Source organism: Bradyrhizobium sp. LA6.8 (assembly GCF_040547935.1).
GTDB classification, from domain to species: Bacteria; Pseudomonadota; Alphaproteobacteria; order Rhizobiales; family Xanthobacteraceae; genus Bradyrhizobium; species Bradyrhizobium barranii.
The window spans coordinates 56,240-509,247 of the sequence record NZ_JBEPQQ010000002.1; the positions used below are offsets into that span (position 1 = coordinate 56,240).

General features: G+C 64.6%; 424 protein-coding genes, 5 tRNA genes and 4 pseudogenes (2 of these 433 running past the window's edge). 225 read left to right on the plus strand and 208 right to left on the minus strand.

Annotation, left to right across the window (positions count from 1 at the left end; translation table 11 throughout):
* Positions 1–532 carry the 3' portion of a DNA topoisomerase IB gene (locus ABIA90_RS07355; protein ID WP_063980320.1) on the plus strand. It extends 638 nt beyond the left edge of the window, so the window shows 532 of its 1,170 coding nt (coding positions 639–1,170); its start codon lies beyond the left edge, outside the window; the stop codon is at positions 530–532.
* Between the two features lie 109 nt (positions 533–641).
* On the opposite strand, the gene ABIA90_RS07360 is transcribed toward ABIA90_RS07355, so the two are convergent.
* Complete coding sequence (locus ABIA90_RS07360) at positions 642–1,097, minus strand: SRPBCC family protein (RefSeq protein WP_354118412.1); 456 nt, start codon at positions 1,095–1,097, stop codon at positions 642–644.
* A gap of 101 nt (positions 1,098–1,198) precedes the next feature.
* On the opposite strand from ABIA90_RS07360, the gene ABIA90_RS07365 reads away from it, so the two are divergent.
* Positions 1,199–2,293, plus strand: a complete 1,095-nt coding sequence (locus tag ABIA90_RS07365; protein ID WP_247344390.1) for an adenylate/guanylate cyclase domain-containing protein — start codon at positions 1,199–1,201, stop codon at positions 2,291–2,293.
* 105 nt (positions 2,294–2,398) lie between these two features.
* On the opposite strand, the gene ABIA90_RS07370 is transcribed toward ABIA90_RS07365, so the two are convergent.
* The 3 genes from ABIA90_RS07370 to tsaD form a co-directional block, all read right to left on the minus strand.
* A complete protein-coding gene (locus ABIA90_RS07370) occupies positions 2,399–2,821 on the minus strand; it encodes an EVE domain-containing protein (RefSeq protein WP_354118861.1) in 423 nt (140 codons plus the stop codon).
* A gap of 116 nt (positions 2,822–2,937) precedes the next feature.
* Positions 2,938–3,918 (minus strand): NAD(P)H-dependent glycerol-3-phosphate dehydrogenase, encoded by a 981-nt coding sequence (locus tag ABIA90_RS07375; RefSeq protein ID WP_354118413.1) that lies wholly within the window; start codon positions 3,916–3,918, stop codon positions 2,938–2,940.
* Between the two features lie 2 nt (positions 3,919–3,920).
* A complete protein-coding gene (gene tsaD / locus ABIA90_RS07380) occupies positions 3,921–4,994 on the minus strand; it encodes a tRNA (adenosine(37)-N6)-threonylcarbamoyltransferase complex transferase subunit TsaD (protein WP_135213926.1) in 1,074 nt (357 codons plus the stop codon).
* 151 nt (positions 4,995–5,145) lie between these two features.
* On the opposite strand from tsaD, the gene ABIA90_RS07385 reads away from it, so the two are divergent.
* The 4 genes from ABIA90_RS07385 (at position 5,146) to ABIA90_RS07400 (ending at position 9,197) form a co-directional block, all read left to right on the plus strand.
* A complete protein-coding gene (locus tag ABIA90_RS07385; protein ID WP_071908721.1) occupies positions 5,146–5,907 on the plus strand; it encodes a uroporphyrinogen-III synthase in 762 nt (253 codons plus the stop codon).
* A gap of 65 nt (positions 5,908–5,972) precedes the next feature.
* Positions 5,973–7,208, plus strand: a complete 1,236-nt coding sequence (locus ABIA90_RS07390; protein ID WP_354118414.1) for a hypothetical protein — start codon at positions 5,973–5,975, stop codon at positions 7,206–7,208.
* Positions 7,209–7,245: 37 nt separating this feature from the next.
* The gene (locus tag ABIA90_RS07395) at positions 7,246–9,021 is read left to right on the plus strand and encodes a heme biosynthesis protein HemY (RefSeq protein ID WP_247306581.1); all 1,776 of its coding nucleotides are present in this window, start codon (positions 7,246–7,248) and stop codon (positions 9,019–9,021) included.
* Positions 9,022–9,121: 100 nt separating this feature from the next.
* Positions 9,122–9,197 (plus strand) — tRNA-Thr (locus tag ABIA90_RS07400).
* A gap of 84 nt (positions 9,198–9,281) precedes the next feature.
* Here ABIA90_RS07400 and ABIA90_RS07405 read toward each other — a convergent pair.
* Entirely contained in the window at positions 9,282–10,016 is a 735-nt protein-coding gene (locus ABIA90_RS07405; RefSeq protein ID WP_247306583.1) for a class I SAM-dependent methyltransferase, read from the minus strand.
* 22 nt (positions 10,017–10,038) lie between these two features.
* The gene (locus ABIA90_RS07410) at positions 10,039–10,695 is read right to left on the minus strand and encodes a class I SAM-dependent methyltransferase (RefSeq protein ID WP_354118415.1); all 657 of its coding nucleotides are present in this window, start codon (positions 10,693–10,695) and stop codon (positions 10,039–10,041) included.
* 220 nt (positions 10,696–10,915) lie between these two features.
* Here ABIA90_RS07410 and ABIA90_RS07415 point away from each other — a divergent pair, with 220 nt between their 5' ends.
* A complete protein-coding gene (locus tag ABIA90_RS07415) occupies positions 10,916–11,281 on the plus strand; it encodes a hypothetical protein (RefSeq protein WP_247306586.1) in 366 nt (121 codons plus the stop codon).
* Between the two features lie 74 nt (positions 11,282–11,355).
* Here the strand turns inward: ABIA90_RS07415 and ABIA90_RS07420 are convergent, their stop codons facing one another.
* Positions 11,356–12,411: a polysaccharide deacetylase family protein gene (locus tag ABIA90_RS07420; RefSeq protein WP_063980332.1), complete on the minus strand. Its 1,056-nt coding sequence runs from the start codon at positions 12,409–12,411 to the stop codon at positions 11,356–11,358.
* Positions 12,412–12,664: 253 nt separating this feature from the next.
* Between ABIA90_RS07420 and ABIA90_RS07425 the strand changes: the two genes are divergently transcribed.
* A complete protein-coding gene (locus tag ABIA90_RS07425) occupies positions 12,665–12,973 on the plus strand; it encodes a hypothetical protein (RefSeq protein ID WP_247306588.1) in 309 nt (102 codons plus the stop codon).
* Positions 12,974–13,134: 161 nt separating this feature from the next.
* On the plus strand, positions 13,135–13,350 hold the full coding sequence (locus ABIA90_RS07430; RefSeq protein WP_063980334.1) for a hypothetical protein: 216 nt from the start codon (positions 13,135–13,137) through the stop codon (positions 13,348–13,350).
* A gap of 103 nt (positions 13,351–13,453) precedes the next feature.
* Here ABIA90_RS07430 and ABIA90_RS07435 read toward each other — a convergent pair whose 3' ends face one another.
* Positions 13,454–15,142, minus strand: coding sequence for an MFS transporter (locus tag ABIA90_RS07435; protein ID WP_063980335.1), 1,689 nt, complete (start codon positions 15,140–15,142; stop codon positions 13,454–13,456).
* Between the two features lie 148 nt (positions 15,143–15,290).
* Here ABIA90_RS07435 and ABIA90_RS07440 point away from each other — a divergent pair, with 148 nt between their 5' ends.
* From ABIA90_RS07440 to ABIA90_RS07470, 7 genes are all read left to right on the plus strand, one after another.
* Positions 15,291–16,661 (plus strand): hydrolase, encoded by a 1,371-nt coding sequence (locus tag ABIA90_RS07440; RefSeq protein ID WP_354118416.1) that lies wholly within the window; start codon positions 15,291–15,293, stop codon positions 16,659–16,661.
* Positions 16,662–16,695: 34 nt separating this feature from the next.
* Positions 16,696–18,063: a cytochrome P450 gene (locus ABIA90_RS07445; RefSeq protein WP_354118417.1), complete on the plus strand. Its 1,368-nt coding sequence runs from the start codon at positions 16,696–16,698 to the stop codon at positions 18,061–18,063.
* Between the two features lie 51 nt (positions 18,064–18,114).
* The gene (locus tag ABIA90_RS07450) at positions 18,115–19,524 is read left to right on the plus strand and encodes an adenylate/guanylate cyclase domain-containing protein (protein WP_354118418.1); all 1,410 of its coding nucleotides are present in this window, start codon (positions 18,115–18,117) and stop codon (positions 19,522–19,524) included.
* 340 nt (positions 19,525–19,864) lie between these two features.
* Positions 19,865–20,353, plus strand: a complete 489-nt coding sequence (locus ABIA90_RS07455) for a tellurite resistance TerB family protein (protein ID WP_354118419.1) — start codon at positions 19,865–19,867, stop codon at positions 20,351–20,353.
* A gap of 232 nt (positions 20,354–20,585) precedes the next feature.
* Positions 20,586–21,365, plus strand: coding sequence for an SDR family NAD(P)-dependent oxidoreductase (locus ABIA90_RS07460; protein ID WP_166105067.1), 780 nt, complete (start codon positions 20,586–20,588; stop codon positions 21,363–21,365).
* Positions 21,366–21,557: 192 nt separating this feature from the next.
* Positions 21,558–22,352, plus strand: a complete 795-nt coding sequence (locus ABIA90_RS07465) for a glutamine amidotransferase (RefSeq protein WP_354118420.1) — start codon at positions 21,558–21,560, stop codon at positions 22,350–22,352.
* Positions 22,353–22,477: 125 nt separating this feature from the next.
* Positions 22,478–23,290, plus strand: a complete 813-nt coding sequence (locus tag ABIA90_RS07470; RefSeq protein ID WP_354118421.1) for an enoyl-CoA hydratase — start codon at positions 22,478–22,480, stop codon at positions 23,288–23,290.
* A gap of 111 nt (positions 23,291–23,401) precedes the next feature.
* Here the strand turns inward: ABIA90_RS07470 and ABIA90_RS07475 are convergent.
* Positions 23,402–23,477, minus strand: a tRNA-Ala gene (locus ABIA90_RS07475).
* A gap of 184 nt (positions 23,478–23,661) precedes the next feature.
* Here ABIA90_RS07475 and ABIA90_RS07480 point away from each other — a divergent pair.
* Genes ABIA90_RS07480 through folD form a run of 3 tightly spaced genes read left to right on the plus strand, consistent with a single transcriptional unit; the run spans position 23,662 to position 25,222 of the window.
* Positions 23,662–23,952 (plus strand): YggT family protein, encoded by a 291-nt coding sequence (locus ABIA90_RS07480; RefSeq protein ID WP_007598721.1) that lies wholly within the window; start codon positions 23,662–23,664, stop codon positions 23,950–23,952.
* Between the two features lie 15 nt (positions 23,953–23,967).
* Positions 23,968–24,336, plus strand: a complete 369-nt coding sequence (locus ABIA90_RS07485) for a DUF167 domain-containing protein (RefSeq protein WP_354118422.1) — start codon at positions 23,968–23,970, stop codon at positions 24,334–24,336.
* A gap of 1 nt (position 24,337) precedes the next feature.
* On the plus strand, positions 24,338–25,222 hold the full coding sequence (folD, locus tag ABIA90_RS07490; RefSeq protein WP_354118423.1) for a bifunctional methylenetetrahydrofolate dehydrogenase/methenyltetrahydrofolate cyclohydrolase FolD: 885 nt from the start codon (positions 24,338–24,340) through the stop codon (positions 25,220–25,222).
* A gap of 136 nt (positions 25,223–25,358) precedes the next feature.
* Here folD and ppa read toward each other — a convergent pair whose 3' ends face one another.
* Together ppa and ABIA90_RS07500 are read right to left on the minus strand one after the other, a co-directional pair.
* The gene (gene ppa, locus ABIA90_RS07495) at positions 25,359–25,895 is read right to left on the minus strand and encodes an inorganic diphosphatase (RefSeq protein ID WP_014490715.1); all 537 of its coding nucleotides are present in this window, start codon (positions 25,893–25,895) and stop codon (positions 25,359–25,361) included.
* 178 nt (positions 25,896–26,073) lie between these two features.
* On the minus strand, positions 26,074–26,583 hold the full coding sequence (locus tag ABIA90_RS07500; RefSeq protein ID WP_014490714.1) for a GNAT family N-acetyltransferase: 510 nt from the start codon (positions 26,581–26,583) through the stop codon (positions 26,074–26,076).
* A 261-nt stretch (positions 26,584–26,844) separates the two neighbouring features.
* On the opposite strand from ABIA90_RS07500, the gene ABIA90_RS07505 reads away from it, so the two are divergent.
* Genes ABIA90_RS07505 through ABIA90_RS07520 form a run of 4 tightly spaced genes read left to right on the plus strand, consistent with a single transcriptional unit; the run spans position 26,845 to position 30,004 of the window.
* Positions 26,845–27,744, plus strand: coding sequence for an alpha/beta hydrolase family protein (locus ABIA90_RS07505; protein ID WP_231143758.1), 900 nt, complete (start codon positions 26,845–26,847; stop codon positions 27,742–27,744).
* Positions 27,741–28,208, plus strand: coding sequence for a DUF2269 family protein (locus ABIA90_RS07510; RefSeq protein ID WP_354118424.1), 468 nt, complete (start codon positions 27,741–27,743; stop codon positions 28,206–28,208). Before ABIA90_RS07505 ends, ABIA90_RS07510 begins: the two co-directional genes overlap by 4 nt.
* Positions 28,209–28,216: 8 nt before the next feature.
* On the plus strand, positions 28,217–29,536 hold the full coding sequence (locus ABIA90_RS07515) for an SDR family oxidoreductase (protein ID WP_354118425.1): 1,320 nt from the start codon (positions 28,217–28,219) through the stop codon (positions 29,534–29,536).
* 60 nt (positions 29,537–29,596) lie between these two features.
* Entirely contained in the window at positions 29,597–30,004 is a 408-nt protein-coding gene (locus ABIA90_RS07520) for a thiol-disulfide oxidoreductase DCC family protein (protein ID WP_354118426.1), read from the plus strand.
* 12 nt (positions 30,005–30,016) lie between these two features.
* Here the strand turns inward: ABIA90_RS07520 and ABIA90_RS07525 are convergent, their stop codons facing one another.
* The 3 genes from ABIA90_RS07525 to ABIA90_RS07535 all read right to left on the minus strand — a co-directional run bounded on the left by ABIA90_RS07525 (position 30,017) and on the right by ABIA90_RS07535 (position 34,373).
* The gene (locus ABIA90_RS07525; protein ID WP_354118427.1) at positions 30,017–31,264 is read right to left on the minus strand and encodes a flavin monoamine oxidase family protein; all 1,248 of its coding nucleotides are present in this window, start codon (positions 31,262–31,264) and stop codon (positions 30,017–30,019) included.
* 216 nt (positions 31,265–31,480) lie between these two features.
* The gene (gene typA / locus ABIA90_RS07530; RefSeq protein WP_063980349.1) at positions 31,481–33,307 is read right to left on the minus strand and encodes a translational GTPase TypA; all 1,827 of its coding nucleotides are present in this window, start codon (positions 33,305–33,307) and stop codon (positions 31,481–31,483) included.
* A 289-nt stretch (positions 33,308–33,596) separates the two neighbouring features.
* Positions 33,597–34,373 carry a Crp/Fnr family transcriptional regulator gene (locus tag ABIA90_RS07535; RefSeq protein ID WP_354118428.1) on the minus strand — a complete coding sequence of 259 codons (777 nt, stop codon included), beginning with the start codon at positions 34,371–34,373 and terminating at the stop codon, positions 33,597–33,599.
* Positions 34,374–34,509: 136 nt separating this feature from the next.
* On the opposite strand from ABIA90_RS07535, the gene ABIA90_RS07540 reads away from it, so the two are divergent.
* Positions 34,510–34,944, plus strand: a complete 435-nt coding sequence (locus tag ABIA90_RS07540) for a response regulator (RefSeq protein WP_354118429.1) — start codon at positions 34,510–34,512, stop codon at positions 34,942–34,944.
* A 24-nt stretch (positions 34,945–34,968) separates the two neighbouring features.
* Here ABIA90_RS07540 and ABIA90_RS07545 read toward each other — a convergent pair whose 3' ends face one another.
* Both ABIA90_RS07545 and ABIA90_RS07550 read right to left on the minus strand, forming a co-directional pair.
* On the minus strand, positions 34,969–36,510 hold the full coding sequence (locus ABIA90_RS07545; protein ID WP_354118430.1) for an alkaline phosphatase D family protein: 1,542 nt from the start codon (positions 36,508–36,510) through the stop codon (positions 34,969–34,971).
* Between the two features lie 165 nt (positions 36,511–36,675).
* Positions 36,676–38,121, minus strand: coding sequence for a TAXI family TRAP transporter solute-binding subunit (locus ABIA90_RS07550; protein WP_085402976.1), 1,446 nt, complete (start codon positions 38,119–38,121; stop codon positions 36,676–36,678).
* A gap of 151 nt (positions 38,122–38,272) precedes the next feature.
* On the opposite strand from ABIA90_RS07550, the gene ABIA90_RS07555 reads away from it, so the two are divergent.
* Both ABIA90_RS07555 and ABIA90_RS07560 read left to right on the plus strand, forming a co-directional pair.
* On the plus strand, positions 38,273–38,575 hold the full coding sequence (locus tag ABIA90_RS07555) for a 4a-hydroxytetrahydrobiopterin dehydratase (RefSeq protein WP_166105107.1): 303 nt from the start codon (positions 38,273–38,275) through the stop codon (positions 38,573–38,575).
* Positions 38,576–38,665: 90 nt separating this feature from the next.
* Positions 38,666–39,049 carry a YkvA family protein gene (locus ABIA90_RS07560; protein ID WP_071908697.1) on the plus strand — a complete coding sequence of 128 codons (384 nt, stop codon included), beginning with the start codon at positions 38,666–38,668 and terminating at the stop codon, positions 39,047–39,049.
* Between the two features lie 253 nt (positions 39,050–39,302).
* Here the strand turns inward: ABIA90_RS07560 and ABIA90_RS07565 are convergent, their stop codons facing one another.
* The 3 genes from ABIA90_RS07565 to ABIA90_RS07575 all read right to left on the minus strand — a co-directional run bounded on the left by ABIA90_RS07565 (position 39,303) and on the right by ABIA90_RS07575 (position 42,706).
* Positions 39,303–40,457 carry a TAXI family TRAP transporter solute-binding subunit gene (locus tag ABIA90_RS07565; protein WP_028152802.1) on the minus strand — a complete coding sequence of 385 codons (1,155 nt, stop codon included), beginning with the start codon at positions 40,455–40,457 and terminating at the stop codon, positions 39,303–39,305.
* Positions 40,458–40,475: 18 nt separating this feature from the next.
* Positions 40,476–41,336 (minus strand): hypothetical protein, encoded by an 861-nt coding sequence (locus ABIA90_RS07570; RefSeq protein WP_354118431.1) that lies wholly within the window; start codon positions 41,334–41,336, stop codon positions 40,476–40,478.
* 395 nt (positions 41,337–41,731) lie between these two features.
* The gene (locus tag ABIA90_RS07575) at positions 41,732–42,706 is read right to left on the minus strand and encodes an NADPH:quinone oxidoreductase family protein (protein ID WP_014490699.1); all 975 of its coding nucleotides are present in this window, start codon (positions 42,704–42,706) and stop codon (positions 41,732–41,734) included.
* Between the two features lie 234 nt (positions 42,707–42,940).
* On the opposite strand from ABIA90_RS07575, the gene ABIA90_RS07580 reads away from it, so the two are divergent.
* The 8 genes from ABIA90_RS07580 (at position 42,941) to ABIA90_RS07615 (ending at position 51,862) form a co-directional block, all read left to right on the plus strand.
* Entirely contained in the window at positions 42,941–43,780 is an 840-nt protein-coding gene (locus ABIA90_RS07580; protein ID WP_354118432.1) for an SDR family oxidoreductase, read from the plus strand.
* Between the two features lie 105 nt (positions 43,781–43,885).
* Entirely contained in the window at positions 43,886–44,533 is a 648-nt protein-coding gene (locus ABIA90_RS07585) for an invasion associated locus B family protein (protein ID WP_085402968.1), read from the plus strand.
* A gap of 218 nt (positions 44,534–44,751) precedes the next feature.
* Complete coding sequence (gene rlmN / locus ABIA90_RS07590; protein ID WP_071908693.1) at positions 44,752–45,954, plus strand: dual-specificity RNA methyltransferase RlmN; 1,203 nt, start codon at positions 44,752–44,754, stop codon at positions 45,952–45,954.
* A 169-nt stretch (positions 45,955–46,123) separates the two neighbouring features.
* Positions 46,124–46,618, plus strand: a complete 495-nt coding sequence (locus ABIA90_RS07595; protein WP_354118862.1) for a hypothetical protein — start codon at positions 46,124–46,126, stop codon at positions 46,616–46,618.
* Positions 46,619–46,672: 54 nt separating this feature from the next.
* Positions 46,673–47,449 (plus strand): phosphatase PAP2 family protein, encoded by a 777-nt coding sequence (locus ABIA90_RS07600; protein ID WP_085402964.1) that lies wholly within the window; start codon positions 46,673–46,675, stop codon positions 47,447–47,449.
* 93 nt (positions 47,450–47,542) lie between these two features.
* Entirely contained in the window at positions 47,543–48,880 is a 1,338-nt protein-coding gene (gene argG / locus ABIA90_RS07605; RefSeq protein ID WP_063980359.1) for an argininosuccinate synthase, read from the plus strand.
* 163 nt (positions 48,881–49,043) lie between these two features.
* The gene (locus ABIA90_RS07610; RefSeq protein ID WP_354118433.1) at positions 49,044–50,801 is read left to right on the plus strand and encodes an alkaline phosphatase; all 1,758 of its coding nucleotides are present in this window, start codon (positions 49,044–49,046) and stop codon (positions 50,799–50,801) included.
* A gap of 104 nt (positions 50,802–50,905) precedes the next feature.
* Entirely contained in the window at positions 50,906–51,862 is a 957-nt protein-coding gene (locus ABIA90_RS07615) for a homocysteine S-methyltransferase family protein (protein ID WP_354118434.1), read from the plus strand.
* 54 nt (positions 51,863–51,916) lie between these two features.
* Here ABIA90_RS07615 and ABIA90_RS07620 read toward each other — a convergent pair whose 3' ends face one another.
* From ABIA90_RS07620 to sdhC, 10 genes are all read right to left on the minus strand, one after another.
* Positions 51,917–54,064 carry an OmpA family protein gene (locus ABIA90_RS07620; protein ID WP_354118435.1) on the minus strand — a complete coding sequence of 716 codons (2,148 nt, stop codon included), beginning with the start codon at positions 54,062–54,064 and terminating at the stop codon, positions 51,917–51,919.
* A gap of 186 nt (positions 54,065–54,250) precedes the next feature.
* Positions 54,251–54,493: a hypothetical protein gene (locus ABIA90_RS07625; RefSeq protein WP_166105139.1), complete on the minus strand. Its 243-nt coding sequence runs from the start codon at positions 54,491–54,493 to the stop codon at positions 54,251–54,253.
* A gap of 69 nt (positions 54,494–54,562) precedes the next feature.
* Entirely contained in the window at positions 54,563–54,949 is a 387-nt protein-coding gene (locus tag ABIA90_RS07630) for a VOC family protein (protein ID WP_208083890.1), read from the minus strand.
* A gap of 22 nt (positions 54,950–54,971) precedes the next feature.
* Positions 54,972–55,796 carry an FkbM family methyltransferase gene (locus tag ABIA90_RS07635; RefSeq protein ID WP_354118436.1) on the minus strand — a complete coding sequence of 275 codons (825 nt, stop codon included), beginning with the start codon at positions 55,794–55,796 and terminating at the stop codon, positions 54,972–54,974.
* 220 nt (positions 55,797–56,016) lie between these two features.
* On the minus strand, positions 56,017–57,975 hold the full coding sequence (locus ABIA90_RS07640) for an ABC transporter ATP-binding protein/permease (protein ID WP_354118437.1): 1,959 nt from the start codon (positions 57,973–57,975) through the stop codon (positions 56,017–56,019).
* A 52-nt stretch (positions 57,976–58,027) separates the two neighbouring features.
* On the minus strand, positions 58,028–60,184 hold the full coding sequence (locus ABIA90_RS07645; RefSeq protein ID WP_354118438.1) for an ATP-binding protein: 2,157 nt from the start codon (positions 60,182–60,184) through the stop codon (positions 58,028–58,030).
* 191 nt (positions 60,185–60,375) lie between these two features.
* Positions 60,376–61,158: a succinate dehydrogenase iron-sulfur subunit gene (locus ABIA90_RS07650; protein WP_028151918.1), complete on the minus strand. Its 783-nt coding sequence runs from the start codon at positions 61,156–61,158 to the stop codon at positions 60,376–60,378.
* A 25-nt stretch (positions 61,159–61,183) separates the two neighbouring features.
* Complete coding sequence (sdhA, locus tag ABIA90_RS07655; RefSeq protein WP_354118439.1) at positions 61,184–63,019, minus strand: succinate dehydrogenase flavoprotein subunit; 1,836 nt, start codon at positions 63,017–63,019, stop codon at positions 61,184–61,186.
* A gap of 3 nt (positions 63,020–63,022) precedes the next feature.
* Entirely contained in the window at positions 63,023–63,427 is a 405-nt protein-coding gene (gene sdhD, locus ABIA90_RS07660) for a succinate dehydrogenase, hydrophobic membrane anchor protein (RefSeq protein WP_028151915.1), read from the minus strand.
* A complete protein-coding gene (sdhC, locus tag ABIA90_RS07665; RefSeq protein ID WP_028151914.1) occupies positions 63,424–63,822 on the minus strand; it encodes a succinate dehydrogenase, cytochrome b556 subunit in 399 nt (132 codons plus the stop codon). Before sdhC ends, sdhD begins: the two co-directional genes overlap by 4 nt.
* 508 nt (positions 63,823–64,330) lie before the next feature.
* On the opposite strand from sdhC, the gene ABIA90_RS07670 reads away from it, so the two are divergent.
* Positions 64,331–65,191: a sulfite exporter TauE/SafE family protein gene (locus ABIA90_RS07670; protein WP_354118440.1), complete on the plus strand. Its 861-nt coding sequence runs from the start codon at positions 64,331–64,333 to the stop codon at positions 65,189–65,191.
* Between the two features lie 171 nt (positions 65,192–65,362).
* Here the strand turns inward: ABIA90_RS07670 and ABIA90_RS07675 are convergent, their stop codons facing one another.
* A complete protein-coding gene (locus ABIA90_RS07675) occupies positions 65,363–66,892 on the minus strand; it encodes a malonate--CoA ligase (protein WP_135213891.1) in 1,530 nt (509 codons plus the stop codon).
* A 95-nt stretch (positions 66,893–66,987) separates the two neighbouring features.
* On the opposite strand from ABIA90_RS07675, the gene ABIA90_RS07680 reads away from it, so the two are divergent.
* The 4 genes from ABIA90_RS07680 to ABIA90_RS07695 all read left to right on the plus strand — a co-directional run bounded on the left by ABIA90_RS07680 (position 66,988) and on the right by ABIA90_RS07695 (position 70,286).
* Complete coding sequence (locus ABIA90_RS07680) at positions 66,988–67,749, plus strand: SDR family oxidoreductase (RefSeq protein WP_354118441.1); 762 nt, start codon at positions 66,988–66,990, stop codon at positions 67,747–67,749.
* 314 nt (positions 67,750–68,063) lie between these two features.
* Complete coding sequence (locus ABIA90_RS07685) at positions 68,064–68,618, plus strand: fasciclin domain-containing protein (protein ID WP_014490676.1); 555 nt, start codon at positions 68,064–68,066, stop codon at positions 68,616–68,618.
* Positions 68,619–68,801: 183 nt separating this feature from the next.
* Entirely contained in the window at positions 68,802–69,431 is a 630-nt protein-coding gene (locus ABIA90_RS07690; RefSeq protein WP_354118442.1) for a cytochrome b/b6 domain-containing protein, read from the plus strand.
* Between the two features lie 72 nt (positions 69,432–69,503).
* Positions 69,504–70,286, plus strand: a complete 783-nt coding sequence (locus tag ABIA90_RS07695; protein WP_354118443.1) for a molybdopterin-binding protein — start codon at positions 69,504–69,506, stop codon at positions 70,284–70,286.
* A gap of 137 nt (positions 70,287–70,423) precedes the next feature.
* On the opposite strand, the gene ABIA90_RS07700 is transcribed toward ABIA90_RS07695, so the two are convergent.
* Positions 70,424–71,644, minus strand: coding sequence for a YbfB/YjiJ family MFS transporter (locus ABIA90_RS07700; RefSeq protein WP_354118444.1), 1,221 nt, complete (start codon positions 71,642–71,644; stop codon positions 70,424–70,426).
* A 131-nt stretch (positions 71,645–71,775) separates the two neighbouring features.
* Between ABIA90_RS07700 and leuB (ABIA90_RS07705) the strand changes: the two genes are divergently transcribed.
* Positions 71,776–72,888: a 3-isopropylmalate dehydrogenase gene (gene leuB, locus ABIA90_RS07705; protein WP_231143761.1), complete on the plus strand. Its 1,113-nt coding sequence runs from the start codon at positions 71,776–71,778 to the stop codon at positions 72,886–72,888.
* Positions 72,889–73,029: 141 nt separating this feature from the next.
* Complete coding sequence (locus ABIA90_RS07710) at positions 73,030–73,668, plus strand: DapH/DapD/GlmU-related protein (protein WP_354118445.1); 639 nt, start codon at positions 73,030–73,032, stop codon at positions 73,666–73,668.
* A gap of 73 nt (positions 73,669–73,741) precedes the next feature.
* Here the strand turns inward: ABIA90_RS07710 and ABIA90_RS07715 are convergent, their stop codons facing one another.
* Together ABIA90_RS07715 and ABIA90_RS07720 are read right to left on the minus strand one after the other, a co-directional pair.
* Complete coding sequence (locus tag ABIA90_RS07715; protein WP_028158592.1) at positions 73,742–74,128, minus strand: hypothetical protein; 387 nt, start codon at positions 74,126–74,128, stop codon at positions 73,742–73,744.
* Between the two features lie 157 nt (positions 74,129–74,285).
* Entirely contained in the window at positions 74,286–75,074 is a 789-nt protein-coding gene (locus tag ABIA90_RS07720; RefSeq protein WP_354118446.1) for a hypothetical protein, read from the minus strand.
* Between the two features lie 116 nt (positions 75,075–75,190).
* Between ABIA90_RS07720 and ABIA90_RS07725 the strand changes: the two genes are divergently transcribed.
* Complete coding sequence (locus ABIA90_RS07725) at positions 75,191–76,225, plus strand: aspartate-semialdehyde dehydrogenase (RefSeq protein WP_063980378.1); 1,035 nt, start codon at positions 75,191–75,193, stop codon at positions 76,223–76,225.
* Between the two features lie 104 nt (positions 76,226–76,329).
* Here the strand turns inward: ABIA90_RS07725 and ABIA90_RS07730 are convergent, their stop codons facing one another.
* On the minus strand, positions 76,330–76,974 hold the full coding sequence (locus ABIA90_RS07730; protein ID WP_071908674.1) for a carbonic anhydrase: 645 nt from the start codon (positions 76,972–76,974) through the stop codon (positions 76,330–76,332).
* A 169-nt stretch (positions 76,975–77,143) separates the two neighbouring features.
* Here ABIA90_RS07730 and ABIA90_RS07735 point away from each other — a divergent pair, with 169 nt between their 5' ends.
* A complete protein-coding gene (locus ABIA90_RS07735; protein WP_354118447.1) occupies positions 77,144–78,025 on the plus strand; it encodes an HpcH/HpaI aldolase/citrate lyase family protein in 882 nt (293 codons plus the stop codon).
* Positions 78,026–78,141: 116 nt separating this feature from the next.
* On the opposite strand, the gene ABIA90_RS07740 is transcribed toward ABIA90_RS07735, so the two are convergent.
* Positions 78,142–78,942, minus strand: coding sequence for a Crp/Fnr family transcriptional regulator (locus ABIA90_RS07740; protein WP_354118863.1), 801 nt, complete (start codon positions 78,940–78,942; stop codon positions 78,142–78,144).
* A gap of 446 nt (positions 78,943–79,388) precedes the next feature.
* Between ABIA90_RS07740 and ABIA90_RS07745 the strand changes: the two genes are divergently transcribed.
* Complete coding sequence (locus tag ABIA90_RS07745) at positions 79,389–81,059, plus strand: caspase family protein (RefSeq protein ID WP_354122449.1); 1,671 nt, start codon at positions 79,389–79,391, stop codon at positions 81,057–81,059.
* Positions 81,060–81,111: 52 nt separating this feature from the next.
* On the opposite strand, the gene ABIA90_RS07750 is transcribed toward ABIA90_RS07745, so the two are convergent.
* From ABIA90_RS07750 to ABIA90_RS07765, 4 genes are all read right to left on the minus strand, one after another.
* Positions 81,112–81,531, minus strand: coding sequence for a hypothetical protein (locus ABIA90_RS07750; protein WP_354118449.1), 420 nt, complete (start codon positions 81,529–81,531; stop codon positions 81,112–81,114).
* Positions 81,532–81,778: 247 nt separating this feature from the next.
* On the minus strand, positions 81,779–82,564 hold the full coding sequence (locus ABIA90_RS07755; RefSeq protein ID WP_354118450.1) for a glycosyltransferase family 32 protein: 786 nt from the start codon (positions 82,562–82,564) through the stop codon (positions 81,779–81,781).
* An 80-nt stretch (positions 82,565–82,644) separates the two neighbouring features.
* Positions 82,645–83,250, minus strand: a complete 606-nt coding sequence (leuD, locus tag ABIA90_RS07760; protein WP_354118451.1) for a 3-isopropylmalate dehydratase small subunit — start codon at positions 83,248–83,250, stop codon at positions 82,645–82,647.
* A 105-nt stretch (positions 83,251–83,355) separates the two neighbouring features.
* Positions 83,356–83,925 (minus strand): pyridoxamine 5'-phosphate oxidase family protein, encoded by a 570-nt coding sequence (locus tag ABIA90_RS07765; protein ID WP_354118452.1) that lies wholly within the window; start codon positions 83,923–83,925, stop codon positions 83,356–83,358.
* A 99-nt stretch (positions 83,926–84,024) separates the two neighbouring features.
* Between ABIA90_RS07765 and ABIA90_RS07770 the strand changes: the two genes are divergently transcribed.
* Positions 84,025–84,828, plus strand: coding sequence for a helix-turn-helix transcriptional regulator (locus ABIA90_RS07770; protein WP_085402930.1), 804 nt, complete (start codon positions 84,025–84,027; stop codon positions 84,826–84,828).
* 4 nt (positions 84,829–84,832) lie between these two features.
* On the opposite strand, the gene ABIA90_RS07775 is transcribed toward ABIA90_RS07770, so the two are convergent.
* Complete coding sequence (locus ABIA90_RS07775) at positions 84,833–85,231, minus strand: metallopeptidase family protein (RefSeq protein ID WP_354118453.1); 399 nt, start codon at positions 85,229–85,231, stop codon at positions 84,833–84,835.
* 166 nt (positions 85,232–85,397) lie between these two features.
* On the opposite strand from ABIA90_RS07775, the gene ABIA90_RS07780 reads away from it, so the two are divergent.
* Together ABIA90_RS07780 and ABIA90_RS07785 are read left to right on the plus strand one after the other, a co-directional pair.
* Positions 85,398–85,679 (plus strand): hypothetical protein, encoded by a 282-nt coding sequence (locus ABIA90_RS07780; protein WP_354118454.1) that lies wholly within the window; start codon positions 85,398–85,400, stop codon positions 85,677–85,679.
* A gap of 49 nt (positions 85,680–85,728) precedes the next feature.
* A complete protein-coding gene (locus tag ABIA90_RS07785) occupies positions 85,729–85,989 on the plus strand; it encodes a hypothetical protein (RefSeq protein WP_084794921.1) in 261 nt (86 codons plus the stop codon).
* A gap of 10 nt (positions 85,990–85,999) precedes the next feature.
* Here ABIA90_RS07785 and ABIA90_RS07790 read toward each other — a convergent pair whose 3' ends face one another.
* Positions 86,000–86,299 carry a DUF1330 domain-containing protein gene (locus tag ABIA90_RS07790; RefSeq protein WP_063985986.1) on the minus strand — a complete coding sequence of 100 codons (300 nt, stop codon included), beginning with the start codon at positions 86,297–86,299 and terminating at the stop codon, positions 86,000–86,002.
* A gap of 166 nt (positions 86,300–86,465) precedes the next feature.
* On the opposite strand from ABIA90_RS07790, the gene ABIA90_RS07795 reads away from it, so the two are divergent.
* A complete protein-coding gene (locus ABIA90_RS07795) occupies positions 86,466–87,026 on the plus strand; it encodes a hypothetical protein (protein ID WP_354118455.1) in 561 nt (186 codons plus the stop codon).
* A 122-nt stretch (positions 87,027–87,148) separates the two neighbouring features.
* Here the strand turns inward: ABIA90_RS07795 and ABIA90_RS07800 are convergent, their stop codons facing one another.
* From ABIA90_RS07800 to ffh, 9 genes are all read right to left on the minus strand, one after another.
* Positions 87,149–87,358, minus strand: a complete 210-nt coding sequence (locus ABIA90_RS07800; RefSeq protein ID WP_063980389.1) for a hypothetical protein — start codon at positions 87,356–87,358, stop codon at positions 87,149–87,151.
* 94 nt (positions 87,359–87,452) lie between these two features.
* Complete coding sequence (leuC, locus tag ABIA90_RS07805) at positions 87,453–88,859, minus strand: 3-isopropylmalate dehydratase large subunit (protein ID WP_063985988.1); 1,407 nt, start codon at positions 88,857–88,859, stop codon at positions 87,453–87,455.
* 322 nt (positions 88,860–89,181) lie between these two features.
* A complete protein-coding gene (gene rplS / locus ABIA90_RS07810; RefSeq protein ID WP_063980390.1) occupies positions 89,182–89,562 on the minus strand; it encodes a 50S ribosomal protein L19 in 381 nt (126 codons plus the stop codon).
* Positions 89,563–89,668: 106 nt separating this feature from the next.
* On the minus strand, positions 89,669–90,424 hold the full coding sequence (gene trmD, locus ABIA90_RS07815; protein ID WP_354118456.1) for a tRNA (guanosine(37)-N1)-methyltransferase TrmD: 756 nt from the start codon (positions 90,422–90,424) through the stop codon (positions 89,669–89,671).
* A gap of 55 nt (positions 90,425–90,479) precedes the next feature.
* On the minus strand, positions 90,480–91,145 hold the full coding sequence (locus ABIA90_RS07820) for a hypothetical protein (RefSeq protein ID WP_354118457.1): 666 nt from the start codon (positions 91,143–91,145) through the stop codon (positions 90,480–90,482).
* Positions 91,146–91,198: 53 nt separating this feature from the next.
* Positions 91,199–91,879, minus strand: a complete 681-nt coding sequence (locus ABIA90_RS07825; protein ID WP_187387863.1) for a TapB family protein — start codon at positions 91,877–91,879, stop codon at positions 91,199–91,201.
* A 119-nt stretch (positions 91,880–91,998) separates the two neighbouring features.
* Positions 91,999–92,544, minus strand: a complete 546-nt coding sequence (gene rimM / locus ABIA90_RS07830; protein ID WP_354118864.1) for a ribosome maturation factor RimM — start codon at positions 92,542–92,544, stop codon at positions 91,999–92,001.
* A 6-nt stretch (positions 92,545–92,550) separates the two neighbouring features.
* A complete protein-coding gene (rpsP, locus tag ABIA90_RS07835) occupies positions 92,551–92,883 on the minus strand; it encodes a 30S ribosomal protein S16 (protein WP_063980395.1) in 333 nt (110 codons plus the stop codon).
* An 85-nt stretch (positions 92,884–92,968) separates the two neighbouring features.
* Complete coding sequence (gene ffh, locus ABIA90_RS07840) at positions 92,969–94,513, minus strand: signal recognition particle protein (RefSeq protein ID WP_166346789.1); 1,545 nt, start codon at positions 94,511–94,513, stop codon at positions 92,969–92,971.
* A gap of 448 nt (positions 94,514–94,961) precedes the next feature.
* Here ffh and ABIA90_RS07845 point away from each other — a divergent pair, with 448 nt between their 5' ends.
* Positions 94,962–96,026 (plus strand): MBL fold metallo-hydrolase, encoded by a 1,065-nt coding sequence (locus ABIA90_RS07845; protein ID WP_354118458.1) that lies wholly within the window; start codon positions 94,962–94,964, stop codon positions 96,024–96,026.
* 159 nt (positions 96,027–96,185) lie between these two features.
* On the opposite strand, the gene ABIA90_RS07850 is transcribed toward ABIA90_RS07845, so the two are convergent.
* Positions 96,186–96,905, minus strand: coding sequence for an SIMPL domain-containing protein (locus ABIA90_RS07850; RefSeq protein WP_354118459.1), 720 nt, complete (start codon positions 96,903–96,905; stop codon positions 96,186–96,188).
* Between the two features lie 5 nt (positions 96,906–96,910).
* The gene (locus ABIA90_RS07855) at positions 96,911–97,642 is read right to left on the minus strand and encodes a GyrI-like domain-containing protein (RefSeq protein ID WP_354118460.1); all 732 of its coding nucleotides are present in this window, start codon (positions 97,640–97,642) and stop codon (positions 96,911–96,913) included.
* Between the two features lie 221 nt (positions 97,643–97,863).
* Between ABIA90_RS07855 and dapF the strand changes: the two genes are divergently transcribed.
* A complete protein-coding gene (gene dapF, locus ABIA90_RS07860; RefSeq protein ID WP_354118461.1) occupies positions 97,864–98,739 on the plus strand; it encodes a diaminopimelate epimerase in 876 nt (291 codons plus the stop codon).
* Positions 98,739–99,992 carry a tRNA (N(6)-L-threonylcarbamoyladenosine(37)-C(2))-methylthiotransferase MtaB gene (gene mtaB, locus ABIA90_RS07865; protein ID WP_354118462.1) on the plus strand — a complete coding sequence of 418 codons (1,254 nt, stop codon included), beginning with the start codon at positions 98,739–98,741 and terminating at the stop codon, positions 99,990–99,992. The genes dapF and mtaB overlap by 1 nt, the downstream gene beginning before the upstream one ends.
* Before the next feature lie 157 nt (positions 99,993–100,149).
* Here the strand turns inward: mtaB and ABIA90_RS07870 are convergent, their stop codons facing one another.
* Together ABIA90_RS07870 and ABIA90_RS07875 are read right to left on the minus strand one after the other, a co-directional pair.
* A complete protein-coding gene (locus ABIA90_RS07870) occupies positions 100,150–101,259 on the minus strand; it encodes a DUF2336 domain-containing protein (RefSeq protein ID WP_354118463.1) in 1,110 nt (369 codons plus the stop codon).
* A 248-nt stretch (positions 101,260–101,507) separates the two neighbouring features.
* Positions 101,508–102,209, minus strand: a complete 702-nt coding sequence (locus ABIA90_RS07875; RefSeq protein WP_354118464.1) for an RluA family pseudouridine synthase — start codon at positions 102,207–102,209, stop codon at positions 101,508–101,510.
* A 60-nt stretch (positions 102,210–102,269) separates the two neighbouring features.
* Here ABIA90_RS07875 and ftsY point away from each other — a divergent pair, with 60 nt between their 5' ends.
* Together ftsY and ABIA90_RS07885 are read left to right on the plus strand one after the other, a co-directional pair.
* Positions 102,270–103,214 (plus strand): signal recognition particle-docking protein FtsY, encoded by a 945-nt coding sequence (gene ftsY, locus ABIA90_RS07880; RefSeq protein WP_354118465.1) that lies wholly within the window; start codon positions 102,270–102,272, stop codon positions 103,212–103,214.
* A 122-nt stretch (positions 103,215–103,336) separates the two neighbouring features.
* A complete protein-coding gene (locus tag ABIA90_RS07885; protein WP_135215834.1) occupies positions 103,337–103,939 on the plus strand; it encodes a septation protein A in 603 nt (200 codons plus the stop codon).
* A 196-nt stretch (positions 103,940–104,135) separates the two neighbouring features.
* On the opposite strand, the gene ABIA90_RS07890 is transcribed toward ABIA90_RS07885, so the two are convergent.
* The 5 genes from ABIA90_RS07890 to ccmA all read right to left on the minus strand — a co-directional run bounded on the left by ABIA90_RS07890 (position 104,136) and on the right by ccmA (position 107,284).
* On the minus strand, positions 104,136–104,729 hold the full coding sequence (locus ABIA90_RS07890; RefSeq protein ID WP_135215833.1) for a DsbE family thiol:disulfide interchange protein: 594 nt from the start codon (positions 104,727–104,729) through the stop codon (positions 104,136–104,138).
* A gap of 10 nt (positions 104,730–104,739) precedes the next feature.
* Positions 104,740–104,925 (minus strand): heme exporter protein CcmD, encoded by a 186-nt coding sequence (gene ccmD / locus ABIA90_RS07895; RefSeq protein WP_014490637.1) that lies wholly within the window; start codon positions 104,923–104,925, stop codon positions 104,740–104,742.
* The gene (locus tag ABIA90_RS07900; RefSeq protein ID WP_038932544.1) at positions 104,922–105,653 is read right to left on the minus strand and encodes a heme ABC transporter permease; all 732 of its coding nucleotides are present in this window, start codon (positions 105,651–105,653) and stop codon (positions 104,922–104,924) included. Before ABIA90_RS07900 ends, ccmD begins: the two co-directional genes overlap by 4 nt.
* Positions 105,654–105,744: 91 nt before the next feature.
* Positions 105,745–106,413 carry a heme exporter protein CcmB gene (ccmB, locus tag ABIA90_RS07905; protein WP_028150494.1) on the minus strand — a complete coding sequence of 223 codons (669 nt, stop codon included), beginning with the start codon at positions 106,411–106,413 and terminating at the stop codon, positions 105,745–105,747.
* Positions 106,414–106,681: 268 nt separating this feature from the next.
* Positions 106,682–107,284 carry a heme ABC exporter ATP-binding protein CcmA gene (gene ccmA, locus ABIA90_RS07910; RefSeq protein WP_354118865.1) on the minus strand — a complete coding sequence of 201 codons (603 nt, stop codon included), beginning with the start codon at positions 107,282–107,284 and terminating at the stop codon, positions 106,682–106,684.
* Between the two features lie 243 nt (positions 107,285–107,527).
* On the opposite strand from ccmA, the gene acnA reads away from it, so the two are divergent.
* From acnA to ABIA90_RS07925, 3 genes are all read left to right on the plus strand, one after another.
* Positions 107,528–110,248, plus strand: a complete 2,721-nt coding sequence (gene acnA / locus ABIA90_RS07915) for an aconitate hydratase AcnA (RefSeq protein ID WP_063980406.1) — start codon at positions 107,528–107,530, stop codon at positions 110,246–110,248.
* Positions 110,249–110,465: 217 nt separating this feature from the next.
* Entirely contained in the window at positions 110,466–111,242 is a 777-nt protein-coding gene (locus tag ABIA90_RS07920; RefSeq protein WP_063985992.1) for a DUF1223 domain-containing protein, read from the plus strand.
* A gap of 575 nt (positions 111,243–111,817) precedes the next feature.
* Positions 111,818–112,189: a DUF2794 domain-containing protein gene (locus ABIA90_RS07925; protein WP_063980407.1), complete on the plus strand. Its 372-nt coding sequence runs from the start codon at positions 111,818–111,820 to the stop codon at positions 112,187–112,189.
* A gap of 147 nt (positions 112,190–112,336) precedes the next feature.
* Here ABIA90_RS07925 and ABIA90_RS07930 read toward each other — a convergent pair whose 3' ends face one another.
* The 4 genes from ABIA90_RS07930 to ABIA90_RS07945 all read right to left on the minus strand — a co-directional run bounded on the left by ABIA90_RS07930 (position 112,337) and on the right by ABIA90_RS07945 (position 117,518).
* Positions 112,337–112,864: a GNAT family N-acetyltransferase gene (locus ABIA90_RS07930; RefSeq protein ID WP_354118466.1), complete on the minus strand. Its 528-nt coding sequence runs from the start codon at positions 112,862–112,864 to the stop codon at positions 112,337–112,339.
* A gap of 302 nt (positions 112,865–113,166) precedes the next feature.
* Entirely contained in the window at positions 113,167–113,958 is a 792-nt protein-coding gene (locus ABIA90_RS07935; protein ID WP_014490629.1) for a Bax inhibitor-1/YccA family protein, read from the minus strand.
* A gap of 270 nt (positions 113,959–114,228) precedes the next feature.
* Positions 114,229–116,799 (minus strand): ABC transporter permease, encoded by a 2,571-nt coding sequence (locus ABIA90_RS07940; protein WP_354118467.1) that lies wholly within the window; start codon positions 116,797–116,799, stop codon positions 114,229–114,231.
* Positions 116,796–117,518, minus strand: coding sequence for an ABC transporter ATP-binding protein (locus tag ABIA90_RS07945; RefSeq protein ID WP_071908649.1), 723 nt, complete (start codon positions 117,516–117,518; stop codon positions 116,796–116,798). Before ABIA90_RS07945 ends, ABIA90_RS07940 begins: the two co-directional genes overlap by 4 nt.
* Before the next feature lie 55 nt (positions 117,519–117,573).
* On the opposite strand from ABIA90_RS07945, the gene ABIA90_RS07950 reads away from it, so the two are divergent.
* The 13 genes from ABIA90_RS07950 to ABIA90_RS08010 all read left to right on the plus strand — a co-directional run bounded on the left by ABIA90_RS07950 (position 117,574) and on the right by ABIA90_RS08010 (position 131,935).
* Positions 117,574–118,209, plus strand: a complete 636-nt coding sequence (locus ABIA90_RS07950; RefSeq protein ID WP_354118468.1) for an arylesterase — start codon at positions 117,574–117,576, stop codon at positions 118,207–118,209.
* Between the two features lie 174 nt (positions 118,210–118,383).
* Positions 118,384–118,920 carry an RNA 2',3'-cyclic phosphodiesterase gene (gene thpR, locus ABIA90_RS07955; protein ID WP_063985994.1) on the plus strand — a complete coding sequence of 179 codons (537 nt, stop codon included), beginning with the start codon at positions 118,384–118,386 and terminating at the stop codon, positions 118,918–118,920.
* 240 nt (positions 118,921–119,160) lie between these two features.
* Complete coding sequence (gene zapE / locus ABIA90_RS07960; protein ID WP_354118469.1) at positions 119,161–120,345, plus strand: cell division protein ZapE; 1,185 nt, start codon at positions 119,161–119,163, stop codon at positions 120,343–120,345.
* 264 nt (positions 120,346–120,609) lie between these two features.
* On the plus strand, positions 120,610–121,578 hold the full coding sequence (gene mdh, locus ABIA90_RS07965) for a malate dehydrogenase (RefSeq protein WP_063980412.1): 969 nt from the start codon (positions 120,610–120,612) through the stop codon (positions 121,576–121,578).
* Between the two features lie 205 nt (positions 121,579–121,783).
* Positions 121,784–122,980 (plus strand): ADP-forming succinate--CoA ligase subunit beta, encoded by a 1,197-nt coding sequence (sucC, locus tag ABIA90_RS07970; protein WP_135215827.1) that lies wholly within the window; start codon positions 121,784–121,786, stop codon positions 122,978–122,980.
* Positions 122,981–122,984: 4 nt separating this feature from the next.
* Positions 122,985–123,464, plus strand: a complete 480-nt coding sequence (locus ABIA90_RS07975; RefSeq protein WP_071908646.1) for a DUF1579 family protein — start codon at positions 122,985–122,987, stop codon at positions 123,462–123,464.
* A gap of 33 nt (positions 123,465–123,497) precedes the next feature.
* Entirely contained in the window at positions 123,498–124,382 is an 885-nt protein-coding gene (gene sucD, locus ABIA90_RS07980) for a succinate--CoA ligase subunit alpha (protein ID WP_025575976.1), read from the plus strand.
* A 137-nt stretch (positions 124,383–124,519) separates the two neighbouring features.
* Positions 124,520–127,489 carry a 2-oxoglutarate dehydrogenase E1 component gene (locus tag ABIA90_RS07985; RefSeq protein ID WP_354118470.1) on the plus strand — a complete coding sequence of 990 codons (2,970 nt, stop codon included), beginning with the start codon at positions 124,520–124,522 and terminating at the stop codon, positions 127,487–127,489.
* A 176-nt stretch (positions 127,490–127,665) separates the two neighbouring features.
* Positions 127,666–128,910, plus strand: a complete 1,245-nt coding sequence (gene odhB, locus ABIA90_RS07990; RefSeq protein ID WP_354118471.1) for a 2-oxoglutarate dehydrogenase complex dihydrolipoyllysine-residue succinyltransferase — start codon at positions 127,666–127,668, stop codon at positions 128,908–128,910.
* An 11-nt stretch (positions 128,911–128,921) separates the two neighbouring features.
* Positions 128,922–129,155: a hypothetical protein gene (locus ABIA90_RS07995; protein ID WP_018318867.1), complete on the plus strand. Its 234-nt coding sequence runs from the start codon at positions 128,922–128,924 to the stop codon at positions 129,153–129,155.
* 25 nt (positions 129,156–129,180) lie between these two features.
* On the plus strand, positions 129,181–129,930 hold the full coding sequence (locus tag ABIA90_RS08000) for an SDR family oxidoreductase (protein WP_354118472.1): 750 nt from the start codon (positions 129,181–129,183) through the stop codon (positions 129,928–129,930).
* 38 nt (positions 129,931–129,968) lie between these two features.
* Positions 129,969–131,369: a dihydrolipoyl dehydrogenase gene (lpdA, locus tag ABIA90_RS08005; RefSeq protein ID WP_354118473.1), complete on the plus strand. Its 1,401-nt coding sequence runs from the start codon at positions 129,969–129,971 to the stop codon at positions 131,367–131,369.
* Between the two features lie 35 nt (positions 131,370–131,404).
* Positions 131,405–131,935: a hypothetical protein gene (locus tag ABIA90_RS08010; RefSeq protein WP_354118474.1), complete on the plus strand. Its 531-nt coding sequence runs from the start codon at positions 131,405–131,407 to the stop codon at positions 131,933–131,935.
* 184 nt (positions 131,936–132,119) lie between these two features.
* Here ABIA90_RS08010 and ABIA90_RS08015 read toward each other — a convergent pair whose 3' ends face one another.
* Entirely contained in the window at positions 132,120–132,707 is a 588-nt protein-coding gene (locus ABIA90_RS08015) for a DUF4337 domain-containing protein (protein ID WP_063980418.1), read from the minus strand.
* 88 nt (positions 132,708–132,795) lie between these two features.
* Positions 132,796–133,761: a tyrosine recombinase XerC gene (locus ABIA90_RS08020; RefSeq protein WP_063980419.1), complete on the minus strand. Its 966-nt coding sequence runs from the start codon at positions 133,759–133,761 to the stop codon at positions 132,796–132,798.
* Positions 133,762–133,884: 123 nt separating this feature from the next.
* On the opposite strand from ABIA90_RS08020, the gene ABIA90_RS08025 reads away from it, so the two are divergent.
* Positions 133,885–136,095, plus strand: coding sequence for a primosomal protein N' (locus tag ABIA90_RS08025; RefSeq protein WP_354118475.1), 2,211 nt, complete (start codon positions 133,885–133,887; stop codon positions 136,093–136,095).
* 390 nt (positions 136,096–136,485) lie between these two features.
* Here the strand turns inward: ABIA90_RS08025 and ABIA90_RS08030 are convergent, their stop codons facing one another.
* Complete coding sequence (locus ABIA90_RS08030) at positions 136,486–136,995, minus strand: septal ring lytic transglycosylase RlpA family protein (RefSeq protein ID WP_028150468.1); 510 nt, start codon at positions 136,993–136,995, stop codon at positions 136,486–136,488.
* 635 nt (positions 136,996–137,630) lie between these two features.
* Here ABIA90_RS08030 and ABIA90_RS08035 point away from each other — a divergent pair.
* The 6 genes from ABIA90_RS08035 to ABIA90_RS08060 all read left to right on the plus strand — a co-directional run bounded on the left by ABIA90_RS08035 (position 137,631) and on the right by ABIA90_RS08060 (position 144,579).
* The gene (locus tag ABIA90_RS08035) at positions 137,631–138,191 is read left to right on the plus strand and encodes a F0F1 ATP synthase subunit delta (protein WP_354118476.1); all 561 of its coding nucleotides are present in this window, start codon (positions 137,631–137,633) and stop codon (positions 138,189–138,191) included.
* Positions 138,191–139,720, plus strand: coding sequence for a F0F1 ATP synthase subunit alpha (gene atpA / locus ABIA90_RS08040; RefSeq protein ID WP_166346738.1), 1,530 nt, complete (start codon positions 138,191–138,193; stop codon positions 139,718–139,720). Before ABIA90_RS08035 ends, atpA begins: the two co-directional genes overlap by 1 nt.
* Positions 139,721–139,861: 141 nt before the next feature.
* Positions 139,862–140,737: a F0F1 ATP synthase subunit gamma gene (locus ABIA90_RS08045; RefSeq protein ID WP_063980423.1), complete on the plus strand. Its 876-nt coding sequence runs from the start codon at positions 139,862–139,864 to the stop codon at positions 140,735–140,737.
* A gap of 54 nt (positions 140,738–140,791) precedes the next feature.
* On the plus strand, positions 140,792–142,234 hold the full coding sequence (gene atpD / locus ABIA90_RS08050; RefSeq protein ID WP_063980424.1) for a F0F1 ATP synthase subunit beta: 1,443 nt from the start codon (positions 140,792–140,794) through the stop codon (positions 142,232–142,234).
* Between the two features lie 96 nt (positions 142,235–142,330).
* On the plus strand, positions 142,331–142,738 hold the full coding sequence (locus tag ABIA90_RS08055; RefSeq protein ID WP_071908637.1) for a F0F1 ATP synthase subunit epsilon: 408 nt from the start codon (positions 142,331–142,333) through the stop codon (positions 142,736–142,738).
* Positions 142,739–142,887: 149 nt separating this feature from the next.
* Positions 142,888–144,579 carry an adenylate/guanylate cyclase domain-containing protein gene (locus tag ABIA90_RS08060; RefSeq protein ID WP_354118477.1) on the plus strand — a complete coding sequence of 564 codons (1,692 nt, stop codon included), beginning with the start codon at positions 142,888–142,890 and terminating at the stop codon, positions 144,577–144,579.
* 136 nt (positions 144,580–144,715) lie between these two features.
* Here the strand turns inward: ABIA90_RS08060 and ABIA90_RS08065 are convergent, their stop codons facing one another.
* From ABIA90_RS08065 to proB, 10 genes are all read right to left on the minus strand, one after another.
* Positions 144,716–145,216 (minus strand): RNA pyrophosphohydrolase, encoded by a 501-nt coding sequence (locus ABIA90_RS08065; protein ID WP_063985996.1) that lies wholly within the window; start codon positions 145,214–145,216, stop codon positions 144,716–144,718.
* 63 nt (positions 145,217–145,279) lie between these two features.
* Positions 145,280–145,783, minus strand: a complete 504-nt coding sequence (locus tag ABIA90_RS08070; protein WP_354118478.1) for an RNA pyrophosphohydrolase — start codon at positions 145,781–145,783, stop codon at positions 145,280–145,282.
* A 72-nt stretch (positions 145,784–145,855) separates the two neighbouring features.
* Positions 145,856–147,079: a divergent polysaccharide deacetylase family protein gene (locus ABIA90_RS08075; protein WP_354118479.1), complete on the minus strand. Its 1,224-nt coding sequence runs from the start codon at positions 147,077–147,079 to the stop codon at positions 145,856–145,858.
* 145 nt (positions 147,080–147,224) lie between these two features.
* Entirely contained in the window at positions 147,225–148,580 is a 1,356-nt protein-coding gene (locus ABIA90_RS08080) for a S41 family peptidase (RefSeq protein ID WP_166346727.1), read from the minus strand.
* Positions 148,577–149,914, minus strand: coding sequence for a murein hydrolase activator EnvC family protein (locus ABIA90_RS08085; protein WP_354118480.1), 1,338 nt, complete (start codon positions 149,912–149,914; stop codon positions 148,577–148,579). Before ABIA90_RS08085 ends, ABIA90_RS08080 begins: the two co-directional genes overlap by 4 nt.
* 32 nt (positions 149,915–149,946) lie before the next feature.
* Entirely contained in the window at positions 149,947–150,429 is a 483-nt protein-coding gene (rlmH, locus tag ABIA90_RS08090) for a 23S rRNA (pseudouridine(1915)-N(3))-methyltransferase RlmH (RefSeq protein WP_354118481.1), read from the minus strand.
* A gap of 93 nt (positions 150,430–150,522) precedes the next feature.
* Positions 150,523–150,879: a ribosome silencing factor gene (gene rsfS / locus ABIA90_RS08095; protein WP_014490594.1), complete on the minus strand. Its 357-nt coding sequence runs from the start codon at positions 150,877–150,879 to the stop codon at positions 150,523–150,525.
* Positions 150,880–151,087: 208 nt separating this feature from the next.
* Positions 151,088–151,732: a nicotinate-nucleotide adenylyltransferase gene (locus ABIA90_RS08100; protein ID WP_247306825.1), complete on the minus strand. Its 645-nt coding sequence runs from the start codon at positions 151,730–151,732 to the stop codon at positions 151,088–151,090.
* Positions 151,733–151,755: 23 nt separating this feature from the next.
* Complete coding sequence (locus ABIA90_RS08105) at positions 151,756–153,051, minus strand: glutamate-5-semialdehyde dehydrogenase (RefSeq protein WP_354118482.1); 1,296 nt, start codon at positions 153,049–153,051, stop codon at positions 151,756–151,758.
* A gap of 146 nt (positions 153,052–153,197) precedes the next feature.
* Positions 153,198–154,319 carry a glutamate 5-kinase gene (gene proB / locus ABIA90_RS08110; protein WP_354118483.1) on the minus strand — a complete coding sequence of 374 codons (1,122 nt, stop codon included), beginning with the start codon at positions 154,317–154,319 and terminating at the stop codon, positions 153,198–153,200.
* Positions 154,320–154,514: 195 nt separating this feature from the next.
* On the opposite strand from proB, the gene ABIA90_RS08115 reads away from it, so the two are divergent.
* Positions 154,515–155,480, plus strand: a complete 966-nt coding sequence (locus ABIA90_RS08115) for a Bug family tripartite tricarboxylate transporter substrate binding protein (protein ID WP_354118484.1) — start codon at positions 154,515–154,517, stop codon at positions 155,478–155,480.
* A gap of 133 nt (positions 155,481–155,613) precedes the next feature.
* Here the strand turns inward: ABIA90_RS08115 and ABIA90_RS08120 are convergent, their stop codons facing one another.
* The 3 genes from ABIA90_RS08120 to ABIA90_RS08130 form a co-directional block, all read right to left on the minus strand.
* The gene (locus tag ABIA90_RS08120) at positions 155,614–157,248 is read right to left on the minus strand and encodes an alkaline phosphatase family protein (RefSeq protein WP_354118485.1); all 1,635 of its coding nucleotides are present in this window, start codon (positions 157,246–157,248) and stop codon (positions 155,614–155,616) included.
* Between the two features lie 257 nt (positions 157,249–157,505).
* Complete coding sequence (gene obgE, locus ABIA90_RS08125; RefSeq protein ID WP_354118486.1) at positions 157,506–158,546, minus strand: GTPase ObgE; 1,041 nt, start codon at positions 158,544–158,546, stop codon at positions 157,506–157,508.
* Positions 158,547–158,631: 85 nt separating this feature from the next.
* Positions 158,632–159,114: a MaoC family dehydratase gene (locus ABIA90_RS08130; RefSeq protein WP_354118487.1), complete on the minus strand. Its 483-nt coding sequence runs from the start codon at positions 159,112–159,114 to the stop codon at positions 158,632–158,634.
* 118 nt (positions 159,115–159,232) lie between these two features.
* On the opposite strand from ABIA90_RS08130, the gene ABIA90_RS08135 reads away from it, so the two are divergent.
* Positions 159,233–160,147: a DMT family transporter gene (locus tag ABIA90_RS08135; RefSeq protein ID WP_354118488.1), complete on the plus strand. Its 915-nt coding sequence runs from the start codon at positions 159,233–159,235 to the stop codon at positions 160,145–160,147.
* Positions 160,148–160,328: 181 nt separating this feature from the next.
* Here ABIA90_RS08135 and ABIA90_RS08140 read toward each other — a convergent pair whose 3' ends face one another.
* The 3 genes from ABIA90_RS08140 to rplU all read right to left on the minus strand — a co-directional run bounded on the left by ABIA90_RS08140 (position 160,329) and on the right by rplU (position 161,822).
* Entirely contained in the window at positions 160,329–160,922 is a 594-nt protein-coding gene (locus ABIA90_RS08140) for a GNAT family N-acetyltransferase (protein WP_071908626.1), read from the minus strand.
* A 143-nt stretch (positions 160,923–161,065) separates the two neighbouring features.
* The gene (gene rpmA / locus ABIA90_RS08145; RefSeq protein WP_011083253.1) at positions 161,066–161,335 is read right to left on the minus strand and encodes a 50S ribosomal protein L27; all 270 of its coding nucleotides are present in this window, start codon (positions 161,333–161,335) and stop codon (positions 161,066–161,068) included.
* A gap of 97 nt (positions 161,336–161,432) precedes the next feature.
* Positions 161,433–161,822, minus strand: a complete 390-nt coding sequence (gene rplU, locus ABIA90_RS08150; protein ID WP_063980440.1) for a 50S ribosomal protein L21 — start codon at positions 161,820–161,822, stop codon at positions 161,433–161,435.
* A 331-nt stretch (positions 161,823–162,153) separates the two neighbouring features.
* On the opposite strand from rplU, the gene ABIA90_RS08155 reads away from it, so the two are divergent.
* The gene (locus ABIA90_RS08155; protein WP_354118489.1) at positions 162,154–163,281 is read left to right on the plus strand and encodes an ROK family protein; all 1,128 of its coding nucleotides are present in this window, start codon (positions 162,154–162,156) and stop codon (positions 163,279–163,281) included.
* A gap of 278 nt (positions 163,282–163,559) precedes the next feature.
* Here ABIA90_RS08155 and ABIA90_RS08160 read toward each other — a convergent pair whose 3' ends face one another.
* The gene (locus ABIA90_RS08160) at positions 163,560–164,423 is read right to left on the minus strand and encodes an alpha/beta fold hydrolase (RefSeq protein ID WP_354118490.1); all 864 of its coding nucleotides are present in this window, start codon (positions 164,421–164,423) and stop codon (positions 163,560–163,562) included.
* Positions 164,424–164,660: 237 nt separating this feature from the next.
* On the opposite strand from ABIA90_RS08160, the gene ABIA90_RS08165 reads away from it, so the two are divergent.
* The 8 genes from ABIA90_RS08165 to ABIA90_RS08200 all read left to right on the plus strand — a co-directional run bounded on the left by ABIA90_RS08165 (position 164,661) and on the right by ABIA90_RS08200 (position 171,979).
* Positions 164,661–164,750, plus strand: a tRNA-Ser gene (locus ABIA90_RS08165).
* A gap of 164 nt (positions 164,751–164,914) precedes the next feature.
* The gene (locus ABIA90_RS08170) at positions 164,915–165,868 is read left to right on the plus strand and encodes a LysR family transcriptional regulator (RefSeq protein WP_354118491.1); all 954 of its coding nucleotides are present in this window, start codon (positions 164,915–164,917) and stop codon (positions 165,866–165,868) included.
* A gap of 142 nt (positions 165,869–166,010) precedes the next feature.
* On the plus strand, positions 166,011–167,444 hold the full coding sequence (gene leuC, locus ABIA90_RS08175) for a 3-isopropylmalate dehydratase large subunit (protein ID WP_502916634.1): 1,434 nt from the start codon (positions 166,011–166,013) through the stop codon (positions 167,442–167,444).
* Positions 167,445–168,092 (plus strand): 3-isopropylmalate dehydratase small subunit, encoded by a 648-nt coding sequence (gene leuD, locus ABIA90_RS08180; protein WP_014490573.1) that lies wholly within the window; start codon positions 167,445–167,447, stop codon positions 168,090–168,092. It begins immediately after the preceding gene.
* Positions 168,089–169,228 (plus strand): 3-isopropylmalate dehydrogenase, encoded by a 1,140-nt coding sequence (leuB, locus tag ABIA90_RS08185; protein ID WP_354118492.1) that lies wholly within the window; start codon positions 168,089–168,091, stop codon positions 169,226–169,228. Before leuD (ABIA90_RS08180) ends, leuB (ABIA90_RS08185) begins: the two co-directional genes overlap by 4 nt.
* Positions 169,228–170,277, plus strand: a complete 1,050-nt coding sequence (locus ABIA90_RS08190; RefSeq protein ID WP_354118493.1) for an ABC transporter substrate-binding protein — start codon at positions 169,228–169,230, stop codon at positions 170,275–170,277. Before leuB (ABIA90_RS08185) ends, ABIA90_RS08190 begins: the two co-directional genes overlap by 1 nt.
* Before the next feature lie 2 nt (positions 170,278–170,279).
* On the plus strand, positions 170,280–171,107 hold the full coding sequence (locus ABIA90_RS08195; protein WP_502916635.1) for an ABC transporter ATP-binding protein: 828 nt from the start codon (positions 170,280–170,282) through the stop codon (positions 171,105–171,107).
* Positions 171,104–171,979 carry an ABC transporter permease gene (locus ABIA90_RS08200; RefSeq protein WP_028158517.1) on the plus strand — a complete coding sequence of 292 codons (876 nt, stop codon included), beginning with the start codon at positions 171,104–171,106 and terminating at the stop codon, positions 171,977–171,979. The genes ABIA90_RS08195 and ABIA90_RS08200 overlap by 4 nt, the downstream gene beginning before the upstream one ends.
* Positions 171,980–172,004: 25 nt before the next feature.
* On the opposite strand, the gene ABIA90_RS08205 is transcribed toward ABIA90_RS08200, so the two are convergent.
* Positions 172,005–172,898 (minus strand): LysR family transcriptional regulator, encoded by an 894-nt coding sequence (locus ABIA90_RS08205; protein ID WP_166346602.1) that lies wholly within the window; start codon positions 172,896–172,898, stop codon positions 172,005–172,007.
* Positions 172,899–173,014: 116 nt separating this feature from the next.
* Between ABIA90_RS08205 and ABIA90_RS08210 the strand changes: the two genes are divergently transcribed.
* The 3 genes from ABIA90_RS08210 (at position 173,015) to pip (ending at position 176,794) form a co-directional block, all read left to right on the plus strand.
* Positions 173,015–174,655, plus strand: coding sequence for an FAD-dependent oxidoreductase (locus ABIA90_RS08210; RefSeq protein ID WP_354118495.1), 1,641 nt, complete (start codon positions 173,015–173,017; stop codon positions 174,653–174,655).
* Between the two features lie 79 nt (positions 174,656–174,734).
* On the plus strand, positions 174,735–175,715 hold the full coding sequence (locus ABIA90_RS08215) for a Bug family tripartite tricarboxylate transporter substrate binding protein (protein ID WP_354118496.1): 981 nt from the start codon (positions 174,735–174,737) through the stop codon (positions 175,713–175,715).
* Positions 175,716–175,837: 122 nt separating this feature from the next.
* Positions 175,838–176,794, plus strand: coding sequence for a prolyl aminopeptidase (pip, locus tag ABIA90_RS08220; RefSeq protein ID WP_354118497.1), 957 nt, complete (start codon positions 175,838–175,840; stop codon positions 176,792–176,794).
* A 315-nt stretch (positions 176,795–177,109) separates the two neighbouring features.
* Here pip and ABIA90_RS08225 read toward each other — a convergent pair whose 3' ends face one another.
* A complete protein-coding gene (locus tag ABIA90_RS08225; RefSeq protein WP_354118498.1) occupies positions 177,110–177,505 on the minus strand; it encodes a VOC family protein in 396 nt (131 codons plus the stop codon).
* A 275-nt stretch (positions 177,506–177,780) separates the two neighbouring features.
* Between ABIA90_RS08225 and ABIA90_RS08230 the strand changes: the two genes are divergently transcribed.
* The 3 genes from ABIA90_RS08230 (at position 177,781) to ABIA90_RS08240 (ending at position 180,062) form a co-directional block, all read left to right on the plus strand.
* Positions 177,781–178,014, plus strand: coding sequence for a hypothetical protein (locus tag ABIA90_RS08230; RefSeq protein WP_354118499.1), 234 nt, complete (start codon positions 177,781–177,783; stop codon positions 178,012–178,014).
* Positions 178,015–178,179: 165 nt separating this feature from the next.
* Positions 178,180–179,451: a DUF2157 domain-containing protein gene (locus ABIA90_RS08235; RefSeq protein WP_354118500.1), complete on the plus strand. Its 1,272-nt coding sequence runs from the start codon at positions 178,180–178,182 to the stop codon at positions 179,449–179,451.
* Entirely contained in the window at positions 179,448–180,062 is a 615-nt protein-coding gene (locus ABIA90_RS08240) for a GDYXXLXY domain-containing protein (protein ID WP_354118501.1), read from the plus strand. The genes ABIA90_RS08235 and ABIA90_RS08240 overlap by 4 nt, the downstream gene beginning before the upstream one ends.
* Before the next feature lie 7 nt (positions 180,063–180,069).
* Here the strand turns inward: ABIA90_RS08240 and ABIA90_RS08245 are convergent, their stop codons facing one another.
* The gene (locus ABIA90_RS08245) at positions 180,070–181,428 is read right to left on the minus strand and encodes an aminotransferase-like domain-containing protein (RefSeq protein WP_354118867.1); all 1,359 of its coding nucleotides are present in this window, start codon (positions 181,426–181,428) and stop codon (positions 180,070–180,072) included.
* Between the two features lie 161 nt (positions 181,429–181,589).
* Here ABIA90_RS08245 and ABIA90_RS08250 point away from each other — a divergent pair, with 161 nt between their 5' ends.
* Positions 181,590–182,450 (plus strand): DMT family transporter, encoded by an 861-nt coding sequence (locus ABIA90_RS08250; RefSeq protein ID WP_354118502.1) that lies wholly within the window; start codon positions 181,590–181,592, stop codon positions 182,448–182,450.
* A gap of 686 nt (positions 182,451–183,136) precedes the next feature.
* Here ABIA90_RS08250 and ABIA90_RS08255 read toward each other — a convergent pair.
* Positions 183,137–184,351, minus strand: coding sequence for an EAL domain-containing response regulator (locus tag ABIA90_RS08255; protein WP_354118503.1), 1,215 nt, complete (start codon positions 184,349–184,351; stop codon positions 183,137–183,139).
* An 821-nt stretch (positions 184,352–185,172) separates the two neighbouring features.
* Positions 185,173–186,336 carry a hypothetical protein gene (locus tag ABIA90_RS08260; protein ID WP_354118504.1) on the minus strand — a complete coding sequence of 388 codons (1,164 nt, stop codon included), beginning with the start codon at positions 186,334–186,336 and terminating at the stop codon, positions 185,173–185,175.
* Positions 186,337–186,676: 340 nt separating this feature from the next.
* Between ABIA90_RS08260 and ABIA90_RS08265 the strand changes: the two genes are divergently transcribed.
* Positions 186,677–187,300: a helix-turn-helix domain-containing protein gene (locus tag ABIA90_RS08265; RefSeq protein WP_063980458.1), complete on the plus strand. Its 624-nt coding sequence runs from the start codon at positions 186,677–186,679 to the stop codon at positions 187,298–187,300.
* Positions 187,301–187,363: 63 nt separating this feature from the next.
* Here the strand turns inward: ABIA90_RS08265 and ABIA90_RS08270 are convergent, their stop codons facing one another.
* The 4 genes from ABIA90_RS08270 to ABIA90_RS08285 form a co-directional block, all read right to left on the minus strand.
* On the minus strand, positions 187,364–187,612 hold the full coding sequence (locus ABIA90_RS08270; protein WP_063980459.1) for a hypothetical protein: 249 nt from the start codon (positions 187,610–187,612) through the stop codon (positions 187,364–187,366).
* 171 nt (positions 187,613–187,783) lie between these two features.
* Positions 187,784–188,161 (minus strand): Hpt domain-containing protein, encoded by a 378-nt coding sequence (locus ABIA90_RS08275; protein WP_354118505.1) that lies wholly within the window; start codon positions 188,159–188,161, stop codon positions 187,784–187,786.
* Between the two features lie 151 nt (positions 188,162–188,312).
* Positions 188,313–189,011 carry a Crp/Fnr family transcriptional regulator gene (locus tag ABIA90_RS08280; protein WP_175618179.1) on the minus strand — a complete coding sequence of 233 codons (699 nt, stop codon included), beginning with the start codon at positions 189,009–189,011 and terminating at the stop codon, positions 188,313–188,315.
* Between the two features lie 190 nt (positions 189,012–189,201).
* Positions 189,202–189,912, minus strand: a complete 711-nt coding sequence (locus ABIA90_RS08285; RefSeq protein ID WP_085399711.1) for a Crp/Fnr family transcriptional regulator — start codon at positions 189,910–189,912, stop codon at positions 189,202–189,204.
* A 452-nt stretch (positions 189,913–190,364) separates the two neighbouring features.
* Between ABIA90_RS08285 and ABIA90_RS08290 the strand changes: the two are divergent.
* The 7 genes and pseudogenes from ABIA90_RS08290 to ABIA90_RS08320 all read left to right on the plus strand — a co-directional run bounded on the left by ABIA90_RS08290 (position 190,365) and on the right by ABIA90_RS08320 (position 196,857).
* Positions 190,365–190,816, plus strand: a pseudogene (locus ABIA90_RS08290) (response regulator).
* Positions 190,817–191,224: 408 nt separating this feature from the next.
* On the plus strand, positions 191,225–194,023 hold the full coding sequence (locus ABIA90_RS08295; RefSeq protein ID WP_354118506.1) for a hybrid sensor histidine kinase/response regulator: 2,799 nt from the start codon (positions 191,225–191,227) through the stop codon (positions 194,021–194,023).
* A 21-nt stretch (positions 194,024–194,044) separates the two neighbouring features.
* Positions 194,045–194,518 carry a chemotaxis protein CheW gene (locus tag ABIA90_RS08300; protein ID WP_354118507.1) on the plus strand — a complete coding sequence of 158 codons (474 nt, stop codon included), beginning with the start codon at positions 194,045–194,047 and terminating at the stop codon, positions 194,516–194,518.
* Between the two features lie 32 nt (positions 194,519–194,550).
* The gene (locus tag ABIA90_RS08305) at positions 194,551–194,937 is read left to right on the plus strand and encodes a response regulator (RefSeq protein WP_018321619.1); all 387 of its coding nucleotides are present in this window, start codon (positions 194,551–194,553) and stop codon (positions 194,935–194,937) included.
* Positions 194,938–194,996: 59 nt separating this feature from the next.
* Positions 194,997–195,878 (plus strand): CheR family methyltransferase, encoded by an 882-nt coding sequence (locus ABIA90_RS08310; protein ID WP_071908599.1) that lies wholly within the window; start codon positions 194,997–194,999, stop codon positions 195,876–195,878.
* A gap of 2 nt (positions 195,879–195,880) precedes the next feature.
* Complete coding sequence (locus tag ABIA90_RS08315; protein ID WP_014490546.1) at positions 195,881–196,198, plus strand: hypothetical protein; 318 nt, start codon at positions 195,881–195,883, stop codon at positions 196,196–196,198.
* A 155-nt stretch (positions 196,199–196,353) separates the two neighbouring features.
* Complete coding sequence (locus tag ABIA90_RS08320; RefSeq protein WP_063980464.1) at positions 196,354–196,857, plus strand: response regulator; 504 nt, start codon at positions 196,354–196,356, stop codon at positions 196,855–196,857.
* Between the two features lie 54 nt (positions 196,858–196,911).
* Here ABIA90_RS08320 and ABIA90_RS08325 read toward each other — a convergent pair whose 3' ends face one another.
* Positions 196,912–197,202: a hypothetical protein gene (locus ABIA90_RS08325; RefSeq protein WP_085398200.1), complete on the minus strand. Its 291-nt coding sequence runs from the start codon at positions 197,200–197,202 to the stop codon at positions 196,912–196,914.
* A gap of 149 nt (positions 197,203–197,351) precedes the next feature.
* Here ABIA90_RS08325 and ABIA90_RS08330 point away from each other — a divergent pair, with 149 nt between their 5' ends.
* Positions 197,352–197,987, plus strand: coding sequence for a response regulator transcription factor (locus ABIA90_RS08330; protein WP_071916993.1), 636 nt, complete (start codon positions 197,352–197,354; stop codon positions 197,985–197,987).
* A gap of 165 nt (positions 197,988–198,152) precedes the next feature.
* Here the strand turns inward: ABIA90_RS08330 and ABIA90_RS08335 are convergent, their stop codons facing one another.
* From ABIA90_RS08335 to ABIA90_RS08345, 3 genes are all read right to left on the minus strand, one after another.
* The gene (locus tag ABIA90_RS08335) at positions 198,153–201,653 is read right to left on the minus strand and encodes a PAS domain S-box protein (RefSeq protein ID WP_354118508.1); all 3,501 of its coding nucleotides are present in this window, start codon (positions 201,651–201,653) and stop codon (positions 198,153–198,155) included.
* Between the two features lie 67 nt (positions 201,654–201,720).
* The gene (locus tag ABIA90_RS08340) at positions 201,721–202,134 is read right to left on the minus strand and encodes a response regulator (protein ID WP_354118509.1); all 414 of its coding nucleotides are present in this window, start codon (positions 202,132–202,134) and stop codon (positions 201,721–201,723) included.
* Positions 202,135–202,339: 205 nt separating this feature from the next.
* Positions 202,340–203,062 carry a GntR family transcriptional regulator gene (locus ABIA90_RS08345; protein ID WP_247313243.1) on the minus strand — a complete coding sequence of 241 codons (723 nt, stop codon included), beginning with the start codon at positions 203,060–203,062 and terminating at the stop codon, positions 202,340–202,342.
* Between the two features lie 94 nt (positions 203,063–203,156).
* On the opposite strand from ABIA90_RS08345, the gene ABIA90_RS08350 reads away from it, so the two are divergent.
* From ABIA90_RS08350 to ABIA90_RS08375, 6 genes are all read left to right on the plus strand, one after another.
* Entirely contained in the window at positions 203,157–204,176 is a 1,020-nt protein-coding gene (locus tag ABIA90_RS08350; RefSeq protein ID WP_354118510.1) for an ABC transporter substrate-binding protein, read from the plus strand.
* On the plus strand, positions 204,176–204,937 hold the full coding sequence (locus tag ABIA90_RS08355) for an ABC transporter ATP-binding protein (protein WP_354118511.1): 762 nt from the start codon (positions 204,176–204,178) through the stop codon (positions 204,935–204,937). Before ABIA90_RS08350 ends, ABIA90_RS08355 begins: the two co-directional genes overlap by 1 nt.
* Before the next feature lie 11 nt (positions 204,938–204,948).
* A complete protein-coding gene (locus ABIA90_RS08360) occupies positions 204,949–205,812 on the plus strand; it encodes an ABC transporter permease (RefSeq protein ID WP_354118512.1) in 864 nt (287 codons plus the stop codon).
* Entirely contained in the window at positions 205,809–207,548 is a 1,740-nt protein-coding gene (gene araD / locus ABIA90_RS08365) for an L-arabinonate dehydratase (protein WP_354118513.1), read from the plus strand. The genes ABIA90_RS08360 and araD overlap by 4 nt, the downstream gene beginning before the upstream one ends.
* A gap of 124 nt (positions 207,549–207,672) precedes the next feature.
* Positions 207,673–208,392: a ribonuclease activity regulator RraA gene (locus tag ABIA90_RS08370; RefSeq protein ID WP_354118514.1), complete on the plus strand. Its 720-nt coding sequence runs from the start codon at positions 207,673–207,675 to the stop codon at positions 208,390–208,392.
* A 74-nt stretch (positions 208,393–208,466) separates the two neighbouring features.
* Positions 208,467–209,558, plus strand: coding sequence for an SMP-30/gluconolactonase/LRE family protein (locus ABIA90_RS08375; RefSeq protein WP_354118515.1), 1,092 nt, complete (start codon positions 208,467–208,469; stop codon positions 209,556–209,558).
* Positions 209,559–209,810: 252 nt separating this feature from the next.
* Here ABIA90_RS08375 and ABIA90_RS08380 read toward each other — a convergent pair whose 3' ends face one another.
* Positions 209,811–211,910: a S9 family peptidase gene (locus ABIA90_RS08380; protein ID WP_354118516.1), complete on the minus strand. Its 2,100-nt coding sequence runs from the start codon at positions 211,908–211,910 to the stop codon at positions 209,811–209,813.
* Between the two features lie 217 nt (positions 211,911–212,127).
* Here ABIA90_RS08380 and ABIA90_RS08385 point away from each other — a divergent pair, with 217 nt between their 5' ends.
* Entirely contained in the window at positions 212,128–213,564 is a 1,437-nt protein-coding gene (locus ABIA90_RS08385) for an MBOAT family O-acyltransferase (protein ID WP_354118517.1), read from the plus strand.
* Positions 213,564–214,667 (plus strand): hypothetical protein, encoded by a 1,104-nt coding sequence (locus tag ABIA90_RS08390; RefSeq protein ID WP_354118518.1) that lies wholly within the window; start codon positions 213,564–213,566, stop codon positions 214,665–214,667. The genes ABIA90_RS08385 and ABIA90_RS08390 overlap by 1 nt, the downstream gene beginning before the upstream one ends.
* Before the next feature lie 218 nt (positions 214,668–214,885).
* Here ABIA90_RS08390 and ABIA90_RS08395 read toward each other — a convergent pair whose 3' ends face one another.
* The 3 genes from ABIA90_RS08395 to ABIA90_RS08405 all read right to left on the minus strand — a co-directional run bounded on the left by ABIA90_RS08395 (position 214,886) and on the right by ABIA90_RS08405 (position 218,912).
* Complete coding sequence (locus tag ABIA90_RS08395) at positions 214,886–216,073, minus strand: pyridoxal-phosphate-dependent aminotransferase family protein (RefSeq protein ID WP_354118519.1); 1,188 nt, start codon at positions 216,071–216,073, stop codon at positions 214,886–214,888.
* Between the two features lie 164 nt (positions 216,074–216,237).
* Positions 216,238–216,963, minus strand: a complete 726-nt coding sequence (locus tag ABIA90_RS08400) for a thermonuclease family protein (RefSeq protein WP_071908582.1) — start codon at positions 216,961–216,963, stop codon at positions 216,238–216,240.
* A 218-nt stretch (positions 216,964–217,181) separates the two neighbouring features.
* Entirely contained in the window at positions 217,182–218,912 is a 1,731-nt protein-coding gene (locus ABIA90_RS08405; protein WP_354118520.1) for a hypothetical protein, read from the minus strand.
* Between the two features lie 421 nt (positions 218,913–219,333).
* On the opposite strand from ABIA90_RS08405, the gene ABIA90_RS08410 reads away from it, so the two are divergent.
* Positions 219,334–220,185, plus strand: coding sequence for a caspase family protein (locus ABIA90_RS08410; RefSeq protein ID WP_354118521.1), 852 nt, complete (start codon positions 219,334–219,336; stop codon positions 220,183–220,185).
* Between the two features lie 260 nt (positions 220,186–220,445).
* Here the strand turns inward: ABIA90_RS08410 and ABIA90_RS08415 are convergent, their stop codons facing one another.
* The 3 genes from ABIA90_RS08415 to ABIA90_RS08425 all read right to left on the minus strand — a co-directional run bounded on the left by ABIA90_RS08415 (position 220,446) and on the right by ABIA90_RS08425 (position 223,027).
* Entirely contained in the window at positions 220,446–221,333 is an 888-nt protein-coding gene (locus ABIA90_RS08415; RefSeq protein WP_354118522.1) for an efflux RND transporter periplasmic adaptor subunit, read from the minus strand.
* Positions 221,334–221,649: 316 nt separating this feature from the next.
* Positions 221,650–222,765, minus strand: coding sequence for a lactonase family protein (locus tag ABIA90_RS08420; protein WP_354118523.1), 1,116 nt, complete (start codon positions 222,763–222,765; stop codon positions 221,650–221,652).
* Between the two features lie 124 nt (positions 222,766–222,889).
* Positions 222,890–223,027: a hypothetical protein gene (locus ABIA90_RS08425; protein WP_175627410.1), complete on the minus strand. Its 138-nt coding sequence runs from the start codon at positions 223,025–223,027 to the stop codon at positions 222,890–222,892.
* Between the two features lie 143 nt (positions 223,028–223,170).
* Between ABIA90_RS08425 and ABIA90_RS08430 the strand changes: the two genes are divergently transcribed.
* Together ABIA90_RS08430 and ABIA90_RS08435 are read left to right on the plus strand one after the other, a co-directional pair.
* On the plus strand, positions 223,171–223,347 hold the full coding sequence (locus ABIA90_RS08430) for a hypothetical protein (protein ID WP_354118524.1): 177 nt from the start codon (positions 223,171–223,173) through the stop codon (positions 223,345–223,347).
* A gap of 86 nt (positions 223,348–223,433) precedes the next feature.
* A complete protein-coding gene (locus tag ABIA90_RS08435; protein ID WP_256376446.1) occupies positions 223,434–223,556 on the plus strand; it encodes a hypothetical protein in 123 nt (40 codons plus the stop codon).
* 30 nt (positions 223,557–223,586) lie between these two features.
* On the opposite strand, the gene ABIA90_RS08440 is transcribed toward ABIA90_RS08435, so the two are convergent.
* Positions 223,587–223,883, minus strand: coding sequence for a transcriptional regulator (locus ABIA90_RS08440; protein WP_354118525.1), 297 nt, complete (start codon positions 223,881–223,883; stop codon positions 223,587–223,589).
* A gap of 94 nt (positions 223,884–223,977) precedes the next feature.
* On the opposite strand from ABIA90_RS08440, the gene ABIA90_RS08445 reads away from it, so the two are divergent.
* Positions 223,978–224,169, plus strand: a complete 192-nt coding sequence (locus ABIA90_RS08445) for a hypothetical protein (protein WP_354113729.1) — start codon at positions 223,978–223,980, stop codon at positions 224,167–224,169.
* 186 nt (positions 224,170–224,355) lie between these two features.
* Positions 224,356–224,637 (plus strand): 30S ribosomal protein S21, encoded by a 282-nt coding sequence (rpsU, locus tag ABIA90_RS08450; protein ID WP_063980487.1) that lies wholly within the window; start codon positions 224,356–224,358, stop codon positions 224,635–224,637.
* Here rpsU and ABIA90_RS08455 read toward each other — a convergent pair.
* The 3 genes from ABIA90_RS08455 to ABIA90_RS08465 all read right to left on the minus strand — a co-directional run bounded on the left by ABIA90_RS08455 (position 224,627) and on the right by ABIA90_RS08465 (position 225,576).
* Positions 224,627–224,905 carry a DUF1488 family protein gene (locus ABIA90_RS08455; protein WP_028149308.1) on the minus strand — a complete coding sequence of 93 codons (279 nt, stop codon included), beginning with the start codon at positions 224,903–224,905 and terminating at the stop codon, positions 224,627–224,629. The two genes, rpsU and ABIA90_RS08455, sit on opposite strands and share 11 nt — an antisense overlap.
* Before the next feature lie 115 nt (positions 224,906–225,020).
* The gene (locus ABIA90_RS08460) at positions 225,021–225,317 is read right to left on the minus strand and encodes a hypothetical protein (RefSeq protein WP_028149307.1); all 297 of its coding nucleotides are present in this window, start codon (positions 225,315–225,317) and stop codon (positions 225,021–225,023) included.
* Positions 225,310–225,576, minus strand: coding sequence for a hypothetical protein (locus tag ABIA90_RS08465; protein ID WP_166346517.1), 267 nt, complete (start codon positions 225,574–225,576; stop codon positions 225,310–225,312). Before ABIA90_RS08465 ends, ABIA90_RS08460 begins: the two co-directional genes overlap by 8 nt.
* 344 nt (positions 225,577–225,920) lie before the next feature.
* Between ABIA90_RS08465 and ABIA90_RS08470 the strand changes: the two genes are divergently transcribed.
* Complete coding sequence (locus ABIA90_RS08470; protein WP_354118526.1) at positions 225,921–226,262, plus strand: hypothetical protein; 342 nt, start codon at positions 225,921–225,923, stop codon at positions 226,260–226,262.
* Between the two features lie 35 nt (positions 226,263–226,297).
* On the opposite strand, the pseudogene ABIA90_RS08475 reads toward ABIA90_RS08470, so the two are convergent.
* Together ABIA90_RS08475 and ABIA90_RS08480 are read right to left on the minus strand one after the other, a co-directional pair.
* Positions 226,298–228,959, minus strand: a pseudogene (locus tag ABIA90_RS08475) (bifunctional diguanylate cyclase/phosphodiesterase).
* Between the two features lie 158 nt (positions 228,960–229,117).
* Positions 229,118–229,813 (minus strand): hypothetical protein, encoded by a 696-nt coding sequence (locus ABIA90_RS08480; RefSeq protein ID WP_354118527.1) that lies wholly within the window; start codon positions 229,811–229,813, stop codon positions 229,118–229,120.
* A 187-nt stretch (positions 229,814–230,000) separates the two neighbouring features.
* Here ABIA90_RS08480 and ABIA90_RS08485 point away from each other — a divergent pair, with 187 nt between their 5' ends.
* The gene (locus tag ABIA90_RS08485) at positions 230,001–231,008 is read left to right on the plus strand and encodes a LysM peptidoglycan-binding domain-containing protein (RefSeq protein WP_354118528.1); all 1,008 of its coding nucleotides are present in this window, start codon (positions 230,001–230,003) and stop codon (positions 231,006–231,008) included.
* A gap of 142 nt (positions 231,009–231,150) precedes the next feature.
* On the plus strand, positions 231,151–232,431 hold the full coding sequence (locus tag ABIA90_RS08490) for a Spy/CpxP family protein refolding chaperone (protein WP_354118868.1): 1,281 nt from the start codon (positions 231,151–231,153) through the stop codon (positions 232,429–232,431).
* Here the strand turns inward: ABIA90_RS08490 and ABIA90_RS08495 are convergent, their stop codons facing one another.
* From ABIA90_RS08495 to ABIA90_RS08505, 3 genes are all read right to left on the minus strand, one after another.
* Positions 232,432–233,298 carry a hypothetical protein gene (locus tag ABIA90_RS08495; protein WP_354118529.1) on the minus strand — a complete coding sequence of 289 codons (867 nt, stop codon included), beginning with the start codon at positions 233,296–233,298 and terminating at the stop codon, positions 232,432–232,434.
* 211 nt (positions 233,299–233,509) lie between these two features.
* Positions 233,510–235,957 (minus strand): adenylate/guanylate cyclase domain-containing protein, encoded by a 2,448-nt coding sequence (locus tag ABIA90_RS08500; RefSeq protein WP_354118530.1) that lies wholly within the window; start codon positions 235,955–235,957, stop codon positions 233,510–233,512.
* A gap of 247 nt (positions 235,958–236,204) precedes the next feature.
* A complete protein-coding gene (locus tag ABIA90_RS08505) occupies positions 236,205–238,235 on the minus strand; it encodes an AsmA family protein (RefSeq protein WP_354118531.1) in 2,031 nt (676 codons plus the stop codon).
* A 247-nt stretch (positions 238,236–238,482) separates the two neighbouring features.
* Here ABIA90_RS08505 and ABIA90_RS08510 point away from each other — a divergent pair, with 247 nt between their 5' ends.
* On the plus strand, positions 238,483–239,157 hold the full coding sequence (locus ABIA90_RS08510) for a Crp/Fnr family transcriptional regulator (protein WP_028149299.1): 675 nt from the start codon (positions 238,483–238,485) through the stop codon (positions 239,155–239,157).
* Positions 239,158–239,298: 141 nt separating this feature from the next.
* Here ABIA90_RS08510 and ABIA90_RS08515 read toward each other — a convergent pair whose 3' ends face one another.
* The 4 genes from ABIA90_RS08515 to ABIA90_RS08530 form a co-directional block, all read right to left on the minus strand.
* Positions 239,299–242,433, minus strand: coding sequence for an efflux RND transporter permease subunit (locus tag ABIA90_RS08515; protein ID WP_208084007.1), 3,135 nt, complete (start codon positions 242,431–242,433; stop codon positions 239,299–239,301).
* Positions 242,433–243,362, minus strand: coding sequence for an efflux RND transporter periplasmic adaptor subunit (locus tag ABIA90_RS08520; RefSeq protein ID WP_071908567.1), 930 nt, complete (start codon positions 243,360–243,362; stop codon positions 242,433–242,435). Before ABIA90_RS08520 ends, ABIA90_RS08515 begins: the two co-directional genes overlap by 1 nt.
* Before the next feature lie 177 nt (positions 243,363–243,539).
* Complete coding sequence (locus tag ABIA90_RS08525; RefSeq protein ID WP_354118532.1) at positions 243,540–244,211, minus strand: OmpA family protein; 672 nt, start codon at positions 244,209–244,211, stop codon at positions 243,540–243,542.
* A gap of 145 nt (positions 244,212–244,356) precedes the next feature.
* Complete coding sequence (locus ABIA90_RS08530) at positions 244,357–245,880, minus strand: caspase family protein (RefSeq protein WP_354113739.1); 1,524 nt, start codon at positions 245,878–245,880, stop codon at positions 244,357–244,359.
* Positions 245,881–246,247: 367 nt separating this feature from the next.
* On the opposite strand from ABIA90_RS08530, the gene ABIA90_RS08535 reads away from it, so the two are divergent.
* Positions 246,248–247,054 (plus strand): N-acyl homoserine lactonase family protein, encoded by an 807-nt coding sequence (locus ABIA90_RS08535; RefSeq protein ID WP_354118533.1) that lies wholly within the window; start codon positions 246,248–246,250, stop codon positions 247,052–247,054.
* 19 nt (positions 247,055–247,073) lie between these two features.
* On the opposite strand, the gene ABIA90_RS08540 is transcribed toward ABIA90_RS08535, so the two are convergent.
* Positions 247,074–247,838, minus strand: coding sequence for a class I SAM-dependent methyltransferase (locus ABIA90_RS08540; protein ID WP_354118534.1), 765 nt, complete (start codon positions 247,836–247,838; stop codon positions 247,074–247,076).
* A gap of 45 nt (positions 247,839–247,883) precedes the next feature.
* Positions 247,884–248,426: a MarR family winged helix-turn-helix transcriptional regulator gene (locus ABIA90_RS08545; RefSeq protein WP_354118535.1), complete on the minus strand. Its 543-nt coding sequence runs from the start codon at positions 248,424–248,426 to the stop codon at positions 247,884–247,886.
* Between the two features lie 110 nt (positions 248,427–248,536).
* Between ABIA90_RS08545 and ABIA90_RS08550 the strand changes: the two genes are divergently transcribed.
* The 5 genes from ABIA90_RS08550 (at position 248,537) to fahA (ending at position 254,219) form a co-directional block, all read left to right on the plus strand.
* On the plus strand, positions 248,537–250,153 hold the full coding sequence (locus tag ABIA90_RS08550) for an FAD-dependent oxidoreductase (protein ID WP_354118536.1): 1,617 nt from the start codon (positions 248,537–248,539) through the stop codon (positions 250,151–250,153).
* A gap of 8 nt (positions 250,154–250,161) precedes the next feature.
* Positions 250,162–250,386 (plus strand): DUF2783 domain-containing protein, encoded by a 225-nt coding sequence (locus tag ABIA90_RS08555; protein ID WP_014490505.1) that lies wholly within the window; start codon positions 250,162–250,164, stop codon positions 250,384–250,386.
* Positions 250,387–250,409: 23 nt separating this feature from the next.
* Positions 250,410–251,366 (plus strand): MBL fold metallo-hydrolase, encoded by a 957-nt coding sequence (locus ABIA90_RS08560; protein WP_085403648.1) that lies wholly within the window; start codon positions 250,410–250,412, stop codon positions 251,364–251,366.
* A 2-nt stretch (positions 251,367–251,368) separates the two neighbouring features.
* Positions 251,369–252,715 (plus strand): homogentisate 1,2-dioxygenase, encoded by a 1,347-nt coding sequence (gene hmgA / locus ABIA90_RS08565; RefSeq protein WP_354118537.1) that lies wholly within the window; start codon positions 251,369–251,371, stop codon positions 252,713–252,715.
* 229 nt (positions 252,716–252,944) lie between these two features.
* Positions 252,945–254,219, plus strand: coding sequence for a fumarylacetoacetase (gene fahA / locus ABIA90_RS08570; RefSeq protein ID WP_354118538.1), 1,275 nt, complete (start codon positions 252,945–252,947; stop codon positions 254,217–254,219).
* A 114-nt stretch (positions 254,220–254,333) separates the two neighbouring features.
* Here the strand turns inward: fahA and ABIA90_RS08575 are convergent, their stop codons facing one another.
* Positions 254,334–254,645, minus strand: a complete 312-nt coding sequence (locus tag ABIA90_RS08575; RefSeq protein WP_208084016.1) for a DUF1272 domain-containing protein — start codon at positions 254,643–254,645, stop codon at positions 254,334–254,336.
* 73 nt (positions 254,646–254,718) lie between these two features.
* Positions 254,719–255,198: an Lrp/AsnC family transcriptional regulator gene (locus tag ABIA90_RS08580; RefSeq protein ID WP_038959069.1), complete on the minus strand. Its 480-nt coding sequence runs from the start codon at positions 255,196–255,198 to the stop codon at positions 254,719–254,721.
* 119 nt (positions 255,199–255,317) lie between these two features.
* On the opposite strand from ABIA90_RS08580, the gene hppD reads away from it, so the two are divergent.
* Entirely contained in the window at positions 255,318–256,436 is a 1,119-nt protein-coding gene (hppD, locus tag ABIA90_RS08585; RefSeq protein WP_354118539.1) for a 4-hydroxyphenylpyruvate dioxygenase, read from the plus strand.
* Positions 256,437–256,574: 138 nt separating this feature from the next.
* Here hppD and ABIA90_RS08590 read toward each other — a convergent pair whose 3' ends face one another.
* From ABIA90_RS08590 to ABIA90_RS08605, 4 genes are all read right to left on the minus strand, one after another.
* Positions 256,575–257,681 (minus strand): CaiB/BaiF CoA transferase family protein, encoded by a 1,107-nt coding sequence (locus tag ABIA90_RS08590; RefSeq protein ID WP_354118540.1) that lies wholly within the window; start codon positions 257,679–257,681, stop codon positions 256,575–256,577.
* Positions 257,682–257,878: 197 nt separating this feature from the next.
* A complete protein-coding gene (locus ABIA90_RS08595; protein ID WP_354118541.1) occupies positions 257,879–258,679 on the minus strand; it encodes an FAD binding domain-containing protein in 801 nt (266 codons plus the stop codon).
* A gap of 13 nt (positions 258,680–258,692) precedes the next feature.
* Positions 258,693–261,035 (minus strand): xanthine dehydrogenase family protein molybdopterin-binding subunit, encoded by a 2,343-nt coding sequence (locus tag ABIA90_RS08600; protein ID WP_354118542.1) that lies wholly within the window; start codon positions 261,033–261,035, stop codon positions 258,693–258,695.
* 84 nt (positions 261,036–261,119) lie between these two features.
* Positions 261,120–261,605, minus strand: coding sequence for a (2Fe-2S)-binding protein (locus ABIA90_RS08605; RefSeq protein WP_085403642.1), 486 nt, complete (start codon positions 261,603–261,605; stop codon positions 261,120–261,122).
* A gap of 341 nt (positions 261,606–261,946) precedes the next feature.
* Here ABIA90_RS08605 and ABIA90_RS08610 point away from each other — a divergent pair, with 341 nt between their 5' ends.
* The 5 genes from ABIA90_RS08610 to ABIA90_RS08630 all read left to right on the plus strand — a co-directional run bounded on the left by ABIA90_RS08610 (position 261,947) and on the right by ABIA90_RS08630 (position 270,769).
* A complete protein-coding gene (locus ABIA90_RS08610) occupies positions 261,947–263,986 on the plus strand; it encodes a methyl-accepting chemotaxis protein (RefSeq protein ID WP_354118543.1) in 2,040 nt (679 codons plus the stop codon).
* A 234-nt stretch (positions 263,987–264,220) separates the two neighbouring features.
* The gene (locus tag ABIA90_RS08615; protein ID WP_259259862.1) at positions 264,221–266,254 is read left to right on the plus strand and encodes a methyl-accepting chemotaxis protein; all 2,034 of its coding nucleotides are present in this window, start codon (positions 264,221–264,223) and stop codon (positions 266,252–266,254) included.
* Positions 266,255–266,757: 503 nt separating this feature from the next.
* Positions 266,758–268,245, plus strand: coding sequence for an MFS transporter (locus ABIA90_RS08620; protein WP_354118869.1), 1,488 nt, complete (start codon positions 266,758–266,760; stop codon positions 268,243–268,245).
* Between the two features lie 3 nt (positions 268,246–268,248).
* Positions 268,249–269,070 carry a trehalose-phosphatase gene (gene otsB, locus ABIA90_RS08625; protein ID WP_354118544.1) on the plus strand — a complete coding sequence of 274 codons (822 nt, stop codon included), beginning with the start codon at positions 268,249–268,251 and terminating at the stop codon, positions 269,068–269,070.
* A 235-nt stretch (positions 269,071–269,305) separates the two neighbouring features.
* On the plus strand, positions 269,306–270,769 hold the full coding sequence (locus ABIA90_RS08630) for a trehalose-6-phosphate synthase (RefSeq protein WP_354118545.1): 1,464 nt from the start codon (positions 269,306–269,308) through the stop codon (positions 270,767–270,769).
* A 38-nt stretch (positions 270,770–270,807) separates the two neighbouring features.
* Here the strand turns inward: ABIA90_RS08630 and ABIA90_RS08635 are convergent, their stop codons facing one another.
* A complete protein-coding gene (locus ABIA90_RS08635) occupies positions 270,808–271,149 on the minus strand; it encodes a hypothetical protein (RefSeq protein ID WP_063980509.1) in 342 nt (113 codons plus the stop codon).
* 196 nt (positions 271,150–271,345) lie between these two features.
* Between ABIA90_RS08635 and ABIA90_RS08640 the strand changes: the two genes are divergently transcribed.
* Positions 271,346–271,435, plus strand: a tRNA-Ser gene (locus ABIA90_RS08640).
* A gap of 147 nt (positions 271,436–271,582) precedes the next feature.
* On the opposite strand, the gene ABIA90_RS08645 is transcribed toward ABIA90_RS08640, so the two are convergent.
* Positions 271,583–272,545 (minus strand): helix-turn-helix domain-containing protein, encoded by a 963-nt coding sequence (locus ABIA90_RS08645; RefSeq protein WP_354118546.1) that lies wholly within the window; start codon positions 272,543–272,545, stop codon positions 271,583–271,585.
* A gap of 284 nt (positions 272,546–272,829) precedes the next feature.
* Between ABIA90_RS08645 and ABIA90_RS08650 the strand changes: the two genes are divergently transcribed.
* The 6 genes from ABIA90_RS08650 to ABIA90_RS08675 all read left to right on the plus strand — a co-directional run bounded on the left by ABIA90_RS08650 (position 272,830) and on the right by ABIA90_RS08675 (position 278,075).
* Entirely contained in the window at positions 272,830–273,363 is a 534-nt protein-coding gene (locus ABIA90_RS08650; protein WP_354118547.1) for a PaaI family thioesterase, read from the plus strand.
* 157 nt (positions 273,364–273,520) lie between these two features.
* Positions 273,521–274,381 (plus strand): SDR family oxidoreductase, encoded by an 861-nt coding sequence (locus tag ABIA90_RS08655; protein ID WP_247314738.1) that lies wholly within the window; start codon positions 273,521–273,523, stop codon positions 274,379–274,381.
* 141 nt (positions 274,382–274,522) lie between these two features.
* A complete protein-coding gene (locus tag ABIA90_RS08660) occupies positions 274,523–274,945 on the plus strand; it encodes a tautomerase family protein (protein ID WP_354118548.1) in 423 nt (140 codons plus the stop codon).
* A 185-nt stretch (positions 274,946–275,130) separates the two neighbouring features.
* The gene (locus ABIA90_RS08665) at positions 275,131–275,451 is read left to right on the plus strand and encodes a hypothetical protein (protein ID WP_085403633.1); all 321 of its coding nucleotides are present in this window, start codon (positions 275,131–275,133) and stop codon (positions 275,449–275,451) included.
* Between the two features lie 634 nt (positions 275,452–276,085).
* Positions 276,086–277,819: a long-chain-fatty-acid--CoA ligase gene (locus ABIA90_RS08670; RefSeq protein WP_354118549.1), complete on the plus strand. Its 1,734-nt coding sequence runs from the start codon at positions 276,086–276,088 to the stop codon at positions 277,817–277,819.
* Positions 277,752–278,075: a hypothetical protein gene (locus ABIA90_RS08675; RefSeq protein ID WP_354118550.1), complete on the plus strand. Its 324-nt coding sequence runs from the start codon at positions 277,752–277,754 to the stop codon at positions 278,073–278,075. The genes ABIA90_RS08670 and ABIA90_RS08675 overlap by 68 nt, the downstream gene beginning before the upstream one ends.
* Before the next feature lie 95 nt (positions 278,076–278,170).
* Here the strand turns inward: ABIA90_RS08675 and ABIA90_RS08680 are convergent, their stop codons facing one another.
* Entirely contained in the window at positions 278,171–278,731 is a 561-nt protein-coding gene (locus ABIA90_RS08680) for a TetR/AcrR family transcriptional regulator (RefSeq protein ID WP_354118551.1), read from the minus strand.
* A 100-nt stretch (positions 278,732–278,831) separates the two neighbouring features.
* Between ABIA90_RS08680 and ABIA90_RS08685 the strand changes: the two genes are divergently transcribed.
* The 3 genes from ABIA90_RS08685 to ABIA90_RS08695 all read left to right on the plus strand — a co-directional run bounded on the left by ABIA90_RS08685 (position 278,832) and on the right by ABIA90_RS08695 (position 282,056).
* Positions 278,832–280,241 carry an amidase gene (locus ABIA90_RS08685; protein ID WP_354118552.1) on the plus strand — a complete coding sequence of 470 codons (1,410 nt, stop codon included), beginning with the start codon at positions 278,832–278,834 and terminating at the stop codon, positions 280,239–280,241.
* Between the two features lie 228 nt (positions 280,242–280,469).
* Complete coding sequence (locus ABIA90_RS08690; protein ID WP_354118553.1) at positions 280,470–281,435, plus strand: LysR family transcriptional regulator; 966 nt, start codon at positions 280,470–280,472, stop codon at positions 281,433–281,435.
* Between the two features lie 186 nt (positions 281,436–281,621).
* On the plus strand, positions 281,622–282,056 hold the full coding sequence (locus ABIA90_RS08695; protein WP_014490468.1) for a cupin domain-containing protein: 435 nt from the start codon (positions 281,622–281,624) through the stop codon (positions 282,054–282,056).
* Positions 282,057–282,103: 47 nt separating this feature from the next.
* On the opposite strand, the gene ABIA90_RS08700 is transcribed toward ABIA90_RS08695, so the two are convergent.
* On the minus strand, positions 282,104–283,054 hold the full coding sequence (locus ABIA90_RS08700) for a LysR family transcriptional regulator (protein ID WP_354118554.1): 951 nt from the start codon (positions 283,052–283,054) through the stop codon (positions 282,104–282,106).
* Positions 283,055–283,152: 98 nt separating this feature from the next.
* Here ABIA90_RS08700 and ABIA90_RS08705 point away from each other — a divergent pair, with 98 nt between their 5' ends.
* The gene (locus ABIA90_RS08705; RefSeq protein ID WP_354118555.1) at positions 283,153–284,334 is read left to right on the plus strand and encodes an MFS transporter; all 1,182 of its coding nucleotides are present in this window, start codon (positions 283,153–283,155) and stop codon (positions 284,332–284,334) included.
* Between the two features lie 10 nt (positions 284,335–284,344).
* Positions 284,345–285,379, plus strand: a complete 1,035-nt coding sequence (locus ABIA90_RS08710) for an aldo/keto reductase (protein WP_354118556.1) — start codon at positions 284,345–284,347, stop codon at positions 285,377–285,379.
* Positions 285,380–285,386: 7 nt separating this feature from the next.
* Here ABIA90_RS08710 and ABIA90_RS08715 read toward each other — a convergent pair whose 3' ends face one another.
* Positions 285,387–286,997, minus strand: coding sequence for an amidohydrolase family protein (locus tag ABIA90_RS08715; protein WP_354118557.1), 1,611 nt, complete (start codon positions 286,995–286,997; stop codon positions 285,387–285,389).
* Positions 286,994–287,812 carry a uracil-DNA glycosylase family protein gene (locus ABIA90_RS08720; protein WP_354118558.1) on the minus strand — a complete coding sequence of 273 codons (819 nt, stop codon included), beginning with the start codon at positions 287,810–287,812 and terminating at the stop codon, positions 286,994–286,996. Before ABIA90_RS08720 ends, ABIA90_RS08715 begins: the two co-directional genes overlap by 4 nt.
* 264 nt (positions 287,813–288,076) lie before the next feature.
* On the opposite strand from ABIA90_RS08720, the gene ABIA90_RS08725 reads away from it, so the two are divergent.
* The 5 genes from ABIA90_RS08725 to recQ all read left to right on the plus strand — a co-directional run bounded on the left by ABIA90_RS08725 (position 288,077) and on the right by recQ (position 295,280).
* A complete protein-coding gene (locus tag ABIA90_RS08725) occupies positions 288,077–289,651 on the plus strand; it encodes an amidase family protein (protein WP_354118559.1) in 1,575 nt (524 codons plus the stop codon).
* Positions 289,652–289,946: 295 nt separating this feature from the next.
* Entirely contained in the window at positions 289,947–291,248 is a 1,302-nt protein-coding gene (locus ABIA90_RS08730; protein WP_085403623.1) for an O-acetylhomoserine aminocarboxypropyltransferase/cysteine synthase family protein, read from the plus strand.
* 12 nt (positions 291,249–291,260) lie between these two features.
* Positions 291,261–292,262, plus strand: coding sequence for a homoserine O-succinyltransferase MetA (gene metA, locus ABIA90_RS08735; protein ID WP_354118560.1), 1,002 nt, complete (start codon positions 291,261–291,263; stop codon positions 292,260–292,262).
* A 106-nt stretch (positions 292,263–292,368) separates the two neighbouring features.
* Complete coding sequence (locus ABIA90_RS08740) at positions 292,369–293,112, plus strand: polysaccharide deacetylase family protein (protein ID WP_354118561.1); 744 nt, start codon at positions 292,369–292,371, stop codon at positions 293,110–293,112.
* Between the two features lie 302 nt (positions 293,113–293,414).
* The gene (recQ, locus tag ABIA90_RS08745; RefSeq protein WP_354118562.1) at positions 293,415–295,280 is read left to right on the plus strand and encodes a DNA helicase RecQ; all 1,866 of its coding nucleotides are present in this window, start codon (positions 293,415–293,417) and stop codon (positions 295,278–295,280) included.
* Between the two features lie 183 nt (positions 295,281–295,463).
* Here recQ and ABIA90_RS08750 read toward each other — a convergent pair whose 3' ends face one another.
* On the minus strand, positions 295,464–296,477 hold the full coding sequence (locus ABIA90_RS08750; protein WP_028153143.1) for a 1-aminocyclopropane-1-carboxylate deaminase: 1,014 nt from the start codon (positions 296,475–296,477) through the stop codon (positions 295,464–295,466).
* Positions 296,478–296,640: 163 nt separating this feature from the next.
* Here ABIA90_RS08750 and ABIA90_RS08755 point away from each other — a divergent pair, with 163 nt between their 5' ends.
* The 3 genes from ABIA90_RS08755 (at position 296,641) to ABIA90_RS08765 (ending at position 298,985) form a co-directional block, all read left to right on the plus strand.
* Positions 296,641–297,105, plus strand: a complete 465-nt coding sequence (locus tag ABIA90_RS08755) for an Lrp/AsnC family transcriptional regulator (protein WP_038943290.1) — start codon at positions 296,641–296,643, stop codon at positions 297,103–297,105.
* Positions 297,106–297,150: 45 nt separating this feature from the next.
* Positions 297,151–298,314, plus strand: coding sequence for a PLP-dependent cysteine synthase family protein (locus tag ABIA90_RS08760; protein ID WP_354118563.1), 1,164 nt, complete (start codon positions 297,151–297,153; stop codon positions 298,312–298,314).
* Between the two features lie 110 nt (positions 298,315–298,424).
* The gene (locus tag ABIA90_RS08765) at positions 298,425–298,985 is read left to right on the plus strand and encodes a carboxymuconolactone decarboxylase family protein (RefSeq protein WP_166060847.1); all 561 of its coding nucleotides are present in this window, start codon (positions 298,425–298,427) and stop codon (positions 298,983–298,985) included.
* Positions 298,986–299,001: 16 nt separating this feature from the next.
* Here ABIA90_RS08765 and ABIA90_RS08770 read toward each other — a convergent pair whose 3' ends face one another.
* Both ABIA90_RS08770 and ABIA90_RS08775 read right to left on the minus strand, forming a co-directional pair.
* A complete protein-coding gene (locus tag ABIA90_RS08770) occupies positions 299,002–299,202 on the minus strand; it encodes a diguanylate cyclase domain-containing protein (RefSeq protein ID WP_354118564.1) in 201 nt (66 codons plus the stop codon).
* Positions 299,202–299,498 carry a hypothetical protein gene (locus ABIA90_RS08775; RefSeq protein WP_354118565.1) on the minus strand — a complete coding sequence of 99 codons (297 nt, stop codon included), beginning with the start codon at positions 299,496–299,498 and terminating at the stop codon, positions 299,202–299,204. Before ABIA90_RS08775 ends, ABIA90_RS08770 begins: the two co-directional genes overlap by 1 nt.
* Before the next feature lie 181 nt (positions 299,499–299,679).
* Between ABIA90_RS08775 and ABIA90_RS08780 the strand changes: the two genes are divergently transcribed.
* Positions 299,680–299,928 (plus strand): hypothetical protein, encoded by a 249-nt coding sequence (locus ABIA90_RS08780; protein ID WP_071916977.1) that lies wholly within the window; start codon positions 299,680–299,682, stop codon positions 299,926–299,928.
* Between the two features lie 223 nt (positions 299,929–300,151).
* On the opposite strand, the gene ABIA90_RS08785 is transcribed toward ABIA90_RS08780, so the two are convergent.
* The gene (locus tag ABIA90_RS08785; RefSeq protein WP_354118566.1) at positions 300,152–301,087 is read right to left on the minus strand and encodes an alpha/beta hydrolase; all 936 of its coding nucleotides are present in this window, start codon (positions 301,085–301,087) and stop codon (positions 300,152–300,154) included.
* Between the two features lie 103 nt (positions 301,088–301,190).
* Between ABIA90_RS08785 and ABIA90_RS08790 the strand changes: the two genes are divergently transcribed.
* Positions 301,191–302,078: a branched-chain amino acid aminotransferase gene (locus ABIA90_RS08790; protein ID WP_028159599.1), complete on the plus strand. Its 888-nt coding sequence runs from the start codon at positions 301,191–301,193 to the stop codon at positions 302,076–302,078.
* A gap of 21 nt (positions 302,079–302,099) precedes the next feature.
* Here the strand turns inward: ABIA90_RS08790 and ABIA90_RS08795 are convergent, their stop codons facing one another.
* Together ABIA90_RS08795 and phaR are read right to left on the minus strand one after the other, a co-directional pair.
* Entirely contained in the window at positions 302,100–302,717 is a 618-nt protein-coding gene (locus ABIA90_RS08795; RefSeq protein WP_354118567.1) for a class I SAM-dependent methyltransferase, read from the minus strand.
* 103 nt (positions 302,718–302,820) lie between these two features.
* Complete coding sequence (gene phaR / locus ABIA90_RS08800; RefSeq protein ID WP_071908507.1) at positions 302,821–303,420, minus strand: polyhydroxyalkanoate synthesis repressor PhaR; 600 nt, start codon at positions 303,418–303,420, stop codon at positions 302,821–302,823.
* A gap of 304 nt (positions 303,421–303,724) precedes the next feature.
* On the opposite strand from phaR, the gene ABIA90_RS08805 reads away from it, so the two are divergent.
* From ABIA90_RS08805 to yddG, 3 genes are all read left to right on the plus strand, one after another.
* Entirely contained in the window at positions 303,725–304,903 is a 1,179-nt protein-coding gene (locus ABIA90_RS08805) for an acetyl-CoA C-acetyltransferase (protein ID WP_063986017.1), read from the plus strand.
* A gap of 246 nt (positions 304,904–305,149) precedes the next feature.
* Entirely contained in the window at positions 305,150–305,875 is a 726-nt protein-coding gene (gene phbB, locus ABIA90_RS08810; protein WP_028149509.1) for an acetoacetyl-CoA reductase, read from the plus strand.
* 100 nt (positions 305,876–305,975) lie between these two features.
* Positions 305,976–306,845 carry an aromatic amino acid exporter YddG gene (gene yddG, locus ABIA90_RS08815; protein ID WP_354118870.1) on the plus strand — a complete coding sequence of 290 codons (870 nt, stop codon included), beginning with the start codon at positions 305,976–305,978 and terminating at the stop codon, positions 306,843–306,845.
* A 51-nt stretch (positions 306,846–306,896) separates the two neighbouring features.
* Here the strand turns inward: yddG and ABIA90_RS08820 are convergent, their stop codons facing one another.
* On the minus strand, positions 306,897–307,319 hold the full coding sequence (locus ABIA90_RS08820; protein ID WP_028149507.1) for a cupin domain-containing protein: 423 nt from the start codon (positions 307,317–307,319) through the stop codon (positions 306,897–306,899).
* A gap of 23 nt (positions 307,320–307,342) precedes the next feature.
* Positions 307,343–308,110, minus strand: a complete 768-nt coding sequence (gene gloB, locus ABIA90_RS08825; protein WP_166346290.1) for a hydroxyacylglutathione hydrolase — start codon at positions 308,108–308,110, stop codon at positions 307,343–307,345.
* A 107-nt stretch (positions 308,111–308,217) separates the two neighbouring features.
* On the opposite strand from gloB, the gene ABIA90_RS08830 reads away from it, so the two are divergent.
* The gene (locus ABIA90_RS08830; RefSeq protein WP_014490441.1) at positions 308,218–308,958 is read left to right on the plus strand and encodes a class I SAM-dependent methyltransferase; all 741 of its coding nucleotides are present in this window, start codon (positions 308,218–308,220) and stop codon (positions 308,956–308,958) included.
* Positions 308,959–309,016: 58 nt separating this feature from the next.
* On the opposite strand, the gene ABIA90_RS08835 is transcribed toward ABIA90_RS08830, so the two are convergent.
* Positions 309,017–309,811 (minus strand): DUF4167 domain-containing protein, encoded by a 795-nt coding sequence (locus ABIA90_RS08835; protein ID WP_354118568.1) that lies wholly within the window; start codon positions 309,809–309,811, stop codon positions 309,017–309,019.
* 464 nt (positions 309,812–310,275) lie between these two features.
* Positions 310,276–311,172 (minus strand): peptide chain release factor N(5)-glutamine methyltransferase, encoded by an 897-nt coding sequence (gene prmC / locus ABIA90_RS08840; protein WP_175617952.1) that lies wholly within the window; start codon positions 311,170–311,172, stop codon positions 310,276–310,278.
* A 90-nt stretch (positions 311,173–311,262) separates the two neighbouring features.
* Here prmC and ABIA90_RS08845 point away from each other — a divergent pair, with 90 nt between their 5' ends.
* Positions 311,263–311,688 carry an HIT family protein gene (locus tag ABIA90_RS08845; RefSeq protein ID WP_354118569.1) on the plus strand — a complete coding sequence of 142 codons (426 nt, stop codon included), beginning with the start codon at positions 311,263–311,265 and terminating at the stop codon, positions 311,686–311,688.
* Between the two features lie 135 nt (positions 311,689–311,823).
* Here the strand turns inward: ABIA90_RS08845 and ABIA90_RS08850 are convergent, their stop codons facing one another.
* From ABIA90_RS08850 to ABIA90_RS08870, 5 genes are all read right to left on the minus strand, one after another.
* Positions 311,824–312,765 (minus strand): DUF5996 family protein, encoded by a 942-nt coding sequence (locus ABIA90_RS08850; RefSeq protein WP_354118570.1) that lies wholly within the window; start codon positions 312,763–312,765, stop codon positions 311,824–311,826.
* 155 nt (positions 312,766–312,920) lie between these two features.
* Positions 312,921–313,619, minus strand: a complete 699-nt coding sequence (locus ABIA90_RS08855; protein ID WP_028149500.1) for an ABC transporter ATP-binding protein — start codon at positions 313,617–313,619, stop codon at positions 312,921–312,923.
* Positions 313,616–315,460 carry a branched-chain amino acid ABC transporter ATP-binding protein/permease gene (locus ABIA90_RS08860; RefSeq protein WP_354118571.1) on the minus strand — a complete coding sequence of 615 codons (1,845 nt, stop codon included), beginning with the start codon at positions 315,458–315,460 and terminating at the stop codon, positions 313,616–313,618. The genes ABIA90_RS08855 and ABIA90_RS08860 overlap by 4 nt, the downstream gene beginning before the upstream one ends.
* A gap of 11 nt (positions 315,461–315,471) precedes the next feature.
* Entirely contained in the window at positions 315,472–316,347 is an 876-nt protein-coding gene (locus ABIA90_RS08865; protein ID WP_354118572.1) for a branched-chain amino acid ABC transporter permease, read from the minus strand.
* Positions 316,348–316,445: 98 nt separating this feature from the next.
* Complete coding sequence (locus ABIA90_RS08870; RefSeq protein WP_354118573.1) at positions 316,446–317,780, minus strand: substrate-binding protein; 1,335 nt, start codon at positions 317,778–317,780, stop codon at positions 316,446–316,448.
* A gap of 267 nt (positions 317,781–318,047) precedes the next feature.
* Between ABIA90_RS08870 and ABIA90_RS08875 the strand changes: the two genes are divergently transcribed.
* The gene (locus tag ABIA90_RS08875; protein ID WP_354118574.1) at positions 318,048–318,647 is read left to right on the plus strand and encodes a hypothetical protein; all 600 of its coding nucleotides are present in this window, start codon (positions 318,048–318,050) and stop codon (positions 318,645–318,647) included.
* 112 nt (positions 318,648–318,759) lie between these two features.
* Positions 318,760–319,230: a MarR family winged helix-turn-helix transcriptional regulator gene (locus ABIA90_RS08880; protein ID WP_354118575.1), complete on the plus strand. Its 471-nt coding sequence runs from the start codon at positions 318,760–318,762 to the stop codon at positions 319,228–319,230.
* An 8-nt stretch (positions 319,231–319,238) separates the two neighbouring features.
* Here ABIA90_RS08880 and prfA read toward each other — a convergent pair whose 3' ends face one another.
* The 3 genes from prfA to ABIA90_RS08895 all read right to left on the minus strand — a co-directional run bounded on the left by prfA (position 319,239) and on the right by ABIA90_RS08895 (position 324,193).
* The gene (gene prfA / locus ABIA90_RS08885) at positions 319,239–320,324 is read right to left on the minus strand and encodes a peptide chain release factor 1 (protein ID WP_166060453.1); all 1,086 of its coding nucleotides are present in this window, start codon (positions 320,322–320,324) and stop codon (positions 319,239–319,241) included.
* Between the two features lie 56 nt (positions 320,325–320,380).
* Positions 320,381–322,648 (minus strand): phosphoenolpyruvate--protein phosphotransferase, encoded by a 2,268-nt coding sequence (ptsP, locus tag ABIA90_RS08890; protein ID WP_063980570.1) that lies wholly within the window; start codon positions 322,646–322,648, stop codon positions 320,381–320,383.
* Positions 322,649–322,936: 288 nt separating this feature from the next.
* Positions 322,937–324,193 (minus strand): aspartate kinase, encoded by a 1,257-nt coding sequence (locus ABIA90_RS08895; RefSeq protein WP_354118576.1) that lies wholly within the window; start codon positions 324,191–324,193, stop codon positions 322,937–322,939.
* 162 nt (positions 324,194–324,355) lie between these two features.
* Here ABIA90_RS08895 and ABIA90_RS08900 point away from each other — a divergent pair, with 162 nt between their 5' ends.
* The 3 genes from ABIA90_RS08900 (at position 324,356) to ABIA90_RS08910 (ending at position 326,785) form a co-directional block, all read left to right on the plus strand.
* Positions 324,356–324,823 (plus strand): PH domain-containing protein, encoded by a 468-nt coding sequence (locus ABIA90_RS08900; RefSeq protein WP_071908493.1) that lies wholly within the window; start codon positions 324,356–324,358, stop codon positions 324,821–324,823.
* Between the two features lie 14 nt (positions 324,824–324,837).
* The gene (gene ubiG / locus ABIA90_RS08905) at positions 324,838–325,611 is read left to right on the plus strand and encodes a bifunctional 2-polyprenyl-6-hydroxyphenol methylase/3-demethylubiquinol 3-O-methyltransferase UbiG (protein ID WP_354118577.1); all 774 of its coding nucleotides are present in this window, start codon (positions 324,838–324,840) and stop codon (positions 325,609–325,611) included.
* Positions 325,612–325,885: 274 nt separating this feature from the next.
* Positions 325,886–326,785, plus strand: a complete 900-nt coding sequence (locus tag ABIA90_RS08910; RefSeq protein WP_085403602.1) for an EamA family transporter — start codon at positions 325,886–325,888, stop codon at positions 326,783–326,785.
* On the opposite strand, the gene ABIA90_RS08915 is transcribed toward ABIA90_RS08910, so the two are convergent.
* The 4 genes from ABIA90_RS08915 to ABIA90_RS08930 are packed head-to-tail and all read right to left on the minus strand — an operon-like array spanning position 326,782 to position 329,256.
* Complete coding sequence (locus ABIA90_RS08915) at positions 326,782–327,264, minus strand: DUF1178 family protein (protein WP_354118578.1); 483 nt, start codon at positions 327,262–327,264, stop codon at positions 326,782–326,784. The genes ABIA90_RS08910 and ABIA90_RS08915 overlap by 4 nt on opposite strands.
* On the minus strand, positions 327,261–328,139 hold the full coding sequence (locus tag ABIA90_RS08920; protein ID WP_354118579.1) for a carbon-nitrogen hydrolase family protein: 879 nt from the start codon (positions 328,137–328,139) through the stop codon (positions 327,261–327,263). Before ABIA90_RS08920 ends, ABIA90_RS08915 begins: the two co-directional genes overlap by 4 nt.
* Complete coding sequence (gene grxC, locus ABIA90_RS08925) at positions 328,136–328,411, minus strand: glutaredoxin 3 (RefSeq protein WP_063980577.1); 276 nt, start codon at positions 328,409–328,411, stop codon at positions 328,136–328,138. Before grxC ends, ABIA90_RS08920 begins: the two co-directional genes overlap by 4 nt.
* Before the next feature lie 35 nt (positions 328,412–328,446).
* Positions 328,447–329,256 carry a ComF family protein gene (locus ABIA90_RS08930; protein WP_354118580.1) on the minus strand — a complete coding sequence of 270 codons (810 nt, stop codon included), beginning with the start codon at positions 329,254–329,256 and terminating at the stop codon, positions 328,447–328,449.
* A gap of 137 nt (positions 329,257–329,393) precedes the next feature.
* On the opposite strand from ABIA90_RS08930, the gene ABIA90_RS08935 reads away from it, so the two are divergent.
* Positions 329,394–330,260, plus strand: a complete 867-nt coding sequence (locus ABIA90_RS08935) for a methyltransferase domain-containing protein (RefSeq protein WP_354118581.1) — start codon at positions 329,394–329,396, stop codon at positions 330,258–330,260.
* Positions 330,261–330,399: 139 nt separating this feature from the next.
* Here the strand turns inward: ABIA90_RS08935 and ABIA90_RS08940 are convergent, their stop codons facing one another.
* The 3 genes from ABIA90_RS08940 to ABIA90_RS08950 form a co-directional block, all read right to left on the minus strand.
* Complete coding sequence (locus ABIA90_RS08940) at positions 330,400–330,810, minus strand: (deoxy)nucleoside triphosphate pyrophosphohydrolase (RefSeq protein ID WP_354118582.1); 411 nt, start codon at positions 330,808–330,810, stop codon at positions 330,400–330,402.
* Positions 330,811–330,821: 11 nt separating this feature from the next.
* Positions 330,822–332,063 carry a bifunctional glutamate N-acetyltransferase/amino-acid acetyltransferase ArgJ gene (gene argJ / locus ABIA90_RS08945; protein WP_354118583.1) on the minus strand — a complete coding sequence of 414 codons (1,242 nt, stop codon included), beginning with the start codon at positions 332,061–332,063 and terminating at the stop codon, positions 330,822–330,824.
* Positions 332,064–332,163: 100 nt separating this feature from the next.
* Complete coding sequence (locus ABIA90_RS08950) at positions 332,164–333,084, minus strand: peptidylprolyl isomerase (RefSeq protein WP_063980581.1); 921 nt, start codon at positions 333,082–333,084, stop codon at positions 332,164–332,166.
* A gap of 354 nt (positions 333,085–333,438) precedes the next feature.
* Here ABIA90_RS08950 and secA point away from each other — a divergent pair, with 354 nt between their 5' ends.
* Entirely contained in the window at positions 333,439–336,279 is a 2,841-nt protein-coding gene (gene secA / locus ABIA90_RS08955) for a preprotein translocase subunit SecA (protein ID WP_354118584.1), read from the plus strand.
* A 233-nt stretch (positions 336,280–336,512) separates the two neighbouring features.
* Here secA and ABIA90_RS08960 read toward each other — a convergent pair whose 3' ends face one another.
* A complete protein-coding gene (locus tag ABIA90_RS08960) occupies positions 336,513–336,947 on the minus strand; it encodes a MarR family winged helix-turn-helix transcriptional regulator (protein WP_014490415.1) in 435 nt (144 codons plus the stop codon).
* Between the two features lie 179 nt (positions 336,948–337,126).
* Between ABIA90_RS08960 and ABIA90_RS08965 the strand changes: the two genes are divergently transcribed.
* From ABIA90_RS08965 to ABIA90_RS08995, 7 genes are all read left to right on the plus strand, one after another.
* Positions 337,127–338,311, plus strand: a complete 1,185-nt coding sequence (locus ABIA90_RS08965; protein WP_014490414.1) for a substrate-binding domain-containing protein — start codon at positions 337,127–337,129, stop codon at positions 338,309–338,311.
* A 151-nt stretch (positions 338,312–338,462) separates the two neighbouring features.
* Positions 338,463–339,977, plus strand: coding sequence for an amidase (locus tag ABIA90_RS08970; protein ID WP_063980617.1), 1,515 nt, complete (start codon positions 338,463–338,465; stop codon positions 339,975–339,977).
* A gap of 100 nt (positions 339,978–340,077) precedes the next feature.
* On the plus strand, positions 340,078–340,935 hold the full coding sequence (locus tag ABIA90_RS08975) for a branched-chain amino acid ABC transporter permease (protein WP_063980618.1): 858 nt from the start codon (positions 340,078–340,080) through the stop codon (positions 340,933–340,935).
* A 2-nt stretch (positions 340,936–340,937) separates the two neighbouring features.
* Positions 340,938–342,155 (plus strand): substrate-binding protein, encoded by a 1,218-nt coding sequence (locus tag ABIA90_RS08980; RefSeq protein WP_085403593.1) that lies wholly within the window; start codon positions 340,938–340,940, stop codon positions 342,153–342,155.
* Positions 342,156–342,161: 6 nt separating this feature from the next.
* On the plus strand, positions 342,162–343,283 hold the full coding sequence (locus tag ABIA90_RS08985; RefSeq protein ID WP_354118585.1) for a branched-chain amino acid ABC transporter permease: 1,122 nt from the start codon (positions 342,162–342,164) through the stop codon (positions 343,281–343,283).
* A complete protein-coding gene (locus ABIA90_RS08990) occupies positions 343,270–344,004 on the plus strand; it encodes an ABC transporter ATP-binding protein (protein ID WP_071908479.1) in 735 nt (244 codons plus the stop codon). Before ABIA90_RS08985 ends, ABIA90_RS08990 begins: the two co-directional genes overlap by 14 nt.
* Positions 343,997–344,692 carry a branched-chain amino acid ABC transporter ATP-binding protein gene (locus ABIA90_RS08995; protein ID WP_014490408.1) on the plus strand — a complete coding sequence of 232 codons (696 nt, stop codon included), beginning with the start codon at positions 343,997–343,999 and terminating at the stop codon, positions 344,690–344,692. The genes ABIA90_RS08990 and ABIA90_RS08995 overlap by 8 nt, the downstream gene beginning before the upstream one ends.
* A gap of 109 nt (positions 344,693–344,801) precedes the next feature.
* Here ABIA90_RS08995 and ABIA90_RS09000 read toward each other — a convergent pair whose 3' ends face one another.
* The 4 genes from ABIA90_RS09000 to ABIA90_RS09015 all read right to left on the minus strand — a co-directional run bounded on the left by ABIA90_RS09000 (position 344,802) and on the right by ABIA90_RS09015 (position 349,146).
* Complete coding sequence (locus ABIA90_RS09000; protein ID WP_225005620.1) at positions 344,802–346,361, minus strand: L,D-transpeptidase family protein; 1,560 nt, start codon at positions 346,359–346,361, stop codon at positions 344,802–344,804.
* A gap of 428 nt (positions 346,362–346,789) precedes the next feature.
* On the minus strand, positions 346,790–347,752 hold the full coding sequence (locus tag ABIA90_RS09005; RefSeq protein WP_085403699.1) for an acetyl-CoA carboxylase carboxyltransferase subunit alpha: 963 nt from the start codon (positions 347,750–347,752) through the stop codon (positions 346,790–346,792).
* Positions 347,753–348,025: 273 nt separating this feature from the next.
* Positions 348,026–348,982 (minus strand): site-specific tyrosine recombinase XerD, encoded by a 957-nt coding sequence (gene xerD, locus ABIA90_RS09010; RefSeq protein ID WP_354118586.1) that lies wholly within the window; start codon positions 348,980–348,982, stop codon positions 348,026–348,028.
* A gap of 17 nt (positions 348,983–348,999) precedes the next feature.
* Positions 349,000–349,146 (minus strand): hypothetical protein, encoded by a 147-nt coding sequence (locus tag ABIA90_RS09015; protein ID WP_035730492.1) that lies wholly within the window; start codon positions 349,144–349,146, stop codon positions 349,000–349,002.
* Between the two features lie 158 nt (positions 349,147–349,304).
* Here ABIA90_RS09015 and ABIA90_RS09020 point away from each other — a divergent pair, with 158 nt between their 5' ends.
* The 3 genes from ABIA90_RS09020 to ABIA90_RS09030 are packed head-to-tail and all read left to right on the plus strand — an operon-like array spanning position 349,305 to position 352,410.
* Positions 349,305–349,931, plus strand: coding sequence for a shikimate kinase (locus ABIA90_RS09020; protein ID WP_028149469.1), 627 nt, complete (start codon positions 349,305–349,307; stop codon positions 349,929–349,931).
* A complete protein-coding gene (gene aroB, locus ABIA90_RS09025; protein ID WP_354118587.1) occupies positions 349,928–351,076 on the plus strand; it encodes a 3-dehydroquinate synthase in 1,149 nt (382 codons plus the stop codon). Before ABIA90_RS09020 ends, aroB begins: the two co-directional genes overlap by 4 nt.
* A 29-nt stretch (positions 351,077–351,105) precedes the next feature.
* Entirely contained in the window at positions 351,106–352,410 is a 1,305-nt protein-coding gene (locus ABIA90_RS09030) for an HlyC/CorC family transporter (RefSeq protein WP_354118588.1), read from the plus strand.
* A 141-nt stretch (positions 352,411–352,551) separates the two neighbouring features.
* On the opposite strand, the gene ABIA90_RS09035 is transcribed toward ABIA90_RS09030, so the two are convergent.
* On the minus strand, positions 352,552–352,827 hold the full coding sequence (locus ABIA90_RS09035) for a BolA family protein (protein ID WP_028149466.1): 276 nt from the start codon (positions 352,825–352,827) through the stop codon (positions 352,552–352,554).
* 158 nt (positions 352,828–352,985) lie between these two features.
* Here ABIA90_RS09035 and ABIA90_RS09040 point away from each other — a divergent pair, with 158 nt between their 5' ends.
* Complete coding sequence (locus ABIA90_RS09040; protein WP_014490400.1) at positions 352,986–353,618, plus strand: J domain-containing protein; 633 nt, start codon at positions 352,986–352,988, stop codon at positions 353,616–353,618.
* Here ABIA90_RS09040 and ABIA90_RS09045 read toward each other — a convergent pair.
* Together ABIA90_RS09045 and ABIA90_RS09050 are read right to left on the minus strand one after the other, a co-directional pair.
* Positions 353,615–354,661, minus strand: a complete 1,047-nt coding sequence (locus ABIA90_RS09045; protein ID WP_135216430.1) for a sensor histidine kinase — start codon at positions 354,659–354,661, stop codon at positions 353,615–353,617. The genes ABIA90_RS09040 and ABIA90_RS09045 overlap by 4 nt on opposite strands.
* Positions 354,662–354,846: 185 nt before the next feature.
* Positions 354,847–355,950, minus strand: a complete 1,104-nt coding sequence (locus ABIA90_RS09050; protein WP_354118589.1) for a citrate synthase/methylcitrate synthase — start codon at positions 355,948–355,950, stop codon at positions 354,847–354,849.
* A 79-nt stretch (positions 355,951–356,029) separates the two neighbouring features.
* On the opposite strand from ABIA90_RS09050, the gene ABIA90_RS09055 reads away from it, so the two are divergent.
* Positions 356,030–357,241 carry a citrate/2-methylcitrate synthase gene (locus ABIA90_RS09055; RefSeq protein WP_354118590.1) on the plus strand — a complete coding sequence of 404 codons (1,212 nt, stop codon included), beginning with the start codon at positions 356,030–356,032 and terminating at the stop codon, positions 357,239–357,241.
* A gap of 85 nt (positions 357,242–357,326) precedes the next feature.
* On the opposite strand, the gene ABIA90_RS09060 is transcribed toward ABIA90_RS09055, so the two are convergent.
* A complete protein-coding gene (locus ABIA90_RS09060) occupies positions 357,327–357,986 on the minus strand; it encodes a DedA family protein (protein WP_071908469.1) in 660 nt (219 codons plus the stop codon).
* A 297-nt stretch (positions 357,987–358,283) separates the two neighbouring features.
* Between ABIA90_RS09060 and cobS the strand changes: the two genes are divergently transcribed.
* From cobS to ABIA90_RS09095, 7 genes are all read left to right on the plus strand, one after another.
* Positions 358,284–359,282 carry a cobaltochelatase subunit CobS gene (cobS, locus tag ABIA90_RS09065; protein WP_063980631.1) on the plus strand — a complete coding sequence of 333 codons (999 nt, stop codon included), beginning with the start codon at positions 358,284–358,286 and terminating at the stop codon, positions 359,280–359,282.
* 3 nt (positions 359,283–359,285) lie between these two features.
* Complete coding sequence (locus tag ABIA90_RS09070; protein ID WP_028149462.1) at positions 359,286–359,696, plus strand: GNAT family N-acetyltransferase; 411 nt, start codon at positions 359,286–359,288, stop codon at positions 359,694–359,696.
* A complete protein-coding gene (gene cobT, locus ABIA90_RS09075; protein WP_014490393.1) occupies positions 359,693–361,600 on the plus strand; it encodes a cobaltochelatase subunit CobT in 1,908 nt (635 codons plus the stop codon). The genes ABIA90_RS09070 and cobT overlap by 4 nt, the downstream gene beginning before the upstream one ends.
* On the plus strand, positions 361,597–362,667 hold the full coding sequence (locus tag ABIA90_RS09080; RefSeq protein WP_135216435.1) for an esterase-like activity of phytase family protein: 1,071 nt from the start codon (positions 361,597–361,599) through the stop codon (positions 362,665–362,667). Before cobT ends, ABIA90_RS09080 begins: the two co-directional genes overlap by 4 nt.
* A 31-nt stretch (positions 362,668–362,698) precedes the next feature.
* The gene (locus ABIA90_RS09085; protein WP_354118591.1) at positions 362,699–363,397 is read left to right on the plus strand and encodes a hypothetical protein; all 699 of its coding nucleotides are present in this window, start codon (positions 362,699–362,701) and stop codon (positions 363,395–363,397) included.
* A 225-nt stretch (positions 363,398–363,622) separates the two neighbouring features.
* Positions 363,623–364,735, plus strand: a complete 1,113-nt coding sequence (locus ABIA90_RS09090; RefSeq protein ID WP_354118592.1) for an NADH:flavin oxidoreductase/NADH oxidase — start codon at positions 363,623–363,625, stop codon at positions 364,733–364,735.
* A 326-nt stretch (positions 364,736–365,061) separates the two neighbouring features.
* Positions 365,062–365,469, plus strand: a complete 408-nt coding sequence (locus ABIA90_RS09095; RefSeq protein ID WP_063980635.1) for a hypothetical protein — start codon at positions 365,062–365,064, stop codon at positions 365,467–365,469.
* A gap of 39 nt (positions 365,470–365,508) precedes the next feature.
* Here ABIA90_RS09095 and ABIA90_RS09100 read toward each other — a convergent pair whose 3' ends face one another.
* Entirely contained in the window at positions 365,509–365,754 is a 246-nt protein-coding gene (locus ABIA90_RS09100; RefSeq protein WP_028149457.1) for a PilZ domain-containing protein, read from the minus strand.
* A gap of 361 nt (positions 365,755–366,115) precedes the next feature.
* On the minus strand, positions 366,116–367,453 hold the full coding sequence (locus ABIA90_RS09105; protein WP_354118593.1) for a T6SS phospholipase effector Tle1-like catalytic domain-containing protein: 1,338 nt from the start codon (positions 367,451–367,453) through the stop codon (positions 366,116–366,118).
* Positions 367,454–367,618: 165 nt separating this feature from the next.
* Here ABIA90_RS09105 and ABIA90_RS09110 point away from each other — a divergent pair, with 165 nt between their 5' ends.
* On the plus strand, positions 367,619–368,278 hold the full coding sequence (locus ABIA90_RS09110; protein ID WP_135216439.1) for a nucleotide exchange factor GrpE: 660 nt from the start codon (positions 367,619–367,621) through the stop codon (positions 368,276–368,278).
* A gap of 334 nt (positions 368,279–368,612) precedes the next feature.
* On the opposite strand, the gene ftsZ is transcribed toward ABIA90_RS09110, so the two are convergent.
* The 5 genes from ftsZ to rpmB all read right to left on the minus strand — a co-directional run bounded on the left by ftsZ (position 368,613) and on the right by rpmB (position 376,283).
* Complete coding sequence (ftsZ, locus tag ABIA90_RS09115; protein ID WP_346016144.1) at positions 368,613–369,875, minus strand: cell division protein FtsZ; 1,263 nt, start codon at positions 369,873–369,875, stop codon at positions 368,613–368,615.
* 50 nt (positions 369,876–369,925) lie between these two features.
* Positions 369,926–370,540: a hypothetical protein gene (locus tag ABIA90_RS09120; RefSeq protein ID WP_354118594.1), complete on the minus strand. Its 615-nt coding sequence runs from the start codon at positions 370,538–370,540 to the stop codon at positions 369,926–369,928.
* A 301-nt stretch (positions 370,541–370,841) separates the two neighbouring features.
* Positions 370,842–371,822 carry a DUF4917 family protein gene (locus ABIA90_RS09125; RefSeq protein ID WP_354118595.1) on the minus strand — a complete coding sequence of 327 codons (981 nt, stop codon included), beginning with the start codon at positions 371,820–371,822 and terminating at the stop codon, positions 370,842–370,844.
* Positions 371,823–371,860: 38 nt separating this feature from the next.
* Positions 371,861–375,718, minus strand: coding sequence for an AAA family ATPase (locus tag ABIA90_RS09130; protein ID WP_354118596.1), 3,858 nt, complete (start codon positions 375,716–375,718; stop codon positions 371,861–371,863).
* Between the two features lie 253 nt (positions 375,719–375,971).
* Positions 375,972–376,283 (minus strand): 50S ribosomal protein L28, encoded by a 312-nt coding sequence (gene rpmB, locus ABIA90_RS09135; protein ID WP_063980641.1) that lies wholly within the window; start codon positions 376,281–376,283, stop codon positions 375,972–375,974.
* 509 nt (positions 376,284–376,792) lie between these two features.
* On the opposite strand from rpmB, the gene ABIA90_RS09140 reads away from it, so the two are divergent.
* The 5 genes and pseudogenes from ABIA90_RS09140 (at position 376,793) to ABIA90_RS09160 (ending at position 383,694) form a co-directional block, all read left to right on the plus strand.
* Positions 376,793–377,650, plus strand: a complete 858-nt coding sequence (locus ABIA90_RS09140; protein ID WP_354118597.1) for a DUF3108 domain-containing protein — start codon at positions 376,793–376,795, stop codon at positions 377,648–377,650.
* A gap of 764 nt (positions 377,651–378,414) precedes the next feature.
* Positions 378,415–381,804, plus strand: coding sequence for a helicase-related protein (locus ABIA90_RS09145; protein WP_354118598.1), 3,390 nt, complete (start codon positions 378,415–378,417; stop codon positions 381,802–381,804).
* 10 nt (positions 381,805–381,814) lie between these two features.
* Positions 381,815–382,084, plus strand: a pseudogene (locus ABIA90_RS09150) (RNA-binding S4 domain-containing protein); the annotation flags it as partial.
* A gap of 132 nt (positions 382,085–382,216) precedes the next feature.
* Positions 382,217–382,555: a ferredoxin FdxA gene (fdxA, locus tag ABIA90_RS09155; RefSeq protein ID WP_063980643.1), complete on the plus strand. Its 339-nt coding sequence runs from the start codon at positions 382,217–382,219 to the stop codon at positions 382,553–382,555.
* 344 nt (positions 382,556–382,899) lie between these two features.
* A complete protein-coding gene (locus ABIA90_RS09160; protein WP_084794942.1) occupies positions 382,900–383,694 on the plus strand; it encodes a CarD family transcriptional regulator in 795 nt (264 codons plus the stop codon).
* A 195-nt stretch (positions 383,695–383,889) separates the two neighbouring features.
* Here ABIA90_RS09160 and ABIA90_RS09165 read toward each other — a convergent pair whose 3' ends face one another.
* The 7 genes from ABIA90_RS09165 to cyoA are packed head-to-tail and all read right to left on the minus strand — an operon-like array spanning position 383,890 to position 390,850.
* Positions 383,890–384,423, minus strand: a complete 534-nt coding sequence (locus ABIA90_RS09165; RefSeq protein WP_014490373.1) for a response regulator transcription factor — start codon at positions 384,421–384,423, stop codon at positions 383,890–383,892.
* Positions 384,413–385,792: an ATP-binding protein gene (locus tag ABIA90_RS09170; protein ID WP_354118599.1), complete on the minus strand. Its 1,380-nt coding sequence runs from the start codon at positions 385,790–385,792 to the stop codon at positions 384,413–384,415. The genes ABIA90_RS09165 and ABIA90_RS09170 overlap by 11 nt, the downstream gene beginning before the upstream one ends.
* Positions 385,764–386,612, minus strand: a complete 849-nt coding sequence (locus ABIA90_RS09175; protein WP_354118600.1) for an SURF1 family protein — start codon at positions 386,610–386,612, stop codon at positions 385,764–385,766. The genes ABIA90_RS09170 and ABIA90_RS09175 overlap by 29 nt, the downstream gene beginning before the upstream one ends.
* A 47-nt stretch (positions 386,613–386,659) precedes the next feature.
* On the minus strand, positions 386,660–387,040 hold the full coding sequence (gene cyoD, locus ABIA90_RS09180; RefSeq protein WP_085399178.1) for a cytochrome o ubiquinol oxidase subunit IV: 381 nt from the start codon (positions 387,038–387,040) through the stop codon (positions 386,660–386,662).
* Positions 387,037–387,666, minus strand: a complete 630-nt coding sequence (gene cyoC / locus ABIA90_RS09185) for a cytochrome o ubiquinol oxidase subunit III (RefSeq protein ID WP_354118601.1) — start codon at positions 387,664–387,666, stop codon at positions 387,037–387,039. The genes cyoD and cyoC overlap by 4 nt, the downstream gene beginning before the upstream one ends.
* Complete coding sequence (gene cyoB / locus ABIA90_RS09190) at positions 387,667–389,664, minus strand: cytochrome o ubiquinol oxidase subunit I (RefSeq protein WP_071908451.1); 1,998 nt, start codon at positions 389,662–389,664, stop codon at positions 387,667–387,669.
* A gap of 25 nt (positions 389,665–389,689) precedes the next feature.
* The gene (gene cyoA, locus ABIA90_RS09195) at positions 389,690–390,850 is read right to left on the minus strand and encodes a ubiquinol oxidase subunit II (protein WP_354118602.1); all 1,161 of its coding nucleotides are present in this window, start codon (positions 390,848–390,850) and stop codon (positions 389,690–389,692) included.
* Between the two features lie 182 nt (positions 390,851–391,032).
* Between cyoA and ABIA90_RS09200 the strand changes: the two genes are divergently transcribed.
* A complete protein-coding gene (locus ABIA90_RS09200; protein WP_071908449.1) occupies positions 391,033–392,361 on the plus strand; it encodes an MFS transporter in 1,329 nt (442 codons plus the stop codon).
* A gap of 72 nt (positions 392,362–392,433) precedes the next feature.
* Positions 392,434–392,847, plus strand: coding sequence for a c-type cytochrome (locus ABIA90_RS09205; protein ID WP_354118603.1), 414 nt, complete (start codon positions 392,434–392,436; stop codon positions 392,845–392,847).
* Positions 392,848–393,027: 180 nt separating this feature from the next.
* Here ABIA90_RS09205 and ABIA90_RS09210 read toward each other — a convergent pair whose 3' ends face one another.
* Positions 393,028–394,518 carry a M48 family metalloprotease gene (locus tag ABIA90_RS09210; protein ID WP_208089206.1) on the minus strand — a complete coding sequence of 497 codons (1,491 nt, stop codon included), beginning with the start codon at positions 394,516–394,518 and terminating at the stop codon, positions 393,028–393,030.
* A gap of 34 nt (positions 394,519–394,552) precedes the next feature.
* On the minus strand, positions 394,553–395,323 hold the full coding sequence (locus ABIA90_RS09215; RefSeq protein ID WP_354118604.1) for a thermonuclease family protein: 771 nt from the start codon (positions 395,321–395,323) through the stop codon (positions 394,553–394,555).
* Positions 395,324–395,737: 414 nt separating this feature from the next.
* Between ABIA90_RS09215 and ABIA90_RS09220 the strand changes: the two genes are divergently transcribed.
* From ABIA90_RS09220 to ABIA90_RS09230, 3 genes are all read left to right on the plus strand, one after another.
* The gene (locus ABIA90_RS09220; protein WP_247316421.1) at positions 395,738–396,946 is read left to right on the plus strand and encodes an ABC transporter substrate-binding protein; all 1,209 of its coding nucleotides are present in this window, start codon (positions 395,738–395,740) and stop codon (positions 396,944–396,946) included.
* Between the two features lie 136 nt (positions 396,947–397,082).
* Positions 397,083–397,871 (plus strand): enoyl-CoA hydratase, encoded by a 789-nt coding sequence (locus tag ABIA90_RS09225; RefSeq protein ID WP_038943861.1) that lies wholly within the window; start codon positions 397,083–397,085, stop codon positions 397,869–397,871.
* A 2-nt stretch (positions 397,872–397,873) separates the two neighbouring features.
* Entirely contained in the window at positions 397,874–398,626 is a 753-nt protein-coding gene (locus tag ABIA90_RS09230) for a hypothetical protein (RefSeq protein WP_354118871.1), read from the plus strand.
* A 202-nt stretch (positions 398,627–398,828) separates the two neighbouring features.
* Here the strand turns inward: ABIA90_RS09230 and ABIA90_RS09235 are convergent, their stop codons facing one another.
* The 3 genes from ABIA90_RS09235 to ABIA90_RS09245 are packed head-to-tail and all read right to left on the minus strand — an operon-like array spanning position 398,829 to position 401,923.
* Positions 398,829–399,641: an enoyl-CoA hydratase/isomerase family protein gene (locus tag ABIA90_RS09235; protein ID WP_354118605.1), complete on the minus strand. Its 813-nt coding sequence runs from the start codon at positions 399,639–399,641 to the stop codon at positions 398,829–398,831.
* A gap of 41 nt (positions 399,642–399,682) precedes the next feature.
* Complete coding sequence (locus ABIA90_RS09240) at positions 399,683–400,843, minus strand: acyl-CoA dehydrogenase family protein (protein ID WP_008133127.1); 1,161 nt, start codon at positions 400,841–400,843, stop codon at positions 399,683–399,685.
* An 18-nt stretch (positions 400,844–400,861) separates the two neighbouring features.
* A complete protein-coding gene (locus tag ABIA90_RS09245; protein ID WP_085399171.1) occupies positions 400,862–401,923 on the minus strand; it encodes an acyl-CoA dehydrogenase family protein in 1,062 nt (353 codons plus the stop codon).
* A gap of 260 nt (positions 401,924–402,183) precedes the next feature.
* Here ABIA90_RS09245 and ABIA90_RS09250 point away from each other — a divergent pair, with 260 nt between their 5' ends.
* Positions 402,184–402,969 (plus strand): SDR family NAD(P)-dependent oxidoreductase, encoded by a 786-nt coding sequence (locus tag ABIA90_RS09250; RefSeq protein ID WP_354118606.1) that lies wholly within the window; start codon positions 402,184–402,186, stop codon positions 402,967–402,969.
* A gap of 127 nt (positions 402,970–403,096) precedes the next feature.
* Here ABIA90_RS09250 and ABIA90_RS09255 read toward each other — a convergent pair whose 3' ends face one another.
* The gene (locus tag ABIA90_RS09255; protein WP_080586664.1) at positions 403,097–403,369 is read right to left on the minus strand and encodes a GlsB/YeaQ/YmgE family stress response membrane protein; all 273 of its coding nucleotides are present in this window, start codon (positions 403,367–403,369) and stop codon (positions 403,097–403,099) included.
* A 42-nt stretch (positions 403,370–403,411) separates the two neighbouring features.
* Positions 403,412–404,014 carry a YidB family protein gene (locus tag ABIA90_RS09260; protein WP_063980657.1) on the minus strand — a complete coding sequence of 201 codons (603 nt, stop codon included), beginning with the start codon at positions 404,012–404,014 and terminating at the stop codon, positions 403,412–403,414.
* A gap of 167 nt (positions 404,015–404,181) precedes the next feature.
* Here ABIA90_RS09260 and ABIA90_RS09265 point away from each other — a divergent pair, with 167 nt between their 5' ends.
* Entirely contained in the window at positions 404,182–405,189 is a 1,008-nt protein-coding gene (locus tag ABIA90_RS09265) for a 2-dehydropantoate 2-reductase (protein ID WP_354118607.1), read from the plus strand.
* A gap of 29 nt (positions 405,190–405,218) precedes the next feature.
* A complete protein-coding gene (locus ABIA90_RS09270; protein WP_354118608.1) occupies positions 405,219–405,434 on the plus strand; it encodes a hypothetical protein in 216 nt (71 codons plus the stop codon).
* A gap of 72 nt (positions 405,435–405,506) precedes the next feature.
* Here the strand turns inward: ABIA90_RS09270 and ABIA90_RS09275 are convergent, their stop codons facing one another.
* Positions 405,507–406,130: a hypothetical protein gene (locus tag ABIA90_RS09275; RefSeq protein ID WP_354118609.1), complete on the minus strand. Its 624-nt coding sequence runs from the start codon at positions 406,128–406,130 to the stop codon at positions 405,507–405,509.
* A 208-nt stretch (positions 406,131–406,338) separates the two neighbouring features.
* Here ABIA90_RS09275 and ABIA90_RS09280 point away from each other — a divergent pair, with 208 nt between their 5' ends.
* The 5 genes from ABIA90_RS09280 (at position 406,339) to ABIA90_RS09300 (ending at position 411,036) form a co-directional block, all read left to right on the plus strand.
* Positions 406,339–407,367, plus strand: a complete 1,029-nt coding sequence (locus tag ABIA90_RS09280) for an alpha/beta hydrolase (protein ID WP_354118610.1) — start codon at positions 406,339–406,341, stop codon at positions 407,365–407,367.
* A gap of 95 nt (positions 407,368–407,462) precedes the next feature.
* Positions 407,463–408,971 (plus strand): AMP-binding protein, encoded by a 1,509-nt coding sequence (locus ABIA90_RS09285; RefSeq protein ID WP_354118611.1) that lies wholly within the window; start codon positions 407,463–407,465, stop codon positions 408,969–408,971.
* 23 nt (positions 408,972–408,994) lie between these two features.
* A complete protein-coding gene (locus ABIA90_RS09290) occupies positions 408,995–409,633 on the plus strand; it encodes an RraA family protein (protein WP_085399166.1) in 639 nt (212 codons plus the stop codon).
* Between the two features lie 27 nt (positions 409,634–409,660).
* On the plus strand, positions 409,661–410,032 hold the full coding sequence (locus ABIA90_RS09295; protein WP_028159929.1) for a dimethylsulfonioproprionate lyase family protein: 372 nt from the start codon (positions 409,661–409,663) through the stop codon (positions 410,030–410,032).
* Between the two features lie 47 nt (positions 410,033–410,079).
* Entirely contained in the window at positions 410,080–411,036 is a 957-nt protein-coding gene (locus tag ABIA90_RS09300; protein WP_354118612.1) for a tripartite tricarboxylate transporter substrate-binding protein, read from the plus strand.
* 57 nt (positions 411,037–411,093) lie between these two features.
* Here ABIA90_RS09300 and ABIA90_RS09305 read toward each other — a convergent pair whose 3' ends face one another.
* Both ABIA90_RS09305 and ABIA90_RS09310 read right to left on the minus strand, forming a co-directional pair.
* The gene (locus tag ABIA90_RS09305; protein WP_063980665.1) at positions 411,094–411,387 is read right to left on the minus strand and encodes a GYD domain-containing protein; all 294 of its coding nucleotides are present in this window, start codon (positions 411,385–411,387) and stop codon (positions 411,094–411,096) included.
* A gap of 123 nt (positions 411,388–411,510) precedes the next feature.
* On the minus strand, positions 411,511–411,864 hold the full coding sequence (locus ABIA90_RS09310; RefSeq protein WP_354118613.1) for a VOC family protein: 354 nt from the start codon (positions 411,862–411,864) through the stop codon (positions 411,511–411,513).
* A gap of 142 nt (positions 411,865–412,006) precedes the next feature.
* Between ABIA90_RS09310 and ABIA90_RS09315 the strand changes: the two genes are divergently transcribed.
* Together ABIA90_RS09315 and ABIA90_RS09320 are read left to right on the plus strand one after the other, a co-directional pair.
* Positions 412,007–412,083 (plus strand) — tRNA-Arg (locus ABIA90_RS09315).
* 114 nt (positions 412,084–412,197) lie between these two features.
* Positions 412,198–412,920: a DUF2569 family protein gene (locus ABIA90_RS09320; RefSeq protein WP_354118614.1), complete on the plus strand. Its 723-nt coding sequence runs from the start codon at positions 412,198–412,200 to the stop codon at positions 412,918–412,920.
* A 178-nt stretch (positions 412,921–413,098) separates the two neighbouring features.
* Here ABIA90_RS09320 and ABIA90_RS09325 read toward each other — a convergent pair whose 3' ends face one another.
* Positions 413,099–413,614, minus strand: coding sequence for a BA14K family protein (locus ABIA90_RS09325; RefSeq protein WP_354118615.1), 516 nt, complete (start codon positions 413,612–413,614; stop codon positions 413,099–413,101).
* A gap of 368 nt (positions 413,615–413,982) precedes the next feature.
* Between ABIA90_RS09325 and ABIA90_RS09330 the strand changes: the two genes are divergently transcribed.
* Positions 413,983–415,122, plus strand: a complete 1,140-nt coding sequence (locus tag ABIA90_RS09330) for an amidohydrolase/deacetylase family metallohydrolase (RefSeq protein ID WP_354118616.1) — start codon at positions 413,983–413,985, stop codon at positions 415,120–415,122.
* Between the two features lie 36 nt (positions 415,123–415,158).
* On the opposite strand, the gene ABIA90_RS09335 is transcribed toward ABIA90_RS09330, so the two are convergent.
* The 4 genes from ABIA90_RS09335 to ABIA90_RS09350 form a co-directional block, all read right to left on the minus strand.
* A complete protein-coding gene (locus tag ABIA90_RS09335) occupies positions 415,159–416,769 on the minus strand; it encodes an ABC transporter substrate-binding protein (RefSeq protein WP_354118617.1) in 1,611 nt (536 codons plus the stop codon).
* 165 nt (positions 416,770–416,934) lie between these two features.
* Complete coding sequence (locus tag ABIA90_RS09340; RefSeq protein ID WP_354118618.1) at positions 416,935–417,540, minus strand: TlpA disulfide reductase family protein; 606 nt, start codon at positions 417,538–417,540, stop codon at positions 416,935–416,937.
* A complete protein-coding gene (locus tag ABIA90_RS09345; RefSeq protein ID WP_354118619.1) occupies positions 417,533–417,994 on the minus strand; it encodes a DsrE family protein in 462 nt (153 codons plus the stop codon). Before ABIA90_RS09345 ends, ABIA90_RS09340 begins: the two co-directional genes overlap by 8 nt.
* A 19-nt stretch (positions 417,995–418,013) precedes the next feature.
* Positions 418,014–418,442, minus strand: a complete 429-nt coding sequence (locus ABIA90_RS09350) for a DoxX family protein (protein ID WP_354118620.1) — start codon at positions 418,440–418,442, stop codon at positions 418,014–418,016.
* A 103-nt stretch (positions 418,443–418,545) separates the two neighbouring features.
* On the opposite strand from ABIA90_RS09350, the gene ABIA90_RS09355 reads away from it, so the two are divergent.
* Positions 418,546–419,430, plus strand: coding sequence for a LysR family transcriptional regulator (locus ABIA90_RS09355; protein WP_354118621.1), 885 nt, complete (start codon positions 418,546–418,548; stop codon positions 419,428–419,430).
* 29 nt (positions 419,431–419,459) lie between these two features.
* On the opposite strand, the gene ABIA90_RS09360 is transcribed toward ABIA90_RS09355, so the two are convergent.
* A complete protein-coding gene (locus ABIA90_RS09360; protein WP_135215897.1) occupies positions 419,460–420,185 on the minus strand; it encodes an alpha/beta fold hydrolase in 726 nt (241 codons plus the stop codon).
* 158 nt (positions 420,186–420,343) lie between these two features.
* On the opposite strand from ABIA90_RS09360, the gene ABIA90_RS09365 reads away from it, so the two are divergent.
* The gene (locus tag ABIA90_RS09365; RefSeq protein WP_354118622.1) at positions 420,344–421,324 is read left to right on the plus strand and encodes a helix-turn-helix domain-containing protein; all 981 of its coding nucleotides are present in this window, start codon (positions 420,344–420,346) and stop codon (positions 421,322–421,324) included.
* 6 nt (positions 421,325–421,330) lie between these two features.
* Here ABIA90_RS09365 and ABIA90_RS09370 read toward each other — a convergent pair whose 3' ends face one another.
* Positions 421,331–422,476 carry an acyl-CoA dehydrogenase family protein gene (locus ABIA90_RS09370; RefSeq protein WP_354118872.1) on the minus strand — a complete coding sequence of 382 codons (1,146 nt, stop codon included), beginning with the start codon at positions 422,474–422,476 and terminating at the stop codon, positions 421,331–421,333.
* Between the two features lie 128 nt (positions 422,477–422,604).
* On the opposite strand from ABIA90_RS09370, the gene ABIA90_RS09375 reads away from it, so the two are divergent.
* Positions 422,605–423,282: an alpha/beta hydrolase family protein gene (locus ABIA90_RS09375; RefSeq protein ID WP_354118623.1), complete on the plus strand. Its 678-nt coding sequence runs from the start codon at positions 422,605–422,607 to the stop codon at positions 423,280–423,282.
* A gap of 3 nt (positions 423,283–423,285) precedes the next feature.
* On the opposite strand, the gene ABIA90_RS09380 is transcribed toward ABIA90_RS09375, so the two are convergent.
* Positions 423,286–424,260, minus strand: a complete 975-nt coding sequence (locus ABIA90_RS09380) for a ketopantoate reductase family protein (RefSeq protein WP_166353464.1) — start codon at positions 424,258–424,260, stop codon at positions 423,286–423,288.
* A 159-nt stretch (positions 424,261–424,419) separates the two neighbouring features.
* On the opposite strand from ABIA90_RS09380, the gene ABIA90_RS09385 reads away from it, so the two are divergent.
* On the plus strand, positions 424,420–425,217 hold the full coding sequence (locus ABIA90_RS09385; RefSeq protein ID WP_354118624.1) for an enoyl-CoA hydratase-related protein: 798 nt from the start codon (positions 424,420–424,422) through the stop codon (positions 425,215–425,217).
* A 16-nt stretch (positions 425,218–425,233) separates the two neighbouring features.
* On the opposite strand, the gene ybiA is transcribed toward ABIA90_RS09385, so the two are convergent.
* Together ybiA and ABIA90_RS09395 are read right to left on the minus strand one after the other, a co-directional pair.
* Positions 425,234–425,788, minus strand: coding sequence for a riboflavin biosynthesis intermediates N-glycosidase (gene ybiA / locus ABIA90_RS09390; protein WP_354118625.1), 555 nt, complete (start codon positions 425,786–425,788; stop codon positions 425,234–425,236).
* A 40-nt stretch (positions 425,789–425,828) separates the two neighbouring features.
* Positions 425,829–426,077: a hypothetical protein gene (locus ABIA90_RS09395; protein ID WP_354118626.1), complete on the minus strand. Its 249-nt coding sequence runs from the start codon at positions 426,075–426,077 to the stop codon at positions 425,829–425,831.
* 199 nt (positions 426,078–426,276) lie between these two features.
* Here ABIA90_RS09395 and ABIA90_RS09400 point away from each other — a divergent pair.
* Together ABIA90_RS09400 and ABIA90_RS09405 are read left to right on the plus strand one after the other, a co-directional pair.
* A pseudogene (locus ABIA90_RS09400) lies at positions 426,277–427,265 on the plus strand (TRAP transporter substrate-binding protein).
* A 17-nt stretch (positions 427,266–427,282) separates the two neighbouring features.
* Complete coding sequence (locus ABIA90_RS09405) at positions 427,283–429,319, plus strand: methyl-accepting chemotaxis protein (RefSeq protein WP_354118627.1); 2,037 nt, start codon at positions 427,283–427,285, stop codon at positions 429,317–429,319.
* Between the two features lie 43 nt (positions 429,320–429,362).
* Here the strand turns inward: ABIA90_RS09405 and ABIA90_RS09410 are convergent, their stop codons facing one another.
* The gene (locus ABIA90_RS09410; RefSeq protein ID WP_354118628.1) at positions 429,363–430,247 is read right to left on the minus strand and encodes a LysR family transcriptional regulator; all 885 of its coding nucleotides are present in this window, start codon (positions 430,245–430,247) and stop codon (positions 429,363–429,365) included.
* A gap of 110 nt (positions 430,248–430,357) precedes the next feature.
* Here ABIA90_RS09410 and ABIA90_RS09415 point away from each other — a divergent pair, with 110 nt between their 5' ends.
* Genes ABIA90_RS09415 through ABIA90_RS09430 form a run of 4 tightly spaced genes read left to right on the plus strand, consistent with a single transcriptional unit; the run spans position 430,358 to position 434,376 of the window.
* A complete protein-coding gene (locus ABIA90_RS09415) occupies positions 430,358–431,725 on the plus strand; it encodes an FAD-dependent oxidoreductase (RefSeq protein WP_354118629.1) in 1,368 nt (455 codons plus the stop codon).
* Between the two features lie 45 nt (positions 431,726–431,770).
* Complete coding sequence (locus ABIA90_RS09420; protein ID WP_166345909.1) at positions 431,771–432,775, plus strand: ABC transporter substrate-binding protein; 1,005 nt, start codon at positions 431,771–431,773, stop codon at positions 432,773–432,775.
* Positions 432,776–432,791: 16 nt separating this feature from the next.
* Positions 432,792–433,565: an ABC transporter ATP-binding protein gene (locus tag ABIA90_RS09425; RefSeq protein ID WP_354118630.1), complete on the plus strand. Its 774-nt coding sequence runs from the start codon at positions 432,792–432,794 to the stop codon at positions 433,563–433,565.
* Positions 433,558–434,376, plus strand: a complete 819-nt coding sequence (locus ABIA90_RS09430) for an ABC transporter permease (RefSeq protein ID WP_354118631.1) — start codon at positions 433,558–433,560, stop codon at positions 434,374–434,376. Before ABIA90_RS09425 ends, ABIA90_RS09430 begins: the two co-directional genes overlap by 8 nt.
* Before the next feature lie 115 nt (positions 434,377–434,491).
* Here the strand turns inward: ABIA90_RS09430 and gtdA are convergent, their stop codons facing one another.
* A complete protein-coding gene (gene gtdA / locus ABIA90_RS09435; protein WP_354118632.1) occupies positions 434,492–435,532 on the minus strand; it encodes a gentisate 1,2-dioxygenase in 1,041 nt (346 codons plus the stop codon).
* 209 nt (positions 435,533–435,741) lie between these two features.
* On the opposite strand from gtdA, the gene maiA reads away from it, so the two are divergent.
* Together maiA and ABIA90_RS09445 are read left to right on the plus strand one after the other, a co-directional pair.
* Positions 435,742–436,374 carry a maleylacetoacetate isomerase gene (maiA, locus tag ABIA90_RS09440; protein ID WP_354118633.1) on the plus strand — a complete coding sequence of 211 codons (633 nt, stop codon included), beginning with the start codon at positions 435,742–435,744 and terminating at the stop codon, positions 436,372–436,374.
* Positions 436,364–436,876, plus strand: coding sequence for a MarR family winged helix-turn-helix transcriptional regulator (locus ABIA90_RS09445; RefSeq protein WP_354118634.1), 513 nt, complete (start codon positions 436,364–436,366; stop codon positions 436,874–436,876). The genes maiA and ABIA90_RS09445 overlap by 11 nt, the downstream gene beginning before the upstream one ends.
* Positions 436,877–437,039: 163 nt before the next feature.
* Here the strand turns inward: ABIA90_RS09445 and ABIA90_RS09450 are convergent, their stop codons facing one another.
* From ABIA90_RS09450 to ABIA90_RS09470, 5 genes are all read right to left on the minus strand, one after another.
* A complete protein-coding gene (locus ABIA90_RS09450) occupies positions 437,040–438,653 on the minus strand; it encodes a benzoate-CoA ligase family protein (protein ID WP_354118635.1) in 1,614 nt (537 codons plus the stop codon).
* Positions 438,650–439,789, minus strand: a complete 1,140-nt coding sequence (locus ABIA90_RS09455; RefSeq protein ID WP_063980686.1) for an FAD-dependent monooxygenase — start codon at positions 439,787–439,789, stop codon at positions 438,650–438,652. The genes ABIA90_RS09450 and ABIA90_RS09455 overlap by 4 nt, the downstream gene beginning before the upstream one ends.
* 188 nt (positions 439,790–439,977) lie before the next feature.
* Positions 439,978–440,193, minus strand: coding sequence for a hypothetical protein (locus ABIA90_RS09460; protein WP_028148322.1), 216 nt, complete (start codon positions 440,191–440,193; stop codon positions 439,978–439,980).
* A 126-nt stretch (positions 440,194–440,319) separates the two neighbouring features.
* Positions 440,320–441,111 (minus strand): cysteine rich repeat-containing protein, encoded by a 792-nt coding sequence (locus ABIA90_RS09465; protein WP_354118636.1) that lies wholly within the window; start codon positions 441,109–441,111, stop codon positions 440,320–440,322.
* A 236-nt stretch (positions 441,112–441,347) separates the two neighbouring features.
* The gene (locus tag ABIA90_RS09470; RefSeq protein ID WP_354118637.1) at positions 441,348–442,349 is read right to left on the minus strand and encodes an NADP-dependent oxidoreductase; all 1,002 of its coding nucleotides are present in this window, start codon (positions 442,347–442,349) and stop codon (positions 441,348–441,350) included.
* 210 nt (positions 442,350–442,559) lie between these two features.
* Between ABIA90_RS09470 and ABIA90_RS09475 the strand changes: the two genes are divergently transcribed.
* Positions 442,560–443,855 (plus strand): dicarboxylate/amino acid:cation symporter, encoded by a 1,296-nt coding sequence (locus ABIA90_RS09475; protein WP_166074360.1) that lies wholly within the window; start codon positions 442,560–442,562, stop codon positions 443,853–443,855.
* A 12-nt stretch (positions 443,856–443,867) separates the two neighbouring features.
* Positions 443,868–444,788 carry an amino acid ABC transporter substrate-binding protein gene (locus ABIA90_RS09480; RefSeq protein WP_354118638.1) on the plus strand — a complete coding sequence of 307 codons (921 nt, stop codon included), beginning with the start codon at positions 443,868–443,870 and terminating at the stop codon, positions 444,786–444,788.
* Between the two features lie 184 nt (positions 444,789–444,972).
* On the opposite strand, the gene ABIA90_RS09485 is transcribed toward ABIA90_RS09480, so the two are convergent.
* Complete coding sequence (locus ABIA90_RS09485; RefSeq protein WP_354118639.1) at positions 444,973–445,776, minus strand: ATP-grasp domain-containing protein; 804 nt, start codon at positions 445,774–445,776, stop codon at positions 444,973–444,975.
* A 374-nt stretch (positions 445,777–446,150) separates the two neighbouring features.
* Here ABIA90_RS09485 and ABIA90_RS09490 point away from each other — a divergent pair, with 374 nt between their 5' ends.
* The 4 genes from ABIA90_RS09490 to ABIA90_RS09505 all read left to right on the plus strand — a co-directional run bounded on the left by ABIA90_RS09490 (position 446,151) and on the right by ABIA90_RS09505 (position 450,348).
* Positions 446,151–446,924, plus strand: coding sequence for a ferredoxin--NADP reductase (locus ABIA90_RS09490; RefSeq protein ID WP_014490313.1), 774 nt, complete (start codon positions 446,151–446,153; stop codon positions 446,922–446,924).
* 343 nt (positions 446,925–447,267) lie between these two features.
* On the plus strand, positions 447,268–448,179 hold the full coding sequence (locus ABIA90_RS09495) for a patatin-like phospholipase family protein (RefSeq protein WP_502916631.1): 912 nt from the start codon (positions 447,268–447,270) through the stop codon (positions 448,177–448,179).
* Positions 448,180–448,381: 202 nt separating this feature from the next.
* Positions 448,382–450,007 carry an FMN-binding glutamate synthase family protein gene (locus ABIA90_RS09500; RefSeq protein WP_354118873.1) on the plus strand — a complete coding sequence of 542 codons (1,626 nt, stop codon included), beginning with the start codon at positions 448,382–448,384 and terminating at the stop codon, positions 450,005–450,007.
* Positions 450,008–450,108: 101 nt separating this feature from the next.
* A complete protein-coding gene (locus tag ABIA90_RS09505) occupies positions 450,109–450,348 on the plus strand; it encodes a PilZ domain-containing protein (RefSeq protein ID WP_028159962.1) in 240 nt (79 codons plus the stop codon).
* 117 nt (positions 450,349–450,465) lie between these two features.
* Here the strand turns inward: ABIA90_RS09505 and ABIA90_RS09510 are convergent, their stop codons facing one another.
* Complete coding sequence (locus tag ABIA90_RS09510) at positions 450,466–451,761, minus strand: hemolysin family protein (protein WP_166353460.1); 1,296 nt, start codon at positions 451,759–451,761, stop codon at positions 450,466–450,468.
* A gap of 109 nt (positions 451,762–451,870) precedes the next feature.
* Positions 451,871–453,008, minus strand: partial view of an ABC transporter ATP-binding protein gene (locus ABIA90_RS09515; protein WP_354118640.1) — the 3' portion only. Its footprint extends 176 nt past the window's final position; only the last 1,138 of its 1,314 coding nucleotides appear in the window; its start codon lies off the right edge, out of view; the stop codon is at positions 451,871–451,873.

The following is a 453,008-nucleotide window of genomic DNA, read 5'->3' on the forward strand; positions in this document are numbered from 1 at the left end:
GAAGTCGAACGTTACGCTCGAGGACGATTCCTTCGTGCTGACCTTCAAGGCCAAGGGCGGCAAGGCGGTGCGCAAGGAGTGCGACGCGGCCAAGCTGGTACGTGCCATCGGGATCCTGAACGGCGTTCCCGGCAAGCGCATGTTCCAGTATCGCGACGCCTACGGCATCGTGCGCGCGGTCAGCACCACGCAGGTGAACGCGTTTCTGCGCGAGATCGCCGGCATCAAGATTTCGCTGAAGGATTTTCGCACCCTGATGGCGTCCGCAGTGGTGGTGGAATCGCTGTCGCGGATCACGCCGGCGACCAGCCAGCGCGGCCGCAAGAAGCAGGTGCTGGACGCGATCCGCGCCGCAGCCGACAAGCTCTCCAACACGCCGGCGATCTGCCGCAAGAGCTACGTCCACGACACCATCGTCACCGCCTTCGAGGACGGTATCCTCGAACGCTTCGCCGCCACCATGAAGGGCCAGCGTTCGCAGGCCAGGCGCGAGCAACTTTTGCAGCAGGTGGTGGCGACCGCGGCAGTTTAAGCGGCGGTGCCGTAGGGAGGGTAAAGGCGCGAAGCGCCGTGCCCACCATTCTTCACGACATTGTTGATAGGCCGCGTGGGCACGCTTCGCTTTGCCCACCCTACGAGAGCTACATCTTGTCTGAGATACCCTTGTCCGGACCGGGATCGCCGCCCGCGGCTGCGCTCGTGAGCCGGCCCAGATAATGCGCCCATCCTTTCGCGTGCGCGGCGGCCTGTTCCTCAGTCGGGAGCCCGCTATGGGTCATGCGCAGCAGCGTGCCGCCGTCGCGCTCGATCAGGTCGATCTCGATCAGGCTCGAGCCGGGCGGCACTTCCTGACCGCCCTCCCAGCCGAACGTGTAGGCCAGACGATGCACCGGCACGACCTCGCGGAAGGTGCCGCGGCCGACGCCGCCACGCGGGCCGATGCCCTTGAGAAGATAGAGCCCGCCGGGATGCGGCTCCGTGGTCGCGTCGGAGCCCATCCAGCTCAGGATTTTCTCGGGGTCGGTCAAATAGGCGAAGACGGTGGCGCGGGGGGCTGCGATCTGGGTTTCGCGTCGCACTACGAACGGCTCGGTCATCGGCGATCATCCCTGGGCTGACACTGGCCACATGGCGGCGGTGGAGCTGTGCGTCAAGGATTGCCGTGACAAAGATGGCCGACCTTCGCCATCATCGGGCCATGCAACTCTCCCGGACCCTCGCCTGGCTCGTCGATGCCGCCTCGGATTGCCCCGGGGCCGACCGTCTGCTCGCGGAACTCGGCGCTCATCTGGTCGCCGACGGTGTGCCGCTTGCGGCAGGCAGCCTGACGTTGGAGGTGCCGCATCCGCTGATCGCGAAGCGGACCTGGCTGTGGCGCGCGGAGAACGGCCGGGTCATCGAGGCCCTCGGCTTCGCACCAAGTGGGCTGGCGCCTGACCCGCCCAATGATGCCGGTCGCCGCTGGTTGCGCGACATCGCGCGCGGCGAGGTGCACGAAGAGGTGGTCGGACGACAAGATGGGCCGCAGCTCGGCTGGATCGGGCCGCGTCCGTTCACCGCAGACGAGATCGAGCAATTGCGCCAGGCTGCGCGTTTCGCCGCGACGCCGCTGGCCGTGCTCGCTGCGCGCGCCACGTTGCGCGCGACGCTCGATGCCTATCTCGGCAAGCGCAGCGCGGAGCGGGTGCTGGCGGCGCCGTTGCGGCGCGATCTCGGCGAGACCATTCAAGCCGCGCTGCTCTATGCGGATCTGCGCAACTTCACGACCTTGTCGGAGACCACACCGCCGGCCGACGTCATCGCAGCGCTCGACGCCTGGTTCGATCGCATCGCCGGTGCTGTTCATGCCTTCGGCGGCGAGGTGCTGAAATTCATCGGCGACGGCGTGCTCGCGATCTTCCCGGTGGTCGAGGCCTCACCGCGCCGCGCCTGCGACGCCGCGCTGCGTGCCGCAGGCGCAGCCGAAGCCGGCATGGCGTATCTCAACGGGGAGCGCGGCGCTCAAGGACTGCCGCCGCTTGCGTTCGGCGCGGCCCTTCATCTCGGCGAAATACTCTGGGGCAATATCGGCGCCGCCAACAGGCTCGATTTCACGGCGATCGGTCCCGCAGTCAATCTCACCAGCCGGCTCGAGGGATTGTGCAAGCCCCTGGAACGGACCGTGCTGGTATCGGGGGCGCTGGCCGCGGAGACGGACACGCCTCTCGTCGCGCTCGGATCGCATCCGCTGCGCGGGATCGCTTCGCCATGCGAGGTGTTTACGCTGCCGGAGACGCAAGCCCGGATATCGTAACCGGATGGAGTGAAGCGCAGTGCGCTCTTGTGCGCCGTGCCCACCATTTAACGGCAAGCTCCGGTCTCGATTGGTGGGCACGCTACGCTTTGCCCACCCTACCGTTCACGTCGATGACATCCCGCCCATCTTGCAGACGAGCTTCCATTCCTCTGCGGTCACCGGCTGCACCGACAGGCGCGAATATTTCACCAGCGCCATGTCAGCGAGCTTCTTGTCCGCCTTGATCGCGGCCATCGTCACCGGCGTCTTCAAGGGCTTGTCGGCCTTGATGTCGACGCAGACGAATTTTTCGGTCTTGTCGGTCGGATCGGGATAGGCCTCCTTGATGACCTCCGCGATGCCGACGATCTCCTTGCCCTCGTTGGAATGATAGAAGAACGCCTTGTCGCCCTTCTTCATGTTCACGAGGTTCTGGCGCGCGGTGTAGTTGCGCACGCCGGTCCAGGCCTCGCCCTTGGCGCCCTTCGCCACCTGCTGGTCCCAGGACCACACCGACGGTTCGGATTTCACCAGCCAGTAGTTCATCGCGCGTCCTATCCGTTCGTCATGGCCGGGCTTGTCCCGGCCATCCACGTCTCTGCCACCAATTCAATATCAAGACGTGGATGCCCGCGACAAGCGCGGGCATGACGAGAAAGACGTCATTCCTCTGCCTTGAAGGGGCGCGTCAACAGCCCCGAGATCGCGGCGTCAATCGTGCTCCGGCCGCTCAGGATCGAAGCGACCGCTTCTGATACCGGCATCTCGATGTTGTGCGAAGCTGCGAGTTCGATCAACACAGGCGCGGTGAATTCGCCTTCGGCAAGCTTGCCCGCGGGCGGCTGCTCGCCGCGGCCCAGCGCAAGGCCGTGCGCGAGATTGCGCGATTGCGGGCTCGAGCAGGTCAGGATCAGATCGCCGAGGCCGGACAGGCCCGTGAGCGTCTCGCCGCGCGCGCCGAGTGCACGGCCGAGGCGCGTGAGTTCGGCAAAGCCGCGGGTCGTCAGCGCAGCCTGGGCGGAGGCGCCGAGCCTGCGCCCGACCGCGATGCCAACCGCGATCGCCAACACGTTCTTGGCCGCACCGCCGATCTCGACGCCGCGGACATCTGTCGTGTGATAGGGCCGGAAGGTCGCCGAGCCCAGCGCCTGCACCAGCGCGCTCGCCAGCGCTTCGTCCTTCGCCGCCAGCGTCACCGCGGTCGGCAAGCCGCGCGCGACGTCGTCGGCAAAGCTCGGGCCTGACAGGATCGCCGGCTGCGCGTGAGGTGCGGCTTCCGCGATGACGTCGGTCATGAATTTATGGGTGCCGTGCTCGATGCCTTTGGCGCAGGCGACGATCGGCACCGGCCTTGCCAGATGCGAGGACAGCATGTTGACCGCGCCGCGCAAATGCTGTGCGGGCGTCGCGATCAGCACCATGTCCGCGCGCGCGGCCTCCGCAAGCTCGTGCGTCACGACGATCTCCGGCGCCAGCCGCACGCCGGGCAGCCGCGGATTGTCGCGGGTCGAGGCGATTCGCGCGGCATGTTCGCTGTTGCGCGCCCAGAGCGTCACGTTCCGTCCGGCGCGCGCCGCGACCGTCGCCAGTGCCGTGCCCCATGCGCCCGCACCAATCACCGCGACGGACCGGAACGCCGTCATCGCTAGAATCCCGCCCGCGTGTTGCCGTAACCGGCCGGCGCCGTGGCGTTGGCATCGAGCAGCCAGCGTGCGCGGGGTTGGGCTTCCATCGTGTCGATCATGCCGAGCGCCAAGCGCTCGGCGCCGGCCCAGGCGATCATCGCGCCGTTATCGGTGCAGAGCGCGGGCGGCGGCATGATCAGTTGCGTCCCGGCCTGCCGCGCGACGTCATGCAGGGCGCCGCGGATCGCCTGATTGGCCGCGACGCCGCCGGCAGCGACGAGGGCATGCGGAGCGCCGAACTGCTCGCGGAAAAGCCTCAGGCCGACGCTCAACCGGTCGGCCGTCGAGTCGAGCACTGCGGCTTGAAAACTCGCGCAGAGATCGCTGATATCCTGCGGCGCGATCTCGGTTAACCGGCTCGCCTCGTTGCGCACCGCCGTCTTCAATCCCGACAGCGAGAAATTGGCATCGGGCCGTCCCTGCATCGGGCGCGGGAAGGCGAAGCGCGTGGCATCGCCGGTTGCCGCGGCGCGTTCGACCTGCGGCCCGCCCGGATAGGGCAGGCCCAGCATCTTCGCGACCTTGTCGAAGGCTTCGCCCATCGCGTCGTCGACGGTGGTGCCGAGCCGCACATATTGGCCGACGCCGGTGACGGCGACGATCTGGGTATGCCCGCCCGAGGCGAGGAATAGGCAGTAGGGAAATTCAATTCCGTCGGTGAGGCGCGGCGTCAGTGCATGCGCCTCGAGGTGGTTGACCGCGACCAGCGGCGTGTCGTGCACCATCGCGATCGCCTTGGCGGTGGTGAGGCCGACGATGACGCCGCCGATGAGCCCCGGCCCCGCCGCGGCGGCGACACCGTTGAGCTGCGCATAGTCGATGCCGGCCTCGTGCATGGCCCGGTCGATGATGCCGTCGAGGACGTCGACATGCGCGCGCGCGGCGATCTCCGGCACCACGCCGCCGAAGCGGGCATGCTCCTCGATCTGGGACCGCACGATGTTGGACAGGATCTTGCCGCTGCCGTCGGGCGCGCGCTCGATCACGGCCGCGGCGGTCTCGTCGCAGGTGGTTTCGATGCCCAGTACCAGCATTGGCGAATTGTTGTCCAATTTGCGCCCTTGCGCTCATCCGTAAAGCAGAGTTCTGGTACGTCCGGTAGCATTCCGGGGTCCACTTGCGCAATCGTCACGCGCAGCCGCCTTCGTGAATGCGTCACCGCCACGTGGTTCGGGAACACAAGCGATGTCCATTCTTGTCACACGGCCGCATCCCGACAATGAGGCGACGGCGGAAAATTTGCGGGCGCGGGGTCATGTGGTGCTGCTCGCCCCGATGCTCAAGTTCGAGCCGGTCGCCTTCCATGACGAGAGTGAGGCCGACTACGGCGCCATCATCGTCACGTCGGCCAATGCGATCCGCGCCGTCGCGCCGCAATTGCAGGATCTTGGCTTAAAGAATCTTGGCCTCCTGGAGCTGCCGCTGTTTGCGGTCGGCGAGCACACGGCTGCCGCGGCGCGCGACGCCGGCTTCGCCGAGGTGATCGTCGCCGGCGGCGATGCCGCGGCCTTGCGCGACAAGGTGATGCAGAGCGCGCGCGACAAGCTGCTGAAGAAGAAAAGCACGCTGCTCTATCTCGCGGGCGCGGATCTGTCGCGCGATCTCGGCGGCGAGCTTGGCGCGGAGGGCTTCAGCGTGGTGACGCAGACCACCTATCGCATGACTCCGGTCAAGATCCTGCCGCGCGATGTCTGCGATGGCTTTGCCGCACATGGGATCGAGGCGGTGCTGCACTACTCCCGTCGCAGCGCACGGGCCTTCCTGGATGCGGCACGGGACGAAGGCGTCGAAATCTCGGCGCTGGCGATCCCGCAATGCTGCCTGTCCGAGACGGTCGCCAGCGTGCTGCGCGATGCCGGCGCGTCGCAGGTTCTGGGGGCCGCGACGCCGGACGAAAATGCCCTATTTGATACCTTGGAGCGTGCTTTGCGGACCCGTTTGGCGTAAGAGGTCGGGCCGAATCCGACGCGATCGGGTCCGTTCAGGGCATTTGAGTGTGAGGAACCGTCACGATGGCCGACGACAAGCCTGAAGACGCAGGATTGGCTCCCGAGTCAGGCCGTGCCAAGCGCACCCCGCCCACGATCGACCTTGAGGCAACCGAAGTTTCGACCCAGCCGCAGCCAACGGCGGCCGCCGAGCCGGAGGTTCAGCCGGCGCCGGAGCAGGCCACGCCAGAGCAGGCCACGGTCGAAGAGTCCAAATCCGAAGAGGCCAGGCCTGACCCGGAGCCCGCGCACGCGGAGGCCGCGGTTGCTTCCGCTCCCGCGTCGGCGCCGGTTTCGCCCTGGGTCATTGCGCCGTTCTCCGGCGCGGTCGCAGCCGCAATCGTGATTGCCGTCGGCTGGATGCTGGGCTGGCCCGCCGTGGAGGCGCCGCCGGCCGCGCCGCAAGTCACGAGCGCGACGGTCGACGCGCTCAGCGGACGTGTCGCCGCGGTCGAAGCCAAGGCGGGCAAGCCCGCCGCCGATCCGGCCGTGGTGGCGCGGATCGATGCACTGGAGAAATCCGCAAGTGCCTTGCGCAGTGACATCGCCAATCTGCGCGCACAGTCCGACAAGACGGCCAACGACGTGAAATCGGCACCGCGCGCTGCAGCGCCTGATCTTGCCGCTCTCAGCGACCGTATTGCGCAGCTGGAGCGCGCCAGCAAGACGGAGCGCGCCGAGCTCGCACAGCAGGGCGAGAAGATTGCCGACAACAAGGCGACGAATGACAAGCCGCTGCGCCATGTCGTGGCGGCGGCTCTGCTCGACGTCGCGGTTCGGCATGGCGATCCTTACGAATCGCAATTGGCCGCGGCGCGGTCGCTCGCAGCCAAGCCCGATATGCTGAAGCCGCTCGACACCTTTGCATCATCAGGCATTCCGACGCCGGTTGCGCTGAGCCGCGAGCTGCTCAACATCGTGCCAAAGCTCTCTCCGCCGGCGGAAACCCCGGCCGCCGGTGCCGGCATCGTCGAGCGTCTCCAGGCGGGGGCCTCGAAACTCGTTCGCATCGAGCGCACCGACGGCATCGGCAATGATCGCGGCGCCATCGTCGCACGGGTGACGGCGGCGGCGCTCCGCAACGATTTCGCGGAAGCACGGCGCGAGCTGAAGACGCTGTCTGAGGCCGATCGTGCACCGGCACAGGCCTGGCTCGACAAGGCCGATGCGCGCGACGCCGCGCTCGGTGCCTCCCGCAAATTCGCCGACGATGCCATGGCGGATCTCGCCAAGCCCGATCTGGTCAAGCCTGCTCAGTAAAGGTTCGCGCAATAATCAGCGCGTAATAGGGATCGCCATGCTTCGCATCGTCCTCTTCCTCGTCCTGATCGCGCTGGCGGCGGCCGGCGCGGCCTGGGTTGCCGATCAGCCCGGCGATCTCGTCCTGACCGCGGGCAGTTTCCGCGCGTCAACGACGCTTCCGAGGTTCGTGTTTCTGCTCGGCGTCTTTGCAGCAGCGGTCGTGCTGGTCTGGAGCATCGTGACGATGATCTGGCGCGCGCCGGGACGCCTGCGCCGCCGCCGCCATGAGAAACGCCATGCGCGCGGCCGCCATGCCATCACCCACGGCCTGCTCGCGATCGGTCACGGCGATACCGCCCTCGCCCGCCGTCACGCCGATACTGCGCGGCGGCTGGCCGCGAACGATCCGCTCGCACTGCTGCTGCACGCGCAGTCGGCCCAGCTCGAAGGCAATCGCGACGAGGCGCAGCGCGTCTTCCGCGTCATGGCCGAGCGCGAGGATACGCGGCTGCTCGGCCTGCGCGGCCTGTTCATCGAGGCGCAGCGCGCCGACGATGCGGTCGGCGCCGTGATGATCGCGGAGGAAGCGATCAAGCTGTCGCCGTCCTCGACCTGGGCCTCGCACGCGGTGCTCGGCTTCCGCTGCGCGCGCGGCGACTGGAGCGGCGCGCTAGCGATCCTGGATTCGAATCTGTCCGCGGGTCTGATCGACAAGGCGGCCTATCGCCGCCAGCGCGGCGTGCTGCTCACGGCCCGCGCGCTGGAATTGGAAACCATGGACCGCGACGTGGCGCGCGAGAGCGTGATGGAGGCGATCAAGCTCGCGCCGACGCTGGTGCCGGCCGCGGTGCTCGCCGCCAAGTTCGAGAGCGAAGCGCATCAGGTGCGCCGCTCCATGAAGCTGGTCGAGGCCGCGTGGCTCGCCAATCCGCATCCGGATCTCGCCGACGCCTATGCGCATGTGAAGCTCGGCGATTCCGCGCGGCAGCGCTTGCAGCGGGTCGAGACGCTGGCGGCCAAGACGCCGGCCGACAAGGCGGGCCATGTCGAGGGCCAGCTCGCGATTGCGCGCGGCGCGATCGACGCCTCCGAGTTCGCGCGTGCGCGTGCGGTGCTGGCCCCTTACGTCAATGATCCGACCCAGCGCGTCGCGCTGCTGATGGCCGAGCTCGAGCGCACCGAGCACGGCGACGGCGGCCGTGCCCGCGCCTGGACCCTGCGCGCGGTGCGCGCCCGCCACGATCCGGCCTGGACCGCGGACGGCTATGTCAGCGACCGCTGGCGTCCGGTCTCGCCGGTCACCGGCCGTCTCGATGCCTTCCAGTGGCAAACGCCGGTCGCGAGCCTGCCCTCCGACAAGGGCGCCACGATCGAATCCTCGGCCTTCGAGGAAGCCATGCTGGCCGCCCCGCCGCCGAAGCGGGTGACGGCAGCCCCGAGCGAAGCCCCGGTGGAACCGCCCGTGGCTGCACCGGATCCGGTCCCCGCCGCACAGGACAATTCGCCCCCGGAGGCCAAGGAAACGACCGGGGAAGCCGCCAAGGAAGAGCCTGCGGTTACGCCGGCCGCCGAGCCGGTCAATCCCGCCCCTGAGGCGGCCGAATCATCGCCGGAGGCGGCAACGCCGGTGTTCCGGACCCGCGCCGACCTCGGCAAGCCTGCGCCGGCCCCGGTCCAGGCCGTCATCCCCATCGTCCGCGCCCCCGATGATCCCGGGATCGATGACGAGGGTCCGAGCGATGAATTTGCGGAACAAATCGGCACGCCCAGAACCCATGCAAAGGCCCAGGCCGGCGGCTGGCGCGGATTCTGGTCCCGCTGGGGCGCGTGAGGCACATTTCGAAGCCCGCTCCACCTTGCCAATTCGGGCCATGCCCGATATCAGGAGCGCGCGTATCGGGACCTGCACTGCGCGGGTCCCGGCAGGGTTCGCCGCAATAGCTCAGTTGGTAGAGCACGTCATTCGTAATGACGGGGTCGGGGGTTCGAATCCCTCTTGCGGCACCATTTATCGCTCTGATTTTTCGTTGTTTTCCGCGCCGTTGCTTCATCCTCCGATGCAGCCTCGCCGCGAGACGGCATGCCATCGCCTCAGACTTTGCGCAGGCTTTCGATTTCCCACAGCGCCAGTTGCCGCCGGTCGAACGGTGGGACGTAATCGTCCAGCACCTTGATCGGCGGCGGGAAGTTGTAGGGCGGAGCGCTCAGATCGATGGAGAAGAAGTCACCCGTGCGGATCGCACGATTTCGGCCCGCCGGGTAAGTGGTCGTCAGGAGATACTTGATGTTGGATCGACGAATGTTGTCGATTGCTTGAAAAATCATCTCTTCGGAAAGATGAATGAAGCAATCGCGGCAGAGCAGCAGGTCAGCTTCCGGGAGCGGATCGTTGCAGAGATCGATCCGGAGGAACGTGCGATCTGGGCGACTGTATTGGTCACCCGTTCGCGCAATCAGTTCCGGAACGATGTCTCCTCCAATGTAGCGAGAAATTGGAAGTTCGATCTTCGACAACCAATGAAAATCACCACAAGGCAAATCGAGCAGGGTACGGATCCCGAGGTCGCCAACCAGACCAGGAAGGCTTTCTCGCACCCTTTGGGTATTGTGCAGCGTGGATCCGCCGCCGGAAGCGGTTTCCTTGTAACCCCAGACGTTGCGACGATAGATCTCGCCGAACACCTCGCCAGGCGTTCCACGGAGATTGCGAACCATCTGTGTGCGCAACCAAATCAGCGCGGGCTCTGGTAACGTCTGGCGCGCGATGTCGATAGCGGTCGAGAAAAAGGCCGTCTGACGTAACCAGTCTGCAAACTTGTCGAACACATCGCCCCCATATTGTCGCAAGCTAGACCCGCGCGAACCTGAATTGTTGCGTGCCGCGCTCGGTGGGATCCGGGCTCTGCTCAGTGATGCGAAATCCCTCATGAGCCTGGATGAATGCTTGCTCGGAGATCCAGTTGCGCTCGTATCTGACGAGCTTCTCCCTGGAGGCGAGCAACGATCCTGGACCGTTGTCGCTCAGGTACGAGGTCTGAACCTCTCGCCGGATCTCTTCGCTGATCGGAACGCGGTACCATGCCAACGTTGCCGGCCGAACCGAGCACAGCGTTCTGACGGTCTCCAATGCATCCGGGACGTACTGTATGGCCCCATTCGAGTGGAGAAGATCGACAGTGCCGAGCCAGTCGGCGGCCTGGTCGATGCGCTCGAAAAACATCAGCCTATCGGTGCCAAGCTCCTTGGCGCGCTGCACCATTGCTGGCGTCTCAACCACCGCCCATCGAATGTCCGGGCATTGCCGGCGCGCCACCTTGTAATGCAGGCCAGCACCTCCGCCGAAATCGAGAACCGTGTTCATGCCCGCGACCAGCGGCCAGTCGCTGTCCGGGCTGTAGTTGATTGTCTTCAGGAAAATCGTTTCGACCAGTTCCGGATTCTCGTACCCCTGAACAACCTCTCGCGGCGGCAGCAGCTTACGCTTCACTCGCTGGATGAAGGTCATAACGGGCGGACTCGGCACGCCTTGTGATACGTGTCGAGCGTCTACCACAATCAGAAACATTTGGAAACAATCGCGAAACGCGACATGACGTTGCGGGTCGATCGCCGCGAATGCTGATCGCGGGTTCAAGACCGAGCGCGCAGTCTACGTGATGACAGTCACATAACGCAGACCAGATCTCCCCTAATTTCCCGGTCACGCAAACACGGGGAGATTTCACATGCGCAAGATCATTCTGGTCGCCGCCATGGTCCTGGCTTCCGCGTCTGCCCATGCTGCCGACCGCAGCCTGTCGCTGGCCACGGCGACGGCCGCTCCGCAGGCCACCACGACCATCGCCCCGATGACACAAATCAGCGAAGTCGCGCCGGCCACGGAAGCTCCGAAATACGTCGATCGTCCGCCGGCAGTCTCGGCCCCTGCTCCCGCCGCGGCGACGGCTCCTGCCGTGACCGCGACAACGACGACCTCAGCGCCGGCGGCGACTGCCACGAAGACCGCAAAGGCGGGCAAGCCGAAGCACAAGCGCAGCTGGACCGAAGGCCGCATCATCAGCGAGCTGCATCGCCACGGCATCTACTGGTAAGGCCGCGACTCGCTGCAAAAGCAAATGGCCGGGCAAGAGCCCGGCCATGCGCGTATTGAGGAAGCGTTGCGGGCTTACTGCGACACCGTCTGCACCACGCTCGTTATCGGACGCGCGCTCGACGTCGGCACCTTCAGGTCCTTCAGCAGCGCCTCGTCATATTCCGGCAGCGTCTGGAGCGTTGCCTTGGCCTTCATCTGCACGACCTTGTAGCCGCCAGCCTTCAGCCGCGCGAGCAGCGCCGGCATCGCTTCGCCGGTGTGCTTCTGGAAGTCGTGCATCAGGATGATGCCCTTGCCGAGCTTGTCGAGCTTGGTCATCACGTTGTCGACGATCTTCTCCGGCGTGGCACCTTTCCTGAAGTCGAAGGAGTCGATGTCGGTCGAGAACATCGCGACATTGCGGGTGCCGAAATAGCTCACCATCGCCGGATTGTGCTGAAGCTGCGGGAAGCGGAAGAACGGTGCCGGGTTGGTGCCGAGCGCGAACCTCACCGCGCTGAAGCCCTTCTCGACCTCGTCCTTGACCTGTTGCTCCGTCATCTTCTTGCTGTTCAGGTTGACGTGCGACCAGGTGTGCGTGCCGACCGTGTGGCCCTGGGCCAGCACCTGGCGCAGGATTTCCGGATGATAGGTCGCGTGCTTGCCGACCGAGAAGAACAAGCCCTTGGTGCATTCATCCCCGAGCGCCTTCAGCACCGCGGGCGTGTTGACCGGCCACGGACCGTCGTCGAAGGTCAGCACGACCTCCTTGTCGGTGAGGAAGTCGAACTGCTTGAAATGCTCGAAGCCGAAGCCGGGTCCGCCGGTGGTGTCGATCTCGACCACGCGGGCAACGCCGAGCGCGTTCGGATTGGCGCAGGTCGACCGCTGCTGCACCGGCATGGCCGGAGCGGGCGCAGGCGCCGCTGCCTGAGCAACCGCCGTCGGCCTGGCCGCGATCGCCGCGGTGGTCTCGACGTCATCCTTGGCGGCGAGCTTCGCCTGTGCCGGCAATTGATCGGCGGCACGGGCGGCCGTTGTTTTGGGGGCGCCCTGATCGGCGCGCGCGGAATAATAAAACCAACCGCCGACGGCGATCACGACCGCCGCAACTACACTGGCCAGCATCAGGCCCAACGCATTACGCATCGCTATTCTTTCCAATTACGCAACCAACCCTGCGGAATCTCCCGCGCGACGAGCCATTAATGCGAAGGAACAGTTAACGTGACACCAACACGACGGCGTTTGCGCCGGATTTTCAGCGAGGTGCGCCATGTGACGGAGGTCACAGATGGGCGGCCACCCGTGACCGTCATCACAGTGGAAACTGTTTTGCCGGAGCATCGTAGTTCCCACCAACAACGGGCCCCGCTTCCAGCGGCGCCCACGGGAGCTTCAAATGACCAAGTCTTTTTCTGCCAAATCGCTGACGAGTAGGATCCGCGACACCAGCCTGGCCCTGGGCTTTGCCGCCATCGTCTCGATCGTCTCGACGACCGCGAGCTTCGCCTTCTCGGCCGAAGCGCAGCAGCAGTGCACCGGCGATGCCTTCCGTCTGTGCTCCTCGGAAATCCCCAACGTCCCGAAGATCACGGCGTGCATGATGAAGCATCGCTCTGATCTGAGCGCCGGCTGCCGCGCGGTGATGGACAAGGACCTCGCAAAGGGCGCCTCACGCAAGGTCGCTGACGCCCAGGACAGGCAGTAGGACAACGCGCAACGGCAATCGTTGTTGGCTCCCCTCGCGATGTGCTCCCGGCGTCAAGCCGGGGCCACGCGCGCCAGTCCCGCTCGGCAATAAAGCCGTTGCGGCTCCGGGATCGTCGCACTAGCTTCGCCCGCACATCCTTGGGGTAGAGGCATTACGCGATGACCAGATTTCTTTTCATTGTTTCTTTGATTCTGTGCGCATCGAGCGCCTCAGCGCAACAGCAGCCCGGCCACGATGCCTGCGCGCGCGATGTGACGCGCTTCTGCCGTGCCGTGATGAACAATGGCGATGGCGCAGTGCTCGCTTGCCTCAAGCAGAACCGCACCCGCCTCAGCAAAGCCTGCGACAAGGTGCTGACGGATCACGGGCAGTAAGACGTGCCGTCGCAGCCCGGATGAGCGAAATCCGGGGTCTGCCCGCGCGGTGAGATCGTCCCGGATTGCGCTTCGCGCCATCCGGGCTACCTTCCGAGAGAATCTACGTGCTGCTTCCCGCCGCGCTCGCGACCACCGGCAGCACCTCGGCGCCGGCACGATCCGGCGTCTCTTCCTTCCAGCGCACCGAGCCGAATGGACGCTCCAGCATGCGGCGGATCCGCACCGGATCGGGGCCGATGTGGAAATCGATCGCCTGCTGATGCAACGCGCGTTCGGACTGTGTCGAGCGGTTGCGCTGGCGCAAGTAATCGAGCCAGGTCGGGCAGTGGTAGCGCTCGGTCCACAATTCGGGGTCGGCGATGTCGCGCGCGATCGACCAGCCATAGGCGCCGTTGCGCTGCCGGGAGAGCTGCACGTCCTGCATCACGTTGTGGAAGGCGCGCGCGTTCTCCTGGGACACCCTGTATTCGATCTCGACCACCAGCGGCCCGCTGCGCGCCGTGAGCGACAGTTTGACTTCCGGATCGGCGAGCACGTCCGCGTCCTCGTTGCGGGCGCCGACGCGCGGCATCGCCAGCCAAATGCCCAGCACCGGCGAGATCAGCATCAGGCTGGCGGCCGTCAGCAGCGCGACCTCGACGCCGGCATAATCGGTGAGATGGCCCCAGCCCCAGGCGCCGATCGCGATGCCGCCGGATATCGAGGCCTGGAACGCCGCGAGCGAACGGCCCGCGACCCAGCGCGGCGCCGAGAGCTGCACGCCGATGTTGAACAGCGCGACGGCCGCCATCCAGACCGCACCGGCGAGCACAAGCGCCGCCGCCGTCAAGACCGGCTCCGTGCTCACGGCAAGCGCGGCCATCGCGAATGCCATCGAGATGGTGCAGGCGCGGATCGCGGCCTCGCCGCTCATGCGCTTGCGCAGTTCATGGATGTTGAGCGCGCCGACGACGGCGCCCATGCCGAAGGCACCCAGCATGATGCCGTAGGTCTGCGCGCCGCCATGCAGCAGGTCGCGCGCAATCAGCGGCATCAGGGCCATGATGGCGCCGCCGATCAGGCCCATCACCAGCGTGCGCAACAGCACGATCTTGATCGGCGGCGAATTGGTGATGTAGCGGAAGCCCGAGACCATCGCGCGGTTGAGCTTCTCCCGCGGCAGGCGCGAGGGCTCGGTGTTGCGCCGCCAGAGCAGCAGCACCACCAGCAGCGGCAGATAGAGGATCGCGTTGCAGGCAAAGGCGGCCACCGCGCCGAGCGAGGCGACGATGACGCCGCCGACCGCGGGACCGAAGCTGCGTGCAATATTGTAGCTGATGCCGTTCAGTGCGACGGCTGACGGCAGTGATTCGGGCGGGACCTGCTCGCTGACCGAGGATTGCCACGCCGGCCCGAACAGCGCATTGCCGCTGCCCACCACGAAGCAGAACACGAGCAGCGTTTCCGGGGTGATCAGCTTGAGCCAGGCCAGCACCGTCAGCGCAGTCGCGCCGATCAGCGCGATCGCGAGCGAAATCAAAGTCACGATGCGGCGGTCATACATGTCGGCGATGGCGCCGGCCGGCATCGAGATCAGCATGATCGGCAGCATCAGCGCGGTCTGCACCAGCGCCACCTTGTCGGCCGAGGCCGCCATCTGCGTCATCGCCCAGGCCGCGCCCACGCCCTGGATCAAGAGGCCAAGATTGGAGAGCAGGCTGGCGAGCCAGATGCGCCGGAACACGGTGTACCGCAGGGGTGCGGCGATGCCGTCGCCGGCGAATTTCTGACGGTTCGGCTGCTCGGTCATATCCCCTTCCATATGGGCTGGCAGAAGTGGTCTTGGAATGGTCTTTGGGTGATTCCGGCAAGTCCAGTGATGCCTGCGAAAGTCCTTCGCTGTCCAGTGGTTAGGCCGCTATAAGCGGCACAAAGACATGGTTTTTCCGGAGAAACATATGAAGCTGTCGCGACGGTCGATCCTGCTGGGGGCAGGCAGCTTGCCTTTCGCGGTTGCGAGCTTGCGGACAGGCGCGCTGGCGCAGACCGCGCCCACGGCTCAGAATGCCGAGGTGCCGCCGATCCTGTTCGTCCACGGCAATGGTGAATACGACGCGGTCTGGATGACGACGCTTTGGCGGATGGAATCCAACGGCGTCGCGCGCGATCGCATGATGGCGATCAATTTCACGGATCCGCTGGCGCGCAGCGACGACAAGGTCGAGCAGGCGGGCCGCTCCTCGACCGGGGACCAGCGCCGCGAGCTCGCGGCGGCCATCGCGGAATTGAAGCGCCGCACCGGCGCGGCCCGCGTGGCGCTGGTCGGCAGTTCGCGCGGTGGCTACGCCATTCGCAACGTCATCAGGAACGGCGGTGCCGGCGATGTCAGCCATGCCGTGCTGTGCGGCACGCCCAATCACGGCGTGTTCGCGACCGACGACCAGCCGAACAACGAATTCAATGGCCGCGGTACATTTCTGCGCGGCCTGAATGAGGGCGAGAGCGAGGTGACGCCGGGCACGGCCTTCCTCACCCTGCGCAGCGATGGCATGGACAAGTACGCGCAAGCCGACGGCCGCTTCATCGGCAAGCCCGGCACGCCGACCGGCGTTACCGTCGAAGGGCCGGAGTTGACGGGCGCCACCAATCTCGTGCTCGTCGCGCTCGACCATCGCGAAGTGGCGTTTCACCCGCGTGCCTTCCGCGAGATCTACAAATTCATTGCCGGCCGCGAGCCCGCGCGCATCGCGATTGTGCCGGAGCAGAGCGTCAGGTTGAGCGGCCTTGTGACCGGTACGCCAGGCGGCGTGTCGACCAATCGCCCGGTGGCGGGTGCAACCGTCGATGTCTTCCGCGTCGATCCTGATACCGGGGAGCGCAAAGGCGGCGCGGTGCACAGCGCGAAGACCGGCGCCGACGGCCGCTGGGGTCCGGCGCAGGTCGAGCCTTCCTGGTTCCTCGAATTCGCCCTGACGTCGCCGGACGCGCCGACGACGCATATCTACCGCACGCCGTTCGCGCGCTCGTCCGATATCGTGCATCTGCGTGCCGCGCGCCCGCTCGGGCCGGCGGACAAGGATGCCGGCGCCGTCGTGATCATGTCACGCCCGCGCGGCTATTTCGGCCTGCCGCGGGACGTGGTGCTGCTCGACGGCAAGGAGCCAGCCGACGTCAAGCCGGGTGTGCCCACGGATTCGGCAGCAACCTTGCGGCTCCCGGCCGCGGAGGCCGGGCGTAACGTTGTGGCCCAGTTCGGCGAAGAACGAATTGTGGCGCGTACCTGGCCCGCCTCCGAGAACAGGATTGCGATTGCCGAGCTGACTTACTAGCTATTGGCCTGGGTCACATCTGCGGGAGAGAGCCATGAACATCGCCAGTGTGCGTCGGCCCATCATCCCTCCGACCCCGCCGCGTGCGCCCGACGACATGTCGTTTCTCGGCCGGGTCGCGGTCCTCAAGCAGAACATGATCGCGACCTGGGGGCAGCGTGCCTACGAAGAAGAGGTCATCAAGGGCCGCTTTTTCCTCCACAACAGCTTCATTCTGAATCAGCCGAATGCAATTCGGCATGTCCTGCTCAGCAATTATGAAAACTACACGCGCACGCCGGCGGGGATCCGCATGCTGCGTCCGGTGCTCGGCGAAGGAGTTCTGATCGCGGAAGGCCACGCCTGGGCGCATCAGCGCCGTACGCTCGCGCCGGCCTTCACGCCGCGTGCGACCGCAAATCTCGTCCCGCACATGACCGCGGTGCTCGACGAGACCATCATAAAGCTCGATGCGCGAACAAGCGAGCCGGTCGATCTGCGCGAGACGATGCAGCGCATGACGCTGGAGATCGCAGGGCGCACGATGTTCTCGTTCGGCATGGACCGTCACGGCCCGACCTTGCGCAACTTCGTCATGGAATACGGCGCGCGGCTGGGGCGGCCCTATTTCCTCGACATGCTGCTGCCGGTGTCCTGGCCGACCCCGATGGATTTTGCCCGCGCGCGCTTCCGCAAGCGCTGGACCGAATTCGTCGCGATGCTGATCGCCGAGCGCCGCACGATGGGCAAGAAGGACGGCGCGCCGCCGCGCGACCTGTTCGATCTCATGGACGCGGCGCGCGATCCCGAGACCGGCAAGGGCTTTTCGGACGCGCAACTCGTCGACGAGGTCGCGACCATGATCCTGGCGGGTCACGAGACCACGGCGACGGCGCTGTTCTGGGCGCTCTATCTGCTCGCGCTCGATCCGGAGACGCAGCAGGAAGTTGCCTCCGAGACCCACGGCGAGCATCTCGACAGCATGGCCGACATCGATCGCCAGAAGTTCACCCGCGCGGTGATCGAGGAGACCATGCGGCTCTATCCGCCGGCCTTCCTGGTCGCGCGTGCCGCGCGCGAGAAGGATAATGCGGCCGGCGTCGAGATCGGCAAGGGCGACATCATCATGATCGCGCCCTGGCTGCTGCATCGGCATGAGAAGCTGTGGGATCAGCCGAACGCCTTCATTCCAAAGCGCTTCATGTCGAAGGAGGCGCCCGACCGTTTCGCTTACCTGCCGTTCGGCGCGGGTCCGCGCGTCTGCATCGGCGCGCCGTTCGCGCAAGCCGAATCCGTGCTGGCGCTGGCCCGGTTGATCGGCGCGTTCCGTATCGAGCTTGCCGACAGGGTCCCGGTGATCCCGCTCGGCGTCGTGACGACCCAGCCGGACCACTCACCTTTGTTCCGCATCACGCGTCGGTGACAGACATTCGTCTGCCCGATGGCGCGATCCACCCCAGATAGAGCCTCCGCCATGAGCGACATCCAGGCCCAGTTTTCCGTTCTGAAGCAGACCGCCGATGCCAAGGTGGTCGACGCGATTGCGCGCCTCATCGAGGACGGCGAGGATCACGAGCTCAACCGCGTCAATGTCCTCGATTTCTCCAGGCATCATGGCCTCGACGAAGAGCACACGATCTCCACCTTCCTGCATGCGGCGCGACTTGGACTGTTCGATCTCGGCTGGAACGTGCTCTGTCCGGGCTGCGGCGGCGTGCTGGGCGCCCATTCGACGCTGAAGGCGCTCAAGCCGGACGATTATCACTGCGCGCTCTGCGCCTGCGGCTACAAGGCGTCGGTCGACGATCAGGTCGAGGTCTCCTTCACCGTGAATCCGCGCGTGCGGCGCATCGCGGCGCACGATCCCGATACGCTTCCGGTGTGGGAATATTTCAAGCAGGTGTTCTGGAGTTCCGGCGTCGACTTCAACAAGGAGTCCTTCGCGACGCTCGCCAACGAGGTGACGCTCGATACGCTCGAGCTCCCTGCAGGCGAGAAAGCGACCATGTCGCTACAACTGCCGGGCGACTTCATCATCATCTTCGAGCCGGTGACGCACGCCGCCCATTTCATCGATGTCCAGGGCGAGCCGACCAAGGAGCGTCAGCAGTTCGCGATCATGTACAACAAGGTGCAGGCTCCGACGGGGACGACGACCATGCGGCCGGGTCCGCTGCGGCTGTCGCTGGAGAACCAGGCCGGCGTGCGCGTGTTGCCGTCGGTGTTCATCGCGGCCGAGGCGCTCCATCATCTCATAGGCAAGCGCAAGCCGTTCCTCACCGCCAAGCGCATGCTGTCGAACCAGACGTTTCGTGATGTCTTCAAGGCGGACAATCTCAGCCTCGACCAGCGGCTCCAGATCACGTCGCTGACATTCCTGTTCACCGATTTGAAGGGCTCGACCGCGCTCTACGAACGCGTCGGCGATCTCGCCGCCTTTGATCTCGTGCGCGCGCATTTCCATGCGCTGCTCGAGATCATCTCGTCCGAGAAGGGCGCGGTGGTGAAGACGATTGGCGACGCCGTGATGGCGACCTTCGTCCGCCCGGAGCACGCCATCGTCGCGGGCCTGCGGATGCGGGCCGCGATGGACGAGCTTAACAGGCAGCGCGGCACCGACGATCTCATCGTCAAGATCGGCATCCATGAAGGCCCGTGTCTTGCGGTGATGCTCAACGAACGCCAGGATTATTTCGGCCAGACCGTCAACATCGCCGCCCGCGTCCAGAGCCTGTCGACAGCGCGGGAGATCCACATCACGGGCCCCGTGCTCGATGCGCCCGCAGTCGCCGAGGTGCTCGAGCAGCGCGCGATCAAGCCGATCCAGAAGCAGGCGGCCCTGCGCGGCATCGCCGACAAGATGGTGGTGTACGAGATACCGTGAGGACGGCACTCCCGATCATTGCGAGCTTAGCGAGCATCCGGAGTCTTTCCAGTGAGGCAGTCTGGATTGCTTCGCTGCGCTCGCAATGACGATGTGGAGACAGGTGCGTGCCACACTCTCTGTCGTCATGCCCGGGCTAGTCCCGGGCATCCACGTCTTGCTTCGCTGTGGCGCGTGGATGGCCGGGACTAGCCCGGTCATGACGGTAACCAGCTCGTCCAGATTGCTGAAAGGTAATGCCCGCGCGGAGCTGACGCACGTTGCGGCGGTCGAGTTTCCCGCTCATATAATGCTGGTGGCGGCCGCATTCCCGCGGCTTCATCGATTTCGGTAGGATCCTATGCTCGACGGCCTGCGCCAATTCATCGCCGATATTGTCGCCCCTCATGCCGGGGATCGCGCATTCGGCGATAGCGATTACCGGCTTGCGGCGACCGCGCTGCTGGTTCACGTGGTCTCGCTGGACGGCCAGCCGACGGCAAACGAGCAGCGCAAGCTGCACAGCCTGATCGAAAGCCATTTCGGGCTGGATCGCGGTACCGCCGACCGCCTGATCGCGGACGCCACCCAGGTCGAGGGCGAGGCCGTCGACCTCTATCACTTCACCAGTGTCATCATGCGCTCGCTCGACGAAGAGGGCCGCAAGCGCATCGTCCAGATGATGTGGGAGCTGGTCTATGCCGATGGCCAGGTCTCCGAGTTCGAGGATAACGTCGTCTGGCGCGCCTCCGACCTGCTAGGGATCGCCCAGCGCGACCGGATCGACCTCAAGCATGCGGTCGCAAATCGCGCCGGTGGTCAGGTCAAGGACGGTGCCGTCGGGGGTTGAGCCGTCTCGACGCGGTATTATCGGCGGTTGTGCTGACCACATGACGAAACTTTAATATACCCCCGTCGACCACCCTAATCCCGGATTTCCCCGTAAAATCCGTGGTTTTCGTGCTTCCCTGTTGCCCGCTCAAGCAGCCATGCTGCCGGTGACGCTTGCCTGTCGCGCTCGGCCTATGCTCTCGTTCCGCCATTGCGGGGGCCAAAAAACTTCAATTCAAGAGACTTCGATCGTGACTGAGCGGGTAACGTTGATCACCGGTGCGTCGGCGGGCATCGGCACGGAGCTGGCGCGTGTGTTCGCCGCCAACGGGCATCGCCTCGCGCTGACGGCGCGACGCGCGGACCGGCTGGAGGCGCTTGCGAACGAGCTCGCCGCCAAGGGCGGCAAGAAGCCGATCGTGATCGCCTGCGACCTGCAGGAGGCGGATGCGGGTGACAAGATCGCCGCCGCGCTTGCCGCCGAAGACGTCGAGCTCGACCATCTCGTCAACAATGCCGGCTTCGGCGTGTTCGGCGATGCGATCGAGCGCGACCGCGTCGAGCAGGTCGGCATCGTCGATGTCAACGTCCGGGCTCTGACGGATCTGTCGCTGCGCTTTGCCGATCAGCTGATCAGGAACAAGGGCGGTCTTCTCAATGTCGGATCGGTCGCGGGCTTTCTGCCCGGCCCCGGCATGGCCGTGTACTACGCGTCCAAGGCCTATGTGATTTCCCTCACCGAGGCCCTGCGGGCGGAGCTCGCGCCGCGCGGCGTTCGCGTCACCGTACTTTGCCCGGGTCCGGTGCCCACCGAATTCCAGGCGCGCGCCGGCGTCGGGGCTGGGCATGATACGGCTCTTCTCAACGTGTCTGCCGCCGAAGTTGCGCAACAAGCTTATCGCGGCCTGATGGCCAACAAACGGGCAGTGCTGCCTGGTCTCGGCATCAAGATCGTGCCGTTCGCGCTGCGTTTCTTCCCGCGCGGCTTCATCCTGTCCGCCACCAGCCGGTTCCAGAGGCAGAGGCACTAGATTTCTTGTCTTGACGCGTTTTCTTCACGCGAACCGGTATCCACTTCGCTCGAAAACGCTTTGAAGAAAGCTCAAAGCTCCGTAATGGCCCGGAGCTTGCTTCAATATCGGGACGCGTGTGCGCGAACTCACACGATGTTAACTACCGCTTAGCTATGCTGGCGGCCTGAACCGATAGCACTCGCAGAGGCCATGTCGTTCCGGACGGACAGGTTTGGTGGCGCAGAATTGGTGCCCTTCCCCAGAAGGACGCCGAGCGCCGTCGCCTCCGAAGCCCGGTTGCCGGTTCTGATCATCCTGCATCAGGAATCCTCGACACCCGGCCGCGTCGGCAATGCGCTGCGCGCGCTCGGCCATCGTCTCGACATTCGCCGTCCCCGCTTCGGCGATCCCCTGCCCGACACGCTCGATCAGCATGCCGGTGCTGTTTTCTTCGGCGGTCCGATGAGCGCCAACGATCCCGACGACTACATCCGCCGCGAGATCGACTGGATCGAAATTCCGCTCCGCGAACAGCGGTCGTTCCTTGGTATCTGCCTCGGCGCGCAGATGCTGGCGATGCAGCTGGGGGCCCGCGTCGCACCGCATGCGCAGGCACTGACCCAGATCGGCTACTATCCGATCCGCCCGACCGCCGCGGGCCAGGCGCTCTGCCCGAATTGGCCGGCACAGGTCTATCACTGGCATCGCGAAGGATTTGAACTGCCCGTCGGCACTGAGCTGCTTGCGGAAGGCGATGATTTTCCGATCCAGGCGTTCCGCACCGGCAACGCTTTCGGGGTGCAGTTTCATCCTGACGTGACCTGCGCGATGATGCATTGCTGGACCACGCGCGGCTATGACGGCCTCAGCGCGCCTGGCGCGCGCGAGCGGCATCATCATTTCGCGGACCGTGCCGTCTACGACGTTGCGGAACGGGCCTGGCTCGATCATTTCATCGATGGCTGGCTGGCGCGCCGGCAGGTGCTGGCGCAAGCCGCCGAGTGATCGCGCCTGTGCGCAAGGCCTTCGCGCAAGGCCTTGGCGCAAGCTCTTGCCTCACCGTTGGATATGCTAGGCTCGTTCCTAACGAGCGCGCGCGAACGCGTGCCGGCAGACACAGGGAGAGCGTCATGGCCTACGAACACATTCTCTATGAGGTGAGCGACAAGGTCGCGACCATCACGCTCAATCGCCCTGATCGCATGAATGCGTGGACGCCGACGATGGAGCGCGACGTGCGTCATGCGATGGAAGCATCGAGCGCCGATGACGATGTCCGCGTCATCGTGCTCACCGGCGCGGGCCGCGCCTTCTGCGCCGGCGCCGACATGGATGCGCTGAAGGGGCTCGACCCCAACGACGTCAGGCGTGCCTCGAACCTGCCGGCCTTCGACATGAATCGCCGGCCGGACTGGCAGACGCGTTACGGCTTCTATCCGTCGATCGGAAAGCCCGTCATCGCCATGCTCAACGGTGCGACCGCCGGCATCGGCCTCGTCCACGCGCTTTATTGCGACCTGCGCTTTGCCGCCGACAATACCGTGTTCACGACAGCGTTCGCGCGGCGCGGACTGATCGCCGAGCATGGCATGTCCTGGATGCTGCCGCGCATCGTCGGCCACGCCAATGCGATGGATCTGCTGCTCTCGGCCCGGCGCGTGTCGAGCGACGAGGCGCTGCGGATCGGCCTGGTGAACCGGCTCTGCTCGCCCGAGAAGCTGCGCGAGGAGACCTACGCCTATGCGCGCGACCTCGCCGACATGGTTTCCCCGAGCGCGATGGCCGTGATCAAGCGCCAGCTCTACGAGGTGCCGTTCCAGACGCTGGCGGAGGCCACGATCGAGGCCAACCGCGAGATGATGGTCGCGCTGAACGGCAGCGATTTCCGGGAGGGGGTGGCGAGCTTCATGGAGAAGCGGCCGCCGAGGTTTACGGGGAAGTAGGGGGGATTTTTCAGGGGCGGTCCGTCTTCGCCCTGCGGGCTTCGCCGGACACCACGCTTCACCCTTCGGGCTCCTCGTGGCTGCGCCACGCGTAGCCCGAAGGGCGAAGCGTGGTGGAGCCAGGCGGGATCGAACCGCCGACCTCGTCATTGCGAACGACGCGCTCTCCCAGCTGAGCTATGGCCCCGTTTGGCGGCCGCTCTGGTGAATGCGGCCGACAACCGGGCGCCATTTAAGTCCCCGCCAAGGTCAAGTCAAGGACGGGTGTGACCCGGTTTTAACCATCCCCGGCACCGACTTCCCTTGTTTGGGCCGGGGGGAACCGATATCTAGCAAAAAGCGTCAATCCCGACCGAAAGCCAGAGTCTTCAATGCGTGCCGTTCTCGACATCGTCATCATCGTGCTCGACCTCTACGTCTGGCTGCTGATCGCCTCCGCGATCCTGTCCTGGCTGATCGCTTTCAACGTCGTGAACACCCGCAACCAGTTCGTTTCGGCGGTGGCGGAGTTCCTGTACCGGATCACCGAGCCGGTGCTGGCGCCGATTCGCAATTTCCTGCCCAGCCTCGGCGGCCTCGATATCTCGCCGATCATCCTGATCCTGCTCATCATGTTCATCGAGCGGGTGATCCTGTATTACATCTACCCGAACGTGATCTAAGCAGGCGGGAGCGCCTTGATTGCGAAACAGGCCTTCAAGGAACCCTGGCGCTATTCGGCCGCGGGAATCAGCATCGCGCTGCGGGTGACGCCGCGCGGCGGCCGCGACGACATCGACGGGATCGAGCAATTGGCTGATGGCCGCAGCGTGCTCAAGGTGCGGGTGCGCGCGATCGCCGATGGCGGCGAGGCCAACAAGGCCGTTCTGGTGCTATTGGCGAAATCGCTCGGCGTCCCCAAGGCCAGTGTAAAGCTGCTATCCGGTGCCACCTCGCGGCTGAAGCAGATCGCGGTCGACGGCGATCCGGCGCGGCTCGGCGAAGCCCTGCGCAAGCTTGCCCAAGCCAGATCGGCAGACGCCAAACCGACAGACCAAGGGAACTGACATGACGGCCAAGATCATCGATGGAAAAGTCATCGCTGCGGAACTCCGCGCGCGCGTCGCTGACGAGGTTGCCCGCGTCAAGCGCGAGCACAATCTGGTGCCGGGCCTCGCGGTGATTCTGGTCGGCAACGACCCCGCCAGCGAGGTCTATGTCCGCTCCAAGCACACCCAGACCCAGGCGGCCGGAATGGCCTCGTTCGAGCACAAGCTGCCGGCCGACGTGTCGCAGGCCGATCTGCTGGCCGTCGTCGCAAAACTCAACCGCGATCCGGCCGTGCACGGCATTCTGGTGCAACTGCCGCTGCCGAAGGGCCTGAACACCGAGGCCGTGATCAACGCCATCGATCCCGCCAAGGATGTCGACGGCCTGCATCCGAACAATGCCGGCCGGCTCGCCGGCGGCTTTGAAGCGCTGTCGCCCTGCACGCCGCTCGGTTCGATCATCCTGACCAAGAGCGTCCACGGCTCGCTCGAAGGCATGAATGCCATCGTCATCGGCCGCTCCAATCTGGTCGGCCGTCCGCTGGTGCAATTGCTGCTCAACGAGAACGCCACGGTGACCATCGCGCATTCGCGCTCGCGCGATCTGCCCGGGCTCGTGAAGCGAGCCGACCTCGTCTATGCCGCGGTCGGCAAGCCCGAGATGGTACGTGGTGACTGGCTGAAGCCGGGCGCGACCGTGATCGACATCGGCATCAACCGCATCCCGAAGGACGATGGCAAGACGCGCCTCGTCGGCGATGTCGCCTATCAGGAAGCGCTCGCCGTTGCCGGCGCGATCACGCCGGTGCCGGGTGGCGTTGGCCAGATGACGGTCGCCTGCCTGTTGGTAAATACGCTGCGCGCGGCTTGCGCGATCGCCGGGCTGCCGAAGCCGGCGGTTTAACTCCAGGTCTCGCGCCCCGGACGCAGCGCAGCGTGCAACGATGCGCTGCAGAGCCGGGGCCCATTGCAAGTGGCACCATCGGTCCCGGCTCTGCGGCGCGTCACTTCGTGATGCACCGCGTCCGGGACACGCAATCTTACGCCTTTTTCTTCTTCTCGCGCTCGATGCCTTCGAGGATCAGCTTCTGCGCGTCTTCCGGGCCGCCCCAGCGCAGAATCTTCACCCACTTGCCCTTCTCGAGATCCTTGTAGTGCTCGAAGAAGTGCTGGATCTGCTGCAGCGTGATGTCGGGCAGGTCGGAGTACGACTTCACCTTGTCGTAGCGCTGCGTCAGCTTCGACGACGGCACAGCGAGAATCTTCTCGTCGCCGCCGGCTTCGTCTTCCATGAACAGCACGCCGACCGGGCGCACGCTCATGACGGCGCCGGGGATGATGGCGCGGGTATTGATGATCAGCACGTCGCAGGGATCACCGTCATCGGACAGCGTGTGCGGGATGAAGCCGTAGTTACCGGGGTAACGCATCGGCGTGTAGAGGAAGCGGTCGACAACGAGCGTGCCGGCTTCCTTGTCCATCTCGTATTTGATCGGTTCGCCGCCCACGGGGACTTCGATGATGACGTTGACGTCGTGGGGTACGTTTTTTCCGATCGAGACCGCATCGATACGCATTCAAGGCTCCGTTGTTGCCGAGGTTAAATCGCGCCCGGCAGCGATTTTGGCGCTGTCATACGCGGGCTTGGCGCGCCAATCCATCGTGTTTTTGTGAAATAATGAATCCAGCGACTACCGGCTCAAAAGGCAACGGTATCGACGGATGGAAAGCGCTGCCGGCTAGACTTTCAGCAGCTCAATTGGTCCAAGCGAAGGCAACCTTGTCGAGCGACTTCGGCCCGAAACGCTCGGAGGAGCGCGCCACCATGCGGCCGCCCAAGGCGCGGTAGAACTCGGTCGCCGGATCGTTGTCCGAGAGCGCCCACACCACCATGCTCTTCAGGCCGCTCTGCATCAGGTCGCGGCGGGCTGCGGTGAACAGGCGGCGGCCGAAGCCGAGACCCTGGAATTCCGGACGCAGATAGAGCTCGTAGATCTCGCCGTCGAAGTGCAGGCTGCGGGCGCGGTTGCGGCCGTAATTGGCGTAGCCGGCGATCTTGTCGCCGAACACGAGCACGCTGACGCGGCTGCCTTTGCGAATCGCACTGTCCCACCACTGCGGACCGCGGCGGTTGATCAGCTTTTCCAGTTCGCCGCCGGGAATGATGCCCTGATAGGCGGAGCGCCAGGCTTCGTCATGGGTGGACGCCACCGCAGTTGCATCTGCAGCTTTGGCCGGCCGGACCTCGATCAGGGTTGTGCTCATGGATACGATCAAACCAAGTCGCCGCGCCGGCGGCAAGACCTATCGTTAATTATCGGTTAACGTGTGGATTTTGTGCATCAGTATTTTAACCATGTTGTACCGAAAGAAGACAAGACGCCATTTCGAACGGCACCGGCCTGCCATTGCCGGTGCAAAACTGCCCTGCGGCAACCAATGAACCGCGATGGCAACGCAAAAAGTCCGCCGAAAATGATTCGTTCCTGCAGATCCGTCGCTGTCCGTGTTCGCCTGCGGCGATTCATGCGCCTCTTCAACATCTTCGCCCTCCTGCCTGTGCTGGCCTTGTTGATGGCGTCCCCTCTGTGCGCGCAGGTCACGTTTGGGTCATCGGGTGAGGAGGGCGAGCCGCTTCGCCGGCAACAATGGCGCGTGCCATCGCCGGATACCGACGTTGCCGCGCATGCGCTGCTGTTTCGTCCCGTTGGCGCCGGTCCGTTCCGGCTTGCGGTGATCGCGCATGCCTCGACGCAGAATGTGCTGCGTCGGGCGCAAATGCCGCAGCCTGAATACCGCGCGCTGGTCGCGTTTCTCGTCGCGCACGGCTTCGCCGTGCTGGTGCCGGAGCGGCTCGGCCATGGTGCGACCGGCGGCCGCTATGTCGAGGACCAGGGCGGCTGCGACGAGGCGGATTACGCGCGCTCGGGTCGCGCGACGGCCACCGAAATTTCGCTCGCGCTGGATTTTTTGCGAAAGCAGGATTTCGTTCGTCAAGACTCGGCCGTCGTGCTCGGCCATTCCGCCGGCGGTTGGGGGGCGTTGGCGCTCGCGAACGCCGATCCGAACGCGATCTCCGCGATCATCGCGCTTGCGCCGGGGCGCGGTGGCCACGCCAACGACGAACCGAACCGGATCTGCGCGCCGCAGACGCTTCTCGCCGCGGTGGCCGAGTTCGGCAAGGCGGCGCGCATTCCGGTCACATGGCTCGTGGCGACCAATGACAGCTATTTTGCGCCGGCGTTCTCGCGCCAATTGGCCGATGCGTTTCGCGGTGGAGGCGGCAAGGTGGACTTCCGCACATTGCCGGCCGTCGGCAGCGAGGGGCATTGGATGATCGAGAGCGAAGCCGGCGTCAAAGCCGCCAGCCGCGAGCTCGGGCTTGCGCTGAACCAGTCCAAACCTGCGGCGGCCAAGAAGCCATGACGCTGTATCTCCTGGTCAAATACCTCCATGTGCTGGGCGCCATCGTCATTCTCGGCACTGGCACCGGCATCGCCTTCTTCATGCTGATGGCGCACCGCACGAGCGACGCCGAATTCATCGCGCGTACCGCTTCGGTGGTGGTGATTGCGGACGCGATCTTCACGCTGTCGGCCGTGATCCTCCAGCCGGTGACGGGCGGCCTGCTGCTGATGCTTTCGGCCATGCCGATCACGGAACGCTGGCTGCTGGCCTCGCTTGGGCTCTACGTCTTTGCGGGCCTGTTCTGGGTCCCCGTCGTCTTCATGCAGATCGAGATGCGCGATCTCGCGCGCAAGGCGGCCGAGCAGCGCGGCGCTCTGCCTGAACGCTACTTCGTGCTCTACCGCCGCTGGTTCGCGTTCGGTTTCCCCGGCTTCGGCGCGACGATGTTGATCCTGTGGCTGATGATCGCGAAACCGTTTTGAGAGATGCGATGACCCAGCGAACCGTTTTGGTGCTCGGTGCCTCCGGCCTGATCGGGCGCTTCGTCACCGACGATCTGCGCGTGCGGGGATTTCGCGTGATCGGCATCGCACGCAGCCTGTCGCCCGCGCAGAAGATGAGCGCGCTGGACATCGAGCAGCCGATCCTGTCGCTCGATGCAGCCGCGCTGATGCGCCTCTTCCGCGAGCACGCCGTCGACGTCGTCGTGAACTGTCTCGGCGTGCTCCAGGATGGTCCCGGCAGCGACACCGGCGCGGTGCATCGCGACTTCGTCGCGCGTCTGCTTCAGGCGATCGCCGACAGCGGCCGCGCGATCCGGCTGGTGCACATCTCGATCCCCGGGACCGCGGAGGCGGATCGCACCGCGTTCGCGACGACCAAGCGCGAGGCCGAACGCCTGATTGCAGCCTCCGGCATTCCCCACGCGATCCTGCGGCCCGGCTTCGTCGTCGCGCCATCAGCCTATGGCGGCAGCGCCATGCTGCGGGCGCTCGCCGCCTTCCCGCTCGACCTGCCGCAGAAGGCGATGTCGACGCAATTCCAGTCCGTCGCAGTCGAGGACATTTCGGCCACCATCGCCTGGCTCGCAGCGCGCGATATCGACGACGCCTCAGTCAAAGCCGTGACGTGGGACCTGATGCAGGCCGAGCCGGTCACCATGGCCGGCGTCATCAAGCAGTTCCGCCACGCCTTCGGCACGGCCGGCTGGCCGCGCCTCGCGATGCCATCCTTCATGCTCGATCTCGGCGCGAAGATCGGCGATCTAGCCAATTATCTCGGCTGGATGCCGCCGATGCGCTCCACCGCCATCGCCGAGCTGCGCCGCGGCGTGACTGGCGATCCCTCCGCCTGGATCGCCGCCACGGGCATCGCGCCGAAGACGTTGACTGATACGATCGGGCGCCATCCCGCCACCATCCAGGACAAATGGTTCGCGCGGCTGTTCCTGATCAAGGCGCTGATCTTCGCCAGCCTCGTTGCGTTCTGGCTCGTCTCCGGCTTCATCGCGCTGTTCGTCTCCTACCGCGCCGCCGCCGGAATCTTGAGTGCGCACAACTTCCCGCCCGCGCTGGTCGATGCCATCACCATCGGCACCAGCCTGATGGACATGAGCATCGGCGCGCTGATCGCCTTCCGCCGCACCGCGGCGATCGGTTTGGTCGCAGGTATCTTCGCTTCGCTTGGCTATATGTTTGGTGCGGCGATCCTCACGCCCGACCTCTGGATCGAGCCGCTCGGCGCGCTGGTGAAGACAGGGCCGGCCATCGTGCTGATGCTGGTCGCGCTTATGATGCTGGATAATCGCTAGCGTTTTCGAGCGAAGTGGATCCCGGTTCGCGTGAAGAAAACGCGTAAGATAGAGAGACTGATGAGCAAATGGCCCGACGATGACGTGATCCTGTTCGACGGCGTCTGCATCTTCTGCTCGCGCTGGGTCCGCTTCGTCGCCAGGCGCGACACGGCGAGGCGGTTTCGCTTCACGCCGATCCAGTCGGATTACGGGGCGCGGCTTGCACGCATGTTTGGCATCGATCCAGATGACCCCGACACCAACGCGGTGCTTCATGAAGGAGTGGTCTTTATGAAGTCCGACGCCGCGCTGACCGTGCTGTCGCATCTGCCGGGATGGAGTTGGGTGCGGATGTTGTTCGCTGTGCCGAAGCTGCTGCGAGATCCCGTGTACAGCCTCATCGCGCGCAACCGCTACCGCATCTTCGGCAAGTATGATGCGTGCTTTGTGCCCGATGCCGAATTGCGGGCGCGGGTGATTGAGTGACGTAGCTCGCGGTTAGCGCTTGCCTGAAGCCGCCAGCACTTCCTTCGCCGCGCGCTCCCCGCTGTCCCTGGCGCCATGCGCCGTCGTGAAGAAGCTTGGCGACGTCGCTTCTCCCGCGAAGAACAGCCGCCCATCCACCGGCGCTGCCAGCACCGCGCGGTCTCCAGCGTGCCCTGGCAGTGCGTGTGAATACGATCCTCTTGCAAACGGATCGTGCGCCCAGCGCGACTCGTAGAGCGGCTTGAGCTTTCGCCTGATGTCGTTGCCGAGGAAGCCCGCGATCTCGTCGATGCTGTGCGCGGCGATGGCGCCGTCGCCGGCATCTTCAAGCTCGCGGGCGAAGCTGCCGCCGAAAAAGCCCTCGATGCAGGGCTGGCCGAACGGGCGGATGTGGTAGGTGCCCATCTCGGTGCGCATGGTGGCGCCGCGCAGATTACCCTCTTTCGGAAAGGCTTCTGCATCGTCGAGCGCCAGCGTCACCTTGTCGTCGACGCCGAGCGGCAGGCCGGCTGCCGCATCGACCTTGGCGGGCAGCGGCGGTGAGAAGCGGATCGCCTCATCGGCGATGAGATTGGTCGGAACGGTGACGATCACCTTGTCGGCGGTCAGCGTACCCTGCGACGTCTCGATGCGGAGGCGCTGGCCGGAATGATCGATCAGCGTGACATTGCAGCCCAGGGCCACTGGGCAGGGGGCGCCATAGGCCGCGACCAGTGCGCCATAGCCACGGCGGACGCGCCAGTTGAGGTCGCTGTCCTCGTAGGCGTCCCAGTCCAGCGTCGACATGTCCTTCAGTTCGCAGCCGTTGATGTAGGTCGAGACCGCGTCGATCATGGGATTCCAGCGATTGCCGGGATCGAGGCTCAGGCTCGCGGGTTCGTCCTTGCCCTTTTGCGCGGCCTGCCACAGGCGCTCGTAGAATGTGTTCATCGCGTGCATGAAATCGTCGCGCTCGGCCTGCGGAAACGCGTTGCCGAAGGCGCGCTCGCGCCAGGGCGGCAGGTCCTTGTTGACCTCGAAGCCGAGCTGCTTTGCGATTCCGACGAAGGAATTCTTGTCGGCCGAGTGCAGCCAGCCGCAGCCGACGTCGAAGGTGACCTCAGGCGAGGCCTGCACGGTCCAGGCGCGTCCGCCAATCCGGTCGCGCGCCTCCAGCAAGATCGCGGAGAGGCCGGAGCCATGCAGCGCATGCGCCGCGCCGAGGCCGGCTGCGCCGGCGCCGATGATCGCGACGTTGACGGAGGAGGGCAGGGAGGTCATCAGCGGGCTCTAGCACGTTCGCGAAGAGCGCTGAAGCCACCACAAAGTGAGCTGTCATCACCCGCCTTGTGCGCACGTTGTGCACTGGGGCGAGTGATCCACCCTCGTAGGGTGGGCAAAGGCGCTCTTGCGCCGTGCCCACCATTGCCGACCGGGATTTCAAGTGGTGGGCCCGCTACGCTTGGCCCACCCTACGGCACTACGGTGTGGAGCGGCTTACGCCACCGCTTCCTTGGACTTTTCCGCGCGCTTGCGCTCGTTCGGATCGAGATGCTTCTTCCGCAGGCGGATCGACTTCGGGGTGACCTCGACGAGCTCGTCGTCCTCGATATAGGCGAGCGCCTTTTCCAGCGTCATGCGGATCGGCGGGGTCAGGCGCACCGCTTCGTCCTTGGACGTCGTGCGGATGTTGGTGAGCTGCTTGCCCTTGAGCACGTTGATCTCGAGATCGTTGTCGCGGGTGTGCTCGCCGACGATCATGCCCTTGTAGACCTTCCAGCCCGGCTCGATCATCATCGGGCCGCGGTCTTCCAGCTTGAACATGGCGTAGGCCACCGCTTCGCCCTGGTCGTTGGAGATCAGCACGCCGTTGCGGCGGCCCTGAATCTCGCCCTTGTACGGCGCATAACCGTGGAACAGGCGGTTCATGATCGCGGTGCCGCGGGTGTCGGTGAGCAGTTCGCCCTGATAGCCGATCAGGCCGCGGGTCGGCGCGTAGAACACCAGGCGCAGGCGGTTGCCGCCGGAGGGCTTCATCTCGACCAGCTCGGACTTGCGCTCGCTCATCTTCTGCACGACGACGCCGGAATGCTCCTCGTCGACGTCGATCACGACTTCCTCGATCGGCTCCATGGTGGCGCCGGTCGCCTCGTCCTTCTGGTAGACGACGCGCGGGCGCGACACCGAGAGCTCAAAGCCTTCGCGGCGCATGGTCTCGATCAGGATCGCGAGCTGCAATTCGCCGCGGCCCGAGACTTCCATCGCATCCTTGTCGGAGGCCTCGACGACGCGCAGCGCGACGTTGCCTTCGGCTTCGCGCAGCAGACGGTCGCGGATCATGCGGCTCGTCACCTTGTCGCCTTCAGTGCCGGCGAGCGGGGAGTTGTTGACGATGAACGACATCGACACGGTCGGCGGGTCGATCGGTTGCGCCGGCAGCGGCACCTCGACGGTCGGATCGCAGAAGGTGTCGGCGACGGTGCCCTTGGTCAGGCCGGCAATGGCGACGATGTCGCCGGCTTCGGCTTCATCGAGCGGCGTGCGCTCGAGACCGCGGAATGCCAGGATCTTGGTGATACGCCCGGACTCGACCAGCTTGCCGTCGGCATGCAGCACCTTGACCTGCTGGTTCGGCTTGAGAACGCCGGACGAGATGCGGCCGGTGATGATGCGGCCGAGATAGGGATTGGCCTCCAGGATGGTACCGATCATCCTGAACGGCCCTTCCTCGACCGTCGGCGGCGCGACGTGGCGCAGGATCAGGTCGAACAGCGGCTCCATGCCCTTGTCCTGCGGACCTTCGGGGCTTTCGGCCATCCAGCCCTGCTTGGCCGACCCGTACAGGATCGGGAAGTCGAGCTGCTCCTCGCTGGCGTCGAGCGCCGCGAACAGGTCGAACACCTCGTTGATGACCTCGGTCGGGCGCGCGTCAGGCCGGTCGACCTTGTTGATGACGACGATCGGCTTCAGGCCGACCTTGAGCGCCTTGGAGACCACGAATTTGGTCTGCGGCAGCGGGCCTTCGGCGGCGTCGACCAGCACCAGCGCGCCGTCCACCATGTTCAGGATGCGCTCGACCTCACCACCGAAATCGGCGTGGCCGGGGGTGTCGACGATGTTGACGCGGGTGTCCTTCCATTGCACCGAGGCCGCCTTGGCCAGGATGGTGATGCCGCGCTCACGCTCCAGATCGTTGGAGTCCATGGCGCGATCCGTCACCTTCTGGTTCTCGCGGAACGTACCGGATTGCTGGAGGAGTTTGTCGACCAGGGTCGTCTTGCCGTGGTCGACGTGGGCGATGATGGCGACGTTACGAAGGTTCATGAGTGAGCTTCTTTGCGGTCGGACAATGGGTTAAGCGCGATCTCGCCGGTCGGACCGGGACCTCTTCTCGAAACAACGCTGGAAGACTGGAAACGGGCGCTTTCCGCCCAAAAAGGGCCGCCCGGCCATCTCGACCAGGCACCCTACGCGTTGCGGCGCAATATATGCAAAAACCGCCAAAAAACAATGTGTTCTTTGCTGGTTGGTTGACTGAATTTTGTCCGGGAATCTCCGGGGGTTAGGGTAAATCCAGCACCAAACCGGCCTTTGCTCGGGGACGGGGCCTCGATCAGCCCTGCACCGAGCCGGGGCTGGTCTCCTCGGTCGGATAGACCCCGCGCAGCACCTCCTCGAAGTGCATCTTCACCGCTTCGTTGCACAGGCAGGCGCGCAGGCGCAAGCCGTCGAGATTGCGGACCAGGATCGCGCCGCGTCTTGTATCGAGCACGCCCTCGGCCTTGAACGACTGGAGCACGCGGCTCGCATAGCTGCGGCCGACCCCGAGCAGCGTCGCGAGCTGCTCATGCGTCAGCGGCACGCTGCTCTCGTCGCCGGTCCGCTCCATCGCCGCGATGATCCACTTGGCCGTACGCTGTTCGATGGAGTGGATGGCGTTGCAGGCGGTGGACTGGAACATCTGCGCCAGCATGCAGTCGGCATAGCGGGCGAAAATGTTGCGCAGCGAGGCCGAGCGCATCTTGGCAGCGTCCAGCTTGGCGACGTGAATGCGCGCGAATGGTCCGCCGAATTTCACGCAGATGCGGGTATAGGCCGGCAGAAATCCCTCGCTGACGATGCCGCCCACTGCGCCTTCGCGTCCGACCAGGATGGTCTCGACGTCGCGGCCGTCCTCATTGGGAACGAGAAATGTCGCGAGCGACGGTCCGCAGGGAAAGTGCACGACCTGGACATCGTCGCCGGGACTGTAGAGCAGCTCGTTGGCCCCGGCGGTGTCCAGGGTGACGTGCGGTGCCAGCAGCGCGTAGTCAGCCGGACTCAAGCGTCGCAGCAGATTGTTGGCCGGCCGGCTGCCGACTTCGGTTGTCTTGCTGATACGCGCGTCCATCGTAAATCCCCTGCTCTCCTTTCAACACTAGCGAGGTCCGATCATGGGCTGTGTGCACAAGTGGACAGACGTGAAAACTGTTCTGTGGTGAGTTTCGTTCCGGGAACCCTCCGATGCGCTGGGCGCAGGCGTCGGGATGAGGCTGTCCTTGATCGGTAAGAACATGCAGCCCTCGATATCCACCATCATGATACCTGCTCCCCCGGACGGCTCTGCCGGCATTCCTTCCGATGTTCTGATCGTTGAGGACGATCCGATCATTGCGATCGATTTCGAGGATCGCCTGCTCGGATTTGGCGTGAGGAGCGTGCGCACCGTGGGGTCGGTGGCGCAGGCGCTGGCGGCGATCGCAGCGCGCGCGCCGGATTTCGCGCTACTCGACGTCGAGCTCGGCCGCGAGAAAAGCTTTGCCGTCGCCGACCGGCTGGCGGCTGCGCAGATTCCCTTCGTCTTCGTGACGGGCTACGGCGCCGAGGATCGGATCGCTCCCGAATTCAAGACGCGGCCGCGGCTGCAAAAGCCCTGTTCGAGCGAAGCGCTGGAGGCCGCGCTGCGCTCGCGCGGCGCCTGATCGCCCGTCGGCGTTCTCCCGGCTTCAGGCAGATTTCGGATCGAGCGTGGTCGACCACAGCGCGACGTCGGCGCGGTCGCGCAAGGTCACCGTCATCTGGCCGGATGCGCCGTCGATCTTGACGTGACCGAAGAACTGCATGCCTGCGGACGGCGGCAGGTTCTGGTTGTCCTTGCCCGGCGCTTTGACGAAACGCACCTCCGGCCCAAAGGTGTTGTCGAGCGCATTTGGACCAAAGGTGCCCGCATGCAGCGGGCCCGAGACGAATTCCCAGAACGGCTCGAACTCCTGGAATTGCGCCTTGTTCGGATCGTAATAATGCGCGGCGGCGTAGTGCACGTCCGCGGTCAGCCACACCGTGTTGTTGATCGGCGCCATCTTGATGAAGCGCAGGATGTCGGCGATCTCGAACTCGCGGCCGCGCACCGGGCCGTCGCCCTGCGCAATGGCTTCCGATCCGCCCTTCGGCGTGTCCGATACGACGAGACTGATAGGCATGTCGGAGGCGATCACCTTCCAAGTCGCACGCGAATTCAGAAGGCCGCGCTTGAGCCAGGCGATCTGGTCCGGGCCGAGAAAATAGCTCGCGGGCCCGTAAGCGGTTTCGAGATTGGCGCCGTTCGGGCCGCGATAGCTGCGCTCGTCGAGCACGAACACGTCGAGATGCGGGCCGTAGGAGATCTGGCGATAGATGCGGCCCGGCTCAACGATGCTCTCCCGCATCGGATACATCTCGTGAAAGGCGCGGCCCGCGCGAGCTGCGAGCAGCGAGATGTCGCGCACCTTGTAGGACGCCGGCAGCTCCTTCGACAGCGACCAGTTGTTGGTCACCTCATGGTCGTCCCACTGCACGAAGATCGGCACTTCGGCATTGAAGGCGCGGACGTTGTCGTCGGTGAGATTGTATTTGTGCGCGGCGCGGTACTCGTCCAGCGTCTCCGCGACCTTGGCCTTCTCGGGGATGGTGACGTTCTTCCAGGTCTTGCCGTCGGTGAGCTTCACCTCGGATTCGATCGGACCGTCGGCATAGATCGTGTCGCCGGAATGCAGGAAGAAATCCGGGCGATGCTTGCGCATCGCGGAGAAGGTGAACATGCCGCCATCATCGGGATTGATGCCCCAGCCTTGCCCTGCGACGTCGCCGCCCCAGACGAAGCTGACGTCGCGACGGTCGGCCGGCGCGGTGCGGAAGCGGCCGACCACTGGCTCGCCCTCGATCGCGGTATGCGAGAGATCGCGAAAGCGGACGCGATAGAAGATGTCCTGTCCGCCCGGCAGGTTCTCGATCAGCATCTTCGCGGTGAAGTCGCTCTCCGGCAGCGCCGCGATCGGCGGCAGCACGCGGGCATCCTTGAAGGACTCGGTCGTGGCCACCTCGACCAGCATCTGCGATGGCCGGTCAGTGCGCGCCCAGACCACGCCACCGTCGACCGTGACGTCGCCGGACTGCACGCCATGCGTAACCGCCGGCCGGTCGGCCGCGCGCGAGAGATGGGGCATCGCGATCGCGCCGAGCGCACCGGCGCTGGTGGTGAGGAAGCGGCGGCGGGAGAATTTGATGTTCATGGCGGCTTCGCTTTTTGTCTCGTGCGCATCTCGCGTCGTCATTCCGGGACGGTCCGAACGACCGGACCCGGAATCTCGAGATTCCGGACTCGCGCTGCGCGCGCTCCGGAATGACAGCGAAAGCTATACTGAGACAGTATGACGCAGCAATAACGCGGCAAGCGTTTACGCGTTGCCGGCGGCCCTGAATTGCGCGCCTGCGCGCTGCAGGCTTTGCGGCATGGCAAACAGCACGGCCTTGCGGTCGGCGACGGCGGCGTGGAACTGGTCGAGCACGATGTTGATGGCGGTGAGCCCGCCCTCTTCGATCGCGCCGTGATCGAAGCAGCGCAGCGTGTCGCGCAGGATTTCGTCAGCCTCGGTTTGCATCTGGTCGAGCTCGTCGGTCGTCTCGCTCTTGCGCGCCGCCGCGATCAAGTCGAACAGGCGGTCGCGCAAATGGCTGTTGTTGTCGCGCTCGTCCTTCTTCAGGTAGCCCGCGAACCAGGCGCCGATCGAGCCCATCGCCGAGAGCGCCATCAGGGTCCACCAGATGTAATCGCTGTATTTGTCGAGGAAGGTCTTTTCCTCGCCGTCGACGAAGGCGGCGGCGCCCGGATGCACGGGGATCACCGCATCCTTGTCGGTGTCGGGCGTCTCGATCTTCGCCGCCATCGGGAATTCCGCCACCAGTTGCTGGCGCACGGCGAAGAGCTGGCGCGTGAACGCCGCGATGGTGGTATCGGACACACCTTTGCGCGCCACGATGTGGTGCGAGAAGCTGATGGTCTTGACCTCGTCATCGGGGCGATCGGGCGAGCCGCCATAAGTACCGGCGGGAATCTCCGATGCTTCGTAGACGGGATGGTTTTGCGCGATCGCGTCCGCGGAATCGATCGCGAGGAAGGTCGGCGTGCCGCTGTCCTTGGCCGAAGCCGCGATCGCATCCGACGTGATCTTGCTGTTGACGGGGCCGGCTGCGAGATAGGCATCGGCCTTCTGGGCCTTGATCGCCTCGGCGGCTTCATTGGCCGGGAACTGTATGACCTCGACCTTCGCGGGATCGACGCCGTATTGCTGGAGGATCACCTTGAGCAAATTGACGTTGGCCTGGGTTCGGCCGATCACCCCGACGCGATGGCCGGCGAGCTGCGCGATCTTGGTGATCTTCGCGCCCTTCTTCTTGCCCTTGCCGGGCACGGACCACAGCACCACGACGTTCTTGCGCAGGGTCGCAACGGCTTGCGCGTTCTTCGGCACGTCGACGTCGCCGCGAACGATGGCGAGATCGACCTTGTTTTCCGCGAGCGCATCGGCGCTGGCGGTGGCGCCGTCGGTCTGGATCGGGCGTAGCCGCACAAAGCTCTTGTGCTGCGCGAAAGCCTGCGTCAGCGCCTGCACCACCTTGAGGTCGTCGCTATTGGCCGGACCGACCGCGATCTTCAACGTCACCGGCCGCATCGCGAAGTAGTAGCCGCCGACGAGCGCGCCGATGATCGCAAGCACCAGCGCCAGAGACACGAGCGCCGTCTTCCGCGCCGCTGATCGCGGCGAAGGCGGGGTGGGCGCTTCGGCCAGGTCCAATCCCCCGGTCATCGATCTCCCAAACAGGCGCTTGAGGCTCAGTTTCATCTTGGCCGGCGATTTACGCCCGCAATTGTAGCAAATTTCTTGTCCCGCGGGGTTACATCTCCGTCATGGTTAGCGGATGGACGAAATCCGGTCTGAACCAGGGCCATATGCACGGTGTTAGGGTAAAGTTCCCCTGAAAATGGAGGCGATCATGGCAGAGCGGCTGACGCCGGAAGCACGCAAGCAGGCACTGGGCGCCATACCGGGCTGGACCGAGGTTCAGGGCCGCGACGCCATCGGGAAGACCTTTGTCTTCAAGGATTTCAACGAGGCGTTCGGATTCATGACCCGCGCGGCGCTGGTTGCCGAGAAAATGGATCACCACCCCGAATGGCGCAACGTCTACAAGACGGTGGAGGTGGTGCTGTCGACCCATGACGCCGGCGGTGTCACCAAGCTCGACATCGAGCTCGCCAGGATGATGAACACGATCGCCAAGCTGACAGCTACCTGACACCTTGCGAGGATCGGCTGCATCCCCATGTTGTGATCAGCAGGAGATGCGGCCATCTGCCGCCCTGGCTGAACGGGGAGTTTCTCGAACATGGCTGCCGAACACAGCGTCGGCTTCGAGCCGGCCGATCGGCTCGCGGAGGATCATGAGAGCGTGCGCCGCCGTTTCTGGCGCAAGCTGAAGCGTGTCGCCGTGCAATTGCCGTTCGCGGAAGACCTGCTCGCGGCTTATTACTGTGCGTTCGACCGGCAGACGCCGCGCCATGTCCAGGCGTCGCTGCTCGGAGCGATCGCCTATTTCATCCTGCCGTTCGATTTCGTCCCCGACGTGATGCCGATCCTCGGCTTCACCGATGACGCCGCCGTGCTCGCCACCGCCATCCGCATGGTCGCCAGCCACATCACGACGGAGCACCGCGAAGCCGCCCGCGCCGTGCTGAAGCGCGGGGTGGATGGTGCGGACGCGGCGCAGTAGGCGTTGTTGGCTACACGCCGTAGCCACGCCCACCGCTGTCATTCCCCGCGACCCGGCCACGCTAAGGCTTCGCCGGGGTTGCGGTCCAGGGCAGCCGAAGCTTTAGCGTAGGCGGCAGGCGGGGAATCCAGTACGCCGCGGCCTCTCGATTCAATCACTGACGTCACGGAGTACTGGATCGCCCGGTCAAGCCGGGCGATGACAGCGAGTGTGTGGGTGCCGCTTGCGACACCATCGGCCGCAATGCCGCTCGTTACTTCTTCTCCGCCCGCGCGTTCCCCGCGTCCCACGCCTGGAATTGCTTGAACAGCGCTTCCCTGTCTGCGTCGGACACCTTCTGGGCCGCGGGGTTCTGCTTGAGGAACGCCTCGAAGCGCTCCCGGGTCACCGGTTCGACGCCGTGCTTGTCGAGCCATTGCTGCGCCACCGGCAATCTGTTCCAGCCCGTCAGAGGTGCCGGGAGCGAGACTTCCTTCCACTTGGGATGGAAAGGCGGGTTCTGCAGGGTCGGGAATTTCGTGAAGAACGCATCCACGAACAGCGCAAGCTTACGGTAACGGTCGGTGTTGGGCGCCCAGTTGTAGGCCGCGAGCACCGCCGGCACCGCGATGGTGTCCACGTTCTCGCCTTCCTTGATCAGGTTCGGATAGTCCTTGGCGGTCAGCGTCGCCGGCAGATAGTCGCTCTGGAGCGGCTTTGCATAGTCGACCCCCGCGAGGTGGAAGCGGCCGTCATTGCTGAAGGTCGACACTGACTTGTACGGCTTGCCGCCGACCACGATGACGGCGTCGATCTCGCCGGCTTTCAGCTTCTCCATCGCGATGCGCTGCTCGACATAGACGAAGTTCGCCTTGATCCCGAGCCGTTCGAACACCGTCAGCGCGGTGACGAAGGTCCCGCCATTGGGCAGATCGACGCTGACCTTCTTGCCCTCGAGATCCTTCAGCGTCGCGACCGATTTCGGCGCGATCACCTGCATCTCTTCATTGTAGAGCTTGGTCACATAGGTGAACTGCTTCTTGATGTCCTTGGCAAAGCCCTTGCGCTCGAGATAGTCGAGCGTGTCCGCCCGCACGATGCCGAGATCGACGCCTTGCAGGAACAGAATGTCGGCGACGCTCTGCACCGAGCCGCGGCCGACGATCGGTAGCACGCGGATCTTGTTGCCGTCGTCGAGCACGGAGGCGAGGTCGGCGCCGAACTGCACGTAGGTGCCGCCGATCGTGCCGGTGATCAGCGTGACCGTATTGGCGTTCAGCGACTGCTTGGTCGAGGTCGAGCCGAACTGGAAGATGGCCTTCAGGCCGTCCGAGACCTTGGCCGGATCGTACTCGGTCTGCTCGGCGCGTGCCGCGAAGGCGCAAATCGTCATGATGGCGGCAACCGCCATTCCCAAAGCGTTACGCATGATACCCTCTGAAAAGTTCTAGTTCTGAAGCTGAGCGAGGCGCTGCCGCGCCTCCGCCGATCCGAGTGCCGCGGCCTTCTGGTACCAGTCACGCGCGACGGTCGCGTCGCCGGCGATGCTCCGCGCGTCGCTGGTGCCCAGCACGGCCGGGTCATAGGTCTGCGCCAGCAGAAACGCGGCCGTTGCATCCTGTGCATTGGCCGCGCGCTCGAGCAGCAGGCGGGCTGCAACAATATCGCCGATCCTCAACAGGCTCTTCGCGCGTGCCATCAGCCCGGCCAGCGTGTCGGCATCGAGCGTCTTGGCTAGCGTCTTGGCGGGCGGAGTGGGCGCCGGCGGCGCCGCGACGGGTGCGGGCGCAGGTATGGGTGCCTGGGCTTGCAGCGCCGTCTGATAGGCGGTCGCGATCGCTTCGCGGCTCGGCGTTGACGGTGCAGGGAGAACCTGCGTGTCGGCGCTCGCCAGCGTCGTGTTGGTCGCGCGGTCCGAATCCTTCAGCGAGCTCTGCGTCATGGCCGGCGTGTTGGCCGACGCCATGGCTTGCTCCGGCGCGATGCCCATCCAGCTAACGGCATTGGCGGGGAAGAGGCCGCGAAAGTCGGACTGATACAGTGTGACCAGAATTGCCAGGGTGGATGCCGTCAGAACGGCCGCGAGAACGCGCGGGACAATTCTGGAGCGCACCTCAATGGGCGCATATTCGCCTGGGTCCGGCGCACCGAGCGGATCGGACAGGAAGAGTGGAATTGGATCGTCCTGCGAAAGATCGGCCCGCGCGGCGCGCGCACGGATAAAGGACGCGGTCGGCGGATGTGATGTGGCTCGATCGGAGTCGAACGCCTTCGACTCCTTCGACGGGCGATGTGCCGTCGTCTCCATGGTCATGCTCCCCATTACCAACGCAACGCAGGGGCAATTCGGCTTAAGTCTTCTTGCTTTTGTCCAAAGTGTCCCGCAAATGGAACCGGTAAAACGCAGTTGGAATCAGCCCAAAAAACGACGACGGTTTGCGCGAATTAGGAAATATTTGGGTTTGATTGAGGCGGAGCGGAGGAATGCACCACGATTTTGGCGGTGATGGTTGAGGAAGGTTTTCCTAGACTCCGCTGACTTTGACCCCGGGGCATCCAGTGGGCCGCGGCGTCTCGGCTGAAATCTCTGGCGTCTCTGAAATCTGGACCGCCCGCCTCAGTACGCAATTGCGCAGAAGGCGGGCGACGACGGTCGCATATGTGGCGAGTGCGTGTGGCAGGCAAGCGCTGCGGCTCACACCATCACGGATGCAGGATCACCTTGCCCATGGCCTGGCGTCCCGCCAGAACCTTCAGTGCGTCGGCGGTTTGTGCCAGCGGGAAGGTGCGGTCGACATGCGAGGAAATCTTTCCTTCCGCGGTCCACTTCACGAGCTTCTCGAGATTGGCGCGGTTCTTGGCCGGGTTGAGCCGGGTCCATGCACCCCAGAACACGCCGCGGATGTCGCAGCCCTTCAGTAGCGCGAGGTTCAGCGGCATCTTCGGAATGTCGCCGGCGGCAAAACCGATCACCAGGAAGCGGCCTTCCCAGGCGATCGAGCGCAGTGCCTGCTCGGCATAGGCGCCACCAACCGGATCGAAGATGATGTCGACGCCCTTGCCGCCGGTGAGTTTTCGCAGGCCTTCTTTCAGATCTTCCTTGCCGTAGTTGAGCGTCAGCTCGGCGCCATGCGCTTTCGCGAATTCGAGCTTCTCGTCCGACGAGGCGCAGGCGATCACCTTCAGGCCCATCAGCTTGCCGAGCTCGCAGGCAGCCAAGCCGGTGCCGCCGGCTGCGCCCAGCACCGCGAGCGTCTCGCCCGGCTTCGGGCTCGCGCGGTCTTCCAGCGCATGCAGCGCGGTGCCGTAGATGATGATGATGCCGGCTGCGCGGTCATAGTCGAGATTGTCGGGAATCTTCACGATCGATGCCGCCGGCAGCGCGATCTTTTCGCGCGCCCCGTTGTGGCCGCAAGAGGCAACGACGCGATCGCCGACCTTCAGATCGGTCACGCCGGGACCGATGCTCTCGATCACGCCGGCGACTTCGGCCGCCGGCGAGAACGGGAACGGCGGCTTGATCTGGTACTTGCCCTGAATCATCAGGATGTCGAAGAAGTTCAGCGCCGCCGCCTTGATCGCGATCACCGCTTCGCCGGGACCTGCCACCGGATCCGGCACGTCGGCAAGCACGAGATCATCGGGCTGGCAATATTGCGAGCAGAGGATGGCTTTCATGGCGGCACCTTCTTGAGAATACTGGGCGTTTCGAGGCGGAATTATAGTTGGTCCGTTTCTGCCGGATTTAGTGCGGTCCGACAATCCGGTTTCTTTGCGCAAGAGGATGCGCAGGCCTATCCTCGCGTCATTGCGAGCGCAGCGAAGCAATCCAGAATCCGTCCTGCGGAAATAGTCTGGATTGCTTCGCTGCGCTCGCAATGACGAAACAAGAAGAAAAAGAGGATTCAAACGATGTTTGAAACAGGTCTGCTCAGGGACAAGCGCATCCTCGTCACCGGCGGCGGCTCCGGCCTCGGCGCCGCGATGGGACACCGCTTTCTCGCGCTCGGCGCCGAGCTCGTGATCTGTGGTCGCAAGCTCGACCGGCTGGAAGCAACGGCGAGCGAGATGCGCGCGCAGACCGGCGGCAAGGTCACGACGATGGCTTGCGATATTCGCGACGGCGCGGCCGTCGACAGCATGATGGACGCGATCTGGCGCGAGGCGCCGCTCGACATTCTCGTCAACAACGCTGCCGCAACCTTCATCGCGCAGAGCGAGCATCTGTCGTTTCGCGCCGCGGACGCGATCCTCGCGCCGACGCTGCATGGTGCGATGTATTGCACGCTCGCCGCCGGCAAGCGCTGGATCGACGGCAAGCATGGCGGTGTCGTGCTGTCGATCCTCTCGACCTCGACTATCACCGGCCGCGCCTTCACGGTTCCCTCGGCGATGGCGAAGTCGGCGGTGCTGGCGATGACCAGGAGTCTCGCGGTCGAGTGGGGCCCGAAGGGCATCCGCACCGTCGCGATCGCCCCGGGCCCGTTCCCGACCGCAGGCGCCTCGGGGCAGCTCCGTCCCGAGGGCCGCGACGAAGGCTGGACCGCCCGGAACCCGATGGGGCGTACCGGCGAACACAGTGAGCTCGCCGACCTCGCCAGCTTCCTGGTCTCGGACCGTGCCGGCTATATCAATGGCGAGATGGTCGTGATCGACGGCGGCGCGCATTTGCGCAGTTCCGGCGCCGAGGATTTGTTGCGCTGGACCGATGCGCAATGGGCCGAGCAGCGGGCTGCGCGATCCAAAGGCTGAGCCGCTAACTGTCTTCCCAAATTGGACTTTCCCGGTTATCCCTGCCGGGGGACAAAGCGCGGCCGGGCCATCTTCCAGTCACAATATTGAGGGAACCACTCCAGCATGTGGCGGGTGCTGATTTTAGCCTTGATGACGGGCGTTATGGCCGTGGGAATCACCGATTCCGCGCGGGCGCAGACGGCGCAACCGGCGCCCAAAGCCGCGCCAAAGGCGGCTGCACCGGCGGCCAATACAGCTCCCAAGACCGCAGCAAAGCCCGAGAGCAAGCCGGTGGCTCCAGCCACGGCGGTTGCGGGCGGCGCGGAGCCGACCCTGATCGGCCAGTTCGGCACCTGGGGCGCCTATTCGGCCACACCCAACGGCAAGAAGGTCTGCTTCGCGCTGGCCAAGCCGTCGTCGTCGAAGACCAACCCGCCGAACCGCCCGCGCGATCCCGCCTATGCCTTCGTTTCGACCCGGCCGGCGGAAAAGGTGAACAACGAAGTCTCTGTCATGATCGGCTATGCGCTGAAGCCGGGCTCGGAATCCTCGGTCGAGGTCGGCGGCGCCGCTTTCGCGATGTACACGCAGGGCGACGGCCTCTGGATCAAGAACGCGGCCGAGGAAGAGCGGATGGTCGAAGCCATGCGCAAATCCGCCGATCTCGTGGTCAAGGGCGTCTCGGCCAAGGGAACGGAGACGACCGATACGTTTTCGCTGAAGGGTCTCGCTCAGGCGCTCGACCGGATCGCCCAGGATTGCAGGCGGTAGGACTGCCGGCGTTAAGCCTGAGGGCGGTATCACGGTCGCAATCGGCGGTTCCGGTTGCTATATAAGGGTATCCCAAAGGTGTAGCCGTCATGGCCGGGCTAAAGCGCGAAGCGCGTCTTCGCACCAGATGTCCCGGCCATCCACGCGCTAGCAACGGGCGGAACAGAACGTGGATGCCCGGGACAAGCCCGGGCATGACGAGAGATATCAGGCAACCAATGCAACCGACGACCGAGCCGCACAACGCAATCCTGGTGGAGAAGACTCCGCTCGAAACCTATGTGCCGCCGGCCAGGCCCTCGCTGATCGGCCTGTCGCGCAGCGAGCTTGCCGACCGCCTCGGCGAGATCGGCGTTGCGCCCGCGCAGCGCAAGATGCGCGTCCAGCAGCTGTGGCACTGGCTCTATTTCCGCGGCGCCCAAAGCTTCGACGATATGACGTCGATCTCGAAGGGCATTCGCGCCGAGCTCGCGCAGCATTTCACCGTCGACCGTCCCGAAGTCGTGGCCGAGCAGATCTCCAACGACGGCACCCGCAAATGGCTGCTGCGGCTGCCGAGCGGCGACAATGTCGAGCGGGCCCACGAAGTCGAGTGCGTCTACATTCCCGAGACCGATCGCGGCACGCTTTGCGTCTCCTCCCAGGTCGGCTGCACGCTGAACTGCTCCTTCTGTCACACCGGCACGCAGCGGCTGGTGCGCAACCTCACCGCCGGCGAGATCGTCGGACAGGTGATGGTCGCGCGCGACCGCCTCAATGACTGGGCCGATCGCGAGGACGGCACGCGCCGCGTCACCAACATCGTGATGATGGGCATGGGCGAGCCGCTCTACAATTTCGATGCGGTGCGCGACGCGCTGCTCATCGTCGGCGACAATGAAGGCATCGGCATCTCCCGTCGCCGCATCACGCTGTCGACCTCGGGCGTAGTGCCGAACATCGTGCGCGCGGGCGACGAGATCGGCGTCATGCTCGCGATCTCGCTGCATGCGGTGCGCGACGAGCTGCGCAACGAGCTTGTGCCGCTCAACCGCAAATACCCGATCAAGGAGCTATTGCAGGCCTGCCGCGACTATCCCGGCGCATCGAATGCCCGCCGCATCACCTTCGAATATGTGATGCTCAAGGGCGTCAACGATTCGCTCGACGATGCGAAGCTGCTGGTGAAGCTGCTCAAGGGCATTCACGCCAAGATCAACCTGATCCCGTTCAATCCCTGGCCCGGCACCGCCTATGAATGCTCGGACTGGGACCAGATCGAAAAATTCTCCGAATACATCTTCAACGCCGGCTATTCCTCGCCGGTGCGCACCCCGCGCGGCCGCGACATCCTCGCCGCCTGCGGCCAGCTCAAGTCGGAGACGGAAAAGCTCAGCGCCCGCGAGCGCCAGGCGCTCCGCGCCATGGCGATGACGGATTGAGGATGCGTGCCCACGCTCTCGCATCCCCGTCATTGCGAGCGCAGCGAAGCAATCCAGATTCCCTCCGCGGAGACAGTCTGGATTGCTTCGTCGTGGAGCCTGTCATCCGGCCCGCCGAAGGCGGGACCGGGTGGCTCCTCGCAATGACGGCGAGGTGAGCTTTCCCGTCATGTCCCTGATCGGCCGCCTCATCGTCATCTTCATCGGCTTCCTCGCCGCCTGCTTCGTCGGCGGCATGATCGTCGTCGTCGCGCTGTTGTTTCCGGAGTTTGCCGATCTCGGCGCCGGTCCGGTCGACCAGGGCGCGATCGACATTCTGCTCGGCTTCGGCTTCATCTTCGTCTCGGGCTTTGCGCTGGTTCCGGCGGCGGTGATCGTCGCGATCACCGAAGCGCTCTATATCCGCAGCGCGCTCGCTTATGCCGTGGGTGGCGGCGTAGTTGGCCTAGCCTGCTATCTCGGCCTCATCCCCTTCCACTCCGATACACTTCAGTTCGAAGGCATCGTGCGGCGGCATCTGGAGATCATGACAGGCGCGGGCATCGTCTCCGGCGTGGTCTACTGGCTGATTGCCGGCCGCAATGCCGGCGCCTGGCGCAATCCGCCGCCCCCGCACAAGCCGCCTCCGCCGCTGCCGTCGGCTTCGCGGCCGGATGCGCGATGAGTCGCGCCGCTTCCGGGGTTTTCATCTCCTCCCCACTCCGCTAAACCGCGCGCCATGAACCGGACTGGACTCTTCATCGCCCTGGCGCTGTGGCTTGTGATCGGCGTCGTTTTCGGCCTCTATCCCGAGCTCGATCTCAAGCTCGCCGCACTGTTCTTCGACCCCGAGACGAAGACGTTTCCGCTCAAGCTGAATGAGTGGGCGGGCGTCGCGCGCGACGCCGCCATGTGGGTCGCCTGGGCATTCGTGCTGCCGCCGCTGGTCGCGCTTGTGGTCAAGATGATCCGACCCGACCGGCCGCTGATGGTATCGGGGCGCGCGATCGTATTCCTGCTGGTCACCATCATCATGTCGGCAGGCATCCTCACCAATCTCACCTTCAAGACCTATTGGGGACGGCCGCGTCCGGTGGTGGTGACTGAGTTTGCCGGCGACCAGCAATTCGTGCCGTGGTGGGATCCGCGCGGCGATTGCGCGCGCAACTGCTCGTTCTTCTCGGGCGAGGGCGCGACCGCGTTCTGGACGCTGGCGCCGGCTGCGCTGGCGCCGCCGGCATGGCGGCCGCTCGCCTATGCCGGTGCGGTTGTGTTCGGCATGGTCACCAGCGGGCTGCGGATGGCCTTCGGCGGCCATTTCTTCACGGACGTCTCGATCGCCGGCCTCGTCACCTTCGTCGTGATCTGGTTCGCCTACGCGCTGATTTACCGCTGGCCGCGGACCCGGTTCTCGGACGAGGCGGTCGATGCCGCCCTGACCCGGCTGAACATGCCCGCCTACCGGCTCCGCCAGCGCCTGTTCGGCCGCAAGACAGGCCCCGAGCCGTCGATTTGAGCCATTAAAAGCGTGCCGAGGCGTGCGAAATTTGATATTCGCGCGGTCAACCCACAAACGCCATCAGCCCCTTGAGACCCGATTGGAAGCCCCATGACCACGATCCTGAAAAGCCTGCCCAAGGGTGAGAAAGTCGGCATCGCTTTTTCGGGCGGTCTCGATACCAGCGCGGCGCTGCTCTGGATGAAGCAGAAGGGCGCGCGCTGCTACGCCTACACGGCCAATCTCGGCCAGCCCGATGAAGCTGACTACAACGAGATCCCGCGCAAGGCCGAGGCGTTCGGCGCCGAGAAGGCGGTGCTCGTCGATTGCCGCACGCAGCTCGTCCACGAGGGCATCGCCGCGATCCAGTCGGGCGCCTTCCACATCTCGACCGGCGGCATCACCTATTTCAACACCACGCCGCTCGGGCGCGCCGTCACCGGCACGATGCTGGTCGCGGCGATGAAGGAAGACGGCGTCAACATCTGGGGCGACGGCTCGACCTTCAAGGGCAACGACATCGAGCGCTTCTACCGCTACGGCCTGCTGACCAATCCGAGCCTGCGCATCTACAAACCCTGGCTCGACCAGCAGTTCATCGACGAGCTCGGCGGTCGCGCCGAAATGTCGGCGTTCATGACCGCGCAGGGCTTTGCCTACAAGATGAGCGCGGAGAAGGCGTACTCGACCGACAGCAATCTGCTCGGCGCCACGCATGAGGCCAAAGATCTCGAGAGCCTCGACAGCGGCATCAAGATCGTCAACCCGATCATGGGCGTGCCGTTCTGGCGTGACGACTGCAACGTCAAGGCCGAGAAGGTCGTCGTGCGTTTCGAGGAAGGCCAGCCCACGGCGCTGAATGGCCAGACCTTCAGCGATCCCGTCGCGCTGTTCCTCGAGGCAAATGCGATCGGCGGCCGCCACGGCCTCGGCATGAGCGACCAGATCGAGAACCGCATCATCGAGGCGAAGAGCCGCGGCATCTACGAGGCGCCCGGCATGGCGCTGCTGCACATCGCCTATGAGCGCCTCGTCACCGGCATCCACAACGAGGACACCATCGAGCAGTACCGCATCAGCGGCATGCGCCTCGGCCGCCTGCTCTATCAGGGCCGCTGGTTCGATTCGCAGGCCCTGATGCTGCGCGAGACCGCGCAGCGCTGGGTCGCGCGCGCCGTCACCGGCGAGGTGACGCTGGAGCTACGCCGCGGCAACGACTATTCGATCCTCAACACCGAGAGCCCGAACCTCACCTATGCGCCGGAGCGGCTCAGCATGGAGAAGGTCGAAGACGCAGCATTCACGCCGGCCGACCGCATCGGCCAGCTCACCATGCGCAATCTCGACATCGCTGACACGCGCACCAAGCTGAAGCTCTACACGGATACCGGCCTGCTGTCGGGCAGCGAAGGCTCGCAGATCTTCAAGCTCGAGAGCGACAAGGGTTGATCTTGTAGCCCGGATGGAGCGAAGCGAAATCCGGGGCCTCTCGTCCAGCCGCTAGATTCCCGGATTGCGCTTCGCTCCATCCGGGCTACGCGCTTAATGACGATGTCATGCGCGACCGCTAGGGTTCCGCTCCTGTTGTGAACGGGATTGCGGAGCATCGAGCATGGTCAAGGGGTCGGCACTCGCCTCACTCATCGTCCTCTGTTGGACAACGTCGCTGTCGGCGCAGACGATCTATCCGATCGATCGTGCCGAGATCCTGGCCGGCGCCCGGTTCGACTTCAAGGTCGAGTTTGCCGGGCCGGTCGATCCGGCCAGGCTGAAGGTGACCGTGAACGGCGCGGACTATGCCGTCGCGTTCGGCCGCGCCGGAACGTTCGTCGATCGCGAGGACGGCAAGGACCAGTCGGCGCTGATCTTGCGCGATGTCACGCTGACCAAGCCGGGCAGCGTCGCGGTTGAGGTGAGCGACGGCACGCAGCAGCGCAGCATCGCATGGACGGTTTACGACACCGGTCCGCGCAAGGCGAAGAACGTCATCCTGTTCATCGGCGACGGCATGTCGCCAGCGCATCGGGTCGCAGCGCGAATCCTGTCCAAGGGGATTGCGGAAGGCAAGAGCCGCGGCAAGCTCGCGATCGACGACATGCCCCACATGGCGCTGGTGGCGACCGCAGGCTCGGACTCGATCATCACGGACTCCGCGAACTCGGCCAGCGCCTATGCGACCGGCCACAAGAGCGCCGTCAACGCCCTGGGCGTCTATGCGGACCGGACCGCAAGCCCGTTCGACGATCCCCGCGTCGAAACCATCACCAGCCTCGCCAGACGGCGGCACGGCATGGCGATCGGTGTCGTCACCAACACCGAGATCGAAGACGCGACGCCGGCCGCGATGGTTGCGCACACCCGCCGGCGCGCCGCCTATGACGAGATCGTCGAGCAGTTCTTCGCGGCGAAGCCGGATGTGCTGATGGGCGGCGGCAGCGCGAATTTTCTGCCAAAGTCCGCGGCCGGCTCCAAGCGCAAGGACGAGGCCGACTACATCGCGAAGTTCCGCGACGCAGGCTATCAGGTCGCGACGACTGCGAGCGAGCTCGGCGCTTCTGCCGCAAAGCCGGAGACAAGCAAGCTGCTCGGCCTGTTTGCGACCGGCAACATGGATGGCGTGCTCGACCGCAAATTCCTCAAAGGCGGCGGCGTGAAGAAATTTCCCGAGCAGCCTGATTTGACCGAGCAGGTGCAGGCGGCGCTGAACATCCTCTCCAAGAGCGAGACCGGCTTCTTCCTGATGGTCGAATCCGGACTGATCGACAAATATGCGCACCTGCTCGACATGGAGCGGGCGGTCTACGACACGATCATGCTCGACAATGCGGTGCGCCAGACGCGCGAATGGGCACGGGCGCGCGGCGACGACACCCTCATCCTGGTCCTGGCGGACCACAATCATCCCAACAGCCTTGTCGGCACGGTGAATGACGACATGGGCACCACGCCCAATGTGCCGCTGCGCGAGCGCGTCGGCGTCTACGAGCAGGCTGGATTTCCCAATTATCCGGCGCCGGATGCCGAGGGCTATCCGTCACGCGTCGATGTGAGCCGCCGGCTCGCCATCTTCTCGGCCAGCCTGCCGGATCACTACGAGACGTTCCGCCCGAAGCTCGACAATCCCAACGAGCCGACCGTCAAGGCCGGTGACGACGGGACCTTCAAGGCCAACGACAAATACAAGGACGTCCCCGGCGCGGTGCTGCGCCCGGGCAATCTGTCGGCGATGATCGGCGCCAGCGTGCATTCGGGCGAGGACGTCATCCTGACGGCGACCGGGCCGGGCAGCGAGCGCGTGCACGGCTCGATGGACAACACCGAGGTGTTTCGCGTGATGGTCGATGCGCTTGGACTCGCCTCAGGGCAGTAGGAGCAGTCGCGTACCGCGCGACATTATGCGGCACCATCTCGCATGAGACCGGAAGGAGGTTGAAACGACCGAATGAGTGGGGCCTCGCAGCGACGGAGCGACCAATGGCGAAGTACAGAGACAATCTGCCTCAGCGCCGCGGCGGCATCTTCCTGACCGACGGCGGCATGGAGACCACCCTGATCTTTCACAAAGGTCTGGAGCTTCCTCACTTCGCTGCCTTCGTGTTGCTCGAGAGCGAGGCCGGCCGCACGCATCTGAGGCAGTATTACGAGGCCTATCTTGCGATCGCGCGTCAGCATGGGCTCGGCTTCGTGCTCGATAGCCCGACCTGGCGCGCCAATCCTGATTGGGGTGTCAAGCTCGGCTACGATATGGACGCGCTGACGGCGATCAACATGCGGGCAATTCGTTTTCTTGAGGAATTGCGCGGCACATGGGAGAGCTCCGGCCTGCCCTGTGTGATCAACGGTGCGATCGGTCCGCGGGGCGACGGCTACAAGGCCGGCAACATGGATGCGACGGAGGCGATGGACTATCATTCGTCCCAGATCGCTTCCTTCGCCGAGGCCGGCGCCGACATGGTCACCGCGTTCACGCTGAACAGCGTCAATGAAGCCATCGGCGTGGTGCGTGCTGCAAAGATGCACGCGATCCCGGTTGCCATCTCCTTCACGGTCGAAACTGACGGTTGCCTGATCAGGGGAGAGACCCTGCGGGAGGCGATCGAAACCGTCGATCGTGCGACGGAACGTGCTTGCGAATATTTCCTGATCAACTGCGCTCATCCGACCCATTTCGAGAGTGCCCTCCAAGCCGGCGAGCCATGGGTCGAACGCATTCATGGCGTCAGGGCCAATGCGTCGGCCAAGAGTCATGCCGAGCTCGATGAGTCCGAGGTGCTCGACAGCGGCGATCCCGCCGATCTCGGCCGCCGTTATGTGGCGCTCAGGCGGGCATTCCCGCGCATGCAACTGCTCGGCGGCTGCTGTGGCACCGATCACAGGCATGCCGCAGCCATCTGCGCTGCCTGCGTGCCCCTTCAGGCAGCGGGCGCCTGATCCAAACAAAAATGGCCGGGATTGTTCCCGGCCATTTTGCATTTGTGCTTCGCCTCAGCGCGGCGGCGCGGTGCCGGGCGGGGGCGGCGGCAGCGAGGCCTGGCCACCGTTGAGCAGCGGCGTGATGTTGCGGACGGTGACGCGCCGGTTGATCAGGCTCGGTCCTTGCGTCTGCTCCTTCAGATACTGCTCGCCATAGCCCTGCGAGGTCAGGTTCTCGGCGGGCACCCCGAACTGCTGGGTCAGCAATTCGGCCGCGGACTGCGCACGGCGATCCGACAATGACAGATTGTCGACCTCGTTGCCGACCGCGTCGGTGTGTCCCTCGATCAGGAACACCGCACGCGGGTTGCGCTGGATCGCACGGTTGAGACCGTCGGCGATCCCCTGCAGCCGGGCCGCCTGGTCCGGCGGGATGGTCCACGAGCCCGTCTCGAAGGTGATCGTGTTGACGTCGATGCTCGGCATCTGCATGCGAACATTGGGGCTGTAGCGGATCTCGTCGAGCGTGTAACGCCGATCGATCCGCTGTACCGGCGGTGCCTCCATGGTCTCGTAGATCACGTCCGGCGATGCTTCCTGAGCGTCGACGATGTAGCGATCGTAGGGCATGTTGACCACCGGCGGCGGCACATCGACATAGAAGCCACCGACCGACCGCGGATCGCGGTAGCTGTTGTCGATGATGATGATCTCGCGCCCGCCGGGGTCCCTGCGGATTCGCCGCAGCAGCGAACCGTCGGGACCGACCACGGTGATGACCTCGCTGCCATCAGGACGGATCACGACCGTGCGGGTCTCGCCGCCGACGGTGTCGGTGCGGATGTCGCGGGCGCCATAGCGGAAGCGATAGAGGTCGTTGCCGCGGACGTAGGCCTGCCCGCCCGGATCGCGGATGATGATGCGATCCGGTTCGGTGTAGACGGTGCGGCCGCCTTCGATGGCCTCGCGTCGCTGGTTGTGGAGGTCGGCGATGGTGGCGCCGATCACGACGCCGGCCACCACGCCCGCACCGATCGCGAGCGGTGTCAGGTCACGCTGGGGCGGGCGCGGCGGAGGCGGCAGCGGTGCCACGATTGTCGGCCTTGCCTGGAAGGCAGGCGTAACCGTCGGCGGAGCGAATTGCGCCCGGTTGGGCGGCGGCGTTGCGGCCGCCGAGCCCGGGACTGTGCTCGGCGCAGCGGCACCGGCGGGCGCCGCGGGCCGCGGCGGGAGGCCGCCGGCCTGGGGCGGCGCAGCCGGAGTTCCGGCTGCGGGCGCGCCAGCAGGAGGCGTTCCGCCCTGTTGACCAGGGGTCGGCGTCGCCGCCGGAGCTGTGCCGGGGGCGGGCGTCGGTCCTGCACCGGGACGGCCGGGCAGCGGCGTCGGAGCGCCACCGGGGGCCGGCGTGGCCGTTGGAGCGGGCGCGGCACCGGGAGCCGGTGTCGGTGATCCTGCAGCCGGAGGCGTGCCGGGACGTCCGCCGGGCGGCGGGGTGCCCGGGCGTCCAGTCGGCGGTGCGCCGGGCGTGGCGCCCGGTGCCGGCGTTGCCGTCGGCGCAGGCGTGGCGGTCGGTGCGGCCGCGCCAGGGCGGGCCGCAGGCGCGGCCGGTGAAGGCGACGGCGTAGCCGCAGGTGCCGGCGCCGGACGTGTGGGTGCTGCTGCGGGCGGCGTTGCTGCTGCCGGCGGAGTCGGAACGGGACGTGCGGCAGGCGGAGCTGCGGCGGGAGGCGGTGTCGGCGTGTGCTGCTGAGCGGCCGGGGGCGGCGGAGTTGGCGCAGGCGCATGCTGCTGGGGTGCCGCAGCCGGAGGCGGCGACGGCTGCTTGGGAGCTGCCGGCGGTGGGGGTGGCGGCGGAGGCGGAGGTGCCGGACGTGCCGCAGGCGGAGGAGGCGGTGGTGGAGTCGGGCGCGACGGCGCGGCAGCCGGCGGCGGCGGAGCGGGAGGATGCGGAGGTGCAGCCGCGGGCGGCGGCGCCGTGGGGCGCGCAGGAGCTGCGGGCGGTGCCGCTGCAGGAGGAGGTGGTGCGGCAGGACGTGCGCCAGGCGGCGGTCCCTTCGGCGCTTCCTTCGGAGGCTGCTTCGATTTGTCGGTCTCTGGTGGTTGTGTCTGCGCTTGCGCGACCACGAGCGGCGGCGCGCTTTGCGAATGCGATGCGGAGCTTGCGAATTGCATCGCGGTCAGAGCCGTCGTTGCAAGCAGCACGAAACGAAGGTTGGTCATGATGGTGAACTTCCCCGGAAGGTTCTTTGACGAAGTGTCGGGATGAACAGCTACGCGTTAGGCCGGAATGTGGCGGGCGAAGAGGTCGCGGGCCGATTTATTTCTGCACGCAAATCACCTCACTATGGTGACGTTCATTGCGCATTCAGACGCAGGTTGCAATTGCCTCACATGTGATGCTTCGCCTCACATGTGATCGCGCAGCGAACTTGCATCTGTCGCAGGATTCGGCGTGAGCGGTCCGTTCGGTCCGCGCGATGGAATCTCTTCCGGCACGTGGCCCGGCAATTCGTCGGGCCGTGGTGATTCGCCGGGTTCGCGCACCGGCGGCGCGATTTCAGGCTGCGGATTGCCCGGCGGAATTCCAGGCGGCGGCTCGGTGGGAGTGCCGGGCGTCGACGGTGGAATCTCGGGCGGTTCGATCGGCATCACATCATCGAGGTCAGTTGTCTGGAGAATGACAACGATGATGCCGCGCCGATGTTCCTTGAACGCGCGCTATTCCGGCGCGTGGCAGACGGCCTCGATGTTGTGTCCGTCAGGGTCGAGCACGAACGCGCCGTAATAGTTCGCATGATAATGCGGGCGGATGCCGGGTGCGCCGTTGTCGCGACCGCCGGCCGCCATGGCCGCCTTGTAGAAGGCGTCGACCGTGGCGCGATCCTTCGCGAGAATCGCGATATGCACCGGCTTGTTCATCGCGCCTTCCGCACCGAACCAGAGGTCCGGCTTGCCGTTGGCGCCGAACCCTGCGGCCGGAGCGTGGCCGGTCTGCTCCGCCGTTACCTCCATGATCAGGCTGTAATCGAGCGGTGCCAGCGCCTTGGCGTAGAACGCTTTCGCGCGCTCATAGTCGGAGACCGAAAAACCCAAATGGTCGATCATCGCAAATCTCCCTTGCTCACGGTTAGCGCGACAGGAACGTATTGCTCCGTGTCTTGCGCGCGATCGCAAAGCCGCGCGCGACCATGTCAGCGATACAATCCTGCTGCCATTCGTTTTGTGACAGATGCTCGATCACCACCGCACGCGGCCACAGCGATTGCGGCGCGTCGCGGAAGAAGCCGATCAGCACGCGGTCCTCAAACCCTTCGACGTCGATCTTGAGCGAATCGACCTGGCCGACGCCGGCCTCGTCCAGAATGCGCGTCAGCCGCAGCGACGGCACCTTGATGGCCTCCGCGCTGGCCGTGCCGGTGACGACGTGCGTGGCGCCGAGATTGCCGCCGCCGCTCTCGATCATGAGCTCGCCGTCGCTGTCACCGGCGGCAGCCTGCACCAGGCGGACCTGCGTCGTCTTCGACGCGGCGTGATTGAACGAGAGCCGTCCAAACGTCATCGGATGCGGTTCGATCGCCACCACCTTGCCATTGGCGCCGACCTGCTGCGCCATCACCAAGGCAAAGGTGCCGACATTGGCGCCGACGTCGACGAACACGCCGCCTGCCGGGGTGTGCCGGCGCAGGAAGTCGAGCTCGTCGAGATTGTAGTCGGGATTGAACAGCGCACCGCGCTCGGTCGCGCTGCCCTGGTGATAGAAGCGGAACGAGGCGCCCTGGTACTGCACATCGATCGGCCCGTCGCGCATCAGGTTGACCAGCCGCGACATCCACGGGCGGAACGCACCGCGCTTCAGCCCCGACTGTTGCGCAAGGCGGATGATCGCAGCCTGCGCCGCGTTCGGCGCAAACGCGCCAAACGGCGCGGACGAAGGGGCACTGTCGGGCGTCAAGCAGGTGGTCCTCGTTGCAAGCGGCGCATGCATAGCCGGTTTTGATGAGGACTCCAACGCTCCATCACAGCTGTCGTCCCGGGGCGCGAAGCGAGCCCGGGACCCATAACCCGAGGGAGGAGTTGTGACATGGGACTGGCAACTACGAGTCCTCGCCAAACTCAATCCCGTGGCTATGGGTCCCGGGCTCGCGCTTCGCACGCCCTGGGACGACAGCGTGTCACGCCGCCTTTTTTGGCGCGGCCTTGCGCTGCCTCAGGAATCGCCCAAGCAGCTTGCGTTTGCCCTTGCGCGGGATCAGGTCGATATCGCTGACGAGTTTTGCGCCGCCCTTCCGGCGTTCCAGCACGATCTTGCGGCTGTGGAAGGCTTCCAGCTCGACGCGATGGGCGACGCTGACGATGGTCGCCTTCGGCAACTCGTCGGTGACCATCTGCATCATCTTGTCCTGGCTTTTCTCGTCGAGCGCGGAGGTGGCTTCATCGAGCACGACGATGTCGGGGTTGTGCAGCAGCAGCCGCGCGAAGGCGAGGCGCTGCTTCTCGCCGCCAGACAGCGTCTGGTCCCACGGCCCCTCTTCCTCGATCTTCTCCTTGAGGTGGTCGAGGCCGACCTTGTGCAGGGCTTCACCGATCTCCTCGACGGTCCAGTCGTCCTCGGCACCGGGATAGGCGACCGCGCGGCGCAAGCTGCCGGACGGCACGTAAGGCCGCTGCGGCAGCATGAACAGGCGCCGGTCGGGATGGAAATTGACGCTGCCGCCGCCCCATGGCCAGAGCCCCGCGATGGCGCGCACCAGCGTGCTCTTGCCGGTGCCGGATTCACCGGCGACCAGCAGCCGTTCGCCCGGCTCGATCACCACCTCGGTCTCGCCGACCACGGCCGTGCCGTCGTCGAGCGTGACGGAGAGATCCTTCATCTCCAGCATGGCCTCGTTGCCGGTCTCGCCGCGCTTGATGCGGCCGAGGCCGTCGCCCTGCTCGGCGCGCTCGAGGCCGTCGAGCGACATCATCAGCGAGGCGATGCGGCGCGCGCAGGCGTTCCAGTCGGCGAGCCTGGGATAATTGTCGACCAGCCAGCCGAACGCGCTCTGCACGATGGTGAAGGCGGAGGCCGCCTGCATCACCTGTCCGAGCGTCATGCTGCCGTCGAGGAATTTTGGCGCGCAGAGCAGGAGAGGGACCACGGGAGCGACAAGGCTCGAGCCTTGCGAGACCAGCGTTGTGCGCATGTGCTGGCCGGCCAAACGCGCCCACTGCCGCAGCACGTTGGTGAAATTACGGTCGATGCCGCCGCGCTCTTCTTCCTCGCCGCCGAGCAGCGCGATGCTCTCGCCGTTCTCGCGCACGCGCGTCAGCGTGTAGCGGAAATCCGCCTCGGCCTGGTTCTTGTCCTCGGAGACCTGCACGAAGCGCCGGCCGATCACCAGGATCGAACCCGAGGCGATCGCGGCGTACAGGATCGCGGCGATGACGAGGAAGCCGGGGATGGTGATGGTCGATCCCGCAAGCGTGACCGTGAGCGCGCCGCCGATGGTCCAGAGCACGATGATGAAGGTCGCAGCCGACAACAGCGCCGATGTCACGCCGGCGAGGAAATCGACCGGGGAATCGGTCGCAACGCGCAGATCCTCGGCGATGCGGTATTCCGGGTTCTTGTGGTCGCCGCCGACCAGGTTGAGCTGATAATAGCGCCCGTTCTTGAGCCAGCGTGTCAGCACGCTTGCCGTGAGCCAGGCGCGCCAGCGGCGCTGAATTCCCATCCGCGCGAACACCTGCGCGACGCCGAGCACGATGCTGCCGATCGCGAGCGGGAAGAACACCGCCGTGAGATGGAAGACGGTGGCCGCCTCGCGCTTCTCGATGGCGTCGAAGATCGCGCGATTCCAGACGTTGATGCCGTATTGAAAGCCGACGGTGAGGACGATCAGCACGACGAGGCCGATCGAGTAGAGCCACGCCAGCCGGTCGCCGTTGCGGCCCCAGAAGCCGCGGGCGCTGATCCAGAAGCGCGTCAGCAGATAGTCCTTGCGAGCCTGCTCAGCCTCCTCGGGCGAGAGTGCAGGATCGGGCTCAATAACCTCCGGCGGCGGCGGCGTGACCTCGTCGCCGTTCTCGCCCTTGATCTCGACAATGGGGGGCTTCCTGCCCTGTTCGCGCTTTGCGGCCGGCTTGTGCATGAGCGGATAACGCGAACCAAATCAATCGGTTCCCGTTGGTTCCGCGCCAGTCTCACTCGGCCGCGCCGTCGCGGACCGGCCGGAGCCTCGCGGCCCGATGGAGAACGCGCGACAGTTCCTCGATCGAATAGGGCTTTTGCACGAGATCGAAGCCGGCGGCGCCATCTTGTGACAGGGCCTGACTGTAGCCGGTGGTCAGCACGATCGGCACGCGGATGCCGCGCTCGCGGATCGCCTGCGCCAGATCGAGCCCGGTCATCCCGGGCATCACCACGTCGGAGAACACGACGTCGAAGCGATCTGTGTCCACGGTGAGCTCGGCAAGCGCGTCGGTGGCGTTGTCCACCAAAGTGATGCTGTAACCGAGCTCGGTGAGGCCGTCGGCAGCGAAATTGGCGAGCTCGATATTGTCCTCGACCAACAGCACCGACATGCCGCTGCCGGCCACCGCCGGTGCGGTGTTGGGCGCCTGCCGCTGCGGCAGCAGGTCTGCCGGCACGCGCGGCAGATAGAGTGAGAAGGTGCTGCCCTGGCCGACCTCGCTCTCGACGGTCACCTCGCCGCCGGATTGCCGGGCGAAGCCGAACACCTGCGACAGGCCGAGACCGGTGCCCTGGCCGACCTGCTTGGTGGTGAAGAACGGCTCGAAGATGCGGCCCAATCGTGCGGCGGGAATGCCGATGCCGGTGTCGCTGACGGCGACACTGACGAAGCCATCGCCGCCTGCAAGATCATGGCTGCCCGAGGCGTGCACCAATGTATCGGGTATGGTCGCCGCCGCCTGCACGGCGAAGGTGATCCTGCCTTTGCCCTGCATGGCGTCGCGCGCATTGGTCGCCATGTTGATCAGAGCCGTCTCGAACTGGCCGGCATCGGCCTTGACGAGGCAAGGCTCGGTCGGCAGCCGGATTCCGATCTCGATCGCCGGCCCAAGCAGCGTAGCGAGCATGTCGTGCAGCGACTGCATCCGCTCCCCGACGTCGAACACTTCCGGTTTCAGCGTCTGGCGCCGTGCGAACGCCAGCAGCTGCGAGGTCAGCTTGGCGGCGCGCGCGACCGCGTCCGCAATGGCATTGATGTAGCGCTGCCGCCGCTCCTCGCTCAGCTGCGGCCGGTTCAACAGGTCGACCGAGGCGCGGATCACGGTGAGGAGGTTGTTGAAGTCGTGCGCGACACCGCCGGTGAGCTGGCCGAGCGCTTCCAGCCGCTGGCTGTGCTTGAGCGCCTCCTCGGCCTCGCGTCGCGCCGTGGCCTCGGCGTGGAGATGCTGGGTGCGCCGGAACGCGAGCGCAAGCAGCAGAAACAGCAGCGCCGTGGCGGGAATGCCGAACACTAGATGCTGGCCCATGGTGGCGAGCCAGCGCGCGCGGATCGCCGCGGTCTCTAGCCCGGCGCTGACATAGATCGGATATTCGGCGACGCGCCTGTAGCCGACGCGCCGCTCGATTCCGTCCGAGGGCCAGGCGATGGTGATGAGGCCGTGCTCGGGGTGAGCGGCGATCTGCTGCCCGACCGGTCCGGTCGGATCGAGCCGGAAGTCGCGGTCGAGCCGGGGAAAATGGGTGAGCACCACGCCGTCCGTGCGTCCCATGGCGAAGAAGCTGCCGGGATCGGAGCCGATCCTGGCATAAAAGCTCTCGAAATATTCCGGCAGGACGGAGGCCTGGATGACGCCGATGAAGCTGCCATCGTCGGTTTCGCGGCGCCGGCTCATACCGAAGAAGCGTGCTCCCTGATAGGGCGGACGCGGCGTCAGGGCCGCGCCGACGAACGTGCCAATGTTCTGGTCGACATGGGCGTAGAAGTAATCGCGGTCCGCAAAACTCAGATCCTGCGGTGGCGAGGCGAGACTGTTGACCAGCGATTTCCCGTTCGCGTCGAAGATCCAGGCCGATTTGAGCTGCGGCAGCGCATCGGTCAGCCGTTTCAGGCGGCGGTGCAGCGCCGGTTCGCGCGAGCGGATGACCTCGTCGGGAAGGCCGCGCACGACTTCGTTGAGCTCGGCCAAGCTGCGGTCGATGGTCTCGAACACCTTGAGCGCGTGCTCATGGGCGACATCGAGCGTGCGCTCGATCTCGCGGTCGGCGATGTCCTTTGTCGATGTGTAGGAGATCGTGGAGGTGAAGACGAACAGTGCAATCGGCAGCGCCAGGGATGCCGCCATCATCCACTGCAACAGTCTCAGCGAGTTGCGTTGCGCACCCTGCACAGTCGCTCCGGTCCCTGACCGGAGAGCTTACTTGAAATTCCCGCTGGGAAGGAAGCGGCTTGTCGATGGAACCGGAGGTTGCAATCCGGACGTTCGCGCGTGGTACGGGCTATGGCAAATTCTACTCAAACTGAGGTTGATCGTAGAATGCCCCGGCCGTCGCGGCCGGGGGGCCGTAGCTTGAATGAGGCTTAGATCTGGCGCTCGACCATCTTGAGCTTGAGCTCGGCGATGGCTTCGGCCGGGTTGAGACCCTTCGGGCAGGCCTTGGCGCAGTTCATGATGGTATGGCAGCGGTAGAGGCGGAACGGGTCCTCGAGATTGTCGAGCCGTTCGCCGGTCGCCTCGTCGCGGGAGTCGGAGACCCAGCGGTTGGCCTGGAGCAGGGCGGCCGGGCCGAGATAGCGATCGCTGTTCCACCAATAGCTCGGGCACGAGGTCGAGCAGCAGGCGCAGAGGATGCACTCGTAGAGGCCGTCGAGCTTCTCGCGATCCTCGTGGCTCTGGCGCCATTCCTTCTGCGGCGTCGGCGAGGTCGTCTTCAGCCACGGCTCGACGGAGGCGTACTGCGCGTAGAAATTGGTCAGATCAGGAACGAGGTCCTTCACGACCGGTTGGTGCGGCAGCGGGTTGATCTTGACCGCGCCGTCCTTGACGTCGTGCATCGAGCGGGTGCAGGCGAGCGTGTTCTGGCCGTCGATGTTCATCGCGCAGGAGCCGCAGACGCCTTCACGGCAGGAGCGGCGGAAGGTCAGCGACGGGTCGATGTTGTTCTTGATCCAGATCAGGCCGTCCAACACCATCGGACCGCAATCATGGGTGTCGACGTAATAGGTGTCGACGCTCGGATTCTTGCCGTCGTCCGGATTCCAGCGATAGACGCGGAATTCGCGAACGTCTGTCGCGCCGGCCGGCTTCGGCCAGGTCTTGCCGCCGGTGATCTTGGAGTTCTTCGGAAGTGCGAATTCAACCATTTCGATTAAGGCCTTCGCTGTTCGCTCAGTACACGCGCGCCTTGGGCGGGATGTACTGCACGTCGTTGGTCATGGTGTAGTCGTGAACGGGGCGGTACTCGATCTTGACCTTGCCCTTGTCGTCGAGCCAGGCCAGCGTGTGCTTCATCCAGTTCTTGTCGTCCCGCGCGGAGAAGTCCTCGCGGGCATGCGCGCCGCGGCTCTCGGTGCGGTTGGCGGCGGAGTCCATCGTCACCACCGCCTGCGAGATCAGATTGTCGAACTCGAGCGTCTCGATCAGGTCGGAATTCCACACCAGCGAGCGGTCTGACACGGCGATGTCGGTGATGCCGCTGTGGACCTTCTCGATCAGGTTCTGGCCTTCGCTCAGGATGTCGCCGGTGCGGAACACCGCGCAATTGTTCTGCATCACGTGCTGCATGCCTTCGCGCAGCTTCGCGGTCGGCGTGCCGCCGGAGGCGTAGCGGTAATGGTCGAGGCGGCCGAGCGCGAGCTCGGACGAGTTCGCCGGCAGCTCCGGCTGCTTGGCGTTGGGCGTGAGCTTTTCGGCAAGACGCAAAGCGGCGGCGCGGCCGAACACCACGAGGTCGATCAGCGAGTTGGAGCCAAGGCGGTTGGCGCCGTGCACGGAGACGCAGGCCGCTTCGCCGATCGCCATCAGGCCGGGGATGATGGCGTTGTCGTCGCCGTCCCGCTTGGTCAGCACTTCGCCATGATAGTTCGTGGGGATGCCGCCCATGTTGTAGTGCACGGTCGGCACGATCGGGATCGGCTCGCGCGTCACGTCGACATTGGCGAAGATTTTTGCGGATTCGGAGATGCCCGGCAGGCGCTCGGCGAGCACCGCGGGATCGAGATGGTCGAGATGCAGGAAGATGTGGTCCTTCTTCTTGCCGACGCCGCGGCCTTCGCGGATCTCGATGGTCATCGCGCGCGAGACGACGTCGCGCGAGGCGAGGTCCTTCGCGGACGGCGCATAGCGCTCCATGAAGCGCTCGCCCTCGGAATTGACGAGATAGCCGCCTTCGCCGCGCGCGCCTTCGGTGACAAGACAGCCCGAGCCGTAGATGCCGGTCGGGTGGAACTGCACGAACTCCATGTCCTGCATCGGCAGGCCGGCGCGCAGCACCATGCCGCCGCCGTCGCCGGTGCAGGTGTGTGCCGAGGTGCAGGAGGCGTAGGCGCGGCCGTAGCCGCCGGTCGCGAGAATCACGGTCTGGGCGCGGAAGCGGTGCAGCGTGCCGTCATCCAACTTGAGCGCGATGACGCCGCGGCAGGTGCCCTGGTCGTCCATGATCAGGTCGATGGCGAAGAACTCGATGAAGAACTCGGCCGCGTGACGCAGCGACTGGCCGTACATCGTGTGCAACATGGCGTGGCCGGTGCGGTCGGCGGCGGCGCAGGTGCGCTGCGCCTGGCCCTTGCCGTAGTCCATGGTCATGCCGCCGAACGGGCGCTGGTAGATCTTGCCGTCCTCGGTGCGCGAGAACGGCACACCCCAATGTTCGAGCTCGTAGACGGCCTCGGGCGCGTTGCGCACCATGTATTCGATTGCGTCCTGGTCGCCGAGCCAGTCCGACCCCTTCACGGTGTCGTACATGTGCCAGCGCCAATCGTCCTTGTGCATGTTGCCGAGCGAGGCCGAGATGCCGCCCTGCGCCGCAACCGTGTGCGAGCGGGTCGGAAACACCTTGGTGATGCAGGCGGTGCGCAGACCGGCTTCGCTGCAGCCGACCACGGCGCGCAGGCCCGCGCCGCCGGCGCCGACCACGACGACGTCATAGGTGTGGTCTTCGATCGGATAGGCTTTGCCGTTGGTGGCGGGAGCGCCGTTGCCCTTGCCATTCGTCGCTGTGGCCATGGGTTACACTCCGGATGAAAGCTTGAGGATCGCGTAGGTCGAGGCGAGCGCGACGGCGATCGAGAAGAAATTGTTGAGCATGATCGAGATGAGCTTCAGCTTCTCGTTATGGACGTAGTCCTCGATCACGACCTGCATGCCGATCTTCATGTGCCAGGCGCTGGCGGCGATGAAGAGCAGCAGGATCACCGCGATCGGCAGCGAGCCGAGGATCTGCGCGGCGCCGGCCTGATTGCGGCCGAGCAGCATCATGATGATCACGAGCACCGGGATCATCAGCAGCGTCATGGCGACGGCGGTGATGCGCTGGCGCCAGAAATCGGACGTACCCGAATGCGCCGCGCCGAGATTGCGGACGCGGCCGAGCGGGGTGCGCATGCTGCGCTTGGGCGTATCGGTCGCGCTCATCGTCCGCCTCCGATCGCATAGGCGATGATCCAGATCAGGACCGTGAGCACGATGCCGCCGATCAGCGCGCCCCAGGTCAGGGCCTCGCGCTCATTGGGCTTGAAGCCGTAGCCGAGGTCCCACACGAAGTGCCGGATACCGCTCAGCATATGGTGCATCAGCGCCCAAGTGTAGCCGAACACGATCAGCCGGCCGATGATGCTGCCGGTGAAGGCCTGGACGTGGGAATAGGCGGCGGGGCCGGAAGCCGCCGCGATCAGCCACCAGGCCAGCAGCAGGGTTCCGACGTAGAGCGCGATACCGGTGGCGCGATGGACGATGGACAGCGCCATCGTCAGCGTCCAGCGGTAGACTTGCATGTGGGGGGAAAGCGGTCGTTCGATCCGTGCGGTCATGGGCTTTTGATGTTTATTGCGGCCCAGCAGGGGGCACGCGGGGATCGCGAAAGGTCGGCTCTATTTACGGAGTCGATTTCGCCTGCGCAATCACCAAATCGCCATAAATCGAACCGCGGTTCAGCTCTAGAGCGTTGATGATGCAAGGCCAATCAGTGGCTTGGTATACCAGCACTTCGGTCCGCCAACGAAAAAAGGAATATAAATTCATTTGTTCTGAAGAGACCGATGCGCGTTGAAATTGCTATTGGAACGCCTCTAAACGGACCATGCCGTCCAAACCTGCCCGGGGCCGGTCTTTTGATCCGCTAACGCCATTTGGGCGGCACCAATCCGCTCCCGCCCGGGCCCGGTTTGACCCCTGTCCGGATATGCGCACCTTGCATTCCACCCCAGCCGCAAGACGTGGCGTGTCGACCGCGAGAATCAGATCGCCTAAAGCTCCGCACGCAGCTTTCCGAACGCATACTTCGGAGAAGTTGCGACCAGTCGCCGGGGCAGGTCAGGGGTGATTGCAGGTCTTGATATCAAGGAGATCGTCGAGCTTGCGCTGTTGCTGATCGCAACCGGCGCGCTGTCGGGATTCTTGGCCGGCGTGTTCGGCATTGGCGGCGGCGCGATTCTCGTGCCGGTGTTTTACGAATGCTTCCGCATCGCCGGCGTGCCGCTCGAAGTGCGCATGCCGCTCTGCATCGGCACCTCGCTCGCGGTGATCATTCCGACCTCGATCCGTTCGTTCCAGGCGCACTACAAGCGCGGCGCCGTCGACATGTCGATCCTGCGCGTGTGGTGGCTGCCGATCGTGATCGGCGTCGTCGCCGGCAGCGTCATCGCGCGTTACGCGCCGGAGAAGCTGTTCAAGATCGTGTTCGTCTGCGTCGCCTATTCCGCGTCGGCGCGTCTCATCTTCGCGCGCGAGGGCTGGAAGTTCGGCAATGATCTGCCCAAAGGCCCGCTGATGCGCGTCTACGGCTTCTGCGTCGGTATCCTCTCGACGCTGATGGGCATCGGCGGCGGCCTGTTTTCGAACCTGCTGATGACGTTCTACGGCCGGCCCATCCACCAGGCAGTGGCGACCTCGTCGGCACTCGCGGTCCTGATCTCGATCCCCGGCGCGCTCGGCTACATCTGTGCCGGCTGGCCGGCGGCTGCGACCTATCCGGCCGTCGCAGCGCTGCAAGTGCCGTTCGCGCTCGGTTACGTCTCGCTGATCGGCGCCGTGCTGGTGATGCCGATGAGCCTCGTGACAGCGCCGCTCGGCGTGAGAGCCGCGCACGCGATGTCGAAGCGAACGCTGGAGGTGGCGTTCGGGTGCTATCTGTTTATCGTCGGCAGCCGGTTCGTGATGAGCTTGGTGGGCGGGCACTAACAGGTTTGGGGCGCGCGCGTCCTACACCCTCAGTGTCATTCCCCGCGAAGGCGGGGAATCCAGTACACCGCAGCCTCTCGGTTCTATCACAGCCGTCTCTGGAATACTGGATGCCCCGCCTTCGCGGGGCATGACAGCGCGTCGTATGGTGGCTCCTCGACGAGTCCACACTCACTTCTTCGCGTAAATATCCTTGTACGTATCGCGCAGCACGTTCTTCTGCACCTTGCCCATCGTATTCCGCGGCAGTTCGTCCACGACGAACACCCGCTTGGGCATCTTGAATTTGGCGAGCCTTCCGTCGAGCGCCTTCAGCACTGCGGCTTCGGTGACGTCGGCGCCCTTGTTGCAGACCAGAACCGCCGTGACGCCCTCGCCGAAATCGGCATGCGGCACGCCGATCACGGCGGACTCGACCACGCCGGGCATGGCGTCGAGCTCGCTCTCGATTTCCTTGGGGTACACGTTGAAGCCGCCGGAGATCACGAGATCCTTGCCGCGGCCGAGAATGTGGACGTAGCCCTTGTCGTCGATCTTGCCGAGGTCGCCGGTGATGAAGAAGCCATCGGGCCGGAATTCCGACTTGGTCTTCTCCGGCATGCGCCAATAACCCCTAAAGACATTCGGGCCCTTCACCTCGATCATGCCGATTTCGTCGCGCGGCAGCTCCTTGCCGGTCTCGGGCTCGGTCACGCGCACGGAGACGCCGGGGAGAGGAAAGCCGACCGCGCCGGGCACGCGCTCGCCGTCATACGGGTTCGACGTGTTCATATTGGTCTCGGTCATGCCGTAGCGCTCGAGCACCGCGTGTCCCGTGCGCGCCGACCATTCGCGATGGGTTTCGGCGAGCAGCGGCGCGGAGCCCGAGATGAACAGTCGCATGTGCCTTGTGGTGTCGCGCGACAGCGCGGAGCTCTGGAGCAGCCGCGTGTAGAAGGTCGGCACGCCCATCAGCACCGTGGCGCGCGCCATCAGCTTGATGATGAGATCAGGGTCGAGCTTCGGCAGGAAGATCATCGACGCCCGCGAAAACAGCGTCACGTTGGTCGCCACGAACAAGCCGTGCGTATGGTAGATCGGCAGCGCGTGGATCAGCACGTCCTTGTCGGTGAAGCGCCAGTAGCCGACGAGCGAGAGCGAGTTCGACGCGAGATTGTCGTGCGTCAGCATCGCGCCCTTGGAGCGGCCGGTGGTGCCCGACGTGTAGAGGATCGCGGCGAGATCGTCGTTTGCCCGTGAGACGGTTACGAATTCGCTGCTGGCCTTGTCGGCGGCTTCCGTCAGCGAGCCCTTGCCGTCAGGCCCGAGCGTCTCGACCTTGGCCTTCACCTTGGCGGCGATCGGGGCGAGGCCCTCGGCCTTGGAGGGATCGCAGACCACCAGCGACGGCTCGGCATCGCCGATGAAGTAATCGAGCTCGTTGAGCGTATAGGCCGTGTTCAGCGGCAAATAGACCGCGCCGGCCCGCACGGTGGCGAGGTACAGCACGATATTGGCGACCGATTTCTCCACCTGCACCGCGACGCGGTCGCCGGGCTTCACGCCGCGCGCGACCAGCACGTTCGCCATCTGCCCGGCCCGCGCGATCAGATCGCCATAGCTGATACGGCCGCCGTCCTGCGTCTCGACCGCGAGGCGTTTGGGATCGTCCAGACCGTCGAACAGGCGGGAAAACAGGTTGGCGTTGGCAGCTTGGTTCATGCAAGATTTCCTCGACCGCAAGGCAAACAAGGCCGGTCAAAACCGAGGGCTGGATTAGCAAAAACCGCCCCAATGAAGCAACGGAGACAGTTTGCATGACAAAAAACGGGAAACGCGTGGCCTGGGTAACGGGCGGCGGCAGCGGGATCGGGGAGGCCGGCGCCGAGGCGCTCGCGGCCGACGGCTGGATAGTCGTGGTCTCGGGCCGCCGCAAGGACGCCCTGGATACCGTGGTTGCCAGGATTGCTGGGGCAGGCGGGGCGGCCGAGGCCATTGCGCTCGATGTGTCCAACGCCGCCGAAGCCCAGAAGGCGGTCGACCAAATCGTCGCGAAGCACGGCCGCATCGACCTGCTCGTGAACAATGCCGGTATCAATGTCCCCAAGCGGAGCTGGAAGGACATGGAACTGGAGGGCTGGGACAAGCTTGTCCAGGTCAATCTCAACGGCGTGCTGTATTGCATGCGCGCGGTGTTGCCGACGATGCGCAAGCAGCAGGATGGCTCGATCATCAACGTCTCGTCCTGGGCCGGCCGCCACGTCTCGAAGATGCCGGGCCCGGCCTACACCACAACCAAGCATGCGGTGCTGGCGCTGACTCATTCCTTCAACATGGACGAATGCGTCAACGGCCTGCGCGCCTGCTGCCTGATGCCGGGCGAGGTGGCGACCCCGATCCTGAAGCTGCGCCCGGTGGTGCCGAGCGAGGAGGAGCAGGCCAAGATGCTGCAATCGGAAGATCTGGGGCGCACCATCGCGTTCATCGCCAGCATGCCGCCGCGCGTCTGCATCAACGAGCTCCTGATCAGCCCGACGCATAATCGCGGATTCATTCAGACGCCGAACAACAGGGATTGAGCCTTGTAGGGTGGGCAAAGCGAAGCGTGCCCACCATGCCTATCTCAATCGAGCGAGAGATGGTGGGCACGGCGCATGCGCGCCTTTGCCCACCCTACGGCCCTGAGATGTGTGGCGCGCTCGCTCACACACGAACGTACCCCCGCTTAGTTTCACGCATCACGATAAATTATTTCCCGAAACCCCATCGCGAACCCTCCCGTAGTTCGGTCCAACGACGGCACTGCTGCTTCACGCCAAAAGGTCGCAGGCGCCGTTGTTGCCCAACTCAAGCACCGGCCATTGCCGGTCACAATTCAATCGGGAGACTCTCCATGTCGAAGCGTATTGCCTATCTCGCTGCCGCCGCCTTCAGCGCCCTGGCCATCACCGCGACCGTCGTCGCGCCTGTTCGCGCCGAGGAGAAGACCGTCATGGTCGGTGGCGCCGCGATGTTCCCGTCCAAGAACATCGTCCAGAACGCCGTCAACTCCAAGGATCACACCACGCTGGTCGCGGCGGTGAAGGCGGCCGGCCTGGTGCCGACGCTGGAAAGCAAGGGCCCGTTCACGGTGTTCGCGCCCACCAACGCCGCCTTCGGCAAGCTGCCGGCCGGCACCGTCGACAATCTGGTCAAGCCCGAGAACAAGGCGACCTTGACCAAGATCCTCACCTACCATGTCGTGCCCGGCAAGCTCGAGGCCTCCGACCTCACCGACGGCAAGAAGATGAAGACCGCCGAAGGCGAGGAACTGACCGTGAAGAAGCAGGACGGCAAGGTCTGGATCGTCGATGCCAAGGGCGGCACCTCGATGGTGACGATCTCCAACGTCAACCAGTCGAACGGCGTGATCCATGTGGTCGATACCGTGCTGATGCCGGCGACGTAACACCGCCCACCCCTGTTTCATCCCCCGAACAGGATGCTTTGAGACGGCGAGCCGGGGGCACCCGGCTCGCTTTATTGTGACCACGGTCGCCCGCAGACTCGATTCGCCGTCGTGCGGGGGCGTAACGAAAGCGGAAGTATCGGCGTATATTCGGTGTCAGACGACCTTCAGGACGGAACCATCATGTCGAGCCTCACAGTCAGCGACGAGCAGGTCAGCGCCACCCCCGCCAAAGTGATCCAGCCGGCCTGGGTCCGTGTCATGCACTGGACCAATGCGGTCGCCATGATCCTGATGATCCTGTCGGGCTGGCAGATCTACAACGCCTCGCCGCTGTTCGGCTTCAGTTTCCCGCGCGAATATACCCTCGGCGGCTGGCTCGGCGGCGGCCTGCTCTGGCACTTTGCGGCCATGTGGCTCTTGATGATCAACGGCCTCGCCTATCTCATCACCGGCTTCGCCACCGGCCGCTTCCGCAAAAAACTGCTGCCGATCACGCCGTCCGGTGTGCTCCACGACGTCAGGGCTGCCCTGACCTTCAAGCTCGGCCATGACGATCTGAGCGTCTACAATTACGTGCAGCGGGCACTCTACGCCGGCATCATCGTGGTTGGCGTGCTGATCGTGCTGTCGGGCCTGTCGATGTGGAAGCCGGTGCAGCTCTATTATCTCGTGATGCTGTTCGGCGATTATCCGACCGCGCGCTACGTCCATTTCTTCTGCATGGCCGCGATCTGCGCCTTCCTCGTCATTCACGTCCTGCTCGCGCTGCTGGTGCCGAAGAGCCTGCGCGCGATGATCATTGGTCGCTGAGAGCATGATCCGGAAAAGTGGGAACCGGTTTTCCGACAAGATCATGCTCAAGATAAATATGTGAGACCCGTTATGGCCAAGCGCTCATTCCTCATCCCCGGCGTCGACAAGCGGCTGCTGATCAAGGACTCCCTCAAGTCCATGCCGGACTTCACCCGCCGCCGCTTCATCGCCGGCGGCGCCAGCCTCGGCGCGCTGACGCTGCTCACCGGCTGCGACGTCGTCGATTCCTCGTCGGCCGATACCCTGCTCGCGAAGATCTCGAAGTTCAACGACGCCGTGCAGGCCTGGATGTTCAATCCCGACGCGCTGGCGCCGACCTTCCCGGAAAGCGCGATCACAAAACCGTTCCCGTTCAACGCCTATTACGATCTCGACGATGCGCCCGATGTCGACGGCGCCGACTGGAAGCTCGAGGTGCGCGGTCTCGTCGACAACAAGAAGTCCTGGACGCTGGACGAGCTCTACAAGCTGCCGCAGGTCACGCAGATCACCCGACACATCTGCGTCGAGGGCTGGAGCGCGATCGGAAGCTGGACCGGCACGCCGCTGCGCGATTTCCTCAAGCTGATCGGCGCCGATACGCGTGCGAAATACGTCTGGTTCCAGTGCGCCGACAAGGACGGCTACAACTCGCCCTTGGACATGCGCAGCGCGCTGCATCCGCAGACCCAGATGACGTTCAAATACGCCAACGAGATATTGCCGCGCGCCTACGGTTTCCCGATGAAGATCCGCGTGCCGACAAAACTCGGCTTCAAGAACCCGAAATACGTGGTCTCGATGGAAGTCACCAACGACTACAAGGGCGGCTACTGGGAAGACCAGGGGTACAATTCGTTCAGCGGGAGCTGACGCCAGCCCCGCTGCCGTAGGGTGGGCAAAGCGACTTGTCCGCCATAGCTCGAAGAGCGAAGGCGGAAGCGTGCCCACCGATGCTGTATCCGCGACAACGGTCATGGTGGGCACGGCGCTTTGCGCCTTTGCCCACCCTACGGCACCGGTTCTTTGGCCGGCCCCACCTTGCGCTGGCACAATGCGGCCACCGCCCCCAACGCCAGCAGCGCCGCCGACACATTCAATGCGTAACTCAGACTCCCCAACGCATCCGTGATCGCGCCCACCACGATCGGGCCGAGCGTCTGCCCGACGCCGAACGAGATCGTCATCGCCGCGATCGCGGTGGGCCACGCCTCGGGCGGGTAGTTGAAGCGGACGAAGGCCGTGGTCGAGCCGACCACGGCGAAGAAGGCGACGCCGAACACCACCGCCGAGACCGCGAGCCACGCCGGCGAATGCCCCAGCATCGGCAGGGCCGCGCCGAGCGCGTTGGTGCCGAGGATGATGGCGGTGGCGAGCCCGCCGCGGTCGAGTGCCAGCACGCCGCGCCAGACCCAGGGCGTGACGAAGGCGCTGAGGCCGATCAGGCTCCAGAACGCGGCCTGCGCCGCGGCGCCGCCGCCGCCATCGCGCACATAGGCGATCATGAAGGTCATGTAGGCGATGTAGCCGGCGCCAAACAGGAAGTAGCCGGCGAGATAGATCAGCACGGGCAAAATCGCGAAGGCGGCGTGGCTGCCTTCCGAGAAGCGCACGCCGCTCTCGATGCGGATCAGGAACAGCGGCACGGTCATCACGACGGACAGCAGCGTCAGCGCCCACCACACCAGCCACCACGAGCCCGGCCCGAAATATTGCAGCGTGAACGGGGCGATCAGCCCCGAGGCGAGAATCCCGATGCCGGGCCCGGCATAGAACAGGCTGAGCAGGAAATTGGCCCGTTCCGGGCGCGACTGCGCGATGGCCGCGGCCAGCGCGCCGCCGGCGACGAAGCCGGCTGCCGCCCCTAAGCCCAGCACGAGGCGTGCGAGGCTCAGCGCAACGAAATTGCCTGTCAGCGCGCAGGTGGCGAGCGCTGCGACGCAGGCGAGGGTTCCGCCGCGGATCGCCGCCGACCAGCCGACGCGCTGGATCAGCCGGGACGCGACAAGCGCGCCCACGAGGTAGCCGACGGCATTGATGGTGTTCATGAAACCCGCCGCCGAGTAGGACCAGCCGAGGTCCTCCCGCATATCGGGCAGCACCAGCGCATAGGCAAAGCGGCCGATGCCGAGCCCGACCGTCGCCGCCAGCGACAGGGTCAGGATCAGCCGCGCGGGGTGTGCGTCGGGCGGGGGACGACGGTCTTGAGCAAAGCAGTCTTGGGCGCGCAAGGGATACTCCGGCGCGTCCAGTGTGGCAGGCCCTGCGGGCCTTGCACAGCCGCGAGGCGGCAATGGTGTCTTGCCAAGCGCGCAACGCCGCTCTAGCACTCCGGCCGAATTCGATCTCAGAGGAAACGACCATGGCGACCCACAAATTGCTGCTGCTCCCCGGCGACGGTATCGGCCCCGAGGTGATGGGCGAGGTGAAGCGGCTGATCGACTGGCTCAATTCGGCAGGGATCGCCAAATTCGAGACCGATACCGGCCTGGTCGGCGGCTCCGCCTACGACGCCCACAAGGTGTCGATCTCCGAGGGCGACATGGCCAAGGCGCTGGCCGCCGACGCCATCATCTTCGGCGCGGTCGGCGGCCCGAAGTGGGATGCCGTTCCTTACGAGGTGCGCCCCGAAGCCGGCCTGCTCCGCCTGCGCAAGGATCTCGCCCTGTTCGCCAACCTCCGTCCCGCCGTCTGTTATCCGGCGCTCGCCGATGCCTCCAGCCTGAAGCGTGAGGCGGTCGAGGGTCTCGACATCGTCATCGTGCGCGAGCTCACCGGCGGCGTCTATTTCGGCGAGCCCAAAACCATCACCGATCTCGGCAACGGCCAGAAGCGTGCCGTCGATACCCAGGTCTACGACACCTATGAGATCGAGCGCATCGGCCGCGTCGCCTTCGAGCTTGCGAGGAAGCGCAAGAACAAGGTGACGTCGATGGAGAAGCGCAACGTCATGAAGTCGGGCGTGCTCTGGAACGAGGTCATGACGGCGGTCCACAAGCGCGAATATCCTGACGTGACGCTCGAGCATCAGCTCGCCGATTCCGGCGGCATGATGCTGGTGAAGGCGCCGAAGCAGTTCGACGTCATCGTCACCGACAATCTGTTCGGCGACATGCTCTCCGATATCGCGGCAATGCTCACCGGCTCGCTCGGCATGCTGCCCTCGGCCTCGCTCGGCGAAGTCGATGTGAAGAGCAAGAAGCGCAAGGCGCTGTACGAGCCCGTGCACGGCTCGGCGCCCGACATCGCAGGCCAAGGCCTAGCCAATCCCATCGCGATGATCTCGTCCTTCGGCATGGCGCTGCGCTATTCCTTCGACATGGGCGATCTCGCCGACAAGGTCGATGCCGCGATCGCCGCCGTGCTGGCGAGCGGCCTGCGCACCGCCGACATCAAGTCGGAAGGCACCACGGCCGCCTCGACCACGCAGATGGGCGAAGCGATTTTGAAGGAATTGCAGAAGCTGCACGCGTAGCCACAAACACCGCAATCGTCGGGTGGGCAAAGCGATCGCGTGCCCACCATTTCGATCGCGATTGCCGCGAGATGGTGGGCACGGCGCTTCGCGCCTTTGCCCACCCTACGGCTCTGCCGACGACCTCAGGGAAGCCAACTCATGGATGCCTCGCCCCGCCCCAAGATCGCGGAAACCATCATCCATGAAACGGTGCGCCAGCGCGAAGCCCAGATCGGGCGGCGCTGCGAAATCCTCGCCAACACCCGCATCGAATATGCCGCGCTCGGCGACTACTCCTATCTCGGCGAGAACTGCGAGGTCGCCGACGCGGTGATCGGAAAATTCACCGCCATCGCCAACTCGGTGCGGATCGGCGCGCCGAACCATCCGATGGGCCGTCCGTCGCAGCATCGCTTCACCTATGTCCCTGAATATTACGACGCGACCGCGAGCCGTGACCGCGACTTCTTCGCGGATCGCCGCAGTGACCGCGTCATCGTCGGCAATGATGTCTGGATCGGGCACGCCGCCATCCTGCTGCCGGGCGTCACGGTCGGCGACGGGGCGGTGATTGCCGCGGGCGCGGTCGTTAGCCGCGATGTCGAGCCCTACACGATCGTCGGTGGCGTTCCCGCGCGTGCCATCCGCAAGCGCTTTGACGATTCGGTCGCGGCAAGCCTGCGCCGCATTGCCTGGTGGGATTGGCCGGACGAACTGATCTTCGAGCGCCTGGGCGATTTCCGCTCCGAGGCGATCGAAGAATTTTGCAGGCGCTACGACCCGGCAGCCAACGCCTGAAGCGGACGTATCTCTCCCAAACAAAAATGGCCGGGCGCGAGCCCGGCCATTTTGATTCGGTCGATCATTCCGCTCAGTACAGCGGGAAATTCCGTGGATAGCCGCCGACGTCGGCCGGCGTGCTCAGCGGCTGGCGATCGATCGGGCGGTTGTTGTTCTCGCGGGCGAAGGTCGGATAGCCGATCGCCGGCGGGAAAGCGTAGTCGGAGAACTTGCGGTCGCCCGGATTGACCTCGGTGCCGCCGTCGAGCCAGGAGCGCTTGCTCACATAGAGGCGGGTGCGGCCCTGCTGATAGACCGCGTTGGGGCCGCTCGGACCGTAATAGGGCCGGCTGTTGTCGTAACGTTGCTTCTTGGTGTCTGCCGAGGCGGGTGTCGCGAGGGCTGAGGACATGGCAACCACGGCGCCGGCCGCAAGCCACATCGCCAGTTTGTTCGCGGCGGAGAAATTCGAGCTCATCACGTCCCCTTCAGGCGGCAAGCCGCCAATCGATTTCATCCCCATACTAGCCCGGCAACGGTGGCCGCAACTAGGTCTATTGGGTCACACCAGCTCGGAATAATCGTGCGCGCTGGCAAAAGTTGCATCAATACCAGCCACTTGAGCTTGATGCCGGTTAGAGCGCCCCGCGCAATTGCGCGTTCGCCGCGCCCAGCAGCCAGTCCGACGAACCCTGGGGAGCGCAGGAGCGGCGCTTCAGCTCCGCATGGGCGAACAATTCCGCCAGCTTCGGCTCGTTGCCCGAGGTCAGGAGCGTCAGCCGGTTCAGCGTGCAGGCGATCGCCGCGCGCCGGGCGGGCAGGGTGTCGCCCTGGCAGGAGAAGCCGGAGATCTGGAGTGCCGGCTCCTCGCTGCGCTTGAGGTAGCCGAGGCACGCCCGCGCAGCCTCCGCCGTGCCGGTGGGCCGGAACAGGGCGACGGGACCGAATTTCGTGTCGATCAGGCCGGCCTGCTCGAGCGGAGTTGCGTCCCCCAGGCCCATGTGGACCGCCAGGTCCGCTGTCGCCGGGCGGGCCACGTCGAATTCGCCGCCTTCGCGGTAGATCTCAAGCTCCGCCACGGGCTTGTCCGCCTCGCCGGTCCAGCGCATCACGTCCCTGCGGCCGCCTTCGGGATGCCTGAGAATGACGTAAGAGGCTGTTTTTTCTGATGAATCGAGCCGGCTGAGGGCGAAGGCCGGTTGCGAGCGGTCGGCCACGCTCCACCCCGGCTTCTCGGCGGGCTCTTCGTCACGCAGGCTGGGCAGCTGGTCGAGCGCCGCGAGGGCGAGGATGGCAAACAGAACCAGCGCCCCCACATAGGCGAACAGGCGCGCCAGCGTGCCGACGACTTCGTCGGCGAGGGCTGCGAGCGCCAGATGGATCTGGGTAGGGGTTGCGGCCGTGCTGGCCTCTGGCGACTGCATCCACGGCCTTCAGGCATGGTCCAACGTTGTCTTGGGGCCGGTTCTCGCATAGAAGCGCTGCTCTTCCTGTTTAAGCGTCAGCTTCAGGAACGGGCTTTTTCATCGGAGAGTGAACGATGGGTTACAAAGTCGCAGTCGTCGGCGCGACCGGCAATGTCGGACGGGAAATGCTCAACATCCTCGATGAGCGCAAATTCCCCGCGGACGAGGTCGTGGCCCTGGCGTCACGCCGCAGCGTCGGCGTCGAGGTCTCCTATGGCGACCGCACCCTGAAGGTCAAAGCGCTCGAGCACTATGACTTCTCCGATGTCGACATCTGCCTGATGTCGGCGGGCGGCTCGGTGTCGAAGGAATGGTCGCCGAAGATCGGCGCCGCCGGCACGGTCGTGATCGACAACTCGTCCGCCTGGCGCATGGATCCGGACGTGCCGCTGATCGTGCCGGAAGTGAACGCGGACGCGACGGCCGGCTTCAAGAAGAAGAACATCATCGCCAACCCGAACTGCTCGACCGCGCAGCTCGTGGTCGCGCTGAAGCCGCTGCACGACAAGGCGACGATCAAGCGCGTCGTGGTCTCGACCTATCAATCGGTCTCGGGCGCCGGCAAGGATGCGATGGACGAATTGTTCTCGCAGACCAAGGCCGTCTACACCAACAGCGAGCTGATCGCGAAGAAATTCCCCAAGCGCATCGCCTTCAACGTCATCCCCCAGATCGACGTCTTCATGGAGGACGGCTACACCAAGGAAGAGTGGAAGATGATGGCGGAGACCAAGAAGATTCTTGATCCCAAGATCAAGCTCTCCGCGACCTGCGTGCGCGTGCCGGTGTTCGTCGGCCACTCCGAGGCCGTCAACATCGAGTTCGAGAATCCGATCACGGCGGACGAGGCGCGCGACATCCTGCGCAAGGCGCCGGGCTGCCTCGTCATCGACAAGCAGGAGCCCGGTGGCTACGCCACGCCCTATGAAGCCGCCGGCGAGGACGCCACCTATATCAGCCGCATCCGCGAGGACGCGACGGTGGAGAACGGCCTCGTGCTTTGGTGCGTGTCCGACAATCTTCGCAAGGGCGCGGCGCTCAACGCCATCCAGATCGCGGAAGTCCTGATCAACCGCAAGCTGATCAGCGCGAAGAAGAAGGCGGCGTAACGAGCGGGATCTCGTAGGGTGGGCAAAGCGAAGCGTGCCCACCAAGGTCTCAATCGGGAAAGATGGTGGGCACGGCGCGTTGCGCCTTTGCCCACCCTACGAATTCAAGCCGCGTTGCGCACGCTCCTGAATTCCTTCGCGACCTTGTCCAGCACGAACAGCGATCCCTCCGCCACGCCGAAATAGGCGCCGTGGGTCTGCATCTGGCCTGAGTCCACCGCCTTCTGCACGAACGGAAACGTCATCAGGTTTTCCAGGCTGCGGAACACCGCGGCCTTCTCGATGCGCTCGACGAACTGCGCCATGGTCTCGTGGTCGCGCTGCTCGACCACTTCGCCCGGCTTGATGAACATCTGCATCCATTTGCCGATGAAGTCGCCCGGCGTGAGCGGCTCGATCTTGTCGACGAAGGCGCGGATGCCGCCGCATTGCGCGTGGCCGAGCACGACGATGTGCTTCACCTTCAGCACCGTCACGGCATATTCCAGCGCTGCGGAGACGCCGTGCGCATTGCCGTCGGGCTGATACACCGGCACCAGATTGGCGATGTTGCGGACGACGAACAGTTCACCCGGGCCGACGTCGAAGATCACCTCGGGCGAGACGCGGCTGTCGCAGCAGCCGATCACCATCACTTCCGGGAACTGCCCCTTCACCGACAGCTCGCGATAGCGGCTCTGCTCGGTCGGCAGCCGCTGGGTGGCGAAGGCCTTGTAGCCTTCCAGCAAATGCTTCGGGAATGTGATCATGGCCTATGCCTAACCATAGACCAGAGGGGCGAACAAGCCTTTCGAATAGGCAGGCCAGATGCTATCGGCTTGGCTTGTTGTTTGAGCATGATCCTTTCGGAAAACCGCCGCACATTTTTCCGGGATCATGCTCCAGAATGCACCCGAGGAAACTGGAAGGAATGCTCGCATGACCCGCCCGCGCCGCAGCCATCTGTTCATGCCCGGCTCCAACCCTCGCGCGCTGGAAAAGGCGCGAAATCTCGCCGCCGACGGCCTGATCCTCGATCTGGAAGATTCCGTCGCCCCCGACCTCAAAGGGGTGGCGCGTGACGGCATCGCCGCTGCGATCGCGGACAAGGGGTTCGGCAAGCGCGAGATTTTGATCCGGACCAACGGCCTTGACACGCCCTGGTGGGCCGATGACGTCGCGATGGCCGCCAAGGCCTCGCCCGATGGCATTCTGGTTCCAAAAGTTTCAAGCATCGAGGATCTCCAGGCGATCGGCGCTCGCCTTGCCGAGCTCGGCGCCGCGCCGGCGGTGAAGGTCTGGGCGATGATCGAGACCGCGCGCGCCGTGCTTCACGCCGAGGAGCTGGCCGCCGCGGGCCGCGATCCCAAGACGCGCCTCTCCGGTTTCGTGTTCGGCCCGAACGACATCTCGCGCGAGACGCGCATCAAGATGTTGCCGGGTCGCGCGGCGATGATCCCGATGATCACCCATTGCATTCTGGCGACGCGCGCCCATGGCCTCGAGATCCTTGACGGCCCCTACAGCGACATCGCGAATTCAGACGGTTTTGCCACCGAATGCGCACAGGGCCGCGACCTCGGCTTCGACGGCAAGACGCTGATCCATCCGTCGCAGATCGAGGCCTGCAACGCGATCTTCACGCCGCCCGAAGAGGAAGTCGCGCGCGCGCGAAAGATCATCGCGGCATTCGAGCTGCCGGAGAACGTTTCGCGCGGCGCGATCCGGCTCGATGGCGCAATGGTGGAGCGTCTGCACGCCGACATGGCGCGGCGCACGATCGAGATCGCGGACGCGATCGCAGCGATGAGCAAGGGCTGAGGCGTCAACTCGAAGAAGCGATATCCGCTTTTCCCCGCCAGGCGGACATCTTCTCGACGTCAAGAGGACTGCCGCTTGTGACCCATGCGGTCATCGCGGCGGTCAGTCCCAATCGCCTATTTTCCCGCCCGCGAAGCGGCTCTGGATTCGTCACCCGCGGCGATGGCGCTTTCGCGGGACGGTGCATCGACAGGCTGCGGCGCCGCCAATTCCTGGCAATACATCTGATCGATCTTGCGCTGCATGAGCGCATAGCAATCGCATGCGACCTTCTCGAGCCGCGCCCGATGGATCTCGACAAACCCGCGCCGGTCGGACGGGACGGCGCCGGCATCGCGTAGCTTGCTCATCGTCAGGGTCACTGTCGTCCGTCGCACCCCAAGCAATTGCGCAAGCGCCTCGTGCGTCACCGGAAGCCGGTCATCGGGAACGCGGTCGTGCAGCTGCAGGAGCCACCGCGCCATGCGGCCATCGACCCGGTGCAGCGCGTTGCAGGCGGCGACGTGCTGGAGCTGCAACAACACCGCGCGGGCGTGGACTTGCACGACGTTCCTGATGGCGGCGCTTTGCGCAAAGGCCGCGCGAAACTTGGCGGCGGAAATCAGCGATGCTGTGCCGGCGATCCGAGCAATCGCGGTCACGGATGACAGCGACGGGCCGAGCACGGAGAACGAGGCCAAAGCGCCTTCCCGTCCCATCAAGGTGGTTGCGACCGTTTGTCCGTCCGGCATATCGATCATGAAGGCGATGGCGCCGCTATGGGGAAAATAAACCGGGTCGAGCTCATCGCCCGACCGCACCAGGATGGCATCGGGTTCGAACGAGACCTTCTGGAAGTAGGGCGTGAGCAAACCGAGATCCGCCGGCGGCAACGCCGCCAATAGTCGATTCCCGATGCCCGTGCGGTGGACGGTCACGGCGCTTTCCGGTGAACGAGCACCCAACGAACGACGGTAACCATCTATTTCGTTTGCCATGATTGTCCGGAATTCGAATTGCCGAAGGGCAACCATCCAAACAGAGCCATTCGTCGAGATCAAGCACGGACAATTGCGGAGACCTTGCCGGCATCCTCGCCGCGCAAACAGGGCCTTGCATACATCATACTATTGACGCCCTTTGCTACTGGGCGAGGTGCCACACGTGGTGATCGACCAGTGATTGTTGCGGCGGCGCGTGAGTTTGCCCTGGCCCGGGCCCTTCCGCGCCGATGCCGAGCTGCACCGGCATCGTCGGCCGCTCGTCGTCGGCTCATCCCGCCAGCGGGCCGCTTCGCCGAAGTCCACGATCTCGGCTTTTCCCGTTGCGGTAGTGAACAGGGGTGCTACCCTCGAAGCCATTGGTGGGGCCGGGCAATCTATTGATGCGGTTTTTTGGGGCAGCCGTCTTTCTCGTCACGTCGCTTTTGTCCGCTCAGCCCGCCCTTGCGCAGGCGCGGGTTGCGCTTGTCATCGGCAATGGCGCCTACGAGAAGGTGCCCGAGTTGCCGAACCCGACTCGCGATGCGGCCGACATCGGCCGCGCGCTGGAGCGGCTGGATTTCAAGGTCACTCAAGTCAGGAACGCCACCGCGCAAGAGATGAGGAAGGCCGTCGTTGACTTCGGCCGATCCGCCGAAATGTCCGACATCGCCGTCGTGTTCTACGCCGGGCACGGCATGGAAGTCGGCGGCGAGAATTGGCTGATCCCGATCAGCGCAGAGCTGCGCAGCGATACCGACGCCGAAAGCGAGGCGATCAGCCTGCGTTCGGTGAGCCTTCAGGTTTCGAAGGCACGGAAGTTGGGCCTCGTGATACTTGACGCGTGCCGCAACAACCCTTTTGCCGCGAAGATGAAGCGCTCGTTGAGCACCCGGGCCGTGGCTCGCGGGCTCGCGCCGACGGAGCCGTCCGACAACGTCCTGATTGCGTATGCCGCCCGGGACGGCACCACGGCAAGCGACGGCGAAGGCCGGAATAGCCCCTTCACGACGTCGCTGCTTCGCCACATCGAAACGCCCGGCCTGGAGATATCGTTTCTGTTTCGTCGGGTTCGTGACGACGTGATGGCGGCAACCAGGCGCGAACAGCAGCCTTTCGTTTATGGCTCCTTGTCGAAGGAGGAGATCTACCTCAAGGCCCCTGCCGTCGCCGCTCAGGCGCCAGCTGCATCAACTCCGGCGCCCGCAGCTCCCGCGGAAGACGAGAAATTCTGGCAGGCTGTCCGGACGTCGACGGTGGCAGCTCTCTTTGAGGAATTTCTCGCCAGATACCCCCGCAGCGACCACGCCGTCGAAGCTCGCCAACGAATCAAGGATCTCAAGGCCAACGAGGTTGCGGCGCTATCATCTTCGGCTGCTGCTCCGAAATCGGATGCGAGCGGACGCCAGGACGCTGATGCCAAGCGCGCCGTACGAAATCCATTTACGCCCGACGACAACAAAAAAATCTCTGTCATCGCGGCAGCTCAGCACCTCGAATTGCCGAGCTTCACCATCTCGTCCGATCGGAACGATCCACTCAACGCCAATTCCAGGTTTGTCGGCGTGTGGTCCAACAAGCGTGGGTGGACCAATGGCAAGGGACGCTATGCCATGCTGATCGTCACGGAGGTCTCCGCGACGGGCTTGGCCAAGGGATACTATCTCTGGGGGCCGCCCACGAAACAATCATGGGTGAAGGATGTGGCGGGATACAAGTCGTTCGTCGAGTACATTACGAACGATAAATTCTCCATCAATGGAACGCCTGTTACGGCCAAGCTGGACAAGAACGTCCTTGCTCTGACTTCCATCAACAAGGAGAATCCGTCGGAGACCGCGAATATCGAGCTTCGTCCAGTCTGGCAGCTTGTGCCGGTGCCCGAGGATGCCGAACCTCCGACCAAACGCGATAAAACGTCGCGAGCTCATGCAGTCAAGAAAGAGAGCGCGGCCGAACCTGGCCCTCCGGGTCATGCCGGCGGAGCGAGTATGGAAGAGCGCTATCGAGCGTGCAGAAAGCTCGTGAAAGGATTTGCCCAGCGCGACGCATGCGCGCGCAACGGCACGATCTAGGGCCGGATGACATTCCGCCGGCCGATCTGATCTTTTCGATCCCGACGACGCGTCAGCGCGGGGCGACGTCGGCCCGATCGAGCGACTCCAGCGTCGATGCATTGCCACAATAGCCGTGGTAGTTCTCCGCGGCGGTGCCCTCGGCGAGATCGCGGTCGCATTGTCCCTTGTGATTGCAGAGCGAGCAGACGCGCTCCATGTCGCGGAGCAGCAGCGGCTGCGCACGACCGAGCCTGTCTGCGCTGATGCCGAGCTGCTCGAGCATTTTCGGCAGCTCGTCGGCAGCATGCTTGCCGTGACGGACCAGCTCCTCCAGATCGTCAGGCGCGATCCTGAGATCTTGCGCGATCCGGTCGAAATCGGCGCGATCGAGCTGCCGCATCTCGTTCATCTCGCGGCGATGCTTCAGCCAGTTCGCGAAGGATTCGATGAGATCCTGGACGATGGGATAAGGCCTGCTTGCGGTGCTCATGCGAGGCTCCGTTCGGGTCGTGGAATTGGAGCCAGACTAGGCACAATGGTGCAGGAGCGCGTTGCGCTGGATCAAATTGAGAATGGGTCGAGAAGGCAGGTCGCGTGTCCCGGACGCGGTGCGGCGCGAAGTGCCGCTCCGCAGAGCCGGGACCCATCTTGCCACATGCTGGGCCCCGGCTCAGCAGCGCATCACTGACGTGCTGCGCTGCGTCCGGGGCACGAGCGTGCCGCGCAGCGGAGAGAGCTCAGCTAAACCGCTCCGTCGCCCACGCATACAGGCTGCCCGGGATCGGCTTTTCGCCGCCGCGGCCCTTGGGCGAGATGTGCAGGCCGATGATTTCGGGATTGGTGACAAGGCCGAGATAGCTCGAGGGATCGAAGAACAGTTTTGGCTCGGCATGCACGGCGTAGAACGATTGCTTCGGCAGCGCGTTCTGTAGTTCACCGGTGCGGCGCGCGAGCGCGGTCAGCGCTGCCGGCCCGAAGATCGCGACGCGAATGTCCGAAAGACGGTTCGAGCCCCCGCGCAGGCGACGCATCATGAAGGTGATGCGATGGCGCACCGACAGCCAGTTCGGCGTCAGCTCCTCCTGCTCCATCAGCTCCTCGAAGGCGGCAACGATGCCGTGCTCCGCCGGCAGATAGATCACGGAATTGCCGAGCTGGCGCGGCCGCTCCCAGGCGAAGTAGGGTTTTGCCGGATCGATCTCGACGGGTTTCAGCAGCAGCACGTCGGCATCGAGCCAGAGGCCGAGGTTCTTCGCCATCAGCTTCATCCGGAAGAAGTCGCTGAACTGAAGCGTGGTCCAGTCGCGCCAGCTTCCGTCCGGCTGCGGCGGTCGCAATCGTTCGGAGAACGCATGCGGCAGGATCGCCTCGGCGTCCGCGTTTTCGATGCCCACGGGCAGGCCGGGAATGGTGTCGAAACTGTAGACCGTGACCTTGTGGCCGGCCGCGAGCTGCGAGCGCAGACAGGTCTGGCGCAGTGCGTCCATCGGGCCGTGCCAGAAGGTGACGATGTCGGGCAGCATGCGCGTCAATCTAGGGGTTAATCAGGGCAAAGAAAAAGCCCCGGCGCTATCAGCACCGGGGCTCGAACTGGAGCTCGATCTCAGGCCCAGGCGCGTTCGCGCTTGAGCTTTTCCTCGTAGGTGTCGATCGAGGCCTTCTTCTCCATCGTCAGGCCGATGTCGTCGAGGCCGTTGATCAGGCAGTGCTTGCGGAACGGGTCGATCTCGAACTTGACCTTGCCGCCGTCGGGGCCGCGGATCTCCTGGTTCGGCAGGTCGATCGTCAGCGTCGCGTTGGCGCCGCGCTCGGCGTCGTCGAACAGCTTGTCGAGGTCTTCCTGGCTGACGCGGACCGGCAGAATGCCGTTCTTGAAGCAGTTGTTGTAGAAGATGTCGCCGAACGAGGTCGAGATCACGCAGCGGATGCCGAAGTCGAGCAGCGCCCAGGGCGCGTGCTCGCGGCTCGAGCCGCAGCCGAAATTGTCGCCGGCGACCAGCACCTTCGAATTGCGATAGGCAGGCTGGTTGAGCACGAAATCCGGATTCTCGCTGCCATCGTCCTTGTAGCGCTGCTCGGAGAAGAGCCCCTTGCCAAGGCCGGTGCGCTTGATGGTCTTGAGGTACTGCTTCGGAATGATCATGTCGGTGTCGACATTGATGATCTTCAGCGGCGCCGCGACGCCTTCCAGCGTGGTGAACTTGTCCATTTCAGGCTTCCCGGTTTGAAGTCAGGGGAGGGCTATTTAGCCCGGTTGGCACACAAATCCTAGGCCGGATTCGGCAGGCCTAGGGGCGTAAATCGAGGTTCGTCTTCAGCCTGGCGGAGCCATGCTGTCAGGGGCAAAGCCGGTCGGCAGGCCGTCGATGCTCTTCATGTTCTTCAGACCCCAGTATTTTCGCAAATTGTTGACACCCTGCGCCGTCCAGTAGCGCATGAGGCTGCCGCGTTCTTGTCTGTAGTCGAACAGCGGCACGCCCATACCGCATGACGTCTGCACGAGGTCGACCGAGAGGCGCACGATTTGGCGGGCGCCTGCCATGTCCTCGAAGTCAGGAACGAGATCGGAATATTCCGGCGTGCCGCGCATGAGCGATCGAGCCTGGCCATAGAGCCGCAGGATCATCGGGGCGCCGTCGAAGGCGCAAAACATGATGGTCAGCCGCTTGTCGTCGGAGGCGGTCAGATGCGCACGGGTCTCGCTGCCGCTGCCGGTGCAATCGAGGTAGGCGACGTCGCTCTCTCCCAGCACCCGGAATGACGACAGGCCCTTGGGAGACACGTTGATGCGTCCCTTCGGCGGGGCGCTCGCGACGAAGAAGATCTTCTGCCGTTCGATGAAAGCCCTGTGCTCGGGTTCGATCCTTGCGAATTGCCTGCCCATACCCGTTCGTCCTTTCCGCAGCGACGCCGCAGCGGCAAAGAGTTAGCATGCCGATTATACCCGTTTAAGAATGTTCTTTATGCTGGTATAAAAACCACCATGAAGGGACCAGACCCGATCGCTCCAGCTCTCTCGCTCAGCGCGTTCCTGCGCGCGCTCCGGGAGCGCCAGTCTCCGGCAGAATTCGGCCTCGCCGCCGGAGCACGGCGGCGCACGCCCGGCCTCCGGCGCGAGGAGGTCGCTCAGCTCTGCGGATTGAGCGTCACCTGGTACACCTGGATCGAGCAGGGTCGCGATGTCTCCGTCTCGGCTTCGACACTTGCGCGCCTCGCACGCGGATTGCGCCTGTCACGAGCGGAGCGCAGCTATCTGTTCGAAGTTGGGGGCAAGCGCGATCCCGAGCGTCCCGGCCACAGGGATGATCCGCCTGAGGAGGTGCTGGCCTGTGTCGATGCGATCGATGGGCCGGCCTACATTCTCGATCGCACATGGGGCGCGCGTCGTTGGAATGCGAAAGCGTCCCGGTTGTTTGCCGGATGGCTCGATGCTGACGGCGAAAAAAATCTTCTGCGCTACATCTTCCTCAGGCCCGAGGCGCGAACACTGATCCTCGACTGGACCTCACGCGCGCAACGCGTCGTCGCAGAATTCCGCGCCGCTGTTACAGCCTATTCCGACGATCCGGACATTCGCCGGCTCGTCGAGGAACTGAGAGTTGGAAGCCCCGACTTCGAACGCTGCTGGGAGACGCAGGGGGTTCTGGCACGCGAAGGTGGCGAGCGTGCGTTCGATCATCCGACCATGGGACTGCTGCACTATCAGCAGGTTTCGCTGTCTCTCGCGGGCTGGTCCGACTATCGACTGACGATGCTTCTCGCTGCGCCAACCATACGCAACCGATGACGTCCTACTCCGCCTGAGCCTCAATCGCCGCCATATCGTCGTCCGAGAGGCCGAAATGGTGGCCGATCTCGTGGATCAGGACATGGCGGACGATGTGGCCGAGGCTCTCGTCGTGCTCGGCCCAGTAATCCAGGATCGGCCGGCGGTAGAGCCAGACCATGTTGGGCAGCCGCGCCACATCGCCCAGGCTCTGCTGGGGCAGGCCGACGCCCTGGAACAGGCCGAGCAGGTCGAACTCGCTCTCGCAATCCATCTCGTCCATGACTTCCTCGGTCGGGAAGTCGTCGACACGGAGGATCACGCCCTCACAGAGGCCGCGAAATTCCGCCGGCAGGCGCTCGAAGATGTCGTGCGCCGTCGCTTCCATCTCCGCCAGCGAGGGCGCTTTCAATTCCGTCCACATGGGCTTTTCTTAGCGCGGGTTCCGTGGCGATGCATCCGGCTTTATAGAAGGCTACGAAGAGTTGACGCCGCGCGCGAAAACGGGGAGCGTACGGCGCCTCAAGGGGATAGCTCAGGTGGGTGGTGGTGCGATGCGGGCAGGAACAACAGTACTGGTTCTACTTTGCATGGGGTTGTTTTCGCAATTTTGCGTTGGTGCGGAAGCCCAGACGGCCGGCGCCGGTGTCAGGCTGGCCCAGGCGGCCTCGCCAGACGACGTTCCTCCGCCGCGCAGGCGCCCGCCCGCCCGGCTGCGCGTCACGCCCTACTACGCTCCGGACGGCATCTATCCGCGCTACTATCCGGGTCCCGATGCGGTCCGCGAGTGCAACGCCACCTATGTGCAGGAATATCGGCCGAGCGGCACGGTGATCGTGCCGCATATGAGCTGCTACTGGCGGCGGGGCTGACGCGCCTCAACGGCCGCGTGATGCCCGCATCTTGAGGGCGGAGTTCGTCATGACGAGATGGATTGCATTGGCCGTTGTCGCCGGGCTCGCAGCGGGTTTGCCTCGCGCTTCAACCGCGCAGAGTGTGACGAAGTCGGATGCCTCGGCCGGGACAGCGATTTTCGATGCGAGACGGCACGCAAGACACCATGACGTTGCGCGGCGCTCAGCGCCCCATGATCCGCACTATTACGCGCGGCCCATCTACTATCGTCCCTATCCCTACGGCGTGCCGGCACCGTTCGTGTTCGGCTACGGGCCGTGGTGGTGACGCCGCCGCGTTAGCCCGCCGGCGCAAATCCCCTGACCAGCAGCACGGTTGCCTGCGCGCCCGCCTTGCGATCGCGCGAGATGTCTTCGTAGTCCGGCGAATTCGAGAAGGCGAGGAACGCCGCTTCGTCGGGAAATGACATCATGACGAGCTTGTCGAACGGCCACGGGCCCTCGAGCACGCGCGGCTGCTCGTCGGCGGCGAGCAGCCGTCCATTGTACTTTCTGAACACGTCGAAGAACCGCGCCTGATAGCGGTCATAGGCCGCGCGGTCCGTCATCTTCAATTGCGCGATCGCGTAGACGGTCATCTTTCGAATTCCTTTTGTCGTGGCACGGCGCCTCGGCAGGAAGCTTGTTCATTCACAAGGCGTTCACGTCGCTGTCCCTAATTTAATCTTGGGAGCGACTGCAATTGAACAGCGATGCGAGCGACGCTACGCCGCAATGCTGCCGTTCAGATTCAGGGAGAATTCCATGCTGAGGATCTTGGATGCTCGGACAAGCCCGATACGCTTGCTCGGGCTCGCGGCCGTTGCCACGCTGATGCTGTCGGCGGGGACTGCACAACGTGCCGAAGCGATGACACCGATCAATCCGACGCCGTTGCCGGCGGCGAAGGCTGCAAGCGACGACATGATCACGCAGGTTCGCCACGGTGGCGGCGGTGGTGGACATGGTGGCGGCTTCCATGGCGGTGGCGGTTTTCGTGGCGGTGGTTTCCACGGCGGCGGAGGACATATCGGCGGTTTCCGCGGCGGTGGCTTTCGTGGCGGCCATATCGGCGGCTTCCGCGCCGCACCCGCCTTTCACGGTGGCGGCTATCGCTACGGCGGATTTCGCCACTATGGCGGTTTTCATCGCTACGGGATCTATCGCCCGCATTACGGCTATCGCCACTTCCACCGGCGCTATTATTACGGCGGCTACTATCCCTACTACCACTATCCGCGCCGCTGCCGGGTGATCTGGACCTATTACGGCCCGCGCCGCGTCTGCCGGTGGCATCGCTGGCACTATCCGTACCGCTATTGGTAATGTGAGTTGCTGCTAGCTCCGCACTCGTCATGGCCGGGCTTGTCCCGGCCATCCACGTTCTTGTGCTGCGAAGAAAATTCGTGGATGCCCGGGACGAGCCCGGGCATGACGGTGAGCTTGGCCTAGAGCCAATCCTTCAGCTTCCATGACGCCGGCTTCCACCGTGTCAGGTTCTCGAGCTTCCACTGCTTGATCATCGCCGGCGGCCAGCGGCTGAGCTTCGAGGTCTCCTCGACCTCGGGCTTGGCGACGATGGGCAAGGGCGTTGCGCGCCGCCGGTGCTGGCGCGTCGCCTCGCCGATCAGATCGACATATTCAGGCTTGTTGGCCATGCGCTCTGTCCTCGCGAAACCGTCGCGAGGACGCAGTGTCGGCGATGCCGATTAACGGCCGTTTGCCGCTTTAGCTCAAATTGCAGGGAGCGGCTTACCGCCATTCCCTGACGTCGACGAAGTGACCCGCGATCGCAGCCGCTGCCGCCATCGCCGGCGACACCAGATGCGTGCGGCCCTTGAAGCCCTGGCGTCCCTCGAAGTTGCGGTTCGAGGTCGAGGCGCAGCGCTCTTCCGGGGCCAGCTTGTCCGGGTTCATCGCGAGGCACATCGAGCAACCGGGCTCGCGCCATTCGAAGCCGGCCTTGATGAATATCTTGTCCAGACCCTCAGCCTCGGCCTGCTCCTTCACGAGGCCCGAGCCCGGCACGACCATGGCGTTGACATGCGCTGAAACGGTCTTGCCTTCGGCAATCTTCGCCGCCGCGCGCAGATCCTCGATCCGGCCGTTGGTGCAGGAGCCGATGAAGATGCGGTCGAGCTTGATGTCGGTGATCTTCGTGCCCGCGGTCAGGCCCATGTATTTCAGCGCGCGGTGCTTGGAGAGACGCTTGGCCTCGTCCGCGATCTGGTCCGGATCGGGCACGATGCCGGTCACCGAGATGACGTCCTCAGGCGAGGTGCCCCAGGTCACGATCGGCGGCAGCTTGGCAGCGTCGAGGCGCAGCTCGTGGTCGAAATGCGCGCCGTCGTCGGAGCGCAGCTTCTCCCAGTAGCGCATCGCCGCGTCCCAGTCCGCGCCCTTCGGCGCCTTCGGGCGGCCGCGCAGGAAGTCGAACGCCTTCTGGTCGGGCGCAACCAGGCCGGCGCGGGCGCCGCCCTCGATCGACATGTTGCAGACCGTCATGCGGCCTTCCATCGACAACGCGCGGATCGCATCACCGGCGTACTCCAGCACGTAGCCGGTGCCGCCGGCAGTGCCGATCTCGCCGATGATGGCGAGGATGATGTCCTTGCCCGTCACGCCTTCAGGCAATTTGCCGTCGACGGTCACGCGCATGTTCTTCGCCTTCTTCTGGATCAGCGTCTGCGTCGCCAGCACGTGCTCGACCTCGGAGGTGCCGATGCCGTGTGCGAGCGCGCCGAACGCGCCATGCGTCGAGGTGTGGCTGTCACCGCAGACGATGGTGGTGCCGGGCAGGGTAAAGCCCTGCTCGGGGCCGATGACGTGGACGACGCCCTGGCGCTTGTCGAATTCGTCGTAATATTCGATGCCGAATTGCTTGGCGTTCTCGGCCAGCGCCTTGATCTGCTCGATGCTCTCCGGATCGGGATTCGGCTTGGTGCGATCGGTGGTCGGCACGTTGTGGTCGACGACGGCGAGCGTCTTTTCCGGCGAGTGCACCTTGCGGCCGGTGGCGCGCAGACCCTCGAACGCCTGCGGCGAGGTCACTTCGTGCACCAGATGGCGGTCGATATAGAGCAGGCAGGTGCCGTCGTCGGCTTCGTGCACCAGATGGTCGTTCCAGATCTTGTCGTACAATGTGGTCGGCTTGGACATGAGCTTCAGCTCCAGGAATGTTGTGGTGCGGATATGCGCGGTCACGCGCGGGCAACAAAATCGTCAGCGCAGCTTTTAGGCTGCGCGCGTAAGCTCTGACGTTGCCGAGGTCGCGAAGCGTCCGAAGAACCGGCCAGGCAGCCGCGAGCGATCGTCGATGACGATGCGCGTGACGGGGGCGAGGCTGGTCTGATCTGGAAACATTCCAAGAATATATAGCAGGCCGATTTGGAAGCGCGAGTGCTTTGACGCGCACGGCTGACGCAACAAAAAAGCGCGGGGCTTTGCCCCGCGCTCTCTAGAACTCGTCTGTAAACGGAGCTTACTCGTTGACGGCCTTGGCGTGCTCAGTCTTCTCGACGATGCGGGCCGACTTGCCGCGAAGGTTGCGGAGGTAATAGAGCTTGGCACGACGCACCTTGCCGCGGCGCACCACCTTGATCGAGTCGATCATCGGGGAGAGCAGCGGGAACACGCGCTCGACACCCTCGCCATAGGAGATCTTGCGGACGGTGAAGCTCTCGTTGAGGCCGCCGCCGGAACGGCCGATGCAGACGCCTTCATAGGCCTGCACGCGGGTACGGTCGCCTTCGACGACCTTCACGTTGACGATCACGGTGTCACCGGGACCGAATTCCGGAATCTCCTTGCTGGCGGAGAGCTTGTCGAATTGCTCTTTTTCGAGCTGTTGGATCAGGTTCATGGGTATCTCCATCGGCGCGCCCAGCCGCAGGACGGGGGCTGCGCGAAATTCGTTGATCCAGCTATTGCGGATGTGGCCGCTCCTATAAGGCAAGCCGGAGGGTTTGTCACCCGTCTGTCTTGTTTTTTGGCGTTTTTTGGCGTCCGGCCCGATTCGGGGCCTTGGCCGGGATTTGGGCCCATAAATCAGGCCGCCGGGCCGCCGTCAGGGCCTCGGATTGTGCCCGCCGCCAGGCTGCAACCTTGGCGTGGTCGCCGGAGGTCAGGGTCTCCGGGATCGGAGCGCCCTCGAACAGCTGCGGACGGGTGTATTGGGGGTATTCGAGGAGGCCCTCCGAGAAGCTTTCCTCGGTTCCCGAGGCCTCCTTGCCCATCACGCCGGGCAACAGCCGGACGCAGGCGTCGATCAGGGCTAGAGCGGCGATTTCGCCCCCGGACAGCACGTAGTCGCCGATCGAGACCTCCTCCAGGCCCCGTCCGTCGATCACCCGCTGATCCACCCCCTCGAACCGTCCGCAAACGATCAGGGGACCCGGACCCTCGGCCAGTTCCATCACCCGGGCCTGGGTCAATGGCCGACCCCTCGGGCTCATCAGCAGTTTCGGCCGGTCCGGGCTGATCTCGACGGCATCGATCGCCGCCGCCAGAACATCGGCCCGCAGCACCATGCCCGGTCCGCCGCCCGCGGGGGTGTCGTCGACGCTCCGATGCCGGTCGGTGGCCGAGGCCCGGATGTCCCGCGCCTCGAGCTCCCAGAGCCCGCCAGCCAGCGCCCGGCCGGCCAGGCTCACGCCGAGCGGCCCCGGAAACATCTCCGGAAACAGCGTCAGCACCGTCGCGCGCCAGGGTGAGGAGGTCGTCATGGCCGCTGGTTAGGGCATTGCGGCCGACAGGTCGAGGCCCGGCCGGCTGAGTTGGTTATTGCTTACGGCCGTACTCGACGAGCTCGATGACGTTATTGGTCAGCAGATGGCCGTTGCCGCGCGCCACGTAGGTCCGTTTCGCCCAGTGGTCGATGGCCGGCGCGTACCAGGTCATGGCCGTGATCTCGTGCTTGCGGCTCGGATCGTTGGTCGGGCGCCTCAGGAGCGTCGTTTCGATCTTGTACGTCTCGAATGTGCCGGCCTTGGTGGTGATGGTCTCCTGGCCGACGACCTTCGAATGGCCCGAGCGTTTCCAGATGAAGCCCTTGCTGCTGTTGACGTCATCGGCGGAGAAGCTCCAGCTATCGCCGATTTTCAGTGGCGCATGGATGCCGCTGCCGTCGCCGGGCTGATATTTCCACTCACCCGTGTTCTTCAGATTCCACGACCGATCGTAGATGTTCAGGCCCTCGGCCTCCTTGCCGTCGGTCGTGACCCGAACGCTGATCTCGGCAGGCGTGACCTCGGTGACGATGTTCCTGCGGACCGCGCTCACCTTGCCGCTGATTTCGTCCCGCACCTCGTAGGTCCAGAAGTCGCCTTGCAGGGGTGCCTCCATCGCGATGACCGGCTTTGCGGCGGCGGGCGGATCGCTCGCCGCCGATGCCAGGGTGGTGCCGGCAAGCAGACAAGCCATCATCATGGCCGCGTAACGAGACATCTTCATGCTCCCCGGAAGGCTTCGGTCATCGACGGTCGCTTTTGCGCCGGCCGCTAGCGGCGGCCGTATTCGATCATTTCGAGCGCGCCCCGCTCGCGAACCCTGCCGTCCGCCCTGCTGACGTAAGTGCGCTTCACCCAATGGTTGATCTCGGGCACGTACCAGGCCTGCTGCTCGGCCTGGGATTTCTTGGTGGGATCGTTGGCGTTTCGCATCTCGATCGAGGTTTCGATCTTGTAGGCCTCGAATGTGCCGGCGCGGGTGGTGATGGTCTCCCTGGCCGTGACCTTCGAGGTACCCGTGCGCTTCAGGTTGACACCCGCCGTGCTGTTGGAGTCGCTGGACTTGAACGTCCAGGTCTTGCCGATCGCGAGCGGCATGCGGATGCCCGTGCCGTCATTCGGCGTGAACCGCCATGCACCATTGTTGATGATGTCCCACGACCGGTCATAGGTCTGGTAGCCGAAACCGGGCTTGCCGAGGATCTCGAACCGGACGCTGATCTCGGTGGCCGACACGTCGGTGATGGTATGCGTCATGGTCGATTTGAGGTCGCCAGTGATCTCGTCGCGCATCTCGTAGGTCCAGTGGTCACCGACCTGCGGCTCCTCCATCGGGGCGAGCGAGGTGGCTTGCTCGGCTGCAGCCGGCGGGGGGCTCGGTGGCGTCTGCGCACTGACGAGGCCCGCGGATGCGAGCAGGCCGATCGTTGCCATAAGACAGCGGCGCAGCATTTGGAGCTCCGGTGTTGGGGAGACGCGCGGGAGTGCGATGCAACCAAAGCGTGAACGAGCCGGATGCCCGATGCAAGTGAAGATTTCGCGAGATTTGTTAGCGAGCCGTTACCGCACCGTCATGATGACGAAGCTTCGCCGTCATTATCACCCTCGATCTCCTGCGGCAGCGCGATCACGACGCGGCCGCCTGTGAGATCGACTTCCGGCACCACCGCGTTTGTGAACGGCAGCAGCATCGTCGTGCCCTTTGCAGATCCTTTGGGCGGCGCGATCTCGATGATGTCGCCGGCGCCGAAATTGTGGATCGCGAGCACGCGGCCGAGCGCGTCGCCGTCAGTGGTGACGGCGGCGAGCCCGATCAGGTCGGTGTGGTAATATTCGTCCGCGTCGGTCGCGGGCAGCTTTTCACGCGCGACGTAGAGTTCGATGCCGTTGAGGCGTTCGGCCTCATCGCGGGTCGTGACGCCCTTGAACGTCGCGACCAGATGATCCCTGGCCTCGCGCGCCTGCGCGACCTCGAACTGACGCTTGCCGTCCTTGGAGAGAAGCGGACCGTAGCGTTTGATGGCAAAGGGATCTTCGGTGAAGGTCCACAGCTTGACCGCACCGCGCACACCATGGGCGGCGCCGATCCGCGCGACGCAGACCAGCGCCGACATGATCTGACCTTAACCCTTCGCGGCGGCTTCGGCCTGCGCCTTGCGCTCCTTGCGCGGCACGGCCTTCTCAGGGTTGTTGCGCGCTTCGCGCTTCTTGACGCCGGCGGCGTCGAGGAAACGCGCCACGCGGTCCGACGGCTGCGCGCCCTTGGCGACCCAGGCCTTCACCTTGTCCATGTCGAGCTTGAGGCGGGCCTCGTTGTCCTTCGGCAGCAGCGGGTTGAAATAACCGAGACGCTCGATGAAGCGGCCATCGCGGGGAAAGCGCGAATCGGCGACGACGACGTGATAGACGGGGCGCTTCTTGGTGCCTGCACGAGCGAGGCGGATAACGACGGACATCTGGTTCTCCTTCAAAGTACAGTTTGTTCGGTTGATTGGTATTCCGCGTCGCGCGAGATGCTTAGGATCCCTCGCGACGAATTCCTCATTTCTTCTTGCCCGGAAATCCGCCGAGGCCCGGCAGCGTCGGCTTGCCGCTCAGCCCGGTCAGTCCGGGAACGTTGGGCAGGCCGGTGCGCAGACCAGCGGGCAAATCCTTCGGCAGGCTGGGCAGACCTTGTCCGCCGCCTTGCATCTTCTCCTGCAACGCCTTCATCTCTTCCGGTGAGGGCGGCTTCATGCCGCCGCCAAAGCCCATCGCCTGCGCAATGCCGGCGAGCGGGCCGCGCTTGCCCGAGCCCATGGCCTTCATCACGTCGGCCATGTTCCGGTGCATCTTGAGCAGCTTGTTGACCTGCTCGACGCTCTGGCCGCTTCCTGCGGCGATGCGCTTCTTGCGGCTGGCCTTGAGCAGGTCGGGATGACGGCGCTCGTCGCGCGTCATGGAATCGATCACCGCGACCTGGCGCTTCAGGATCTTGTCGTCGATGCCGGCGGCCGCGATCTGGTTCTTCATCTTGGCGATGCCGGGCATCATGCCCATCAGCCCGCTGATGCCGCCCATGTTCGCCATCTGCAACAGCTGCTCGCGCATGTCGTTGAGGTCGAACTGACCCTTGCGCATGCGCTCGGCGGTGCGTGCGGCCTTCTCGGCGTCGATATTGGCGGCGGCACGTTCGACCAGCGAGACCACGTCGCCCATGCCGAGGATGCGGCCGGCGATACGATCGGGATGGAAATCTTCCAGCGCGTCGGTCTTTTCACCGGTGCCGATCAGCTTGATCGGCTTGCCGGTCACGGCGCGCATGGACAGCGCGGCGCCGCCGCGGCCGTCGCCGTCCACACGGGTCAGCACGATGCCGGTGAGGCCGACGCGCTGATCGAAGGCGCGGGCAAGGTTGACCGCGTCCTGGCCGGTGAGGCTGTCGGCGACCAGCAGCACTTCATGCGGATTGGCAGCGGCTTTGATCGCCGCTGCTTCCGCCATCATGTCTTCGTCGAGCGTGGTGCGGCCGGCGGTGTCGAGCAGCACGACATCGTAGCCGCCGAGCTTGCCGGCCTCCAGCGCGCGCTTCGCGATCTGAGCCGGCTGCTGGCCGGCGACGATCGGCAGCGTCGGAATGTCGAGATCGCGCCCGAGTACGGCCAGCTGCTCCATCGCCGCCGGGCGATAGATGTCGAGCGAAGCCATCAGCACCTTGCGCTTGTCGCGCTGGACCATGCGGCGGGCGAGCTTTGCGGTGGTGGTGGTCTTACCGGAGCCTTGCAGGCCGACCATCATGATCGGAACCGGCGGCACGGAATTGATGTCGATGGTCTGGCTTTCGGCGCCGAGCGTGTTGATCAGCTCGTCATGGACGATCTTGACCACCATCTGGCCGGGCGTGACCGACTTGACGACGGTGGCGCCGATCGCCTGCTCGCGGACGCGCTCGGTGAAGCTGCGGACCACTTCGAGCGCGACGTCGGCCTCCAGCAGCGCGCGGCGCACCTCGCGCATCGCGGCGTCGACGTCCTTTTCGGTCAGCGCACCGCGCCCCGTCAGACGATCGAGAATGCCACCAAGCCGTTCCGACAGATTGTCGAACAATGCCGTTGTCCCTTGTCCTGCTCGCGCAGGGTTGCCGCGTTCACCATCGTCATGCCCCGGCTTGACCGGGGCATCCAGTACGCCGCGGCACCTCGGTTCAGCCGAGCGGCCTCTGGGATACTGGATCGCCCGATCAAGTCGGGCGATGACCACTTCCTAAGCAAGCGATCTTCCAAACACCTTTGCGCCCGAGGGCGCACAGCGCTGTCGGGCGTTGGCCTCTGGCCTCCAGGGCCAGTGGGCGGGTCGAAAAGAGAGCCTTTCCGAGAAAGTGGCGGGGTTAAACGCCGCTCCCGCCCAAAAGTCAAGGAAAGTTAGGGTGCCGGGGTGCCTTTGCCAGGGCAAGACCCTGAGAATACGGAACTTTTGGTGGCCGGTTCCTTTTGCCTGGGCTCCGCCCATATAGAAGATGATGACTTACCTCCGTTACCATCCCTGAAGCCCGCTTGTGCCGATCACCCGCCGCCGCGTTTTCGGACTGCTCGCCGGTGGTGCCGCGCTGGTCGGTGTTCCGCCCCTCTGGATGTCCCGCATGAAAACCTATGACGGCCCGGTCTCCGACCATTTTGACGGCCTGACCTTCTTCGATCCCGACGGGGCGCCGCCGAGATCGCTCGGCGAGGTGCTGCGGTGGCAATTAGGTGGCCGGGGGCAGCGCGCGGACTGGCCCGACTGGGTGCCCAACCCCCATGCCGACACGCCGCCGCAGCGCGTCGAGGGCGACAAGGTGCGGCTCTCCTTCGTCGGCCACGTCAGCTGGCTGGTCCAGGCCGGCGGCCTCAACATCCTCGTCGATCCCGTCTGGTCCTCGCGGGTCTCGCCCGTCAGCTTTGCCGGACCGAAGCGGCACAACGACCCCGGTATCGCGTTCGAGAAGCTGCCGAAGATCGACGTCGTGCTGGTCTCGCACGGTCATTACGATCATCTGGACATCGCGACGCTGTCGCGGCTTGCCAAGAACTTTGCGCCGCGCGTGGTGACGCCACTCGGCAACGATGTAACGATGCGCAGCGCCGACTCCTCCATCAAGGTGGAGGCCTTCGACTGGCACGATCGCGTCGAGCTCGGCGGCGGCATCGCCGTGACGCTGGTGCCGACCCGGCACTGGTCGGCGCGCGGCATGTTCGATCGCAACAAGGCACTGTGGGCGAGTTTCGTGCTGGAGACGCCGGCGGGGAAAATCTACGTGGTCTGCGATTCCGGCTATGGCGACGGCGGGCACTTTCGCCGCGTCGCAGAGAAGCACGGGCCGCTGCGTCTGGCGATCCTCCCGATTGGCGCCTACGAACCGCGCTGGTTCATGCGCGACCAGCACATGAATCCGGAAGACGCCGTGAAGGCGCTGGCTGATTGCGGCGCGCAAGCCGCGCTCGGGCATCATCACGGCACGTTCCAGCTGACGGATGAAGCGATCGACGCGCCGGCGAAGGCGCTGGTCGAAGCGCTCGATGCCGCAAAGATTCCGCCGGAGCGGTTCGTGGCGATGCAGCCGGGACAGGTGGTGGAGATCTAAATCCATCCACGTGCACAACTGTGCCCCGGACGCAGCGCAGCGTCTCTTCGACGGTGCGCTGCAGAGCCGGGGCCCATGCAGCAGCTCGTGCCGTTGGCTTTCTGGGTCCCGGCCCTGCGCAGCAGCGTTTCACGGTGCAGCGCGTCCGGGACAAGAGAGTTATTTGCCCTCAGGGCGAATAATCGCCCAGCTCACATTCACCGTCACCGACAGCGTTTCTTCGCCCGGCGCGACTGCCGCGGGCGCCGCCATCGGCGCGGTCGCCATTCTTGCCTTGAACAGCGGCACCGGAGCGCCGCCCTCGGATACGCTGAGCGGCGCGCCGAGCGTGACGCCGGTGGCCTTGGCGTAGATCTCGGCCTTGCGGCGGGCGTCCACGACCGCCTGCACGCGGGCGTCGTCGAGCAGTTTTGAGGCCTGCGTCACCTCGAAGGAGATGTTGCCGATGTCGTTGGCGCCGGCGCCGACCAGCGTATCGATGATGCCAGCGACCTTGGTCACGTCGCGGATCTTCACGGTAACGCGGTTAGAGGCGCGGAACCCGACCACGGGCGAAGCGCCGGTGGATTTGTTCTGGCCATACTGCGGCTGCAAGGACAGGCGCGAGGTCTGATAGTCCTTCTCGGCGATGCCGGCGCCCTTCAGCGCCAGCAGCACCTTGCCCATCGCGGCGTTGTTGGCGTCGGAGGCTTCCTTTGCCGTCTTGGCGTCGTTGGCGACGCCGGCGTCGATCTGCGCGAGATCGGGTGCCGCGGAGATCATGGCTTCGCCGCTCACCGAGATCGCGGAGGGAAAATCGTCCGCGCGTGCGGGCGTCGCCAGCAGCGTGGCGGCGAAAGCGGCGGCAAGGGACGTAAAAAGGACGGCAGGCTTCTTCATCTCTCTCACTTCAATGGCACGAACACGTTGATCACGAGCTTGTCCTCGGCCGTCTTCAGGGGATCGGTGAGGTACTCCTCGATAAAGGTGTCCTTGGCTTCCAGCTTCTTGTCGTCGAGGTGATTGGTGATCGCCTCATAGGTGTTGTCCATGTTGTCGTAGGAGCCGCGATGGACGAATTTCAACGCCTTGCCTTCCGGCGATTTGCCGATGCTCATGTCCTTGGGCAGGTTCTTCGGGTCCTGCTCGACGGGGATCTCGGCCAGGAAGGTGAAGCCGGTGTCGTCGGTCGAGGTGTACACGATCATCGAATTGCCGGCGGGCTTGATGCCCTGCTTGTCCAGCAACGTGTTCAGCGCCTTGAAAGCGTCGATCAGCGTGTCGAAGGCCGAATCCCAATTGGCAGTGCCCTTGACCATCACGACCTTCTTCGGCTCGAGCGTGGTCTCCAGGCCAAAGGGATCGGCGGTCTGCACCGGGGCAGGCGTCGCGGCCGCAGCGGGCGGCGGGGCCGCCGGCGCGGGTGAGGGCGAAGCGCTGGCCGCAGGCGATGGCGCCGCCGCGGGCGCAGGTGCGGCACTTGCGGCCGGGGAGGGCGAGGCCGACGGAGCCGGCGAGGGGCTGGCCGACGCGGCGGGCGCCGGGCTCGGGGTCTGCGCCAGAGCGTCGGGCACGCCAAACGACATGGTCGCTGCCGGGATCAGCGCGAGCAGTGCGAGGCGACAAAAACGATTCATTCTATTCTCCCCAAGGGCTTATCCGCCAAGCCTTACGTCGCCAAGGCCTTACGTCCCCAAGGCCCTGAGCCGGCCGCGCGTCCCGGATTGTGCGAACCGTGCCGTTCTAACACGCGAGTGCCGAATTCGTCCCATGACAGATGCGTCATGGCTATGGCGGCAAATCACTGGCCAAGCCGCCAAGGATCGCCATATAAGGCAGGCGAAATTCGGGACATTTCATGAGCGCTCTGGCCAACCACGCATTTGCCAAGATGAACGGCATCGGCAACGAGATCGTCGTTGTCGACATGCGTGATTCCGCCGCGCCGGTGACGCCGGACGACGCCCGCGCGGTCGCGTCCGCGCCGGGCGGCGTGCCCTACGACCAGCTCATGGTGCTCCGGAAGCCGCGGTTCGACGGTACCGAGGCCTTCATCAGCATCTACAACAATGACGGCTCCGAGGCCGGCGCCTGCGGCAACGGCATGCGCTGCGTGGTGCGGCGCATCTTCGAGAAGACCGGGCAGACCACGGCAACGTTCGAGACCGCTGCGGGCTTGCTCAATTGCTGGCAGGGCCCGGCGCCCGATCTCTACACCGTCGATATGGGCGCGCCAAAATTCGGCTGGCAGGACATTCCGCTGGCGGAAGAGTTTCGCGACACCCGTTACATCGAATTGCAGATCGGGCCGATCGACAATCCGATCCTGCATTCGCCCTCGGTGGTGAGCATGGGCAATCCGCATGCGATCTTCTGGATCGAGAACGTCAACGCCTACGATCTCGAGCGTTTTGGTCCGCTGCTGGAAAATCATCCGATCTTCCCCGAACGTGCCAACATCACGCTCGCCCATATCGTCGATCCCCAGCACATCACGATCCGCACCTGGGAGCGTGGCGCGGGCCTGACCAGAGCTTGCGGTTCGGCGGCCTGCGCGACCGCTGTTGCGGCCGCGCGGCTGAAGCGGACCGAGCGCGATGTCGAGATCACGCTGCCCGGCGGCAAGCTCGGGATCGAATGGCGTGAAAACGACGACCACGTGCTGATGACGGGCCCCGCGACCTTCGAATATGAGGGCTCCTTCGATCCGGCGCTGTTCGCGCCGGTCGGCTGATGGCCGTCGACGTCGTCACCTTCGGCTGCCGCCTCAATGCCTTCGAGGCCGAATTGATCCGCCGCGAGGCTGAAGGCGCTGGCCTTTCCGATACCATCGTCATCAACAGCTGCGCCGTCACCAACGAGGCGGTGGCGCAGGCGCGCCAGTCGATCCGTAAATTGAAGCGCGAACGGCCGGGCGCGCGCATCGTCGTCACCGGCTGTGCGGCGCAGACGCAGAGCCGGATGTTCGCGGACATGGCCGAGGTCGATCGCGTCCTCGGCAATGACGACAAGATGCGCAGCGAAGCCTGGCGCGATGCGCGTGCCGCGTTCGATCTCGGTGCGAGCGAAAAAATCGCCGTCAGCGACATCATGGCGGTGAAGGAGATGGCGCCGCATCTGATCGACGGCTTTGCGAGCGGCCTGCCGCGCGTGTTCGTGCAGGTGCAGAACGGCTGCGACCATCGCTGCACGTTCTGCATCATCCCCTACGGCCGCGGCAATTCACGCTCGGTGCCAATGGGCGCGGTGGTCGATCAGGTGCGGGCGCTGGTTGCGCGCGGCCATGCCGAGATCGTGCTGACCGGTGTGGATCTCACCAGCTATGGCGCCGACCTGCCGGGTGCACCGAGACTCGGCATGCTGACCAAGCAGATCTTGCGGCATGTGCCGGAGCTGAAGCGCCTGCGCATCTCCTCGATCGATTCGATCGAGGCCGATGCCGATCTGCTGGATGCCATCGGCGACGATGCGCGCCTGATGCCGCATCTGCACCTGTCGCTGCAATCCGGCGACGACATGATTTTGAAGCGCATGAAACGGAGGCATTCGCGCAACGACGCGATCGCGTTCTGCGACCAGGTTCGCCGCCTGCGTCCGGATATCGCCTTCGGCGCCGACATCATCGCGGGCTTTCCGACCGAGACCGAGGAGATGTTTTCGCGCTCGCTGGATCTCGTGGAGGAGTGCGGCCTGACGTTCCTGCACGTCTTCCCGTATTCGCCACGCCCCGGCACGCCGGCCGCGCGGATGCCGCAGGTCGCAGGCGGTGCGATCAAGGAGCGTGCGAAGCGGCTGCGTACGGCGGGCGAAGCGGCGTTACGACGGCGGTTGCAAGCCGAGGCCGGCGCCACGCGTGACGTGCTGATCGAGAGCGACAGCCAGGGCCGCACGGAGCATTATCTGCCGGTGGCGATCGCGGGCGAACGTATTGGCCGTGTGGTGCCGCTGATGATTGCCGGCAGCGATGGCGAGCGGCTCACCACGTAAGCAGTGCTTGCTTCCTTCTCCCCTTGTGGGAGAAGGTGGCGCGAAGCGCCGGATGAGGGGTTGCGTCCGCAAGCGCGGAGTTGAGTTTGCGGAGAGAGACCCCTCACCCGCCTCGCTTCGCGATGCACCCTCTCCCACAAGGGGAGAGGGGAAGAGCCTACAACGCCCGCACCTGCCAGAATCGCAGCGTCCGCCGCGCGTTCTCCGACGTCATTCGCGCGTAATTGCTTTTCGCCCTCGCGATATCAGCGGGTTTCATCGCGCCGGTGGCAAAGCGACTCTCGAGCACGGCGGCTGTGGTTTCCCAGCTGAGCTGGGCCGCCTTGCACGGCACCAGCAAGCCGTCCTCGCGCAGGCTCTGCATCAGCGGGCGAATCACTTCGACGGTCGATCCGGACAGGGCCGCTAATGCAGCCACGGTTTCCTCGTAGCGCCGCTGTGTGGCGAAGCCGAGCAGCGTCGCCTCGGTCAGCTGGCCCGTCGCCTTGAGATTCGCGATGGCCCGCTTGGCGCCTTCGAAATCGCGGACGCCCGACATCTCGCGCTCGACACCGACGGTCACGGCGGCGATCGCGCCCTGGATCTCCTCGAACAGATGCGGCGGTGCGCGCGACAGCAGACGGGTCCGCACGGTATCCGTGGCCGAGCGCAGCAACCGGCGGCGCAAGTCGGACGGCAGGTCGACGCGGACGCCGACGCTCACGGCGAGCTCGGGATCGGCCTCGGCCTGCCCGACGATGACGGCAAATCCGTTTCCGGAAACGCGCGCGCCGGGATTGGCGGCAAGCCGCCGGCTGACGCTGGGATAGCGCCGTGCCAGCAGCGCGTCGGTGACGATCTCCTTGAGCCACCAGCGACCGGCGACCGCGAGCAGATGCGATTCGCCCTTGCTGGAGGCGATCTTCACCAGCTCGCCATCGTCGAGGCGCGCGGATTCCTGGAGCACGGGGCCGGCGATGCGAATTTCGTCATTATTGGCGAGGCGGCGGATCACGGAGGGCGGCGCCTGCGCGATCGGCGCAAGCTGCGCGCTGATCTCGGCCAGCGCAACGCGTGCCCCCATGTCGGCGATGGCGCGCAGCTCGATGGTGCCGATCAGGCGCTCGAGCACGTCGTCGAACAGCGCGATCTGCTCGTTGCCAAAACTTCCGGCGGAGGAGAGAAACAGGTCGGTGACGCGGCGGGCCGTTTCCAGGCCCTTTTCCGCCGAGCCGAGCCGAATCGCTGATTCGACTTCATCGATGATCGAAAACTCGGCCGTGGACATGACGCGTTGCTCGTCCTGAGCGAATGACGGAAGCTTGTTCTAAGCAATCGCTATCAATAGAGACGAGCACTGAACGTTTCGTAAACCACGGGGCGGAAGGCGAGCACTGCTTTGCTCCCGGACCGGCCACTGCTCCTCATCCTGAGGAGCCCGCGAAGCGGGCGTCTCGAAGGATGGCCGCGGGCGACAGTCGGGCCTTCATGGTTCGAGACGGCGCTGACGCGCCTCCTCACCATGAGGGGCTAAAACTATTCCTCGTTCCACCCGCAGGCGCGGAGCTTCTCGTGCATGTGGGGCGGGGCCGGCGCCACCACGCGGATCGGCTCCTTGTTCCGGGAGATCGGCACCACGATCTCGCGGGAATGCAAATGCAGCCGCGGCTCGCCGAAGCGCGGGCCGTTGCCGTAAATGTTATCGCCGAAAATCGGCCAGCCGGTCGCGGCCGAATGCACCCGCAATTGATGGGTTCGGCCGGTCACCGGTTCCATGGCGAGCCAGGTCAGCCCGTCGCCCCGGCCCATCACCTTCCAGTTCGTGATCGCCTTCTGGCCCTCGGGATCGGGTTTCTGCCACCAGCCGCGCTCGGCATTGAGCCGGCCGAGCGGCATGTCGATGGTGCCTTCGTCCTCGGCAGGGCCGCCCTCGACCACGGTCCAGTAGGTCTTGCCGATCTTGCCGTGCTTGAAGAGGAGGCCGAGCGAGGCCGTCGCCTTGCGATGGCGGCCGAGCACGAGGCAGCCGGAGGTGTCCTTGTCCAGCCGGTGGGCCAGCACCGGCGGCCGCGGCAGGCCGAAACGAAGCGCGTCGAACGACGTTTCCAGATTGGCCCCGCCCTTGGGGCCGCGGTGCACCGGCAGGCCGGCGGGCTTGTCGATGACCAGCATCAGCCCGTCGCGATGGAGCACGCGCGCCAGGATCTCGTCGGCGGTCAATTCGGGAACATCGAGCAATTGCAAGACTTTCGGTCAACACTTTCGTTTGGGAGCCGGAACGGCTAACACACCGCCACCATGAACGATACCACGTCAGATCCCCCCAAGCTGAGCTGGTGGCGCCGCCTGTCCAACGGGCTGAAGCGTACCTCGTCCTCGCTCGGGACCGCGGTCGCCGACCTCGTCACCAAGCGCAAGCTCGACCGCGCCATGCTCGACGACATCGAGGACGTGCTGCTGCGCGCCGACCTCGGCACGTCGGTCGCGGTGCGGATCGCGGACGCCGTCGGCACGGGGCGCTATGACAAGGCGATCTCGGCGGACGAGGTCAAGGACGTCGTCGCCACCGAGGTCGAGAAGGTGCTGGCGCCGGTGGCAAAGCCGCTCGAGATCGACGCGGGCAGGAAGCCGTTCGTCATCCTCGTCGTCGGCGTCAACGGCTCCGGCAAGACCACAACCATCGGAAAGCTCTCGCAAAAATTCGCATCCGAAGGCCGCAAGGTGATGCTGGCCGCCGGCGACACGTTTCGCGCGGCCGCGATCGAGCAGCTCAAGGTCTGGGGCGAGCGCACCAGGACGCCGGTCATCGCCGGCACGCAGGGCTCGGATTCGGCAAGCCTCGCCTTCAACGCGCTGACGGCGGCGAAGGAGCAGAGCGTCGACGTGCTCCTGATCGACACCGCCGGCCGCTTGCAGAACAAGGCCGAGCTGATGAACGAGCTCGAAAAGGTCGTGCGCGTGATCCGCAAGGTGGATGACACTGCGCCGCATGCCGTGCTGCTTGTGCTCGACGCCACCGTCGGCCAGAACGCGCTGTCGCAGGTCGAGGCCTTCCATCGCACGGCGGGGGTCACCGGCCTCGTGATGACGAAGCTCGACGGCACCGCGCGCGGCGGCATCCTGGTGGCGCTCGCGGAGAAATTCAAACTGCCGGTGCATTTCATCGGCGTCGGCGAAGGCGTCGACGATCTCGCGCCGTTCACCGCGCGCGATTTCGCCCGCGCTATCGCCGGAATCGAATAGCGTCATCCTTCGTGACGCCGCTTGCGCGGCTCCTCAGGATGAGGTCGTGCCACACATGAGGTCCTCATCCTGAGGAGACCGCGAAGCGGTCGTCTCGAAGGATGGGAGAGACGGAAGAGAGAATGGACAAGACCCAGCCGCATCCGCTGTTCAAGCTTGCGACCGAGCTCGGTCCGCTGCTCGTGTTCTTCTTCGTGAATGCGAAGTTCAATCTGTTCGCCGCGACCGGCGCCTTCATGGTCGCGATCGTGGCGGCGATGATCGCGTCCTATGTGGTGACGCGCCACATTCCGATCATGGCGATCGTGACAGGCGTGATCGTGCTGGTGTTCGGCACGCTGACGCTGGTGCTGCACGACGAGACCTTCATCAAGGTCAAGCCGACCATCATCTACGGCCTGTTCGCGGCGATCCTCGGCGGCGGGCTGTTGTTCGGCCGCTCCTTCATCGCCGTGATGTTCGACCAGATGTTCAACCTGACCCCGCAGGGCTGGCGCATCCTCACGCTGCGCTGGGCGCTGTTCTTCGCCGGCATGGCCATCCTGAACGAGATCGTCTGGCGCACCCAGAGCACGGACTTCTGGGTGAACTTCAAGGTGTTCGGCGTCACCCCGATCACGATGATCTTCGCCATCGCCCAGATGCCGCTGACCAAGCGCTACGGGATCGAGCCGGCGTCGCTGGAGGCGAGCGAGGCCGACGCGGGGGATGTGCGGAAGGGGTAGCGGTCTCTCAGCTCGTCATTGCGAGCTGAAATGCGGCCAAACACTCAACTGTCATCGCCCGGCTTGACCGGGTGATCCAGTATTCCAGAGACAGTCGTGAGATACGGTGAGGCCGCGGCGTACTGGATGCCCCGGTCAAGCCGGGGCACGACAGCGGTGTTTGTAGCTGGCTTGTTCGCTCGCACTGCCGACGACGTCAGCTCCCCGCCTTCAACGCCTTCTCCATCTGCGGCAACAACACGGTCCGCAAATTGTCCGGCGTGATCGGTCCCACCAGCTTGTAGACGATGGTGCCTTCGCGCCCGACGACGAACGTCTCCGGCACGCCATAGACGCCCCATTCGATCGAGGCGCGGCCGTTGGCATCCACGCCGACGCGGCCGAACGGGTTGCCGTAGCGGCCGAGGAAACGGCGCGCGTTGTCGGCCGCGTCCTTGTAGTTGATGCCGACAAGCTGGAAGCGCTTGTCTTTTGCCAGTTCGGTCAGGAGCGGTGCTTCGTCATGACAAGGCACGCACCAGGACGCCCAGACATTGACGAGACTGACCTTGCCCTTGAACGCGGCGGGATCGAGGCCCGGCACCTGCGAATTGTCGGCCTGCAATCCCTCGAGCGCCGGCAGTGCGGTCTGCGGCGCCGGCCGGCCGATCAGCGCGGACGGAATCCGCGAGGGATCGCCGCTGCCGAGCCGGAACCAGAACAGCAGCGCCAGGGCGATGAAGGCGATCAGCGGCAGCACCATCAGGAAGGTGCGGCGCTGCGGCGGAGCGGAAGTCGGTTGATCGCTCATGATTGATCGCTCATGGCGTGTCCGTTGCGCTGCGTCCGGAGCGGCGCGTGACGCCGCTGCGGTCGAGCTCGCGCAAGCGCTCGGTCTGGCTGCGATAGTCGAGCACGATCCAGCCGATCAGAATCACGACCACGAGCGCGGCCGCGGCATAGGACGTCACGATGAAGGACGCGTAGGGACCAAGTGACATCGTCATGCGGCCTTCTGGCTCGCCTGCATCATCTGCAAGGAGCGGACGCGGCGGCGCAGGATCTCGTTGCGCATCGCCGCCAGGTGCAACGTGACGAACAGCAGCGTGAACGCGATGGCCATCAGCAGCAGCGGGATCAGGAACGATTTGTCGAGCGTCGAGCCGCCCATGCGCATCACCGACGCCGGCTGGTGCAGCGTGTTCCACCAGTCGACCGAGAACTTGATGATCGGCAGGTTGATCGCGCCGACCAGCGTCAGCACCGCGGCCGCGCGTGCCGCGCGCGAGGGATCCTCGACCGCGCGCCACAGCGCCATCAGGCCGAGATACATCAGGAAGAGGATCAGCACCGAGGTCAGCCGCGCGTCCCATTCCCAATAGGTGCCCCACATCGGCCGGCCCCACAGCGATCCCGTGAGCAGCGCAAGGAAGGTGAAGGCGGCGCCGATCGGCGCGGCGGCTTTGGCGGCGACGTCGGCGAGCGGATGCCGCCACACCAGCGTGCCCAATGAGGCGATGCTCATCACGCCCCAGACGAACATCGACAGCCAGGCGTTGGGCACGTGGATGAACATGATCTTCACCGTCGCGCCCTGCTGGTAGTCGTCGGGCGCGAGGGCAGACTGGTAGAGGCCGATGGTGAGCAGGATGACGGTCGCGGCCACAAGCCACGGCAGCACCCGCGCCGTCAGCGCGAGGAACCGTGTCGGATTGGCGAGGTCGATCAGCGTCATGGTATTCTGATAATCACAGGTCAGCACTCACGCAATCAGCATAAAAGCGCGCAGCGAAAGTTGATCGGGGTCAAGGGCAATCCAGTCCATCTCAATCGAGACCATGGCGCAGGCTCGCCGCCGCCGCGAAGGGGCCGATGACGAGGCTGACCAGCGACAGCGCGCACAGGATCGAGAACGGCGCGCCGAACGTCATCGGGCCGACGATCACGGCCTGCGAGGCCGCGACGCCGAAAATCAGCACCGGGATCGACAACGGCAGCACCAGCACGGCCATCAACAGTCCGCCCCGGTGCAGCGTCACCGCCAGCGCCGCGCCGATCATGCCGGTGAAGGTCAGCGCCGGCGTACCGGCCAGGAGCGTCAGCGCCACCGCCCCGGTCGCGACCATGTCGAGGTTGAGCAGCAGGCCGAGCACCGGGGTTGCGACAATCAGTGGCAGGCCCGCGGCCAGCCAATGCGCCAGCGCCTTGGCGGCGCAGGCGAGTTCCAGCGGCGTCCGGCTCATCGTGATCAGGTCGAGCGAGCCGTCCTCGTGGTCGGCCATGAACAGCCGGTCCAGGGTGAGCAGGCTCGCCAGCAGCGCGCCGAGCCACAGGATCGCCGGCCCCAGCCGCGACAACAGCGCCAGATCCGGCCCCACCGCGAACGGCATCAGCACGACGACGGTCAGGAAGAACAGCACGCCGATCAGCGCCCCGCCGCCGACACGGAGCGCGATCCGGATATCCCGGCGGATGAGGGCGGACAGGGCGGTCATGGGGTGGCCTCGATGGCGAGATTCGTGTCTGCCAGCCCCACGCACACTGCGCTCCCTCCCCCCTTGCGGGGGAGGGCGGGGGAGAGGGGTAGCCCCGGGAGAGATGCTTTTGAAGCGTTGACGGCGAGCAACAGAGCGCTCGCCTCCCCAGCGCTAGAACCGAATCGCCCTACCGTGCCGCACCCCTCTCCCTGACCCTCCCCCGCAAGGGGGGAGGGAACGGAGAGGCTGGTACCCAGCCGCTCGGAAAACTGAGGGTCCCCCCACTTCATACCATCCCCCCGATTCGAAGCTCCCGCGAATCGATGCCGAGCGGTGCATGCGTCGCCGCAATGATCATGCCGCCCCGGGCCAGATGCTCCCGCATCAGGCCCTCGAACATCTCCTGGCCGGCCACGTCCAGCGCCGTGGTCGGCTCGTCCAGCAGCCAGACCGGGCGGCGCACCGTCAGCAGCCGGGCCAGCGACAGGCGGCGGCGCTGGCCGGCGGACAGGAAGGCGGCCGGCAATTGGGTGGCGTGATCGAGCCCGACGATGGCGAGGCTCTTGGCCGCATCACTGCGCTCGCCGCCCAGAAAATCAGCCCAGAATGACAGGTTTTCCGCCACGCTCAGCGCCGGCTTCAGGGCGTCGCGATGGCCGAGATAGTGGCACTGCTCCGGCAGCGTCAGCTCGGCATCGCCGCCGTCGAGCGCGATTGTCCCGCCGGCCGGAATCAGCAGGCCCGCGATCAGCCTCAGCAGCGAGGTCTTGCCCGAGCCGTTGCGGCCCACGACTGCCACGGCCTCGCCCGAGACCGCCTCGAAATCGAGCCCGGAAAACACCTCGCGGCCGCCGCGCACGCAGACAACCCCGCGTCCGGATAGCTGCATCTTGCCTTGGTTCAATCCGCTCAAAGCCTGGCCTCAGGAAATCTTGGGGTAGCGCATGGGAATTTTTGGCTCGCGGATTGCTGCGGCACGATTGTGGCTGTGGCGGCGCGGTTAGAAAGCTTCTATAAGCCCGGAACTACTTGATGCAGCAACTCAACCTGCCCCTGCAAGCGACCCAGCCGGACTCGCTGACGGTGTTAAAATACCCCTTGCCGGGTATAACTAACAATTGGGATTTCCTACATGACCTCGCTCGACAGCTTCAAATGCAAAAAGACCCTCAAGGTCGGCGCCAAGACCTATGTCTATTACAGCCTGCCCACGGCCGAGAAGAATGGTCTGAAGGGAATTTCGAAACTCCCCTATTCGATGAAGGTTCTGCTCGAGAACCTCCTGCGCAACGAGGACGGCCGCACGGTCAAGAAGGAAGACATCGTGGCGGTGTCGAAGTGGCTGCGCAAGAAGTCGCTGGAGCATGAGATCGCATTCCGCCCGGCCCGCGTGCTGATGCAGGATTTCACCGGCGTGCCGGCCGTCGTCGATCTCGCCGCGATGCGCAACGCGATGCAGAAGCTCGGCGGCGATGCCGAGAAGATCAATCCGCTGGTGCCGGTCGACCTCGTCATCGACCACTCCGTGATCGTGAATTTCTTCGGCGACAACAAGGCCTTCGGCAAGAACGTCACCGAGGAATACAAGCAGAACCAGGAGCGCTACGAGTTCCTGAAGTGGGGCCAGAAGGCGTTCTCGAACTTCTCGGTCGTGCCGCCCGGCACCGGCATCTGCCATCAGGTCAATCTCGAATATCTCTCCCAGACGGTCTGGACCAAGAAGGAGAAGATGACGGTCGGCAAGAAGACCGGCACCTTCGAGGTCGCCTATCCCGACTCGCTGGTCGGCACCGACTCCCACACCACCATGGTCAACGGTCTCGCCGTGCTCGGCTGGGGCGTCGGCGGCATCGAGGCGGAAGCCTGCATGCTCGGCCAGCCGCTGTCGATGCTGCTGCCCACCGTCGTCGGCTTCAAGCTGAAGGGCGCGATGAAGGAAGGCGTCACCGCGACCGACCTCGTGCTGACCGTGACGCAGATGCTGCGCAAGCTCGGCGTGGTCGGCAAGTTCGTCGAGTTCTTCGGTCCCGGCCTTGATCACCTGTCCGTCGCCGACAAGGCGACCATCGCCAACATGGCGCCGGAATATGGCGCGACCTGCGGCTTCTTCCCGGTCGACGCTGCTGCGCTCGATTACCTCAAGACCTCCGGCCGCGCTCCGGCGCGCGTCGCGCTGGTGCAGGCCTATGCCAAGGCGCAGGGCCTGTTCCGCACCGCCAAGTCGGCCGATCCGGTGTTCACGGAAACGCTGACCCTCGACCTCGGCGACGTCGTTCCCTCGATGGCCGGTCCGAAGCGTCCCGAAGGCCGCATCGCGCTGCCGTCGGTCGCCGAAGGCTTTTCGCTCGCGCTCGGCACCGAGTACAAGAAGACCGACGAGCCCGGGAAGCGCTTTGCCGTCGACGGCAAGAACTTCGAGATCGGTCATGGCGACGTCGTGATCGCCGCCATCACCTCCTGCACCAACACCTCGAATCCGAGCGTCTTGATCGGCGCCGGCCTGCTTGCGCGCAACGCTGCCGCCAAGGGCCTCAAGGCAAAACCGTGGGTGAAGACGTCGCTCGCGCCGGGCAGCCAGGTGGTCGCGGCCTATCTCGCCGATTCCGGTCTGCAGGCTGATCTCGACAAGGTCGGCTTCAACCTGGTCGGCTTCGGCTGCACCACCTGCATCGGCAATTCCGGTCCGCTGCCCGAGGAGATCTCGAAGTCGATCAACGACAACGGCATCGTCGCGGCCGCCGTGCTCTCCGGCAACCGCAACTTCGAAGGCCGCGTCTCGCCGGACGTGCAGGCGAACTATCTCGCTTCGCCGCCGCTGGTCGTCGCCCACGCGCTCGCGGGCAGCGTCACCAAGAACCTCGCCGTCGAGCCGCTCGGTGAAGGCAAGGACGGCAAGCCGGTGTACCTCAAGGACATCTGGCCGACGACGAAGGAGATCAACGCCTTCATGAAGAAGTTCGTGACCGCGTCGATCTTCAAGAAGAAGTATGCAGACGTGTTCAAGGGCGACACCAACTGGCGCAAGATCAAGACGGTCGAGAGCGAGACCTACCGCTGGAACATGAGCTCGACCTATGTGCAGAACCCGCCCTATTTCGACGGCATGAAGAAGGAGCCGGAGCCGGTCACCGACATCATCGAGGCGCGCATCCTCGCCATGTTCGGCGACAAGATCACCACCGACCACATCTCGCCGGCCGGTTCGATCAAGCTCACCTCGCCCGCCGGCAAATATCTCAGCGAACACCAGGTGCGTCCGGCCGACTTCAACCAGTACGGCACGCGTCGCGGCAACCATGAAGTGATGATGCGCGGCACCTTCGCCAACATCCGCATCAAGAACTTCATGCTGAAGGGCGCTGATGGAAATATCCCGGAAGGCGGTCTCACCAAGCACTGGCCCGACGGCGAGCAGATGTCGATCTACGACGCCGCGATGAAGTACCAGCAGGAGCAGGTGCCGCTGGTGGTGTTCGCCGGTGCCGAATACGGCAACGGTTCCTCGCGCGACTGGGCTGCGAAGGGCACGCGCCTGCTCGGCGTCCGCGCCGTGATCTGCCAGAGCTTCGAGCGTATCCACCGCTCCAACCTGGTCGGCATGGGCGTGCTGCCGCTGACCTTCGAGGAAGGCACCTCCTGGTCGTCGCTCGGCCTGAAGGGCGACGAGAAGGTCACGCTGCGCGGCCTGGTCGGCGACCTGAAGCCGCGTCAGAAGCTGACCGCGGAGATCGTCTCCGGCGACGGTTCGTTGCAGCGTGTTTCGCTGCTTTGCCGCATCGATACGCTGGACGAGCTCGATTACTACCGGAACGGCGGCATTCTGCACTACGTGCTGCGCAAGCTCGCGGCCTAAACGCGAATTTGTGAACGGTGGCTCACCGCGACGTGAGTAGAAGGTTAAACGAGGGCGGCCTATCACAAGGCCGCCCTCGTGCGTTAGAACACGCGTCCGATGGTCCCGCTCGGCGGAAAACCTCGCCCCGGACGGTTGAGTGTACGATGCCCGTAAGACTACGGTGACCATCAGGCGATAGGATCTTCCCCCACGCGTGCGAGGTGTGACGTTCAACATGACTGCAATGATGGCTTCTAATCTGGTTTCGCGCTGGTCCGGTGCACTCTGGTCGGGAGCACTTGGTATCTGCGCCATCGTCGCCGTCATCCGTCCCGCCGAGGCTGATCCTCGCGCCGTAGTCGAGCTCTTCACATCGCAGGGCTGCTCCTCCTGCCCGCCCGCCGACCAGGTCATCGGCGATCTCTCCAACGACCCGTCGATCATCGCGCTGAGCATGCCGATCGACTATTGGGATTATCTCGGCTGGAAGGACACGCTTGCGGATTCGCGCTTCTCGGCGCGGCAGCGCGCCTATTCGCGCATGCGCGGCGACCGCGAGGTCTATACGCCGCAAGTCGTGGTCAACGGTTCGACGCATGTCATCGGCAGCGACCGCGCCGGCATCGAGAGCGCGATCGGCAAGACCGACAACGGCACAGGCGTAATGAGCGTGCCGGTGACGATGTCGCTTGCAGGCAAGCAGATCAACGTCTCGGTGGCGGCGAGCAAGGAGTCGGCGGTCTCGCACGGTGAGGTCTGGATCTGCTCGATCACGAAATCGGTGCCGATCGCAATCAGCCGCGGCGAAAATCGCGGACAGCAGATCACCTATCACAACGTCGTGCGCAACCTGCTCAAGGTCGGCGACTGGAACGGGCGTCCGGAAAGCTGGACGGTGCCGTTGGAAAATCTCACGCGCGACGGCGTCGACGGCGCTGTGGTCTATGTCCAGGACGGCAGCCGTGAGAAGCCGGGTGCGATGCTCGGCGCGGCGTACACGTCGCTGCACTAGATCCGATTTCTCTCACTCGCGTCATACTCGCTCTCACGCCTCATGGTGAGGAGCGCCCTTACGCGCGAGGCGGACGATGCTACGCATCGCCGCGAGAACCATGCAGGCGCAGCTTCGCGGCTCCTCAGGATGAGGGGAGAGAGTTGCCTTCGCGTTAATCAGAGAGAAGTTGGACGTGCCGGAAACATCTCGGCACAAACCAAAAAGGACCAACTTGCGTTGGCCCTCCTTGTCGCGCGTACAGACCCGATCCTGACGGCCCCGGGGGGCTGGGGGCTGAGGAATCCGGAACCGAAAGGACCGGGTCAACGCACACAGGTCTTTTCGCAATGCAGGGCGGCAGGCGCTTGGCGGAAAAGCGGCGATATCAAGATTCCTTCTAACGATCCCGTGACGGTTTGCCGCGACAGAATTCCACTCCTGCGTGTGCTCCGATTCGCACCCGATTCAATCAGTTGAGTGAAGAGCCCCTTGCGGCGGGGAACGGTTGGCGCGATCATGCAATTGTCATGATCCGCGGTTCCGGGGACGGTCCTTCGCGGATGCGATCATGCCGCGAGATGAGGAGGCGCTCGATGAGTCTGACGCCGGAGGATGCCGATCCGAGCGAGCAGCGCGCAGTGGCGCGCCCCACCGCTGCGAATGCCCAACCCAACCGGGTGACATTCAACCGGCTGGAACTGAACCGCATCCTCAACCTCTACGGCCGCATGGTCGCCGACGGCGAGTGGCGCGACTATGCCATCGACTTCCTGAAGGACCGCGCGGTGTTCTCGGTCTTCCGCCGCGCCTCGGAAGTGCCGATCTATCGCATCGAGAAGGACCCGCGGCTGGCGCGCAAGCAGGGCATGTACAGCGTGATCTCGGCGACCGGCCTGATCCTGCGCCGCGGCCACGAGCTCGAGCGCGTGCTGCTGGTGATCGATCGCAAGCTGGCGGTGGTTTAGCCTTACGGACGGTGCCGTAGGGTGGGCAAAGGCGCACCGCGCCGTGCCCACCATCTTTCCTCAATCGCCGGGCATCTGGGCACGCTTCCGCCTTCGCTCTCCGAGCTACGGCGGACAAGTCGCTTTGTCCACCCTACGAGACCGAGGTTATTTCGGCACCGTGCTTGCGCCCTCGCCCAGATCCCGCTGCATCATCACCGTGTCGAGCCAGCGGCCGAATTTCAGGCCAACATTCGGATGCGTGCCGATCATCTTGAAGCCGCCGCGCGTGTGCACGCCGATCGAGCCGGCATTGGCGGAATCGCCGATCACCGCGATCATCTGGCGGAAGCCGCGCGCCTCGCATTCGGTGATCAGCCGCTCCAGCAGCAACGAGCCGATGCCGCGGCGGAGGAACGAGGGATCGAGATAGATCGAGTTCTCGACCGTGAAGCGGTAGGCCGGCCGCGGCCGGTAGGCGCCGGCATAGGCATAGCCGGCGACGCTACGATCGAGGATGGCGACGAAATAGGGATAGCCGCCGTCGATCAGCGCGCGGTAGCGGCGCGTCATCTCGGCGAGATCCGGCGGCGCCAGCTCGAATGTCGCGGTGCCCTCGCGGACGGCCTGCTTGTAGATGGCGGTGATGGCGGGAAGGTCGGCCTCAATGGCGGGCCTGATCTCAGGTGCGGACATGGGAGGAAGATTAGAGCCTTCCCGCGGTCACTGGAAGGGGCAACGCCGTTTCCCCATGCTCCGTCATTGCCAGCGCAGCAGCCCTCCAATCTTCTCCGCTGTCATACCCCGCGCAGGCGGGGCATCCAGTACTCCGAGACAGCGCGGCTAGAACCGAGCCGCTGCGGCGTACTGGATCGCCCGCCTCAGTGCGCAATTGCGCACAAGGCGGGCGATGACGGCGGGGGGCGTCGCGCATCCCGGCCCAAACAAAAACCCCGGCCTCTCGGCCGGGGTTCGTATCCGTTCCCTCGTCGAAGCGCTTAGTCGCGCTGGCCGAGGAGCTGCAGGAGCAGCGTGAACAGGTTGATGAAGTTCAGGTACAGCGACAGCGCGCCGGTGATGGCCGCACGCTCTGCGATGTCACCGCCGGCCGAGGCGTAGCCGTAGATGTAGTCGTTCTTCAGTCGCTGGGTATCCCAGGCGGTGAGGCCGGCGAACACCAGCACGCCGACCACGGACACGATGAACTGCAGCATCGTGCTCGCCAGGAACAGGTTGACCAGGCTCGCGATGATGATGCCGATCAGGCCCATGAACAGGAACGAGCCCATCCCGGTCAGATCACGCTTGGTGGTGTAGCCGTAGAGGCTCAGTGCGCCAAACGTGGCCGCGGTGATAAAGAACACCCGCACGATCGAGGTGTGCGTGAACACCAGGAAGATCGAGGACAGCGAGATGCCCATCAGCGCCGCGAACACCCAGAACAGGATCTGCGCGGTCGAGGGGGCGAGACGGTTGATGCCCGCCGAGATTACGAACACCATCGCGAGCGGCGCGAGCATGAACAGCCACTTCAGGGGGCTGACGAACATCGCGTAGCCGAACGGCGTCAGGAACAGCTTGCCGACGCGGACGGCTTCTGGGGTCGGAACGTCGGTCACGGCGGCCATATAGACGCCGAGCGCGGCCAGGCCGGTGATGGCGAGGCCGATGCTCATGTAATTGTAGATGCGCAGCATATAGGCGCGCAGGCCGGCATCGACCGTCGCGGCGTCAACACGCCCGGCGGCCCTGCCGAAAGGAGAAGCGTAGTTACGGTCTAGGTCCGACATGGTCGAATTCCCGTTGGTTAGCCCGGTCCGGCATGAGGGTCGCCATGCCGCCGGTTCGTCAAATTCTATCTCGGATACCGATCTGTGCCGACTAAATTCTGGCTCATAATCGGGGGTCCGAACCCATTGGATATGTGGGAAACTAACACATTCGCTGCAACCGTCCACGCGCGGCTGAATGTCGCCCTCGCCCGCAATCCTGGCGAGCAGACGTGGTTAATCGCTGGAATCGTGCGATTCCGACATCGCGGGGTCGCCCGCTACCATTTGTCACAAATTCCGCAACACCGTGGCGGGCTTTTTGTTCAATGCCAGCAGCGTCCCGGCGAGCCCAAGTCCGACCGTGACGACCAAGGCCGCCGCGACCACGCCGGCCGCGCTGCCGGCCTGCCAGACGAAACTCAGCGTCATCAGTCGCGTCACGATCATCCAGGCCGCGACGCTGCCGGCGATCACGCCGAACACCGCGGTGGCAAGTCCGATCAGCAGGTATTCGAGGGCATAGGCGCCGAGCAGCCGCAGCCGGGTCGCGCCGAGGGTCTTGAGGATCACCGCATCATAGACCCGGTGGCGGTGGCCGGCGGCGAGCGCGCCGCCCAGCACCAGGATCGCCGAGATCAGGGTCACCGCGCTGGCGCCGCGGATCGCGAGCGCCAGATTGGTCACGACCGAGCCGACCGTCTCCATCACCTCGCGCACGCGCACGCTCGTCACCATCGGATAGGTGTCGGCGACTTGCCTGATGATCTTGCCGTCGCCGGCCGCAGTGCCGCCGGCCTCGGTGAGCGTCGCGATATGGGTGTGCGGCGCGCCCTTGAAGGCGTTGGGCGAGAACACCAGCACGAAATTGATGCCCATGCCCTGCCAGTCGATGGTGCGCAGATTGCCGATTTTGGCCGGGATGTCGCGGCCGAGCACGTTGACCACGATCTCGTCGCCGAGCTTGAGGCCGAGCCCGTCGGCGATCTTCTTCTCCATCGAGACCAGCAGCGGGCCGGAATAGTCGGCGCTCCACCATTCGCCCTCGACCACCTTGGAACCCTTCGGCAGCTCGGCGGTATAGGTCAGGCCGCGGTCGCTTTGCAGCACCCATTCGGAATCGGTGGTGGGCTTGAGGTCCTCGGCACGCACGCCGCGCGCGGCGACGATGCGGCCGCGCAGCATCGGCACGTCCTCGACCTTTGCGCCCGGCGCGATCCGGCGCAGATAGCCGTCGAACTGCTCGGCCTGCGTGCTCGGGATGTCGATGAAGAAGAACGACGGCGCGTGCTCGGGGAGGGCCGCAAGGAACTGCCGGCGCAGATTGCCGTCGATCTGGGTGATGGTGACGAGCACGGCGAGCCCGAGCCCGAGCGACAGCACGACGGAGGGCGTCAGTGCGCCCGGCCGGTGGATGTTGGCGATCGCCAGCCGCAGCATCGGCAGACGCGTGCGCGGCAGCCGGCGCGCGATCGTCATCAGCAGGGCGGCGATGCCGCGGAGCAGGGCGAACACGACGACGGAGGAGGCCACGAACACCGCGGCGATGCGCTTGTCGAAGGACAATCCGATCACGACCGCGATCAGCAGCGCGATCACGACGGCCATGAACACGACATAGCTCCAGCGCGGCCGGTGCCATTCGGAGCTGATGGTGTCGCGGAACAGCGCGGCGACAGGCACGTCGTGCACACGCCCGAGCGGCCACAGGCCGAAGGCGAGCGCCGTGAGCAGGCCGTAGACGAAGGACAGCGCGAGCTCGTCGGCATGCACGGCCGGCACCACCGGCAGCGGCAGCAGTTTTCCGAACAGGCCGACGATGGCGAACGGCATGGCGGCGCCGAGCGCAAGGCCGATCACCGAGCCAATTCCCGCCAGCAGGAGGACCTGCGCCAGATAGATGCCGAACACGTCGCGGCCGGTGGCGCCGACCGCCTTGAAGGCCGCGATGACCTCGAGCCGACGGTCGATATGGCTCTTGACGGCATTGGCGACGCCGACGCCGCCGACCAGGAGCGCGGCGAGGCCGACCAGCGTCAAGAATTGCGTGAAGCGGTTGATGTTGCGCTCGAGCTGCGGCGAGGCATTGGAGCGGCTGCGGATCTCCCAGCCGGCCTGCGGCGCGGCGTTGCGCGCGTCCGCGATGAAGGCGTCGGTGGCGCGCTCGCTGTTGCCGGTGTCAGGCAGCTTCACCCGGTAGACCCAGCGCACGAGGCTGCCGGGCTGGATCAGGCCGGTGGCGCGCAGGCCCGCCTCGCTGATCAGGAAGCGCGGCCCGAAACCGATGCCGCCGGCGAGCTTGTCGGGCTCGGCTTCGACGGTGCTGCGGATCTGGAACGTTGCGCTCCCGATGGTGACGCGGTCGCCGGTCTTCAGCGACAGCCGCGCCAGCAGCGTCGGATCGGCGGCGGCACCGAACGCGCCGTCGCGCTCCGCGAGCAGGTCGGACATCGGCAGCGGCGGCGCCAGCGTCAGCTGACCCAGCATCGGATAGGTGTCGTCGACCGCCTTCATCTCGACCAGCGCGAGCTGGCCGTCGGCGGAGCGCGCCATGCCGCGCAAGGTCGCGGCGGTGGAGACGGTGCCGCGCGAGCGCAGGAAGGAGACTTCCTCGGGCTTCGCCTCGCGCTGGAACAGCACGAAGGAGACGTCGCCGCCGAGCAGCGTGCGGCCCTCGCGCGCGAGACCGTCGCTCAGGCTCGCCGAGACCGAGCCGACGCCGGCGATTGCCATCACGCCGAGCGCGATGCAGGCGATGAAGACATAGAAGCCGCGCAGGCCTCCGCGCAATTCGCGCAGCGCGTAGCGCAGCGACAGCGCGACGCCGTTGGGTTTTGGGAACGGTTCGGCTGCGATGCTCATGCCGGCGCAGACTGGGTGTCGATGCGGCCGGAGCGCAGCCGGATCACGCGATCGCAGCGCTGCGCGAGCGAGGAATCGTGCGTGACCAGCACCAGCGTCATGCCGCGCTCGGCGTGTTTGTTGAACAGAAGATCGACGATCTGTTTTCCGGTGGCCTCGTCGAGATTGCCGGTCGGCTCGTCCGCGACGAGGATGGCGGGATCGGGCGCCAGCGCGCGGGCGAGCGCGACGCGCTGTTGCTCGCCGCCGGACAGCTGCGTCGGATAGTGATGCAGGCGATCGCCGAGCCCGACCGATTGCAGCTCCTGCGCCGCGCGTCTTGCAGCGTCAGGGTTGCCGGCGAGTTCGAGCGGCACGGCGACGTTCTCGAGCGCCGTCATGGTCGGGATCAGATGGAAGGACTGGAAGACGATGCCGACCTGGCGGCCGCGGAAGCGGGCCAGCGCGTCCTCGTCGAGGGCATTGAAAGGCGTGCCTGACACCACCACCTCTCCGCTATCAGGACGCTCCAGCCCCGCCATCACCATCAGCAGCGTGGATTTGCCCGAGCCTGACGGGCCGATCAGGCCGATCGTCTCGCCCGAGGCGACCCGCAGGCTGATATCCTTGAGGATGTGAACGCGTGCCGCGCCCGTACCCAATGAAAGATTGACGTTGGAGATGGCGATGGTGTCCGGCGCGGTGCCGGCGAGCGAAGAGGTTTCGATGCGACTATCCATGGTCCGGTCATATGGCAACTCCGCATACGCGGTCGAGAGGCGTTACGGATTCTTCATGCACATAGCCGTGTTGATGATCGCTTTGATGACGGCGGTTGATCCGGCATGGGCCGAAGCGGCAAAGCCGGTCAAGCTTGTCGTTCTCGGCGATTCCCTGAGCGCCGGCCTCGGCCTCCCGGCCCAGGACGCATTTCCCACAAAACTTCAAAAAGCCTTGCAAGCCAAAGGCATAGCGGTCGACATGACCAATGCCGGCGTGTCCGGCGACACCTCGTCCGGCGGCCGTGACCGGCTCGACTGGTCGGTCCCGGACGGAACCGACGGCGTGATCGTCGAGCTCGGCGCCAACGACGCGCTGCGCGGCATCGACCCCGATTTGACGCGGACCGCGTTGACCGACATTGTCCAGCGATTGAAGACACGCAAGATCGCGGTGATGCTGTGCGGCATGCTGGCGCCGCCGAATTACGGCGCGGAATACGCCGCGCGCTTCAATTCGATTTATCCGGATCTTGCGAAAAAATTCGACGTGCCGCTCTATCCGTTCTTCCTCGACGGCGTCGCGGCCGACGCCAAGCTCAACCAGGCCGACGGCATTCATCCGACCGCGGCCGGCGTCGACATCATCGTTAACAACATCATGCCCACGGTGGAGGCATTTTTGCGCAACATAAGCGAGCAGCGCCGCTGAAAAGCGGGCAGCGCTAACCGTAATTCCCAGGGTTTTACCGGGGTGAGGCGCGCGATGCTTCGCAGAGTCACACAACTGCGATAGGAATCAGGGTACCGGTGATTCGTCGCCGGCTCTACAATTTGGATATGATCCTTCCCAGGGATCATGCCCAAGCATCGGGAGTGCGAAACGATGCCGCGTTTGTTCACAGGTCTGGAAATTCCGGCCGAGATCGGCCAGACGCTTTCCAATTTGCGGGGCGGCCTTCCCGGCGCCCGCTGGATCGATCCCGAAAATTATCACGTTACCCTGCGCTTCATCGGCGATATCGACGGCATGTCCGCCAACGAGATCGCATCGATGCTGTTTCGCGTTGATCGCAAGCCCTTCGAGGTGAAGGTGCAGGGGCTCATGAGCTTCGGCGGCCGCAAGCCGCGCGCGGTGGTCGCAACCATCGCGCCGAGCAAGCCGCTGATGGAATTGCAGGCCGAGCTCGAACGCATGATGCAGCGGATCGGCCTCGACCCTGAGGGGCGCAAGTTCACCCCGCATGTCACGCTGGCCCGGCTGCACGACGCGTCCGACCGCGACGTCGCCGACTATCTCTCGCTGCGCGGTTACTTCCCGAGCAAGGCGTTCATGGCCGAACGGTTTGTCTTATTCTCGTCCCGCGCATCGACCGGCGGCGGCCCCTATGTGGTCGAGGACGCCTACGAGTTGTGTGAGTAGCACCGCTCTCGTGCCCCGGACGCGGCGCAGCGCCATCAGCGCGTTTACGCGCGTCTTCGACACGCTACGGCGGTGCGCTGCTGGGCCGGGGCCCATCGCTCCACGATGGATGTACGAAATAGTGGGTCCCCGCTCTGCGCACCGTCACTGCTTCCCGTAGCGCGTCCGGGACGCGGAACGCATACCCCGCCCACCAATTCACGGCTTGCAATTTCCGCGCATCTCTGGCGGTAAAGAGCCATGCTCTCCACCCCCAGTTCCTCATTCCGCGAGGCATACCAGGCCCAGATCGCGTCCGGCGCGATCGAGCCCGATGCTGCGCAGGCCGAAATCGCCGAAGCCTATGCGGCGCTCGACCAGCGGCTCGCGAGTTACAAGCCGCAGCGCAAGCAGGGCCTGCTCAGCCGTTTGTTCAGCGGCGACAAGGACGAGGCGCCGCGCGGGCTCTACGTCCATGGCGAAGTCGGCCGCGGCAAGACCATGCTGATGGACCTGTTCTTCCAGCACAGTACTGTCGAGCACAAGCGCCGCGCGCATTTCCACGAGTTCATGGCGGAAGCGCATGAGCGCATCTACGATTATCGCCAGGGCATCTCGCGCGGCGAGATCGCCGATGGCGACGTCATCACGCTGACCGCGAACGCGATCTTCGAGGAAAGCTGGCTGCTTTGCTTCGACGAATTCCACGTCACCGACATCGCGGACGCGATGATCCTCGGTCGCCTGTTTGCAAAGCTGTTCGAGCTCGGCACCGTGGTCGTCGCGACCTCCAACGTCGCGCCCGACGATCTCTACAAGGGCGGCCTGAACCGTTCGCTGTTCCTGCCCTTCATCAAGCAGATCACCGACCACATGGACGTGTTGCGGCTCGATGCGCGCACGGATTTCCGCCTGGAAAAGCTTCAGGGCGTGCCGATGTGGCTGACGCCGGCCGACGGCGACGCGGACGCGGCCCTCGACCGCGCCTGGTCGAAGATGACCGGCGGCGCCAAATGCAAGTCGCGCGATATTTCGTTCAAGGGCCGCATCCTGCACGTGCCGTGCTCGGCCCATGGCGTGGCGCGGTTCGGATTTGCGGATCTCTGCGAAAAACCGCTCGGCGCGTCCGACTACCTCCGCCTCGCGCACGACTATCACACCATTCTGGTCGACCATATTCCAGTGATGGATTTTTCCCAGCGCAACGCCGCCAAGCGTTTCATCACGCTGATCGATACGCTCTATGACAATGCCGTGAAGCTGATGGCCTCGGCCGATGCCAATCCGATCTCGCTCTACCTCGCCCACGAGGGCAATGAGGCCATGGAGTTCAAGCGGACGGCGTCGCGCCTGATCGAGATGAGCTCGGAATCCTATCTGGCGCTGCCTCACGGCCGCAAGGATTCCACCGCCAGCGGCTCCACCAAGGGCCTGGTGGAGACTTAAGTCCTATTTGCCAGCGCTGTCATTCCGGGGCGTCGCGAAGCGACGAGCCCGGAATCCATACTCCCGCTGGTGGTTATGGATTCTCAGATGCGCAATTGCGCATCGTAGCTCGCGACTTTCGTCGCGCCCCGGAATGACAGGGATGCGCTTCAATGTTCGCCAAGCCCGACAATTGGGCATCCACCGACTTGAACGGGGGGAGCGAAAGGGATAACCACCCGTCTCAGTTTTCCCCTCCTTAACGTGTCTAAAGGACAGGTTCACATGGCGCGCGACAAGATTGCTTTGATTGGCTCCGGTCAGATCGGCGGAACGCTGGCTCATCTCATCGGCCTGAAAGAACTGGGCGACGTGGTGATGTTCGACATCGCCGAGGGCGTGCCGCAGGGCAAGGCGCTCGACATCGCCCAGTCCTCGCCGGTCGACGGTTTTGACGCGCACTACACCGGCGCCAATTCGTACGAAGCCCTCGACAACGCCAAAGTCTGCATCGTCACCGCCGGCGTGCCGCGCAAGCCCGGCATGAGCCGCGACGATCTCCTCTCCATCAACCTGAAGGTCATGGAGCAGGTCGGCGCCGGCATCAAGAAATACGCCCCCGACGCCTTCGTCATCTGCATCACCAACCCGCTCGACGCGATGGTGTGGGCGCTGCAGAAGGCTTCGGGCCTGCCGCACAAGAAGGTCGTCGGCATGGCCGGCGTGCTGGATTCCTCGCGCTTCCGTTACTTCCTGGCCGACGAGTTCAACGTCTCGGTCGAGGACGTCACCGCCTTCGTGCTCGGCGGTCATGGCGACACCATGGTGCCGCTGGTGAAGTACTCCACCGTCGCCGGCATTCCGCTGCCCGACCTCGTCAAGATGGGCTGGACCTCGCAGGCGCGCCTCGACGAGATCGTCGACCGCACCCGCAACGGCGGCGCCGAGATCGTCAATCTGCTCAAGACCGGCTCGGCCTTCTACGCGCCTGCTGCTTCCGCGATCGCGATGGCCGAGAGCTATCTGCGGGACAAGAAGCGCGTGCTGGCCAGCGCCGCCTACCTCAACGGCGAATACGGCGTGAAGGACATGTATGTCGGTGTGCCCGTCGTGATCGGCGCCAAGGGTGTCGAGCGCGTCGTCGAGATCGAGCTCACCGGCAAGGACCGCGAGGCGTTCGACAAGTCGGTCGGCGCCGTACAGGGCCTGGTCGATGCCTGCAAGAAGATCGCACCCGATCTTCTCGGCCGCTAAGCGAGAGCAATCCCCGCCGAAGATCGAAAAACCGGTCTTCGGCGGTTTCATTTCCGGGCCCCGCGTCGGGCGGGTTCCGGGTCCGCAGTCCAGAGATCTCGATGTCAAAGAATCCGGGTTGCAGTTCCTGTGGTATATGGTATGCCAGCCACAAGACTGAGGTGGGCCCTAGAGGTCACCGCCCGCGGGTTCAGGGAGCGACCATATGAATATCCATGAATATCAGGCCAAAGCGCTGCTGAACGAGTTCGGCGTCGCGATCTCAAAGGGCGTCCCCGTCCTGAAGCCCGCGGACGCGGAAGCCGCCGCCAAGGCCCTCCCGGGCCCGGTCTGGGTGGTGAAGAGCCAGATCCACGCTGGTGGCCGCGGCAAGGGCAAGTTCAAGGAAGCCTCGGCCGGCGACAAGGGCGGCGTCCGCATCGCCAAGTCGGCCGCTGAGGTCACCGAATTCGCCAAGCAGATGCTGGGCGCGACCCTCGTGACGATCCAGACCGGCCCCGCTGGCAAGCAGGTCAACCGCCTCTACATCGAGGACGGCTCGGACATCGACAAGGAGTTCTATCTCTCGCTCCTGGTCGACCGCGAAACCTCGCGCGTCTCCTTCGTCGTCTCGACCGAAGGCGGCGTCAACATCGAGGACGTCGCGCACAACACCCCTGAGAAGATCGTCACCTTCTCGGTCGATCCCGCGACCGGCATCATGGGCCATCACGGCCGCACCGTTGCGAACGCGCTGAAGCTGTCCGGCGATCTCGCCAAGCAGGCCGAAAAGCTCACCGCGCAGCTCTACACCGCCTTCGTCGCCAAGGACATGTCGATGCTGGAGATCAACCCGCTGGTCGTGACCAAGCAGGGCCAGCTCCGCGTGCTCGACGCCAAGGTGTCGTTCGACGACAACGCGCTGTTCCGTCATCCCGAGGTGCTCGCGCTGCGCGACGAGACCGAGGAAGACGCCAAGGAAATCGAGGCGTCCAAGTACGACCTCAACTACGTCACCCTCGACGGCAATATCGGCTGCATGGTCAACGGCGCCGGTCTCGCCATGGCGACGATGGACATCATCAAGCTCTACGGCATGGCTCCGGCGAACTTCCTCGACGTCGGCGGCAGCGCCAGCAAGGAGAAGGTTGCGGCCGCCTTCAAGATCATCACCGCCGATCCCAACGTGAAGGGCATCCTGGTCAACATCTTCGGTGGGATCATGAAGTGCGACGTGATCGCAGAGGGCGTCACGGCCGCCGTGCGCGAGGTCGGCCTCAGCGTGCCGCTGGTGGTCCGCCTCGAAGGCACCAATGTCGAGCTCGGCAAGAAGATCATCCGCGAATCCGGCCTGAACGTGGTGCCGGCCGACAATCTCGACGACGCCGCGCAGAAGATCGTGAAGGCCGTCAAGGGAGGCTGAGGCCATGACCCAGGACCATCTCGCCGCATCATCTCCGCTTGCAGAGCACACGCGCCTCGCCGCGTTCGCCGGCGAATGGAATGGCGAAGAGGTGGTCTTCCCGTCGCGCTGGACGGAGGGCGGGCCGGCCACCTCTCACGTGGTGGCGCGCATGGATCTCAACGGGTTCTATCTGATCCAGGACTCGGCCCAGATGCGCGACGGCAAGCAGGTCTTCGCCACCCACGGCCTCTTCACCTACGATCGTGAGGACCGGACCTACAAATTGTTCTGGTACGACTCGCTCGGATACACGCCGCCCTCGCCCGCCTCCGGCGGCTGGGTCGGCAAGACCCTGACGCTGGTGCGCGGCTCGCTCCGCGGCAATGCGCGCCACGTCTACGAAATCATCGACGACAATTCCTACTCGTTGAAGATCCAGTTCTCGCCGGACGCGGAAGGCTGGGCCGACGTGCTCACCGGCATCTACCGCCGCATCCACTGACCTCTCACTCGTTAGTTCGCGAAAGCAGACCTCATGTCCATCCTGATCGACAAGAACACCAAGGTCATCTGCCAGGGCTTCACCGGCAAGAACGGAACCTTCCACTCGGAGGCCGCGCTTGCCTACGGCACCAAGATGGTCGGCGGCACCTCGCCGGGCAAAGGCGGCGCCACCCATCTGGGCCTGCCGGTGTTCGACACGGTGCGCGAGGCGCGCGAGAAGACCGGTGCCGATGCGTCGGTGATCTACGTGCCGCCGCCGGGCGCGGCGGATGCGATCTGCGAAGCCATCGACGCGGAGATCCCGCTGATCGTCTGCATCACCGAAGGCATTCCTGTTATCGACATGGTGCGCGTGAAGCGCTCGCTGGCCGGTTCCAAGTCGCGCCTGATCGGGCCGAACTGCCCGGGCGTCATGACCGCCGGCGAGTGCAAGATCGGCATCATGCCCGCCAACATCTTCAAGACCGGCAGCGTCGGCATCGTCTCCCGCTCCGGCACGCTGACCTATGAAGCCGTGTTCCAGACCTCGCAGGAAGGCCTCGGCCAGACCACCGCGGTCGGCATCGGCGGCGACCCGGTCAAGGGCACCGAGTTCATCGACGTGCTGGAAATGCTGCTCGCCGACCCCAAGACCGAATCGATCATCATGATCGGCGAGATCGGCGGTTCCGCCGAGGAGGACGCCGCCCAGTTCCTCAAGGACGAGGCCAAGCGCGGCCGCAAGAAGCCGATGGTCGGTTTCATTGCCGGTGTCACCGCGCCTCCCGGCCGCCGCATGGGCCATGCCGGTGCGATCATCTCCGGCGGCAAGGGCGACGCCGGTTCCAAGACCGACGCGATGAAATCGGCTGGGATTACAGTGTCTCCGTCTCCCGCCCGCCTCGGCCACACGCTTGCCGAAAAGTTGAAAGGCTAATTCACTTCTTCGTACTTTTCCGGGCGAAGTTTCGTAGCAAATAGGATAAATGGTGCCTGTCGCGCTGGGCCTCTGCCGGGGAGCCCAGCGCCAGCGCCGTTTGTTATGCGCGAACCGAAATCGCCAGGAACTCAAGCATGTCTCGCCAAGACGCGAACGCAGCCTTTGCCCTCTCTTCCTTTTTGCAGGGCACCAACGCCACCTACATCGACGAAATCTACGCCCGCTACGAGAAGGACCCGTCCTCGGTTGACGCCGAGTGGCAGGAGTTCTTCAAGAGCCTCAACGACCAGCCCGGCGATATCAGCAAGAACGCCGAAGGCCCGTCCTGGGAGCGCGCCAACTGGCCGCTGACCCCGCAGGACGACCTCACCTCCGCCCTCGACGGCAACTGGGCCCAGGTCGAGAAGGCGGTCGGTGCCAAGATCGCCGCCAAGGCGCAGGCCCAGGCGGGCAACAAGGGCGCTGATTTCTCGTCCGCCGACCTGCTCCAGGCCACGCGCGACTCGGTCCGCGCGCTGATGCTGATCCGCTCCTACCGCATGCGCGGCCACTTCCACGCCAAGCTCGATCCGCTCGGCATCGAAGCCCCGCGCAACCGCGAAGAGCTCGACCCGCGCACCTACGGCTTCAGCGAAGCCGATTTCGACCGCAAGATCTTCCTCGATCACGTGCTCGGTCTCGAATACGCCACGCTGCGCGAGATCACCGCGATCTGCGAGCGCACCTACTGCCAGACGCTCGGCGTCGAGTTCATGCACATCAGCAACGCCGCGCAGAAGGCGTGGATCCAGGAGCGCATCGAGGGACCGGACAAGGAAATCTCGTTCACCCGCGAAGGCCGGCGCGCCATCCTGACGAAGCTGGTCGAAGCCGAGGGCTTCGAGAAGTTCTGCGACACCAAGTTCACCGGCACCAAGCGCTTCGGCCTCGACGGCGGTGAATCGCTGATTCCCGCGCTCGAGCAGATCATCAAGCGCGGCGGCAATCTCGGCGTGAAGGAAGTCGTGCTCGGCATGCCGCATCGCGGCCGCCTCAACGTGCTGACCCAGGTGATGGGCAAGGCGCACCGCGCCCTGTTCCATGAATTCAAGGGCGGCTCGGCCAACCCTGATGCTGTCGAAGGCTCCGGCGACGTCAAATATCACCTCGGCGCCTCCTCGGACCGCGAGTTCGACGGCAACCGCATCCATCTGTCGCTGACGGCCAACCCCTCGCATCTCGAGATCGTCGATCCCGTGGTGCTCGGCAAGGTCCGCGCCAAGCAGGACCAGCACGGTGATCCGCCGGACCAGCGCATCTCGGTGATGCCGCTCTTGATGCATGGCGACGCTGCGTTCGCCGGCCAGGGTGTGGTCGCGGAATGCTTCGGCCTGTCTGACCTGAAGGGCTACCGCACCGGCGGCTCCGTGCACTTCATCGTCAACAACCAGATCGGCTTCACCACCTATCCGCGCTACTCGCGCTCCTCGCCCTATCCGTCTGACGTGGCGAAGATGATCGACGCGCCGATCTTCCATGTGAACGGTGACGATCCGGAAGCAGTGGTTTTCGCGGCCAAGGTCGCGACCGAGTTCCGGCAGAAATTCCACAAGCCCGTCGTCATCGACATGTTCTGCTACCGCAGGCATGGCCATAACGAGGGCGACGAGCCGGCTTTCACCCAGCCGGTGATGTACAAGAGGATCGCGGCGCATCCGTCGACGCTCGAGCTCTACGCCCGCCGCCTGATCAGCGAAGGCGTGATGACCGAGGGCGAGGTCGACAAGGCCAAGGCCGACTGGCGCGCACGGCTCGATGCCGAGTTCGAGGCCGGCACCTCCTACAAGCCGAACAAGGCCGACTGGCTCGACGGCAAGTGGTCCGGCTTCAAGATTGCCGATCAGGAAGAGGATGCGCGCCGCGGCGTCACCGGCGTCGACACCGCCGAGCTGAAGGAAATCGGCCGCAAGATCACCAAGGTGCCGGATGGCTTCCGCGTCCACCGCACCATCCAGCGCTTCCTCGACAATCGCGCCAAGGCAATCGACACCGGCGCCGGCATCGATTGGGCGACCGGCGAGGCATTGGCGTTCTGCACGCTGCTCAACGAGAACCACCATGTCCGCCTATCGGGCCAGGATTCCGAGCGCGGCACCTTCTCGCAGCGCCATTCGGTCCTGATCGACCAGGAAGACGAGAGCCGCTACACGCCGTTCAACCATCTCGGCCACGAGCAGGGACATTACGAGGTCATCAACTCGCTGCTGTCGGAAGAAGCCGTGCTCGGCTTCGAATACGGCTACTCGCTCGCGGAGCCGAACACGCTGACGCTGTGGGAAGCCCAGTTCGGCGACTTCGCCAACGGTGCGCAGGTCGTGTTCGACCAGTTCATCTCCTCGGGCGAACGTAAATGGCTGCGCATGTCCGGCCTCGTCTGCCTCTTGCCGCACGGCTATGAGGGCCAGGGACCGGAGCACTCCTCGGCGCGTCTGGAGCGTTATCTGCAGATGTGCGCCGAAGACAACATGCAGGTGGTCTACCCGACCACGCCGGCGAACTACTTCCACGTGCTGCGCCGCCAGCTTCATCGCGAGATCCGCAAGCCGCTGATCCTGATGACGCCGAAGTCGCTGCTGCGTCACAAGCGGGCGGTGTCGCGTCTCGAGGAGCTCGCGAAGGGAACGACCTTCCACCGCATCCTCTATGATGACGCCCAGATGCTGCCGAACGAGGCGATCAAGCTCGTCCCCGACGAGAAGGTCCGCCGCATCGTGCTCTGCTCCGGCAAGGTCTATTACGACCTCTACGAGGAGCGCGAGAAGCGCGGCATCGACGACATCTACCTGATGCGCGTCGAGCAGCTTTATCCGGTGCCGCTGAAGGCGCTGGTGGCCGAGCTGTCGCGCTTCAAGAAGGCTGAAGTGGTGTGGTGCCAGGAAGAGCCCCGCAACATGGGCGCCTGGCACTTCATCGAGCCCTATCTGGAATGGGTGCTGAACCAGGTGAACGGTGCGAGCCGGCGTCCGCGTTATGTCGGCCGCGCCGCTTCCGCCGCGACCGCCACTGGTCTGATGTCCAAGCATCAGGCGCAGTTGAAGGCGTTCCTGGACGAAGCACTGAGCTGATCTTTCTGAACTGCGTCGTGCCCCGCCTCGTGCGCAATCGCGCACTGGAGCGGGGCACCAGTACGCCGCGACGTCCGTGCAGAATACGAACGTCCGGCTTGCTGGATGGCTTGCCTTTCGCGGGCCGATGACGACCGAATTTTTGACCGCACCGGCGATCCCTTAAGGAAAAGACCATGACTGAAATTCGTGTGCCGACGCTCGGCGAATCCGTCACCGAGGCCACCATCGGCCGCTGGTTCAAGAAGGCCGGCGATCCCGTCGCCGTCGACGAGCCCTTGGTGGAGCTCGAGACCGACAAGGTCACCATCGAAGTCCCGGCGCCCTCCGCCGGCACGCTGAGCGAGATCGTCGCTGCCGATGGCGCGACCGTTGCGGTCGGTGCGCTGCTCGGCCAGATCACCGACGGTGCCGGTGCTGCGAAGCCCGCCGCTGCTCCCGCGAAGCCCGCCGCCGCCGCTCCGGCCGCCGTGGCTGCTGCTCCTGCGCCGGCTCCGGCCGCGAAAGCGCCGCCGGCCGACGCCCCGCTCGCCCCGTCCGTGCGAAAGCTCTCGGTCGAGACCGGTATCGACGCTTCGACCGTTCCGGGCTCCGGCAAAGACGGCCGCGTCACCAAGGGCGACATGCTCGCCGCGATCGAGCGTGCGGCCTCGGCGCCGACCCCGGTCAACCAGCCCGCCGCCGCCGTCCAGGTCCGCGCGCCGTCGCCCGCCGATGACGCCGCCCGCGAAGAGCGCGTCAAGATGACCCGCCTGCGCCAGACCATCGCGCGCCGCCTCAAGGACGTGCAGAACACGGCGGCCATGCTCACGACCTTCAACGAGGTCGACATGACCAACGTGATGGCGCTGCGCGCCCACTACAAGGATGCGTTCGAGAAGAAGCACGGCTCGAAGCTCGGCTTCATGGGCTTCTTCACCAAGGCCGTCGTGCAGGCGCTGAAGGACATCCCGGCCGTCAACGCCGAGATCGACGGCACCGATCTGATCTACAAGAACTATTACCACATCGGCGTCGCCGTCGGCACCGACAAGGGTCTGGTCGTGCCGGTCGTGCGCGACTGCGACAACAAGTCGATCGCCGACATCGAGAAGGGCATCGCCGATTTCGGCCGCCGCGCCCGTGACGGCCAGCTCAAGATCGACGAGATGCAGGGCGGCACCTTCACCATCACCAACGGCGGCATCTACGGCTCGCTGATGTCGACCCCGATCCTGAACGCGCCGCAGTCCGGCATCCTCGGCATGCACAAGATCCAGGAGCGGCCGATGGTCGTCGCCGGCAAGATCGAGGTGCGCCCGATGATGTACCTGGCGCTGTCCTACGATCACCGCGTCATCGACGGCAAGGAAGCCGTCACCTTCCTGGTTCGCGTCAAGGAGAGCCTGGAAGATCCGGCGCGCCTGGTGCTGGACCTCTAAGGGAGGCGACGATGGGGGAGCCGTCGCTTGCGCATGCGCTCATCTCCATGGTGCCGTTCCTGCTGACCACCCTTATTTTCTTCTTCTTTGCGATTCCGATCAGTCGCAGGAAGGGTAAGGGGGTCGGCTTCGCGGCCTGGTGCCTGATTCCGTTTCTCACGCCCTTCATTCTGTTCCATTTGGTCAGCCTGACGGATAAGTCCGTGCTGGATCGGTTGGCAGCTCTTGAGGGCAAGACGTCGTAGTGCGCTCGAACTCGTGGGGATTGATGTGACCGATAAAGTCGTTGTCATCACCGGCGGCAGCCGCGGCATCGGGCGGGCGACCGCGATTGCGGCGGCCGCGCGCGGCTTCCGTGTCGTCGTCGGCTACGCCAGCAACAAAACGGCTGCCGACGAGGTGATCGCCCAGATCGCGGCCAGCAACGGCAAGGCCATCGCGGTGAAATGCGATGTCGCCGAGGAAAGCGACATCATCGAGCTGTTCATGGCTGCCGACAAGTTCGGCACGCTCGGCGCGCTCGTCAACAATGGCGGCATCGTCGGCCAGAGCGGCGTGCGCGTCGACGAGATGTCGGCCGAGCGCATCCGGCGCGTGATGGCCGTCAACGTCACCGGCTCGATCCTCTGCGCGCGCGAAGCGGTGAAGCGGATGTCGACCAAGCACGGCGGCCAGGGCGGCGTCATCGTCAATCTGTCATCGGTCGCTGCCAGACTTGGTGCGCCGAATACCTATGTCGACTATGCGGCGTCCAAGGGCGCGATCGATTCCTTCACCGTCGGTCTCGGCTATGAGGTCGCAGGCGAAGGCATCCGCGTCGCGGGCATCCGCCCCGGCCTGATCGACACCGAAATCCACGCCGCCGGCGGCGAGCCCGACCGCGCCCATCGTCTGGCCCATATGGTGCCGATGAAGCGCGTCGGCACCGCCGACGAAATCGCCAACGCCATCGTCTGGCTGATGTCGGACGAGGCTTCCTACGTCACCTCGGCCATTCTCGATGTGTCCGGCGGACGCTGACACATCCTCATCACGCTAAACTTACGGGACTTTCTCTCATGGCTACCTACGATCTCGTCGTCATCGGCACCGGACCTGGCGGTTATGTCTGCGCGGTGCGCGCGGCCCAGCTCGGCATGAAAGTCGCCGTGGTCGAAAAGGACGCCACGCTCGGCGGCACCTGCCTGAACGTCGGCTGCATGCCGTCGAAGGCGCTGCTGCACGCGTCCGAAATGTTCGAGGAAGCCGCGCACTCCTTCGCCAAGATGGGCGTTTCCGTTTCCGCGCCGAAGCTCGAGCTTCCGGCGATGATGAACTTCAAGCAGCAGGGCATCGACGGCAACGTCAAGGGCGTCGAATTCCTGATGAAGAAGAACAAGATCGACGTGCTCAAGGGCACCGGCAAGATTTTGGGCGCCGGCAAGGTCGAAGTGTCCGCTGATGGCAAGTCGCAAGTGGTCGAGACGAAGAGCATCGTGATTGCGACCGGCTCCGACATCGCGCGCCTCAAGGGCATCGAGATCGACGAGAAGCGCATCGTGTCGTCCACCGGCGCGCTGTCGCTGGACAAGGTCCCCGGCAAGCTCCTGATCGTCGGCGCCGGCGTGATCGGCCTCGAGCTCGGCTCGGTGTGGAAGCGGCTCGGCGCTGAAGTCGTCGTCGTCGAATTCCTCGATCGCATCCTGCCCGGCATGGACGGCGAAATCGCCAAGCAATTCCAGCGCATCCTGGAAAAGCAGGGTTTTGCGTTCAAGCTCGGTGCCAAGGTCACGGCCGTCGACACCTCCGGCAAGTCGCTGAAGGCAACCATCGAGCCCGCCGCCGGCGGCGCCGCGGAGGCACTGGAAGCCGACGTCGTTCTCGTCTGCATCGGCCGCGTGCCGTACACGGATGGGCTCGGCCTGAAGGAAGCCGGCGTTGCACTCGACAATCGCGGCCGCGTGCAGATCGATCCGCATTTCGCCACCAGCGTGAAGGGCGTCTATGCCATCGGCGACGTCGTCGCGGGCCCGATGCTCGCGCACAAGGCCGAGGATGAAGGCGTTGCGGTTGCGGAGATCATCGCAGGGCAGGCCGGCCACGTGAACTACGACGTTATCCCAGGTGTCGTGTATACCACGCCGGAAGTATCCTCCGTCGGCAAGACCGAGGAGGAGCTGAAGCAGGCGGGTCAGGCGTATACCGTCGGGAAGTTTCCCTTTACCGCCAACGGCCGCTCCAAGGTCAACCAGACCACCGACGGCTTCGTGAAGATTCTCGCAGATGCGAAGACCGATCGCGTGCTCGGCGTGCACATTATCGGCCGTGAAGCCGGCGAAATGATCCATGAAGCCTGCGTTCTCATGGAGTTTGGCGGCAGCGCGGAAGATCTTGCGCGCACCTGCCACGCGCATCCGACCCGTTCAGAGGCCATCAAGGAAGCCGCGCTTGCGGTGGGCAAGCGGGCCATCCATATGTAGGCGACGCGCCTAGCGTCGAATCGGGCGGGAAACATATGCTGCGCCGCCTACTTCAACCGGTCTGGGTCCTGCTGGCGATCATCTTCCTGATCGAAGCCTGGCTGTGGGACCATCTCGAGCCGATCGTCGCGCGGGTTGTCGCAGCCATCCCGCTCGCACGCTTCAAGCAATGGCTGACCGAGCGCGTCGATGCGCTGCCGCCGGCGATGACGCTGATCGTGTTCGCGGTGCCAATCATCCCGCTGTTTCCGCTCAAGCTGATGGGCCTGTATCTGCTCACGCATGAATACTGGCTGAGCGGCGTATCCACGTTTCTGTTCGCAAAGCTGCTCGGCGTCGGCGTCACCGCCTTCGTGTTCGACGTGACGCGCGACAAGCTGATGGAGATGCGCTGGTTCGAGCGGCTCTACGATCTCGTGATGAAGCTGCGCGGCAAGGCCGCCGAGCTGGTCGACCCGATCAAGCAGCGCATCCGCGAGCTGATCGCCGGCAACGGCGAAGGCTGGTCCTCCCGTACGCTCCGCCTGATCCAGCGCTTTCGCAAGAGCGTGCACCAGGCGCGGTGATCCGCCCGCTATAGACTCACAGTCATTGCCACACACTCGATGTCATCGCCCGGCTTGACCGGGCGATCCAGTATTCCAGAGACGTCAATCGAATACGGAGGAGCCGCGGCGTACTGGATGCCCCGGTCAAGCCGGGGCATGACAGCGTCGATGTTGTTGGCCTTATGCGCCCCGCATCAGCCCCTCAATGCAAATGCACCAGATGCGGCCACCACAGGCCGAGCGCGGTCATGAGGAGGCCGGCCAGGGTCAGGACGCCGGCGACATAGGCGAGCGCGATCATGCCGGTGATGATGGTGGCCGAGGCCAGCACGATGCCGATCTGGAAGGCGGCGGAGGCCAGCTCGAAGTGATGATATTTCGCGGTCGCCTCGTCGCGCTCGTGCTCGGCGTGCTTGGCCTTCTCGGCGAGCTGCTCGGTGCCTTCGCCGGTCTCGGGCTCTGAGCGATAGCGCTGCGCGGTCTTGGTCCAGTCGTCGACCTGCTTCTGCACCGCCGGCTTCTGAGCCTCGTCGGCGGCGGCGAGCGTGAGCTTGCCCTGCTCGGATGCGGTCAGCACCACGGTGCGGCGGATGGTCTTGGCCTGGAAGAACGCCCAGAGATTGGCGGACTCGACGTTCTTGCTGATCGATTCAGTCTGGGCGCCCTTGCCGAGCGTCTCGGAGATCGCCAGGAACAGCGCCAGCACGGCGATCAGAAGAGCGATCTTCTTGTTCGATCCGGACGCGTGCTCGGCGTGCTCGGCATGCTCCATGCTTTCGTGTGCGCTCATGATTCCCTCCAGTCGCGGTTCCCCACGATTGACCGAACCGCGGGCGCCGCGCAAGAGGCACGCGCGCTATGACAGCTTCATGTCAGCTTCACCGCCGCGGATGGGCGCTCGCATAGACTTCGAGCAGCCGCTCCGAATCGATGCCGGTATAGATCTGCGTGGTCGAGAGCGAGGAATGGCCGAGCAATTCCTGGATCGCGCGTAAGTCACCGCCACGCGACAGCAGATGCGTCGCGAAGGAATGCCGGAGCGCGTGCGGCGTGGCGCTGTCGGGCAGGCCGAGCGCGCCGCGCAGCCGCTCCATCGCGAGCTGGATGATGCGCGGGCTCAAGGGCCCGCCGCGCGCGCCGAGGAAGATCGGGCCTTCCGCCGGCAGCGGATAGGGGCACATCGCAACGTATTCCTGCACCAGCGCGAGCACGTTCTGCAGCACCGGCACCATGCGGGTCTTGTTGCCTTTGCCGGTCACGATCAGCACGTCGCCCTCGCCGGGCCGCGGCACCTCGCGGCGCTTCAGCCCCAGCGCTTCGGAGATGCGCAGACCCGAGCCATACAAGAGTGCCATCACCGCGGCGTCGCGGGCCAGAACCCACGTCTCTCGTTCCTCGCCGGCGCGCTCGTCGGCATCGGCGAGACGTTTTGCGGATGCCATCGGCAGCGGCTTCGGCAAAGTCTTGGCCACCTTGGGCGCGCGGATAGCCGAGAGTGCGCCGACCTTGCCCTTGCCTTCGCGTTCGAGGAAACGGCCGAACGAGCGCAGGCCCGCCAGCGCGCGCATCAGCGAACGGCCGGCAATATCGTCGGCGCGGCGCATCGCCATGAAGGCGCGGATGTCGGTGGCTTCCAGCGCGGCAAAGCGCGCCAGCGTCACGCGCTCGCCCCAATGGGCGCAAAGGAAATCCAGGCATTGCCGCAAGTCGCGGCCATAGGCCTCCAGCGTCTTCGGCGACAGCCGCCGCTCGGCGCCGAGATGCGACAGCCAGCGCGTCATCTCCTGCGCGATCGAGGGATCGGCGCTGGCGAGCTCGATTGGGGGGGCGGCCGCTTTGCTCATGCGCTCTGGACGTAATGATTCCACTCAGTATATCGCATCACACCCGTTTACTGTTCGCTAAGGCCGCCCCTGGGCGCTAGCCTCAAGGCCCCAAGGTTCCGATTCTCCCTCCAAAGATCTTTGATGGATCATTCGTCGCGCAGCACGACCACCCCCGCCAACGCGACCCGCATGGTCGACGTGCTGGTGCCGGTCGCGCTCGACCAGACCTATTCCTACAAGGTGCCGCGCGGGATGGAGCTGAAGGCGGGCGATCTCGTCGGCGTGCCGCTCGGCCCGCGCGAGGTGCTGGCCGTGGTCTGGGCGGAGAACGCCAATCCCGACCCGCGCCTGCACAACCGGCTCAAGGAGGTCAGCGAAAAGCTCGATCTTCCTCCGCTGAAGCCTGAGCTGCGCTCGGTCGTCGACTGGGTCGCCAATTACACGCTGAGCCCGCGCGGCATGGTGCTGCGGATGTGCCTGCGCATGGGCGAGAATCTCGGCCCGGAGCGGGTGCGCGCCGGTGTGCGCCTGGTCGGCGATCCGCCGCGACGGCTGACGCCGGCGCGGCAGCGCGTGATCGAGCTGCTGTCGGATCGCCTGCTGCACGGCAAGTCCGAGGCCGCCAAGGAAGCAGGGGTCTCGGCCGGCGTGATCGACGGCCTCGTCGACGAAGGCACGCTCACGGTCGAGCCGATGCCGCCGCGTCCGCCGCCGCCGGCACCCGATCCGGATTTTGGCCAGCCGGATTTTTCGCCGCTCCAGCGCGCCGGGGTGGATGCAATGCGCGCGCTCGCCGCCAACGGCACCTTTCACGTTGCGCTGCTCGACGGCGTCACCGGCTCCGGCAAAACCGAGGTCTATTTCGAGGCGATTGCAGAGACCATCCGCCGCGGCAAGCAGACTCTGATCCTGATGCCGGAGATCGCGCTGACCGGCCAGTTCCTCGACCGCTTCGCGCAGCGCTTTGGCGTGCGTCCGATCGAATGGCACTCCGAGCTGACGCCCCGCACCCGCGCACGCAACTGGGCCGCGATCTCCGAAGGCAGTGCGCCGGTCGTGGTCGGCGCGCGCTCGGCGCTGTTTCTGCCTTACGCCAATCTCGGCCTCATCGTGGTCGATGAAGAGCACGACCAGGCCTACAAGCAGGACGAGGGCGTGCATTATCACGCCCGTGACATGGCGGTGGTGCGCGCGCATATCGCAAAGATTCCGATCGTGCTGGCCTCCGCCACGCCGTCGGTCGAATCCGAGGTCAATGCGCGCAAGAACCGCTATCAGCGCATTGCGCTGCCCTCGCGCTTCGGCGGCCAGCACATGCCGCATATCGAGGCGATCGACATGCGCCGCGAGCCACCGGCGCGCGGCCGCTTCATCTCGCCGCGGCTCGCTTCCGAGATCAGAAAAGCGATTGAAAAGCGCGAGCAGGCGCTGCTGTTCCTCAATCGCCGCGGCTATGCGCCGCTGACGCTGTGCCGTGCCTGCGGCCATCGCTTCGCCTGCACCATCTGCGATGCCTGGCTGGTCGATCACCGCTTTCGCCAGCGGCTGGTCTGCCACCATTGCGGCTTCTCGATGCCGCGCCCGCAGACCTGCCCGCATTGTGCGGCAGAGGAATCGCTGGTCGCGGTCGGGCCGGGCGTCGAGCGCTTGCAGGAGGAGGCGGCCGCGCTGTTCCCCGAGGCGCGCACCATGGTGCTGTCGAGCGATCTGATCACCTCGATCGAGACAATGCGCTCCGAGCTTACCGAGATCGCGGAGGGCCGCGTCGACATCATCATCGGCACGCAGCTCGTCGCCAAGGGCCACAACTTTCCGCGACTCAATCTCGTCGGCGTGGTCGATGCGGATCTGGGCCTGTCCAACGGCGATCCGCGCGCGTCGGAACGCACCTGGCAGCTGCTCAACCAGGTGATCGGCCGTGCCGGGCGCGAGCAGGGCCGTGGCGTCGGCTATCTCCAGACCCACCAGCCCGATCATCCCGTGATGAAGGCGCTGATCGCCTGCGACCGCGAGGCCTTCTATGACAGCGAGATCGATCTGCGCGAGCGCACGCTCTATCCGCCGTTCGGCCGGCTCGCGAGCCTGATCATTTCGGCAGGCGACCGTCCGAGCGCCGAAGGTTTGGGCCGCCGCCTCGTTGCGCTCGCACCGCGCGACGAGCGCGTCGTGGTGCTGGGACCGGCGGAGGCCCCGCTCGCCGTGATCAAGGGCCGCTACCGTTTCCGCATCCTGGTGAAATCGGCGCGCGGTTTCGATCTGTCGGACTATTTGCGCAACTGGCTGGCCGTCTGCCCGAAGCCGAAGGGCAATCAAAAGCTCGAAGTCGACGTCGACCCGCAGAGCTTTTTGTAAGGCTGAGATCCATCTCTGTCATTGCGAGCGCAGCGAAGCAATCCAGAATCCCTCCGCGGAGGCAGTCTGGATTGCTTCGTCGTGGAGCCTGTCATCCGGCCCGCCGAAGGCGGGACCGGGTGGCTCCTCGCAATGACGGAGTAAATGACAAGCGCCTGTAGCCCGGATGGAGCGCAGCGCAATCCGGGACAAGTCGATCCGCCTACAAAGACCCCGGATTTCGCTACGCTCCATCCGGACTACGGATCATGCCTCGCAATGACGGGGCAAACAAAAAGCCCGCCGTCCCCCAAGACGGCGGGCTTGTTTCGCCCGAACTGGTCTCGCCGCTCACACGTCCGCGGACGATGGCGAGATTTGCGCTTTGTCGGTGAGGCGCCTGGTGGCGCCTTAGGAGACGACTTCCGCGGTGACGCGGCCGACGCCGGCGCCGGTGAGGCCGATGGCGCGGGCAGCGCCCGTGGAGAGGTCGAGCACACGGCCGCGAATGAACGGGCCACGGTCATTGATGGTGACGATGACGCTCGAGCCGCCGTGGGTGACGCGCAGCTTGGTGCCGAACGGCAGCGAACGGTGCGCCGCGGTCATGGCATTCTGGTTGAAGCGCTGCCCCGACGCAGTCCGGCTGCCGGATTCGTTGCCATAATAGGAGGCCATGCCGGAGAAGCTGCGGCCCGTGCCCGACGACGGCGTCATCGACGCGTTGGCGTTGCGCCAATCGGAGGTCGTGTTGGCATCGCTCTGGGCGTGGTGACGGTGATGATGGTGAGAGTACCGGTGGTGATGCCGGGATTTGGCAGAAGCTTCGGTGGCGGTTCCACCGACGAGGAGAGTGGCGGCAACGAAAGCGATCGCCGTGCGCGGCCGGGGCACGGAGCCCAGCGTCTTCAAAGACAGCATTTAGTGGTCCCTAATCTAGTATTGCCACATATGTGGCAAGTGGAGCCCCCGTAAGTCTGTGAGCGGGATCGCGTTTCGATTCCTAATGAGGCGTGAATTGGGCAGTAAATCCGTTCTGTGTCGTCATGAAATATTCTGTGATTGGCATCAATGTTGCAGCCAATGTTCTGGAATCTTTCGCTTTAACAATTCTTTAACTATTCTATTACTCATTAATACTGTAGAACGACGTCATTATACTTCATATTTAGAATTAGGAAAGTATTCAGGGGAGGCTGCGGGTCACGCCGGACTCACGCCTCAGCGATCCGTGTTCATGGCCGCTATGCGCTGAGGGCAGGAACGAATGGCCGGGATGCCGCCGAGGGGGCGCGTCATTCCGCGACGTGGCAGGCCGCTATCGCGGCGCCGTCGGCTGCGACGAACTGGCGACAGAAGGTCGTGCCTTTAATTTGGCGTCATGTTGCACGTGCGCGCCTGCTATGTTAGCAAAGCCGCGATTTTAACGGACCCGGCACCTCCCGTGTCGGCCGAAAATCGAAGTCCCGCTTGAATTCCAAGGGCTTGGATCGCTTGGCGCCGCTTTGTGGCGACGGTTTTTCCCTTGCGAGTTTGACAGCAAAAAGAGCGCGTCTGTGGCTGCAGAAGATACGTCCGTTTCCGGTGTGTCCGGCCGTTATGCAACGGCCTTGTTTGAACTGGCCCGCGACCAGAATGTGGTCGACGAGGTCAAAGCCGATCTCGACAAATTCGAGGGTTTGCTGAACGAAAGCGCCGATCTGAAGCGCCTCGTCCGCAGCCCGGTGTTCGCGGCCGATGCCCAGTCCAGAGCCCTCTCGGCCGTGCTGGACAAGGCGGGCATCGCCGGCATCTCCGCCAATTTCCTGAATGTCCTGACCACCAACCGCCGCCTGTTCGCGGTGGCTGACGTCATTCGCGCCTATCGCGCCCTCGTCGCCAGGTTCAAGGGCGAGGTGACGGCCGACGTCACCGTGGCGGAAGCGCTTTCGGACAAGAATCTCGACGCCCTCAAGGTTGCCCTGAAGTCGGTGACCGGCAAGGACGTCGCGCTCAACGTGAATGTCGATCCCTCGATCATCGGTGGCCTCGTCGTCAAGCTCGGCAGCCGCATGATCGATAGTTCGCTTCGCACCAAACTCAATTCGATCAAGCACGCGATGAAAGAGGCAGGCTGATGGACATCCGCGCCGCGGAAATTTCCGCGATCCTGAAGGACCAGATCAAGAATTTCGGCCAGGAAGCTGAAGTCTCCGAAGTCGGACAGGTGTTGTCCGTCGGCGACGGTATTGCCCGCGTCTATGGTCTGGACAACGTCCAGGCCGGCGAAATGGTCGAATTCGAGAACGGCACCCGCGGCATGGCGCTGAACCTCGAAACCGACAACGTCGGTATCGTTATTTTCGGCGCCGACCGCGAGATCAAGGAAGGCCAGACCGTCAAGCGCACCCGCGCCATCGTGGACGCGCCGGTCGGCAAGGGCCTGCTCGGCCGCGTCGTCGACGCGCTCGGCAACCCGATCGACGGCAAGGGCCCGATCGTGGCCGACAAGCGCATGCGCGTCGACGTCAAGGCGCCCGGCATCATTCCGCGCAAGTCGGTGAGCGAGCCGATGGCGACCGGCCTCAAGGCGATCGACGCCCTGATCCCGATCGGCCGTGGCCAGCGCGAGTTGATCATCGGCGACCGTCAGACCGGCAAGACCGCGATCGCGCTCGACACCATCCTCAACCAGAAGCCGCTCAACGCGCAGCCGGACGAGAACATCAAGCTGTATTGCGTCTACGTCGCGATCGGCCAGAAGCGTTCGACCGTCGCCCAGTTCGTGAAGGTGCTGGAAGAGCAGGGCGCGCTCGAATACTCGATCATCGTCGCCGCCACCGCCTCGGATCCGGCTCCGATGCAGTACATCGCGCCGTTCACCGGCTGCACCATGGGCGAGTACTTCCGCGACAACGGCATGCACGCCGTCATCATCTATGACGATCTGTCCAAGCAGGCCGTCGCCTACCGCCAGATGTCGCTGCTGCTGCGCCGCCCGCCGGGCCGCGAAGCCTATCCGGGCGACGTGTTCTATCTGCACTCCCGCCTGCTCGAGCGCGCGGCGAAGCTGAACAAGGACCAGGGCTCGGGCTCGCTGACGGCGCTGCCGGTCATCGAAACCCAGGCCAACGACGTGTCGGCCTACATTCCGACCAACGTCATCTCGATCACCGACGGCCAGATCTTCCTGGAAACCGACCTGTTCTTCCAGGGCATCCGTCCCGCGGTGAACGTCGGTCTGTCGGTGTCGCGCGTCGGTTCGTCCGCGCAGACCAAGGCCACCAAGAAGGTCGCCGGCAAGATCAAGGGCGAGCTCGCGCAGTACCGCGAAATGGCGGCGTTTGCGCAGTTCGGCTCCGATCTCGACGCCTCGACCCAGCGCCTGCTCAACCGCGGTTCGCGCCTGACCGAGCTGCTCAAGCAGCCGCAGTTCGCGCCGCTGAAGATGGAAGAGCAGGTCTGCGTGATCTGGGCCGGCACCAACGGCTATCTCGATCCGCTCCCGCTCAACAAGGTGCGCGCGTTCGAGGACGGTCTGCTGTCGCTGCTGCGCGGCAAGAACGCCGAGATCCTCAACGCGATCCGCGACAGCCGCGATCTCTCCGACGACACCGCCGCCAAGCTGAAGTCGGTGGTCGAAGGCTTCGCGAAGAGCTTCGCGTAAATGCCGTCATGGCCGGGCTTGTCCCGGCCATCCACGTCTAACGGCGTGTGAGGCACCGCGTGGATGCCCGGGGCGAGCCCGGGCATGACGACTGGATAGGTTTGCGATCAGGCCAAAGGGTCGGATCGTCGGGGACGAAGAATGGCGTCACTTAAAGACATGCGCGTCCGCATCGCCTCCACCAAGGCGACGCAGAAGATCACCAAGGCGATGCAGATGGTCGCGGCGTCGAGGTTGCGCCGTGCCCAGCAAGCGGCCGAGGCGGCGCGGCCCTATGCCGACAAGATGAGCGCGGTGATCTCCAACATCGCCAGCGCCGCTGCGGGTTCGCCCGGCGCGCCGGCGCTGCTGGCCGGCACCGGCAGGGACCAGGTCCACCTGCTGCTGGTCTGCACCGGCGAGCGCGGTCTGTCCGGCGCCTTCAACTCCTCGATCGTGCGCCTCGCCCGCGAGCGCGCCCAGGCGCTGATCGCGCAGGGCAAGGAAGTGAAATTCTTCTGTGTCGGCCGCAAGGGCTATGAGCAGCTCCGCCGCCTGTTCGACAAGCAGATCGTCGAGCACCTCGACCTGCGTAGCGTTCGTCAGCTCGGCTTCGTCAACGCCGAGGACATCGCCAAGAAGGTGCTGGCCCGTTTCGACAACGGTGAGTTCGACGTCTGCACGCTGTTCTACGCGCAGTTCAAGTCCGTGATCGCCCAGATCCCGACCGCGCAGCAGATCATCCCGCTGGTCGTCGAGGAAAAGGCGGCGAACGCGCCGACGACGTCCTACGATTACGAGCCGGAGGAGGACGAACTGCTGTCCGGCCTGTTGCCGCGCAATATCGCGGTGCAGATCTTCCGCGCGCTGCTGGAAAACAACGCTTCGTTCTATGGCGCGCAGATGAGCTCGATGGACAACGCAACCCGCAATGCCGGCGAAATGATCCGCAAGCAAACCCAGATCTACAACCGAACCCGTCAAGCCCAGATCACCAAGGAGCTGATCGAGATCATCTCCGGCGCCGAGGCGGTCTGACGCACGAACCAAACGACGGTCGTTCAAGTCCAGAATTTCGAAGGAGAGCTATTCATGGCTACAGCAGCTAACCAGGTCGGTCGCGTCACCCAGGTCATGGGCGCCGTCGTCGACGTGCAGTTCGAGGGCCACCTGCCCGCCATTCTCAATTCGCTGGAAACCCGGAACGGCAACATCCGCCTCGTGCTGGAAGTTGCGCAGCATCTCGGTGAGTCCACCGTGCGCACGATCGCGATGGACGTGACCGAAGGTCTGGTGCGCGGCCAGGAAGTGACCGACACCGGCCAGCCGATCGCGGTTCCGGTGGGCGACGGCACGCTCGGCCGCATCATGAACGTCATCGGCGAGCCGATCGACGAAGCCGGCCCGATCAAGTCCGAAGGTCTCCGCGCCATCCACCAGGAAGCGCCGAGCTACACCGACCAGTCGACCGAAGCTGAAATTCTCGTCACCGGCATCAAGGTCGTCGATCTTCTTGCTCCGTACGCGAAGGGCGGCAAGATCGGCCTGTTCGGCGGCGCCGGCGTCGGCAAGACCGTGCTGATTCAGGAGCTGATCAACAACGTCGCGAAGGCGCACGGTGGTTACTCCGTGTTCGCCGGCGTCGGCGAGCGTACCCGCGAAGGCAACGACCTCTATCACGAGTTCATCGAGTCCAAGGTCAACGCCGATCCGCACAATCCGGATCCGAGCGTGAAATCGAAGTGCGCACTGGTGTTCGGCCAGATGAACGAGCCGCCGGGCGCCCGCGCCCGCGTCGGCCTCACGGGTCTCACCGTCGCCGAGCACTTCCGCGACCAGGGCCAGGACGTGCTGTTCTTCGTCGACAACATCTTCCGCTTCACCCAGGCCGGCTCGGAAGTGTCGGCGCTGCTCGGCCGTATTCCTTCGGCGGTGGGTTATCAGCCGACGCTCGCCACCGACATGGGCGCGCTCCAGGAGCGCATCACCACCACGCAGAAGGGCTCGATCACCTCGGTGCAGGCCATCTACGTTCCGGCCGACGACTTGACCGACCCGGCTCCCGCGACCTCGTTCGCGCATCTGGACGCGACCACGGTGTTGAACCGCGCGATCTCGGAAAAGGGCATCTACCCCGCGGTGGACCCGCTCGACTCGACCTCGCGCATGCTCTCGCCGCTCGTCGTCGGTCAGGAGCACTACGACACCGCGCGTCAGGTCCAGCAGGTGCTGCAGCGCTACAAGTCGCTCCAGGACATCATCGCCATTCTCGGCATGGACGAGCTTTCGGAAGAGGACAAGCTGACGGTGGCCCGCGCCCGCAAGATCGAGCGCTTCCTGTCGCAGCCGTTCCACGTCGCCGAAATCTTCACCGGCTCGCCCGGCAAGTTCGTCGACCTCGCGGACACCATCAAGGGCTTCCGCGGCCTCTGCGAAGGCAAGTATGACCACCTGCCGGAAGCCGCCTTCTACATGGTCGGCACCATCGAAGAGGCAGTCGAGAAGGGCAAGAAGCTGGCGGCGGAAGCCGCCTAAGCTGGCGAATAGCGAATAGGGAGTGGCGAGTAGAATCTATTCGCCATTCGCTGCTCGCCACTCGCGCGTTCGCTACTCACCATTCGCAGGTTTCCAATGGCCACCATCCACTTCGATCTCGTCTCGCCGGAAAAGCTCGCATTCTCGGGCCAGGTCGATCAGGTCGATATCCCCGGCGTCGAGGGTGACTTCGGCGTGCTGGCGGGACATGCGCCGGTCGTGGCTGCGATCCGGCCCGGCATCCTCACCGTGACCACGGGCGGCAGGCACGTGAAGATCATCGTGCTCGGCGGTATCGCCGAAGTCTCCGAGAAGGGCCTCACCGTGCTCGCCGACGTCGCGACGTCGCTCGACGAACTCGACCGTGCCCAGTTCGCCGCGACCATCTCCGAGATGGAAGACGGCCTGAAGGAGCACGAAGGCGGCGAGCTCGATCAGGCCATCGAGCGGCTCGACCACTTCAAGAGCATCCAGCAGCAGCTCAACAGTACGGCTATGCACTAAGCCCCGGTGCACTGCTCCGGGGCTCAAGCTAAAAATTCCTGAACAGGTTCAGCGCTCGTCACGGAAGTGGCGGGCGCTGAAACTTTGTTGCACCGCGCCGCCGATAGCGGCATTCTGCGCCCGCGAATTTGTTTCGGGGCTGGCAGCAGATGAAACGCAAGATCGCAGCGATTTTCGCAGCCGATATTGCCGGTTACTCAAGACTGGTCGCGGAAGACGAAGAGGAGACGCTGCGGCGTCTCGCCTCCTATCGCGAGGTCATCGACGACTTCATCGCGAAAGCCAACGGACGCATCTTCAACACGGCGGGCGACGCCGTGCTCGCGGAATTTCCGAGCGCGGTCGATGCGGTGCGTTGCGCGATCGACATCCAGGAATCCCTGCGAACCCGCAACATGGCCTATCCGCCGAGCCGGCAGATGTCGTTCCGCATCGGCATCACCATCGGTGACGTGGTCGAGCGCGACGGCGATCTGCTCGGTGACGGCGTCAATATCGCCGCCCGGCTCGAAGGCCTCGCCGAGGTCGGCGGCATCTGCGTTTCCCGCGCCGTGCACGAGCAGGTCGCCAACAAGCTGTCGGTGCACTTTGCCGACATCGGCGCGCAGGAGGTCAAGAACATCCCGACGCCGGTGCACGCCTACATGGTGGCGATGCGGCGCGAGGACGGCACTTACGCCACGCCGAAAGTGAAGAAGCCCGCCTCCAAGCTGGCCGCGGCACCCGTCTGGATGTGGCCGCTGGTGGTCGCCGTCGTCTCGGTCGTCGCCATCCTTGTCACCGGCTTCCTCTACAACACCAAGCTCAAGCAGACGGTCACCGCCGCAGTCGCACCGGCCGCGACGCCAAGGGCTGCAATGCCAAGTGCTGCAATGCCAAGCGCAGCGCCAGCGGCAGATGCCGTGGCGCCGAGCCCGATGCCGACCCAGATGGCAAAGGCGCCGATGGCTCCGATGAGCCCAGCCGGCGCTGCGATGGCGCCGATGCCCGCGCCCTCACCATCCGCCGCGCCGCTATCGGGCAAGCTGGCCGCCGATAGCGTGCCCTTCATCAACGAGCGCATCCGCAACTATCTGGCCGGCGACTATTCCGCCTCCGGCGACTACAAGGCCTTCGCGCTCAATATCGGCGGCTTCACGGGCGCGGCGTTGAACCAGCCGACCGAGGAAGCCGCGCGCAACATGGCGCTCGAGCAGTGCCAGAAGCGCGCCGATGCCGCGCAATCGCCGCGGCGCTGCGAGCTCTATGCGGTCGGCAACGACGTCGTCTACACGCACGGCAAGCCGCCGATGCCGCCGCAGCCCTGGGTGCGCCACGACGCCATGACCGAGCGGGCCTTCGCGCCGAAGGATTTTCCGATGGTGCGCGATCCGGCAAAAGTCCGGCTCGAGAACATGTTCGTGCCGGCGGCGAAATCCCGCGCGATCGCGCTCGGCCCGGGCGGTCAATATTTCATGGTGCTGGGCGCGTCATCCGTTGACGATTCGGCGCGGCGTTCGTTGGAATCGTGCGGCGCCATCGCCGGCGTGGCCTGTCTGATCGTCGCGGTCGACGACAATTTCGTCGTGCCGATCCCGACCCTGCTCAGGATCACCGGCTTCTTCCATGCCGCGTCCAACGCCTCGATCGCCGCCGACGCGCGGGCCGAGGTCGTGCGCAAGCTCGCCGATGGCATGGGCTGGAACGCAGTCGCGGTCGGGACCGCGGGCCGGCCGGGCCTCGGCCTGAAGGCCGCGGACGAGCAGACCGCCGTCAATTCCGCGCTCGCCGACTGCGCCAAGCGCGACAGCGATTGCCACGTCATCGCGATCGGCCCGTTCACGGTCGGACCGACGAATTAGAGCTTGCTGGACATAGGCCGCCACGCCGCTTGTGCCCCGCGGCCGATTCTCTTTGACGCTTCAAAAACTTCGCCACAACCACCGCGCATCGCGCCGGCAATCGCCGGCTACTGTGCATGGGGTTGTTTTCGCGGTTTTAGTTTGCGAAGGGCGCAAACTGCTGCGCGACCGCGCGGTAGACGTCGCGACGGAACGGCACCACGAACTCGGTGACGCGGTCGAGCCGCTCCCAGCGCCAGGCGTCGAACTCTGCGGGCTGTTCGTTGCGCGGCGTCAGCGGATCGATCTCGTCATCGCGACCGGTGAAGCGCAGCGCGAACCATTTCTGGCGCTGCCCGCGGAACTTCGCCAGCCGGTGCGTCTGCGGCCCGTCGTAGGGCGGGAACTCGTAAGTCAGCCAGTCTGTCTCGCCGAGATAGTCCGCACTCTTGACGCTGGTCTCTTCCCAAAGTTCGCGCAGCGCCGCATCGCGCAGGTTCTCTCCCTCATCGACACCGCCTTGCGGCATCTGCCAGTCGAGGCCCGGCAGGATGATCTCGGGGCCGTCGCCCTTGAAGCGGTGGCCGATCAGCACGCGGCCATCGGCATTGAAGAGGGCGATCCCCACGTTGGGACGGTAGGGTTTTTGATTGGTCACGCGCGCGTCTTTCATCGTCATTCCGGCGATGCATTAGCACCGAACCCGGGATGACGATTTGATTTATTCATCCGCCAGCGCGGAAAATTCCTTCACCACGCGCTCATAGACCGGGCGCTTGAACGGGATGATCAAACCGGTCAGGTTCTTCATCGGCTCCCAGCGCCAGCTCACGAACTCGGCCTTGTGGCCGCCGCCGGGCTTTTCGACATTGATCTCGCTGTCCTTGCCGGTGAACCGGACCGCGAACCATTTCTGGCGCTGGCCGCGATAGCGGCCCTTCCAGGCGCGCCCGGCAACCGTGCGCGGGATGTCGTAGACGAGCCAGTCCGGAACTTCGCCGAGCCGCTCGACCGAGCGCACGCTGGTCTCCTCATAGAGCTCGCGCTTGGCGGCATCCCAAGTGTCCTCACCGGGATCGACGCCGCCCTGCGGCATCTGCCAGACATGGGCGTCGTCGACATGCTCGATGCCACCGGCACGGCGGCCGATGAACACCAGACCCTTCTTGTTGATCAGCATCACACCGACGCAGGTACGGTAGGGCAGATCCTCGTAACGTGCCATTCCGCCAGACCTCTCGCGTGCTTTTGGTGGGTATGCCGGTCCCGAGGGCCCGTAACGTACCAATCCGTTGATTTAGCTAGATTTTGATTTCAGCATCGCGGTTGTCAACGGCACCAAAAGGATACCACGGTCGCTCAATGTCTTGGTCCAGCTGCTGATGCGCTCGATCGAGACCGGCAGGGCGGAGGCGGTGCCGATTGCGACGCCGCGCTCGCGCGCCGTTGATTCGAGCTTGTTCAGGGCGCGGTCGATCTCCGCCGGGGTCGGCACCACGTCGATCGCGATATCGCCCTTGCCGAACGGCATCGCCTGGCTGCCCGCGGCCTGGGGCGCGATGCTGCGCGGCGAGGAGCCGTCGTCGAAGAAGCCGAGGCCGCGCTTGGCCGCCTCGCGAATGATCGGCTGCATCGCGGCGTCGGTCGCCACGAAGCGGGCGCCCATGAAATTGGTGAGGCCGGCATAGCCCTGCATCCGGCTCAGGTGCCAGTACAGGCGGTCCATGTTCTGGTCGGTGGTGAGCGAGGTCAGCAGCGTCTGCGGGCCCGGGTCGTTGTCCGGGAAGTCGTAGGGCTCCATCGGGATCTGGAGGAAGATCTCGTGGCGCTGGGCGCGGGCCCGCTCGGCGAGCTTGCCGGGGTCGGCGCCATAGGGCGTGAAGGCCAGCGTCACCGCCGGCGGCAGCCGCATGATCGCGTCGGTGGTCTTGGCCGCACCGACGCCGAGGCCGCCGATCAGGATCGCGACGACAGGCATCTTTGCCGCCTTGGCGCGGTCGGCATCCGCCGCGTAGACGTTGAACGGCTTCGCGCCCTCGGCCGTCACGGGGATCATGCCGTAGCGCGATTTCTCCAGCAGCTTCGGGTCGATCCCGGCCATGACGGGCGGAGGGGCGGAGGCGGCCGCCGCGTCGCCCTTGTCGGCGGCATCGCCGCCACCGATCACCACGTCGTGGCGGGTGCCGGTGGAACCGTCGATCATGGTGACAGTCTTCTGCTCGCCCGCCTGCTTCGGCGCTTCCTTGGCCTCGTGCTTGCTCTCTGGCTTGCTCTCCTGGCCAGGGCCCGCGGCGGCCGGCTTCTCGTCGGTGGCCCTGGGCTCACGGATCCCAATCCGCGTCATCGGCTCGCCGCCGAGCGGATCCTTGTTGAAGATGGCGAAGCCGGCGAAGACGACCAGGAACAGGCCGAGCATGACCGCGACGGCCTGCATGGCTGTGAACGGCAGCCGCAGCCGCCGTTTCCGGCGCGGCTTGTCCTGTCCGAGCGGGGCGCTCAGATCATCGGCCGTTTCAGTCATGCGAGATCCCGAATCACTCCCGCCGACGATACCACGCCGAGGTCAAGCGGCGTCAGGCCGGGATAGGCCGGGGGTAGCAGGAGCCCCAAGCAAAAAGGGCGGCTCCCGGAGCCGCCCTTTTCATAAGATCGCCTGACGCGCCGACTTAGTTCGCCGCTTTGGGCTTGTCGGTCGTGGCCTTGTTGTCGCCCGGCGTCGGCGCCGCGGAGGCGCTGTTCTTGATGCCGTGGAGCAGGTCGTCCGCGAGCTTGAGCGCCTTGTCGTCCTTGGCGTCCGGCGGAACGTAGGACTGCGAGCCGGTCTTCTCGTCGCCGTCGTTCTTGAGATGGCCGCGCAGCGAAGCCTCGCCCTTGGTGTCGGTGCGCGACTTCAGCTCGTCCGGCACGTCCTGGAGCACTTCGATGTCGGGCACGATGCCCTTGGCCTGGATCGACTTGCCCGACGGCGTGTAGTAGCGCGCCGTGGTCAGACGCAGCGCGCCGTTGCCCGAGCCGAGCGGAATGATGGTCTGCACCGAGCCCTTGCCGAACGAGCGCGTGCCGACGATGGTCGCACGCTTGTGGTCCTGCAGCGCGCCGGCGACGATTTCCGACGCCGAGGCCGAACCGCCATTGACCAGCACGATGACAGGCTTGCCCTTGGTGAGATCGCCCGCATGCGCGGTGCGGCGCTGGGTCTCCTCGGCATTGCGGCCACGGGTCGAGACGATCTCGCCCTTCTCCAGGAACGAGTCGGAGACGGTGACCGCTTCCTCGAGCAGGCCGCCCGGGTTGTTGCGGAGATCGATGATGTAGCCCTTGAGCTTGTCGCCGATCTGATTCGAGAGGTTGGCGACCTCGCGCTTCAGGCCTTCGGTGGTCTGCTCGTTGAAGGTGGTGATGCGGATATAGCCGATGTCGTCGGCCTCGATGCGCGCGCGCACCGAGCGGACGCGAATGTTGTCGCGCACCAGGGTGACGTCGATCGGATTGTCCTGGCCCTTGCGGATGATCTTGAGCTTGATCTTGGTGTTGACCGGACCGCGCATCTTCTCGACCGCCTGGTTCAGGGTCAGGCCCTGCACGGCTTCGTCGTCGAGATTGGTGATGATGTCGTTGGCCATGACGCCGGCGCGCGAAGCGGGGGTGTCGTCGATCGGCGAGACCACCTTGATCAGGCCGTCCTCCATCGTGACTTCGATGCCGAGGCCGCCGAACTCACCGCGGGTCTGCACCTGCATGTCGCGGAAGCTCTTGGCGTCCATGTAGCTCGAATGCGGATCGAGGCCGGTGAGCATGCCGCTGATGGCGGATTCGATCAGCTTCGTGTCATCGGGCTTCTCGACATAGTCCGAGCGCACGCGCTCGAACACATCGCCGAACAGATTGAGCTGGCGATAGGTGTCTGCAGTTGCGGCTCGCGCGCTGGAGCCCATGAAGACCGCGCGCGGCTGGGTCACGAACAGCGTCAGCGCAGCACCGGTGGCCGCGCTGAGGAGGATAACTGAAGTCTTGCGCATCATCCGCGAACCTTCTCGCCTTCATTTGCGGCCCACCATGGGCCTGGATCGATTGGAGTGCCGTCCTTACGGAACTCGACATACAGCACAGGTTGACTCGCGTTCGTGGCGAGAATGGAGGCGACTTGAGAGGTCGACCCCATGGTCGCAACCGGTTCCCCCGTGAGCACAAACTGACCGATGTTAACCGAAATGCGCTCCATCCCGGCGATCAGGACATGATACCCGCCCCCGGCGTTGAGGATCAAGAGTTGTCCATAGCTGCGGAACGGGCCGGAATAGACAACCCAGCCATCACACGGCGTCGTGACCTGGGAGCCGGGCCTGGTTGCCAGCGAAATGCCCTTCTGGACACCGCCGACCCCGTCGGAACCGCCAAAATCCCTGATCTTGTTACCGTTAACCGGGAGAGGCAGGAGCCCCTTGGCCGCCGCGAAGGCGATCGCCGGGGTGGTCCGGGACCGGTCCTTGAAAGTGCCCGGACCGGGCTTGGCGCTGGCGGCCGCCTTGGCCTCGGCCTGCTTGGCGGCCTCAGCCGCCTTCTCGGCGGCCTTGGCGGCGCTCTGCAGATCCTGCTCCATCTTGGTGATCAGCCCCTGGAGATCGCCGACCTGCCTGGAGAGCGCGATGGCGCGCGAGTTCTCGGCGTCGAGGTCTTTTTCGCGCGACGCCTGCTGGCGCTGCCGCTCGTCGACCAGGGCGGTGAGTCGCGTCTGGTCGTTGCGGACCTTGTCGCGGTCGGTGGCGAGCTGGTCGCGTTCGGCGGCGATGTTCTTGCGCAAGCCCACGAGCTCGCCGAGGTCGCCGGCGAGCTTCTCGGCGCGGCCGCGCAATTCCGGCACCACGGCGCCGAGCAGCATGGCGGTGCGCAGTGATTGCAGCGCGTCTTCGGGCCGCACCAGGAGCGCCGGCGGCGTGCGCCGGCCGGCGCGCTGCAGGGCCGCCAGCACCTCGACGATGTCGGCGCGGCGCGACTCCAGCGAGGTGCGCATCTGCTGCTCGCGGCCGTTGAGCGAGCGCAGCCGCGCTTCGGCTTCGTCGATCTTGGTCTCGACGGTCCGCACATTGGCTGCGGTATCGATCAGCTGCTGATTGAGCTGGGTGCGGTCCTGGCCGAGCGAAGTGATCTCGGCCTTGAGCTTGGCCTGCGCTTCCTCGGCGCTCTTCTGCCTCGCGCGGGCGGCCTCGAGCTCCTGCTCGCGCTGCTTGATCGCATCGGGCGAGACGGCCGCCGTCTGTGGCGCGGGCGCAATTGTCTGACCTTGCGTCTGAGCTTGCGCGAGGCTTGCGCCCGTGACGCCGGCGATCAGCAGCAGGTTGAGGATCGGCGCTCGCATCGCTTTACGCAAAGGTGCTCGTTGTGCGCGCATCACGCGCGGTGATAGGGGTGGCCGGCCAGAATGGTGGCGGCCCGATAAAGCTGTTCCAGAAGCATGACGCGGACCATTTGGTGCGGCCAGGTCGCAGAGCCGAACGCGATCGCGAGCTTGGCCTTACGGCGCAATTCGGGCGAAAGTCCGTCCGCCCCTCCGATCACGAAGATAGTATGTCCGGCACCCTCGTCGCGCCAGCGCCCGAGGTGCCGTGCGAATACGGTGGAGTCGAGATTCTGGCCGCGCTCGTCCATCGCCACCAGGATCGATTTTTCCGGGATGTGCGCACCGATCGCCGCGGCCTCTTCGGCCATCCGAGTTGCGGTGTCGCGCGCGCGGCTTTCGGGGATTTCGTGGATGATGAGCTCGCGGAATCCGAGCTTGCGGCCGGCTTCGTCGAACCGCTCGAAATAGCGGTCGGCAAGCTCCCGTTCGGGGCCCTGCTTCAGCCGGCCCACCGCAATGACAGCAACGCGCATGATATCTTCAGGTCGTGTTTCGAGACCGCGCGCAATATGCGCGCGCACGACGCTAGCATGCGCGTCAGCCGATTCGAAATCGGCTCGATGAGCCTAGATCGCCTTCGCCGCCCCTGGGCCCTGGGTGTACAATCTCTCGAGATTGTAGAACTCGCGGACCTCGGGTCTGAACACGTGCACGATCACATCGCCGGAATCGATCAGCACCCAGTCGCAATTGGGCAAGCCCTCGACGTGGATGTTCCTGATGCCGTTTTCCTTGAGGCCCTTGGCGACGTTGTCCGCGATCGCGCCGACGTGCCGGTTCACCCGGCCGGTCGTGACGATCATGTAGTCGGAGTACGCCGATTTGCCGCGAAGGTCGATGGTGACCGTCTCTTCCGCCTTCATGTCGTCGAGGCGGGAGAGGATCAGGCTCAGCGTCTTGTCGGCGTCGGGTTGCGCCTTCAAGGCCGCAGCTTTGGTCGATGTTTTACGCGCCGGTTTCGCTACCTTGGGTAAAACAGACTTGGACAATACAGATGTGGTCAGGGACCATTCCTTTCACTGTATCGCGAACGCCGAATCCGACGCTCACTGGTTACACTACATCATGTGGGGTTAAGGGTTTCAATATGCCAGAGAGTCCGAAATCCCCACAACGTCCACACACTCCGTCTCACTTCGGACCTTTCCAGCTCCCGTCCGGGTTCCGCAAGCCGGTCGAGGACAGGTTCAGTTTCAACCCTGTCAGAAAGACCCAGGCCGGCGCCGGCCGATCCGGCAGCAATGCCGCGTCCGTCTCGGGCACGCGGTAGCGTGCAAGGGCCTGGGCAGCGGGCGAGGCGAGGGCGCGAAAACTCTGCGGCGGGCGATCGATGACCGCAATCGGCACCTGGTCGGCGATGCGCCGCCAGTGCTGCCAACGATGGAATTGAGCGAGATTGTCGGCGCCCATGATCCAGACAAAGCGCAGGCCGCTGAGGCGGCGGCGCAAGGTGTTGATCGTGTCAATAGTATAGCGGGTACGAATGACGGATTCGAGACAGCTCACCTCGATCCTGGGATCGTCAGCGACGTCGCGCGCGGCCTGCATGCGCGCGCCGAGCTCATGCAGCGTGCCGTTCTCCTTCAGCGGATTGCCCGGCGTCACCAGCCACCACACGCGGTCGAGTCGGAGGCGTTTCAGCGCGAACTGGCTGATGGCGCGATGGGCCTCGTGCGGCGGATTGAACGAGCCGCCGAGCAGGCCGACGCGCATGCCTTCGGTGTAGGGCGGAATGGCCTGCGCGAAGAAACGTGGCGCGACGAAATTGTTACTCAATGCCCCACGCCTCGCGACATGACTTACGGCCGCGTCTGACCTGTGCCGTGGACGCGATATTTGAAGCTCGTGAGCTGCTCGGCGCCGACAGGACCACGGGCGTGGAATCGGCCAGTGGCGATGCCGATCTCGGCGCCGAAACCGAACTCGCCGCCGTCGGCGAATTGCGTCGAGGCATTGTGCAGCACGATCGCGGAATCGACCTCGCTCAGGAATTTCTTCGCAGCAGCCTCATCCGCGCTCACGATCGCATCGGTGTGGTGCGAGCCGTGGGTCTGGATATGCGCGATCGCGCCGTCGACACCGTCCACCACCTTCGCCGCGATGATCGCGTCGAGATATTCGGTGTCCCAATCGTCTTCGCTGGCAGGCTTGACGCGCGCATCGGTCTTCTGCACGGCGTCGTCGCCGCGCACTTCGCAGCCGGCCTCGATCAGCATCTCGACCAGCGGCCTCAGGTTCTTGGCGGCCGCGGCGCGATCGACCAGCAGCGTCTCGGCCGCGCCGCAGACGCCGGTGCGGCGCATCTTGGCGTTGAGCACGATCGACTTCGCCATGGCGAGGTCGGCGCTGGCATCGATATAGACGTGGTTGACGCCTTCGAGATGCGCGAACACGGGCACGCGGGCTTCCTGCTCGACGCGCGCGACGAGGCTCTTGCCTCCGCGCGGAACGATCACGTCGATGGCGCCGTTCAACCCTGACAGCATCATGCCGACCGCCGCGCGGTCGCGCGTCGGCACCAGCGTGATCGCCGCTTCGGGGAGGCCCGCTTCACGCAGACCCTGGACGAGACATTCATGGATCGAGCGGCACGAACGAAAACTGTCGGAGCCGCCGCGCAGGATCACGGCATTGCCGGATTTCAGGCACAGCACGCCGGCATCGGCCGCAACGTTCGGCCGGCTCTCGAAGATCACGCCGACGACGCCGAGCGGAACGCGCACGCGCTCGATGGTCATGCCGTTCGGCCGCTGCCAGCTCTCGGTGACGATGCCGATCGGATCGGCGATGCCGCGCACCATACCGATGCCCTCGGCCATCGACTCGACGCGCGCAGGTGTCAGTGTCAGGCGGTCGATGAAGGAGGCGATCATGGTGCCGGAGGCGCGGGCCTCCGCGACGTCCTCGGCATTGGCGGCAAGGATCGCGGCAGAGTTCGCGCGGATCGCCCGCTCCATGGCCTCGAGCGCCCGGTTCTTCTGCTCCGGCGGCGCCAGCGCCAGCACGCGCGCGGCAGCGCGGGCACGGGCGGCGAGATCGGACATCAGCGCCTGGAGATCGGCATTGCCGTCGACGGCTTTGAGGGGGGCGGCCATTGGAGCTTCAACCTTCTGCTAAGGCGGTGTCCTAGCATGGAAATCCCGCGTCTGCGAAGGGTCGGGAGGGTATGGCTGGTCTCTCCGGCAAGGCGCCGGCTAGGTCATTGGCCCAGCAAATTCAGTGAAAAGGGCCGTCGCGGCCCTTACCCGCCCACCACCAGATCGTCGCGGTGGATCATCTCGGACCTCCCGCTGATGCCCAGGATGGCCATCACGTCCGGGGACGAGTGGCCCTTGATCCGCTCGGCGACCTCGGCATCGTAGGCGATCAGGCCGCGGCCGACCTCGCTGGTATCAGGACCGCGCACGATCACCGCATCGCCGCGGGCGAACTGGCCTTCGACCTTGATCACGCCGGCCGGCAGCAGGCTGGCGCCGGCACGCAGCGCCGTCACGGCGCCGGCATCGATGGTCAGCGTGCCCTTCGGCTCCAGCGTGCCCGCGATCCACCGCTTGCGCGAGGTGATGGGGTTGGCCGGCGTCAGGAACCAGGTGCAGCGGCCGCCGTCGGCGATCGCCTGCAGGGGATGCTCGATCTTGCCGGAGGCGATCAGCATATGCGTGCCGCCTGTGGTGGCGATCTTGGCTGCCTCGACCTTGGTGCGCATGCCGCCGCGCGACAGCTCGGACTCGGCGTCGCCTGCCACGGCCTCGATCTCCGAGGAAATGCTGTCGACCACGGGAATGAGTTTTGCGTTCGGATTGTTCTTCGGCGGGGCGTCGTAGAGCCCGTCGATGTCGGACAGCAGCACCAGCAAATCGGCGCTCGCCATGGTGGCGACGCGCGCGGCGAGGCGGTCATTGTCGCCGTAGCGGATCTCGTTGGTGGCGACCGTATCGTTCTCGTTGATGACGGGGATCGCGCGCCATTCCAGCAGCTTGCCGATGGTGGAGCGCGCGTTGAGATAGCGGCGGCGCTCCTCGGTGTCCTGGAGCGTGACCAGGATCTGCCCCGCGCCGATGCCGTGGGCCCCAAGCACCTCCGACCAGATCCGCGCCAGCGCGATCTGGCCGACGGCGGCCGCCGCCTGGCTCTCCTCCAGCTTCAGCGGGCCGCGCGGCAATTTCAGCCGACTGCGGCCGAGCGCGATCGAGCCGGAGGAGACGACGAGCATGTCGCGTCCCTCGCGATGCAGCTTGGCCATGTCGTCGGCGAGCGCGGCGAGCCAGGAGGCTCGCACCTCGCCCTTGTCGGAATCGACCAGCAGGGCGGAGCCGACCTTGACGACGATGCGGCGGAATTGACTGAGTTCGGGGCTGGCCATGTGTGTATGTGTTGGCGCGTGTGACAAATTGCTCGGGCTCGGGAACGGCGGAGCAAATAAGCGGCGCCGGTAAGGCCTGCTTTTGCAGCAGGACGATGGCCGGCGCAAGGCGGCCGGGATGGTAAACGGCGCTTGTCCGGGACGCTCGCCTGGCTCTAACTGTCGCCAACCATAACGGGCTCGAAGAGGAAACTGATGGATCGCCGCAACTTCATCGCCGGATGTCTCGGGTTGCCGCTGTTGGCGCAGGCGGGCGGATCGCAAGCGCAGGCCGGGCTGACAAAAATGATCTTCCCGTTCGCGGCGGGAGCGGGCGGCGACACGCTGTGCCGGCTGATCGCGCAGGAGATGGCGCCGGTGCTGCAACGGACCATCGTGGTCGAGAACCGTACCGGCGGCGACGGCCTGATCGGCATCAAGGCGGTGAAGGGCGCGAGTGCCGACGGCAGCATGGTGCTGGTAACGACGGGCCCCACCATGTACCTGCTGCCGATGGTGGAGACGACGCCGAGCTTCGACACGGCGAAGGATTTCATGCCGGTGTCGCTGTTGGCGCGGTTCGAATTCGCAGTCGTGATCGGCCCGGCGATTGACGCTGCCGATTTCAAGTCATTCGTGGCGTGGCTGAAGGCGCATCCGGACAAGACGTCGTTCGGGGTGCCGAGCAACGGCACCATTCCGCATTTCATGGGCTCCAAGCTCGAGAAGGATCTCGGCATTCCCTTGACCCGCGTGCCCTATCGCGGGAGCGCGCCTATCCTCAACGATCTCATCGGCGGCCATCTGTCGTTCGGCATCGTGACATTGGCCGATGCGCTGCCGCAGCACCGCGCCAAGGGCGTGAAGATCATCGCGGTCGCGAGCGCGGAACGTTCGCCGTTCGCGCCCGAGGTCCCGACGCTGAAGGAGAGCGGCATCGATCTCGTCGCGGATGCCTGGTACGGCATGTGGCTTCCCGCCGGCAGCCCGCCGGACTTCGCCAGCAAGCTCGGCGCCGCCGCGAGCGCGGCGCTCGCCAAGCCCGAGGTGAAGGAGAAGCTCACCGCGATCGGGCTGATTCCGGTCGGCAGCACCGCGGATGGGCTGACCAAGGAGCTCGCCGCCAACACGGCGTTCTGGCAGCCGATCGTGAAGGCGACAGGATACAAGATCGAGAATTGAACGCCGCGCGCTACTCTATCCCCTCATCCTGAGGAGCCGCGGGAGCGGCGTCTCGAAGGATGAAAGGCCCGGCTGTAGCAGCGGGGGCCTGCATGGTTCGAGACGGCGCTGTCGCGCCTCCTCACCATGAGGCTTACATCTTCGCGCGTTGCGCGATCCCGTCCTTGATCGACGCGAGCTCGGCTTCGTCCCAGACGCCGATCAAAATGCCGCCCTTCACCTGGAGCTGGTTGTCGGCATAGTTCGCGATCTTCTCGCGCGGCGTGGTGATGTGGTCGTTGGGATGCAGCGCCCAGTCGAACAGCTCGGCCTGAAGGCGAGCGATGATGCCGGCACACTCCGGATCGTCGCCGCGATCCAGAAACTCGTCCGGATCGGTTTCGAGATCATAAAGCATCGGGCGGAAGCCGGAGGCGTGGATGTACTTCCAGCGGCCGTCGAACACCATGAACAGGCGGCAGCGCTCGATCGGCTGGTTCAGCTTCAGCCGCACATCCTGCATGGCGTAGTCGTATTCGGAGAATACGACCTTGCGCCAGTCGGACGGCCTCTCGCCGCGCAGCAGTGGCAGCAGCGAGCGTCCTTCGAGGATGTGGCCCGGCACCTTGCCGCCGAAATAATCGACGAAGGTCGGCGCGAGATCGATGCCTTCCACCAGCGCGTCGCTGCGCGTGCCACGTGTGGCGTCGGCTTCCTTCGACGGATCGATGATGATCAACGGAATCTTCGCTGACTGTTCGTGGAACAGATCCTTCTCGCCCATCCAGTGATCGCCGAGATAATCGCCATGATCGGAGGTGAAGACGATCATTGTGGTGTCCAGCAGGCCGCGCGCCTCCAAAAACTTCATCAGCACGCCCATCTGGTCGTCGATCTGGGTGATCAGGCCCATATAGGTCGGGATCACCTTCTCGCGGGCCTCGTCGCGCGCCATGTTGCGGGAGTAGCGCATGTCCATGTAGGCGCCGAACACCGGATGCGGATTCTGGCGTTCGCGCTCGGAGCGGATCGCCGGGATCATGTCCGCTGTCGAATACATGCTGTCGTAGGGTTTTGGCGCGATATAGGGCCAGTGCGGCTTGATGTAGGACAGATGCAGGCACCACGGCCTGCCGTCAGTCTCGGCCTCGCTGATGAAGTCCATCGCGCGCCGGGTCATGTAGGGCGTTTCGGAATGCTCGTCCGGCACGCGCGCGGCCTTGTCGGCATGCACCAGGAGCCAGCCGTTCTGCAGGGAGCCGTCGTCCGCCGCGCCTGAATTCGCCCAATGCTCCCAGGGATTGGTCGCCTCGAATCCTTGGCTGCGCAGATACTCATCGTATTTCGGGCGCGGCCGTCCGGTCGGGTGCAGGCCGTCGTCGCGCTCATAGGGCTCGAACCCGCATTCGGCGACGTGCACGCCGATCATCGATTCCGGCGGGATGCCGAGCGCCTTCATGCCCTCGAGGTCGGGCGCCATGTGGGTCTTGCCGACCAGCACGTTGCGCACGCCGATCTTTTTGAGGTGGTCGCCGAGCGTGGGCTCGCCGACGCGCAGCGGCCAGCCGTTCCAGTGCGAGCCGTGCGAGCGCATGTAGCGCCCGGTGTAGAACGACATCCGCGACGGGCCGCAGATCGGCGACTGCACATACGCCTTGCTGAACAGGACGCCGCGCTTGGCCATGGCGTCGATGTTGGGCGTCTTCAGCGTGGGATGGCCGGTGCAGCCGAGATAGTCGTAGCGAAGCTGGTCGCACATGATCCAGAGAACGTTCTTCGCGCGCGCCATGCTTCGCCCCTGCCGTTTCTTGATCTTTTAATGCTGCGCTATCGAGGGCGCGATGACAAGCCAGTGATGCGCGCGCCTAGGGCGGCACATTCCACTGTCGTCCCCGCCTAGTGCGCAATTGCGCACGGGGCGCGGGGACCCATAACCACAGGGAGAGGTTTGACGAAGACTCGTCGTTCGGTACTACGACCATTCGCAATCTAGAGATCACGCGGTATGGGTCCCCGCTTTCGCGGGGACGACGGCGGGGAGGGAGATCAGGCCGACCACGGCTCCGCTTCGGCCGCGCTCTTCGCCTTGGCCGATACCGGGGCCTCGCCGATCACTTCGACAAGCGCGCGCAACGCTTCCTTCACGCCGTCGCCGGTGATGCCGGAGAGCAGCAGCGGTGTCTTCTTGGCGGCGCGCTTCAGCCGGTCCTTCTGCTTCTTCAACTCGTCCGGCCCGACCGCGTCGATCTTGTTCAGCGCGACGATCTCGATCTTGTCGGTGAGCAGGCCGCCATAGGCATTGAGCTCGTTGCGCACCGTCTTATACGCCTTGCCGGCATGTTCGCAGGTCGCGTCGATGAGATGCAGCAGCACGCGGCAGCGCTCGACATGGCCGAGGAAGCGGTCGCCGAGGCCGGCGCCTTCATGCGCGCCTTCGATCAGACCGGGAATGTCCGCCAGCACGAATTCGCGGCCGTCGGAATTCACGACGCCGAGCTGCGGATGCAGCGTGGTGAAGGGATAGTCGGCGATCTTCGGCTTGGCCGCGCTGACCTTGGAGAGGAAAGTCGACTTGCCGGCATTGGGCAGACCGACCAGGCCGGCATCCGCGATCAGTTTCAGCCGCAGCCAGATCCAGCGCTCCTCGCCGGGCTGGCCGGGATTGGCATTGCGTGGCGCGCGGTTGGTCGACGATTTGAAATGCGCATTGCCGAAGCCGCCATTGCCGCCCTCGGCCAGCACGAACTTCTCGCCGACATCAGTGAAGTCGTGGATCAGGGTCTCGCGATCCTCGTCGAAGATCTGCGTGCCCACGGGAACCTTCAGCACGATCGCCTTGCCGTTGGCGCCATGACGGTCCGAGCCCGAGCCGTTCTCGCCCTTCTGGGCCTTGAAATGCTGCTGGTAGCGGTAGTCGATCAGCGTGTTGAGGCCGTCGGCGACCTCGATGATCACGTTGCCGCCGCGGCCGCCATTGCCGCCGGAAGGACCGCCGAATTCGATGAACTTCTCGCGGCGGAACGCCACGCAGCCGTTCCCGCCGTCACCGGAGCGGATATAGACCTTTGCTTCGTCGAGGAATTTCATGGGCCATAGGTAGGGCAGGCGGTCCCGCGCGGCAACCCGGACTTATCCCTGAATCGGCCGAATTTCCGCGAATTTGACCCCGTGCTTAACCCGCAGGCCGTCTCCGGATCAGGAATTTCTGCATCCCCTCCAGCACCAGCTCCTTGCGCTGGTTGAATACGGTGCTTTTGAGCGTCACCGCGCCGGTCGTGCGACCCGGCACCAGCTCAGTGACCTCGAGCGCGGGATAGATGGTGTCGTTGGCGAATACCGGTTTGAGGAACCGGCTCGATTGCTCCAGGAAGCCGACCAGGGAGTCCTCGACCATGAACGGAAACAGACCCGCGCCGGGCGCGGTGTGGATCAAGGTCTGGAAGCCGTGGGCGAGCAGATGCGGCATGCCGCGGCTGCGGCAATATTCCACGTCGTAATGCACGGGATGGGTGTCGCCGCTCGCGGTCTGGAAGGCGGCGAACACCGCCGAGGTCTGGGTGCGGCTCGGCAGCACGAAGCGCTCGCCGACCACGAAATCCTCAAACCAGCGTTGCGCGGGGATCATGCGATGCCGGGTCGGGTCGAATTCGGTCATGTCCATGCTCTCTGGTTCGGGAGGCGTCTATCGCTATCGCGCCGCGACGAGTGCGACAATCCGTTCAATCAGCAGATGCGGGCTTGTCCGGCGCGGCCATGTGATTAAAACGGCGCCAATGCCCTTCTTCAAGAATCTCTCCGCCTATGACGACCGCTCCGCACGCCTTGCCGGCATTGCGTTGATGGTGCTGTCGATCTTCATGTTCTCGTTCGGCGACGCCATGGGCAAGTTCCTGGTCGGGACTTATTCGGTGGGGCAGCTCTTGTTCCTGCGCGCCTGCGCGGCGCTGCTGCTGCTGTCGCCGCTGGTCTGGCGGCAGCGTCACCAGTTCCTGCATCTGGAGCGGCCGCGCCTGCAGCTGTTTCGCGTCGTGCTGTCGACGCTGGAAGTGGCCGCTTTCTTCCTCGCGACGGTCTATCTGCCGCTCGCCGACGTCATCACCTATTATCTCGCGGGCCCCATCTTCGTCACCGCGATGTCGGCGATCTTCCTCGGCGAGAAGGTCGGCTGGCGGCGCTGGACGGCGATCCTGATCGGCTTCTGCGGCGTTCTGATCGCGTTGCGGCCGTCGGCGCAGACGGTCAGCCTGCCGGCGCTGATCGCGCTCGGCGGCAGCCTGTCGTTTGCGACCCTGATGCTGATCACGCGCAGCCTGCGCAAGACGCCCGACATCGTGATGGCGTCGTCGCAATTCATCGGCACGTTCTCGCTGGGTGCCGTGCTGTCGGCATTCCACTGGGTGCCGCCGACACCGGGCAGCCTCGCGATCTTCGCACTGGCGGGTTGCGTCTCGGTGACGGCGCTGTTCTGCGTCAACCGCTCGCTCAAGCTGGCACCGGCGAGCGTCGTGGTGCCCTATCAATATTCGATGATCGTCTGGGCCGTGATCTTCGGCTTCGTCGTGTTCGGCGACGTGCCGTCGATTGCCACCATCATCGGCGCCGCCATCATCATCAGCGCCGGGTTCTACATTTACTTGCGCGAACGCGATCTCGGCCGCCCGAGCAACGAGGTCAATCCGCCGGCGTAGCTGCGGTCACACTGTCGTCCCGGACAAGCGAAGCGCGAGCCCGGGACCCATACCCACAGGACGTCGTTTTGCGATAACTCGGAGTGGGAGCTTTGCGCCACACTTCTCCCTGGGATTATGGGTCCCGGGCTCGCGACTTTGTCGCGCCCCGGGACGACAGCAGTGTATGTGGCCGCGCGCCCTACCTCATCCGTCTCGCACTGCTCCAGTTCTTCAGCGACGACCACACGCCGCGTGACAGGCGGAAGCAATCGACGGGCGTGGACGAGCCCAGTGCGAGGAAGCGATGCAGCTGGACGCCGCTCCACTGGAAGCCGCACTTCTCCAGCACGTTGCGCGAGGCCGGATTGGTGACGCGCGCACCCGCATAGAGATGATCGTCCTCGAACTCCTCGAAGAAGAAGTCGATCGCGCCGCGCGCGGCCTCGGTGGCAAAGCCCTGGCCCCAATGCTCGACGCCGAGCCAGTAGCCGAGCTCGGCATTGTCGGGCGTGGAGCGGTCGACGCCGACCATGCCGACCGGCCCGGTGTCGTGCTCGATCAGGAACACCGTCTCGCTGCCGAGCGCGGCGGTGGCGCGGACGAATTCGACGGCGTCGTCCTGCGAATAGGGGTGTGGAAGGCGACGGGTGTTTTCCGCGACACGGCGGTCGTTGGCGAGGTGGGCGATGGTCCTGACGTCGGCGAGAGTCGGGCGCCGCAACGTCAGCCGCTCGGTGGCGACGACGCTCGGTCTCGCCTCCCGCAAGGTCACGCTCGAGAAATCCTGCAACATGTCCGGCTCCGTCAAAGTCACTAAGTGAAAAGTGAGCAAGTCAAACGAAAGGGGAGGCCGGTTTCCCTGCCTCCCCTGGAGCCGTCTCGTGGACTCCGCCGGTTCGGTCAAGGACCCGGCGGACTCCAAATTTGGTCCACCGTTTATTCAGCCGCCTCGGCGATCGGGAGTACCGATACGAATGTGCGGCCGTTGGCTTTGGCTTGGAACGTGACGCGACCCTCGATCTTGGCGAACAGAGTGTGGTCCGTGCCCATGCCGACATTAAGGCCGGGATGCCAGGTGGTGCCGCGCTGACGCGCAATGATGTTGCCGGGAATCACGACTTCGCCGCCGAACGCCTTGATGCCGAGGCGCTTGCCCTTCGAATCGCGACCGTTGCGCGATGATCCGCCTGCTTTTTTGTGAGCCATGGCTCGTCTCCAAAATCCTGCGTATTTCTAGATCAATTCCTTGACGGAATCATTTCACAATTTCTCACGCATCAATTCGTGATTGCGCGTGATCAAATTATGCGGCGGCTTCTTCGGTGGTCGCTTCCTTGGCGACCTTCTCCCGCTTCGGACGCGGGCCCTTGGTGGGCTTGGCGCCGTCCGTCAGGATCTCGGAGATACGGAGGACCGTGATCTCGTCGCGGTAGCCGCGCTTGCGGCGCGAATTCTTGCGGCGGCGCTTCTTGAACGCGATGACCTTCGGCCCGCGCTTGTGGTCGAGCACCTCGACCGCAACGGACGCGCCTGCGACCGTCGGGACGCCCAGGACCGGCGTGTCACCGCCGAGCACCAGCACTTCATTCAGCTGTATGATCGAGCCGACTTCGCCTTCGATCTTGCCTACTTCGAGAACATCATCCGGCACGACGCGGTATTGCTTGCCGCCGGTTTTGATGACTGCGAACATCGTTTTTTCTCCGTGTTCAAATCCCGGCCTCGCGACGAGAATCGTCCGGGCCGGCTTTTTGTCAGTCGCTATGGGTTTATGCGCGTTTTGTGCGGGTGGGAGTTATCCCTTTGAAAACCCACGCAAAAACAAGCGGCGCGAGAAACGCCCCGCGCCGGTTGCGGGACTTATAGCCGCCGGACGCCGCAAGTCAAGGAAAACCATCGGAAACAGCCCGGATTTGAAGGATTTGGGCCGTCGGCCGGCCCTCAGGCGAATCTGCAGCCGGTTTGCAACTTCCGGGTTCCCGCGCCGTTGTCCCCGCCGGAACAGGTAACCGGGCAGGGCTTTCATGGCAACGGACGAACTGGTCAAGACGACGACGGGCATCGCCACCCACGGCGCGGCACGGCTGCCGTCGGTGGACATCGACAGCTTCAACATCGAGATGAAGGACGAGGAAGGTTTCCTCGGCGACCGCGCCAGCAAGGGCGCGTTCCGCAAAATCCTCGAGCGCTGGCGCAAGCCGCTGCGCAAGGGCGGCGAAGACCCGTTCGGCAAGGAGCCATCGGATGAGATCAGCAAGAAGACGCTGGACGCCATCCTGATCGGCGATGACACCGAGGCCTGGGCCGTGGTGCATAGCGCCATCGAGGACTTTGCCCAGGAGCTCGCTTACGTCACCCGTCGCTTCCTCAAGAGCAAGGCCTGGGCGAAGACCGAGCGCATCGTCGTCGGCGGCGGCTTCCGCGATTCACGGCTCGGAGAGCTCGCGATCGCGCGCACCGAGATCATCCTCAAGGCCGAGGATTTCAAGATCGACATGGTGCCGATCCGCGCCCATCCCGATGAAGCAGGCCTGATAGGCGCGCTGCATCTGGCGCCATCATGGATTTTCGAGGCCCATGACAGCATCCTCGCGGTGGATATTGGCGGCACCAACATCCGCTGCGGCCTGGTGGAGACCAGCTGGAAGAAGGCCAAGGACCTGTCGAAGGCCAAGGTCGTGAAATCCGAGCTGTGGCGTCACGCCGACGACGAGCCGACCCGCGAGGGTGCGGTGAAGCGGCTCACCAAGATGTTGAAGGGGCTGATCACCGAGGCCGAGAAGGATGGCTACAAGCTCGCGCCCTTCATCGGCATCGCCTGTCCCGGCGTGATCAACGCGGACGGCTCGATCGAAAAGGGCGCGCAGAACCTGCCGGGCAATTGGGAGAGCAGCAAGTTCAACCTGCCGGCGAGCCTGATCGAGGGCATCCCCGCGATCGGCGAGCACGACACCGCGATCCTGATGCACAATGACGGCGTGGTTCAGGGCCTCTCGGAGGTCCCGTTCATGCAGGACGTCGATCGCTGGGGCGTGCTGACCATCGGCACCGGACTCGGCAATGCCCGCTTCACCAACCGCCGCAAGGAGAACGGCAACGGAAAAGACCGGGATTCTACTGAGAACGGCAAGAAAAAGGGCAAGAATGACTAGCTAGCGTTTTCAAGCGAAGTGGACGCCGGTTCGCGTCAAGAAAACGCGCAAAAACATGAATCTGGAGCCCCGTTCCGGTTTCATCGGAACGGAAGCGGCTCCAGAGTAACCTTGACTGGTTAGGTTAAGGACCGGATTGCGTTGCGGCGCACAGGACACTCGCTACGGTCGAATCGTCGCCTCACCCTGGCCGGCGAAGCCGCCCTTCCCAGCCAGTATTTCAATGAGCGGCACGGGACCGCCAGTGTTTACCGCGTCTGGCGGTCCCACCCCTGTCTTCAGCTCCAGCCGATCCGCTGAAAGAACGCCGCGATCTCCGCGGCCGCGCGATCCGGATCTTCCCGATGCGGGAAGTGGCCGACGCCCGGAAACATCGCAAGATCGAGATCGCCAAACGTCTCGCCCAGACGATCGGTCCAGGCATAGGGAAACAGCGGGTCGTGCTCGGCCCAGCGCACGCAGGTCGGCGCGTTGATCGGTGCCAGCTGCGGGGCTTCGCCCTTCATCATCGCGACCCGCCCGGCATGCGAGGCGCGATAATGCGCAAAGCCGCCGGCGAGATTGCCTTCTCTGAAGAAGTTGTCGGCGAAGGCGTCGAGAACATCGTCGAAGGCGTTCTTCCGATGCGCCCAACCCTTGAGGAAGTGGCTGATATAGAGTCGGCAGCTCTCGCGGCTCGCGCCGACGAGCGCGGGCGCCATCTCCATCTGGTGGAAGGATTGATACCAGATGTGGTTGAGCCTATCGGGCGCCGCCATGCGCGGCCCGATGCCGGGATAGACGAAGTCGAAGAAGAACAGCCCCGCGAGCCGCTCGCCCGCCTGCCGGGCCAAAGGCTGCATCACGGCACCGCCGACGTCATGGCCGACCACGGCGAATCGGTCGATGCCGAGCCCGTCCATCAGTGCCAGCATGTCGGCGGCATGGCCGTCCGGCCCAAAAGGCCCGTCCGGCTTGTCGCTGTCGCCGAAGCCGCGCAGATCGGGCGCGATCAGCATGAAACGGTCCGAAAGCCTTGATATCACCGGCTCCCAGGTCAGCCAGAATTCCGGCCAACCATGCAGCAAAAGCAGCGGTTTGCCGCTGCCAGCGCGGACCAGGTGGAAATCGGCGCCATTGGCCTTGATCGTGAGATGCTCCACGGCAGTTCCTCGCGGCGGTGAGAGCGTTTTCGACCGAAGCGGACACCGGTTCGCGTCAGGAAAACGGGTCAAAACAAGAATCTGGAGCCCCGTTCCGATTCACCGGAGCGGAAACGGCTCCAGGACAGGGGCTGAAAGAGGTAGCGGATTTTCCCCTTTCGCGCCTTGTCTGGCCCGCCATCCTCGCCTATTAACGCCCCCAACCACAGGGGCCCTGCTCCTTACTTGGCGCCTTCAGGAGAGGTGGCAGAGTGGTTGAATGCACCGCACTCGAAATGCGGCATAGGTGCAAGCCTATCGGGGGTTCGAATCCCTCCCTCTCCGCCATATTAAAGCGACTTTGAGAACTCCCACCAAGGACAGCCTCTCGGCGTCCCAGCAGCCTCTGCTGTCGTCCCCCCCGGGGACCGCAATCTGACACCGCACTTGCGACTGGCTGCCAAGCTTCTCCACAATGCCCCTCGTGACGACCCGCCCGAGGATCATTCCGGATGACGGCCAAAATCGATCTCCTCACGCTGCAGCTCTTCGTGGCGATCGTCGAGGAGCAGAGTATCGCGAAGGCGGCGGAGAAGAAGAACATTGCCGCGTCCGCGGTCAGCCGCCGCGTGTCGGATATCGAGGAACTGTTTCAGGTCGAGCTGCTGCATCGCCATTCGAAGGGGATCGAGCCGACACCGGCCGGCTTCGCCCTGCTCGAGCACGCCCGCATCATCCTGGGTAACCTGAGCAAGCTCGAGAGCGAGCTGACGGGATACCGGCAGGGCAAGCGCGGGCTGATCCGGATCTGTGCCAACAAGTCCGCGATCCTCGAAGCCCTGGCGGACGAGCTCAGCCTGTTCCTGGAACGGCATCCGCTGGTCCACATCGACATCGAGGAGGATCTCAGCCCCGCGATCGTGCGCGCGGTGGTGGAGAACCGGGCCGACATCGGTATTTTCGGCGGCAACATCGACGGACAGGATCTGGAGTTGCTGTCCTATCGCAGCGACAGCCTGGTCGCGCTGGTCACGCGCGATCACCCGCTGGCGGGCTGCGACAGCGTTCGCTTCCGCGAGCTGGTCGATTTCGACTTCGTCAGCCTGGAGAAGGGCAGCTCGATCGAGACGCTGTGCGTCAGGGCCGCCGCGGCGCTCGGACAGCACCTCAAGGTGCGAATCCGCGTCAGCAGTTTCGATGCGCTGTTCCGCGTCGTCGACGCCCGGATGGGGGTCGGAATCGTGCCGCTGGAGATCGTTCGCGACCGCTACGGCGTCGACAGTCTCGTCACCGTCCCGCTCGACGAGTCCTGGGCGCGCCGCGACCTGGTCATCGGCGTGCGCGATTACAAGTCGTTGCCCTCGGTGACGAAGCTGCTGGTGGAGCATTTGCGGACCCATGATGATGCGCGTCTCACCACGGGCAGCGTCTCCGACCGCCTGACGGTCGTGCGCGGCCGAAGCTAGCATCGCCCCTGCCGACGGCCAGCCATCGCCGGCCGCGATGGCTCCCTGCTCAACCGTCACTGCACATTTCCGCGACGGACTTCTATCCTGCTTCACAGAATTGGTGTCGGTCGGCATGATCGGCGGCAACACGGCACATCAGATGCCGAACAGAGGAGGACGGATCGTGGACACGCGTGGTCGCACGCTGCTGGCCAAAATCTGGGACCAGCATGTCATCGCCCATGTCAGCGATGATACCGATCTGCTTCACGTGGATCGCCATCTGCTGCATGACCTCGGCGGCTCCGCCGGCCTGATCAACCTCAAAAGCCGCAACATTCCGGTCCACAATCCCGAACTGACCTTCGCGACGCCCGATCATGCGATTTCGACGGCGTCCGGGCGTGCCGGCACGATCAAGACCGGGTGGGAGTTGCTGGCGGCGCTGCGGACCGAGACATCGGCAAGCGGCATCCGTCTGTTCGACCTCGACCAGCCGGGGCAGGGCATCGTCCATGTCATCGGGCCGGAGCTCGGTCTCAGCCTGCCCGGCTGCCTGATTGTCTGCGGCGACAGCCACACCTGCACCCATGGCGGGCTCGGCGCGCTCGCCTTCGGCATCGGCTCCAGCGAGCTCACGCATGTGCTGGCGACCCAGACCATCATCCAGCGCCGGCCGAAAACCATGCGCGTGACGTTCGACGGCCGGTTGCCGTTCGGCGTGACGGCGAAGGACCTCATCCTCGCTCTGATCGGCCATGTCGGCGCCGCTGGCGGCACCGGCTATGCCGTCGAATATGCCGGCAGTGCCATCAGGGACATGCCGATCGAAGGGCGGCTCACCATCTGCAATCTGTCGGTCGAGCTCGGCGCCAAGATGGGGCTGATCGCCCCGGATGAAGCGACGTTTGCGTACATCCGCGGTCGTCCCTATGCGCCGCAAGGCGAGATGTGGGAGCGGGCCGTCGCGGCCTGGCGGACGCTGCAGAGCGACAGCGACGCCGTATTCGATCGCGAGGTGTCGATCGACGTCGGAACCATCATCCCCCAGATCACCTGGGGTACCAGTCCCGAACACGTCCTCGGTGTCGATGGCCGCATCCCGGATCCCGCCGACATCGCCGATCCCGCGCGCCGCGGCGCGATCGAGATCGCGCTCGACTATATGGGCCTGAAGCCGGGTGCGCCGATCGCCGGCACGCCGGTCGATTGGGTCTTCATCGGCTCCTGCACCAACAGCCGTCTCAGCGATCTGCGCGCCGCAGCCGAAGTCGCGCGCGGCCGCAAGGTTGCGCCGGGCGTGCGCGCCTGGGTCGTGCCGGGGTCGGAGACCGTCAGGCGCGATGCGATGGCCGAGGGGCTCGACAAGATCTTCATCGACGCGGGCTTTGAATGGCGCGAGCCCGGATGCTCGATGTGCCTTGCCGCCAACGGTGAAACCGTGCCGCCCGGCCAGCGTTCGGTGTCGACGTCGAACCGGAATTTCATCGGCCGCCAAGGGCCGCGTGCCCGCACCCATCTGGCAAGTCCAGCCATGGCCGTGGCGGCGGCGGTGTCCGGAGCCATCGCCGACGTCCGAACGATGGAGCGCTAGATGCCGCAAGCCTTCACCAAGCTCACAGCGACGGCCGCGCCGATCATGCGTACCAATGTCGATACGGATGTCATCATCAGCATCAACCGCATGATCGGAAATTCCGTCCGCGGCAGTCTCGGCAAATGGGCGTTCGGATCGCTCCGCTATTTGCCCGATGGCTCGGACAATCCGGAGTTCATCCTCAATCGCGAGCCTTATCGCGCCGCGGAAATCCTGGTCACGGGTCCGAATTTCGGCTGCGGCTCGTCGCGGGAGGCGGCGGTGTGGTCGCTGCAGGAGATGGGCATCCGCGCCATCATCGGATCCGGCTTCGGCGATATCTTCTTCGCCAACTGCTTCCAGAACGGCATCCTGCCGGTGGTGCTGGACAAGGCCGTTATCGACGGCCTCGCCGCGGAGATCGAAGCAAGCCAGGGCGCGGGGCGTGTCAGTGTCGATCTGCAGGAGCAGACGGTTACCTCGCCATCGGGCGTGCGGCACGTCTTCGAGATCGATCCGCGCCGGCGTGCGGGTCTGCTCGAAGGCTTAGATGAGATTTCGCTGACGTTGCGGCGGGACCACGAGATCCGCGCATTCCAGGCATCCGACCGCGACGCGCGGCCGTGGATTCACTTTGCAGGACATCAGGCAGGACAATTGGCATGAACACGCTCTCGAACATGATCAAGGTCGCCGTGGTCGGCGGTGAAGGCATCGGTCCTGAAGTGACCGACCAGTCTCACCGCATTCTCAAATGGTTTTCGGCAAGGCGCGGCATTCCCGTGGCGCTGCGCGAAGCGCAATACGGTCTCATCCCCTATCTCGCGACGGGCAAGGTGTTGCCCGATGACACCGTCGAGGCGATGGAGGAGGCCGACGCTATACTCTGGGGCGCGACCGGCGGCCCGGAAACCACGGAGGTTCCGCCTGCAGCGCGCAAGGCGGGGAGCCTGCTGTCGCTGCGCAGCAAGTACGACCTCTATGCGAATCTCCGGCCCATCGTCGCCAATCCGGCGCTGGCGGACTCCGCGCCGCTCAAGGCCGCGGTGCTGAAGGATGTCGACTTCATCATCATCCGCGAGCTCACCAGCGGCATCTATTTCGGCGAGCCGCGTGGCATCGAAACGCTGCCCGACGGCCAGCGCCGCGGTTTCAACACCCAGCAATACACCACCAGCCAGATTCGCCGGGTGGCGCGAACCGCGTTCGAACTGGCGCGGACCCGCAAAGGCCGGGTCTGCTCCGTCGACAAGGCCAATGTGCTCGAGACCAGCGTGCTATGGCGCGAGGAGGTCATCGCGCTGCATGAGGCGGAATTCTCCGATGTGGAGCTGACACACCTCTATGTCGACAACGCCGCCATGCAGATCGTGCGGGCGCCCTCGCAGTTCGACGTCATGGTGACCTGCAATATCTTCGGCGACATTCTCTCCGATTGCGCCGCGATGGCATCGGGCTCGCTGGGCATGCTGCCGTCGGTCTCGCTCGGGCCGCCGGACCGGCTGGGCCGCCGCAAGGCGCTCTATGAACCGGTCCATGGCAGCGCGCCTGACATTGCGGGCAAGGGCATCGCCAATCCGCTCGGTTCGATCCTCAGTGTCGCGATGATGTTGCGCATCACCCTCAATCGGCCCGATGATGCCACGCTGCTGGAGAAGGCCGTGGATACGACCCTCTCCGCCGGCGCAAGAACGGCCGATATCGCCGAACCCGGCGCAAAAAGACTTTCGACCCAGGAGATGGGCGATGCGGTTCTGAACGCGCTCGACAAGGTGGTCGGCAAGGAGAGGGAGCACGCGTGATGAGGACTCGGGTCACCAGACGGGCCGCGTTGACGATCGTCGCCGGCGCCGGTGCGTCCATGGCGGCAGGACGGGCGTGGGCAGATACCCCGTCAGGCCGCGTGATCTATCCGGTGGCCATTCCGGTCTATCAGTCTCAATTCGTCGCCGACCGGGCCGGGTTCTTCAAGGAGGCCGGCCTCGACTGCAAGCTGATCCAGGGCGGCAGCGGCGTGAAGACGCGCGAGATCATCGCGTCGTCCCAGGGCGATATCGGTATCGGCGACATCACCCACCCGATGCAGCTCAGCAATCACGGCCGCAGCGCGCGCGTCCTGATGCCGGTCGATACCCGCAGCAATGCGGCGATCTTCATCATCCGCAAGGATCTGTTCGATCAGGGCATCACCACTCTTGAGGCGCTGGCGAAGTGGAAACGGCCCGACGGACGCAAGCCGATCGTTTCGGTGTCGTCGCTGGGCGGTACCAACCACGTCTGGGCGTCCTATTACATGGAAACCATGGGGCTGGACGACAAGGTGACCTGGATCGGCACCGGCAATGTCGACACCATGATGGGCACGTTGAAGACGAAACAGGTCGATGTTCTCATCAACTCGCCATCGATCCTGAAGGATTCGGTGGAGCAGGGCTGGGGTGCGCTGTTGTTCGATGGAACGGACGAGGCGGTCTGGGCCAAGTATATCGGCGGCAAGGTCCCGGTGACGTCTCATTTCACGCTGCAGGCGACCATCGACAAGGACCCGGCGAAGATGCAGGCGTTCGTCACGGCGCTGTGGCGCGCCACCCTGTGGATCAAGGGGCACTCTCCCGAAGAGATCTACGATATGATCGAGCCTTACGTCGGAAGCACGTCGCGCGATGCGAATATTTTCGACAGCGGCGTCATGAAGAAGGTCACCGATTACGAAGGCATCATCGATGCCGCCAGCTTCGCGCGCGGTCAGAAGGTCTGGTTTCGTGAAATGACCGGCATCAAGCCGCTCGCGATGGCCGACGTCGTCAACACCAGCTTCATCGAAGCGGCACGCAAGGCCTATCCGGCTTGACGATCCAGGCTTTACACACGCCGCACGTCGATGCGCCGCCTGAGACGCGGCGCATCGACGCGCGCGGTTTGTGCAAGACTTTCCAACTGGCGGGTACGGCCATCGAGGCCGTGCGCGACGTCTCCTTCAATGTCCGGCGCGGCGAATTCGTCGCCCTGCTGGGGCCATCCGGCTCGGGCAAGAGCACCGTCCTCAACATGATCGCGACGCTGGTCAAGCCGACCAGCGGTCAGATCCTGATTGATGGTACGCCCGTCGTCCCCGGACAGGCGACGCCCAATGTCGGCTATGTGTTCCAGCGCGACACCCTGTTTCCCTGGCGCACCGTCGCCGACAACATCGGTTACGGCCTCGAACTGGCGGGTGTCCCGGCGGCGGAGCGAAAGGATCGTGTCCGTGCATGCCTGGCGCAAGCCGGCCTGCAGGATTTCGACAATGCCTATCCCTCGGCGCTGTCGGGCGGCATGCGCCAGCGCGCGGCCTTGATGCGAACGCTGGTCGTCGAGCCGCAGGTTCTGCTGATGGACGAGCCGTTCGGTGCGCTCGACACCCACACCAAGATCGACATGCACGATGTGCTGCTGCGCATCTGGGAACGCGAGCAGCAGACCGTGCTGTTCGTGACCCATGATCTCGGCGAGGCCCTGACGCTTGCGGACCGCATCATTCTGTTTTCCGCGCGGCCGGGCCGGATCAAGGAGAGTTTCGAGGTGGATTTCGCCCGCCCGCGCAATGCGGTGAAGATCCGGGAGACGCCGCGTTATGCCGAGCTGTTTCAGCTGATCTGGCACTCGCTCGGCGAGGAATTCATCAAGGGCCGCAAGCCATGAGACGAGCGCGCCGCCCTGGCAGAACCCTGGCCTGGCAGATGCTGATCTGCGTCGGCTTCCTGTCGATCTGGCAGTGGGGGTACGATCTGCACGGGCGCCTTCCCTGGCTGGTGCCGGATCTGCTCGACCCCTATTTCGTGTCCAAGCCGTCCGACATCTTCGAGCACTTCCTGATCCTGAGCTGCCTCAAGTCGAAGCTCGGCGTGTTCAACGGCTGGTTCAATGGTGAATTCGCCCGCTGCATGGCGCGATCCGAGAACAATCTCTGGATCGCAACCGCCGTCACCCTGAAGAACACGTTCTTCGGTTTCGTCACCGGCGTCAGCAGCGGCTTTGCCGCGGGCCTCGTGCTCGGCCGCTCGGATCGGCTCAGCGCGATCTTCCAGCCGTTCATCACGGCGGTGAATTCGATCCCCCGCATCGCGCTGGCGCCGATCATCGTGCTGGCCTTCGGCATCGGCGATACCTCGAAGATCGTCACGTCGTGGATCGTGGTCGTCTTCCTCGTGTTCTTCAATACGTTCGAAGGGGCGCGCTCGATCGACGAGGGCTTTGTCAACGCGGCGCGGCTGCTCGGCGCCAGCGAGTGGCAGATCACCCGCACGGTGGTCATCCCCTCGACCATGGCCTGGGTCTTTGCCTCGCTGACGCCAGCGATCTCCTTCGCCCTGATCGGCGTGATCGTCGGCGAGTTCATCGGTGCGGAGCGGGGAATCGGGCGCCTGATCATCGAATCCGAGGCGCGCGCGGAGGCATCGGGAATGATGGTCGCCGTCGTCGTGCTGATGCTGGTCGGCGTCGCGCTGTCCGCGTTGATCTGGCGATTGCAGGCCTATCTGCTGCGCTGGCAGCAGCATAATCTCGCGGAGTAGCCCGAGCAGCGGCCTGCGTCGTTGATCACGGCCCCGCCAGCACCGTCCGCGCCGTCGCCACAAACGCCTGCGCTGCCGGCGACAGCGTGCGTCCCTGACGCTGCAGCAGCGACACCGGGCGGGTGATCGCCGGGCGTATCAGCGGTCTTGCGATCAGCGTCGGGAATTGATCGGCCGGCAGCATCGTCGCGGGGAGGATGGCGAGGCCGAGGCCCTGTGCGGTCATGGCGAGCGCGGTGTTGATCAGCGTGACCTCATAGGTTGGAGAAAGGTGCTTGCCCTGCGCGCCAAGGGCCTGGTCGATCTGCATGCGGATTCGCGTCTCGCGCCGCATCGCGATGGTCGGGAGCTGCGCCAGCTCGTCCCATGTCAGCGCGCGCCGCGCGGCGAAGTCGGCGGTGCGACGGCCGATCGCGCTCAGCCGCCCGCGGGTCAGCGTCTCGATCGTCATCTCCGCGAACTCACCCTCGACGCTGCCGATCGCGAACTCGGCATCGGTTGCGATCAGGCGCGGGACGAGGTCGTCGGCGGCGACGTCGCGCATGTCGATGTCGATCTCGGGATGGCCTGCGCGGAATTTCGCGAGAACCTGCGGCAGCAGTGCCGAAGCGGCGCCCGCCGACGCGACGAACGCGACGCGGCCGGCGCGGGCCTGCGCGAGGTCATGCATGCGCCGTGACAGGCCCAGCGCATCGCTCAACATGCGCTCGGCGGCGTGAAAGGCCTCGTCGGCGGCCAGCGTCGGCTGCACCGACCGCGTGGAGCGATCGAACAGCTTGACGCCGAGCTGCACTTCGAGCTGCTGGATCAGGAGGCTCGCGGCCGATTGCGTGATGCCCAGCTCGCGCGCGGCGCGCGTGATGCTGCGCGTGCGATACACGCCAGTGAAGGCCCGCAATTGTCGCAAGGTGACATTCATCGGAAAAGCTCATGAATTGATGAGTTCTTTCCGACTTATCGCATAAGATAGCCTGCAATAAAATGCATGCTGCGCGGGCAACGAATCCGCGATGATGCAAGGGGATGGAAACGAGCATGAGGACACAGGTGCTGGTCGTGGGCGCCGGGCCCGTGGGACTGACCGCGGCCATGGATCTGGCCTCGCGCGGGATCGACGTCGTCGTTGCGGAGATCCGCCACGCCGGCGATCCGCCCAGCGTCAAATGCAATCACGTCTCGGCGCGCTCGATGGAAATCTTTCGCAGGCTCGGCGTCGCCGCAAAGCTCCGCGACGCAGGCCTGCCCGCGGACTTCCCGAACGACTGCTCCTACCGGACCACGGCGACCGGCATCGAGCTCTGCCGTATCAACATTCCCTCGCGCGCGCGCCGCTACAGCGCCACCGGCGGCCCCGACACCTGGTGGCCGACGCCCGAGCCGCCGCACCGGATCAACCAGGTCTATCTCGAGCCGATCCTGTTCAGCCACGCCGCCGCTCAGCCGCGCATCACCATTTTGGCGCGCACGGAAATCACCGATATCGAGCAGGACGACGATCGTGTGGTCGCGCTAGGTCGCAACCTCGACAGCGGAAATTCTCTCCGCATCGAAGCCGACTTCGTGGTCGGCTGCGACGGCAGCCGCTCGCTGGTTCGCAAATCGATCGGCGCCAGCCTGTCCGGCACGCCGGTGATCCAGCGGGTGCAATCGACCTTCATCGAGGCGCCGCAACTGAAGGAACTGATGGGCGCGCACAAGCCGGCCTGGATGGTGCTCTCGCTCAACCCGCGCCGCTCCGGCACGACGGTTGCAATCGACGGCCACGACCGCTGGCTGATCCATAATCATCTGAGGCCCGACGAGCCTGAGTTCGACTCGGTCGATCGCGACTGGTCGATCCGTGCCATCCTCGGCGTCGACGAGCGGTTCGAGTACAAAATCCTCAGCAAGGAGGACTGGGTCGGGCGCCGGTTGGTGGCCGATCGCTTCCGCGACCGCAGGGTCTTCATCTGCGGCGACGCCGCGCATCTGTGGATGCCCTATGCGGGCTACGGCATGAATGCGGGCATCGCTGATGCCGTCGATCTCTGCTGGCAATTGGCGGCGCATCTGAACGGCTGGGCGCCGGCTTCGATCCTCGATGCCTATGAGGCGGAGCGCCAGCCCATCACCGATCAGGTGTCCCGCTTTGCCATGGACCATGCGATGAAGATGATGGCGCAACGCGGCGGCGTGTCCGCGGAGATCGAGGATGACACGCCGCGCGGCCACGCGACGCGCGCATCGCTTGCCAAGGCGGCCTACGATCTCAACGTGCAGCAATATTGCTGCGCGGGCCTCAACTTCGGCTACTACTACGATGCCTCGCCGATCATCGCCTATGACGGCGAAACCCCGCCGGCCTACGCGATGGGAAGCTTTACGCCGTCTACCGTGCCGGGCGCCCGCGCGCCGCATGTCTTCTTGCGCGACGGACGATCGCTCTACGATGCTTTCGGAGCGGGCTACACGTTACTCCGGCTCGACCCGACGATCGATGTGGCGCGGCTGCTCTCTGCCGCAGAACAGCGCGGCATGCCGCTTGCGCTGGTCGACATCGCGTCGGATGAGGCGAATGGGGCCTATGCCGAGAAGCTCGTGTTGGCACGACCCGACCAGCACATCGCCTGGCGCGGGCAGGCCGCGCCGGAAAATCCAGAAGGCCTGCTTGCGCGCATCACTGGTGCTGCGGCGTGATCGAATAGCAGGCTGCCTGCCGACGGCACGGCAGCCTGGTCGTGCCTACAAATAAGAATACGTAATGGGGGAGGAGAAATTGTTTCACGTTGCAAGGCGCCGCATTCTGGCCGCGCTGACGGCCGCGACTTTCGCCGTGTTGCCGCTGGAAGCCGGCCGCGCGGCCTATCCGGAGCAATTGATCAAGATCATCGTGACCTTCCCGCCCGGCGGCAGCGCCGACACCGTCATCCGTGCGCTCGAGCCGCTGGTCACCGCGGAGCTCAAGCAGAGCCTGGTGATCGAGAACCGCGCCGGGGCAGGAGGCAATATCGGCATGGCCGCGGTGGCCCAGGCCAGGCCCGACGGCTACACGCTCGGCGTCGCGCCGGCGGGCGCGCTGACGGTGAACCCGCACCTCAATTCGTCGATGCCGTTCGACCCCAAGGATCTCGCGCCGATCACCCTGCTGGCGGAAATTCCCTTTGTGCTGGTCGCGTCCGCGGACGTGCCCGCGCACAATGCCGCAGAGACGATCGCGCTCGCCAAGGCGAAGCCGGGCGCGCTGTCGATCGGGCATGGCGGCAATTCGACAGCGATGCATCTGACGGCCGCGCTGTTCACGCAGAAGGCGGGGATCAGCATGGAGCTCGTTCCGTATCGCGGGACGGCGCCGGCAGCGGTTGATGTCCTTGCGGGACACGTTCCCTTCGCGGTGCTGGATATTCCCGCATCGAGGCAATTGATCCTCGAAGGCAAGCTCAACGCCGTCGGCGTTTCGTCGGCGCGCCGGCTTCCATCCTTGCCCGATGTGCCGACGCTTGCCGAGAGTGGCATCGCGGGCTTCGAATCCGTGGGCTGGTTCGGGCTCGTTGCTCCCTCAGGCACGCCTGCGGACGTCATCAGCAGGCTGAACGAGGCTTTCACAAAAGCCCTGAAAGACCCGGTGGTGGCCGAGAAAATCCGGACCCTCGGCGCAGAGCCCGCGCCGACCTCGCCGGAGCAGTTCGGCCGCTTCATTCAGAGCGAGAGCACGAAATGGGGCAAGCTCATCAGCGAGGCCGGCATCAAGGCGAACTAGGCCGTGTACCTATAAACCCGGTGCGACATGTGACTGGTGGCTTCGTCGGCTTTGCTCCTATAACCGAAACCACCATGATCGCGGCGTGCTAATCGAACCTCGTGGTGCCAAACGGAGGCCGTATGAGTCAGTTGAGGTCCATGTACCCACCCATCGAGCCCTATAGCGCTGGCACCCTCGACGTTGGAGAAGGTCACCGGGTTTATTACGAACGGGTGGGGACGCCGGGCGCGAAGCCGGCGGTCTTCCTGCACGGCGGACCGGGCGGAGGTTTGTCCCCTGAACATAGGCGTCTGTTTGATCCCAATCGATATGATGTCATGCTCTTCGATCAGCGAGGATGTGGGCAATCAACTCCGTATGCGGGGCTCGAAGCGAATACGACTTGGCATTTGGTATCGGACATCGAGCGCTTGCGTGCACTTGCAGGCGTCGACAAATGGCTCGTGTTCGGTGGCTCGTGGGGATCGACTCTCGCGTTAGCTTATGCAGAAACGCATCCCGACCGCGTCAGCGAGCTTGTTCTCCGTGGCGTCTACACCGTCACCAAGGCGGAGCTGCAATGGTACTATCAGTTCGGCGTTTCAGAGATCTTTCCGGAGAAGTGGGAAAAGTTCCAGGCACCGATACCCCTGAGCGAGCGAGGCGACATGATTGCGGCGTATCGCAGCCGGCTGACGGGCGACGATCGAGCCATCCAGCTCGAGGCAGCCAAGGCTTGGGCTATTTGGGAGGGCGAAACGATCACGCTGCTGCCTAATCCAGCATTCTCGACATCGTTTGGCGACGACCAATTTGCGCTCGCGTTTGCGCGATTGGAGAACCACTATTTCGTTCACGATTGCTGGCTGGAGGATGGGCAACTTCTGCGCAACGCTCACCGCATCCGCGGTATCCCGGGAGCCATTGTTCACGGCCGCTACGACATGCCCTGTCCAGCCCGATATGCGTACGCGCTGCATAGGGCGTGGCCTGAAGCCGCATTCCATCTGGTCGAGGGTGCAGGTCATGCTTGGTCGGAGCCAGGTATCCTCGATCAACTGGTGCGCGCCACCGATCGCTTCGCGACAGCACTATGAAGAGGGCAACGACGAAGTCGGAATAAATCCGGGCGCAGAAGAGGAGAATCATCCGTTGGCGGCGGGCTGGTCTCTGGGGCCGCATCATCGACACGCTGGGTGCTTGCTACTCCACGTAAGAAGAGCGTCTGCGACACGTCGATTGTCCGCGTGCATCAGCACGGAGCGCTTCTTCAACAGGATCAAGTAATGCCGTCGTGTGGCGACGCGTTATGACACGCTTGCCGCCAACTATCTCGCCTTCGTCCAACTCGCTTCAATCAGGCTATGGCTCGGCGCTAATGAGTCCACGTCCCAGGCCTTCCTCTCCGCCGCTCAAGCTTGCTTGTTCTGACGGAGCTGTGACGGCCAGCCGATCCTGACCAGGGTCTCGTCCGGGTCCGACAGCGCAAACTCGTACATTCCCCACGGCGTGTCCTCCGGCCCCCGTCCGTTGGCCAACTCGCCCGAAAACTCTCGCGCGAGTTCGTCGACGGCCTCGGTGTAGAGATAGAGGCCGAACGGGTTGCGGCCTCTGATCAGCCAGCCTTCGACGGCATCGGTGAGATGGAGATGGCCGCCCTTTCCATCGGAGAGGATGCGATAGCTGTCCTCACCGTCCTCCGGCTTGTCGCCGTCCGCGCGCGTAAAACCGAGCCGGGCGTAGAATTTCTCCGAGGCGGCGAGGTCGTTGCAGGGAAGGATGGACGTCAGTGCGTGAGTTGGAGGCATGCGAATCCCTTTGCGTTAGACCGCCGATACGTGGGGACGGAAGGTTCAAAGTCGTCACGGCCCGCCGTCCCGACCAGTTTGCGTCCTGTTGAAGGCGACCTTATAACCTCGCGCAGGTGCCGAAGGGGCGCCTTCCCGCACAAGAGGCTCTCACCCTTCGAGAGGTTGTCCGTTTTCCTCCGGCGATCCGGTCCCTTCGATCGGTATCGGGGAGGGCCAGCGATGACGAGCCCTTTGTTCGGCGCGCCGGCCCTGAGGTGGCTTGGCTCGCGGCGATGCTGGATTGGGAAGATATCGATCCAGGGCGTCTTCTTTGCCCGACACTTTGGATCGTTGGCCGGCAAAACCCGGCCGCGCTCGCGAGCGCGCAGACCATCGGGACTGCATTGCAGTCGACCAAAGTACAGCTCGTGATCCTGGACGGCTTGACCCATGAAGCCGAACTGAGTGCGGTCGATCTCGTCCTGCCTCGAGTTCGTCAGTTTCTGCATGGCGGGTCATCATCATGACGGCCGGTGACTTACTCGGTTCGACCGTGAACGCGAAGCCGCTGTCGTGCGGGGGCACGCGCCCGGTGCCCCCGCGACCAGAGCGGTGACAGGTTGAACCTGCTACCGTCACGGCCCGACCAACAGCATCCCGCCAACCGGCAGGGAGCGAGGTGTTTCACGACGATGTTCGACAAAACCTACCGGCAGCGCCTCGAGGCTGATCTTGCGCAATGGGAAGCCGACGGCGTGATCGCGCCGGCGGCGGCCACCTCCATCCGCAGCGCGCTGCCGCCGCTCTCGCCCGGCATCAACATCGCCGTCGTCGTTGCCATCGTCGGCGGCCTCTTGATCGCAGCCGCCTTCCTCGCCTTCGTCGCGGCGCACTGGACGGAGATCGCGCGGCTGCTGCGGTTCGCGATCCTGATCGCCGGCATGGTCGTCGCCGGCGGCCTCGGAGCGTGGTTCGCCGCGACGGGCCGCACTGTTCTCGCCGATCTCTGCGCGAGCATCGGGGCGATCATCTTCGGCGCGGGCATCGCGCTGGTCGGCCAGATGTATCATCTCGGCGAAGACTTCGCCGACGGCATGCTGCTGTGGTCGATCGGAGCATTTGCGGCCGCACTGCTGACCGGATCGCGCGGCGCGCTTGCGGTCGCCCTCGTCGCGGCCTGCCTCTGGACCTGCATGCGCAACTATGATGCGCCTGATGTCCTGCATCTTCCGTTCGTGGCGGTCTGGCTGATCGCCGCCGCGCTCGCGCTTGCATGGAATTCCCGCGTGGCGGCCCATCTCGTCGCGGTCGCGCTGCTTCCGTGGTGGATCGCGACATCGCTCCGCTTCGAGCTCGACGGTGCCCAGCCGTCGTTCGTGCTCGCGAACGGCGCCGCGTTGCTGTTCGGCGCCGGGCTCGCGATCGCCGCTGCGCCGTCGCCGAGGGCGCTACGCCTCGGAACTGTCCTGTCGATCTACGGAGCGTTTTCGCTGGCCGCCGTCGCTTGCCTGGAGGTGACAACGGTCGATGACATCATTCGCTTCCGGAATAGCACGGTGCCGGCCCAGCCGCTTTGGGCGATCCTGTGCGGGGCCGCGGGCGTGATCCTCGCGCTTGCGTCCGCCGGGATCACCAGGCGTGCAGGTGAAATCCTTGCGGCATGTTCGATCGGGCTGGTCCTGCTCGCGGCGCCGATCTGGCCGGCATCCACGGCCGGCGAGCCCTGGTTCGCCTATGCCGCGCTGCTCTGCGCCATGCTGTGCCTCGTCGTCTCCGGTGTGCTCGATGATGTGCGTCCGCGGATCGTTGCCGGCTGGCTCGGGATCGCCGGCGTCATCGCGGGCATCACCTGGGCGGTAAAGGGCTCGCTGCTGCGCCGCTCGGCTTTCCTTGCCGCGGCCGGTGTGATTGCCGTCGTATTTGCCACCGCGCTCAATCGCGCGCTGCCGAGGGCTCAGCGATGATGGAATTGACCGCGTCCGTGACAAAACTCTGGCAGCACATCCCGAAAGCCGTGCTGTTCGGTGTCGCCGTCCTGCTTCAATGCGCGCTGCTGGTGCTGATGGTCGCCGATCGCATGCAGATCCTGCGCGAAGGCCGTGAGGTGACGTTGCAGACGCAGCCGGTCGATCCCCGCGATCTCCTGCGCGGCGACTATGTCGTGCTTCGCTACGATATCTCGCAACTGCCGGCGGGCACGCTCGCCGGACAGCCGGCGGCCGAGCGCAAGCCCGTCGTGTTCGTCAAGCTCGCGCCGAATGCCAATGGTCTCTACGAGGCCGTCTCGGTGCATGCCGAGCCCGTCACGGTCACGGTTCCCGAAGTGCTGATCCGCGGCCGCGTCTCCTATTACGGCGGAACCTGCGGCTCGGGGCCGCGCGTCTTCTGCGAGAAACTGGCGATCAAATACGGTCTCGAAAGCTATTTCCTGCCCGAAGGCGAGGGCAAGAAGCTCGAGCAGGCCCGCAATCAGCAGAAACTCCGGGTCGTCGCCGCCGTACTCCCCTCAGGCCGCGCCGCCATCAAGCGGCTGCTGCTCGACGGCGAGCCGGTCTATGAGGAGCCGTTGTACTAGGCGCTGATCATTTGGCTTTCAGCCCCCGCCGCAGCACGTCCCACATCCGCGGATCGCTCATATGCGCCACGTTGAAGCGCAGGAAGTCCGATGCCGTCTGCGACACGCTGAAGACGTTGCCCGGTGCGAGCACCACATCCTCTTCGAGCGCGGCGCGCGCGACGGCGGTGGCATCCTGTCCGCCGGCGAGGCGGCACCAGAGGAAGAAGCCGCCGCGAGGCATCAGCCAGGGCTCGATGCCCAGCGCCTGAAGTTTTCGCGCGACGTCGCGGCGCGTGCGCGTGAGCTTCTGCCGGAGCTCGTCCATGTGCTTGCGATAGCTGCCGCCGGCCAGGACTTTGGCGATGATCTCGGTCGCCACCGGGCTCGGGCCGCCAAAACTGGTCGCGACCTGGAGGTCGACGAGGTGCTCGATCCAGTCGGCTCGCCCTGCGATGTAGCCGCAGCGCACCGAGGCCGACAGCGTCTTGGAGAAGCTGCCGATGCGGATCACGCGGTTCAATCCGTCGAGCGCGGCAAGGCGCGGCGAGCGCTCCGGTTCGAAGTCGCCGAAGATGTCGTCCTCGATGATGGTGAGGTCGTGCGCCGTGGCTGCGGTCAACAGCCGGTGCGCGGTCTGGAGCGAGATCGTCGCGCCGGTCGGATTGTGCAGCGCTGAATTGGTGATGTAGAGCCGCGGCCGCTCAGCCGCGAGGATCTGCTCGAAGCGCGCGATATCGGGGCCCGACAGCGTAAAGGGCACGCTGACGATCTTCGCCTGATGCGCTCGCAGCAGGGCGCGAAAATTGAAGTAGCAGGGATCGTCGACCAGCACGGTGTCGCCGGGACGGAGCAGGAAGCGGCAGATCAGGTCGGTTGCCTGCGTGCCTGACCCGGTCAACATCAACTGGTTGATCGATGCCTCGATCGCGTCTTCGGCGAGGCGCGCGAGCAGCAGCCGGCGCAGGGCAGGGGAGCCGCTGGTGCTGCCGTAATTGGTCAGCACGCTCGCGTCGGTGCGGGCAAGCGCGCGCGTGGCGCGGCGCAACGCCGCCTCCGGCATCCACTCCGGCGGCAGCCAGCCGCAGCCGGGTTTTGGTACGGCATCGTCCGTGTCGAGCGATTGTCGGGAAACCCAGAACGGATCAACTTCCCGGTCGCGGCGGGGCTCGACTTCGGTCAGCGCCAGCGGCGGGGTGACAGCCGATGAGACATAGAAGCCCGAGCCGCGACGGGCGCGGATCAGGCCGTCGGCGGCCAGCCGATCATAGGCTTCGACGACGGTGGACGGCGAAACACCCATTGTCGCGGCAAGGCTGCGGATCGACGGCAGGCGGTCGCCGGCACCGAGTGCGCGGGCCGCGACCTTGGCGCGGATCGCGCCCATCACGTCGCTGGTCCGCGTCCCGCCCCGTCCCTTCGTTTGTGCCTCGCCGCCCAAGGTGTATTACCTTCCATATCCATACAGTTTTGCCGGATTGTACTGGATTGTCGCTGGTCTCGCCACCGGCGACGGCCGATGATCGTGACCCAAAAAGCGAGACGGACATGCAATCTGCAGGCAGTGGCTGGGGCAACGGGCTTCTCGGCGTCATCATCTTCAGCGGCTCGTTGCCGGCGACGCGCGTGGCGGTCGGTGGTTTCTCCGCGCTGTTCCTGACGTCCGCCCGCGCGGTCATCGCGGCACTGATCGGTGTGGCCGTGCTCGGCCTGCTCCGCCAGGCGCGGCCGCGGCGGAAGGATCTCGTCTCGCTCGCCATCGTCTCCATCGGCGTCGTGGTCGGCTTCCCCCTGCTGACAGCGCTCGCACTCCAGCACATCACCTCCGCGCATTCGATCGTCTTCATCGGGCTCTTGCCGCTGTCGACGGCGATCTTCGCGGTGCTGCGCGGTGGCGAGCGGCCGCAGCCGCTGTTCTGGCTGTTCGCTGTGCTGGGCAGCGCCACGGTCGCGGGCTTTGCCCTGTCGAACGACGGCTCGGCCTCGCTCACCGGCGATCTCCTGATGGTCGCGGCCATCGTGCTGTGCGGGCTCGGCTATGCCGAAGGCGCCGCGCTGTCGCGCCGCCTCGGCGGCTGGCAGGTGATCTCCTGGGCGCTGCTGCTTGCGCTGCCGCTGATGGTGCCGGTTGCGATCCTGACATGGCCGTCGACGTGGAGCGGCGTCGGCGTGCCCGCCTGGATCGGGCTCGCCTACGTCTCCGTCTTCAGCATGTTCGTCGGCTTCATCTTCTGGTACCGGGGCCTTGCGGTCGGCGGCATTGCCCGGGTCGGGCAGTTGCAGCAGCTCCAGCCGTTCTTCGGCCTCGCGCTCGCCGGCTTCCTGCTGCACGAGCCGGTCGCATGGAGCATGATCGCCGCGACCGCACTCGTGGTCGTCTGCGTCTTCTTCGCGCGGCGATATGCCTGAGGCGGTGATCGCAGTTCCCGACCAGGGTCTGAAGTTGATGACCTTGATCGAACGCGCTTCCATCTGGTCATTGGCGTGACCATCACCTGGCGCGGTAGTCATGCGACCGCCAACGTTGATCTAGATCAACGTCTATTCTTGCATGCAGTGTCGCACTGGACGGGAGAGTTATCTCCTCGGTGCATCGCGTGCCCTATTTCGCGATCACAGTGACAGCATCCGTCTGGCTGGTCTGCTCGTTTCGCTGATGGGACGGTGATCGGCATCCTCACGCGACGGACCGAAATCCGCAGAAACGTTGAGCAAGGGAAGGAGCACGTCATGCGACACGGAACCAAATTTTGGTTAGCCGGCGCCGTTATTGCCTGCGCAGCCATGGGCTCTGTGCAGTGGTCGGAGGAGGATGGTCTTTCATTCTCGGTTCAGAGCGCACAGGCCCGCGTAGGGCGACCAGCGACCCCAGTGAGTGTCGCCGGCGTCGCGCGGCGAACGACGCGCCGCGCCGTAGTCGGTGGAGCGGCCGTAGGCGCCGCTGTCGCGGCACCAACGTGCGCCCGCGTGCTGGTCAATGGCGCCTGGGTCTGTCGCTAGGAGGGCTCTGTCCTTCATGGGGGTGATCGCAGCGAGCGCGCTCGTGGTTGTGTGCGTCTTCTTCTTCGCGCGGCGGTGGGCGTGAGGCCTGTGCCTCACGCCTGCCCCATCACCGTCCGCGTCAGCGCGCTCCTTGCAAACTTCTTCAGCGGCATCGGCTTGCCGAACAGAAAACCCTGCACGAGGTCGAAGCCGAGCTCGTTGGCGGCGACGAGGTCGGCGCGGCTCTCGACGCCTTCGGCCACGGTGCGCGCGCCGTAGGCGTGCGCGAGCTCGACGATGTGACGGCACACCGTGCGCTTCAGCCGATCGCTGCCGCTGCCGGTGACGAAGTGCCGGTCGGCCTTCAGCTTGATGAAGGGAATCTTGTCCAGATCCATCAGTGACGGCCAGTTGGCGCCGAGATTGTCGATCGACAGGCCGATATTGTGCAGGCGCACCTCGCGGGCGACCTCGACCAGGAATGCGAGATCGCGGATCGCCTCCTCGCTGTCGATCTCGATCGTCAGCCCGCCGAAGGCCGGATGCGTCGGCATGCGGCGGCAGAGATCACGCACCGCCAGCGGCTCCTTCAGATATGACGTCGGCAGGTTGATCGAGAGATCGACCGGGCTCTGCTGCTCCAGGAGATAGTGCCAGTCCTGCAAGGCGCGCTCGATCACGAACTCCGAGAGCTCGCGCAAATGCGGATCGTGCTCTTCGGGGATGAAGTAGGCGGGTGGCACCACGCCCCAGGTCGGATGCCGCATCCGCACCAGCGCCTCGGCGCCGCTGCGGACCAAGGTGCGCGCGTCGATCTTGGGCTGGTACCAGAGCTCGAGCCAGCCGGCGTGAAGGGCCTCGCCGACATACACGGCCGGGCTCGGCGCCGGCTCGTCCGGCAGCAGCATCGCGACGCGCTCGCGCAGCGTCTCGGCGGCAAAGGGCGTGGTCAGTGGCGGCAGCATCGCGAGGCCATACTCCTCGCCGACCTGCTGCACGGCCCTGACGATGATGGACTCGCGGGCGCCGACGGCGAGAACCTTGCCGTCGAAGGCCTCGCGCACCAGCGTCTCCAGAAACGTGCCGGGCTCGATGCCGTCGGCGGCGATGCCGAGCAGGATCAGGTCCGGCAACTCGCGGGTCAGCACGGTCTGCAGTTCGTCCGCGCTGGCGCATTCGCTGGTGACGAAACCAAGATCCTCCAGCACCTCGGCGAGGAATGCGCGCAGATGGCGCTTGCCGTCGGCGACGCATGCGCGCGGCGTTACCTTTCGCCGTCCGAAGGTTTTGGGCCTCCGTCCGGCGAGCTCAACAAGTTCATCGTTCATCGCAAACCACTCCCGTTCCGCGACAGGTGTTAGCGATGGGAGCAGTTTCAAATATGGAGAGCTTCAGTCGATTGTTGAATTATCTGGGTAACGTTAAAGCCCGCATCACGTCTAAAATTGTCTGGATATTCTTCCAGAAGTTTTTACGTCTGCCCGCGCGTCGCGCGCGGGCGTGCGGCAATCCCGCGCAATTTTTGCAAGACGCGGCTTGGCTGCGGACACGCGCGCTGTCCTGTAATCGGACGAGGTCGCGCGCACTTCGCCCAATTGAATAATGGACGCCTCAATTGCCTGTGGCCGTGGCGTGCTGGGTCATGCAGTACCAGCTCGCGACCGCGACTCAGGACGGGAAACGCCTTGTAGAATCCGTGCTTGTCGAGCTGCGCATTCAGCTCATTCAACGCGCTACGAGCCGCTCGCGTTTCGCGCGGCGCTGGCGCGCGCGTACAATGCCGCCATCGTCGATGTCCGCCGGTTCGATCTCATCGCAACCTCCTTCCCGTCGCTCTTGCGGTGCATCGCAGGATCGACGCGATGGCAGCGATGGGGGAGTTCATTTTCACGCGATGCGCGCATGTTCCATGGTTTACGCGTGACAGTTCTGCGACAACGTGGCCGGCTGCCGCGGCGCAAATGTGAAGCACATCACATGTGTCTTGCTGCACCTGCGCTATTGCTGTGCGCAGCCGGTGGTGGGCTGTCGAGGATTACAGCAATGACGACGCGGCGATTGATGTATTGGTGGTTCAGATTCGTTCTGTCAGGACGATTTACCGATCGCTTCCTGTGCCTGCCGCGGGCGGAGTAGCCGCGCCGCAATATCAGGTTTGCCCGATCAATTTGCGAAACGCCGCCGCGCCGTCCTGCACGGCGTCGCGTCCCTTCCAGGCCAGATAGGACAGCTTGCCGCCGAGCGTGTCGTGGCTGCGCAGCCGGCGCGAGCCGAGAATGTGGCCGACATTGGAGGGGAAACGGCTCACCTCGGCGGACACCAGCGCCGCGATCGCATCCATCAATTGCTGGAGCCGGGCGCCCCATTCGCAACCCTCGATGCCGTCGATGCGGACCTTGAGCGCATATTCGGTGTCGTAGATGTCGGCGAGCAGGTCGCGGGCGACCAGCACGCGGTTGTGCTTGAGCGCGACCCGCAGGGCGAGCCGCTTGTCGTCGAGCCGGTCGAGCACCATGGGAACGACGCAGGCATAGGGCGTGGCGGCGACGTCGGCCACGCTCTTGCTCGCGGCGATCCTGGTGGCAAGGCGCACCAGCTCCCAGGACGTCTTCAGCCGCCTCGCCACCAGCGCCAGCGCAAAGGGCAGCGCGTCCGGGTGGGACTTCCTGAAGGCATCGAGTTGCGCGGTGATCTGGGCAACCTGGCCGTCGTCGAATTTCGCGATCTTCTCGGGCAGCTTTTCGTTGAACTTCGGCAGCGCGTCGCCGGCGCGCAGCACCTGCTGCATTTTCCTCACGTCGTCGAAGGCGGTGCGCGAGGCCGTGTATTGCGTGAGCTTGGCGCGTGCGAACTCGGTGCTCTCCGCCGATGCGAGGGTGTTCTCGAGGACCTTGAGGACCTTGGTCTGGAAGGTCGACGCGGTTTTCAGCACTTCCTTCGGGTTGTTGGCGGTGACCTGGTCGTTGATCGCCTTGATGTAGTCGCGCGCCATGGTCGGCAGCAGGTCGCGGCAGATCCACTCCCAGATGGGCGTGAGCGTGTTGCGTGAAATCCGCCCCGCATTAGCATGCTCGGGTGCGCCGTCGATCAGGAGCAGTTCGAGCGGCGCGAAGAAATAGCGCGAGGGACTGGTGGCGCGTGCCTGGGTCGATCCGTCCTTGCGGAACTCGGCGCGCAACTTCGCCTGGATGTCGGACGAGCCCGGCATGTCGATGCCGCACAGTTCGAGCCGCTCGAGCTCGCTGAGCAGACAGCTGCGCGAGAGCGGCGTCAGCCTCTGCAAGAACTCGGACAGCCGATCGATCTCGTTCATGGCACGCAATCTTCCGCAGCGTTTCCCGCAGGCCTACCGGCCTCATGCGTGGAGGCATTTGCGCGCTCTCAATCGTGACTAAGAGAAGCAAGTCATTGTTAATTTATCCGTAAAAACCGGGAGGCGCGGGCGCCCGCTGGGGAGCGTTGGTTAAGGAGGCATTTCGTCGCCTGCTCAAGTTTTGGGCGAAAACCTCAACCTATGCGTGGTCGATTACGTGGTTACTCAAGCATAAATTGTGCCTGCGCCGGCATTTCGGCACAAAACTGCCAAAATTACCGTAGTCTTACGGAGCAAAAAGTTAACCACAGACCGGCCTCGGTTCCGCTAAACGAGTCACATGGGGTCACAGAACGATACGGCCACCGATTCGCGGCCGTCGGAATGGTTCGAAAGCAGCTCTGCTCCGACCGAAGAGCTCGATTTCGCCCGCCTGAACGCGGTCCGCGCCAAGGCCGCCGACGAGATGGCCAGCGCCATCGCCCGCGAGCTCAACGGCCCCCTGACCGCGCTCCTGCTCTACATGGGCGAGATCAAGCACCACAGCGACCAGCTCGCGCCGGTTACGGCCGATCGGGCCTATTTGCAGCGCGTGGTAGAGAATGCGCTGGCGCAGACCGAACGCGTTTGCGGCGTGGTCAAGCAGCTTGCCGGCCCTCATAGGGATGCCCTGCCGATCCAGTCCAGGACCGAGGGCGCCGAATTGAACGCCGCCCGCGCACAGCAAGCGCAGCGTGTGCCGAGCACCGAGTTGCTGGGCCTGTCGGGCCAGAAGCGGCTGACCAAGCGCGAACGCGAGGTGCTGAGGCTGATCAGCGAGGGCTACTCGAACAAGCAGGGCGCGCTGCGGATGCAGATCAGCCCGCGCACGTTCGAGAGCCATCGCGCCGAGGCGATGCGCAAGCTCGGCGCGCGCAACACCGCGGACCTCGTCCGTGCGGCGCTGCTGCATTCGATCGATTGAGGTTCTGTCCTGCGCCGCCGCGCGGGCGATCAAGCCTGAGAATGGCTTGGGGCCCCGATGGGCTCAGAGATAATCCTCGGCGAAAGGGCGTACCCGCGACGGCGGTCGCAGCGACTTGGGCTCTTCCTTCGGCGCGCTCGGAATGATCGTGATGGTCCAGCGCGGCGGCATGCTTGATTCCTGCTCCAGCACCGAGCGAACGAAACCAGTCACCGTCGCCTCGCCAGCCTTCACCGTCGCCGTCCTGCCGTTGAACTGTGCGATGCGGAAGCGACGGACCTCTTTCTGATCCGCAGTCTCATAGGTGAACATGGAAACCCTCCTGGTTTCCGGCGACTATCGCCACCTATGATTAGCCATCTGTGAAAATCCCAAACCGTAGAAGTACGGCGGGCTTGGCGCGGTTTTGGTCAGAGTGTTTTCGAGCGAAGTGGATACGGTTTGCGCAAGCCCCGCTCCGATTCCATCGAAACGAAAAAGGTTCTAGCCCTGCGGCTCCTGTGCGCGCGCGGCGGTGTAGGCGGCATCCATCAGGTCGAGGAGACCGTGGAATTCGGCCTCGCCAAGCGTCTCCGCGGTCTGCTCCAGCCGCAGCGCCAGCGCCGCAAGCCTGACATAGCCGAACGTTCCGGCCGCGCTCTTCAGCGAATGCGCTTCGCGGGTGATCCTGGCGAGGTGCCGCGCGAGCGAGAGCGTGCGGAACAGCTGCAGGCGCGCGCAGGTCTCGCTCCAGAACACGTCACGGACTTCACAGGCTCCGTCCTCGCCGATCTCCCGCACCAGCGCTTCGTAGGCACCCGGCTCGCGCGCGGGCGCGGCATCGAGCGCTTTTGGCGTCGGCGCGGCGGTCACTTCAAACATGGCTTTGGCCTGTCCTGGTCACGGTTCGTCTGCCGCGGGCCTGTACGGCGCGAGGCATGCCCCGTGTCTAGGGCATCCGAATTTCAGTTCCGGTAGCAGGACGATCCGTGTTTGCAGGCCGGCGTTAGCCGCCGGTTTACCAAGGCGCCGGTCAGCGCGGGCCGAGCAGCCGGTCGTACTGCGCCTTCACGGTGGCGTAGCATTCGCACGCCGTCTGGCGCAGGCCGTCTAGGTTGAGGATCTGGATGTGCCCGCGGCTGTAGTGGATGAAATTGGCGTGTTGCAACGTATTGGCGACCAGCGACACGCTGTTGCGGCGCGCCCCGATCATCTGCGCCATCGCCTCCTGGGTCAGCAGCAGCCGGTAGTCGCCCGACAGGTCATGGGTGTGCAGCAGGCAACGCGACAGCCGCGACTCAACCGGATGGGCGGCGTTGCAGCCCGCGGTCTGCTGGACCTGTGCGTAGACGGCCAGCCCGTGACGGGTGAGCAGCGTCCGCAAGGTGCTGCTCTGGTCGGCCGCGTCGCGCAGCCGGTCGAGGTCCATCACGGAGGCGGCACCGGGGACCAGCACGATTGCCGTGTTCAGCGCGCAGGCATCGCCCATGGTCGAGAGCGTTCCGAGCAGGCTGTCGCGGCCGACCATGGCGACCTGCACATGCTCGCCCTTGGCGAGTTTCACCACCAGCGAGATGACGCCGCGGTGGGGAAAGTAGGCGCGTTTGAGCGTCTCGCCGGTCTCCACCAGGATCGCTTCGTGCGGCAGATCGATCATGCGCAAATGCGGGCGGATCAATTCGTAATCCTCCGCCGACAGTGCGGACAGGAAACCGTTGGATGGGCGCACCATCGTTTCCAAGACTGCCTCCGTCTCGTCAGCCCCCGAACTCGAAGCGAACGGGCTGCTCGCTGCCGGATAAGTTTGATCATGTTCTCGTCGGGATATATTGGCAATTGGGACAAGATGTCCGGTTGCGATGGCGCCCCCGCTGCATTGTGTGCACACCGGCATGCAGCAGGCCGGTTGCGCCGGGCTATCTTCACCGCGGGGCTCCCAGCAGGCGGGCGTGGCAGCCCTTCACCGCCGCATAGCAGTCGCAGGACCTCGTCTCCAATGCGTGCTCGTCGACGATCGCGATCTGGCCGCGGGTGTAGTGAATGATGCCGGCGCGCTGGAGCGCATTTGCGACGAGGGAAATCGCGTTGCGCCGTACGCCCATCATCTGCGCCAGCGTCTCCTGTGTCAGCGGAAGGAACTTGCTATCGGACAGGTCGCGGGCACGCAGGAGCCAACGCGCCAGTCGCGCTTCGACCGGGTGCACCGTATTGCACAGCACCGATTGCTGCGCATGCGCGAGCAGCGCCTGCTCGTGGCGGATCATCAGGCCGCGAAACTGCGCGCTTGCGGCCGCCACCGCCCGGAAGGCCGCGATTTCGAGCACAGACGCAGTGCCGGGGAAGAGCACGGCGGCATCCGTCGGTGCGATGCCGTCGGCAAGGGCGGCGCCGGCGCCGACGGCGCTGTCGCGGCCCAGCATCGCGACCTCGATCATCTGTCCCTCGGAGAGACCCACCGTGATCGAAACGGATCCGCCGTGCGGGAAGTAGACATGTCGCAGCGCGGCGCCTGCCTCGGCCAAGACAGATTCCCTGACCATTTCGACTGTCGCGAGATGGGGGCGCAGCAGATCGAAATCGGCGACGCCGAGCATTTGCAGCAACTGGTTGGACGGGTGGCCGCTCGCGGTCATGCAGGTCTATCCGGCGCGTTCATTAGGACGATCGGGCGCCGCGCCCTGTGCGTCATCCAGTTGCACGGCGACCAAAACATATTGTAAAGGTTGTGGTGCCGTCCATATACCCGTTGGGGGGCAGACAGGCTGCGGCATTTGCGGCGGAAATTGAGAAACGCACGCTGATCCGCGCGTCAATTAGGGGCGTCCTTCTTGCGCCGGGCGGCAGGAAAAAGCGGCAAGAGGGCTGTCATGAGCCGCTAGCATCGCATCTGCGCCGTCATCGGACCCCGACCGGCACCTGCGGCTTCCCCTCAAGCGCGCATTCTCGCCATCCGGGACTGGTCTGCGCGACTTCGCGACGCCGCGACTGTCGCACCTGCCCGTGATTTCCCGACAGGACCGTTGACGCTTGCGGCCATCAAATGTTTCGACCCCAGCCAGAGGAGAGCGGCGTGGTCCACGGTTCGATGTTTGAATCGCCGAAACGGGAAACTCAAACGGGCACGGCAGGTCTGCACCATATTCTCGTTGTCGACGACGACCCGATGGTGTGCATGGCCATCGAGATCTATCTGCAGCGGAATCATTTCCGGGTGACGATTGCCGACGGAGGAGAAGCCGGCCTCCGCGCTCTCGAGAACGAACAGGTCGATCTGATGATGATCGACATCTTCATGCCGCATATGCGCGGGTTCGAGTCGATCCGGATCTTCCACGAGCACGCGCCGGCTATTCCGCTGATCGCGATGTCCGGCTACGCCTTCGCAAATTTGAACGCGCCCGCACCCGACTTCCTCCGGATGGCGCTGGAGCTGCGCGTTGCCTTCGCAAGCCGTTTACACCGGATGCGATATTCGCGGCCATCAAGGATTGTCTCGCGGAGCATCGTGCTGTCTCCGCAATTGGGTTAGCGCGGTAGCAATCGCGGCGGCCGCGAAATAAGCGTCCGTTTACCGCAAGCGCAGCTGTTGCAGATTGAGCAGGCAAGCAGCGGGCGGCCGCGTGAGCGATTCTGATTGCGCGTGATTTGATTCAATTCGCGCGGCCCGTGCATATCGTCCTTCGCCGACGGGATTTTTCGCGCATGTCGCCGTGTTGTTATCGGAGCGTTTACCTATTGCGTCTGTCGCGTGAGATGCGGCGCCGCTTTTGTCGCAAGACGCTATCGCAGGCCTCGAAGCGCAAACTTGTCTTCAATATCCGTATTAGCACGGAGGCTGAAATTAACGGGACCGTGAAAGGGGTTGTCTAACGATCCAGGCGCGGACCTCCGCCGAACTCCAGGTGCGGCCCAGGCGTCGAAGTCCGGCTCAGTAAGGCGTAGCTCATGGATGATCTGTTGCGGGAGTTTTTGACGGAGACCAGCGAGAGCCTGGACACCGTCGACAATCAGTTGGTGAAGTTCGAGCAGGAGCCGAACAACGCCAAGATCCTGGATAACATCTTCCGCCTGGTCCACACCATCAAGGGCACGTGCGGCTTCCTCGGTCTGCCGCGGCTCGAAGCGCTGGCGCATGCCGGCGAGACCCTGATGAGCAAATTCCGCGACGGCATGCCGGTGACGGCCGGCGCGGTGACGGTGATCCTGTCCTCGATCGACCGCATCAAGGAGATCCTCGCCGGCCTCGAGGCGACCGAAGCCGAGCCCGAAGGCAACGACCGCGATCTCATCGACAAGCTGGAAGCGATGGTCGAGCAGGGCATGGCGGCTATGGCCGCAGGTGCTGTTGCTGATGCACCGCCGCTCGTGCCGGAAGCTCCCACTCCCGTCGAAGCAAAGGTTGCACCGTCGAAAGAAAAAGAAATGACCGAGGGCACGCTGATCGACCAGACCCTGGAGCGCCCCTTACGTCCGGGCGAAGTCTCGCTCGACGAGCTCGAGCGCGCCTTCCGCGAGACCGCGATCGAAGCGCCGGCCCCCGCCGTCAAGGCCGAGCCCGCGCCGGCTGCTGAAGCTCCGGCGCCCGCCGCCAAGGAATCTGCGAAGGAAGCTGCGAAGCCCGCCAAGGAAAAGGTCGCGCCGAAGAAGTCGATGGCCGACGAGGGCGCCGCCGAAGGCGACCGCATCGCCAACCAGTCGATCCGCGTCAACGTGGATACGCTGGAGCATCTGATGACCATGGTCTCCGAGCTGGTCCTGACCCGCAACCAGCTGCTGGAGATCTCCCGCCGCAACGAGGACACCGAGTTCAAGGTGCCGTTGCAGCGCCTGTCCAACGTCACCGCCGAGCTGCAGGAAGGCGTCATGAAGACGCGCATGCAGCCGATCGGCAATGCCTGGCAGAAGCTGCCCCGCATCGTCCGCGACCTGTCGAGCGAACTCGGCAAGCAGATCGAGCTGGAGATGCACGGCGCCGACACCGAGCTCGACCGCCAGGTGCTCGACCTGATCAAGGACCCGCTCACCCACATGGTGCGCAACTCCGCCGATCATGGCCTGGAGACCCCCGCCGAGCGGCTCGCGTCCGGCAAGGGCGAGCAGGGCACCATCCGCCTGTCCGCCTATCACGAGGGCGGCCACATCATCATCTGCATCGCCGACAACGGAAGAGGCCTCAACACCGAGAGGATCAAGGCCAAGGCGATCTCTTCAGGTCTCGTCACCGAGGCCGAGCTCGAGAAGATGAGCGAAGCCCAGATCCACAAGTTCATCTTCGCGCCCGGCTTCTCGACCGCGGCCGCCATCACCTCGGTCTCCGGCCGCGGCGTCGGCATGGACGTGGTGCGCACCAATATCGACCAGATCGGCGGCACCATCGACATCAAGAGCGTCGCTGGCGAGGGGTCCTCCGTCACCATCAAGATCCCGCTGACCTTGGCCATCGTCTCCGCGCTGATCGTCGAAGCCGCCGGCGACCGCTTCGCCATCCCGCAGCTCTCGGTGGTCGAGCTCGTCCGCGCGCGCGCCAATAGCGAGCACCGCATCGAGCGTATCAAGGACACCGCTGTCCTGCGCCTGCGTAACAAGCTGCTGCCGCTGATCCACCTCAAGAAGCTGCTCAAGATCGACGACGGCGCGGCCAGCGATCCCGAGAACGGTTTTATCGTGGTGACCCAGGTCGGCAGCCAGACCTTCGGCATCGTGGTCGACGGCGTGTTCCACACCGAAGAGATCGTGGTGAAGCCGATGTCGACGAAACTGCGTCACATCGACATGTTCTCCGGCAACACCATTCTGGGCGATGGCGCGGTGATCATGATCATCGATCCCAACGGCATTGCCAAGGCGCTCGGCGCCGCCGGCTCCTCGGCCCATGACATGGGCGACGAGAACGGGGCGCATCACATCGGAAGTGGCGAGCAGACCACCTCGCTGCTGGTCTTCCGCGCCGGCTCCAGCCAGCCCAAGGCGGTCCCGCTCGGGCTCGTCACCCGCCTGGAAGAGCTCCCGGCCGACAAGATCGAGTTCTCCAACGGCCGCTACATGGTGCAGTACCGCGAGCAGCTGATGCCGCTTGTCGCCATGGAGAGCGTCACCATCGCGAGCCAGGGCGCCCAGCCGATCCTGGTGTTCGCCGATGACGGCCGCTCCATGGGCCTCGTCGTCGACGAGATCATCGACATCGTCGAGGAACGGCTCAACATCGAGGTCGGCGGCTCCGCCTCCGGCATTCTCGGCTCGGCCGTGATCAAGGGCCAGGCCACCGAGGTGATCGACGTCGGCCACTTCCTGCCGATGGCGTTCGCCGACTGGTTCACCCGCAAGGAGATGAAGCCGTCGCAGCACTCGCAGTCGGTGCTGCTGGTCGACGACTCGGCCTTCTTCCGCAACATGCTGGCCCCGGTGCTGAAGGCGGCCGGCTACCGCGTCCGCACCGCGCCGACCGCGCAGGAGGGCCTGGCTGCGCTACGTGCACAGAGCTTCGACGTGGTCCTGACCGACATCGAGATGCCCGACATGAACGGGTTCGAGTTCGCCGAAGTGATCCGCTCCGACACCAATCTGGGCGCGATGCCGATCATCGGCCTGTCCGCGCTGGTGTCGCCGGCGGCGATCGAGCGCGGCCGTCAGGCCGGCTTCCACGACTATGTCGCCAAGTTCGACCGTCCCGGTCTGATCGCGGCGCTGAAGGAACAGACCGCGGGCGCCGCCGGCGCCTCCGAGCTGAGCCGGGCAGCGGCGTAAAGGGGACGAGGAGATATCGAGATGAGCAACAAGACCCAGACCACCGAAGGCGCCATGGTCGAATACGTCACCGCGATGATCGGCGGCCAGCTGTTCGGCCTGCCGATCTCCCGGGTCCAGGACGTGTTCATGCCCGAGCGCGTCACCCGCGTTCCGCTGTCCTCGCGCGAGATCGCGGGCGTCCTGAACCTGCGCGGCCGCATCGTCACCGTGGTCGACATGCGTGCTCGGCTCGGCCTGCCCAAGCCCGAGGACGGCAAGACCCCGATGGCGGTCGGCGTCGACCTGCGCGGTGAATCCTACGGCCTCCTGATCGACCAGATCGGCGAGGTGCTGCGCCTTGCCGAGGCCGGCATGGAAGAGAACCCCGTCAACCTCGATCCCCGCATGGCCAAGCTCGCCGGCGGCGTCCACCGCCTCGACGGGCAGCTCATGGTCGTCCTCGACGTCGATCGCGTCCTCGAGCTTAAAACCGAAGTGCAAATGGCAGCCTGAGCTAACCGAAACATCGAAGCCGGAGAACCAAAATGAAGACATGTTTGGTGGTCGATGATTCCAGCGTCGTGCGAAAGATCGCGCGCCGGATCCTGGAAGGCCTGGAATTCGAAGTTACCGAGGCCGAGGACGGCTCGAAGGCGCTGGAGATCTGCCAGCGGCAGTTGCCCGATGCGGTGCTGCTCGACTGGAACATGCCGGTGATGGACGGCTTCGAGTTCATGGGCCACATGCGCCGCCTGCCCGGCGGCGACCAGCCGAAGGTGGTGTTCTGCACCACCGAGAACAACGTGGCTCATATCGCCCAGGCGCTCAGCGGCGGCGCCAACGAGTACATTATGAAGCCCTTCGATAAAGACATCATCGCCGACAAATTCGCTGAAGTCGGCTTGATCCCGGTCGGACAAGCCATGGTCTGAGTATCTGGCCCGAGCGTTTGAGCCAGAGTGTCCCCAGTACAGCTTCCGAGAGGCTATCCGTGACCCCGACCGAGTATGAGTATCTGCGTAAGTTCCTGAGGGATCATTCCGGGCTCGACCTGTCCGCAGACAAGCAATATCTGATCGAAAGCCGGCTGTTGCCGCTCGCCCGCAAGGCCGGGCTCTCCGGGATCGGCGAGCTCGTGCAGAAGCTGCAGGGCGGCTCGAGCGCGCTCGTCACCAGCGTGGTCGAAGCCATGACCACCAACGAGACCTTCTTCTTCCGCGACAAGGTCCCGTTCGATCATTTCCGCGACACCATCATGCCTGAGGTCATCAAGGCGCGCGCCGGCCGACGGAGCGTGCGCATCTGGTGCGCCGCCGGCTCGACCGGGCAGGAGCCTTATTCGCTCGCGATGTGCCTGAAGGAGATGGGCGCGGCCCTGACCGGCTGGCGCGTCGAGATCATCGCCACCGACCTGTCGCAGGAGGTGCTCGAGAAGGCCAAGGCCGGCATCTACAGCCAGTTCGAGGTGCAGCGCGGCCTGCCGATCCAGATGCTGATGAAATATTTCAAGCAGACCGGCGAGACGTGGCAGATCAATCCCGAGCTGCGCGCGATGATCCAGCACCGGCAGCTCAACCTGCTGCATGATTTTGCCCAGCTCGGCACCTTTGACGTCATCTTCTGCCGCAACGTGCTGATCTATTTCGACCAGGATACCAAGATCAACATCTTCAACCGTCTCGCCCGCCAGATCGAGGGAGACGGCTTCCTGGTGCTGGGTGCAGCCGAAACCGTGGTCGGACTGACCGACACGTTCAGGCCGATCCCGGATCGTCGCGGCCTCTACAAGCCGAACGATCCGCGTGCAGCGGCAACCAAACCGGCTCTCGCCGGCGCCGCGCCGCCGCGCATGGCGGTGTTGGCAGGACGATAGGCATGGCAGAGGATGGCAAGGGCGCGGAGCGCGTCACGTTCAGTCGTGGCTATGATGTCTGCATCATGGCGATCGACGGCACGTGGCGGCGCGACTGCAAGCTCAATGCGATTTCCGACACCGACGCCATCCTCACGGTGGATGGCTCGATCCAGGGATTGAACCTGAAGGAATTCTTCCTGCTGCTGTCGTCGACCGGGCTCGCTTATCGTCGTTGCGAGCTGGTGCGCGTCAACGGCGCCGAAATGGACATCCAGTTCCTGCGCGGCAAGAACCGGAAGAAGCGCGGCGCCGCCGGCGGCCGTGACGAGGCAGCCTGATCGCCAAATAGGCGTCGTCCCGCGCGCCCCGTCGCCGCTTTCCGCGACGTTGGTTCATATTTGCTAAAACATCCGGACGAATTCGCCGCACCGGCTTTACGTGGCCTAAGCGCGAGCCGTGTAGCAATTGCCCGTCTCAATCTCAGGATACGGCAATGCCCCGAAGCTCCCTCTCTCCCATCCCGTCAAATCTGCCCGACGTCGCCGAGCGGCGTGCGCTTCAGCTTCTGGTGGTCGACGACGACGCCACGCAGCGCAGCCTGATCACGGTCGCCGCCAAGCAGGCCGGCCATGAAGTCACGGTGGCGCCGTCCGTCGCCGAGGCGATCGAGAAGCTCCGCGCCGCCCGCTTCGACTGCGTGACGCTCGATCTCGTGCTGGAGGATGGCGACGGCATCGACGTGCTGCGCGAGATGGCGGCGGCGAAATTCGCAGGCCATGTGATCGTCATCAGCGGTATGGACGGCAAGCGTCGCAGCGCCGCCCGCAGCTTCGCCCGTTCCGTCGGGATCCAGCTCCAGGGCCTGCCGAAGCCGCTCGATCTCGCCGCGCTGCGGATCAGCCTCGCCAATCTCGGCAAGACCGCAATGGGGCTGCCGGCGATCCACACCTGGGGTGGCGTCGCTACCGACGCGATCGTGGAACGGCACCGCGCCTAAGGCGCGGAGCTGCCATGCGATCGGACGCGGGCACTGCGCCGCGCCGGTCGCAATTCAAGCCGGATTGCCGGATTCAGACAGGTATTGCAGGGCGTGGCCGAGGCCTGCCCGGCAGGCGTTGAGAGCGGCGTTCGCGGTGGCATAACGCGGCGTGACGTCGTCGAGTATGAAGACGTCGGCGGAACCTTCCGGATCGTTGCTGTGTTCTTGATCCATGGCTGCGGCGATCCGGCGCATACTGGTCTCGATCTGCGCGATCAGCAAGCGAAGGTCGGCGGCGATCAATCGTTGGCTGTCGGCCTCGGATGTTGCGACCAGCGGCAGCGTATCGGCCAAATTTAGCATGGATATTCTCCGTCTCCTGCAATTAGGCGCAATGCCGCTACTTGTGCGTTAAGTCTATGTCCCGTACAAATACGGGTGGGCCGAATCCGCGCCGAACGCCATAACGGTTGGCGCGGACGCGAGTCCGTAATGCCAACTGGATGTGGCACATGGCCGAGCAAACCTCTCGTGGTGAAATCTTCGTGGTCGACGACGACCCTGCGGTTCGCGACACCTTGTCGATGGTGTTGAAGGCGGCGGGTTATGAGGTGATCTGTTTTGCGGACGGCGCAGCGCTGCTCTCCGTCGCGCGGAACCGTACGCCGGCTGCGATCCTGCTCGACGTGCACATTCCCGGAAAGTCGGGCCTCGACATTCTGAAGGAACTGCAGGGCGAAGATTATCCGGCGCCGATCTTCATGATCTCCGGGCAGGGCGACATCTCGATGGCGGTGGGCGCCATCAAGAGCGGCGCGCTCGATTTCATCGAAAAGCCGTTCCGCGGCAGCGAGATCGTCGGCCGGTTGGACGAGGCGATCGGAGCCTATGCACGCAGGCAGGCAGAGAGCGTATCGCCGAAATTCTCTTCGCTGCACTTCCCCGGACGCGAGCCGTTGACGCGGCGTGAACGCGAGGTGCTCGAGCAGTTCGCTTCCGGTGCGTCCAACAAGGAAGCCGGCCGCACGCTCGGCATCAGCCCACGCACCATCGAGGACCATCGCGCCAACATCATGAAGAAGCTCGGGGCGCGCAACGCCGCCGATCTGATCCGCATCGTGATGACCGCGGCCCAGCGCGCGTCGTAACGCGACTGGCCATCTCTCTCGTGCCCCGGACGCGGCGCATCATGCAATGATGCGCTGCTGAGCCGGGGCCCATCTCTCCAATGTCACGGCTGATGGTTCTGGGTCCCGGCTCTGCACAGCAGCGCTTACGGCGCTGCAGTGCGTCCGGGACACGAGAGCTGCATATCAGCCGCTCAGCGCCTTGCGGATGATCCGCGCCAGATCGGATTTGCGATACGGCTTCGCCAGCAGCAGCACGCCTAAATCCAGCCGGCCGTGATGGATGATCGCGTTCTCCGTATAGCCTGAGGTGTAGACCACCCTGAGGTCCGGACGCGTCTTCGACACCTCGTCGGCAAGCTGCCGTCCGTTCAACTTGCCGGGCATGATGACGTCGGTGAACAGCAGGTCGAACGGCTTGCCGGTGGCGACGATCGCGAGCGCCTCCGCGGCGTTCGCGGCCTGCAAGGTGACGTAGCCGAGCGAATGCAACTGCGCCAGCACGTAGTCGCGCACCAGCCGGTCATCCTCGACCACGAGGATCGTCTCGTGTCCGCCCTCGATCGTCGACGGCGTCACGCCTTCGCCCACGGCCGCGGCCGTCTTGCCGGGCGGCAGATACATCTTGATCGTGGTGCCGTGGCCTTCCTCGCTGTAGATCTTGATGTGGCCCGTGGACTGCTTGATGAAGCCGTAGACCATCGAAAGCCCGAGCCCGGTGCCCTTGCCCGGTCCCTTCGAGGTGAAGAACGGATCGAACACCCGGGCCAGCATGTGCGCAGGAATGCCCGTGCCGGTGTCGCTCACGGCGATCAGCACATAGTGTCCAGGCCTGACGTCGTTGACGCTGGCATAGACCTCGTCGAGATAGGCGGCGCCGGTCTCCACGATCAGCTTGCCGCCGCCGGGCATGGCGTCACGGGCATTGAGCGCGAGGTTGAGGATCGCGGTGGTGAGCTGGTTGGGGTCGACGATCGCGACGCAGCTCTCGTCCTCGAACACCGATTCGATCTGGATCTGCTCGCCCAGCGTCGGGCGTAACAGCTTTGCGGTGTCGATGATCAGCGCGTTGATGTCGACCTCGCGCGGCTGCAGCGGCTGCTTGCGCGCGAAGGCGAGCAGGTGCTGGGTCAGCTCGGCGCCGCGCCCGGCGGCCTCGTCGATCATCTTCGTGATCGCCGCAAGCTCCGGCTCCTTCGCCACCGCGTCGGCCAGGATCTCGATCGTCCCGGTGATGACGGTGAGGATGTTGTTGAAGTCATGCGCCACGCCGCCGGTGAGCTGGCCGACCGCCTCCATCTTGTCGGCGTGGCGGATGCGCTCCTCGGACGCGATCTTGTCGGTGAGGTCGCGGTAGAACACGTTGAACAGAATGCCTTCGCGGCGTTTCAGCGCCGTGACGCTCAGCTCGGCCCTGAATTCCTTGCCGTCGCGACGGCGAACCGCGAGCTCGCGGCGGCGGTTGAGCGTCTGGCCGTCCTGGGACTCGAGGAAGCGCGCGAGGCCGGCCTTGACCCGCTCCCGCTCGCTCTCGGCGACGATGAGGTCGACCCCATTCCTGCCCAGCGCTTCGTCGCGCCGCCAGCCGAACAGCTCCTCGGCCCGCGAGCTCCAGTTCAGGATGGTGCTGCGCTCGTCGGTCTGGACGAAGGCGTCGAGCGCGGTCTCGACGATATTGCGCGCGAGCAGCTCGCTTTCGCGCAAGGACTCTTCCGCGCGCCTCGCCTCGGTCATGTCGCGTCCGACGAAGAAGAAGCGTTTGGCCTGATCTGACCAGTTGCCGAGCCAGGACAGCCAGACCTCGCGTCCGTCCTTGTGGATGCAGCGGGTGTCGGCGAGCCTGGGGTGCCCGCCGCGCCGGAGCGCGCGCATCTCCTCGCGGGATTGCTCGAGATGCGCGGGATGGATGAAATCGACGCCGCTGCGGCCGATCATCTCGTCCGGCGGGTAGCCGAGCACGGCCTGGCTGCTCGGGCTGACCTGCACGATATGGCCCCGCGAATCCATGATCATGATCAGATCTTCCGAGGCGTCGAACAGCTGCCGCCGTTCCTCGATCTGCTGTTGCAGCGCGCGCTCGGTCCGTCGCGCATCGGTCAGGCGGCGCGCCGTGCCGGACGCGCCGATGATCTCGCCCGAATCGTCCCTGATCGGTGACAGGCTCACCGAGATTTCGACCGGACTGCCATCCTTGCGCAGGCGCACCGTTTCGAAATGCTCGATCCGCTCACCCGTCGCAATCCGCCGCAGATAGTCCTTGCCCTCTTCGCGGCGATCGGGTGGCAGGAGGATCAAGGTCGGCTGTCCGACCGCTTCCTCGGCCGTATAGCCGTAGAGGCGCTCGGCCGCCGCATTCCAGCCGATGATGATGCCATCGAGCGTCTGCATGACGATCGAATCGTCGGAGGATTCGACCGCCGCGCTGAACAGGCGTTCGCGGACGGCGAGCTGGTCGCGCGCGGCCTCGGTGCGCCGCCGCTCCTCGACCTCATGCTCCAGCGCTGCCGTCTTCGCCCGCATTTCATCGATCAGACGGGCAAATGCCCGCGCCAGCACACCGGTCTCGCCGGGGGCGTCGGTTGGAATTCTGATGGAATTGTCCCGACCGAGCCACTCGACCGCCGCAGTGAGCTGCCCGATCGGCCGGGTCAACGACCGCGCCAGCAGCACGGCCAGTATGGCGGCGACCAGCACCGCGATGAGGCCGATCGTGATGGTCGATTTCTCGATGGTGACGGCCGGCGCCATGAAGACGGCGTTGGGCACGACGCGGATGACACCCACCCACTGGTCCTCGGCCAGGATTGCGGGCGCGATCGCGGTGCCGCTCGGCTTGCCGTCACTGCCCGGCACGACCTGGGTCGCACCCAGCGTCGATCCGGTGATGGCAGCGAAATAGGGGAAGTCGTCCTGCCAGCGTGTTGGTGTCCCCAGTTGCGAACCGAACTCGCGGGTGCGATCCGGATGCACGAGATAATCGCCGTTGCGGCCGACCACATAGACCGCTTCACCGTTCCGGATCGATATCCTGATCCGGTCGAACACCTGGCGCATGTCGACATTGACGACGACGATGCCGAACAGCCGGTGATCGGACCCAAACAGGGGCGCCGCGACGCGCAAGGTCGGAACATAGGGCATCTGAACCACGCCGTCGTCGACGTCCAGTTCGACCGGGGAGACGCTGACCTGGTCTTCTGCCAGCTTGATCGCCGCCCGGAAGAAGGAGCGCTCGCCCTTGTTCTGCAAGGCATCGTCGGGAACTGCTCGCACCGCTCCGTTCGGGCCGGAGCGGTCGACGCGCAGATACTCGACGCCGTCGGCACCGATGATGCGGAATTTTGCGTAGGCCGGGTTGGCGCCGACGTCGGCCACGAGGCGCGTCAGCAATCGGTCGCGCCAGGTCTTCTCCGAGAGGTGATCGACCGGATCGACCCCGTCGTTGAAATGGGCATCGATCATGCCGCGCGCGGCGGCACGGGAGCGGAACGTCGCAACGTCGGCGCGAGCGCCGTTCACATGCGCTTCGAGTTGCGAGGCCAGGAGCCGCGAGTGGCCCTCGATACGGTCGAGCACGCGCGGCAGGAAGGCTTGCTCCAGGCTGTAATGGCTCAGCCATCCGACAGCGGCGACCGCAGCCGCGACCAGCAGGATCATTGCGATGGCCAGCCGGGTCGCGAGGGTCATATCGGCCTTCGCGCCGCGTCGCGAGCGGTCCCGAATGTCCTGCTACGCTGCAACATGGATCGCCCCGTCATCGGCTGCCGGAGGCGGCATTGGCTTGTGGCGCGGATGTGAGGCAGCCGTCGACAGCGGCGAGCAGGGCGTCCGGCCGGAACGGCTTCTGCAGACTTGCGACCGCGCCGAGCTTGGTCGCCATCTTCAGAAAGTCCGGCTCGGCATACGCGTCCGGGGCGACGGCGCGGCCGGAAATGACGATGATCGGAAGGGCCGGCTGCAGCACCCGGATGTGGCGCATCGTCTCCAGTCCGTCCATGCCGGGCATGAATATGTCGAGGAACAGGAGGTCGAACCGGCTCGCCTCGAACAGCGCAAGCCTCGTGTGGCCGTCGCCGGCGGCGGTGACGTGATGGCCGGCCCTCTCCAGGATCAGCCGGATCGTGATCTGCACGGCCGGGTCGTCATCCACAATCAGGATGTTGGCCACGTCTGAAACCCTCCGGGCCGGATGGGACGTTCCAGCGACCCCAAATCAAAGCATCAAATGCGAAATTGTTGCGCGGTTTCCGTCCGGCCTGCAAGCACTTCGCGGCCGACACCTTGTCCGCCTCGCGCGACTTCGGCGAGGTCGGCCATATGCATGCTTACGTGCACATGCGGTCCCTGACGCACGCCCGGATCGTGTCGCGCGCCTAATCGGTCAGGTATTCGGGATGGTGGCTCCGGATCTTGTCGAGCTCGCTGAGCGTGCCCGACAGGTGCTTGCGCAGATGCTGCTGCGCGGCGTCGGCGTCTCCGGCCTCGATCGCGCGCGTGATCAGCTTGTGGTGGCGGACGATGTTCTGGGCCTTGCCGGGCGAGGGCAGATGCAGCCGGCGCAGCCGGTCGATATGCCCGCTGCGGCTGCGCACCAGCGTCCACAGGTCTTGCTTTCCGGCGGCGGCGTAGAGCTGCGCGTGAAAATCATTGTCGCCGGCGATGAAGCTCTCGAAGTCCCCGGCCTTGGCGAATTGCTGCTGGAGCGCGATCGCGTGGTCAAGGCGGATGACCAGGGCCTGGTCATGCTGTTCCGCGAGCATCCGGACGATTTCGAGCTCCAGCGCCTGGCGCAGGAAATGGGCCTGCTCGGCGCGGCCGACGTCGACTCGGCTGACCACGGTCGCGTGCTGCGGAAACACGTCGACGAGCCCTTCCTCCTCCAGCCGCATCAGCGCATCGCGCACCGGTGTCGAGCTGACGCCGAACTGGCCGGCAAGCTCGGCGCGTGACAGGGGCGCGCCCGGCGGCAGTTCCAGGGCGATGATCGCATTGCGCAGCCGCTCGAACACCTGCGGCGCGGCCTGGCGGGCGCGATCGAGCCTTGAAACGGCTTTTGCGGGTCGTGCCGCGCGCGGCGCGGTATCGGTTGCTTCCATGGCGGGTCCCGCGGGCTTGCCTTTGATGCACTAATATATTAGTGCATCAGCAGGGTCAACGCAGCTCGACGCTGGCCGGAGGAAACACACAACAATGATCAAGCATCTTCGTAGCAAGCTTGCGGCTGCCGCCCTGATCGCCGCAACCGTCCTGCCGGTATCCGCGGCGCGTGCGCAGCAGAAATCCGAGATCTCGCTGTCGCGCCAGCCCGGCATTTTCTACATGCCGAGCCACATCATGGAAAAGCAGAAGCTGATCGAGAAGCACGCAGCTTCGCTCGGCGTACCCGGCGTCACCACCAAATGGGTGACCTTTTCCGGCGGCGGCGCGCAGACCGATGCGCTGCTCGCCGGCGGCGTCGACATCCTCAACACCGGCACCGGCAATCTTCTTTTGCTGTGGGACCGCACCCGCGGCGGCGTGAAGGGCATCGTCGCGACCTCGGCGCAGCCGATGACGCTGATCAGCCGCGACGCCAACATCCAGTCGATCAAGGATTTTGGTCCGAGCGACAAGATCGCGGTGCCGACCGTAAAAGTCTCGACCCAGGCGATCGTGCTTCAGATCGCGGCCGCCGAGGCCTTTGGTGCCGACCAATGGTCGAAGCTGGACGCCAACACCGTGCAGCTTGGCCATCCCGACGCCTATGCGGCGCTGTCCAATTCGAAGCACGAGGTCCACACCCACTTCTCGATCCCGCCTTTCACCTTCCTCGAGCTGAAGAACGTGCCGGGCGCGCATGTCGTGCTGAATTCGCCTGACGTGATGGGCGGTCCGCTGAGCCAGGCGCAGTTCTTCACCACGACGAAATTTGCCGACGCCAATCCGAAGATCATCCAGGCGGTGCGCGATGCCACCAAGGAAGCGCAGGATCTGATCCGCAGCGACACCAAGCAGGCGGTCGAGATCTACAAGGAGATCACCGGCGACAAGACCTCGGTGGAAGAGCTGCTCGACCTCCTGAAAGAGCCCGGCATGATGGAGTGGAATCTCGAGCCGCAGGGCACGATGAAATTCGCGGCCCATCTGTACAGGACCGGCACGCTGAAGATGCAGCCCAAGGCCTGGACCGACTATTATCTCCCCGTCGCGCACGACCTGAAGGGCAACTGATGGCGCTGCTCGACGTCAGCTCCGTGACGCTGCGCTACAAGACCTCCAGCGCCGTCGTCACCGCCACCGAGAGGGTCAGCTTCACCGTCGAGAGGTCCGACCGCTTCGTGCTGCTCGGGCCGTCCGGCTGCGGCAAGTCGACCCTGCTCAAGGCCGTCGGCGGCTACATGAGCCCGAGCGAAGGCCGGATGAGCATCAACGATCGCGAGATCCATGGCCCCGGCGCCGACCGCATGATGATCTTCCAGGAGTTCGACCAGCTCCTGCCCTGGAAGAGCGTGCTCGCCAACGTGATGTTTCCGTTGCTGACCGCGCGAAAGCTGTCGCGCAAGGACGCCGAGGCCCGCGCGCGGTCCTATATCGAGAAGGTCGGTCTCACCCGCGTCGTCGACGCCTATCCGCACACGCTGTCGGGCGGCATGAAGCAGCGCGTTGCGATCGCGCGCGGCATGGCGATGGAGCCCGATATCCTGCTGATGGACGAGCCGTTCGCCGCGCTCGACGCGCTGACGCGGCGCACCTGCCAGGACGAGCTGCTCCAGCTCTGGAGCGAGACCAAATTCACGGTGCTGTTCGTGACGCATTCCATCGCGGAAGCGATCCGCATCGGCAACCGCATCCTGCTGCTGTCGCCGCATCCCGGCCGGGTCAAGGCCGAGGTCGTCGATGTCGACAAGGTCTCGAATGGAGACGGCAGCGCCGGCCGGCTGGAGAAGGAGATCCACGATCTCCTGTTCGCGGCCGAAGCTGTGGCGCATTGAGGGAGCCTGTCATGGGCGAAGCGAGAATATTGCTGCGTGATGCGTCGGTTGCCGCGACCGGCTCTGCGGGCGAGGTCGAGCGCAAGCTGAGCGTGCCGGAGCTGTTGTGGAACGACGGTTTTGTCCGCAAGACCGTCATCATCCTGTTCCTGGCGGCGGTCTGGGAAGCCTATGGCGTCGCCCTCGACAATCCGCTGCTGTTTCCGACGCTGCACGACACCATCGCGACGCTGTACGACCGGGTCAAGGACGGCACCATTCCGATGCGGGCATGGACCTCGCTGAAGGTGCTGTTCATGGGCTATTCGGCCGGCATCGTGTTGGCCGCGATCTTCACTGTGCTCGCCATCTCGACGCGGATCGGCACCGACTTCCTCGAGACTGTTACGGCGATGTTCAATCCGTTGCCGGCGATCGCGCTGTTGCCGCTGGCCTTGATCTGGTTCGGGCTCGGCAACGGCAGTCTTGTTTTCGTGCTGATCCATTCGGTGCTGTGGCCGGTCGCGCTCAACACCCATTCCGGCTTCAAGAGCGTGTCCAACACGCTGCGCATGGTCGGCCGCAATTACGGCCTGCGCGGGCTGCCCTACGTCGCAAAAATTCTCATCCCCGCCGCGTTCGGCTCGATTCTCACCGGCCTCAAGATCGGCTGGGCCTTTGCATGGCGTACCCTGATCGCGGCCGAGCTGGTGTTCGGCGTGTCTTCGGGCCAGGGCGGGCTCGGCTGGTTCATCTTCGAGAACCGCAACCTCCTCGACATACCCGCAGTGTTCGCGGGCCTCTTGACGGTGATTATCATCGGGCTTTTTGTCGAGAACCTGATCTTCCGCGCCATCGAGCGGAACACCGTCCAGAAATGGGGCACCCAATCATGACCAAGAAGAAAATCACGCCCGACCAGCTCCGCAGCGCGCGCTGGTTCGCGCCCGACGACCTCCGCTCATTCGGCCACCGTTCCCGCACCATGCAGATGGGCTACGCCCCGGAGGAGTGGAAGGACCGCCCCATCATCGCGATCCTCAACACCTGGTCGGACGCGCAGCCCTGCCACATGCACTTCAAGTCGCGCGTCGACGACGTCAAGCGCGGCATCCTGATGGCCGGCGGCCTGCCGATCGAGCTGCCGGCGCTGTCGCTGTCGGAATCGCTGTTGAAGCCGACCACGATGCTCTATCGCAATCTTCTGGCGATGGACGCCGAGGAGCTGTTGCGCAGCCATCCCGTCGACGGCGTGGTGCTGATGGGCGGCTGCGACAAGACCACACCGGCGCTGCTCTTGGGCGCGACCTCGATGAACATCCCGGCGATCTATCTGCCGGCGGGTCCGATGCTGCGCGGCAATTGGAAGGGCAAGACGCTCGGGTCCGGCTCCGACGGCTGGAAATATTGGGACGAGCGTCGCGCGGGCAAGATTTCCGACAAGGACTGGCTCGATATCGAAGCCGGCATTGCGCGGAGCTACGGCACCTGCATGACCATGGGCACGGCTTCGACCATGACTGCGATTGCCGAGGCGATCGGCATGACGCTGCCCGGAGCCTCCTCGATTCCCGCCGCGGACGCCAACCACATCCGCATGGCCAGCGAATGCGGCCGGCGCATCGTCGAGATGGTGTGGGAGGATTTGACGCCGAAGACGATCCAGACCCGCAAGGCGTTCGAGAACGCGATTGCGGTCGCCATGGCGATGGGCTGCTCGACCAACGCGATCATCCATCTGATCGCGCAGGCCCGCCGCGCCGGTCTGGACATCGGCCTCGACGATTTCGAGAAGGCGAGCCGCAAGGTGCCCGTCATCGCCAACGTCCGGCCGAGCGGCGATGCCTATCTGATGGAGGACTTCTTCTATGCTGGCGGCCTGCCGGCGCTGATGGGCGAGATCAAGCAGCATCTGCACCTCGATTGCATTACCGTGACCGGCAAGACGCTCGGCGAAAACATCGAAGGCGCCGAAGTGCACAATGCTGATGTCATCCGCGGCGTCGACAATCCTATCTACAAGGAGGGCGCGCTCGCCGTGCTCAAGGGCAATCTCGCGCCCGACGGCTGCGTCATCAAACCCTCCGCCTGCGCGCCGCGCTTCCTCAAGCACACCGGGCCGGCGCTGGTGTTCGACGACTATCCCTCGATGAAGAAGGCGGTCGACGATCCCAACCTGGATGTCACCGAAGATCACATCCTCATTCTGCGCAACGCAGGGCCGCAGGGCGGACCGGGCATGCCGGAGTGGGGCATGCTGCCGATCCCAACAAAGCTCGTGAAGCAGGGCGTGCGCGACATGGTGCGGATCTCGGACGCGCGCATGAGCGGCACCAGCTACGGCGCCTGCATTTTGCACGTTTCGCCGGAGTCCTACATCGGCGGCCCGCTGGCGCTGGTGCGGAACGGCGATCGCATCACGCTCGACGTCGCAGCGCGTACCATCAATCTCGATGTCCCTGAAGCCGAGCTCGACAAGCGCCGCGCCGCCTGGAAGCAGCCCGAGCGCCGCTTCGAACGCGGCTATGGCTGGATGTTCACAAAACACATCAAGCAGGCCAATGACGGCTGCGACTTCGATTTCCTGGAGACCGATTTCGGCGCGCCGATCGGCGAGCCGTCGATTTATTAACCACCTGTCATTCCGGGGCGCGCCGCTTGGCGCGAGCCCGGAATCCATACTCACGATGGTGGTTATGGATTCCGGGCTCATCGCTTCGCGATACCCCGGAATGACGAAGATGAGAGAGCATCAAATGACAAAACTCACCGAAGCCACCCGCACAAAACTCAAATCCGTCTCCACTGCCACCGTCGCTACCGCGCTGTTCAAGCGCGGGCTGCGCATCCAGATGATCCAGGACGTGCACCCGCTCGGCGCCGACCAGCCGACCATGGTCGGCGAGGCCTTCACGCTGCGCTACATGCCGGCGCGCGAGGACCTCAACACCATCGACGTCTTCAAGGATCGTTCCCACCCGCAGCGCAAGGCGATCGAGGATTGTCCGCCCGGCGCCGTGCTGGTGATGGACAGCCGCAAGGATGCGCGCGCGGCCTCTGCCGGCGCGATTCTCGTCACGCGCCTGATGAAACGCGGCGTCGCCGGCGTCGTCACCGACGGCGGCTTCCGCGATTCCGCCGAGATCGCGAAGCTTGGCATTCCCGCCTACCATCATCGTCCCTCGGCACCGACGAACCTCACGCTGCACCAGGCGATCGAGATCAACGTTCCCATCGGCTGCGGCGATGCGCCGGTATTTCCGGGCGACGTCATTCTCGGCGACAGCGACGGCGTCATCGTGATCCCCGCGCATCTCGCCGACGAGATCGCGAACGAAACCTTTGAGATGACCGCGTTCGAGGATTTCGTCACCGAGGAAGTCGGCAAAGGCCGCGGCATTTTTGGGCTCTATCCCGCCACCGATCCGCAGACGCTGACTGATTTCGCGGAATGGCGGAAGAAGAACGGCCGCTAGGCCGAAGCTAAGTCACGTCAAGAAACGAGCCGGCGCATCAAGCGCCGGCCTTTTATCGAGCAGGGAGGATACTTATGAATTTCACGCGACGTAGTCTCATGGCCGGCGCCGGTGCGGCGGCGGCGTCCGCACTTCTCGCCCGCACCGCCGGTGCCCAGTCGTTTCCGTTCACGCCCAACCAGCGCTACCCCGATCCCGCCGTCCAGATCCTCGATCCCAGCTTCGGAAAATATCGGCTCTATTCCTCGACGGTCGAGCAGGTTGCGACCGGCATGCGCTGGGCCGAAGGTCCCGCCTATTTCCCCGAAGGCGGCTATCTGCTGTTCTCGGACATTCCCAACAACCGGATCATGAAGTTCGACGAGAAGACCGGGCAAACCAGCGTGTTCCGCGCCAACGCCAATTACGCCAACGGCAATGCGCGCGACCGCCAGGGCCGCCTCGTCACCTGCGAGCACTCCGTCACCCGCCGCATCACCCGCACCGAGAAGGACGGCAAGATCACCGTGCTCGCCGACAAGTTCGAGGGCAAGCGGCTGAACGCACCGAACGACATCGTGGGGAAATCCGACGACAGCATCTGGTTCACCGATCCGCTGTTCGGCATCAACGGCGAGTGGGAAGGCAAGAAGGAGAAGGCCGAGCAGGCCACCACCAACGTCTACCGCATCGCCAAGGACGGCAAGATCAGCGCCGTCCTCACCGACCTCGTCAATCCGAACGGCCTTGCCTTCTCGCCGGACGAGAAGAAGCTCTACATCGTCGAATGGAAGGGCACGCCCAATCGCAGCATCTGGAGCTACAATGTCGGCGACGACGGTGCCTTAAGCGGCAAGACCAAGCTGATCGACGCCGCCGACCAGGCCTCGCTCGACGGTTTCCGCGTCGACCGCGACGGCAATCTCTGGTGCGGCTGGGGCTCCAACGGCGCGCTGCAATCCGAGCCCACCGACATCGGCGGCCGCAAGGTCTATCAGCTCAAGGGCAAGTCCGAGGATCTCGACGGCGTGATGGTGTTCAACGCGGACGGCAAGCCGCTCGCCTTCATCAAGCTGCCCGAGCGCTGCGCCAACCTCTGCTTCGGCGGCCCGAAGAACAACCGGCTTTACATGGCGAGCAGCCATTCGGTGTATGCGCTGTATGTCGAGGCGCATGGGGCGGTGTGAGGCAGAGCTGACCAGCCAAGCTGCCGTAGGGTGGGCAAAGCGAAGCGTGCCCACCGCTCTCGTCGCAATTGCTGAAAGATGGTGGGCACGGCGCGATGCGCCTTTGCCCACCCTACAGAGCTGCCGAATTCCTTCGCCTCTCCCCGCGTGCGGGGAGAGGCCCGTAGCCCGGATGGAGCACAGCGCAATCCGGGGCGGTCTTGCCGTCTGCACGAATCCCGGATTTCGCTGCGCTCCATCCGGGCTACAAGGTCACGCCTCCGCCATCCCCGCCGCCCACAGCGCGAACGCGTAGACGATCGCGACTTCGTCCAGCCGGTCGAACCGCCCCGAGGCGCCGCCGTGGCCGGCACCCATGTTGGTGCGGAGCAATACCGGGCCGCCGCCGCTCATGGTGGCGCGCAGGCGTGCGATCCACTTCGCGGGCTCCCAATAGGTCACGCGCGGATCGGTCAGGCCGCCCATCGCCAGGATCGCCGGATAGTCCTTCGCCGCGACATTGTCGTACGGCGAGTAGGACAGGATGGTGCGAAAATCCTTCTCACTCTCGATCGGGTTGCCCCACTCTGGCCATTCCGGCGGCGTCAGCGGCAGCGTGTCGTCGAGCATGGTGTTGAGCACGTCGACGAACGGCACCTCGGCGACAATGCCCGCGAACAGCTCGCCGGCGCGGTTTGCCACCGCGCCCATCAGCATGCCGCCGGCCGAGCCGCCATGGCCGACGATGCGTTTTGCGCTGGTGTATTTCGCATCGATCAGTGCGCGGGCGCTGGCTGAGAAATCGTCGAACGAGTTGATCTTCTTCTCGCGCTTGCCGTCGAGATACCAGCCCCAGCCCTTGTCGGCGCCGCCGCGGATATGGGCGATGGCGTACACAAAACCGCGGTCGACCAGCGACAGCCGGTTGGCGTTGAACGAGGCCGGCATCGCCATGCCGTAGGAGCCGTAGCCGTAGAGCAGCAGCGGCGCCGAGCCATCGAGCTTCAGCCCGCGGCGATAGAGGATCGACACCGGCACCTCGGCACCGTCATGCGCCTTGGCCATGATGCGCGTCGTGACATAGTCGGCCGCATCGTGGCCCGACGGGATCTCCTGGCGCTTGCGTAAGGTCCGCGTGCGCTTGACCATATCGTAGTCATAGACTTCCGACGGCGTCGTCATCGACGAATAGGCGAAGCGCAAGTTGGTCGTCTCGAATTCGTAGGAGCCCATCGTGTCCAGCGAATAGGCCGTCTCGTCGAAGGCGATGGCGTGCTCGTCCCTGGTCGCGAGATCGCGGATCACGACCGACGGCAGCGCATTGGCGCGCTCCAGCCGCACCAGATGGCCGGCATAGAGATCGAGGTCGATGATGTAGACGCCGGGACGATACGGGATCAGGTCGCGCCAGTTCTTGCGCTCGGGTGCCCCAAGCGGCGCGGTGACGATCTTGAAATCGATGGCGTCATCGGCATTGGTGAGGATGAAGAGCTCGTCGCCGCGGTCGGCCAGCGAATATTGCACGCCGTCCTCGCGCGCTGCGACCAGGCGCGGCGGCGCTTCGGGGTGGGCGAGATCGATCAGCCGTTGCTCCGAGGTCTCGTGATCGCCGCCCGCGATCACGCAGAAGCGGCCGCTGGTGCTCTCATGCAGATGGGTGAACCAGCCGGAATCCTGCTCCTCATAGACGAGCGTGTCGTCGGCCTGCCTGGTGCCGAGCTTGTGCAGCCACACCTGCATCGGGCGATGGTTGTCGTCGAGCTTCACGTAGAAGAAGCTCTTGCAATCCTTGCTCCAGACGATGCCGCCGTCGGTTTCCTCGACCAAATCGTCAAGATCCTTGCCCGTGGCCCAGTCGCGGACGCGGATGGAAAAATATTCCGAGCCCTTGGTGTCGGCGCTCCAGGCTTGCAGCTTGTGATCGTTCGAGTGGCGGCTGCCGCCGAACTTGAAGTATTTGTGGTCTTTCGCGAGCGCATCGCCGTCGAGCACGATATGGCCCTCGCCACCGTCGCGCGGCATGCGGCCGAACAATTCGTGCTGGCCACCCTCGCGAAACCTGCGGAAATAGGCGAACGGGCCGTCGGGCGAGGGCACGCTGGAATCGTCCTCCTTGATCCTTCCGCGCATCTCGCGCACCAGCGTCTTCTGAAGTGACGAGGTGTGGCCGAGCAGGCTCTCGGTGTAGCCGTTCTCTTCGTCGAGATATTTGCGGATGTCGGGATCGAGCACGGCGGGATCACGCAGCACCTCCTGCCATTTCTCATCCTTCAGCCAGGCATAGTCGTCGGTCACGGTGATCCCGTGACGCGTGAAGGAATGCGGCCGGCGCGGGGCGACGGGGGGCTGGGAAGGTGTCTTGGCTTGTGTCACTCGGTCCTCATCATCTCGTACTCGCGCTGCGTTCCCTCTTTACCTCCCCCCGTAAGAACGGGGAGAGGGAGAAGAAGCAGGCGCGTGTTCCACCTTATATCGTCCCGATTCCGCGAATTGCCAGCGCCGCTGCGCCAAGGACTGCGCCAAGTCGCCGGGTTGTTGATCGCCCCCTTGTATGCTTTAGGGGCGATATTCCCGCCTCCGGTCCAGCCTGATGCTGTTCAATTCCTACCCGTTCATCCTGCTGTTCCTGCCGGCCGTGCTGGCCGGCTATTTTTGGCTCGGGCGGCGCAGCAACCTGGCGCCGGTGATCTGGCTGGCGCTGGCCTCGCTCGCCTTCTACGCCATCGGCAGTTGGCAGTTCGTGGGCCTGCTGCTGGTCTCGATCGCCTTCAACTACGGCGTCGGCTATCTCCTGATCGCGGCGAAGCTCGCCCCAATGCAACGAAAGGCGGCGCTCGCGCTCGGCGTCGTCGGCGACCTCCTGGTGCTCGGCATCTTCAAATATGCCGGCTTCGTCGCCGAGAACATCAATGCGCTGGCCGGTACGCATGTTGCGGTCCACATCCTGCTGCCGGTCGGCATCTCCTTCTACACTTTCACCCAGATCGCGTTCCTGGTGGATGCGTATCGTGGCCAGGTCGCGCGTTACGCCTTGCTGCACTACGCGCTGTTCGTGACCTACTTTCCGCACCTGATCGCGGGGCCGATCCTCCACCACAAGGACATGATCCCGCAATTCGAGCGGAAAGAGACCAAGTATCCGGACGCACACCTGATCCTGTGCGGAATCGTCATCTTCGCAATCGGCCTGTTCAAGAAGACCTGCCTTGCCGACGGCATCCAGCCGCTGGTGGCGCTCGCCTTCGAGGCGCGTTCGCCCAGCTTTGATCAGGCCTGGTGTGGTGCGCTCGCCTACACGTTCCAGCTCTATTTCGACTTCTCCGGCTATTCCGACATGGCGATCGGGATATCGCTGATGTTCGGCATCTTCCTGCCGGTGAATTTCAACTCACCCTACAAGGCCACCAGCATCGTCGAGTTCTGGCGCCGCTGGCACATGACCTTGTCGCAGTTCCTGCGCGACTATCTCTACATCTCGCTCGGCGGCAACCGCCGCGGCCGCGTGCTGCGCTACGTCAATCTGATGATCACGATGCTGCTCGGCGGGCTCTGGCACGGCGCGGCCTGGACTTTTGTCGCCTGGGGCGCGCTGCATGGCGCTTATCTCTGCGTCAATCATGCCTTCAACGCGCTGGTGCCCAACGTCCCGACGTTGCTCCTGCGTCCGGTCCGCATCGTCGGAGCCGTGCTGACGTTCCTCGCCGTCGTCGTGGCCTGGGTTTTCTTCCGCGCCGAGAGCGTTACTTGGGCACTGCGCGTGCTCCACGCGATGGCCGATCCGTCGAATATCGTCCTCGGCCGCGAGGAGATCGCCGCATTGGTTCTGGTGTCGATCTACGCCGCGCTGGTGTGGCTGGCGCCGAACACGCAAGCGATCATGGGATACGATCACGACAATCGCAGGGTCGGCGAGGCCCTGCCGGCAGGGCGGATGCGGCCGCTGTTTCTCTACGGCGCGTCGCTGGTGCTCGCTCTCGGGATTCTCGGCATCCAGAGCCACAGCGAATTCATCTATTTCCGGTTCTGATGCGGGGCAATTTCACACAGGTGAGACGTCTTCTGCTCGCCAGCATCACCTGCGTGCTGGGCGCGGCGGCGCTCACCTATCTCGTCGATCCCCTGCAACTGTTCCGCCCCTCGCGTCTCACCGCCTTCTATTCCGACGACACGCGCGTGCAGAATGCCGGGTTGATCCGCAGCCAGTCGTTCGACACCGCCTTCATGGGCACCTCGCTCGCGATCCATTTCCGCCAGAGCGACATCGATCGCGCGCTCGGCGTCCACTCACTCAAGCTGACGATGACCGGGTCCAATTCGCGCCAGCAGGGCTTTGTGCTGGAGCGGGCGATCGAGCGTGGTGCCCGGCGCGTGATCTGGGCGATGGACGATTTCATCTTTGTCGATGCGGCCGATATCGAGGCCGATCCCTTTCTGTCCGTCGATCTCTATCGCCAGACAACGAAGGGCATCGCGTCCTATCTGTTCAGCGCCGCGATGGCAAAGGAATCCCTGTTCGCGCTGCTGCGGTCGATCCCGCCGCTGCAGCATAAGCTGACCCAGGCGGCGCCGTTTCTCCCCGTCAAGTTCGCGTTGTCCGACGTCGACGACATCTACGCGCTGCCGCGCGATTTCGACGTCGCGCGTGACTACAATGCGAAGAAGACGCTTGCCTCGTTTGCTTACATCACGAGCCCCGTGCGCAGCCGCTTCCTCGGCGAAGGCTACGGCTACGACGCCATGCTCCGGCATTTCGAGCGCGACGCGGTCGGCTTGATCACGCGTCATCCGGACGTGACCTTCGACATCTACTTGCCGCCCTATTCGATCCTGCAGTTCGTCGCGATGCGCGATGCCTCGCCTGCGACGCTGAAGATCGTCACCGACCTCACCGCGCGCATCGCCGAGCGGCTGACGCAGCTTCCGAATGTGCGTCTGTACGATTTCCGCGCGATCAGGGCGGTGACGCACGATCTCGATAACTACAGCGACGTCATCCACCATTCGCCGGCGGTGGATGCGAAGGTGCTGAGCTGGCTGGCGCGTGGAGAGTATCGCGTCGATCCTGAGGCGCCGCTCGCGTCGCTGGATGCGCTGAAGGTTCAAGTCGAAGCGTATCGAGTCGCGCGCTGAACTTCCCCTCTCCCCCTGTGGGAGAGGGTGGCTCGCCGCGTAGCGGCGAGACGGGTGAGGGGTATCTATCCGCGCGTACAACTCTCGCAGTGAAGTTTGCGGAGAGAAACCCCTCATCCGGCGCCATAGCCGAAGCTTCGCTTCGGCGTTCCTAAGAACGGCGGCCGAAGGCCGCCTACGCCACCTTCTCCCACAACGGGAGAAGGAAGAAAGCGCGCCTACACCGCCACCTGCTCGCCGAGATACGCGACCGCGGCTTCCAGCCCGCCCTTGCCGTGCGGGATCTTCAGCGCATTCAGCCCGATCTCGACCACCCCCAACGTGCCGAGCAGCATCGGCGCATTGACGTGGCCCATATGGGCGATACGGAAGGCTTGTCCCGAGAGATCGCCGATGCCGGTGCCGAGCACGACGCCGCACTTGTCCTTGCAATAGCGCTGCAGCAGCGCCGGATCGTGGCCATTGCTCATGGTCACCGTGGTCACGGTGTTGGAGCGCTCGCTCGCCTCCGCGACGTTGAAGCCGAGCACCTGGCCTTCCGACCAGGCGGAGACGGCGCGGCGAGCGGCTTCGCCGAGCAGGCTGTGGCGGCGGAACGCGTTTTCCAGCCCTTCCTCGTGCAGCATGTCGATCGCCTTGCGCAGCGCGAACAACAGATGCACCGGTGCGGTGCCGGCATATTTGCGATAATTCTCGCTGCCCTCGCGCTCGCTCCAGCTCCAATAGGGCGTCGACATGTTGGCCTTCTTCTGCACCTCGAGTGCGCGCGCGTTCGCCGCGACGAAGCCGAGGCCGGGCGGCGTCATCAGGCCCTTCTGCGAGCCGGACATCGCGACGTCGATGCCCCATTTGTCCATCTCGAACGGCATGCAGCCGAGCGAGGCAACAGTGTCCACCATATACAGCGCGGGATGGCCGCTGGCCTTGATCGCCTTGCCGATCGCCTCGATGTCGTTCTGCACGCCCGAGGCCGTGTCGACCTGGACGACGACGACGGCCTTGATGGTGTGCTCCTTGTCGCGGCGCAGGCGCTCCTCGACCTCGTGCGGCCGCACCGCGCGGCGCCAGTCCCCCTTGAGCACCTCGACCTCGGCGCCCATCAGGGCGGCGGCGTTGCCCCAGCCGATCGCGAAGCGCCCACTCTCCAGCACCAGCACCTTGTCGCCGCGCGACAGCACGTTGCTCAGCGCGGCTTCCCAGGCGCCATGGCCGTTGGCGATGTAGATGTAGGACTTGCCCTTGGTCGCGAACAGCTTCGAGATGTCTGCGAGAAGTGTATCGGTCAGCTCGTGCATCTCTTTGGAGTAGATGTCGATCGCCGGACGATGCATGGCCTGCAGCACCTCGTCGGGCATCGTGGTGGGCCCGGGGATGGCCAGAAATTCCCGGCCCGCGCGAACGGTCATTGCTGTTGGTCCTTGTTGCTTGAGAACAGGCTGGTGGGTCGCTGACTCACGTTCTACGCGCCGTGGAAGCCCAAGAAAAGCACGCAAAACGCAGGTCTGGGGTGGTTTTTGTTTCGAGCATGGTCTTGTCGGAAAACCGCCTCACACTTTTCCGGACCATGCACTTATCTCTTGGTCTCGCGGCAGCCTGCGGCTTCGGCTTCTTCCACCGAGCAGAACCAGCGGGTGCCCTTGCTGATCTTCATCTTGATCTGGGTGTACCAGCGGCTGGTCGGCTGGTGATAGATGCACTCGCCGGCGGTGTTGACGTTGCCCTTGATGGTGCAGTCCGGCGAGGGCGCGACCGGCCCGGAGGCCGAGGCGAGCAGCACCGCATGCGCGCCCTCGGGCGGCTTGGTCGCGCCCAGGATGGTGGTCTTCTTGTTGCGGACGCGCCAGTCCCACGGCGCGATGAAGGCGCCCTGCCACATGCCGGCCTTTGCCTCGCGCGCGGCGGCCTCGTCGGGTTCGTAGTCGTGAGAGACGCGGGTGTAGGCGAGTGCCCAGCCGCTGCGCACCAGCCATTTCTGGATGTCCTCGCCGCCGACCTCGCAGCGCGCCACGGTGCGGCCGCGCCGGTCGATCGCGCGGGCGTGGCAGACCCAGTTCTTGCCCTCGGTGTATTTGGCGAGCTCGTCGCGCGCCGCGATGCCGCAGGTCCAGCGCTCGGTTTTTGTATTGAGGCAGAGCTGGTCGACCGCGGGCGCGTCGATGCCGCCGAGCCGGACCCGCGTGTTCCCGATCAGGACGGAATCGCCGGAGCGAACCTTTGCCGTACCGGTGATGTCGGCGGCCTGGGCCAGCGAGGGGATGGCGAGCAAAGACAGCGCAATCAGGAATTTTCGCAACATGCCGGTCCGCGTGTGAGGAAAATCTCGATAGACGTCGCAATTGTGGTCGGCTTTTGGCCGCCCGGCCAGCGCCTGCCTAACGATTGAGCTTTCAACTTCCCGTCATTGCACGACGGTCTCGTAGGGTGGGCAAAGCGAAGCGTGCCCACCATGTCCAGCGTGGTGGCGGATGGTGGGCACGGCGCGCGAAGAGCGCGCCTTTGCCCACCCTACGAGACCTACCCCCGCCCCGCCATCGCCCGCTTCGCCACGGCCAGCCCCATCAGCACGAAGGCCGACGTCACCTCGGGACCACCCACCAGAATCCGCGTCGGCGTCTTCATCTTGTTCCATTCATAGGCGCGGAACGGGCCGCGGCGGCCGCCTTCGCCGAGGCTCGCGACGATCACGTTCAGCGCCGGGGCGAAGGCGCGCGGGTCGGCGCCGAGATGGCCGAGTGCGATCAGCGCCAGCGCCGCGTCGAACACGTTCATCTCCGCGGCCATCAGCTCGCCCTTGACGTAGGAGAGCACGCGATGGCGGATGAAATCGAAATCGCCGTCGGGGTCGATCGCGGCCTGTGCTGCCAGCGGCAGCGCCAGGAAGGCCGCATAGCAGCGGCCGAAATAGGCGCTGTAGAGCTCGGGCAGATAATAGATGTGCGAGCGCGGATTGGCGAAGGCGCCGCTGGCGGCGAGCCGCTTCTGGAAGCCGATGATCCGATGCACGGTGGCTAGCCGCGCCGGCGTCTCCAAAATCTTCCAGCGCGCGAGGTTGCGGAAGCTGACCTCGAGAATGTCGAGATTGAGCGTCGGATCAAGATCGTTGCCGTAGGGCCGCTCGCCTTTGAGGTTATCGATCCAGGTCGCGACGCCGCCCTCGTAGTCGATGTTGTCGTTGAGCGGCACGGTCACGCGCGGTTCGTTGACGCCAGCGAGCACCTGATAGCCCGAATAGAAGTCAAGCAGCGGCTGGTCGATGATCGGATCGGTGCAGCCGGCTTGCGTCGCTGCCGAGATCGAGCACGCCGTGGTGTCGCAATCCGGCACGTAGACGCCGAAGCCGAGGTCCTGTTTGATCTGGGCGAAGAAGCGGGAGAAGCGCGGATGCGGCGCCGGCGCGAGCGCGGTGATGACGTTGAAGCGTGTGCCGTCGATACCCTCGACCTCTTCGCGGCTGATGTTGACGCAGAAATCGACCATGTCGGCGATCGCACGCTCGGATGCAATCTTGTCGGCCGACGAGGCGAGCCCGGTCTCGACATAGCTCAGCAGCGCCTCGATGAAGAACGCGTCGTAATAGGCCGAGCGGTGTCGGATCTGCACCGGCTCCCACATCGGCTCGGCAATGCCGCTCCAGGGCGGATTGACGACGGCCGCTGCCTGTGAGCGCGCGATGAAGACGCGGGCGAGGTTGAACAGCAGCGAGGAGTTCTTGTAGCCGCGCGCGTTCAGCCCCGTCAGCGCCATGGTCAGCTCGCGCCCACGGACATCGGGGTCGCCGATCAGGTTGAAGGCGGCATAGGTCGGCAGGAAGCCGTTCTTGCGGTACGAGCCGAGCAGATGCTGCGCGCAGTCGCGGATCACGCCGTCGATCTGCGCTTGTTGCGGCGCTAGGCCTGTGAATATCGCCGGCGGCGGCTTTGGATGGTCGAGCGCGATGCTGTCGACGAGATCGGCGACGGGCTGGCCGACCGCCGCCCAGTCGGGCTCGGCGTCGTCGCGCGCCCGCACCAGCGCCGTGCGAAGCCGGGTCAGCTTCGCCTCGTCGCGCAACTCGGGCAGCCCGGCGCGACGGAGCAGGATCCGCAATGCGGGATTGCCGAGCGCGGTCTTGTAGAACTTGGCCAGATGCGGATCGCCGCTGGCTGGGCCCGACAATACGGGATCGCAGACGTCGTAAAGCGAGGGGCCGTCTTTTCGCGCCGTCAGCGCCCGGCAGGCGGCGCCGGCAAAATAATGAAAGCTCATGAAATACCTGGTCGCGGGGCTTTGGCCGGGGGCCGGCCGGCGCGCTCCCATCTGCGCGCCACCCCCTCCAAGTCTTTGAAAAAGCTACCCGGATTCGCGGGAAATTCAAATGTGATGGCGGTCACGGAAAAATCCGGCACGGGAGCTGCATGATTAAGGCCGTTACAAGGGGCTCGCGACGAAAAAACGTGCAAATCCCGCTCGGAGGATTAACCAATATCTTCAGTCACTTAGCTCAAATTTTGGGCGATCTATTGCCGGGGAGGAGATATCCGGTTAAGGCTTTGTTTGGTGCGGCGCCGCAAATTGCGCGCAGTTCGGGGGCACATCCCCGGCCAATCCCTCAAACCTGAAGCCACCATCGCGCTACTCAAACATTGTGCGCGCGCTTGGCTGGTCTTTGGCACAGGAACGAACCGAGATGAATGTAAGGCAGCTCGAGCTTTCCAGACGCACGATCGCGGTGGCCGCAGCCCTCATCGGCACGGTGTCGCTCGTGATCGGCGCCCATGCTGCCCTCAACATGCGCGCGATCGATGCCGCCAAGGCCGTGTCGACCGACCTGGTCACCGGCTCGATCGGCCAGTCGTCCCGCCTCGCCCTCGTCATCGGCAATGGACATTATCCCGACGCCAGCGCGCCGCTGACGCAGTCGATCAACGACGCCCGCGCGCTGTCCTCGTCGCTCCGCAAGAACGGCTTTGACGTCGATATGGTGGAAGACGCGACCAAGGACGACATGGTCCGCGCCGTCAACCGCCTGAAGTCCCGGATCAAGCGCGACACCGTCGTCATGCTGTTCTTCGGCGGCTACGGCGTGCAGGCCGGCCGCGAGAGCTACATGCTGCCGGTCGATGCCGTGATCTGGAAGGAAAGCGACGTCCGCCGCCAGGGCGTCTCCATCGACGGCGTGCTCGACATGATGAAGGAGCAGGGCGCCAAGGCCAAGCTCGTCGTCGTCGACGCCTCCCGCCGTAACCCCTACGAGCGCCGCTTCCGCTCCTACAGCCACGGCCTCGCGCCGATCAGCGCGACGGACAACGCGTTGATCCTTTCCTCGGCTTCGCCCGGCAAGGTCGTCGACGACGGCAAGGGCGAGTACAGCGTGCTGGTCGGCGAGTTCCTCACCAACCTCAATGCGCAGGGCAGCGCCGAAAGCGTCTTCAACAAGACCCGCGTCGCCATCTCCCGCGCCTCCGAAGGTGACCAGGTCCCGACCATCTCCTCCTCGCTGCTCGAGGACGTCCATTTCGGCGAAGCAGCCGGCGGCTAGCCGTAAATTGTAGGGTGGGCAAAGGCGCAAAGCGCCGTGCCCGCCATCTCTCCAAGATTTCAATAGAAGACGTGGGCACGCTTCCGCCTTCGCTCGCCGAGCTATGGCGGACAAGTCGCTTTGCCCACCCTACGGTCTGCGTGTGTAACGCACCTCTGCCCCCACATCGTCATTGCGAGCGCAGCGAAGCAATCCAGGATCTCTCCGCGGAAAGATTCTGGATTGCTTCGCTGCGCTCGCAATGACGGTTGAGGCGAGACTTACTTCGCAGCTTCCGTGGCCATCACCGGGCGCACCGGATCGCCTTCGCGCAGGATCGCGCCGGCGCGGGCGACGACGATATCGCCTTCGTTGAGGCCGTCGCGAACCTCGATATTGCCGCCCGACATCAGCCCGATCTCGACCCGCTTGGTCTCGACGCGGTTGCGGCGGATCACCTGCACCACGGTGCCGGCGGTGGAATACTGCACCGAGGTCAGGGGCACCGCGACGTTGCAGCTCTGCCCGGTCTTGATCAGCGCGCGCCCGCTCGCATTCAGCAGCAGCCGCTTCTGCGAGGAGATGCCGATATAGACCATGCCCTGCTGGATGTTCGGCTCGACGGTCGGTCCGATGCGGCGCACCTTGCCGTCGAGATCGCCCGCGCCGGCAATGCGCACGGTCGCCTGCTGGCCGACCGCGAGCTTCCGGATATCGGTGGTCGCGACCAGGCCGACCAGATCATATTCGCTGCGCGCCACGATCGTGAACAGCGCCTCGCCCTTGGCCGAGGCGAGGTTGCCGATCTGCGCGGTCGACGTCGCGATCACGCCCGCCACGGGGGCGGTGACCTGAAGCGTGCCGCCTTCGGGCAGCGCCAGCCGCGCCAGCACCTGGCCGGCTGTGGTGGTGTCGCCGGCCTCCGCCAGCACGTCCGTGACCTTCAGGCCGGGACGTTCCGGCCGCACGGAGGTCTCCTCGCGCGCGATGATCGTGCCGGTGGCCTCGACGATGTCGGAGAAGCAGGATTTTGCGACCTTCAGCACCGTGACCGCGGGCCCCTTGGGCGCGTCGTCATCGGCGGCGCGCGTGGGCTGGGCGGACAGCAGAACCAGTCCGGCGAGAGCAACGAGTTTTTTGGGAAAGGAACGCGCAGGCAATGGACGCATCGGTCATTCCGGTTGGGGCCTTGACGGCCTCATCGTTAGCAGAAGCAACCGCGGCGGACCATGGGCCGGCCGGATGAGAATGCCGCAGCGCAGGCGGCGCGATGCCGCTTGGTAGATTAGTCGTGGCGCGAGCCAAGAGGTTCGTTGTCTCTTACCCTCCCCTGGAGGGGGAGGGTCGGCTCATGTTGAGCGAAGCGAGACATGAGACGGGGTGGGGTGACGGTCTCTCCGCGTCGAACAGCATCCGTGTGGAGAGATCACCCCACCCCGCTCGCGCTGCGCGCGATCGACCCTCCCCCTCTAGGGGAGGGTAAGTTCACGGCAAACTCAAAAACTCCACCCAGTTCGGCTTCTTGCCGGTGGGATAGGATTTCAGCTTGGCGAGCGCGCCGCTGCTCTGGTCGATCGCATAGACCGTCATGCTGTCGGAGAGCTCGCCGACCGCGGCGAGGTAACGTCCCGACGGATCGATGTGGAAGCCGCGCGGCTGCTTCTCCGTCGGCACGCTGCCGATCGTGGTCAGCTTGCCGCTTGTTGCGTCGACCTTGTAGCCGGCGAGCGTATTGGTGGTGCGCTCGGAGGCGTAGAGGAAGCGGCCGTCCGGGGTGATGTGGATGTCGGCGGCCCAGGGCTTGCCAGTAAAGCCTTCGGGCAGTGACGTGGTGCGCTGGATCTCGTCCCATGCGCCGCTCTTGGCCTCATAGCTGAACGCCGCGACGTCGCCGTTCAGTTCATGGATGAGATAGACGAACTTGCCGTTGGGATGAAACACGAAGTGCCGCGGTCCCGATTTCTCTGGCACCTTGGTCACCGGCGGATCGCTTGGCGCCAGCGTGCCCGCCACTGGATCGAACGCGAAGGTCAGCACCTGATCCGAACCGAGATTGGTCGCGAACACGAAGCGGTTGTCGGGCGAGGGCAGGAAGGCGTGCGCATTCAGCCCGGTCGGAATCACCTGCTTCGGCTCGCCGGCGACGCCGTTGGCGAGCAGCGGATTGAGCGCGACCTTGTTGCCGCCATAGGAGGCGCTGAACAGGAATTTGCCAGTGCTGTCGACGGCAATGTTCGCCATGCTGTCGGCAAGCGGACCATTGCCGAGAGGGCTGAGCTGGCCCGTCTTGGGATCGATCGCAAAGCTCACCGCGAGGAATGGCTGCGAGCGCACGCCGGCAATCAGCACGCGGTGGTCGGGCGTGATCGCGAGTGGTGTCGAGGAGCCGGGCTTGTCGACGCCGGTGAAGGCGGCGGTCTGCACCGGTGTCATCTCGCCGCTCTCGGCCAGCTTGAACACGCTGATGTCGTTGCTGTCGGCGTTGCCGACATAGGCGAAGGTCTCGGCCATGCCGGGGCGGACTCCTGAAACGAGGGTGAGGAAGGCGAGGGTGGTGGCGATCGCAGCGCGTGGCGCGATGCGGCGTGTCGGTCTCGGCATGGGGCTCCTCCTTACAGCGTTACGGCCTTGTCGTTTTGTCCGGAGGATAGCGGGAGCCGTGCCGCCGTACCAAGTTCCGGTTGAAGATCGATCGATGCCGAAATTGTATCGGTCGCGCGGGTGGCTACCGCACTGCGGCCGTCTGGCTGCGGGAGGGCAGATGCGGGCCGGACGCAGTGTTGGGTGCCCCGAGCAGGCCCCACACGGCCACCGCCAGCAGCGCGCAGGTCAAAATGGTCCAGGCGACCAATCGTTTCCGCATCAAGCCAAGTCCATCCGTTGTTTGAAACCCCGGGGCCCGCACATGATCGTGCACTGCAAACGGCGACGATCCTATGAACTCGTTCACAGGCACAACATGGCATCGGCATTGCGAACCAATGCCGCGGGAGTGCATTGACCCATATGCCGCGTGAAAATGACCTCGAAGGCAAGCCCGACATGGGCGGCAAGCATGGCGGCCAGAAAGGCCAGCCCAAGCCGCCGCCGCGCCCGCGCGAGGGTCCGCACGATGAGGACGTCGTGGCAAAGCGCCACACCGGCCAAACCGATCGCACGCTGCCGCCGACCAAACAAAAATAGCGCTGTATTTCGCGCCGGGAACATCAGCCTCGCCTTGCCGTTATGCTGATCCCGCAAGCGGACGAGGTCGAACCGGAGGCTGGCACGTGTTTTGGATCTATTGGAACACCGCTTGGTCGCTCATCATCAGCGGCATCATGTTCACCACCATCGTCACCCATCCCGACGCCGAGTTCGCCGAGATCCGGGCGGCAAAGCAGGCGAAGTGAGCCCGCGCGCCTGAGGCCCGATCTCCGGGGCTATGAACCGTTCGCGGGTAGCGATGGCTGCTCCGTCGGCGGCGTTGAAGACGGCTTTCGCGCCGCTCTGCTCGAGCGCTTCTTGACCGCGGGTGCCGGCAACGCCGCTTGAAGGGCTGCGTCAGCCGCTTGCTTGGCTTCGCGCGCCTCTCGAAGCCGCGCCATGTTCTTGCGAACCTCGACGGACTGCCGTTCGACGTCTGCCAGTGCAAGCGCTCCCTCTTCGGCGGCGAGGCGCCTGCGATTGGAGCGCGCGATGCTTTCGGGTGACAGCTCGGCGGATTTCCTGGCGCTCATGCTTCACTCCGTTGTGCAACCGGCAAAACCCGCTCAATCCGGGGATCGAACGGGCTGGCGCGCGACAATCGCGCGAGCACTTTGAACTCCGTCGATGTCTTTGGAAAAGGTGCCCGCAGGCGCATTCAACAAGGCACAGCGGCTGATCGAACGCCCTCGATATATGTTCCGTTCAATTTTCTGCAAGGACGGCAAGGCCGATTTGGTTCAGCCAGGCAGCTCCGGCGCCTCGATCGAGAGGCTTCACGCGATCCGGTCGACGTGCAGCCAGGGCTTTATCGATTGACAGGGCTGCACGAGAGTGGTCACGTGCCAGCGCGAAGTTGCATCGCTGTGACAAGCGCATCGACTTGTCCGAAGCTGGCGACGAATGTCGCAGCGCTATCCTCAAAATTCGCAATGAAGCTCCTGCGCAATTGGCTGCCATGCAGGGCGTGTCGCATTTGCAGCCCCAAGCGAGGAGGAGGATCGATTGCAGGTACTCGTCAGAGACAACAATATCGAGCAGGCACTCCGTGTTCTCAAGAAGAAGATGCAACGCGAGGGCGTCTTCCGGGAAATGAAACAGCGGCGTTCCTACGAAAAGCCCTCGGAGAGAAAGACTCGCGAGAAATCCGAGGCCGTTCGACGCGCCCGCAAGCTCGCGCGAAAGCAGGCAATCCGCGAAGGATTGCTGCCCGCGCCGCCGAAGAAGAAGCCTTTTGAGCGCAAGCCGCCCCTGCCGGATGTCAAGGCCCGGGTACCTATAGCCTGAAGTCGATGCCTCGCAGCACGATGCCGGGCGGCGTACCTTCGAACTCCGTCGCGCGATATTTGCTCGCCGCGCGTGCTTCGATGCGATCCCGCAGGCGCGTGAACTGGGCTTCACGTTGCTCGGGCCTGACCTGCGGGCTAGGCTCGAGGTAGTCCATCGCCGAGGTCGAGATTGCGCAAGGAATCTCCCTGGCGCCGTCATGCATCGAGAACCGGACGATCATCCGATCGTATTCGTGGCCGATAAAGCGGCCGCTGGTCAATGTCATGGCTTACTCCGTCACCTGATTGCTGCTTGGCACGATGCCCCTCAAATCATCGCCGCCGATTCCCGGCTGGCCGGAACGTGGCGCACGTCGAGAACGCAGGCGGCCGTCGTTTGCCTCAGTCATCCCCCGACAGCCGGACGAAATCGTCCAACAGCGCCGCCACGAGCGCGCGGTGGCGTGTGTCCTCGGCGGGCAAGCTCGCAGCATAGAGGTTGAGCAGATGGCGCGCCTTCACCGCCGCTTCCGGCCAGGACGTGGCGGGCACCGTCATCATGCGGTTCTCGAGATCGGCCTCGCGCTCGCGCAGCTCCCTGACATTGGCCTCGACCTCGGCCAGCGCGCGGCGCAGGTCGGTCGCCTTCTGCGCGGCCATGCCGCGGTGCTTGTCGAGATCGACGGTGCGGTCAGTCATTCGCCACGCTCGCGTCTGCGGCCTGCGCGTTCGCAAGATCAACCGAGCCGATCGACAGCATCTCCATGGCGCCGCGGGGGCCTTCGGCGGGCACGGTGATCATCGTGGCAACGCGCCGATAGGCCGCGAAGGTCAGGCCCTCGATCGCCTCCTCGTCAGTGACGACCTCATAGGCGCCGGCTGGCAACATGCGCTCGACGCCGCGGATGCGGAACGGATGCCTGAAGGTGACGGTTTCACGCCGCGAGCGGATGGTCATGCACGCCTGCCTTTCGCAAGTGAAGCCCCAACCGGTGCCGGCTGTCACGACCATGCGCGCTTGCCGCGGCAATAGCCAGTACTATCGCCGCCGCGCCGGCAAGCGACGATGTCACAGCAGCCATTGTTTCCGCAGCATTTTAACCCTCGCTATTGGCTCGGTGCGGGCGTAGGCTCGCCGCCATCACCGCACGGCTTCGACCGGTGACTGAGGGTCACGCGTGCTTCCGCCGAAGGCTTCGCAGGAGCGTTCGATGGCGCGAGTTCGCATCGTGGCTCGGATCGTGCCGCCGGTGATCGTTCCGGTGTTTCTTCTGCTTCTCGTCTGCGCAGGCGCCATCCTCGATGGCTAGGGCAACAATTGTGCCGTATCTGGTCAGTGGAACCAACGAATACGGCAGTTCCAATCTCGGTCGCGGCAATGCGACGGTCGCGCTGCGCCTCGCGCGAAAACTGCTGCGCGAAGGCTACATGGATGTCAGGGTCTGCACCCCTCGTGGACGGCTGCTGCAATCGGATGAGCTCGACGAGCTCGAACCAATGGAGAGCGACATGGCAAAGGGCCAGCAACGCAGTAATCGCGAAACCAAGAAACCGAAGAAGGAAAAATCCAAGGTGATCGCCGCGGCGCCGAGCCGCAAGGAAGCCGCCTGGCAACCGGATTTCGGACCGGCGAAGAAGAAGTAGCGAGGCGCCGGCGAGGGACGGCGTGACTGGCCGCGCTAAGCCGCCACCGCCTGCGCCGACAACAGCTGCCTCAGCTTCGCTGCCGGCACGGCGGGGCTGAACAGCCAGCCCTGCATCTGGCTGCATCCGAGCTGCCGCAGCACCTCGCGCTGGGCTTCGGTCTCGACGCCTTCGGCCGTCGTCGCCATGTGGCGGGCGGCGGCCATGTGCACCACCGCCTGCACGATCGGAGAGGAATCCTCGGACTGGCCGATGTCGCTGATGAAGCTGCGGTCGATCTTGATCTTGTCGAACGGGAAGCGGTGCAGATAGCTCAGCGACGAATAGCCGGTGCCGAAATCGTCGAGCGCGATGCGTACGCCGAGCTCGCGCAGCTGCTGGAGAATCGTCAGCGCCTCCTCGTCGTCGCGGATGAGCACGGTCTCGGTGACCTCGAGCTCGAGCCGTCCGGGCGCAAGTCCTGACTCCGCGAGCGCGGCTGCAACCTTGAGCGCCAGCGTCCTGGCGCGGAACTGCACCGGCGAGACGTTGACCGCGATGTGGATGTCGCCGGGCCAGCTCGCGGCCTCGGTGCAGGCCTGCTTCAGCACCCATTCGCCGATCTCGCCGATCAGCCCGGTCTCTTCAGCGACCGGAATGAAATCGGCGGGCGAGATCATGCCGCGCTCGGGATGGCGCCAGCGCAGCAGCGCCTCGCAGCCGTTGACCACATTGGCCGCGAGATCGACCAGCGGCTGGTAATGCACCTCGAACTCGCCGCGGGCGAGGGCCTGGCGCAGGTCGAGCTCGAGCTGGCGGCGCAGCCGCGCCTTGGCGTCGTATTCGGGCACGAAGAGGCGGAAGGTGCGGCGGCCCTCGGACTTCGCGGCATACATCGCGAGATCGGCGCGCTTGAGCAGGTCGTCGAGATTGTCGCCGTGATCCGGCGCGATCGCGATGCCGATGCTGGCATCGGTCGGGATCTCCTGGCCCTTACAGTCCACGGGCGTACGCAACGCTTTCAGGATGTTTTCCGCCAGCGCCGTCAGCTCGGCCCGGTCGCTGGTGCCGGCCTTGACGATGGCGAATTCGTCACCGCCGAGGCGCGCAACGAGGTCGTTGCCGCTGACGCAGGCGCGCAGGCGGTTGGCGACCTGGCGGAGCAGCTCGTCGCCGACCTCGTGGCCGAGCGAATCGTTGACGCCCTTGAACTCGTCGACGTCGATGTAGAGGATCGCGAACGGCTGGCCCTGGGCAAGCTCTGCGATGCGGCGCTCCAGATGGCCGCGCATCAGCACGCGGTTGGGCAGGTCGGTCAGCGCGTCGTAATGCGCCATATGCGCGATGCGCTCGTCGGCGCGGATGCGTTCGGTGACGTCGTCGTGGGTCGCGAGCCAACCGCCGGCGGCACCGGGCTGGTTCTTGATCTCGATCAGGCGGCCGTCCGCGGTCTCGACGACGGCGCTCTGGGTTCGCCCGGTATTGCTCAGAATGTCGTCGCAATAGGACGCGACGTCACCGTGGAACGATCCGGTGTCATGGCGATGCTGGATCACGTCGCGGAAATAGGCGCCGGGCTTCACCACGTCGGCCGACAATCCGTACATCTCGATATAGCGCCGGTTGCAGACGATCAGCCGCTCGTCCTGGTCGAACATCAACAGGCCTTGCGTCATGGTGTTCATCGCGGTGTCGAGCTGCTGCTTCTCCGCGGCGAGCCTGCGCGTCATCTGGCGGAAGATCAGGAACAGCGTGAGCACGAGCAGGCCGATCGACAGCACGGCGACGGCGACGAAGAATTTTGTCTGCGTCCGCCAAGTCGCCAGCGTCGCGTCCAGCGATTTGGTCGCGACCACGACCAGCGGCTCGCCGGTCAGGAGGCGCGCGGCGACGATGCGGTCCTTGCCGTCGATCGGGCTGGCGAGCTGCGTCGTGACGAAGGTGCGCTCGAACCGCCATCTGCTCGCGCGTGCCGTTGCGAAAATTCTGTCCGATCATCGCGTCGACATGCGGAACGCGCGCGAGCAGCTGGCCATTCTGGTGGTGCATCGCGATCGAGGATTCCTCGCCGAGCCCGGCCGAGGCGAAGAAGGATTCGAGCTGCTCCGGCGAAATGGCCCGCGACACCATGCCGAGGAATTCGCCGTGGGGACCGGAGACACGCCGCGCGAACACGATCGCAGCTCCGTTGCCGAGCCGGCCGGGCACGACCTCGATCTCTTCCTGCGAGGCCGGATCGTTCCTGAGGCGATTGAAGTAGCCGCGGTCGGCGACCGAAATATCGGCGACCGGCCAGCGCCGCGACGAGTTGATCAGCACGCCGTTGGAATCGAACACGTTGGCGCCGGCGACGTCGGACCAGCCGCTGGCCTTTGCGCGCAGCACCTCGTGCATGGCCAGCGTGGCCATCTCGCTGCGGAAGAGATCGGCGGATGCGATGCCGTGACTTTCGAGCTCGGCGATGACGCTCTTCTGGAGCACCGCAAAGTCGGTGAATTCGCGGTCGAAATGCCGGGCGAGCATGCGCACGGAGTTTTCCAGGCTGTCGCGGCCGCTCTCGATTGCATTTTGCCGGAAACGATCGACGGTGAGCGCGGTGCCGATGGCCATCGCGACCATCAGCACGAAGCCGCCGGCGATCAGCCACGTCAGCGGCGCGCCCTGCCAACGGCGGAGCAACGCGCGCATGCGCGTGGTCCATCGGATTGATGTGCCCATCCAGCCCTCCCGTGGGATGCAAGATGCAGCAAAACCGACAAGAGCCCGTTACCAGTAAGGGTTAGGAAAACATGAATCGGAACGGAATCAGAGGGTTGGTTTCCCTCGATCGGCGAGAGTTCCGCAGGCTGGATTTACGGTGACGCGATTCCGGTGGATCACCGGCGGATTTCCCACCTCAAGGCTTCCGCATTCTTCTTGGCGAACGTCTCGGGCACGTCAAACTTTCCGGTCTCGAGATCATAGCGGCAATGCCAGCCGCCCAGTCCCTTCATGGCGACGTTCTTGGGATGATTGTCATATTCGCCGGACAGCGAGATCACGAGGTAGCGGTTGTTGGGCCAGTCCATGCCGAGCGAGCGATAGGCCTCTTCCGTACCCTCCATGAGATTGGCCGAGATGTGGAAGTCGAGCTTGGCGAACCTCTTCGTCTCCGGCCGGCCGTAGAAATAGGCCCAGGCAAGATCGCTGAGCGGCTTCTTGGTCGCGCTCGCGAAGGCGCCCTTCTCGACATGGTAGAGATAGAGGTCCTGCTCGCCCGAGCCGGTCTTCTGCATCCGCACCAGCCATTGCGAGTCGCTGGTGAAGCGGAAGCCGGCCCCGTAGCCCTGCTCGGGCTTCAGCTCCGTCATCTGCTCGCCGCGGCGAGCCCAGGCCTGCCATTTGACGTCCCAATCCCCGCCGTCCTTCATGTACTGCTCGATCCTGGTGGCGCCATCGGGCGAGGTGAAGGCGAGGCCGGCATTGTTGGTGAGGATGTAGTCCGGCGGCGGGCCGGATGCGGCGAGCGCCGGAGAGGCGGCCAGTGTCAGGACAAGCGCCAGCCATGGTGCGGGACGGCAAAATGCGGTCACGGAAAAAAATCCTCAAGAAATGACCGCGATGCGGCCTCGGTGATTTGACGCCGTCGGTGCCCCGCCGGTTCATGCCGGGCGTGCCGGAACGAAAGGTGCATCATCCCAATGATCGACTTGCTGACGCAGCCAAATCGGCGCAATTTGCCGGCCTCGGTTGATTTGCGACCCAAGGGTTCATTGTCTGATGATCACCGCTTCCAAGGCCTTCATTGCATTCTGCCTGCTCGCGGTGGGCGGCACCCTGCTGGTGATCGGTCCCACCGAGCTGCGCCGCCTGCTGCCGGGCGGCGCGCCGACCGAGATCGCCGTCGCCGCCAAGCCGGAGGCAAAGCCCGAGGCCAAAGCGGAGCCAGAGCCGAAGCTGGACGAGCCAAAGCTCGCCGCCGCGCCATCGGCGCCCCCGGCCTCCGCGCCGAAGGTCGATGCGCTGGCCGAGACGCAGAAGCAGGCCACGGCGCTGGCCGATCTCGTGCCGGCCAAGCCGCCGGCGGCCACGACCGATGCCGGCCCGCGGTTCGACGTCGCGCGCGTCGACGATCACGGCGAGGCGGCGGTGATCGCGGGGCGGGCCGCGCCGGGTGCACAGGTCGAGCTGCTGCGCGACGGCAAGCCGCTCGATACGGTTGTCGCCGATGCCTCGGGCCAGTTCGTGATGACCCCGCCGCAGCTTCCCGCCGGCTCCTATGAGCTGACCCTGCGGGCGAAAGCGCCTGACGGTACCGTGACGCAGTCGGGCCGCAGCATGCCGGTGACCATCGCCGAAGCCGCGCCGCCGCCCGCGCGCCCGGCACCGGCCGCGAAGCAGGAGCTGAAGCAGGCCGAGAAGTCCGACGACAAGTCTGATGTCGTGGCATCCCTGCCGTCGGCATCGGCGCGCCAGGCATCGGCGCATGACAGGCCCACGGTTCAGCCGAGATTTATCGGTGCACCGAAACCCAGGGTGATGGCGCGAGCGCCCGCGGCCACGACCGTTGCATCGGCGTCGCCGGCGGACGCCATCAGCGGCGCACCGGCCGAAGCAGGCGGCAACCGGGTCATCTCCCGCGGCGACAGCCTGTGGGCGCTCAGCAAGCTCGCTTACGGTGACGGCGCCCGCTACGCGGTGATCTACAACGCCAACCGGGGCAAGATCCACAACCCCAACCTGATCTATCCCGGCCAGACTTTTGTGGTGCCGCGGAAGGCGGAGTGAGACCGCATCGGCAACGCCGGTGCGCGTTGCGACGCTTTGCCCTCCGTCTCTCCGGAACATTCGGTTCCCCAGCGCGTCATTGTGATGCGACCCAGTGCGCGCTTGGCGCTGGGAGGAGGCCGAGGTGGTCAGGTCCGCTTTCATGTCCGGACGCATGGGACTGGCGCTGGCGGGCGCTGCTCTCATGATTGCGGCAGTGCTGCTTCCGAATAAAGCCGAGGCACAGTTCGGATTGCGCGGCGGCCCGCTCGGTGTCGCGCGCTTTGCCGTCGGCCACGTGATCGGCATGTCGCGCCTGCGCCATTCGCGCATGGCGGTACGGGGCGGCCGATATCGCTCCGCCGCGTTGAGGTCGCAGGATCCTCGCGGCGCCGAGCGCGGTCAACCGGCCAACCCCTACATCCTGCGCGCGGCACTCACGGCGCAAGCTGCGCTGTCGGGCTGGCATGGCGGCCGCCGCCCGCAGGGCTGGTGGCGCCACCCTGATGGCAGCTATGGCTGGGCCGGCCCGGTGTTCTGGCCGTTCGCGCATGACGACCTCACCACCGCAATCATCCTGGGCGATACGACCAGCCTCTCGCTCTATGGCTATGGCGACATCTATGCCGCGATCTTCGCGCCCTATGCGGCCACGGAGTTCGCCGCCTACACGGCACCGCAAGGCAGGCGCGCGCGAAAGGCCCCTTCGGTCGAGACCGTTTGCGATGCCAGCGACACCGGCGGCTTGCCGGTCGACCGCATCGCCGCTCTGGTGCAGCCGAACGAATTGCAGCGGGCAGCGCTCGATGAGCTCGCGACCGCCTGGGTCGCTGCGCGCGACACCATCCGCACGGCCTGCCCGACGCAGGCCCCCGCGAACGCACCGGATCGCCTCGGCTTGATGCAGACGCGCCTCGCGGCCATGATCAAGGCGACCGACGCAATCGCGCCGCCGCTGGCAAAATTCGTCGATCTCCTCGATGCCGGCCAGAAGGCAAAGCTCGACGCGCTGGCCAATGAGCGCCGTGCCGCGCTTGCGGCCGGCCAGCGCAAGGACGCGCAGGCGCCAGCCGCCTGCGAGGCCGGCTACGATCCCCGCTATGATGTGCAGGCGCAGCGGCAGTACGAGCAGCTCGTGCAGCAGCAATGGCCCGCCGCCGACATCGCGTCCACGCTGAGGCTTGACGACATCGCTCGCGCCCGGTTTGAGGTGCTCCGGGACACCACGCTGCGCACCATGGAGACGCTGAGTGCCTGCCCGTCCAAGACCGAGCTCAAGGCCGAGCCCACGCCGCAGGCCCGCCTCGCCGCCGTGAAGGCGCGGCTGGAGACGATGCTGCAGGCGGTGAAGGGCGTCGGCGACGCGCTCGACGATTTCGAGGCAGACTTGAGCGACGAACAGAAGGCCGGCTTCGAGGCGATCGGGCCGAAGCGCGGGGCGTGATCAGCCGCACGCCCAGTCGAACTTCATGTCCTTGAAGTCGAGCTGCGCGTTGCCGCCGCCGAAATTGTAGCCGCCGAAATATTCCTCGAACTCGATGTAGAACGGGCTCATCTCCGGCACCGCCTGGCACGGCCGCATGGTGCCACCGAGATGGTTGTGCGCGTGGTCCTTGCCCCAATCGTGCAGGCGGAAATTGTCACGGCTCGGCACGCCGCCGACATAGTAATAGTAGGGCTGATAACCGGTCGGCGGGTTCTGGCGCGTGTGCTCGTCCTGCGGGCCCTTGCCGGCATTCGGATCGGTCGCGCGCGGCACAAGCGCAATCGCGCGGGTCTCGCTGAGATCGGCGCGCGGCTGCGCGGCAAACATCTTTTTTGCATAAGGCGCGGCGGCCTCGAAGAAGGCACTGGCGCCGCCGACGTCGAGCCAGCGTGGCCGATCCGCTGTCGCAAGCGGAAGCGGTGCCGGCGGCGCCGCGAATGCGCCCTCATATTCGGCTTTGGTCAGCAGCAGCGCGGCATATTCGTAGTCGAGAATATCGGTCATGCGCGAAAGCCGCGGATGCGCCGGTCGCGCCGCCACGGCCTCGCGAATCTCGGGATCATCGGGCGCCCCGCCGTCATTGTGGTCGGGCGCCGTGGCGAAGAACGAGATCGCAACGATGTCCTCGCCATGCACGCGATAATCGTCCGGCAGCTTCAAGGTGAAGCCGTGCATTAGCGGAAAGCCGGTGACGGGATCGAGCGGCCATTGCTCGCTGCTGATGCCCGGCGGCAGGCCAAAGACCCAACCGTGATCGCGCGCACGATCAGCGGGACGGTCCAGCATCTGCAAATCATACGCGCGCGAAGGCAAGGCAAACGCCACGATCGTCTCCCATCCGAAATCGAGCCTCGACGCCGAGGCGATGGTTAGTCGCAGTGAGGAGGGATGTGGTTCGTGGGCGCGGTGTGGGAGATGATACCATCCTGCCGGTGTTTTGCCCGACGTGTCAAACCGCTCCGGCACCCGCGTAAGTCATTGATCCGACAGCCCCCGTCTACTGTGCATGGGGTTGTTTTCGCGTTTTTGTTGTTGGCTACCCTCGCCGGCGCGCCGCCGCGGCATCCACCACGTTCTCCACTTCTTCGCGCCAGGACAAAATCTCCATCGCCAGCACCGGGTGATTGAACCCCTTGAGCACGAGGTCGTCGAGCGCGCGGGCTTCGACCCAGGGCTCGACGATGCCGTAGACGCGGCGGCTGACCACGATCTGGTTGGCCTTGGCTTCGTCGCAGAGACGCGAGGCGAGGTTGGTGACGCTGCCGATCGCGGCGTATTCCAGCCGCTGCTCGAAGCCGACCTGGCCGAGCGTGGCATAGCCGAGCGCGATGCCGATGCCGAAGCCGAGCGTGTGCCCGCGGTTGCGCCACTTTTCGGTCAGCGGGCCGATCGTGTCGCGCATCTCCACCGCCATCTGCACCGCGCGCCGCGTGTGGTCCTCGAACTGGATCGGCGCGTTGAACAGGATCATCACGCCGTCGCCGGCATATTTGTCGAGCGTGCCCTCGTATTTGAAGATCAGCTTGCCGAGCGCTGCGTGATATTCGCGCAGCACGTTCATCGCCTCTTCCGGCTCGGTCGCCTCGGTGAAGGCGGTGAAGCCGCGCAAATCGCAGAACAGCACGGTGACCTCGCGGCGATGGCTGTCGAGAAGCGAGTCATGACCATCCGACGAAGCGATGAGCTGGGCGACCTGCGGCGCGAGAAAGCGTTCGAGCCGCTTGATGCGGCTGATCTCGCCGAGCTGCTTCTCGACGCGCTCTTCCAGTGAGCGGTTCCAGTTGCGAAGCTGCTCGGTCTGCTCCTGGAGCTTGGCCGCCTGCTGCTGCACGGTGTTATGTGCCGCGGCGAGCTCGCGGCCCTTGTGATCGACCTCGGTGAACAGCCGCGCGTTGCGCATCGCCAGCACGGCCTGGTTGGCAAAGGTGCGCATCAGGCCGGTGAGGCTTCCGGCGAACTCGCCGCCGGCCCGGCGCAGCACCACCAGCGAGCCGAGCGTGCCCTGCTGGTCCACCAGCGGCACCACCAGCACCGAGTGGAAGCCGGCATCGATCGCGACGTCGCGCAGCGGCTGCTCGGAGGCCCGGTCGAGATCGGCAATCGCGATCGGTTCGCCGCTCTCGGCGGCATCGCTCAGGATGTTCGCACCTTGCTGGATCGTGACATGCGCGCCCTCGGCCGATTTGTCGATGCCGTTGGATTCGATCAGGTTGAAGCGGCGCGTCTCGGCATCGAAGCCGTAGATCAGCACCGCATCGGCATGGGTGATCTCGATCGCGCGCGCCGCGATGGTCGGCAGCACGGCGTTGAGATCGAGCGAGGAGGCGACCGCACGGCCGACCTCTTCCAGCGCCTTGAGCTCGTTGATCGACTGCGCGAGATCGCGGGTGCGCTCCTCGACCTTGGTCTCCAGGTCCGAATAGGTTTCCTGGAGCTGGCCGGCCATGCGGTTGAACTGGCCGGCGAGGTCTTCCAGCTCGTCGGAGGTATGGACGTCGATGCGGTGGCTGAAATCGCCTTCGCCGAGCTTGTGCGCGCCGTCGCGCAGCGCCGTGATCGGGATGATCATGCGGCGGGCGAGCAGCGTGCCGGCGAGGATCGCGACCATCAGGCCCATGCCGATCAACAGCGCGATGCGCACGAGCTGGTCGCGGATCGGCATCAACGCCTGCGTCGTCGGCTGCTCGAACATCACGTTCCAGCCAAGCTTCGGCACGGTGCTGGCGGCGCTCATCACCGCATGGCCGTTGAAGTCGGTGCCCGAGGTGTCGGGCTCGCGGCCGGGCGCAATCGCCGCCGCCACCTGCGGCAGCTTCGACAGGTCCTTGCCGACATCGGGCCCTTTCGACGACGTCGCCAGCACGCGGCCGCGCGGATCGACCACATAGGCGAACGCGGCCTTGCCGACCTGGGCGTCGGACAGGAAGTCGGAGAGGAAGCTGAGGTCGATTTCGGCCACGGTGACGCCGGCATTGAAGCCGGAATGCGCCACCGAGATCGACATCATCGGCGTCCGGTCGGAGAACCAGGCCGGCGCGTAGCTGACGCCGCGGGCAACCGTGTCGGTGAAGCGCATGTCGCGGGAGAGGTCGGCATTGCCGCCGGTCGTGGTCGACTGGCGCGAGACGCGCAGCACCTCGCGTCCCTCGCCGTTGAGTTGGAACAGCTGATTGACGACCGAGACCTGGTGCAGGAGCGATGCGTAGTCGGCGCGGCGCTTCTCGAGCGTGTCCTGGCTTGCCCGCGTCACCCAGCTGATCTGGCGCTCGAGCTCGGAGATCGACTGCTCGATCCGCCGGGCGGCTCCTTGCGCCTTGTCGTCGAGCCCGTCGGTCAGCTGGGTCTTGGTGGCGCGATAGGAGATCCAGGTCTCCATCGCGCCGTTGACGGCGAGGACAAACACGACGAGGCCGACGAGGGAGACGACGTATTTGGCGAACAGGCCCTCGCGCAGAAACCGTGTCTTGTCTTTCGCTCCCGCCATCCAGATCCTCTCGCGCCGTCATCGACGCCGGCGCTACGGGCCGTACCGGTCCAGGCGCCCTTCTACCACAATTCGGGCCAGGAGACGGTCCTGCGACCGGTCGACCGGCCAGCGTGGTTACCCGCTGTCGACGCCGGGCTAGGCCGGAAGGGTCATGAATTGTCGCGGCCTCATCCCTTCGGATGAAGCGGCGGACGGGGAGGCCGATGTAGGGATTGGCGTGGAGTCCAGTGCGTTGGTCGGCCAATCATCGATTAAAGAGCTGTCGCAGCACGTCGTTCATCGGCTGGCTGTCCTGCTGCACCACCGCCGGGTCGTCCTGGGCCGGGGGCGCGGGAGAGGCCTGTGGAGCGGGGGTGGACGGTGTCGCCGGCAGGCCGCGGCTGCGGCCGGTGCCAGTGCTGGTCCCCGCACCGCTGGAGAGCCCTTGCTGGATCAAATTGCCGATCGCCTCGCCGAGCGGGTTGTTCTGTCCCGGCTGCTGGGTTTGCGGATTGGCATTGCCGGCCGCGTTGCCGCCGCCCGGCGCTGCGGCGCCGCCCAACCCGAGGCTGCCCAGGAGATTGCCGAGCCCTGCGCCATCAGGGCCGAACAGGCCCTTGCCCATCTCGCGCAGCTTGGCATAGGCGGCGTCCGGATTGTCCAGCATGCCGGCCATGTCTGGGTAGATCCGCGGCTGCGACCAGCTGCCCTGGATCATCACGGGAATGCCGAAGCCGACCGGCTCCGACGCGCGGCCCTGGCCTTCGGTGGTCATCACGAGCTTCGGCTCGACGCGAAAACCCATCATCTTGGTGTCGAGGGCGATGGTGCCGGCGCCGGTCACGCGCACCAGCGGTCCGATCAGATTGAGATCGGTCGTCACCGCCTGACCCTTGTCGATGCGGAAGGACGCCGAGAGCTGCGACAGATCCGTGCTCTGGGCCTCACTGTCCTGCCAGCCGGACAGCGTGCCCGATGTCAGCGAGCGGATCATCTGCGCGATGTTGATGCCGCGGATGGCGCCGTCCTGGAAATTGACGAAGGCCGTGCCCTGCATGTTCGCCATCAGCGCGCGCTGGCTGGTGCCGGCGCTGCGCAGCGCGAGCTTGGCCTGCAGCTTGCCGTCGATCCGGTCGAATTCGGCAAGGCCCTGGAGCAGCGGCAGCGCGCGCACGCCGACGAGATCGGAATGCATGGCAAAGCTCGGTGCGCCGCTTGTGGCATCCAGGATCACCTCACCCGAGACCTGGCCGTCATAGGCGCCGAGATTGGCGGTGCCGGCCTTCAGCACGCCGCCGGCGAGCTTCGCATCGAGCGCCAGCGGCGCCAGGCGCGCATCGCCGATCACGGCCTCGTTCGCGGAGATTCTGATCTGTGCGTCGACATAATTGAGCCCGGACACGTCGATCGGTGCATTGCTCCAGGGCTGTCCCGACGTGCCCTCCGGCGATTTCGCCACCGGAATCGCGAGCCGCTGGAAGTCGAGATCGACCTTGACCAGAGGCTTGCTCGCAATATCGACCGAGGCCCAGCCGTTGAAGGCGCCGTCGCCGAGCCTGCCGTTCACGCCGTTGATCATCACGACATCGCCGCTCAGCCGCATCTCGGCATGACCGGTGAGCTGGGACTTCAGCACATCAGGCATGTCGATGGCGAAATCCACCGGAATGGTCGGCCGGTCGGCCGGAGGCGCCGGCGTCGACGCCTTGATGTCGAACTTGGTCGGGTGATCGCCGACGCGCGCGGTGCCGGCGATGTCGACCTTGCGGTCGCGGCCAACGACGGCGTCGGCGTTGATGGCGCTGATGCGGCCCTCGACACGGTCGCGCACGCGCGCGAATGCGACTTCACCGTCGATGACCTTGACGCGGTCGATGGTCGCGCCACCGATGTCGAGCGCCAGCGGCTTCGACGCGGTGCCGGCATTCGGCAGTCGCTCACGCAGCAGCGGCTGGTGGAGCACGGGATGGGTGACGACGAGTTCGCTGATCTTCGGGCTGCCCGACCATACGCTCGAGAGCGACATGTCGGCCTGCACGCTGTCGACCGTCAGGCGCGTGATGCCGCTGCGGTCCTTCGGGTCCTGAAGCGTGAGCTCGTTGAGCGTGACGTTCAGCGTCGGCCACAGGCTGATCTTCGTGGTGCCGTCGATGGACAGGCGATAGCCGGTCGCGCTCTCGACCCGCGAGGCAATCGTCGTGGTCAGGAATCCCGAGGGAATCCCGACCACGAGGAGAAGCCCGATCACGATGATGACGGCGGCTATCGCCGCGCCGGCGAATTTCACTGCTCTCATGTCGACTTTCCAACGACGGACAATCGGCGTCGAATCCCGCAGATGACCGTCCCATGCATCCGCCCTTTGCGCCTGAGTTTATCCCCGGACGGGAAGCGGCTCCAAGCACGTAAAAATAGTCAGGGGGTGCTGCAAAGTTATGTGACTTATGACACACTTCGCCGGCGCGGTATTACGCGATCCTGATTTGATGGTTCCAAGCGATTTGCCAGGGAAACTGGCTAAGGAAATTCACAAGGACATTGAAATGAGCAAGCAGGCCGAATTTGCGGTCATCCTGAAGATGAACGCGATGTTCGCCGATCTCGGCGCAGACGAGCTCCAGCGGCTGTCGAATCTCTGCCACACCCAGCATCTGGGGAATGGCGAGGTGCTGTTCCAGAAGGGCGATGCGGGCGACGCGCTGTTCGGCGTGCGCCGGGGCCAGGTCCGTATCGAGACCGGCGTCTCCGACGGCAGCCGTCTGACCCTGAACTTCATGGGGCCCGGCGACCTGTTCGGCGAGGTCGCGGTGCTGGACGGCCAGAGCCGCACTGCGGATGCGACCGCAGGCGAAGCCAGTGAACTGTTCGTGCTGCGGCGCGAAGATTTTCTCAGCTTCCTCGAACGCGAGCCGAAGGTCGCAATCAAAATCATCGCGCTGCTGTGCCAGCGCATCCGCTGGCAGAGCGAGCGCATGGAAGAATCCATGCTGCAACCGCTGCCGGTTCGCCTGGCGCGGCGGCTCTGCGCGCTCGCCGCCGATTTCGGCTCGGAGGTCCACATCTCGCAGGAGCAGCTCGGCATCTTCGTCGGCGCGGCCCGCGAGAGCGTCAACCGCCAGCTTCAGGCCTGGCGCAAGGAGGCGATCCTCGATCTCCAGCGCGGCCGCATCCTGCTGCGGAACATGACCAAGCTGACGGCCATCGCGCGGAACGAGTAGGGGATCGGCTAAACCGCTTCGTCGTTCGGACGGCGCGACCGGTGCGCCTGAACGCTTCGTAGCGGAGACGATCTCCTGCGACGTCGGGTTCGCTGACGCCGCTCGCTGAACCAGCTTGAGCTGTCGACGTCCGTATCACGGCTACTCCGCCGCGGGGTGCACCATGCCTTTTTTATCCGGCGCCGCGCCGTGATGATCGGCGGTCTCGGCATCCTCACTGTGCACGATCAGCCGCTTGGCGAATCGCCAGATCAAGGCGCCGAGATCGTCCATCACCATGAACATCGCGGGCACGAATACCAGCGACAGGATGGTCGAGAAGATCAGGCCGCCGATCACCGCGAGCGCCATCGGCGAGCGGAACTCGCCGCCGGCGCCGACCGCGAGCGCGCTCGGCGTCATGCCCGCGGCCATCGCGATCGTGGTCATCACGATCGGGCGCGCGCGCTTCATGCCGGCGTCGATCATCGCTTCCTCGCGCGGCTTGCCGGCGCGGATCGCCTCGATGGCGAATTCCACCAGCATGATCGCGTTCTTGGTGACGATACCCATCAGCATCAGGATGCCGATCCAGACCGGCGTGGTGAGCTGCTTGCCGGTGATGAGCAGTGCGGCGATGGCGCCGCCGATCGAGAGCGGCAGCGAGAACAGGATGGTGATCGGCTGCAGGAAGGTGCCGAACAGCAGCACCAGCACGGCGTAGACCATCATCAGGCCCGCGGTGATCGCAGTGGCGAAGCCGTCGGACAGCTCGTTCAGGCTTTCGGCGTCGCCGGAGGGCGAGACCTTCACGCCCTTCGGCCGGCTCTTCATCACCGGCAGGTCGTAGATCTTCTTGGTCGCGTCGCCGAGGGCGGCGGAGCCGACGAGGTCGGCGGCGACGGTTGCCTGCCGCTCACGATCGTAGCGGTTGATGCTGGTCGGACCCTGGTCGAGCTTGACGTCGGCGATGACCGAGAGCGGCACGCCGCCCTTCTCGCCGCGCTCGCCGAGCGGCACGCGCAGCTGTTCGAGCGTCCTCAGATTACCGCGCGCGGCGTCCTCGAGCTGGACGCGGATCGGCACCAGGCGGTCGCCGACGTCGAACTTGGCGAGCGCGGGCCCGACATCGCCGATGGTGGCGACGCGGATGGTCTGCGACAGGCTTTCCGTGGAGACGCCGAGGCGCGCGGCGAGATCTGCGCGCGGCTCGATGCGCAGCTCGGGCCGCTCGAGCGTGGTTTCCGAGATCACGTTGGAGATCGTCGGAATCCGCTTCATCTGCGTCGCGAGCTCGCTGGCGACGTTGTTGACGATGTTGGCGTCGACGCCGGTCACGACCAGCGAGATGGCGCGCAGGCCGTTCTCGTCGAGGAACCAGAAGCGGATGTCGGGAACGTTCTCCAGCTCCTGGCTGATCGAGAATTCGAGCTCGCGCTGGGTGATGTCGCGGCTGTCCTTGGGCGTGTAGTTGATGATCAAAGAGGCGCGCCGGACTTCCTGGGTGCCTGGCGGGACGCGCCCGCCATCGACGAAGATGCTCTTCACCTCCGGCCGCTTGCGCAGGCGTGCGACGATGTCCTCGGTGACTTTCTCGGTGTAGGCAAGCTGGGTGCCCGGCGGCAGCTCGAGCGCCAGCAGCGAGCGCGCGCTGTCCTGCGCCGGCAGGAAGCCCTGCGGCAGCAGCGTGATGCTCCAGATCGAGGCAGCGAAGACGCCGAAGCCGATCAGCACGGTGATGAAATGGTGCTTCACCGACCAGGCCACGATCCTGTGATAGGCCCGCAGCACGCGGCCGGGCGGCGGCTCTTCGTGCGCATGGTGCTTGAGGAAGTAGGCGGCCAGCACCGGCGTGACGAAGCGCGCCGCGAGCAGCGAGAAGAACACTTGCACCGAGACGGTGATGCCGAACTGCTTGAAGAACTGTCCGGCGATGCCCGACATGAAGCTCGCTGGCGCGAAGATCGCAATGATGGTCAGCGAGATCGCGATCACCGCAAGGCCGATCTCGTCTGCGGCTTCAAGTGCGGCACGATAGGGCGACTTGCCCATGTTCATGTGCCGGACGATGTTCTCGATCTCGACGATGGCGTCGTCGACGAGAATACCTGTCGACAGCGTGATGGCGAGGAAGCTGACGAGGTTCAGCGAGAAGCCGAGAAGGTCCATCGCCCAGAACGCCGGGAAGATCGACAGCGGGAGCGAGATCGCGGCAATGATGGTGGCGCGCAGGTCCCGCAGGAACAGGAGTACGATGATGACGGCAAGGATGGCGCCTTCGAACAGGGTCGAGATCGCCGCGTGGTAATTGCCGTTGGTATATTCGACCGAGGTGTCGATCACCTTCAGGTCGACGTCGGGATAGGCGGCCTTCAGCGCGTCGATGCGCTTCTGCACGGCCTCGGCCACCTTCACATCGCTGGCGCCCTTGGATCGCTTGATGCCGAGCGCGACCACCGGCTCGCCGTTGAAGCGGGCGAAGGTGCGGCGGTCCGCGATGGTGTCGGTGACGGTGCCGAGATCGTCGAGCCGGACCTCGCCGCCGCCGAACAGCGGGATCATGGTGCCGGCGAGATCGCCCAGCGTCTTGGCGCCGGCGAGCGTGCGGATCGCCTGGTCGTTCTTGCCGATCTCGGCGCGGCCGCCGGCGACGTCGACATTGGTGCCGCGCAGGCTCTGGCTGACATTGACCGCGGTCAGCCCCATTGCCTGCATCCGGTCCGGGTCGAGCGAGACCAGGATCTCGCGCTCGACACCGCCGATGCGCTCGACCTGGGCGACGCCGCGCACGCCCTGCAGCGCGCGCTTGACCACGTCGTCGACGAAATAGGAGAGCTGCTCCGGCGTCTTGCCGGGCGAGATCGCGGCATAGGTGACGATCGGCAGGCCGATCACGTCGACGCGCTGGATCAGCGGTTCGGTGACGTTCTGCGGCAGGTTCGATCGCACCCGCGTCACCGCGTCCTTGACGTCGTTGAGCGCGCGGTCGGTGTTGGTTTCCAGCGCGAACTGGATGGTGGTCACCGACACGCCGTCGGTGATCGAGGAGGTGATGTGCCTGACCCCCTCGACGCCGGAGACGGCATCTTCAACCGTCTTGGTGACCTGGGATTCGAGCTCTGCGGGCGCGGCGCCGAATTGTGACACCACGACCGAGATCACGGGAATGTCGGCCGAGGGCAGCCGCGTCACCGCGAGCTTGGTGAAGGACACCCAGCCGAGGACCAGGAGGATGATCGAGAAGACGACCGACGGCAGCGGATTGCGGATCGACCAAGCCGAGATATTGAGAGCCATCAGCGTACCCGCGTGCGATCGAGTTCATCGGCGAACATGGTCTTTATCTGGTCGCCGTCATGGAGCGAAGACCCGGCGTCGGCCACGACGATTTCGCCGACCTCGAGGCCTTCCAGGATTTCCGTCGCGCTGTCGGACGACAGCCCGACCCGTACCTTGCGCGTCTCGACAATATTGTTTTTGACGACCTGAATGGTGAGATGGTCGATCGCGGTCTTGGGGATCGAGACGCCGCAGCTTCGCTTGGCGTCGATCGAGGCGCGGGCAAACACGCCGACCTTGAGCGAAGGATTGTTGGTGACGCTGATGCGGACGCGGCCGAGCTGCGTGGTGCGGTCGATTTCGGGCGCGACCAGCCGGACCCGGCCGATCAAATCGGGCGCGTCATCGCGGCTGATGCGCACGGTCGCGCCGGGATTGAGCTTGGGCATGTGCACCGCCGGGACCTGGGCGTCGAGCTCGATCTCGTTGTTGACGGCGATGCGGAACATCGGGCCGGCCTGCGGCGAGGCGGGCGCACCGACGATGGTGCGCACTTCGGTGACGAGGCCTGGCGCGGGCGCCTTCAGCGAGATCGGGCCTTGCGGGCCGGGTCTTTGCGGCTGGCCGGGGATCTGCGGCGGCGCCGTCAGGCGCGCCAGCTCCTGATTGTCGGTGACCATGGCGCCTTCGGTGACGAAGAGGTCGGTGACCCTGGAGCCTTCCTGGTCAGCGACGACCACGGCCTCGCGGCGCGGCACGAAGAAGCCGGTCACCCGCACGAGGTCGGAGAAGCAGGCGTTGGTCGACTTCGTCACGATGACGAGCGCCTCGCTCGGCGTTTCCTTCGCCTCGGGGCGATGCCGATGCTCGAACAGATAATAGCCGACGCCGAGCGCAACGACGAACACCACGGTTCCGGCAGGCTTGAGATATTCGGAGGCGTTCATCGCCGGATTGTCCTGGCCTGGCTCACGGCCATCCGCACGAGGCCTGCTGAGAGCGTTTCCCTGAAATAAAGCGGCGTCCCGCAAGGCTGCGGGACGCGCTTTTGAAGCAAGACTTTACACCACATCACGACTTGGCACTTCAAAGGATTTGGCACTTCAAAGGATTACGTCGTGCTCTCACTTCGATGCGGTGGTCTTGTTTTCCATGTTGACGACCTGGACGCGACGATTGACCTCCGCCATCGGCTGGGCCGGGTCCTTCAGCTTGCTCTTGCCGTATCCGACGGTGACGAGATCGGTCGCAGAGATGCCGTACTTGTCGACGAGGTAGCGCTTGATCGAATCCGCGCGGCGCTCCGACAGGTCCTGATTATAGCCCTCGCCGCCGGCGGCGTCGGTGTGGCCGGCAACCACGAAGGTCGAGCCCTTCAGGTCGGGGCTGGTCAGCGCGCGACCGAGCGCCTGTACCGAGGCGAGCGACTTGGCGCTGATATTGGCCGAGTTGTAGTCGAACGTGATTTCAAGATCGATGTTCGGCTTGTCCTTGGCCACTGAGGCGATTTCTTCGCGCTCGGTCGACGAAAGTGAGCGCGTCGAGCGGCCGCGCACGGACTGGATCAGCTTGGTTTCCGCCGCACTGGGTGCGGGATCGGCCTGCGGGGCGATCGAGAGGCCGCGGGTCAACGGCTTCTTCGGCGGCGGCGCCAGTGCGCGGACGATCTCGTCCTCGGTGACGTTCTTGCTGTTGCCGTCGTCGCCCGCGAATGCGAGCGGGGTCGTCAGCGACAGAGCGACGCCGACCGTGATGATGGACAGGATCGCGCTAAATCCCTTTGCAGCCAATCTCATTGCCAGTCCCTCCTGCGCAGCTGACCGCGCGGTTCCAAAATTCCTGCAATGGCCCCCCGGGAAAGGCCGCCTGCGGCATCCGTCCGTTAGTCTTCCCTGGGCCGCCGAGGGTTCGAGGCGTCTGTCGCCTCAACTCAAAAAAATACTAGCGTACTCCGTAGCTTGCGAACTCCTGAACAATGTTCGGGTCCATCGCCTTGGCATTGGCGATGTCGAGCGCGCCTTCCTGCGCCGAGCCGTTGCGCTGCTTGGCAATCCCGCGGCCAAAGAGCGAGGAGGTCAGGCGCGGGTTGATCTTCAGGGCTGCGTCGAAATCGGCGATGGCGTTCTTGACCGCTCCCGATTTCAGATTGACGAGCCCCCGGCTGTCCAGCGCATCGACGAAATTCGGCCGCAGCCGCAGCGCCTCGTTGCAATCCTTCAGCGCGCCCTGGAGGTCGCCGACCACGGTGCGGGTCCAGCAGCGGTTGTTCAGCGCCTCGACGTCCTTCGCGTTGATCCGAAGCGTCTCGTCGAAATCCTTGATGGCCAAATTGTAGGCGCCCTTGCTGGCATAGACCTGACCGCGCCGGTACAGCGCGTTCACGTCATCAGGATTGGCGGCGATCTTGGCCGTCAGGCCCTTGATGGTCGGATCCTCCGCCAGCGCGGCCGCGCTCGGCCCGCTATCCATGCTCGGTGCGGGGGTGGTCTCGGCTGGTTTCACCGGCGGTGGCGCCGGCGGCAAGGCGGCCTCGACCTGCGGTTTCGGTGAGGGCGCCGGCGCCGGTGCAGGAGCAGGTGCTGGAGCAGGTGCCGCTGCCGTGTCCGCCGGCTTCGGCGGCGGAGGCGGTGCGGGCGGAGCCGGCGGCGGATTGTTGGCGACGACCGGCGGCGGCGATGGCGGCGGTGCCGTCATCGACGGACGCGATCCGCCGGCGCCTGGAATGAACGAAAAATCCTCGGCGAGCGACGAGGAAATCCACGGCACCTGCTCGCCGCGCGAGGCGCGGGTGACGCCCATCTTGGTGCGGTTCAGCGTCTCCTCGGCCATCAGGTCGGGGACGCGGATCTCCTTCAGGAGCTCCTGGACGAACAGGCTGTGATCGCCGCCCGCGTCCGAAACCACCGAGGCAAGTGCCGCCGAGTACATCACCAGCGTGCCATTCGGCGCGATGACCGGCGTCAGGCCGGCCGAGAAGCTGCGGAACCGGCGCTCGAAGGGATTGCGCCTGGAGGCGTCGACCAGCGCGATCTTGACGCCCGCGCCGCGGGTATTGAGCTCGCCGAGCACGGTCTCCAGGCTGAAACCGTCGCGGCGCACGTCGGATTCGGTCCAGATCTGCGCGTCGATCGGCAGCATGTAGCTCTGGCGCGCCGACTGGATGCCGAAACCGCTGAAGAAGATCAGCGCCACCGAGCCCGGCTTGATCTTGCCATAGAGCTTGTCGAAGGCGCGGCGCATGCCGTCGCCGGTCAGGTTCTCGCCGATTTCAACGGAAAAGCCGTCGCGCTTGAGCTCGTCGGCGACGTCGCGCGCGTCGTTGAGCGGTTCCTTCAGCGGGGCGTCCGCGTCCGGATATTTGGCGTTGCCGATGACCAACGCATAACGGTCGCCGGCGGCCAGGGATGGCGCAACCGGGACGAGCGAAACGAGCAAGGGCAGAAGAAAAAGGAAGCGAATTTTCATAATCAGCGCGGTCCAGCCAAAAAGGCGCCGTTACCAGCTTGCGCCGCGGCGACCTTAACTTACGCAATGTGCATTATCAAACCGCGGAAGGGGGGCGTCAACCGCTTGGAGATTCGGCATTATCGCGACAATTGACCGCGATGCGTGGGCGCGCCGGGAGGGGAATAAACGGACTGTCATGGTTGTGCTCGGCGCCATCTGGTTCGACTCTGCGGCAGGATGCTGGAGCAGCCGCGACAAAGAAGATGTGAGGGGTCTCACATAGCAGGCCGGACGCTGTCGCAGCCCTCCGGTGTTTGACCTTTGCGGCCGACAATGGCTTGGTGCGCTTGATCGTCCCCGAAGGTCCAACTCAGAAAAGAAAACCATGGGAAACGCCTACGAAATCTACGCCCTGCGTTATGCGACGATGTCGCCCCGCACCCCCAACATGAATTTCCTTCAGCCCGATCCGCATGACAGCGCGGCGCAGGATCTCGACTATTTCGTCTGGCTGATCCGCGGCGGCGGCCGCGACATCCTGGTGGACACCGGTTTCAACGCCGAGGAAGCGAGCGCGCGGGCGCGCAAGCTGACGCTCAATCCGGTCGATGCGCTGGAGCGCTTTGGCGTCGCGGCGTCGAGCGTTCGCGACATTATCGTGACGCATCTGCATTACGACCACGCCGGCAATCTCGATCGCTTCCCGAACGCGCGCTTCCATCTCCAGGAGCGCGAGATGGCTTACGCGACGGGACGCTGCATGTGCAACGGACTGCTGCGACATCCGTTCTCGGTCGAGCACGTCACGCAGATGGTGCGTCATGTCTATGGCGAGCGCGTCAATTTCTATTCCGGCGACGGCGAGGTGGCGCCTGGCGTCACCGTGCATCGTGTCGGCGGCCATTCCGACGGCTTGCAGGTGGTCAAGGTCGAGACCGCGCGCGGGCCGGTGGTGCTGGCGTCCGATGCCGCACATTACTACGCCAATCTGCAGCGAAAGAGCCCGTTCCCCATCGTCTACAATATCGGCGACATGGCGCAGGGCTGGGAGACGATCGAACGCCTCGCCGGCCATCCTGACAGGTTCATTCCCGGCCATGATCCGATCGTGACGGAGATCTATCCGCGTGCGAGCGACAAGGTCGATGCCTGGGCCCTGCATTTGCCGCCGTCGCGGTCGTTTGCGAAGTGACGGAATCCGGGGCGTGGTGTCAGCGAGTGCCGGCAGGATCCGCACAAGCAACGATATCGCGGGGAGATTTTCGAGCCGCTAGCTCCGGCGGAGAGAATACCGCCAGGTATCCTCCGTCCCCTGCGAGCTTATATGTGGCGACCTCGCGATAGCCGACGGCGGTCAATTCGCAGCGCAAGAGCTCAATTGGCGTGCCATGCTTCGACGTCGGAAGCTCAAGATCGACAATTCCGACCCGCGCATCCTGCTTTAGAGCGGGCGCGAGATTGTAGAGGAAGGCATAGGGTTGGGCTATCTCGTGATACATGTGCACGAGGATTGCAGCATCCAGCGAGGAAGCGGGCAGACGCGGGTCGTGTGGTTCGCCGAGGGCGAATTGCACGTTCGTCAACTTCAGACGTTCTGTTCGCCTGGCGAGCTCGATGAGGTAATCCCGCGTGACGTCCTGGGCAACGACAGAGCCGGCGGGGCCGACGAGGTGCGAGAGCCTGACCGTGTGGTAGCCGCTGCCTGCTCCAATGTCGCCCACTGTCATACCTGGTTTCAGTTCAAGAGCACGTGCGATTTGACCGGCCTCATTGAGGGCGTCTCGGCGCTCTTCGGCGGCGCGGCGCGGGCTGACGATCCGTGCAACAGGGCGCTGTGGTGAGGGAAACTCGTTTGCAGCGACTCCGGGGGAAGCCAGATAACCTATGTCAGCGGCGTATGCGCGAGTTGCGGCAAACGCCGCAAGTAGCGCCGTTATATAAGCCAGTGCCGTCACGGACCTGCCAAGCTTTCTCAATCGGCCTCCCAAAAGCCGACGTCTGCACCTCTATGAGTACGCGCCCTAATACGCCTCTTTCGCGTCGGCCTCTTCGCTGGTCTGGATCAGGTCGAGGCTCTGTTCGATCTTGCCGAGCAGGGCCGACAGCTGCTTGCGCTCCTGCGCGGAGAGGCAGGCGAGGATCTCGTCTTCCCGCCGCAGCAATTGCGGGAACAGCTCTTCGTACAGCGCGCGACCCTTCTTCGTCAGTTGCAGGCGGAATTCGCGGCGGTCGGCTTCGTTCTCGACCCGCTCGATCAGCTCCTGGTGCAGCAGCGTGGTCACGGCGCGGCTGATGGTGGATTTGTGCGTGCGCGTGCATTGCGAGATGTATTGCGCGCTACAGGCATCGTTGCGGAAGCCGAGCGTGGCGATCACGCGCCAGGCCGGAATGTCGAGGCCGTGACGCTCCTGATATTCGACCGCAAGCGCGGAACTCACCTCCGCCGCAAGCCGGTTGAGGCGGAATGGCACGAACTTGAACAAATCGAGCCGCGCCTTCGGCCGCAATGAAGCCTCGTCGGCCTCACGTGCCTTCAGCGCAATGTCGCTGGATGTCCTTGCCAAGGAGAGCGCTCCGAATTCCAGTTGACGGCCGGTCGGCTCCGGTCCAAAATAGTTGCACGTGAGACTATCTAGCAGATCAGTCCTCTCTTGACCAGAGCCGAGGTTAGCGCATGGCGCAGGCCAATACGCAGCAGGCCAAAACCCAGTTCGGCTATCGCCGCCACCCCGACCAGGATCGTCCCGGCCAGAGTGCGGCCGAGCATCCCGTGGTGGTTGTCGGCGCGGGGCCGGTGGGGCTGTCGCTCGCGATCGACTTAGCCCAGCGCGGCCAGCGCGTCGTGCTTCTGGATGATGCCGACCGGATCGGCGAAGGCTCGCGCGCGATCTGCTTCTCCAAGCGGTCGCTCGAATATTGGGACCGGCTCGGCGTCGGCGACCGCATGGTCGAGAAGGGCGTGGTGTGGAGCGTCGGCCGCATCTTCCATGGCGAGTCGCAGCTTTACCAGTTCAACCTGCTGCCGGAAGACGGGCACAAGCGGCCGGCCTTCATCAACCTCCAGCAATATTACGCGGAGGCCTATCTGGTCGATCGCATCGGTGATCTCCCTGAGATCGATCTGCGCTGGCGCAACAAGGTGACGGCGCTTGAACAGCGCAACGATTCCGTCGCGCTGACGATCGAGACGCCGGAGGGCGCCTATCGCCTGCACGCGCAATATGTCGTCGCCTGCGACGGCGCGCGCTCGTCGCTGCGGCAGATGGTCGGCGCCGAGTTCGCGGGACAGGTGTTCGAAGACCAGTTCCTGATCGCCGACGTCAAGATGACCGCGGAGTTCCCGACCGAGCGCTGGTTCTGGTTCGATCCGCCGTTTCATGCCGGCCGCTCCGCGCTGCTGCACCGTCAGCCCGACGACGTCTGGCGCATCGATCTCCAGCTCAATCGCTATGCCGATCCCGTCGTCGAGAAGAAGCCGGAGAACGTGCGGCCGCGGATCGCGCGCATGCTCGGTCACGACAAGTTCGAGTTCGAGTGGATCTCGCTCTACAAATTCCAGTGCCGGAGGATGGATCGCTTCCTCCACGGCCGGGTGATTTTTGCGGGCGATTCCGCGCATCAGGTGTCGCCCTTCGGCGCGCGCGGTGCCAATTCCGGGCTCGAGGACGCCGAAAATCTGTCCTGGAAGCTCGATCGCGTGCTGCGTGGCACCTCGCCCGCGGGCCTGCTCGAGAGCTACCATGTCGAGCGCAGCCTGGCTGCCGACGAGAACATCCGCGAATCGACCCGCTCGACGGATTTCATGGCGCCGAACTCGCATCAGGAAGCGCGGCTGCGCAAGGCGGTGCTGTCGCTGGCCAAGGAAACGGAGTTCGGCAAGCGCATGGTCAATGGCGGGCGGCTCTCGGTGCCGTGCAGCTACGACTCGCCGCTGTCATCGCCCGATGCCGAGGCGTGGCGCGGCGGACCGTTGCCCGGCTGCTCCATGCTCGACGCCCCCGTTGGCGAGCAGGCTTATCTGACGGACGCATTCCGCCGGGGTGGAACGGACTTCACCTTGCTGTCGTTCAGCAATGGCGCGGCGATCGATGCGCTCGATGGCGTCAAGGATATCCGCATCGGTGGCGAGGGCGGGCTTGCCGATCCCTCGGGCCTTGTCGCAAAGCGCTATGACGCCGAACCTGATACAGCCTATCTGCTCAGGCCCGACGGCTATGTTGCGGCGCGCTTCCGCCATCCGAAGCGTGCGGCGATCACGGCCGCGTTGTCTCGGGCCCAAGGCTTGAATTGAGGATTCGCATGCCGCTTTCAACCAGCTCAAACTTCGCGCGGCCCGACGATGCGTTTCGTGCCATCGTCGAGGCGCACCGCGGCTTCACCGACGAGCAGAGCGCCGATTTCGACGCGGCACTGGTCCTGATCCTCGCCAACCATATCGGCGACATCGACGTGTTGCGGGAAGCGATCGTGCTCGCGAAGCGGCGCATGACCGACGGCCAGCAGCAACAACAGCAACAACAATAACCCAAAGACCTGAGGATGAATTGATGGCGAAGAACTTCGCATCCACCGGCGATCTCTCCGAAAAGAAGATCACCTTCTCCGAGATCGGCACCGATCTCTATGCCTTCACCGCGGAGGGCGATCCGAACACCGCGATCATCGTCGGTGACGACGGCTGCCTGGTGTTCGACGCGCAGTCGACGCCGGCGATGGCCAACAAGGTGATCGAGCGCGTCCGCACCGTCACCGACAAGCCGATCAAATATGTCGTGCTGTCGCACTATCACGCCGTCCGCGTGCTGGGCGCCTCCGCCTACAAGGCGCAGGGCATCGTGGCCTCGCAGGAGACCTATCGTCTGATCGAGGAGCGCGGCCAGCAGGATTGGGATTCCGAATATGGCCGCTTCCCGCGGCTGTTCCAGGATGCCGCGAGCATTCCCGGCCTGACCTGGCCGACGCTGACCTTCGAAGGCGAGATGTCGATCTATCTGGGGAAGCGCGAAGTGCGCCTGATGCAGCTCGGCGCCGGACACACCTCCGGCGACATCGTCGCCTGGGTGCCGGATGCCGAGGTCATGTTCTCCGGCGACCTCATCGAATATCACTCGGCCTGCTATTGCGGCGACGCGCATTTGCGCGAATGGCCGCTGACGCTGAACGAGATCCGCAACTTCAATCCCAAGGCGATCGCGCCGGGCCGCGGCGATGCGCTGAAGGGCACGGCCACGGTGCGCGAAGCGATCGCGATGACGCGCGACTTCGTCACCTCGCTCTATGGCGCGGCCGAGGTCTCCGTCGCCAAAGGGCGCACGCTGAAGGAATCGATGGCGGCGACGCGCGAAGTGATGGATCCGAAATTCCACAGCTTCGCCATCTACGAGCACTGCCTGCCGTTCAACGTGTCGCGCGCCTATGACGAGGCGTCGGGAATCGACGACCCCGTGATCTGGACTGACAAGCGCGACCAGGAAATGTGGGCCGCCCTGCAAGGAGGAGGATAGTCATGAACGTCAACACCTCGCCTGATCAGATCATTCGCAGCTCGGCACAGGTCACGCCGGGCTACATGTCCGGCTTCGGCAACAGCTTCGAGACCGAGGCGCTGCCGGGCGCGCTGCCGATCGGGCGCAACTCGCCGCAGCGCTGCGCTTACGGGCTCTATGCCGAGCAGCTTTCCGGCTCGCCCTTCACCGCGCCGCGCGGCACCAATGAGCGCTCCTGGCTCTATCGCATTCGCCCCTCGGTGAAGCATTCCGGCCGCTTCGAGAAGGCCGACGACGGTCTGTGGCGCTCGGCGCCATGCCATGAATACGATCTGCCGATCGCGCAGCTGCGCTGGGACCCAGCGCCGATCCCGAAGGAGGACATGACCTTCCTTCAGGGCGTGCAGACCATGACGACCGCTGGCGACGTCAACACGCAGGCCGGCATGGCCGCGCATGTCTACCTCATCACCAGGTCGATGGTGGACCAGCACTTCTACAATGCCGACGGCGAGCTGATGTTCGTGCTCCAGCAGGGCAATCTGCGCGTCGTCACCGAGTTTGGCCGTATCGACGCCGAGCCCGGCGAGATCGTGGTGATCCCGCGCGGCGTCAAATTCCGCGTCGAGATTCCGAACGGTCCTGCGCGCGGCTATCTCTGCGAAAACTACGGCGGCGCCTTCACGCTGCCGGAGCGCGGGCCGATCGGCGCCAATTGCCTCGCCAACGCGCGCGATTTCCTCACGCCGGTCGCGCATTACGAGGACAAGGACACGCCGACCGAACTTTACGTGAAATGGGGCGGATCGCTGTTCAAGACCACGTTGCCGCATTCACCGATCGATGTCGTGGCCTGGCACGGCAATTACGCGCCCTACAAATACGATCTGCGCACCTTCTCTCCCGTAGGCGCGATCGGTTTCGATCATCCCGATCCTTCGATCTTCACGGTGCTGACCTCGCCGTCGGAGACCGCGGGCACCGCGAACATCGACTTCGTGATCTTCCCCGAGCGCTGGATGGTGGCCGACAACACCTTCCGCCCGCCCTGGTATCACATGAACATCATGAGCGAGTTCATGGGCCTGATCTACGGCGTCTACGACGCCAAGCCGCAGGGGTTTGTCCCGGGCGGCATCTCGCTCCACAATTGCATGCTGCCGCACGGCCCCGACCGCGATGCCTTCGAGCACGCCAGCAATGGCGAGCTGAAACCGGTCAAGCTGACCGGCACCATGGCCTTCATGTTCGAGACCCGCTACCCGCAGCGCGTGACAGCGCATGCCGCGACGTCGTCGACGCTGCAGGACAATTACGCGGACTGCTGGACGGGACTCGAGAAGCGGTTCGATCCGAACAAGCCGTGACGGTCTTCCCCTCTCCCCTTGTGGGAGAGGGTGGCATAGGCGGCCTCTGGCCGCCGTCTCTTAAGAACGCCGATGCTTTGCATCGACTATGGCGTAGCGGCGAGACGGGTGAGGGGTTTGTCTCCGCGGTTGAACCTCTCTCATTCGGACGCGCGGATAGAACCCCTCATCCGGCGCTTTGCGCCACCTTCTCCCACAAGGGGAGAAGGAAGAAAGGACCAGGCCGAAAGTGACAACCCATCCCAACGACCCCAGCCTCCGCTCCTTCATCGAGGTCGATCCCGCCTCCGACTTCCCGATCCAGAACCTGCCCTATGGCGTGTTCTCGACCTCGGCCGATCCGACGCCGCGCGTCGGTGTCGCGATCGGCAACTACGTGTTCGATCTCTGGGCGCTCGAGCAGGATTGCCGGCTTGATGTCGGTCCGCTCGGCATATTCTCCGCGACCTCGCTCAATCCCTTCATGGCGTTGGGACCGAAGGTGTGGACGAAGACACGGGCGCGGATCAGCGAGCTGCTGCGGCACGATCATCCGGAGCTGCGCGACAATGAGGAACTGCGCAAGCAGGCCCTGGTGCCGATGCGCGATGCAAAATTGCATCTGCCGTTCGCGGTTTCCGGCTATACCGATTTCTATTCGTCGAAGGAGCACGCCACCAATGTCGGCGTGATGTTCCGCGGCAAGGACAACGCGCTGCAGCCGAACTGGCTGCACATGCCGATCGCCTATAACGGCCGCGCCTCGACCGTCGTGGTCTCGGGAACGAAGGTAAAGCGGCCGCGCGGCCAGCTGAAGCCGCCGAATGTCGAGCTGCCGAGCTTCGGGCCGTGCAAGCGGCTCGACTTCGAGCTGGAGATGGGCGTCGTGGTCGGCCAGCCCTCGGCCATGGGCGGCATGCTGACCGAGCAACAGGCCGAGGAGATGATCTTCGGTTTCGTGCTGCTCAACGACTGGAGCGCGCGCGACATCCAGCAATGGGAATATGTGCCGCTCGGCCCGTTCCTGGCAAAAGCGTTCGCGACCTCGATCAGCCCGTGGGTGGTGACGCGCGAGGCGCTGGAGCCGTTCCGCCTGAAGGGACCGGAGCAGGAGCCGGTGCCGCTGGATTATCTCAAGCAGGCGAAGCCGCAGAACTATGATCTCGAGCTCGACGTCTCCTTGCGCGCGGCCGGCGCCAATGCGCCCGCCGGCATCAGCCGCACCAATTTCAAATACATGTACTGGTCCTCGGTGCAGCAGCTCATGCATCACGCCTCCAGCGGTTGCGCGATGAATGTTGGCGATCTCCTTGGGTCCGGCACCATCTCCGGCCCGGAGAAGAACCAGCGCGGCAGCCTGCTGGAGATCAGCTGGAACGGCACCGAGCGGGTGGAGTTGCCCGGCGGCGCCAAGCGCTCGTTCCTGGAAGACGGCGACAGCCTCGTCATGCGCGGCTGGTGCCAGGGCAATGGCTACCGGGTCGGGTTCGGGGAGGTCGAGGGGACGATTTTGGCGGCGGAGTAGCCGCGCGTTCCAGTGTCGTAGCGCGGGCAAAGCGAAGCGTGCCCACCATGCCGATCATAGTTGCGGAGACATGGTGGGCACGGCGCTAAGGCGCCTTTGCCCACCCTACGAGACCTACCGCCTCTCCGGCGGCACGTCGCGCACCCGCGCGCAATGCGCCGCGACATCCTCCGGGCTGTATTTCAAATGCACCCGCTTGTCGGACGGCACGTGTTTGGTGACGCACACGCCCGGCCGCCATTCCTGCGTCGGTCTGATCGGGCGCGGCGCAAAGCCGCCGCCGCAATTCGGGCAGACATTGGAGAGTTTCGTCTCCACGCAATCCGCACAGAACGTGCATTCATAGGAGCAAATCCGCGCATCCGTTGCATCAGGCGGCAGGTCGCGGTCGCAATATTCGCAGTTCGGTCGAAGCTGGAGGGCCATGGCTGAATCTCCGCAGATTGGCTTGATCATCGCAGACGGCGCGTGAAGCGCGAATGGCGTAGTTCCCTCGATTTCAGCCAGCCTTCAAATCCTTCAGCGGCAGCCGCGAGCTTTCCTTGAGCCTGTCGAGCACGATCGAGGAACGCACATGCGCCACGCTCTGGTGCGGCATCAGCACGTCGTTGACGAGATTGGAGAGACCCTTGAGATCGCGCAGCACGGCTTTGAGCACGTAATCGGCGTCACCCGTCAGCGAATAAGCTTCCTGGATCTCGTCGATGCGGTTGACCAAGGCGCGGAAGCGTTTCGAATTGTCCGGCGAGTGGGTCGCGAGCCCCACCTGGATAAAGGCGATCACGCCGAAGCCCAGCGCCTCGCTGGAGAGATCGGCGTGGTAGCCCGAGATCACCTTCTCCTCCTCCAGCCGCATCCGCCGCCGCGAGCATTGCGAAGCCGAGAGACCCGCGAGGTCGGCGAGCTCCTGGTTGGTGAGGCGGCCGTCATCCTGGAGCGCGCCCAGGATCTTGAGGTCGAAGGCGTCTACGGAGATCATGCGTCATTTATCCATTTGATGCACGGATCGTGCATATGATAGCCAAAATGCGTCCCGTTTGCACGCTCATTGCACGGCCGGTGAAGGATAGTTCATGGCAGCAGCAATTGGAGAGCACCATGGGTCCGTTTCCGCACGATGCACCGCCGGCCACCATTACCGCCGACAATCCGATGGGCACTGACGGGTTCGAGTTCGTCGAATATGCGCATCCCAATCCGGAAGAGCTGCACGCGCTGTTCAAGCTGATGGGTTATGCGCCCGTCGCCCGCCACAAGAGCAAGAAGATCACGGTCTATCGCCAGGGCGACATCAACTATCTCGTCAACGAGGAGCCCGGCACCCACGGCTTCGACTTCGTCGCCGCGCATGGCCCTTGCGCGCCGTCGATGGCGTTTCGCGTGGTCGATGCGAAGGCGGCCTATGATCGTGCGATCGCGCTCGGCGCCGAACCTGCCGATGTGTCGTCGGTGCAGAAGACGCTCGACGTGCCCGCGATCAAGGGCATCGGCGGCAGCCTGCTCTATTTCGTCGATCGCTACGGCGCCAAGGGCTCGGCTTATGATGTCGAGTTCGAGTGGCTGGGCGCACGCGATCCGCGGCCCGTCGGCGCCGGCCTGTTCTATCTCGATCACCTCACCCACAACGTCCATCGCGGCCGCATGGATGTGTGGACGGGCTTCTACCAAAAGATGTTCAACTTCCGCCAGATCCGCTTCTTCGACATCGAGGGCCGCGCCTCCGGCCTGTTCTCGCGCGCGCTGACCAGCCCGGACGGCAAGATCCGGATTCCGATCAACGAGGACGCCGGCGAGTCCGGCCAGATCGAGGAATATCTGAATATCTATCGCGGCGAGGGCATCCAGCACATCGCCTGCGGCTGCCGCGATATCCACGCCACCATCGAAGGCCTGCGCGAAGCCGGCCTGCCGTTCATGCCGTCGCCGCCCGAGACCTATTTCGAGCGGATCGACGCGCGCCTGCCGAAGCACGGCGAGGACGTCGCGCGGCTCCAGACCAACGGCATCCTGATCGATGGCGAAGGCGTGGTCGACGGCGGCCAGACCAAGGTGCTGCTGCAGATCTTCTCCGCCAACGCGATCGGCCCGATCTTCTTCGAGTTCATCCAGCGCAAAGGCGACGACGGCTTTGGCGAGGGCAACTTCAAGGCCCTGTTCGAGTCGATCGAGGAGGACCAGATCCGGCGCGGGGTGTTGAAGGTGGATAACGCGGCGTAGGTCGCTGCGTTCGGGCACACTGCCGTAGGGTGGGCAAAGCGCGAGCGTGCCCACCACTTCTATCAGGATTGTGGAGAGATGGTGGGCACGGCGCTTCGCGCCTTTGCCCACCCTACGCGATCTTTGCCGAGGCTAGATCTACCTCTTCCACGCAGCCATCACCGCACCAATCTCCGCGCCCTCCGGCTCCCGCACCGCCGACGGCGTGCGTGAGAACCGTGGCGCCGGCGCAGGCTGCTTCACGCCGTGGCGTTCGAGGAAGACGTTGCGGGCGACCATGTGCGGATGCTCGGTCGCTTCCGACATGGTGAGCACCGGCGCGAAGCAGATGTCGGTGCCTTCCATGATCTTGCACCAGTCCTCGCGCGTCTTGCTCTTGAACACGGCCTTCAGCTTTTCTTTCAGCGCGGGCCAGGCCTTGGGGTTCATCTGCGCGTCGAAGTCGGCATCGGTCAGGCCCGCGTGCTCGCGGAGCAGCGTGTAGAACTGCGGTTCGATCGAGCCGATCGAGACGAAGTGCCCGCAGGCACATTCATAGACGCCGTAGAAATGTGCGCCGCCGTCGAGGAAGTTCTGGTTGCGCCCCTCGCTCCAGCGGCCGATCGTCTTCATGTCGAAGAAGAACGACATCAGCGATGCCGCGCCGTCGCACATCGCGGCGTCTACGACCTGGCCCTTGCCGGACCTTTGCGCTTCGAGGAGGGCGGCGAGAACGCCGACGACGAGATAGAGCGCGCCACCGCCGAAATCGCCGACCAAATTGAGCGGCGGCACCGGGGCTTCCTTGGTGCCGATCGCGGCCAGCGCGCCGGTGATCGAGATGTAATTGATGTCGTGGCCGGCGGCGTTGGCCAGCGGGCCTTCCTGGCCCCAGCCGGTCATGCGGCCGTAGACGAGCTTTGGATTGCGCGCGAGCACGACGTCCGGGCCGAGCCCAAGCCGTTCCATCACGCCGGGACGAAAGCCCTCGACCAGCGCATCGGCGCTGGCAAGCAGGTCGAGCACCTCTGCGATCGCCGCCTTGTCCTTGAGGTCGAGCTCGATCACCTTGCGGCCGCGGCCCGCGACCGACTTCATGCTCTTCTTGGAACCGACGCGATCGAGCGTGACGACATCGGCGCCCATGTCGGCCAGCATCATGCAGGCGAATGGGCCGGGTCCGATGCCGGCGAATTCGACGACACGGAAGCCCGAGAGCGGGCCGGAGGTGCGGACGGAGGAGGTGGGCGCTGGTTTATCGAGCACGTTGTTGTTTCCTCGGGTCGCCGGCGAATTCCGGTGGTCCGGCAATCGCCTTTGACGTTCCTCTTTTGGGGCGAGTTAATTGGCTGATTAACTTTTCTCGCCTTCATGTCCGCGAGGCAAGCGGTTTTCATGCATGGGCGCATAATAAAAGCGGCGCGCATTGCAGCGCGCCGCGGAAGATTTGTGTTCAGGCGCTATCAGCCCGCTGCAGTCACGGCGCGCTGCGCCATCACCTTGATCAGATTGGCCCGGTACTCCGACGTGCCGTGAATGTCCGACAGCAAATTGCTCGCCGAAATGCTCACGCTGTCGATCGCCGCCGGCGACCAGTTGGCCTTCAGCGCGGCTTCGATCGCGGGCACTCGCATCACGCCGCTCTGTGACGCGCCTGTCGCAGCAACGCGGACGTCGCCCGACTTGGCCTTGGCGACGAACACGCCGGTCAGAGCAAAGCGCGAGGCCGGATGCGGGAATTTTGCGTAGCCCGCTTTGGCCGGAACCGGGAACGAGACGGCGGTGATGATCTCGCCGTCTTCAAGTGCCGTCGTGAACAGGCCCTTGAAGTAGTCGTCCGCCGCAATCGAGCGCTTGTTGGTCTTGATCGTCGCGCCGAGTGCCAGCACTGCTGCTGGATAATCTGCGGCGGGGTCGTTGTTGGCGAGCGAGCCGCCGATCGTGCCGCGATAGCGCACGGCGGGATCGCCGATCAGCGACGCCAGATAGGCGAGCGCGGGGATCGCCTTCTTCGCGGCATCGCTGGTCGCGACGTCGTAATGCGGCGTCGCGGCCTTGATGGTCACCGTGTCGCCGGAAGCCTCGACACCGATCAGCTCCTTGATCTTGCCGAGGTCGATCACGTCGGACGGGCTGGCGAGCCGCTGCTTCATGACCGGCAGCAACGTCTGGCCGCCGGCGAGGAATTTCGCCTCACTGCTCTTGCCGAACAGGGCGACGGCCTCGTCGACCGAGGAGGGGCGATGATAAGTGGTCTGGTACATCTTGTTGCTCCTCTCAGGCCGCGTGGATCGTGCGCCACACCCGGTCCGGGGTTGCGGGCATTTCCAGGTTGTTCTTGCCGATCGCATCCGTGATCGCGTTGATCACGGCCGCAGAGGCGCCGATCGCGCCGGCCTCACCGCAACCCTTGATGCCCAGGGGATTGCCCGGGCACAGCGTCGTGGTGTGGGAGAGGTTGAACGAGGGCAGGTCGTCGGCGCGCGGCATGGAGTAGTCCATGAACGAGGCCGTGACGGGCTGGCCGTTGGCATCGTAGATGGCGTGCTCGAGCAGCGCCTGCCCGATGCCCTGGGCGAGGCCGCCATGGACCTGTCCCTCGACGATCATCGGGTTGATCAGCCGGCCGAAATCGTCGGCCGCGACGAAGTTGACGAAGGAGGTCTTGCCGGTGCCGGGATCGACCTCGAGCTCGCAGATGTAGGCGCCGGCCGGGAAGGTGAAGTTGGAGGGGTCGTAGAAGGCGCTTTCCTTCAGGCCCGGCTCCATCCCGTCAGGCAGATTGTGCGCGGTGTAGGCCGCGAGCGCGACCATCGGGAAGGCGATCGCCTTGTCGGTACCGGCCACCTTGAACTCGCCGTTCTCGATGACGATGTCGCCCTCGGACGCTTCGAGCGCATGCGCTGCGATCTTCTTGGCCTTGGATTCCATCTTCTCCATGGCCTTCAGGATCGCGGTGAGACCGACGGCCGCGGAGCGCGAGCCGTAGGTGCCCATGCCGAACTGCACCTTGTCGGTGTCGCCATGGACGATCGAGACCTGGCTGATGGGAACGCCCAGGCGCTCCGCGACGAGCTGGCAGAACGTGGTCTCATGACCCTGGCCGTGGCTGTGCGAGCCCGTCAGGATCTCGATGGTGCCGACCGGGTTGACCCGCACTTCGGCGGATTCCCATAAGCCGACGCCGGCGCCGAGGCTACCGACGGCCTTCGACGGCGCGATGCCGCAGGCCTCGATGTAGCAGGACACGCCGATGCCGCGCAGCTTGCCGTCCGCCTTCGCCTTGGCCTTGCGGGCTGCGAAGCCGGCATAGTCGATCGCCTTCATCGCGGCGTCGAGCGAGGCGTTAAAGTCGCCGGTGTCATAGGCCATGATGACAGGCGTCTGGTGCGGGAACTGGGTGATGAAGTTGCTCCGGCGCAGCTGGGCCGGATCGACCTTCAACTGCCGCGCGGCCGTCTCCATCAGCCGCTCGATCAGGTAGCTCGCCTCGGGGCGGCCCGCGCCGCGATAGGCGTCGACCGGCGTGGTGTTGGTGTAGACCCCGACCACCTCGGCATGGATCGCCGGGATGTTGTACTGGCCCGACAGCAGCGTGGCGTAGAGATAGGTCGGGACCGACGAGGAGAACAGTGACATGTAGGCGCCGAAATTGGCGTAGGTCTTCACCTTCAAGCCGGTGATCTTGTTGTTGGCGTCGAACGCCATCTCGGCATGGGTGACGTGGTCGCGGCCATGCGCATCGGTGAGGAAGGCCTCGGTGCGGTCGCCGGTCCATTTTACCGGGCGGCCGACCTTCTTCGAGGCCCACAGCGCCACCATCTCCTCGGGATAGATGAAGATTTTTGAGCCGAAGCCGCCGCCGACGTCGGGGGCGATCACGCGCAGCTTGTGCTCGGGGGCGATGTTGTAGAACGCCGACAGCACCAGGCGGGCGACGTGCGGGTTCTGCGACGTCGTATAGAGAGTGAAGTGCTCTTCCGCCGCGTCATAGTCGGCGATCGCCGCGCGCGGCTCCATCGCGTTCGGGGCGAGGCGGTTGTTGGTGACGTCGAGCTTGACGACATTGGCCGCCTTGGCGAAGGCGGCATCCGTGGCGCCCTCGTCGCCGATCACCCAGTCATAGACCTGGTTGCCGGGGGCTTCGGGGTGAAGCTGCGGCGCGCCGGCCTTGATCGCAGCGTGGACGTCGGCGACTGCCGGCAGTTCCTCGTACTCCACGACCACGGCTTCGGCGGCGTCGCGCGCCAGGTTCTTGCTGTCGGCGATCACGACTGCGACGGCCTGGCCGACGAAGCGCACGGTCTCCGGCGCCATCGCGGGCCATGCGCCCATCTTCATCGGGCTGCCGTCCTTGGATGTGATGGCCCAGCCGCAGATGAGATTGCCGACCTTGTCGTCGACGATCTCCTGTCCGGTGAGGACTGCGACCACGCCGGGCATCTTGAGCGCGGCGGAAGAGTCGATCTTCTTCACCTTGGCGTGCGCATGCGGGCTTCTGATGAAATGGGCATGGGTCATGCCCTGCAATTTGATGTCGTCGACGTAACGGCCCTTGCCGGTAATGAAACGCTTGTCTTCCTTGCGCACGACGCGCGCGCCGATACCTTCAACACCCATGTCTGGTCCTCCCGACCGGAATTGTCTTGACTGCGCTTTCCCTCGAAAGCAGCAGCGGTGGTTCTTTATTCGAGGCGCGCCGCTTTACTCGGCCGCCTGCGAGACCTTCATGCGCCCGGCTGCATCCAGCACGGCCTTGACGATGTTGTGGTAGCCGGTGCAGCGGCAGATATTGCCTTCGAGCTCGTGGCGGACCGTGGGCTCGTCGAGCTCGCCACCATGGCGGTGCACGATGTCGATCGCCGACATGATCATGCCCGGCGTGCAATAGCCGCATTGCAGGCCGTGATTGTCGCGGAAGGCGGCCTGCATCGGGTGCAACTCGTCGCCCTTGGCGATGCCTTCGATGGTGGTGACGCTGGCGCCGTCGGCCTGGCCGGCCAGCATGGTGCAGGATTTCACCGCCTTGCCGTCCACGTGTACGACGCAGGCGCCGCACTGGCTGGTGTCGCAGCCGACATGGGTCCCGGTGAGGTTGAGGTGATCCCGCAGGAGCTGGACCAGCAGCGTGCGGTCCTCGACGTCGACGGCAACGGCCTTGCCGTTCACCGTCAGTTTGACTGTAGACACGGAATATACCTCCCCGGATTGATTTTGATTGTTTCTAATTAGAGACCGCCGCCCCCGGACATTGCAACTAGGATTTTGGTCACGCCGGTCATGGAAAAGTCATCGATCCTGACGAGCGGGCAATGACTTGGGCCGGCGAAGCGGGTCGACCGCCGCAAAATGGTCGGCCCATGTGGGATGCCAGCCGTCATCCCATCCGGTCGGCTTTTGGCCGACAAAGCCGGAAATTGCGCAGGTGCGGCGAATTTACCGCCCTTTATCCATTCTGCCCTAGTTTTGCGCATCCGGGTCTGGAGGCGGGGCGCCTCCGGATCACGGCTGAATAGAAAATGGGGGTTGGAATGTCCGGGCGTATCGCGTCGCCGTCGAAGCGTACAATATTTCCGACCCTCCGGTTCCGCGCCAAGATCATCCTCGGCTTCGCCGCGGTGTTGGTGATCTCCGCCGGCAGCATGGCTTTCTCCTATTTCGGCTTCGAGCGGGTCTCGGCCGGGGTCGGGTCCTACCGCAGCAGCGTCACCGAGGCCGATCTCGCCCGCAACATCGACCGCGAGCTGCTCGCCTACCGCTCGGCCGTCCGTTATTTCGTCGTCACCGGCAAGGAGGACGATGCAAAAGCGGCGCTGGACGCCGAGACCGGCCTGAAGAGCGCCATCGATCAGGCGGTCAAGAGTGCCCAGAAGCCGGCGCGGCAGGAGGGCCTCAACAAGCTCGCCAAGGAATTCTCCAACTTCTCTGCGACCTTCGCAAAGGTCCTCCAGGCCAAGCGCGACAGCGCGCTGCTGGTGCAGAACCAGCTGACGCGCCAGGCCAATCTCCTGAAATACAAGCTTGACGATATCGGCAACAACGCTTCCGATTCCGAGGCGCAGTCGATCGAGTTCGGCACCAAGCAGGTCAACGCCCAGTTCCAGACCGCGAGCGCCGCAGCTACCAATTTCGTGCTGACCTCCGACCAGGCGATCGCGACCAGCGCGCTGGCGCGGCTGAAATTCGTCGAGAATTCGCTCGGCGCGGTCTATTCCATGGACGACAAGATCGTCGCCGGCCTGAAGGACGCCAAGACCATCCTCGTGGCCTATCGCGAAGCGCTGGAGAAGCTGATCGCCAACGCCAAGATGGTGGATGAGCTCGTCACCGAGATGAGCGGTTCGGCCGGCGCGATCCTGCAAGGCGCCACCGCGATGAAGGCGGACCTCGTCGCCGAACAGCAGCGGCTGGATTCGGAGTCGGAAGCGACCATCGGACGGACCGAGCAACTGGTGCTGATGCTGGCCGTCGGCGGCACGCTGCTCGGCGCGATCCTCGCCTTTCTGCTCGGCACCGGCATCTCGCGTCCGATGATCGCGATGTGCAAGGCGATGCGCGAGCTCGCGTCGGGCAATTTCGACGTCGTGCTGCCGGGCCTCGGCCGCAAGGACGAGATCGGCGAGATGGCCGGCGCGGTCGAGGAATTCAAGGTTCAGGCCGTGGCCAAGGCCGAGCGCGACGCCGCCGCCAGCGAAGCCCAGAACAAGGAACTGGCCACCGCACGCCGTTCCGAGCTGATTCGCTTCGCCGATGATTTTGAAAGCGCGGTCGGCGCCATCGTGTCGAACGTGTCGGCTTCCGCCGTGCAGCTCGAATCGGCGGCTTCCACGCTGACTCGAACCGCCGAAACCACGCAGACCCTGTCGAGCCAGGTTGCCGGCGTGTCCGAGCAGGCCTCGAGCAACATGCAGTCGGTCGCAACCGCGACCGAAGAGCTTTCGGCCTCCGTCGAGGAGATCGGCCGCCAGGTCCGCGATTCCAGCCGCATCGCCGAAGCTGCGGTGGTCCAGGCCAAGGAAACCGACGGCCGCATCGGCAAGCTGTCGCACGCCGCCCAGCAGATCGGCGAGGTGGTCAAGCTGATCACCGCGATCGCCGAGCAGACCAACCTTCTGGCGCTCAACGCCACCATCGAGGCGGCGCGCGCGGGCGAGGCCGGCCGCGGCTTTGCCGTGGTCGCCAGCGAAGTGAAGTCCCTGGCCAGCCAGACCGCGAAGGCTACCGACGAGATTTCCTCGCACATCGCGGGCATGCAGGGTGCGACGGCCGAGTCGGTCGCCGCGATCAAGGAGATCGGCGCCACCATCGGCAAGATTTCGTCGATCTCGACCTCGATCGCGAGCGCCGTGGAAGAGCAGGGCGCAGCGACGCAGGAGATTGCCCGCAGCGTCCAGACCGTCGCGCAGGGCACCCAGACCGCCGCCACCGACATCGGCCAGGTCAACCGTGGCGCCGCCGAAACCGGCTCGGCCTCGGAGGAGGTCCTGAATTCGGCCAAAACCCTGTCCAGCGAAAGCACCCGCCTGCGCGCCGAGCTCGACCGGTTCATGGGGAATATCCGGGCGGCGTAAGGCTCGGCCGCGTCCGAAGCCGCTGCCGTCGCGTCACTCTCGGCTGTCGCCCCGCGAAGGCGCGTGAGCGCGGGGACGACAGCCGAGTGCGCATCTCCCCGCGTCACCTAACCGCAAGTTGCGACGCCATAAATTTACCGCCGCTTATCCTTTGCACTCTACCGTGCTCACGAGTCAGGAAGCGGGCTGCTTCCGGGCTGCGCCTGGTTTTCCGCGAATGGAATGGGGTGGGGAATGCCCGTCAAGTCGACGCCGAACACATCGAAGCTCTTCACCCTGCGTTTTCGTGCAAAAATCATCCTCGGCTTCGTGGCGGTGCTGGCCATCCTCGCCGTCAGCATGGCTTTCGCCTATTTCGGCTTCGAGCGGATCCAGGCCGCCGTCGCCTCCTACCGGGCCAGCGTGTCGGAAGCGGACCTCGCGCGGACCGTGGACCGCGAGCTGATCGCCTATCAGGGACTGGCGCGGGCCTATACGCTAACGGGCGCGACCGATGACGAGACCGCGGCCAAGGCCGCCGAAGAGAATCTGAAGGGCGCGATCGCCAAGTCGGTGGCGGCCACGACCGGCGCGGCGCGCCGCGAGCAGGTCGGCAAGCTCGAGGCCGAATTCCAGCGCTTCACCAAGGTGTTCGGTGAGATCATCACGCTGACCCGCGAGAACAACAAGATCGCCGCCGACGAGCTCAACAGCGTCGGCAACAAGATCCGCTTCAAGTTCGACGATCTCGCCGATACGGCCGCGCTGGCGGGCCTGAACTCGGTTCAGACCACCGCCAAGGACGTCACCTCGCAATATCTCGCGGTCTCCACCTCGGTCAGCGCCTTCGTCGCCAAGCCGGAGCCGAAGACCGCCGACGGCGTGATCGCCCGCATCAAGTTTTTGGAGACCCTGCTGGTCTCGATCTATGCCAATGACCAGAAGATCACCGACCGCGTCACCGAGATCGGCAACCTGCTGAAGCAGTACCGCACCTCTTTCTCGAAGCTGACCGAGAACGTGAAGATCATCGTCAAGTTGAACGGCGAGATGACCAAGACGGCGGCGGGCATTCTCAAGCTCTCGGCCGAGTTGCGGTCCGATCTGACCTCGGATCAGCAGCGCATCGAAGCGAGCGCCAACTCCACCATCACCGAGACCGAACGGCTGATGCTGATGATGGCGCTCGGCGGCCTCGCCATTGGCGCCGTGCTGGCCCTGATGCTCGGCAACGGCATCTCGCGTCCGATGATCGCGATGTGCAAGGCGATGCGCGAGCTTGCGTCCGGCAATTTCGACGTCGTGCTGCCGGGCCTGGGCCGCAAGGACGAGATCGGCGAGATGGCTGGCGCGGTCGAGGAATTCAAGGTTCAGGCCGTCGCGAAAGCCGAGCGCGATGCCGCCGCGAGCGAAGCCCAGAACCGCGAGCAGGCCGCAAGCCGCCGCTCCGAGCTGATTCGCTTTGCCGATGATTTCGAGAGCGCCGTCGGCGCCATCGTCTCCAACGTTTCGGCCTCGGCCGTGCAGCTCGAATCGGCGGCCTCCACGCTGACCCGCACCGCCGAGACCACGCAGAGCCTGTCGAGCCAGGTCGCCGGTGTCTCCGAGCAGGCCTCCAGCAACATGCAGTCGGTCGCAACCGCCACCGAAGAGCTCTCGGCCTCGGTCGAGGAGATCGGCCGCCAAGTCCGCGATTCCAGCCGAATCGCAGAAAATGCCGTGGTGCAGGCGAAGGAAACCGACGGCCGCATCGGAAAACTCTCCCATGCCGCGCAGCAGATCGGCGAAGTCGTCAAGCTGATCACGGCGATTGCCGAGCAGACCAATCTTCTTGCGCTCAACGCCACCATCGAGGCGGCGCGCGCGGGCGAGGCCGGCCGCGGCTTCGCCGTGGTCGCCAGCGAAGTGAAGTCGCTGGCCAGCCAGACCGCGAAGGCGACCGACGAAATCTCCTCCCACATTACCGGGATGCAGGGCGCGACCGCCGAGTCGGTCGCCGCGATCAAGGAAATCGGCGCGACCATCGGCCAGATCTCGTCGATCTCGACGTCGATTGCGAGCGCCGTCGAGCAGCAGGGCGCCGCGACGCAGGAAATCGCGCGCAGCGTCCAGACCGTTGCGCAGGGCACCCAGACCGCAGCCACCGACATCGGCCAGGTCAATCGCGGCGCCGCCGAAACCGGTTCGGCCTCGGAAGAGGTGCTGAACTCGGCCAAGACGCTGTCATCCGAAAGCACGCGCCTGCGCGCCGAGCTCGATCGCTTTATGGGCAATATCAGGGCCGCGTAAGGCTCGCCGCGCGTCAGGCGCTTGGCGCTTGAAGACCTCGCTATCGCCTCATACTCCGCTGTCGTCCCGGACAAGCGCGCCCTTAGGCGCGCGCCGATCCGGGATCCATACTCCCAGCGGATAGTTGAGACGGACGGTGGTAACTCCAAGTCTTCGCCAAACCACTCCCTGTGGTTATGGTCCCGGATCTGCGCTTCGCTTGTCCGGGACGACAGCGGGGTAAAGAGCGCGAGTCTCACTCCCTCCCGAACATCCGCTTCAGCTCCACCTTCGTGCGCTCCAGGTTTTGCGCGAATGTGTCGTCTTTCTGACGCGAGCCATGCGTCAATTCCTTGCGGCTCCATCCGAAACGGACGGCCTCGATGGGTGTTCCCGCGGGAACCCGCCTTTGCCGCAGGCGTTGTCGCAGGTGGCAGGCGGAATGCCGCACCTCCATGATCGGAACGCCCCCGTCCACACCATGTGAACCGGGGCCGCTTCCATTGGTTAGACCCAGCAACGCGATGGAATTGCAGCAAAGCCCAGCGCTGAATTATGGACCTGCAGTCTCTGCGGCGGTCGCGGCTGACCGCATCATCGAGACCAGCATTCCCGCGCGGCTCGATGCGCTGCCGTGGAGCGGCTTTCATACCCGCGTCGTGCTGGCGCTCGGGATCACCTGGATCCTCGACGGGCTCGAGGTGACGCTGGCCGGCGCGCTCTCCGGCGCGTTGAAGCAGAGTCCGTCGCTGCAATTCTCCAATCTCGATCTCGGTATCGCCAATTCCGCGTATCTCGCCGGTGCGGTGCTCGGCGCGCTCGGCTTCGGCTGGCTCACCGATCGCATCGGCCGCAAGAAACTGTTCTTCATCACACTGGCGCTTTATCTCTCCGCGACTGCCGCGACCGCCTTGTCGTGGAATGTCGCGAGCTACGCGCTGTTTCGTTTTCTCACCGGCGCCGGCATCGGCGGTGAGTACACTGCGATCAACTCGACGATCCAGGAACTGGTGCCGGCGCGTTATCGCGGCTGGACCGATCTCGTCATCAACGGCAGTTTCTGGATCGGCGCGGCGATGGGCGCGGTGGCGGCCATCGTGCTGCTCGATCCCGCATTGATCGGTCCCGATCTCGGCTGGCGCCTCGCCTATCTCATCGGCGCGATCCTCGGCCTCGTCGTGCTGTTGATGCGGATGTGGATTCCGGAGAGCCCGCGCTGGCTGATGATCCACGGCCGGCCCGACCAGGCCCACGCCATCGTGGACGAGATCGAGCGCTCTGTGATCGGGCATGACCGGCATGCGAGGGATGGCCGCTTCACGAAAATACGCCTGAAGATGCGCGACCACACTCCGATCAGGGAGGTCGTGCACACGCTGTTCTTCGTCTATCGTCAGCGCTCCCTGGTCGGCCTCGTGCTGATGAGCGCGCAGGCGTTCTTCTACAACGCGATCTTCTTCACCTTCGCGCTGGTGCTGACCGACTTCTACGGCATCAGCGCCGAGCATGTCGGCTGGTATCTCCTGCCGTTCGCCGCCGGCAACTTCCTCGGGCCGCTGCTGCTCGGCCGCCTGTTCGACACGCTCGGCCGCCGCGTCATGATCACGTTTACCTACGGTGCGTCGGGCGTGCTGCTGGCGCTCTCGGGCTATCTGTTCTCGATCGGCGCGCTGAGCGCGCAGGGGCAGACCATTGCCTGGATGGTGATCTTCTTCTTTGCCTCGCCCGCAGCGAGCGCCGCCTACCTGACCGTCAGCGAGACGTTCCCTCTGGAAGTGCGCGCGCTGGCGATTGCGGTGTTCTACGCAATCGGCACCGGCATCGGCGGCGTGATCGGGCCCGCGCTGTTCGGCGCGCTGATCGACACGGGATCACGCACCAGCGTGTTCGCGGGCTATTTGCTGGGGGCCTTCCTGATGATCGTGGCTGCGATCGTGGCGTGGCGCTACGCCGTCGCCGCGGAACGCAAATCGCTCGAACAAATCGCGCGGCCGCTTGCCTTTATGGAGTAGACTATGAAATCGGAGCTCGCGGAATTGGATCAGAAGCGCCCCATGGTTGACGAAGAAGCGCCCGACGCGGTGCCGGTGCCGCATGCGCTCGTGCCGCATCTCGGCGAGACCGCGATCCTGCTCGACATCGACGGCACGCTGCTCGACCTGATGCCGACGCCGCGCGAGGTGTGGGTGCCGCCGGGCCTGTCGGAAACGCTGAACCTGTTGACCGAGCGCACGTCCGGCGCGCTGGCGATGGTCAGCGGCCGTTCGCTCAACGACATCGACCTGATCTTCGCACCCGACGTGTTTCGCGCGGTCGCCGGTCACGGCGCGGAAATGCGCCTGTCGGTGGGCAATGAGGCCGACGACGTGCATGCGCCGCCGATGGACAAGGAGCTGAAGCGTCGCCTGGCTGCGATTGCAAAGCTCAGCCCCGGCATTCTACTCGAGGACAAGGGCTATTCGCTGGCGCTGCATTATCGTCTCGCGCCGCATGCGGAGAAGGCGATCTTCGAAGCCGTCTCGCTGATCCGTGCCGATCTGCCCAGCGCGCCGATCGAAATTTTACCCGGCAAGTTCGTTTGCGAGATCAAGCATTCCGGTTTCACCAAGGCGACCGGCGTGCGCGAATTGATGAAGCATGAGCCCTTTAAAGGACGCCGCCCGATCTTCATCGGCGACGACGTCACCGATGAGACCGTGTTCGCGATCATGCCCGACATGAACGGGCTCGCCTTCTCGGTCGGCCGCCGCGCCATCGGCGTCAACGGCCATTTCGATGAGCCGAAGGATGTGCGCGCGTTCCTCGCGCGTCTGCTCGACGACACAAGGTTGGAATAAGGCACCGACACCCTGGGGCCACATTGTCGCTCGCGTCGTTCGCTTGCGCGCGCAATTCATGCTGGGCAACACAGTCACGAAAACTGACTTTGTTGAGTGAAACCGCCGGGTTCCCCGGAGAAAAACTGGTTCCAACGCACGTGCCTGATTTTGGTTTCATTTCGTACAAATGATGGACAGGAACCATATTGATGAACAGCAGTTAAACGGGTTGGAATGAAGGAGGGGACGACCTGTGAATTTAGTCGTCGTTTCAAATCGAGTTGCGCGCGGTAAACCCAACGAGCCGATGACGGGCGGCTTGGCTGCGGCATTGCTTCCCGTGGTGGAACATTCGGGTGCTATCTGGGTGGGTTCGTCGGGCCGTGTGCGCGACGGCCATCAGAAGGAACCGTTCGCCGAGATCGAAGCGCTTGGGTCGGGTGCGATAGCGACGCTGGACCTGCCGGCGGCGCATTACGGCGGCTATTACGAAGGTTTTGCCAATTCGGCGCTGTGGCCGGCGCTGCATTCGCGCAGCGATCTGATCCGCGTCTCGCGCGACGACTATGTCAGCTATCGCGAGGTCAACGCCTTCATGGCGCGCGCCTTGATGCGCTTCCGGAAAGCGAAAACGGCGTTCTGGGTGCAGGATTATCATTTCCTCGCGCTCGGCGCGGAGCTGCGCGATCTCGGCGTCGATGATCCGATCGGCTTCTTCCTGCACACGCCGTGGCCGGTCGTCGCGGTGATGCAGGGCGTGCCCAATCATCGCGAACTGATCACGGCGATGCTGGCCTACGATCTGCTCGGCTTCCAGACTAATGAGGATTGCCAGAATTTCCTCGGCTATGTCGCGAGCGAACTCGGCCTCGCCGTCGAAGACGGCGTTGCGATCTCGCAGCATGGCCGTACGCGTTGCGAGGTCTTTCCGATCGGCATCGATGCGGAAAAGTTCGCGGCTTACGCGGCGAAATCGGCCTCGCATCCCGACGTGTCGCGGCTGCGCCGCAGTCTCAACGGCGAGCGGCTCGCGATCGGCGTCGACCGGCTCGACTATTCCAAGGGTCTCGTCAATCGAATCAGCGCGTTCGACCGGCTCTGGACCGAGCATCCGCAGTTCGCGCGGAGCATCTCGCTGCTCCAGATCGCCAACCCCTCGCGCGGCGCGATCGAGGCCTATGGCAATCTCCAGAACGAGGTCGCGCGTCTCGTCACCGACGTCAACGGCCGCCACGGCGAGGTCGACTGGACGCCGATTCGCTACCTCAACAAGGGCTTCAGCCAGACCGTGCTCGCGGGTCTCTACCGCACCGCGCAGATCGGCGTGGTGACGCCGCTGCATGACGGCATGAACCTCGTCGCCAAGGAATATGTCGCCGCGCAGAACCCGGCCGATCCCGGCGTGCTGGTGCTGTCGAAGTTCGCCGGCGCCGCCAACGAGCTCGAAACGGCGCTGCTGGTCAATCCGCACGACATCGACGGCATGGCCCGCGCGATCGCGGTCGCGGCCGCGATGCCGCTGGCCGAGCGCAAGATGCGCTGGGATGCGATGATGAAGACGCTGCGCGGCCATACCATCCAGCAATGGTCCGCCGACTTCGTCGCCGAGCTGGAGAAGTGCCGGACCGAGAAGGCCATCGTCACGCCGCTCGAGACCCAGCCGCCGCAGGCCCTGCGCTGGCTGAAGTCGGCGATATCAGGTGTGCGATTGATTTAAGCTCTCTTGCTCTCCCCCGTTTTCGCGGGGAGAGGCGCTCAATAACAATACGACACCCCGTCCAAAATCGCGCATTGCCGCTTGTTCGGCGCGTTGGGATCGTCCAGCGGCACCATGCCCTTGCCCTGGCCGACGAACACGCCGGGTCCGACATGCACCGAGCTCTTGTTGCCGATGATCACGCTCGGATGCGGCGAGGCGTTCGAGCGCGTCCCGTCCGGCCAGATGATCGCATCGCCCGAAAGCACCCCGCGCCGCCCGTCGTCGCAACTCACGTCGACGCCCTGCCGGGTGCAGACCTGCGCGGCGGCCGACGCGGCAAAGGCGGAGCCAAGGGCCGAAATCAGGCCCAGCGCGACGATGGTCTTTTGGATGGTCATGGCGTCCCCGGTCGTGTTTGGCGGTCTTGAGTGAATCGTCGCGCCAAACCCGCTTCCGGTTCAGCCTTTGAGTGGTTCCGAAGCGCCAGCCGGCGCCAGATATTGTCTTTCAAATACAATACCTTACGGAAAATTCACCCGATTTACCCGCGGTCTCTTGCAAAATCATCGGCTCCCCTTCAAGAGAGGGCGCTCCGGAGAGATGGCCGAGTGGCTTAAGGCGCACGCTTGGAAAGCGTGTGTGCGGGAAACCGTACCGTGGGTTCGAATCCCACTCTCTCCGCCAGCTCCTATCGAAATGTAAGGTAGATCTCTGTTTTCGACGGTCGACCCCCGGATTGCTTCTGGGCGCGGCAGGGGTTGGAAAGCGAGATCCTTTCTGAATTCGGTCGAGAGCCGAGCTTAACTGCGCTTGCCTCTGTTTCTGCAGCCTTCACACCCGTGCGCTGTCGTTACCGGTGGCGCCCGCTCCGACGGCGCCCGGCGCGGTGCCGAAACGCCGGCGGAAGCCGCGCGCAAAATGCGTGTAGTCGCGAAAGCCGCAGGCGTAGGCAATATCGCTGAGCGGCTGACCTGTCTTCATCAACGCGCGGCGTTCGATCAGACGCGCCGCATGATCCAGACGGGCCGAACATATGTGGTGACCGCATGTCGACCCACGGACCGTGAACAGCTTCTGCAAATAGCGCAGTGAAATTCCCGCCTCGACAGCCACCTCGCGCGGAGAGATGTCCGGATCGGCAAAGCGGTCCTTTATGATGCCGCAGACGCGCATGAACAGCTTGTCGTTGTGGCGCGAGCCAAGCGGGGCGGGAGGTGCAAACAGTGCGCCGAGGAGATCGTAGACCACCAGATGCATAAATTGATCAGTCGACGCGAACGCCGGTTCTGCATCGCTGATCGGGTCAAGAGCGAGTTGACAGAGCAGACGTGACGCTTGCGCCTGCCGAGGACCGCACACGCCACCTTGCGGTTCGAAGCCGAGATGCGACGCCAGCTTCTGGCGCGGCACTTGCACACCAAGCCATTGCGCGCTGTCTTCGGCCCGCGAGATGAATGTCACGGGTTTTGTGGAATCGAGCAGGATGACATCGCCAGCAGTGATATTTACGACTCGGTCGTTGTGAATGATGATCGATTCGCCGGTATCCTGAACTGTGACGAAATAGTACTCCATGTTATCACGGCGAATGTCCTGTTCCGTCCGCTCAAGGCGGGTAGCGCTGCAGGTGAGATCCACTGCAGCGAATCCGAAGACGCGCCGCGTGCGCACCTTGCTGGCGAAGAAGTTGGTTTCGCGAGCAGGAGTAAACCATCCCCAATCCTCGCGCATTGCAGCTCGGAAACCGTCATAGTCCAATTCTGGAGCGCTGAGAAAATCGTCGCTCGGGTGCATCATCGCCTCCGCGGGTCTTGGTAAGCCTAATCGCACGGTTTGTAACGGCCTGCGCCGAAAACACGGGCAGACGTCGATCAAGCTAGCGTGGCCCGAGACAGGTCCCGCTCAACTCTGCGTCACGCCAAATCACGCCGCCGAGATCGTGTCAGCATCGCCGCGAGGCGCGCCAGGCGGTGCGCGTTAGTACGGACGATTGGGCGCGATCGCCTCACGACACCTGAGGTCCAGCCGCCTAGATTCCGATCCTGGTAGTCACGCTTTGACGAGAATCGGAGACAACAATGATTACAGAAGTTGAGAATAGAATGACGCCAACGGGAAACCGGGCTCTTGTGACCGAGCAGGCAACGCAAAACGAGTCCGATCCCGCCTTGGGAGTTGGGCGGCCTGGAATTCCGGTTCCGCTTCATTGTTTGCCAGTGACGGATGCCACAGTTCTTGAGTTGTACGAATATGTTTTCGCGCCTTGGGTGAAAATGCTCGGCCTTCGCGAGTTCAAGGTCTGCCCGGGCATCGTGTCCGCGATGCTTCCACAAAATGATGCGCTCAAATTGTCAAGCTGCGCGGTATGTGGCCAGGCAATTATGGCGGCCATTGACTCGGTTGCATCACTGTCCGTGGGCACGACGGGGCTCATCACTAAAGGCACCGTGTATCAGCACACTCACTTCCTGCGTCCAGCCGTCAACGATGACTATCACGTAAGAGCAGAAGTATTGCGCTTTGGCAAAGCGTCGGCCTTCACGGAAACCCGCGTTTCGTTTGCGTCTACGGGAAAGTTGGTTGCACACGCCAGCCTGGAATTCGCCTTCTGACTCGCATCCAAGGCTTCATCACCCCAACCCGCCGCTCCCGACGTCTGTTCAAGCTCGTTCTCGGACATTCCGGTCGCGGTACGCCGCCAGTTCCTGACCAGCCATACCGGCTGATCGTCTCGCATTGACCCGCAACCCTCATCACCGGAGGCAAACCATGACCAGGACTATTCTCATTACCGGCACATCGAGCGGCTTCGGCCGCGAAACCGCGGAAAAGCTGGCGCGCGACGGCTATCGCGTGTTTGCCGCGATGCGCGACATCGCCAGCCGCAATCGCAGCCACGCCGACGCGCTGCGAAGCCAGAAAATAGGCGTCGTGGAACTCGACGTTACCGATGACGGCTCGGTCGATCGCGCCATTGCTTCTATCCTCGCCGAGGCCGGCAAGATCAACGTGCTGGTCAACAACGCCGGCATTGCGTCGGTCGGCGTAACCGAAGCCTTCACGGCGGATCAGGCGAAGGCGATCTTCGACACCAACGTCATCGGGTTCCTCCGCGTTACGCGGGCAGTGCTGCCTTCGATGCGTCGGGAGCGCGAAGGCCTCATTATCAACATGGGCTCCGTCCTCGGCCGGGTGACGTTCCCCTTCGTCGGCATCTACGGCGCGAGCAAGATGGCGATCGAAGCTTTGACCGACAGCATTCGGCTGGAGGTCTCCCAACTCGGCGTAGACGTGGTGGAAGTTCAGCCTGGCGCTTACCCGACAAGCCTGTACTCGAGCATCCAGAGGCCTGCCGACGGCGACATCACGAAGTCCTACGGCGAGGTCGGCCAGATTCCCGACGCCATTTACAAGACCTTCACGTCAATGTTGCAGGGAAAGGACGCTCCGAAGCCTCACGACATTGCCGAGGCCGTCGCCAAGCTCGTCGGCCAGGCGAAGGGCAGTCGCGCCGCTCGGACGGTGGTGGGCACGTCGTTCGGTGCTGACAAGATCAATGCCGACATCGCGCCCGTCCAGAGGGCCGTCGTCGACGGTCTGGGCCTCGGGCATCTCGAAAAACTCGCGTGATGGAGTGTTCAGGGTCGGCGCCTGCCGTCGACCCGTCCTCACGCGGCAGCACGCTGGCGGGCGCGCCCTGCCAGGAATAGGCCCTCGAAAGAATGAAGAAGCCAGGACGAATATCGCCAAAGCTTAACAAGGAGAGCTCAAATGCCTCTGTGGCATATTTACTGTCCGGAGAATGCGTACTCAGCCGAGGACAAGTGCGCGCTTGCGACGCGTATCACGGACCTCTACGCGGGTGTCGGCTTGCCCCGGTTCTATGCAAGCGTTGTCTTTCACGAATTGCCGAGGAACTCGTTTTTTATCGGCGGAAAGGCAACGAACGATTTTGTCAGGATTTGGATTGATCAGATTGCTCGCGCAACTGCTCCCGAGCGGCGAGCGTGGTGGCTGGAGCGCGTCAACACTATGCTCAATCCCTTCACACGCGAGCGGGGTTATCGCTGGGAGGTCCACATTGACGAAACGCCAATCGATTTCTGGACCATCCAAGGAATGAAGCCGCCTGACCCCGATTCTGAGGCTGAAAAGCACTGGGTCAAAGAGGACCGCCCGTCAGCATATAGCTGAGTGTGGGCGCAACCTTCAGCGAGCTGATCGCGGCGATGGGTATCAATCCGCCAAACTTCGGCGGCGCGAACGCCAAAATGCCGAAAGGCGCCGGGCGGACGTAATACCGCCCGGCCGGCTCGTCGCAGTGTTCTGCAGCCTCGACGCTTTACAGGGTTTTATGTCGCAACCCAAAGGAGATCGCTATGTCGATCCGTAGCCTGCTTGTTGCCGCAGCGTTCGCCTCTCTGCAGCCCGCCCACGCCGATGGCCTGCGTCCGATTGATGCCATGAGCGTCGACGTTGGCGAACTGTCCGGTGTCGCCTACTACACCGTAGAGCGCGACGGATTCCATGTCGTAACGACCCTTGCACAGGGCATGACGGGAACGCCGATCCGTGTTGTGTGTGTTCTTGCACCGGGTCAGAGCGTGGCGTTCTCAACACCGCACCAGGTAAATGCGCTCGAAATCAGCCGGAACGGCGACAGCGTGCTCGTCCGCAAGGTGAAATCGGTCTCGAACTAATTTCCGGCCAAATGGCGCCTTCCCAGCGAACGGGAAGGGCGATGAGCGTGATCAGCGGCAGAGCGGTCCATCGCATTTTCGCCGAACCTGCTTCATCCGATCTATTTGAATTAGGAGTAGCCGAACATGAAGGAAGCCATTCTGCGCTCCGGCATCGACCGTCGCACCCTGCTCACGACGTTGGCGTTGCTTCCAGCCCTATCTGCGCCGCCGTTATCCGTCTCCGCGTCGGCCTGACCGCTTCGCGGCGCGGGGTGGCAGCGAGCGGTGCGTGCCGGTACCGGTGAAAGGGCGCCTGCGGCTCACGACATCAAGCTTCCAGAGCCTTAGCTTCATTCAAAGCATCGAATCTAAATTGTGTTTGGAAGACAAATGCCCCTGTCAGTCATATGGCTCGTCACGTCCTTTGCGATCAGGCTGCTAGTCGTTCACTTCAAGCTTGTCATCCTTCTCAGGTCTCGCGCGAAGGCGCGCCTTCGGGGATCGGGCGCCCAAGGGCGCGAGAGCGGGCGAGACGTCGTCCTGGCTGATGAAGACTTCCCGCCAAACGGATGCCCGAACGGACCATCTCCTGCCCGCACGAACAGTCGCTTGCGGCTGAAGTGAAAGCGTTGAAACCGAGGGAACATTCGCCATGCTTGGCTTAATGATGCAAACTCCGTTGCTCCTGTCGTCCATTCTCATGCACGCGGCGCGCTCCTTTCCCGATGTCGAGATCGTCTCCCGAACTCCCGACAAGCCCGATCACATCACGAGCTACAGCGGCCTTCTCGAGCGCAGCTCTCGGCTCGCAAATGCATTGGACTCGATCGGCATTAAGCCAGGCGATCGCGTGGCGACCTTAGCCTGGAATAGCTATCGGCATCTGGAGCTATACTTCGGCATCTCCGGAATGGGAGCCGTTTGCCACACGATCAATCCAAGGCTGTTCGTGGACCAGATCATATACATCATCAACCACGCCGAAGATGCGGTTGTATTCTTCGATCTGGCTTTTATCGATCTCGTACACTCTTTAATGCCGCAATGTCCGACTGTTGAAGCGTGGATATATCTGGGCGAGGCTGGCGACGCAAAGATCGTGGGAGCCAAAGGCTTCCCATCCTATGAAGGATTTCTCTCCGGGTGCTCGGAAGCCTATGCATGGCCGGAGTTCGACGAGAACACGGCATGCGGGCTGTGCTACACGTCGGGAACGACAGGAAACCCAAAGGGTGTGCTGTATAGCCATCGCAGCGCCGTGCTGCATTCCTGCGCCGCAGCGCTCCCAGACGCTTGTCGCATTTCTCTGGATGACACGGTCGCGCTTGTCTCGCCGATGTTCCACGCAATGTCTTGGGGAATGCCGTATTGTGCAACGGCGACGGGTTCGAAGCTGGTGATGGCCGGCCAAAACGTCGACGGTGAGAGCCTGCACAGGTTGTTCGAGGACCACGGGGTGACTTTCGCCGGCGGCGTGCCGACGGTCTGGCTGGGCTATGTTCGATACCTGCAAAGCGCCGGCGTGAAGCCGACGACGCTCAATCGCGCGCTGATCGGTGGCACGGCATGTCCGGCCTCCCTGATGGAAACGCTGCAGGACGAATACGGAGTAGAAGTTCTGCATGGCTGGGGCATGACGGAAACCAGCCCGCTCGCGACGATCTCGAAGCCACTGCGCAAGCACATGACCTCGTCGAGAGCTGAACGGCGGTCTCGCCAGGTCAAACAAGGACGTGCGCTTTTCGGGGTCGAAATCGGCATTCGCGATGGCAACAACAGAAAACTCCCCCACGATGGCAAGGCCGTTGGCGACCTCGTGGTTCGGGGGCCCTGGATTGCCCGCGCTTATTACAAGATGCCGGAAAGCGAGCGTGCCGATGGCTGGTTTTTCACGGGTGATGTCGTCACGATCGACAGCGACGGTTATATGCAGGTTACGGATCGCTCGAAGGACGTCATCAAGTCCGGAGGCGAATGGATATCGTCTATCGAACTCGAAAACCTGGCGATGGCCCACCCCGAAATCGTCGAAGCGGCGGTGATTGGTATTGCGCATCCAAAATGGGACGAACGCCCGCTCGTGCTTGCGGTCCGGCGCCAGGGATCGAGGCTCAAGGCGCAAGATCTCCTGACCTTTTACGAGGGCAAGATCGCGAAGTGGTGGATGCCGGACGATGTTCTGTTCGTCGACGAGCTTCCGCACGGGGCGACCGGAAAAGTCCTGAAGACCAAATTGCGCGAGCTTTACGGAAACCGCGATTCCGCAGCGATCAGCCAGACGCGCAACCCGCCCGCCGCCGAAGCCAACGGAGGTCCCTATGTCAGTCCGCAGCTCGCTTCTCGCAGCCGCCGTCACCTTCGCCTCACTCGGAGCCGCACACGCTAACGGCCTGCGGCCGATCGAGGGCCTGAGCATCAATCTCGGCGATGTATCCGGCGTCGCCTACTACACGGTCGAGCCCGATGGATTCCGCGTCGTCACGACTCTTGCACAGGGTGAAGCGGGAACGCCGATCCGCTTTGTGACAGTACTGGCGCCCGGTCAGCGCGTCGTTGTCTCAACGCCATACCAGGCCGCGCTCGAAATCAGCCGAAAGGGCGATGAACTGCTCGTCCGCAAGGCGAGCACGTTCTCCAATTGACTGTCAATTGGCATGCAAGCGCCGACGTGAAGGAGCCAAAGATGTCCACGATTCATCTCCGCCAGCCATTTGGGCGGCGCAGGCAGGATCGGCCTTCAGGTCGGGATCAAGCCTGATCCGCGAAAGCTTTCGATCAGCGCATCGAACAATTTCAGGTCGGCGCGGCTCCGCGCCATCAGTTGCGCGCCGGCAACGGCCGCGTAGATCGCGCGCGCCCTTGCTTCACGCTTGCTGGCGGGAATTGAAGCCGCAGCGAGCATCCTGGTCAGCCATGCCACGTTGACATCGGCGAAAGCCTGCACCTCGGTTTTCACCGCGTCCGGCAGATCATCATATTCGGCCGCCATGAAGCTGCAGAGGCACATGCGATTGTCCTGCTCGAGCGATCGACGAAAAAGTCCCGGATAGGCCCGGAGCGCTTTTCTTGGATCTCCGTTCGCTTTTGAAAGAGCTTCGAGGTTCGCTGCCGTATCTTCCCAATAGCGTCTCGCCACCGCTGCTCCCAGCTCCGCCTTACCTGGGAAGTGGTGGTAGATGCTCGCAGCCTTGATGCCGACTTCAGCTCCGATGTCGCGGAAGTTCAACCCGCCATATCCGTGGGCCTGCGCTGTCCTGCGCGCCGCGGCCAGGATTGCTTCCCTCGCATTTTCGCTCATCGTGATCACCTTAACGTGTCCCTACCAAATGACAGGTAGGGATTGAAGTCCATAAATGCGAGAGACATGTCCAGCCTACCAAATGGCAGGTAGGACAGATATGATGGATAACATCGTTAGAATGGACGCCACGCGCATCGCCCAGCTGATCGCTCAACGGGAGCTTTCGCCGGTCGAGGTCATGCGGGCGCATCTCGACCGCATCGCGACGGTCAATCCCAAGCTGAACGCGATCGTGACGCTGGCCGATGGCGCTATGGAAAGCGCCGGGAAGGCCGAGGCGGCGGTGATGTCGGGCGCCCAGCTCGGCCCTCTCCATGGCGTTCCGTTCACGGTCAAGGATGGGATCGACACGGCGGGTGTGCTGACACAGCGCGGCTCGCCGATTTTCAGGGGGCGCGTGCCTGACACTGATGCCACCGTCGTGGCCAGGCTGAAGGCCGCCGGCGCCATTCTCATCGCAAAGACGAACCCGCCCGAATTTTCCTATTCGATCGAAACCGACAATCTCCTGACGGGCCAAACCAACAACCCCTGGAACCTCGACTACACGCCGGGCGGATCGAGCGGCGGTGAATCCGCTGCCATCGCAGCGGGCATGTCGCCACTCGGTGTGGGCAGCGATCTCTCGATCTCTTTGCGCGGCCCGGCAGCGCATACCGGTGTCGTCGGATTTAAAGCGACTCACGGTCGAATGCCGATGACGGGCCATTGGCCTCGGGTGCCGCGCCGTTTCTGGCACATCGGTCCGATGGCGCGTTCCGTTCGCGATGTGGTGCTCGCTTATTCCTTGATGGCAGGACCTGACGGTGCCGACGGCTTCTCGGTCAGCTCGCCCAGCCTCGATACAGGGGTAGGTACGAAATCGGCCCGTGAGCTTCGCGTGGGCTGGATGGCCTCTCCGGGCTTCTTCGGACCCATCGATCCGGAAGTGGTCGCGACCGTGAAGGCAGCGGCACATGCGCTGAGCAATGCCGGCTGCCACGTCGAACAGGTCCGGTTGCCGGTCGTGGAGCAGACCGATGCCAACAGCGTCCTCTGGCAGCTCCAGCAGATGGAATCCCGGCGCCAGTTCGAGAAGGTCACCGCCGGCCATGAGGCCGAGATCTTCAGGCACGCCAAACTGGTCCTTGATGCACCTGATACGCCGATCGTCGACTTCGTCGCCGCCGAGCAGGCCATAGAGCGCCTTCGCGATAGCTTCGCCGAATACTTCCAGCGCTACGATGTGCTACTCTGCCCGGTAACCCCGTTCCCGGCGACCAAGCATGGTCTCAATGACCTCGTGGTCGATGGTGTGACGGTTTCACCCTTTCACGTCATGAGCGCCACATCACCGTTCAGCCTGACGGGAATGCCCGCTCTATCAATGCGGTTTGGAACGAGCCACGATGGCCTTCCGATCGGCGTACAAATCGTCTCCTCCTGGCTGGCGGAATCGACGGTGCTCAAGGTCGCCTCGCTCCTCGAGGAGGTGAGCCCCGTTCGCGACCTTCATCCGACGATCTGACGATGAAAGGGCGGGATCCATCCCGCCCTCTCCCCTGAGAGCATCCACCATGAAGGATGAGCTGACGATATCGCGGCTTGCTCAATCAACCGACGGTCACGTTCAATTGCGTCGCAAATCCTGGTGCGCTCCGGTCATTGTTCCCGTCCATAGGTTCGCTATCGGTTGCCGCTCCCTTCCCTTATGAAGTTCCCGCGCGCGCCGGACCATCACCGGAAGCAGGACGTCATGAAGGCACACAGCAGCGCTCTCGAAGAGGCCGAGAAGGATGATCAGAATGAACATTCAAGTCTCGCTCACACCGACGCGCAGCCGATCGACCTGAATTCCCTGCAGACATTCGTCGCTGTCGTGCGCGCCGGCGGATTTGCGGCGGCAGCCCGCGAAACCAACACGCCGAGGTCGTCCGTCAGCTTGCGCATCCGCAGCCTGGAGGCGGCGCTCGGTGCGCGGCTCTTCAAGAGGTCCACGCGCGCTTTTGCCCTCACGGCCGCAGGACGAGAACTCTACCAGCGTTCGGCTGGCGCGCTTGCCCTGCTTGTCAACGCGCTCCGGGGGGTAAGCGGTGCTGACGACCCATATGCCGGCGAAATCCGCATCACGCTGCCGGCCGACTTTCCGGTCAGGATCGTGGCAGCCGCGATCGGGGATTTCAGAAACGAACACCCCAATGTGCGCTTTGAGGTGTCGCTCACGAACGACGTGCTCGATCTCATCTCCCAGGATATTGATATTGCGCTCCGCATCGGAGCGGCCAATCCTCAGGAAGCCCTGATCAAGGGCGCAATCGACATGAAGTTTGGTCTTTATGCGAGCGCAGACTATGTGAGCAGTCACGGGATCCCCGTCGATATTCGCGACGCGTCGACCTTGATCGGGCCATCGAGGCGTGAATTGCTGCGCCTCCTATCCCGCTCCTTGCCGGGCGGGGCGACGTGGCCCGCCTTTCATGTCGCGGTCGACTCCTTCGCTCTTGCTCGTGAACTTGTGCTGAATCACCAGGGGATTGGTCTGCTTCCGGAAGCCCTCTGCAGAGTGGAATACGCATCGGGGCTCGTCGTGCCGGTTTTGCCAGAGCAGTTCTCCGGGACGATCCGCCTGCATCTCACATATCCTTCGCGGGCCGATCTAAGCGCCAAGGTCGCGGATTTTACCCGTGTGTTCGAGCGACACCTTGCAGCTGCGGGGCGGTGATTTCCGTTGTTGTCGTTATTCATGCCGACAGTTTGAGGTGGACCGTTCGGGCAGCAGAACTGGTCTTCGGGAAACTCCGATGCCAATTGGCCAGAACTACAGCCGCTGTGGCTTGCGGAGGGGGACTAATCCGCGGCCCTCCCGCATGCAATCTATCGAGCTCCGAAGTCAATGGAGCCTTGGCCAATGCAGAGCGTCATCACGACGAAGTTCGAAACGACCGAATTTGCCGGTCTCACGACGAAAATTATCAATCCGCAGGAAAGCCCGTTCACGGTGCTGGACATGACCATCAAGCCGGGCTTCGGCGCACCCGCCCACATCTCCGAGGAGGAGGACAAGCTGTTTGTCCTCCTGGAGGGCCAGGTGAAATACCTCGTGGGAGACCAGACCGAGGTCGCTGGACCCGGTTCGCGGATTCTCGTGCCGAGAGGAGTTGTTCACGGCTTCACCAATGAGGGGCCGGCCGACGCGAGACACATCCTCGTCTCCACGCCGCGTCGTCACGAGGAATTCTTCCGCGATCTGCACAGGATCCCCGAGCCGCGCGAGCAGCACATGGACATGCTGCCGACGATCGCAGCGCGCAACGGCCAACGGATAGTTGGTCCGCTCCCATGATACGATGGGCAGCACCGAACGCGCGTCTCGCCGCGATTTCGCCGTCCCTAAGCGAGCTTCCATCTCCCGTCCCCCGCGCGCTTCAGCGCGGGGTCGTTCACCCGCACATGCTCGGCGAGAAAATCGATGAACGCGCGCACGCGCGCGGGCAGGGGCGCGGTGTGGCCGACATAGACGGCGTGGATGTCTTCGCGGTCGCCGGGATTGTAGCTTTGCAGCACCGGGACGAGGCGGCCCGATTCGATGTCGGGGCCGATGTGGAAGAGGGCGAGGCGGGCGAGGCCGACGCCGCCGAGGGCGAGGCGGCGGGCGATTTCGCCGTCGCTGGCGCGCGCGGCCGGTGGCGGCATGGCTTCCTCGGTGCGGTCGCCGCGCCGGAATGGCCAGCCGCCGCGGATGCGCGGAAAGGTCCAGCCGATGCCGCGGTGCTCAGTGAGATCCGCCGGCGTCTTCGGTGTGCCGAAGCGCGCCAGATAGTTTGGGGTGCCGACGACGACCATGCGGCTGGTGCCGAGCTTTCGCGCGACCAGGCGTGAAGCTTTCAGGGGCCCGACGCGGATGGCAATATCGGCCCGTTCCTGCATCAGGTCGATCAGCGTGTCGGTCAGCACGAGATCGAGTGTGACCTCGGGATGCCGTTCCAGGAAGCGGGGAATCAGCGGTAGGACGTGCAGCATGCCGAAGGGAATGTTGCAGTTGACCGTGAGGCGGCCGCGCGGCGCGGCGCCTGAAGCCGCCTCGCGCTCGGCCTCTTCCATCTCTCCGAGAATGCGCACGGCGCGCTGGTAGAAGGCTTGGCCCTCCTCCGTCAGCGTCAGCTTGCGCGTGGTGCGGTTGATCAGCCGCGAGCCGAGGCGCGTCTCCAGCCGCGAGATCAGCTTGCTGACGCCCGACGGGGTCAGGCGCAGCTTTCGCGCGGCCTGGGTGAATCCGCCGAGATCCACGACGCGGACGAAAACCTCCATCTCGGCGGAGCGGTTGGTGTCGAAACGGGCCATGTTGAATTCACGTCACAAATGATTGGATTGCGGACATCCTAATGGTTTTGCCGCGCTGCGGCTATCTGCGTGGCTCGTCCCTCGCATTGGAGCCACGCATGCCTCCCGCCGTCCTCGCCCTCACCGCCGGTGCCTTCGGCATCGGCACCACCGAGTTCATCATCATGGGCCTGTTGCTCCAGGTCGCCGCCGACATGCACGTCTCCGTGCCGGTCGCGGGGCTGCTGATCTCCGGCTATGCGCTCGGTGTCTTCGTCGGCGCGCCTGTGCTGACGCTGGCGACGCGGCGGATGCCGCGGAAAACCGTGCTGCTGGCGCTGATGGCGATCTTCACGCTCGGCAACGCGGCTTGCGCGCTGGCGCCGAACTACGAGTTGCTGATGGCGGCGCGGGTGCTGACCTCGCTCGCCCACGGCACCTTCTTCGGCGTCGGCTCGGTGGTCGCCACCAGCCTCGTCGCGGAGGACAAGCGCGCCTCGGCGATTGCGACCATGTTCATCGGCCTGACGGTCGCGACACTCCTGGGCGTGCCCTTCGGCGCCTGGTTCGGCCTGATGCTCGGCTGGCGCGCGGCATTCTGGGCGGTGACGGTGATCGGCGTGATCGCCTTCGCAGTGGTGGCCACATTCGTGCCCGGCCATGTCGGCAATGGCGACAAGCCGATCTCGCTCTCCGAGGAGGTCGCGGTGCTCGGCCGGCCGCAGGTGCTGCTCGGCCTCGCCATGACCGTGTTCGGCTTTGCCGGCCTGTTCGTCGTCTTTACCTATATCCAGCCGATCCTGACGCGCTTCACCGGTTTCTCGGAAGCCGCGGTGTCGCCGATCCTGCTGGTGTTCGGTGCAGGTCTCGCGATCGGCAACGTCGCCGGCGGCAAGCTCGCCGATCGCGGCCTCGCGCGTGCCCTGATCGGCACGCTCGCCGCGCTCGCCATCGTGCTGCTTGGCCTTGCCGCCGTGCTGTCGGTCAAGATCGCAGCCATCGCGCTGATCCTGCTGCTCGGCATCGCGGCCTTTGCGACCGTCGCGCCACTCCAGCTTCGCGTGCTGGAAGCCGCCGGCCCCAGCGGCCGCACGCTCGCCTCCAGCCTCAACATCGCCGCCTTCAATCTCGGCAACGCGCTCGGCGCCTGGGCGGGCGGCGTCACCATCGATCGCGGGCTCGGTCTCTCCGCGCTGCCGCTGGTCGCGGCCGGCATCACGGCCGTCGGTCTCGTGCTCGCGCTATGGAGCCTTCAGCTCGATCGAACGCAGCCCGCAGTCGCGGCGTGCCCGGCGGAATAGGAGAATGATCATGGAATATCGCAATCTCGGCGCTTCCGGTCTCAGGGTACCCGTCCTCAGCTTCGGCACCGGCACGTTTGGCGGCCAAGGCCCGCTGTTCTCGGCCTGGGGCCGCAGCGGCGCCGACGAAGCGCGCAGGCTGGTCGATATCTGCCTCGATGCCGGCGTCAATCTGTTCGACAGCGCCGATGTCTATTCGAACGGCGCGTCAGAGGAAATCCTCGGCGCCGCGATCAGGGGACGCCGCGACAAGGTGCTGATCTCCACCAAGATGAGCCTGCCGATGGGCGACGGTCCGCTCGATGCCGGCTCATCGCGGTATCGTCTGGTCGCCTCGGTCGAAGCTGCGCTGCGCCGGCTCGGTACCGATTACCTCGATCTGCTCCAGCTCCATGCCTTCGATGCGTTCACGCCGATCGAGGAGGTGCTGTCCACCCTCGATACGCTCGTACGCGCCGGCAAGCTGCGCTATGTCGGTGTCTCCAATTTCGCCGGCTGGCAGCTGATGAGGTCGCTCTCAATCGCCGACCGGCACGGCTGGCCGCGCCATGTCGCGCATCAGGTTTATTATTCGCTGCTCGGCCGCGACTACGAATGGGAGCTGATGCCGCTCGCACGCGACCAGGGCGTCGGCGCGCTGGTCTGGAGCCCGCTGGGCTGGGGCCGGCTCACCGGCAAGATCCGGCGCGGAAGGCCGCTCCCTGCGAACAGCCGTCTGCACGCCACCGCGCAGTTCGGCCCGCCCGTGGACGACGAGCGGCTCTATGCCATCGTCGACGTGCTTGATATGATCGCCGCGGAGACCGGCCGCACCGTGCCGCAAATCGCGATTGCCTGGCTGCTGGCGCGTCCCACCGTATCCTCGGTGATCGTCGGCGCCCGCGATGAAGCGCAGTTGCGCGACAATCTCGGCGCGGTTGGCTGGTCGCTGAGCGCTGCGCAGATCGCGCGTCTCGACGAGGTCAGCGCCGTGATGCCGCCTTATCCCTACTACCCCTATCGCATCCAGGAAGGCTTTACGCGCCTCAATCCGCCGCTGGTGTGACGAACGACTAGTAAAAAGCCGCGATCGCCGTCGCGATTCCCGCGGGAAGATTCGGCTCGTTCTTCAGCGTGTCCAGAAACGCGGGATCGCCTGATACCGTGAGGCCATCCAGCTTGATCGGGTGCAGCGGCTCGGCCGCTGCCGCGACCGCCGCCAAATCCGGACCGGTCCTGACGCCGTTATATTCCAGCCGCGGGCGGAGCTGGACATTGTTGCCGAACTGCTCGTCGAGCGCGAGGCGCCATCCGGTGCGTGACACCGCTCCGCGGGCGATCGCATCGCTCATGGCGAGGCTGTGCGGTTGCAAGGTGCCGAGATTGCCGAGCGCGGCACGGAGGCGGCTCGTCGCCTCCGCCAGCGTGATCCTCTCGATCCCGGGATCCTGGTCGGGCGAGGTGAAGTCGATCACCCGCGCGCTGCTGCCGATCTTGAGCGCCTCGCCGATTCCGCCCGCCTTCTGCATGACCGTCTTCGTCCCATAACGGGCTCGTCCGCCGATGGTGACCAGAACGATGTCCTGCTCGCGCGATTTGATCAGATGAGCGTAGGGATCGCCGGTGACTCCCTTCACGACCAGAAGGTCGGCGAACTTGCTGCTGGCGATCGTTCCCAGCTTCGCATCCCACTTGAGGATCGCGGCCGGATTGCGCGTCGCCATCGAGATGATGTCGTAGTCGCTGAAGCCGAGATTGAAATGCGCGGATACGACCTTGACCGCCTTCAGCTCGCCGAGCAGGTTCTTGCTGCCGGACGGCGACCAGTCCGAACCGAGCGCAATGGTGAGGCCGGCCGTGCGTGCGGCGACGACGTCGGTCGTTTTCCCATAGAGCAGCAGATTGCTCAGGGGAGACCAGACGACCTTGGCATGGTTTTCGGCCATCGTTCCGAAGTCGGTCGCATCGAGTGCCGTGCAATGAATGCCGGCCAGCGACGGCTCGATCGCCCAATCTCCCTCGGAATTGCGCAAGGCGAGGAAGTGGCTATGCGCCTTGATGTCGATGCCTTCGCTGAGATGCAGCAGGAAGCACGATGACGATTTCAGCTCGTTGTCGAACTTCGCCCAATCCTCGGCATCTATGTCCGGAATCTTCGAGTGGGCCTTCGGCAGATCGGGCGGGCTGCCGATCTCGGCGGCGCGCAACGCGCCCTTGTAATATTTGTGGATCGTGCCGCTCCAGTTCGACAGCGTGATCCCCTGGCTCGTCGTGGTCCCTGCGACCATGCACTTGGCTTCGACATAGCGGACCAGGGCCGGCAGCAGCGAGCCGTCGTCGGCCAGCGCGATCGCGCTCATGGGGCCGGTGACCGACGTCTTGTACGATTTGGCATTCTGCCATTGGTCGCGATTGCCGTAGGGCTGCGGCACGCGCCAGAGCGGCAGGATGTTGTAGCTCAGGTGATTATGCAGCTCGATCAGGCCAGGATAGATGGTGCCGCCGGTCGCCACTGCAACGACGGCCTCGAAGCCTGCCGGGGCCGGCTGTCCCTTGGGTACGATCGCCGCGATGCGATTGTCCTCGATGAAGATCGTCCCGCTCTTGATGACGTCGCCCTCGGCGGTCATCGTCACGATCCGCCCGCTCAGGGCCCATCGCTTCGGGTTGGCAGCCGGGCTCATGGGATCACTCCGTCGGGGATGGTGATCGTGATCGTGCGCCGCTTGGTGGCCGCGTCGGCGCCCTGGCGCACGGCCCATGGCGTGTCTCCGCGCATCCACGCCGGCAGTCCGGCGGGAAGATCCTTTGCGATGATGTCGAAGAGCTCGCTCGGCTTGAAGGCGTCGCCATACGGCACGAGCGTCGTCGGCACGTCGGGATGCTGGACCTCAGGTGCGAGAGCCGCGAGCGCGGCGTTCCACTTGGTCAGCATGGTCTTGGTGTTCGCGGCCCGCGTCGCGTTATCGTGGGCCGAGCTTTCCGGCCAGGTCGGGTGCGTGATGTGCTGATAGGCGAGGGTCTTGTAGGCCGCGCCGTCGGGCGTCTTGAGCCAGGCCTTCCAGGCCTCGTCGGCGAGGCCGCCGAGCGAGACAACGGCTTCGATATTGCCCGGCGCAAGCACGGCCTTGAACCATTTGTTGCGATACTCGACGATGCCCGGCTCGTTCTTGTGCTTGTTGCCGCCGCTCTGCCCGTAGACGCTGTACAGGAAGGTGTTCACCATCACATAGCTCCGCGTGATGCCGAGCTTGGCGAGAAAGCCCTGAGTGCGGCGCCCCGCGGTGCCGACCAGAATTCTGCGCACGATCGTCTCGTGCTGGGCGGGATCCTGACCGACGACGAGCACGCGCGCCGATCCGTCGAGCCGGCCGCGGTAAAAGATCGGCCCCCATTCAATCCGGAAATCGTCGGGATCGTAGGTTTCAGCGGCCGGATAGTCGGCGCACAGATCGCGGAAGGGTTGTTGGTCGTATCCGCTGTCGAATTCCACGAGCATGGCAAATGCTCCGATGCGTCGCTGTCAGAATAGCTACGTCAAAAACCTAATCGCCATGGCACAATCTTGATGGCACAATCTTGGCGGTGGTTTGTTCCACCATTCAACCAGTATATGGGTCAGGACAGCGGGGCCAAAGGTTCATGCGCGTCACTCGCGCCGGCCCGTGGCAGAGCGTCGCGGCGACGCGCCATGCAGAAACGCGCCTGTACACGCTCGCGTGATCTCCATAACCTCCGCCGCGCAATTTTTTGGAGATGCGGCGTGGCGAAGAAGACGGCGACGAAGAAGAAAAGTGTTGCAAGGAAAGTAACGAAGACCTCGGTCAAGGCGAGCACCGCCCGCAAGGTGGCCGTTGCGAAGGCGGCCAAGAAGACGGTCAAGAAGCCGGCACCGCGTAAGGCGGCCACGGCACGTCGTCCGAAAGGTTCGGTCTGGCAATGGTCCGCGGTCGACACCGCAGCCGCGATCCGCAACGGCGCAATCTCCGCGGTCGAGACCGTCGAAGCGCATCTCGAACGGATGCGCGCCGTCAATCCGCGGCTGAACGCGGTTGTCGTCGATCTCAGCGAGGAAGCACTGAAGGCTGCGCATGCGGCCGACAAGCAGCGCGCCAGGGGCGGCGCGTTCGGCCTGCTGCACGGCGTGCCCATCACGATTAAGGAGAATGTCGACTACGAAGGCCGGCCGAATTTCAACGGCGTGCCCGCCAACAGGGATTTTGTCGCGCCGTCGGACTCGCCCGTGGTGCGCAATCTCAAGAAAGCCGGCGCGATCGTCATCGGCCTCACCAATACGCCGGAATTCTCCTTCCGCGGCTTCACCGACAATCCGCTGCACGGGCTGACGCTGAACCCCTGGGACCCGAACATCACCTGCGGCGGCTCCTCGGGCGGCGCGGGCTCGGCTGTCGCCGCCGGCATCGGCACCATCGCCCATGGCAACGACATCGGCGGCTCGCTGCGCTGGCCGGCGCATTGCAATGGCGTCGCCACCATCAAGCCGACGCAGGGCCGCATCCCAGCCTTCAACGGAAGCGCCACGGCCGAGCGGCCGATGCTGGCGCATCTGATGTCGGCGCAGGGCCCGCTCGCCCGTCACGTCGGCGACGTCCGCCTCGCGCTCGATGTGATGAGCCAGCGCGATCCGCGCGATCCCTGGTGGGTGCCGGCGCCGCTGGCCGGGCCGAAGCCGAAGGGACCGATCAAGGTCGCACTGGCCAGGATCCCGGAGGATATGGACGTCGATCCGTCCGTCCGCGGGGCGCTGCGTCAGGCCGCCGATCACCTGGAGCGTTCCGGCTATCGCGTGACCGAGGTCGATGTCCCCGACATCGATGGGGTCTGGCAGACCTGGTGCGACATCATCACCAACGAGACCGTGGTGATGCAGGAGGCCGGCATGCTGAAGGTGACGTCCGAGGACTTCCACAAGGCCTGGGGCGGCATGAAGACCAAGGCCAACGTGCTCGATCTCAAGGCCTGGATGCAGGCGACGGCCGCACGCAACGGCCATATCCGCGCCTGGCAATTGTTCTTCGAGGAGTATCCGGTCGTGCTGGCGCCGACCACGGTGAAACCGACGCCGGGACCGCGCGACGACACCGTCAGCGCCGATCGCGTGAAGGAAATTTTCTGGGGCGAGATCCGCTTCATCTCCGCCATCAACGTGCTGGGCCTGCCCGGCGCGGTGGTGCCGGTGGCCCTGCATGACGGCAAGCCGATCGGCGTGCAGCTCATTGCGGGACGCTATCGCGAGGACCTCGCGCTCGATGCGGCGGCCGCGATCGAGAAGCGTGCCGGTGTGCTCGCCCACCGGCTCTGGGAGACGATGGAGTAAGGTGAAGATCCCACCCTCTCCCACGACGAGGGGAGAGGGTGGGATAGGCGGCCTTGGGCCTCCGTCCTTGGAACGCCGATGCTTTGGCGCAGCGGCGAGGCTGAGGCGTACGAATTCATTAATCCAATTCGATTCAAGTTTTAGCCAATTCACCAACAATCGTTAGGGTTACTTCCTCGATCTCTAGGCGAATTATTGTCCGCTTTACCACCCGCCTCTAACAGAGGAACGGCGGACAACGCACATGCCTCATACAGGCCAATAAGTGCGGCCCGCTCCACGCGGAGGTGGCACGATGCGCAACGAGACGATCGCTATTCACGCCGGCTACGAGCCCGAAGCCACCACGCACGCGGTTGCGGTGCCGATCTACCAGACCGCGGCCTATGCCTTCGACAGCGCCGATCACGGCGCCGCGCTCTTCAATCTCGAGGCCGAAGGTTTTCGCTACAGCCGCATCGCCAATCCGACCAGCGCGGTGCTGGAGAAGCGTATCGCCCAACTCGAAGGCGGCGTCGGCGCGCTTGCGGTCGCGACCGGCCAGGCTGCGCTGCATTTCGCCTTCGTCAACGTCGCCGATCACGGCGGCAACATCGTTTCCGTGCCGCAGCTCTACGGCACCACGCACACGCTGCTCTCGCACATCCTGCCGCGGCAGGGCATCACCGGCCGTTTCGCCGAGAGCGACAAGCCGGATGCGATCGCAAAACTGATCGACGAGAACACGCGCGCCGTGTTCGCCGAGACCATCGGCAATCCCGCCGGCAATGTCTGCGACATCGAGGCTCTCGCCAAGATCGCGCATGCGCATGGCGTGCCGCTGATCGTGGACAACACCGTCGCGACCCCGATCCTGCTCAAGCCGTTCGATTACGGCGCCGACATCGCCGTGCATTCGCTGACCAAGTTTCTGGGCGGCCACGGCACCACGCTCGGTGGTGCGATCGTCGATTCCGGAAATTTCCCCTGGGCGAAGCACGCCGACCGCTTCCCCGGCTACAACAAGCCGGACGCCTCCTATCACGGCCTCGTCTATGCCGAGCGCTTCGGCAAGACCGCCTATATCGAGCGCGCGCGGAGTATCTATCAGCGCACCATGGGCTCGGTGCTGTCGCCGTTCAACGCCTTCCTGCTGCTCCAGGGCATCGAGACCGTCGCGCTGCGCATGGAGCGTCATGTCGAGAACGCCCGCAAGGTCGCCGAATTTCTGCGCAAGGACTCGCGCGTTGCCTGGGTCAACTACACCGGCTTTCCGGACAGCCCCTATTACCCGCTCGTTCAGAAATACCTCGACGGTAATGCCTCCTCGCTGTTCACCTTCGGCATCAAGGGCGGCATGGAAGCAGGCAAGACCTTCTACGATGCGCTGAAGCTGATCACGCGCCTGGTCAATATCGGCGATGCCAAGTCGCTGGCGTGCCATCCGGCCTCGACCACCCACCGGCAGATGTCGGCGGAGCAGCAGCGCGTCGCCGGCGTGCTGCCGGAGACGATCCGCCTGTCAATCGGCATCGAGCATTCCGCAGATATCATCGAGGACATCGACCAGGCGCTCGAGAAAGCCTGCCCGTCGGCACGCCTCCAGGCCGCGGAGTAGGCGACCGCGCCGATGACGATCTTGATCGACAGGGATCAAGGTATATCGAGCCCGGCGCTGGTGCCGGCCGAGGGCGATCTCGCGCGCGACCACGGTTTCGCCGATCTCACGATCGGTCTGATCAACAACATGCCGGATCCGGCGCTGAAGGCGACCGAGCGGCAGTTCATGAAGCTGCTCCAGGCGGCTGCAGGTCCGCGCCGCATCCGTTTCCATTGTTTCTCGCTGCCCTCGGTGAAGCGGTCGCCCGAGGCGAAGTGGCATGTCGAAAGCGAATATTCGGAACTCAGCGAGCTCAGGCACCACAAGTTCGACGGGCTGATCGTGACCGGCGCCGAGCCGGTCGCGCCCGAGCTCGACCAGGAGCCGTATTGGCGCGACCTCACCGACCTGATCGACTGGGCCAAGGTCAACACGCGCTCGACGATCTGGTCGTGCCTCGCCGCGCATGCGGCGGTGCTGCATCTCGACGGCATCGCGCGGCGGCGGCTCCCGGCCAAATGTCACGGCATTTTCGACTGCGAAGCTGCGACGAACGATGCGCTGACGCGCGCTGCGCCTGCGCCCCTCAAGGTCTCGCATTCCCGCCTGAACGAGATCGCCGAGAGCGACCTCACGCAGGCCGGCTACCAGGTGCTGACGCGTTCGGCAAAGGCCGGCGTCGATATCTTCGTCAGGCAATATGCCAGCCGCTTCGTGTTCTTCCAGGGCCACCCGGAATACGATGCGCTATCGCTTCAGCGCGAATATCTGCGCGATATCGGCCGCTATCTCGCGCGCGAGCGCGAGGCTTATCCGCACCTGCCCGTGAGTTATTTTGACGCAGCGACCGAAGAGAAGCTCGCCCGCTTCGAGAAGAAGGCGACCCAACAGCGCCACCCCGCGCTCACCAACGAACTGCCTGCGCTGAATCTGCGCGCCGATATCGCCGCTGGCAGCGCCGCGGCGGCGCTTTTCCGCAACTGGCTGCAATATCTCGGTGCGGAAGCCGATATTTCGGTCCTGGCACGCTAGACGAAGGGCGTTGGTTCCGCATTAGGATTACCCGGGCGTTAGGCTTGCCTCTACCAGTGCACGAATGTTTCAGTAGAGAAACAAGGGAATCGCAGGAAACGCAGTCGTGTGGTCGGCACTCCAGGGACGCGTGAGCAATCGGCTGGCCCGGCATTTTCGTGCCGCGCCGCACCGGCTGCCTGCGCATGCGCCGATGGTGAGCTTTACGTTTGACGACGCGCCCGATAGCGCTGCAGGCGAGGGCGCCGAGCTTCTCGAGGGGCATGGCGGCCGCGGCACCTATTACCTCGCCGGCAGCCTGATCGATCGTCCGTCGGATCATTGGCACGGCCTGTCGAACGACGCGATCGTGCGGCTTCACCTGGCCGGTCACGAGATTGCCTGCCATACCTTTTCGCACCAGAGCTCGGCCGATCTCGACGAGGCCGCCATGGCGCGCGAGATCGAGCGTAACCGCAGCCATTTCCACGCCATCGATTCCTCGATCGTGCTGGAGAACTTCGCCTACCCCTATGGAATCGCCTCGGTCTGGCGCAAGCCGCAGCTTGCAAAGGCCTTTCGCTCGGCGCGCGGCATCCTCCCCGGCGTCAATCGCGACGTCATCGACCTCCAGTTCCTGCGCGCCTCGCCTCTGGTCGATCGCGAGATCGATATTGCGGGCGTCGATCGCTATTTCGACGAGGCGGTGGCAAGCGGCGGATGGCTGATCTTCTACGGCCACGACGTCGCCAACGCGCCAAGCCCCTACGGCTGCACGCCGCACCTGATGCGCCATGCGCTGGAGGCGGCCGGGAAGCGCGACATGCCGATCGTGACGGTCGCGGAAGCGCTGCGACGGATCGGGGCGTAGCTTCTTCTTCCTTCTCCCCTTGCGGGAGAAGGTGGCATAGGCGGCCTTCGGCCGCCGTTCCTAGGAACGCCGAAGCAAAGCTTCGGCTATGGCGCCGGATGAGGGGTATGCCTCCGCAGAGCAAGCTTTACCGAATCCGTGGATAGATACCCCTCACCCGTCTCGCCGCTACGCGGCGATCCACCCTCTCCCGCAAGGGGAGAGGGGAAGAGTCCTGCCTGCCATCCAAACAGTCTTGCCATGCCCGCGCGGTCATGCGACTGGCCTTGTGACGAATCCTACGGCCTTGCACCGACGCACCCATGTCCGCTCCCTCCACCGCCCCGCTGCCAGCGCCAGCCAACGGCCGCGACGCGCTGTCGGTGCTGCATTCGGTGTTCGGCCTGCCGGGGTTCCGCGGTGCACAGGGCGAGATCATCCGGCACGTCACGGATGGCGGCAATTGCCTGGTCTTGATGCCGACCGGCGGCGGCAAGTCGCTGTGCTATCAATTGCCGTCACTGCTGCGCGAAGGCTGCGGTATCGTGGTGTCGCCGCTGATCGCGCTGATGCGCGACCAGGTCGCCGGCCTGCTCGAGGCCGGTGTTAATGCCGCGGCGCTGAACTCGTCGCTGACGTTCCAGGAAGCTTCCGACATCGAGCGCCGCCTGATCGCGGGCGATCTCGACCTGCTCTATGTCGCGCCGGAACGCCTGGTGACGCCGCGCTGCCTGTCGCTGCTGGCGCAAGCGAAGGTCGCGCTGTTCGCGATCGACGAGGCGCATTGCGTCTCGCAGTGGGGTCATGACTTCCGCCCCGAATATGTCGGCCTCTCCATCATCGCCGAACGTTTTCCGAACGTTCCACGCATCGCGCTGACCGCGACCGCCGACGAGCTGACGCGCAAGGAGATCGTCGAGCGCCTCCGGCTCGCCGACAGCCCGCAATTCGTCTCCAGCTTCGACCGCCCGAATATCCGCTACGAGATCGTCGACAAGCGCAACGCGGTGTCGCAGTTGAAAGAATTCATCCGGGAGCGGCATGCGGGCGACGCCGGCGTGGTCTATTGCCTGTCGCGCAATCGCGTCGAGGAGGTTGCCGCCGCGCTCGACGACGCCGGCATTGCGGCGCTGCCCTATCACGCCGGGCTCGACAGCAGCATACGGTCGCGCAACCAGGACCGGTTCCTCAACGAGGACGGCATCGTCATCGTTGCGACCATCGCCTTCGGCATGGGCATCGACAAGCCCGACGTCCGCTTCGTCGCCCATCTCGATCTGCCGAAGAGCATCGAGGCCTATTATCAGGAGACGGGGCGCGCCGGCCGTGACGGCAAGCCGTCGGCGGCCTGGATGGCCTATGGTCTCTCCGACATCGTGCAGCAGCGCCGCATGATCGACGAGTCCAGCGGTTCTGACGATTTCAAGCGGGTGTCGATTGGCAAGCTCGACGCACTGGTCGGCCTCGCCGAGACCGCGCAGTGCCGGCGCAAGCGGCTGCTCGCCTATTTCGGCGAGGCGGAGACGGCGAACAATTGCGGCAATTGCGACAACTGCCTGACGCCGCCCAAGATGCGCGACGGCAAGGTGCTGGCGCAGAAGCTGCTGTCCTGCGCCTATCGCACCGGGCAGCGTTTCGGTGCGATGCAGCTGATCGACGTCCTGATTGGCCGCCTCACCGAAAAGGTGACCCAGTTCGGCCACGACAAATTGTCCGTGTTCGGCATCGGGCGCGAGCTGAACGAGAAGCAGTGGCGCACCGTGCTGCGGCAGCTGGTGGCGATGGGGCATTTGTACAGCGACAGCGAGGCGTTCGGCGCGCTGAAGCTGACGGAGAGCGCGCGCGGCGTGCTACGTGGCGAGACCGAGGTGTGGCTGCGCGAGGAAGCGCCGGGCACGCGAGTTCGCGCGAGCCGGACGAAATCCCGCCGTGGTGACCTCGCGCCTGCGGCCAACGCGCCGCAGGGCGATGTCGATCCCGAATTGCGGGCGCGGCTGAGGTCCTGGCGTTCGGACATCGCGCGCGAACGCGGCGTGCCGGCCTACGTCGTGCTGCACGATGCCACCATCGACGGCATCGTCCGGGCCTGGCCGACGACGCTCGACGAGCTCCGCAACGTGCCCGGCATCGGCGACAAGAAGCTCGAGCATTACGGCGACGAGCTGCTCCAGATCGTCAAGACGCGGTAGCGGCCAATCTCTCTGCTGTCATCCCGGACAAGCGCAGCGAAGCGGAGCGCAGATCCGGGATCCATAACCACAGGACGATGTGGTTGGGGCAAGCCGGCAACCACGAGTCTCCGCCAAATGCGATCCTGTGGCTATGGGTCCCGGGCTCGCGACTTCGTCGCGCCCCGGGACGACGGTCTTTGGCTAGCCGTTCCGGAACGCGTACCCATACCCGTTGAGCGCCGGCGCGCCACCGAGATGGGCGTAGAGAATCTTTGCGCCCTTCTCGAAATGGCCCTTCTGGGTCAGGTCGATCAGGCCTTGCATTGATTTGCCCTCATAGACGGGGTCGGTGATCATCGCCTCTAACCGTGCGGTGAGGCGGATCGCTTCCTTGGTCTCTTCCGACGGCACGCCGTAGGCGGGATAGGCGTAGTCCTCGATCAGCACGACGTCGTCTTCGACGATGTCCTTGCCGAGCTCGACGAGCTTGGCGGTGTTCTGCGCGATCGAGAGCACCTGCGCTTTCGTTTGCGCCGGCGTGAACGAGGCGTCGATGCCGATCACCTTGCGGGCGCGGCCGTCGGCGGCGAAGCCGACTAGCATGCCTGCATGGGTCGAGCCGGTGACGGTGCAGACCACGATGTAGTCGAACTTGAAGCCGAGCTCGGCTTCCTGCTTGCGCACTTCCTCGGCGAAGCCGACATAGCCGAGACCGCCGAATTTGTGCACGGAGGCGCCGGCGGGGATCGCGTAAGGCTTGCCGCCCGCCGCCTTCACCTCCTCGATCGCCTGCTCCCAGCTCTTGCGGATGCCGATGTCGAAGCCGTCGTCGACGAGGCGCACGTCGGCGCCCATGATGCGCGACAGCATGATGTTGCCGACACGGTCGTAGACGGCGTCCTCGTGCGGCACCCAGGCTTCCTGCACCAGGCGGCACTTCATGCCGATCTTGGCAGCGACCGCCGCGATCATGCGGGTGTGGTTGGACTGCACGCCACCGATCGAGACCAGCGTGTCCGCGTTCGAGGCGATCGCATCGGGGATGATGTATTCGAGCTTGCGCAGCTTGTTGCCGCCATAGGCGAGGCCGGAATTGCAGTCCTCGCGCTTGGCATAGATCTCGACATTGCCCCCGAGATGCTTCGACAGCCGCTCCAGCTTCTCGATGGGCGTCGGGCCGAAGGTCAGCGGATAGCGCGCGAATTTGTCCAGCATCATTGGGTCATCCCGATTGGCGTTGAATTGGCTCAAGCGCCTAGCACTGCCGTGGGCAAATGTGCTTTCAAATATTGCGCAGCAACTGTCGCAAAGCTTGCAGTATAGCGTCCAAGAGATCTAGTTTCTTCCAAATCAGAGCCAAATACCGAAAGCTTCTTCCATGGCTGCCCGACTCGATCGCACCGACCTTAAAATGTTGAGATTGCTGCAAAATAACGGCCGGCTCAGCAATGCCGAGCTGGCCGAAACCGTCGCCATCAGCCCCGCCACCTGCCATCGCCGCACCCAGCGCCTGTTCGAGGACGGCTTCATCGCCGCGGTCCGCGCCATGGTCGCGCCGAAGAAGGTGGCGAAGGGCACGCTGGTGATGGTCGGCGTCGTGCTCGATCGCTCGACCCCGGAGAGTTTTGCCACCTTCGAGCAGGCGATCACCAGGCTGAAATGCGTGCTCGACTGCCACCTCGTCGCCGGCGACTTCGACTATTTCCTCAAGATCCGCGTCGGCGACATGGAGGATTTCAACCGCATCCACGGCGAACAGCTGATCGCGCTGCCCGGCGTGCGCCAGACCCGCACCTTCTTCGTGATGAAGGAGGTTGTCGACAACGCGCCGCTGGAGTTTTGAGCAGCTGCTATTGATGCGCGATCCGCATCATGGGAGATTCAGGCGATGCAGACATTCTCCTTCCGCCAACTCAATCCGGCCGGGCCGGCCTATCGGCGCGGTTGGGTGGACGAGGCCGTCGCCGCGATCGAGGCCGACCAGTGCCGCACGGCCGACACGCATCTGATCCGGCTGATCGTGCCGGCGCTATCAGGCATCGACATCTATCTCAAGGATGAGTCCACGCATCCGACCGGCAGCCTGAAGCACCGCCTTGCGCGCTCGCTGTTCCTCTACGCGCTCTGCAACGGCCACATCCGCGAAGGCACGCCCGTGGTCGAGGCCTCGTCGGGATCGACGGCGGTGTCGGAAGCCTATTTCGCGCAGATGATCGGCGTGCCCTTCTACGCCGTGATGCCGCGCACGACCTCGGCGGAGAAGATTGCCGCGATCGAGCATTATGGCGGCAACTGCCATCTGATCGACGACGGCCGCGCGCTGTACGCGGAAGCCGCCGCGCTCGCCGCCCGGCTGAACGGCCACTACATGGACCAGTTCACCTTCGCCGAGCGCGCCACCGACTGGCGTGGCAACAACAACATCGCCGAATCGATCTTCACGCAATTGGCGGGCGAGCCGCGGCCGATCCCGGACTGGATCGTCATGGGCGCGGGCACCGGCGGCACCTCGGCCACCATCGGACGGTACTTGCGCTATCGCCAGTATCCGACACGGCTGTGCGTCGCCGATGTCGAGCATTCCGCCTTCTTCGATTGCTTCCGCACGCAGGACCGCTCTCACGTTTGCGAACGCCCATCGCTGATCGAGGGCGTCGGCCGGCCGCGCTGCGAACCCTCCTTCGTCCCCGGCGTGGTCGACCGCATGATGAAGATCCCGGATGCGGCAACGATCGCGGCGATGAACGTCCTGTCGCGCCGGCTGCGCCGCGCGGTCGGCGGCTCCACCGGCACCAACTTCCTGGCACTGTGCCGCCTCGCCTCGGAGATGCGACGGGCGAACGTATCAGGGTCGCTGGTGACGCTGATCTGCGATTCCGGCGAGCGCTACCGGCAGACCTATTACGAGCCCGAATGGCTGAAGGGGCGCGGCCTCGATCCTGCGCCGTTCGAGGCGGCCCTGTCGTCGTTCCTCACGACGGGCGAGCCGCTGATGCTCGATGTCGACGACGTCGGAAATCCGCAGATCGTACCAAGCCCCGAGGCATCCTAGCCGACGTTTTCCTGCCACTTCCAAAATGGCACGATCGTCACGGCAACTTCACTTGCCTTGCACGCACACGCGGGTGAGCTTCGCCTCTTCTCAACGAGGAGATCCCTGCCGTGCGCCTTCCCATTCTCGATCCGAAAGACCTGAGCGCCGAACAGAAGCCGCTCTATGACGACATGCGAGCCGGCATCAAGGACCACTTCAAGGGCTTCGTAAACATGCGCGACGACGGCGCGCTGCTCGGGCCGTGGAATCCCTGGATCCGCGAGCCGCGCTTCGGCAAGCCGGTGTGGGAGCTGGTCAAGGCGATCGCGTCGAACCCGCTGCTGCCGGCGCCGGTGCGCGAGGTCGCGATCCTCGTCACCGGCTCGCATTTCCGCTCCGGCTACGAGCTCTATGCTCATGTGCTCGTTGCCGAGCAGCGCGGCCTCTCCGACGAGAAGCTCGCGACTATCGTCGCGGGCCAGCGGCCGGTCGATCTCACCAAGCAGGAGGCCGTCGCCTACGACGTGGCGTCCGCATTGGTCAGCGGCGGCGTGCTGCCGGAATTGACCTGGCGCGCCGCGGTGAAGGAGTTCGGCGAGCACGGCGCGGCCGAGCTGTCCTATCTCGTCGGCGTCTATTGCATGGTCTCGGTCACCCTCAACACGTTCGACGTGCCGGTGCCAGAGTAGACGCTGCGTCCTTCGATCACTCCGCCGCCTTGCTTGCAGGCGGCGGGGGCGCCCAGGCGATGCAGCAATTGCGGCCTTCGGCCTTGGCCTGGTAGAGCGCATGATCGGCCGCGCCCATCAGCGCGTCGATGCCGGACATGCTGACGGTGGCCTCCGCCATGCCGATGCTCACGGTGAGGCCGAACCGAACCTTGTCGGCAAAGACCTGCGCGCTCATCACGCGCTTGCGGATGCCGCCGGCAAGCTGCTCGGCAGCGTCGTGCCTCTGCGTACCGTCAGCGCTTCGAATGCGGCGGACAATGATGTGTTGCCGAAGCCGAGCCCGAGCGTGCCGGCGGGGATGGTCGCATAGATCGTGCGAAGATCGAGGTAGATGTTGGGGACAGCGGGCTTTGCCGGCGCGTCTTCCTCATCGTCGGCAGCGAAGGCAGTGCCTGCCGAGATCGTCAGACAAAGCAGTCCCATCGCGACAGCGCGCGAAGCCTGGCGATGCGATGGGCTGTGATGGGACACGTGACAATCCGACGCGTGGCGATTTGATGACGGAACCGTTGTTGGATGGAACGTGATCGCTGGTGTGGTCAAGCGGTATCCGTAAGCGATGGACGGCACGGATGTGCGCGGCTACCCTGCCGTGATCGCACCGACACACGCGCCGGCCGGAGTGCGGGCCGGACATTGGAAGGACACAGCCATGAACACGTCACGCCGCATCCTGCTCACTGGTCTGGCGGGCCTCGCTGTCGCTCCGACCGCGGCGGCGGCTAGCGTACCGTCGGCCGAGCCCGGTGACGTGACGGTCGCCGAAGAGCGGTTCGCGCGCACGATTGCCGCCGCCCATGCCCCTGACGTCACTTGCGCACGGCAGGCCGAACGCTATGCGGATGCGCATTGGTTGGAATATGTCGTGGCGGCGCGGGCCGTGCTCGGCGCGCGCGCGTGATGCTTTCTTCCCTTCTCCCCTTGCGGGAGAAGGTGGCGTAGGCGGCCTTCGGCCGCCGTTCTTAAGAACGCCGATACGTCGCATCGGCTATGGCGCCGGATGAGGGGTATGCCTCCGCGAACAGGGATGCGAGAGGCTCTTTGGTGGAGAGAAACCCCTCACCCGTCTCGCCGCTACGCGGCGATCCGCCCGCTCCCACAGGGGGAGAGGGTAAGAAAGCGCCTCATTTCTCCACCGCCCGCCGGACCTGTTCGCCGATCTGCGACAGCACGAGCTGCGCCTGCGGCAGGATCGCGCCCATGGCGTGGAAATTGTGGACCATGCCGTCATGGCAGACATGCTCGACCGCGACACCCGCGGCGAGCAGCTTGCGCGCATAGGCATTGCCCTCGTCGCGCATCGGATCGAATTCGGCGGTGTGGATGATCGCGGTCGGCAGGCCTGCAAGCCGCGTCGCGCGCAAGGGCGAGATGCGGGGGTCGGCGGTGTCGATGCCATCAGGCAGGTAATCGGCGAGATCGGCTTCGATGGTGGCGCGATCGATCAGATGGCCTTCGGCGAATGCCTCGCGTGAAGGCGAGGTCTCCTCGAAATCCAGCACTGGGCAGATCAGGCATTGCGCGACGATCGAGAGGCCGGCGGTCTGCATCGCTTCCTGGCACACGACCGCCGCGAGCGTGGCGCCGGCGGAATCACCGCCGACCACCAGCCGTTCGGCGTCGATGCCCAGCGACGAAGCTTGCCGCGCGACCCACTCCGTGGCCGCGATCGCATCAATGACGGCAGCAGGAAATTTGTGCTCAGGCGCGAGCCGGTAATCGACCGAGACGAGGCGACAGCCGGTTACATGCGCCAGCGCCGCCGCGATGCGGTCATGCGTCGCAATGCTGCCGGCCACGAGCCCGCCGCCATGAAAGAACACGAAGCCCGGCGCGTGGTCGCCGGCTGATGCGGGCGAATAAAGGCGATAGGGCAGCTCTCCGCCGGGACTCGGAAACGTGCCGTCGGCGGTGGTCACATCCGGCGCATCAGTGCGTGCAAACTGCATCAGCTTGGCCAGCGACTGCCGCCGTGCCTCGACGCTCGGCCGGCTCCGCCCCTGCGGGGCGGCCGCAGCCATCATGGTCAACAAACGCCTTGCAAGCGGATCGAGCGGCATGGATCCTTCTCCCTCGTCGGAGAGGGTAACGCACCATATCCCAGCAGGGAATCATTTAGACATTGGGACAATAGTGCCCGGGTATTTCCAAGGGAGGCCGGTCATGGCCGAGATCAAGAAACCGATTGAATATTCGCCGAGCTGGACCTTCTTCGAGGGCAAATGGCACGACGGTAACGTGCCGATCATGGGCCCGCGCACGCATGCGGCCTGGCTCGGCTCGGTCGTGTTCGACGGTGCGCGCGCGTTCGAGGGCGTCGCGCCCGACCTCGACCGTCACGTCGCCCGCGCCAATCAATCCGCGATCAATTTTGGCCTGAAGCCGGTGGTCGACACCGGCACCTGGCTGTCGCTCGCACACGAAGGCATCGCGCGCTTCGCCGCGAATGCCGAGCTGTACGTCCGTCCGATGTACTGGGCGCAGAACGGTTCGGGCGGCGGCGTGCTGTTCGACCCCGAGACGACCAATTGGTGCCTGTGCATCTACGAGGCGCCGATGCCGAAACCGGTCGGCAACGCCATCACGCTATCGCCGTTCCGCAGGCCCACCGCCGAATGCGCGCCGGTCGAGGCCAAGGCCGCCTGTCTCTATCCGAACAATTCGCGGGCGCTCGCGGAAGCCGCCGGGCGCGGCTTCCAGAACGCGCTGATGCTCGACATGCTCGGCAATGTCGCGGAGTTCGGCAATTCCAACGTCTTCATGGCCAAGGACGGCGTGGTCTACACGCCGGTCCCGAACGGCACGTTCCTGAACGGCATCACACGCCAGCGCGTCATCAGCCTGCTGCGCGGCGACGGCGTCACCGTGGTCGAGAAGACGCTGCGCTATGCCGACTTCCTCGCTGCCGACGAGATTTTCTCGACCGGCAATTTCGCCAAGGTCGCCCCCGTCATCCGCATCGACGATCGCGAGCTGAAGCCGGGCCCGCTCTACACCAAAGCGCGGAAGCTCTATTGGGACTTTGCGCATGCGGTGAAGCTGGCGGCGTAGGGCGCCGCACTTTCCTTCGTCCTAGCCGCGTCGCTTAAACCGGCTGAACTGAAACGCCTGGGTCGACTTCCACGGCGTGTGATGCGTCTCGCTCCGCGTCTCGATCAGCTCGAACTCCGGCCCAAGCTCCGCTGCAAGACTCGCGCTGTCGTGCCGCTGCACCGGCAGGCCGCTGCATTTCTCCGGGCCATCAAGCGCAAATGTCGCGATGATGACGTGGCCGCCGGGCGTAATCGCCGAGCGCAGGCGCTCGACGTAAGCGGCCCTGTCGCGCGGATCGGTCAGGAAGTGAAATGCTGCGCGATCGTGCCAGAGGTTGTAGCTGCGCCCCGGCCGCCATGTCGTGGCGTCGGCAACGATCCAGTCGACTGCTGAGGCCGCCCGGCCGATTCGTTTCTTCGCCGCTTCAAGCGCGTTGGCGGAGAGATCCAGCACGGCGAGGTCGCGGTATCCGTCCCGCAGGAGAGCGTCCACCAGCCGCGAAGCACCGCCGCCGATGTCGATGATGGCGGCGCCATGGTCAGGACAGGCCGAGCGGATCATCTCGAGCGAGATCGCCGGGCTGTCCTGAAACCAGCTTACCTCGGCCTCGCCCTTGGTGGCGTAGACGTTGTCCCAGTGGGTGCTGCGGTCGGACATGGCGGCTCCGGCCTGGCCGGGACGACAGCGCGCAAGTCGCGCCGTTACGAACCGGCGGCCCGCGCGCCCGCCGCAGGTGGACGCGCCGGCACGAACGAAATCCCTACTCGTCCTTCTTCGACATCCGCTCGAGGCGTTCCTGCATGTCCTTCATCTGCTGACGAAGGTCGTCGATGTTGCTGGTGTCCGTCGGCGCCGCAGCGCTTGCGTCGGCCTCCGGTTCGGGGCTGGTCGCCGGACGGCCCGCGTTGGGGGCAAACGGCTTGAACATCGAGAAGGTCTGCTGGAACAGCTCCATGTTGCGGCGGACCTGTTCTTCCAACGGAGCAAAAGGAGTGCCGGAGAGCGAGTTGGCGATCTGCTTGCGGAACTTCTCCTGCTCCTGGGTCAGCGTCGCGATCGACTGCTCCAGATATTTCGGCACCACCATCTGCATGCTGTCGCCGTAGAAGCGGATGAGCTGGCGCAGGAAGGTGGTCGGCAGCAGGTTCTGGCCGGCCTTGTTCTCCTGCTCGAAGATGATCTGGGCGAGCACGGAGCGGGTGATGTCGTCGCCGGTCTTGGCGTCGTAGACCAGGAAATCCTCTCCGTCCTTGACCATGGCGGCGAGGTCTTCGAGCGTCACGTAGGTGCTCGTTCCGGTGTTATAGAGCCGGCGGTTCGCGTATTTCTTGATGGTGGTGGGTTGGTCTGATTTCGCCATGGGCTCTCACTTGCAAGCGCGGAGAACGGGAACCCGGCGGATAATGCCGCAGGGCGGGAAGAGTACGCAACGCAACAAAATAAGCATTTTCAAAGGGGTCACGCTACCGTTTTGTGCGCCACGGTTAATCGGGCAGCAAAAACGTGCTTGCGAAAGCGCCAAGAACGCTATTTTGAATGCGTTGCGGCATGAATTCGGTCGCCGGCCGATTGACATGCCTCAACGACGTTAACAGGATGCCATTCGAGACTGGCGAGCCGTTTCCCCAGCCCCGCCTGCCCCCTTTCAACACCAGGAGATGCCCATGTCAGACGATGTCGTCATCGTCAGCGCCGCCCGCACCCCGGTCGGAAGCTTCAACGGAGCGTTCGCGACCCTTCCCGCCCATGACCTCGGCGCCATCGCCATCAAGGCCGCGCTGGAGCGTGGTGGCATCGAGCCCGGCCGGGTCTCCGAAGTCATCATGGGGCAGATCCTGACCGCGGCTCAGGGCCAGAACCCGGCCCGCCAGGCCTCGATTGCCGCCGGCATTCCGGTGGAGAGCCCGGCCTGGGGCGTCAACCAGCTTTGCGGCTCGGGCCTGCGCACCGTCGCGCTCGGCTACCAGGCGCTGCTCAACGGCGATTCCGAGATCGTGGTCGCCGGCGGCCAGGAATCCATGAGCATGGCTCCGCACGCCCAGTATCTGCGCGGCGGCGTCAAGATGGGCCCGGTCGAGTTCGTCGACACCATGATCAAGGACGGCCTGTGGGATGCCTTCAACGGCTATCACATGGGGAATACGGCCGAGAACGTCGCGCGCCAATGGCAGATTACCCGCGCCCAGCAGGACGAGTTCGCGGTCCACTCGCAGCAGAAGGCCGAGGCGGCGCAGAAGGCCGGCAAGTTCAACGACGAGATCGTTCCCGTCACCATCAAGACCCGCAAGGGCGACATCGTCGTCAGCGCCGACGAATATCCGCGTCATGGCGCAACGCTCGACGGGATGGCGAAGCTCAAGCCCGCCTTCGAGAAGGAAGGCACGGTCACCGCGGGTTCGGCCTCCGGCATCAACGACGGCGCCGCTGCCGTTGTGCTGATGACGGCGAAGCAGGCCGCCAAGGAAGGCAAGAAGCCGATCGCGCGCATCGTGTCCTGGGCGCAGGCCGGCGTCGATCCGAAGATCATGGGCTCGGGCCCGATCCCGGCCTCGCGCGCCGCGCTGAAGAAGGCCGGCTGGAGCGTCGGCGATCTCGACCTGATCGAGGCCAACGAGGCCTTCGCGGCGCAGGCCTGCGCCGTCAACAAGGATCTCGGCTGGGACACCTCGAAGGTCAACGTCAACGGCGGCGCGATCGCGATCGGCCATCCGGTCGGCGCTTCCGGCGCACGCGTGCTGGTGACGCTGCTGCACGAGATGCAGAAGCGCGATTCGAAGAAGGGCCTCGCCACGCTGTGCATCGGCGGCGGCATGGGTATCGCGATGTGCCTGGCACGCGACTGAAGCTGACATCTAACTTACGTGTCACTTGCGCGTGCGCCGCACACATAGATGAGTGCGTTGCACGCGGCTAAAAAGGCGGCGGTTGCAAATCAAATATTCTTCGCAACAGCGCCAGCCTCGACTAAATACAAACGCCCGGCTCAACGCCGGGCGTTTTGTTCTTGATGTCCGTCAAACCAACCGCATAATCCGCATCTAAAACGATCACTCAGAAACGTCCGCAGAGTCCAAGGGAAGGAATACGATATGGCACGTGTTGCACTGGTGACGGGTGGTACGCGGGGCATCGGAGCTGCGATCAGCAAGGCGCTGAAAGCGGCCGGCTACAAGGTCGCGGCGAGCTATGCCGGCAATGATGCGGCGGCGGAGAAGTTCAAGGCCGAGACCGGCATCGCCGTCTACAAATGGGACGTCAGCAATTTCGATGCCTGCGCCGAAGGCGTGAAGAAGGTCGAGGCCGAGCTCGGCCCCGTCGACGTGCTCGTCAACAACGCCGGCATCACCCGGGACACCGCCTTCCACAAGATGACGCTCGAGCAGTGGAACGCCGTGATCAACACCAATCTCGGCTCGCTGTTCAACATGACGCGCCAAGTCATCGAGGGCATGCGCGCGCGCAAGTTCGGCCGCGTCATCTCGATCTCGTCGATCAACGGCCAGAAGGGGCAATTCGGCCAGGTCAACTATTCCGCAGCAAAGGCCGGCGACATCGGCTTCACCAAGGCGCTCGCGATCGAGAACGCCAAGGGCGGCATCACCGTCAACGCGATCGCACCGGGCTACATCAACACCGAGATGGTGCAGGCGGTGCCGAAGGACGTGCTGGAAAAGAACGTGATCCCGCAGATCCCGGTCAATCGTCTCGGCGAACCCGAGGAGATCGCGCGCGCCGTGGTGTTCCTCGCCGCCGACGAGGCCGGCTTCATCACCGGCTCGACGCTGACCATCAATGGCGGCCAGTATCACGCCTGATAGGGCGTCAAGCCTGTAGATTCAGGCGCGACAAGGCGATAGTGAAGACGAAATGCCCGGCCTCGTGCCGGGCATCATCGTCCTCAGGGCCTTTCGATTGATGACCCCGCGCACAGCCACACTGATCGGATTGACCGCGATCCTGATGTGGTCGCTGCTTTCCGTGATGACGGTGGCGACCGGAAAGATTCCGGCGTTCCAGCTCGCCGCCATGACGTTCGCGATCGGCGGTCTCGTCGGCCTCCTCACCTGGGTCGGCCGCGGCGATGCGGCGAGGAGCTTGCGTCAGCCGCTGGTCGTATGGGTCGTCGGCGTCGGTGGCCTGTTCGGCTATCACGCACTGTATTTCCTGGCGCTGCGCTTTGCCCCGCCGGCCGAAGCCGGTCTTTTGAATTACATGTGGCCGCTCCTGATCGTGCTGTTCTCGTCGTTCCTGCCGGGCGAGCGGCTTGCCGTGCATCACATCATTGGTGCCGTGCTCGGCCTCGTCGGAACCGTGCTGCTGTTCGCCGGGAGCACCTCCGGCTTCGCGCCGGGCCAGCTGCCGGGATTGATCGCGGCGTTCATCGCGGCGTTCGTCTGGGCGACCTATTCGGTGCTGTCGCGGCGCTTGAAGGCGGTGCCGACCGATGCGGTCGCGGGCTTCTGCCTTGCCACCGCGGTGCTCGCCGCGCTGATGCATGGTCTGCTTGAAACCACGGTGTGGCCGGAGACGACGCTGCAATGGCTCTCCGTGGCCGCCCTCGGCATCGGCCCCGTCGGCGCCGCGTTCTACGCCTGGGACATCGGCATGAAGCGCGGTGACATCCGCGTGCTCGGCGCCGCATCCTATGCGACGCCGCTGCTCTCGACCGGATTCCTCATCGCCGCCGGTTTTGCAAAAGCCAGTGCCAACATCGCCATCGCTGCAATCCTGATCGCCGGCGGCGGCCTGATCGCGGCGAAGGATATGGTGCTGCGGAAGCGGTGACAGCTTTTGTCGGGTTCGCCGCTATGCGGCGCCCCGGAATGACAGTGCGCCTTACGGCTCCCAGCCCTTCGGCGCGAGCTCGAATTTCGCGAACTCGAATGCGGGGGCGACGGTGCAACCGACCAGCGTCCACTCTCCCATGCTCTCCGCCATCTGCCAGGCATTCGCCGGCACGATTCCCTGCGGCCGTTCGCCGCTCACAAGGTCCGTGCCGAGCCGCACCTCATGTTGCAAGCAGCCTTCATGCGCGATGCGCAGCGTCAGCGGGCTGCCGGCGTAGTAGTGCCAGATCTCCACGGCGTCGATGCGATGCCAATGCGAGCGTTCGCCGCGCGCGAGCAGGAAATAAATGAGGGTCGAGCGCGACCGGCCGTTGGTATCAGTGGTCTGGTCGCGAAACGTCTCGCGGTAGTGGCCGCCTTCGGGATGCGGCCGGAGTTCGAGGCGTGCGATGATCTCGGCTGCGGTCGGCATCGATCCCCGTCAGGATTTGTTCTTCAGGACTTGTTCTTGCGCTCGCGCAGTTCGCCGAACACCGCGGCGGGATCCGCGCCCCTCATGTGTAGCCTGGTTGCGACCGAGAGTTCATCAGCCCGCAGGAACACGTTTGCTCGCTTCTCGTCACCAAGCAGTGATGGAATGGTCGGCCGGTTCTCGGCCCGCAGCTTCTCAACCTCCGCCGCACGCGCCTGGAGCGCCGCATTGTCGGGCTCGATGGTGAGCGCGAACTTGACGTTGGAGGCCGTGTACTCGTGCCCGCAATAGAGCTTGAAGTCGTCGGGCAGGGCGCGCAGCTTCAATAGCGAGTCCCACATCATCGGATAGTTGCCCTCGAACACGCGGCCGCAGCCGATCGAAAACAGCGTGTCGGCGGCGAACACCGTCTTCTCGGTGTCGAACACGTAAGAGATGTGGTCGAGCGTATGGCCGGGCGTCTCCACCACGCGTCCCAACAGGTTGCCGATCTTGACGATATCGGCATTGACGACGCGCAGGTCGACATTCGCAATCTTCGTCGTCTTGTCATGCGGCGCGACGACGCGGCAATTGTATTTCTGCTTGAGTTCGGCGACACCGCCGACATGATCGCCATGATGATGGGTGATCAGGATGTCGGTGAGCTGCCAGCCCTCGCGCTCAAGCGCCTTCAGGATGGGGCCGGCCTCCGGCGCGTCGATCGACGCCGTCGCCTTGGTTTCCACATCGTGGATCAGATAACCGAAATTGTCGTTTAAGCAGGTGAAAGTACGAATTTCGGCGGCCATGTCATCTCCATCGCGCTCAGCCCCGCTGACAAATATGGCGTTAACGTTGCGCAGGCAATGCAATATTCCGGGCGCGGGAGCCGCCTCGTGCATGTTACATTGCCGTCATGACCATTGATGTCGTCGATCTCCGCGAGTTCTACTCCCGTCGCCTCGGGATTGTGGCGCGGCAAATGATCAATCGCGGCATCAGGGAGCGCTGGCCGACCGCCGCGGGCCAGCGTGTGCTCGGCATCGGCTATCCCACCCCCTATCTCGGCCTGTTCCGCGAGGACGCGGAGCGCTGCATCGCCTTCATGCCGTCGGCGCAGGGCGTCTTGAAATGGCCGACGGGCCGGCCGGCGCTGGCCTCGCTGGTCGATGAATTCTCGCTGCCGCTTCCTGACGCCGCGGTCGACCGGATCCTGCTGATTCATGCGCTGGAGATGTCGGACGACCCGGCCGCGCTCTTGCGCGAGGTGTGGCGGGTGCTGTCGCCCTCCGGCCGTGTGATCGCGGTGATCCCGAACCGGCGCGGGGTATGGACCCGCACCGACAGCACACCGTTCGGTCACGGCCGGCCCTATTCGCGCTCGCAGATCACCGACCTGTTGCGCCAGACCTGGTTCACGCCGACCGCCTGGGGCGAGGCGCTGTTCATGCCGCCCTATGCCGGCGGCTGGGTGCTGAAATCGGCGCAGGTGTGGGAGCGTGCGGGCGCGGCGCTGTCGTTACCCTTTGCCGGCGTGCACATTGTCGAGGCGACCAAGCAGGTTTATCGCGCGATCCCCGCCAAGCGCGAGCGCGCGCGGCTGATTCCCTCGTTGAAGCCGGTGCTGGTGCCGTCCTCGACGGTGACGCGCACTTGAAAACAAATCGTCCCGGCGCGAGGCCGGGACGATTGCAGATCAGAACATCGGAAAAAGCTTACTCGCCGGAGGCGACTTCGTCGCTGGAGCCGGCCGGAGCCGCCTCGCGCTCGGGGCGCGGGCCATGCGGCCGGCGGCGCCGCCGCGGAAAGCGTTCGCCGCCACCGCCGCCTTCCAGGCCACCAGGACCGCCATTCGCGGCACTATTCACTTGCGGCTGTGCGCCGGTGATGAAGGAGGGCAGGCGATCGACGCTGCCGGTGTCGGCAACGACGGGCTGCGGCTGATTCAGCGGCAGCGGCTGCGGCTGATATTGCGGCTGCGCACGATGGTCGCGTTCGCGATGTTCGCGGGGCTGCTGGTTGTCGCGCTGATAGGGCTGCTGGCCGTCGCGCGGCTGATGATCACGCTGGTGATCGCGCTGGCCGTCGCGGTCGCGCATGAAGGGCTGTTGCTGCTGCGGCGGCTGCGGGACGAAGCCCGGCTCCTGGCCGAAATTCGAGAAATTCTCGCCGTCGTCCTCGCTGTCGTCGCCGCTGTTGCTAACGGGCTCGTCGCCGCGCGGCTGCTGGTTCTGGCGGAACTGTTCCTGGGCTGCCGCGATCAGGCGGAAATAATGCTCGGCGTGCTGGTAGTAGTTCTCGGCGGCGACCGGGTCGCCGGAAGAGCGCGCATCGCGCGCGAGCTGAAGATATTTTTCGGCGATGTGCGAAGCCGTGCCGCGGATCTTGATGTCGGGTCCGTTCGATTCGTAAACCCGGGTCATCGGGTTCTGGCCGCGCCGGTTGTTGTTGTTGTTGTTATTATTGTTATTGCGGTTGCGCATCCGCTGCTTGTTCTGACCGTTTCTCATGTCCTGCCTTTAATTCCAGCCCTAAAGGTTGCACGCATTACTGATTGCTCGGAGTGACCTGATGACAGCGGTTCACATCTCTCATGCGCACCGCGCGCAAGAGCGGCTTGAACCCTGCCGATGTCCGTCGACCGTCGCGTTCAACAAAGACGCGTTCCCCACCCGCCAGCATCCATCGCCAGCGAACCCATTCATATCGCCTGCCGAAACAAGCCCAGCTTTGTTGCGTAAGTCTTCAAGCGCAATATCAGGCTTTCGTTCACTTTGCGGTCGGAGAGCAGCGCAGCTCCAATGGCCATCGCGCTCAACAGGACCTGCGGCTTGGAACCTTTAAATCAGTAAAGCTCTCGCCCGAGAGCCCGGCTTTTGCCCGTAGGTCTACGGGGCCGGCACCGATGTGTTGACCGGAACGTAGTCGTTCCCAAGGGATATTCCAAGAGGTTTTTTGCAACCCAATCCGGCTTTTATGGGGGCATTTTTCGGGCCGAAACCGCCCGCGGGATGCCCGCCAAATCGGCCTTGGGCGGCCTGTCCACAGACAACGCGGCGGCCGTCATCAAGGTTTCAATATCGCGGGCCTGCCCTTGCCCCGCCTCGACGATCAACGCCCCGCCGGGGGCGAGCCGCTCGGCCGCCTGCGGGATCAGGGCGCGGTAGGCGTCATAGCCGTCATTGCCGCCGTCGAGCGCCAGATGCGGATCGTGCTCGCGCACGTCGAGGCTCAGTTTCGGAATTTCCCCTGAGGGAATATAGGGCGGATTCGACACGATGAGATCGAACGGGCCGCGCAGCGCCGCCGCATAGGAGCAGGCGACGAAGCCGGAACGGTCGGCGAGGCCCAGTGCTGCGGCATTGCTCCGCGCGGTGTCGAGCGCGGAGAGGCTGAGATCGGTTCCGACACCGAAGGCATCGGGAATTTCGTGCAGCAGCGCGAGCAGGATCGCGCCGGATCCGGTGCCGATATCTGCGATTCGCGGGCGCGGCCCCGATATCGCGGCCTCCCGAAAGATCTCCAGTGCCAGTTCGACCACGGTCTCGGTGTCTGGCCGCGGCACCAGCGTCGCTTCGGACAGTTGGAACGGCAGGCCCCAGAATTCGCGCGCGCCGAGAATGCGCGCGACCGGCTCATGCGCGAGACGGCGCTGCGCATAGGCTTCGAGCCGCGCGGCCTCTTCGGGCGTGAGCTGGCGCGCCGCCTGCGTGACGATGCCGGTCAAATCAAGCCTCAGCGCGGCTCCGACGAGCAGGCGCGCGTCGAGGGCGGGCTCTTCGATGCCGGCCGATTGCAGCCGCGCTGCAAGCGCGCGCCGCGCACTCTCGATGCTGTGTCCGGAATCGAAACCTGTCGCCAATGGAGCCATCCTGCCTGGTATCGTGGATAGATCGGCGGCATTGCTTGCGTCAACGGAAAGGAGCGCGTCTGATCGCACCTCGCAGCGTGGGAGGGATCCATGGCGGCTTACGACGATCAGAACGTCTTCGCAAAGATCCTGCGCGGCGAGATTCCCTGCTTCGAGGTTTTCAGGGACGACCGCAGCCTCGCCTTCCTCGACATCATGCCGCGCTCGCCCGGACACACGCTGGTCATCCCCCGGGCGCCGGCGCGCGGCATCCTCGACATCGCGGATGACGATCTCGCCGCGGTCGCCCGAACCGGCAAACGGATCGCGATTGCGGCGATGAAGGCGTTCGGCGCGGAGGGTATCATCCTGCAGCAGTTCAGTGAACCGGCGAGCGTGCAGGTGGTCTTCCACCTGCACATGCACGTCATGCCGGTCAGGGCCGGAATCGAGCTGCTGCCGGCGCAGACGCGCAAGGAAGACATGGCCGTGCTCGCCGATCACGCCAAGCGGATGATTGCGGCACTTGGCAGTTGATCGAGATAGCGCTGCAGCAAGACCGTAGGACGGGTAGAGCTGTTGCGAAACCCATCATCGAGACAAACTCGAAATCGACTGGCGCAGCTTCGCTCCACCGAAACTGCGAGCCAGCGATCTTTCATCGAACCTTCATCAGTTCCTGTTCAGCGGGCGGGGTCGAAGGGGAGAGCCAATCGGACATTCGAGCGCGGCACGATCCCAGCGTCCGACATCAGCTGCTGCCTGATAGGTGGTTTGCAGAAACGCCATGAGCGTGGCCTCTGGCTCGCTGGATTTTCGCACAAGGTCGTAGGGCAGGAGATATTCGCCGAGCTTCCGATCGAAGTATGCGCCCGCCGGCATGACCTGTCCGTCAGCAAAGCCATTCGGGGTGGGGTAGGCATAGGAGTAGAAAGCCGCAAAGTCTGTGCCACCTCCGCCCGGCCAAAAGCCGGCGGACGAGACCTCATCGCTATAGGCCTCGCGTGTCACGACGTCCGGCAAACCCGGGACGCCACCCGGGTGAAGCGGAGCGGAACGCCCAGAGAAGCGCGTCACCGCGAGATCGAAGCTGCCCCAGAAGAGATGGACCGGACTGACCTTCCCGGTGAACCCCGTCCGAAACCGATAAAACACTCCGTTGATCGCGACGAGGGCGCGGAAGAACCGCGTCACGGCGTCTGCGTCATAGGGCCTGATCTGGCGGTCCTCCGTGAACGGGATCGGATCTGGAACCTCACTGGGCCGACCGTCAAATTCTGGTGTTCCGCCGAGATGTCCTACCAAATCACAGAACCGGGCGTGAAATTCGGCGACGGACATTCGCCCGAGCGGCATTTCCGCCCTGCACCCGTCAGCTGCCTCTCCGATCAGGACATGACGGGAGAGATCGAAGACGATCTCGATACCTGATGCGTCTGGAATCAGCGAAGTCGTGAGCCCGCGTGCATTCACGTAGAAGGTCGCGTGCCAGGAACGGTTGACCCATGGCGTTCTCGCGAGCCGATACTTGCCGACAATCTGGCAATACAGATGAAGCGCGGAACAGGTTTCGCGCCATGCCTCGAAGGGAATCTCCGGCCAGATCGCGCTCATAGCGTCTCCTCGCTCAGGTTCGGTTCGGCTTGGCAAGACCTCACCTCGGCTAAAGGCGACCCTGTGTCCGCTTTGGGCGCAAGGAGACATTCCGGGGGCGAGGCCGCATGCTACCCCCTCGAAAGCAGATATCCCGGAGTTTAGGGGGACTCGAGCTAGACGCCAAGGTATCGCTGCAGCAGTTCCGGCTGGGCCTTGAGCTCCTGCGCCGGCCCCTCGTGCACGATGTGGCCGTTGTTGATGATGTAGATCCGCGTCGCCAGCGCCAGCGTCGCTGCCAGATTCTGCTCGACCAGCACGATGGTCTGGCCGGCGGCCGCGAGCTCGCGGCAGGCCTTGACCAGATCGTGGACGATGACGGGCGCGAGCCCCTCGAACGGCTCGTCCAGCAGCACGATCTTGGGATCGCGCACCAGCGCCCGGGCGATCGCGAGCATCTGCTGTTCGCCGCCGGAGAGTTCGGTGCCGCGGTTGTTGCGCCGCTCCTTCAGCCGCGGAAACATCTCGTAGATGCGCTCGAGCGGCCAGCGCTTCGGTGCGGTGATCCCGGCGAGGACGATGTTCTCCTCCACCGACAAGCTGCCGAAGATCCGGCGCTCCTCGTGCACGAGCTGCATGCCGGCCTGCGCGATCCTGTGGCTCTTGCGTCCGGCGATATCGATGCCGTCGAACTTCACGCTGCCGCTGCGGGGCGTCACGACGCCCATCAGGCTCTTGAGCGTCGTGCTCTTGCCGGCGCCGTTCCGTCCGAGCAGCGCCACCACCTCGTGCCGTTCGACGCGCATGGCGACGTCGAACAGGATGTGGGAGTCCCCGTAATAGCTGTTTAGGCCATTGACCTCGATCAGGCTCATGCGGCGATCTCTCCGTGAACGCCGCCGAGATAGGCTTCCTGCACCGCGGCGTTGGTCCTGATTTCCTCCGGTGTGCCGTCCAGCAGCGCCTTGCCCTCCTGGAGCACCGTCACGCGCTCGACCAGCTCGAACAGCGAATCCATGTCGTGGTCGATGATGATCATGGTGCGCCCGCGCGCGATCGATTTGAGCAGCTTGACGGTCTCGACCCGTTCGCGCGGGCTCATGCCCGCGAGCGGCTCGTCGAGCAGCAGCAGGCGCGGCGAGGTGGCGAGTGCAAGCCCGATCTCCAGCCGGCGCTTCTCGCCATAGGCGAGCTCGGATACCGGCGTATCGGCGCGGCGGGTCAAATTGACCAGGGCAAGCGTGTGCGCCACCCGCTCCGTCAGGCCCTTCACGCCCGAGAGCTTGCGGAACAGGTCGAGCCGGAATTTTCCGCGCAGCTCGGCGAGTGCGGCGATCGTCAGGTTCTGCCGCACCGTGAGGCCCGTGAAGAGCTGGTTGACCTGGTAGCTCTTGGTGAGGCCGAGTTGGCAGACCTCGGTGACCTTCAATCCCGTGATGTCGCGGCCCTCGAACATGATCTGGCCGGAGGTCGGCGCGATCTCGCAGGTCAGCATCTTAAAGAAGGTCGATTTGCCGGCGCCGTTGGGGCCGATGATGCCGCGCAGCTCGCCCTGATTGACGCTGAAATCGATGTCGCTGTTGGCGACGAGACCGCCATAGCGCTTGGTCAGGCCGGTGGCTTTCAGGATCGGCCCGGAATAGGCGGGATGCGCGACTTCCTTGGCCTGCATCGGCGCAGGAGGAGCTTGCTGCGGCGTCTCGATCTCAGTCTCCTCCTCCGTCTCCGCAGCCCTTCGCGCTCGCTTGCCGGACACGAGGCCGTAGAGATCGACGAGGCCGCCCACAATGCCGCCGCGCAGGAAGCAGACCAGCACCACGAACACGACGCCGAGCACCAGCTTCCAGGCCGCGCCGAGGCCCAGTGCGGACTGGAGGAAATCCTGAAGGAACAGCCAAACTGTCGCACCGACCAGCGGTCCGAACAACGTACCCCTGCCGCCGATGGCAGTCTGCATCACGAGCTGGCCCGAGGTGTCGAAGGTGAAGGCATCGGGCGGCATGAAGGCCTGCAATACGCCGAGCAGGCCGCCGGCGAAGCCCGCATAGGCCGCAGCGATCACGAAGGCGGTCAACTTGTAGCCGTGGATGTTGTGGCCGACGGCGGTGGCGCGCAACGGATTGTCGCGGATCGCGCTCAGAATCGCGCCGACAGGCGAGCGGACGATCCTGAGCGCGATGATGACGCCGATGAAGTAGCACAGCGCGATGAACTGATAGAGCGACCAGCCGTTGGTGAAGTGGATGGTGGTGAAGCCGAGATTGAAGCTCGGCGTCGGTACGCCCGGCAGGCCGTTCTCGCCGCCGGTGAAATCCGAGAGCGGATTGAACTCGACGAAGAAGAACACCTCCGCGATCGCGACCGTGATCATGGCGAAATAGATGCCGGTGCGGCGCAGTGCGATCAGGCCGATCAGATAGCCGGTCGCGGCCGCCGCGATCATGCCGATGATCAGCGCGCCCAGCACGTTGCCGAAACCCGCGCGGGTCAGGAGGTAGGCCGCGACAAAGCCGCCGGTGCCGTAGAAGGCGGACTGGCCGAACGACAGCAGGCCGGTGAATCCGAACAGGATGTCGAAGCCGAGACCGAACAGGCCCCAGACCAGGATCCGGTTCACGGTGTTCGGGGCGAAGCCGAGATGAGGCAGCACGAACGGGGCTGCGATCAAACCGATCGCGGTCAGGGTCTCGATCAGGAACGGGCGTTGCTTGAGCATCAGGAAATCGCTTACTCGCGGCCCTGGACGCCGAGCAGGCCATGCGGTCGCACCACGAGCACGAGCGTCATCGCCGCAAACAGCATCACATAGGCGTAGCCGGGGTTGAACATGGAGGTGACGCTGATGATCTCGCCGGCGATCAGGCCGCCGAGGATCGCGCCCGGGAACGAGCCGACGCCGCCGATCACCACCACCACGAAGGTCTGGACCAGGATGTCGTCGCCGATGCCCGGTGTCAGCGACACCACCGGCGCATTGACGATGCCGGCAAATCCGGCGGCCATCGCGCCGATGCCGAACACGACCATAAAGACGCGGTAGACGTTGATGCCGAGCGAATCGACCATCATCGAATCCTCGATGCCGGCGCGCACGATCATGCCGAGCCGGGTCCGGTAGAGGACGATGAACAGTGCGCCGAGGGCGACCGCGACGATGCCGACGACGGCGAGGCGGTAGGTCGGATAGAACATGAAGCCGAGATTGGTGATGCCCTGGAACAGGGCCGGCGGCGGCACCAGCTGCGACTGGCTCGAGAAGATCAGGCGCACGAGCTCGACGAAACAGATGCCGAGCCCGAAGGTCACCAGCAGCTGATCCTCGTGCGGGCGATGATAGAAATGGCGGATGATGACGCGTTCCATCGCGACGCCGAGCAGCATCACGAACAACGAGCCCGCGATGACGGCGATGATGAAGGACTCCGTGTACTGGTAAGCGACGAAGCCGGCATAGCCGCCGATCATGAACATCGCGCCATGCGCGAGGTTGAGCACGCCGAGCGTGCCGTAGATGATGGTCAGGCCGGAGCTGATCAGCGCGAGCAGGGCGCCGAGCGCGAGCCCGTTGAAAAGCTGCGAAACGAGGTTGGGCCAACTGATCATGCGACAATCGCCGTTGTGACGCGCGATGGTGCGCGTCAGAAAAAGGTGACGCCGCAGGACCAGAGTGAGCCCGCGGCGTCACAGGGGTTAGCGCGGGCTCAGCTGTAATCGCCGGGATGGCAGCCGAACGCGTCCGGCTTCTGCATCAGCCCTTCACTTGGGACGATCTCGACGACGTCGTACCAGTCCTCCTTGTTCTTCATGTCCTTCTGCTGCTTGCCCTTCACGATGATCACCGGGCGGACGCATTGGTGATCCTCGGGGCGGTAATGCACGTCGCCGACCAGGGAGGAGATCGTTTCGCCCTTCTCGTAGGCCTTGATCACGTCGGGCGGATTGAAGCTGCCGGCCTGCTCGCACATGTGGGCCCAGTGTGCGAAGCTGACATAGGCGTTCTCGGCGCCCCATTCGGGCTTGTAGCCGTACTTCTTCTCGAAGGCCTCGTTGAACATCTTGGCGAGCGGGAACTTGTCCTCGATCGTCCACCAATAGTCGGTGGCGGCGTAGACGCCCTGCATCAGGCCGCCGGTCTCGCGCGCGATGAAAGGCACCTGGTAGGGAACGACCAGCTTCATCTTGTCGAGCACGCCGAACTGCTTGGCCTGCTGGGTCGACAGCACCGCGTCGTGACCCCAGTTGACGTTGATGAGCACGTCGGCGCCGGAGTTCGCGACGTTCAGCAGATATGAGGAATAGTCGGGCGCGCCGAGCGGTGCGACCTGGTTGGTCACCGTCGTCCAGCCCGCGGTCGCGAGGAAGTCCTGCATCGACTTGGTGACGGTGTGGCCGTAGGTGTAATCGGGCGTCAGGTAGGCGGCCTTTTTGTTCTTGCCGAACTCCCTCACCATCACCGGGCCGATTGCCGCTGCGGCGGTCTGGCCGAAGAAGTTCTGGCGGAAGCCGTAGCGAACGCAGTCCTTGCCGGTGGTGTCGTTCGAGCCGGAAATGCCGCATACGAACAGCACGTGTTCGCGCTGCGCGAGCTTGTTGAGCGCGACCGCAACGGCGCTCGACGTGCCGCCGGTGATCATGATCGCCTTGTTCTCGCTGATGAAGCGCTGCTGCGCCTGCACCGCCTCGTTCGGCTTGGCCGCGGAATCCGCGACGCCGAACTTCAGCTCCTTGCCGAGCACGCCCTTGCTGGTCTTCGGCGAGATCTTCTTGATCAGGTCGTGGCCGCTGTTGATGTGCTCGATCGCGAGCTGGTAGCCCTTGAGCTCGTCCTCGCCCTGCACGGCATAGGTGCCGGTGCGCGGGACCGAGATTCCGATGAAGGCAGTGGAACCCGAAACGCCGGCGGGATACGAGCCGATCGCCGGCTTGTCCTCGGCAAAGGCCGGCATCGCGGGCAGCATGGAGCCGCCGATGAGCCCCGCGGTGGTCTGGAGCAGGCCACGGCGCGAGAGGCCGCGGCGGATGAGATCGTCAGTCATGGTCGTTTCCTCCGAACATCGTTCTTGTTTGCAGGCGCAAGCACGACCTGTCCGGCCAGCCGGCCTCGCTGGCCTGCTGCGCCGGGCACGTCACATCCGCGTGTAGCTCTTGGCCCTAAGCATTGCTTGTGAAGCCCTTCTGTCAATTTCGTCTTTGGTCGAACGACGAAAATTATCACGTGAAAACATATCGGATCACGATATATATTAGTCTTTGTGAGTACGAGGCTGGCGGGTTCGGCGAGAGAAATGGCGCGGCAGACGACAGTGGCGGGTGCCCGGAAGCGACGATCCTGGCCGCAGGAGGCGGAGCGGCCGGAGGCTGCCTGGCCCGCGGGGGAGGGCAGCGACCAGCGCGCGGCACCGCAGTCGGGCGATGCCTCCCGCGCGTCCGAGCCGCGCAATCGCCCCACCGGCGAGCGGGGACCGGCCGTCGGCTCCGTCCAGGCGAAGCGCGCGCCTGCGCCGCTGAAGAGACTGAGCGTGCGCGCCCAGAACGTCCTGAAGGAGCTTGCGGTCGAACTCACCTGCGAGCAGCCCCCGAAGGGGGCGTGGTCGCCCTCGCGCGAGCTGCTGCGCGTGCTGACGGCCGAGCGGCTCTCGACCGCGCGCAACTGCGGCCCCCACACGATGCGGGAGATCGTGGATTGGGCGCAGGGCTGTGGCGTCACCATCAAGCCCGTGATCCCGCCCGGCGGCTCGCTGTCGCAGATGTGGGCGGAGTTGATTGCCAATGCGTCGGCCGGGGCCTTGACGAGCGCCGAGATCGCCAGCGCGCTCCAGCGCTCGATCAGGAGAAAGAGCGTTCGCATCCCGATCGCGTTTCAGGTCATCCTGGTGAAGATCCTGCTCTCCAGTTTCGAATAGGCCCCGATATTTGTGCATCCGCGGCGCCGCTCGGTTGGTTCCGCCTGTCCTTCCTTGCTAGTCTCGGCAGCGACCGCCCGCTTCACCGGCGGGCTCGACGTCGCAGGCAGGAATGACTCAATCGAAGCGGAAGACGACGCGCCCCTCGTCCGCGGCGCCCTCAAAGGGCGGCGCGATGCGCGAGGCCGACTATGCGGCGCTCGCACAGTTCCGCTATCAGCTCCGGACCTTCCTGGCGTTCAGCGAAGCCGCGGCCCAGAGTGCCGGCTTGACGCCGCAGCAGCATCAGGCGCTGCTGGCGATCAAGGGGCTGTCCGCCCCTGACGGCGCAAGCGTCGGCGACATCGCGCGCTTCCTCCTGATCCGGCACCATACCGCGGTGGAGCTGGTGGATCGCATGGCGAAGCTGAAGCTGATCGGCCGGGAAGGCGATCCGCAGGACGCAAGACGCGTCCTCGTCAGGCTGACGGCAAAGGGCGAGCAGAAGCTGCGATCGCTCTCGCGCATTCACCTGGACGAGCTGAGTGCCGCCGCGCCCGCCCTGGCCAAGATCCTGCGATCGTTCCGGGCCAAAGCGCGCTGAGGCGCGGTTCAGGCGGCTGCGCCTTGCGCGGCGAGCTGTGCGGCCTGATGCTCGGTGGTCAGCGCGTCGGTCAATTCGCCGAGCGCTTCGCCGGCGATCACCTGCGGCAACTTGTAGAGCGTCAGGTTGATGCGATGATCTGTGACGCGTCCCTGCGGGAAATTATAGGTACGGATGCGCTCGCTGCGGTCGCCGGAGCCGACCTTCTCCTTGCGCTCGGCCGAGCGTGCGGCGTCGAGGCGCTGCTGTTCGGCATCGTAGATGCGCGAGCGCAGGATGTTCATGGCGGAGGCGCGGTTCTTATGCTGCGAGCGGCTGTCCTGCATCATCACCACGATGCCGGTCGGGATGTGGGTGATGCGGATCGCCGATTCGGTCTTGTTGACGTGCTGGCCGCCGGCGCCCTGCGCCCGCATGGTCTCGATGCGGAGGTCGTCGTTCTTGATGTCGACGTCGACCTCCTCGACCTCCGGCATCACGGCGACGGTAGCGGCGGAGGTGTGGATGCGTCCCTGCGTTTCGGTGTCCGGCACGCGCTGCACCCGGTGCACACCGGATTCGAATTTCAGCTTCGAGAACGCGCCGCGGCCCTGCACCTCCGCGATGATTTCCTTGTAGCCGCCGACCGTGCCTTCGCTGGCCGAGATCACCTCGACCTTCCAGCCCTGCAAGCTGGCGAAACGCTCGTACATCCGGAACAGATCGCCGGCGAACAGCGAGGCCTCATCGCCGCCGGTGCCGGCGCGGATTTCCAGCACCACGTTGCGGTCGTCCATGGCGTCCTTGGGCAGCAGTGCGACGCGAATCTTCTGGACCAGCTCTTCGATTTTGGGCGTCAGCTCGTCGCGCTCGGCTTCCGCCATGCCACGCATCTCGGAATCCGTCGCGGGATCGGCGATCAGCGCCTCGGTGTCGGCGAGTTCTTTGACCGCAGAACGATACGCCTTCACCGCCTCGATCAGCGGGGTGAGCTCGGCGAGCTCGCGGGTGATCTGCACATAGCGTTCGGAGGCGAGCTGGCCGAGCGATTCGGCCTCGAGCGAGGCGTGATGCGCGAGCAGGACGTCCAGTTTGGCTTCGGGGAGTGACGACATCGGTTCGGTCTCAAAGGGCGGAAAAGGCGAGGCGGCGGGAAGGGGCGACAGGCCCGCTACAACGCCAGGCCCTCGGCCTCGGCAAACTCCGTCAGCTTCTGCCGGATCGAGACGCTGCCGGAGGGCGCGTCCAGCAAGGGGCCGAGCATCGCCTCGGCCTTCTTGGCATCGAGGTCGATCACCATCGCCTTGACCGGGCCGAGGGCCGTCGCCGAGAGCGACAGCGAGCGGTAACCCATCGCGATCAGCGCCAGCGCGCCGATCGGCTTGGAGGCCATCTCGCCGCACAGTGATAACGACTTCTTCGCATCGTTCGACTTCCGCGCGATCTCGCGCAGCACGCGCAGGATCGGCGCCGACATGGTGTCGAAGCGCTCGGAGACCTTGGCATTGCCACGGTCGACCGCGAACAGGAACTGGAACAGATCGTTGGACCCGACCGAGATGAAGTCGACCTTCTTCAGGAGCTCGTCGAGCTGGTAGAGCAGCGCGGGCACCTCGACCATGGTGCCGATGTCGATGCGCTCCGGCAGGGTGTGGCCGTGCTGGCGCAGATAGGTCAGCTCGCGCTCGACCAGCGCCTTCGCCGAGTCGAATTCGGCGACCTCCGAGATCATCGGGAACATGATGCGTAGCGCGCGGCCGCCGCCGGCGCGCAGCAGCGCGCGGATCTGGCCGCGCAGCAGGCCGGGGCGATCGAGGCCGAGCCGGATCGCGCGCCAGCCGAGTGCGGGATTCTCCTCGATCACCGCTTCCATATAGGGCAGTGCCTTGTCGCCGCCGATGTCGAGGGTGCGGAAGGTAACGGGCTTGGTGCCTGCGGCATCCAGTACCGTGCGATAGAGCGCGAGCTGGTCGCTGGTGCGCGGCAGGCTCTGTCCCACCATGAACTGCAGCTCGGTGCGGAACAGGCCGATGCCGGCGCTGCCGGTGTCTTCGATATGCGGCAGGTCGATAGCAAGACCTGCGTTGATCATCAGCTCGACCTTCTGGCCGTCCTTGGTGACGCAGGGACGGTCGCGCAGCGCAAGGTATTGCGCCTGGCGGCGGGCGCGGAAGCGCACGCGTTCGGCAAAGGCAGCTTCGACCTCCTGCGACGGGCGCACATAGATCGAGCCCGAGGTGCCGTCGACGATGATAGCGTCGCCGGGATCGGCGATGCCGGGCGCGTTCGGGACTTCGCCGACCGCGGGGATGCCGAGCGCGCGGGCCACGATCGAGACGTGGGAGTTGGCGGTGCCTTCCTCCAGCACGATGCCGCGCAGGCGCTTGCGGTCGTAATCGAGCAGCGCCGCCGGGCCCATCGCGCGCGCGATGACGATGGCATTGTCGGGCAATTGTTCGCGCGAGGGCGCGTGGTCCTGGCCGACCAGCTGCCGCATTAGGCGGTAGCCGAGATCCTCGAGATCGTGCAGCCGGTCGCGCAAATAGGGATCGGTGGAGCGCAGCATGCGCGCGCGGGTGTCGGACTGCACGCGTTCGACGGCGGCTTCCGCCGTGAGGCCGGTGGCGACCGCCTCATGCAGCTTGTGCGACCAGCCCTGGTCGTTGGCGAACATGCGGTAGGCTTCCAGCACCTCGCGGTGCTCGCCGCCCTCGGCAACGTCGCCACGCTCCAGCATGCGGTCGAGATCGGCGCGCAGCTTGGCGAGCGCGGTGTCGAGCCGCTTGATCTCCTTCGGCAGATCCTCGGCGATGTAGTCCTTGATGACGACGCGCGGCTCGTGCAGCACGACATGGCCGAGCGCAATGCCTTCCGAGAGGATGGCGCCGACCTTCTGCGCCGAATGGCGCGCGGCCGGCTCCTGGCCCGGCTGGGCCAGCGCGGACAATTCGCCGGAGGCGATCAGCTCCGCCAGCACCATCGCGGTGGTCTGGAGCGCCTCGAGCTCCTCCTCGACGTAATTGCGCTTGGCGCGATTCTGCACCACCAGCACGCCGAGCGTGTTGCCGGCGCGCAGGATCGGCACGCCGAGGAAGGAGTGGTAGATTTCTTCGCCAGTCTCCGGGCGGAACGAGAAGGCCGGATGGCTTTGCGCGTCGCTGAGGTTGAGCGGGGTCGCCTCGCTGGCGACGAGGCCGACCAGGCCCTCATGGGCGCTCAGCACGGTGTGGTGCACCGCCTCGCGGTTGAGGCCTTCGGTGGCGTAGAGCTCGAGCGTGTTGTCGATGCGCAGCACATAGACCGAGCACACCTCGGCCACCATGTTGGCGGCGATCAGCACCACGATCTTGTCCAGCCGCTCCTGGGCCGAGACCTGCTCCGCCATGGTTTCGCGGAGCCGTCTCAACAAGACGCGGGGACCTCCCGACGCGCTCCGCATGAACCGTCAATCTCCTCCGTCTGCCTGGCCCGGCGGTATCGGCCGGCGGCTGGCCCAAAATTCCAGAAAAACAACCAAATTGTTCGTCCGGCGCAGGCACAAACACAAATCTACTCAAGATTTAGCGCTTGCACCGAATCAGCGCCGCCTGAACTGGGACACAGTCTGCGGCAGCCCACCCTGTTCGCCGTATAGCGAATTGAGGCTTGTTTTGCCAAGCAAAACGCCTGCCAAACGCGAAGGTGTGTACACCTTCGCGTTTGCTGCGACCGCTAAGAGAAAATTCGTCTAGGCCTGATCGAGACCGTAGAGCGTGTGCAGGGTGCGTACCGCGAGCTCGGTATAGGCGGTGTCGATCAAAACCGAGAATTTGATCTCGGAGGTTGTAATGGCCCGGATGTTGATATTCCGTCCGGCGAGGGCCGAAAACGCCTGGGCGGCGACGCCGGCATGGCTGCGCATGCCGCTGCCGATTACCGATATCTTGGCGACGTCGGTGGCGGTATCGAGCCGGGCATAGCCGATCTTGCCCTTGGCGGCCGTGATCGTGTCCTTGGCACGGGTGTAGTCGGCCGCCGGCACCGTGAAGGTGAGATCGGTGGTCTTGCCGTCCTCGGAGACGTTCTGCACGATCATGTCGACGTTGATGTTGGCATCCGCCAGCGGGCCGAAGATCGACGCTGCCACGCCGGGCTTGTCCTCGATCTGGCGTACCGAGATCTGGGCCTCGTCCTTCGAAAAGGCGATGCCGGTGACGACGTGGCTTTCCATGATCTCCTCCTCGCTGCAGATCAGCGTGCCGGGCGGCTGGTTGGCATGCGGGTCGATATCCTCGGGCTTGTCGAAGCTCGAGCGGACGAAGATCGGCATGTTGTGGACCATGCCGAGTTCCACCGAGCGGACCTGGAGCACTTTTGCGCCCTGGGAGGCCAGTTCCAGCATGTCTTCGAACGCGATCTTGTCGAGGCGGCGGGCCTTCGGCACGATTCGCGGGTCGGTGGTGTAGACGCCGTCGACATCGGTGTAGATGTCGCAGCGGTCGGCCTTGACGGCGGCGGCGATCGCCACGGCCGAGGTGTCGGAGCCGCCGCGGCCGAGCGTGGTGATGCGATTGGTCTCGGGATTGATACCCTGGAAGCCGGCGATGACCGCGACCTCCTTGCGCTCCCGGAAGCGCTTGATGATCTCGTTGCCGTCGATGTCCTCGATTCGGGCCGAGGCATGGGCGTCGCTGGTCTTGATCGGGATCTGCCAGCCCTGCCAGGAGCGGGCCTGGATGCCCATGCCCTGAAGCACGATGGCGAGCAGGCCCGACGTCACCTGTTCGCCGGAGGCGACAACGGCGTCGTATTCGCGCGCGTCGTGCATCGGCGAGGCCTCGGTGCACCAGGCCACCAGCTCGTTGGTTTTACCGGACATCGCCGAGACGACCACGGCCACTTCGTGGCCGGCGTCGACCTCACGCTTCACATGGCGTGCGACGTTGCGGATACGTTCGATATTGGCGACGGACGTGCCGCCGAATTTCATCACGAGGCGGCTCATGACGACGCGTGCATTCCCTCATAAGGATCAGTATGGTGACCCGCACCGGACGGGTGCCGGCGGACACCGACCGCGCGTATACATAGCGGCGGGGCCGGGGGCAAGCGGGTTCCTGCGGGGGCAGGGTAAGGTCTGGCTTGGGGGTATGGGTTAACCGAGATCATGGCGCGTTATATCGACGAGATCCTGCAACCGGGCGAGCGGGTGCTGTATTCGACCAATGCGCACTGGATCTTCTATTTTCCGGCCATCGTGGCCTGGATCGTGGCTCTCGCCTTTCTCGTCCTGATGCCGCAGGCCACGGCCGATGGCCTCAGGGTGCTGTGCCTCATAGCCGCCGGCGTCGTGGCTTTGGCCGCCCTTTACTGGACCATCAAGGGCTGGTTCCATCGCTTCACGACCGAGACCGACGTCACCAACTTGCGGGTTGTGCACAAGACGGGGTTCATCAAGCGCCGGACCTTTGAAATGGCGCTGGACAAGGTCGAGAGTGTCGACGTCGACCAGTCGATTCTTGGACGTATTCTCAACTACGGCGACGTGACGATTCGCGGCGTTGGCGAGGGGATCGAAAAGATCACGACCGTCGACACGCCGCTCGCCTTCCGTAGTTCGATCACCACGCGGTAGGACCGCGCCTAACCATGAGCATGCAGCAAAATACTTCCGCAACCGCAAGCCCGCAGCCGGGCTCGACCGTCGACGCCGCCGAGATCGCGAAATTCTCGAAACTTTCGGCCGAGTGGTGGGACCCCAACGGCAAGATGGCCCCGCTGCACCGGATCAACCCGCTGCGGCTCGGCTACATCCGCGACGCCGCCTGCCGCAAGTTCGAGCGTAACGTGCGCAGCCTCAACTGCCTCGGCGGCCTGCGCGTGCTCGACATCGGCTGCGGCGCCGGCCTGTTGTGCGAGCCGCTGTCGCGCCTCGGTGCCCAGGTCATCGGCGTCGATCCCTCGGTGAGCAACATCGCCGCCGCGAAGCTACATGCCGACAAGAGCCATCTGTCGATCGATTACCGCTGCACCACGGTCGAGGAGATCGACCCGCGCGAGCGCTTCGACATCGTGCTGGCGATGGAAGTGGTCGAGCACGTCGTCGATGTCGGCGTTTTCCTCAAGCGCTGCGCGGCGCTGCTGAAGCCGAACGGGCTGATGGTGGTCTCGACGCTGAACCGGAACTGGAAGAGCTTTGCGCTCGCCATCGTCGGCGCCGAATACGTCCTGCGCTGGCTGCCGCGCGGCACCCATGAATGGAACAAGTTCGTCACCCCCGACGAGCTGACGAAGTATCTTTTGGACAACCGTCTCGTCATCACCGAGCAGACCGGCGTCGTCTACTCACCCTTCGCCGACAAATGGGCCCTCTCGTCGGATATGGACGTGAACTACATGGTCGTAGCGGAAGGGATGGTGTGAGGACTGAGTAGGGTGCGAGCTGTTTCTCCACAAACGGTGTCGTCCCTGCGAACGCAGGGACCCATACCCCCAGGGAGCAGTTTGGCGAAGACTGCCGACCCGCGCGTCTACCACCGCGGCGCAACCGACAGATTCCGCGGTATGGGTCCCTGCGTTCGCAGGGACGACACCGAATTTGTTGCGCGAGCATCGCACCCATGACGTGGGCGTGATTGACCTGCTTCGCCGCTAGCGGCAGGTTGGCCACGGCTTCCCCTCCTACCGCTCCACCCGCATGCTTACCATCGCCAGCCTCTGGATTCCCTTCACCGTCATTGCTGCGTTAGGCCAGGTCGCGCGCAATGCGATGCAGCGGTCGCTGACGAAGCCGCTGGGGACCTGGGGCGCGACCAATATCCGCTTCCTGTTCGGCTTCCCGTTCTCGCTGCTGTTTCTGGGCGTGGTGCTGGTCGCGACCGGCGATCACCTCGGCATGCCGCCAACCGTGTTCTGGCCCTGGCTGCTGCTCGGGGCGCTCAGCCAGATCGTTGCGACCGGGCTGATGCTGCTCGCGATGAACGATCGCTCCTTCGTGGTGACGACGGCGTACCTGAAGACCGAGGCGATCCAGACCGCGATTTTCGGCTTCGTCTTCCTCGGCGATCATCTGACCTGGCTGAAGGTGCTGGCGATCGTGATCGCGACCGTCGGCGTCGTCATCACCGCACTCCGGCCCGGCGGCGAGAAGAGCTTTGCGGAATTGAGGCCGACCATCACGGGCCTCGTTGCGGCCGCGGCGTTCGCGCTCTCAGCCGTTGGCTTCCGCGGCGCCATCATCAACGTGCCTGACGTCTCCTTCGTGACGGCAGCGTCGTTCACGCTGGTGCTCGGCCTGTTCGTGCAGACGCTGATCCTGACCATCTATCTGCTCTGGCGCGCGCCAAAGGTGCTCCAGTCGATCCTGGGATTGTGGAAGCCGTCGCTGCTCGCAGGCTTCATGGGCGCCTTCGCCTCGCAGTTCTGGTTCCTGGCATTCGCGCTGACGGCCGCCGCCAATGTCCGCACACTCGCTTTGATCGAGGTGCTGTTCGCGCAAGGCGTGGCGTATTACTCGTTCAAGCAGCCGATCGCGCCGCGCGAGATCTTTGGTATCGCGCTGATCGTGGTTGGCGTTGCGGTGCTGGTGGGGGCCTAGTTCCTATCTTCCGGCAGCGTCGGCAGCGGCGACACCTCGATGCCTTCGTCGATCAGCGACTTGGCCTCGTCGGGCGAAGCCTCGCCATAGATCGGGCGGTGTTCCTTGTCGCCGTAATGCATCGCGCGGGCTTCATTCGCAAAGCGCTCGCCGACATTGTCGGCGTGCTTGACGATGTGATCGCGCAGCTCCTTGAGCTTGGCGCGCAACTCGCGCTCCTGCGCCATCATCAGCGAGGTCGGTCCCGACGGCGCGGCCTCGGGCGCAGGCGTTGAGGCAGGCTCCGGCGGCGGCGTCGCCGGTCCGCGGCCCTTCTTGCCGATGATCCGTGGGGCCATGATCGCCTTCTCGACCTTGGCCGAGCCGCAGATCGGGCAAGTCACGAGCTTGCGCTTCACCTGCGAATCATAAGCCGACGAGCTCTGGAACCAGCTTTCGAATGCGTGGCTTTGGTCGCAGTGGAGCGCGTAGCGAATCATGCCGATCCCCGCACGAGGTGGAGATGGTCCGGCCCGGCCTTGGGATCGGCGACGCCGAAGCGGCGGCCGTGCTGGAGCGAGGGGATCGCGCGGCGGGCGGTCTCGACCTTGGCCGGGTCGATCTTGGCCATGATGATACCGGGCTCGACGTCGCCCTCGGCGAGGATCTCGCCCCAGGGATCGATGATCAGCGAGTGGCCATAGGTCTCGCGCTTGTTCTCATGCAGGCCGGCCTGCGCGGCTGCGAAGATGAAGCAGCCGGTCTCGATCGCGCGCGAGCGCAGCAGGATGTGCCAATGCGCCTCGCCGGTCTTGCGGGTGAAGGCCGACGGCACGGTGATAAAATACGCGCCGCTCTCGGCCAGCGCGCGGTAGAGCGCGGGGAAGCGCACGTCGTAGCAGATCGTCAGCCCGACGCGACCCCAGGGCAGGTCGGAGATCACGGCGGTCTCGCCCGGCTGGTAATTGGCGGATTCGCGATAGCTCTCGCCGTCCGGCAATTCGATGTCGAACATGTGGATCTTGTCGTAGCTCGCGAGCACACTGCCCTCGGGCCCGATCAGGAAAGAGCGGTTGACCGCTTTTTCGTCCGAGTAGCGCAGCGCCAGCGATCCGACATGAATGTGAATTCCGAGTTCCGCCGCGAGCGCGCGATAGGCCTTCAGCGAGGTGTCGTCCTCTTCGCTCTGGAGGTGCTCGAACAACGCCTTTCGGTTGAGCTGCATCATGTTGCTGACTTCGGGCGTCTGCACGTAGTCGGCGCCGTTGGCGGCAGCCTGCCGGATCAGCCTGGTGGCCTGCGCGAGGCTCGGCTCGGGCATCAGGCCGGTGCGCATCTGGATCATCGCGGCGGTGAAGGTGCGATCCTCGCTCATGACACCGCCTTTACGCTTTCGAGCAGGCCGTCGAGCTTGCCCTCGCGGTCGAGCGCATACAGCTCGTCGCAACCGCCGACATGGGTTCCGCCGATCCAGATCTGCGGGAAAGTCGAGCCCCCGCCGGCGCGGTCGTACATCTCTTCGCGCCAGGACGGGTTCCTGGCGATGTCGAACTCCGTAAAGGTTGCCTTCTTGCGGGTCAGCAGCGATTTGGCGGCGGAACAATAGCCACAGCCCGGCCTGGTGTAGATTTCGACAGCGTCGGTCATGTCGTGTGGCGCTCTCATGTCATGAAGTCATTGAATTATATGGGACGGGGGCCGCTCTCGACAACCCGGGCGAACACCAGCACGTCCACCTGGGCCGCCTTGGCACGGAGCAGGGCCCGCGCACAGGCGTCCAGCGTCGCCCCCGAGGTGAGGACATCGTCGATCAGGACGATGCGGCGGCCCTGGATTTCCGCCTGGCGGTCGGGGGATACCTGGAATGCGCCCTGCACATTGGTGGCGCGCTGGGTCCGTGACAGGCCAATCTGCTGCTCGGTGGCGCGCACCCGGCGCAGCACTTCGCCGCGCACCCTGACACCGCTCTGCCGCGCGATGATGCGCGCCAGCGCCCCGGACTGGTTGTAGCGGCGCCGCCAGGCCCGGCGCCAATGCAGGGGAACGGGCACCAGCATGTCGGCTCCGGTGAGCAGTTCGGCGCCCGCGCGCGCCATCCAGCGACCCATGGCCGGCGCCAGATCGGTACGGTCCTGGTATTTCAGCGCATGCACCAGCGTGCGCGCGACGTCGTCATAGCGCACCGCCGCGCGTGCACGCTGGTAGGCCGGCGGGCTGGCGATCGCCTCCATCGACAGCATCTCGGGCCCGGGATCATAGACGAAGGGAATGCCGAGGCGCGGGCAATAGGGCCGTTCGATGAACGACAGCCGCGCCCAGCAGGCCGCGCAGACGCCCTCGCCGTCGACCGGCTCGCGGCAGGACACGCACAGCGTCGGCAGCGCAATGTCGAGCGCGAGCCGTGCGGCGCGCGACAGCACGTGGCGGCCGGCCGTCCATGCGGCACGCAACGGCGCGGCGATGGAGCGGGTGGGGGCGCTGTCGGCTTCCATGAGGGGAGGCTAGCGTTCCGCTTGCGGGGGCTCAAGCCACACTCTCGTGCCCCGGACGCAGCGCAGCGCTCCCGGCGGTGCGAAGCATCGTCCGGTGCGGTGCGCTGCAGAGCCGGGACACGAGAGAGGAGATTGCCATGGCGGTCGTGATCGGCGTAACCAGCGGCATGGCCCAGAACCCGCAAACCCCGCCCGCTCTGTTCGATCGCGCATTGCTGCATGCGCGGCAGCGGCGCGCTCATGCGCAGGGCGAGGTGACATTCCTGCTCGATCGTGTTGCAGAGGACATGACCGACCGGCTGGCCGCCGTGATGCGGGAGTTTCATGCTGCGGCCGATCTCTGGACACCCGGAGAGGGGCTCACGGGGCTGCCATCACTCCAGCGGATCGCGCTCGACGAAGCGGGCGTGGAAAAACTGCCCTTTGCCCCGGAAAGTCTCGATCTCGTCGTCTCGGCACTGGCGCTGCAATTCGTCAACGACCTGCCGGGCGTGTTCGCGCAGATCCGCCGTGCGCTGAAGCCCGATGGTCTGCTGCTCGCCGCGATGATCGGAGGCGACAGTTTAACGGAGCTGCGGCAGGCCTTTGCCGCGGCGGAAGCCGAATGCGAGGGTGGCGTGTCGCCGCGCGTGGCCCCGTTCGCGGATTTGCGCGACATCGGCGCGCTGTTGCAGCGGGCGGGCTTTGCGCTTCCGGTCACCGATGTCGACCGTGTCGTGGTGCGCTACGCCAATGCGTTTGCGCTGATGCAGGATCTCCGCCGCATGGGCGCGGCCAATGTGCTGATCGAGCGGCGGCGCACGCCGACGCCCCGCGCGACGCTGCTGCGCATGGCCGAAATCTACGCCGAACGCTTTGCGGATGCCGACGGCCGCATCCGTGCGACATTCGACATCATCTGGCTCTCCGGCTGGGCCCCGCATGCAAGCCAGCAGCAGCCGCTGAAGCCGGGGTCGGCGAAAGCGAGCCTTGCGGAGGCGGTAAAGAAGGCGGGGAAGGAGTGATCCTCATGGTGAGGAGGCGCGTAAGGCGCGCTTAGCGGACGATGCTTCACATCGCCGCGAGAACCATGCAGGCCCCGCTCTCGCCGTGTGGCCATCCTTCGAGACGCGCGTGCCGCGCTCCTCAGGATGAGGTCCGTACTCACATCAGCAAATCGATCAGATGCGGGATCAGCGGAATGTCCGCGGGGGGCATCGGGTAGTCGCGCAGCTTGTTGGCGCGAACCCAGGCTAGGGTCTGGCCTTCGCGCGGCGTGACCAGCCCCTCCCAGCGCCGGCAGATGTAGAGCGGCATCAGCAGGTGAAAGGTCTCGTAGCCGTAGCTCGCAAAGGTCAGTGGCGCCAGGCACGGTTCGGCGACTGTGATGCCGAGCTCTTCAAGCAGCTCGCGGATCAGGCTCTGCTCCGGCCGCTCGCCGGGCTCACACTTGCCGCCGGGGAATTCCCAGAGGCCGGCAAGCGTCTTGCCCTCGGGGCGCTGCGCGATCAGGACGCGCTTGTCGGCGTCGACGAGCGCGCAGGCCACCACCAATGTCAGTTTGAGATCGGCCATCGGCGTTCGGTTTAAGACCTGTAATCCCCGTTGATCGCGACATATTCCTTGGTGAGGTCGCAGGTCAGCACGCGGTCGCGGCCCTTGCCGAGGCCGAGCGAGACCTTGATCGCGATCTCCGGCGCCTTCATCGCCTCCGACACCTGCGCCTCGTCATAGGACGGATCGCGCGCGCCGCTCTTGGCGACGCGGATGCCGTTGAAGGAGATCGAGAGCTTGTCGCGATCGGCCGGCTCGCCGGCCTTTCCGACCGCCATCACCACGCGGCCCCAATTGGCGTCCTCGCCGGCGATTGCGGTCTTGACCAGCGGCGAGTTCGCAATCGACATCGCGATCTTGCGCGCCGACGCCTTGGTCTTGGCGCCTTCCACGGTGATCTCGACCAGCTTGCGCGCGCCCTCGCCGTCGCGGGCGACCTGCTCGGAGAGATTGGCGAGCACCTGGTTGAAGGCCTTGACGAAGGCCTTCAGGCGCGGATCGCTGGCGCGGCTGATCTTCGGCGCGCCGTGCTCGGCGGCGGCGCCGGTGGCGAAGGCCAGCAGCGTGTCCGAGGTCGAGGTGTCGCCGTCGATCGTCACCGCGTTAAAGGTGTCCTCGACGCCGCTCTTGAGCAGGGCTTGCAGTGCACCGGGCGCGATCGGCGCGTCGGTGAAGATGAAGGACAGCATCGTCGCCATGTCGGGGGCGATCATGCCGGCGCCCTTGGCCATGCCGTTGATGGTGACCTTGGCCTTGCCGAGCTTGACGGTCGCGGTCGCGACCTTTGGGAAGGTGTCGGTGGTCATGATCGCCTTGGCCGCGGCGAGATAGTCGCCGGACTCGGCAGTCTCGGCCAGCCGGCCGAGCACACCGTCGAACTTGGTCGCGTCCAGCGGCTCGCCGATCACGCCAGTCGAGGCCAGGAAGATCTCGCCCTCGCTGCATCCGACCGCCTTGGCCGCGATCTTCGCGGTCAGCGCGGTGGAGCTGCGCCCGGTCTTGCCGGTGAATGCATTGGCGTTGCCGGAATTCACCACCAGCGCGCGCGCCTTGCCGCCCTTCAGCTTGGCGCGGCACCATTCGACCGGGGCGGACGGGCATTTCGACCTGGTGAAGACGCCCGCGACCGCGGTGCCCTTGTCCATTACCGCCAGCAGCACGTCGGTGCGGTTCTTGTAGCGGATGCCGGCTTCGGCCGTCGCAAGGCGGACGCCCGCGATCACGGGCATGTCGGGGACAGTTTTGGGGGCGAGCGGGGAGACGGAGGAGGACATCGGGGCGCCTTGGTGAGGTCTGGATATGCAGATGGCCGGGCATTTGCCCGGCCATTGCGACGTTAGATACTATTGGCGTCCGCGAAGTGACAGCGAATTCTTACTTCTTCGCGGGGGGCGCCATCTTGCTGTCGGACGGCTTGGCAGGGTCGGCCGGCTTGGCATCCGGCTTGGCATCCGCTGCCGGCTGGTCCGTCCGCTCGACCTTGGCTTCCGCGCGGAGCTTGGCGACGTAGTCGGCCTGGGCCTTGCGGGTGACGTACTGCTCGATCTGGGCCTTGACCTGCTCGAAGTCCGGCGCCTTGCGGTTGCGCTTTTCCTCGACCTTGATGATGTGCCAGCCGAACTGCGACTTCACGGGATCGGAGATCTTGCCCGGCTCCAGCGTGAAGGCCACGGCCGAGAACTCCGGCACCATCTGCTCCTTGGTGAAGAAGCCGAGGTCGCCGCCATCGGCGGAGCCCGGATCCTTGGACTTCTTCTTGGCGAGCTCGGCGAAATCGGCGCCCTTGTCGAGCTCGGCCTTCACCGCCTTGGCCTCGTCCTCGGTCTCGACCAGGATGTGGCGGGCGCGGACCTCCTGCTCGCCGGTGATCTGCTTGGAGGCCTCCTCATAGACCTTCTTCATGGCGTCGGGGGTGGTGGCGGCCTTGCCCTCGTTGGCGAGCAGGCTGTCCATCAGCAGGCGGTTCCGGGCGAACGCCAGGCGCTTCTTGAACTCGTCGCCGTCGGCGACCTTCTTGTCCTCGGCAGCCTTGCTGACGATTTTCATGTCGATCAGGAAGGACAGCACGTTCTCGTCCTTGGTCGCCGGGTCCATCTGGGCGAGGCTCGCCCCGAGTTCCTCCTCGGCCATGGCAACGTCGCTCTTCTTGATTTCCGCGCCATTGACCTTCGCCAGCACCGGATCGTCGGCAGCCCGGCCGGGACCCGCGATCAGCGCCAACGCAAGGCAGCCCACGAGGGCGGTGGCGAGGCCGAAGCGCAGGCCGGTTTTGGTTACCGGGAACGAGGTGGTCATGGAAAATCCTTTTGTTGAAGCAGGGGGCTGCTCTAGCGGGGCGGACACTCGCCCAATTCAGGGGGGCTTGGCAACGCGAAAAGTCTGTCAAAATGATGAATTAGCCGCAATGCGCCCGCCGTTGACAAGGCCCTGACCGGGCCATATCTCTGCCCGGTCGCGACCATGGCGATGGCGTTTATTTTGCTGCGTTTTTGGCCGTTGAACCCAGACTTGCCCAATTCCCACCCATATGGCGGATGACCCCCCGCAGTCCGGGCTCTGTCGCCATCAGGCGTCACGGTGAGTTGATAGGCAGGGGGGTGACAACTTCTTGGCTGCAACGCGGTTGAATCGCGAACACAGGAACTAGGCATGATCGGCGCGCTCGCCCGCAAGTTTTTCGGCTCCGCCAACGACCGGCGGGTGAAGGGATACCAGTCCCGCGTCAACGCGATCAACGCGCTGGAGCCGGAGGTTTCGAAACTCTCCGACGAGGCACTGAAGGCCCGCACCGTCGAGTTCAAGAAACAGCTCGCCGAGGGCAAAACGCTCGACGATCTGCTGGTGCCGGCCTTCGCCACCGTGCGCGAAGCCGCCAAGCGCACGCTCGGCCAGCGGCATTTCGACGTGCAGCTGATCGGCGGCATCGTGCTGCACGAGGGCGACATCGCCGAGATGAAGACCGGCGAAGGCAAGACGCTGGTCGCAACGCTCGCGGTGTACCTCAACGCGCTCGCGGGCAAGGGCATCCACGTCGTCACCGTCAACGACTACCTCGCCCGCCGCGACTCCGGCTGGATGGGCCAGATCTACAGCTTCCTCGGCTTGACCACCGGCGTCATCGTCCACGGCCTCGACGATTCCGAACGCAAGGCTGCCTATGCCTGCGACATCACGTACGGCACCAACAACGAATACGGTTTCGACTATCTGCGCGACAACATGAAGTACCGGCTCGAGGACATGGTCCAGCGCCCGCACTTCTACGCCATCGTCGACGAAGTCGACTCCATCCTGATCGACGAAGCGCGCACGCCGCTGATCATCTCCGGCCCGCTCGACGACCGTTCGGACTTCTACAACACCATCGACGGCTTCCTGCCCAAGCTCGACAAGACCGATTACGAGGTCGACGAGAAGCAGCGCACGGTGACGCTGACCGAAGGCGGCATGGAGAAGATCGAGACGTTGCTGCGCGACGCCGGGCAGCTCAAGGGCGAGTCGCTCTACGACGTCGAGAACGTTTCCGTCGTGCACCACATCAACCAGGCGCTGCGCGCCCACACGCTGTTCACGCGCGACAAGGACTACATCGTCCGCGACGACGAGGTCGTCATCATCGACGAGTTCACGGGACGCATGATGGCCGGCCGACGTTATTCGGAAGGCCTGCACCAGGCGCTTGAAGCCAAAGAGCATGTCCAGGTTCAGCCGGAAAACCAGACGCTGGCCTCGATCACCTTCCAGAACTATTTTCGGATGTACGAAAAGCTCGCCGGCATGACCGGCACGGCGTTGACCGAAGCCGACGAACTCTTCGACATCTACAAGCTCGAAGTCGTGGAGATCCCGACCAACGTGCCGGTCGGCCGCCTCGACGAGGACGACGAGGTCTATCGAACCCAGAACGAGAAATACGCCGCGATCCTGGCCGAGATCGAGCGCGCCAATGCGCGACTGCAGCCGGTGCTGGTCGGCACCGCCTCGATCGAAAAATCGGAAGTGATCGCCGAATACCTCAAGAAGCACGGCTACCGGCAGATCGATTTCGGCAACGAAAATTCGATGCAGAAGCTGTACGCCGCGGCCCGCGCCGGCAAGCCGGCAAAACTGTTCGCGGTGCTGAACGCGCGCTTCCACGAGCAGGAAGCCTATATCGTCGCGGAAGCCGGCGTGCCCGGCGCGATTACGATCGCGACCAACATGGCCGGCCGCGGTACCGACATCAAGCTCGGCGGCTCGCTCGAGATGCGGGTCCAGCAGGAGACCGCCGGCATCGAGGACGAGGCCGAGAAGGCGAAGAAGATCGAGCAGATCAAGGCCGACATCGAGCACTTCCGCGACATCGTGCTGAACGCCGAGGAAGAGGTCGAGATCGAGCCGGCGAAGGGCTCGAAGCCCGCCAAGACCGTGAAGAAGCCCGGCGGCCTCTACATCATGGGATCCGAGCGTCACGAATCCCGCCGCATCGACAACCAGCTGCGCGGCCGTTCCGGCCGTCAGGGCGACCCCGGCCGCTCGAAGTTCTTCCTGTCGCTGGAAGACGATCTGATGCGCATCTTCGGTTCGGATCGCCTCGACAGCATGCTGCAGCGTCTCGGCCTCAAGGAAGGCGAGGCGATCATCCATCCCTGGATCAACAAGGCGCTCGAGAAGGCGCAGCAGAAGGTCGAGGCGCGCAACTTCGACATCCGCAAGAATCTGCTCAAGTTCGACAACGTCCAGAACGACCAGCGCAAGGTGATCTTCGACCAGCGCGTCGACCTGATGAAGGACGACAGCGTCGCCGAGACCGTTACCGACATGCGCCACGCCTTCATCGACGACCTCGTCGCCAAGCACGTGCCCGAGCACGCCTATGCCGAGCAGTGGGATGTCGCCGGCCTGAAGGAAGAGCTGAAGCGCGTGCTCGATCTCGACCTGCCGGTCGACGACTGGGCCAAGGAAGAGGGCATCGCCGACGAGGAGCTGCTCACCCGCATCGAGACCAAAGCCGACGAGCACATGGCGGCCAAGGTCGGGCAATGGGGTCCCGACGTGATGCGTTACGTCGAGAAGACCATTCTGCTCCAGACGCTCGACCATCTCTGGCGCGAGCATCTGATCATGCTCGACCATCTGCGCCAGGTCATCGGCCTGCGTGGCTACGGCCAGCGCGATCCGTTGCAGGAGTACAAGACCGAGGCCTTCAATCTCTTCCAGGAGATGAGCGCGCATCTGCGCGAGGCCGTCACGGCGCAGCTGATGCGGGTCGAGATCGTCCCGCCGGAGCAGGAAGCCCCCGTGCTGCCGCCGATGGAAGCGCACAAGTTCGACCCGAACACCGGCGAGGACGAAATGGCGCTCGCCAGCGTCACGCTCGGTGCGCAGGCTTCCGACGCAGCTCTTCGCGATCCGAAGAACCCCGCAAGCTGGGGCAAGGTCGGCCGCAACGAGGATTGCCCCTGCGGCTCAGGCAAGAAGTACAAGCACTGCCACGGGCGGTACGCGTAGTCGCTAGCCCCGTCGTCATGCGCGCGTAAGACGCGATGTTCGTGCCTCACGCTCCACTGTCGTTGCCCGGCTCGACCGGGCGACCCAGTACGCCGCGGCCTCTCGGTTGAATCACCAACGTCTCTGGAATACTGGATCGCCCGCTTTCGCGGGCGATGACGGCTGAGTGTGTGTGGCGATTTGCGCCACGCCCTCACGAGATGAAGGGGTGCGAGAGCGCGCCAAGCCAACGCTCAATTCGAGCTGTCGATCAAGCTCTCGAGCAGCCGCTTCAATTCGCTCGTCGATTTGTCGCCGTAGCTCTCCAGGATGTGCTCCTCCTGGTCCACTGCGAGCGAGTTGAGCTTCTTGCACAGCACCTTGCCGCGGTCGGAGATGAACATCAGCACCTTGCGGCGGTCGTTCGGGTCCTGCACGCGATAGACCAGCGTGTCGGAGACCATGCGGTCGATCATCTTGGTCAGCGTCGGATGATTGAGCAGCACCGCGTCCGCGAGTTCGCCCATCGAGTGGCCATCGCCGTCCGACAACACCTTAAGGATGCGCCACTGCTCGACGGGAACGCCTTCCTTGCTCAGGCGCAGTTCCAGCTGCCGGTTGATCTCCCGGTTGGCTTGCGCGAGCAGGTAGGCGAGGTGTTCGGTGATCGGGGAGTTCGGTTTTGCCACGGCTAAGACTTCGTCTTGACCCAAATGAGTGAATGTCTTGCAATCAATGCTGCTTCTATATGCACTTCAATTGTTGAATATTCAATATTTTCAAAATAGGATGTTTGCCTAACAAAAGGGCGGATGCCGCGGCCGCCTGCTCATTGTGCTTTCAGGTCTGGTGCCAGACAGGAGTTGGCGTGCACGCGACGGTAAACTTCCCGGCTCACGGCAGTCCGGCGATGCCGCCGTCCTTGCTGCTGAGGAATCTGTCGTCGTCGGGAGCCGATAGCTCGCTGTCGCCGGGCGATCATGCTTTCCTCAGGCGGCGTGGCGCGAACAAGCTGCGCATCGGCGGCTTCATCTGCTGCACGGGATCGCCGGGTGTGTGGGGCCCCTGCGCGACCAACAGCGCGCAACTCGCCGTTGCCGAGATCAACAAGCGCGGCGGCATCCTCGGCCGCGAGATCGAGCTGTCGATCTACGACGCCGGCGGGCCGCTCGACGAGGTGCTGAACCGCGCCGAGCAGGCGATCGCATTCGACGAGGTCGATCTCATCGTCGGGCTGCACACCAGCGCGGTCCGCGTCGGCTTGCGCGACGTCACCACGCGTCATCGCATCCCCTACATCTATACGCCGGTCTACGAAGGCGGCGAGCGCACGCCCGGCGTGATGGCGATCGGCGAGACGCCGCGCTGGCAGAGCCGGCCGTCGATCCACTGGCTTGCCGACGTCAAGAAGGCGTCGCGCTGGTACCTGATCGGCAGCGATTACGTCTGGCCCTGGCAGTCGCACCGCGCCGTGAAGAACTACATCAGGGAGACCGGCGGCCACGTCGTCGGCGAGGAGTTCGTCCCCCTCGGCGAGGACAATCACGAGCCGCATTTGGCGCGCATCCGTGCCGCGCGGCCCGATGTCGTGCTGATCTCGCTGATCGGCACCGACAGCGTCACCTTCAATCGTGCTTTCGGCGAATGCGGCCTCGGCGCCACGACGCTGCGGCTGGCGGGGGCCATGGACGAGACGGTGCTGCTCGGCATCGGCGCCGACAACAGCGAGAACATGTTCTGCGCATCCGGCTATTTCTCCGGTATCGGCTCGCGGGCCAATGACGACTTCCAGATCCGCTATCGCGCCATGTTCGGGCCGAACGCCCCGCCGATCGGCTCGCTCGGCCAGTCCAGCTATGAAGGCCTGCGTTTCCTCGAAGCCGTGGCGAAAAAGGCAGGTTCGCTGTCGATGGCGCCCATGCTCGCGGCGGGCCGCAACATCGTTTACGGCGGCGCGCGCGGCCCGGTCGTCGTTCGCAACGGCCACGCCCGCATGCAGATGTATCTCGCGGAGGCCGACGGCCTCGACTTCAAGCTGATCAAGCCGGTCTGAGCCTGCTGCGGCAATCCGGACAGCCTCATCTCAAAATAATACTTGAAAAGGAAAATATTTCCGCTTTGAATGTTTCAGCAGGGCCGCTGCGCGCGTCGCGCCAATCGCGGCCGTGTGCAGGGACCGTACCAAGAAACTTCAGGAGAGCGCCGTGACAGTTGTCCTTCCCACGCCTGCCCAACTTCTTGACGTCGCCAAGCAGTGCGGCCTTTCGCTGACCGATGCCGATGTTGCCTCGTTCCGCGGCCTGATGCAGGGCTCGATCGAAGCCTATAATCTCGTCGGCGCGATGCCGGACGAAGTGCCGGAGGTGAAATATCCGCGCACGCCGGGCTATCGGCCCTCGCCCGAGGAGAACCCGCGCAACGCCTGGTACCGCAAGTCGACCGTGAAGGGTGCGGCGAGCGGCAAGCTCAAGGGCAAGACCGTCGCGCTGAAGGACAACATCATGCTCGCCGGCGTGCCCATGATGAACGGCTCGGCGACGCTGGAAGGCTATGTCCCCGATTTCGACGCCACCATCGTCACGCGCATGCTCGATGCCGGCGCCGAGATCGCCGGCAAGGTGCATTGCGAATCCTTCTGCATGTCCGGCGGCAGCCACACCGGCGCGGTCGGTGCCGTGCACAATCCGCACAAGATGGGCTATTCGGCCGGCGGCTCGTCCTCGGGCAGTGGCGTCGTGGTCGCGCTCGGCGAGGTCGACATGGCGATCGGCGGCGACCAGGGCGGCTCGATCCGCATGCCGTCTTCGTTCTGCGGCACCTACGGCATGAAGCCGACCTGGGGCCTCGTCCCCTACACCGGCATCATGCCGATCGAGGTCTTCGTCGACCACACCGGTCCGATGACGGCGACGGTCGCCGACAACGCATTGCTGCTGGAAGTGCTCGCCGGCGACGACGGCTACGATCCCCGCATCAAGGCACCGAAGGTCGAGGAGTACACCAAGGCGCTCGGCCAGGGCGTCAAGGGCATGAAGATCGGCATCCTCAAGGAAGGCTTTGAGCAGGCGAACGCGGAGGCCGCGGTGAACGAAAGCGTGCGCGAGGCCGCAAAACGCTTCAAGGACCTCGGCGCCACGGTCGAGATCGTCTCGATCCCGATGCATCTTGTCGGTCCCGCGATCTGGACGCCGATCGGCACGGAGGGCATGACCCAGACCATGATGTATGGCGATGGCTATGGCCTGAGCCGCTCTGACCTCTACTCGACCTCGCTGATGGACTTCCATCGCGGCTGGCGCCGGCAGGCGGATTCGCTGTCGGAGACGACAAAACTGTTCCTGATGCTCGGGACCTACATCAACAACAGCTTCGGTCCCCGCTATTACGGCAAGGCACTCAACATCTCGCGTCGCCTGACCGCGGCCTATGACAAGGCGTTCGGCGAATACGACCTGCTGCTGCTGCCGACCACCCCGATGAAGGCGACGAAGCTGCCGGAGCCCACCGCAAGCCGCGAAGACTATGTCGCCCGTGCGCTCGAGATGATCTCCAACACAGCGCCGTTCGACATCACCCATCATCCCGCGATGTCACTGCCCTGCGGCATGGTCGACGGCCTGCCGGTCGGCCTGATGCTGGTCGGCCGCATGTTCGAGGAATCCACGATCTATCGCGCCGCGCATGCCTTCGAGCAGATAGGCGACTGGAAGAAGATGTGAGGGGGGGAATTGATGCAGACGGACGGAAGACCAGAGCGTTTTCAAGCGAAGTGGATACCGGTTCGCGTCAAGAAAACGCGCAAAAATAAGAATCCAGCGCATGGCTAACGCGTTCGTCGCGGCGTTCGAGATCCTGAGCTTTGGCGCGATCATCGTCCTGATCGTGCTGGGGCTCGGAATCATCGCCAGCATGATGGGCATCTTCAACTTCGCCCAAGGAGAGTTCGTCCTGCTCGGGGCCTACATCACCTATCTCGCCTACGCCAAGGGCCTGCCGATCTGGGCCGGCATGGTCGCGGCGCCCTTTGTGGTTGGTGCGCTCGGCTTCGTGCTGGAGGCGCTGATCATCCGCCGCTTCTACGCCGCGCCGATCGTGGCGATGCTCGGCACCTATGCGCTCGGCCTGATCATCCGCGAATCGGTGCGCGGTCTGATCGGCGGCTTCTATCTGACCGTGCCCGAGCCGATCGGCGGCTCGATCGATATCGGCGCCATGCATATCTCGGCCTGGCGCTTCACCATCATCGTCATCACGCTTCTGGTGATGGCGGGCTGTTACCTCCTGCTGTCGCGCACGAGTTTTGGCCTGCGCATGCGCGCCACCCTGGAAAATCCCTCGCTGGCGCGGGCCTCAGGCATTTCCACGCCCCTGATGTATGGCGCCACGTTTGCGTTCGGCTCCGCGCTCGCCGGCCTTGCCGGTGCGCTGATCGTCCCGGTGTTCAGCCTGTACGCCGATCTGGGCCTGCGCTTCCTGATCCAGGGTTTTGTTGCGGTGATGGTCGGCGGCGTCGGCTCCTTCATCGGACCGGTGGCGGGCGCCGGCGTCATCGGCACCCTCAGCGCCGCGCTGCCATGGGTGATGGCGCCCGTCGTCGCCGACGTCCTCGTCTTCGTGCTCGCCATTGTCTTCATCAAATTTCGGCCACAGGGCCTCATCGCTGGAAAAGGGGTTTAGTCATGTTCGATCGTACTCAGCTTTCGCGTCGCCGCTTCCTCTCCAATCTTGCCTTTACCACCGGCGCGGTCGCGACCGGCGTCGGAAGCTGGGTGATCCCGGCGCCGTGGGCGAACGCGGCGGAAGGCCCGATCAAGGTCGGTATCGCGACCGATCTCACCGGCCCGATCGCCTATGCCGGCAATGCCGACGCTAACGTCGCCAAGATGGTGATCAAGGAGATCAATACGGCCGGTGGTCTGCTCGGCCGTCCGCTCGAGCTCTACATCGAGGACACTGCGTCCAACGAATCCGTCGCGGTCGGCAACGTCCGAAAACTGATCCAACGCGACAAGGTCGACATGGTGCTGGGCGGCATCACCTCGTCGATGCGCAACGCGATCAAGGACCCGATCGTGGCGCGCGGCAAGACGCTCTACATCTATCCGCAGCTCTACGAAGGCAAGGAGTGCACGCCCTATCTGTTCTGCACCGGACCGACGCCGGCGCAGCAGTGTGACGAGTTCATCCCCTGGCTGATCAAGAACGGTGGCAAGAAGTTCGCGCTACCGAGCGCCAACTATGTCTGGCCGCACACGCTCAACGTCTACGCCCGCAAGGTCATTGAGGCGAACGGCGGCGAGGTCGTGTTTGAGGAATATTACCCGCTCGACCAGATCGATTTCTCATCGACCGTCAACCGGATCATCTCCAACAAGGTCGACGTCGTCTTCAACACCGTCATTCCGCCGGGCGTAGGCCCGTTCTTCAAGCAGCTCTATGAAGCGGGCTTCCTCAAGAACGGCGGGCGCCTGGCCTGCGTCTACTATGACGAGAACACGCTCAACATCAACCAGGCCGCCGAGATCGAGGGGCTCGCAAGCTGTCTCGACTATTTCAAGGTGCTGACCAAGGAGAATCCGTTCGACGCAAAAATCCAGGCGGCCTATGAGAAGGACTTTCCCGGCAACTTCCTGTTCGCGGCCGGCAGTGCCGCGACCGGCACCTATCGCGGCCTCAAGCTATGGGAAGCGGCCGTGAAGGAGGCCGGCAAGGTCGATCGCGACTCGGTTGCCGCCGCGCTCGATCACGCCAAGATCGCCGAAGGCCCGGGCGGACCGGCCGAGATGGTGCCGGGCAAGCGGCACTGCAAGATGAAGATGTACACCGCGGTCGCCAAGGGTGGGAACTACGAGATCGTCGGACGCAGCGACGGGCTCGTCGATCCCAAGGAATGCTGAGGCGGAATGCCTAAGTCGATGACTGTGGTAAGAGAAGCCATCGCCGGCGACGAAGCGGACGGTGCGATGGCTGAACGCGTGGCCGCGGGACAGGCCAAGGAACAGGTCAAGGCAGGACGAAAGGTCCTGCCGATCGTGGAGGGCGTCGTGCTCGTCGCGGCGCTGCTCGCGCCGCTGGTGCTGCAGGACTACCTCACGGTGTTCGCGACCCGCGTGATCATCCTCGCGCTGTTCGCGTTGTCGTTCGATCTGGTCTGGGGTTATGCCGGCATCATGAGCTTCGGCCAGGCCCTGTTCTTCGGCTCGGCCGGCTATGGCGTCGCGCTGCTCGCGCGCGACCTCGACATCACCAACATCTTTCTGGTGCTCCCTGCCGGCACGATCATCGGCCTTACCTTCGCGCTGCTGCTCGGCGGCTTCCTGCTGCTCGGACGGCATCCCTCCAGCGTCATCTTCGTGTCGCTGGGCACGCTTACCGGCTCCTACGCCGCCGATCGCCTCGCGCGCGGCTGGTACTATCTCGGCGGCCAGAACGGCATCCCCTCGATCGCGCCGATGTCGCTCGGCGGCTACGAATTTACTGAGGGCCCGGCCTTCTACTATCTCGTGCTCGGTATCCTCGTCGCGGTCTACCTGCTCTGCCGCTTCCTGGTACGCTCGCAATTCGGCTTGGCGCTTGCGGGCCTGCGCGAAAACGAGCAGCGCATCGCCTTCTTCGGCTACAAGGTACAGCACCTGAAGGCGATCATCTTCGCGATCGGCGGCGCCATCGCAGGTCTTGCCGGCAGCCTTTATGCCTTCCACGAAGGTTTCGTCTGGCCCAACATAGTCGGCGTGGTGGTCTCGACGCAGGTGGTGCTCTACGTTCTGTTCGGCGGCTCCGGCACGTTGATCGGCGCCGTCATCGGCACCGTGATCGTCGAGGGCGTCAGCTTCTGGCTCTCTGACAATTATCGCGAGATCTGGCCGATCATCCTCGGTCTGCTGCTGCTGCTCGTGATCCTGTTCCGGCCGCTCGGCCTGATCAGTTTTGTGCTCGGCGAGCGCGAACGGGTCGGCAGCTTTGGTGCCAAGCCCAAGGAGACCGAGAAGCGGACTAAGAAGGAGAAGCGCAATGCCGCTCCTTGAAGCCGCCGATATCAAGAAGATCTTTGGCAAGCTCACCGCGCTCGACGGCGCCGCGCTCACCGTCGGCGAGAACGAGTTTCACGGCCTGATCGGACCGAACGGCTCCGGCAAGAGCACGCTGATGAAGTGCATTGCGGGGGCCGAAGTGCCGACGCAAGGCAAAGTGAGTTTCATCAACACCGACATCACCGCGTTCACGCCGACCGAACGGGCCCGGGCCGGCATGAGCCTGAAATTCCAGATCACCAGCGTGCTGCCGACGCTGACGCTCTACGACAACATCCTGCTCGCGCTGCAGGCGCAGTCCTCGCTGTTCGATCTTGTATTCTCGCGCACGCGGGGTGCGCTGCACGACCAGGTCATGACCATGCTGACGCAGTTCCGCCTCGCCGATCGTGCCTTCGACGCGGCGGCGGCATTGTCGCACGGCCAGCAGCAATGGCTGGAGATCGCGATGGCGCTCGCGGGCAAGCCGAAGCTGCTGCTGCTGGACGAGCCGACCGGCGGCATGAGCCTGGAGGAGCGCCGCGTCACCGGTGAACTGCTTCAGCCGATCAAAAAACATTGCTCGCTCGTCATCGTCGAGCACGACCTCGATTTCATCCGCGACATCTGCGATCGGTTGACCGTGCTCGACCAGGGCAAGGTGCTGGCATCAGGCACCGTGTCCGAGATCCAGGCCAATAAATCCGTTCAGGAGATCTATCTGCGCCGTGCCTGAATTTTTGGACATCAAGCATCTCGACGCGGGCTATGGCCGCAGCCAGGTCCTGTTCGACGTCACCCTCGGCATTCCCTGGCGAGGCGGCGTCGCCGTGCTCGGCCGCAATGGCGCCGGCAAGACCACGCTGATGAAGACCATCGTCGGCGAGCTGCCGGCATGGAAGGGCGAGGTCGCGTTCGACGGCCGCGACATCAGCCGTCGCGCGACCCAGGAGCGCGTGCGCGCTGGCATCGGCTATGTGCCGCAGGAGCATTCGGTGTTCGCGCGCCTTTCGGTGCGCGACAATCTGGCGGTCGGCTCGCTCGCCAGCAAGAAGGCCGACGCGGTCGACCATGTGCTGACCATCTTCCCGAAACTCGGCCAGCGCCTCGACCAGCCCGCCGGCACCCTCTCCGGCGGTGAGCGCAAGATGCTCGCCATCGGCCGCGCGATGCTGGGCGATCCGAAGCTATTGTTGCTGGACGAGCCGACCGAAGGCGTCTGGATCGGCGTGATCGAGGAGATCACCGAGCGCCTGATCGAGCTCGCGAAGAGCATCGCCGTCATCATCGTCGAGCAGCACCTCGACCTCGCGCTGCGCGTCGCGGACTATGCCTACGTGCTCGACCGCGGCAGGGTCGCTCTGCAAGGGCAGGCGAATGATGTGCGCGGCAATCCGGAGCTGATGCGGTATTTGGCGCCGTAGGTCGCGCTGCCCGTCTTTGAGTGAGGCGCAGCGCTCTCACTGTACCTCATCAAGGGGAATGACGGCGTCAGGCTGAGATGGATCGGAGAGATTAAGCGGAGCGCCGCCCTTACTTCACCGCCCCAAAGCGGCTGTCAAACGAGTTCGACGACACCACCGGCGCGGCGCCCATGATCTGCGTCGCTTCACTCGCGCCATCCGACACCGACGGCTTCAGCGCCGGCCGCGTCGCGGCGAGGCGCGTGTCCGGCTTCACCGGTTCGGCCGGCTTGGCGGCGGCGACGGCCGGCTTCGGCGCGTCCTTGGACGTGTCGCGGCCGGGCACGAACCTCGTCACTGCGGCCTTCAGCCTCGACGTCGCGGTGGGTGGTGTTGCTGGCGCAGCGGTCGGGGCCACGGACGCGGTCGCTTGCGGCGGCGGCGTGGTCGCCGTGGTGTCGGCGGCGCCGAGGCCCATCTTGCGGCCGAGGTTGGAGAAGAAGCCGCCTGACGATTTCTCTTGGGATTTCTCGCTGGCCGGCGCGGCTGCGGCGACGCGGGTGGTGGCGGCGGGCGCGCTGACGGCGACGACCGGCTCCTGGTTCGCGGGAGCGGCGGCGACCGCATCGAGATTGGGCTTGGGCGGATTGACGTGTCCGGGGATCGTGCCCGGCGCCTTTGCCATCGCCAGCATCTCCAGGGTCGAGCCTTCGGCATTCTCCGACAGTCCGGTCGATCCCTCCGGAATCTTCGAGGCAAAAATCTTGTTCATGCCGCCGTCGATGCCGGTGTTCATGCGCGCGATCGGCGTGCCCTTGGCGACGAGCTTGTTGTACTCGACCTGGTCGCGCGCATCCTTGTCGCGCACCGCGCTGGCGATGTTCTCGGGGATCACATAGGCCGGGCACTTCGCGGACGCGTCGAACACCGGATCGCGCTTCGCGTCAGGCGTCTTCGTTGCGTCGAACACGTATTTGCGCTCGCAGAAATCGACCTTCGGCTCCTGCCGCGTCACCTCGAAATGATCATAGCCTTCCTTGATCATCTTCCAGAACGGCATGTTCGGGTTGTTCCGGTGCTTGGCCATGTTCACCGGCGTCATTTTGAACGGATAGGCCTGCAGCTGGAACGCCTTCTGCCCGCCGAAGAACGACTCGCGGCCAAGCGAATAGATCTCCGCGATCTGCTCGTCGGTCATCGCGTAGCAGCCGCGCGACGAACAATCGCCATGCACCATCAGCTGCGAGCCGGTGCGGCCGAGCGCCTTGTCGAACGCGTTCGGATAGCCCGTGTTGAACGAGAGATAGTAGGCAGACTGCGGATTCATCTGGCCCGGATTGATCGAGTAGAATCCCTCCGGTGCCTGGCGGTCGCCTTCGCGCACCTTGGGGCCGAGATCGCCCGACCAGCGGCAGATCGGATAGGTCTTGAGCAGCGCGAACTGGCCGTTGCGGGCCTGCTTCCAGACCTCGAGCTCGGCCTCCTGCTTGAACAGGCGGACCAGGATCGGCGATTGCAGGTCCATGTCCTTCTCAACCATCGCGGCGAGAAGCTTCGGCGGCACCGGCTGGTTGGCCTTGGCGTTGGTCGCGAGCGAAACCTGGTCGGTGTCGCAGCCGGCCAGCAGAACACTGGCCGTCAGCAGCGCAACCGAAGCCAAAAGCGCGCGAGCAAGCGAACGAGAAATCAAGATGGACCCCACACCGTGCCGGGCAGAGAGCGCGAACCCCAATCTCGAAGCATGATCCGACCGGAGATCCGGACCCGTCGTGACGGGCGTTTTCGAACCACGCTCCAGCGCTTGTGCCCTGAAGCCATTGATTAAAATTCTAACCTCTGGGTCATGTGGTCGCAACCCGACCGGGGATCACGAGCCCGTTGGCCCAGTGGCATGGTCAACGAAGACTAAATGGACGCGACTTTGGGCCGTACTTGGGCCTTCCGGCCCAATCCGGACAGAGATCGCTGATTTGGGCAAAAAAAGGGTTAACGGGGAGTTACTGGAGGTCTCGTAGGGTGGGCAAAGCGAAGCGTGCCCACCATTCTCTGCCGTCCGACCGGCTGGTGGGCACGGCGCTTGGCGCCTTTGCCCACCCTACGGCACCGAAAACGCCCGAATCAGCCCAGTTTCCGGCCGATATCGAGGAATTTCTGCCGCCGCTGCTTGCGGATGGCGTCGCCGTCGAGGCCGCGGAGCTCGTCAAAGGCTTTGGCGATGGCATCGCCCGTGGTGGCGATCATGGCGGTGGGGTCGCGGTGGGCGCCGCCGACCGGCTCCTTCAAGATGCTGTCGATCACCCCGAAGCGCAGCATGTCCTGCGCGGTGATCTTCATGTTGTTGGCGGCTTCCTGCGCCTTGGAGCCGTCGCGCCACAGGATCGAGGAGGCGGCCTCGGGCGAGATCACGCTGTAGATCGCGTGCTCGAGCATCAAGACTTTGTTGGCGGTGGTGATGGCGATGGCGCCGCCCGACATGCCCTCGCCGGTGATGATGGCGACGTTGGGCACGGTCAGCGCCATGCAGGCATCGGTCGAGCGTGCGATCGCCTCGGCCTGGCCGCGCTCCTCGGCGCCGATGCCGGGATAGGCGCCGGCGGAATCGGCAAGCGACAGCACGGGCAGGCCGAACCGCTCGGCCATCTCCATCAGCCGCACGCATTTGCGATAGCCCTCGGGCCGCGCCATGCCGAAATTGTGCCGGATGCGACTCTCGGTGGAATCGCCCTTTTCCTGGCCCATCACGCAGATGGCCTCACCGCGGAAGCGGCCGAAGCCGGCAACCAGCGCCTCGTCCTCGCCGAACTTGCGATCGCCCGCGAGCGGAGTGAATTCGGTGATCAGGCCCTTGATGAAGTCGTTGAAATGCGGCCGCTGCGGATGCCGCGCGACCAGCGTCTTCTGCCACGGCGTCAGGTTCAGATAGAGGTCGGCCAGCGCCTGCGCCGCCTTGTCCTCGATCTTCCCGATTTCCTCGGAGATATCGGTGCCCGAGGCCGCAAGCGTCCGCAGCTCGTCAACCTTGGAGTCGAGCTCGGCGACCGGCTTTTCGAAGTCGAGATAGCTGCGCATGTGATCTGGCATCAACTCAATATAGCGAGGACGGGGCGGGGCGTCGAAGCAGGTTTGGATCGGCGGAAAGAAATGTAGCTTCTTCAATGAGTTGGCTTGTGTGCTTGGAAGCAGCCCGCCAAATCATGCGTGAGGCCACGGCTCTTTCTGCGGAGATGTGGCCGAAGTCAAGGCGGTTTCATGGGTTGTCTGTAGCCCGGATGGAGCGAAGCGCAATCCGGGAAGGTCTTTCCGCGAGGCGGGCGGCCCCGGATTTCGCTGCGCTCCATCCGGGCTACAAGAGAACTATTTCTCCGCCAGCGGGTGCAGGTCGCGCACCAGGCTCTTCAGGCGCTCCTCGACCACATGGGTATAGATCTGGGTCGTGGAGATGTCGGTGTGGCCGAGCAGGGTCTGCACGATGCGCAAATCCGCGCCGTTGTGCAGGAGGTGGCTGGCAAAGGCGTGGCGTAGCACATGCGGGGAGACCAGCCGGGCCTGCAGCCCCGAGGCGACAGCAAGCTCTTTCAGGTCGCGGGCGAAATGCTGCCGCGTCAGATGCCCGCTCTCGCCGAACGATGGGAACAGCCATTTCGAGGCGGCCACGCTGTTCTTCTTGTCGGCTTTTGCCGCTTCCGTCGCCGCGAGATAATCGGCCATCGCCTGCCGTGAGGCCTCGTTGAGCGGCACCAGGCGTTCCTTGTTGCCCTTGCCGCGCACCACGATCATGCGGGCGTCGCGTTTTGCCGCGGAGCGCGGCAGCGCCACCAGCTCGGAGACGCGCAGGCCCGTGGCGTAGAGCACTTCGAGCAGGCAATAGAGCCGCAATGCGCGCAGCCGTTTCGAGGGCGAAGCGTCCTCCGCCTCGCTCAATTCCTTGGCGCGGCCGAGCATGCGGTCGACATCCGCGATCGACAGCACCTTCGGCAGGCCGCGGCCGCGCTTGGGGCCGGACAGGATCGCCGCGGGATCCTCGGTGCGGATGCGCTCGTTCAGGAGAAAGCGGTAGAGATGCCGCATCGCCGACAGCCGCCGCGCGACGCTGGTGGATTTGAAGCCGCGGCTGTCGAGATCGGCGAGGTAATCGCGCAGGATCTGCGTCTCGGCGTCAGCAAAGCTGTGCCCGACGCGGCCCAAAAATTCCGAGAAATCGGTGAGGTCGCGGCGGTAGGCGTCGAGCGTATTGGGGCCGGCGCCCTGTTCCGCCGCGAGCATGTCGAGGAACAGGCCGGTGAGCTTGCTGTCTGAGGGCTGTACGCGCATGCCCTAGAGGCTAGCTCCTATTTCTTGAGAAACTTATCCGGCGGGATCGTCACCGTCATTTCCCGCGACTTCGGGCTCACGAAGTTCGCCAGCGCGAAGACCACGCCATAGACGATGCCGGCGAGCACGGCGACGACCGTCAGGAAGCGGAACAGGCTGGGCATCGGGCAAGATCTCGGCGAGGGTCTCAGGCGTCCAAATTAACCAATGAAATCATCCAACATGTTCGCCGTTTCGTGGCAAGAGTCCTCTGGCGAGGGCCCCGAGGGGGTCGTATAGGTGGCCAAAGCATGCCGCCTTGGCGGCAGATCGAGCGAGACCCATGCCCGACGCCGCGTTGCCGATACAAGCTGCCCCTGAGGCCGACATCCTGTCGGCGCTCGGGACGCGCTCGATCGTGCTCGTCGGCATGATGGGGGTGGGCAAATCCACCATCGGCCGCCGCATGGCGGCCCGGCTCAAGCTGCCCTTCGTTGACGCCGACACCGAGATCGAGGTCGCTCATGCCGGCATGACCATACCGGAGATTTTCGAACGCCATGGCGAGCCGTATTTCCGGGATGGCGAGGCGCGGGTGATCGCGCGCCTGCTCGACGGCGAGCCGATCGTGTTGGCGACCGGCGGCGGGGCCTTCATGCGCGAGGAGACACGCAATCGCATTGCGGCCAAGGCGGTCTCGATCTGGCTCAAGGCCGACCCTGACGTCATCATGCGCCGGGTGCGCCGCCGCGCCGACCGCCCGCTGCTCCAGACCGCCGATCCCGAAGGAACCGTGACGCGCCTGCTCACCGAGCGCGAGCCGATCTATGGCCATGCCGACCTCACCATCGCCTCGCGCGACGTGCCGCACGACAAGATCGTCGAGGAATGCATCGAGACGCTGCGCGCCCATCTCCGCGGCGAACAAGCCGCCCAATCACCTGCCGACGTTGCGAGTGCCGTACGATGACTGCGCCGTTGAAACATTCAGATCCTGTCAACGTCGATGTCGCACTCGGCGATCGCGCCTATGACATCGTCATCGGCCGCGGCGTGCTGGCTTCGCTCGGCGAACGGGTCGCGCGCTTGCGGCCCGGCGTGCGTACGGCAATCGTCACCGATCGCACCGTCGCAAAATACTGGCTCGAGCCGACCGAAGCGTCGCTCGCTTCTGTCGGCATTCCGACCTCGCGCATCGTGGTCGAGGAAGGCGAGATCTCGAAAACCTATGCCGGCCTCGAAAAAGTCAGCGAGGCCCTGATCGCCGCGAAGATCGAGCGCAACGATCTCGTCATCGCGCTCGGCGGCGGCGTGGTCGGCGATCTCGCCGGCTTTGCGGCCGCGATCCTGCGCCGCGGCGTCGATTTCGTGCAGGTGCCGACCTCGTTGCTGGCGCAGGTCGATTCCTCCGTCGGCGGCAAGACCGGCATCAACTCGCCGCAGGGCAAGAATCTGCTCGGCGCCTTCCACCAGCCCGTGCTCGTCATTGCCGACACCGCCGTGCTCGACACGCTGTCGCCGCGTCAGTTCCGCGCCGGCTATGCCGAGGTCGCCAAATACGGCGTGCTCGGCGACGAAGCCTTCTTCACCTGGCTGGAGAAGAACCATTCCGATATCTTCAAGGGCGGTTCGGCCCGCGAGCACGCGATCGCTACCTCCTGCCGCGCCAAGGCCGGCGTCGTCTCGCGCGATGAGCGCGAGACCGGCGAGCGCGCGCTGCTCAATCTCGGCCATACCTTTGGCCACGCGCTGGAAGCCGCGACCGGTTTCTCCGATCGCCTCTTCCATGGCGAGGGTGTTTCGATCGGCATGACGCTGGCGGCGCAGTTCTCGGCGAAGCTTGGCATGATCGGCGAGGCCGATGCCGCGCGCGTCGAGCGTCACCTCATCGAGGCCGGCCTGCCGACGCGCCTGCAGGACATCGCCGGTTTCGCGCAGGAAGGGCTTGCCGACGCCGACGCGCTGATGGCGCTGATGGCGCAGGACAAGAAGGTCAAGCGCGGCAAGCTCACCTTCATCCTGCTGGAGGCGGTCGGGCGTGCCGTGATCGCGAAGGACGTCGAGCCGGCGCCGGTGCGCGATTTTCTCAAAGAGAAGCTCGCGCAGAAGGCTTGATGCGCGGCTAACCGGTTTTTGAGTGGTGCATGGACTGGCTCGGATTCACCATCGTCATTCTCTGCCTGCTCGTCTCGGGCTTCTTCGCCGCGAGCGAGACCGCGCTGACCGGCGCCTCGCGCGCCAGCATGCTGCGGCTCTCCAAGCAGGGTAACCACGACGCCGATGTCGTTTCGCAGCTGCTGGACATGCGCGAGCGCCTGATCGGCGCGCTCCTGCTCGGCAACAACATCGCGAATATCAGCGCGTCCGCGCTCGCCACCAGCATCTTCACGGCCTGGTTCGGCGATGTCGGCGTGCTCTATGCCACCGGCGTGATGACGGCGCTGGTCGTGATCTTCGCGGAGGTGCTGCCGAAGACCATCGCGATCAACGCGCCCGACCGCATGGCGCTTGCGGTTGCCCGCCCGATGCGGCTGACGATGTATGTGCTGGGACCGTTGCTGCGGATCGTCGAGGTCATCGTTCGTCTGCTGATGCGCTTGTTTGGTTTGGCCGGCGAGCACCAGGCGATCCTGTCGCCGACCGAGCGCCTGCGCGGCGCGGTCGACCTGTTGCACCACGAGGGCAAGGTCGAGAAGCAGGACCGCGACATGCTCGGCGGCCTGCTCGATCTGCGCGAGCTCCAGGTCTCCGACGTCATGATCCATCGCACCGAGATGATGATGATCAATGCCGACCTGCCGCCGGAGGAACTGGTGCGCGAGGTGCTGGCGACCGAGTACACCCGCATTCCGCTGTGGCGCGAGAAGCCGGAGAACATCATCGGCGTGCTTCATGCCAAGGATTTGTTGCGCGCAATCCGCGCATCCGACGGTGATACCTCGCGCATCGACGTCTCCACCATCGCGCTGCCACCCTGGTTCGTGCCGGAAATGCGCCCGGTCTCCGAGCAGCTCAAGGCGTTCCGGCGGCGAAAAACCCATTTCGCGCTCGTCGTCGACGAGTACGGCGAGGTTGAAGGCCTCGTGACGCTGGAAGACATTTTGGAAGAGATCGTCGGCGACATCTCCGACGAGCACGACGTCGTGGTCGCCGGCGTGCGCGCCCAGCCGGACGGATCGGTCGTGGTCGACGGCTCGGTGCCGATCCGCGATCTCAACCGCGCCATGGACTGGCACCTGCCCGACGAGGAGGCAACGACGGTCGCCGGCCTCGTCATTCACGAGGCGCGCTCGATCCCCGACCGCGGCCAGAGTTTCACGTTCCACGGTTTCCGTTTCCGCGTCCTCCGCCGCGAACGCAACCGCATCACCGCGCTCCGTATTTCACCGGTGCCGCGTGACGCGGAGATGGAGGAAGCCAAGCCCAAGCGGGCCGGGACGTCGTTTTGACGCACGGTGTCATCGTCCGCCTTGTGCGCAGTTGCGCACTGGGGCGGACGATCCAGTACGCCGCAGCCTATCGATTGAATCTCGCCAGCAGTGTTTACTGGATGCCCCGCCTTCGCGGGGCATGACAGCCGAATTGGCGAGCTAGGTCCCGCCTTCCCCCGGTGCCTGCGCGTGGATCGCGAGCGCGTGCACGCTGCCGGCAAGTTCCGCGGCCAGCGCCGAATTTATCATGCGGTGGCGATCGACCCGGCTCTTCCCTTTGAAGGCCTGGGACACAATATAAACGCGAAAGTGTGTTTCGCCGCTCGGTCGATGGCCGGCGTGGCCCTCATGCAAATGTGACTCGTCGACGACCTGCAGGCTTTCCGGCGTGAAAGCTTCCCGCAACTTGTTGCTGATAGTGTCTTTCATAACCATGAGTGCCATTAAAGCGCGCCGCCGCACTCCGTCAATTGCATAGGCCGCCTGCGGCGGCCGTACCTCGAAGACGCCGGAGTGAAACTTCGGCTGCGGGTTCCCAGCTAATTGCAATGTCAAGACTTGAAGGTTTTTGCATTGCGTAGTCAAAGTCAGTCATGCCGATCGATTCATCAAAGTTCTTCGACTCCATCCGGGTCAAGCCGAAAGGCAAGCAGCCGGAAGTGAAGCCGCGCGACGCCGTGGTCAATTGCGAATGGGCCGGGTGTCAGAACAAGGGCGCGCACCGTGCGCCGAAGGGCCGCGAGAACCAGCGCGAGTACTGGCACTTCTGCTTGAACCACGTGCGCGAGTACAACCAGAACTACAATTTCTTCTCCGGCATGAATGCCGATGCCGTCGCGCGCTACCAGAAGGATGCGCTGACCGGTCACCGCCCGACCTGGAAGATGGGCGCCAATGGCGGCAAGAAGGGCGCGGAAGCCGAGATCGACATGGCGTCCGATCCGTTCAGCATGTTCAGTGAGATCAACGGCCGCGCGGGCTGGCGGAAGGGTCCGCAGGCCGAGCCCAAGGCCGAGACGCGCAAGGTGATGAACGCCGAGCGCAAGGCGCTCCAGGTCATGGGCCTCGGCCCCGATTCCACGCTCGCCGACGTCAAGAGCAAGTACAAGGCGCTGGTCAAGCAGCACCACCCCGACGCCAACGGCGGCGACCGGTCAACCGAAGACCGCCTGATCGAGATCATCAAGGCCTACAATTACCTGAAGACGGTGGTCCGCGAGGCCTAGGCTACGCCTTCCGGGAAGGACAGTTCGCAAACCAGTCCTTCCGGCCTCCACTGCCGGGTAATGGTTCCGCGCAAGGTCCGGATGATGCCGTCGACCGCGCCGATTCCAAAGCCCTTGCGCGTCGGCGCCTCGTTGACCCGAGGACCGCCGCTCTCCGACCAGTGCAGCACGAGAGCCTCTGCACCTTTGGTCTCCCAGCTGATCTCCAACCTGCCCGAAGGCCTCGACAGCGCGCCATACTTGGCGGCGTTGGTGGCGAGCTCATGCAGCGCGACGGCGATCGACTGGGCCAGCGTGGGCGGCAGGCGGACGTCGTCTCCCGCGATCCTGATCCGCTCGCCGTCCCCGCTTGCGTACGGCCGGAGTTCCTCTTCGACGATGGTCTTCAGATTCGCGCCGGTCCAGCGCGAAGCCGAGAACAGCCTCTGCACGTTGGCAAGCGCGCTGAGCCGGCCTGCAAACACGGTCTGGAACTCTTCTGCGGTATCCGCCTTCGTCAGCCGCAGCATCGCCTGAGCCACTGCGAGCAGATTGTTGGAACGATGATCGACCTCGGAGGTGAGGAGCATCATCCTCTGCTCGGCCTGCTTGCGAGCCGTGATGTCCACCAGCATGTTGACCGCACCAACCAACCGGCCGCGTTCGTCGCGCAGCGGCGTCGGATATGGCATGAAGCAGATCCGGGAGCCGTCCGGCCGCTCGGCCACGGCCTCGACGTCGCGCACCGGCCGGTTCTGCTTGAGCGCGATTGCCATCGGGCATTCATCGTGGGGAAGCGCCGTGCCGTCGGGCAGATACAGCTTCCAGGTCACGCACCACATCTCGCCGATCTTCGGCATGCGTCCGGCAAAATCGATGCAGGCGCGATTGAAGAAGGTGATGCAGCCTTCCGCGTCGGTTGTGTAGATCGCGGCCGGCAGAGCCTGCAGCAAGTCGCGGAATCGTCTTTCAGAATCCGTGCCGGCCTCGGTCCGGTTGGCGGCATAGCCTGCGGCGATCTCGCCGATCCTGGCCTCGTCCGCTTGTCCAAACAGGTCCAGCATTGGAATCTTGATCCGAGGGGGCTCACGGTTAAGTCCCCAGACCCAAAGATGTTCCAAGTTCGTCGCCCGGACCGTGCGCGCGCTCCCGCAATTACGATCTCGCGCGACGGCTCTGCCGTGTCATCGTGCGTCCGGGCGAGGCACGACAGCACAGTGAACGGCCCGGCTGTCGTGCGCTTTCTACTCTATCCGACGGAAGCCTTCGGCATTTCACCCACATATGACGAACTCGGCCGGATCAGCCGCCCCGTCCGCTGTTGCTCGCGCGCATGGGCGGTCCATCCGGCTGCACGCGCCACGGCGAAGATCGGCGTGAAGGCCTGGCGTGGAATGGCGAGAGCATCGAGCAGAATCGCCGTGAAGAACTCCACGTTCGTCTCCAGCGGCCGGTCCGGATTCTTCTTGCGCAGCGCGCTGCGGATATAGGCCTCGACCTCGCCGGCAAAGGGCAGGTCGGCACCGTCCGCCGAAAGCCGCTCGATCGCGGCCTTGAGCACGTCGGCGCGCGGATCGCGCACGCGATAGACGCGATGGCCAAAGCCCATCAGCCGCTCGCCGCGGGCGAGGGCCGCATCGACCCATGGCTTGATGCGTTCGCTGGAGCCGATCGCATCGAGCATTTCCAGCACCGGCTCCGGCGCACCGCCGTGCAGAGGACCGGTCAGCGCGCAGTATCCGGCGGTGACGGCGGCAAACAGATCGGCCTGCGTCGAGGCCACCACGCGCGTCGTGAAGGTCGAAGCGTTCATGCCGTGGTCGCAGACCGTGACGAGATAGGCGTCCAGCGCCGCGACCTCGCGCGGCTCCGGTGAGGCGCCGCGCAGCATCCGCAGCGTATCGGCGGCATGGCTCGCATTCGGATCGGGCGCGACCGGCTCCAATCCCTTGGCACGACGGACCAGCGCGCCTGCGATCACCGGAAACGCGCCGACGATCGTCGCCTCATGTTCCAGCCCGTTCTCCGCGCGCAGGCCCGCGACCGCCGCGCGGAACCCGTCGACGATGCCCATGCCGCGTGTCGCCGGCAACAGCTCCGGCAAACGCGCGAACGCACGCTCGCGCGCCGCGCCCAGGCTCGCCCGCACATTGGCTTCGCTCAGCGTGGTCTTGCTCGCGCCATTCCAGAGCCGGGCGGTGACGCCCTCGAAGCTCGACTGGCTTGCGAGGGTGCCGACATGCTCGCCGGCGATGATCAGCTCGCCGCGCTCGCCATCGACATGGCTCAGCACGGTCTCGGCCGCGGGAACGCCGTCCAGCCCGATCTGGCTTTTGGTGAGGTGGATGTTCATGACCCAATCTCCTTTGCACTGCACCAGGAGAAAATCAGGCCTCTCGACAGATTGATCAATCTTGATTACATAAATCAATATGAATAATTCCGAGGAACTCTATCTGTCGGCCCGGGAGGCTGCCGCCGAGCTCGCGATCTCGCCGGCCACGCTCTACGCCTATGTCAGCCGTGGCCTGATCCGCTCCGAGCCGACGCCGGATTCGCGCAAGAACCGCTATCGGGCGGAGGACGTCCGCGCGCTCAAGGAGCGCCGGGTGCCGTCGCCGGAGCCGCGCGGCCTGCGCAGCTTCGATGCCGACCTGCCTGTCATGGACACGGAGATCTCGACCATCACCGAGGAGGGCGCGATCTACCGCGGCGTCAATTGCGTCGATCTCGCCGAGCACGACACGCTGGAGCACACGGCGACGCTGCTGTGGGACGTCTCCGACGTCGATCCCTTCACGCCGGACAATCAGCCCCAGATCTCCGACGAGATGCGCGCGATCGCTGAGGCCGCGCGCCGCGCCGCGCCGATCGACCGCGCCATCGCAGTGCTGGCGCTCGCGACCAGCGCGGACGCGCGTGCCTTCACCCGCGCGCCCGATGGCCGCGCGATGGTCGGCGGGCGCATTGTCCGGCTCCTGGTTGCGACCATGCTCAACGCCGAGCCGTCATCCGAGCCGCTGCACCAGCAGATCGCGAAGGCCTGGGCGCCCGACAACAAGCAGGCACCCGACCTCATCCGCCGCGCGCTGGTGCTGCTCGCCGATCACGAATTGAACGCCTCGACCTTCACCGCGCGCTGCGCGGCATCGACCGGCCTCAACCTCTATGACTCCGTCATCGCCGGCCTCGCCGCGTTGAAAGGGCCGAAGCATGGCGGCGCCGGCGTGCTGGCCTCGCAGCTCGTCAAGGCGTTGGTCGATCGCGATGTCGCCCCGATGGTGCGCGAGCGCGTCGCCCTGGGTGAGCGCTTTGCCGGCTTCGGCCACGGCGTCTACAAGCGCGGCGATCCCCGCGCGCAGTCGCTGCTGAACGCGCTGGCGCGTGCCGGCGCGCCGCGCAAATTCACGCGCGAAGTGCCGGAGCGGATCGTCGAGGCGACCGGCGAGCTCGTCAACATCGACTATGCACTGGCCGTCCTCGTGCACGCGCTGCGCCTGCCCTTAGGCAGCGAGCTCGCGCTGTTCGCGATGGCCCGCAGCGTCGGCTGGATCGCGCACGCCAGCGAGCAACTACAGTTCGGCAAGCTGATCCGTCCGCGGGCGCGCTATGTCGGACCGGCGCCGGGAAGAAGGGCTAGTTAGAATCTCTCAGCGAGCGCGTCGTCCTCCGCTGTCGTCCCTGCGCCCCGTGCGCAATTGCGCACTAGGCAGGGACGACGCCGGCGCACTAAGCCCGCGGCTTGGACGTCGCGACGAGGCCGTTCTGCCGGCGGCGGTAGTACCAGATGCCAAGGCCGCCGATGATCGCCACGGCCACCACCATCAAGATCCAGATGTGCTTGAACGGATGCCCATGGTGCGGCACGCCGAAATATTGGTGAAAGGCCGATACCGCCAGCACGCCCGGCAGCACATGCGCGGGAGCCCAGACCAGGATCGCCGGGATATTCACGGCATAAAACTTCGCAGGGGGCATCCCCAACGCGCCGGCGGTGACGGGCACGAAGGCGCGGATTGGCGGCACGAAACGGGCGAAGAACACGGCCCAGGTGCCGAAGCGGTGAAAGAAGCTTTCGCTCTCGGCGACCACCCGCGGATAGTTGGTCAGCGGCCAGGTGTTGAGGATCTCGCGCTGCCGCCGGTGCCCGATCCAGTAGGCCGAGCCGTCGCCGAGCACGGCGCCGATTGCCGCCGCCAGCAGCACCCATTGCAGCTTCAATTCCCCGCCTGGAACCAGCGCGCTCAGTGCCAGAATGATGGTCGAGCCGGGGATCACCGACCCCACCACCGGAACGGCTTCGAGCAGCGCCGCCAGGAACAGGGTCAGATAGGCCAGCCACACATGGGCTGAAACGAAGGATATGAGGGGATCGAGAAAGGACGTCACGTCGTCTTTCGTGGGGGGCTGGAGCACCGGGGTTCGGACCCTACATAAGTAGGTGCACGCGGTAAAAGTGCCATTCGCGTGGGCAGGCCACACCTCCCGCCCGAAATTCGAGCGTGATTCGCAAGGCAGCCCTCCAAAAATCGCGTTCCTTGCCTATCTAAATGAAAAGACAATGGAACTTTGATTGGGGCGCGGGCTTCTGCCGGCACGTTGTCTCTGATAAGTTCGCGACCGCACCCAGCCGCAGCCAACGTGCAAATAACTGGTCTCGGGATCGCCCGGGGCCTCGGAGGATTGATGACGACCGCCGCTCTGTCCAAAGTTGAGGAAATTTCCGGTCTGCCCGACATGAAGGTGTCGGTGCGCCAGGTGTTCGGGATCGACAGCGATCTCGAAGTCCCGGCCTATTCCGAAGTCGATCCTCATGTGCCCGAAGTCGATTCCGACTACCGCTTCGATCGTGCCACCACGCTCGCCATTCTCGCCGGCTTTGCCCGCAATCGCCGCGTGATGGTGACCGGCTATCACGGCACCGGCAAATCCACCCATATCGAGCAGGTCGCTGCCCGCCTGAACTGGCCCTGCGTGCGCGTCAACCTCGACAGCCACATCAGCCGTATCGACCTCGTCGGCAAGGACTCCATCGTGGTCCGCGACGGCAAGCAGGTCACCGAATTCCGCGACGGCATTTTGCCCTGGGCGCTCCAGCACAACATCGCGCTGGTGTTCGACGAATACGACGCCGGCCGTCCCGACGTGATGTTCGTGATCCAGCGCGTGCTGGAAGTCTCCGGACGCCTGACGCTGCTCGACCAGAACAAGGTGATCAAGCCGCATCCGGCCTTCCGCATGTTTTCGACCGCCAACACGGTCGGCCTCGGCGACACCTCGGGCCTCTATCACGGCACCCAGCAGATCAACCAGGGCCAGATGGACCGCTGGTCGATCGTCACCACGCTGAACTATCTCGCCCATGACGAGGAAGTGGAGATCGTGCTGGCCAAGGCCAAGCACTATCGCACGCAGGAAGGCCGCGACATCGTCAACAAGATGGTCCGCCTTGCCGATCTCACCCGTAACGCCTTCGCCAATGGCGATCTGTCGACGGTGATGAGCCCGCGCACGGTGATCACCTGGGCCGAGAACGCTGATATCTTCGGCGATATCGGCTTCGCGTTCCGGGTCACCTTCCTCAACAAGTGCGACGAGCTCGAGCGTCCCCTGGTCGCCGAGTTCTACCAGCGCTGCTTCAACGCGGAGCTGCCGGAATCGGCGGTCAACGTGGCGCTCAGCTAGACCATGCCAAACATCACCGTCGAGCGCACCATTGGGACCACCAAGAAGGCTGTGCTCGCCGGGCTCGGCGCCTATAACGACGAGCAGTTCGGGAAGCAGAAGGTCAGGAGCATCGCGGTCTCGCTGAAAGACCGCGGCAAGATCGTCGGCGGCATCGTCGGACACCTGTGGGCCACGGTTCTGTTCATCCAGTACTTCTGGATCGACCAGAAGCAGCGCGGCAAGGGTCTTGGCACGAAGCTGATCGCGGCGATCGAGGACGAGGCAAGACGGCAGGGCGCGATCCAGGCCCATGTCGACACGATGAGTTTCCAGGCGCCGGGCTTCTATCGTTCCTGCGGGTACGAGGAGTTCGGCACCCTCAAGGGCTATCCCGGCGGCGTGACGCGCCACTCGTTTACGAAGTCGCTATGAGCACATCATCATCCAACTCCAAATTCCGTAACACCAAGGAAGCCCCGACCGAGCCATTCAAGCGCTCGGTGGCCTCCTGCCTGAAGGCGATCGCGAAGTCGCCGGAGCTCGAGGTCAGTTTTGCTGCCGAGCGCCCTGGTCTGGCGCCGGGCAAAGCGCGGCTGCCCGAGCCCGCGCGCAAGATGACCAAGCGTGACGCTGCGATCGTGCGCGGCCACGCCGACTCCATCGCGCTCAAGATCGCCTGTCACGATGCAAAGCTGCATCGCAAGCTGATGCCCGGCAATCCGCAGGCGCGCGGCGTGTTCGAGGCGGTCGAGCAGGCCCGCGTCGAGGCGATCGGCGCGCGCCGCATGGCGGGCGTTGCGAAAAACCTCAGCGCGATGCTCGACGATCATTTCCATCGCGGCAAGTTCGACGAAATCACCGACCGTGCCGATGCGCCGCTGGCGGATGCGCTGGCGATGCTGGTGCGCGAGCGCCTGACCGGCATGGCGCCGCCCACGGCGGCGAAGAAGATGGTCGATCTCTGGCGGCCCATTCTCGAGGACAAGATCGGCAAGCGGCTCGACCGGCTCGATGGCCTGGTCGAGGACCAGACCAGGTTCGGCGACGCCGTGCATGACCTGCTGACCGCGCTCGAACTCGGCGACGAGCGCAGCGCCGACAGCGAAGACAACGATGACGACGAGGAAAACCGCGACGGCGACAACGACCAGTCCGGCGCCGAAGGCTCGCCCGATTCCGACGCCGCGCAGGAGATGAGCGCCGACCAGGCGCAGGCCTCCAGCGAAGAGATGAGCGAGAGCGCGATGGAAAGCGCGCAGGCCTCGACCTCCGACACGTTCGACGACGGCGAGCTCGGCGACGACGAGACGCCGGGCGAGGCGACGCGTCCGAACGCGCACGGCAAGAACGAGCCGCGCGGGCCGGAATATCATGCCTTCGCGCCGAAATTCGACGAGGTCATCGCGGCCGAAGACCTCTGCGACCATGACGAGCTGGAGCGCCTGCGCGCCTATCTCGACAAGCAGCTCGCGCATCTGCAGGGCATCGTCGCCCGCCTCGCCAACCGCCTTCAGAGGCGCTTGATGGCGCAGCAGAACCGCGCCTGGGACTTCGATCTCGAAGAGGGCATTCTGGATCCCGCACGGCTGTCCCGCGTGGTGACCGATCCCTATCACCCGCTGTCCTTCATGCACGAGAAGGAGGCGACGTTCCGCGACACCGTGGTGACGCTGCTGCTCGACAATTCCGGCTCGATGCGCGGCCGCCCGATCACGGTCGCCGCGACCTGCGCCGACATCCTGGCGCGCACGCTGGAGCGTTGCGGCGTCAAGGTCGAGATCCTCGGCTTCACCACGCGCGCCTGGAAGGGCGGGCAATCGCGCGAGGCGTGGCTTGCCGCCGGCAAGCCGGCCAATCCCGGCCGCCTCAACGATCTCCGTCACATCATCTACAAGTCCGCCGACGCCCCCTGGCGCCGCGCGCGGAAGAATCTCGGCCTGATGATGCGCGAGGGTCTGCTGAAGGAGAACATCGACGGCGAGGCGCTGGATTGGGCGCACAAGCGCCTGCTCGGCCGGCCCGAGCAGCGCAAGATCCTGATGATGATCTCCGACGGTGCGCCGGTCGACGATTCCACGCTGTCGGTCAATCCCGGCAACTATCTCGAGCGGCACCTGCGCCACATCATCGAGGAGATCGAGACCCGCTCGCCGGTCGAGCTGATCGCGATCGGCATCGGCCATGACGTGACGCGCTACTATCGCCGCGCGGTGACGATCGTGGATGCCGAAGAGCTCGGCGGTGCCATCACCGAGAAGCTCGCCGAGCTGTTCAGCGAGACCAACACCGCGCCCACGCATCAGGCCGGTCGCCCGCGACGCAAATTGCATTCGTGAGCGCGCAATCGTCCCGCCGCAGCTTTCTTGGCCACGCGGCGGCGGGATTTTCCACTCTCGCACTCTCCCGACTGGCGCAGGCGCAGCCGACGACCGAGCCGCCGCCGCGCACCGCGCAGATCGAGCACGCCGTCACCGAGCCGGTCAGCGTCGAGGTGAACGCGCGGCCGATTCCCAATTTCGAGCCGCGCGACCGCTCGCGCGTGCGCTTCGGTCAGCTGCAATATCGCAGCGGCCTGGTGCTGACCTCGCCCTATCGCGGCTTCGGCGGCCTGTCCGGCATCCGGCTCGATGCGAAGGGCGAGCGCTTCCTCGCGATCTCCGACCAGGGCGGCTGGTTCACCGGCAGCATCCGCTATTCCGGCGGCAAGATGATAGGGCTCGACGATGTCGAGGCGTCCCCGATGCTCAATTCCGAGGGCCGGCCGATCACGGAGAAGCGGTTCTGGTACGACACCGAGTCGCTCGCGCGCGACGGCAATGTCGTTTACGTCGGGCTCGAACGCGTCAACCAGGTCCTGCGCTTCGATTTCGCGAAAGGCGGCACGCGCGCCCGCGGCGAGGTGTTGCCGACGCCGCCCGCCGTGCGCAAGCTGCCCTCCAACAAGGGGCTCGAAGCGATGGTCGTCGTGCCGAAAGGCCAGCCGCTGGCAGGCACCCTGATCGCCTTCTCCGAGCGCGGGCTGGATGCCGACGGCAATCTGGTCGCGTTCCTGGTCGGCGGTCCGTCGCCCGGCCAGTTCAGCGTCCGCCGCACCGAAAAATTCGACATCAGCGATGCCGTGCTGCTGCCGTCCGGCGAGCTTCTCATCCTCGAACGCAAATTCTCCTGGTTCACCGGCATCAATATCCGCATCCGGTCGATCCCCCTGAGATCCATCGCGCCCAACGCGCTGGTCGACGGCCCTGCGCTGTTCGCCGCCGATCTCGGCCACGAGGTCGACAACATGGAAGGCATCGACGCCCACGTCACGCCCGAGGGCGAGACCGTTCTGACGCTGGTGTCGGATGACAATTTCTCGATGCTCCAGCGCACGCTGCTGCTGCAGTTCACGCTGGTGGAGTGAACGTCCGCCCGCCCTTCTCCGACAAACCGTCATGCCCCTCCGCCGCGCCATCCTCGCCCTTGTCCTCACGCTCGCTGCATCCTCGCCGGCCTTTGCCACGGCCGAGCATCGGTATGGAAAGAACGAATACGCCATCATCCAGGGCGGCCGTGCGCCGAATGGGAAGCTGTCCGTCGCAGCCCATGGCGGCCGCGAGTCCGGGAGCGAAGGCTTTCGCATCTACCTGATGGCTGAGCCCGGCCATCGCCGGCTGATGACGCTCGACAATGTCGACGACGACAACATTCTAGACTCGGCGCCGGATGCCTTCCACGCCGCCTGGTCGCAGGATTCGCGCACCGTCGCGGTCTCGTTCCGCAGCGAGCGCCATATCGTCACTCTGAATCTCTACGCCATCGAGGGCGGCCGCGCGCGGCTGGTCGCCGGGCCGGATCTGTTCCGCGACGTGACCGGCCGCAGCGTCGACATCAAGACCGACGGCGACATGCGCACATCCGTGCCCGCGCTGACATGGCAGGCGCCGCGCCGTTTTCACCTCACCGAGTACCGCGTGTTCGTGCTCGACGACACCGCGCTTGCCGACAAGCTCGGGTCGCTCGGCAAGGTCAGCAAGCGCGACGGCGGCGGCAACACGATCCAGTTCTCGGCCGAAGCCGACGGCGAACTGTTGCCCGACGGCCGCATCCGTATGGGCAAGCCCGTGCCGGGCAGGTTCGAGGAGCTGGAGTAGGGGCCCCGAATTCGATCGTCGTCCCGGGCTCGCGCTTCGCGTGCCCCGGGATGACAGCGGAGTTCCTGGCAAGCGGCCGAGGGTTATCTCCGCCTTGTGATCATATGACGCGCGCAATGCATGGCGCCGCGGGCGGGCATGTCCGCCGCGCAGCTGGCAATTCGCCGTAGGGCTACTAAACTTCATGCAATCGCTTCCATTCCTCCATCCCCCGGAACTCCCCGCATGAGCGCCCTGTTTTCCCCGATCAAGCTGCGCGGCCTGACGCTGAAGAACCGCGTCATCGTCTCGCCGATGTGCCAGTATTCGGCCGACGACGGCGTCGCCACCGACTGGCACTTCACCCACATCAACAATCTCGCGCTGTCGGGCGCGTCGATGTTCTGCATCGAGGCGACCCATGTGGAGGCGATCGGCCGCATCACGCCGGGCTGTCTCGGGCTCTACAGCGACGCCTGCGAAGCCGCGCTGAAGCAGATCCTTTCCTCCGTGCGCAAGCATTCCTCGACGGCCATCGCGATGCAGCTCGCCCATGCCGGCCGCAAGGCCTCCAGCGCGCGGCCCTGGGACGGTGGTCAGCTCATTCCGCAGAGTGAAGGCGGCTGGCAGACGGTGGCGCCGTCGGCGTTGCCGCACAAGGAGGGCGAGGCCGCGCCGCTGGCGCTCGATGCCGCCGGCCTGAAGCGCATCCGCGACGCCTTCGTCGACAGCGCCAAGCGCGCTGCCCGGCTCGGCATCGACGCGATCGAGCTGCACGGCGCGCACGGCTATCTCATGCATCAGTTCCTCTCGCCGATCTCGAACAAGCGCACCGACGAATATGGCGGCTCGCTCGAAAACCGCATGCGCTTCCCGCTCGAGATCTACGACGCGGTGCGCAGCGTGTTTCCGCACGACAAGCCGGTCGGCATGCGGGTGTCGTCGACCGACTGGGTCGAGGGCGGCTGGGACCTGGCGCAGACCATCGTATTCGCAAACGCGCTGAAGGCGCGCGGCGTCGACTGGATCGATGCCTCCTCCGGCGGCGTCTCGCCGCTGCAGAAGATCCCGCTCGGCCCCGGCTATCAGGTGCAGTTTGCCGAGGCCATCAAGCGCGAGACCGGATTGCCCACCATCGCCGTCGGCCTGATCACCGAAGCCAAACACGCCGAGGAGATCGTGGCATCCGGCAAGGCCGACATGGTCGCGCTCGGCCGCAGCTTGCTCTACGATCCCCGCTGGGGCTGGCACGCCGCGGCCGAACTCGGCGGCGAAGTCGAAGCCCCGCCGCAATACTGGCGCTCGCAGCCGTCGACGCAAAAGGCGCTGTTCGGCAAGACCACGTTCGGGGCAAGGTAGGGCGCGAGCGGGCGCTGCAATTACAACTGTCGTCCCTGCCTAGTGCGCAATTGCGCACGGGGCGCAGGGACCTATACCGCGTGATCTCACGATGATGCGCGGTATGAGTTGCCACTGCACAACTTAAAGTCTTCGCCAAATCTCTCCCTGTGGTGATGGATCCCGGATCTGCGCTTCGCTTGTCCGGGACGACAGCGGTGGGGGCAGCGCGGGCCATCGTGCCCTCACTATCCCGCGCCCTCACGCATCCGTAACTCTCCTCACCTTCCACGCACCGCAAAACTGGCCTACCCTCCCGCGCACCCAACTCCTCAGGGAGGCCCGCCATGCGGTTTCGTGTTCGCAAGACTGCCCACGTGTTCGAGCGCGTGGGCCTCGCGATGGCAGGCGCGGCGTGCGGGCTGTTCGTCGGCGCCTATGTGGGATCTTCGATCGCCCCGCTGACCACGCAGGGCTTCCTGCTGCTGATGATGCTGCTCGGCTTCGTCGGCTTCTATCTCGGCATCGACACGCCGCAGCTGCCCTTCGACGACGCCCACAGCGCCATCGACGCCGCGGAATTCCTGAGCGCCGCGGGCACGCTCTGCGCCACGCTGACCGCGCTCGCCTCCGTCGGCGTCATCGTGCTCCGCCTCGAGCCGCACCTGGCGTGGACCTGGCTCGCTTTGTTCGGCTGGATCGCCGGCGTCGCCATGCAGATCGTCGCCGGCACGAAAGCCAGGATGCGGGCGTAGCTTTCTGACCCTCCAGGGGAGGGTAAGCAAGCCGTCTCCCTAAAACACCACGCCGATCCGCGAGCCGCGCTTCCAGGCGATGCGGCAGCGCTTCTTGGTGTTGACGTGGAGCAGCTCGAACCTGTCGGGGATATTCACCTGCCCGCCGAGATCGACGCAGGCGCCGCCGGGCGAGTAGTCGATCAGCGTGCAGGGGATCACCGGCGCGCGCGGGTCGGTTATGATCTTGGCCTGGCGGGACACTAGCCCGGAAGGCTTCACGCGGGCATGTCGGCGCGGATGCATTGGCACTCTCCTCCAATTCCGCGGACGGCGCGGGTGGTCTTGAGCGGCATGATGGAAAAGAGTTGATGCGATCCGACTAAGGGCGGCCTGAGAATTTTAATGAAAAGTAGCAGCGAACGCAGAAAGCGCCGGTAGCGGGGTGGGGCCGCCTCCATCTCCGCCGTCGTCCCTGCCTAGTGCGCAATTGCGCACGGGGCGCAGGGACCCATACCGCGTGATCTGTCGGTTGTGGGTGGTGGGCGCACCGAGCCACTGGTCCGCGTCAAACCGCTGCCTGTGGTTATGGGTCCCTGCTTTCGCAGGGAGGACAGCTGAACGTGCGGCGCGCTCCCGCCTCCCATGACGAGTTTCGGGCGGCACCTCACACTCGCTCCGTCTCCGGCGTCTCCGCCACCTCCGCATGCGGCCTCACCGGCATCGGCACGGTCACATAATCCTTCGGCAGGTTCACCGGCCGGTAGCCCGGCTCCACCGCCATCCGCTTCAGCACGCTCTCGTGCACATGGGCGCCTTCGGGGATCACGCGCGGCTCGCAATCGGGGATGTAGAAGCCCAGAAAAACCTTCCGCTCCGGCCATTCCTTGTACTTTGCGCTCTTCGGCACAAATTCCAGCACGCGCCAGAGCGCCGTCATCGAATTGTGCAGCTCGCCCACCTTGCCGGTGTAGGCAGGCTCGACATACTGGAACGGCGAGTTCTTGCGCTGGATGCCCCAGGCGAGCTGGTTCACGGTGCGCGGGTTGAAGTTCAGCCCGGCCTTCGCCGCTTCCTCGATCATCCAGATCAGCGGATATTTGGACTCGCCGCTCTCGATTTCCGGATAGCCGCCGCCGACGTCGCAATGCACGCCGGCGAACCACACCTGCAAAATGTCCTGCGGCACCTTCTTCTCGTCGGGCACATAGCGGTTACTCCAATATTCCTGCGGCTCCTTGTAAGCCTTGAGGCGGAACATGCAGCGCCGCTCGTCGATCGCGATCGCCTGCCGGAAGATTTTGACGCTCGGATTGCGCAGCGTGAAGGCGAGCTCCTCCAGGCTGAACACGAAGAAGAAATTGTCGCGCCGCGGCACGATCACGCTCGCCACCGTGTCCCACACGCCGATGAAGTGGATGGTCGGCCAGCGCGTCGAGGTGATGCGCGCGAATTGCGCCGCAAGGTCGAACTCGTCCTTCGGCAGCGGCCCGCTCTCGTCGAAGGCGACATCCTTGAGGTCCTCGATGTCGTTGCCGCGCCCGGTGCCGGAATATTGCTTGTAGGCGACGAGGCCGCTTCCTGCGAGGTTCGCCTGCTCCGGCGAGATCAGACCAATTTTGTGGATCAACCCCGCCAGCACCCGCACGGTATAGGCGCCGCGCGAGAAGCCGAACAGATAGATGCGGTCGCCCGGCGCGTAGTGCTCGACCAGGAAGCAATAGGCTGACAGCACGTTGTCATCGAGCCCGTAGCCGGTGGCGAGCCCCAGCACCAGATTGACGTTGGCCTTGAGCCGGTGCCACGTCGAAGGCTCCGTCACCGTGCCGACGCCCGGATCGTAAAACACCATCTGCCGCGGCTTCGTCTTGTCGGTCTTGCGCAGGCAGCGATAGAGCTTCAGGACGTTGGAGATGTTCTCCGAGATCTCGTTGCCGGTGCCGTCGCAGCAGATGACGAGGTTTTTCGGCTCGGTTTTGGGTTTGTGCTGGTCGTCGTGCTCCACGGTATGCCCCTCCCGGTGATGCTACCGGGACGAGTATAGCGAAAATGGATGGCAGCGAGGAGACGAAGTCGGCGTCGGCGGCATGGTGCCTCATTGCTCCATCATCTGTTGACATTAACCACCTGTTAACCATGTCGTCGCCTAATGAGGACGGTGGGGGTCACCATGTCGGCCCATATGACGCGACCGAAATTGATGCCTGTTTTAGCCGATCCAGCCTTTCATGCGCTGATCGGGCCGGCGGTTCGCGTTACGGCTGTCCTACGGAGCAAAGCCATGTTCGGGAAGGACGATCTAGTGGACAATCTCAGTCGCGATCTCGATCGTGCGCGCCTGCGCCGCGATGCACTCGCATCCGAAGCCACGACTCTCACGGCTCAGATCGCCGAAATCGAAGCCCGCCTTTCGGAAGAGAAGACCAGGCGGGAGCGTGATCGCGTCTTGGCCGAGATCGAAGCGATAAGAACGCGAATCAAGCAAGCCGCCGGCGCGTTCGCACCCGTCGTCGATGGTCTCTCCAGGGCGATCGAGTCGGCCTCGGCCGTTGTGCCCGAGGCTCGCGAGCTCAACAGTTTCATCGTGTCGGTGGCGACCGAAATCGACAGCGTGCTCGATCCCCTGATGCGCGAACTGGATCAGCGCGCGGATGCGGTGCGGGCAGGGCAGGCCGTGCTGGACCTCCCGCGTTCGGCCAATGAAGCACCGCCCATCGAGCCGCCAAAAGACGGCAACGATCGCCTGCTTCGCTTCCCGGCATGGCTGTCTCGCGACAAGGAGCCGGAAAAAAGGGAAACGGCGGAGACCCCGCGCAGCACGGCAGCGTGAACGATCGGCGCGCCGCGCAGATCGGAAGCTAGCCTGCGGCCATCCTTCGAGACGCCCGCCTACGGCGGGCCCTCAGGATGAGGTCGCGTTTCGCGGCGAGATATCAGAGCCTCGTATCACAGTGGTTCGGCACAGCCGGGGCCACAAACTCGTCATGCCCGGGCTTGTCCCGGGCATCCACGTTCTTCGTGCCGTGGGAAAGGTCGTGGATGGCCGGGACATAGGCGAGCGTAGCGACGCCGTCCTTCAGACGGCTATGCCCGGCCATGACGATGTGGGGGCATCGCGCTCGAGCGATTGCCCCCACGGTAGACAGATAACCCCCCGCGACCGCTCAGTTCGCGGAGCGGCGCAGGAAGGCCGGGATGTCGAGAAGGTCTTCGTCGGCTATATTGCGCGGAGAGGTGCGGCCGTAAGGATCGAGCGGCTGAGGCGCCGCGCGGCGGGCATATTCCGGATCGGGCCTTGCCGGTTGCACTGCGGGTCGGCCGGCCGCCGGGCGGAGCGGCGGGCTTTCCACCTGCGGAAGCGGCGCACTGCGCTGCTCGATGCGATCGGCGATGCGGCGGCTGTCGTCGCGCAGCCTGCCGGCGAGCTGCGTGAGTGCGGTTTCCACCGGCGCCGCCAGCTGCGCCGGGTCGACATTGTCGATCCCGGTCGCCACCACCGAGACGCGGACGATGCCTTCGAGGCTTTCGTCGAACGAGGCGCCGACGATGATGTTGGCGTCCGGGTCGGCCTCGTCGCGAATGCGGGTCGCGGCTTCGTCGACTTCGTACAGCATGAGATCCTTGCCGCCGGTGATGGAGATGATGAGGCCGCTGGCGCGCTTGATCGAGGGGTTCTCGATCAACGGATTGGAAATGGCCGCCACGGCGGCGGCGAGCACGCGCTTCTCGCCGGAAGCCTCGCCCCGTCCCATCATGGCCTTGCCCTTCTCCCGCATCACGGAGAGAACGTCGGCAAAATCGAGATTGATCAGGCCTTCCTTGACGATGAGGTCGCTGATGCAGGCCACGCCCGAATAGAGCACCTGGTCGGCGAGGGCAAAGGCATCGGCGAACGTGGTCTTTGCGCTGGCCACCCGGAACAGGTTCTGGTTCGGGATGATCAGCAGGGTGTCGACCGTCTTCAGCAGTTCCTCGATGCCGGCTTCGGCAAAGCGCATGCGGCGCTGGCCCTCGAAATAGAATGGCTTGGTGACCACGCCGATCGTGAGGATGCCGAGCTCGCGCGCGGTCCTGGCGATGATGGGTGCGGCCCCGGTGCCGGTGCCGCCGCCCATGCCGGCGGTCACGAATACCATGTGCGCGCCGGTCAACTGATCGCGGATCGTATCGATGACCTCCTCGGCTGCGGCGCGCCCCAATTCGGGCTGCGATCCGGCGCCGAGGCCTGCGGTCACCTGTGTGCCCAGCTGGATCAGGCGCGGCGCCTTCGACATCGCAAGCGCCTGCGCGTCGGTATTGGCGACGACGAAGTCGACCCCCTGCAGCCCGGATGTGATCATGTTGTTGACGGCATTGCCGCCGGCGCCGCCGACTCCGAACACGACAATGCGCGCCTTCATCTCGTGAATATCGGTCATGCCAGTCATTCTGTCCTCGCGATTGCTCCGGCAGGCCGGGATGGAGAAGGGTTCGAGTGCTATCTGCGAGCCGCGCGGTCTGCGCCCACGATGGCCGCGGCCAGATGTCCCAATCGACGCGCGGCTTGTCCGGCGGTCGCGCCGCCAGCCTGGCGACCGGTCCGTAAGTCCGCCACTTCGTCTTCCAGTCGTGCCGCCCACGCATTGGCTGCCGCCGTCTCGGCGGCCGCCTGCAGCAGCTCGACGGCCAGGCGATCGGCGCGCTCGCGCTCGCGCTCAAACACTGCCCTGTAGGCGGCGGCGACGTCTTCGAGCCGCGCGATCTCCGCCTTGAATGCTTCGGTCCCCATAGCGTTTTCGAGCGAAGTGGGTACCGGTTCGCGCAAGGAAAACGCGTCAGAACAGGAATCTGGAGCCCCGTTCCGATCTCGTCGGAACGGAAATGGCTCCAATGTCTCGACTTTTGCCAGGGAGGCATCGAGGGGGGCCGCCCGGCGGGCCCGCCGCGGGCGGGGCGTGTAGCGGAGTTCGGAGAGATCGACGCTCACGAGCGCCTTGCCGTCCTCCGACCGCGAGCGCGGCAAACGGCGACGTCTCGCCAGGGCACGAGCGGCCTCGCGCGAGATATTGAGCCGGGCACTGAGATCGGCATACGTCAACAACGCAACGCACATCGGCGCTTCTCCTGGAGCAAACCGGGAAGGCATTTCGAGCTAATGATGGCTGGACGATTGCCGCAGGCTAGGCTGCGTTGGTTAACGGACGGTTAACGGGCGAGGGGGTGGTGTTTACGGGTGCCGTCACTGTGCCGACTGGGTTCGGTCGTGTGCTCGTGCTCTACGGTATGCCCATCCCGGCGATGCTGCCGGGGCGAGCATAGGGAAAGTGGAGGTGAGAGTGTCGCGAAATCTCTCTTAATCGCGAAGAGGTATGTTCACACATCTCCTTCGTGAAGTGCAGTATCAAAGAGCAAGTTCATACGCCCCATGCGTTGGCAGAAGCTGAGTCTACAAAAGTGAAGCCCACGTCGGACTCCGAAAGCGCTCGGTAGCGAACAAGTTCTGCATTCAGTTGGGCAAGCTTGGGGGCCGTCGGATTGTGGACGCAAAAGTATAGATGATTCATGCCGGATCGGAAAATCTGCAGGTAGATGTGCTCATCGTTTCTGTCTGCCGAGTGGCCAAAAACAAAAAACGCGCCTTCGCACAATCTGATTTGTTCGTAGCAGTGCCGTAAGTAAGGAGAACCAAATATCTTTGCGAGCTTCTGCGATGAAGTTCCCTCAGCCACGTAGAGCGGCAGTCTCTTACCCTCGACTATGGTTTTGCCAATAGCCTCGACTATTGCTGGTTCTCCAATGCGTTTGCGTACGGCTCCATCTGCATCAGAGAATAAATGAAGTCCACCGTGGACGTTATATACGTTGCACCATGCCTCTTCGCAAAAAGGGCCTCGAAACTCCCCATCATCCTCGCCGAGACCAAATCCATCAGTGAATGAGTCCGTGTCCTGTAGCCGAACCCAATGAAGTAAGAAATCATAGTTCAATGTGAACAAGTTGGAGAAATGGTCTATAAATTCAAAGGCAGGTCCGAGACCTGCCACCTCTGTGTGGAAGTTCGGATGAACAGCGCGTATCGCGTGGACCAAAGCGCGTCGAAGCTTCTGAGCTTCTTTGCGCAATGCATGGGCTCGCGCAGCTTTGTTGTATTTCTCCTCGACTAGCGCGGCGTCTTCTAGGGTTTTTACTACATATTCAAAGTCCACTGTTTTGAGGGCTTCGAATAAGCTCAATAGACATTCATTCGTCTCGAGCCCCGCATTCTTAAGAAGGTTAGCGTAATTGAAATAGGTGTATGAGAAGCCGTTGCCGATCAGCACCGAGCGCTCAATATTGTCGGATAAGGCAAGAGCTTCCGGAAATGAGAGGACTTTGTGTTCATCGTCGCCGGCCATTTTGTTCTGCCTTGCGAAAAATGCCAATCGAGCGTGAATTAGTTGTTTGGTAACTCGAAGAGGATGCCCACAACTTCGAGTGCTTCCATTAACCTCGGGAATGAATGTGATCCATCCAAACTGAGTAATTCAGCGGGTGTCAGTCCATCGGGATTTAGGCTTTCCAAGACCATTAGAGCGCCATGACAGCGCAACCGCTTGAAGTAGCGCGCGCCATCCTCGTCGATGGCGACAATGAGTCTCCCATCTAGCGTCGTTATCTCATTTGCCTTGATCGACTTACTATTCGTCATGAGGAATTGTCCGTCCAGTGCGACGGGCTCAGCGGAGCGACCTTCAACTTTGAAGAGACGCGAATCCTTCAGCGTCCGGCTTAGGATGTCCAGATCCGGGATTTCCAGGAATTCCTTATCGGTGTCGGCGGGCGGGAGCGGCAAAAGATGCGACGTAAATAGGGTGCCTACGATCTTTCGGAAGCCGGTGTCGGGTGGCACGATTATTGGCTCAGGGATAGAATAGGGGTCGACGGCTTGCCCCGTCAGAACAGCAATTTCGGCGTGGTTCTCGGGTCGATTTAGGCGGCGAGCTAACAAGGTGTTTCCGGACGCGGCGGTCACTAGGTTTCGGGCGTTCACCTTTGCGTAGTTACTTACAATAATCAGATCTCCAATGCTTGCGACGGGATCAAGAGTGCCAGCGGCAAGTTGGAATACGTCATGATTGGGTAGCCTGACTTCCTCGCCTGTAGTCCATTCGGTTACAGTGATGATGCCATCTCCCACGCGCCCGTCTGTTTTTGCGGCCGCTGCGACGCCAGTCTGACGCATGACGCATTGTTTGACGCGATCTTTGTAGCCCGGTGGAAAGTCTATGACATTCTTTGCCCAAGGGAACGTTCGGGGCTCGCCGGTGTATCGCTCAAACGTGTCGAACACGCCGAATGCGGTATGTATTCTGTCGAGTAGTGTTTTATCCCAGTACTCTCGAACAATGTCAGCTTCTGCGACGCCGAAACTCTCATCGTCCTTATGATGGGGATCGTTTATGTATTGAATAGCCTTATGGCTCTCAGTGAGGGCATTGATGAGTGCTTCGAACGGCCTTCGATCAAATGGAGCAACGTGATCTTGGCGTAGTCTCTTGAGTTCTTCCTTCAGTTGGCTGAGCGTTAAGTCGGGCACTTGGCTGTTAATGCCTCGAAGCATGAACTTGATTAGGTCCTCACAATAGATGCGTACCTTTCGTATGTAGTCCCGTGCTTTTGCATCGTCATTGTTGGTTTTTGCATCGTCGTAAATTCGACGAAGCTCGCCGCCATTGGCGACGGTAGCCACCCCAGAAACTTTGTTTACAGCTCCAATTAATCCCTGTTGCGCTCTGAATTTTTCATGGTCCACCAGCATTTGATAGAAGCTGCGTTCGGGCGTTGTCACGACAAGCTGCGAGTGGAGCAACTCAGATTCAGCCAAATTCGCGCTGCGCACAAGCTCTTGTGCCCATCTTCGCTTATTGCGCGGGTCGAAAGTTGCCTGTGGATCATCAAGGACTACAATTGGAAGTGGATTCCGTCCTAGCGCCCGAAGTGTTTCCTCTCGTAAGGCGAGAATGAAAGACCACAAAATAGCCCGCAGCCATGACGTGTTCGCAACCAGGGCTGCGTCAATCCGCATGCCAGGACTAAAGCTGCCGCTTACACTTACTTCCTTTCTGCTGATCGTCGTCTCCTGATAGGCTAAGCGCTCCCTCAGAACGACTCGCTCGCATATTGAATTTATTGTCTGAGATAGTGCCGCAATTGAACTCGTGGTCTCAGTTGCAACGAGGGTTCTCAGGTTCTTTAGTGGCTCTAATGCATCGCGGATTGCTTCTCGGGCTTGTTGGACTCTTTGAATGTTTAACCAAGTCCCTGCTGCGTCGGCTGCGCTAGTCAAGTTTTTGGATAGATCATCTAGGGGGCGCGCGTGGTTCAATGCTTGCTCTAATTCATGGAGCTTTCCCTCGACGCTTCCTCTTGGAAACGAGCCGTCCTCCAATTGCTTGCCAATTAGACTGATCCAAGCTTCCAAGAATTTCGGTCGGTTCACTTCCCACCATTGGACAAGTGCGATGAGCCGCTCTAACAGGTGGAGTTCTCGTCTCAATTTAATCGCCGCCTCCGGTTCACCATCGGGGGCTTTGAAGTCCGGGTAGGCGAAGACGGGAAGGCTCTTGCATTGCTCGGAAATCGTCGTGCCGACAGACGTTGTAAGACCCACGAGAACGCTTGAGAACGAGCTGTCGAATGTAAATGCGTCGTGCATAGCCTTTGAATACGAGTCGCTCGGATTCATTTGATCGATGGTGCCGCGCGAAGTGGACAGCTCCGTCGGCAGAAAGGCGGCAGTAGCTTCTTGGATGTTTAGGCATGCATCACCCAACTTGCGCTCGGCCGCGTCAGAATTCGTCTTTAGCTCTTCAAGTTCGCGAGCTAACGCTTTCTTGCTTTCGTCATCGAGCGGAGACTCGCAGAGAGGGCACTCGGCGTCACCCGAGCGCCCAGTTAAAAAGCTCTGGGCTGCTATAGCTTTCAAACGCAGTTTGCCGTCCGCAGCCTGGCGGTCGTGCCAGCCTAGAGCTTGGTCAAGGCTGGCCCTTGCCGCAGGAATAGCATCGACAAATTTAGAGAAATTGGGATCGCTAAGGGCGCTCGTTAGAGCCTTCCATATTCGAAACAAGGGAATTGCTTTGGTCCCCTGGGTGACCAGCCCGCGAGCGTTGGAAACGGCTGTCTTGACGGTGGCGCGTCCTTGAGAGGTGTTGATATCTACCTTCGGTGATATCTCGCTTTTCAACGTCTCAAGATGTTTGCCCGCAGCTTCGGACGCCAATCGCGCCGAATCTTTGAGTAAAACATCTATTCCCTCCTCGAGCGTCAAAGGAGACGGCAACGCAAAATCGAACTCGTCTGCGAGTTGCTTTGCCTTGTCGATGTTTTCATAGAACCGATTTTCGTGCAGATCGATGCGATTATCTTTTGCGTATTTCATAAATTTTCGGTTGGCGGCCCCTAATGCCGCGCAGCCGTCTGCGATGTCAGATAGTCGGTCGAGGCCAGTAAGCTGTTTAACGGCCTCATATAGAGTTAGGCTGCTTTTACCGAAGCCGATTTTGGTGATGCGTGCTGGCATAAGTATGCCGATTTCGGCGAGTCGAAGCGCATCAATAATCGCAGGATCGATTTGTTCTTCTGATGTTGGATCTCCTTGGGGCGGGCTAACGATCCGACGAAAAGCGGTTACGGTGCTGTTGTCGTTGGAAGCGAAGGTTAGGCGAACCGAAACATCGGCAGATTTCTGCAGGTCGGCAACTTTGGTCGGATAAGCCGCTAGAGGAGGCCACGTCCCAATCCGTTTCCCGTCCTCGCCTTCAACGTCTTCGCGCAATCCTTGTTCGAGCACGGGCCCTTCGTGTTCTCGAATGCGATAGCCCGTCAGTGCCCACAGAATTGCGCTAACCAGCGATGTTTTGCCGGATCCATTTTGACCTTCTAGGCACCAATTGTGTCCGCCGACATATAGATCGAAAGGCTTGCCACCAAAAATAGTAAGACCGCCGAAGCCAGAAGCTTCAACGCGTGTGAGACGCCAAGACTTGTGGTCGGATGAGGTTGGCGCCGCCGCCGCCACATTCGCCGGATCGTGCTTTTTGTTCTCCCACACCGTGACCAGGCTGGTGAAAAGACTTTCGTCACCGCTAGCAACCTTGTCAGTGTCGGCGCTTAATAAGAATTCAAGCAGGCGGCGCTGTTCAGGCCTTTCTAGCTTTATACTCCCTGCTTTGTGGTCGCCGAATTTCTGCCAAGCCACGCTTTGGCCGGCCAAGAGTCGTTTGGTCACTTCCGAAAACGAAGCTGACATCGACGCAATCCTCAGCTCATAAAATGAAAAACGAGCAATAAGGACGGATACAACCTTTTCGAGCGAGTTGGTGCGGTATAACTTTTAGAGCGAGACGATTAAACACAGGTTTGTGCAAGCGGAGAGTGCCTAGCGCCCTCCCCAAAGAAAACAAAAACGGCCGGATCTTTCGATCCGGCCGCGACGCAAAACTCTACTGGCTAAGACTACGCCACGCGACGCAACTTAGCCCCCGCCCGATTTCAAAATTGGATTAGCTGGCCTTCTTCGCCGGCGCGGCCGTCGGGCCGACCTTCTTCTGGATGGCGCGCTTCAGCTCGAGGGCGCGCGGCGACAGGACGTCGGCCTTGGCCTTGAGCAGGAAGGGGTCGAGGCCGCCATTGTGGTCGACGCTCTTGACCGCGTTGGTGGAGACGCGCAGGCGCACGTTGCGGCCGAGCGCTTCGCTGATGAACGTCACGTTGACGAGGTTCGGCAGGAAGCGGCGCTTGGTCTTGATATTGGAGTGGCTGACCTTGTGGCCGACGAGGGGGCCCTTGGCCGTCAGTTCGCAGCGGCGAGACATGGTAGAAATCCTCTTCTGTCCCCCAAACGATTTGCGGCCGCCATTCTGGGCGCCACGGGGGCTAATTCTGTGTCCTTGCAGGGAGCGGGCGGACGTATAGGGGGGAAGGGACGGGCAGTCAAGGTTTTGGGCTGGGATTCATGCTCCGCGGCATCCCCCACAACAGGTGTCATCGCCCGGCTTGACCGGGCGATCCAGTACTCCGCGGCGGAGCGGCTGGAGCCGAGGGGCTACGGCGTACTGGATGCCCCGGTCAAGCCGGGGCATGACGGCGGAGTGGGCGGGGCGAGGTGCGCGTCCCTGACACACCCCCGATCACCAAAACGGCAATGATTGAAGTGCCTTACCATCACATAAAGGGCGTATTCACCCCCGAAGTATCAAATAGAGTTCCGCATGCCTCCGCGCCCGGACACATTGTTTGCCGCGGTTTTTGGCTTAAGTAACAACCGTTCGCGCCCCGATTGGATTGTTTCGTGCTCACATCCCCCCGACTTTGGCTCCAAGGCTTGGTCAGTCAGCGCTCAGTCAGTCCGCGCTCTGCCGGCCGGCTGGCCTTCGCGGCCCTTTGCGGGCTCGTGGTGGCGTGGGGGGCGGAGCCCGTCGCGGCACAGGGCAAGCTCGAGGCGCAGTATGAGGCGACGCTGGCGGGCATTCCCGTCGGCAAGGGCGCCTGGAACATCGACATCGGCGACGACGTGTTCGCGGCCGCGGCCTCCGGCGGCACCACGGGGCTGCTGAAATCGTTCGCGGGCGGGTCCGGCACCGGCGCCTCGCAAGGTAGGGTGGTCAACGGCGCGCTGGTCGCGACCGGCTACCAGGCTTCCACCACCACCTCGAAGAAGACCGAAGAGATCCGCATCACGCTCGACAAGGGCAATGTGAAGGAGTTCGGCATCGTGCCGGAGCCGCCGGTCGATGCCGACCGCATCGTCGTCACCGATGCGCATCGCCGCGGCGTCTGGGATCCGATGACGGCCTCGCTGCTGCGCGTGCCCGGCACCGGCGACCCCGTGACGCCGGACGCCTGCCACAACGCAGCACCCGTGTTCGACGGCCGCATGCGCTACGAGCTGAAACTCGATTTCAAGCGCATGGAGAGCGTGAAGGCGGAGAAGGGCTACAGGGGCCCGGTCGTGGTCTGCGCGCTCTATTTCGTGCCCGTGGCGGGCTACATTCCCGACCGTCCCGTGATCAAATACCTCGCCGCCCAGCGCAACATCGAGATCGCCTTCGCCCCCGTCGCGGGCACGCGCATCCTGGTCCCGTTCTGGCTGAAAGTGCCGACGCCGCTCGGCCCGGCCATGCTGGAAGCGACCAGCTTCATCACGTCAGCCCAGCCGCCAAAGGTCGCCAAGACGCAGTAGGCGCGGCTGCGCCCGTCCTCCCACTGCCGTCATTCCGGGGCGCGCCCCTTGGCGCGAGCCCGGAATCCATCAAGCCGCAGAGACTGGCTCACGATGGATTCCGGGCTCGTCGCTGCGCGACGCCCCGGAATGACGAGCGAGGGGAATTCGTAGCGTGACTCCAACACCTTACCCGCCGTCACCCCGCCATTCCCGCGGCACCCGTTTCTACTGTGCATGGGGTTGTTTTCACGAAAATGAGTTTGGGGGTCGTGATCCCGGGAATCCATTTGACTCCTGCCCGATTCTGATTCGACTCCGCGCCGTCCCCAATTTTAAGGAACCGGTCATCGAAACGCCGCTTGTGCGGCAGGGCAAAACTCCATCTAGTGCACAACCAATAAGAGTCCCGCGACATGTGGCGTGAACGGAACAGGCTTCAGCGGGAGTCAGCGATTCGGCCGCGATTCGTTCTAGAGTCGTTCCGAAGCTTAAAGCCAACGGGAAAAGCGTCGCAAAGTGAGACAGTTGCGCGAGGTTTGGGAGGCTTGCCGCATTCTCCGCCGTCATGCCCCGGCTTGACCGGGGCATCCAGTACGCCGCGGCTTCTCGGCATGAGCAGTGCCGTCTCTGGAATACTGGATCGCCCGGTCAGGCCGGGGCATGACAGCGGAATGCTTGGCTGCAGCGTAGCGTTCGGAGACATGGCCGACACCTCCCAGCCCTCAACACACCCCAAAGCAGCACTGACATTCGCCCAAATCGCCACTACCTAATCCCCAGACATGGCCTTCTCCTCCTCCCCCTTCGCCTCCGAGCGCGCACCCGGCGCGGGCGTCACTGCAGTGCTCGGGCCGACCAACACCGGCAAGACCCATCTCGCCATCGAGCGGATGCTCGCGCATCCCTCTGGCGTGATCGGGCTGCCGCTGCGGCTGCTCGCGCGCGAGGTCTATAACAAGATCGCAGCCAGGGTCGGCAGCGAGGCGGTCGCGCTGATCACCGGCGAGGAGAAGATCAAGCCGAAGAACCCGCGCTACTGGGTCTCGACCGTCGAAGCGATGCCGCGCGATCTCGACGTCTCCTTCCTCGCCGTCGACGAGGTCCAGATCGCCTCCGATCTCGAACGCGGCCACGTCTTCACCGACCGCATCCTCAACCGCCGCGGCCGCGACGAGACGCTGCTGCTGGGCGCGGCCACGATGCGCCCGATCATCGAGCGGCTGCTGCCCGGCGTGTCCATGATCACGCGGCCGCGCCTGTCGCAGCTCGAATTCGCCGGCGACCGCAAGATCACGCGCCAGCCGCGGCGCACCGCCATCGTCGCCTTCTCGGCCGACGAGGTCTACGCCATCGCCGAGCTGATCCGCCGCCAGCATGGCGGTGCGGCCGTGGTGCTGGGGTCGCTCTCGCCCCGCACGCGCAATGCGCAGGTGGAGATGTTCCAGAACGGCGACGTCGACTATCTCGTCGCCACCGACGCCGTCGGCATGGGCCTCAATCTCGACGTCGACCACGTCGCCTTTGCCTCCGACCGCAAGTTCGACGGCTACCAGTTCCGCCGCCTGACGCCGGCCGAATTCGCGCAGATCGCCGGCCGCGCCGGGCGCGCCACGCGCAACGGTACTTTTGGCACGACGGGCCGCTGCGGGCCGTTCGAGCCCGAGCTCGTCAACGCGCTGCAGAACCACACCTTCGACAACGTGAAGATGCTGCAATGGCGCAATGCGAAGCTGGATTTCGCCTCCCTCGGCGCGCTCCAGGTGTCCCTGAACCAGTCGCCCGGCCATGAGGCGCTGACGCGCGCGCCGATCGCCGAGGACATGCGCGTGCTCGACCACGCCGCCCGCGACGTCGAGGTGCGCGATATCGCGCATGGCAAGGCGGCCGTGGAACGGCTGTGGGAGGCCTGCCAGGTCCCCGATTACCGAAAACTGTCGCCGGCGGCCCATGCCGAGCTCGTCACCACGCTGTACGGCTTCCTGATGCAGAAGGGCTGCATCCCCGATTCCTGGTTCGCCGCCCAGGTCGACCAGGCCGACCGCATCGACGGCGACATCGACACGCTGTCGGCCCGGATCGCCCAGATCCGCACCTGGACCTTCGTCGCCAACCGCCCGGACTGGCTGAAAGACCCCGAACGCTGGCAGGGGATCGCGCGGGAGGTCGAAAATAAATTATCGGATGCGCTCCATGAACGCTTGACTGAGCGTTTCGTTGATCGCCGGACCAGTGTATTGATGCGCCGCCTGCGGGAGAACACGAGCTTGAATACTGAAATCGGCAAGACCGGCGAAGTCATCGTCGAAGGCCATGTCATCGGCCGCCTCGATGGCTTCACCTTTGCACCGGATGCGGCGGAAGCAGGCTCCGATGCGAAAGCCTTGCAGGCTGCAGCGCAAGCGGTGCTCGCCGGCGAGATCAACGCGCGCGCCGAAAAACTGGGCAATGCGCCGGACGATCAGTTCGTGCTGACCTCGGAAGGCACGATCCGCTGGACCGGCGATGCCGTGGCGCGCCTGTCTGCCGCGGAGGAGGCGCTGCATCCGCGCATCCGCATCATCTCCGACGAGCGCCTGACAGGTAGCCCGCGCGAGAAGGTGCAGGCCCGGCTCGAGCTCTGGCTCAAGACGCATATCGAAAAGCTGCTCGGGCCGATGTTCGAGCTGTCGAAGGCCGAGGACGTCACCGGCATTGCCCGCGGCATCGCCTATCAGCTGGTCGAGGCGCTCGGTGTGCTCGAGCGCCCGAAGATCGCCAACGAGCTGAAGGATCTCGACCAGCCCTCGCGCGCCGTGTTGCGCAAATACGGCGTCCGTTTCGGCGCCTATCACATCTATTTCCCCGGCCTGCTGAAGCCCGCCGGACGCGCGCTGGCCGCACTGCTGTGGGCGCTGAAGCAGGACAATGTCGATCTGTCCTCGCTGTCAGGCGCGCAGCATCTGGCATCTTCGGGCCGCACCTCGTTCCCGGTCGACAAGCAGCTGCCGCGTGATGCCTATCGCGTGCTCGGCTACAAGCAGGCCGGCGAGCGCGCGGTGCGCGTCGACATTCTGGAGCGCCTTGCCGATCTGATCCGCCCGGCGCTGGCCTGGCGCGAGAACTCGCCCGGCGAAAAGCCCGCCGGCGCGTTCGACGGCCGCAGCTTTGTGGTGACGCAGGCGATGACCTCGCTCACCGGCTCGGCCGGCGAGGATTTCGCCTCGGTGCTGCGTGCGCTCGGCTATCGCATGGAGAAGCGTGCGCCGCTGCCGCCGAAGCAGGTGGCTGCCGCTGCGGAGACGCCGGCTGCCGAAGCAAGCGCAGAGGCTCCGACTGAACCGACCGCGACCGATGACGCCGCCGCAAGCGCGGACACCGAGATCGAAGCCGCCGCCGAGCCTGTCACCGTCGAAGACGCGCCCGGCATGGAGCAGCACGACGAGCCCGCGCATGAAGAGCCGGCGCTCGAAGCATCGCCGGATGCCCCCGTCACGCCCGAGGATGCCCCCGGCATCGCGCCGCCGGCGGAAGAGGCTGCTGCTGCGCCCACCGAGGCTGCGGAAACCGCTCCTGCCGAGGCCGCTGCAACGGAAGCCGTCGCATCCGCCGATGCCGCCGCGCCAGTCGAGGCTGCCGCTGCGCCTGGCGAGCCCGAGCTCGTCGAGGTCTGGCGTCCCGGCGGCCGTCACGACGATCGCAAGCCGCGCCACGAGCGGCATCGCCATCAGCGTCACCACAATCAGCGCCCGCAGCAGGCCGGTGCCGAAGCTGGCGCCGCCCCCGCCGAAGGCGAGGCCGCGCAGTCAGCCGACGGCGAGAAGCGCAATGAGCGCCATCGTCACGGCGGCGGTCATCGCAGAGATGGGGCAAAGGATTTCCGCAAGCCGCGCGAAGGTGGCGAAGGCGCGCCGCGCCAAGAGGGGCGCGACGACAAGAACCGCCGCTTCGAAGGCAAGGATCGCGACAACAAGGATCGCGATCGCAACAAGGGCAAGTTCGGCGGAGATCGCGACAAGGGCCGCGACAATCGCGGCCGTGACCGCGACAAGGGCCGCGACCGTCAGGGCGGGCCGTCGCTGCGCCCCTACGCCTCGAGCGCGAACCCGCGCGAGCGCGATCGTCCGGCCGATCCGAACTCGCCCTTTGCAAAGCTTGCTGCGCTGAAAGAGCAGCTGTCCGGTCGCAAGGAGTGATCCCACGACCGAGCGGCAGCGCCTCGACAAATGGCTGTGGCACGCGCGGGTGGTGAAGGCGCGCACCTCCGCGGCCGAGCTCGTTGAGTCCGGCCACGTTCGTATCAACGGCACGCGCGAGAAGTCGCCGGGCCATGCGATCAAGATCGGCGACGTGATCACCATCGCGCTCGATCGCACCGTGCGCGTGCTGAAAGTAACCGCTTTCAACGAGCGCCGCGGCGATGCCGCCTCGGCCCGAGTGCTCTATGAGGAGCTGAGCGAAGCGAAGCGCAATTAATTGCGCTTTGAATTCATTTCTTGGTCGATCAAACGCGTAAAGCCGTCATGATCGGCCGTTCCCGACCTTGCGGCGCCGGGCCATCCGCGCTACGCAAGCCGCGACTTTTAAAAGAGCTTTTCGGAGCGTTGGATGACTTACGTCGTCACTGAAGCCTGCATCAAGTGCAAGTACACCGACTGCGTCGAGGTCTGCCCGGTCGACTGTTTCTACGAGGGCGAGAACATGCTCGTCATCCATCCTGACGAGTGCATCGACTGCGGCGTGTGCGAGCCGGAATGCCCCGCCGACGCGATCAAGCCGGACACGGAACCGGGCCTCGAAAAGTGGCTCCAGGTCAATGCCGACTACGCCAAAAGCTGGCCGAACATCACCCAGAAGAAAGAATCACCCCCCGACGCGAAGGAATTCGACGGCCAGGAAGGAAAGTTCGAGAAATATTTTTCTCCGAACCCGGGCTCGGGAGACTAATTCTCGCCCAAACTTAACCCTAATACCTTCGTCAGCGCCGAAAACCAGCCCTCAAGACCCCTAAATCATTGATTTTTGCGGGAAATGTGCTATATTGAGCACATTAAGCTGAACCCCGTCAGCCCAGTTGGCCCCGTTGGGTTCCCGTGAAACCAAATGTCGAACAGGGGCGTGGCAGTTTCCGCGCGCAGGCTGTGTCACAGAAAACGCGTAAAAAGAGTACTTCAGCGAGGGCTTCCCATAAGGAGGCCAAAAAAGTCGCCGCGGCCAGCCGTAGCGCATCCAAGGGTCGGACCGCGACTAAGGCACCGGCTGCAAAGTCCTCGAAGAACAAAAGAAGCGCAATGCCTCACAAGACTGCCAAACCGGCCGCGAAAGCGACCGTTGCCAAGCCTGCTGCTGCCAAGGCTTCCGCTGCCAAGCCCGTTGCTCCGAAGGCTCCTGTTGCTGCCGCCCCTGCCAAAGCCCCCGTTGCTGCTGCGAAGCCGGCCGTGAAGGCTGCTGCACCCGCGCCGAAGGTCGAGGAAAAGAAGGTCGTGACCCAGCGCCAGGGCTTCAAGGCCAACGAATTCGTCGTCTATCCCGCTCACGGCGTTGGCCAGATCCTGGCCATCGAGGAGCAGGAGATCGCCGGTGCGAAGCTCGAGCTGTTCGTCATCAATTTCATCAAGGACAAGATGACGCTGCGCGTGCCGACCGCCAAGGTTGCGAACGTCGGCATGCGCAAGCTGTCCGACCCCGCGCTGGTGAAGAAGGCGCTGGAGACGTTGAAGGGCCGTGCTCGCGTCAAGCGCACCATGTGGTCGCGCCGCGCCCAAGAATACGAAGCAAAGATCAATTCGGGCGACATCGTCGCGATCGCGGAAGTCGTGCGCGACCTCTACCGTTCCGAGTCGCAGCCCGAGCAGTCGTACTCTGAACGTCAGCTCTATGAAGCGGCGCTCGATCGTCTCTCCCGCGAGATCGCGGTTGTGCAGCACTCGACCGAGACCGAAGCGGTCAAGGAGATCGAGGCCCAGCTCGCCAAGAGCCCGCGCCGCACCAACGCCAAGGCGGAAGCCGCCGACGGCGAGGGCGAGGCGGATGCCGACGGCGATACCGATGGCGACGACACCGCCGTCGCCGACGAGGCCGCGTAAGCGTCTCGCAGCGTCGATCGCAAGCAATCAAAAGCCCGGCCGGTTGGCCGGGCTTTTTTGTTTTGAGTTTCGTACTTCGTAGGGTGGGTTAGCGAAGCGTAACCCACCGCTCTGTCTCCGCGGAAATTAAAGCGGTGGGTTACGCCGAGCGACTACGCTTCGCGCAGCCGCACGGCTAACCCACCCTACGTTTGATCACTTCACCGGCCGCTTCTCGAGCTTTCTTGCCAGTGTGCGCCGGTGCATGCCCAGCCTTCTTGCCGCTTCCGAGATGTTGAAATCGGTCTCGATCAGCGTCTGGTGGATGCGTTCCCATTCCAGCGTCTTGATCGAGGTCGGCCGTGCATCGAGGGCGACTTCGGCGTTGCCTTCGGCCTTGTTGAAGGCGGCTTCGATATCGTCGGTGTTCGACGGCTTTGCCAGGTAGTGGCAGGCGCCGAGCTTGATCGCCTCGACGGCGGTGGAGATGCTGGCAAAGCCGGTCAGCACCACGATCAGCATCTCCGGATCGTGCGTGTGCAGCAGCTCGACGCAGGCGAGGCCCGAGGCGCCGCCGAGCTTGAGATCGACCACCGCGTGTCCAAAGGATCGCTCCTCCAGCACCTTCCGCACCTCTTCGATCGAAGCTGCGAGGACGACGTCGTAGCCGCGGCGCTCGAACGAGCGTTTCAGCGTGCGCGCGAAGCCGGCATCGTCCTCGACGACGATGAGCGAACGGTCAGGCGTCAAAATTTCCTCCGATCGCGAGCGTTGCGAGCGGCAGCGTCAGGCGGACGGTGGCGCCGCGCTTCCTGTGGTTCTCGGCGGTCACGCTGCCGCCGAGCTTGCGCACGACGTTCACCACCAGGAACAGGCCGAGCCCGCCGCCGGCGCGGCCCTTGCTCGAGTGATAGGGTTTTCCCAGCTGCGCCAGCATCTCCGGCGCAAAGCCCGGGCCGCGATCGCTGATCGACAGCACGAGATTGTCGCCCTCGCGCTCGGCCAGCAGCTCCACCCATTCGCGCGAGACCTCATAGGCATTGTCGAGCACGTTGAAGATCACTTGCTTCAGCGCGATGTCGGAGACGATCGCGACGTCCTCGCCGAACGTGTTGACGAAATAGAGCGTGCGGGCCGAGCGTGCGTCGCGCCACTCGTTCACCAGCGCGGTGACGAAGGCCGTCACCGTCGTCGGCGAGGAGCCTTCGCCGCGCGCTTCGCCCGCCGACACCAGGATGCCCGTCACGATGGTCTTGCAGCGTTGCAGAGAGGTTTCCATCTCTGCGAGATCCTCGGCAAGTTCCTGATCGGCAGCGAGATCGGGCATGCGGCGCCAGTCGCTGAGGATGACCGACAGCGAGGCGAGCGGCGTGCCGAGTTCATGCGCGGCGCCGGAGGCGAGCAGGCCCATGCGGACGATGTGGTCCTGCTCGGCCGCATGCTGGCGCAATGCCGCCAGATGCGCATCGCGCTCGCGCAAATTCCTGTTGATCCGGGTGACGAACACGACCAGCAGCACGGCGTTGAGGACGAAGCCCAGCAGCATGCCGGTTACGGTGAGACTGTAGGCCTCGCTGATCGGGTTCGGCGGCAGGTCGAGCGGCCGGTAGGCCATGGTCAGCCAGATGAAACTCGCGCAGGTCAGTGCGACCAGCGACCAGGTCGAACGGGCATTAAGCAGTACCGCGCCCAGCGTCACCTGGAGCAGGAACAGCGAGGTGAAGGGATTGGTGGCGCCGCCGCTGAGGTAGAGCTGCGCCGTCAGCGCGGCGACATCGAGCATCAAGGCGACCAGCAGCTCGTTGTTGGTGATCGCGGCGCGATGGCGCACCCAGACCAGGCTCGAGACATTGAGAAAGACCAGCGCGCCGATCACCGCGCTCATCCGGGTCAGCGGCAGCGGAATGCCGAGCCAGAAATGCACGCCGCCGATGGTCACGATCTGCCCGACCACGGCGGTCCAGCGCAGCTGGATCAGCAGCGCCATGTTCTTGCGGTTGGTCTCGTCGTCGGTCGGCGCCACGCCGATCAGCTCGCTGCGCGCGTCCGCCGGCGATTGCAGCGTGACGGCGTCATGCGTCATTCCGTCGTCAGGTAGATTCGACGATCGTTCCAGCATCTGATCCCGTCCTGCGGGCGGTGGCATCGGAGCAGCCGGCCGGTTCGTGGACGAAGCGCTTGCGGCGGAACAGCCCGCCGCCGAATGTGACGAAAAGTTTACCCGCCAGCATGAAAGCCAGGGCAAACCACGTCAGCGCGTAGATCAGGTGGTTATTGGGAAAGCTGATCACGGTCAATCCGCCGATCGGGCCGCTGGTGGTTTGTGATCCGGCGTCAGCATCGACGAAAAAGGGTGCGACATGGTCGAGGCCGCGCGCTGCCGCAATCGCGGCGACATCCCGCGAGTACCAGCGGTTGTGCTGGGGCACGTTGTTCCGCAAGAATCCGCCGTTCGGCTCCGTCATGCGGAGCAGGCCCGTGATCTCGACCTGCCCGTCCGGATTGCCGCTCTGGCGCGTCGATGCGTCGCGCCGCTCGGACGGCACGAAGCCGCGATTGACCAGGACGAGCGTGCCGTCGCCGCGCTGAAGCGGCGTCAGCACCCAATAGCCGGGGCCTTCCTCGGTGACCGCCTGAACCAGTGCCTCGCGGTCATGCAGGAAGCGGCCGGTGAGGCTGACGTGCCTGTATTCGTCGTTTGCGGTGGAGACGGCCGGCCAGGCCGCGGGCGACGGGATCGGCTGGGCCGGGGCATGGACGCGCTGCTCGACGCGGTCGATCAGCGCCAGCTTCCAGGCGCGCCGCTCGATCTGCCAGACGCCGAGTGCGATCAGAAGTGCAAAGGCCGTAAGCGAGAGGACCGTGAGCCACAGGCGCGGACGCGCAGCCTTGCGGCGCGCGCCCTTGTCCCTGCCTGTCACGGTCCAAGCCTTGCTCACTTCCAAGTCTTGCTCACTTCCAAGTCTTGCTCACTTCGGAGTCTCGCTCACTTCATTCCCGTCATCTGGTGCATCGGCATCATGTTGCTGTTGAGGTGGTTCATCACCCACAGCGAACCGGACAGCGCGATCACCACCATGACGATGGTGAAGATCAGCGCCATCATGCTCCAGCCGTTCTCGGATTTGGTGTTCATGTGCAGGAAGTAGATCATGTGCACGACGATCTGCACGACCGCGAAGGCCATGATGACGAGCGCGGTGATTTGCTTGCTCGGCAGCGCGCCGCTCATCACCAGCCAGAACGGGATCGCGGTCAGCACGACCGAGAGCACGAAGCCGAGCATGTAGGTCGAGAACGTGCCGTGGGCGTGGTCGTCGCCGTGGTGATGGCCGTCCGCGTGGGCGGCGTGGGTATCGGTGTTCATCGCAGAACTCCCAAGAGATAGACGAAGGTGAATACGCCGATCCAGACCACGTCCAGGAAGTGCCAGAACATCGACAGGCACATCAGGCGGCGGCGGTTGGCTTCGATCAGGCCGAACTTCCAGACCTGCACCATCAGGGTCACCAGCCAGATCAGGCCGCAGGAGACGTGCAGGCCGTGGGTGCCGACCAGCGTGAAGAAGGCGGACAGGAAGGCGCTGCGCTGCGGGGTCGCGCCTTCATGGATCATGTGGGCGAACTCGGAGAGCTCGATGCCGATGAAGGCGAGGCCGAACAGGCCGGTGATCGCCAGCCACATCTGGGTCCGGGCGATCTTGTTCTGCTGCATCGTCAGCATGGCAAAGCCATAGGTGATCGACGACAGCAGCAGCATCGAGGTGTTCACCGCGACCAGCGGCAGCTCGAACAGGTCCTTCGGGGCCGGGCCGGCGGCGTAGTTGCCGCCGAGCACGCCGAAGGCGGCGAACAGCATCGCAAAGATGAGGCAGTCGCTCATCAGGTAGATCCAGAAGCCGAGCGGGGTGCTGTAGCCTTCCGGATGAGGGTGTTCGTCGGCGAGATAGAAGACCGGCTCGCCGGTTTGGGTAGGATTGACAGCGACAGTCATTTACTTGGCTCCGGCGAGCAGTTTGGTGCGCGCGTCCTCGGTCCGGATGACGTCGTCGGCCGGGATGTCGAAGTCGCGGTGATAGTTGAAGGTGTGACCGATGCCGACGGCGAGCATCGCGATGAAGCTCACGGCGGCAAGCCACCAGATGTACCAGATCAGGCCGAATCCCATCGCGGTGGCGAGGCCGGCGAGGATGATGCCGGTGCCGGTGCTGCTGGGCATGTGGATCGGCTTGAACCCCAAGAGCGGACGCTGATAGCCGCGCTTCTTCATGTCCCACCACGCGTCATTGTCGTGAACGACGGGGGTGAAGGCGAAGTTGTAGTCCGGCGGGGGCGAGGAGGTCGCCCATTCCAGCGTGCGTGCATCCCAGGGATCGCCAGTGACGTCCTTGAGCTGCTCGCGCTTGAGGAAGCTGACTGCGAACTGCATCAGCATGCAGAGGATGCCGAGGAAGACCAGGCCGGCGCCGATCGCGGCGATGACGAACCAGATCTGCAGGGACGGATCGTCGAACACGCGCAGGCGGCGGGTCACGCCCATCAGGCCGAGCACATAGAGCGGCATGAAGGCCATGTAGAAGCCGGTGACCCAGAACCAGAACGACAGCTTGCCCCAGAACGGATCGAGCTTGAATCCGAATGCCTTCGGGAACCAGTAGTTGATGCCGGCGAACGCGCCGAACACCACGCCGCCGATGATCACGTTGTGAAAGTGCGCGATCAGGAACAGGCTGTTGTGCAGGACGAAGTCGGCCGGCGGCACTGCGAGCAGCACGCCGGTCATGCCGCCGAGCACGAAGGTCAGCATGAAGGCGATCGTCCACAGCATCGGCAGCTCGAAGCGGATGCGGCCGCGATACATCGTGAACAACCAGTTGAACATCTTCGCGCCCGTCGGGATCGAGATGATCATCGTGGTGATGCCGAAGAACGAGTTGACGCTGGCGCCCGAGCCCATCGTGAAGAAGTGGTGCAGCCAGACCAGGTACGACAGGATGGTGATGACCACCGTGGCGTAGACCATCGAGGTGTAGCCGAACAGCCGCTTGCCGGAGAAGGTCGAGGTCACTTCCGAGAAGATGCCGAAGGCGGGGAGAACCAGAATGTAGACCTCGGGATGACCCCAGATCCAGATCAGGTTCACGTACATCATCGGGCTGCCGCCGAAATCGTTCGTGAAGAAGTTGGTGCCGACGTAGCGGTCAAGCGAGAGCAGCGCGAGCACGACGGTCAGGACGGGGAAGGAGGCGACGATCAGGATGTTGGTGCAGAGCGCGGTCCAGGTGAACACCGGCATCTTCATCATGGTCATGCCGGGACAGCGCAGCTTGACGATGGTGCAGATCAGGTTGATGCCGGATAAGGTCGTGCCGACGCCTGCGACCTGCAGCGCCCAGATGTAATAGTCGACGCCGACGTCAGGACTGTAGCCGATGTTCGACAGCGGCGGATAGGCCAGCCAGCCGGTGCGGGCGAATTCGCCGATGAACAGCGAAGCCATCACCAGCACTGCGCCGCCGACCGTCATCCAGAAGCTGAAATTGTTCAGGAACGGGAACGACACGTCGCGCGCGCCGATCTGCAGCGGCACCACGTAGTTCATCAGGCCGGTGACCAGCGGCATCGCCACGAAGAAGATCATGATCACGCCATGGGCAGTGAAGACCTGGTCATAGTGATGGGCTGGGAGGAAGCCTTCGGAGCCGCCGAACGCGAGTGCTTGTTGCGCGCGCATCATCAGCGCGTCTGCGAAGCCGCGCAGCAGCATCACGATGCCGAGGATCATGTACATGATGCCGATGCGCTTGTGGTCCACGGTGGTGAACCACTCGCGCCACAGATAGCCCCAGAGGCGGAAATAGGTGATGCCGGCGAACAGTGCGCCGCCGCCGAGCGCGACCATCACGAAGGTGCCGACCAGGATCGGCTCGTGCAGCGGCAGCGAATCGAGGCCGAGACGGCCGAAGATGAGCTTGAGAAGATCAGGAGACATGCGAGCTCTCTTTAGGAGTCTGACTTCAGGAGTCTGACTTGGGACGTTGTCCGAGGAAGAAGGACGAGGACTTCAGCGGCGTGAAGATCGGCCGCTTCAGGCCGGCACCGAGCAGCGGCGCGGTGTCGGCGGGTGCCGTGATGGAGGCGGTGGTCCTGCCCTGGGGCGCATCCGGCGTGCAGGTGCCGGCGACGAAGGTCGGCTCGGGTCCGAGCGCGGTGCCGCGGCGTGCGTACTTGTCGTAGGCCAGCGGCAGGGTGTTGTTCAGGCCCTCATGGCCGAGACCGCCCTTGGCGTCGATCGCCATCATCTCGCTCTGGCACATCTTGCCGGTCTCGACGCACATGTTGAGGATCAGGCGGTAGAGGTCGGAATCGACGGTGCCCCAGCGGCGCACCGGCTCGTTCTCGCTCGGCTTTTCGAGCTGGAGATATTCGGCGCGGCCGAGCGAGCCGCCGGCCGATTTGGCCTGCGCGATCCAGGCGTCAAAGCCCTTGTCGTCGAGGCCCTGGAAGTTGAAGTGCATGCCAGAGAAGCCGGCGCCGCTGTAGTTCGCCGAAAAACCCTTGTAGGTACCGGCGTGGTTGATCACGGCGTGGAGCGACGTCTCCATGCCCGGCATCGCGTAGATCTGACCGGCGAGTGCGGGGATGTAGAACGAGTTCATCACCGAGGAGGCGGTGATGTGGAAGTTGATCGGGCGGTCGACCGGCGCGGCGAGCTCGTTGACGGTGGCGATGCCGTAATCGGGGTAGATAAAGAGCCACTTCCAGTCGAGCGCGACGACATCGACGACGAGCGGAGCCTTGGACTGGTCCACGGCGCGTTCCGCATGGATGCGGCCGATGTTGCGATAGGGGTCGAGCAGATGCGTGCCCATCCAGGTCAGCGCGCCCAGGCAGATGATGATCAGCAGCGGCGCCGACCAGATCACCAGCTCGAGCTTGGTCGAGTGGTCCCAATCCGGCTCGTAGCGGGCCGAGGTGTTGGACTGGCGGTAGCGCCAGGCAAACAGCACCGTCAGCGCCATCACGGGGACGACGATGAGGAGCATCAGGACGGTGGAGATGATGACGAGGTCGCGCTGTTGCGCTGCGATATCGCCGGCAGGCGCCAGCACGACGTAGTTGCAGCCGCTGAGCGCGGCTGCCAGAGGTAGCAGCGCCAGGATCTTGAGACGGGACACGGGCCGAGCCTTATGAGAATGAGTTTCCTTTGCGGGCCCAAGGGGTAGCTGCGGCGCAGCAATCCGGACATTGGACAATTTGTCCAATGTTGCACTGCGGAATGTTGGGTCAGACAGGGGCAGATTGCCTGGCGCCCCGCCGGGCGGTCGGCTTTGGTTTTCAGGACGTTAAGGGCGCACGAATGGCGACGGCACAGACCCCCGCAATGGCAGACCTCCACTCGGGCGAGCACGGCCACGACCAGGCCAGTCCCGGCGAGATCGCCATCGGCGTCATCATCGGCCGCACCTCGGAATTCTTCGACTTCTTCGTCTACGCGATCGCCTCAGTGATCGTATTCCCGCGCCTGGTGTTCCCGTTCACCAGCGAGCTGACCGGCACCCTCTATTCCTTCATGATCTTCGCGCTGGCCTTCGTGGCCCGGCCGATCGGAACCGTCATTTTCATGACGGTCGATCGCGAGTACGGCAAAACCGCCAAGCTGGTCTCGGCGCTGTTTCTGCTCGGCACCGCCACTGTCGCGCTCGCGTTCCTGCCCGGCTATCACGACATCGGCAGCGCCGCGATCTGGCTGCTGGCGCTGGCGCGTATCGCGCAGGGTCTGGCCTGGGGCGGCGCCTGGGACGGCATGGCTTCGCTGCTGGCGCTGAACGCGCCGCCCTCCAAGCGCGGCTGGTACGCGATGGTGCCGCAGCTCGGCGCCCCGCTCGGCCTGATCGTGGCGAGCGCGCTGTTCGCCTATTTCGCCGGTAACCTCTCGGCCGACGACTTCTTCGACTGGGGCTGGCGCTATCCGTTCTTCGTCGCCTTCGCCATCAACGTCGTGGCGCTGTTCGCGCGCCTGCGCATGGTGACGACGGAAGAATATGCCTCGTTGTTCGAGACCCGCGAATTGCAGCCCGCGCGCATCTCCGAGACCGTCGCGCGCGAAGGCCAGAACATCATGCTCGGTGCATTCGCGCCGCTCGCAAGCTTCGCGCTGTTCCACATGGTCACGGTGTTTCCGCTGTCCTGGGTGTTCCTGTTCACCCGCGAAAGCCCGGTGCGCTTCCTGATCATCGAGATCGTCGCCGCCGTGTTCGGCGTCGCGGCGATCGTGGCCTCCGGCATCATCGCCGACCGCGTCGGCCGCAAATCGCTACTGATGGGATCGGCGATTGCGATCGCGATCTACAGCGGTTTTGCTCCGCAGCTGCTCGATGCCGGCGCGTTCGGTGAGACCATCTACATGGTGATCGGTTTCATCCTGCTGGGTCTCTCCTTCGGCCAGTCCTCGGGCGCGATCGCGTCGAACTTCCGGCAGGCGTACCGCTACACGGCGTCCGCGCTGACCTCGGATATGGCCTGGCTGTTCGGTGCCGGCTTCGCGCCGCTGGTGGCGCTTCTGCTCGCCACCAATCTCGGCGTCATCGCGTCGGGTGCCTATCTGCTGTCAGGCGCGTTCTGGACGCTGCTCGCACTCTGGCTCAGCGGCCAGCGCGAGGCGGGCGACATGGACGCGGGCGCTTAAGCCGCGTCCAGCGGACGGGAATAAAATTCAGGCCGGGCGATCCTGTTTGCGGCGACGCAAGCAGGAGATCTCATGAACGTCCGGTCCAATCCCGTCCACCAGCAAAGTTTTGCAAGCCTAGTCCTCACCGTAAGCCTGGTCCTCACCATCGTCGCGATCGTTTTCTCGACCGGGCTTGCCCACGCCACCGGCAACGCCGCGCGCGGCCAAACGCTCTACAAGGGCTGCGCAGATTGTCACTCCATCAATGAGAACGCTGTCGGCCCGATGCACAAGGGCGTGGTCGGTCGCAAGGCGGGCAGCGTGCCCGGCTATGACTATTCGGCCGATCTGAAGAACTCAGGGATCGTCTGGACCGAGGAAAATCTCGACAAATGGCTGGCCGGACCGCAGGCCATGGTGCCGGAAACCAAGATGTTCTTCGACGTCCCGGACGCGCGGGATCGTGCTGACATCATCGCGTTTCTGAAGGAAAAGGCGCGGTAGGTCGGCAGAGCAGGTCTCGTAGGGTGGGCAAAGCGAAGCGTGCCCACCATCTGTCGCTATCATTGACGGATCGTGGGCACGGCGCTACGCGCCTTTGCCCACCCTACGGCACTGTCTTTGTGGCTCGAGATCCCGGGTTCGCGCTAAGCGCGCCCCGGGATGACGCGCGCTTGGCGCGCGTCAATCCGCCACGACCTTCACGCGATCCCGCACCTTCACCTGCGCGGTGCGATCGAGCCCGTTGAGCACGCGGAAGCGTTCGGCGGGATGATCGACGCCGGCCATGCGGTGGGAGAGCGATTCCACGGTGTCGCCGGGCTGCACGGTGATGACCTTGATGCGCAGGGGCCGCGCGGCCTGGATCTCGTCGAGCGTCAGGCGGCGGAATGAATTGACGGTCTCGCGCGCATTGCGCTCGCTCTCGGTCGATTTCTGCCGTGCCGCGAAGATGAAGCGATAGACGTCGCTGCCGAAGCGCAACGCATAGACCTTGAACTGCCACTGATCGCCCTTGGCGGTGGCGGACGCAGCCGGAAAACCGTTGATGGTGATGTCTTCGGTGGAGGCCTTCTCGACGCCCTCCATCCAGCCGGAATTCAGGTAATCGCCGAGCGACTGCTCGGCCGGCACCCTCACGACGTCGAAGCGCATCGCCTGCGAGCCGCCGTCGCGCACGCCGATCACCGCCTGCGCGGTGTTGTCGAGCGTGAAATTGTCCGGCGCCTGGAAGGTGAAGCCGAGTTTCGGATGCAGGAAACGCCGGCCGCGGACAAAACCTTCGCTGGGATCTTCGCCATAGACGAGGTTGTCGATCGCGGCGAGGTAGGTCTCGCGGTCGCGCTCGGCGCCCTCGGGCGCCGCATATTGCCGTGCGATGGTCTGCGCATTCTGCACGCGCTCGGGGGTGGCCGGATGCGACGAGGTGAAATCCTGCGCGCGCGGATCGAGCGAGGTCTTGCCGACCTTGAGCTCGGCATTGCGCTCCATCGCTGACAGGAAGCGGGCGGCACCATAGGGGTCGAAATGTGCCTTGGCGGAAAGGCCGACGCCGATGCCGTCGGCCTCGAACTCCTGGTTGCGCGAAAAGCTCGCCATGGTGAGCTTGGTCTTGGCCAGTGCAAGCGCGGTGAGATCGGGATCGTTGCTCATGTCGGTGACGACGCGGGTCACGATCGCAGCCTGGCGCGCCTGGTCCTCGCGCATCGCGGCGTGCTTGGACAGCACATGCGCCATCTCGTGGCTGAGCACGGAGGACAATTCCGAGGTGTCGCTGGCGAGCGCGAGCAGGCCGCGGGTGACATAGAGCTGGCCGTTCGGCAGCGCGAACGCGTTCACCGCGCCGGAATTGAGGATGGTGACCTTATAGCCCTGGTCGGGGCGGTCGGACGCCGCGACGAGCCGGTCGACGGTCTTGCTGACGAGTGATTCGAGCCTGGGGTCGTCATAGGTACCGCCATAGCTCGCCAGGATGCGCTCGTGCTCCTTCTCGGTGGCGGGGGTCTGCGCGACGGCCGGTTTCGGCTTGGGCATCGCCACGGTCGGCGGGGCCGCCGCGGTCTGGAACCGGTTCATGTCGCCGCAACCGGCAAGGGCTGAGCCCAGCACGAGGCACAGCGCCGCCGGCGCAGCCCGCAGGCGGCGGCGTTCACTCGATACGTGCCGTTCTAGCACCCCATCCACGTCGCTCAACCCGTGCCTGGCCCTTTTAGGGCCTTACCCCTGTCGGCTCGTTTGCACCCAGCAACTCGACCTGCCCCGCAAGGCGCACATCGATGCGCGGCCCTGAATTCCCCTCGACCCAGCCCCGGACGCGAATCCGTCTATTTTCCAAGGACTTAAGAGTGATCCCGGCGTTTTCGAGCGCGGGTTGCGTACGCTTTGAAATAGTCACGGCAAAGCCGCGTGTCCAGTTTCGTCCGAAGTTGAGGTAGGTCATTGCCCCAGCTTGCCGGACCGACAGGACTTTGCCCTCGACCACCATAAAGCGCCCGATCCCCGCCAAAATATCGTCCGGACTTTCCGCGTTTTTTATGGCCGACGGGTCAGCCCAGTTGCCCTTTTTTTGGCGCCGTGCCTCGGTCTCCGCCGCCATCAGGGCCGCCGCGCAGTCCTTGTCCGCGATCTCGGCGGAGACGAGGGCGTCGCCCTGGGCGAGCAGCACGGCCTGGATGGGGGCCTCGCTTTCGCCGACGAAGATGAGTGCGCCCTGACGGCCGTAGCGGTCGGGCGTGTCGTCGGTGCCGCGCAGCGTGACGTCGCGTCCGGTGAGCAGCGACGTCAGCGCCTGCTTCGTCGTTGCGGTTGGCTCGATCCCGGCGAGGCGCACCTCGCGGCCGTCGTCGAGACGCACGCCACGCGCATCGACGATTGCGGCGACGCGGCCGTCGCCTTGGGACTCGAACTGGCACGGTGCGGCGAACGCGGTGTGACCGGCGACGAGAGGAAGTGCGACGATGAGATGAAGCAGTCGCGTCACGGTGCCCGGAAAGGTTGCGTTGTGCTCTAGTTCTAACGCAAACGTGGCGAACCGCGAAGGCTATCGTAGGGTGGGCAAAGCGAAGCGTGCCCACGTCTTTGATTTGTCGCGCGGGCTCGTGGGCACGGCGCGAAGAGCGCGCCTTTGCCCACCCTACGGCAGTTCGCGTGACGCGTCGCCATTGCCTCACACTCGATCAGCGAATTAATGAACTTGCACAGCAATGACGGTGGAAACATTTCGCCGCAACATGCCATTCCGCTTTGCGGAAAACATGTGCGGCAATCATGCGCCCGCAACGCCCTCGCGCTTGCTGCGCACTTGCGCATGCGGCATGATTGCGGCAACAGCTTCAACCAAGAGCAATAACCAAGCCGCCATCAGAGTACGGCGCGATAAGGGAGGTCTTTTTCGATGAAGCATATTTTGTCGGGCATTTTTGCCGCAGCGTTTGCCCTGAGTGCGAGCGCCGCTGCGCAGGCCCAGGACAAGCCGCCACTGAAGATCGGCGGCATCCTCGACATGTCGAGCCTCTATGCCGACATCACCGGCCCCGGCAGCGAGACCGCGGCCAAGATGGCCGTCGAGGATTTTGGCGGCGAGGTGCTGGGACGCAAGATCCAGGTGCTGGCGGCCGACCATCTCAACAAGGCTGACCTGTCCGCCAACATCGCCCGCGACATGCTCGACAACCAGGGCGTCGAGATGATCTACGACGTCGCGGCCTCGGCCACTGCGCTCGCCGCCGGCGAGATCGCGAAAGCGCGCAACAAGATCATCATGTTCAACGGCCCGGGCTCGATCCGTCTCACCAACGAGGCCTGCGGTCCCTACACCATTCACTACGTGTTCGACACTTACGGCCAGGCCAACGTGACCGGTCTTGCCGCCGTGAAGTCCGGCCTCGACAGCTGGTTCTTCCTCACCGCCGACTACGCCTTCGGCCAGGACCTGGAGAAGGACACCAGCGCCGTCGTGACCAAGACCGGCGGCAAGGTGCTCGGCGCCGTGCGCCATCCGCTCAACACCTCGGATTTCTCGTCCTTCCTGCTCCAGGCTCAAGCGTCCAAAGCCAAGGTGATTGGCCTTGCCAACGCCGGCGGCGACACCGTCAACGCCATCAAGCAGGCGGCCGAGTTCGGCATCACCAAGGGCGGCCAGAAGGTCTCGCCGCTGCTCGCCTTTGTCACCGACATCGACTCGATCGGGCTGGAGACAGCGCAGGGCCTGCTGCTGGCGGAAGCCTTCTACTGGGACCTCAACGATGACACGCGCGCATTTTCGAAGCGATTCGCCGAACGCATGAAGCGGCCGCCGACCTCGGCGCAGGCCGGCGTTTATTCGTCCGTCACGCATTACCTGAAGGCTGTGAAGGCGGCGGGCACGACCGACTCGGCCGCGGTCATCAAGGTGATGAAGGAGACACCGATCAACGACTTCTTCGCCAAGAACGGCAAGATCCGCGAGGACGGCCGTATGATCCACGACATGTACCTGTTTGAGGTCAAGAAGCCGTCGGAGTCCAAGGGCCGCTGGGACGACTACAAGCTGCTCGCCACCGTGTCCGGCAACGAGGCGTTCCAGTCGCTGGAGCAGTCGCGCTGCCCCCTGGTGAAGAAATAGAGATCGTCATTGCGAGCGAAGCGAAGCAATCCAGAGATGTTTCCGCAGAGACGGTCTGGATTGCTTCGTCGCTTCGCTCCTCGCAACGACGGGTGTGGCTGAGGCCCGAGCAAAACAACAACAAGGGAGACGTCCCATGAACGACATGGTCCTGCAAAAGCTCGAAGGCGGGCTGCTCACCATCACGATGAATCGCCCGGAGCGGAAGAACGCGCTCAACCCCGACATGGTCGCAGGGCTGGTCGAGGCCGCGCGGCGCGCGGCCGACGATCCCGAGGTGCGCGCGGTGCTGTTCAAAGGCGCGGGCGGCTCGTTCTGCGTCGGCGGCGACGTCAAGTCGATGGCGGCAGGCCGCGCGCCGCTGCCGTTCGAAGTGAAAATGGCGAACCTGCGCCGCGGCATGGAGGTCTCGCGCATCCTGCACCAGATGCCGAAGCCCGTGGTGGCGCAGCTCGACGGCGCGGCAGCCGGCGCCGGCCTTTCGATGGCGTTGTCCTGCGACCTGCGCATCGCCAGCGAATCCTGCAAGATCACAACCGCCTTCGCCAAGGTCGGCTTCTCCGGCGATTACGGCGGCACCTATTTCCTGACGCAGCTGCTTGGCAGCGCCCGGGCGCGCGAGCTCTATCTGATGTCGCCGGTGCTGACCGCGAAAGAGGCGCATGCGATCGGGATGGTGACGAAAGTCGTTCCCGATGCCGAGATCGATGCCGCCGCGCACGAGCTCGCGCTGTCGCTGGCGCAGGGCCCATCGATCGCGCTCGGCTTCATCAAGCGCAACATCAACAACGCCGAGCATCTGGCGCTGGAAGATTGCTTCGACGGCGAGGCGATCCATCACACCCGTTGCAGCGACACCGAGGATCACAAGGAAGCCGCGAAGGCCTTTGTCGAGAAGCGCAAGCCGACTTTCAAGGGCGCATGACGATGGCGCCCTATATGCGGCTCCGGCAGATCTGCCTCGTCGCGCCGCAGCTCGCGCCTGTGGTCTCCGACATCGCCGGGATCATGGGCCTCGACGTCTGCTACCGCGATGGCAATGTCGCCAAATACGGCCTGGAGAACGCACTGCTCCCGGTCGACACGATCCTGCTGGAGGTGGTCGCGCCGTTCAAGGGCGGCACCACCGCCGGCCGCTTCATCGAGAAGACCGGCGGCCGCGGCGGCTATATGGCGATCTTCTGCTGCAACGATCCGGACGAACGCGGCCGCAACGCCAATGTGATGGGCGTGCGCACCGCCAACGTGATCGACCACGCGCCCTATCACGGCGTGCAGCTCCACCCCCGCGACTGCCGCGCCGCCTTCATCGAATTCAACCATACCAAAGGCAGCGACGATATTCTGGGGCCGTACCCGCCCGCAGGGCCGGACTGGCAAAAGTTCATCCGCAAGGATGTGACGCAGGCGCTGACGGGCGTGGAGATGCAGAGCCCGGATCCTCAGGGGCTCGCGGAACATTGGGGGAAGATCATCGGGGTCGTACCGAGTGGCGGCGCCGAATTGAAACTGCCCAATGCCACCTTCCATTTCGTGAAGGGCGCCAGCGAGATCATGAGCGCGCTGGAGTTTCAGGTCGCGGATGTCGCGAGCGTGCTGCATGCCGCGAAGGCGAAAGGGCTCGCGATTGCGGGGAGCGAGTTTTTGCTCGGCGGGGTGACGTTCCGGCTTGCGGCTTGAGCGGTTGCCTCACACACCGCTGTCGTCCCGGACAAGCGAAGCGCAGATCCGGGACCCATAACCACAGGGAGTGGTTTGGCGAAGACTCGTGTTGACCAGCTTCGCGCCACAACTCCTCCCTGTGGTTATGGGTCCCTGCTTTCGCAGGGACGACAGGGAGGTTGTGGCAACGCCAAAGTAATACGGCGAGACGTCGCCGCAATCACTTTCCCTTAAAATTCGCCGCGCGGCGCTCTTCCGTCGCCTTGACGCCTTCCTTGAAGTCTTCCGTCGCACGCAGCCGTGTTTGCTCGCCAAGTTCGTGGTTGGTCGCAGCCATCACGCGGTCGGCGAGGTTGGCGCGCATCGTGGCGCGGGTGGAGAGGAGGCCGAGCGGGGAGCATTCGGCGATCTCAGCGGCGAGCTTCATCGCGCCTGCCTTCACCTGGTCCTGCGGCACCAGCTCGTTGGCGAGACCCCACTTGACGGCTTCTTCGCCGGTGACGCGGCGGCTGGTGTAGAACATCAGCTCGGCGTTGTTCTTGCCGATCAGCTCGGGCAGCGTCACGGTCAGGCCGAAGCCGGGATGGAAACCGAGCTTCGTGAAATTGGCGGAGAAGCGCGCTTCCGGGCAGGTGACGCGGAAGTCGGCCGACACTGCGAGACCGAGCCCGCCGCCGATGGCTGCGCCCTGGACGGCCGCGACGATCGGCTTCTTGGCGCGGAAGATGCGCACGGCCTGGATGTAGAGATGGTTGATCGGGCCGAGATTGTCGGCCGGGTCGCCCTTCTTCTCGGCCTCGCGCGCTTCCTGCGCCTGCCGCGCCGGATCGCCAAAATTGGCGCCGGCACAGAATGCCTTGCCTTGTGCCGACAGCACGGATGCGCGGATCTCGATGTCGCGATCGAACTCGTCGAGTGCATCCGCAATCTGGTTGATCAGCGAGATATCGAAGAAGTTCAGCGGCGGGCGGCGGATCTCGATGGTGCCGACGTGGCCAACTTTTTCGACGCCGATATCTTTATAGGTGCTCATGACGATCCTCGATTGAATTAGCGCAAACCAAGTCCGCGCGACTAGCGCAGGCCAAGTCCGCGCGCGATGATGCCGCGCAGCACCTCGGTGGTGCCGCCCTGGATGGTGAGTTTCGGTGCGGTCTTGATGGCGAAGTCGAGTTGCCGCTCCAGCGTCTCGCGGTTTGTCGCGGTCTCCTCGACGAAGGCGGCGAGATCGCGCACGCGGTGCGGAAGCTGCTGCTCCCAGACCGTGCCGATGTCCTTGACGATGGACGCTTCCACCACCGGCTCCTTGCCGGCCTGCAGCATGCCCGCAACCGAGACCGACATGCGCCGCATGGTGTGCAGCTGCGCCACGAGACGCCCGATGCCTTCGGCGCTACGCGTGTCCGGGTTGGGGCCGACCGCGCGCACCAGCTCGGTCAGCACGTAATAGGTCTCCAGAAAACGCTCGGGGCCGGAACGCTCATAGGCGAGCTCGCTCGTCGCCTGCTTCCAGGCGCCGTCGACTTCGCCGAGCACGTGATCATCGGGCACGAAGAAATCGGTGAAGACGACCTCGTTGAACTCGTACTGGCCGGTGATCTGGCCGATCGGGTTCACCTGGATGCCCGGCTGCTTCATCTTGACCAGAAACTGCGTCAGGCCGTGACGGCGGTTTTCCTTGGTCGGCTGCGAGGTCCGGAAGATCGCGATCATGTAGTCGGCGATGTGCGCCGACGAGGTCCAGATCTTGGTGCCGTTGATGAGGTAGCCGCCGTCGGTCTTGGTCGCGCGCGTCTTGGCCGCGAACAGGTCGGAGCCGGAGTTCGGCTCGCTCATGCCGATCGCAAAGCAGATCTCGCCGCGGCAGATGCGCGGCAGGATATCCATCTTGATATGCTCGGGCGCGTATTTGATCAGCACCGGCCCGCTCTGGCGGTCGGCGACGAAGAAACGCCGCGTCGGCGCGTTGGCGACGCGCATTTCCTCGGTCACCACGTAGCGTTCGAGGAAGGAGCGCTCCTGGCCGCCATATTTCTTCGGCCAGGTCATGCCCAGCCAGCCCTTGGCGCCGACCCGGCGGGAAAATTCCGGCGCGTCGGTGTCTTCGCGGTTGGGCTTGTGCGGATCGAAGGTGCCGGCGGCGATTTCCTCGGCGAGGAACGCGCGCACTTCCTTGCGCAGTTGCTCGCACTTCTCGGGCAGGCGGATCGGATCGAAACGAAGGGCAGCGGTCATTGTTGTCTCGTCCCCTGATCAGCGCGAAGCCACGAGCGGCCACAATTCGTCGGCGCCGCGGTTTGCCACCAGCTTGCCGAGCTCGACGGCCCAGTGACTCTCAGAACCGAAATCGTCGCGCCAGGCCAGCGCCCGCAGCGAAAAGCGGTGCAGGATGTGCTCGCTGGTGAAGCCGATGGCGCCGTGCACCTGATGCGCGATGGCGCCGCCTTTCTCCGCGGCTTCCGCGCAGCGGATCTTTGCCGAGGCAGCCTCGAGATAGACCTCGTCGTCAAACGATTTTGCGTTCGCGATGGCATCGGCTGCCGACGTCGCGGCCGCAAGCGCCGCGGCGGATTCGCCGGCGAGACGGGCGAGGTTGTGCTGCACGGCCTGAAACTTCGAGATCTTCTTCTCGAACGCGACGCGCTCGTTGGAATAGCGCACGGAGATGTCGAGCATCGCTTCCAGCGCGCCCGCGATCTGAAGGCTGCGCGCGACGCCGCCCATCAGCATGAGCGTGGTCTGGTCAAAGCCCTTCGCGGGCTTGACGGTGACGGGCTGGACCTTGTCGAGCGTCACGGTATCGCTGTGGTCGTAGCCGACATTGAGTCCGGACTCGATCCGGCCCTTGCTCGCATCGACCAAGGCAATCGAGATTCCATCCTTGCCGTGCGCCAGCACCGCAAAGTGCTTCGCCGCCTTGGCAAAGGGCACGCCGCGGGCGCGGCCGGAGAGCGCGCCGTCGGCATCGAGCGTGATGCGGTCCTTCGGCGAGGCCGGCAGCACCGTCATCTCACCTTCCGGTGAGGCGATTTTCGCCTGCGCGAGCAACCAGCCCGCCAGCATGGTCTCGGCCAGGGGAACCGCGACTGCGAAGCGGCCGGCGGCGTTCAGCAGCGCAAAACCGTCGGCAAGGCTGGCGCCGGAGCCGCCGAGATCGTCAGGCACCCAGGACAAGGGCAAGCCGGCTTCGCTCAGCGCCTGCCACAGCGGCGCCTGCCACGAACCCTTCTTGTCGTTGTTGATGGTCTGCGGATCGGCGAGATCGGCGAAGATTTTCTCCGCGGTCTCGACGACGATATTGTCACTCTCCGCCACAGCGTTCCCCGTGTTTTGCCATTGGCGCGTTCCGTCCGATCGGCGCGGCGCGCGGTCTCTTCTTGCGCCCGATGATCCGAAAAAGCCATGGCCCTGACAAGCGTTGACCGCAGGCCCATCTGCGGCTCCGGCATGGGCGCAAGAGCTGCTATGGACTAATTCCGCTTAGCGGAGTTTGCTCGATTTGCAGGGCGCGGCAAACTCGCTAAACAGGGCCAGCTGCTTAAGGCTTGCATTCAATCAAGGGGAAGGAAATCCGGATGGCAAAAGACGGCTTGTGCGCAATCGTGACGGGGTCCGCATCCGGACTTGGTGCTGCGACCGCGGAAATTCTCGCGCGGAGCGGCGCGCGGCTCGTCATCAACTATTCTTCGAGCCAGAAGGAAGCCGAGGCCACGGCCGAACTCTGCCGCAAGGCGGGGGCGGCGGAAGTCCTGGTCGTGCAGGGCGACGTTTCAAAAGATGACGATTGCCGCAAGATCGTTGCGGCAGCCAGCGGCTGGGGCCGGCTCGACGTGCTCGTCAACAATGCCGGCATCACCAAGCATGTTGCGCATGCCGATCTCGATGGATTGTCGGCTGAAGATTTCCAGCGCTTGTACGGCGTCAACACGATCGGCCCGTTCCAGATGGTGCGCGCAGCACGCAGCCTGCTCGAGGCCGGCGCGAAGGCTTCGGAGCGGCCGTCCGCCGTGGTCAACGTGTCCTCGGTTGCCGGCATCAGCGGCGTCGGCTCGTCGATCGCCTATGCCGCGAGCAAGGGCGCGCTCAACACGATGACGTTGTCGCTGTCGCGCGCGCTGGCGCCGCTGATCCGCGTCAACACGGTGTGTCCCGGCTATATCGACACGCCCTGGTTCACCAAGGGCCGCGGCGAGGCCGGCGCCAAGCAGGTGCGCGACAGCGTGGTGGCGAAGGTGCCGCTGAAGGTCGCTTCAACCGCCAATGACATCGCGCAGCTCGTCTGCTTCCTGGCAACGCCGGCGTCGAGCAACATGACCGGCGAGGTCGTGCGGATGGATGCGGGGATGCATTTGATTACTTAATTCGTCATTGCGAGCGAAGCGAAGCAATCCAGAGAGCGTCCGCGCGGACAGTCTGGATTGCTTCGTCGCAAGGGCTCCTCGCAATGACGGAGTGCGAGGGCGGCGTCGTGCCCGACGTCCCGCACCACTACCCTTTGATCACGCCGCTCGCGACCAGCCGGTGCCAGATGAACAGCACCACCACCGCGCCGATCGTGGCCATGATGAAGCCGGCGCCCTGGTCGGGGCTATAGTGCCCGATCGCCTGGCCGATGAAGGTCGCGAGAAACGCACCCGCAATGCCCAGGATGGTGGTGAGGATGAAGCCGCTCGGGTTGTTCGGTCCCGGCGCCAGCCAGCGCGCGATGAGGCCGGCGATGAAGCCGACGACGATGATCCACAACAGGCCGCCCATGCTCATGTCAGTGCTCCCCTTCCCGAGAATGCGTAGATCAAAGTTCGATTAGAGTCTGCCCGAGAGCTCGTTCTCGGTCGGCAGCCGTCCGTCCGGCGTCAGGTGGTCGATCACCTGTGGCAGATACTGGCTGAGGCCGGAGAGCAGCTCGTCGCGCGACAGGCCGCTCTGGGCGGACAGGCTTTGGATCTGGTCGGCGCCGAGGGCGCTGGCGAGATCGCCGGGCGCGATCGCCTTGTTCTCGCCCTTGCCGACCCAGGTGCTCGCGGTCTCGCCGTGGCCGCCCTGCTGGAGCTGGTTGAGGAGATCGCCGAGGCCGCCGCTCAGCACGCTGCCGGCGGCGCCGCCCGCGAGCAGGCCGCCGAGGCCGCCCTTGAGCAGATCGCTGAGGCCGCCGCTACCACCGGGGCCGCCGGGAACAGCGCTGCTGCCCGTATTGACAGGCGTCGGAGGCGGCAGCGGCGAGCGCTGCTGCGGCGCCGGCGCCGCGTCGGGCTGGCCAGCCGTCAGATGCTTGAAGGCCTTCCAGGCGATCAGGCCGAGCAGCGCCATGGTCATTGGCGACATGCCGCCGGAGGATTGCTCAGAGCTGGGCGTGCTCGGGCCGCGGGGGCCGTTCTGCATGCCGTTGAGGACGTCGAGTAGACCCATGGTGCTCTCCTTTGGCGTTCTCGTCGGCGAGTTCTCGCCGGTGACAGCCCCCGGGGCAAAAACATATGAGGCTCTCATGACGGTTACAAGGCGAATGCACCGCAACCAATGGGCAGCCGGCATTGCCTCTGCTATCGAGGGCAGGTCATTCAAGGGAGCAAGGTCAGGTGGTTGCGGATCGACCGATCGTGGTGGCCGGCGCGGGCGCCATCGGCTGTTTCGTCGGAGGCCAGCTGGCGGCCGGAGGGCGCCGCGTCGCGCTGCTGGTGCGGCCGCGGGTCAAAACCGAGATCGAGCGGTTCGGCCTGCGGCTGACCGATTTCGACGGCTCCGAGCAGAAGCTCGGCGCGGGCCAGCTCGCGTTGTCGGAGGATCCCGCGATCTTCCACAACGCCGGCATTGTGCTGGTCACGGTGAAGAGCGCCGACACCGCCGATGTCGCGGACCAGATTGCCCAGCACGCGCCGCAGGACGCCGTCATCGTCTCCTTGCAAAACGGCGTCGGCAATGTCGCGGTTCTGCGCGAGCGGCTCGGCGGCCGGCGCGTGCTCGCCGGCATGGTGCCGTTCAACGTGATCGCGATGGGCGAGGGGCGCTTTCACCGCTCGACGTCCGGCGACATCCATGTCGGCGAGGATGAGGCGAATACGGCCGCAGCGCTGTCGGTGCCCGGCCTCGCCATGCGCGCAAGCCGTGACATCACCGGCGTGCAATGGGGCAAGCTGATCATCAATTTGAACAATGCGCTCAGCGCGCTGTCCGACATGCCGCTCGCCGCGCAACTGGCGAACCGCGACTGGCGAAAACTGTTCGCCGACCAGATGGCCGAAGGCGTGGCTGCGATGAAGGCCGCCGGCATCGCGCCGGTCTCGGCGACGCCGATCCCGCTGAGGTGGACGCCAACCCTGCTGAGGCTGCCCGATGTGATCTTCAATGCGATCCTGGGGCGCACGATGAAGATCGATCCCGAGGCGCGCTCCTCGATGTGGCAGGACCTGAAGCAGGGCCGCAAGACCGAGATCGACTATCTCCAGGGCGCAGTCATCGCGCTCGCCGAGCAGAACAACGTCGACGTGCCGCTGATGCGCCGTATTGTTGCGCTGATCAAGCAGGCCGAGACGGCAGGCAATGGTCCGCCGCGGCTGACGCCGCAGCAGATCCGCGGCGTGGCCTGAGGGCGAGCCGGGCGGCGGGAGGAGCAACGATGCGGCGTTGTCTGATGATTGGGCTCGCGCTGGCCGCGCTGTGCGCCGCGTCGACGCTCGCCTACGCAAGGCCACCAACGGTCGTGAACTCGCCCGGCTATGACAGGCGGTTGCAGGAGAGTCGGTCGCAGTTGGGCAATTCGCCGACGACAACGGCGCCGGGGAGTCCATCGGTGCCCGCATCCAAGCGCGTCAAGAAGAAGCATCCGAATTGAGGATGGGGGCACGAATATCCATCCAACTCGTCATTGCGAGCGCAGCGAAGCAATGGCGGCTGAAGCCGCGACTCACCCCTTCTTCGCCGGCTTGCTTGGCGCCGGGGTGAACAGCTTCTTCAGATCGCTTAAGCTTTCCGATAGCCGCGGCCATTCGCAGGAGAACGAGCCCTTGGTGCAGGGCGCGCCCTTCGGTCGCGGCTGCACCTTCGGCCGCTCGACCGGGACAGGCACGCGCGCGACCGGGACGGACACGCGCTCGACCTCGGTTCGCAGAGCGACCTGCTGTTGCCGCACTTGTTCCTGCTGCTCGCGCTGCTGACGCGCGGCGGCTTGGGCCGCTTCATTGCTGCGGCGCTGATTGGCGAGGTAGGAGGTGTAGGATTCGTCGATCCTCTTCTGCTCCTCCGGCGTCGGATTGGGACCTGCGATGTCGAAGGTGCGGTCCTGGAGGAAATCGTAATAGGAATAGCCGCCGCCTGGCTTGCGGCGGCCGGCGAACTTGGCGTTGCAATCGGCAAGCGCAGCCGTCTTCTCGGTCTTGTTCGCGGCCTTCTCGGCGGCGTCGGCGCATTCCTCGAAATCGACCGGCGCGCGCTTCCACCATTGGGCGTGGGCATGCAACGGCGTCAGCAGAAGAAATCCTGCTGCGGCAACGACTAGCGCCGCACGACGCGATGCAACTACGTCCGACATTCTACGAGAGCATTCCTTGCAAAACTCAACCCGAACTGAGTCGGGTCCGATTTTTGCCCCTTTATCGCCGGCTTGTCACCCGTGGAACTCGGGAATTTCATGACTGCAATGCTGACATTTTTTGCTTGACGTGGCGCGGGAGTCACAGCCGCGCGGCACATGATCGGCTTAGACTTTATTGGTTTGAATTCGAAGGGGAATATCCGTCATGAGAGCGTTGGCCCGTCTCGCCGCAATCACATTGGCGTTCATTTCCAGCTATGCGTTCGCAGCGGACGAGGAGGCGCCCAACCGCAAGCCGGTGAGGGCGATTGCCGACGCGCGGCTCTCGGTCGGCGGCCAGGGAATGCTGCCGCTCTATCTCTCCAGCGACTGGTCGCTGCCGCTGCCGGCGATCTCGCGCGCCATCATCGTGCTGCACGGACGCCTGCGCAATGCCGACGAATATTACATGTCGGCCCATACTGCGCAGGTTGCGGCGGGCGACGACGGCAAGAGCGCGCTGATGATCGTCCCGCAGTTTCTGGCGGAGATCGATATCGACGCGCACAGGCTGCCCGCGGATACGCTGCGCTGGTCGCTGGAGGGATGGGAGGGTGGCGACGCCGCGCTGGCGCCGAATCCGGTCTCATCCTTCGATGCGCTCGATGCGATCCTCGTAAAACTCTCGGACCGGCGCATCTTCCCGAATCTGAAGCAGGTCGTCGTCGCCGGCCATTCCGGCGGTGGCCAGGTCGCGCAACGCTATGCCATCGCCGGCAAAGGCGAGGCGGCGCTGTCGCGCCAGCATATCGATGTCCGCTACGTCGTCGCCAATCCCTCCTCCTACGCTTATTTCAGCAACACGCGGCCCGTGCCGGCGATCGCCGCATCCTGCCCGGGCTACAACAATTGGAAATACGGCATGGACGGGCGTCCGCCCTATCTTGCGAACGCAACGCCGGTAGCGCTGGAGCAGCGCTATGTCGAGCGCGAGGTGATCTATCTGCTCGGCACGCTCGACACCAATCCGAAGCATCCCGCGCTGGACAAGAGCTGCATGGCCGAGGCGCAAGGTCCCACGCGCTACGCCCGCGGCCACGCCTATGCGGATGCGATGGCCAAGCGCGACCGCGGTACGCCCAATCACCGGGTCTGGGACGTCGTAGGCGTCGGCCATGACGGCGACAAGATGCTGACCTCGAAATGCGGCCTCGCGGCGCTGTTCGATGTTCCGGGGTGCGGGGCAGAGCGCTGACATCGACATCTTGAAGGCTTGGCTCCGGCTGTTACACTTCGTCTCGCGACGCCTCATCCTGAGACGACGCCAAGAAGACGAAGTGGAAACACCTGATGCTGCTGCCCCTGTCCGACGTGCCTCGCTGGTACGCTCAACGCAAACCGCAAGGCACGATCGCCGTCCGCCACGGGCAGGATACGCTGACATGGGACGAGCTCGAACGCGGCGCCAATCGGCGCGCGCGGGCGTTCATGGCCAAGGGCGTCAAGCCCGGCGACTTTGTCGCAATCGGTTTGCCAAACGGCAACGCGTTCTTCGAGACCTCGTTTGCGGTCTGGAAGTGCGGAGCGACGCCGACGTCACTGTCGTGGCGGCTGCCGCGCGGCGAGGCCGCCGCGGTGCTCGACATCCTGAAGCCCGCGCTGGTGGTCGGCGGCGAGGCCGACTGGAACGCGCCGAACCGCCTGCCGGCGGATTTCGTGCCGGAAGGTTTTTCGGACGAGCCGCTCGATCCGCCGGTGGCTCGCTACTGGAAGGCCATGACCAGCGGCGGCTCGACCGGCCGGCCAAAAGTGATCCTCGATCATCAGCCGGCGGTGACCGACACCGTCGCCGTACCGCCGCTCAACATCCCGTTCGGCGTCTCGTTGCTCAATCCCGGTCCGCTCTACCACAATGCGCCGTTCATCGTGTCGCACTACGCGCTCTTCACCGGCGGCCAGCTCACCGGCCTCGTCAAGTTCGACGCCGAGGAGACGCTGCGGCAGATCGCGCGCGAGCGCGTGCAATGGGTCAATTTCGTGCCGACCATGATGCACCGGATCTGGGCGCTGCCGGAGAACGTGCGCAACGCCTACGACGTGTCGAGCCTCCAGACCGTGTTCCACATGGCAGCTCCGATGCCGCCTTGGCTGAAGGAAAACTGGATCGCCTGGCTCGGGCCTGAGCGGGTCTGGGAGCTCTATGGCGGCACGGAGCGGCAGGGCTCCTGCATCATATCAGGCACGGAATGGCTGACCCACAAGGGTTCGGTCGGCAAGATCGGTGAGATGGCGCGCTTGCGCATCGTCGGCGAGGACGGCAACGACGTCGCGCCCGGCGAGATCTATTTCCTCAACAATGACGGCAAGGACGCCACCTATCACTATCTCGGCGCCGAGCCGAAGCGCCGCGCGGATGGCTGGGAGTCGCTCGGCGACATCGGCCGGCTGGACGCGGAAGGGTATCTTTATCTCGGCGACCGTCTCGCCGACATGGTGCTGCGCGGCGGAGCCAACATCTATCCAGCGGAGGTCGAGGCTGCGGTCTCTGAGAGCCCTGGCGTGCGCTCCTGCGTCGTCGTGGGATTGCCCGATCCCGAATTGGGCCAGCGCGTGCATGCCATCGTCGAGCCCGAATCTGGCGCGGATGGTCAGGCCATCGCCGACGGCATGGCGGACTTCTTGAAGGACAGGCTCAGCCGCTACAAGCACCCTGAGAGTTTCGAGATCGTCAGCGCGCCACCGCGCGATGATTCCGGAAAAGTTCGCCGCACCCTGTTGCGCGACGAGCGCGCGGCGTGGATGAAGGAAGGGCGCGCCTTCCGGATTCGGCCGGCGAAGGCACCGGCGCACGCCGAATAAGAAAAATACACAAGGATTGAGACATGACGATCACCATCGCAGCGAACAGCGTGCCGAAGCCGCCGGCCGAGATCATCGAGGGTTTTCGCGGCGCGCCGACCTCGGTCATTTCAGACAATCTCGCCCGGTTGCCGGGCGCGGTCGGGCTGAAGCCCTATCATCGCGGCGGCAAGCTGGTGGGGACGGCCTTCACGGTGCGCACGCGTCCCGGCGACAATCTCGCCATCCACCGCGCACTTGAACTGGTCGGTCCCGGCGATGTCATCGTGGTCGACGGCGGTGGCGACGAGACCCGCGCGCTGGTCGGCGAGATCATGAAGAACATCGCGCAGTGGCGCAAAGCCGAAGGCTATGTCATCGATGGCGCGATCCGCGACGTCGCGGCCTTCGCCGCTGACGACTTTCCCTGCTATGCCCGCGCGGTGATCCATCGCGGCCCCTACAAGAACGGCCCCGGCGAGATCAACGTGCCTGTTACGATCGGCGGCAGCGTGATCTCGCCCGGCGACATCGTGGTCGGCGATGAGGACGGCGTGGTGTCGTTCCCCGCCGCCGGCGCCGCGGCGCTGCTGGAAGCCGTCCGCGCCCAGGTCGCGCGCGAGGAGGAGACCATGAAGGCGATCCGCGAGGGCCGCTACCAGGGCTCCTATGGCAAATCCTGATCAGATCAGAATGAAGGGGAGGGCGGCGTGAGCCAGAAGGACGAATTTCACAACATTGACGATCCCAGCGACGGGCTGTTTCGCGAGCTCGCGGCGGGTGTGACCACGCGCATCTTCTCCGGCGAGCAGGCGATGCTGTCGGTGGTGACGCTGGCCCCGCATGCGCAAGGCACGCTGCATCATCATCCCGAGGAGCAATGGGGCGTGCTGCTCGACGGCTCCGCCATCCGCGTCCAGGGCGATGAGGAAATACCCGTAAAGAAGGGCGATTTCTGGCGCACGCCCGGCAATGTGCCGCACACCATGCGCGCCGGCCCCGATGGGGCCCGCGTGCTGGACATTTTCAGTCCACCACGGCCAGAATACAAAAAAGCGGGGTCGGGCTTCGGCACGACCTAAGCGCCAAAGAGCAAAAAGCCAGGCGCAACACCAAAGGGGAGGGGACTATGACGATCACACGACGCACGCTGCTGGCAGCGCCCGCTATTCTCGCAATCGCGCCAGCGGTGGCGCAGGCCGGCAAGATTACTCTGGTCGTGCCGTTTCCGCCGGGCGGATCGACCGATGCGATGGCGCGGCTGTTGCAGGCCAATCTGCAGACAAAGCTCAACCGCATCGTCGTGGTCGAGAACAAGTCGGGCGCGGCGGGCGCGCTCGGCGCGGCGCAGGTTGCCAAGAGCCCGCCGGACGGCTCGACGTTCCTGGTCACCTTCGATTCCCACGCGGTGATCCCGTCCATCCTCGACAAGCCGCCGGTCGATGTCGAGCGCGAGCTGATGCCGGTGCTGCTGGTGGGCACCGCGCCCTACGTGATCGCCGCCGGCGCCGGTCGTCCCTACAAGAGCTTTGCCGACGTGGTCGCCGCCTGCAAGGCGACGCCCGGCGCAGTGAAATATGCCTCCGTCGGCATCGGCACGCTCGGCCATCTCGCCATGACGGTGCTCGGCACCAAGGCCGGCGTCGAGATCATGCACGTGCCCTATCGCGGCGGCGGCCCGGCGATGAACGACGTGCTCGGCGGCCATGTCGATCTGATCGCGGGATCGGCGGCGCTGGTCTCGGCCCAGCTCGGCACCAACATGCTGCGGCCGATCCTGCAACTCGGCCGCGAGCGGCTGCCGGCGTTGCCGGATACGCCGACCGCGATCGAGGCCGGCTTTCCGGATTTCGAGACGCTCGCCTGGTGGGGCATCTTCGCGCCCGCGGGCACGCCTCCGGATGTCGTCGCGGCCATGGCGACGGCGTCCAGGGAGATCCTGAGCGAGCCCGCGACCGCCACCCAGCTCAAGGAGACGCAGCAGATGACGCTGCTGCTCCAGGACGGCGCCGCCTTCAAGACCTTCTTCGACAAGCAGGTCGTCTATTGGGGCAAGGTGGTGCGCGAGAACAATATCAGGGCATGAGAGGCCTATTCCCGGGATTGCCATCCCGGGTCCAGTGCGCTCGCGCGGGCTTGAGCGTCAGAGCATCTTGCCGACGATCTTTGTCATATCTGCCGCCGAAAACGCGCGCAGCGTTTCGGTGCGGACATTGCCGAGTGCGCTGAGACTAAGGCTGAGCGACATCGCGGCAGCCTCATCTGGAGCCTCGAGAACGGTTACAACGTCATATCGTCCCTGCGTCCAGACGATTTCTTTCACGGTCACGCCGAACGTTTTGGCCATCTCCTTGAAGGCGTCGGCCCGCTTCGGCGAGTCCTTGACGTTGCGGACTCCCTGATCAGTGAAGCTTCCCAGCACGACATAGGTTACCATGGTCGTCCTCCCTGGTTAGAACCCAGATCCAATTCTCGCTTGAGGCAACCGCGCCGAGCTTGCCACGGCGGCTGAGACAGCGCTACTGCGCGTTGCGAACGTCAGCGGATGTGACTTATTCGGTCAGGACAACGGCCGCGCGAAACTGAGCTCATGGCCGTCGGGGTCGGTGAGATGGAAGTAGCGCTCACCCCATTCTGCATCGCGCGGCGTGGTCGACGGCTGCCATCCGGCGGCGCGTGCGCGTTCGTAGGTCCCGTCGACATCGGCGACGTAGAAGATGATGCGGCCCCACCAGGACCAGCGCTTGTCGTCCGGCTGCGCCGTCAGGTTGAGATAGCCAGTGCCGGCACGAAAGCTGGTGAATGCAGCGGCTTCGCCGCCATACAGGAGCTCGAACCCCAGCGACCGGTAGAAGTGCACGGAGCGCCTCATGTCATGCGTGCCGAGCGTGATGGCGCTGATGCTTTCGATCATGTGATCTGCTCCGCCGAGAGGGGCCTGGAAGCGATTGTATAGCCGCCCTGTTCAGGTTGACGATGGTCTGGCCCGCCTGACGGCTGGCGAACCGCATTTTGCTCTGCTATGACGGGATCGAACCCGTACCAGCGGGTTCCGCGGTCCCGTAGCTCAGCCGGATAGAGCGGCGGTTTCCTAAACCGTAGGTCGCATGTTCGAGTCATGCCGGGATCGCCATTTGCCGCGCGTCGCCATGGACGTGTAGTGCCAATACCCCACTAATCGCTTTTCTATCGTGACGTGTGCCTGCGTCGGGTAGAATACGGCGGGTGCGGGTGCGGGGGCGTTGGCATGACGGATTTATGGTACTACGCGGACGGCGGGCAGCAGCGCGGCCCGATCGCGATTTCGGAACTCCTTACGCTCCTCGCTCGTATCGCCGATCCTCGGCGTGTGATGGTCCGGCGGCACGGCTTCGAGGATTGGAAGCCGGCCGCGGAGGTGCACCAGATCGCGCAGCAGCTTCTTCAATCGCCGCCGCAAGAGCCGGCATCGCCACCGGCGGCCGCCGTTCGGGAGCCCGCCGTTCTCGCCGAGGACGCTACTGCCTTCAAAGATGTCCAGCGCGAGATGACCGGCATCAGCGGTTGGCTCGCGCTTCTCGCGTTCGGCCAGGTGATGGGCATCCTGCGCCTGATCTTCAACGTCGGACAATATGTGCAATCGATCGACGACAAAGTCTGGACTTACTTTCCCACGGTGATCTGGAGTGAAATGCTGATAAACGCCGCCATGATCGGCTTCGCGATCTGGACAACGGTGCTCCTGTTCAGACACTCCCACAGGTTTCCAGCCTTCTTCATCGCACAAATGATCTGCGCGGTGCTGATGCCGCTCGTCGATCTCCTCTGCGTCGCATCGTTTTTTTCCGCCGCCCTCAATCGCCCGTTCAGCGATTTTTTCATCGTCGAACCTCGACAGGTCGGACAAGCGGTTGTCGGTGCAATCAGTGCCACGATTTGGATAACGTACGTCCTTCGCTCCCGCAGGGTCGCGAATACGTTCACGAAGTAGACCCGCCTTATGACGCGCGTGGCGGAGGGGCTGTTCTCCTGGTTTTCCTGCCCGTCAAGTCCCCAATAAAAAAGAACCAGGCCGCCCAGTTGCGAATTGTTCGGGCCGTGCGTCGTCAGCGATCTCAGGGACTCCCGAAGTGCCGGCGAGCACGGCTCGAAGACATCACCACATCGAGCTATGGGCAGGGGTGTCGCTTGCCATCGTAGCCGAGATACGTTCCCGAAGCCGGGTCGTACGACCGATATTTTTGTTCGCAATAGGACGAGCCATCAGCGGAGTCGTCGTAATCGCCGTAGTAGCCGTCGTCGTAGCCGCCATAGTAAGGCCAGCCCGAATAGGCGCCCAGCGCTAAGGCGCCGCCAAGGCCAAGACCCCCGCCGTAAGCAAATGCGTGGCGGTAGCGATGCCGGAATCCGGCATGATGGAATTGACCGCCATGGAAGCCGGCGCCGGCCGCGACGGGACGTGGCGCATGGAAGCCGCCGGCGGCCCGGAAGTGACCAGCTCCGCCGTGGAAGCCTCCGCCGCCTCCGAAGTGCCCACCACCGTGAAATCCGCCGCCGCCTCCGAAATGTCCGCCACCGCCCCCATGTCCACCGCCCCCATGTCCGCCGCCGCGCGCAGAGGCGGCCGCTCCCGGCGCCAAGGTTGCGCAAAGAGCGATCACGCCAAGCAATTTCAGTCGTTCCATCGTTTTTTCTCCAGCTACATGATGTCGGCCACGTCTCGACCTTTGCCGGACACTCATTGGCCCGAGACCTGCCGACGACTCCATGTTTGCCGGATGCGCGCTCGCCGTCTTTTCAATAGGCCGCGGATGTTTCAGCTTCGCACGTGAAGCCGGAATCCGAGCGAACTGGCCGCTGATATTGTTGACCTGAGAGCGGTTTCGTAAAACATGGGTTGAAAGTTCGAGTCGTCCCGGGATCGCCATTTTGTCATGGGCAATCGTCGCAGTTTGCCACGCTCGTCGGCGCAAAATTTGCTAGAAGCGAAAGACGTCCTTCCTGGCCTTGCCGACGTGCCGGCCACGCCTCGCTACCCCATCCGGAGACAACAATGCCTTTCGACTTGATCCTGCGCGGCGGCCGTGTGGTCGACCCGTCCCAGAAGCTCGATGCCGTGACGGACATCGCCTTTGCCGGCGGCAAGGTCGCCGCCGTCGGGACCGGGCTCAAGGCCGATCCGGGCACCGATGTGCGCGACGTCTCGCGTTACATCGTGACGCCGGGGTTGATCGATCTGCACACCCATGTCTATTGGGGCGGCACCTCGCTCGGCATCGATGCCGAGGAATTCTGCCGCCTCTCCGGCGTCACCACGGCGGTCGATACCGGCAGCGCCGGTCCCGGCAATTTCGCGGGCTTCCGCAAGCATGTGATCGAGCCGAGCCAGGTCCGCATCCTCGCCTATCTGCACGTCTCGCATGCCGGCATCTTCGGCTTCTCGCACCGGATCATGGTCGGCGAGAGCGAGGAACTGCGGCTGATGAATCCGATCGAGGCGGCCAAGGTGGCCGATGCCAATCGCGACCTCATCGTCGGCATCAAGGTGCGCGTGGGGCTGCACTCCTCGGGCACGTCGGGGATCGTGCCGCTCGACATCGCGCTCGAGGTCGCGAACGAGGTCGGCATGCCCCTGATGGCGCATATCGACCATCCGCCGCCGAGCTACGAGGAGGTGCTGGGCCGCCTGCGTCCGGGCGACGTGCTGACCCATGCGTTCCGTCCCTTCCCCAATACGCCGGCGACCGCGCAAGGCACGGTGAAGAAGGCGGTGCTGGATGCGCGCGAGCGCGGCGTGCTGTTCGATATCGGCCACGGCAAGGGCTCGTTCGCCTTCAAGACCGCGCGCGCGATGCTCGCCAACGGCTTCTATCCCGACACCATCTCCTCCGACATCCATCAGCTCTGCATCGACGGCCCGGCCTTCGACCAGGTCACGACCATGTCGAAGTTCCTGTGCATGGGCATGGAGCTGTCGGACGTCATCGCCGCCTCGACGGTGAACGCGGCGATGGCGCTGCGGCGTCCCGAGCTCGGCAGCCTCAAGCCCGGCTGCGTCGGCGACGCCACGCTTGTTACGGTCAGGCAGGGCCAGTTCGACTATGAGGACGTCGTCGGCGAGCACCTGATCGGCGATCGCAAGATCGTCTCCGAGGGCGTCGTGATCGGCGGCCGCTGGTGGCATCCGAATTAGGGCTTTGCCTCTTCCCGTGAGAACGGGGAGAGGAAGCTACTCGTTCTTGTCCACATTCCAGAACATCGGCGTCGCCGGGCCGTCGATCACGCCGGTGAGCGATTTGCGCCAGGCGCTCGGCGCCTGGAACTGGCCGAGCGGGACGTAGATCACCTGGTCGTAGGCTTCCTTCTGCACCTCAAGCGCGATCTTCTTGCGCTCCTCGGGCGAGGTCGCGCGGGCAAAGGAATCGCGCAACTCCTCGAGCTTGGGGTCCTCGGACCAGCCGTACCAGCCGCCACTCGTGCCCTTGCCGACCATCGGGACGTTGACCAGCGGGTTCAAGGAGTCGGCGGCGCCCTGGTAGGTAAAGAACATGTTCCAGCCACCTTCCTTCGGCGGCTTCTGGATTGCCCGGCGGGTGACCACGGTCTGCCAGTCCATCGCCTGCAGATCGACCTTGAAGCCGGCGTCGCGCAACAGCTGTGCGACCACGACCGGCTGCGCCTTCAGCAGGATCTGATCGGTCGGCGCCAGGATCACCACGGGCGTGCCGTCATAACCGGCCTCGGCCAACGCCTTCCTGGCGTCCGCCATGCCGTTGCCCTTGATCAGGGTCTCGCCGCCGGCGTCGCTCGCCAGCGGCGTATCGCAGATGAAGAACGCGCCGCACAGCTTGTAGTATTTGGGATTGCCAATTTGCGCGTCGAGTACGTCCTTCTGGTTGATCGCCAGCATCGCGGCGCGGCGGATCTTCACATTGTCGAATGGCGGATGCAGGAAGTTCATCCGGCCGAACGACTGGAAGCCGAACTTGTTCAGGATGGATACGTTGATGTCCGGATTGGACTCGAGCGCGGGCAGCATGTCGAACGGCGGCGTCTCGACGAAATCGACATCGCCTGACTGCAGCGCGTTGAGCGCGGTCTGCGCGTCCGGCATCGTGATCCACTCGACCCGGTCGACCTTGGCCACCTTGCCGCCCGAGGTCCATTCGGCCGGCTCCTTGCGCGGCACATAGTCGGTGTTCTTTTCGTAGACGGCCTTTACGCCGGGCTGGAATTCGGCCGCGACGAATTTGAACGGGCCGGAGCCGATCTGCTCGGGAATCTGCTTGGTGATCGGGGTCTCAGCAAGCCGCTTGGGCATCATGAAGGCGCAGACCGACGATGGCTTGGCGATCGTCTCCAGCACCAGGCCATAGGGCTCCTTCAGCTTGAAGACGATTGTTTTGGCGTCCGCGGCTTCGATACCGGCCGTGAAGTCCATCAGCTTGCGCGCCATGCCGTCGACGCTCGTACCCCAGCGCTTCAGGGAGGCCACGCAATCCTCCGCCGTCACCGGTGCGCCGTCATGCCACTTCAGGCCGTCGCGCAAGGTGAAGGTGTAGGTCAGCTTGTCCGCGGACACCGTCCAGTCGGCCATCTGCGGCTGCACCTTGAAGCTGGAATCGATGCCGAGCAGCGTATCGTAGACCATGTAGCCATGGTCGCGGGTGATGATGGCTGTCGTGAAGCCAGGGTCGGTGACGCGAAGGTCCGATTGCATCACCGCGCTCAGGGTCTTCTTTCCGGTCGCGGCAGATACAACCGACGTCCAGGCCAGAGGAAGTGCCGATGGCGCAACAGCCGCAAGCTGGAGCAGTTTCCGTCGCGAGACGTGAACCATTCGCAATTCTCCCGATGCAAGCGAGACCAGACGGCGGCTGCCGACGATGGGCAGCGTATGGTTTGCTGCCGCACCTTGCAATGACGGTTGTCTCGCAAATCTGACGTCGTTTGCGGTCGAGCAGGGACCGCCGGAACCGGTGGCGTGGCGGCCGGCTGTCTCGTTCTAGGCTTGTTCGCGATAGAATTTCAGCAGCCGCGCGCCTGCCGGCGAGAGCCACTCGGCCGCGCCGGCGATGTAGCCTTCGACGCGATTGCTTGTTCCGACCAGATAGGTGATGGGCATGCCAATGAGCGTGAAGACCGAGGTGGATGCTTCGGCTGCCGCGCCATACGCGTCGACATAGCAGGTGAGGTTCTGCGCGGCGAGGCCGCCGACGAACGCACGGATTTTTCGCAGGTCCTTGGTGTCGGTGCAGATCGCCACGACATCCAGCTGGTCGCGCTGCGATCCGGCGAGGCTTGCGAGCACGGGCAGATCGAGCCGGCAGGCCGCGCACCACGTCGCCCAGAAATTGATGAGCGTGATGCGTCCCGGCTTCGCCGTCACCAGGGCGTCCTTTCCATGCAGGTCCTGAAGCCGCAGCGGCGGCATCGCGGCGCGGGGCCGCACCAGCGTGAACTGGTTGCGGCCGGTCTCGAACACCGGTGGCCAGGCGGGATTGCCGCCCTGCGCGCGGCTCGCACGCGGAGAAACAAGGATCGCCGGCGCGGCGATCAGGAGCGATCGCCGGGTCAGTGCCGCGCCGACCTCGCGAGGTGTCTCACGCATGGATATAGGCAAAACCCTTGAGTTGCAGATCGACCACGCGTCCGATTCCGAAGGGGACGAGGCTGGCGCCTGATATCAGCGGAATCGAGATCTGCTCCTTGGCTTCCGCGATCGCCTTGGACGAGGCACACATGCTGTAGGTGAGGTTGGGCAGCGACTGCCGCAGCGTCGCGAGTGGCTCGACGAGCGGGGTCTTGTCTGCCCGGAAGACGTCGATGCCCTTGCCGTTCGCGACGACCTCGATCAGCAATCTCGCGCCCCTTTCGGCAAAATGCCTGGAGAGGTTGGCCGAGTAGCTGATCGCATGACCCATGACATAGGGTTCGTTGCTGTCGATCAGGATCACGACGCCGTCGGCGAGACGATCCTCCTTGGCCGCGGCGGTGCCGCCGGCCGTGAGGATCGCGGTGCCCGCAAGCAGGCCCCTGCGGGACCATCCATTGGCTGGGATCATGGCCGCGTTGTCCTGCCGCTCAAAATTGCCGGGCAGTAATCGGCGCCTTGCGGCCGCGTCCCCACAGCACGAACAGGCTGAGCGCGAGCAGAACGACATTGAGAGGCGTAACGGGCGCCTCGCCGCGCGAGAGGTGGAAGACGAGCGCGAACACCTGCAGCACCGAACAGCCGAGCGCGGCCAGCACCGTCAGCCGCGGCAGGATCCGTGTCAGGGCCGGCAGCAGAATGCCAATACCACCGGCGAGATCGACCAGCCCGATGAAGCGAACGAACGTTTCGGAATACTGGCCGGCCCAGGGCATCATCGCGGCAAGCTCGGGAATCGGCGTCAGCAGCTTGACCAGCCCGGCCGAGCCGAAGGCGAGGAAGATCAGGCCCTGCGCGACCCAGAGGCCGATGCGAAGGGCGCGGCCGGGAGTGGCGGTCTCGAAGGTCGTGGTGGACATGCTGGTTCTCCGGAACGTGAGGGTTGCCACCATTTGATGATTTCGCCCTATTTGATCATTATGTGCTCCGGGATGAGTTCCTTTCCTGGATGTTGATGATTTCATGGATTCCCTGGTCGGCATGAGGGTGTTTTGCCTGGTCGCGGAGCTGAAGAGCTTTGCGACCGCGGCGCAGCGCCTGCGCATTTCGCCCGCGATGGCGAGCAAGCATGTGATGCAGCTCGAGAAGCGGCTCGGCACGCGGCTCCTGAACCGGACCAGCCGGCGCGTCAGTCTGAGCGAGAGCGGTGCTCTCTATTTCGAGCAGGCGCGGCAGATGCTCGATTCGCTCGACGAGGTCGAAGCCGCCGTCAGCAACGCGACCGTCGTTCCGCGCGGCACGCTGCGGCTGACCGCGCCGGTATGGATGGCGAACACGATCTTCGCGGGCGTGCTCGCGGACTACCAGGCCCGCTATCCGGAAGTTTGCCTCGATGTCGATCTCAGCGGTCGGCTGGTCAATCTGGTCGAGGAGGGATTTGACCTCGCCCTGCGTGCGACTGGCGCGCCCGACGAGGCGCTGATCGCGCGGCCCATCACCAGGGTCGCATTCTACCTGGTCGCAGCGCCCGCCTTTCTCGATCGCGCCGGACGCCCGACCAGGCCGGCCGACCTCGCCGGCCAGGCGCTCCTGCACTACGCGCTCTATCCAGGCGAAAGCTTCTCCTTGAACAGGAACGGCACGGTCGAGACCGTCAAGCTCACCCCGGTCCTGCGCAGCGGCAACGAGACGCTGCTGCACATGGCCGCGCTGGAAGGCATGGGCTTCGCCTTCCTGCCGAAATGGCTGGTCACCGAGGACATCGCCGCCGGGCGTCTCGAGCACGTCCTGCCCGACGATATCGTCTTCGACGGGCGGCTGTTCGCGGTCTATCCGAGCCGCAAATATCTCTCCGCGAAGGTGCGGACCTTCATCGACTTCGTCGCCGCCGACAAGCGGATGAGGTGACCGGCGACCGCGCGATCAAGCCGCGCAGCTCAGTCGCGCCCCGCCTCCATGATCGCCTTGGCCAGCCGCGCCGGATCGGAGAAGCACAGCTCGTGGCTTCCCGGCACCTGCACCAGACGGAACAGGCCGAGCTTCTCCGAGAGCCGCGGATGCCAGGGATGGCTGTGCGGCATCGCGACGTCCTCGGTGCAGTTGATATAGGATTTTGCCAGCGGCATCTCCGCCGGATTGGTCTTGAGCGCGATCTTGTCGGTGAAAGTCGCGAACGGATGCGGATTGAGCACGTCATAGGCGCGCTGCGCGGTCTCGAGATCGGCATCGTTGATGAAGGCTTCGCGCCAGATCGGGAAGGGCAACACCACAGAGCTGTCGCCGCGTTCGGCCGCGATGGCATCGAACAGCCCGATAAAGTGCGGCGGCACCATGTCGTTGAGGCATTCGCCGTTGTTGGGCACGAAGGCATTCCAATACACCAGGCGGCGAATGCGCTCGGGCGCGAGGTCGGCAACCCCGGTGATGATCATGCCGCCATAGGAATGGCCGAGTAGGACGATGTCCTTCAGATTGTTTTCGGCGAGATAGTCGGCGATCGACTGGATCGCGTCCTTCAGCCCGGTCGTCTTGGCATCGCCGGGGCGATTGCCCTTGATTGTCGGCGTATAGACCTTGTGGCCGGCGGCGCGGATCGGGGCCGCGACGGGTTCGAACTCGGCACCGGTGTGCCAGGCGCCATGGACGAGAACGTAGGTCGACATGTTGTAGCTGCTCCCGAGGGTGTGGTTAGATCGGCATGACGTGGGTCCTTTGCGGCGCTCGCGAGGCGCGGCGGACAATTCTTGTTGTGCGAAGTGTGAACCGGCCGGCCATTTTCCGCTTGGCTGGCGCTGAACCGGATTGGTCTCGGAGCGAACTGATGGAGCAGGTCAATCCCGTAAGCCGGCCGCGGCACGTCATCTGGAACACCGCAGTGACCCCGCCGGACGAGCAGTTTTCCTATTACCGCGAGGCGATCTGCCAGGCATTCATGAACCTGACGCCGGAGTCGGCGACGACGTCACGCTTCCCTGCCAAGGTGGAGACGATCGGGCTCGGCGCCGGCGCAATCAACCGGGTGATGTTTCCCGAGCATACCGTCAATCGCTCGCGCGCCGATATCGCAGCATCGACCGAGAGCTGCTTCTATCTCAATTTCAAGCTCGCCGGGCGCTGCCGCATGCTCCAGGGCGACAGCGAGGTCAGCTTGTCGCGCGGCCAGGTCGGCATCGTCGAAAGCGACCGCGAGGTGACGCTGTTGCACGATCGCGGTCCGATGCTGGAGGTCGCTTCGTTCTGGGTGCCATCGCGCGCCCTGCGCGACCGGCTGCCGCCGTCGTTCGATTTCAGGGCCGAGCGCGTGTCCGACGATCCCCATGTCGGTCATCTCATCGTCGAGACCGCGCGCTCCCTCAATGCCGGCGCATTGCGGATGGCGGAAGAGGACAGCATTCGGCTGTTCGACGTGCTGCTCGATCTCGTTGCGCTCAGCCTGTCGCGCCGCTCGCGGGCGCAGACGGCGGAAGCCGCAAGCTTTGCAGACGCGACCGTGCTGGCGCTGCGCCGCGCCATTCACGAGCGGCTGCGCGAGCCGGGACTGACGGTCGCGGCGGTCGCCGGCTCCGTCGGCATCAGCGAGCGCTATGTCCACAAGCTGTTCGAACGCTCCGGCACGACATTTTCGGACTACGTGATCGATCGCCGCCTCGTGGGCGCGGCGGCCGATCTGAAGGATCCGGCATCGGGCGGCCGCGCGATCGGCGCCATCGCGTTCGACTGGGGCTTCTCCGATCTCTCCCACTTCGCGCGGCGCTTCAAGCAGCGCTTCGGCTGCCGCCCACGCGATTGGCGTGCGCGATAAACAGAGCTACAGCGACCTCGCGATCAGCAGCTTCATGATCTCGTTGGTGCCGCCATAGATCTTCTGGATGCGGGAATCGATGAAGATGCGCGAGATCGGATATTCCTGCATGTAGCCGTAGCCGCCGAACAGCTGGAGGCATTCGTCGGCGGTCTGGACCTGCTTGTCCGAGCACCAGTATTTCGCCATCGACGCCGTGACGGTGTCGAGATCCCCGGCGACGAGGCGCTCGATGCACCAGTCGACGAAGACGCGCGCGATCATCGCTTCGGTCTTGCGCTCGGCGAGCGTGAAGGCGGTGTTCTGGAAGTCCATCAGCGGCTTGCCGAACGCTTTCCGTTCCTTGGTGTACTCGGTGGTGAGCTTGACCGCGCGCTCCATCGAGGCGACCGCGCCAACCGCAAGCGCGAGGCGCTCCTGCGGCAATTGCTGCATCAGCTGGACAAAGCCCTGGCCTTCCTCCTTGCCGAGCAGGTTTTCCGGCGGCACCGTGACATTGTCGAAGAACAACTCCGACGTGTCGGAGGCGTGCAGGCCGATCTTGTCGAGGTTGCGCCCGCGCTTGTAGCCGTCCGCGCCCGCGGTCTCGACCACGATCAGCGAAATGCCCTTGGCGCCGGCTTCACCCGTGCGTGCCACGACGACGACGAGATCGGCGGCCTGGCCGTTGGTAATAAAAGTCTTCTGGCCGTTGATGACGTAGGAATTGCCCTGCTTCTTGGCGGTGGTCTTGACGGCCTGCAGGTCCGAGCCGGTGCCGGGCTCGGTCATGGCGATGGCACCGACCATCTCGCCGGAAGCCATCTTCGGCAGCCAGCGCTTCCTCTGCTCCTCCGAGCCGTAGTTGAGGATGTAGTGCGCGACGATGGCGCTGTGCACGGAGACGCCGGTGGTGAGCTCCGGCACCGTGCTTTCGAGGTCGTCGAGCACGGCGGCGTCATAGGCGAAGGTGGCGCCGAGGCCGCCATATTCCTCCGGCACGCTCGCCAGCAGCGCGCCCATCTCGCCGAGCCCGCGCCAGGCGAAGCGGTCGACCATCTTCTGCTCGCGCCATTTCTCGGCATGCGGCGCCAGATCCTTGGCCAGATATTTCCGGAACTGGTCGCGGAAGATTTCGAGCTCTTCGGTCATCCAGGAGGAGCGGTAGGACATGGTCACCTCGGTCAATGCGGCTCTCCGGCCTTGGTAGGCTGGTCGGCGGCGGCAATTATTGTGTTTTCAGGCTGCGCCGGTGACGCTACCAAGGCGGCCGGAAAACGCGTCTGTCGGGGTGTCTGATCTTGGCTGTCAAAATGCAGGAGCTCAAGCTCGACATCGAGCGCATTGGCACGGTCTCGGCGATCCTGACGCAGCCGGGCAATGCGCGCGCCTGCTACGTCCTTGCGCACGGCGCCGGCGCAGGGATGCGCCATGCATCGATGGACAAGATTGCGGAGGGGCTCGCGGAGCGCGGCATTGCGACGTTCCGCTTCAATTTTCCCTACATGGAAAACAAGCAGGGCCGTCCTGACCAGCCAGCGGTCGCGCATGCCACGATCCGCGCGGCAGTCGAGGACGCAGCGCGGCTCTGCCCCGGCTTGAAGCTCGTTGCCGGTGGGAAGTCGTTTGGCGGGCGCATGACCTCGCAGGCGCAGTCCAAGGCGCCGCTGCCTGACGTCAAAGGGCTCGCCTTCCTCGGCTTTCCCCTGCACGCCGACAAAAAGCCGTCGACGGAGCGCGCTGAGCACCTGGCCCATGTCGAGATCCCGATGCTGTTCCTGCAAGGCACGCGCGACGGGCTTGCCGATCTCGGCCTCCTCAAGCCCGTGATCAATGCACTCGGCCCGAAGGCGACGCTGCACGAGGTCGCCGGCGGCGATCACTCCTTCGCGGTGCTGAAGAAGTCCGGCCGAACGAATGAAGAGGCCCTCACAGAGGTGCTCGATACGCTCGCGGCCTGGATCGATGAGCTCGCTTAAGGCTCAAGCGGAATAAAGCCCCTTGTCGCGCGCCTTCTGGATCGCCAGCGCGGCGATCAGGTCGAGCGTCGGCGTCGACAGGCCGGCGGTGCGGGCGAAGGCGGCGGGCGCCTTCACCAGCACGTCTATCTCCATGGCGCGGCCAAGCTCGTAGTCCTGGAGCAGCGACGGCTTGTGGTTGGGGGCGGGGCCGCTGCGCGTCACGCGCTTGACCTCGGGGATGAAGTGCTGCGCGATGTCGTTGGCCTCGTTCAGCATGCGCGGAATGACCTCGGCAAAGGCCGGGTCGTCACGCACGCCGCGCGCGGTCTGGCCGGTGAGCAGGCACAGTACCGACAGTGACATGTTGGTCAGGAGCTTTGACCAGATCGCCTCGCGGATCTCCGCCACCGGCGGCGATTCCAGCCGTGCGTCGTTGAGAACGCCGCGAAGCCTGGTGATGCGCTCGCAATTGCGGTCGTCGCATTCGCCGATCAGCAGGCGGTTGCGGTCCGGCGTCAGGTTCTGCACCACGCCGGGCGCGGTCACCTCGTTGGAGGAGAAGACGACGCCGCCGACGATCCGCTCTTTCGGGATGCATGCGCGCAAGCGCCCGCCGGGGTCGAGGAAGGAAATGTCGGGCGGCGTCGGATGCCGCGGCGGCAGGCCGATGCCGTACCACCAGGGAATACCGTTCTGCGCAAAGACGATCGCGGTGTCGTCCTGGAGCAGCGGTTTTATGCTGGCGACCAGCCCCGTCAGCGCGGTCGCTTTGAGCGTGCTGATCACGACGTCCTGCGGGCCGAGCTGGGCCGCATCGCCGGAGGCGTTCACCTTGGCGGTGACCTCGGAATCGCCGACGCGCAGCTTCAGGCCATTGGCGCGGACCGCCTCCAGATGCGCGCCGCGCATCACGCACGAGACCTCATGGCCGGCGCGGGCCAGCCTGACCGCGATATGGCTGCCGACGGCGCCCGCGCCGAAAATGCAGATGCGCATGGTGTGATGTCCCGTCCCTGATCCCGTGATGTCGCCCGGCAGCAGCATGACACAACCCGCCATGCGATGGACGCGGCTGCCCTACGCCGGAAAGATATGGATCGGGATGAGTTGCCTCAGCCATAGTGGGCGGCAAACAAGATGCCTGGAGGATCGCCGATGACTGCCAACCCCGTCCTGTGGACCCTCGATGAGCGTGGGGTTGCGACCGTCACGTTGAACCGGCCTGAAGTGAACAATGCCTATGACGGCGCATTGATCGCAGGCGTGCTCGCCGCCATGGACGATCTCGGCAGGAAGTCCAACCTTCGCGTCGTCGTGCTCCGGGGCAATGGCAAGCATTTCCAGGCCGGCGCCGACCTCAAATGGATCAGCGGCGTGCGGCCGCAATCGGCCGAGGCGAACGAGGCAGCGTCGCGGGCGACCTTCGAGGCCGTGCAGCGGCTCAATACCTTGCCAATCCCGACCGTCGCACTGGTGCAGGGCGGCTGTTTTGGCGGCGGCACCGGTGTGATTGCCGCCTGCGACGTCGTGATCGCAGCGGACAATGCGCTGTTCTCGATCACGGAGGTGCGCTGGGGCCTGACCGCCGCCATCATCATCCCGCAGCTTTGCGATGCCATTAGTGTACGGCAAGTCCGCCGTTATGCGCTGACAGGCGAACGCTTCGGCGCCGAAGATGCCCGCCGCATCGGCCTCGTCCACGAGGTCGTCCCGCTCGCCGACCTCGAAGCCGCCGGCGCCAAGGTGGTCGAGCAGCTCCTTGCCAACGGACCAGAGGCGATGGCCGAGACCAAGCGGCTCGCGCTGGAGAGCTCGTTCGGCGGGATGGCGGTGGACGATGCCGCGTACAAGCGGCTCGTGCACCTGCATTCGGTGAAGCGCCAGAGCGCCGAGGCGGCGGAAGGCCTGGCGTCGTTCGCGGAGAAGCGGGCGGCGAATTGGGGTAGCGGCTAGGGGAAAGGGGGCTCGCCTACCGTTTTGATCTCAGCAAGTGGCGAACTTTCATGAGCGCAAAACCCAGCAGATTCAGTCCGCGCCATTTGTGAGGCTCTCTTGCCCGCTTGTCGTCGGCAGCAAGACCGATGCCCCAAATCCTATCGACAGGGCTGGCCTCCACAAGCACCGCATCGCCCGTCGCCAGCAGCCAGTCTTCAAGCTCGGCGTTTTGGCCGAACTTCGCAAAATTGCCGCGTACCGCCGTCTCGAAGCGATGTGCAATCCAATGCTCTTCATCAAAGCCGCGCACGGCCCGGCCAAGGCTCTTCGCCTCAGAGGGGCTGGACGAAGACAGAATGGCGGCGAGAGTCTCTTGATCCCCGAACAGCTCGGCCTTACGGACCATCATGTAGTGTTCGGCGGTCGCGTATGTCCGAGCGTCAACGGAGAACGTTGCCGGCCACCACTGGCTGAGCACGTGCTTATCGATCCTTTGATCCTTCGGGGTATGCCCCCAAAACAGCAGAAATTCGGGAGCCCACCCGGAGTCGATTGCGCTCTTCAGGGCCCCAACGTCCTCAATTTGCATCGACGTTCCCTTCCGTCACTTCGGTCACAAGTCGCACCGTTCAGCAGCCGCGGCAGATGTTGTTGATGCTGCGATAGACGGCATCGTCGTCCTGCCGCATCTGGCGCATCGATTCGAGCGTCTTGCTTTCCGCGCTGGGCTCAGGCTTGCGCTTGGCGGCCAGCGCGGCTTCCTGACGTTGGTAACACGCCTCGCGCTCCGGCTTGGCCTGGATGAACCGGCATTGCGCGACCTCGGCGCGGGCCGGGGCCGTACCGGCCATGATGCCGATCGCGATGACGGCAGCCATTTGTATCCTTGATCCCATCGTCATTCCCTCGAACCACTCATTACCCCAGAGCAACCCGATATCACCTGCATCGGACCTCTGTCCCAAATCTCGTCGGCGGCGGATCGAGGCGAATCTCCGTAATTCCGCGGGGCTTTCCTTAAGGGTTCAATCATTCCCCGCCATTAGGGTTACGACAATTGTCACGCCATGGTGTCGAATGCACAGACAAGTTTTGGGACTTTGGAAAGCCGGATCGATCGTCGCCGCGGCGGCGGGGCTGCTGGTTCTGCAACCGGCTGCCGCTTCACCGCGATTGATCTCTCTGGCATTCAATTCCCAGCTGGGGAGCCCGCAGCAAATCGGAGCCGATGAGTTTCGCCAGAAGCTGGTGGCATCGGCCGGCAAGCGCATCGTGATCGACGAGCGCGCCACCAACGCGCTCGGCAGCGAGAACGCCATCCTGGCGGCGACCCGGGCCGGCTCGGTCGATATGGCGGTGCTGTCGGGGTCTGTGGTCAGTTCGGTCGTCCCCGAACTTGGCGTGTTCGACATTCCCTTCCTGTTCCGCGACACAGCCCACGCGAAGGCCGTGGCGCAAGGTCCGGCCGGCGCGGCGATCGCCACCAGATTCGCCGACAAGGGGCTGACGCTGCTGGCGATCGGCCGACGGGATTTCGCAACGTCACGAACTCAAAACGGCCGGTTCGCTCGCCCGAGGATATCAAAGGTCTAAAGATTCGCGTCATTCCGAACGAGATCTACCAGATGACGTTCAAGGCGCTCGGCGCCGAAGTGGTCCCGATGGAATTTCCGCTGGTCTACACCGCGCTGAAGGACGGCCGGCTCGATGGGCAGGAAAATCCGGTGCCGACCATCGCCGGCTCCCGGCTCTACGAAGTCCAGAAATACCTCACGCTGACCGGTCACTTCTTCGCGCCGATCGCATTCGTCGCCAACCGTGCCATGTTCGAACAGCTTCCGCCGGCCGATCAGGCCATGCTGATCGCGCTGGCGAAGGAGGGAGCGGAGGCGACCTGGCAGGCGAAGCTCGATGCCGCGTCGCTCGAGCAAGTGCGTAGCGGCGGCATGGACGTCATCGAGACATTCGATCGCCAGCCGTTCGTCGACGCGGTCAAGCCGCTCGATCAGGAATTCGAGAAGCGGTTTGGCAAGGATCTGCTCGCCGCCATCCGCTCCACCCGTTGAAGAATTTCGGATTTGCCATGAAATTATCGCACATGATGTCCCGCGTCGGCGTTCGTCCGCGCGTGTTCGGCGGCTTCGCGCTGGTTCTCAGCTTTCTGGTCCTGCTCGCGGGCTTCGCCATGGTCCAGGTCGAGCGGATCGGCGGAACGGTCAATGAGCTCGTGACCAGCGCCGCCGGCGACGCCGGCATGTCACAGGCGCGGGCCGCGCTTCTGGAGGCGAACTCGGCGGTCGAGAAATTCATCCGAACCTGGAATGTCGGCGACAAGGATGCGGCGGCCAAGGCGATCGACGGGGTCGGCAAACTGGCCGATCAGGTCGACCGGCAGTTCGGCAAGCTGCAAGCGATCGCGGAAGGCATCGGCCCGGTCAAGGCCGCGCTGGAAACCTATCGCTCGTCGTTCACCGCGGCAGCGGAGGCGGCGGATCGGCTGCGCGCCGCGACCACGAAAACCGACGCCCAGGGGGCAGCCGCCGGCCTCAATGTCAGCGGCATTCAGGTGGCGCTCGCCAACCGGTCCGAAGACGCGGAACGGCTGGTCAACCCGATGCGCCTGGCCGGCGTCGTTGACGCGCTGCGGATCACCGTGATGCGCTATGGCTCCACTTTGTCGACGGGCGATGCCGACGACGCCAAGCAGGCGTTGTCCTACGCCCAGCTGGCGATCGCAGACACCGAGGCTGAGCTGGCGGGGGCGAACGACGCGAAGCTGAAGGCGCTGGTCGCCGCGCTCAAGACTGCGATCACTGCCGACGCGGCCGCGCTGGACGAGGTCATTAAGGTGGCCGCCGATCTGCGCGCCAGGCAGGCCGAATTGAAGAAGGCCAGTGCGGCAATCGACGACCACGTCAACAAGATCAACGCGAAGCTCGGCACCGTGCGCGCCGAGCAGGGCGACAAGACCGCGGCAGCGGTCGATCAGACCAAGCAGACTGTCATCGCGACCGCGGCCGGCGCGTTGCTGCTGGGAGCGGTGCTGGCGTGGCTGATCGGCGCCAGCGTGTCCGGTCCGATTCGCAGCATGACCGACCGGATGCAATCGCTGGCGGCGGGCGAGCTCGATGAGCCGATCCCCGGCGGCGACTCGCGCGACGAAATCGGCCGCATGGCACGCGCCGTCGAGGTGTTCCGCGAAAACGCGCTGGCGGTTCGCCGCATGGAAGGCGAGGCGACGGCACAGCGCGAAGCCAGCGAGGCCGACCGCGCCCGCATGATGTCGGATCTTGCCGGCCGCTTCGAGCAGGGCATGCAGGGAGTCATTTCCGGTGTCGGCGGCCGTGCCGACGACATGGGGCGCAGCGCCGAGGAGTTGGCAAAGGTCGCCGAACGCGGACGCGGGCTCGCCGAAGCGGTCGCGACCCGCGCCGAGCAGGCATCGATGAATGTGCAGACCGTCGCCTCCGCCACCCAGCAGCTCGCGGCCTCGATCCGTGAAATCTCGAGCCAGGTGCACCGCTCCGTCGCTGTCTCGAACAGGGCGACCGACGAGACCAATCGCACCTCCGAATTGATGCATGGGCTGTCGGATGCGGCTGAGAAGATCGGCACCATCATTCAGCTGATTCAGGCCATCGCCAGCCAGACCAATCTGCTGGCGCTGAACGCGACCATCGAAGCGGCGCGCGCCGGCGACGCCGGCCGGGGCTTCGCGATCGTCGCCAGCGAGGTCAAGAGTCTCGCCACCCAGACGGCGCAGGCGACTGAGCAGATCGCCAGCCAGATCGCGACGATCCAGAGTGCGACCGGCCAATCGGTTCAGGCGATCAAGCAGTTCGGCTCCACCGTCAAGGAAATGGCCGACATCGCCACGGCGATTGCGGCGGCCGTCGAAGAGCAGGGCGCGGCCACTGGCGAAATCGCGCGCAACGTCGAGGAGGCGGCCAACGGCACCACGGCGGTGACGCAGGAAATCGGTCAGGTGCGCGCCGTGGCGGGCGAGACCGACGCCGGTGCCGAAGCCGCCCTGACGGTCGCAGCCGCCCTGAAGCAACAGGCGGATTCGATGAGGTCGAACGTCGACGATTTCCTCCACACCATCCGCTCGGCGGCCTGAACCCGGAGAAGCCGGCGACGCCACGAGGGCGCACGAGGCGGCCTTACAGCACCGGTAGCAGCGCGCTCTTCAATTCGCGCAAGAGAGCCTGCACCGCGGCGGCGTTGCGCCGCCGCTCGGGGATCGCGGCCTTGACCCACAGCTCGGGAATTGGAAAGTCGCGCAGCACCGGCTTGAGCGTACCGTCGCGCAGGGCATCCGCCACGAGATAATGAGAGATCAGCGCGATGCCGTTGCCGGCGATCGCGCTGCGCGCCAGCACATGGCCCTCGTTGGAGGAGAGCAGCGGGCTGACCTGGACGCTGATGCGTCCGCGCGGGCCGTCGAAGATCCACTCCGGTCCCGTCGGCAGGAAGCTGAGGCAGCGATGGTCGACAAGGTCGCGCGGGTGCTTTGGCGCGCCGTGCTTCTTCAAATAGGCCGGTGAGGCGCAGAGCAGCCGTTTCAGCGGACACAGCGGCTCGTCGACCACACCGCCGAAGGAATGAGGGAAGGCGCCGATGGCGATGTCAAAGCCTTCGGTGACGGGATCGACCGGGCGGTCGATCAGCACGATCTCGAGTTTCAATCGCGGGTTCTGCGTCTGGAAGGCGCTGAAGGCGTCGGCAAGGCGCGCCACGGTGAGCGAGGTCGGCGCCTTGATGCGGAGGTGATCGACGAGATCGTGTCCCTTCTCGCCCATGCGCGAGAGCAGGTCGGTGGCATCGGCGACGACACTGCGGGCGCGATGCACAAAGCGCTGGCCGGCCTCCGTCAGGCGCAATTGCCGGGTCGAGCGATGGAACAGCGGCGCGCCGATCCGCGCCTCCAGTTGCGTGACGCGCTTGGCCACGACCGAGGTCGAGACATTGAGTTTGCGTGCGGCGGCAGAGAATCCGGCCGTATCCGCCGTGGCGAGGAAGGCCTGAAGATTTACCAGGATGTCCATGTCGACCTTTCTCGATTCGAGAAAGCTGATCGCGTATTTTGATGGATTGTAGCTCGCCTTGCGTTAATTCATAGTCGGCTTCAAGCAAGAGATTTTGGGAGCGGACGCGCATGCGGGCCATGATGATCGAAGAACCGGCACGCCAAGTGCCGCTCTACGGCGAATATGAAGTCGTCGTTCTCGGCGGCGGCCCTGCCGGCATCGTGGCGGCGGCGTCAGCGGCGCGCGCGGGACGAAAGACGCTGCTGATCGAGCGCTACGGCTTCCTTGGCGGCATGGGCACGGCTGCCGGCGTCACCAATTTCTGCGGCCTGCATGGCAATGTCTACGGCCAGGCCCATCGGCTGGTGCAGGGCATGGCGTCCGATCTGCTGGCGCGGATCGATCATTTGAACGGCCTCAACGCGCCGCATCTGATCCTCGGCAAGGTCTTCGCCCAGGCCTATGACACCGCGGCCTACAAGATCGCGGCCGACGAGCTGCTCGCCAGCCACAAGGTGCACATCCTCTTCCATGCGCTCGGTGCCGGCGTCGTGATGGGCGATAACAGCCGCATCGATGCGCTGATGGTCGAGACCAAGGCCGGACGGCAGGCGGTCCGCGCCGAGATCTTCATCGATTGCTCCGGCGACGGCGACCTCGCGGTCTGGGCCGGGGCGCCCTTCGAGCTCGGCGATGAGCACGGCCATCCGATGTACCCCTCGATGATGCTCCGCCTCAACGGCATCGATCCCGAGAAGGCGGGCGATGCCTGGCGGACCATCCCGCAATTGATGGAGAAGGCGATCGCCGCCGGCACCCACACATTTCCGCGCAAGAGCGCGATCGTGCGGCCGCAGAAGTCAGGCATCGAGTGGCGGGTGAATTTCACGCAAGTGGCGCGTGAGGACGGCCATGCCATCAACGGCATCGAGCCCGACGACCTCACCCGCGGCGAGATCGTGGGCCGCAAGCAGGCGCTGGCCGCATTCGAGTTCCTGCGCAGCACCGTGCCGGGCTTCGAAAAGTCCTACATCGTCGATTTGCCGCCGCAGCTCGGTATCCGCGAGACCCGCCGCATCAAGGGCGGCTACCAGCTCAGCGGCGAGGATGTGCTCGGCTGCGCCTCGTTCGCGGATTCCATCGGCGTCAATGGCTGGCCGATCGAGGCCCATGTTCCCGGTGACGTCGTCTTCACGTTCCCGCCAATCCCGGAATCGCGCGGCTATAACGAGCTGCCTTACCGGATGCTGGTGCCCGAAGGCGTCGACAATCTCCTCGTCGCCGGCCGCTGCGCCTCGATGACCCATGAGGGCCAGTCGGCGGCGCGGGTTTCCGGTGCCTGTTTCGTGATGGGGGAGGCCGCCGGTTCCGCCGCGGCGCTCGCGCTCGCAGGAAACCGCATCCCGCGCGACATCCCCATTGAAAAATTGCAGGAAACGTTGAAACAACAGGGCGCCTTCATTGGGCGGGACCAGCCCGTGCCTGAAGGTTTGTGACGGTTGTAACATTACGACCGAGAGAACGACGACGGAGGACACGGGATGATCGGGATTGCGCGGCTCGCACTGGCTGGCCTGATGGCGATCACAGCGATGGGCACGGCCCGGGCCGAAGACGCGCTGAAGGCCAGGGTCGGCGTGCTCCGCCTGTCGTCGTCCGCGCCCGTCTTCATTGCGCAGGACAAGGGATATTTCCGCGAGGCCGGTCTTGATGTCGAGCTGAAGTTCTTCGATGCGGCGCAGCCGATCGCGGTCGCGACGACCTCGGGCGACATCGATTTTGGCGTCACCGCCTTCACCGCCGGTCTCTACAATCTAGCGGGCAAGGGCACGCTGAAAGTGATCGGCGGTATGAGCCGCGAGAAGGCCGGTTACCCCCTGATCGGCTATTTCGCCAGCAACAACGCCTATGCCGCCGGATTGAAGACGCCGAAGGACCTCGCGGGCAAGCGCGTAGCCGTGACGCAGGTTGGCTCATCCTTTCACTATTCGCTGGGGCTGCTCGCCGACAAATACGGCTTCAAGCTCGCAGACGTGAAGATCGTGCCGCTGCAATCGCTGTCGAACGCGGCGGCCGCCTTGAAGGGCGAGACGGTCGATGCGGCGCTGCTGCCTATTTCTACCGCGCGAAAGCTGATGGACGAAGGCGGCGCGAAGTTTTTGGGATGGGTCGGCGACGAGACGCCGTGGCAGCTCGGCGCAGTGTTCGCTTCGCCCAAGACGCTGACCAACAAGGTGCTGGTGACAAAATTTCTCGGCGTACTCGCGAAAGCCGACCGCGAATATCACGACGTCATCCTCGCAGCCATGAAGGACGGCGTCGCGCCCATCAACGACAAGACAAAGCCGCTGCTGGAGATCATCGCAAAATACACCAATTTGCCAGTCGAGCAGGTGGTCGGCAATTGCGCCTATATCGATCCCGACGGCAAGCTGGACGTCAAGAACGTCGACAACCAGATCAAATGGCTCCAGGAGCAGGGCTTTGCCGACAAGGGCTTTGATGTGAACACGATCATCGCCAAGGATTTTGTGAAGGCGGATTGAGAGTAGAACGCGGCTTATGGACCTGATCGCCAACCACATCAGCCACCGTTTCGGCGACCTCGCCGTGCTCGACGACGTTTCCTTCACCGTCGGTGCCGGCGAAGTGGTGGCGATCGTCGGGCCCTCGGGATGTGGCAAAAGCACGCTGCTGTCGATCCTCGGCGGGCTGTTGCAGCCGATTTCGGGCGCGCCCGAGCTGCGCGGATCGCCGCCGGCGGACAGTCTCAATCCGCTGACCTTCGTGTTTCAGGATTTCGCGCTGCTGCCCTGGGCGACGGTGGAGGAGAATGTCGAATTCCCGTTGCTGCATACCCAGCTCTCGGCCGTGCAGCGCCGCGCGCTGGTCGACGATGCCTTGCGTCGCACCGGCCTGACCGATTTTCGCACAACCTATCCGAAGCAGCTTTCCGGCGGCATGCGCCAGCGCGTCGGCATTTCGCGCGCGCTCGCGGTCAAGCCCGCCATCCTGCTGATGGACGAGCCGCTGTCGGCGCTGGATTCACAAACACGCGAGCTGCTGATGGAAGATTTCGTCCGCCTGCTCGCCGATGGCGGCATGGGCGCGGTCTATGTCACCCATAATCTCGAGGAGGCGGCGCGGCTCGCGGACCGCATCGTGGTGCTGTCGCGGCGGCCGGGCCGTATTCGCGAGGTCGTGACCGTACCGATGACGCGCACCGAGCGCGGCGAGATCGCTGCGCGTGAGAAGCTGCTGGCGCTTCAGAACCAGATCTGGTCGCTGATACGCAATGAGGCGATCGACGCCGAGCGCGAGGTCCAGCATGCTTGATCGCGCGGGGACCTCTGCGAAGGACGACACGACGCGGCGCGTCCGTTTTCGCGGCGCCGGGTTCGTGCCCGCCAGCAGCCGCTTCGGCGGCTGGATCGCGCTCGCCCTCGTCATCGCGATCTGGCAGGCGGCCGGCAGCGCCGGGCTTGTCAATCCGCTGTTCCTGCCGGCGCCGGCTGCGATCGCGCGGGCGATCTACGAGCTCGCGATGTCAGGCGCGCTCTGGCAGCATCTGTCGGCCTCGATCCTGCGCATCGGCATCGGCTGGGTGCTGGGAACAGCGGCCGGCGTCGCGGTCGGCTTTGCCATCGGCTTGTCGCGGCTTGCGCGCAGCGTCGGCATCACCTTCATCTCGGCGCTGTTCCCGATCCCGAAGATCGCACTGCTGCCGTTGCTCATTCTCTGGCTCGGCATCGGCGAAGAGCCGAAGATCGCGACCATTGCGCTCGGCGTGTTCTTCTCGACCGCAATCTCGGTCTATAGCGGCGTCGACGCGGTGCCGCGCAACCTCATCCGCATGGCGCAGAGTTTCAACGTCCCCTTCGCCACCATCGTGCGCAAGGTGATCTGGCCGGGCGCGCTACCCGCCATCCTCGCGGGCTTCCGCATCACGGCGTCCGTCGCGCTGCTGCTCGTCGTCAGTGCCGAGATGATCGGCGCCCAGTACGGCATCGGCGCCTTCGTGCTTCAGGCCGGCAATCTGATGCAGACGGACCAGCTGCTCGCGGGCGTGGTGATCCTGTCGGTGTTCGGGCTTGTGGTGGGGAAGGTGATCGGCTGGCTGGAGATCAAATTATTGCACTGGCGGTGAGGCATACTCTCGTCATTGCGAGGAGCGAAGCGACGAAGCAATCCAGACTGTCTCCGCAGAAAGATTCTGGATTGCTTCGCTTCGCTCGCAATGACGATGTGGCTAGCAGCGTCGCCTACGCGTTCCCGCGATCCTCGCGAAACAGATCCAGCTTCTGCTGCACCGGGCGATCCGAGAAGCTGAACAGCACGGCGTCGTCTTCGGCTTCGTGCGTCACCCACTGCCAGCTCGGCACCACGAACAGATCGCGCGGGCCCCATTCGAAAACGGCATCGCCAATGCGGCTGCGTCCCTTGCCCTCGATCGGACAGAACACGGTCGCATCGGTCGCGCGGTAGCGTGCGGTCTTGAAACCCTTGGGCAGCAACTGGATGAAGGTGCCGATGGTCGGCATTGCGAAATCGCCGGTCTCGGGATTGCTGAATTTCAGCTTCAATCCGTGGCAGGCGTCCCACTCCTGGCTCGCGCGGGCTTTCTCCAGCGCCTCGCGGGTGTAGGCATAGGGATAGCTGAAGATCGGAGAGGTCTTGGACGATCGCTTCACGTCGACCGGTAGCAGATTGTGGCCGTAGCGCGCAAAGCTGTCGCCGGCGGGCTTTGTGATCCTCTGCTGGTCGTCCTTGGAACCTTCCGCAAAAGAACAGTCGAAGAACTGCACCAGCGGGATGTCGAGGCCGTCGAGCCAGAACATCGGCTCATCGGTCTCGTTGGAATGATCGTGCCAGGTCATCGACGGCGTGATGATGAAATCACCGGGCTCCATCGCGGTGCGCTCGCCGTCGACCGCGGTGTGGGCGCCCTTGCCTTCGAGCACGAAGCGCAGCGCCGACTGGCTGTGGCGGTGCGCGGGCGCGACGTCGCCGGGCACCACCATCTGCACGCCGGCATAGAGCGAGGTCGTGATTTTCGACTGGCCGCGCAGGCCGGGGTTCTCCAGCACCAGCACGCGCCGCTCGGCTTCCTTGGCCGTGATTAGTCGGCCCGCTTCCGTCATGTAGTCGCGGATGACGTCGAATTTCCACAGATGCGGGCGGCAGGCGCTCTTCGGCTCCGGCGTGATCAAATCGCTCATCACCGTCCACAGCGCGGTGAGGTTTTCGCCGTCGATCTTCCGGTAGAACGCCTCGCGTTCCGGCGTCTTGGTCACGGCTTCCATGGTGCGGCTCCCGCTCGTTTTGTTGATTGACAGTATACTGACGATCTAGGTAGCGTCAACGTGACGAACGGCCTACAAAGCCGCTGTCATTCCGGGGCGCGCCGAAAGGCGCGAGCCCGGAATCCATACTCCCGATCGTGGTTATGGATTCCGGGCTCGACGCTAGCGCGTCGCCCCGGAATGACGAATAAAATACAGGGAGGGTTCCGATGAAGCTGCACGGCTATTTCCGCTCCAGCGCCGCCTATCGGGTGCGGATCGCGCTGAACCTCAAGGGCCTCGGCGCCCAGCACCTGCCGCATCATCTTCGCAAGGGCGAGCAATGCGCGCCCGCCTATCTCGCCATCAATCCGCAAGGGCTGGTGCCGACGCTGGAGAACGATGCGGGAGCGGTACTGACCCAATCCGTCGCCATCATCGAATGGCTCGACGAGACGCACCCCAATCCGCCGCTGCTGCCGAAGGATCCGCTGCCACGCGCCAAGGTCAGGGCGTTCGCGCTGGCGATCGCCTGCGACACCCACCCGGTGCAGAATTTGAAGGTGCTGGCGCGGCTGCGCGAGCTCGGGCTCGCCGAGGAGAAGGTCCAGGACTGGGCGGCGTGGGTCAACCGCGAGGGGCTGTCGGCCTGCGAGACGCTGGTCAGGGACGAGGCGGGGCCGTTCTGCTTCGGCGATGTGCCGACGCTCGCCGATCTCTGCCTGGTGCCGCAGCTCGCCAATGCGCGCCGTTTCGGCGTCGATGTGTCGGCCTATCCGCGGCTGCTGAAGGCGGAGGCTGCGGCAAAGGCGCTGCCGGCCTTCGCAAGCGCCGCCCCGGAGAAGCAGCCCGATGCCGAGTAAGCCCGCCGCTCCGATCACGATAGACGCGGTCTATGCCGCGCCGGGCTATCTGTTCCGGCGCATGCAGCAGATCGCAGTCTCGATCTTCATGGAGGAGTGCAAGGCGTTCGATCTCACGCCGGTGCAATACGCCGCACTGATCGCGATCCACACCCATCCCGGCATCGACGCGACACGGCTGTCGGCGGTGATCGCTTTCGACCGCTCCACGCTCGGCAGCGTGATCGAGCGGCTGCAGGCCAAGGATTTTATCGAGCGCAAGCCGGCACCCGAAGACAAGCGGATCAAGCTGCTTTATCTGACGAAATCAGGCGCCGCGATCCTGCGCGAGATCATCCCCGCCGTCGAGCGCGCTCAGGCGCGGATGCTGGAGCCGCTGAAACCCGCCGACCGCAAGGCGCTGATGGGGCTTTTGGTGCAGCTCGTCGACCTCAACAACGAGGCCTCGCGCGTGCCGCTGCGCGCGGAGGACGCGCTGGAGCATATGGGGAAGGGTGGGTGAGGGGGACGGTCGGCGGATGCGGTGACGTTGTCGCCTTTATCTCCGCTGTCATTCCCCGCGAAGGCGGGGAATCCAGTACGCCGCGGCTTCTCGGTTCAATCACAACCGCCTCGGAATACTGGATCGCCCGCTTTCGCGGGCGATGACAGCGAGTTTGGGATTGCTACATCCTCAACAACGCCTGCCGGTCAATCTTCCCCGTCCCCGTCTTCGGCAGCTCGTCGATGAAGATCACCTCGCGCGGATATTTGTAGGGAAGCAGCTTGCCCTTGACGTAATCCTGCAGCCGCCGCGTTGCCTCATTCTGATCGGTCGCGCGGTTGTTCATCACCACCACCGCCTTCAGCGTCATGCGCCGGTCCGGCAGCTCGGCGGCGAACACGGCGCATTCGCGGATGTCGGGGTGGTCGGCGAGGCACAGCTCGACCTCGAGCGGATAGACCCACTGGCCTGAGATCTTGATGAGGTCGTCGGCGCGACCGCGGAAGAAGTGGAAGCCGTCGGCATCGCGCACGAAACGGTCGCCGGTGTAGATCCAGCCGCCCTCGCGGATGGTCTCGGCGGATTTGTCCGGCCGGTTCCAGTACAGCGGCGTGTTGGAATCGCCGCGCACCCACAGGATGCCTTCCTCGTCGTCGGCGACCTCGCGGCCGTCCTTGTCGCGCAGCGCGACCTCGTAGCCGGGCACGCGCAGGCCGGCGGCGCCGAGCTTCTTCTGCGCGGGGCGGTTGGAGAGATAGATGTGCAGCACCTCGGTCGAGCCGAGGCCTTCGACGATTTCGAGGCCGGTGAGCGTCTTCCAGCCGTTGAAGACGTCCGCAGACAAGACCTCGGCCGCCGAGAGCGACATGCGCAGCGACGAGAAGTTGGTCTTGTCTGCCCCCTCCGCCTTTGTCAGTGAGGTGTACAGCGTCGGCAGGCCGAAGAAGACCGTCGGCTTGTATTGCTCGATCGCGGCAAATATCGATGCAGGCTTCGGTTGGCCCGGCAGCAGCAGCGTCGTGGCACCCGCGGAGAACGGGAAGGTGACGGAGTTGCCGAAACCGTAGGCGAAGAAGATCTTCGGCACCGAGAAGCAGATGTCGCCGGGCGTCAGCTTCAACACGTTCTGCGCAAAGGCGGCATCGCTGTAGGCCATGTCGTGCTGGAGATGCACGATGCCCTTGGGCCGGCCGGTCGAGCCGGAGGAGTACATCCAGAACGCCATCTCGTCGCGATGGGTGTCCGCTTCCGCGAGCTCGGCCGGGAACTGCGCGAGCCAGCCTGGTGCCGCGATCGCCGCAGGCGCGGCGTGGCCGCGCGCTTCGCCGTTGACTACGATCAGCGTGCGCAGGCAGGTCGCCGCGCAGGCCTCCGCATCGAAGCGCGTCGCGAATTCGGCATCCGCCACCGCGACCGCGGCGCCGGAATCGGCGAGATAGAATTGCAGCAGGTCCGGCGGCGTCAGCGTGTTGATCAGGAGCGGCACGAAGCCGGCGCGCACCGCGCCGAAGAAGGCGGCCGGATAGGCCGGGGTATCGTCGAGGAACAGCAGCACGCGGTCGCCGCGCTTCAGGCCGAGCGATGCGAAACCGTTGCCCCAGCGGCAAGCTTCCGCGCAAAGCTCGGAATAGCTGCGGGTCCCCGCGGGTCCGATCAGCGCAGGCTTGTCGCCGCGGCCCTTGGCGAGCTGGTCGAACAGCACGCGGCTGGCATTGTAGGTTTGCGGAATGGCAAAGCCGATTTCACGGGCGCCCGGGCCGTCAGCGGGCACCTGGTCGCGGATCTCGCTGCTCATGCGGCATCTCCGCCGTTCTTCTCGGCCTCGTAGCGCGTCATGAAGGCGGGCGACATCGCGCGCAGCCGGGGGTCGTCGATACGGCCGGAGCGGGTGATGTAGCTGTAGGCGAAGTCCATCAGGCCGAGCTGCATGTGCTGGGCGAAGTGCTCGTACCAGAAGGCCGAGGTGCGCGCGGCATTGACGAGCTTCTGCACCACCGGTTTTCGCGCGGCCTGATAACGGTGCAGCGCGGTCGACAGATGCGCATCCGATTCCAGCGCCTTGACCAGCGCAATGGCGTCCTCGATCGCGAGCCGCGTCCCCGAGCCGATGGAGAAATGCGCCGAGTGCAGGGCGTCGCCGAGCAGCACCATGTTCTTGAACGACCAGTGCTCGTTCCAGACCCAGGGAAAGTTGCGCCAGACCGACTTGTTGGAGACCAGGCAGTGGCCGCCCAGCGTGTCGGCAAAGACCTCCTCGCAGACGCCCTTGCACTGCTCGGCATCCTTGTAGGCGAAGCCATAGGCCTGCCATGTCGCGTGGTCGCATTCGACCAGGAAGGTGCTCATGGTCGGGGAGTAGCGATAGTGATGGGCATTGAAGGCGCCGCGGTCCGTCTTCACGAAGGTCTGCGACAGCGTGTCGAAGCGTTTCGAGGTCCCGTACCAGACGAACTTGTTGGAGGAGTAGGACAGCGACGTGCCGAAATCGCCCTCATAGGCGCGCCGCACCAGCGAATTCAGCCCGTCGGCCGCGACGATCAGGTCGTGGCCGTTGAGCTGGTCGATGGCGTGGATCTGCGTGTCGAAGCGCGGCGTGACGCCGGCGTCGAGCGCGCGCTGCTGGAGGAACTGCAGGAGCTCCAGCCTGCCGATCGAGGAGAAGCCGACGCCGTCGATGGCGACGCTGTCGCCGTGAAGGTTCAGCGTGATGTTCTCCCAGCTCTCCATATGCGGCGCGATCGCATCGACCGTTTCGGGGTCGTCGGCGCGCAGGAATTCCAGGGCCTGATCGGAGAACACGACGCCAAAGCCCCAGGTCGCGTCGGCCGGGTTCTGTTCGAACAGGTCGACTTGATCCTCGGGGTGACGCTTTTTCCAGAGATAGGCGAAGTAGAGCCCACCGGGCCCCCCGCCAATCACGGCGATCCGCAACGTCTGCCTCCCTGATTGACAGTATACTTACTATCTAGGGGTACACTAATGTGCTCCGGCCGTCCGCGCCAGCGGAATTATCGAAGGCGGGGCGCGTCGAAGCTTACTCCCGGACACGCGCCAGGCGCGTGTCCGGGGCAGTGACGTTGCGAACCATAGCCAAACCGCGCGAGCTTGGCCATCCGGGGTCAGACGCAGCGCTTCACGTAGACGCCGTTCACCAGCACCCTGGTACAGCGGACCGCGGGAACCGGCTTGCGCACCACGACGGCCGCATTCGGCCCGGCACAGCCGGCGCGGTAGACGCCGCGGGCGCACACCACCGCGTTGGCATCGGTAGACTCAAAGGTCATGCTCGCGCCGAAGGCGAGGAGCGCGGCAGCAATAAGCAGAAATGAACGCATGTCTTTCTCCGGTCTTGTCGTGATCGAAATCGGTTACTTGCAAAGGGTTTGTCGCGGCAGGCGCGCGAAAATTCATTCGCGCGCGGCCGGTCGGTGGCGCGCGCTTGGCGCGCAATCACGCGCCGCTTATCGCGCCGCGAATGGCGCCAGCACTTCCTTGCAGGCGGGCGACAGCGACGCGGCATTGCTGGAGATGCATTGCACGATGCGGCCCCCGCCCGGTGCGACGCCGGCGCAGAGCGTGCGGATGTCGGCACCGCAGGCCGAGCGCACGATGAACAGTTCTTCGCGCGGCCGTAGCGGGCGCAGAACGATCACGGCCGGCGCCGCCGTCGGTGCTGCTGCCGCAGGAGCTGCGCCCGCAGGTGCTGCTGTCGCAGCGCCGCCGCCGCCACCGGTTGCGGCGCTCACCGCCTTCTCGCAGGCCGGCGAAACCCTGGCCTTGTTCTTCTCGAGGCATTCGAGGGCGGGGGCGCCGCCCGGCGGCACGCTGGCGCACACCTTGGGATAATCGGCGCGGCACGCGCTCTTGACCGCGGCAATCTGCGTGCTGCTCGGCTGCTTTGACGCCGCCGCTTTCGGAGCGGCTGCGGCGGCGGGGGCCGCTTCGGTCTTTGCCGGTTCAGATTTGGCGGGTGCAGCTTCAGTCTTCGGCGCCGCAGCGGGCTCGACCGCGCGAACCGCGGTCTGGCATCCCGATGACAGGCTGGACATGTTCTTCTGGAGACATTGATACGCCTCCGCGCCACCGGGCGTGACGCTCGCGCAGTGCGCCATGAAGTCCGAGCGGCATGCGGAACGGATGGCGCTCTTCTGAGCCTCGGTCGGCGCTTGCGCGAATGCGCCTGTTGCAGTTGCGAAGAGCGTTGCCGCCAGCAGCGCGCGACGCGTTGATGCATGTTTCAACGTGTTGAACATTTGGGTAAATTCCCTGCCCTGTCGGTGACGCCGACGATTTTTAAATGTAATGCAAGCAATCATTGCGGGTGATGCCGCGTGCAGCATCATTGGCTGCCTCGGCCTCTACCGCAAGTAGATTATACGGGCGCAATTGCGACGTAACTAGAGCATGATCCGGAAAAGTGCGCCGCGGCTTTCCCTCGCGACAAACGCGGAGCGCGTTGGCGCGGAGATCATGCTCAAACAATACGGCGTCAGAGCTTGACCATGCGCTTGCCGCGGTTCTCTCCCGCCAGCAATCCGATCAGCGCCTTCGGCGTATTCTCCAATCCGTCGATGATGTCCTCCTGCACCTTCAGCTTGCTGGATGCGACCCAGCCCTGGAGGTCGGTGAGCGCGCGCTGGCTCTCCTTCATGTAGTCCATCACGATGAAGCCCTGCATGACGAGCCGCTTCACCACGATCAGGCCGGGCACGCCGCGCGGGCCGTGCGCGGCAGGTGCGCCGTCATATTGCGAGATCGCGCCGCAGCAGGCGATGCGGCCGTAATTGTTCATCTGCGGCAGGCAGGCTTCCAGAATGTCGCCGCCGACATTGTCGAAATAGACGTCGATGCCTTTTGGCGCCGCCGCGCGCAGGGCCTTGAACACCGCGCCGTCCTTGTAGTCGACGGCGGCATCGAAGCCGAGCTCGGAGGTCAGCCAGTTGCACTTGTCTGCGCCGCCGGCGATGCCGACCACGCGACATCCCCTGATCTTGGCGATCTGCCCGACGATCGAGCCGACGGAGCCGGCCGCCGCGGACACCACGACGGTCTCGCCCTCTTTGGGCTTGCCGATCTCCAGCAGGCCGAAATAGGCGGTGAGGCCGGCGATGCCGAACACGCTGAGCAGATGCGTCATCGGTTCGAGCTTCGGCATTTTCGTGAGATGCTTTGCCGGCACCGCGGCAAACTCCTGCCAGCCGGTGTCGCCGAACACGATGTCGCCGGCAGCCAGCCCCGGCGCCTTCGAGCTGACGACCTCAGCGATGCCGCCGCCGGCCATCACGCTGTTGGCCTCGACCGCGGAGCGATAGGTCGCGCCATGCATCCAGGCGCGGTTGGCGGCGTCGAGCGAGATGTAACGCACCTGCAGCAAGGCCTCGCCGTCCTTCGGCTCCGGCATCGCACCCTCGACCATCTTGAAGTGCTCGGCACCGAGCTTGCCGCTGGGCTTTTCGACCAGAAGAATCTGGCGATTGATGCTGCTGCTCATGGCGTTTCCTCTTCGTTTGCTTGACGATTATTGATGCAGCCGCCGCAAAGAAAACGTGCAAGCCGCATTCGTTGTGCGCTGCATGAAGGCTAGATCGCGCCGACCCGTTTCGCAACGGGAACATCAGGCCATCGCGCGAGCACGCCAAGCGTGTTGCGTCGTCGTCATATCTGCGACATCATGAAGCGCCGGTGTAGGTGGGGGTAAGCGATGTCGAACAAGTTTACGCAATACATTCTGGCCGCGATGGTGCTGGGCATCGTCATGGGGGCGGCGATCTTCAACTTCCTGCCCGACACCAGAGCCGAATGGGCTTCCTCCATCAACCTGATCGCCATGATGTTCCTGCGCTTGATCAAGATGATCATCGCGCCGCTGGTGTTTGCGACGCTGGTCGGTGGCATCGCGCATATGGGCAGCGGCTCGCGGCTCGGGCGCATCTTCGCCAAGACCATGGGCTGGTTCGTCAGCGCGTCCTTCGTGTCGCTGCTACTCGGCCTCGTCATGGTCAATCTGCTCCAGCCCGGCGCGAACTTCCCCGGCACGCTGCCGCAGGCGGGGCAATCGACCGGCTTGCCGGTCTCGGCCTTCTCGATCGAAAAATTCCTGACCCATCTGATCCCGACCTCGATCGCCGACGCCATGGCGCAGAACGAGATCCTGCAGATCGTGATCTTCGCCGTGTTCTTCTCGGTGGCGATGGGCTCGATGCCCGAACGGTCGAAGCCGATCCTGGCAATGATCGACGACGTCGCTCACATCATGCTCAAGGTGACGAGCTATGTGATGCTGTTCGCCCCGCTCGCGGTATGGGCCGCCATCACGGCCACTGTCGCCAAGAACGGCCTCGGCGTGCTGTGGAAGCTCATCGTCTTTATGGGTGGCTTCTATCTCGCGCTTGGGATCCTGTGGGTCATCCTGATGATCGTCGGCTTTATGGTGATCGGGCCGCGATACAGCCATCTGCTGAAGCTGATCCGCGAACCCCTGATGATCGCGTTCTCCACCGCGAGCTCGGAAGCGGCCTATCCGAAGACGCTGGAGGGGCTGACCAAGTTCGGCGCGTCGTCGCGGATCTCGAGCTTCGTGCTGCCGCTCGGTTACTCCTTCAATCTCGACGGCACGATGATGTACTGCACCTTCGCGAGCATCTTCATCGCGCAGACCTACCACATCGAGATGTCGCTCGCGACGCAGCTGGCGATGCTCGCGACGTTGATGATCACCTCCAAGGGCGTTGCCGGCGTGCCGCGCGCATCCCTCGTGGTGATCGCCTCGACGCTGTCGCAGTTCGGCATCCCCGAGGCAGGCCTGCTGATGATCATGGGCATTGACACGTTCCTCGACATGGGACGCAGCGCCACCAATGTCATCGGCAATTCGCTCGCGACTGCCGTGGTCGCGAAGTGGGAAGGTGAGCTCGGGCCCGAGCACGAGCTCGGACCCGGCGAAGCGACGACGCCGGACATGGTTCCGGGCGAACTGCCCGCGATGGCCGGCCATTGACGGGAGTGCGTCATGCGCCTTTCAACGGCGATATCGGGTGGCCTGTTGCTGGCGGCGTGCCTGCTGGCAACCGGCGCCTCCGCCCAGACCGGCGGCAGCGAAGGGCTTAGCCCGACGCTGTCGGCCATCAAGAACAGGCATACCGTGCGGCTCGGCTATCGCGAGAGCTCGCCGCCGTTCTCCTTCCTCGACCAGTCGGGCCGTCCGATCGGCTACAGCCTCGAACTCTGCGAGGCCATCGTCGAGGAGATCGGCGTCGAGGTCGACGATCCCGATCTGAAGATCGACTACGTCAAGGTCACCTCGGACGACCGCATCGACGCCGTGCTCCAGAACAAGATCGACCTGGAATGCGGTTCGACCACGGCCAATGCCGAGCGTGGCAAGCGCGTCGCGTTCTCGCCTTTGATATTCGTCGCCGGCACCAAGCTGATGGTGCCGAAGGCATCAAAGGTCCAGTCGCTGACCGACCTGAAGGGCAAGACAATCGTGGTGACGAAGGGCACCACCAACGAGCAGGCGATCCAGGCGGCCGACAAGAAGTTCTCGCTCGGCCTCAACATCGTCACCTCGCCGGATCACGAGCAGTCCTACCAGATGCTCGTCGACGGCAAGGCCGATGCGTTCGCGACCGACGACATCCTGCTCTTCGGCCTGATCGCGCGCCACAAGGCGCAGGACAAGTTCCGCGTCACCGGCGATTACCTGTCCTATGACCCCTACGGCATCATGTTCAGGAAGGGTGAGCCTCAGCTGACGGCGGTGGTCGACCGCACCTTCCGCAAGCTCGGCTCCAATCGTGATCTCGTTCCGCTCTACAACAAATGGTTCACCGCGCGGCTGCCCACCGGCGAACGCCTGAACGTGCCGATCTCCCTGCAGCTGGAGGAAGCGTTCAAGGCGATGGACGACTCGGCCAGCGCGAATAATTGAGCCGCAAGCTCGGTGCACCCTCTCCCCTTGCGGGAGAGGGTGGCTTCGCGAGAGCGAAGCCGGGTGAGGGGTATCTCTCCGCGAGTCCAACTCATATTGAATCTGCGGAGAGATACCCCTCATCCGGCGCTTCGCGCCACCTTCTCCCGCAAGGGGAGAAGGGAAGACGGCGAGTGCTGAGCGCTCAGCCTTTATCCCCAAACACCCGATCCAGCGCCGCGTCATACGTTGCCTGCACCAGCTCCGGATGCAGCTTCGCCAGCGCTTCCATCATCACGCCGGAATTGATCTCGAGCACGCGCCAATCACGGTCGACGCGCACCATGTCAATTGACGCAAAGGCGATGCCGATGGCGCTCGCGGCATCGGTCGCGAGCTTGACACAGGCCGTACGATGCTTGTCGTCCTCCAGCAGCACCGGCTTTGCGCCGGCATCGAGATTGTGTCGCCAATCCGACCCACGCTGCTTGCTGTAGACGACGAGTGGCGCATCATCGAGCAGGATCACGCGCACCTCTTGCTCGATCGCGACATAGGGCGAGATCACGAGTCCGGCGCTCATCGAAAAGACCTCGGCGGCCGCGTGGTCGAGTTCGGCCTCTGTCGTCACCTTGAACACCGAGCGCCCCGATGTCCCCTCGTTCGGCTTCACCACCACGCCTTGCGGATGGTCGTGAAGCAGCTCGAGCATTGCGTCTCGCCAATTGGGGCCAACAACGTTCTTGCCCAGCTTCGGGTTGAGGAAGAGGCGATGCGGAACGCATGGCACGCCCTCAAGCGCCAGCACCTCGGCAGTGGCCGATTTGTCGTTGGCGAGGCGGTGCGCGATGGCGCTGTTGAGGCCGATGTCGTAGCCGAACGCGAAGTGGCGCTTCGCGCGGCTGCGCATCGCGAGCAGCCAGCCGCCGGCACGGACATCGAGCGCGATGCCATGGGTCGCGCAATAGCGCCTGATCGCCTGGACGAAGATCCGCTCGCTGCTTGCCATGTGTTCAGTCGTTCCTGTCGCCAAAAGCCGCAAAAATGCGGGAAACGGCGCCAAACCGGGGTGAAAGTCAGAGCTATTCTTAATGAAATTCTCGCGAGCGCGACGGAAATTAAGTGCTGCGATCAGGCCCCGAAGGGAAAAGAAATTGCCCGCCGCGCATGCCCGGCAGCAGATTCATTAATGATGTGGCCATTTCCGCCGCAAATGCCGGTTTGAGCGGCATCAATTGCATCCGGAACGAGGTTGATTATTGGCCTCAATGGCGTAGATCACACACGCGAAATCCTCCGCCATGGCAATGGTGTCCGCCCCGCTTTTAGGGGCCGGGCAACGCTTTTGCCCTAAAACCGCAATTATTCGGAATATCGAAAATCATGAGCGCGTTTTACCGAGAGAAGGTCCTTTCCGTCCAGCACTGGACCGACACGCTGTTCAGCTTCCGCGCCACGCGCGACACCGGCTTCCGCTTCCAGAATGGCCAGTTCGCCATGATCGGCCTCGAGGTCGACGGCCGTCCGCTGCTGCGCGCCTACAGCATGGCGAGCGCCAACCACGAGGAAGAGCTCGAGTTCTTCTCGATTAAGGTTCAGGACGGTCCGCTGACCTCGCGCCTGCAGAAGATCAAGGAAGGCGACACCATCCTGGTCGGCCGCAAGGCGACCGGCACGCTGATCACCGACAACCTCATTCCCGGCAAGCGGCTGATGCTGCTCTCGACCGGCACCGGTCTTGCACCCTTCGCCAGCCTGATCAAGGACCCCGAGGTCTACGACCAGTTCGACAGCATCGTGCTGGTGCATGGCTGCCGCCAGGTCTCCGAGCTTGCCTATGGCGAGAAGCTGGTTGCTTCCTTGCGCGAGGACGAGCTGTTCGGGGAGCTGCTGGCGGACAAGCTGATCTACTATCCGACCGTGACCCGCGAGCCGTTCAAGAACCGTGGCCGCATCACCGACCTCATCAACTCCGAGCAGATCTTCAACGATATCGGACAGGGCCCGCTCGACATCGAAACCGACCGCATCATGATGTGCGGCAGCCCGGCGATGCTGGAAGAGCTGAAGGTGATGTTCGAAGGCCGCGATTTCATCGAGGGCTCCGGCAATAAGCCCGGCCATTTCGTGATCGAGAAGGCGTTCGTCGAGCGGTAAGCGCCGTTCGGCTTTTGATTGACGCTCCGTAGCCAAAACATCGGTGTCGTCACGGGGCGCGCGACTTGTCCGCCGTAGCTCGAAGAGCGAAGGCGGAAGTGCGAGCCCGGGACCCATAACCACAGGACGTGGTTTGGCGACGGCTAGTGGCTATCAGCTCGCGCCATAACCTCTCCCTGTGGTTATGGGTCCCCGCGTGCGCGGGGACGACAGTTGAGAGTTTGGCTGGCATCTCGCCTCACACTCGCTAGGCCATCCACGTCCCTCACCATCCTCCCCCGACTTTGTTATTGGCGCGTCTCGCGCGCCCCTTGTTATAAGCTCGCGCCAAAATCTCGCCGCGATGTTGCAATGCGAGAGCTGGGGAGCTGCGCAAATCTTGTCCGTGATCGACCATGGTCCGCCGAAACCGACCGCCTTCGTGCTCGCGGGCGGCGGCAGTTTTGGAGCGATTCAGGTCGGCATGATGCATTCACTGGCGCGGCACGGGGTCGTCGCCGATCTCGTCGTCGGCTCCAGCGTCGGCGCGATCAACGGCGCCTATTATGCCGGCGATCCCTCGCTCAAGGGCGTGCTCGGGCTTGAGGCCGTCTGGCGCGGCCTGAAGCGTCATGATGTCTTCCCGGTTACCTGGAAGAGCCTCGCCGGATTCATGTGGCGGCGCGATTTCCTGATTCCCCATGACGGCATCCGCAAGCTGGTCGAGGACCACATCCCCTATCGCAACCTCGAGGATGCCGCGCTTCCGGTGCACATCGTCACCACCGATTTCGTCTCCGGAGAGAGCGTGGTGTTGTCGGAGGGGGCGACGGTGGACGCGATCCTGGCGTCCACTGCGATCCCCGGCGCGTTCTCGCCGGTCTACTACCGCAATCGTTTCCTGGCCGACGGTGCGCTCTCCTCGAACACGCCGGTCCGGGTCGCCATCCAGAAAGGCGCAAAGCGGCTGGTCGTGCTGCCGACCGGACACGCCTGCGCGGTGAAGGACCCGCCGGTGGGCGCGGTTGCCAATGCCCTGCATGCGCTGACGCTGCTGATCGCCCGGCAATTGGTGGCGGAGCTCGAGGGGGTGGCGTCCGACATCGAATATGTCGTGGTGCCGCCGCTCTGTCCGCTGGTGGGATCGCCCTACGATTTTTCGCGGACCGACGACCATATCGAGCGTGCGGTCGCGAGCACCGATGCCTGGCTGGCGCGAGGCGGCCTCGAGCAGCACGGCGTCATTCCGCACGAGGCGCAGCCTCATGGTCACTGATTTGTCATTTCATTTGAATCTATTGCACTGCGAAGCCCGCCGCGGGATGGATTGATTTGCGGCATCCGGATTCGGTAGCCTCAAGGCGGGGTCCGCGTCATAACCATGGACGTGGCGCGGGCGTATCATGCCCTGTCAGACTGACGAGAGGGATGTGGTCGTGGCCAACGATAACAAGACGCAAGCTTCGCCCGAAGGGCTGATGGAAACCCTGCTGCTGCCGTTCTCGCCGCGTTTCATCGTGCTGACCATCTGCGCGGTCGTCACCGCGCTGCTGATCGGCATCGGCCTAGCCGATGGCAAGATCTTCGACATCCTGCTGATCCCGATCGCGATCTTCGGCGCTCTCACGCTGCTCGGCGTCCGCGATCTCATGCAGAAGAGTCACGCGGTGCTGCGCAACTATCCGATCTCGGCGCATATCCGTTTTCTGCTCGAAGAGATACGCCCCGAGATGCGGCAGTATTTCTTCGAGAGCGAGAAGGACGGCATGCCGTTCTCGCGCGATACCCGCTCGCTGGTCTATCAGCGCGCCAAGATGGAGCTCGACAAGCGCCCGTTCGGCACCCAGGAGGACGTCTACCGCGAGGGCTACGAGTGGATGCATCACTCGGTCTCGCCGAAGACGCACGCCGAGGAGAAGTTTCGCGTCACCATCGGCGGCCCCGATTGCGCAAAGCCCTATTCGGCATCGGTGTTCAACATCTCCGCGATGAGCTTCGGCGCGCTCAGCCCGAATGCCGTGCGCGCGCTCAATGCCGGCGCCAGGAAGGGCGGCTTCGCGCATGACACGGGCGAGGGCGGCTTCAGCCCCTACCATCGCGAGATGGGCGGCGACATCATCTGGGAGATCGGCTCCGGCTATTTCGGTTGCCGTCATCTCGACGGCACGTTCGATCCGGAGGCATTCGCCCGCGTCGCGAGCCAGGACCAGATCAAGATGGTCGAGCTCAAGATCAGCCAGGGCGCCAAGCCCGGCCATGGCGGCGTGCTGCCGGCTGCGAAGGTGTCGGAGGAGATCTCAAAAATCCGCGGCGTCACGATGGGCGAGGACTGCATTTCGCCGGCCTCGCACCGCGCCTTCTCCACGCCTGTTGGCATGATGCAGTTCATCGCCGAGATGCGGCGCTTGTCCGGCGGCAAGCCGGCCGGCTTCAAGCTGTGCATCGGTCATCCCTGGGAATTCCTGGCGATCTGCAAGGCGATGCTGGAGACCGGCATCTATCCTGATTTCATCGTCGTCGACGGCAACGAAGGCGGCACCGGCGCGGCGCCGCTGGAGTTCATGGACCATCTGGGCATGCCGATGCGCGAGGGCGTCAATTTCGTCCACAACGCGCTGGTCGGCATCAATGCGCGCGACCGCATCAGGATCGGCGCATCCGGCAAGATCGCGACCGCCTTCGACATGGCGCGGGCGATGGCGATCGGCGCCGACTATTGCAACTCGGCGCGCGGCTTCATGTTCTCGCTGGGCTGCATCCAGTCGCTGAGCTGCCACACCGACCGCTGCCCGACCGGGGTTGCGACGCAGGACCCGACGCGTGCGCGTGCGCTCTACGTGCCGCTCAAGATCGACCGCGTGCATAATTATCACCACGCCACGCTGCACTCGCTCACCGAGCTGATCGCCGCGGCCGGCCTCGAACACCCGCAGCAGCTGCGCCCGATCCACTTCAGCCAGCGGACATCGACCACCCAGGTCCGATCCTTTGCGCAGCTCTATCCGTCGCTGCGTCCGGGCGAGCTGATCGAGGGCACCGAAGATCCGCGCTTCCGTGAAGCCTGGCAAATGGCGCGGGCGGAGACGTTCCAGCCGGCGCCGTAGGGGCCACCGCATGATCCGCCGCATCCCGCGGCGGTAAAAATTCATCGGGGACTGTGGTTGTGTTTTAACGTCTGTGTCAGCTTGGGGTGTAAATTGGCCCCATGGACGAGCGACGCGACAAAGCCAGGCACCGCGTGCTGAAAGCCGGAACCATCGAGTTCGGCGGCGGCGCGATCGACTGCACCGTCCGTAATTTCTCCGACACCGGCGCCGCGCTCGATGTCACCAGTCCGGTCGGTATCCCCGAGCGGTTCACCCTGGTCATCCAGGCCGACGGAACGCATCTCGCCTGCACGGTCGTCTGGCGCAAGGAGAAGCGGATCGGGGTGCGGTTCGGGTGAGCGGTCTGTGTTTGACGCGAGCGCGCACCACAAACTCCGCTGTCGTCCCGGGGCCCGGATCGGCGCGCGCTTAGGGCGCGCTTGTCCGGGACGACGGGTGGAGGGTTGGATGCGCAATCACCCCGTCTCGACCTCACTCAACCGGCCCGCCAGAATCTTGTCGATCCTCCGACCGTCGAGATCGACCACCTCGATATGCCAGCCGGCGAAGTCGAAGGCATCGCCGACATTAGGCAGCACGTTGAACTGTTGCAGCACCAGGCCCGCCACCGTGTTGTAGCGGTGCGGCGGCAGCTCGACGCCGAGCAACTCGCCGAACTCGTCGACCGGCATCCAGCCGGAGACCAGCAGCGAGCCGTCATCGCGCCTGACATAGGCGGGCTCCGGCGGTCCCTCCTCGGAATGGAAGGCGCCGACGATCGATTCCAGAATGTCAGCCGTCGTCACGATACCCTCGAAGGCGCCGTATTCGTCGTAGACCAGGCCGACATGAACCGGAGCGGCTTTCAGGATCGCCAGCACGTCGCGGGCGTCGGCTGATGCCGGAATGCCGGGCGCCTCGCGCACCAGCGCTCGCAGGTCCGGCGTGCGCTCGTTCATGTAGGCAACCAGCAGGTCCTTGGCCTGGAGCACGCCGATCGGCTTGTCGCGATCGCCGTCCGAGACAGGAAAGCGCGAATGCGGGCTCTTCGCGATGGTCGCTTGAATGGCCTCCGGCGCATCGTTCAGATCGATCTCGTTGACCTCCGTGCGCGGCGTCATGATCGCGCCGACCGGCCGGTCGCCGAGCCGCATGACGCCCGCGATCATCTCCTTTTCGCCTGACTCCAGCACGCCCGCGTTCTCGGCTTCGCTGACGAGGTGATGGATCTCGTCCTCCGAGACCTTCTCCTCGGCCTTGCCGCCGCGGCCGAGCAGCGTGAGGATCAGCTTGCCGGAGAGATCGAGCAGGAAGACGAGCGGCAGCGAGATCCGCGCCAGAACGTGCATCGCGGGCGCGACCTTGACCGCAATGCTCTCGGGGTCGCGCAGCGCCACCTGCTTCGGCACCAGCTCGCCGACGATCAGGGTGGCGTAGGTGATGAGCGTGACGACGATGCCGACGCCGACGATGTCGGCGATCCCTGAGGACAGGCCGAGCTCGACCAGCCATTGCGTCAGCCGCTGTCCGAGCGTCGCGCCGGAGAACGCGCCGGAGAGCACGCCGACCAGCGTGATGCCGATCTGCACCGTCGAGAGGAACTTTCCGGGATCGGCCGCCAGCGTCAGCGCCCGCTCGGCGCCGCGCACCCCCTTGGCCGCGAGCAGCGACAGCCGGGCCGGGCGGGACGAGACCACGGCCAGCTCGGACATGGACAACAGGCCGTTAATGACGATCAGGACGACGACGATGATGAGTTCGACGGACAACATTGCGCGCAAGGAAAAGGGATACTTGACCCGGCGAACGCCGGACCAAGCCCCTTATATATGAACTCGATGCACAATTTGTCCGGTTCCAGCCAAATTGCCGCAGGCGGGATCAAGCGCTCTCGCCCGGGTTTTCGAGGCTGAACGTCTCCGACTGCTCGTCATATGCGAACAGCTCGCCATAACGTCCCCAGGACACCACGGTCCTGAGCGTCTCGTCCGCATAGTCCTCGGACATGTAGTCCTCGAGCTCGTTGCGGAACCGTGCCGCGGGGGCGGTATGGGAGGGACGTTCGTCGAGCACGCGGCGAATCAATCCCATCACCGGCACGTAAGTGACGAGATGTTCGGCGAACAGCTTCTTGCGTGCGTCGGTTTCGAGATGGGCAAAACGCTTGCCCGTGTCGGTGAGCATCAGGTCGCCTTCGCTCAGCTGGGCGAAGCGCAGCAGTTGCAGGGACTCACCGAGGTGGAGGATCTCGTCGGCCTCGAGCTGGAGCTGGCTTGCGAGCACGGGCAGGTCGGCGTGTCCGTGATAGGGCGGCCCCGCCAGCGTCTCGATCAGGCCCGACAGCACGTTGGACGATACGTGGTGCAGGGTCATGCCGACACCGGAGCCCAGGATGCCTTCGACGGGGGGCGCCTTCGGTTCGGCGCGTTGGGTCATGCGCGCGTAGATGCTGTCGACGAGCTGCCGGAAATGGGGGTCGAGCCGGTTGCGCGGATGCGGCATGTCGACCTTGATCTCGGCGGCGACACGCCCTGGATTGGATGAGAACACCAGGATGCGATCGCACATCAGGACAGCCTCCTCGATATTGTGCGTCACCATCAGGATCGATTTGATCGGCAACCGGCCCTCGATCCAGAGGTCGATCAGGTCCGTGCGCAGCGTCTCGGCCGTGAGGACGTCGAGTGCCGAGAACGGCTCGTCCATCAGCAGGAGGTCGGGATGCACCACCAGCGCGCGGGCGAAGCCGACGCGCTGGCGCATGCCACCCGACAGTTCCTTCGGGAAGGCGGACTCAAACCCGTCAAGGCCGATCAGGTCGATCGCAGCAAGAGCGCGCTTGTGGCGCTCGGTGGCATCGACGCCCAGCGCTTCGAGCCCGAGCTCGACGTTCTGGAGCACGGTCAACCAGGGAAACAACGCGAATGACTGGAACACCATGGCGACGCCGTTCGGTGGCCCGACGATGATCTCGCCGCGACAGGTCGCCTGTCCCGCAGACGGGCTGACCAGACCGGCG

Coding starts and splice junctions, on each gene's coding strand:
- ABIA90_RS08795 (WP_354118567.1), bottom strand. CDS start 302,717: ATGTCCGACCGCAGCACCCACTGGGACAACGTCTACGCCACCAAGGGC.
- ABIA90_RS09125 (WP_354118595.1), bottom strand. CDS start 371,822: ATGGCCGGCGACGATGAACACAAAGTCCTCTCATTTCCGGAAGCTCTT.
- ABIA90_RS08045 (WP_063980423.1), top strand. CDS start 139,862: ATGGCGTCACTTAAAGACATGCGCGTCCGCATCGCCTCCACCAAGGCG.
- ABIA90_RS08190 (WP_354118493.1), top strand. CDS start 169,228: ATGAGGACTCGGGTCACCAGACGGGCCGCGTTGACGATCGTCGCCGGC.
- ABIA90_RS08650 (WP_354118547.1), top strand. CDS start 272,830: ATGATTACAGAAGTTGAGAATAGAATGACGCCAACGGGAAACCGGGCT.
- ABIA90_RS08325 (WP_085398200.1), bottom strand. CDS start 197,202: ATGCTAAATTTGGCCGATACGCTGCCGCTGGTCGCAACATCCGAGGCC.
- sdhA (WP_354118439.1), bottom strand. CDS start 63,019: ATGGCCACAGCGACGAATGGCAAGGGCAACGGCGCTCCCGCCACCAAC.
- ABIA90_RS07650 (WP_028151918.1), bottom strand. CDS start 61,158: ATGGTTGAATTCGCACTTCCGAAGAACTCCAAGATCACCGGCGGCAAG.
- ABIA90_RS08430 (WP_354118524.1), top strand. CDS start 223,171: ATGCCGCGTGAAAATGACCTCGAAGGCAAGCCCGACATGGGCGGCAAG.
- ABIA90_RS08755 (WP_038943290.1), top strand. CDS start 296,641: ATGGCTGCCCGACTCGATCGCACCGACCTTAAAATGTTGAGATTGCTG.
- ABIA90_RS07750 (WP_354118449.1), bottom strand. CDS start 81,531: ATGAGCACCGCAAGCAGGCCTTATCCCATCGTCCAGGATCTCATCGAA.
- ubiG (WP_354118577.1), top strand. CDS start 324,838: ATGAGCATGCAGCAAAATACTTCCGCAACCGCAAGCCCGCAGCCGGGC.
- ABIA90_RS09015 (WP_035730492.1), bottom strand. CDS start 349,146: ATGCCCAGCCTGTTCCGCTTCCTGACGGTCGTCGCCGTGCTCGCCGGC.
- ABIA90_RS08730 (WP_085403623.1), top strand. CDS start 289,947: ATGCGCAACGAGACGATCGCTATTCACGCCGGCTACGAGCCCGAAGCC.
- ABIA90_RS07920 (WP_063985992.1), top strand. CDS start 110,466: ATGACTGCAATGATGGCTTCTAATCTGGTTTCGCGCTGGTCCGGTGCA.
- ABIA90_RS08030 (WP_028150468.1), bottom strand. CDS start 136,995: ATGCTGTCTTTGAAGACGCTGGGCTCCGTGCCCCGGCCGCGCACGGCG.
- ABIA90_RS08870 (WP_354118573.1), bottom strand. CDS start 317,780: ATGACTGACGATCTCATCCGCCGCGGCCTCTCGCGCCGTGGCCTGCTC.
- ABIA90_RS08395 (WP_354118519.1), bottom strand. CDS start 216,073: ATGACCGTTCGCGCGGGCCGGGAATTTCTGGCCATCCCCGGGCCCACC.
- xerD (WP_354118586.1), bottom strand. CDS start 348,982: ATGCGCGTACAGCCCTCAGACAGCAAGCTCACCGGCCTGTTCCTCGAC.
- ABIA90_RS08230 (WP_354118499.1), top strand. CDS start 177,781: ATGCTGGATTGGGAAGATATCGATCCAGGGCGTCTTCTTTGCCCGACA.
- ABIA90_RS09230 (WP_354118871.1), top strand. CDS start 397,874: ATGGCGCCCTATATGCGGCTCCGGCAGATCTGCCTCGTCGCGCCGCAG.
- gtdA (WP_354118632.1), bottom strand. CDS start 435,532: ATGGAAGCCGTGACCAAGACGCCGGAACGCGAGGCGTTCTACCGGAAG.
- ABIA90_RS08710 (WP_354118556.1), top strand. CDS start 284,345: ATGGAATATCGCAATCTCGGCGCTTCCGGTCTCAGGGTACCCGTCCTC.
- aroB (WP_354118587.1), top strand. CDS start 349,928: ATGACTGCGCCGTTGAAACATTCAGATCCTGTCAACGTCGATGTCGCA.
- ABIA90_RS08075 (WP_354118479.1), bottom strand. CDS start 147,079: ATGACTGAAACGGCCGATGATCTGAGCGCCCCGCTCGGACAGGACAAG.
- ABIA90_RS07360 (WP_354118412.1), bottom strand. CDS start 1,097: ATGACCGAGCCGTTCGTAGTGCGACGCGAAACCCAGATCGCAGCCCCC.
- ABIA90_RS07515 (WP_354118425.1), top strand. CDS start 28,217: ATGACCCAGCGAACCGTTTTGGTGCTCGGTGCCTCCGGCCTGATCGGG.
- ABIA90_RS07450 (WP_354118418.1), top strand. CDS start 18,115: ATGAGCGACATCCAGGCCCAGTTTTCCGTTCTGAAGCAGACCGCCGAT.
- leuB (WP_354118492.1), top strand. CDS start 168,089: ATGAACACGCTCTCGAACATGATCAAGGTCGCCGTGGTCGGCGGTGAA.
- phbB (WP_028149509.1), top strand. CDS start 305,150: ATGGCACGTGTTGCACTGGTGACGGGTGGTACGCGGGGCATCGGAGCT.
- ABIA90_RS08780 (WP_071916977.1), top strand. CDS start 299,680: ATGAACACGTCACGCCGCATCCTGCTCACTGGTCTGGCGGGCCTCGCT.
- ABIA90_RS07440 (WP_354118416.1), top strand. CDS start 15,291: ATGAAGCTGTCGCGACGGTCGATCCTGCTGGGGGCAGGCAGCTTGCCT.
- ABIA90_RS09095 (WP_063980635.1), top strand. CDS start 365,062: ATGCGGTTTCGTGTTCGCAAGACTGCCCACGTGTTCGAGCGCGTGGGC.
- ABIA90_RS07500 (WP_014490714.1), bottom strand. CDS start 26,583: ATGAGCACAACCCTGATCGAGGTCCGGCCGGCCAAAGCTGCAGATGCA.
- leuD (WP_014490573.1), top strand. CDS start 167,445: ATGCCGCAAGCCTTCACCAAGCTCACAGCGACGGCCGCGCCGATCATG.
- ABIA90_RS07525 (WP_354118427.1), bottom strand. CDS start 31,264: ATGACCTCCCTGCCCTCCTCCGTCAACGTCGCGATCATCGGCGCCGGC.
- ABIA90_RS08880 (WP_354118575.1), top strand. CDS start 318,760: ATGACTCAATCGAAGCGGAAGACGACGCGCCCCTCGTCCGCGGCGCCC.
- ccmD (WP_014490637.1), bottom strand. CDS start 104,925: ATGACGATGTCACTTGGTCCCTACGCGTCCTTCATCGTGACGTCCTAT.
- ABIA90_RS09285 (WP_354118611.1), top strand. CDS start 407,463: ATGCTGCTGCCCCTGTCCGACGTGCCTCGCTGGTACGCTCAACGCAAA.
- ABIA90_RS08370 (WP_354118514.1), top strand. CDS start 207,673: ATGACAAAACTCACCGAAGCCACCCGCACAAAACTCAAATCCGTCTCC.
- ABIA90_RS07785 (WP_084794921.1), top strand. CDS start 85,729: ATGACGAGATGGATTGCATTGGCCGTTGTCGCCGGGCTCGCAGCGGGT.
- ABIA90_RS08705 (WP_354118555.1), top strand. CDS start 283,153: ATGCCTCCCGCCGTCCTCGCCCTCACCGCCGGTGCCTTCGGCATCGGC.
- ABIA90_RS08760 (WP_354118563.1), top strand. CDS start 297,151: ATGCAGACATTCTCCTTCCGCCAACTCAATCCGGCCGGGCCGGCCTAT.
- ybiA (WP_354118625.1), bottom strand. CDS start 425,788: ATGCAAATTGAGGACGTTGGGGCCCTGAAGAGCGCAATCGACTCCGGG.
- gloB (WP_166346290.1), bottom strand. CDS start 308,110: ATGGCCGCCGAAATTCGTACTTTCACCTGCTTAAACGACAATTTCGGT.
- ABIA90_RS08620 (WP_354118869.1), top strand. CDS start 266,758: ATGGAATTGCAGCAAAGCCCAGCGCTGAATTATGGACCTGCAGTCTCT.
- maiA (WP_354118633.1), top strand. CDS start 435,742: ATGAAGCTGCACGGCTATTTCCGCTCCAGCGCCGCCTATCGGGTGCGG.
- ABIA90_RS07710 (WP_354118445.1), top strand. CDS start 73,030: ATGGATGCCTCGCCCCGCCCCAAGATCGCGGAAACCATCATCCATGAA.
- ABIA90_RS09035 (WP_028149466.1), bottom strand. CDS start 352,827: ATGGTTATGAAAGACACTATCAGCAACAAGTTGCGGGAAGCTTTCACG.
- lpdA (WP_354118473.1), top strand. CDS start 129,969: ATGGCTACCTACGATCTCGTCGTCATCGGCACCGGACCTGGCGGTTAT.
- ABIA90_RS09410 (WP_354118628.1), bottom strand. CDS start 430,247: ATGGACATCCTGGTAAATCTTCAGGCCTTCCTCGCCACGGCGGATACG.
- ftsZ (WP_346016144.1), bottom strand. CDS start 369,875: ATGACTGGCATGACCGATATTCACGAGATGAAGGCGCGCATTGTCGTG.
- ABIA90_RS09430 (WP_354118631.1), top strand. CDS start 433,558: ATGCTTGATCGCGCGGGGACCTCTGCGAAGGACGACACGACGCGGCGC.
- ABIA90_RS07560 (WP_071908697.1), top strand. CDS start 38,666: ATGGCTGCCGAACACAGCGTCGGCTTCGAGCCGGCCGATCGGCTCGCG.
- ABIA90_RS08265 (WP_063980458.1), top strand. CDS start 186,677: ATGGGGTCACAGAACGATACGGCCACCGATTCGCGGCCGTCGGAATGG.
- sdhD (WP_028151915.1), bottom strand. CDS start 63,427: ATGAGCGCGACCGATACGCCCAAGCGCAGCATGCGCACCCCGCTCGGC.
- ABIA90_RS07420 (WP_063980332.1), bottom strand. CDS start 12,411: ATGCGTAATGCGTTGGGCCTGATGCTGGCCAGTGTAGTTGCGGCGGTC.
- ABIA90_RS08555 (WP_014490505.1), top strand. CDS start 250,162: ATGCCGCTTTCAACCAGCTCAAACTTCGCGCGGCCCGACGATGCGTTT.
- ABIA90_RS09100 (WP_028149457.1), bottom strand. CDS start 365,754: ATGCATCCGCGCCGACATGCCCGCGTGAAGCCTTCCGGGCTAGTGTCC.
- ABIA90_RS08350 (WP_354118510.1), top strand. CDS start 203,157: ATGATCAAGCATCTTCGTAGCAAGCTTGCGGCTGCCGCCCTGATCGCC.
- ABIA90_RS09275 (WP_354118609.1), bottom strand. CDS start 406,130: ATGTCGGACGTAGTTGCATCGCGTCGTGCGGCGCTAGTCGTTGCCGCA.
- ABIA90_RS07850 (WP_354118459.1), bottom strand. CDS start 96,905: ATGAAGAAGCCTGCCGTCCTTTTTACGTCCCTTGCCGCCGCTTTCGCC.
- ABIA90_RS07365 (WP_247344390.1), top strand. CDS start 1,199: ATGCAACTCTCCCGGACCCTCGCCTGGCTCGTCGATGCCGCCTCGGAT.
- ABIA90_RS08440 (WP_354118525.1), bottom strand. CDS start 223,883: ATGAGCGCCAGGAAATCCGCCGAGCTGTCACCCGAAAGCATCGCGCGC.
- ABIA90_RS09260 (WP_063980657.1), bottom strand. CDS start 404,014: ATGGGTCTACTCGACGTCCTCAACGGCATGCAGAACGGCCCCCGCGGC.
- ABIA90_RS07555 (WP_166105107.1), top strand. CDS start 38,273: ATGGCAGAGCGGCTGACGCCGGAAGCACGCAAGCAGGCACTGGGCGCC.
- ABIA90_RS08245 (WP_354118867.1), bottom strand. CDS start 181,428: ATGGGCGCGATCCGCGCCAAGGTCGCGGCCCGCGCACTCGGTGCCGGC.
- phaR (WP_071908507.1), bottom strand. CDS start 303,420: ATGGCGAAATCAGACCAACCCACCACCATCAAGAAATACGCGAACCGC.
- araD (WP_354118513.1), top strand. CDS start 205,809: ATGACCAAGAAGAAAATCACGCCCGACCAGCTCCGCAGCGCGCGCTGG.
- ABIA90_RS07455 (WP_354118419.1), top strand. CDS start 19,865: ATGCTCGACGGCCTGCGCCAATTCATCGCCGATATTGTCGCCCCTCAT.
- ABIA90_RS09030 (WP_354118588.1), top strand. CDS start 351,106: ATGGACTGGCTCGGATTCACCATCGTCATTCTCTGCCTGCTCGTCTCG.
- ABIA90_RS09465 (WP_354118636.1), bottom strand. CDS start 441,111: ATGTTCAACACGTTGAAACATGCATCAACGCGTCGCGCGCTGCTGGCG.
- ABIA90_RS08600 (WP_354118542.1), bottom strand. CDS start 261,035: ATGGGTGTTGAAGGTATCGGCGCGCGCGTCGTGCGCAAGGAAGACAAG.
- ABIA90_RS08750 (WP_028153143.1), bottom strand. CDS start 296,477: ATGCTGGACAAATTCGCGCGCTATCCGCTGACCTTCGGCCCGACGCCC.
- ABIA90_RS08505 (WP_354118531.1), bottom strand. CDS start 238,235: ATGAGAGCAGTGAAATTCGCCGGCGCGGCGATAGCCGCCGTCATCATC.
- ABIA90_RS07725 (WP_063980378.1), top strand. CDS start 75,191: ATGGGTTACAAAGTCGCAGTCGTCGGCGCGACCGGCAATGTCGGACGG.
- ABIA90_RS07735 (WP_354118447.1), top strand. CDS start 77,144: ATGACCCGCCCGCGCCGCAGCCATCTGTTCATGCCCGGCTCCAACCCT.
- ABIA90_RS09395 (WP_354118626.1), bottom strand. CDS start 426,077: ATGGCTGCCGTCATCGCGATCGGCATCATGGCCGGTACGGCCCCGGCC.
- ABIA90_RS07575 (WP_014490699.1), bottom strand. CDS start 42,706: ATGAAAGCCATCCTCTGCTCGCAATATTGCCAGCCCGATGATCTCGTG.
- fdxA (WP_063980643.1), top strand. CDS start 382,217: ATGACTTACGTCGTCACTGAAGCCTGCATCAAGTGCAAGTACACCGAC.
- ABIA90_RS07480 (WP_007598721.1), top strand. CDS start 23,662: ATGCGTGCCGTTCTCGACATCGTCATCATCGTGCTCGACCTCTACGTC.
- ABIA90_RS09090 (WP_354118592.1), top strand. CDS start 363,623: ATGAGCGCCCTGTTTTCCCCGATCAAGCTGCGCGGCCTGACGCTGAAG.
- ABIA90_RS07610 (WP_354118433.1), top strand. CDS start 49,044: ATGGTCAAGGGGTCGGCACTCGCCTCACTCATCGTCCTCTGTTGGACA.
- ABIA90_RS07600 (WP_085402964.1), top strand. CDS start 46,673: ATGAACCGGACTGGACTCTTCATCGCCCTGGCGCTGTGGCTTGTGATC.
- ABIA90_RS07820 (WP_354118457.1), bottom strand. CDS start 91,145: ATGTCTCGTTACGCGGCCATGATGATGGCTTGTCTGCTTGCCGGCACC.
- rplU (WP_063980440.1), bottom strand. CDS start 161,822: ATGTTCGCAGTCATCAAAACCGGCGGCAAGCAATACCGCGTCGTGCCG.
- ABIA90_RS07505 (WP_231143758.1), top strand. CDS start 26,845: ATGCGCCTCTTCAACATCTTCGCCCTCCTGCCTGTGCTGGCCTTGTTG.
- ABIA90_RS09475 (WP_166074360.1), top strand. CDS start 442,560: ATGTCGAACAAGTTTACGCAATACATTCTGGCCGCGATGGTGCTGGGC.
- ABIA90_RS09120 (WP_354118594.1), bottom strand. CDS start 370,540: ATGTGCGTTGCGTTGTTGACGTATGCCGATCTCAGTGCCCGGCTCAAT.
- ABIA90_RS09055 (WP_354118590.1), top strand. CDS start 356,030: ATGAATAATTCCGAGGAACTCTATCTGTCGGCCCGGGAGGCTGCCGCC.
- ABIA90_RS09360 (WP_135215897.1), bottom strand. CDS start 420,185: ATGTCGACCTACGTTCTCGTCCATGGCGCCTGGCACACCGGTGCCGAG.
- ABIA90_RS07755 (WP_354118450.1), bottom strand. CDS start 82,564: ATGCTGCCCGACATCGTCACCTTCTGGCACGGCCCGATGGACGCACTG.
- ABIA90_RS08210 (WP_354118495.1), top strand. CDS start 173,015: ATGAGGACACAGGTGCTGGTCGTGGGCGCCGGGCCCGTGGGACTGACC.
- ABIA90_RS08525 (WP_354118532.1), bottom strand. CDS start 244,211: ATGAGATTGGCTGCAAAGGGATTTAGCGCGATCCTGTCCATCATCACG.
- ABIA90_RS08295 (WP_354118506.1), top strand. CDS start 191,225: ATGGATGATCTGTTGCGGGAGTTTTTGACGGAGACCAGCGAGAGCCTG.
- grxC (WP_063980577.1), bottom strand. CDS start 328,411: ATGACCGACGCTGTCGAAATCTACACCAGGCCGGGCTGTGGCTATTGT.
- ABIA90_RS08660 (WP_354118548.1), top strand. CDS start 274,523: ATGCCTCTGTGGCATATTTACTGTCCGGAGAATGCGTACTCAGCCGAG.
- ABIA90_RS07430 (WP_063980334.1), top strand. CDS start 13,135: ATGACCAGATTTCTTTTCATTGTTTCTTTGATTCTGTGCGCATCGAGC.
- rpsP (WP_063980395.1), bottom strand. CDS start 92,883: ATGTCCGTCGTTATCCGCCTCGCTCGTGCAGGCACCAAGAAGCGCCCC.
- ABIA90_RS08385 (WP_354118517.1), top strand. CDS start 212,128: ATGCTGTTCAATTCCTACCCGTTCATCCTGCTGTTCCTGCCGGCCGTG.
- ABIA90_RS07995 (WP_018318867.1), top strand. CDS start 128,922: ATGGGGGAGCCGTCGCTTGCGCATGCGCTCATCTCCATGGTGCCGTTC.
- ccmB (WP_028150494.1), bottom strand. CDS start 106,413: ATGACCGCCCTGTCCGCCCTCATCCGCCGGGATATCCGGATCGCGCTC.
- ABIA90_RS08560 (WP_085403648.1), top strand. CDS start 250,410: ATGGCGAAGAACTTCGCATCCACCGGCGATCTCTCCGAAAAGAAGATC.
- ABIA90_RS09160 (WP_084794942.1), top strand. CDS start 382,900: ATGCCTCACAAGACTGCCAAACCGGCCGCGAAAGCGACCGTTGCCAAG.
- ABIA90_RS08465 (WP_166346517.1), bottom strand. CDS start 225,576: ATGACCATCCGCTCGCGGCGTGAAACCGTCACCTTCAGGCATCCGTTC.
- ABIA90_RS07570 (WP_354118431.1), bottom strand. CDS start 41,336: ATGGAGACGACGGCACATCGCCCGTCGAAGGAGTCGAAGGCGTTCGAC.
- ABIA90_RS08250 (WP_354118502.1), top strand. CDS start 181,590: ATGCAATCTGCAGGCAGTGGCTGGGGCAACGGGCTTCTCGGCGTCATC.
- ABIA90_RS09130 (WP_354118596.1), bottom strand. CDS start 375,718: ATGTCAGCTTCGTTTTCGGAAGTGACCAAACGACTCTTGGCCGGCCAA.
- cobS (WP_063980631.1), top strand. CDS start 358,284: ATGACGACCGCCGCTCTGTCCAAAGTTGAGGAAATTTCCGGTCTGCCC.
- ABIA90_RS08845 (WP_354118569.1), top strand. CDS start 311,263: ATGGCGGCTTACGACGATCAGAACGTCTTCGCAAAGATCCTGCGCGGC.
- ftsY (WP_354118465.1), top strand. CDS start 102,270: ATGAACGATACCACGTCAGATCCCCCCAAGCTGAGCTGGTGGCGCCGC.
- ABIA90_RS07540 (WP_354118429.1), top strand. CDS start 34,510: ATGAGGCTGTCCTTGATCGGTAAGAACATGCAGCCCTCGATATCCACC.
- ABIA90_RS08275 (WP_354118505.1), bottom strand. CDS start 188,161: ATGTTTGAAGTGACCGCCGCGCCGACGCCAAAAGCGCTCGATGCCGCG.
- ABIA90_RS09200 (WP_071908449.1), top strand. CDS start 391,033: ATGGCGACGGCACAGACCCCCGCAATGGCAGACCTCCACTCGGGCGAG.
- folD (WP_354118423.1), top strand. CDS start 24,338: ATGACGGCCAAGATCATCGATGGAAAAGTCATCGCTGCGGAACTCCGC.
- ABIA90_RS09170 (WP_354118599.1), bottom strand. CDS start 385,792: ATGCTGGAACGATCGTCGAATCTACCTGACGACGGAATGACGCATGAC.
- tsaD (WP_135213926.1), bottom strand. CDS start 4,994: ATGCTGGTACTGGGCATCGAAACCACCTGCGACGAGACCGCCGCGGCC.
- ABIA90_RS09450 (WP_354118635.1), bottom strand. CDS start 438,653: ATGAGCAGCGAGATCCGCGACCAGGTGCCCGCTGACGGCCCGGGCGCC.
- ABIA90_RS07985 (WP_354118470.1), top strand. CDS start 124,520: ATGTCTCGCCAAGACGCGAACGCAGCCTTTGCCCTCTCTTCCTTTTTG.
- rpmA (WP_011083253.1), bottom strand. CDS start 161,335: ATGGCTCACAAAAAAGCAGGCGGATCATCGCGCAACGGTCGCGATTCG.
- ABIA90_RS07855 (WP_354118460.1), bottom strand. CDS start 97,642: ATGAATCGTTTTTGTCGCCTCGCACTGCTCGCGCTGATCCCGGCAGCG.
- ABIA90_RS09365 (WP_354118622.1), top strand. CDS start 420,344: ATGGAGCAGGTCAATCCCGTAAGCCGGCCGCGGCACGTCATCTGGAAC.
- ABIA90_RS08500 (WP_354118530.1), bottom strand. CDS start 235,957: ATGGCGGGAGCGAAAGACAAGACACGGTTTCTGCGCGAGGGCCTGTTC.
- ABIA90_RS07800 (WP_063980389.1), bottom strand. CDS start 87,358: ATGGCCAACAAGCCTGAATATGTCGATCTGATCGGCGAGGCGACGCGC.
- ABIA90_RS08255 (WP_354118503.1), bottom strand. CDS start 184,351: ATGAACGATGAACTTGTTGAGCTCGCCGGACGGAGGCCCAAAACCTTC.
- ABIA90_RS08975 (WP_063980618.1), top strand. CDS start 340,078: ATGGCTAACGCGTTCGTCGCGGCGTTCGAGATCCTGAGCTTTGGCGCG.
- ABIA90_RS09310 (WP_354118613.1), bottom strand. CDS start 411,864: ATGATCGAAAGCATCAGCGCCATCACGCTCGGCACGCATGACATGAGG.
- ABIA90_RS08020 (WP_063980419.1), bottom strand. CDS start 133,761: ATGAGCAAAGCGGCCGCCCCCCCAATCGAGCTCGCCAGCGCCGATCCC.
- ABIA90_RS08655 (WP_247314738.1), top strand. CDS start 273,521: ATGACCAGGACTATTCTCATTACCGGCACATCGAGCGGCTTCGGCCGC.
- ABIA90_RS08240 (WP_354118501.1), top strand. CDS start 179,448: ATGATGGAATTGACCGCGTCCGTGACAAAACTCTGGCAGCACATCCCG.
- ABIA90_RS08260 (WP_354118504.1), bottom strand. CDS start 186,336: ATGAACGAGATCGATCGGCTGTCCGAGTTCTTGCAGAGGCTGACGCCG.
- prmC (WP_175617952.1), bottom strand. CDS start 311,172: ATGGCTCCATTGGCGACAGGTTTCGATTCCGGACACAGCATCGAGAGT.
- pip (WP_354118497.1), top strand. CDS start 175,838: ATGAGTCAGTTGAGGTCCATGTACCCACCCATCGAGCCCTATAGCGCT.
- ABIA90_RS08865 (WP_354118572.1), bottom strand. CDS start 316,347: ATGATCAGTTGGCCCAACCTCGTTTCGCAGCTTTTCAACGGGCTCGCG.
- ABIA90_RS09485 (WP_354118639.1), bottom strand. CDS start 445,776: ATGGCAAGCAGCGAGCGGATCTTCGTCCAGGCGATCAGGCGCTATTGC.
- ABIA90_RS07435 (WP_063980335.1), bottom strand. CDS start 15,142: ATGACCGAGCAGCCGAACCGTCAGAAATTCGCCGGCGACGGCATCGCC.
- recQ (WP_354118562.1), top strand. CDS start 293,415: ATGTCCGCTCCCTCCACCGCCCCGCTGCCAGCGCCAGCCAACGGCCGC.
- ABIA90_RS09020 (WP_028149469.1), top strand. CDS start 349,305: ATGCCCGACGCCGCGTTGCCGATACAAGCTGCCCCTGAGGCCGACATC.
- ABIA90_RS08470 (WP_354118526.1), top strand. CDS start 225,921: ATGGCTAGGGCAACAATTGTGCCGTATCTGGTCAGTGGAACCAACGAA.
- ABIA90_RS08895 (WP_354118576.1), bottom strand. CDS start 324,193: ATGAGCCGCCTCGTGATGAAATTCGGCGGCACGTCCGTCGCCAATATC.
- ABIA90_RS08405 (WP_354118520.1), bottom strand. CDS start 218,912: ATGAGCTTTCATTATTTTGCCGGCGCCGCCTGCCGGGCGCTGACGGCG.
- ABIA90_RS09250 (WP_354118606.1), top strand. CDS start 402,184: ATGGCAAAAGACGGCTTGTGCGCAATCGTGACGGGGTCCGCATCCGGA.
- ABIA90_RS07745 (WP_354122449.1), top strand. CDS start 79,389: ATGCGGTTTTTTGGGGCAGCCGTCTTTCTCGTCACGTCGCTTTTGTCC.
- ABIA90_RS07770 (WP_085402930.1), top strand. CDS start 84,025: ATGAAGGGACCAGACCCGATCGCTCCAGCTCTCTCGCTCAGCGCGTTC.
- ABIA90_RS08610 (WP_354118543.1), top strand. CDS start 261,947: ATGTCCGGGCGTATCGCGTCGCCGTCGAAGCGTACAATATTTCCGACC.
- ABIA90_RS09350 (WP_354118620.1), bottom strand. CDS start 418,442: ATGTCCACCACGACCTTCGAGACCGCCACTCCCGGCCGCGCCCTTCGC.
- ABIA90_RS09325 (WP_354118615.1), bottom strand. CDS start 413,614: ATGGAACGACTGAAATTGCTTGGCGTGATCGCTCTTTGCGCAACCTTG.
- ABIA90_RS07945 (WP_071908649.1), bottom strand. CDS start 117,518: ATGGATAGTCGCATCGAAACCTCTTCGCTCGCCGGCACCGCGCCGGAC.
- ABIA90_RS08790 (WP_028159599.1), top strand. CDS start 301,191: ATGGCCGAGATCAAGAAACCGATTGAATATTCGCCGAGCTGGACCTTC.
- ABIA90_RS07825 (WP_187387863.1), bottom strand. CDS start 91,879: ATGCTGCGCCGCTGTCTTATGGCAACGATCGGCCTGCTCGCATCCGCG.
- ABIA90_RS09085 (WP_354118591.1), top strand. CDS start 362,699: ATGCCCCTCCGCCGCGCCATCCTCGCCCTTGTCCTCACGCTCGCTGCA.
- ABIA90_RS07625 (WP_166105139.1), bottom strand. CDS start 54,493: ATGCCGATCGAACCGCCCGAGATTCCACCGTCGACGCCCGGCACTCCC.
- ABIA90_RS09045 (WP_135216430.1), bottom strand. CDS start 354,661: ATGCTGGACCTGTTTGGACAAGCGGACGAGGCCAGGATCGGCGAGATC.
- ABIA90_RS09290 (WP_085399166.1), top strand. CDS start 408,995: ATGACGATCACCATCGCAGCGAACAGCGTGCCGAAGCCGCCGGCCGAG.
- ABIA90_RS08910 (WP_085403602.1), top strand. CDS start 325,886: ATGCTTACCATCGCCAGCCTCTGGATTCCCTTCACCGTCATTGCTGCG.
- ABIA90_RS07870 (WP_354118463.1), bottom strand. CDS start 101,259: ATGTCCACGGCCGAGTTTTCGATCATCGATGAAGTCGAATCAGCGATT.
- ABIA90_RS08900 (WP_071908493.1), top strand. CDS start 324,356: ATGGCGCGTTATATCGACGAGATCCTGCAACCGGGCGAGCGGGTGCTG.
- ABIA90_RS08320 (WP_063980464.1), top strand. CDS start 196,354: ATGCCCCGAAGCTCCCTCTCTCCCATCCCGTCAAATCTGCCCGACGTC.
- ABIA90_RS07615 (WP_354118434.1), top strand. CDS start 50,906: ATGGCGAAGTACAGAGACAATCTGCCTCAGCGCCGCGGCGGCATCTTC.
- ABIA90_RS08225 (WP_354118498.1), bottom strand. CDS start 177,505: ATGCCTCCAACTCACGCACTGACGTCCATCCTTCCCTGCAACGACCTC.
- ABIA90_RS09005 (WP_085403699.1), bottom strand. CDS start 347,752: ATGCCAGATCACATGCGCAGCTATCTCGACTTCGAAAAGCCGGTCGCC.
- typA (WP_063980349.1), bottom strand. CDS start 33,307: ATGAACCTTCGTAACGTCGCCATCATCGCCCACGTCGACCACGGCAAG.
- ABIA90_RS08360 (WP_354118512.1), top strand. CDS start 204,949: ATGGGCGAAGCGAGAATATTGCTGCGTGATGCGTCGGTTGCCGCGACC.
- ABIA90_RS09330 (WP_354118616.1), top strand. CDS start 413,983: ATGCCTTTCGACTTGATCCTGCGCGGCGGCCGTGTGGTCGACCCGTCC.
- ABIA90_RS09415 (WP_354118629.1), top strand. CDS start 430,358: ATGCGGGCCATGATGATCGAAGAACCGGCACGCCAAGTGCCGCTCTAC.
- ABIA90_RS09205 (WP_354118603.1), top strand. CDS start 392,434: ATGAACGTCCGGTCCAATCCCGTCCACCAGCAAAGTTTTGCAAGCCTA.
- ABIA90_RS09510 (WP_166353460.1), bottom strand. CDS start 451,761: ATGTTGTCCGTCGAACTCATCATCGTCGTCGTCCTGATCGTCATTAAC.
- ABIA90_RS09470 (WP_354118637.1), bottom strand. CDS start 442,349: ATGAGCAGCAGCATCAATCGCCAGATTCTTCTGGTCGAAAAGCCCAGC.
- ABIA90_RS07675 (WP_135213891.1), bottom strand. CDS start 66,892: ATGAACCAAGCTGCCAACGCCAACCTGTTTTCCCGCCTGTTCGACGGT.
- rlmH (WP_354118481.1), bottom strand. CDS start 150,429: ATGCGCGTTGCTGTCATTGCGGTGGGCCGGCTGAAGCAGGGCCCCGAA.
- argJ (WP_354118583.1), bottom strand. CDS start 332,063: ATGTCCTCCTCCGTCTCCCCGCTCGCCCCCAAAACTGTCCCCGACATG.
- ABIA90_RS07545 (WP_354118430.1), bottom strand. CDS start 36,510: ATGAACATCAAATTCTCCCGCCGCCGCTTCCTCACCACCAGCGCCGGT.
- ABIA90_RS09405 (WP_354118627.1), top strand. CDS start 427,283: ATGAAATTATCGCACATGATGTCCCGCGTCGGCGTTCGTCCGCGCGTG.
- ABIA90_RS09355 (WP_354118621.1), top strand. CDS start 418,546: ATGGATTCCCTGGTCGGCATGAGGGTGTTTTGCCTGGTCGCGGAGCTG.
- ABIA90_RS08060 (WP_354118477.1), top strand. CDS start 142,888: ATGAAACGCAAGATCGCAGCGATTTTCGCAGCCGATATTGCCGGTTAC.
- ABIA90_RS07940 (WP_354118467.1), bottom strand. CDS start 116,799: ATGAGCATCGCAGCCGAACCGTTCCCAAAACCCAACGGCGTCGCGCTG.
- ABIA90_RS07680 (WP_354118441.1), top strand. CDS start 66,988: ATGACAAAAAACGGGAAACGCGTGGCCTGGGTAACGGGCGGCGGCAGC.
- ABIA90_RS07885 (WP_135215834.1), top strand. CDS start 103,337: ATGGACAAGACCCAGCCGCATCCGCTGTTCAAGCTTGCGACCGAGCTC.
- ABIA90_RS07715 (WP_028158592.1), bottom strand. CDS start 74,128: ATGAGCTCGAATTTCTCCGCCGCGAACAAACTGGCGATGTGGCTTGCG.
- acnA (WP_063980406.1), top strand. CDS start 107,528: ATGACCTCGCTCGACAGCTTCAAATGCAAAAAGACCCTCAAGGTCGGC.
- ABIA90_RS08330 (WP_071916993.1), top strand. CDS start 197,352: ATGGCCGAGCAAACCTCTCGTGGTGAAATCTTCGTGGTCGACGACGAC.
- argG (WP_063980359.1), top strand. CDS start 47,543: ATGACCACGATCCTGAAAAGCCTGCCCAAGGGTGAGAAAGTCGGCATC.
- ABIA90_RS08305 (WP_018321619.1), top strand. CDS start 194,551: ATGAAGACATGTTTGGTGGTCGATGATTCCAGCGTCGTGCGAAAGATC.
- ABIA90_RS08270 (WP_063980459.1), bottom strand. CDS start 187,612: ATGTTCACCTATGAGACTGCGGATCAGAAAGAGGTCCGTCGCTTCCGC.
- prfA (WP_166060453.1), bottom strand. CDS start 320,324: ATGTCGTCACTCCCCGAAGCCAAACTGGACGTCCTGCTCGCGCATCAC.
- ABIA90_RS08580 (WP_038959069.1), bottom strand. CDS start 255,198: ATGATCTCCGTAGACGCCTTCGACCTCAAGATCCTGGGCGCGCTCCAG.
- ABIA90_RS08985 (WP_354118585.1), top strand. CDS start 342,162: ATGCCTAAGTCGATGACTGTGGTAAGAGAAGCCATCGCCGGCGACGAA.
- obgE (WP_354118486.1), bottom strand. CDS start 158,546: ATGAAATTCCTCGACGAAGCAAAGGTCTATATCCGCTCCGGTGACGGC.
- ABIA90_RS08675 (WP_354118550.1), top strand. CDS start 277,752: ATGTCAGTCCGCAGCTCGCTTCTCGCAGCCGCCGTCACCTTCGCCTCA.
- metA (WP_354118560.1), top strand. CDS start 291,261: ATGACGATCTTGATCGACAGGGATCAAGGTATATCGAGCCCGGCGCTG.
- ABIA90_RS07775 (WP_354118453.1), bottom strand. CDS start 85,231: ATGTGGACGGAATTGAAAGCGCCCTCGCTGGCGGAGATGGAAGCGACG.
- ABIA90_RS09495 (WP_502916631.1), top strand. CDS start 447,268: ATGTTGCAATGCGAGAGCTGGGGAGCTGCGCAAATCTTGTCCGTGATC.
- ABIA90_RS08685 (WP_354118552.1), top strand. CDS start 278,832: ATGATGGATAACATCGTTAGAATGGACGCCACGCGCATCGCCCAGCTG.
- rlmN (WP_071908693.1), top strand. CDS start 44,752: ATGCAACCGACGACCGAGCCGCACAACGCAATCCTGGTGGAGAAGACT.
- ABIA90_RS08085 (WP_354118480.1), bottom strand. CDS start 149,914: ATGCGAGCGCCGATCCTCAACCTGCTGCTGATCGCCGGCGTCACGGGC.
- ABIA90_RS07730 (WP_071908674.1), bottom strand. CDS start 76,974: ATGATCACATTCCCGAAGCATTTGCTGGAAGGCTACAAGGCCTTCGCC.
- ABIA90_RS08080 (WP_166346727.1), bottom strand. CDS start 148,580: ATGATGCGCAAGACTTCAGTTATCCTCCTCAGCGCGGCCACCGGTGCT.
- ABIA90_RS08700 (WP_354118554.1), bottom strand. CDS start 283,054: ATGGCCCGTTTCGACACCAACCGCTCCGCCGAGATGGAGGTTTTCGTC.
- ABIA90_RS09480 (WP_354118638.1), top strand. CDS start 443,868: ATGCGCCTTTCAACGGCGATATCGGGTGGCCTGTTGCTGGCGGCGTGC.
- ABIA90_RS09385 (WP_354118624.1), top strand. CDS start 424,420: ATGACTGCCAACCCCGTCCTGTGGACCCTCGATGAGCGTGGGGTTGCG.
- ABIA90_RS09220 (WP_247316421.1), top strand. CDS start 395,738: ATGAAGCATATTTTGTCGGGCATTTTTGCCGCAGCGTTTGCCCTGAGT.
- ABIA90_RS08665 (WP_085403633.1), top strand. CDS start 275,131: ATGTCGATCCGTAGCCTGCTTGTTGCCGCAGCGTTCGCCTCTCTGCAG.
- ABIA90_RS08920 (WP_354118579.1), bottom strand. CDS start 328,139: ATGAGCGAGGATCGCACCTTCACCGCCGCGATGATCCAGATGCGCACC.
- ABIA90_RS08170 (WP_354118491.1), top strand. CDS start 164,915: ATGACGGCCAAAATCGATCTCCTCACGCTGCAGCTCTTCGTGGCGATC.
- ABIA90_RS08680 (WP_354118551.1), bottom strand. CDS start 278,731: ATGAGCGAAAATGCGAGGGAAGCAATCCTGGCCGCGGCGCGCAGGACA.
- sucD (WP_025575976.1), top strand. CDS start 123,498: ATGTCCATCCTGATCGACAAGAACACCAAGGTCATCTGCCAGGGCTTC.
- ABIA90_RS08595 (WP_354118541.1), bottom strand. CDS start 258,679: ATGTACCAGACCACTTATCATCGCCCCTCCTCGGTCGACGAGGCCGTC.
- ABIA90_RS09345 (WP_354118619.1), bottom strand. CDS start 417,994: ATGATCCCAGCCAATGGATGGTCCCGCAGGGGCCTGCTTGCGGGCACC.
- ABIA90_RS08205 (WP_166346602.1), bottom strand. CDS start 172,898: ATGAATGTCACCTTGCGACAATTGCGGGCCTTCACTGGCGTGTATCGC.
- ABIA90_RS08130 (WP_354118487.1), bottom strand. CDS start 159,114: ATGACCGAATTCGACCCGACCCGGCATCGCATGATCCCCGCGCAACGC.
- ABIA90_RS09445 (WP_354118634.1), top strand. CDS start 436,364: ATGCCGAGTAAGCCCGCCGCTCCGATCACGATAGACGCGGTCTATGCC.
- ABIA90_RS07780 (WP_354118454.1), top strand. CDS start 85,398: ATGGGGTTGTTTTCGCAATTTTGCGTTGGTGCGGAAGCCCAGACGGCC.
- ABIA90_RS08410 (WP_354118521.1), top strand. CDS start 219,334: ATGAATGTAAGGCAGCTCGAGCTTTCCAGACGCACGATCGCGGTGGCC.
- ABIA90_RS07370 (WP_354118861.1), bottom strand. CDS start 2,821: ATGAACTACTGGCTGGTGAAATCCGAACCGTCGGTGTGGTCCTGGGAC.
- ABIA90_RS09340 (WP_354118618.1), bottom strand. CDS start 417,540: ATGCGTGAGACACCTCGCGAGGTCGGCGCGGCACTGACCCGGCGATCG.
- ABIA90_RS08115 (WP_354118484.1), top strand. CDS start 154,515: ATGGATCGCCGCAACTTCATCGCCGGATGTCTCGGGTTGCCGCTGTTG.
- ABIA90_RS09110 (WP_135216439.1), top strand. CDS start 367,619: ATGTCGGCCCATATGACGCGACCGAAATTGATGCCTGTTTTAGCCGAT.
- hppD (WP_354118539.1), top strand. CDS start 255,318: ATGGGTCCGTTTCCGCACGATGCACCGCCGGCCACCATTACCGCCGAC.
- ABIA90_RS08850 (WP_354118570.1), bottom strand. CDS start 312,765: ATGAGCGCGATCTGGCCGGAGATTCCCTTCGAGGCATGGCGCGAAACC.
- ABIA90_RS07520 (WP_354118426.1), top strand. CDS start 29,597: ATGAGCAAATGGCCCGACGATGACGTGATCCTGTTCGACGGCGTCTGC.
- ABIA90_RS08805 (WP_063986017.1), top strand. CDS start 303,725: ATGTCAGACGATGTCGTCATCGTCAGCGCCGCCCGCACCCCGGTCGGA.
- cyoB (WP_071908451.1), bottom strand. CDS start 389,664: ATGTCTCCTGATCTTCTCAAGCTCATCTTCGGCCGTCTCGGCCTCGAT.
- ABIA90_RS07640 (WP_354118437.1), bottom strand. CDS start 57,975: ATGCACAAGCCGGCCGCAAAGCGCGAACAGGGCAGGAAGCCCCCCATT.
- zapE (WP_354118469.1), top strand. CDS start 119,161: ATGCTCTCCACCCCCAGTTCCTCATTCCGCGAGGCATACCAGGCCCAG.
- ABIA90_RS07470 (WP_354118421.1), top strand. CDS start 22,478: ATGGCCTACGAACACATTCTCTATGAGGTGAGCGACAAGGTCGCGACC.
- ABIA90_RS07585 (WP_085402968.1), top strand. CDS start 43,886: ATGTGGCGGGTGCTGATTTTAGCCTTGATGACGGGCGTTATGGCCGTG.
- ABIA90_RS07415 (WP_247306586.1), top strand. CDS start 10,916: ATGCGCAAGATCATTCTGGTCGCCGCCATGGTCCTGGCTTCCGCGTCT.
- ABIA90_RS08455 (WP_028149308.1), bottom strand. CDS start 224,905: ATGACATTGACCAGCGGCCGCTTTATCGGCCACGAATACGATCGGATG.
- hmgA (WP_354118537.1), top strand. CDS start 251,369: ATGAACGTCAACACCTCGCCTGATCAGATCATTCGCAGCTCGGCACAG.
- leuC (WP_063985988.1), bottom strand. CDS start 88,859: ATGTCCAAGCCGACCACATTGTACGACAAGATCTGGAACGACCATCTG.
- ABIA90_RS09040 (WP_014490400.1), top strand. CDS start 352,986: ATGCCGATCGATTCATCAAAGTTCTTCGACTCCATCCGGGTCAAGCCG.
- rpmB (WP_063980641.1), bottom strand. CDS start 376,283: ATGTCTCGCCGCTGCGAACTGACGGCCAAGGGCCCCCTCGTCGGCCAC.
- ABIA90_RS07720 (WP_354118446.1), bottom strand. CDS start 75,074: ATGCAGTCGCCAGAGGCCAGCACGGCCGCAACCCCTACCCAGATCCAT.
- ABIA90_RS08720 (WP_354118558.1), bottom strand. CDS start 287,812: ATGCTCGTGGAATTCGACAGCGGATACGACCAACAACCCTTCCGCGAT.
- ABIA90_RS08070 (WP_354118478.1), bottom strand. CDS start 145,783: ATGGCACGTTACGAGGATCTGCCCTACCGTACCTGCGTCGGTGTGATG.
- sucC (WP_135215827.1), top strand. CDS start 121,784: ATGAATATCCATGAATATCAGGCCAAAGCGCTGCTGAACGAGTTCGGC.
- ABIA90_RS08055 (WP_071908637.1), top strand. CDS start 142,331: ATGGCCACCATCCACTTCGATCTCGTCTCGCCGGAAAAGCTCGCATTC.
- ABIA90_RS08990 (WP_071908479.1), top strand. CDS start 343,270: ATGCCGCTCCTTGAAGCCGCCGATATCAAGAAGATCTTTGGCAAGCTC.
- mdh (WP_063980412.1), top strand. CDS start 120,610: ATGGCGCGCGACAAGATTGCTTTGATTGGCTCCGGTCAGATCGGCGGA.
- ABIA90_RS09050 (WP_354118589.1), bottom strand. CDS start 355,950: ATGAACATCCACCTCACCAAAAGCCAGATCGGGCTGGACGGCGTTCCC.
- ABIA90_RS09500 (WP_354118873.1), top strand. CDS start 448,382: ATGGAAACCCTGCTGCTGCCGTTCTCGCCGCGTTTCATCGTGCTGACC.
- ABIA90_RS09305 (WP_063980665.1), bottom strand. CDS start 411,387: ATGGTAACCTATGTCGTGCTGGGAAGCTTCACTGATCAGGGAGTCCGC.
- ABIA90_RS08155 (WP_354118489.1), top strand. CDS start 162,154: ATGGCAACGGACGAACTGGTCAAGACGACGACGGGCATCGCCACCCAC.
- ABIA90_RS08645 (WP_354118546.1), bottom strand. CDS start 272,545: ATGCACCCGAGCGACGATTTTCTCAGCGCTCCAGAATTGGACTATGAC.
- leuB (WP_231143761.1), top strand. CDS start 71,776: ATGGCGACCCACAAATTGCTGCTGCTCCCCGGCGACGGTATCGGCCCC.
- odhB (WP_354118471.1), top strand. CDS start 127,666: ATGACTGAAATTCGTGTGCCGACGCTCGGCGAATCCGTCACCGAGGCC.
- cyoD (WP_085399178.1), bottom strand. CDS start 387,040: ATGAACACCGATACCCACGCCGCCCACGCGGACGGCCATCACCACGGC.
- thpR (WP_063985994.1), top strand. CDS start 118,384: ATGCCGCGTTTGTTCACAGGTCTGGAAATTCCGGCCGAGATCGGCCAG.
- ABIA90_RS07385 (WP_071908721.1), top strand. CDS start 5,146: ATGTCCATTCTTGTCACACGGCCGCATCCCGACAATGAGGCGACGGCG.
- ABIA90_RS07620 (WP_354118435.1), bottom strand. CDS start 54,064: ATGACCAACCTTCGTTTCGTGCTGCTTGCAACGACGGCTCTGACCGCG.
- ABIA90_RS07425 (WP_247306588.1), top strand. CDS start 12,665: ATGACCAAGTCTTTTTCTGCCAAATCGCTGACGAGTAGGATCCGCGAC.
- ABIA90_RS07930 (WP_354118466.1), bottom strand. CDS start 112,864: ATGTCCGCACCTGAGATCAGGCCCGCCATTGAGGCCGACCTTCCCGCC.
- ABIA90_RS08105 (WP_354118482.1), bottom strand. CDS start 153,051: ATGGCCGCCCCCCTCAAAGCCGTCGACGGCAATGCCGATCTCCAGGCG.
- ABIA90_RS08980 (WP_085403593.1), top strand. CDS start 340,938: ATGTTCGATCGTACTCAGCTTTCGCGTCGCCGCTTCCTCTCCAATCTT.
- ABIA90_RS08510 (WP_028149299.1), top strand. CDS start 238,483: ATGAGCAAGCAGGCCGAATTTGCGGTCATCCTGAAGATGAACGCGATG.
- ABIA90_RS08485 (WP_354118528.1), top strand. CDS start 230,001: ATGATCACCGCTTCCAAGGCCTTCATTGCATTCTGCCTGCTCGCGGTG.
- ABIA90_RS08140 (WP_071908626.1), bottom strand. CDS start 160,922: ATGTTGCAGGATTTCTCGAGCGTGACCTTGCGGGAGGCGAGACCGAGC.
- ABIA90_RS09300 (WP_354118612.1), top strand. CDS start 410,080: ATGACGATCACACGACGCACGCTGCTGGCAGCGCCCGCTATTCTCGCA.
- ABIA90_RS09335 (WP_354118617.1), bottom strand. CDS start 416,769: ATGGTTCACGTCTCGCGACGGAAACTGCTCCAGCTTGCGGCTGTTGCG.
- ABIA90_RS07900 (WP_038932544.1), bottom strand. CDS start 105,653: ATGACGCTGATCGACCTCGCCAATCCGACACGGTTCCTCGCGCTGACG.
- ABIA90_RS07550 (WP_085402976.1), bottom strand. CDS start 38,121: ATGAAACTGAGCCTCAAGCGCCTGTTTGGGAGATCGATGACCGGGGGA.
- ABIA90_RS07535 (WP_354118428.1), bottom strand. CDS start 34,373: ATGGACGCGCGTATCAGCAAGACAACCGAAGTCGGCAGCCGGCCGGCC.
- ABIA90_RS07765 (WP_354118452.1), bottom strand. CDS start 83,925: ATGGGCAGGCAATTCGCAAGGATCGAACCCGAGCACAGGGCTTTCATC.
- ABIA90_RS07790 (WP_063985986.1), bottom strand. CDS start 86,299: ATGACCGTCTACGCGATCGCGCAATTGAAGATGACGGACCGCGCGGCC.
- cobT (WP_014490393.1), top strand. CDS start 359,693: ATGAGCACATCATCATCCAACTCCAAATTCCGTAACACCAAGGAAGCC.
- ABIA90_RS08930 (WP_354118580.1), bottom strand. CDS start 329,256: ATGGAAGCCGACAGCGCCCCCACCCGCTCCATCGCCGCGCCGTTGCGT.
- ABIA90_RS07395 (WP_247306581.1), top strand. CDS start 7,246: ATGCTTCGCATCGTCCTCTTCCTCGTCCTGATCGCGCTGGCGGCGGCC.
- ABIA90_RS08950 (WP_063980581.1), bottom strand. CDS start 333,084: ATGACCACCTCGTTCCCGGTAACCAAAACCGGCCTGCGCTTCGGCCTC.
- ABIA90_RS08535 (WP_354118533.1), top strand. CDS start 246,248: ATGGGAAACGCCTACGAAATCTACGCCCTGCGTTATGCGACGATGTCG.
- ABIA90_RS08025 (WP_354118475.1), top strand. CDS start 133,885: ATGGATCATTCGTCGCGCAGCACGACCACCCCCGCCAACGCGACCCGC.
- ABIA90_RS09425 (WP_354118630.1), top strand. CDS start 432,792: ATGGACCTGATCGCCAACCACATCAGCCACCGTTTCGGCGACCTCGCC.
- ABIA90_RS08820 (WP_028149507.1), bottom strand. CDS start 307,319: ATGCCGACCGCAGCCGAGATCATCGCACGCCTCGAACTCCGGCCGCAT.
- ABIA90_RS09270 (WP_354118608.1), top strand. CDS start 405,219: ATGCGGCGTTGTCTGATGATTGGGCTCGCGCTGGCCGCGCTGTGCGCC.
- ABIA90_RS08375 (WP_354118515.1), top strand. CDS start 208,467: ATGAATTTCACGCGACGTAGTCTCATGGCCGGCGCCGGTGCGGCGGCG.
- ABIA90_RS09420 (WP_166345909.1), top strand. CDS start 431,771: ATGATCGGGATTGCGCGGCTCGCACTGGCTGGCCTGATGGCGATCACA.
- ptsP (WP_063980570.1), bottom strand. CDS start 322,648: ATGCGGAGCGCGTCGGGAGGTCCCCGCGTCTTGTTGAGACGGCTCCGC.
- ABIA90_RS07630 (WP_208083890.1), bottom strand. CDS start 54,949: ATGATCGACCATTTGGGTTTTTCGGTCTCCGACTATGAGCGCGCGAAA.
- ABIA90_RS08770 (WP_354118564.1), bottom strand. CDS start 299,202: ATGAGCGCGCAGGTCTTTGCCGACAAGGTTCGGTTCGGCCTCACCGTG.
- ABIA90_RS08285 (WP_085399711.1), bottom strand. CDS start 189,912: ATGACCGCGAGCGGCCACCCGTCCAACCAGTTGCTGCAAATGCTCGGC.
- ABIA90_RS08715 (WP_354118557.1), bottom strand. CDS start 286,997: ATGAGCCCGGCTGCCAACCCGAAGCGATGGGCCCTGAGCGGGCGGATC.
- proB (WP_354118483.1), bottom strand. CDS start 154,319: ATGGCCAGCCCCGAACTCAGTCAATTCCGCCGCATCGTCGTCAAGGTC.
- ABIA90_RS08520 (WP_071908567.1), bottom strand. CDS start 243,362: ATGAACGCCTCCGAATATCTCAAGCCTGCCGGAACCGTGGTGTTCGTC.
- ABIA90_RS08690 (WP_354118553.1), top strand. CDS start 280,470: ATGAAGGCACACAGCAGCGCTCTCGAAGAGGCCGAGAAGGATGATCAG.
- ABIA90_RS08420 (WP_354118523.1), bottom strand. CDS start 222,765: ATGCCGAGACCGACACGCCGCATCGCGCCACGCGCTGCGATCGCCACC.
- atpD (WP_063980424.1), top strand. CDS start 140,792: ATGGCTACAGCAGCTAACCAGGTCGGTCGCGTCACCCAGGTCATGGGC.
- atpA (WP_166346738.1), top strand. CDS start 138,191: ATGGACATCCGCGCCGCGGAAATTTCCGCGATCCTGAAGGACCAGATC.
- ABIA90_RS09235 (WP_354118605.1), bottom strand. CDS start 399,641: ATGAGCACCTATAAAGATATCGGCGTCGAAAAAGTTGGCCACGTCGGC.
- ABIA90_RS09070 (WP_028149462.1), top strand. CDS start 359,286: ATGCCAAACATCACCGTCGAGCGCACCATTGGGACCACCAAGAAGGCT.
- ABIA90_RS09240 (WP_008133127.1), bottom strand. CDS start 400,843: ATGACCGCTGCCCTTCGTTTCGATCCGATCCGCCTGCCCGAGAAGTGC.
- ABIA90_RS09255 (WP_080586664.1), bottom strand. CDS start 403,369: ATGAGCATGGGCGGCCTGTTGTGGATCATCGTCGTCGGCTTCATCGCC.
- ABIA90_RS08670 (WP_354118549.1), top strand. CDS start 276,086: ATGCTTGGCTTAATGATGCAAACTCCGTTGCTCCTGTCGTCCATTCTC.
- mtaB (WP_354118462.1), top strand. CDS start 98,739: ATGGCCGTCGACGTCGTCACCTTCGGCTGCCGCCTCAATGCCTTCGAG.
- ABIA90_RS07580 (WP_354118432.1), top strand. CDS start 42,941: ATGTTTGAAACAGGTCTGCTCAGGGACAAGCGCATCCTCGTCACCGGC.
- ABIA90_RS07390 (WP_354118414.1), top strand. CDS start 5,973: ATGGCCGACGACAAGCCTGAAGACGCAGGATTGGCTCCCGAGTCAGGC.
- ABIA90_RS08935 (WP_354118581.1), top strand. CDS start 329,394: ATGGCGGTCGTGATCGGCGTAACCAGCGGCATGGCCCAGAACCCGCAA.
- ABIA90_RS08615 (WP_259259862.1), top strand. CDS start 264,221: ATGCCCGTCAAGTCGACGCCGAACACATCGAAGCTCTTCACCCTGCGT.
- ABIA90_RS08490 (WP_354118868.1), top strand. CDS start 231,151: ATGTCCGGACGCATGGGACTGGCGCTGGCGGGCGCTGCTCTCATGATT.
- ABIA90_RS08015 (WP_063980418.1), bottom strand. CDS start 132,707: ATGAGCGCACACGAAAGCATGGAGCATGCCGAGCACGCCGAGCACGCG.
- ABIA90_RS07410 (WP_354118415.1), bottom strand. CDS start 10,695: ATGACCTTCATCCAGCGAGTGAAGCGTAAGCTGCTGCCGCCGCGAGAG.
- ABIA90_RS09460 (WP_028148322.1), bottom strand. CDS start 440,193: ATGCGTTCATTTCTGCTTATTGCTGCCGCGCTCCTCGCCTTCGGCGCG.
- ABIA90_RS07690 (WP_354118442.1), top strand. CDS start 68,802: ATGTCGAGCCTCACAGTCAGCGACGAGCAGGTCAGCGCCACCCCCGCC.
- ABIA90_RS08530 (WP_354113739.1), bottom strand. CDS start 245,880: ATGAAAATTCGCTTCCTTTTTCTTCTGCCCTTGCTCGTTTCGCTCGTC.
- ABIA90_RS08300 (WP_354118507.1), top strand. CDS start 194,045: ATGAGCAACAAGACCCAGACCACCGAAGGCGCCATGGTCGAATACGTC.
- ABIA90_RS08120 (WP_354118485.1), bottom strand. CDS start 157,248: ATGGCGCGCGCGAAGAACGTTCTCTGGATCATGTGCGACCAGCTTCGC.
- ABIA90_RS08135 (WP_354118488.1), top strand. CDS start 159,233: ATGCCCTTCTTCAAGAATCTCTCCGCCTATGACGACCGCTCCGCACGC.
- ABIA90_RS09225 (WP_038943861.1), top strand. CDS start 397,083: ATGAACGACATGGTCCTGCAAAAGCTCGAAGGCGGGCTGCTCACCATC.
- ABIA90_RS09370 (WP_354118872.1), bottom strand. CDS start 422,476: ATGTCCTACCGCTCCTCCTGGATGACCGAAGAGCTCGAAATCTTCCGC.
- secA (WP_354118584.1), top strand. CDS start 333,439: ATGATCGGCGCGCTCGCCCGCAAGTTTTTCGGCTCCGCCAACGACCGG.
- ABIA90_RS08200 (WP_028158517.1), top strand. CDS start 171,104: ATGAGACGAGCGCGCCGCCCTGGCAGAACCCTGGCCTGGCAGATGCTG.
- ABIA90_RS08940 (WP_354118582.1), bottom strand. CDS start 330,810: ATGGCCGATCTCAAACTGACATTGGTGGTGGCCTGCGCGCTCGTCGAC.
- ABIA90_RS07510 (WP_354118424.1), top strand. CDS start 27,741: ATGACGCTGTATCTCCTGGTCAAATACCTCCATGTGCTGGGCGCCATC.
- ABIA90_RS08400 (WP_071908582.1), bottom strand. CDS start 216,963: ATGTTGCGAAAATTCCTGATTGCGCTGTCTTTGCTCGCCATCCCCTCG.
- ABIA90_RS08635 (WP_063980509.1), bottom strand. CDS start 271,149: ATGACCATCCAAAAGACCATCGTCGCGCTGGGCCTGATTTCGGCCCTT.
- ABIA90_RS09490 (WP_014490313.1), top strand. CDS start 446,151: ATGAGCGCGTTTTACCGAGAGAAGGTCCTTTCCGTCCAGCACTGGACC.
- ABIA90_RS08550 (WP_354118536.1), top strand. CDS start 248,537: ATGGCGCAGGCCAATACGCAGCAGGCCAAAACCCAGTTCGGCTATCGC.
- ABIA90_RS07795 (WP_354118455.1), top strand. CDS start 86,466: ATGCTGAGGATCTTGGATGCTCGGACAAGCCCGATACGCTTGCTCGGG.
- ABIA90_RS08415 (WP_354118522.1), bottom strand. CDS start 221,333: ATGCGTCCATTGCCTGCGCGTTCCTTTCCCAAAAAACTCGTTGCTCTC.
- ABIA90_RS07695 (WP_354118443.1), top strand. CDS start 69,504: ATGGCCAAGCGCTCATTCCTCATCCCCGGCGTCGACAAGCGGCTGCTG.
- ABIA90_RS08515 (WP_208084007.1), bottom strand. CDS start 242,433: ATGGCTCTCAATATCTCGGCTTGGTCGATCCGCAATCCGCTGCCGTCG.
- ABIA90_RS07975 (WP_071908646.1), top strand. CDS start 122,985: ATGACCCAGGACCATCTCGCCGCATCATCTCCGCTTGCAGAGCACACG.
- ABIA90_RS08280 (WP_175618179.1), bottom strand. CDS start 189,011: ATGGTGCGCCCATCCAACGGTTTCCTGTCCGCACTGTCGGCGGAGGAT.
- ABIA90_RS07445 (WP_354118417.1), top strand. CDS start 16,696: ATGAACATCGCCAGTGTGCGTCGGCCCATCATCCCTCCGACCCCGCCG.
- ABIA90_RS08355 (WP_354118511.1), top strand. CDS start 204,176: ATGGCGCTGCTCGACGTCAGCTCCGTGACGCTGCGCTACAAGACCTCC.
- ABIA90_RS08835 (WP_354118568.1), bottom strand. CDS start 309,811: ATGAGAAACGGTCAGAACAAGCAGCGGATGCGCAACCGCAATAACAAT.
- ABIA90_RS07565 (WP_028152802.1), bottom strand. CDS start 40,457: ATGCGTAACGCTTTGGGAATGGCGGTTGCCGCCATCATGACGATTTGC.
- trmD (WP_354118456.1), bottom strand. CDS start 90,424: ATGACGACCTCCTCACCCTGGCGCGCGACGGTGCTGACGCTGTTTCCG.
- ABIA90_RS08315 (WP_014490546.1), top strand. CDS start 195,881: ATGGCAGAGGATGGCAAGGGCGCGGAGCGCGTCACGTTCAGTCGTGGC.
- cyoC (WP_354118601.1), bottom strand. CDS start 387,666: ATGACTGTCGCTGTCAATCCTACCCAAACCGGCGAGCCGGTCTTCTAT.
- ABIA90_RS08390 (WP_354118518.1), top strand. CDS start 213,564: ATGCGGGGCAATTTCACACAGGTGAGACGTCTTCTGCTCGCCAGCATC.
- ABIA90_RS07375 (WP_354118413.1), bottom strand. CDS start 3,918: ATGACGGCGTTCCGGTCCGTCGCGGTGATTGGTGCGGGCGCATGGGGC.
- ABIA90_RS07595 (WP_354118862.1), top strand. CDS start 46,124: ATGTCCCTGATCGGCCGCCTCATCGTCATCTTCATCGGCTTCCTCGCC.
- dapF (WP_354118461.1), top strand. CDS start 97,864: ATGAGCGCTCTGGCCAACCACGCATTTGCCAAGATGAACGGCATCGGC.
- ABIA90_RS07925 (WP_063980407.1), top strand. CDS start 111,818: ATGAGTCTGACGCCGGAGGATGCCGATCCGAGCGAGCAGCGCGCAGTG.
- ABIA90_RS08855 (WP_028149500.1), bottom strand. CDS start 313,619: ATGAGCCTGATCGAGGTCAATGGCCTAAACAGCTATTACGGGGACTCC.
- sdhC (WP_028151914.1), bottom strand. CDS start 63,822: ATGACCGCACGGATCGAACGACCGCTTTCCCCCCACATGCAAGTCTAC.
- ABIA90_RS07685 (WP_014490676.1), top strand. CDS start 68,064: ATGTCGAAGCGTATTGCCTATCTCGCTGCCGCCGCCTTCAGCGCCCTG.
- ABIA90_RS08335 (WP_354118508.1), bottom strand. CDS start 201,653: ATGACCCTCGCGACCCGGCTGGCCATCGCAATGATCCTGCTGGTCGCG.
- otsB (WP_354118544.1), top strand. CDS start 268,249: ATGAAATCGGAGCTCGCGGAATTGGATCAGAAGCGCCCCATGGTTGAC.
- leuD (WP_354118451.1), bottom strand. CDS start 83,250: ATGGACAAGTTCACCACGCTGGAAGGCGTCGCGGCGCCGCTGAAGATC.
- ABIA90_RS08460 (WP_028149307.1), bottom strand. CDS start 225,317: ATGACTGACCGCACCGTCGATCTCGACAAGCACCGCGGCATGGCCGCG.
- yddG (WP_354118870.1), top strand. CDS start 305,976: ATGACCCCGCGCACAGCCACACTGATCGGATTGACCGCGATCCTGATG.
- ABIA90_RS07890 (WP_135215833.1), bottom strand. CDS start 104,729: ATGAGCGATCAACCGACTTCCGCTCCGCCGCAGCGCCGCACCTTCCTG.
- ABIA90_RS07465 (WP_354118420.1), top strand. CDS start 21,558: ATGTCGTTCCGGACGGACAGGTTTGGTGGCGCAGAATTGGTGCCCTTC.
- ABIA90_RS08345 (WP_247313243.1), bottom strand. CDS start 203,062: ATGGAAGCAACCGATACCGCGCCGCGCGCGGCACGACCCGCAAAAGCC.
- rplS (WP_063980390.1), bottom strand. CDS start 89,562: ATGAACCTGATCCAACAGCTCGAAAAAGAGCAATTCGACAAGCTCTCC.
- leuC (WP_502916634.1), top strand. CDS start 166,011: ATGCCGAACAGAGGAGGACGGATCGTGGACACGCGTGGTCGCACGCTG.
- ABIA90_RS08785 (WP_354118566.1), bottom strand. CDS start 301,087: ATGCCGCTCGATCCGCTTGCAAGGCGTTTGTTGACCATGATGGCTGCG.
- ABIA90_RS09280 (WP_354118610.1), top strand. CDS start 406,339: ATGAGAGCGTTGGCCCGTCTCGCCGCAATCACATTGGCGTTCATTTCC.
- ABIA90_RS09145 (WP_354118598.1), top strand. CDS start 378,415: ATGGCCTTCTCCTCCTCCCCCTTCGCCTCCGAGCGCGCACCCGGCGCG.
- ABIA90_RS07935 (WP_014490629.1), bottom strand. CDS start 113,958: ATGTCGGACCTAGACCGTAACTACGCTTCTCCTTTCGGCAGGGCCGCC.
- ccmA (WP_354118865.1), bottom strand. CDS start 107,284: ATGCAGCTATCCGGACGCGGGGTTGTCTGCGTGCGCGGCGGCCGCGAG.
- ABIA90_RS07950 (WP_354118468.1), top strand. CDS start 117,574: ATGCACATAGCCGTGTTGATGATCGCTTTGATGACGGCGGTTGATCCG.
- ABIA90_RS08575 (WP_208084016.1), bottom strand. CDS start 254,645: ATGGCCCTCCAGCTTCGACCGAACTGCGAATATTGCGACCGCGACCTG.
- ABIA90_RS09505 (WP_028159962.1), top strand. CDS start 450,109: ATGGACGAGCGACGCGACAAAGCCAGGCACCGCGTGCTGAAAGCCGGA.
- ABIA90_RS08425 (WP_175627410.1), bottom strand. CDS start 223,027: ATGCGGAAACGATTGGTCGCCTGGACCATTTTGACCTGCGCGCTGCTG.
- ABIA90_RS08010 (WP_354118474.1), top strand. CDS start 131,405: ATGCTGCGCCGCCTACTTCAACCGGTCTGGGTCCTGCTGGCGATCATC.
- ABIA90_RS08860 (WP_354118571.1), bottom strand. CDS start 315,460: ATGCTCAAGCAACGCCCGTTCCTGATCGAGACCCTGACCGCGATCGGT.
- ppa (WP_014490715.1), bottom strand. CDS start 25,895: ATGCGTATCGATGCGGTCTCGATCGGAAAAAACGTACCCCACGACGTC.
- ABIA90_RS09320 (WP_354118614.1), top strand. CDS start 412,198: ATGACGGATTTATGGTACTACGCGGACGGCGGGCAGCAGCGCGGCCCG.
- ABIA90_RS08915 (WP_354118578.1), bottom strand. CDS start 327,264: ATGATTCGCTACGCGCTCCACTGCGACCAAAGCCACGCATTCGAAAGC.
- ABIA90_RS08830 (WP_014490441.1), top strand. CDS start 308,218: ATGACCATTGATGTCGTCGATCTCCGCGAGTTCTACTCCCGTCGCCTC.
- ABIA90_RS08445 (WP_354113729.1), top strand. CDS start 223,978: ATGTCTTTGGAAAAGGTGCCCGCAGGCGCATTCAACAAGGCACAGCGG.
- ABIA90_RS08695 (WP_014490468.1), top strand. CDS start 281,622: ATGCAGAGCGTCATCACGACGAAGTTCGAAACGACCGAATTTGCCGGT.
- ABIA90_RS09380 (WP_166353464.1), bottom strand. CDS start 424,260: ATGCGCATCTGCATTTTCGGCGCGGGCGCCGTCGGCAGCCATATCGCG.
- ABIA90_RS08235 (WP_354118500.1), top strand. CDS start 178,180: ATGTTCGACAAAACCTACCGGCAGCGCCTCGAGGCTGATCTTGCGCAA.